Here is a 457699-nt window from a genome sequence, read left to right as displayed (position 1 = left end):
GACCTCACCGTGGCGAGGTCGTACATGTCCGACCACCTGGGCACCCTCGTCAGCTCCCTCGCACGGCCCGACGCCAACCTCTGGTCCGGTGTGAGCAGACTGTCCGACGCCGCCTCGAGCCAGGTCGTGGTGGCCTGGATCGAACGCGGTCTGACCGGGAGCGTGTTCCTGCTGGCCGCGTTCGCCTTCGCCGTACGTCCGTGGATCCGGCGCACCCCGCTGCCGCTGCTCGTGCTCGCCCCCCTCCTGCCGGGTCTGGCCAACGCCTACGGAGGGGAGATGGTCTTCCGTTCCTACCTGTTCGCGCTGCCCGCCGCCGCGTTCCTGGTCGCGGCCCTGCTCTTCCCGCCCGGTGGACGCATGCCGGTGGCGATGCCCGTCGTCGGCGTCCTGCTGCTGGCGATGATCGGCGGCCTGGTGTTCGGCTACTACGGCAAGGAGGACGAGAACCATTTCACCGCCCAGGAGGCGGCCGCCGCCCGATTCGTCACGACCGAGACCCCCGCCGGATCGCTGATCATTTCCGTCACCTTCGCCGCTCCCGGTATCGAGATGCGCTACGACCGGCACGAGAACCTGCAGATGGTCGACCGCAACCTGGAAACCAGACGCCTGCTGGTGAAAGACCCCCTGACGGGGCTCGACCCGCTCCTGGCGGTAGCGCAGGGCAGACCGGTCTACATCGTCCTCAACCGAGCGCAGGAGGCAGCGGTGTACCTGAACGGAGACATGCCTGCCGACTTCATGAGGCGGCTGAACTCGGCGCTGGCGAAGGCACCGGACTTCACCCCGGTCTACCGCAACGAGGACGCGGTGGTCTATCGGTTCGACGGTACGACGGAGGGGTGAGGCCAGAATGACGCGGCTGCGCTGGGCCATTGCCGCATCGGGGTGGGTGGCCCTTTCCACCACGGCTCTTCCGGCGGAATTCCCGCTGCGGGTGTCGGTGACGGTCGCCTTTTTGCTGACGTGTCCGGGACTTGCCGTGACGGTGTGGTCCAACGGAGGAACATTCACTTCCGGGACCGGTCGAGCGGCTGTACTGGAATCCGCCGTTCTCGCCGGCGCGCTCAGCCTTTCGGTTTCGGCCCTGGTCGCCGAGGCACTTTTCCTCGGCGGTGTCTTCACCCTCACGCGGGCCCTGCTCGTACTCGCGCTTCTCACTTCGGTCGCGGCGCTGGCACCTGCCCTGCCACGGGCGACTTCTTGACTGCGCGATCTCGTCGCTTATGATGTATCTATACACCGTAAACGCGCAGGGCCTCCCAGCCCTTGCGCGGGGATCGAAGGCAAGCCGTGCAATCAGGCCGAACTCTTCCGCCCGACGCCACAGCGAAACCTGCGGCCATGCGGGCGAGGCTGGCCGCGGTGCTGCCGAGTGACCCCTTGCTGCGCAACGGACATCTCCTGGCCGTCAGCTCGCTCGTCAGCACCGCCCTGGGAGCCGTCTTCTGGGTGTTCGCCACGCACTGGTACGACGCGCGGACCGTGGGCCTCAACTTCGCCGCGGTGTCCGCCGCGACACTGCTGTCCACGATCGGCCAGCTCAACCTCTCCGACTTCCTGGTGCGCTTCCTGCCGTCCGCCGAGCGTCGCACCCGCAAACTGATACTCACCTGCTATGCCGTCAGCATGGTGTGCAGCATGCTGGCCGCCACCGTGTTCCTCCTCCTGGTGCCCGTCGTCGCCCCCGGCCTCGACTTCCTCCTCAACCCGCTGACGGCCGTCTTCTTCGTGACATACACCGCCGGGTACGCCGTCTTCGTCCTGCAGGACGGCGCCCTGACCGGGGTGCGGAGTCCGGGCTGGGTCGTGAACGAGAACCTGATCTTCGCTGTCGTGAAGATTGCCCTCCTGGCGGCGGGGGCCGCGCTGGCGCTCTTCGCCGGCATCCTGATCTCGTGGGCCGGCGCCCTCGTGGTGGCCGTCGTCGTGGCCAACTACGTCCTGCTGCGCCGCGCGGTGCCCCGCCACGAGAGGGAGGCCCGGGACGCGGAACGCCCGCCCCGCCTGGTCGGGTACGCGGCCGCGGACTACGTCGGCTCGCTGTTCCGCATAGCCGCCTACAGCTTGGTCCCCCTACTGGTGCTGAACACCATGGGTGCCGACCACAGTGCCTACTTCCAGATCGCCTGGTCCGTCGGCTGCATCCCCTACCTGCTGGTGGCGAACATGGGGAGCTCCCTGATCGTGGAGTCGGCGCGCGACCCCCGGCAGCTGACGCGGCACGCGATTCGGGTGCTGCGCCACTCGGCGCTGGCGATGGCCTGCGCCGCGGTGGCGATCATCGTCCTCGCGCCGACACTGCTCTCGTTCTTCGGCCCTCAGTACGCGCAAGAGGGCACCACGCTGCTACGGCTGCTCGCCCTGTCGGCGCTCCCGAACACCCTGGTGAGCCTGGCCATCGACGTGGCCCGCGTGCGTCGTCAACTGCGCTTGGTGGTCGGGTTGCAGCTGACGCTGTGCGTGCTGGTACTGGGCCTGTCACATCTGTTGCTGCCGGTTCTCGGACTCGCCGGAGCAGGCACTGCCTGGCTCGCGGCCGAGTGCCTGCTGGCCGTCTACCTCCTGATCCGGCGGTCGCACTGGCTGTTCCCGGGTCCGGAGAACGCGTGGCCGGACGATTCTCGGCCCGGCGACCCCGTGCCGGCACAGGACCGAGCCCCGGGCAAGGAGAAGACCATGACACGAACCGACATCTCCGTAGTGATCTGCGTGTACACGGAGGACCGCTGGGCGGACATCCTTGCCGCCGTGGACTCGGTACGCCGACAGTCCAGGGCCGCGTCGGAAATACTGCTCGTCGTCGACCACAACCGGAAGCTGCTCGATCGGCTCGAGCGTCGGTACGACAACCACCGGACCGTCGAACATCGCGGTCCGCCGGTCCGGGTGCTCGCCAACACGGGCCCGCGGGGCCTGTCCGCAGGCCGCAACTCCGGGATCGCCGCGTCCCGGGGCACGGTCGTCGCCTTCCTCGACGACGACGCGGTGGCGGAACCGGACTGGCTGCGGCACATGGCGTCGGCGTACATCGATCCGCGAGTGATGGCGGTGGGCGGCCGCACCGTGCCGGCGTGGGCCTCGGGTCATCGCCCCGCCTGGTTCCCCGCGGAGTTCGACTGGGTCGTCGGCGGCGCGTACAAGGGGCTGCCCCGAGGGCGGGCGCCGGTCCGCAATGTGCTCGGCGGGAACGCCTCCTACCGCAGGACGGCCTTCGACGCGGTGGGCGGCTTCGCCACCGGCATCGGACGCGACGGCGACAAGCACCCACTGGGCTGCGAGGAGACCGAGTTCTGCATCCGGCTGACAAACGCCAGGCCCGAGGCGGTACTCCTCCTGGACGACCGGGCGGTCATCCACCACAAGGTCCCCGCCGCCCGGGAGCGCTTCAGCTACTTCCGCCATCGCACGTACGCCGAGGGACTGTCGAAGGCCCAGGTCACCCGGCACGTGGGGATGGGCAAGGGCCTTGAGTCGGAGCGCCGCTACACCACCCGGGTGCTCCCTGCCGGGGTGGCGCGCGGGCTGCGCGACACACTGCTGGGGCGCCGGGGAGGTGCGGGCCGCGCGGGAGCCATCGTGACCGGGGTGGTGTCGGCGGCGGCCGGATACGCGGTCGGCACGATCCGAGGCCGCGGCAACAGATCCCCTTTCCACATCCCGGAGGTGCCGTCCGTGCCCGACCACGGGCCGCGTGGACCGGGTGGCACAAGGGAGCTTCCCGAGATGACCTCGGTGCCCATCCTGATGTACCACTCGGTCGCGCAGACACCCGCGTCATCGATGCGAGCCCTGTCCGTTTCCCCGGACGCGTTCGCCGAACAGATGCGGCTGCTCGCCGAGCGTGAGTACACCACGATGACGACGGCCCAGCTCGCCGCTGCCTGGCGCGGCGAACTGCCCCTGCCGCGCCGGTGCGTGCTGATCACTTTCGACGACGGCTATCTGGGGGTCCACCGGAACGCCCTGGACACGCTCCGCGAATTCCGGTTCACCGCCACCCTGTTCGTCGCCACGGGATGGCTTCGCGGCCCGCACGAGATCCACGGCGCCGCCCTCGACACCATGCTCGGCTGGGACGAGGTGCGCGAGCTCGCCGCGGAGGGCGTCGAGATCGGCGGGCACAGCCACAGCCACCCGCAACTGGACCAGATCCCCACCGACGCCCTCCATGACGAGCTGGGGCGCTGCAAGGAGATCATCACCGAGCAGCTCGGCACCCCGCCCGCGTCTTTCGCCTACCCGTACGGCTACTCCGACCGCCGGGTGCGCCAGGCGGTGCGCGCGGCCGGCTTCACCCAGGCCCTGGTGGTGGGCAACGCTGCGGCGGCCCCGGACCAAAGTCCCTTTGCGCTGCGGCGGATGACGGTACGGCGCAGCACCGGAATCGAGGAGTTCGCACGGCTTGTGGAAGGGCGCGCCATCGCCCGCAACTTCGCCCGGGACCGCGCCCTGACCCAGGGATACGCCCTGGTCCGGGGCTCCCGCCGACTGATGCGGAAGGCATCCCGGGCACATGTCTGACACCGGCCGGCCGGATTCGGCCCCGGCCGCGGGGCCGGTCCGCCGACGAACCCGGCTCGTCGCCCTAGGAGTGGTCACCGTGGTACTCGCCCCCGTCCTGTCGTGCACGTCCGGCCCGGCGACCGCACCGCCCAAGGCGTCGCTCGGCTGGGGACTGACCCACACCCAGTACAGCGCCGACGTGGGCAGCCCCGAGGCCCTCAGGACCGCGCGGAAGGCCCTGTCCGCGCGGTCACTCCCGCAGAACCAGCACCTCATGGGCTGGGGCGCCACCAATCCTGAAGCCTGGCCCGGCCGCTACGACTTCGCGGCCCTGGACCGCCGTATCGACCTCATCAGGAAGACCGGCGGCACGCCGGTCATCACCCTGTGCTGTGCCCCGGACTGGATGAAGGGCGGCACGCCGGGCCACACGGACTGGTCGCGTCTGGAAGCGGCCCCGAACCCCGAACACTACGACGACTTCGCCGCTCTCGCCGCGACCGTCGCCGAACGCTACCCGGACGTACGGCACTTCATCGTCTGGAACGAGTTCAAGGGGTTCTTCGACGAGCGGAAGAACCGCTGGGACTACGAGGGGTACACGGCCCTGTACAACAAGGTCTACCGGGCCCTGAAGAAGGTGAACAAGGACAACCTCGTGGGCGGGCCGTACCTGACCATGGACAGCCATCCACCCGGGGTCGAGACATACGCCTCAGACCTCAAGGGCCCTTGGGGTAGCGTCGACCAGCGCGTCCTCGACGCCTTCCGGTACTGGAACCGGCACAAGGCCGGGGCGGACTTCATCGCCGTCGACGGTGCCAGCCGCACCCGCAACGACGAGGCGGTACCGGACGAGTTCCGGGCCACCGACAAGTTCACGGCCGTCGGCCGGTGGGTGCGGCAACAGACGTCCCTGCCCCTGTGGTGGGCCGAGTACTACGTCGAGCGGACAGGCAGCGAGAGCCAGGTGAGCGAACCGCTCGATCACGCCCTGCAGGCGGCCGGACTGATCGCCATGGTCAAGGGCGGCGCCACCACGGGCTTCTACTGGAACCCGCAGGACCGTAGCGGCCGCTGCGCCCGCTGTCTGTGGCGCAGCACCGAACTCACCGACGGCAGCGGCGGCCGGGCGCAGCCGACGCTCGACCTGATACGCCGCTTCGACAAGGAGTTCCCGCCCGGTACCACGTACCGGCGGGTGGACGTGGCAGCCGACGACGCCGCGAGCGTGCGGGTCCTCGCTGATGACACGGCGATGCTCGTCGTCAACACGCGCGACCGGCCCGTCCGAGCCGAGATCGAGGGCCGGACCGTCGACCTGGACGGTTATCAAGTGCGCTGGCTCAAGAGCCCCTGAGGACAGGCGGAGAGATCCATGGCCACAGAATCTGCCGGTAGGCCCTTCCTGGCCGACCGTGAAACACCGGGCCTGATCGTGAAGGTCGGCGACTATCCGCTGCACCACGGCGGGGTGGGCGCGATTCGCAGCCTGGGCAGGCTGGGCGTGCCGATGTACGCCATCACCGAGGACCGCTGCACGCCCGCGGCCTCGTCCCGTTTCCTGGAGCGCGCGTTCGTCTGGCCGACCACCGGCACGGAGGACGCCGAGCGGCTCGTCGAGGGGCTGGTGCGCATCGGCCGGCGCATCGGGCGCCCCACCGTGCCGATACCCACCGACGAGGAGGCCGCCGTCCTGATCGCGGAGCACCAGGACGAGTTGAGGGACCTCTTCCTCTTCCCGCGCGTCGATCCCGCGCTGCCTCGCCGCCTCGCCAGCAAACAGGGGCTGCACGAACTGTGTGTGGAGCACGGCATCGCCAGCCCGTCGGCCGCTTTCCCGCAGTCGTACGAGGAGATCGTCGCCCTGGCCGCGAAGGCCCGCTTCCCGATGGTGGCCAAGAACCGTGAGGCGTTCGTACGGCGCACCCGGCCGGCCGTGAACGGCACCACCCGTATCGCCACCCGCGAGGGCCTGCTCGCCCTGGCCCGCGAGTGGGGCGAGCGTCCCGGCGTGATCCTTCAGGAGTACCTGCCGAGGGAGGACGCCGAGGACTGGATCGTGCATGCCTACTTCGACACCGCCTCCACCGCGCTGGCGATGTTCACCGGGGTCAAGGTGCGCTCCTGGCCGCCGCACGCGGGGATGACGGCGAACGCGTACGTCGTCGACAACCCGGAACTCGCCGACCTCGTCGCGCGATTCATCAAACGGATCGGCTTCGCCGGCATCATCGACCTCGACCTGCGGTTCGACCGCCGCGATGGTCAGTACAAACTCCTCGACTTCAACCCGCGCATGGGCGCCCAGTTCCGCCTGTTCGAGAGCGAATCGGGGGTCGACGTCGTCCGCGCCATGCATCTGGATCTGACCGGACGGACCGTTCCCGCGGGGGAACAGCGAGCCGGTCACCGCTTCATCGTGGAGAACATCGACCTGCCCGCCCTGTTCGCCTACCGCCGCAGCGGCTATACGACGCCGCACGCCCCGGCGCGCGCGAACGGCACCGAGCTGGCGTGGCTCGCGCGTGACGATCCGCTGCCGTTCCTCACGATGCTCGCGCGCGTCGTGCGTCCGGGCGCCCAGCACCTGTTGCAGCTGTGGCGCACCAACCGCCGCAGCAACATGACCAGTTCGACCCGTCATGCCCGCCACCTGCGTCGGCCCACCAAGAGACGAAGGCCGTCCGACGTCCTGGGAGGGACTCCGTGAATACTCCGACAGCAATCATCGGTGCGGGACCGTTCGGCCTGTCCACCGCCGCCCATCTGCGGGCACTCGGCGTTCCGGTACGCGTGTTCGGCGAACCCATGGTGAGCTGGCGCGACCACATGCCGGCCGGCATGCTCCTCAAGTCGACGCCCGCCGCCAGCAACATCGACGCGCCCCAGCCCGGACACACCCTCGTCGACTACTGCGATGCGGCCGGGACACCCCGGCTAGTGAAGGACGACGACATCATCCCGATCGAGACGTTCATCGCCTACGGGGAATGGTTCCAGCAACAGCTCGTACCGGAGCTGGAGCGGGTGCGGGTGGTCTCCGTGGACCGGCGCGGCGGTGACCGGCCCGGATCCACCTCCGCGGGCTTCGAACTGAAGCTGTCCTCGGGCGAGTTGTTCACCGCACGGGCCGTCGTCGTGGCGACCGGCCTGTCGGGCCTCGCCCACCTCCCGCCGGAACTCGCGGGCGCCGCACCGGACGGCCCGTCGCCGGCCGGCCCCGTCTCGCACGCCTCCCAGCACTCCGACCTCAGCCGGTTCTCCGGCCAGGACCTCATGGTCGTAGGTGCCGGTCAGTCCGCCCTGGAGACGGCGACGCTGGCGGCCGAGGCGGGAGCGCGCGTACGTGTGGTGACTCGCGGGCACGGCAGAGTCGGGTTCGGTGCGCCGCCCTGGGACCAGCCGCGGTTCCGCCCCCGGTCACCCTTCGGCCGGGCCTGGTCCCTGTGGGCGCTCTGCTACTACCCGCATCCCTACCGCTTCCTCCCTGCCCGACTCCGTCACCACCTCGTGCGCCGGGTGCTCGGCCCCCTCGGAGCCTGGTGGCTGCGCGACCGCTTCGAGGGCAGGACCGAGATCACCGAGGTCGACCGGATCATCCGTGCGGACGCGCCCGGCCGGCGTCCGGTGCTGACCGTCCGGACCGAAGACGGCCGTACCCGCCACCTGTCGGCCGACCACTTGATCGCGGGCACCGGATACCGGGTCGACATCGCCGCCATGGACTTCCTCAGCCCTGAGCTGCGCACGGAACTGGCGGTCAGCAGGGGGACGCCGAAGCTGGGCGCCGGATACCGCTCGTCGGTACCAGGGCTGTACTTCACCGGGTTGCCCGCCGCCGCTTCGTACGGCCCCGTCATGCGTTTCGTGTGCGGCACGGAGTTCGCTTCCCCGCGGTTGGCACGGCACCTGGCGGCGTCGGGCCGCTAGTGCGCCGCGCCACGGACGAGGCCCCGGCCAGCGGGTCCTTGACTCCAGGGACAAGGTGCCCGAGAGTTGTACATATACGTCGTAAACATACGGTACTAGGCAGCAAAGGTGCCCTGCCATGGCAGGCAGACCAGCCGAGGGAAGTGAAGCTCCGTGGACGCCGTCGACCGTACTGGTCACCGGCGGGGCCGGCTTCGTCGGCAGTCATGCCTGCGTGGAACTCCTCGATCACGGCTACGAGGTGATCGTGGTCGACGACTACTCCAACAGCACTCCACAGGTCTTCGCCCGCATCGAACGGATCGCCGGCCGCTTCGTCGGTGCCGTCTACGAGCTGGACATCCGTGATCGACACGCCCTGTCGGCCGTCTTCGACCGCCACTCCGTGGACGCCGTTGTGCACTTCGCCGCGCACAAGGCCGGGGGCAGGTCGACGCGGATGCCCATCGAGTACTACGACGCCAACGTCGGCGGCACGACCGCCCTGCTGGGCGTCATGCACGAACACGGGGTGCACCGGCTCATGTACCCGTCGTCCTGCGCCGTCTACGGCGACGCCGGGCCCGGTCCGCTCGACGAGTCCACCCCCGCCCGGCCGGCCAACCCGTACGCGGCCTCGAAGTGGATCTGTGAGCAGATCCTCGCCGATGTCTGCCGCCGCCATCCCGAGTACAGCGTGCTGAGCCTGCGGTGCTCCACCCCGGCCGGCGCCCACCCGAGCGGACAGCTCGGCCAGGATCCCCACGCCACGCCGGGATATCTGATGCCGTACCTCGCCCAGGTGGCCGACCGCCGGCGCGAGCGGCTCGAGGTCTTCGGCAACGACTGGCCGACCCGCGACGGAACCGCGATCCGCGACTATCTCCATGTCATGGACGTCGTCGAGGCGCACCGCCTCGCGCTCGACCGCCTCGGCGACGAACCGGGTATGCGCGTGTACAACCTCGGCACCGGTGAGGGCGTTTCCGTCCTGGACCTCGTCGCCACGTTCTCCAGGGAGTGCGGCAGGCCCATCCCGTACGAGATCGGGCCGCGCCGCCCGGGAGACGTCGCGGAACGCGTCGCCGATTCCAGCGCGGTGCGGCGGGCCTGGGGCTGGCGGCCCACCAGGTCGCTCGCCGAGCTGTGCCGGGACGCCTGGCGCTTCCAGCGCCTCAACCCGCACGGCTATGCCGACTCCCCATGAGAACCGTGCACTCCCGGTTCGCCGTGGGACGGCCCCGATGACAGGGCGAACGCCGTCTCCACCAGAGCGACATGGCTGAACGCCTGCGGCGCGTTGCCCAGTTGACGGCCCGCGTCCGGGTCCCACTGCTCGGCGAGCAGACCGACGTCATTGCGGACGGCGAGGGCCCGTTCGAAGACCTCCCGGGCCTGTCCGCGCCGCCCCGTGGCGGCGAGGGCCTCGGCGTACCACAAGGTGCACGCCACGAAGGTGCCCTCGGGACCCCGCACGCCGTCCACCTCGTGCACGCCCTGGCCTCCGGGGCCGTACCGGTGGACGAACCCCCCGTGGTCGAGCCGCTGTACGGCGCGAACGGTGCCCCGCACCCGCTTGTCCCGGGGCGGCAGGAAGCCGAGCCTCGGGATCCGCAGCGCCGAGGCGTCCAGGGCCGAGGAGCCGTAGGACTGCACGAACGACCCCTGCCGCGCGTCCCAACCCTCCCGGCACACCTCCCGGTGCACCTCGTCCCGCAGCTCCCGCCACTTGTCCGAGGAGCCGTTCCGGCCCAGCAACTCACCCATGCGCAACGCCCGGTCGGCGGCCACCCAGGTCATGACCTTGGAATGAACGAACTGCCGCCTCGGACCGCGCACCTGCCACATGCCCTGATCGGGTTCGCGCCAGTGCAGGAGAAGGTGGCTCATCAGTGCCTCCACCAGGCTCCACACGCGGGCGGGCAGGGGTATCCCGGCCCGCAGCGAAAGACAGAGTGTGTCCAGCACCTCGCCGTACACGTCCAGCTGGAACTGGTTCTCCGCCGAGTTCCCGAACCTGACCGGCTGCGATCGCTCGTAGCCGGTCAGCCAGGGCGCCTCGGTCTCGTGCAGGAGCCGCTGTCCCCCGACGCCGTACACGGTCTGCAGGTGGGCGGGGTCGCCCGCGATGGCCCGCATCAGCCAGTTCAGCCATGCCGTGGCCTCGCCCCGGTAGCCGCTGCGCAGCAGGCAGGACAGGGTGAGTGTGGAGTCGCGCAGCCAGCAGTACCGGTGGTCCCAGTTGCGCTCGCCTCCGATGCATCCGGGCAGCGAGGTGGTCGGCGCCGCGACGATGCCGCCGGTCGGAGCGTAGGTAAGCGCCTTGAGGGTGATGAGGGACCGCACCACCGCGTCCCGCCAGGGCCCCTCGTAGCGGCACTGGGCGGCCCAGCGCCGCCAGTAGTCGGTGGTCTCCTTCAGCGCCGTCTCCGCCGGGACGGACAGCGGAGGCGGCGCCCCGGGCAGGTGGGACGGCGACCATACGAGGGTCAGCGCAAGCCGCTGACCGGCCGGGACCGTGAAGTCGAGCACGGTGGGGTCCTGCCGGTCGGGTACGTGTACCGGCCCGTCGGCATGCAGCCATACGGCGTCGGGCCCGGCGACCGAGACCGTGCCGACGTCGGCCTCCCGCACCCACGGCACGACACGCCCCTGGTGAAACCGCAGCCGCAGTTCACTGCGCATGCGCACGGAACCCGAGACCCCCTCGACGACCCGGACCACGCATGGCGATTGCGTACGCGGGGGCATGAAGTCGGTGACGCGCACTGCGTCGGCCCCGCTGCGCCACTCGGTTTCCAGGGCCAGCGTGTCCCGCCGGTAGGCCCGGCGCGTGCAGTGCCCGCCCGTACGCGGAGCCACCCGCCAGAAACCGTTGGCCTGGGTTCCCAGCAGCGCGGCCAGACAGGCGGGAGAGTCGAACCGAGGCAGACACAACCAGTCGATGGACCCGTCCCTGCCCACCATTGCGGCGGTTTCCAGGTCACTGATGAGAGCGTAATCCTCGATGGGTGAACTCATGATCGGCGTACGCCGACATGCACCTTGCCGCACTCCAAGGATATAGCATGTACGTTTACGCCGTACACTTCGGTGTCACCCATCAGTCGTGAGGTCGAGCCAAGAGGGAGAGGGCGCATGAAGAAAGACCCGGAACCGGGCCCGGCTCGACGCGCGAGCGACCGGGGGCGGCACGGCAGGCTCAGCAGGGAGCGGGTGCTGGCCGCCGCCCTGGAACTGGTCGACCGTGAAGGTCTCTCCGCGTTGAGCATGCGCCGCCTGGGCTCCGCACTCGGCGTCGAGGCCATGGCCCTGTACCGCTATGCGGCCAGCAAGGACGCGCTGCTCGACGGGCTGGTCGAGGCCCTGTACCTGGAGCTGGAGGACCGTCTCGCCGAGACGTCCACCGGACGGGCGGCACCCGCCGAGAGCCCCGGAACCGAGAGCCCCGAGTGGCGGGCCGACCTTCACCGAATCGCCCTGATGACGTACGAGGTCTGCGTCGCCCACCCTGAGGTGGTGCCGCTCATCGCCACGCGCATGATGGCGGTTCCGCTGGCCCGGAGGCCGCTGGCCGTCCTCAGAAACCATGAGCGGGTGCTCGCCCTGCTCCGGGGGGCGGGGTTCGACGAGGAGCGCACCGCCGTCGTCTTCCATGCCTTCACCGCATGGGTGCTCGGTTATGTGTCCGTGGAACTGCGAGCCATGGTCGACAACCCCGACGAACCGGATCCCGCCTTCCGGCTCGGTCTGCATCGCATGCCGCCCCAGGAGGTGCCCACGCTCCGTGCGATCACCCCGGTCCTCGCCGAGCGGGGCGGGCCCGACGGCCTGGCAGCCGGGGTGGACGCGGTGATCGACCGTTTCGCCGGCGCGCACTGACACAGCGCTGACACAGCACGGGCTCTCGACGGGAGGCGTCTCAACGGGAGCCGTTCAGCGCGCGAACGGCCCCTCCAGCGCCGCCCATTGGAGCAGCATGATCGTCTTGGCGTCGGCGATCTCCCCGGTCCGGATCATCTCCAGGGCCCTCGGGAAGGGCAGTTCGAGGATCTCGATGTCCTCGCCCTCCTCGTCCAGGCCACCGCCCTCATGGGTGCGGGTGGACGGCCCGTACTCGGCCGCGTAAAAACTCACCCGCTCGGTGACCGACCCGGGGCTCATATAGACGTCGAACACATGCCGTACCGCCCCGATGGTGTGGCCGGTCTCCTCCACCACCTCGCGCCGTACGGCGATCTCGGGGTGCTCGTCCTCGTCGTCGAGGAGTCCGCCCGGGGTCTCGACGAGCATCCCGTCGGGGTGGCCGTTGACATAGACCGGGAAGCGGAACTGGCGGGTGAGCAGCACCGTTCCGCGTTCGGCGTCGTACAGCAGCATCGTGGCGCCGTTGCCGCGGTCGTGGGTCTCGCGCTCCTGGGTGCTCCAGGTGCCGTCGGCGTGCCGGAAGTCGAACGTCGTGGTCCGCTCGACGTACCAGTGGCTGGCGAGCAGTCGCACGTCCCGCACCTTCACGCGCGGGTTGCCGGTCAGATCGAGACCGGTCCGGTCGAGTCCGGTACGGCCGCGGCGGTCGGGAGTGTCGACTCCAGGAACACCAGGAACACCGGGAAGAGAGGAATGGCTCATGGTCCGCTTCTACCATCACCGGCCGAACGGCCCTCGGCGCCCGTGTGCAGCGCGGCCAGCACATCGGCGTCCGTGAGCTGCTCGAAGTCGTCGTACCAGAGTCCGACGGCCATGAAGTCGACCGGCCGGTGCGGGCAGATCACCTCGTCGGCCTCCGGGCCCATCAGGGCCACGCCCTCGGGCGAGCCGACCGGCACCACCAGCAGCACCCGCGCGGGTGAACGGCCACGGATCCAGCGCAGCGCGGCGCGGGCGGTCACTCCGGTGGCGAGTCCGTCGTCGACCACGACGACAGTACGTCCGCGCAGGTCGAGGGCGGGTCGGCCGCTCCGGTAGAGCTGCTCGCGGCGGCGCAGTTCCGCGCGTTCGCGGGCCACGACGGGTTCCAGCGCGACCTCGGTGAGCCCGAGCCGCCCGAGGGTCCACTCGTCGAACACCGGGGGGTCGTCACCGCAGATCGCCCCGACGCCGAACTCCTCGTGGAAGGGCGCCCCGATCTTCCGCGCGACGAGGACGTCCAGCGGGGCGTCCAGCGCCCGGGCGACCTCCTGGGCCACGGCCACCCCGCCCCGGGGCAGCGCAAGGACCACGGGATCCGCCAGATCGCCCCGTTCCCGCAGCTCCCGGGCCAGCTCCCTCCCCGCATGCCCCCGATCACGGAACAGTGCCATGGTGGTCACCCCGCAGAAGCGCCTTACTCACAGCATACGAAAAGGGCCCTCACGGACTCTCGTCCGTGAAGACCCTTCGCACCGTCGGGACGACAGGATTTGAACCTGCGACCCCTTGACCCCCAGTCAAGTGCGCTACCAAGCTGCGCCACGTCCCGGTGCGCTCACACACGGTGAGGTGTGTGATCGCGCGAACAGCACTTTACCCCACACCGGGGGTGGCGCCGAAGGGGGCACCGGGCGCGGCACAATCGGCGTATGGGCAGCACATCGTCGAACGCACGGGACCGGGACGCCGAGGGGCGGGCGCGCAACGCGCGGCCCCGGGACGGGCTCGGGCGGCCCCTGCCGTACGGCGCGCAGGGCGTGGCCCGGCAGCCCGAGGGGATCGTCCGCGCACCTGAGGAGTCCGTCGCCGAGGCGCAGGAGCTGCTGGACGCGGGCAGGCCCTTCCACGCGCACGAGGTCTTCGAGGACGCCTGGAAGTCGGGGCCGGAGGAGGAGCGTGGGCTGTGGCGGGGGCTCGCCCAGCTCGCCGTGGGACTCACCCACGCCGCTCGCGGCAACGTCACCGGCGGCGCCCGGTTGCTCCGGCGTGGCGCGGGTGCGGTCGAGGAGTGGGCCACGGCGTCCGGGCAGCAGCGGCCGTACGGGATGGATCTGGCGGCGGTGACCGACTGGGCGCGGCAGCTGGCGCGGACCGTGGAGAGCGGCACAGTCGTGATCGACGCCGCGGAGTGCGCGCCGCGACTGGTTTAGCGCGGGCGGTGTCGGCGCTGTCAGTGGGGTGCGGCAGACTCGGGGCGTGCGAAAGATTCATGTCATCGGTATCGGCGCGGGCGACCCCGACCAGCTGACCCTCCAGGCGGTCCGGGCGCTGCGCAACACGGACGTGTTCTTCGTCCTGGGCAAGGGCGAGGTGAAGTCGGACCTCACCCAGCTGCGCCGGGACATGCTGGACGCACATGTGCCTGAGGGGACGTACCGCGTGGTCGAGGCGCGCGACCCGGAGCGGGACCGCTCGGCCGGCGGGTCCGCCTACTCCCCCGCGGTCGGCGACTGGCGCAGCGCCCGCGCGGACATCTACGAGCGGATGATCACCGAGGAGCTGGGCGAGGAGCAGACCGGCGCCTTCCTGGTCTGGGGCGATCCGGCCCTCTACGACAGCACGCTCGGGATTCTGGAGGAGGTGCTGGAGCGGGGCCGGGTGGTCTTCGAGTACGACGTCGTCCCCGGGATCAGCAGTGTCTCCGCGCTCGTCGCCCGGCACCGGACGGGGCTCAACCGGGTCGCGCGTCCCGTGCAGATCACCACCGGGCGGCGGCTGGCGGAGGGGTTCCCGGAGGGCGTGGACGACGTGGTGGTGATGCTCGACGCCCACCAGACCTTCCGGCAGTACACCGACCAGGACATCGACATCTACTGGGGCGCCTACATAGGCACCCCGGACGAGATCCTCGCCTCCGGGCCGATCGCGGAGGCGGCGCCCCGGATCGAGCGGCTGCGCGCCGAGGCCCGGGAGCGCAAGGGCTGGATCATGGACACGTATCTGCTGCGCCGCAACCCCCGGGACGAGCACGGCAACGGCTGAGCCACCCGCGCGGTCCGCCCCGGCATGCGGGGCGGGAGCGCCGGTGTGATCGTGACCTCGTGACAGTCGCCGAGGAAGCCGCACGGTCGCCCGCCGCCGATCCGCCCCTGCTCGACAGACGCCGCCGCAACATCGTCTTCGTGACGATCATGCTCGGTATGCTGCTGGCCGCCCTGGACCAGACGATCGTCGGTACCGCGCTGCCGACGATCGTGTCGGACCTCGGCGGCGCCGAGCACATGTCGTGGGTGGTGACGTCCTACCTGCTCGCCGAGACCGTATCCACCGTCCTGGTCGGCAAGTTCGGTGACATGTTCGGCCGCAAGGTCGTCTTCCAGGTCTCGGCGATCGTGTTCATCACGGGCTCGTTCCTGTGCGGCCTCGCCGGGAACATGACCCTGCTGATCCTGTGGCGGGCGATGCAGGGCATCGGCGCGGGCGGCCTGATGGTCACCTCGATGGCGCTGATCGCCGATGTGATCCCGCTGCGCGAACGCGGCAAGTACCAGGGCGCGATCGGCGCGGTGTTCGGGGTGGCCACGGTCATCGGGCCGCTGCTGGGCGGGCTGTTCACCGACCATCTGACCTGGCGCTGGGCGTTCTACGTCAACGTCCCGATCGCGATCGTCGTCGTCTTCGCCGCCGCCCGCACCATCCCCGTCGTCAAGGCGGCCTCACGGCCGATCATCGACTATCTCGGCATCGCCTTCGTCGCGATCGGCGCCAGCGCGCTGATCCTGGCGACGAGTTGGGGCGGCAACGAGTACGCGTGGGGCTCCGGCGTCATCGTCGGCCTGTTCGTCGGCGGGGTGATCGCCCTCGGGCTGTTCTGCTGGGTGGAGACCCGCGCGGCCGAGCCGATGCTGCCCATGCGGCTGTTCCGCAACCCGGTCTTCACCGTCTGCTCGGTCCTGAGCTTCATCGTCGGCTTCGCCATGCTCGGCGCGATGACGTATCTGCCGAGCTATCTCCAGTACGTCGACGGCGACTCGGCCACGGTCTCCGGGGTACGGACGCTGCCGATGGTGATCGGCCTGCTCATCGCGTCGGTGTTCAGCGGCAACGTGGTCAGCAAGACCGGCAAGTACCGGCTGTTCCCGATCGTCGGCTCGCTGGTGATGGGCGTCGGCCTGTATCTGATGTCCCTGATGGGGCCGGAGACCGGGGCCTGGCTGGAGTCGCTGTACATGTTCGTGCTCGGCACCGGTATCGGCCTGTGCATGCAAGTGCTGACGATCGCCGTGCAGAACACCGTCGACTATGCCGACCTCGGCACCGCGACCTCCGGCGTCACCTTCTTCCGCACGCTGGGCAGTTCCTTCGGTACGGCCGTCTTCGGCACGATCTACACCAACAGCCTCGCCCCCAACCTGCGCCAGGGCATCGCCGAGGCATCCGCGGTGCCCGGTGCCGATCCGGCGATCGTGGCACAGGCGGCGACCAGTCCCGAGGGCCTGCACGAACTGCCGTCGGCGGTGGCCGCGCCGATCGTCGACGCCTACGCGGACACACTCCAGACGGTGTTCCTGTGGACGGTGCCGGTCGCGGCCATCGGCTTCGTCGTCTCGCTCTTCCTCAAGCAGGTCCAGCTGCGCGACAGCGCCCGGATGGGCTCCACCGACATGGGCGAGGGGTTCGCGCAGCCGCGCGGCGCCGACTCGCAGGCGGTCCTGGAGGCCTCCGTGGCGAAGATCATCGGCAGTACGGACCTGGACACCGCGCGTCGGCTGGTGCAGGGGTCCGACACCCGGCTCGACGTGGCCGGTGCCTGGGCGGTGATGCAGGTGGAGCTGTTGAACCGGGTGGTCGGCCATGCGAGCCTCGGGCTGATCGCCGCCCGTCGCCATGTGCCGCCGGAGGTGCTGCTGCCGGTCTTCGACCGGATGGTGGACGAGGGCTATCTGACCCGCGACGGCTCACTGCTCTCGCACACCGTGGCGGGCGCCCGCGAGGCCGAGGTCATCACCGACGCCTGGGGCGCCTGGCTGATGAGTCAGGTCGAGCAGGACATCGGCCGCCCCTCGGGCACGGCCCTGCGCGCCGCCGTCGACACCATCGCCAAGCGCCTCCTGAAGGAGGACCTCAGCAGCGGACTGCCGAGCAGTCTCGGGCAGACGGAGGCCGTGGGCGCCCGCTGAAACCCGATTGCCGCGCGACGCCGGTCGCCGTCATGATCGGCCCATGTCCCCCGCCCCCGTCCGCTTCCACGACCCCGGCATCACCGACCACGCCTTCCGCGACTCGGTGCTGGTCCGCTGCCCTCGCTGCGACCGGGTCGCGCACTTCGCACGGGCCCGGGTGATCTGCCGTTCCTGCGGCGCGTGCGGGCCCGTCGCGCGGGGCACCTGGCCGACGCTGTGGCTGCGGGGCGCGACCCGGCACGGTGAGCTGTGGGCGTACAGCCTCGAACACCTCGATCTGATCCGCCGGTTCGTCGCGGCCGACCTGCGGGAGCGGGACCCCTGGTACGAGCACGGCCGGAAGATGACCTGTGTCGGCAGGCTGCCCGCGTGGGTGAAGAGCGCCAAGAACCGTGCCGAGGTGCTGCGCGCCATCGACCGGATGCGCGCCTCGGTCATCGAGGGCTGAGCCCGAGCCGCTCCAGGACCGCGGGCACGTCCGGCACCGCCGTCACTCCCTCGGGCAGCGGAGGGCGTCGTACGACCACCACCGGCAGCGCGAGGTGCCGGGCCGCCGTGAGTTTCGCGGAGGTCGCCGATCCGCCGCTGTCCTTCGTCACCAGGACGTCGACGCAGTGGGCGGAGAGGAGGGCGGTCTCGTCGTCGACGGTGAACGGGCCGCGGGCCAGCAGGACTTCGGTGCGGGGCGGCAGCGGTGGCTCAGGGGGGTCCACCGACCGTACGACGAAGTGCAGGTCCGTCAGGTGGGCGAAGGCCGCGAGGCCCAGTCGGCCGGTGGTCAGGAAGACCCGGCGGCCGAGGCTCGGCAGCAGGTCGGCGGCCGCCTCCAGGGAGGGCACCGGATGCCAGCGGTCCTCGGGTCCGGGCCGCCAGCCGGGGCGGCGCAGCACGACCGCCGGGACGCCGGTGGCCGCGGCGGCGCGGGCCGCGTTCGCGGTGATGGCGGCGGCGAAGGGATGGGTGGCGTCGACGAGGGCGTCCACGTGCTCCTCGCGCAGCCACCGCGCGAGGCCCTCCGCACCGCCGAAGCCCCCGATGCGCACCTCGCCGGTGACGGTGCCCGGCCGTGACACCCGGCCCGCGAGCGAGGTGGTGACGCGCAGCCCGGGGAGCGCGGTGAGCGCGGCGGCCAGTTCGCGGGCCTCGGTGGTGCCGCCGAGGATCAGGACGTGCGGGGACATGGGGCGAGCCTACGGCCGGGCGGACGGGGCCCATGCCCCCGGGCGCCCCCGGCGAACTCTATGAACACAAACGATCAGACGGTGTTCCTCCTCCCCCGGCGCTGCCTAGCATCACGCCGCGACGTCGAAGAAGACGAGGAGAAGCGCCTTGAACGGGACCACAACACGCGCCCTGAGACGGGGCCTTGCCGCCTGTCTGGCAACCCTGACCGTGGGTGCCCTGGCCGGTGCCGCACCGGCCGGCGCGGCCACCGAAGGACTCACGGCCACCGCCTGTCCGGCACCGATCGCCGAGAAGGCCACCTGCTACACCGGGCAGGACGCGAACGGCGCCCACTACGCCATCGCCGTCCCCGCCGACTGGAACGGCTCCCTGGTCGTCCACGCCCACGGCGGCCCCGATCTGGGCGCGGCCTCCGACCCCGCGCGCAGCCTCGACGACCTGGGCCGCTGGTCGGTCATGGTGGACGAGGGGTACGCCTGGGCCGGTTCGTCGTACCGGCGGGGCGGCTACGGCACCCGGATGGCGGCGGCGGACACCGAGAGCGTGCGGCGGCTGTTCGTCGGGGAGTTCGGCGATCCGCGGCGGACGTTCGTGCACGGGCAGTCGTGGGGCGGGAACGTCGCCGCGAAGGTCGTCGAGACCTACCGGGGCCACTACGACGGCGCGCTGCTCACCAACGGCGTCCTCGGCGGCGGCTCGCGGGGCTATGACTACCGGGTCGATCTGCGCGTGGTCTACCAGTACTACTGCCAGAACCACCCCCGGCCGAGCGAGGTCCAGTACCCGCTGTGGCAGGGGCTGCGCGCCGGTTCCACGATGACCTCCGCCGGGCTGCGCGCCCGCCTCCAGGAGTGCACGGGCTACGCCTCGGCCCCGCAGGACCGGACGGCCGTACAGCAGCGCAACCTCGACGACATCCTCGGGGTCACCGGCATCCCGGAGCGCACCCTGGAGTCGCATCTGCGGTTCGCGACCTTCACCTTCCGCGACATCGTGCACGACCGCCTGGGCGACCGGAACCCGTTCTCCAACGAGGGTGTGCGGTACTCCGGTTCGCACGACGACGAGGCGCTGAACGCCGGGGTCGAGCGGTTCGCCGCCGATCCCACCGCCGTGCGGGACCTGTCGTACGACAGTGATCTGACCGGTGAGGTCCGCGTCCCGGTGCTCACCCTGCACGCGATCGACGACCCGACGGCGTTCATCGAGCACGAGTCCGCCTACCGGGCCACGCTCGAAGGGGCGGGCCGGGAGCGGAACCTGGTGCAGACGTTCACCCGGGAGTCCGAGCACAGTGAGCTGAGCGGCGCCGAGTACGCCAACTCGATCGCCGCGCTGGACCGGTGGGTGCGTACGGACGTACGGCCGACGGCGCGGTCGGTGGCGGCCAAGTGCGCCGAGGGCTGCTTCTACGACCCGGACTTCCGGCCCGGCTCCTACGCCTCGCGGGTCGAGCCCCGGCCGGGCGGGCTGCGGTGGCCCGCGATGTCGGCCGCGCAGGAGCGGGAGTGGAGCCGTGTCGCGGGGGTCGGTATCGCGCCCTGAGACTCCCGGAGCATTCTGGTCGCTATCGTCCGGGCATGGAATCCGTGCGTGCCGTGCTCATCGACATCGACGGTGTCCTCACCGTCTCCTGGCAGCCGCTCCCCGGCGCGGTCGAGGCCCTGCGGGAGATCCGCGGGGCCGGGCTGGGGATCGCGCTCGTCACCAACACGACCTCGCGGACGCGAGCGTCCATCGCCGGGGCGCTGGCGGATGCGGGGTTCCCGGTGACGGCCGAGGACATCCTGACGGCGCCCTCGGTGACGGCGGCACATCTCGCCGAGCACTTCCCGGGGGCGCGGTGCGCGCTGCTGAACAGCGGGGACGTCGCGGAGGACCTGGAGGGGGTGACGCTCGTCGAGGAGGCGCCCGATGTCGTCATCGTCGGGGGCGCCGGAGAGGAGTTCGGGTACGCGGAGCTGAACCGGGCCTTCGGGCACCTCCAGCGCGGGGCGCGGCTGATCGCGATGCACCGGAACCTGTACTGGCGCACCGACCAGGGGCTGCAACTGGACTCCGGGGCCTTCCTGGTGGGCCTTGAGCGGGCGGCGCGGACCGAGGCGGAGGTGACGGGGAAGCCCTCGCCGGCCTTCTTCGAGGCGGCGCTGGCCCGGCTGGGGGTGACCGCGGACCGGGCGGTGATGGTCGGGGACGACGTGGAGTCGGACGTACTGGCGGCGCAGCGGGCCGGGATCACCGGGGTGCTGGTCAGGACCGGCAAGTTCCTGCCGGAGACGCTGCGCGAGGCGAGCGGCAGCCCCGACCATGTGATCGACTCGTTCGCCGGTCTCCCGGCGCTGCTGCTCGGCTCGGGGCAGCCGTAGCGGTTCAGGGCAGCAGTAGCTGGACCCCGCCCACGACGGTCGCCGCGATGACGAGCTGCTCGAACAGTCGCTGGTTGATCCGGTTCACAGCCCATTTGCCGATGAACGCGCCGGGCACCACGAACGCGACGAGCGCCGCGTCAAGCAGCAGTGAGCGGCCGTCGATCAGGCCGAGGCCCACGCTGAAGGGCACCTTCGAGACATTGACGATCAGGAAGAAGAAGGCCGAGGTGCCCAGGAAACCGAGCTTGCGAAAGCCCGCCGAGAGCAGATACATCGACATCACCGGGCCGCCCGCGTTGGCGACCATGGTGGTGAACCCGCCGAGCACACCGTAGGAACGGGCCTTGACCCGGCCGCCGCGGGTGACCACGGCGTCCGGGTCCGGCTCAGCCCCGGCGGCCCGGCGACGCCATACGGTCACCGCGGCCATCAGCAGCAGGATCGCCCCGATCGACGTCCGCACGATCCCGTCGTCGGCCCACATCAGGAACACCGTGCCCGCGACGACTCCGGCCGCGACCGCGGGGAACAGCCGCCACAGCGTGGGCCAGTGGGCGTGCCGCCGGTAGGTGAGGACGGCGAGCACGTCCCCGGCGATCAGCACCGGGAGCAGCACGCCGGTGGAGGCACGGGCGGGCAGCACCGCGGCGAAGATCGCCAGACTGACCGTGTTGGCCCCGCTCACGGCGGTCTTCGAGAAACCGACCAGCAGCGCCGCGCAGGCCAGCGCGGCGAACTCCCAGCCGGTGATGTGCCACAGATTCATCGTGTCCATGCGGAGACCGATGCTATGCACATTCAACCAACGGGGCATGCCCGTCTCACCAGTCGGCAATCCAACCTAGGGGCGCGGGGAACTGCGCGAACCGCCACGAAGCACCCGCAGCCGACAACGCACCATCGCCGCCGCGCTCAGTGCCGCTCCACCAGCACAGCGCTCCCCTGCCCCACACCCACACACATCGTCGCGAGCCCCCGCTCGGCCCCCGTGCGACGCATCCGATGCAGCAGCGTCGTGAGGATCCGTGCCCCCGAGCAACCCAGCGGATGCCCTAGGGCAATCGCCCCTCCACTCGGGTTGACCAGCTCCGGATCGATGCCCAGCCGGTCCACGCACGCGAGTGCCTGCGCCGCGAACGCCTCGTTGAACTCGGCCTCCTGGAGGTCCGCCACACTCCACCGCGCCCGAGCGAGCACCTTCTGCGTGGCGGGGACCGGCCCGATCCCCATGACATCCGGGTGCACTCCCGCCGAGGCCCCGGCGACATACCGTCCGAGCGACTCGAGACCGAGGTCGTTCAGCGCCTCCTCGCTGACGAGCAGCAGTCCGGCCGCGCCGTCGTTCATCGGCGAGGCGTTCCCCGCGGTGACCGTGCCGCCCTCCCGGAAGACGGGCTTCAGCCGCGCGAGCTTCTCGTACGAGGTGTCCTCGCGCACGCATTCGTCGAGGTCGACGACGACCCCGTCGGCGCGCTCCACCGGCAGCAACTCGTCATCGAAATGGCCGTTCTTGCGGGCCTCGGCGGCCAGCCGGTGGCTGCGCAGCGCGAACTCGTCCTGCCGCTCGCGGGAGACCCCGTACCGGGCGGCGACCTCCTCCGCGGTCTCCCCCATGGAGAGCAGTCCGTGGAGTTCCTTCATCGCCGGGTTGACCAGCCGCCAGCCGAGCCGGGTGTCGACGGTCTCGATGCGGTGCGGCAGGGCCTCGTCGGGCCGGGGCAGCACGAAGGGCGCACGGCTCATCGACTCGGAACCACCCGCGACCACGATGTCGGCCTCACCGGCGGCGATGGTGCGGGCGGCGGTGGTGACCGCTTCGAGGCCGGAGGCGCAGAGCCGGTTCACGGTGGCGCCGGGGACCGACTCGGGCAGCCCGGCCAGCAGCGCGGCCATCCGGGCGACATTGCGGTTGTCCTCGCCGGCCTGGTTCGCGGCGCCCCAGTACACGTCATCGATGCGCGCCGGGTCGAGCGCGGGCACCTCGGCGACCAGGCCGCGGATCACCGCGGCGGCGAGGTCGTCGGGCCGGACGGAGGACAGCGCTCCGCGCAGTTTGCCGATGGGCGTGCGGCGGGCGGCCGCGAAGTGGACGGGACGCACGAGAAGATCTCCTGACCGAGAGCACGGGCGGTCCGATGACCGGCCATGACCAGCGACTCTCTTAATTAGCACCGCTAGTTTTGGACTATAGACCGCCGACCCGCCCCCTGGGAAGATCCTCCAGGACCTTCACCGACGCAGCCGGAGGAGACATGGCCGAGCCCCGCGAACACATCCTCGCCGCGACCCGCGGCCCGATCGTCGTACGCGAGTGGCCAAGACGCGCGCCGCGCTACGTCGCCCTCCTCGTGCACGGCTACGGGGAGCACTCCGGCCGGTACGAGGAGGTGGCCGGGGTGCTGAACGGGCACGGCGCGGCCGTGTTCGCCCCGGACCACACCGGGCACGGGAAGTCGTCCGGCGAACGGGTGGTGATCGAGGACTTCGAGGAGGTCGTCACCGATGTGCACGCGGTCGCCGAGCTGGCCCGATCCGCCCACCCGGGCATCCCGCTGGTCATGGTCGGGCACTCCATGGGCGGTCTGATCTCGGCCCGCTTCGCCCAGCGGTACGGCGCCGAGCTGACCGCGCTGGTGCTGTCCGGGCCGGTCATCGGCGACTGGCCGCTGCCGCGCCGGCTGCTCGCCCTGGAGGAGATCCCGGACATCCCGATCAGCCCGGCCGCGCTCTCCCGCGACCCGGAGGTGGGCGCCGCGTACGCCGCCGACCCGCTGGTCTGGCACGGCCCGATGAAGCGGCCCACGGTGGAGGCCTTCGTCAGGACGTTGGACACCGTCGCCAAGGACGGGGACATCGGACCGCTGCCGTTGCTGTGGCTGCACGGCGACGACGACCGGCTGGTCCCGCTCGCCGGGAGCCGTACCGGCGTCCAGGACCTGCGCGGCGAGGAGCTGACCGAGCGGATCTACCCGGGCGCCCGGCACGAGGTGTTCCACGAGACGAACAAGGCGGAGGTCCTCGACGACCTGGTCCGCTTCCTGGACGACGCGCTCCAGGAGTGAGGCGTCTGGCCGGAAGTCGTCCGCGGACCCGCCGAGCATGCCCAACCACCCCTGCTCGCACCCGTGTTGACGCCAGCCGGACTCGGCGAGGAGGTGGCCGAAGACAGTCTCCGCGGTGCCGCATGATCGTGAAAGACTGCCCGCAGCGCACACCTTGCCGAGCGAGCAGAGGAGTATCGTGACCGAGCCGGCCGTCCGCATCGACACGACCCGGCCCCATCCGGCCCGGGTGTACGACTGGTACCTCGGCGGCAAGGACAACTACCCGGTCGACGAGGCGCTCGGCCGGCAGATCATGGCGATCGACACGGGCGCCCCGCGGGCCGCGCGCAGCAACCGCCGGTTCATGCAGCGGGCCACCCGCCATCTCGCCGGGCCGGCCGGAATCCGCCAGTTCCTCGACATCGGCACCGGCATTCCGACCGAGCCCAACCTCCACCAGATCGCCCAGTCCTACGCACCGGACGCGCGTGTCGTCTACGTCGACAACGACCCGATCGTCCTCGCGCACGCCGAGGCACTGCTGCGCGGCACCAAGGAGGGCGTGACGGAGTACGTCCAGGCCGACGCCCGTGAGCCGGGGGCGATCCTCGAACGGGCCGCCCAGGTCCTCGACTTCGACCGCCCGGTCGCCCTCTCGCTGATCGCCCTGCTGCACTTCGTCTCCGACGCGGACGGCGCCTACGACGTGGTCGGCACCCTCGTCGAGGCGCTGGCCCCGGGCAGTTGCCTGGTCCTGTCCTGCATGACCGCCGACTTCGAGCCGGAGAACGTCCGGGAGGGCATCGAGCGGTACGCGGCGGGCGGAGTCACCCTGGTGGCGCGCACGCACGGCGAAGTGGGCCGCTTCTTCACGGGACTTGAGGTGCTGGAGCCGGGCATCGTCTCGGTGAAGGACTGGCGCCCCGACCTCGCCCGGGACGAGTCGCCGCTCGGCGAGGGGCCGGTGTCGCTGTACGGAGCAGTCGGCGTCAAGTCCTGAACCCGGCCCGCGGCAAGGCGCTTAGGGCTGATCCCGCGGGCCGGTGAGCATCCGCTCCAGCCGGTCGAAGCGGGCGTGCAGGGCGCGGGCCGTCTCGTCGTACAGCTCCTCGGCGCCCTGGGCGAGGCGATGCCGGCGCTTCTGCTCCCGGCCGACGAACCAGGTGGCCAGCGCGGCGGTGACCATGCCGTACGTCGTGATCCCCACGACCATCACGACCGTCGCGATGACCCGGCCCCAGAAGGTGACCGGGAAGAAGTCGCCGTATCCCACGGTCGTGGCAGTCTCGATCGACCACCACAGGGCTCTCGGATAGGTCGTCAGGTTCGCGCCCCTGGTGCCCTCTTCGGCGGCGACCACCGCCCATGACCCGACGAGCATCACCGCGCCGAGGATCCCCGTCGCCGCCATCGCCGCCTTCAGATGCAGCGAGCGGCCCTCCCGGCCGAGCAGCGTGGCGAGCGCCCTGGCGAGGAATCCGGACAGCATGACGACTCCTTCGGGTACGGCGGGCACGCCATGGGGCCAGTGTCGGGGAGCTGCCACGACCGGGCACGCCGGGGAACGCGTTCGAGTTGCGGCGCAGCGGCCCGCCCCCTCACCCGATCGGTCCGGTGCGGCTGGTGGGCCCGCGGGGCCGGTGGTGCGCTGAGGGAACGTGTCGCGTTCTCAGGAGGCCCCCGCCATGACCCGCTCCCGACCCGTCCACGCCCTCGCCTCGGCCCTGGCGGCAGCCACCCTGCTGACCTGCGCCGCCTGCTCGGACGACGACAGCGGATCCGGCGCCGCGGAGGTCGCCGCCTCCCCGCTCGCGGCGCGGACCACCGCCCCGGCGGCCCTCACCCCCGCCGGAGCGAGGGCCGCGCTGATCACCGAGACCGACATCGAGGACGACTGGACGCAGGTCGACGACGCCTCCGGCTGGCACGACTCCCTCCTCATCGGCACCGTCGACGTCGACGACTTCCTCACCGCGAAGGCGGACGCCGCCGACTGCCAGCGCCTGCTGGACGACCTCTACACGGACCGGCTCCTCGGCAAGCCCTCCGGCGCGTCCGCGCTGCGCGGCTTCGAGCAGGGTGACTCCCGGCTGCTGTACCAGGTCGCCGCCTACGACGCCGACGACCTGTCCGACTCGCTGGCCTGGCTGAAGACCCTCCCGGAGAAGTGCGACCGGTTCCTCGCGACCGACAGCGCGGGCCAGGAGCGGACGGTCGAGGTGATCGAGACCTCGGTGCCGGACGAGGGCGACGCCCGCCAGGGCCTGCGGGTCACGGTCCAGGGCACGGCCGACGGCTCGCCCGCCACCCTCACCCTGGACGTGGCCGCGGTCCAGGTGGGCAGCGACGCCATCACGGTCACCGCGGGCGGCCTGGACGGCGACGAGGACGACTCCGTCGAGGACGCGGTCGAGAAGGGCACCCAACGCCTCAAGGACGTCCAGGCGGGCAAGACTCCGCAGCCCTGACCGAACTCCGCCGTCTTCGCGCGACGTTCACCCTCCCGCTGCCCAACCTCCGCTGGTCCTGTGCCGATTCCGGAGACAGAGTGATCAAGGGACGGCACAATGGCCCCTACGGCCGGTCTCGGCCGTGCGTGCGAGGAACCGTGCGTGCGAGGAGAGGACGAGTCGTGACCGAAGGCCACACCCCGGCGGGCGGGTCCGCGAAGCTCAACACCGGTGTGGCGCACAACGCGCGTGTGTGGAACTACTGGATCGGCGGCAAGGACAACTACGCCGTGGACCAGCGGGTCGGCGAGCAGGTCGCCGGAATGTTCCCGATCATCCGGGACATCGCCCGCGCGGACCGCGAGTTCCTCGGGCGCGCAGTGCGGTACCTCGCCCAGGAGCGCGGTGTACGGCAGTTCCTGGACATCGGCACCGGACTGCCCACCGCCGACAACACCCACGAGATCGCCCAGCGCATCGCCCCGGACGCGCGGATCGTCTATGTCGACAACGACCCGATCGTCCTCGCGCACGCCCGCGCCCTGCTCACCGGCACCGTCGCCGGAGCCACCGACTACATCGACGCCGATGTGCACGACCCGGAGGCGATCCTCGAACGCGCCTCGGCCACCCTGGACTTCAGCCGTCCGGTCGCGGTGATGATGCTCGGCATCCTCAACTTCGTCCTCGACTTCGACAAGGCCCGGGACATCGCCCGACGGGTGATGGCCGCGGTCCCCTCCGGCAGCTGTCTGGTGCTGACCCACCCCACGTACGACGACGAGGTGGGCGGCGCGGGCCAGATCCCGGCGATGGAGTTCTGGAACGAGAACGCCACTCCCCCGATCACCGCCCGCGGCGGCGCGGACATCGCCGCGTTCTTCGAGGGCCTGGAGTTCGTCGAACCGGGCCTGGTGTCCTGCTCGGTGTGGCGGGCGGGCGCCGACTCTCCCGTCGCGGTGCCGCAGTACGGCGGGGTGGCCGTGAAACCCTGACGCCCACAGCGAGTTTCGCGGCCCAGCTCGACGAGGAGAGCGCATGACCACCCTTGCCGATCCCGTGCCCGGAGGGCGTCCCGGGGACATCGAGCGGGCCACCGCCCTGAGCGGGGAGCTGTCCGGCAGAGGTGTGCACGGGATCGTGCTGGCCTATGTGGACACCGCGGGGATCACCAGGGTGAAGGCGGTCCCGACGGCGAAGCTGGCGTCGGCGGCGGCCTGGGGCGTCGGGATGTCCCCGGTGTTCGACACCTTCCTGGCGAACGACTCCATCGTCACCACCGATGTCCTTGGCTCCCCCGACGGCGATCTGCGGCTCTACCCCGATCTGGACCGGCTGGTGGTGCTGGCCGCGCAGCCCGGCTGGGCATGGGCTCCGGTGGACCGGATCACCCAGGAGGGCGAGCCTCATCCGGGCTGCACGCGCACCCTGCTGCGCCACCTGGTCGCCGACGCGGCCCGGCAGGGCCTGACCTTCCGGGCGTCGATCGAGATCGAGTGGTCCGTCGGCCACGGCCCCACCGCCGAGGGCGAGTTCAGGCCCGCGGTGCCCGGTCCGGCGTACGGCGCCGCCCGGCAGGTCGAGCTGAGCGACTGCGCCGCCGAGCTCCTGGCCGCGCTCGCCGAGCAGGGCGTGGACGTCGATCAGATCCATCCCGAGTACGCGGCGGGGCAGTTCGAGCTGTCGGTCGGCGCGCTGGACCCGGTGGCGGCGGCCGACCGCAGCGTGCTGACGCGCCAGACGATCCGGGCGGTCGCCCGGCGCCACGGCCTGGTGGTCTCCTTCGCCCCGGCGGTCTTCGCCGAGGGCGTCGGCAACGGCGGCCACCTCCATCTCTCCGCCTGGCGCGACGGCGCCAATCTGCACGCGGGCGGCGACCGCCGCCACGGTATGACGGCCGACGCCGAGTCCTTCACCGCGGGCGTCCTGCGCCACCTCCCGGCACTCACGGCGGTGACCGCGCCGAGCCCCGCCAGTTACCTTCGCCTCAAACCCTCCCAGTGGGCAGGGGTGTTCACCGCCTGGGGCCGGGAGACCCGGGAGGCGGGCGTACGGGTGATCACGGGCACGGCGGGCCTGCGCGACCAGTCGGCGAACTTCGAGATCAAGCCGGTCGACCTCGCCGCCAACCCCTACCTCGCGCTCGGCTCGGTCATCGCCGCCGGTCTGCACGGCATGACGAAGTCCGCGTCCCTGCCCGGCGAGATCACCGGAAACCCGGCCGACCTGAGCCCCGAGGCGGCCGAGGCGCGGGACGTACGCCGCCTGCCGGCCTCGCTCGCCGAGGCCGTCGAGGAGTTCCGCGCGGACGAGGTGCTGCGGTCGGCCCTCGGCCCGGTCCTCGCCGACGCGGTGATCGCCGTACGGCAGGGCGAGATCGCCGCCGTCGAGGGCCTCGACGACGCCGGGATCGCGGCGGCGTACCGCTGGCGGTACTGACGTGACGGCCCCCGCCCGCGGTCCGGTGCACGAGGCCCTCGCCGCCCAGCCCCTGGTCGACCACCACTGCCACGGCGTGGTCACCGGCAACCTGGACCGCGCGGGCCTGGAGTCCCTGCTGACCGAGGGCGCGGCCTGGCCCGGGATCTCCCCCTTCGACACCCCGGCCGGCGTGGCCGTACGCCGCCACTGCGCCCCGGTGCTCGACCTGCCCCGGCACGCCTCGCCGGACGCCTACACGGCCCGGCGTGCCGAACTCGGCGCGGCCGAGGTGAACCGGCGCTTCCTCGCCGCCTCCCGCACCGACGTCCTCTGCGTCGACACCGGCTATGCCCCGCTCCCCCTCACCTCGCCCGGCGAACTGGCCGAGCTGTCCGGCGGCACCGCCTACGAGGTCGTACGGCTGGAGAACGTCGCCGAGTCGGTCGCGCGGGCGGGCGTCGAGCCGGACGAGTACGGCGCCGCGTTCCGCCGGGCCGCCGAGGACGCCGTACGGCGGCCCGGTGTGGTGGCGGTGAAGTCGGTCGCCGCCTACCGGACCGGCTTCGACCTGGACCCGGCGCGCCCGACGGAGGCGGAGGTCACCGGGGCGGCCCGGCGCTGGTCGGCGGCGGGCGGACGGCTGTCCGACCCGGTACTGGTGCGCCATGTGCTGTGGACGGCCGTGGACCTGGGCCTGCCGCTCCAGCTGCACACCGGGTTCGGCGACAGCGACATCCGGCTGCACCGGGCGGACCCGGCCCGCCTCACCGACTGGCTGCATCTGATCGCGGGCACGATCCCCGTGCTGCTCCTGCACTGCTGGCCGTACCAGCGTCAAGCCGCCTATCTGGCCGCCGTGTTCGAGCGGGTGTATCTCGATGTGGGCCTCACCCTGCACCATGTCGGCCCCGCACGCGCGCGTGCGGTCCTGGAGGAGGCGCTGGAGATCACCCCGTTCCGCAAGCTGCTCTACAGCTCCGACGCCTACGGTCCGGCCGAGTTCTACCTGCTCGGCGCGGTGTCCTTCCGGCAGGGCCTGGCCGCGCTGCTCCAGGACCGGGTCGACACCGACGAGCTGAGCCTGCCCGACGCCTTACGGATCGTCCGGTGGACCGGCTCCGCCAACGCCCGCCGCCTGTACGGACTTCCCGCCGAAACCGTCCCCCGGCGCGACTGAGCGCGCGCCGATCCCGGAAAGTATGATCAAGCAATGTCTGATATGACCGAAACCACGCCCGGTTGGCTGACCTCCGACGAGCTGGACATGGCCCGCGCCCGCATGCCGATTCTGTATGTCGAGGCCGTGCCCGTGCGCGTCGACGACAGCGGCGAGGTCACCAGCATCGGCCTGCTGCTGCGCATCGGACCGGACGGAACGGTCAGCCGGACCCTGGTCTCCGGCCGCGTGCTGCACCACGAGCGAGTGCGTGACGCCCTGCTCCGCCATCTGGAGAAGGACCTCGGCCCGGTCGCGCTGCCCCGCGTCCCGGCCTCGCTCCAGCCCTTCACGGTCGCGGAGTACTTCCCGACCCAGGGCATCACGCCCTACCACGACCCGCGCCAGCACGCCGTCTCCCTCGCCTACGTGGTCCCGGTGACCGGCGACTGCCGGCCCCGCCAGGACGCCCTCGACCTGGTGTGGTTCAGCCCCCAGGAGGCCTTGTCGCCCGCGGTGCAGAGCGAGATGCCGGGCGGCCACGGCGTGCTGCTGAAGCAGGCGATGGCCCATGTCGGATGCGTGGTCTGACGGTCACGGACTGTTTCTCGTGCGCGCCGTGAGGCGGAATGGAGGGGAGTGCGGGAGGGTGCTGTCGTACGCGTGACGGGGCGTCGTGGACCGGCCCTCCCCCGGACGTCTGCGCACCATCAAATTTGAACGGATCGTTTTCTTGAATGGTTCGTGTTTTTGAGGGTAGGTTCGGCGCATGAGCTCATCCGGAACCCCGTCAACCGCCGAGGAGCTGCGCGGTGCCGGCCTGCGGGTGACGGCCGCCCGGGTCGCACTGCTGGAGACCGTCCGGGACGGCGACCACCTGGGGGTGGAGGCGATCGCCTCGGGGGTGCGGGACCGCGTGGGCCATATCTCCCTGCAAGCCGTGTACGAGGGGCTGCACGCCCTGACCACGGCGGGACTCATACGCCGTATCGAGCCGGCCGGCAGCCCGGCCCGGTTCGAGGGACGTGTCGGGGACAACCACCATCACGTCCTGTGCCGGTCGTGCGGGGTCGTCGCCGACGTCGACTGCGCGGTCGGTGATGCCCCGTGCCTGACCGCCTCCGACGACCACGGCTTCGCGATCGACGAGGCCGAGGTCATCTACTGGGGCGTGTGCCCCGACTGCTCGACCCCCCAAATTCTCTGAGCACGAGATCCACCAAGCCCGGAAGGATTCGCCATGGCTGAGAACCCCGACGCAATCGTCACCGATCCCAAGACGGAGGAGGGCACCGGGGGCTGCCCCGTCGCGCACGGGCGTGCCCCGCACCCGACCCAGGGCGGCGGGAACCGCCAGTGGTGGCCGGAGCGGCTCAACCTGAAGATCCTTGCCACGAACCCGCCGGTGACGAACCCGCTCGGCGAGGAGTTCGACTACGCCGAGGCGTTCAAGGACCTCGACCTCGCGGCCGTGAAACAGGACATCGCCGAGGTGCTCACCACCTCGCAGGACTGGTGGCCGGCCGACTTCGGCAACTACGGCCCGCTGATGATCCGTATGGCCTGGCACAGCGCGGGCACCTACCGCATCAGCGACGGCCGCGGTGGCGCCGGCGCCGGTCAGCAGCGCTTCGCGCCGCTGAACAGCTGGCCGGACAACGGCAACCTCGACAAGGCCCGCCGTCTGCTGTGGCCGGTCAAGAAGAAGTACGGCCAGTCCATCTCCTGGGCCGACCTCATGATCCTCACCGGCAATGTCGCGCTGGAGCAGATGGGCTTCGAGACCTTCGGCTTCGGCGGCGGCCGCGCGGACGTCTGGGAGGCCGACGAGGACGTCTACTGGGGTCCCGAGACCACCTGGCTCGATGACCAGCGCTACACCGGCGACCGCGAGCTGGAGAACCCGCTCGGCGCGGTCCAGATGGGCCTGATCTACGTCAACCCGGAGGGCCCCAACGGCAACCCGGACCCGATCGCCGCGGCCCGCGACATCCGGGAGACGTTCCGCCGGATGGCGATGAACGACGAGGAGACCGTCGCCCTCATCGCCGGTGGCCACACCTTCGGCAAGACCCACGGCGCCGGCCCGGCCGACCACGTGGGCAACGACCCCGAGGCCGCCTCCATGGAGGAGCAGGGCCTGGGCTGGAAGAGCACCTACGGCACGGGCGTGGGCAAGGACGCGATCACCAGCGGCCTTGAGGTCATCTGGACCACCTCCCCGACCCAGTGGAGCAACGGCTTCTTCAAGAACCTCTTCGAGTACGAGTACGAGCCGGACACCAGCCCGGCCGGTGCTCACCAGTGGATCGCCAAGGACGCCCCGGAGATCGTGCCGGACGCCTTCGACAGCGAGAAGAAGCACCGTCCGCGGATGCTCACCACCGACCTGTCGCTGCGCCTGGACCCGATCTACGAGCCGATCTCCCGCCGGTTCTACGAGAACCCGGCGGAATTCGCGGACGCCTTCGCGCGCGCCTGGTACAAGCTGACCCACCGTGACATGGGCCCGAAGTCGCTGTACCTCGGCCCGGAGGTCCCCGACGAGACGCTGCTGTGGCAGGACCCGCTGCCCGCGGCCGAGGGTGCGGCGATCGACGCCGCCGACGTCACGGCGCTCAAGGCGAAGATCCTCGACTCGGGTCTGAGCGTCGGGCAACTGGTCTCCGCCGCCTGGGCGTCCGCCTCCACCTTCCGCGGCAGCGACAAGCGCGGTGGCGCCAACGGTGCCCGGATCCGGCTGGAGCCGCAGCGCGGCTGGGAGGTGAACAACCCCGACGAGCTCGCCCAGGTGCTGCGCACCCTGGAGGGCATCCAGGGCGAGTTCAACTCCGGCGCCAAGAAGGTCTCCCTGGCCGACCTGATCGTCCTCGGTGGCTCGGCCGCCGTGGAGCAGGCCGCCAAGGACGCCGGTGTCCAGGTCCAGGTGCCGTTCTCGGCGGGCCGCGTGGACGCGACCCAGGAGCACACGGACGCCGAGTCGTTCGCGGCGCTGGAGCCGGCCTCCGACGGGTTCCGCAACTACCTCGGCAAGGGCAACCGCCTGCCGGCCGAGTACCTGCTGCTGGACCGGGCCAACCTGCTCACGCTGAGCGCCCCCGAGCTGACCGTCCTGGTCGGTGGCCTGCGCGTGCTGGGCGCCAACCACAACGGCTCCAAGCACGGCGTCCTCACCGAGACCCCGGGCAAGCTGACGAACGACTTCTTCGTCAACCTGCTCGACCTGGGCACGGAGTGGAAGGCGACCTCCCCGGACCAGACCGCCTTCGAGGGCCGCGACCTGGCCTCCGGCGAGGTCAAGTGGACCGGCACCCGTGCCGACCTGGTCTTCGGCTCGAACTCCGAGCTGCGGGCGCTCGCGGAGGTCTACGCGAGCGACGACGCGAAGGAGAAGTTCGTGAACGACTTCGTCGCGGCGTGGGCCAAGGTCATGCACCTGGACCGCTTCGACCTGGTCTGAGCGATCCGGGCTCACCAACCGCCCTGACACCCGGGCCGGCCGACACCCGTCGGCCGGCCCGGCCGTCTGTCCGTGTCCCCGATCAACGAAGTGAGGCTGCCCCTGTGGAACTCGCGTTCACCGGCCAGGTCATCGAGTGGCGCGGCCCGTCGCCGTACTACTTCGTCCCTGTACCGGACCAGGAGTCCGCGGACATCCGCGAGGTGGCGTCGATGGCCACTTACGGCTGGGGCGTCATCCCGGTGGACGCCCGCATCGGCGCGGTCCAGTTCACGACGTCGCTGTTCCCCAAGGACGGCCACTACCTGCTGCCGCTCAAGGCGGCGGTCCGCAAGCCGCAGGGTCTGTCGGCGGGCGACGAGGTGGCGATAGAGCTGACGGTCCGGCTGTAGCGCCCCCGGACACGGAACAGGCCGCCTTCTCATCTCTGAGAAGACGGCCTCCGACCTGCTGTGAAGCTGGTCGGGACGACAGGATTTGAACCTGCGACCCCTTGACCCCCAGTCAAGTGCGCTACCAAGCTGCGCCACGTCCCGATACCCGCTGACCTGGGCTTTCACCCGGCCGAACGAACAGGGAAACAATACCGCACTCGGGTTGGTGGTCGCGCACCGGTTTATTCGGCGCGGGCCCGCTCCGGCTTCCCCGAGGGCAGGGATCCGGCGGTCGGCGCGTCGGCGCGCTCCAGGTCCCGTATCGGTCGTACGGCGAGCAGGATCACCGCGACGACCAGGCTCATCACGCCCGCGACGAGGAGGACGTGGTCGGTGCCGAGGGCTGCGGCGGAGGGGCCCGCCAGGGCCTGGCCGACCGGCATCATGGCGAGGGAGCCCGCCACGTCGTAGGCGTGGATGCGGTTGAGGACGTCCGGCGGGACCTGGGTCTGGACGGTGGTCGCCCACATGACGCCCCAGAAGGACATGCCGGCGCCCGCCACGGCGGCGCCCGCCGCCATCGCCGGGACGTCCAGGCCGAGGCCCACCGTCACCGGGAAGCCGACGAAGGCGAAGAGGCTGATCGCGCCCGCGCGGAGCATGCGACGGGGGCGCAGGCGCAGGGCGAGCAGGCCGCCGACGACCGTGCCCGCGCCGAGGGCGGAGTTGATCAGACCGTAGGCGCCGGGACCGTGCTCGCGGACCACCGAGGTCGCCACCAGGGGCAGGCTCGGGCCCCACACCGTGAGCATGTAGAGGCACCAGACGGCGATCACGCCCCACAGCCAGGTGCGCGCGCGGAACTCCCGCCAGCCCTCGACGAGGTCCGCCCGGAAGGTGCTCGGTATCGGCTCGCTGCCGGCTTGCGGTGGGGGCAGGCGCAGCAGCAGGAGGCAGAGCGCGCTCACCGCGTACGTAGCCGCGTGGGCCACGAAGACGCCGCCCGGGGAGGCGAGGCCCACGAGCAGACCGGCGAGGGCGGGTCCGGCGAGCTGGGCCGCGGACTCCGCGATGCGTATGGCACCGTTGGCGCCCTGGACGTCGGAGGCGAGCCGGGGGGTGGTGCTGGCGACGCCGGGCTGGAAGACGGCTCCCGCGACACCATTGGCGAAGCCGATCGCGCAGATCTCCCACAGGACCACCCGCCCGGAGAAGAACAGTCCCGCGGCGAGCGCCTGGGTGCCGAGGCGCACCAGGTCCGCGCCGATCATCAGCCGGCGGGTGCTGAACCGGTCGGCGATCACCCCGCCGAAGACGACGAACCCGGCGAAGGCAGCGGCCGTGGCGGCCATGGCGAGGCCCACCGCGCCCGCGCCGTACCCGTGCTGGAGCAGTCCCGCGGCGAGGGCCACCGGCAGCATGGTGTCGCCGAGGCGGGCGACTGCCCGTGCGACGAAGAACAGGGCGAAGTCACGCGACCACACCGGATGGACGCCCCCGGCCGCCCCCTCGGGCGACGCCTTCGACAACCCCCTCGCCATACCCCCCGCTCCCCTTCCCGCGCACCGGCCTCGGTGCGAGCCGGAGCCCCCTCCGCCCCGGCTCTCACCCTCGTTGCCGGATCATGCCACGCGGCACTGACAACGCCCGAGGGGATTTCATCCGTCGGACGGCAGCCCCAACTCGGGGTGGGCGTCGAGCAGTCGGGTGGGCGCCGCCTGCCGCCAGGAGTCGGCGAGGATGTCCCGCAGCTCGTCCTCGTCCTCCAGCGCCGCGAGCCGTACCCGCACCCAGGCGAACATCGCCTCGTGGTCGGCGATCCAGAACTTCTCCGGCTCCGCCAGCACCAGTTCGTCGCGCTCCTCCTTGGGGCAGCGCACCGCGATGGAGGTCTCGTCCTCGGGCACCGTCGCGAACATCTTCCCGGCCACCCGGAAGGTGGGCATGTTCCAGGCGACCTTCTCCGTGGTGTCCGGCAGGGACAGGGCGATACGGCGTACGTCTTCGGCATCCTGCATGGCAGGCACCGTATCCGCTCCCACTGACAATCACCCGGTCAGAGGGCTCAGACGCTTGTAGTACAGGGTCGTCCCGCGCAGCACCCCGCGCGGGTCGGCGGCGTAGTCGGGGATCATGCCTGCCCGGGTCCAGCCCGCCGCGCGGTACAGGCGCTCGGCGGGGCTGTCGGTCTCGGTGTCCAGGTGGAGGAGGGTGACGCCCGCGGCGGCGGCCGCCTGCTCGGCGGTGGCCAGAAGCGTACGGCCGAGTCCGCGTCCGCGGGCCTGTCCGTGCACCATCAGCTTGACCAGTTCGGCGCGGTGGCGGCTGTTGGGCTTGTCGGGGAAGGCGAGGCTCACGGTGCCGAGGATCCGTCCGCCGTCTTCCGCCACCCACACCGCGTACGGCCCGGCCGCCCGCTCCTTCCACCAGGCCCGAGCCGTCGCCCGGTCCAGCGGTGCGAGGAAGCCGACCGAGGCGCCCCCGTCCACGGTGTCCACCAGCAGTTCCGCCAGCTCGTCCGCGCGGGCGAGGAGTTGATCCCCGTCGAGTCGCGACACGTTCACGGCAGCACCACCGCCAGCACGTACCGCGCCTCGTCCGGACCGGCGCACCGGAACCGTGTGGACCCCCACACGCGCAGCCGCAGGCAGTCGCCGGCCGCCAGGTGGTGCCCGGTCTCCTGCGCGGTGACGTCGAGCGCCCCCGCCAGCACCCAGATGTGCTGCTCCAGGCCCGGCACGGGCGGCCGGTCATAGGCGATGTCGGCGCCCGGGGCGAGTCGCCCCTCGACGAGTTCGCCGCGCAGCCCGGGGTGCGGCGGTGACACGGACCGCCGGACGAATCCCGAGGCCCGGTCCTGCCAGACCGGCTGCTCGGCGGCCCGCACCAGCAGGGCGGGCTCGGACTCGACCTCGCTGAGCAGTTGGGACATGGTCCGCCCGTACACCCCGCACAGCCGGTTGAGCAGCGCGGCGGTGGGACTGATCTCCGCGCGTTCGGCCCGGGACAGCGTGGACTTGCTGACCCCGCTGCGCTCGGCCACCTCGCCCAGCGACCAGCCGCGCTCGGCCCGCAGCGCGGCCAGCCGGGCACCGAGCCGCACATCGACGGGATCGGGCCCGCCCGCCACGACAGCGTGTTTCATATCCGGGACGCTATCCCGAATGCGAACCGGATGTCACTCCCGCCCTCCGAACGCCGCCAGCGTCCGCTCCAGCACCGGCAGCGCCCGCACCACCCGCTTGGACCGGATCAGCAGGTCCCACGCGGGCTCGAACTTCTTCCAGCCGCCCGCCTAGGCGAGATGCCGCAGCCGCTCATGCGCCCCGGGCTGGGCTCCCGCGCCCCGCCAGATGTTGGACCAGCGGTAGAAGTCGCGGTACGCCCGCCAGTACCCGTCCTCCAGCTGACGTGGCGTCATGTTCTTCGGCCGGTACACGACATGGCGGGTGTCGTACAGATCCCAGTCCCGGTGGACGATCCGGTCCTCCGCCTCCAGTTGCTTCCACAGTCCGGTCGACGGATACGGCGTCATGATGTGGAAGGTCGCCGTCTCGATGCCCTGCTCCACCGCCCAGGCCACGGTCCGGTCGAAGACGTCCGGCCCGTCCTGGTCGAGCCCGAAGACGAAGCTGGCGTTGACCATCACCCCTGCGTCGTGCAGGCGCCGTACCGCCGCCGCGTAGTCGGTGCCGATGTTCTGGTTCTTGCGGCGCTCTGCGAGGTTGGCGTCGTTGACCGTCTCGAAGCCGACGAACAGGCTGCGCAGCCCCGCCTCCACCGCCCGCTCCAACAGGTCGGGCTTCAGTACGGAGTTGACCGTGCCGGCCGCCTGCCACAGCCGTCCCATGCCCGTCATCCCGTCGAACAGGGCCTCGGCGAAACGCCGGTTGCCGAGCAGGTGGTCGTCGAGGAAGTAGAGGTGGCGGCCGGGCAGTCGGTCGATCTCGGCCAGGGCGTCGTCGACGGCCTGGGTGTAGAAGGACTTCCCGCCCTCGAAGAAGGCGTCCTTGTAGCAGAAATCGCAGTGGTGCGGACAACCCCGGGACACCACGATCGAGTTCGGGACCAGATAGAGGTGACGCTTGATCAGGTCCCGGCGTACCGGGGGCAGTCCGGCCAGCGTCCGCTGGGTCGAGTCGTAGCGCCGGGCGGGGACGCCGTCGCGGAAGTCCTTCAGGAACAGCGGCCAGGTGTCCTCCCCGGGCCCGGTGAAGATCGTGTCGGCGTGGGCCGCCGCCTCCTCGGGCAGCGAGGTGACATGCAGGCCGCCCATGGCGACATGGACGCCCCGGGCGCGGAAGTGGTCGGCTATCTCGTAGCTGCGCCGGGCCGAGGTGATGTACGGCTGGATCACCAGCAGGTCCGAGGTTTCGAGGGACTCCAGGTCGATCCGCTCGACGTGTTCGTCGTGGAGCGTGACCTCGTCGCCGGGGTCCAGATAGCCGGCCAGGGTGGCCAGGCCCAGCGGCGGGAACAGCGAGTACTTGATGGGCCGGAACAGCGGGCTGGTCGCCTCGGTCAGGGCCGGAAGGATCATCGTCACACGCATGACAACCCAGACTGCGCGCGACCGGTGGCCGGTTCCCGACCCCCGTGACGAGTCGGTCGTCCCCTGCTACGCCTCCGCCGCCGCCCGCAGCGCGTCCAGCACTGGCCGGATCAGCGGATGCTCCTCCGCGCCACGGCGTACGGCCGCGAAGACCCGGCGGGTGGGGGCGACCCCGTCGACCGGGCGGACGATCACCCCGGTCAGGTCCGTCCCGCGCAGCGCGGAGCGCGGGACCAGGGCGACACCGGCATCCGCCGAGGCCAGCGCCACGACCGCGCGGAAGTCGTCGGAGGAGTGCTCCAGGCGCGGCTGGAACCCGGCGCTCTCGCAGGCGAGGACGACCACGTCATGACAGGGGTTGCCGGGGTACGGCCCGATCCACGGGTCCTTGGCCAGCTCCCCCAGCGGCACCTCCGCCAGGTCGGCCAGCCGGTGCGTCATCGGCACCACCGCGTCGAAGGGCTCCGCGTACAGCGGGACATGGCTCAGCCGGGGGTCGTCGGCGGGCGGCGCGCCGCGGTACTCGACGGCGACCGCGATGTCGACCTGCCGGTCCAGCACCATCGGCAGGCTGGCGTCGCCCTCGGCGTCCTGGACCCTCAGCCGTATGCCGGGCGCCGTCTCGGCGAGGCGGGCCACGGCCGGGGCGACGACCTGTGCGATGCCGGTGGCGAAGGAGGCGACAGTGACCGTCCCGGCCGCGCCGGAGCCGTAGGCGGCCAGCTCCGCCTCGGCCCGCTCCAGCTGGGCGAGGACGGCGTTGGTGTGGCTGAGCAGGATCTCACCGGCGGGGGTGAGCCGTACGCCCTTGGCGCCGCGCTCCACCAGGCGGTGACCGGTCTCCTGTTCCAGGGCGGTGAGCTGCTGGGAGACGGCCGAGGGCGTCAGATACAGCGCGGCGGCAGCCGCCGTCACCGTGCGGTGGTCGGCCACCGCACGGAGGATGTGGAGCCGCCGCGCTTCGATCACCCGTCGATTGTCTCAGGTCAGCCGGCCAGCTCCGCCCGGGCGGCGACGAAGGCGTCCACGGCCCGGTCGACGTCCTCGGTGGAGTGCGCGGCGGACAGCTGCACCCGGATCCGGGCCTGGCCCTGCGGCACCACCGGGTAGGAGAAGCCGATCACGTACACCCCGCGCTCCAGCAGCAGCTCCGCCATCCGGCCCGCCTCGGAGGCGTCGCCGATCATGACGGGCGCGATGGCGTGGTCGCCGGGGAGGATGTCGAAGCCCTCCTCGGTCATCCGGCGACGGAACAGCGCGGTGTTCTCGCGGAGCCGGACCCGCAGGTCGTCGGCGGACTCCAGCAGGTCGAGGACCTTCAGGGAGGCCGCGGCGATCACCGGGGCGAGGGTGTTGGAGAAGAGGTACGGGCGGGAGCGCTGCCGGAGCAGGGCGACGATCTCCGCGCGGGCCGCGACATAGCCGCCGGAGGCGCCGCCGAGGGCCTTGCCGAGGGTGCCGGTGATGATGTCGACGCGGTCCATGACGCCGTGCAGCTCGGGGGTGCCGCGGCCGCCGGGGCCGACGAAGCCGACGGCGTGCGAGTCGTCGACCATCACCATGGCGTCGTAGCGGTCGGCGAGGTCGCAGATCTCGGCGAGCGGGGCCACATAGCCGTCCATGGAGAAGACGCCGTCGGTGACGATCAGCCGGCGCCGGGCCGACTGGGCCTCCTTCAACTGGGCTTCCAGGTCGGCCAGATCACGGTTGGCGTAGCGGAAGCGGCGGGCCTTGGACAGGCGGATGCCGTCGATGATGGAGGCGTGGTTGAGGGCGTCGGAGATGACCGCGTCCTCGGGGCCGAGCAGGGTCTCGAAGACACCGCCGTTGGCGTCGAAGCAGGAGGAGTACAGGATCGTGTCCTCCTGGCCGAGGAAGGCCGAAAGACGCGCCTCCAGCTCCTTGTGCACCTCCTGCGTACCGCAGATGAAGCGCACGGACGCCATTCCGTAGCCCCAGCGGTCCAGTGCCTGGTGGGCGGCGGCGATCACCTCGGGGTGGTCGGCGAGGCCCAGGTAGTTGTTGGCGCAGAAGTTGAGGACCTCGCCGGGGCGGCCGCCCGCACTGACGTTGACGGTCGCGGACTGCGGGGTGTCGATCACCCGCTCGGGCTTGTGCAGCCCGGCGGCCCGGATCTCGTCGAGGGTGGCACGCAGGTCGTCGCGCACGGAGTCGAACATCGCAAAGGCTCCTAGGGTTACGCAGTCCAGTCGAGGATGATCTTGCCGCCGCGGCCGCTCGCCGCGTCGTCGAAGGCCGTCTCGAAGTCGCGGTAGTCGTACCGGCCGGTGATCACGGGGGTGAGGTCGAGGCCGGCCTCCAGCAGGACGGACATGGCGTACCAGGTCTCGAACATCTCGCGGCCGTAGATGCCCTTGATGGTGATCATCGAGGTGACGATCCGGGCCCAGTCGACCGGGAACTCCGCGGCGGGCAGGCCGAGCATCGCGATGCGGCCGCCGTGCGTCATGTTGGCGATCATGTCGCGCATGGCCTCGGGGCGGCCGGACATCTCCAGGCCGATGTCGAAGCCCTCGCGCAGCCCCAACTCCCGCTGGCCGTCGGCGATCTGCGTCTCCGCCACGTTCAGCGCCAGGCTCACCCCGACCTTGCGGGCCAGCTCCAGGCGCTCCTCGCTGACGTCGGTGATGACGACGTTGCGGGCGCCCGCGTGCCGGGCCACGGCGGCGGCCATCAGACCGATCGGTCCCGCGCCGGTGATCAGCACGTCCTCGCCGACCAGCGGGAAGGACAGCGCGGTGTGCACGGCGTTGCCGAACGGGTCGAAGATCGCGGCGACATCGAGGTCGACGGGGACCCGGTGCACCCAGACGTTGGACGCGGGCAGCGCGACGTACTCGGCGAAGGCGCCGTCCCGGCCGACCCCGAGCCCGACGGTGGCTCGGCACAGATGGCGGCGCCCGGCCAGGCAGTTGCGGCACTTGCCGCACACCAGGTGGCCCTCGCCGCTGACCCGGTCGCCGGGCTTGATGTCGCTGACGTCGCGGCCGGTCTCGACGACCTCGCCGACGAACTCGTGACCGAGCACCAGCGGGGTGCGAATGGCCTGCTGCGCCCAGCCGTCCCAGGACCGGATGTGCAGGTCGGTGCCGCAGATGCCGGTGCGCTGCACCTTGATGAGGACATCGCCGGGCCCGATGACCGGCTCGGGGACGTCCATGAGCCGGAGCCCCGGCTCCGCCTTCTCCTTGACCAGCGCCTTCACGCGTACGGCTCCCGTGGGTCGGTTTCCCGGACACGGGCATGCCGAAGAAGGCCCGGACCGGGAGAAAAGGTGGTGTCGACTGCAATCTGCCGTACCGTCGTACCCCGGGTCCATCGAGGATTTCTTAACCGCGGCCCAAGCTCCGCTTCACGCCCTCATCGGCCCGCACCGGCCGTCAGGGCCCGAGCCCGTCGCTCTCCCGCCGTTCAAGGCGTACGACGAGGTCGGCGGCGGCGGATTTGATCGTCTCCAGGCCGGTCCTGCCCCAGGCCCTGGGCGCCAGGTCGGCCACGCACACCGTGCCCAGCACCATGCCCGTGCTGTCGATCAGCGGCGCGCCCAGATAGGAGCGGATGCCGAACTCGTCCACGACCGGATTGCCCGCGAACCGCGGGTAGTCGAGGACGTCCTCCAGGACCAGCGCCTTGCGCCGGACCACCACATGGGGGCAGAACCCGTGGTCGCGCGGCAGCCACCGGCCGACCTCCGGGCTGGTGCCGTCGGCCTTGCGGTACGAGCCGCCGGCGGGGCGGCGCAGGCCGGCGAAGAACTGCCGGTGCTCGTCGAGGAAGTTGACCATGGCGTACGGCGCCCCGGTGGCCTCGGCGAGACAGCCGGCGAAGGTGTCGAGCGCGGGATCGGTTCGTTCCCCGAGTCCGAGCCCGCGCAGTCGGCGCGCACGGGCGGGGGCCTCCTTGTCCTCCGGGGTGAGCAGCAGACGACCTGCCGGGCGGGGCGGGTCGTAGCTCATCGGCGCACTTCCTCGGTGTGGGCGTATGGCATGGGCGGGCTCCGTGGGGTGTGCGGGCATCACATATGGGCGCCGTGGCCGGTCGCGGCGGCCGGGGCATGGGCGATGAGGTGTTTGACCAGGGTCAGCAGGGTCTGGACGCCCGAGCTGGAGATCCGGGCGTCGCAGCGCACGACGGGGATCCCCGGGTCGAGGTCGATGGCGGCGCGGACCTCCTCGGGGTCGTAGCGATAGGCGCCGTCGAACTCGTTGATCGCGAGGATGAAGCCGAGCCCGCGCTGTTCGAAGAAGTCGACCGCGGCGAAGCAGTCCTCCAGCCGGCGGGTGTCCGCGAGGATCACGGCGCCGAGGGCGCCCTCGCAGAGCTCGTCCCACATGAACCAGAACCGCTCCTGTCCGGGTGTGCCGAACAGGTAGAGGACATGCTGGGGGTCGAGGGTGATCCGGCCGAAGTCCATCGCGACGGTCGTCTCGACCTTGTTCTCCACGCCATCGAGGTTGTCGGTCGCGGCGCTGACCGTGGTGAGCAGCTCCTCGGTACTGAGCGGCGCGATCTCGCTGACGGCGCCGACGAAGGTCGTCTTGCCGACCCCGAACCCTCCCGCCACCAGGATCTTCAGCGCGGTGGGGAACGGGTCTGCGCCGCCGTCGTAGTCAGAGCTGTCGTCGTAGTCCATCGAGCACTGCCTCCAGAAGAGCCCGGTCAGTGGGGTTGTGGTGGAACTCGGGGGGCTTGGTGGTGAGCGCCCCGCAGTCGACCAGGTCCGACAGCAGCACCTTGGTGACCGCCGCCGGCAGCTTCAGGTGGGCCGCGACCTCCGCGACCGAGACGGGGGCGCGGCACAGGTCGAGCGCCTCCGTGTGTTCGGGGCCCAGATAGCCGAGGGGGGTCGCCCCCGTGGCCATCACCTGGGAGATGAGGTCGAGGGCGACGGTGGGCCGGGTCCGGCCGTTGCTGACCGTGAAGGGGCGCACCAGCCGTCCGGCCGCGTCGTCGAGCCAGGGCCCGTCGCCGGCCGCCGCCACGCTCAAGGCCTCGACGCCGACGGTTCGACGGCGTGCTGGCGGGGCGCGGTCACCAGGTAGGGGCGGACGCTCTTGACCAGCATCGCCATCTCGTAGCCGAGCACGGCCGCGTCGGCCTCGCGGCCGGCCAGCACGGCGAGACAGGTGCCGGATCCGGCGGTGGTGACGAACAGCAGCGTGGAGTCGAGCTCGACGACGACCTGGCGGACGTCTCCGCCGTCGCCGAAGCGGACTCCGGCGCTGCGGCCGAGGGAGTACAGGCCGGAGGCCAGGGCCGCCATGTGGTCGGCGCTGTCGGCATCGAGGCCGTGGACCGACTTGACCAGCCCGTCGCAGGAGAGGAGCACCGCACTGGTCGTGTGCGGTACGCGCTGCACGAGGCCGCTCATCAGCCAGTCGAGATCGGATACATGGCCGGTCGGCGCTTCGCTCGCCATGGGGGATCGACTCCTTGAGGTACGAAGGTGGGCGGGAGCGCTGGGCGTGGGGGTGAACGTGTGTGTGGTCATCCGGCTGGTGTGCTCCCGTCGTGCCGGTTGGTGTGCTCGGAGTGGGACAGGTGCGTGCGCGCGTCCGGTATCCGCGCCGTGGTCACGTCCGTCTCCAGGAACTCCGCGGTCAGGGCGTCGGCGCCCAGGTGGTCGAGTTGGTGCTCCGACTCCAGGGACTGCTGGGCCTCGGCGAGGCCGATCCCCCGCTGGAAGGCGGCCATCAGTCCGGGGTCGTGCCCGGCGAGGTGCTCGGGTTCCTGACGGGGGGCGGGGCCGTCGCGCAGCTGGGGGGCGATGTGCTCCTGGGCGCGGCGGCGGGGCAGCTGGGGCTTGCCCATGGTGCCGCGCACGGCGCCGGTGCGCGGGGTGGGCGGCGCGACGGTGTGCTCGGCGACGATCGCCCGGTCCTGGGCGCGGATGCCGGGAACCGCCTCCGCGATGGTGGGCCGGTCCTCGTGGGAGCCGCGCACGGGCAGCGGCACGGCGCCGTTCATCATCGCCGCCTCGGCCCGCGGCCCGGGCCGCTGCGGCGCCGCCTGGGGGGCGGGCCGGGCATGCGCCCGCGGCTGCGCCTGCGCCGCCTGCCGGGTTACGTCCGTCCCTGCGCCGCTCGCCGTCGCGGGGCCGCCGGAGTCGGTGCCGAGCAGGCCCTGCGGTACGACGAGGACGGCCTGCACGCCGCCGTAGATGTTGGTCTGGAGCCGGACGTTGATGCCGTGCCGGCGGGCCAGTTGGGAAACCACGAACAGGCCGATGCGGCCGTCGGCCAGCAGCCGGGCCACGTTGACCTGGTCGGGGTCGGCGAGCAGGGCGTTCATCCGTTCCTGTTCGCCGACGGGCATGCCGAGGCCGCGGTCCTCGACCTCGACGGCGAGCCCCGAGGTGACGAGGTTGGCGCGCAGCAGCACCTGGGTGTGCGGGGCGGAGAACACGGTGGCGTTCTCGACGAGTTCGGCGAGCAGGTGGATGACGTCGGCGACGGCGTGTCCGCGCAGGGTGCCGTCGATGGGCGGCACGAGCTTGACCCGGGAGTACTGCTCGACCTCGGCGATGGCGGAGCGCAGCACCTCGGTCATGGGGACCGGGTTGCTCCACTGCCGGCGGGAGACGGCGCCGCCGAGGACGGCCAGGTTCTCGGCGTGGCGGCGGATCCGGGTGGCCAGGTGGTCCACATGGAAGAGGCCCTTGAGCAGGTCGGGGTCCTCGATCTCGTTCTCCAGCTCGTCGAGGATCGAGATCTCCCGGTGCACCAGCGACTGCAGGCGCCGGGCGAGGTTGACGAAGACCTCCAGCTTCTGTTCGCTGCCGGCCTGGCTGGACAGCTGTGCGGCCTGGACGACGGCGGTGACGGCGCCGTCGTGGGCGCGGGACAGGTCGGCGGCCAGCAGTTCGAAGTCGTCGGCGTCCTCGGGCGGTCCGCTGCGCGGCTTGCGCCGGGGCGGGCTGTCGCCGCGCCGCAGGGCGTCGACGAGGGCCCGCAGATCGGCCTCGCCGCGGGCGCTGCTGCGGCGCAGGGCGCCGATGCGCTCGCTGACGGAGCGGGCGGTGCGGTCGGCGGCCACGGCGGCGATCACGATGCCCGAGAGGGCCACCGCGACCGCTCCGGCGAGCATGCCCCACAGGGTGAGGCTCGGCCGGGCGCCGGTGGTGCGGACGGTGAACAGCACGGCCGCGCAGGCGGCCAGGGCCACCGCGACCGGGGGGAGCACGGCGAGCCTGAGGAGCTGCGGCCGTATGTGCGTCTCGGGCAGCGCGGGGGCGGGGCGGGCGACCGGCCGACCGTGCCGCCCGCCCTCACGGCGGTCTGCGCGTGCGGCCGGTGCGCGGAGGTGAGACATCGGTGTCCTCGTACTGTGTCCGTCGGGCGTGGTCCACACGACGCCCGGCTCGGTCTGAGCGTCGGGCGAGCGCCATCGCGGTGTCGGTCGAGAGAGCAGAAAAAACGGCCCTACGTCGCCCGACGGACACTGACAGTAGTCGGCAAGGCATCATGTGCGGCGGGCAGTTGACAAAGTCGTACGCACAGCGTCCGGCTCTGCTATGAGGGCCAGCCCGGGATCCCGACAGCCGCCATCGGACCTCGCACCGGAATGACAAACTTCCGATCACACCTGGTCAGAAGCGGTCATGGACAGACGGCGAGGGTCGGAGAGCCTCTCGCTCTCCGACCCTCGCCGTTCACTTTTTCTCCGACCGGGGTCAACCCGGCGACGCCGTTTTCACCCTCCCGAGGGTTCTGGCCCGACTGTCACCCGCCGTATCGAGGGCTCCGCGATGGCCCTCAGCGGTCGCCCGCCATGTCGAGGTCACCGCGCGCGCTCTCCTCGGCCTCGGCCCCGGGCGCCGCAACCGGCTCCGGGCGGCGCCACGGATTCGGCAGGGGCGCGGAGGCGGACCGCCACCAGGGCTGTACGGGGAGCAGTCCGGCGGGCTCGAACGGCTCTCCGGGCCGGGGGAGGGCGGCGGCCTGTCCGACCTCGTCGGCGGCGTCCCGGGTCCACTCCCCCGGCTCCGCCCACGCGTGCGTGGCGAGGTTGAAGGTCGCCCAGTGGATCGGCAGCAGCACGCCGTGCGGCTGTCCGCCCTGGAGGTCGAGGTGGGCGCGGATGCCCTCCTCGGGCGTCATGTGGATGTCCGGCCAGAAATCGCTGTAGGCGCCGATCTGGATCATCGTGGTGTCGAACGGGCCGTACTCGGCGCCGATGTCCTTGAAGCCCTCGAAATAGCCGGTGTCACCACTGTGGAAGATCCGGTGCTCGGAACCGGCGACGGACCAGGACGCCCACAGCGTGTGCTGGGTGTTGCGCAGACCGCGACCGCAGAAGTGCCGGGCCGGGGTGGCGGTGAGGGTGAGCCCGCCGATCTTGGTCGACTCGTGCCAGTCCAGCTCGCGCACCCGGTCGGCGGAGACGCCCCAGTGCTCCAGGTGGGCGCCGACGCCGAGCGGCACCGCGAACACCGTGTCCGTCCCGGCCAGCGCCTTGATCGAGGGCAGGTCCAGGTGGTCGTAGTGGTCGTGCGAGATCACCACGACGTCGACCGGGCCGAGCGCGGCCAGCGGCAGCGGCACCGGGTGGAGCCGCTTGGGCCCGGCGAAGGAGAACGGGGAGCAGCGCTCGCCCCAGACGGGGTCGAAGAGCACCCGGTGACCGTCGATCTCGGCGAGGACGCTGGAATGGCCCATCCAGGTGATCCGCAGGCCGGTGGCGGGCGGGTGCGCCAGGTCGGCGAGGGTGGTGGCGTGCACCGGCACGGTGCCCCGGGGGGATCTGCGCGGCCGCTCGTCCTTGGCGAAGAAGACCTTCGCGAACTCCAGCATCGACCCGGAGGGCCTGGTCCGGGCCACGCCCCCGGGGTTCTGGAAGACGCCGTCCTTGAAATGCGGCGATCTGCGGATGCGCTCCATCCGCTCGCCGGTCGGATCCGCGCCGAAGGCTGCCGGCTCCAGCGCGCGGAGCACGGAGCGCAGGGAACGGAAACCGGTCACGGTACCTCCAGGTGGAGTCGTCGAGGCATCCCATTATGGTCGGCCCCTCCGACAACGACCGCTGTCGGACCTCTGCTGAAGATCCGTTCAGCGCGTTGACAGTGCGGGCACTCGCTCAAGATACTGAACGACAATTCAGTAAGGAGACCTATGGCCGTCCCACTGCTCTCGCTCACCTGGACCGACGACATCACCGGCCACCAGGGCTTTCTCGTGATCGACCGGCTGGTGCGCGGGGTGTGCAGCGGCGGTCTGCGGATGCGTGCGGGATGCACACTCGACGAGGTCACCGGCCTCGCCCGCGGCATGTCCATGAAGGAAGCGCTGCACTACGACCCGGAGGGCCGCTACATCCCGCTCGGCGGCGCCAAGGGCGGCATCGACTGCGATCCGCGCGACCCGGCGGCGTACGGCCTGCTCGTGCGCTACCTCCGGGCGGTACGGCCGTACATCGAGAGCTTCTGGACCACAGGCGAGGACCTGGGCCTGAGCCAGGACCTGGTGGACCGGGCGGCGGCCGAGGCGGGTCTCGTGTCGTCGATCCAGGCGGTCTATCCGCTGCTCGACGACGAGCCCGCGGCCCGGCGGCGGCTGGCGGACGCCTTCGCCGTGGAGGTCGACGGCATCGGTCTGGACGAGCTGGTCGGCGGCTGCGGGGTGGCGGAGGCGGCGCTCACGGCCCTGGACCGGGCCGGGGTGCCGTACGCGGGCACGCGCGTGGCCGTCCAGGGGCTCGGCACCATGGGCGGGGCGACCGCCCGCTTCCTCGCCCGCGCGGGGCTGGCGGTCGTTGCCGTCGCCGATCTCAAGGGCACCATCGCCAACCCGGCGGGCCTGGACGTCGAGGCCCTGCTCGCCGCGCGGGACGCGTACGGCACCGTCGACCGCGGCGCGCTGCGCTCCGGCGACCGTGAACTGCCCGGGGACGCCTGGCTGTCGGCGGACGCGGAGGTGCTGGTGCCCGCGGCCGTGTCGTACGCCGTCGACCGCGAGAACCAGGAGCGGATCACCGCCCGCTGGGTCGTCGAGGCCGCCAACATGCCGGTTCTCCCGGAGGCCGAGGCGCTGCTGGCCGCACGGGGCGTCACCGTGCTGCCCGATGTCGTGGTCAACTCCGGTACGAACGCCTGGTGGTGGTGGACCCTCTTCGGCGACATCGGCCCCGACGCGGCGGAGGCCTTCGCCCACACCCGTCACGCGATGCGCACCCTGACCGAGCGGATGCTCACCCGCGCGGAGACCGACGGCACGACTCCCCGCGCGGCCGCCCACGCCATCGCGGCGGACCGGCATCCGGTGATCGTGGAGAGGTTCGGGCAGTACCGGTGAGCGCGCGCCCGTGAGCCGGGGGCGTCCGAGCCGAACGCCTGCGCACCGGCCCGTGCGGCGCCCCTGGTTGAGCCTTTCACCACCCCGGGGTGGACCCCGGCGCCCCCGGCACCAGGGTTTAGGGTGAGCGCCGTGGCGAGGGTGCGGTTGAGTGTGGCGGAGCGGCGTGAGGAGTTGCTGCGGGCCGCCATCGAGCAGATCGAGGCACGGGGCGTGTCGGCGGTCAGGATCGCCGACGTGGCCTCGGCGCTCGGCGTGAGCAACGCCCTGGTGCTTTACCACTTCTCCACCAAGGAGAAGCTGGTCGCCGCGGCCTTCGCGTACGCCGCCGAGGACGACCTCGCGCAGCTGCGCAAGCTGCTCGGCCGCCGGACGACCGCGCTGCGCCGACTGCGCACGGCCGTCCGCTGGTACGCGCCCACAGGTCAGGCCAAGGGCTGGCGGCTGTGGATCGAGGGCTGGGCGGCGGCGCTGCGCGAACCCGCGCTGCGTGAGGTCACCCAGGCCCTCGACAAACGGTGGAAGGCGGCCATCACCGAGGTCATCGCCGAAGGGGTGGCCGCGGGCGAGTTCCCCTGCCCCGACCCCGAGGCCGCCGCCCTCCGCCTCACCGCCCTCCTCGACGGCCTCGCCGTCCAGCTGACGTCCTACCAGGGCGCCCTCTCACGCGCGCGTGCCCAGGAGTGGGCCGACGAGGCACTGGCCCGGGAACTGGGCATCGAGCGAGAGGCGTTGACGGCAGCGGCGCGCTGAGCGGCCACCCCCGGGAGGCTTGGCGGGGAACTTCAGACGGCCGCGTCGATCCGCATCTTGATGTCGTCCGGCGACAGGCTGCCCTTGGCCGTCACATGGTCGCCCGAGGACTCCCCGCGCAGCCGTCGCCCGATCCACGGCACCAGGTACTCGCGCGCCCAGTGCACATCGTCCCGCCGGACCTCCAGCGTCCCGCGCGGCGGCAGCGGCGGCCAGGGCTGGTCCGGGTCGGCCGGCACCTGAAGGCCGAGCACCTGGCCCGCACGCAGCGCCACGCGCGTGTGCCCCTCGGGCGAGAGGTGCAGCCGGTCGTCGTCCCAGGCACGCCGGTCCTGCACGGTCCTCAGCGACCACAGGTCGAGCACCGGGCAGCCGTACCGGTCGGCGATGGACCGCACATGCAGGTTGTACGTGGCGATCTTGCCGCGCAGATGCTTCAGCACGGGCACGCCACGGGTGTCGAAGCCGGTCGTCACCATGACGGTCCCGGCGGTCTCGGTGAGCTGGGCGATGGCCCGCTCGAACCGCTCGGCGACCTCGTCGGGGTCGGTGCCGGGCCGGATGATGTCGTTGCCTCCGGCGCAGAAGGAGACCAGGTCCGGGGCGAGCTCCCGGGCCTTGGGGAGCTGGTCCGCGACGATCTGGTCCAGCAGCTTCCCGCGCACCGCCAGGTTCGTATAGCCGAAGTCGCCCTCGGGCCGGCGGTCCGCGAGCAGCACCGCGAACCGGTCGGCCCAGCCGACGAACGCCCCGTCCGGGCCAGGGTCGCCGACGCCCTCGGTGAAGCTGTCCCCCACCGCCACGTACGACCCGATCACTGCCTTGCTGTCACTCTTCGAATCGTCTGCCACATCGGCTCATGATTCACCCTCGAATGTGACCTACGCGACCGTAGGCAGGGGTTGACGGGCGGTGAGATAAGCCACGCCTAAAGCCTTGGCCAACTCCGGAATAAACACCGAAGGCCGGACCCGGGGATCAGGGGTCCGGCCTTCGGCCGCGTGTCAGGCAGGTTGCCGGTGTGGCGGGGGTTCGTCAGCCGATGGAGACGCCCTTCGAGCTGAGGTAGGCGACCGGGTCGACGTCCGAGCCGTAGTCCGGCGTGGTGCGGATCTCGAAGTGGAGGTGCGGCCCGGTCGAGTTGCCGGTCGAGCCGGAGAGGCCGACCTGCTGGCCCGCGGTCACCGACTGGCCGCTGGAGACGGACAGCGAGGACAGGTGGGCGTACTGCGCATAGTGGCCGTCGGCGAGCTGGATGACGACCTGGTTGCCGTAGGCACCCGCCCAGCCGGCCGAGACGACGGTGCCCGTGCCCACGGCCTTCAGGGAGGTGCCGGTCGGGACGACGAAGTCGACGCCGGTGTGGTAGCCGCTGGACCACATGCTGCCCGCGACCTTGTAGGAGGTGCCGACACCGGCGCCGGAGACCGGGGCGGAGAAGCCGTTGACGGTGCTCGGGGCGGCCTGGGCGGCCGGCTGCGCCTGGGAGGCGGAGGACTGGGAAGCCGTGGCGGACTGCGACGTCTTCTTCGTGGCGCCCGAGGAGGACGAGGACGACTTGGTGGAGGACTTCGCGGCCGGCTTCTCGGCGGTGTCCGTCGTGGCGGCCTTCTTGCCGATCGACAGCTTCAGGCCGGGGTGGATCAGCGACGGGTCGGTGCCGACGGCCGTGCGGTTGTCCTGGTACAGCTTCTGCCAGCCACCGCTGACGTTCTGGTCGTCCGCGATCTTCGAGAGGTAGTCGCCGGAGCGGACCGTGTAGGTCTTGGTGCTCTGCTTGGCGGACTTCTTGGCGGCGGCCTTCTTCTCGGCCGTCTTCTTGTCGACCGACTGGACCGACTGGACCGACTGAACGGCCTTTTCCGAAACCGACTGCGCCGGGGCCGCGTGGGCGCCGGTGGCACCCAGAAGCGGGAGGGCGAGCGCGGCGCCACCGGTTCCGGCGACGGCGATCGAGCGGGTGAGGCGCAGGCTCTTGGGACGGCGGTGCTTACCCTTCGCGGGCATGGCGAATTCCTCTCCGGCGCCTACGAGGTGAGCTGTCGGGTTCGGACTGGAGATGTCCGGCCGCGCGCTGGGCGCGACTTGACCCCGAGCCTGTTCCGGAGACCGGACCAGGCGGTTGTGCCTGTGGGTCCCCCGCTCCTGCCGTGCACGGGTGAGTGTGCGGATCCCGAGCGGCGGCAGGATTAGGCGTCCGCTCGGATTGGTGGCGAACGTAAGCGACCAAGACGCAAAGGGACAAGCAGAAGGTTCCACGCGAAGGCGTCCTTCTTGATCCCTAGTAAGAATTCCCAGTCACTTTCCGTGCATTAGGGGGAGATCGACTCCCGTAAATACCCTTGAAAAGCGCATGAATTACGTGAACATGACGGACGACGCACTGTCACTGATATGACGCTGCTCACGTGACGTTGCTCCAGACTCCTTTATTCCAGAGCGAGTTGGAATGAAGGCTGCAATTCGGACAGAACGGAATCGGGCGGATATTGGCACTGTTCGCCCGTTTTGGCATATTCCATGGGTGGCCGGTTTCGATGTCGTATCGTCGTGGCGTGCCCGTCGGCGTGCCGAGCCGGACGGACCGGTGGGAGGAGCCCAAGTGACGCAGCAGGTCCCGTCGACCGAGCCGGAGCTGGCCGGAGTTCGCAACTTCCGCGATGTGGGCGGACTGCCGACCGTGGACGGACGCCGGGTACGGCAGGGTGTGCTGTTCCGCAGCGGCCACCTCGCGCATGCGACCGACGAGGACGCGACGTTCCTCGACACCCTCGGCCTGCACACGATCTTCGACTTCCGCAACGCCGCGGACCAGAAGCTGGAGGGCCCCGACGTCGAGCTGACCGGGGTGCGCAATGTGAACCTGCCGCTGTCCGACCCCGCGGACGGCGCCGAGTTCTGGAAGATGGTCCGCGACGGCGACATCGAGCAGCTGCGGGAGATCCTGGACGACGGCAAGGCCGCCAACCGCATGATCGAGTCGTACCGCATGATCATCAAGGAGCGCACCACCGAGCACTCCCGGGTGCTGCACTCCCTCGCCGAGGACAGCGTCCCGGCCCTGATGCACTGCGCCGCCGGCAAGGACCGGGCCGGTCTGTCGATAGCGGTGACCCTGCTCGCCCTGGGCGTCGAGCGGGAGGCGATCCTCGCCGACTACCTGGAGTCCAACGCCAAGCACCGCCGCTACAAGGTGCAGCGCAACAACAGCTACACCCCCGAGGTCATGGAGCTGCTCAGCCCGCTCTTCGACGCGCGCGCCGAGTACCTGACCGCGGCCTTCGAGACGATCGAGGAGAACTGGGGCGGTGTCGACACCTATCTGGAGCAGGCGCTGGGCGTCACTCCCGAGGTCCGGGAGCGGCTGCGCGAGCGCCTGCTCGACTGACGCAGGACCGGGCGGCTACTGCTTCGCGCCCACCTCGAACAGGAAGTAGATGAACGCGGCGAAGACATGCCCCACCGCGATGTAGATGATCAGGCGGACCCACAGGGCGCGCGGGAACTTCTCCTCCATGTCGCTACCGCTCATGGCATCTCTCCGGTGTGTGAAGGGGTCGGACCGCCCAGGCACAGGGCGGCCGTGGGGCTCTGCAGCAGGGTGTGGACGAACAGGAGCTCGACCCCGGCCGGATCCAGGGCGGCGATCCGGTGCGGGGTGAGCGAGTCGAAGTGGGCGCTGTCGCCCGGTGCCAGCCGGTGCGTGGTGTCGCCGAGGCGCAGCCGGAGCCGCCCGGTGAGGACGTAGAGCCACTCCTCGCCCGGATGCACCCGCACGATGTCGCCCTGGGAGCCGAAGGGAACGTGCAGGCGCAGCGCCTGCATCCCGCGGCCGGGGGCGCCGGCCTGCCAGTACGTCCAGCCGCCGGCCGCCGTCGGTTCCATGTCGGCGGAGCGCACGACGGACTCCCGGTCGGCGACCGTCTCGCCGAGCAGCTCGGAGACCGTCGTACCGTAGATACGCGCGAGCGCTAGCAGCATCGGCAGCGAGGGCTGGCGCTGCCCGGTCTCCAGCCGGGACAGATGGGCCGGGGACAGACCGGCGGCGCGGGCCGCGGCCTCCAGGGTGAGCGCGGCCTGGCGCCGGAGGGCACGGAGCTGGGGCGCCACCACGGGCAGCTCGTCGGCCGGCCCGGTCTCGGGAGAGCTCATGCTCTCCATTCAGCCGGAGATTTGCCTCAGCGGCAATTTTCTTGCCTCTGAGGCAAACCCCTTCCAGCTGCCGCTAGCGGTTGGCCACCGCCTGCTTCACCAGCGTCCTGCCGAAGTCCCACATCAGCCCGCCACCGCTGTGCGCGTCGTCCATCACCTCGGTGAAGGCGTCCACGAACCGCTCCACCTCCCGCTCCCCGACGATCAGCGGCGGGATCAGCTTGATCACCTCCAGATGGTCACCGGAGACCTGGGTGAGGATCCGGTGCCGCTGGAGCAGCGGTACGACGACCATCTGCGCGAACAGTCCCTTGCGCGCCGCCTGGAGCATGGTCCACCGGCTGCGCAGCTTCAGCGAGGAGGGCCTGCCGAACTCGATGCCGATCATCAGGCCCCGGCCGCGTACGTCGGCGAGCAGCTCGTACTTGTCGGTCAGCGCCGCGAGCCGGGACCTCAGCAGGTCGCCGGTGACGCGGGCGTTCGCGACGATCTGCTCGTCCTCCAGTACGGCGAGCACCGCGAGCCCGGCCGCCATGGCCTGGGCGTTGGCCCCGAAGCTCGCCGAGTGGACCAGGACCCGGTCCATCGAGGAGTAGACCTTCTTGAAGATCCAGTCCTTGCCGAGGGTGGCGCCGACCGGCACATAGCCGCCGGACAGGGCCTTGGCCACGCACACCAGGTCCGGCTCGACGCCGTCCTCGTGCTGGTAGGCGTAGAAGTCCCCGGTCCGGCCGAGCCCGGTCTGCACCTCGTCGGCGATGAGCAGCGCCTTGTGCTTATGGAGCAGCTCCTGGGCAGCGCGCAGATAGCCGGGCGGGGCCTCGTGCACGCCCTTGCCCTGGATCGGCTCGACGATCAGGGCGGCGACGTCGCCCTTCTTCAACTCCCGGGCCAGGGCGTCGAGATCGCCGAGGGGTACGGCCGTGTCGGGCAGCAGCGGGGCGAAGCCGTCCCGGAAGCCGTCCTCGCCGTTGACGGACAGGGCGCCGGTGGTCAGTCCGTGGAAGGCGTGGTCGCAGTAGAGGACGCGGGGCCTGCCGGTGGCGCGGCGGGCGAATTTCAGGGCGGTCTCGACCGCCTCGGTGCCGCTGTTGCCGAAGAACACCCGGTCCAGGTGCGGGCTGTGCGCGAGCAGCTTCTCGGCGAGCAGTCCGGGCAGTGGCTGGCAGTCGAAGCGGGTGAGATCGGCGAGCTGGGCGTCGAGGACGTCGTGCAGCGCCTTGCGGACGACGGGGTGGTGGCGGCCGAGGCCCATCACCCCGAACCCGGCGAGCATGTCGAGGTAGTCGGCGCCGTCCGCGTCCCAGAAGTAGGCGCCCTCGGCGCGCTCATAGACCTTGTCGAAGCCGATGGTGTGCAGCATGCGCGGGAGCTGGTGGTTCAGGTACTTGCCGTGCAGCTCGTAGCGCTCGGCTCCGCGCTCGGCCAGCAGCGCGCCGAGGTCGAACTCCGTGGTCATTCCGCTGTCTCCTTGACTGGCTCCTGGACGGCCAGGCTCGCGCTGATCCGTCCGGCGACCTCGACGGGCGTGAGGCCGATGTCCGCCAGCACCTCGCCGCGTTTGGCGTGGGCGAGGAACTGCTCGGGGATGCCGAACCGCCGTACCGGCACATCGACGTCGGCGTCACCGAGGGCGAGCGCCACGGCGGCGCCCACTCCGGCGGCCCGGCTGTTGTCCTCGACGACGGCGACGAGGCGGTGTCCGGCGGCGAGGCCGGGCAGTGCCGGGTCGACGGGCTTGACCCAACGGGGGTCGACGACGGTGCAGTCGATGCCGCGGGCCTCCAGGAGCTCCGCGGCCTGGAGGCAGACGGGAGCCATCACACCGACGGCGACCAGCAGCACCTCGGGCCGGTCTCCGCGGTGCAGCACGTCCAGTCCGCCGATCCGGTCCACCGCCGGGATCGACGGGCCCACGGACTCCTTCGGGAACCGCACCAGCGTGGGCGCGTCGTCGACGGCGACGGCTTCCCGCAGCTGTGCGCGCAGCTCGTCGGCGTCCCGGGGCGCGGCGATCCGCAGGCCCGGGACGACCTGGAGGATCGACAGGTCCCACATGCCGTTGTGGGAGGCGCCGTCGACGCCAGTGACCCCGGCCCGGTCCAGGACGAAGGTGACTCCGCAGCGGTGCAGGGCGACGTCCATCAGGAGCTGGTCGAAGGCGCGGTTGAGGAAGGTGGCGTAGACGGCGACGACCGGATGGACACCGCCGGTCGCCAGTCCGGCCGCGGACACCGCCGCGTGCTGCTCGGCGATGCCGACGTCCCAGACCCGGTCCGGGAAGCGGGCGGCGAACTTGCCGAGCCCGACCGGGTGCAGCATGGCCGCCGTGATCGCCACGACGTCCTCTCGCTCCTCGCCGATCCTGACGATCTCGTCGCCGAACACCGAGGTCCAGGACGGGCCGTTGGAGGGGGCGAGCGACTCGCAGGTGAGCGGGTCCATCACACCGACGGTGTGGAAGTGGTCCTCCTCGTGGGCGAGGGCGGGTTCGTAGCCGCGGCCCTTCTCGGTGAGGCAGTGGACCAGGACGGGCCCGTGGAAGCGTTTCGCGCGGCGCAGCGCGGACTCGACGGCACCGATGTCATGGCCGTCGATGGGGCCGACGTACTTCAGGCCCAGGTCCTCGAAGAGGCCCTGGGGTGCGAAGGCGTCCTTGAAGCCCTTCTTGGCGCCGTGCAGGGCCTCGTAGACGGTGTGCCCGACCACCGGGGTGCGCAGCAGTACGTCCTTGCCCCAGGCCAGGACCTGTTCGTAGCTGTCGGTGGTGCGCAGCGTGGCGAGGTGGTTGGCGAGGCCGCCGATGGTCGGGGCGTAGGACCGCTCGTTGTCGTTGACGACGATGATCAGCGGCCGGTCCTTGGCGGCCGCGATGTTGTTCAGCGCCTCCCAGGCCATGCCGCCGGTCAGCGCGCCGTCGCCGATGACCGCGACGACATGCCCCTTCTCCCCCTGCACCTGGCGGGCCTTGGCGAGCCCGTCGGCCCAGCCGAGCGCGGTGGAGGCGTGGCTGTTCTCCACGATGTCGTGCTCGGACTCCTCGCGCGAGGGATAGCCGGACAGGCCGCCCTTGCCGCGCAGCTTGGAGAAGTCCTGACGTCCCGTCAACAACTTGTGCACATAGCTCTGATGGCCGGTGTCCCACACGATGCGGTCGACCGGCGACTCGAAGACCCGGTGGAGCGCGATGGACAGTTCCACCACACCCAGGTTGGGCCCGAGATGCCCACCGGTCCGCGCGACCGCGTGCACCAGGAACTCCCTGATCTCGTCGGACAGTTCCCCGAGTTCCGCCTCGGACAGCGCCTTCAGGTCGCGTGGTCCCCGGATGGTCTCCAGAATCGTCACGTCGGGCCCCCTTCGGTCCGTGCTGCTCAACTCACGGTGACGGCCGGCTCCCCCGACTCGACGCCGTCCTGCTCCATCTGCTCGGCGATCTTCATCGCCTCCTCGATCAGGGTCTCCACGATCTTCGACTCGGGCACCGTCTTGATGACTTCGCCCTTCACGAAGATCTGCCCCTTGCCGTTGCCGGAGGCGACCCCCAGATCCGCCTCCCGGGCCTCGCCGGGACCGTTGACCACACACCCCATGACGGCCACCCTGAGCGGCACCTCCATGCCCTCAAGGCCCGCCGTGACCTCGTCCGCCAGCTTGTAGACGTCAACCTGGGCACGCCCGCAGGACGGGCACGAGACGATCTCCAGCCGCCGTTGCCGCAGGCCCAGCGACTGGAGGATCTGGATGCCGACCTTGACCTCCTCGACCGGCGGCGCCGACAGGGACACCCGGATCGTGTCGCCGATCCCCCGCGACAGCAGGGCCCCGAAGGCGACCGCCGACTTGATCGTGCCCTGGAAGGCGGGACCGGCCTCGGTGACGCCCAGGTGCAGCGGGTAGTCGCACTGTTCGGCGAGGAGCGTGTACGCCTCGACCATCACCACGGGGTCGTTGTGCTTCACCGAGATCTTGATGTCCCGGAAGCCGTGCTCCTCGAACAGCGACGCCTCCCACAGCGCCGACTCGACGAGCGCCTCCGGGGTCGCCCTGCCGTACTTCGTCAGCAGCCGGCGGTCCAGCGAGCCCGCGTTGACCCCGATCCGGATCGGCGTGCCGTGGTCGGCCGCGGCCCGCGCGATCTCCTTCACCTTGTCGTCGAACTGCTTGATGTTGCCGGGATTGACGCGGACGGCCGCACAGCCGGCCTCGATCGCGGCGAACACGTACTTGGGCTGGAAGTGGATGTCCGCGATCACCGGGATCTGGGACTTGCGGGCGATGGTGGCGAGCGCGTCCGCGTCGTCCTGGGTGGGACAGGCGACGCGGACGATCTGGCAGCCGGACGCGGTGAGTTCGGCGATCTGCTGAAGGGTGGCGCCGATGTCCGACGTACGGGTCGTGGTCATCGACTGCACCGACACCGGGGCGCCGCCCCCGACCGCCACCGGCCCGACCTCGATCCGCCGCGACACGCGCCGCTCGGCGATCGGCCGGACCGGCACCTCGGGGACGCCCAAGGGGATGGCGGTCATGACGTCACTCCCGGTTTCCGCTGACCGTCTCGCGCATGGCGCGCAGCGACTCCTTCAGGGAGCCCATGGTGGCGAGGACGGCGGTGGGCTCGTAGCCGCAGTGCGCCATGCAGTTGGCGCAGCGCGGGTCCTTGCCGCGGCCGTACTTGTCCCAGTCGGTCTCCTCGATGAGCTCGCGGTACGTCGGCACATAGCCGTCGCTCATCAGGTAGCAGGGGCGCTGCCAGCCGAAGAGGGAGTAGTTGGGGATCGCCCACGCGGTGCACGGGAAGTCGACCTTGCCCTCCAGGAAGTCCAGGAAGAGCGGGGAGTGGTTGAGCCGCCAACGGCGCCGGTTGCCGCCCGCGAAGGCCTTCTTGAACAGCTCGCGGGTCTGCTCCACGCCCAGGAAGTGCTCCTGGTCGGGCGCCTTCTCGTAGGCGTAGGCGGGCGAGATCATCATCTCGTCGACCTTGAGGTCGTCGTTGAGGAAGTTGAGCACCTCGATGATGGTCTGCGGGGTGTCGGTGTTGAAGAAGGTGGAGTTGGTGGTGACCCGGAAGCCGCGCCGCTGGGCCTCCTTGATCGCCGCCACCGCCTCGTCGAACACGCCCTCCTTCGCCACCGACTCGTCGTGCCGCTCGCGCAGTCCGTCGATGTGCACGGCGAAGGCGAAGTACGGCGAGGGCTTGAACTTGTCCATCTTCTTGCGCAGCAGCATGGCGTTGGTGCACAGGAAGACGTATTTCCGCCTGGCCACCAACTGCCGCACGATCTCGTCGATCTGAGGGTGCATCAGGGGTTCACCCCCGGCGATCGACACCATCGGCGCGCCGGATTCGAGCACCGCGCCCACCGCCTGTGCGACCGGCATGCGCTGCTTGAGCACCCCCGCCGGATGCTGGATCTTCCCGCACCCCTCGCACTTGAGGTTGCACGCGAACAGCGGTTCCAGCTCTACGATCAGCGGGAACTTGTCGCGCTTGCGGAGCTTTTGTTCGGCCAAGTAAGTAGCGACCTTGATGGACTGGCGCAGCGGCATGGCCATCTGGCTCACCTCCTGGGGAGCAGCAAAGAACGGTGCCATTCGTAGAAAGCGGGGAGGACCGACCTGAGAACACGGAAAGCTGATATTCCCCCGCGTACCGTGCCGATCCGGACGAGTTCATGTTCTGGAGCGTCCACGACCACCCGGACGGCCGCAACGGGGCGCTCGCCCGCGCGCACGGCGCTCAGGAGCGTCGCCGCCGACTCCATGTCGACCGCGATTGCGCCGGTCGCGAGCAGGTCGGACCGCTCCGGACCACGGACCACGTGATCGGAACCGGTGAGCGGTCCGGTGTGGACGGTGCGCCCCGGGACGGCGCGCACGAGTTCCTTGACGAGCAGTTCGGTCGCGACGCACTCGGTGGTCCCGCGCGGGTCCCGGGTCTCCTCGGCGACGACCAGGTCGCCGGGGTGCATCCCCGGGGCGAGCCCCGCGCAGAAGCCGGTGGCCAGGACGGCGGCCCCGGCGAACGCCGGGTCGGACAGGACCCGGGTGACGGACCGCTCGGCCGCCTTGGGTCCCATACCGGTGCGCACCACGGTGACCGGCCCGCCGGCGTCACCGCGGTCGCCCGTGCGCAGCGCGAGGTGCTCGATGCCGAGCGCGCAGGCGATCAGCAGCGGAGCCGGGGCGGGCTGGGTGCTCATCAGCCCCCCTTGGCCTCGGCGAAGGGCTCGCCGTGCACATAGCGGCCGAGCGCGGTGAGCGGGAACACCTGCCGGTAGAGGTGGTAGTTGATGGAGAAGTCCCAGGGGAATCCGGTGCCGGTGAAGTACGGCTCGTCCCAGGAGCCGTCCTCGCGCTGAGTGGTGGCGAGCCACTCCACGCCGCGCTCCACGGCCTTGGACTCCCGCTCCCCCGCGGCCAGCAGCGCCATCAGCGCCCAGGCGGTCTGCGAGGCGGTGGAGGCGCCCTGGCCGCTCCAGCCCTTGGTGTCCTGGTAGGAGCGCAGGTCCTCGCCCCAGCCGCCGTCGTCGTTCTGCACGGACTCGAGCCAGAGCACGGCCCGCCGGATCGCCGGGTGCGAGCCGGGGAATCCGGCGGCGACGAGGGCGGGTACGACGGATCCGGTGCCGTAGACGTAGTTGACGCCCCAGCGTCCGAACCACGAGCCGTCCGGCTCCTGTTCGGCCAGCAGCCACTGGATGCCCCGCCGGGTGCGCGGGTCGTGGGCGAGGCCCTCGACGGCGAGCATCTCCACCACGTGTGCGGTGACATCGGCCGACGGCGGGTCGATGACCTCGCCGAAGTCGCAGAACGGCAGCCGGTTGGGGAACGGGCTGGTGTTGTCGACGTCGAAGGCGCCCCAGGCGCCGTTGCGGGACTGCATGCCGAGGTTCCAGCGCACCCCGCGCCCGATCGCCTTCTCCACCCGCTCCGGGTCGTGATGGCGGACCCGGCGCAGCGCGAGGATCACCTCGGCGGTGTCGTCGATGTCGGGGTAGTTGTCGTTGTGGAACTCGAACGCCCAGCCCCCGGGCGGCAGTCCAGGCCGTCGTACGGCCCAGTCGCCGGGCCGGACGATCTCCTCGCCGAGCATCCAGTCGGCGGCCTTGACCAGTTGCGGATGGTCGGCGGGGACCCCGGCGTCGGCGAGCGCGATGGTGGCGAGGCAGGTGTCCCAGACCGGCGACTGGCAGGCCTCGATCATCCGGGCCCCGTCCTCGCGCATGACGGCGAAACGGTCCAGCGAGGCCAGGCCCTCGCGCATCACGGGATGCTGGAGGTCGTAGCCCATCAGATGCAGGGCGATCACCGAGTACACCGCGGGCGGCTGGATCCCGCCCCAGCAGCCGTCGTTCTCCTGCCGCTCGATGATCCAGCGGGCGGCGGTGTTCATCGCGGACCGGCGCAGCCTGCGCGGCGCGATCCTGCGCAATTGGTGCAGCGCCTTGTCGAGGCGCTGGAAGGCGCCGTCCCAACTCGCCGCCGAGGCAAGGGGCTTGGGCGGATTGGGGTTCGCCGGATCGGTGTGCAGTTCGTCCAGCGGGAACGGCGCGGGCCGTACCGGCCGCTGGGCGGAGACGATCGTCAGCGGGACGATGGTCTGCCGGGCCCAGCAGCCGAAGTCGTAGATGTTGAGCGGCACCCAGGTGGGGAAGTAGATGAGTTCGGGCGGGAGTTCGGGCAGGTCCTCCCACTTCCACCAGCCGAACAGGGCCAGCCAGATCCGGGTGAAGACCCGGGCGGCGACGATGCCTCCCTGGGCCCGGATCCACTCCGCGGCCCTCGCCATGTGCGGGGCCTCGGGCTCGTCGCCGGCCAGCCGGAGGGCGACGTACGCCTCGATGGTCGCGGAGAGTTCGGCAGGTCCGCCGTAGAAGGTGGCCCAGGTGCCGTCCTCGCGCTGCTCACCCCGGATGAACAGGGCGGACGCGGCGGTGGTGGACTCGTCGCGGATGCCGAGGAACTGACGCAGCAGCAGATCCTCCGCGTCCATGGTGACGTTGGTCTCCAGGTCGCCCTTCCACCAGCCCTCGGCGTCCTGCCGGGAGAGCAGGTTGTCCGTGGCGCGCCGCACGGCGTGCACGGCGACGTCGTGAACCCCCGCCGCCACGGGGGTGGTGCTGGTTTCGCTGGCCGCGGCAGCGCGGGGTGGCAGGGCCCCGGTGCTTCCGTCGGTCGTCGCTGTCATGGCTTCCCCTTACGTGCAGTGTGCATGTGGTGCGTCTGCTGTGGGTCCGCCGTCGGCCGGTGCTCGATTTCCCGCGACACCGGCCGGCGACTACGCGAGGGCTATTCGACCGATAGTGATCATCTCTTCCGTACTACGACGAAGTCGGCGAGCGCCGTGAACCGCGCCCGTACCCGGTCGGGCATGTCGACGGCGTCCAGGGCCTCGATGGCGATGGTGTGCTGGCGGCGGGCCTCCTCGGCGGTCCACTCGCGGCCCCCGGCCTCCTCGATGAGGGCGGCGCGGGCGGCGAACTCCGCCTCGGAGAAGTTCTCGAAGTCGCTGCTCTTGGCGTCGGCGGCGAGCAGCTCGCCGAGCCGCTCGGAGGCGGATCCGCCCGCCGCGAGCGCGGCCACCACCGGCAGGGACTTCTTGCGCTGGCGCAGATCGCTCCAGGTCTGCTTGCCGGTGGACTCCGGGTCGCCCCAGATGCCGAGCAGATCGTCGACGGCCTGGAAGGCGAGGCCGAGGTGGTAGCCGTACTTCTCCAGGGTGTCGGCGGTGCGGTCGCCCGCGCCGCCGAGCACGGCGCCGATGGAGCTGGCGCAGGCCAGCAGGGCGCCGGTCTTGTTGCCCTCCATCTCCAGGCACTCCTCGACGCTGACGCGGTCGCGGTGCTCGTAGGAGATGTCCTGGGCCTGTCCGTCGATCAGGGCCCGGCTGGCGGTGGTCAGCCTGCGGGTGGCGCGGCCGGCCTCGACGGTGCCGAGCTCCAGCAGCAGTTCGTTGGCGAGGGCGAACAGGGCGTCGCCGACCAGGATGGCCTGGGCGGGGCCGTGCACCTTCCACACCGTGTCGCGGTGCCGGCGCTGCTCGTCGCCGTCCATCAGGTCGTCGTGCAGCAGGGAGAAGTTGTGGACCAGCTCCACGGCGACCGCGCCGGGGATGCCGACCTCGGGTGCGGCCCCGGTGACCTCGGCGGAGAGCACGGCGAGAGCGGGGCGCACGGCCTTGCCGCCGTCGCCCGCCGTGGGCCTGCCCTGGGCGTCGATCCAGCCGAAGTGGTAGGCGGAAACGGTGTCCATGGGAGGTGCCAGGCGGTCGATGGCCGCCCGCAGTACCGGGGTGGCCAGGGTCCGGCCGCGCTCCAGGAGCGCGGTCACGTCCACCGCGGTCTCCTCAGCGGCCTTCGAGGCCGGGGGCACAGTGGGCACAGTCTCTCCTCTTGTTGCGGTACCGGGGGTGCGGGGGCCTGCCGCGCGCTCGTCGAGCATCAGGCCGCCTCTTCCACGTCGAAGAGGTGGCGGGGGCGGGGCCTGCCCAGGGCGCCGAGTGCGGCGTCCGCCGCGCTCACACCGCTGCGGACCGCACTCTCCATGGTCGCGGGCCACCCGGTGGCGGTCCACGCGCCGGCCAGGTAGAGGCCGGGTGCCTGGGTACGGGTGCCGGGCCGCAGCCGCCCGACCCCCGGGGTGGGGGCGAACGTCGCTGTGCGCTCCCGGGTCACGAAGAAGTCCTTCACCTCGGCGTCGCGGGCGAGCGGGAGCAGCCGGGCCAGCTCCGGCAGATAGCGCTCGCGCAGCTCGGCCACCGGGGCGTCGATCTCGTGGTGCGCGGCCGACTGGGAGAGGGCCAGGTACTGCCCCTCCCGGAGCCCGGAGGAATCGGTCCGGTCGAACACCCACTGCACCGGGGTGCCGAGGGCGGCGAAGAACGGGGTGCTGAGCACCGGGCGGTCGTAGACGACATGGACGTTCAGGATCGGCGCGGTGCCGATCTGAAGCAGTCGTTCCGGAGCGTCCAGGGCACCGTCCGGCAGCAGGTCGTGGGCCTCGCTCTGCGGTACGGCGAGGACGACCGCGTCGGCCCGGAGGGTCTCCCCGGGAACCTGGACGGCCCAACGTCCGTTGTCGTCAGTGGAGATGGAGGTGACGCGTGTACGGACCTCGGTACGCACGCCCGCGGAGTCGAGCGCCTTGCGGGCCAGCCGGTCGTGCAGTTCGCCCAGCGGGACGTGCGCCCATCCGATGTCGGCCGCGCCCGGGTCGGAGAGCAGACCGGTCTTGAACACCATCGCGGCGAGCCCCAGTGAGGAGTCGCCCGCGACCGCGTTGAGAGTGGCGATGCCGACCAGGTTCCACAGCGCCTGCACGGCGCGCTCGGACTGGCCGTGCGCGGCCAGCCAGGTGCCGAAGTTCTGGTCGTCCAGGGCGGGGTCGTCGAGGTCGAGCGCCATCAGCGCGAGCGCGGCACGCCCGACGGCGGCCCGCTCGGTGAGGGAGAGGTGCGGATAGGTGGCGAGGCTGCGCCCCAGGTGCAGCGGTACCGGCAGCGGGTCCCGCCGGATCCGGCCCAGACGCCGCCCCGCGGGCTTGGCCAGGTCGAGAACGGGCACGTCGAGACGATCCTGCAACGGCGCCAGCGCACTCCCCTCGATGCGGTCGAGGAACCAGCGGTAGGCGGTGCAGCAGCGCAGATACACATGCTGGCCGTTGTCGACGGTGAGGTCGCCGCGCTGGAAGGAGAAGGCGAGCCCGCCGAGGCGCGGCCTGCCCTCCAGGAGCGTCACGCGCACGCCCGCGTCGGCGAGCGCGAGCGCCGCGGTGATCCCCGCGAGCCCGCCGCCGACCACGACGGCGTCGCCGCCGGTTGTCCTGCCGTCGGTCATCGTGCGTCCTCCCCCGAACGGCCGCCGCGGTGCTTGAACGATGCACGGTCGGCCGTCTCAGTCAGGGACGCCGCCGAAGTGCGGAGGGTTGCGTGCCATTTTTCGCCGGTGGCATCACCTTGGACCGGATTGTCCATCAGGCCCGCCTCCTGACGGTCCGCCGGGTCACATGCCGGGTGTCCAGACCCGACAGGCCCCGCACCGCGACGTACGCCTTCTCGCGTCCGGGCAGCGAGACCCGGCCGCGCAGCACGGCCTCCGGCTCGCGCTCGATACGGTCCAGGAGCCGGCGGTAGATGCCGGCCATGGCGGCGACACAGGCGCCGCTGCGCCGGTCGAGCATCGGCAGCAGCCGGTAGCCCTCGGCGAACAGGGCGCGGGCCCGGCGCACCTCGAAGTGCACCAGGCCCGCGAAGTCGGCACCCTCCGGCACGGTCGGCCCGGCGAACCCGGCCGAGCAGCCGAACTTGGCGAGGTCGTCGGCGGGCAGGTAGGTGCGGCCCCCCTCGGCGTCCTCGCGCACGTCCCGGAGGATGTTGGTGAGCTGAAGGGCGAGCCCCAGCGTGTCGGCGTACTCCGGGGCCCGCTCGACCCCGCGCGCCCCCGGTTCGGTGCCGAACACGCCGAGCGAGAGCCGCCCGATGGCGCCCGCCACACAGCGGCAGTACACCTTCAGGTCGTCCCAGGTCTCGTAGGTCTCGCCGCGTACGTCCATCAGCACGCCGTCGATGAGCTCGTCCAGGCCGTCCAGCGGGATCGGGAAGACCTCGGCGGCATGGGTGAGGGCGACCGCGACCGGGTCGGTGTCGTCCTCGTCGACCGCGCCGCCGCGCACCCGGGTCAGCAGCGCCCGGGTCTCCTCCAGCCTGGCGATCTTGACGTCGTCGGCCAGCGCGCCGTCACCGATGTCGTCGACGCGGCGCGAGAACGCGTACAACGCCGACATCGCGCGCCGCTTCGGCGTGGGCAGCAGCCGGATGCCGTAGGCGAAGTTACGGGCCTGCTGTCCGGTGACGGCCTCGCAGTAGCTGTAGGCGGCGAGTACCGGTGCGGACGCGTGTGGTGCGAACTCCACGGTCCGGATCACCCCTCTCCTCGCAGAGTCACGCCCACCTCGCGCAGCAGCTGAACCTTGCCGGGCTTGGGCGGGCCGGGAAGTACGTCGTATTCGGCGGCGGCGATCGCACGGATCGCCGCCCTTCCCCCCGCCACGAACCCCGCGAGCAGCAGTCTCAGCCTGCCGTGGACGCTACCCACCAAGGGGGCGCCTTCATTCAGGAGACAGCGGGCGCGTTCTGCTTCGTATGCAACCAATGCGCGCACCGATGCGCTCGCGGTTTTCGTGGCGAGATCCGCCTCCTGGACGTGAAAGCGCTTCATGTCCGCGGCGGGCAGATAGATGCGGTCGCGGCCGAGGTCCTCGGCGACGTCCTGGAGGTGCTCGACGATCTGCAGGGCGGTGCACACGGCGTCGGAGCGGCGGATCCGCTCGGGGGTGGCGGTGCCGGTGACGGCGAGGACGAGGTGTCCGACGGGGTTGGCGGACAGTTCGCAGTAGGCGAGCAGGTCGTCGTAGGTCTCGTAGCGGCTGATGAGCTGGTCCTGACGGTTGGCCTGGATCAGGCCGAGGAAGGGCTCGGGGGTCAGCGCGCGACGGCGGACCGTGGGCTGCAGGCGGCGCAGCAGGGGGTGGCGGGGGGTCGAGTCGAAGACGCGGCGGAGGTCGGTCTCGAAGGCGTCCAGCATCAGCAGGCGGTCGGCGGCGCCCGCGGCCGAAACGCCGAGGAAGCGGGCGTCGGCACCGCCGGGGGCGAGATCGCCGTCGCCGATGTCGTCGACGAGGCGGGCGAAGCCGTAGACGGCCATGAGGTCGGTGCGCCAGGCCCGGGGCAGGAAGAAGGGGGCCACGGGGAAGTTCTCGTGCGCGGCCTTGTCGAGCGTGCCGCGCTCCGTGTCCCCGGTGTGCGGCGTGCCGGTTCCCGTCACCACGGACTGCCCGGGGCGGGGACGGCACGTGCTGCGTTGAGCTGGGGAGTTTCCGTAGCCATTGCCGTCACATCTCCCGTTCTACACCGCCGACCCAATACACACTATTTCGGACACGCCGCCCAGCCGTCCGCGCGGGCTTCCCGCAGCGGGTGTGGGGCATTATCGCCCCACTTGCCGCGATTGGGGACCGGTACAGCTTACGTTGTACAACGCACTGTGGTTCGCCGGGGTGTCCTGCGCATCACAAGAACACACCGATTGGTCCCAAGATTCCTAAGGCCAGCCGAAGTTGACGTTTCCTTTGCAGACGCGGAGCCCCGCCGGAAGGGTTCCGGCGGGGCTGTGGGAAGCGGGCTGGGCCGGGTGCGCCGGTCCGGGGTGGACTACTTGCCCGTGAACTTCTCGTACTCCTTGAGGACCTCGTCCGTCGGACCGTCCATGCGCAGCTCGCCCCGTTCCAGCCACAGCACCCGGTTGCAGGTGTCACGGATCGACTTGTTGTTGTGGCTGACCAGGAACACCGTGCCGGCCTCCTTGCGCAGCTCCCGGATGCGCTGCTCGGAGCGCTTCTGGAACTTGCGGTCGCCGGTGGCCAGGGCCTCGTCGATCATCAGGACGTCATGGTCCTTGGCGGCGGCGATGGAGAAGCGCAGCCGGGCCGCCATGCCGGAGGAGTAGGTGCGCATCGGCAGGGTGATGAAGTCGCCCTTCTCGTTGATGCCGGAGAAGTCGACGATCTCCTGGTACCGCTCCCTGACCTGCTCACGGGCCATGCCCATGGCGAGCCCGCCGAGGATCACGTTCCGCTCGCCGGTCAGGTCGTTCATCAGGGCCGCGTTGACGCCGAGCAGGGAGGGCTGGCCGTCGGTGTAGACCTTGCCGCTCTCGGCGGGCAGCAGGCCCGCGATGGCGCGCAGCAGGGTCGACTTGCCGGAGCCGTTGGAGCCGATCAGGCCGATGGCCTCGCCGCGGTACGCGGTGAAGGAGACACCGCGCACGGCGTGCACCTTGCGCACCCCGCGCTCCTCGCCTCGCTTGATGATGCGGCTGAGCGCGGCGGTGGCGCTGCCCTTGCCGCTCTTGGCGCCGTTGACGCGGTAGACGATGTGCAGTTCGTCCGCGATGACGGTGGGACGGGGGTCCGTCCGCTGCTGCTCAGCCACGGCCGTACCTCTCTTCCGCCTTCCAGAAGTAGACGAAGCCACCGACCGCGAAGAGCAGGGCCCAGCCGCCCGCGGCCGCCCAGACGTGGTCGGGCAGGTTCTTCGAGCCGTAGCCGTCGATCAGCGCGAAGCGCATCAGGTCCATGTAGATGGCGGCCGGGTTCCACTGGAGGACGTCCGCGATCCACTGCGGCTTGTCCGCAAGCATGATCGGGATCGAGTACATGACGCCGGAGGCGTACATCCAGGTGCGCATCACGAACGGCATCAGCTGCGCCAGGTCCGGGGTCTTCGCGCCCGCCCGGGCCATGATCAGGGCCAGGCCGGTGTTGAAGAGGAACTGCAGGGCGAGCACCGGGAACATCAGCAGCCACGACAGGTCCGGGTAGCTGCCGAAGACGCATGTCACCGCGATCAGCACGATCATCGAGGCGAGCAGTTGCTGGAGCTGCTGGAGCGAGAACGACACCGGCAGCGAGGCACGCGGGAAGTGCAGCGCGCGCACCAGGCCGAGGTTGCCGGAGATCGCGCGGACGCCCGCCATCACCGAGCTCTGCGTGAAGGTGAACACGAACACGCCGGTGACCAGGAACGGGATGTACACCTCGCGGGACATGCCCCGGTCGGCTTCCAGGATGACGCCGAAGATGAAGAAGTAGACGGCCGCGTTGAGCAGCGGGGTCACCACCTGCCACAGCTGGCCGAGCTTGGCCTGGCTGTACTGGGCGGTCAGCTTCGCCCGCGAGAAGGCGAGGATGAAGTGACGCCGGTCCCAGAGCTGGCGGACGTACTCGACGAGCGAGGGGCGGGCGCCGCTCACGCTCAGCCCGTACTTGGCGGCCAGTTCGGCCGCCGTGAGTCCCTCGTCGGGTGACGGCGGCGCGGTCACCGCGACCTGGCCGTCATGCGTTGTCTCACTCACTGGTGGAAACTTTCGTCTTCGGGATGCGCAGCCTGTGCGGGCATGCCGTGTACCTGAGGTCTGGGTGTGGACCTCCTGTGCGTTCAGTGCAGCTTGTCAGATGACAGGAGGGCGGCCCAGCCGGGTCAGCCGCCACACCGTACGCCACTTCATCGGCCTGCGGGGTCCGCACGGGCTGGTCCAGCCCTCCCGGAAACCGCCGAACCAGGCCCTGAGCGCGGGCCGCGAGGGGCGGCGCACCAGGGTGAGCAGCAGCCAGTCGCCCAGGTAGACCGGGACCAGCAGCGCGGGGAGGTTGCGGCGGGCCAGCCAGACCCGGTTGCGGGCGACCATGCGGTGGTAGACCGCGTGCCGGGAAGGGGCAGTCGTGGGGTGGTACAGCACCATGTCGGACCGGTAGTCGATCATCCAGCCCGCGTCGAGGGCCCGCCATGCCAGGTCGGTTTCCTCGTGTGCGTAGAAGAATTCGTCCGGGAGTCCGCCGACTTCGGCGAGGACCCGGGTGCGGACGGCGTTGGCGCCGCCGAGGAAGGTGGTGACCCGGGAGGAGCGCATCGGGTCCTTGGCGCGCAGCCGGGGCACGTGGCGGCGCTGGGTCTCGCCGGTCTCGGGGTCGGCGATGCGGAAGCTGATGATGCCGAGCTCGGGGTCGGCGGCGAAGGCCTGGCGGCAGAGTTCGGCGGTGTCGTGCTGGGCGAGCAGTCCGTCGTCGTCGAGGAACAGCAATATGTCGACGTCACGGCCGCTGGGACCGAAGGCCTCGATGCCGACGTTGCGGCCACCGGGGATGCCGAGGTTCTCGGGCAGCTCGATCGTGCGGACGCCCTCGGGGACGTCCGGCACCGGTGAGCCGTTGCCGACGACGACCACCTCGACGCGGTCGCCGTCCTGCTTGGCGATCGAGTCGAGGAGGGCGCGGAGTTCGTCGGGGCGGTTGCCCATGGTGATGATCACCGCGCCGACCTTCATGGGCGCGCTCACTTCAGCCTGCTCGACGCGAGGATGGAGACCAGGTGCAGCAGGGTCTGGAGCAGCGCGATGCCGGCGAGCACGGCGACGCCGAGCCGGGAGAAGAAGAGGTCGCCGCGGGCCTGGTCGGCGAAGGCCAGTACGAGGATCAGCAGGGATGCCTCGATACCGAGGATGAGGCGGTGGAACTTGAGCATGGCGGCGGCCCTGCGGGCCAGGGCCATACCGGAGGAGCGCATCTCGGACGCCGCCTCCTGGACCGGGGGCTTGCCGGCCTGGTGCCGGGCGACGCCGACCAGGTCGGTCTCGGCCTTGATCAGGATGGCGCCGAGCGCGGCCAGCGTGCCGAGGAAGGCCCACAGCCAGTCGATCCGGCCGCTGCCCCACACATCGGCGGCGCGCAGCCCGAAGCCGACGAGGACGGCGGCGTCGGTGAGGTAGGCGCCGACCCGGTCGAGGTAGACGCCGTTGAGCGAGTACTGCTTCTTCCAGCGTGCGATCTCGCCGTCGACGCAGTCCAGCAGCAGGTACATCTGCACGCAGACCACGCCGAGCACGGCGCCCGGGATCCCCGGCACGAGCAGTGCCGGGGCCGCGAGCACACCGAAGACGGTCATCAGGTACGTGAGCTGGTTGGGCGTGACCCTGGTGTTGACCAGGTAGCGGTCGACCCGCAGGGACACCTCACGCATGTAGAGGCGTCCCATCCAGTGCTCACCGCTGCGCCGGTCCTTCACCCCCGCGGGGTGGACGACCGGACGGAGTTCAGCTACCGATGGCCTTGACATAGTCGGTGTAGATGTCCTTGATCTGGTCGGTTGTCAGGTCGAGGTGTTCGAGGATCGTGTAGCGGCCGGGCCGGGTCTGAGGGGCGAACTCCACGGCACGGACGAACTCCTCCGTGCTGAAGCCGATCTCCTCCGGCAGTACCGGCAACCCGTGCCGGCGCAGCACCTCGGCCATGTAGGCCGACTCCTCGTGGGCTCCGCGCAGGTACATCGCGAAGGCCGCGCCCAGTCCGCACTGTTCGCCGTGGGCGGCGGCGCGCCTGGGATAGAGCAGGTCGAACGCGTGGTTGATCTCGTGGCAGGCGCCGGAGGACGGGCGGGAGTCGCCCGACACCGACATGGCGATGCCGCTGAGCACCAGGGCCTCGGCGAGGACCTGGAGGAAGTCGGTGTCGCCGATGCCGCCGGGGTGGCGGAGCACCGCCTCGCCGGCCTGCCGGGCGATGGCGGCGGCCAGGCCGTCGATCTTCTCGCCCTTGACGCGGTTGGCCAGCTCCCAGTCCGCGATGGCGGAGATGTTGGAGACGGCGTCCCCGATCCCGGCGCGCACGAAGCGCACCGGAGCCTCCCGGATGACGTCGAGGTCGATGACGACCGCGATCGGGTTGGGCACACCGTAGGAGCCGCGGCCCGCGTCGTTGTCGAGGGTGGCGACGGGCGAGCACAGTCCGTCGTGCGCGAGGTTCGTCGGTACGGCGACCAGCGGGAGGCCGACCCGTGCCGCGGCGAACTTGGCGCAGTCGATGATCTTGCCACCGCCGAGTCCGACGACCGCGTCGTAGTGGCCGGCCTTTATGGCACCGGCCAGCCGGACCGCGTCGTCGAGGGTGCCGCCGCCGACTTCGTACCAACTGGCGCCGGGCAGCGAGGGGGCGAGCCGTTCGCGCAGCCGGGCGCCGGAGCCGCCGCTGACGGCGACGGCGAGCTTGCCGGAGTGCGAGACCCGCTCGTCGGCGAGCACGCAGCCCAGGTCGTCGAGGGCACCCGGGCGGATGTCCACGACGACCGGCGAGGGGATCAGCCGGGTCAGTACTGGCACGCGATCTCCCGTCCGCGGGCGAGATCGTCGTGATTGTCGATCTCCACCCACTGAACGTCGCCGATCGGCGCCGTGTCGATCTTGAAGCCGCGGTTCACGAGCTCCTGGTAGCCGTGCTCGTAGAACTGCTGCGGGTCGGTCTCCCAGACCGTCTTCAGGGCGTCGGCCAGCTCGGGGGCGGCGTCGGCCTCGATGAGGGTGACGCCGATGTACTCGCCGGTGGCCTCGGAGGGGTCCATCAGCTTGGTGATCTTCGTGACGCCCTTGTCGGGGTCGACGACGACCTTCATCTCCTCGTCCGCGAGGGACTTCACGGTGTCGAGGGCGAGGATGATCCGCTTGCCGTCGCCGCGGGCGGCGAGCAGCGTCTTCTCGACCGAGACCGGGTGGACGGTGTCGCCGTTGGCGAGGATCACGCCGTCCTTGAGGGCGTCACGTCCGCACCACAGGGAGTAGGCGTTGTTCCACTCCTCGGCCTTGTCGTTGTCGATGAGGGTGAGCTTGAGGCCGTACTTGGCCTCCAGCGCCTCCCTGCGCTCGTACACGGCTTCCTTGCGGTAGCCGACGATGATCCCGGCCTCGGTGAGACCGATCTCGGCGAAGTTGGCGAGGGTCAGGTCGAGAACCGTGGGTTCGCCCTCTATGCCCGCGGGGCCCACCGGCACCAGAGCCTTGGGAAGGCTGTCGGTGTAGGGGCGCAGACGCCGTCCGGCGCCGGCCGCCAGCACGAGGCCGATCATGCGGGTTCTCCTTCATCGTGTACGGCGGGCGCCCCTGCGGACACCCAGAAGCGGATGCTCTCGACGAGCACCACCAGGGCCACGGCCACGGCGACAGCCGTGAGCGCGACCGTGAACTGCGAGGCGGTGAGTACCGCGGCCAGGACGGTGACGAGCAGGGTCCGTCCTTCGTGCCCCCCGACGGCGCGCACCAGCCAGGCCGGCGGCGCTCCGGCGTTGCCGCGGATGCGATACACCGTGTCGTAGTGATGGTAGGCGACGGCGGCCACCAGGCCGAAAGCCGCAGGAAGGGCTCCGTTCACCTCCGCGTTGGCCGCGATGGCGAGGACGGTGCCGTACTCGGCCGCCCGGAAGAAGGGCGGCACCAGCCAGTCGAGGGCGCCCTTGAGCGGGCGGGCGACGGCGAGGGCCGAGGTAACGGCGTAGACGAGGGCGCCGAGCACCGGCCACGGTCCGCCGAAGTCGGTGAACGCGGCGGTGGCGACCAGCACGAGGCCGCCGAAGAGGGCGACGGCGGGGGCGGCGAAGCCGGGCAGCTTGCGCGCGTGGTCCTTGAGCGCCTTCGCCAGGGCCTGGGCGAGCGGTCCGGAGTCGGCGAGGTCGGCGAGCGCCTGGGCGGCCCGGTCGGTGCGCCGTGCCTTGCGGGTCAGGGAGCGCAGGACGCGGCCCGCGGTGGTGTACGTCGCCGCGAAGGCGCAGCCGACGAGCAGGGCGTAGAAGGTGATCCGCGGGGTGGTGAACGCGGTCAGGACGGCGATCATCGCCCAGCGCTCGCCGATCGGCAGGACGATCATGCGGCGCACCCAGACCGTCCAGCCGACGCTGTCCAGCTTGTCGGAGAGGGCGGCGGTGGGGCTGGTGTTGGCGGTGGCGTCGTGGTTGGCCTCGTTGAAGGAGAAGTCCACGACATGCCGGCAGGTCTGGAGGACCATCGCGCCGAGGGCCAGGGCCCAGACGTCGTCGCCGCCGCGGGCGGCGCCGAGGGCGAGGCCCGCGTAGTAGGCGTACTCCTTGGCCCGGTCGAAGGTGGCGTCCAGCCAGGCGCCGAGCGTGGAGTACTGAAGGGAGTAGCGGGCGAGCTGGCCGTCGGTGCAGTCCAGCACGAAGGAGAAGATCAGCAGCAGACCGGCCGCGACGAAGCCGCCGCGGGTGCCGGTGGCCGCGCAGCCCGCCGCGATGAGCGCGGTGAGCAGGGAGGCGGTGGTGACCTGGTTCGGGGTCAGGCCCCGGCGGGCGCACCAGCGCGCGATGTAGCGGGAGTACGGGCTGATGCAGTACGTGGTGAAGAAGCCGTCGCGGGCCTTGACCGCCGACTTCAGGCGTATGGCCTCGTCGTCGACGGCGGCGACGGCCTGCCGGGCCTCGTTGCGGGCCTGGGGGTCGGCGGGGACCTCCGCGACCAGGCTGCCGAGCTCGGGGCGGTGCACCTCGGTGTCGAGGGCCTCGACGAGCCGGTCGGCGAGGCTGTCCACGAGGGTGGTGCCGGCGGTGGAGTTCTCGCGGGCCAGCGCCCGGGTCAGCGCCTGCCGGGCGGCGGGCTGGGCGGTGACGGCGCCGGGGATCGCGGCGAGCGGGAAGCGGGGGTCGGTCAGTCCGAGGCGCAGCGCGTGCACATGGCCGACGAAGCGGGCGTCGACCACGGCGACCCGCTCCCGGCTGTCCACCTGGGCCAGCAGCGTCTCTGCCTCAGCGGCGTCGGCGGCGGCCCGGACGTCGAAGCCGAGGGAGCGCAGCTCGGCCTCGATCGACGAGCCGGGAACCGGCTGACCGGTGAGGATGGCGGTCGACAACCGAACTCACTCCCTGGGTGCCGACGCGCTGGCGCCGGTCATTGACATGGTGGGGCGCCCCAGTCCGCGGCACCCGGGCGGCATGTCGGCAGAGGTTATCGGATAACGGGAACGCGGCGTTCACCGCCCGTTTCACGGCCGGATCGACACGGTTCGCACTCACCTCTGCCGCGATCATCATCGGGGAAACGGGGCCCGGCCCACAAACTGCGCCCCCAGAGCGGACATTCAGCGCATTTCTTTCGGCGGTGGGGCCGGAGCATAGGGTGAGCCACCATGACATGGCTGATCACAGGCGGGGCCGGGTACATCGGGGCACACGTGGCGCGGGCCATGAGCGAAGCCGGGGAGCGCGTGCTGGCGCTGGACGACCTCTCGGCCGGGGTGCCCGAGCGGCTGCCGGTCGGGGTGCCGCTGGTCCGGGGTTCCTCGCTCGACGGCGAACTGCTCAAGCGGGTCCTCGCGGACCACGCGGTGACCGGTGTGGTCCATCTCGCCGCGCGCAAGCAGGTCGCCGAGTCGGTGGCCCAGCCGACCCGGTACTACCGGGAGAACGTGGGCGGTCTGGCCACGCTCCTGGACGCGGTGGCCGAGGCGGGGGTCCGGCGGCTGGTGTTCTCCTCCTCGGCCGCGGTCTACGGCAACCCGGATGTGGACCTCATCATCGAGGACACCCCGTGCGCGCCGGTGAACCCGTACGGCGAGACCAAGCTCACCGGCGAGTGGCTGGTCCGGGCGGCCGGCGCGGCCCACGGGATCTCCACGGTCTGCCTGCGCTACTTCAACGTGGCCGGGGCGGCGGCGCCCGAGCTGGCCGACACGGGTGTGTTCAACATCGTGCCGATGGTCTTCGACCGGCTGACCCGGGGCGAGGCCCCACGGATCTTCGGTGACGACTATCCGACGCCGGACGGCACCTGCGTGCGCGACTACATCCATGTCGCCGACCTCGCCGAGGCCCATCTCGCGGCCGCCCGGCGCCTGTCCGGCCTGAGCGGCGACCTCACCGTCAACGTCGGCCGCGGCGAGGGCGTCTCCGTGCGGGAACTGATCGACGTCATCGGGGAGGTCAGCGGGCACACCCGGCCGCCGGTGGTGGAGGGGCGCCGCCCCGGGGACGCGCCGCGTGCCGTCGCCTCGGCCGCGCGGGCCACCGAGGAGCTGGGCTGGACCGCGTCCCGCCCGGTTCGAGAGATGGTCGAGTCCGCCTGGCGAGGGTGGCAGCGGCACCACGGCGGATGATCGGCCGGGCGCTGTGACCTGCGGAACGTTTCCGCAGGTCAAAGCACATGACAACGGTGTTCAGTGCCGCGTTGCCTGATACCCCCCACCCGTAGTTCACTGTGATCCGGAAGCGATGACAGGAGGCGGCTTTCCATGGGGGCTGGGCACGATCACGGACACGCCCACGGCGGTCACGGCGGGGGTACGGCGACCTCGGCGTACCGCGGCAGACTGCGCGTCGCGCTGGCGATCACGCTCACCGTGATGGTGGTGGAGATCGTCGGCGGTGTGGTCGCCGACTCCCTCGCGCTGATCGCGGACGCCGCGCACATGGCGACCGACGCGGTGGGGCTCGCCATGGCGCTGCTGGCGATCCACTTCGCGAGCCGTCCGGCGACCGGCAACCGCACCTTCGGGTTCGCCCGCGCCGAGATCCTCGCCGCGCTCGCCAACTGTCTGCTGCTGCTCGGCGTCGGCGGCTACGTCCTGTACGAGGCGATCCAGCGGTTCATCGACCCGGTCCCCACCGAGGGCGGGCTGACCATCGTGTTCGGCGCGATCGGCCTGGTGGCGAACATGATCTCGCTCACCCTGCTGATGCGCGGCCAGAAGGAGAGCCTGAACGTCCGCGGGGCGTTCCTGGAGGTGGCCGCCGACGCGCTGGGCTCGGTCGCGGTGCTGATCTCCGCCGTGGTGATCCTCATGACGGGCTGGCAGGCGGCCGACCCGATCGCCTCGCTGCTCATCGGCCTGATGATCGTGCCGCGCACGGTCAAGCTGCTCCGCGAGACCCTCGACGTGCTGCTGGAGGCGGCGCCCAAGGGCGTCGACATGACCGAGGTACGGGCCCACATACTGGCGCTCGACGGTGTCGAGGACGTCCACGATCTGCACGCCTGGACCATCACCTCCGGGATGCCGGTGCTCTCCGCGCACGTGGTCGTCAGCTCCGAGGTGCTCAGCGCCATCGGCCACGAGAAGATGCTGCACGAGTTGCAGGGCTGCCTCGGCGACCACTTCGACGTGGAGCACTGCACCTTCCAGCTGGAGCCGAGCGGGCACGCCGAGCACGAGGCGCGGCTCTGCCACTGAGGCCGCGGCCGCCGAAAAAGCACCGGTCGGTACCGGAGCGCAGCGGTCCGGCGCACGGCCGCGTCTTCACTCCCACAGCCGGACGGCGCCAGGGTTCCGCCGTCGCCGCGCCGGGCACGATCAACTGCCGGGAGTGCCGGATTCGTGCGGCACACTTGGGGCGCACAACCGATGTGAAGGATGGGTATGCCGATCACACCTGCCGCCGCGACGCACACTCCGTCGAACGGCACCGCAGCGGAGATTTTGCTCGAACTGGTCGACGAGAACGGTGTGACGATCGGCACCGCGGAGAAGCTCGCCGCCCATCAGCCGCCGGGGCGGCTGCACCGCGCCTTCTCCGTGTTCCTCTTCGACGAGCGGGGCCGGCTGCTGCTCCAGCAGCGGGCGCTCGGCAAGTACCACTCCCCCGGCGTGTGGTCCAACACCTGCTGCGGCCACCCCTACCCGGGCGAGGCGCCGTTCGCGGCGGCGGCCCGGCGGACGTACGAGGAGCTCGGGGTCTCGCCGTCGCTGATGGCGGAGGCGGGCACGGTCCGCTACAACCACCCGGACCCGGATTCGGGGCTGGTGGAGCAGGAGTACAACCACCTCTTCGTGGGCCTGGTGCAGTCACCGCTGCGGCCGGACCCGGAGGAGGTCGGGGACACCGCCTTCGTGACGCCCGGGGAGCTCGCGGAGCGGCACGCCAAGGACACCTTCTCGTCCTGGTTCATGACGGTGCTGGACGCGGCCCGCCCCGCGGTGCGTGAACTGACGGGCCCGTCGGCCGGCTGGTGAGTCGGTGACCCTTGCTACGGCACGTGCGCGGGTCTGAGCGGCAGGGCGGCCCAGATCACCTTGCCGCCGCTCGCGGTGTGCTCGACGTCGCACACACCGCCCCACTCCTTGGCCACCTCGCGCACCAGCAGCAGCCCGCGCCCGCCGGTCTGGCCGTGGTCGGCCTCCAGGGCGGTCGGGCGGTAGGGGTGGTTGTCCTCCACGGACACCCGCACCCACTCGGCGCCCACGGCGACCTCCACGGCGAGCATCGGGGACAGCAGCGCCGCGTGCCGGACGGCGTTCGTGACCAGCTCCGAGACGATCAGCAGCAGACCATGCACCTGGTCGTCCGTCAGGGGCACCCGCTGGCGGTACAGCAGATCCCTCACGGCGTGCCGCGCCTGCGGGACGGACGCGTCGACGGCGGAGGCGGTGAATCGCCACACGCCCTCGTAGGGCAGTGGGTCGCCTGATGGGCGTGGGGCGGCCCCACGCCCGTGGTTCTCCATCGTCCGGTCGCCACCCTTGCGCTCGATTGTCACCACGAGTCGAGTGTTGGTAACGAGCCGCTCCGGTCCATGGAACTGAACAGAAGTCAGCTATTTTCGAGCACTTTGTGATCGATGAAGCATGACGTGGTCATGTGCGGGACCGCTCCTGCCCCACCTGTGCCGCCTTTACGAACTATTCGGGTTGTACGGGTTTGGCGGAACCGCGTCGACCTCGATGATCGGCCGCGCGGAGCGGCGGATAGCATCCGGCACATGGAGCCCCAGCTGCTGCACAGCGTCGCCGACTCGGTGGCCACCGTCGTCATCCACCACCCCGAGAAGCGCAACGCGATGACGTCGGCGATGTGGGCCGCCCTGCCCCCGCTCCTCGACGAGCTGGCGGCCGATCCGGACGTGCGGGCGCTGGTGCTGACCGGGGCGGGCGGGACGTTCTGCGCGGGGGCGGACATCGGCGCGCTCCAGGACGCGCCGGAGGAGGCGCAGGGCCTCGCCCTGCGGGCCGAGGACGCGCTGGGCGCCTTCCCCAAGCCGACACTGGCGGCCGTGCGCGGGCACTGCGTGGGCGGCGGTACGCAGCTTGCGGCGGCCTGCGATCTGCGGTTCGCGGAGGAGGGCGCGCTGTTCGGGGTGACCCCGGCGAAGCTGGGCATCGTCTACCCGGCCTCCTCCACCCGGCGGCTCGCGGCGCTGACGAGTCCGTCCGCCGCCAAGTACCTGCTGTTCTCCGGCGAGTTGATCGACTCCGCGCGGGCGCTGCGCACCGGTCTGGTCGACGAGGTGCTGCCCGCGGGCGAACTGGGCAAGCGGGTGGCGGAGTTCACCCGGATCCTGGTGAGCCGCTCACAGCTGACGCAGGCCGCGGCGAAGGAGTTCGCGAACGGCAGTCGGGACCGGGACGCCCACTGGCGTGCGCAGGCACACGGCAGCGGCGACCTCGCCGAGGGGGTCGCCGCCTTCCTTGAGCGCAGGCCGCCGCGGTTCACCTGGAGCGTCCCTACGTCAGGATGAACCTGCTCTTGGAGCGGAACTCCTCGACCAGGTGCGCGGGCGCCTTCTCCGGCGAGCCCGCGTCGTAGGGCGGCTGCGGGTCGTACTCCGTGAGCAGCTGTACGGCCTGGGCGTGGTCGTCGCCCGCGATGCGCCCTAGGAGCGTCAGGCCCATGTCGATGCCGGAGGAGACCCCGGCGGCGGTGACGTACTTGCCGTCCATGACCACCCGCTCCCCCGTGGGCTCCGCGCCGAACCGCTTGAGGTGGTCGAGGGCCAGCCAGTGGGAGGCCGCCCGGCGCCCCTTGAGCAGGCCCGCGGCGGCCAGCAGCAGGGAGCCGGTGCATACCGACGTCGTCCAGGTACTGGTGGCGTCGGCGGCGCGCAGCCAGTCCAGCAGCACGTGGTTCTCCATCTGCGGGGTCTGCCCGGGGCCGCCCGACACGACCACGATGTCCGGGTTCGGCACCTCGGCGAAGGTGCGGTCGGCGGTGAGCGCGAGGTGCCCGGTGTCGGTGCGGACGGGACCGGCGTGCTCGGCGACGAACACGGTCTCCGCGTCCGGGAGCCGGCCGAGGGTCTCGTAGGGGCCCACGGCATCGAGGGCGGTGAATCGGTCGAACAGGACGATGGCGATCTGCATCGGGTGCCTTTCTGCGGGTGTGGAGGCGGGTCAGGTCAGCGGTGCCGGGCGGAAGCGGCGTCGGTACTCGGCGGGGGCCGTGCCGAGGGTCTTGAGGAAGGCGCGGCGCATGGCCTCGGGGGTGCCGTAGCCGCTGGCGCGGGATATCTCCTCGACGCCTCCGGTGGTGTCCTCCAGCAGGCGCCGGGCGTGTTCCAGGCGGACCTGGTCCACATAGCGGCCGGGGGTCGTGCCGGTCTCGTCCCGGAAGGCCCGGGCGAAGTGGCGCGGGGAGAGTCCCGCGCGGGCGGCCAGCGCCTCGACGCCCAGGTCGCCGGCCGGGTGCTCGGTGATCCACTGCTGGACGTCCCGGAGCGGTTCGCGCCGGGCGGTCTGGGCCGCGAGCTGGGCGCTGAACTGCGCCTGGTTGCCCGGTCTGCGCAGGAACACCACCAGATGGCGGGCGATGGTCAGGGCGGTGTCCCGGCCGAGGTCCTCCTCGACGAGGGCGAGCGCGAGGTCGATGCCGGAGGTGACACCGGCGGAGGTGGAGACCTTGCCGTCCCGGACGTAGATGGGATCGGGGTCGACCTCCACGGCCGGATGGTCGCGGGCGAGTCGGTCGCAGTACGCCCAGTGGGTCGTCGCCCGGTGGCCGTCCAGCAGTCCGGCCTCGGCGAGCAGGATCGCCCCGGTGCAGACGGAGACGAGGCGCTCGGCACGCGGTCCGTGCTCACGCAGCCAGTCCGTCAGCCGCGGATCGGCAGCCCGGGTGCCCTGGCCGCCGGGGACCAGGAGGGTGTGCGGGGCGGCCGTGTCGGCGAGGGAGGCGTCCGGTACGAGGGTCAGGCCGCTGGAGGTGCGGACGGGGCCGCCGTCCAGCGAGGCCGTGCGCAGCCGGTAACTGCCCGGGAACTGTGTCTCCGCTCCCGTGAAGACCTCCAGCGGGCCCGTGACATCGAGGCTCTGCACCCCGTCGAAGAGAACCAGGAGAACCGTTCGCTGCGCCATGCACACAATTCTTGGCGGGCCCGGCGATGGCCGCAATGACGAGTTCCCCACCTTTCCTGCCATGTGTCGTCGGCCGCCTGGACTTCGGATACCAACCGGTCGGTAACCTGCCGGGCATGACTACAGCCGCCCTGGACCCGCGCGCGGGCCGCCGCTGCCACAACGCGCTCAACACGCTCCACGCGATGCAGTACTTCGCGCCCGAACTCGGCAAGGAAGCCAGTGACCTGGGGCTCACCCACCCCAAGGCCGTGAACTTCGCGGTGCGGGCCGCCGCCCTGGGCGCCGTCGGGCCCGGCACGGTCGCGGCGACCTTCTACAACTACAAGTACGAGGCCGTGGCCCGGCATGTCCCCGCCGTGTGGGAGGCCGCCTCCCCGGCGCGGGTACTGGCGGCACGCGCGCGTGCCGTCGACGCCATGCTGCGCCGGGTGCTCGGCGAGGAGGTCATCGCATCCGCCGAGATGGCCGAGGCCGCCCGGCTGGCACTGCGGGCCACCGAGGTCTGCTCCCGGCACGCGCGCCCGCTGTACGCGGCCCACGCCGACCTCCCGGTCCCCGAGGAGCCGCATCTGGCGTACTTCCACGCCGCCACCCTGCTGCGCGAGCACCGGGGCGACGGGCATCTCGTCGCGCTGGTCGCCGCCGAGCTGGACGGCCTGGAGGCCCTGGTGACGCACACCGCCACCGGCCGGGGCTTCACCCCGAAGTGGCAGCTCGTCACCCGCGGCTGGAGCCAGGAGGAGTGGGACGCGGCCTGCGCCCGGCTGCGCGGGCGCGGTCTGCTGAACGACTCCGGCGAACTGACCGAGCGGGGCGTGGCCCTGCGCGACGAGGTGGAGCGCGAGACGGACCGTCTGGACCGGGCCCCCTATGAGCACCTGGGCGCCGAGGACGTGGCCCGGCTGACCGAACTCGGCTCGGGCTTCGTCCGTACCGCGCTGGCCGCGGGCGCCTTCCCGGCCGATCTGATCGGCAAGGCCTGACCCCGGGCGGGCATGTCCCGGCGCGGGCGAGGTACCCGGTCCGCACCGGCCGGAGCGGCCGGAAAGGAAAGGGGACGATCGTGTTCCGTGCCATTGCGGACGTACTCCGCCAGATCGGCGGCGCCGTGGCCACCGTAGTGACGCTGCCGTTCCGGGCGCTCGCCCGGCTGTTCGGCGGCGCCTCGGGCGGCGCGCGGCGACGCCGGGCCTGACCCGCACCCGCCCTGATCCCCGGCTGTCGGTGTCACCTGCCACAATTGCCGCGCAACCTCTGTGAGAAGGCGGTACCGGATCGTGACGACACCCGGGTCCAGCGGATCCATGGCAACCGGATCCATCGAAGGCAGGATCGCCGAGGAGCTCGGCGTACGGGAGCGGCAGGTGAGGGCTGCCGTGGAACTGCTCGACGGCGGTTCGACGGTGCCCTTCATCGCCCGCTACCGCAAGGAAGCGACCGAGATGCTCGACGACGCGCAACTGCGCACGATCGAGGAGCGGCTGCGCTATCTGCGGGAGCTGGAGGAGCGCCGGACGGCGATCCTGGAGTCCGTGCGCGAGCAGGGCAAGCTCACCGACGAGCTGGAGGTGCGGATCCGCGGCGCGGAGACCAAGGCGCGCCTGGAGGACATCTACCTGCCGTACAAGCCGAAGCGGCGGACCAAGGCGCAGATCGCGCGGGAGGCGGGCCTGGAGCCGCTCGCCGAGGGGCTGCTGGGCGACCCGACGGTCGACCCGCTCGCCGCGGCGGCCGCGTTCGTCGACGCCGACAAGGGCGTGGCCGATCCGCAGGCCGCGCTCGACGGCGCGCGGGCGATCCTCACCGAGCGGTTCTCCGAGGACGCCGACCTGATCGGCGAGCTGCGCGAGCGCATGTGGGTGCGCGGGCGGCTGGCCGCGAAGGTGAAGGACGGCAAGGAGGAGGCGGGCGCCAAGTTCGCCGACTACTTCGACTTCGCCGAGCCGTTCACCGAGCTGCCCTCGCACCGCATCCTGGCGATGCTGCGCGGCGAGAAGGAGGACGTCCTCGACCTCGCCCTGGAGCCCGAGGAGCCGACCGACGGGCCTTCCTCGTACGAGGGCATCGTCGCCCACAAGTTCCAGATCGCCGAGCGCGGGCGCCCCGCCGACAAGTGGCTGACGGACACCGTCCGCTGGGCCTGGCGGACCCGCATCCTCGTCCACCTCGGCATCGACCTGCGGCTGCGGCTGCGCACGGCAGCCGAGGACGAGGCGGTGAACGTCTTCGCGGCGAACCTGCGGGACCTGCTGCTCGCCGCCCCGGCCGGCACCCGCGCGACGCTGGGCCTGGACCCGGGCTTCCGTACCGGCGTGAAGGTCGCCGTCATCGACGCGACCGGCAAGGTCGTCGCCACGGACGTCATCTACCCGCACGTCCCGGCCAACAAGTGGGACGAGGCCATCGCCAAGCTGGCGCGGCTCGCCGAGGAGCACGCGGTCGACCTGGTCGCCATCGGCAACGGCACCGCGTCCCGCGAGACCGACAAGCTCGCCGGTGAACTCATCACCAAGCACCCCGAGTTGAAGCTCACCAAGGTGATGGTGTCCGAGGCGGGCGCCTCGGTGTACTCGGCCTCCGCGTTCGCCTCGCAGGAGCTGCCCGACATGGACGTGTCGCTGCGCGGCGCCGTCTCCATCGCGCGCCGGCTCCAGGACCCCCTCGCCGAGCTGGTGAAAATCGACCCAAAGTCGATCGGCGTAGGCCAGTACCAGCACGACCTGTCCGAGGTGAAGCTGTCCCGGTCGCTGGACGCGGTGGTCGAGGACTGTGTGAACGGCGTCGGTGTGGACGTCAACACCGCGTCCGCGCCGCTGCTCTCCCGGGTCTCCGGCATCACCTCCGGGCTCGCCGAGAACATCGTGGCGCACCGCGACGCGAACGGCCCGTTCGGCTCCCGCTCCGAGCTGAAGAAGGTCGCCCGGCTCGGCCCGAAGGCGTACGAGCAGTGCGCGGGCTTCCTGCGGATCCGGGGCGGCAGCGACCCGCTGGACGCCTCCAGCGTGCACCCGGAGGCGTATCCGGTGGTCCGGCGGATGGTGAAGACCTCCGGCCAGGAGGTGGCCTCCCTGATCGGCAACACGGGTGTGCTGCGCTCGCTCAGGCCGCAGGAGTTCGTGGACGAGAGCTTCGGTCTGCCGACCGTCACGGACATCCTCAAGGAGCTGGAGAAGCCGGGGCGCGACCCCCGGCCCGCGTTCAAGACGGCCACCTTCAAGGAGGGCGTCGAGAAGATCTCCGACCTGTCGTCCGGGATGGTCCTGGAGGGCGTGGTCACCAATGTCGCCGCGTTCGGGGCTTTCGTCGACGTCGGTGTCCACCAGGACGGTCTGGTGCATGTCTCGGCGATGTCCAAGACCTTCGTCAAGGACCCGCGGGACGTCGTGAAGCCCGGTGACATCGTCAAGGTGAAGGTGCTCGACGTCGACATCCCGCGCAAGCGGATCTCGCTGACCCTGCGGCTGGACGACGAGGCGGCCCCGCAGGGCGACGGCCAGTCCGGTGGCGGTGAGCGCCGTCAGCAGCGCGGCGGCGGGCGTCCGCCGCAGCAGCGGCAGGGGCGCGGCGGTGGCGGCGGCGGGGCCGGCGGTGGCTCACGCCAGGGCGGAGGCTCGCGCCAGGCGCCGCCCCCGGCGAACAGCGCGATGGCCGACGCACTGCGCCGCGCGGGTCTGCTGGACCCGAAGAAGGGCAAGCGCTGACGCACGGCCCGGCCTCTCCCATCCGGAGAGGCCGGGCCGTTGGGCCGTGTGCAGCAACACGAGCGGCCCGTGGACCCGGGGGGCGCGAGGCTGGACCGCGACCAGCCAGCGCCTCCTGGGAGTGCCCATGCCGATCCGCCGCCGTTCCCCGCTTCGACCCCGACTCGGGGCGGTCTCCCTCGTCTCGGTCTGTCTGACCACGCTGTCCCCCGCCGTCGCGGGCGCCGCCACGCATCCCCGGCCGGAGGCCGACCCCGCCCTCCAGCGCCAGTTGGAGGATCTGATCCGCAGACCCGGCGGCCCGCCCGGGATCATCGCCGTGCTCAAGGACGGCCACCGGACCCAGGTCGTGAAGGCCGGGGTCGCCGATCTGGAGACCCGGCGCAAGCCGAGGCCGCACGACCACATGCGGATCGCCAGCGCGGCCAAGGCGTTCAGCGGCGCCGTGGCGCTGTCCCTCGTCGACCTCGGCGACCTCAGCCTGGACGACACCCTGGGCGAGCGCCTGCCGAGCCTGCCGGAGGCGTGGGCCGCCGTGACCCTGCGCCAGCTGCTCAACCACACCAGCGGTCTGCCCGACTACTCCAAGTCGGAGGGGTTCATCGAGACCCTGCTCGCGGACCCCCGGCACCGGTTCGACTCCCGCAAGCTGCTCGACTACGTCGCCGACCGTCCCCTGGAGTTCGCTCCGGGCTCCCGGTACCAGTACTCCAACTCCGACAACATCGCCGTGGCCCTGATGGCCGAGGCGGCGACCGGCGAACGGTACGAGCGGCTGCTGCGGGAGCTGGTGTACCGGCCGCTCGGCATGCACCACACCAGCCTGCCGCAGGGCTATCGCATGCCGCGGCCGTTCCTGCACGGATACGACGTGTCCCCGCCCGAGCCGACGGAGGACGTCAGCGAGCTGATCAGCATGTCCGGGGTGTGGGCCTCGGGCGGCATTGTCTCCACCCCCGCCGACATGACCCGCTTCATCCGCGGCTACGCCGGGGGCAAGCTGTACGGCCACGACGTCGTCCAGGAGCAGCGCGCCTGGATCGACGGCGCGTCCGAGCCCGCCGGGCCGGGCCGGAACAAGGCGGGGCTCGCCCTCTTCCGGTACACGACCCGCTGCGGTGTGGTCCTCGGCCACACCGGCAACACGCCCGGCTACACCCAGCTGATCGCGGCGACCCCGGACGGGCGCAAGTCCCTGACCTTCTCCACCACGACCCAGATCAACCAGACCCTCAAGCCCGACCTCCTGCGCAAGCTGCGCGCCGTCCAGGAGAACTTCGTCTGCGCGCTGCTGAAGGGCAAGAGCTAGGTCCTAGCGTTCGGTCACCTTGCCGTCGGCGACCTCCAGGCGTCGGGTGACGTGGACCGCGTCCAGCATGCGGCGGTCGTGGGTCACCAGCAGGAGGGTGCCCTCGTAGGCGTCGAGGGCCGACTCCAGTTGCTCGATGGCGGGGAGGTCGAGGTGGTTCGTCGGCTCGTCGAGGACGAGGAGGTTGACGCCCCGGCCCTGGAGAAGGGCCAGGGCGGCCCTCGTCCGTTCGCCGGGTGAGAGGGTGGCCGCCGGGCGCAGCACATGGTCCGACTTCAGGCCGAACTTGGCCAGGAGGGTGCGGACCTCGACCGGTTCGGTGTCGGGCACGGCCGCGCAGAAGGCGTCCAGCAGCGACTCCTCGCCGTGGAACAGCTTGCGGGCCTGGTCGACCTCGCCGACCAGCACGCCCGAGCCGAGCGTCGACTCCCCCGCGGTCAGCGGGACACGGCCGAGCAGGGCGCCGAGGAGCGTCGACTTGCCCGCGCCGTTGGCGCCGGTGACCGCGACCCGGTCCGCCCAGTCGATCTGGAGGGAGACGGGGCCGAGGGTGAAGTCTCCCCGGCGCACCTCCGCGTCGCGCAGAGTGGTCACCACCGCGCCGGAGCGGGGCGCGGAGGCGATCTCCATGCGCAGTTCCCACTCCTTGCGCGGCTCCTCGACCACGTCGAGGCGCTCGATCATGCGCTGGGTCTGGCGGGCCTTGGCGGCCTGCTTCTCACTGGCCTCGCTGCGGAACTTGCGGCCGATCTTGTCGTTGTCGTTGCCCGACTTGCGGCGCGCGTTCTTCACGCCCTTGTCCATCCAGGCGCGCTGCATCTGTGCCCGGTCCTGGAGGGCGGACTTCTTGTCGGCGTACTCCTCGTAGTCCTCGCGCGCGTGCCTTCGGGCGACGTCGCGCTCCTCCAGGTAGGCCGCGTAGCCGCCGCCGTAGAGGTTGATCTGCTGCTGGGCGAGGTCGAGTTCGAGGACCTTGGTGACGGTGCGGGTGAGGAACTCGCGGTCGTGGCTGACCACGACGGTGCCGGCCCGCAGGCCCGCGACGAAGCGCTCCAGGCGTTCCAGGCCGTCCAGGTCGAGGTCGTTGGTGGGCTCGTCGAGGAGGAAGACGTCGTAGCGGGAGAGCAGCAGGGAGGCGAGTCCGGCGCGGGCCGCCTGGCCCCCCGACAGGGCCGTCATCGGCTGGTCCAGGTCGACGGCGAGGCCCAGGGAGTCGGCGGTCTCCTCGGCGCGCTCGTCGAGGTCGGCGCCGCCCAGGTCCAGCCAGCGTTCCAGGCTGGTGGCGTAGGCGTCGTCCGCGCCCGGGGCGCCGTCGACCAGGGCCTGGGTGGCCTCGTCCATGGTGCGCTGGGCCTCGGCGACGCCGGTGCGCCGGGCCAGGAACTGGCGGACGGTCTCACCGGGCCGCCGCTCCGGCTCCTGCGGGAGGTGGCCTACGGTCGCGCCGGGCGGGGAGAGCCGCAGCTCGCCCTCCTCCGGCGCGGCGAGCCCGGCGAGCAGCCTGAGCAGCGTGGACTTCCCGGCACCGTTGGCCCCGACCAGGCCGATCACGTCTCCGGGCGCGACAACGAGATCGAGCCCGCTGAACAGGGCACGGTCGCCATGTCCGGCGGCAAGGTTCTTCACGACGAGGGTGGCAGTCATCAGATCCCCGATCCTAAACGCCGGGGGTAGGTGGCCTCACCCCGCTCAGGTCACCGCGCCATTGCCTCCACGAGCACGCTCCCGGAAGTCCGCGCCACCACGAACGCCTCCCCCTTCACCGCCTTCGCGTCCAGAGCAATACGGTGCCGCCCCGCCTCCAGGACCCCGTCGAAGATCTCGTGCGCGTGCGTGCGGTACAAGCGGTCCAGCCGGTACGCCGTCAGCCGCACCCGGCACGGGGACGTCACCTCCACACCCGCTTCCCCGTCCGCCGCGACAAGACGGGTCAGCCGGCGCTGCTGTACCGGGCTGCGGTCCAGGGCGTGCTCTATCTGGGCGACCAGCAGCGGGACGATCGGGGCGAAGCCGTGGACGTAGGCCACCTCGACCCCGGCCCGGTCGAAGGCGGCGCGCACGGCGGCACGTTCCTCCTCGGTGACCGCGCGGCCGAAGGCGACGGCGCCGTAAGCCTTCAGTTCATCGGCGGGGACGCCCTCCGCGTCGCGGGTGATGTCGGCGCCGATGCCGATCGTGCGCAGGGCGGCGGCGAGCTTGGCCAGCAGGGCCACCCGGGCGCCGATCAGCAGGACCCGGCGGCGGAGAGCGGCCGGTGCCTCGCCGAGGAGGGAGGCCAGCGCCGCCCGGTACTCGGCGCCCTGGAAGCGGAAGGGCCCTATGCCGTGGTAGCCGTTGAGCTCCAGATCGACGTGCTCATCGGTCTGCCAGGCGAAGTCCCGCCAGATGAAGTCGGACCCGTCCGCCGAGATCGCCGCGGTGACCGCGCCGCAGGCCAGGCTCTCGCACTCGGGACAGCCGTAGATGACATAACGCCCGTCCGGAAGCGGGGCGTCCGCCTCCAGCAGCAGGCTCTGGACCTGGGCGGTAAAGATCGCGGGTGGGACGTCGGAGGCCAGTGGGGAGACGGCGTCGAGGTCGGAGAGCTGGAACAGCAGCGGGCGGCCGTCGACGATGAAGTCGACGAAGTCCCGGTGCACTTGGTAGTCACCGTTGGCGAGGACGCCACCGGCGCGTATGGCCGGCGCCAGGCCGAAGGTCGCGTACTCGGCAGACATGCTGTGAGTATCCCCAGCGCGGGGGTGATGTGAGCACGGCATGGCACATTCCGCTACGGTCCACGCGTGGAGATCGGGCGGAACGACGAAGTCATCGTGGTCGGCGGCGGGGTCATCGGCCTGACCACGGCACTGGTCCTGGCCGAGCGGGGCCATCGGGTGAGGGTGTGGACCCGGGACCCGGTGGAGCGGACCACCTCGGCCGTCGCGGGCGCGCTCTGGTGGCCGTACAAGATCGAACCGCTCGCCCTGGCCCGGGAGTGGGCGCTGCGGTCGCTGGAGGTGTACGCGGAGCTGGCGGGCGACCCCGACGCCACCGGCGTACGCATGATCGAGGGGGTACTGGGCGAAGGGGAGCTGGACGGGGCGGACGCCTGGGCGGTCGGCCGGGTGCCGGGGCTGCGGGGGACGACGGACGCCGAGTACGGCGGGGCGGGGCTGTGGGCCCGGCTGCCGCTCATCGACATGCCGACCCATCTGCCGTGGCTGAGGGAACGGTTCCGCAGTGCGGGCGGCGCGATCGAGACCCGTACCGTCTCCTCGCTCACCGAGGCCGAGGCGCCGGTCGTGGTCAACTGCACCGGCCTCGGCGCCCGTGAGCTGGTGCCGGACCCCGCGCTGCGGCCCGTGCGGGGGCAGCTGGTGGTCGTGGAGAACCCGGGCATCGACACCTGGCTCACCTCCAGTGACGCCGCCGGGGAGATGGCGTACTTCTTTCCGCAGCCGGGGCGGCTGCTGCTGGGCGGCACCGCGGACGACGGCGCCTGGTCGCTGGAGCCGGATCCCAAGGTGGCCGAGGCGATCGTGCGGCGCTGTGCCGGGCTGCGGCCGGAGATCGCCGGGGCGCGGGTCCTGGCGCACCGGGTGGGGCTGCGGCCGGTGCGGGACGCGGTCCGGCTGGAGCGCGAACCCCTGCCGGACGGACGGGTCCTGGTGCACAACTACGGCCATGGCGGCGCCGGGGTGACGGTGGCCTGGGGATGCGCCGAGGAGGCGGCCGCCCTCGCCTCCGGCTGACCGCTCAGGCGTGGTCGTGGCCCAGTGGGTCGCCCTCGGTCTCGGTGCCGGGCCCCGGGCCGACCTTGAGCTCGAAGTCGCCGTCGTACTCGCGGTGGCCCGTGATCACGGCGAGCTCGACGACCTCGCTGCCCATCTCGGTGCGCACGATGACGGGGTCCCGGCGCAGATCCCGCATGAGGGCGACACACATGCCGATCATGACGAGGACGAACGGCGCGGCGGCCAGGATCGTGAGGTTCTGGAGTCCGGTGAGCGCGTCGCCCTGGCCGCTGCCGACGAGCAGCATGATGGCGGCCACGGCACCGGTCACGATGCCCCAGAACACCACGACGAAGCGGCCGGGTTCGAGCGCGCCCTTCTGGGAGAGCGTGCCCATCACGATGGAGGCGGCGTCGGCGCCGGACACGAAGAAGATGCCGACCAGCACCATCACCAGCAGGCTGGTGGCGGTGGGGATGGGGAACTCCTGGAGCAGGCCGAAGAGTTGGCCCTCGGGGGTGTCCTCGCCGCCCAGTCCGCCGCGCTCACTCACCTTCATCGCCGTACCGCCGAAGATCGCGAACCAGATCAGGCTGACGCTGCTCGGCACCAGGATGACCCCGCCGACGAACTGCCGGATGGTGCGGCCCCGGCTGATCCGGGCGATGAACATGCCGACGAAGGGCGTCCAGGAGATCCACCAGGCCCAGTAGAAGACGGTCCAGCTGCCGAGCCAGTCCGCGACGCCCTCACCGGCGCTGGCCTCGGTGCGGCCGGCCAGCTGGGGCAGATCGCCGAGGTAGGCGAAGATCGAGGTGGGCAGCAGATCGAGCACGATGATCGTGGGGCCCGCGATGAACACGAAGACCGCGAGGATCAGGGCGAGCACCATGTTGGTGTTGGACAGCCACTGGATGCCCCGTTCGACACCGGACACCGCCGAGGCGACGAAGGCCAGCGTCAGTACCGCGATGATGGCGACGAGCAGGCCCTCGCTGACGTCGTCCATCCAGTCCAGCTCCTGGAACCCGGAGCCGATCTGGAGCGCGCCGAGGCCCAGGGAGGCGGCGGAGCCGAAGACGGTGGCGATGATCGCGAGGATGTCGATCACCCGGCCCCCGGAACCGCTCGCGTGCCGCTCCCCGATGAGCGGGGTGAAGACGGCGCTGATGGTCTGGCGGCGGCGCCGGCGGAACGTGGAGTAGGCGATGGCGAGGCCGACCACCGCGTAGATCGCCCAGGGGTGCAGCGTCCAGTGGAACAGGGTGGTCGCCATCGCCGTCTCCATGCGCTCGGCGGAGTCGGCGGGGGTGGTGCCGGGCGGCGGGGTGATGTAGTGCGCCAGCGGCTCGCTGACCCCGTAGAACATCAGGCCGATGCCCATGCCCGCGCTGAACATCATGGCGACCCAGGACACGGTGCGGAACTCGGGCTTCTCGCCCTCGGCGCCGAGGTGGATACGGCCGTAGCGGCTGATCGCGAGCCAGAGGGCGAAGACGACGAAGCAGGATGCGGCGAGCATGAAGGCCCAGCCGCCGTTGTGGATCAGGCCGTTGAGCATCCGGCTGGAGACGCTCTCCAGCGAGTCCGTCGCCGTCCAGCCCCAGATCACGAACGCCACGGTGATGACGGCGGTGACGCCGAACACCACCCGGTCCGTGTCCTGGTGGCCGGGAACGCCCGAAGGGCCTTCCCGGCCACCCCTTTTCCTCAGGTCTTGCGTCAACTCCGGCACCTTCCATGGAAAGCCATGCTTATGTCCTGTTTTCAGGACTTCTACGGCCTACCACAGGTGTCGTCCCCCTCAGGCGTTTCAGCAGTCGGTGTCGGGCTCCCCGACCGTGAGGCGGTACGGGGCGCGTTCATCGAGCAGCAGCGGGACGAGGGCGCGCAGGGGCTGGCGGAGCGGGACGTAGGTGCCGTGCGTCCGCACGCCGTGCAGGGCCAGTTCGTCCTTGATCCCGGCGTACTGATCGTCCGTCAGCCGGTAGCCGCAGGGCGGGTCCTGGAGCACCTCGGCGGGTTCGGCGGGGTCGTTGTCGGCGCCGCCGAGGTAGACCGGCCCGGTGTCCCGCCAGCCCGCCACGCGGGCCGCCGAGGTGGCCGCGTCGACCTGCTTCCCCCGCTCCCCGGCGAAGGCGAACAGGCCGTCCAGCGCCGCGAGTTGGGAGTCGACCCGGCGCCGGTTGTTGACCGGCTCCGGCACCTCGGTCAGGGGTTCCACCCGGCTCTCGATGAGCAGGCCGACGGTGTGCTTGATACCGGACATGTTCCGCAGGATGCGCTCCTGGCCGTCCCCGGCGACCTGCCGGATGGGCTCGCCGGTGACGGGGTCGGTCCAGATGCCGTAGGTGCCGGTGGTGTAGCCCTCGGCGCCGGCGGCGGGACGTACGTAGTCCAGCGACAGGCTCCGGGCCTCGTCGTGCAGGGCCGGGGCGGTGTTGAGGTTGCGCGGCCAGAGGTCGAAGAGGTCCTTGTCGTAGTACGGGGGTGTGCCGCCGTACTCGTGCAGGTCGTAGACCACGTCCGGCTTGCGGTCGCGGATCACCGCGGCCAGTGCGCGGCCCTCGTTGGTCTGGAGAGCGATGTGGTCGCGGTTGATGTCGACGCCGTCGCTGTTGCCGCGGGTGTTCGCGGCCCGGCCGTCGGGGTTGGCGGTGGGCACGACGAGCACCGTGGTGGACTTCAGCAGCCGCCTTGTCCGCGCGTCGTCGCCGTGGGCCAGATCGCGGATCGTGGTCAGACAGGCCTCGCGGCCGGACGGCTCGTCGCCGTGCTGGCTGCATACGAGGAGGACGGTACGGCTGGTGGGGCGGGTGCCGATCCGGACGAGCTGGAGCGGGCGGTCCTGTTTGGTGGTGCCGATCCGGCCGATCGACATCCGGTCGCTCGCCTTGTCGACGGCGGCGAGGAACTGCTGCTCCTCCGGCTGACTCGTCCACCGGGCGCCGCCCGACTGCTCGAAGCCGGTGCGCGGCGGGGTGTCCGCCGCGTGTGCCGGGATGGACAGCAGGGGTGCGGCGAGGGCGGCCGCGATCACCGCGGCGATACGGGACTTCACGATGCCTCCGGGACTCGCTGGGCGGTGCGCGGTTCGCGTACGCCGTCCAGGACGGCCTCGCCGGGGGCCGCCGCCGCGCCGGAGGTGGCCTTGCGGAAGGCGTCGGCGCCGCCGACCAGCGGCACCTTGGCCGAGGTGCGGGACAGATCGAGCGTCAGGGTCGGCTTGGTCGAGGGCGGTTCGATGAGGTCCTTGTCGGTGCCCGCGACGATGAGTGCGAGGCGATGACCGGCCGGGACGACGTGGTCGGTGGCGGCCAGGTCGAGGGTGACGGTGTACGGCTTGCCCGGGGTGAGCGGGGCGCCCCCGAACGAGGCGAGGTCGGCCCAACCGCGGCTCAGGATCGTGTAGTCGACGTTCGCCGTCTTCGCGGCCGTCTCCTTGAAGCAGGCGCTGTCGCCGGTGGTGCTCGCGCCCCAGCAGGTGCGTTCGGTGAGAGTGGTGATGCCCTCGCCCGCGGCCGCGTAGTCGCGGATGGTGTCGGGGCCGAGGTCCACCAGGACGGCCGAGAGATGGGCCGTGGAAGTGGTCGGGGTGGCGGTGACGGTGACCTTCGAGGAGCCGGACAGACGCAGGTCACGGGTGAGCGGTCCGGTGGTGAAGCCCGCCTTGTCCGGCGTGGATTGATCGATGCGGGCGGCCCAGTCGGTCTCGTCGTGCGCGGGGTCGTCCGTGAAGGTCTCGGTGCCGGTGCCCCGGTTCAGACCGAGCACGCCGACGCCCTCCTGGGCTCCCTCGGCGGGGCGCAGTGTCGTCTTCTCGGTGCCGCGCGGCGGCCACACGTGGGAGGTGGCCCACTGGTCGGGGTGCCGTTCGATGTCGGCCATCGGTTCGTCGTCGATGCCGTTGTCGTAGCCGAGGAGTTCATGGTCGAACCAGCGGTGCAGGGTGTTCACCCATTCGGCGCGCCGGAAGTCGAAGGGGTCGACATGGCCGACCTGGGAGAGCCAGATCTTGCGCTCCACACCGTTCCTGGCGAGCGCGTCCCACCACTGGCCGAAGTGCTTGGTGCGGACGTTGAGGTCCTGCATGCCGTGGATGACGAAGACACTGGCCTCGACCTGGTCGGCGTCCGGCACATAGTTCCGCTCGCTCCACAGCGGCGTCCAGGCACCGGTGCGCGGGGCGCCGTCGACGATCTTCTGCTGTACGGCGGCGCAGCGGGCGCGGGCGTCGGGGCTCTCGACGTAGTTCGACAGCCAGTCGGGGCCGGAGTCGAAGAGCGGGGCGCCCTGGGCGAAGTAGTAGTCGTACCAGGAGGAGATGGCGCCGATGGGGACGATCGTCTCCAGGCCCTCGACCCCGGTCGCGGCGACGCCGTTGGCGATGGTGCCGTCGTAGCTCTTGCCGATCATGCCGGTCTTGCCGTTGGTCCAGCTCGTGGCCTTGGCGCGGGTGGTGCCGGTCCGGGTGGTGTACGCCTTGCCGCGGCCGTTGAGCCAGTCGACGACGGCCTTGGCGGACTGGACGTCGGAGCGGCCGCCGACGTCGACGCAGCCGTCGGAGCGGTTGGTACCGGCGAGGTCGACGCCGACGAAGGCGTAGCCGCGGGGCACGAAGTAGTTGTCGTAGAACAGCGGCATCTGGACGACGTCGCCGTCGGCGTCGTAGGTCTTCTTCTGGCTCTCGTTGCCGCGTCCGCAGCAGGAGTAGTAGGGGCTGGCGTCCATGATGACGGGGATCTTGCGGCCCCGCCCGGCTGGTTCGCTGGGGCGGACGATGTCGACGGCGACGCGGTCGGTGCGTCCGTCGGCGTCGCCGTCGAGTCCGGTGTCCACCCAGACGGCCTCGCGGATGGCGGCGTCGTAGGAGTAGACGGGTTCACTCGTGCGCGGGCCCGCTTGGGCCGTCGCCGGGGTGAGGAGGGTGGCCATCAGGGCGGCCGTGGCCGCCGTCGCGAGCGGTCTCCAGATCGTGAAGCGCGTGCGTATCGGCATGCGCGGGACGGTACATCGGTCAACTCCCGTGCAGAAGAGGGCAATCGGACGCGGAAGTGATACGAGGGGGCCTTCGGGCGGTCGGTTTCTGCCGGCGCGTGGTGGCTCGTGTCGGCCGAATGGCGATCGTGTGACAGCCGGGCCGGTGGACACCTGCGGGGACACAGGGACTGAATAGAGTCCGAACAGACTTCGGTCCCCGACGACTTGGAGCTTTCGTGCACCGCAGATTCTTCGCGCCCAGCGTGCTCGCGGCGGCCTCCGTACTGCTGGCGATCCCGGCATCGGCCGCGAGTTCCGCCCCCGGCGCATCGGGCATCGGCGATCCCTACTACCCGGCTTACGGCAACGGCGGCTACGACGTCAGCCACTACGACCTGCGGCTCAAGTACCAGCCCGCGACCGACCGCCTCGAGGGCACGGCGACCCTGCTGGCCCGCACCACCGAGGACCTGTCGCGGTTCAACCTGGACTTCCTGCTAGACGTCGGCGAGGTGCGGGTCAACGGCGCGAAGGCGTCGTTCGCCACCTCCGGCGAGCACGAACTGGAGATCACCCCGAAGCAGGCGCTGGCCAAGGGCTCGCGGGTGACGATCGTGATCCGCTACAGCGGAGTACCGTCCGGCGAGAAGGCGTACGGCTTCACCAGCTGGCACCGCACCGCGGACGGCGGGGTCGCCGCCAACGAGCCCGAGGCGGCCTGGTGGTGGTTCCCGAGCAACGACCACCCACTCGACAAGGCCACCTACGACGTGTCGGTCCAGGTGCCCGACGGCACCCAGGCCATCTCCAACGGCACGCTCCAGTCGACGACCTCACGGCTGGGCTGGACCCGCTACAACTGGCGCTCCAACAAGCCGCAGGCGACCTATCTCGCCACGCTCGCGGTGGGGAAGTTCGACATCACCACCGGCCGGTCCGAGAGCGGCATCCCGGTCGTCAACGCCTACAGCAAGGATCTCGGGGACAACGACGGCGCCGCGCGCGCCAGCATCGAGCGGACCGGGGAGATCGCCGACTGGCTGGCCGAGTACTTCGGGCCGTATCCCTTCAACGCGCTCGGCGGCTATGTGCCGAACACCAACACCGGGTACGCGCTGGAGACCCAGACCCGGCCGTTCTACAGCCCGCGCCAGTTCGCGGCCGGTACCAACACCACGCTGGTCGTGCACGAGCTGGCCCATCAGTGGTACGGCGACCTGGTGTCGGTGTCCGGCTGGAAGGACATCTGGATCAACGAGGGCTTCGCGCGGTACGCGCAGTGGCTGTGGTCCGAGCACGAGGGCGAGGGCACGGCGCAGGAGATCGCCGATTACGTGTACGCGACGCGGGCGGCCGACGATCCGTTCTGGACGGTCCGGCCCGGTGACCCTGGGCCGGACAACCAGTTCCACATCGCGGTCTACGACCGGGGCGCGCTGGCACTCCAGGCGCTGCGGAACGAGATCGGCGACGAGGACTTCTTCGCGATCCTGAAGGGGTGGACGCAGAAGTACGCCTACGGCAACGCGTCCGTGGGGGACTTCCGCACCTACGCCGAAGAGGTGTCCGGGCAGGCGCTGGGGGCACTCTTCGACACGTGGCTGTTCGAGCCGTCGAAGCCTGTCGCCGCGGCGGCTGCCCGTTCGGTGGCTCCGGCTCAGCCGAAGTCCTGGCGGAAGATCGCGGCGACGAACGACGTGCACCACCACGGTCGCTAGAGGGAGTTCTCCGCTGCGCTGGCCAGTAGGTCGGTCCTGGTTATCGCGTCGGCCCTCGTCGAAGGGACCGTGCAGGCATAGGCCCCGGCGATCGCGCCGTACCGGGCGCACCGGTGCGGCGGCTCGCCGGTCAGCCAGCCGAAGAGGAAACCGGCCGCGAAGGCGTCTCCGGCGCCGTTCGAGTCGACGATCGGTGCCGGGGGCGTGACCGTCGGGATGTGGGTCAGCTTGCCGTCGGTCAGCAGGTACGCGCCCTCGGCACCGGCGGTCGCGACGATCGCCGCGGCGCGGCCCCGGTCGGCGAGGCGGCGCATCGTCGACTCCGGGTCGGTGAGGGCGGTCGTGGAGAGGAAGACGACGTCGGCCGCCAGGGCGAAGGGCTCGTGGTAGGGGTTCTCGCCGTCCCAGTTGTGCAGGTCGGTGGAGATCGTCACGCCGGTCTCGGCGAGGACCGGCAGGGCGTGGGCGCAGGGCTGGGTGATGGACACGTGCGCGTGGCGGCTGGCCTCGGCCAGTGCGCGGACCGTGGTCTCCGGGAGGCGGTCGTCGGCGGCGGCCCGGCTGCTGTCGTACAGCGACAGGCGGCGGCCGTCGGGGCCGACGAGGTTCACCGCGCGCTTGGTGCCCAGGGGTTGGCGTACGGCGGTCAGCGCGATGCCTTGGTCCTTGTGCAGGGCGCGGACCAGGTCGCCCTCGGGGTCGTCGCCGAGCAGGTCGAGGTGGTGGGTCTTCAGGCCCAGCCTGGTCAGGCCCAGCGCGACGAAGTCGCCGGTCTGTCCGGCGCGGGTGCGCACCCCGTCCTCGATCATGTAGCTGTCGGCGTACGGGAGCGGCAGCTCCGGTACATGGATGATCGTGTCGACGCCTGCCCCGCCCAGTACGAGGACGTCGGTGTCCCGGCTCAACTCTGCCCCTCCCCATGGTCGTAGACCGTGACGGGGATCCCCCGGCGCACCAGCCGATCGGTGATCAGCGGCTCGACGCGGGACCACTTGCCACCGGCCAGACCGCACCCTATCCGGGGCATGTGGACGGAGGCGCCGAGTTCGGCGGCCTTGTCGGCGAGGCGGTCCAGGGCCGCGTCGATCGCCTCGTAGCGCACGGGGACGCCCTTGCTGCCGGTGCGTATGCCACGCTGGCCGACCAGGTTGGCGACCCACACATAGGGCTCGACCTGGACGAACTGCGCCGCGCCCAGGCCGAAGTCGTTCGCCGCGCGGTCGCGGTGCCAGGCGCGGTAGGCCTTCTCCGGCTCCGGCCAGCGGCGCGACACCGCGAGCACGAAGCCCTTGCCCCATCCCCCTATGTCGTTGCAGACATGGGCGATCACCTTGACGCCCTTCACCGACGGAACGGTGGCGTCACCCCGGACGTATCTGATCTCCGACATGACGCCACCGTAGGCGGTGCCACTGACAGTGGCCTCCGGGTTTACGTCGTGAGCTCGGCCAGCTCCTGGTCCTCCGTCTTCGCCACCCGGCGGCGGACGGCGAACCAGCCGCCGACCAGCATCGCGGCGATGACCGGGATGAGCAGCAGGGTCTTGCGGCCGACCTCGGGGTCCTTCCACATCAGGCCGAGCACGGCGAGCAGGAAGGCGATCGTGACGATCTCGGTGACCGGGCTGCCGGGGAGCCGGAACGACGGGCGGGTGACCAGGCCCTCCTTGGCGCGGCGGACGAACATCAGGTGGCAGATCATGATGATCACCCACGTGCTGATGATGCCGAGGGAGGCCACGTTCAGCACGATCTCGAAGGCCTGGCTCGGCATGAGGAAGTTCAGGCCGACGCCGAGCACGCACACCGCGCAGGTCAGCAGGATGCCGCCGTAGGGCACCTGGCTGCGGTTCATGCGGGCGGTGAACTCCGGGGCCGAGCCCGCCATCGCCATGGAGCGCAGGATGCGGCCCGTGGAGTACAGACCGGAGTTGAGGGAGGACATGGCGGCCGTCAGGACCACCAGGTTCATCACGTCGCCCGCGCCCTCGACGCCGATCTTCGACAGGACCGTGACGAAGGGGCTCTCGTCGGCCGAGTAGACCGAGCCCGGGAGGAGGAGGGCGAGGAGGACCACCGAGCCCACGTAGAACAGACCCACTCGCCACATGATCGAGTTCACCGCGCGCGGGACGACCTTCTCCGGCTCGGCGGTCTCGCCCGCCGCCACACCGACCAGCTCCAGGGCGGCGTACGCGAAGATCACGCCCTGCATGACGAGGACGACCGGCATCATGCCGTGCGGGAGGACACCGCCGTTGTCGGTGATGACGTCCAGGCCGGGCGTCTGGCCGCCGACCTCGTGCTGGGTCGCCAGCAGGAAGATGCCCACGAACATGAAGGCGACCAGGGTGGCGACCTTGATGATCGCGAACCAGAACTCCAGCTCGCCGAAGATCTTCACCGAGATCAGGTTCACCGCCAGGACCACCGCGAGGGCGGCGAGGGCCAGCACCCACTGGGGGATGTCGGTGAACATGCTCCAGTAGTGCGTGTAGAGCGCGATGGCGGTGATGTCGGCGATACCGGTCGTGGACCAGTTCAGGAAGTACATCCAGCCGGCGACATAGGCGCCCTTCTCGCCGAGGAACTCCCGCGCGTAGGACACGAAGGAGCCGGAGGAGGGCCGGTACAGGACCAGCTCACCGAGGGCCCGGACCACGAAGAAGGCGAAGATGCCGCAGACGAGGTAGGCGATGGCGAGCGCGGGGCCCGCGTTGTGCAGTCGGCCACCGGCGCCCAGGAAGAGTCCGGTGCCGATGGCGCCGCCGATGGCGATCATGTTGACGTGGCGGGCCTTGAGGTCCTTGCTGTAGCCGGCATCGCCCGCGTCCGCGGGCGTCTGGGCCGCCACGGTGGGGGATACGGCCTGTGCCGTGTCCACGGCGTCCTTGCTCACGTGGTGGTACCACTCTCTGGTGCGCCCGAGCGGATCGCGCTCGGGTGTCCGGACGTACGAATGGCCTGCGTCCCTCGTAGGGGCACAGACCAAGGGGCCACCTTCCCCCACGGAACGCGACTCATGCGGTGGCGTACGTCACAGAGCGTTACATCTCACACAGCGGTCCCACCCGGCCCCAGAAGGTGTCACAGCATTGGTGAGACAGCGATACTGCTGCACATGACGACCGGCACCGAGGAACCCACCCTCACGATCGACGAGCTGGCCGCGCGGGCGGGGATGACGGTCCGCACGGTGCGGTTCTACGGCACCAAGGGGCTGCTGCCGCCCCCGGTGATCGGCCCGCGCAGGGTGGGGCACTACGGGCGGGAGCATCTGGCCCGGCTGGAACTCATCGAGGAACTTCAGCAGCAGGGCCTGACGCTGGCGGCGATCGAGCGGTATCTGCACCGGCTGCCGCCCGGCCTCGACGCCCATGACCTCGCCGTGCACCGGGCCGTGGTGGCCTCCTGGGCGCCGGAGTCCGTGGAGACGGTGACGCGGGAGGAGCTGGAGCAGCGGGCGGGGCGGGCGCTCGGCGACGACGACCTGGAGCGGCTGGCCGCGATGGGCGTCGTCGAGTGCGCCGACGAGCACTTCCGGGTCGATCTCGGGGTGCTGCGGCTCGGGGTGCGGCTGCTGGACATGCCGCTGTCGCAGGACTCGATCCTCGCCGCGCGCAGGGTGTTGCTCCAGCACTCACGGGCCGCCGCCCACGAGTTGTCGCAGCTGTTCCGCGGCGAGGTGTCCGAACGCGCCGCCCAGGACGTGAAGTCGCTCTCCGCCGATATGCAACCCCTGGTCGTCCAGGCCCTGTTGACGACGTTCCAGCGCTCACTGAAGGAGGAGCTGCGGGAGTGGGTCAAGGCGTCAGAGGTAGACGGAACCGCCTGAGACGTTCAGCGTCTGGCCGGTGAGGAAGCCGCTGCCCTCGTCGACCACGTAGAGGAGCGTCGACACCAGGTCGGACGGCTCCTGGGTGCGCCCCACCGCCTGCCGGGCCCGGACCTGCGCGAAGCCGCCGTCCGCCCCTACCGTCCGCTCGGCCGTGGCGGTGCGCACCATGCTGGGCGCGATGGCGTTGACGGTGATGTCGTACGGCGCGAGCGCCCCGGCCAGCGCCCGGGTGAAGCCGATCAGGCCCGCCTTGGAGGCGACGTACGGCACCATCGTGGGCGGCGCGGTGAAGACGGCCGCCGAGGCGATGTTGACGACCCGGCCCCACCCGGCGGCCCGCAGATGCGGCAGCGCGGCCCGGACGACCAGGAACGGCGCCTCCAGGTTGACCCGCATGATCCGCCGCCAGTCCTCGGGTGTGGTCTCCTCGAACGGCTTCGCGGGATAGACGCCGGCGTTGTTGACGACGATGTGCAGGGTGCCGAACCGGTCGATGACCCGGTCGAGGGCGGCGGCGATCTGCGCCTCGTCGGTGACGTCGGCGACCAGCTCGACGTAGTCCAGGATCCGTCCCGCGGTCTCCGGCTGCGGGACGAGGTCGAGTCCCGCGACCCGGTAGCCGCGCCCGGCGAGTGCGACGGCGAACTCCTGTCCAAGGCCCTGTGCCGCTCCGGTCACCAGGACGGTACGCGTCTCCATGCGGCGAGTGTGACGAGCCGTCAGGCCCTGGGCAAGGGTGTCCATTTCACTCCCCGGAACGCGGCTGTTGCCGACCCGGCCGCGCGGGCCGACGTTGGGGACTCCCCAGCATCAGCCGTACGGGAGCCGTGTTCGATGACCGAGACCGAGCGTGCCGTGGACGACGCCGAGCGCGCCCGTGAACACCGCGGCGCCGCCGGGCGGTTGACGCCGCGCCGGCTGGTGCGGGACGAGCTGGGTGTGCTGCTGGTGCTGGGGCTGCTGATCGCCGCGATCGGTGTTCCGTACCCGGACTTCCTCGACAGCGACAATCTGCTGTCCACCGCGCACAACTCGGTCTACATCTCGCTGATGGCGTGCGGAATGGTGTTCGCGCTCGCCATGCGCGAGGTCGATCTGTCGGTGGGCGGCACCTACGCGATGTGCCTGGTGGTGGGCGCGCTGCTGGTGCGGGACGGCGTGCCGCCCTGGCTCGCGGTGCCGGTGGTGCTGCTCACCGGCATCGCGCTGGGCGTGTTCAACGCGCTGGTGACGACGCTGCTGGCGCTGCCGTCGTTCATCGTGACGCTGGGCACGCTGATGCTGTACCGGGGTGTCGGGCTCGCGCTCGCCGACGGCAAGCAGATCACCGATCTGCCGCTGGAGGACTCCTTCTTCACCTTCGCGGGTGGCGACCCGGGCGGCGTGCCGTTCGCGCTGTGGGTGCTGCTCGCGGTGGTGGTGCTGCTGGCCGTGGTGCTCGCCCGGACCCGGTTCGGGGCCAGGGTGCGGGCGATCGGGTCCAATCCCGACGCCGCCGCCTTCAGCGGCATCCCCGTCGTCCGCACCCGGATCCAGGCACTGGGGCTGTCCGGTCTGACCACGGCGTGCGCCGCCACGCTGGCGCTCGCCTTCTACGGCGCGGGCGACCCGACCCTCGGCCAGGGCTACGAACTCCAGGCCATCGCCGCCTGCATCATCGGCGGCACCCCGCTGGCCGGGGGTCGTGGCTCGGTGGTGGGAGCGGTGGCCGGGGCAATGATCCTCTCGGTCGTGGCCGCGGGCCTGGTGTTCTTCGAAGTCCCCATCAACTGGACGTCGTTCGCGACCGGCGGGGTGATCCTCCTGGCCGTGGCGGCGGACAGCGCGCTGCGCCGGGGCGGGCGGCGCCGTGAGTAAGCGCCTGGGACACAGGCACCGAGCCTTGGAGGCCGTGATGCACACCCGATTCCGTACGGTGGCCGCCGCGCTGGTGCTGGTCGGCGCCGTCGGCTGCGGCAACAGCGGCCCCGGCGACAGCGACGAGCTGGACATGGGCATCGCCGTGGCCAACATCTCGCTCAACTTCGCCCATGAGATGGTCCTCGGCGCCGAGAGCGCCGCCGAGCACGCCGGTGACGTCGACTTCAAGGCGGTGGGGCCGCCCAACACGGACGGGCCCGCCGAGGTGCAGTTGTTCCAGAACCTCACCACCCGCGCCAAGGACGGCATCGTGCTGGAGAACCTCGATCCGCCGATCTTCACCCGCCCCGCCGCGCGGGCCGTGGACCAGGGCATCCCGATCGTCGCCCTGGACACCTCCCCCACCGACGGCAGCAAGGTCACCTTCTACGTCGGCAACGACAACTACGCGCTGGGCGAGTTGATGGCGAAGGAGGCACTGAAGCGGCTCGGCGCGGAGCCCGAGGGCGAGATCGTCATCGGGGTGCCCAACCCCGGCACTCCGGTGCTGGACAACCGGGCCCAGGGCATCGCCGACACCTTCGCGAAGGAGGCGCCGGAGGTGAAGGTGCTCGGTCCCTTCCAGACGTACAGCGATCCCGGGCAGAACCACAGTTCGTGGTCGGCGCAGGTGAGCGCGCACCCGGACGCGCTGGCCTTCCTGGGGGTCGGGGACGCCGACAGCTACAACCTCGCCAAGATCAAGAAGTCGCGCAAGGGCACTTGGCTGACGGCCGGGTTCGACGTCGATCCCAAGACCCTGGACGCCGTGAAGGACGGATCGAACTTCGTGACGATCGACCCGCAGCACTTCCTGAAGGGCTACCTCTCCACCGCGATGCTGATCGAGGCGGTGCGCGAGAACGACCGGAAGCTGCCCGACGGCTGGTTCCTCTCCCCTGGCGGGGTCGTGGACTCCACCAACATCGACGAGATCATCACCCGGCAGAAGTCCGCCGAGGCGGCCTACGAGTATTACAAGCCGGTCATCGAGGAACTGCTCGGCGACCAGGAGGCCCAACTGCGCCCGTTGAAGGACGCGCGCTGACATGGACGACGTCCTGGTGGCCGAGGGGCTGGTCAAGTCCTACGGCGGAGTACGGGCGTTGGACGGCGTGGATCTGCGGCTGCGGGGCGGCGAGGTGCACGCGCTGGTCGGGGAGAACGGCGCCGGGAAGTCGACGCTGGTGCGGATCGTGTCGGGAGCGCTGGCGGCGGACGAGGGTGAGGTGGCGGTGACCCGGGGGACGCGGATCGCCGTCGTGTCCCAGGAGTTGAGCCTCTTCCCCGACCTGAGTGTGCGGGAGAACCTCTTCCCCGACCGGCCGCCGCGCACCCGGCTCGGCCTGCTCGACCGCCCCGCGATGGACCGCGCGGCCCGGCCGGTCCTCGCCGAACTGGGCCTGGACGTCGACCTCGGCGCCCGGCTCGGCGAACTCCCGCTGGCCGACCAGCAGTTGACCGAAATCGCCCGGGCCCTGCTGCTGGACCCGAGGCTGCTGATCCTCGACGAACCTACGTCCGCGCTGCCCGCCGCGGCCGTGGACCGTCTGGAGCGGGTGCTGCGCACACTCACCGGGCGGGGCATCGCGGTCCTGTACGTCACCCACTTCCTGACGGAGGTGATGCGCTTCGCACGGCGCGTGACGGTGCTGCGCGACGGGCGGGTGGCACTGCCCGGGGCGCGCCGAGCCGACGTGGACGTGCCCGAGCTGGTGACGGCGATGCTGGGCGGCCGTCCGGAGCCCGCGGTGCGGCGGACCCGGTCCGCGGTCGATCTGCCGCCGCAGGTGGTGCTGTCCGGGGTGTGCGTACCCGGGCGGCTGGCGGATGTCACGTTCACCGTGCTGGCGGGCGAGGTGGTCGGGGTCGCGGGGCTCCAAGGGGCAGGGCATCTGGCCGCGTTGGAGGTGGTGTGCGGGCGTACGGCGGTCTCGGCGGGGCGGGTCGACGTCGGCGGGCGCGGGCGGCCGCGCTCGCTGCGCGACGCCGTCCGCGCGGGTCTCGCCCTCGTGCCGAGCGACCGCAAGCGGTACGGGCTGATGCTGGACCGCACGGTGTGGGAGAACGCCACCGCGGTGAGCTGGCTGGCGCTCGGCCGGGGCGGTGTCGCCCCCTCCCGCGCCGAACTGGTCCGCCGCACCGCTGACCTGACGGAGCGTCTGCGTCTGCGCGGCGGCCCCTACGACCCCGTGGCCCGGCTCTCCGGCGGGAACCAGCAGAAGGTCGTCTTCGCCAAGTGGCTCGCGACCGAGCCGAGAATCGTCGTGCTGGACGATCCGACGCGCGGTGTGGACATCGGCGTACGGGCCGAGATGCACACGATCATCGGCGAGTTGGCGTCCGGGGGCGCGGCGGTGCTGCTCGCCTCGACCGATCTCGCGGAGCTGACGGAGGTGTGCGACCGGGTGCTGGTGTTCGTGCGCGGCCGGGTCGTCGGCGAGGTGCGCGGGGAGCGGCTGACGGAGCACGCGTTGGCGGTGGCGATGCAGCAAGGGGTGTCGATGGGGTGAGGAGGCGGGGGTACGGGCGGTCACGTCGACAGGGCGCGGGTCAGCGCCCGTGCCGCCGCGCAGACCCTCGCCCCGAGCCGCTCGACGTCCAGGCGCCGGGTGCCGCCGGTGACCGAGATCGCGCCGACCGGCCGGGAGTCCCGGCCGTGGGCGTAGACGGGGGCGGCGACGGCGGACACGCCGATCTCGGCCTCCTCCAGGTTGACGCCGTAGCCGCGGGCCCGGGTCAGGGCGAGGTCCCGGGCCAGCTGGCCGGGCAGCACGAGGGTGCGCGGGGTCAGCCGGGGCAGCGCGCCGCGCGGGGGCCTCGGGTCCCGCGGTCCCGGATCCAGGGCGAGGAAGACCTTGCCGGTGGCGGTGCAGTGGGCGGGCAGCCGGCCTCCGGTGCGGGAGACGATCGGGGTGGCGCGGCGGCCGGTGACCTTCTCCAGGAAGAGGGTGTCGGTGCCGTCCGGGACGGCGAGGTGCACGTTCTCATGGGTGGCCTCGTGCAGATCGCCGAGGTAGGGCAGGGCGGCGTCCCGCAGTTCGCACACGGACGGCGCGGACACGCCGAGCACGAACAGGCCGAGCCCGATGCGGTAGGTGCCCTCCCCGGTCCGCTCGACCAGACCGAGCCGGACCAGCTCGCCGAGCAGCCGGTGGACGGTGGGTTTGGGCAGCCCGGTGCGCAGGGCCAGCTCGGCGAGGGCGAGCGGAGCCCCGGCGTCCCCGCAGGCGCGCAGCAACGCCGCCCCGCGCGCCAGCACCGACTTGGGCGGCGGACGGTCCGTCATGGACCGATGGTCGGACCCGGCGGCCGGGGTGACAAGATGCGCGTCACTGTGAATCGCTAGCCTCGCAGCGGTACGTCGACCAGGAGCGGGCCTCTCAACTCGCCTGCCAGCGCAACCAGTTCATGCAAGTGGTCGGCACTGGTGGCGCGTACCGCGTCGACCCCGAAGAAGTCGGCCGCCCGGGTGAAGTCCAGGGGCCCCAGGTCCGTGCCGGGACACCTGCCGTGGCCGCCCATCGCGGTGTAGGTGTCCTGGAGGGTGCGGTAGGCGCCGTTGCCCAGGACCACGAACAGTACGGGGGCCGACAGTCGGGCGGCGCTCCACAGGCCCTGGAGGCCGAACAGGGCGCTGCCGTCGCCGAGTACGGCGACCACGGGCCGCTCCGGCTCCGCGAGCCGGCGTCCCACGGCGGCGCCGACGCCCCAGCCGAGGCCGCCGCCGACGGTGTGGGTGTAGCTGCCGGGGCGGTCCAGGCGGACCAGGCACCGCAGCAACAGGCCCACGGTGATGGCCTCTTCGACGACCACGGCGTCCGGGGGCAGTCCCCGGGCCACGGCGTGGGCGGCGGCCCAGGGAGCGAGCGGGGCCGTCGAACGGGCGGCGCGGGCCGTGGACTCGGTGTGCTCCCGGTCGGCGGTGTGGCGGTCGCTCGCACGCAGGACGCGGCGTTTGGCGGTGTGCTCGGGGACGCGGTCGCCCAGGAGGCCGGCGAGGAGGTCCAGGGAGGGTCCGAGGGCGCCCACGAGTCCGGTGTCGGCGGGGAAGTTGCGGCCGATCTCGTCCGGGTCGGAGTCGAGTTGGACGACCGTGAGGCCGGGTGGGAGCGGGGGGCCCGGGGTGTAGTGGTGAGGGGTGAAGGCGTGTGCGCCCGTGATCAGGACGGTGTCGTACGGGGTGAGGGTCTCGCGGATGGCGTCGTGGCGTGGGGGGAGCATTCCGGCGTACAGGGGGTGTGTGGTGGGGAAGTTCAGGCAGTCGGCCATCGGCTGGTGGTGCACGGGGGCGCCGCATGCCTCGGCGACGCGGACGAGGGCGGGCAGGGCGCCCTCGCGGCCGACTCCGTCGCCGGCGACGATGACCGGGCGGGTGGCGGCGGCCAGGAGGTGGGCGGCGCGGTCGAGGCCGGGGGCGGGGCCCTGTGAGGGTGTCGGGGTGCGGGGCGGGACGTCCACCTCGGTGTCCTCCGCGAGCAGGTCCATGGGGACGGAGAGGAGCACGGGGCCCGCGGGGGGTCGTACGGAGAGGGCGAAGGCTCGGCGGAGGGCCAGGGGCAGGTCGGGGGCGTGCTGGATGTCGTACGCCGCCTTCACCGCGGGGTGCGCGAGGGTGATGAGGTCGGCGGAGAGCATGGGGTCCTGCTGGAGGTGTCTGCGGTCCTGCTGGCCTGCCATGACCACGAGGGGGGTGCGGGAGCGGCGGGCGTTGAGGAGGCCGATGAGGCCGTTGGCCAGGCCCGCGGCGATGTGGAGGCTGACGAAGGCGGGGCGGGCGGTGGCTCGGGCGTAGCCGTCCGCCATCGAGACCACGGCGCCCTCGTGGATGCCGAGGATGTACTCGGGTGGGTCTTCTGCGGCCGACAGGGCTGCCAGGAAGGGTAGTTCGGTGGTGCCCGGGTTGCCGAAGACCCGGTCCACGCCCTCGCTTCGGAGGATGTCCAGCAGGGCGCGGGCGGGGCTGGTTCCCATGGGGACTCCTCTGCGGCGGGACCGGGTTGTGCGGGGTTCGCCGGTCAGCCTGCGAGGGGGGTGGGGTGGGGGCAAGCGGGGCGTGTCGCTCAGCGGTACGAGGGTTTCTCGCCCCACCCGGGGGCTCCGCCCCCTGGACCCCCAACGGCCCTGAAGGGGCCTCGACCTCAAACGCCGGACGGGCTGAAAGTGCCCGCCCGGCGTTAAGAGGCCCCTAACTACTCCCTTAGTCCCTGAAGGGCTCCCCCTTCTTCGCCTTCTCCACCAGCAGGGTCGGCGGCGTGAAGCGGGCGCCGTACTTTTCCGCCAGTTCGTTCGCCCGGGTCACGAAGCCGGGGAGGCCGCCCTCGTAGCCGTTGATGTACTGGAGGACTCCGCCGGTCCAGCCGGGGAAGCCGATGCCGAAGATGGAGCCGATGTTGGCGTCGGCCACCGAGGTGAGGACGCCTTCCTCCAGGAGGCGGACGGTGTCCAGAGCCTCCGAGAAGAGCATGCGTTCCTGCATGTCCTTGAAGGGGATCTCCGCGTCCGAGCGGGTGAAGTGCTCGCGCAGGCCCGGCCAGAGGCCCGCTCGCTTGCCGGCGTCGTCGTAGTCGTAGAAGCCCGCGCCACCGCTGCGGCCGGGGCGGTCGAACTCGTCGACCATGCGGTCGATGACGGACTCCGCCGGGTGCGTGGCCCAGGTGCCGCCCGACTCCTCCACGGCCCGCTTCGACTCGTTGCGGATCTTGCGGGGCAGCGTCAGCGTCAGCTCGTCCATCAGGGACAGGACCTTCGCCGGGTAACCCGCCTGCGCCGCCGCCTGTTCCACCGAGGCCGGTTCCACGCCCTCGCCGACCATCGCCACGCCCTCGTTGATGAAGTGGCCGATCACACGGGAGGTGAAGAAGCCTCGGGAGTCGTTGACGACGATCGGGGTCTTCTTGATCTGGCGGACCAGGTCGAAGGCCCGGGCCAGGGCCTCGTCACCCGTGCGCTCGCCCTTGATGATCTCCACCAGCGGCATCTTGTCGACCGGCGAGAAGAAGTGCAGGCCGATGAAGTCCGACTGGCGGTCCACCCCTTCGGCCAGGGCCGTGATGGGGAGGGTGGAGGTGTTGGAGCACAGCAGCGCGTCCGGCTCGACGATGTGCTGGATCTCCTGGAAGACCTTGTGCTTCAGCTCCGGGTTCTCGAACACCGCCTCGATCACCGCGTCGCAGCCCGCCACGCCCTGCGGATCGGCGGTCGGGGTGATGCGGGCCAGGAGGGCGTCGGCCTTCTCCTGGGTCGTACGGCCCCGGGCGACCGCCTTCGCGCAGAGCTTCTCGGAGTACGCCTTGCCCTTGGCCGCCGCCTCGTCGGTGACGTCCTTGAGGACGACCTCGATGCCCGCTCGGGCGCACGAGTAGGCGATGCCCGCGCCCATCATCCCGGCGCCGAGGACGGCGACCTTGCGGACCTGGCGGGACTCGATGCCCTTGGGCCGGTTGGCGCCGGAGTTGACGGCCTGGAGGTCGAAGAAGAACGCCTGGATCATGTTCTTCGAGGTCTGGCCCGCGGCCAGTTCGACGAAGTAGCGCGCCTCGATGATCTGCGCCGTCTCGAAGTCGACCTGGGATCCCTCGACCGCCGCCGCGAGGATGTTGCGCGGGGCGGGGTAGGGGGCGCCGTTCGTCTGCTTCTTCAGGTTGGCGGGGAACGCGGGGAGGTTCGCCGCGAACTTGGGGTTGGCGGGGGTGCCGCCGGGGATGCGGTAGCCGGGCTTGTCCCAGGGCTGGAGCGACTCGGGGTTGGCCTCGATGAAGGCGCGCGCCTTGGCCAGCATCTCCTCCTGGGTGGTGACCACTTCGTCGACCAGGCCGTTGTCGAGGGCGCGCTGCGGGTTGTACTGCGTGCCCTGCAGCAACACCTTCAGCAGCGCGTCCGCGATGCCCAGCATCCGGACCGTACGGACCACGCCGCCGCCCCCCGGGAGCAGGCCGAGGGTGACCTCGGGGCAGCCGATCTTGGAGCCGGGGGCGTCGAGGGCGACGCGGTGGTGGCAGGCGAGGGCGATCTCGTAACCGCCGCCGAGGGCCGCGCCGTTGAGGGCGGCGACGACCGGCTTGCCGAGCGTCTCGATGCGGCGCAGGTTGCGCTTGATGGCCATGCCGCCGTCGAAGAGCTCCTGGGCCGTCTCCGGGGTGACCCGGATCAGGTCGCGCAGGTCGCCGCCGGCGAAGAAGGTCTTCTTGGCGGAGGTGATGATGACACCGCGGATGGTGTCCTTCTCCGCCTCCAGGCGGTCGGTGACCTGCGCGAGGGAGTCGCGGAAGGCCTGGTTCATGGTGTTGGCGGACTGGCTGGGGTCGTCGATGACGAGGGTGACGACGCCGGTGCGGTCCTGTTCCCAGCGGATGGTCGTGGTCATGAGGGAATCTCCGTAGAAGTCTCTTGTGGCCGCTGGGGTGTTCAGATGCGCTCGACGATGGTGGCGATGCCCATGCCGCCGCCGACGCAGAGGGTGGCGAGGCCGTAGCGCTTGTCCTGGCGCTCCAGTTCGTCGACGAGGGTGCCCAGGATCATGGCGCCGGTGGCGCCGAGCGGGTGGCCCAGGGCGATGGCGCCGCCGTTGACGTTGACCTTGTCCAGGGACAGGCCCATGTCCTTCACGAAGCGCAGGACGACCGCCGCGAACGCCTCGTTGATCTCGACCAGGTCGATGTCGTCGATGGTCAGGCCGGCCTTGGCGAGGGCCTTGCGGGTCGCGGGCGCGGGGCCGGTGAGCATGATGGTCGGCTCGGAGCCGGAGACCGCCGCGGAGACGATCCGCGCGCGCGGGGTGAGGCCGTAGCGCTCGCCCACCTCGCGCGAACCGATCGCCACCAGCGACGCGCCGTCGACGATGCCGGAGGAGTTGCCCGCGTGATGGACGTGGTCGATCTTCTCGACCCAGTGGTACTTCTGGAGCGCCACCGCGTCGAAGCCGCCGAGCTCGCCGATGTCGGCGAAGGACGGCTTCAGCCTGCCGAGGGAGTCGGCGGTGGTGCCGGGCCGCAGGTGCTCGTCGTGGTCGAGGACGACCAGGCCGCTGCGGTCCTTGACCGGGACGACCGACTTCTCGAAGCGGCCCTCCTTCCAGGCCGTGGCCGCCCGCTCCTGGGAGAGCGCCGCGTACTCGTCGACGTCGCTCCGGGAGAACCCCTCGATGGTGGCGATCAGGTCGGCACCGATGCCCTGCGGCACGAAGTTGACGTCGAGGTTGGTCATCGGGTCGTTGAACCAGGCGCCGCCGTCGGAGGCCATCGGCACCCGGGACATGGACTCCACACCGCCCGCGAGGACGAGGTCCTCCCAGCCCGAACGGACCTTCATCGCGGCCAGGTTGACGGCCTCCAGGCCCGAGGCACAGAAGCGGTTCTCCTGTACGCCGGCCACGGTGTCCGGAAGTCCGGCGGCGATGGCGGCGATCCGGGCGATGACCGAGCCCTGGTCGCCGACCGGGCCGACGACGCCGAGGACGATGTCGTCGATCGCGGCGGGGTCGAGGCCGGGCTGGCGGGCCTGGATCTCGTGGATGAGCCCGACGACCAGGTCGATGGGCTTGGTGCCGTGCAGGGCGCCGTTCGCCTTGCCGCGGCCGCGCGGGGTGCGGATCGCGTCGTACACGTACGCTTCGGTGCTCACAGGGAAGCCTTTCGGTGAGGGTCAGCCCAGCAGGGAACGGCCGATGATCTCCTTCATGATCTCGGTCGTCCCGCCGTAGATGGTCTGGATACGTCCGTCGGTGAACGCCTTCGCGACGGGATATTCGCTCATGTAGCCGTATCCGCCGTGCAGTTGCAGACAGCGGTCGGCGACGCGCTTCTGGAGCTCGGTCGCCCACCACTTGGCCATGGAGGCGTGCACGGCGTCGAGTCCGCCGCCGGAGTGCTCCTCGACACAGCGGTCCAGGAACGTGCGGGTCACCGCGCACTCGGTGGCCATCTCCGCTATTTCGAACCGGATGTGCTGCTTGGTGGCGAGCGGCCGGCCGAACGCCTCGCGCTCCTTGACGTAGGTGGTCGTCAGCTCCAGCAGGTGCTCGGCGCCCGCGATGGCGGCGACCGCGATGCTCAGGCGCTCCTGGGCGAGGTTCGTCATCAGGTGGACGAAGGCGCCGTTCAGCTCGCCGAGGAGGTTCTCCTTCGGGACCCGGACGTCGTGGAAGAACAACTCGGCCGTGTCCTGCGCCTTCTGGCCGATCTTGTCGAGGTTGCGGCCGCGCTCGAAGCCCTCCGCGCCCCGCTCGACGACTAGCAGCGACAGGCCGTGCGCCCCGCCCTCGGGGGTGGTCCTGGCGACGACGATGACCAGGTCGGCGAGGATGCCGTTGGAGATGAACGTCTTGGAGCCGTTCAGCAGCCAGTGGTCGCCGCGGTCCTCGGCCCGGGTGGTGATGCCCTGGAGGTCGGAGCCCGCGCCCGGCTCGGTCATGGCGATGGCCGTGATCAGCGAGCCGTCGCAGAAGCCTGGCAGCCAGCGGCGCTTCTGCTCCTCGGTGGCGAGGGAGGTGAGGTACGGGCCGATGATGTCGTTGTGCAGGCCGAGGGCGAGCCCGGGCGTCCCCGCGCGGGTGAACTCCTCGGCCATGACGGCGCTGTAGCGGAAATCGTCGGTGCCGCCGCCTCCGTACTCCTCGGGCACGGCCATGCCGAGCAGGCCCTGCTTGCCCGCCGCGCGCCAGGCGTCGCGGGAGGCGATGCCGTCCTTCTCCCACTGCTCGTAGTGCGGCAGCACCTCCTTGGCGAGGAAGCTGCGCACCGTCTCGCGGAACGCTTCGTGCTCGTCGGAGTAGATCCGCCGCTTCATGACTCGTGGCCCTTCATCAGGTCGGGTGCGTCCCAGTCGCGTGCCACGTCCGCGGTGTCGGCGCCCGGCCGCGCGGGCCCGGAGCGGACGGCGGTGGGGGTGGCGGAGAAGCGGGGCGCCGGGGCGGGCTGGGTGATGCCGCCGTGGTCGGTGAAGGTGCCACGGGCGGCCAGGTGCGGGTGGTCCGGGGCCTCGCGGAGGGTGAGGACGGGGGCCACGCAGGCGTCGGAACCCTCGAAGACGGCCGTCCACTCCTGTCGGGTACGGGACTTGAAACGGGCGGTGACGGCCTCGCGCAGCTCGCCCCAGCGGGCCCAGTCCTTGCGCGCGTCGGCATAGCCGTCGAGGCCGAGCAGGTCGAGGAAGGTGTCGTAGAACTGCGGCTCCAGGGCGCCGACGGCCATGTACTTGCCGTCCGCCGTCTCGTAGGTGCCGTAGTAGGGGCAGCCGCCGTCCAGGAGGTTGGCGGCGCGGTGGTCCTGCCAGCCTCCGGCGGCGAGCATGCCGTGGATCATCGCGGCGAGATGGGTGGTGCCGTCCACGATGGCGGCGTCCACGACCTGGCCGGTGCCGGTGGCGCGGGCGTGGTGCAGGGCGGCGAGGACACCGACGACGAGGTAGAGGGAGCCGCCCGCGTAGTCGCCGAGGAGGTTGGCGGGGGCGGGCGGGGGCTCGCCGGGGGTGCCGATCATGCCGAGGGTGCCGGTGAGCGCGATGTAGCCGATGTCATGGCCGGCGCGCTGGGCGAGCGGTCCGTCCTGGCCCCAGCCGGTCATCCGGCCGTAGACGAGCCGGGGGTTACGGGCCTGGCAGTCCTCGGGGCCGACGCCGAGGCGTTCGGCGACGCCGGGGCGGTAGCCCTCGATCAGGATGTCGGCGCGGGCGGCGAGGTCGAGGACGTGCGCGGCGCCGTCGGGCGCCTTGAGGTCGACGATCACCGAGCGCTTGTTGCGGTTGGTGACGTCGTACGCGGGATCGATCGCGAGCCCGGGGCCGCCGGGCCGGTCCACCCGGACGACATCGGCGCCGAGGTCGGCGAGGAGCATCGCGGCGAACGGGCCCGGCCCGATCCCGGCCAGTTCCACCACGCGTACGCCGGTGAGCGGGCCGTGCAACGGCGTCTTTGCCATCCGGTCCCCAGGGTAGGTGTGACACTACTGATGTAACACCAGGGATGTTAGGAACTTGCTCCAGCGAGCACAAGAGCAAGCGCTTAGTGACCTTACCGAGGTGCCCTGCCTCAGCGTGCGTCGAGCTCCGCGACCAGCCGCTTCGGCGCGATCGTGCGGTAGCTCTCCTCGACCCAGTCGCACAGCAGCTCGGCGCGCGGGGCGCCCTTCTGCTCCAGCGGGATGCTCACCCAGCCGGACTTGCCGAGGCCGTATCCGGCGGGCTCGGCGCCCGGGCAGGTCAGCGCGTGGGCGTGGGCGGCCTCGTCCTTGAGCTTCACGGTGACGCCCAGCGGATAGCTGCCGTCGTCGACGCCGAGGAAGACGAACACCTTCTTGTTGACCTTCGCCACGGTCTCGCCCCACGGGAACTCTTCCGCCGCGCCCGGCAGGCCGAGGGCGAACTGGCGTACTTTCTCCCACTTCTTCAGGGCGTTCCGGTCCACGGCCATCCGCTGCCTCCCAGCCTGGTCGTCGGGCTCCGCACACCTCACGCTAGCCTCGGCCACCGACAACGGCGCGTGGTGCGGGACGAGAGGTGTCATGAGCAGGCTGAGCAGAACGGATCGTCCCTACGACATCGTGCTCTTCGGAGCCACCGGCTTCGCCGGGGCGCTCACCGCGGAGTACCTCGCGGCGCACGCCCCGGACGGGCTGCGCTGGGCGGTCGCGGGCCGCGACGAGGCGAAACTGGAGCGGCTGCGCGAGGGGCTGCCGGGCGGCGACCGGGTCGGCGTGCTCCGTGCCGACGTGGCGGACCCGGCCTCGCTGCGCGAACTGGCCCGGCAGGCGCGCGTGGTGGCCACGACGGTGGGCCCCTATGTGCGCTACGGCGAGGAACTGGTCGCCGCCTGCGCGGACAGCGGCACGGACTACCTGGACCTCAGCGGTGAGCCGGAGTTCGTGGACCTGATGTACGTCCGCCATGACGCACGCGCGCGGGAGACGGGCGCCCGGCTGGTGCACGCGGCCGGGTTCGACTCGATCCCGCACGACCTGGGCGCGTACTTCACGGTCCGGCAGCTGCCCGAGGGCGTGCCGCTGACCGTGGACGGCTTCGTGACCGCGGACGCCATGTTCTCCGGCGGGACCTTCGCCTCCGCGCTCGGCCAGTTCGCGCGCGGGCGCCAGATGCTGGCCGCCGCACGGGACCGGGCCCGGCACGAACCGCGCCTGGTGGGCCGCCGTGCGCTGGCCCCGACCGGAGCGCCCCGGTACTCCGGGGAGATCGGCGCCTGGGCGGTACCGCTGCCGACCATCGACCCGCAGATCGTCCGCCGCTCCGCGAAGGCCCTGGACCGCTACGGCCCCGACTTCCGCTATCGGCACTACGCGGCGGTACGGCATCTGCCCGTCGCCGTGGCCGGTGTCGTGGGCGTGGGCGGGCTCGCCGCAGCGGCCCAACTCCCGCCCGCCCGGCGGTGGCTGTCGGACCGGCTCAAGCCCGGGGACGGGCCGAGCCCGGAGAAGCGCGCGAAGAGCTGGTTCTCGGTCCGCTTCGTCGGCCAGGCCGGGGGCCGCCGGGTCTTCACCGAGGTCTCGGGCGGCGACCCCGGCTATGACGAGACGGCGAAGATGCTCGCCGAGTCGGCGCTCTGCCTCGCCTTCGACGAACTGCCGCCGACGGCCGGACAGGTCACCACGGCCGTCGCGATGGGCGACGCGCTGATCGAGCGACTGCGGCGGGCGGGGATCGTGTTCCGGGTGGCCGCGAGCCGCTAGGCCGACGGTCCTACAGCGGCCACTGGACGACGGTGTAGATCATTCCGCAGATCCAGGCGAGCCCCGCGAGCGCGGCGAGGACGAGCGCCGCGTTCACGACCCGCTCGACGGGGCGGTCGGGGTCGGCGAGCGGCTTCGGGGAACGGTGCGAGGCCATGCGGTGGGAGGACATGCGTTGGGAGGACATGCGCCCAGCCTGTCGAGCGGGCCGGGCGCGGACATCCGTACGGGTACTCAGTCGACGTACTCAGAAGGCGCCCATTCCCCCAGCGCGGCTTCCAACCGCTGCCGCGCCGCGGGATCCCCGGACGCGGCAGCGATACGGCAGGCAAGGGGGCCGATCTCCCAGCCCGCGTGATAGTCGAAGTACGGCGCCGGGCCCGCCGCGTTGTGGGCGAGCTTGGCGACCAGTTCCGCGAGCCGGAACAGCAGTTGGTCCTCGGCATGGATGCCGGCGCCCCGCACCTCTCCGAAGACCTCCCGGCCCTCGTGCCACCGGTCCCGGTCGCCCGCCACGGCCAGCACGGCGTCGATCTCCGGCGTCCGGTGCCCCTCCCCCGCGGCCGCCGCGAGCACCCGGCCCGCCCAGGTCACCGGGTCCCGCTGCCGTTCGTACAGCGTGCGGCCCCATGACCGGCTGCGGTCCGCACGCGCGCGTGCCGCTAGTTCCTCGTTCGGCTCGGTGGCGGCCCGCAGCGCCTTCCGGCACAGCGCGTCGGCCCGCCGCGTCGTCTCCGGGAGGCGATACGACGGGGTGAGGGCGAGGACGTGGGCGCAGGCGTTGTCGAGGGAAACACGGTGGCCGACGGAGACGAAGACCGGCTTGACGGCCTCCCGCGTGCGCACGGCGCGGCCGACCTCCTCGGTGCCCGAGACCAGCGGCGAGGCCGATCCGCGGGCCGCGCCGGGCTCGTCGTAGGTGAAGGTGAACGGGTTCTTGGCCACGCCGATGGTGGGCAGGCCGGTGAGGACGCCGAGGTGGCTGGCGAGGCCGAAGCGGCGGGGGTGGGCGAGGCCGTAGCCGTCGCACACCACCAGGCCCGGCGGGCCGGGCAGGGCGTCGAGGGCGGCCAGCACCGTGGGGATCTCCCGGAAGGCGAGCAGCCCCGGCACGTACGGGAAGGAGATCCGGCCGACGGCCGTCGCCTCCGCGACGACCTCCAGGGTGGCCGCGTCCAGGGTGACGGCCGCGGCGGCCACGACGTCCAGTTCGTCGTCGTAGGCCACGTCCACGCCGGTGACCCGCCCGGTGCCGGGCGGTGGCCCCGGCTCGTCCAGCACCACGCGGGCGCGCAGTTCGTCCTGGACGGCACGGGCGTCTTCCTCGGTCGCGGGCCAGCCCGCGGGGATGCGTACGGTCGTCATGATGCGGACGAGCGTACGGGTCCCGGAGTCAGCCCTCGCCACCCAGGGCGCGCCGGAGCCCGCTCTTGTCCATCCTCGAACGGCCCTCGACGTTACGGCGCTTGGCCTCCTCGTAGAGCTGATCGTAGGTCTTGGACTCGCCGGACCGGGCGCGTTGCTTGTTCACCGTGCGCGCGGCGATCTCCTTCGCCCGCTCGGTGCTCTCCCCACGCTCCTGCGCGCTCTTCTTGATGTGCTCGTACTGCCGCTCCCGCTTGGGGCTCGAACCGCGTGGCATGTGCGCTCACTCCTTTCGCCGTCGGCGACCGAGTACCCCGGTTCGGGATCACCTCTCCAGGCGTGCCGCGCGGCCCTTCTCGCCCGCTGCCCAGCAGCTCAGGTCGGGGGTGCAGGCGACGGTGTCGTACGAGCCGGTGTCGACGGTCCGCCAGGTGCGGCCGGCGTCGGTGGTCAAGTCGGTGCCGGTGGGGCCGACCGCGAGGGCGGCGGTGCGGCTGTGCGGGAGCCAGGCGACGCCGGAGCGGTAGGCGCTCACCGGTGTCCCGGCGGGACGCCAGGTGCGGCCGCCGTCGATGGTGCGGGCGGACGCCTGCGGGGACGCCTCCCCGGGGCGGTAGTCGCCGCCCACCGCGAGCCCGTGGGTGCGGTCGCGGAAGGCGAGGGCGAAGACGCCCCGCGCCGGGTCCCCGGCCGGGATCGGACTGTCGGTGGCGGTCCAGGTGCGTCCTCGGTCGGCGGAGTGCAGGACACGCGCGAGTGCCGCGCCGCCGGTGGCCAGCCAGACGTCCTTGGACCCGGCCGTCACCAGACACTGGCCACTGGCCGCGAACCCTGCCTCGCCGTCCAGCGCGGCGGGCATCCCGTCGTCGGGCAGGACCGTCCAGCTGCGGCCGCCGTCCGCGGTCGACAGGATGCGGAACCGGCCTTCCACCGGGTCGCTCATCGCCAGCCCGTGCCGACGGTCGAAGAAGGCCATGCAGTCGTAGAAGGCGCGCGGGTCGGTGTTACGGAACGCCTCGGTCCAGGTCGCGCCGCCGTCGTCGGTGCGGTACACCCGGGACGCCTCCCCCTCGCCGATGGCCAGCGCCACGGCCCGGCGCGCGTCGAACGCCTCGACGTCCCGGAACTGAAGCTCCTCGGCCCCCGGCGGCGAGACGTTCCGCCAGCTCGCGCCGCCGTCCGTGGTCCGCAGGACGGTGCCGGCGCTCCCGGCCAGCCAGGCGGTGTCCCGGCTGACGGCGGCGAGCCCCCGGAAGCGGACCGTTGGGCTGCCGGTGTCCTTCACCTCCCAGTGCGCGGACCCGGGTGCCGGTCCCGGCTCGTGCGCCCGCGCGGGTGCGGCCGTCAGCGTGGCCAGTGCCGCCGCGCACACCGCCCCCGCGGCCATCGTGCGAACCGTGCGTCCCCAGCGTCGCGTGTTCCCCAAGGCCCTCATGGCGGGCGAAGCTAGCCCACGCGCACCACGCCGTCCAGATGGCCTCGGCAGCCCCGGACGGCCGCTGCGGGAACGGGAGAAGAACCCCGTCACTCCCGTGCATGAAAGGCGGTGACAGAGGTCACTCGCCCCCCAGGTGCACGCATCGGCCGTTTCCGTCGTCTCTTACAGTGCCCGGCCCGATCCGCCCGGCCGCGTCCAGCCGTAGCAAGGGAGCAAGGCGTTGTCCTACGTCATCGAGCAGCCCGTGGAGGCCCGTCTCGTCGCCGCCGCGCCGCGGATGCCGAACATCCCCGCCACGCTGCACTACGACCGGCGCGACCCGTTCGCCGTCCGGATGACCTTCCCCGCCCCGGCCACCCTGGAGGGCGTGGAGGTCTGCTGGACCTTCAGCCGTGAGCTGCTGGCCTCCGGCCTCACGGAGAACGTCGGCCAGGGCGATGTCCGGGCCCGCCCGTACGGCTACGACCGCACCGTCCTGGAGTTCCACGCTCCCGAGGGCACCGCGGTCATCCACGTCCGCACCGGCGAGGTGCGCCGCTTCCTGGACGCCACGAACGAACTGGTGCCGGTGGGCCTGGAGCACCTCCAGCTCGACCTGGACCATGACCTGGCGGAGCTGATGCGGGACGCCGCTTAATTCCGTTGACACCCTTCCGGCCCCCTCCTACGGTGTACAACGGTCCTGTTGCCGCCGATTGGAGAAGGCCGTTGCTCGTCTGAGGTCATGAGACACCGCGTCGCACCCCCTGAGGTGCGTGCGCAGCGTGCGACCTCGGCGTACGAGCCGTCCTCCGGTGCAGGGCTTTTCTCATGCCCGACATGCTCCGCATGTCCCTGAGGCATCCCCCGCGGGTCGCAAGTGTCTCGATACGCGCTTGCCCTTGATCGCTTCGAGCAACCGCGGAGGCCCGCATGTCAAGTTCCATCACCTGTACGTCCCTCGCCTTCACCTGGCCCGACGGCACCCCCGTCTTCGAGGGCCTCGACACCGCCTTCGGCCCCGGCCGCACCGGACTGGTCGGGGTCAACGGGTCTGGGAAATCGACCCTGTTGAAGCTCATCGCCGGTGAACTGCCGCCCGCCGACGGCACCGTCCGGGTCGCCGGTGAGATCGGCTACCTCCCGCAGAACGTCACGCTGGACACCGCGCTGCGGGTCGACGAGGCGCTCGGCATCGCCGCGCGGCGCGCCGCCCTGCACGCCATCGAGGCCGGTGACGTGGCCGAGGAGCACTTCGAGACCGTCGGCGACGACTGGGACGTGGAGGAGCGCGCCCTGGTCACCCTGGGCGAACTCGGCCTCGGGCACATCCAGTTGGACCGCACCGTCGGTGAGGTATCGGGCGGCGAGTCGGTGCTGCTGCGGCTGGCCGCGCTGCTGCTGCGCCGGCCGGACGTGCTGCTCCTGGACGAGCCGACCAACAACCTGGACCTGTACGCGCGTCGGCGGCTGTACGCGGCCGTCGCGTCCTGGCCAGGGGTGCTGGTCGTGGTCAGTCATGACCGTGAACTCCTCGATCTCGTGGACCAGATCGCCGATCTGCGCGCCGGCGAGATCACCTGGTACGGCGGCAACTTCTCGGCGTACCAGGAGGCGCTGGAGGTCGAGCAGGAGGCGGCCGAGCGGATGGTGCGGGTCGCCGAGGCCGATCTGAAGAAGCAGAAGCGCGAACTGGTCGACGCCCAGGTCAAGTTGGCCCGCCGCAAGCGGTACGGCCAGAAGATGTGGGACCAGAAGCGCGAGCCGAAGATCGTCATGGGGGCGCGCAAGCGCGCGGCGCAGGAGTCCGCGGGCAAGCACCGCATCATGCACGAGGAGCGGCTCGCCGAGGCCAAGGACCGGCTCGACGAGGCGGTGGAGGCCGTACGGGACGACGACGTGATCCGCGTCGATCTGCCCTACACGGCCGTGCCGCCGGGCCGGGAGGTGCTCACGCTCCTGGATCTGGAGCTGGCGTACGGGGCGCGGGTGGCCGGTGGGTTCGATCTGCGCGGGCCGGAGCGGATCGCGCTGATCGGGCGCAACGGCGCGGGCAAGACCACGCTGCTGCGCACCATCGCCGGGGAGCTCCGGTCGGTGTCGGGCGAGGCGCGGGCGCATGTGCCGATGCGGTTCCTGCCGCAGCGGCTCGATGTGCTCGACGGCGAGCGGACCGTCGCGGAGAACGTGGCCCGGTTCGCGCCGGGCGCCACCAACAACCGGGTCCGGGCGCGGCTGGCCCGCTTCCTGTTCCGGGGCGCCCGCGCCGACCAGAAGGCGGCGACGCTCTCCGGCGGCGAACGCTTCCGGGCGGCGCTGGCCGCGCTGATGCTGGCCGAGCCCGCGCCGCAGCTGCTGATGCTGGACGAGCCGACGAACAACCTGGACATGGCGAGCGTGAAGCAGCTCACCACGGCCCTGGAGTCCTACGAGGGGGCGCTGATCGTGGCCAGCCACGATCTGCCGTTCCTGGAGTCGATCGGCATCACCCGGTGGCTGCTGCTCGACGGAGAACTGAAGGAGATCACGCCGGAGGCTGTCGGGTATCCCGCCTAGCTTCACCGGGGCTGGGGGGAACGACCTCAAGGACGTCTCGCGAGGGCCACAGCCTGGTGACGAGGGTTTTGTCCAGGTGGTTCCGGCCTGGATGATGGTGGATCGGTGCCTCATGAACGGGTACCGGAACCTGTCGCCGATTCGGAGTACCCCGTGCCCAGCAAGAAGGCCCTCGTCCGCCGTCCCAGCCCACGCCTCGCCGAGGGGCTGGTGACGCACATCGAGCGGGAGAAGGTCGATGTCGACAAGGCGACCGAGCAGTGGGAGGGCTACGTCGAGGCCCTGCACACCCACGGCTGGGAGACCGTCGAGGTGGATCCGGCGGAGGACTGCCCGGACTCGGTGTTCGTCGAGGACACCGTCGTCATGTACCGGAACGTCGCGCTGATCACCCGCCCCGGCGCCGAGGCCCGCCGCGAGGAGACCGCCGCCGTGGAGGAGGCCGTCGCCTCGCTGGGCTGCTCGGTGAACTGGATCTGGGAGCCGGGCACCCTCGACGGCGGTGACGTCCTGAAGATCGGTGACACGATCTACGTCGGCCGCGGCGGGCGCACCAACGCGGCCGGGGTCCAGCAGGTGCGGGCCGCCTTCGAACCGCTCGGGGCGCGGGTGGTCGCCGTACCCGTGAGCAAGGTGCTGCATCTGAAGTCCGCGGTCACCGCACTGCCGGACGGCACGGTGATCGGACACATCCCGAAGATCGACCGGCCGTCGCTGTTCCCGCGCTTCCTGTCGGTGCCCGAGGAGGCCGGCGGCCATGTCGTGCTGCTCGGCGGGCACAAGCTGCTGATCTCGGCGAGCGCGCCGAAGACCGCGGAACTGCTCACCGACCTCGGCCATGAGCCGGTGGTGGTCGACATCAGCGAGTTCGAGAAACTCGAAGGATGTGTGACATGTCTCTCGGTCCGGATGCGGGAGCTGTACGCCTGACCGGGTGACCGCGTCACTCGCCCAGCCCCGGGACCTGCGATTCCCGGGGCTGTTTGGCATGCCCTCAACTGTCCGGGGAACCCGCCCTGATCAGCGATCTTTACACTACTCTTAACCTACGGCTTCGTAACCTACGGATTCGTAGCCTACGATCCCGTAGGTTCACCCGACCGTTCGCCGGTCCGTTCCGCTCGTGTTACGTCCCCCTGGAGTCCCCGTGACGATCACTTCCCCGCACCTCGGCAGCCCGTCCGCGGCCTGGACCGACGCTCGGCTGCTCTATGCGCTGGAGGAAGTGGTCGAGACGGAGCTGAACCGCCATCTGAAGGTCGCCAAGGACTGGATGCCGCACGAGTACGTGCCGTGGACCGACGGCCGCAACTTCCCCGGCTTCTTCGAGGACGGCGAGGCCTGGGACAAGGAGCAGTCCAAGGTCACCGACATCGGCCGGATCGCCCTGGTGGTGAACCTGCTCACCGAGGACAACCTCCCCAGCTACCACCACGAGATCGCCAGCCTGTTCGGCCGGGACGGCGCCTGGGGCACCTGGGTGCACCGCTGGACCGCCGAGGAGGGCCGGCACGGCATCGTGATGCGCGACTACCTGCTGACCTCCCGCGCGGTGGACCCGGACCAGCTGGAGCAGTTCCGCATGGCCCACATGAGCGAGGGCTTCGAGTCGGACAACCGGCACTCGATGCTGCACTCGGTGGCCTACGTCGCCTTCCAGGAGCTGGCCACCCGGATCTCGCACCGCAACACCGGTCACCAGTCCGGGGATCCGGTCTGCGACCGCATGCTGGCCCGGATCGCGGCCGACGAGAACCTGCACATGATCTTCTACCGGAATCTGCTGAAGTCCGCGTTCGAGATCGCCCCCGACCTGACCATGCAGGCGGTGCGGGACGTGGTCGTGAACTTCCGGATGCCCGGCCACGGCATGCCCGGCTTCGAGCGGCTCGCGGCGCAGATGGCGATCGGCGAGGTCTACAACCTGCGCATCCACCACGACGACGTGCTCCAGCCGGTGCTGCGCTTCCTGAAGATCATGGAGATCGACGGCCTCGGCCCGGAGGGACAGCAGGCGCAGGACGAGCTCGGTCTGTTCATGGGCGGCCTGGACGCGGAGGCCGCCAAGTTCGACGAGAAGCTGGCCGCCCGCAAGGCCCGGATGGCGGCCCGCGCCGGGAACTGACGCCCGCCCGGAATTCTCTTGGGCAAGATCGCGGGCCTGCGGCATCATGCAGGCCATGCGTGACAACAGCAGGTCGGAACAGGCGGTCGGGTTCCTGCTCGGCCTGATCGAGGTGGAGACCGCCGCCCGGGTCCGGGCCCGCACTGGCCTGCCCGCGGCAGAGGCCCCCGAGGCGTCCGTACGGCGGCTCCAGCGCGCTTGGAGGGGCCGCTTCCTGCCCGCCTCGGTGGTGCTGTGGATCCTGGAGAACGACAACCCGGTGCTCAACACCGTGGTGTTCCCGCACCTGGAGCCGCAGCCCGGGCTGCGCCGGGCCGTGGTGCGCGGGGTGCCGTTCGGGTCGGGCCGCACCGACCCGGTCCGGGTGGACACCATCCTCCTGAGCCAGGAGCCGGAGGTGCCGCCCTCCTACGGCCGGCTCGGCCTCGTCGGCTGTCTGCGCGCGGCCACCACAATGAACGAGGGCCGCGCGGCCTCCTCGATGGTCCTCACCCGCGCGGACTGGGCGACGGTCGGCGAGGCGGACCGGGAGCGCCCGCTGCCCGGGTACGCGCGCTGGTCGCTGTCGATCCGCCCGGACTGCCCGCCCTCCGTGCGCGCCGGGTTCGGCTCGCACGCCAAGTTCACGCACCGGCTGCGGCAGGCGGGGATCCTGGGAGGGCCCGCGGAGTTCGCGTTCTCCCACGAGCCCGCCGTCGACGTGCTGGAGATGCTGGGGATGGGCCGGGCCCTGTTCCATGAGCGGGTCCGCGAGGCGGAGGACGCGCTGCGGCCGCTCGTCGAGGAGCACCTGGGCGAGCGGGAGGAGGCCTGGGCGGTGCTGGCCCAGCTGATGGAGACGTTCCACGGGAACACGCGCGAGCTGGTGATGACGGCGGGCGCCATCGCCTGAACCGTCGGTGAGGGGGCGGGGCGGCCGGATTCGAACCGGCGTGTTCTGGTTTTGGAGACCGGTGCGCCTGCCTCTGCGCTACGACCCCGCCCTTGGCATGGGATCGTAATGGCTTGGCCCGATGTCAGTCCTCCCTGGTACCAATGATCCACGGGGGAAGTCCGGCACGGGGGGCGGCAGATGGCGTACGGGGAGAAGGGACCGCGGGTCCCTGTGGTCGACCTGGCCGACCGCCGGGCCCTGGAGCGGTACCGCCCGGCGGATTCCGGAGTGGTCGAGGAGGCGCGGCGGCTGAAGGAGGCCGCGCTGCTGGACTTCGGGCTGACCGAGTCGGCCGTGGCGTCGTGGCTGTACGCGAAATGCCATCACCAGATCCCGACGACAGCGGTGGACACCGCGGCCGTGGTCGCCTCGGGGGACGGCTCCTGCCTGCTGCTCTACAACCCGGACTTCTTCGTCGGACTGGGCCTGCCGGGGGTGAAGTTCGTGCTGTTCCACGAGGCCCGGCACCTGGTGCACCGGCACTTCTTCGCCGACCCCGACCTGCGCGCCGACCCCGTGTTCGTCGTGGCCACCGAGGTCTCCATCAACCATGTCGCGCTGGTCCGGCTCGACAGGGAGCAACTGCCCCTGCTGGACGGCCGGCCGACCGGCGTCGACCCGCGTGAGGTGTTCGAGCTGTACCGCGCGGATCTCCTGGCGCACGGTCTGGAGCCGCTGCCGTACGACCGGTTCATCGAGACGGACATGCGGGTGTACGGCGAGCTGAAGCGGATGCACCGGCCTCCCGTGCCCGAACGGCGGCTCTGTGCGCACCTGGTGGCGGGCGCGGTCCCCGCCGACCAGGAGACCGTCGACCTGGTCGCCTCCTCCGCGCTGCTCAACTCCCTGCTGGCGGCCCGGCGCGGGCACCCGGGCGCGGAGCGGGAACTGCTGGACCTGATGGGCCGCACCGAGGACGGCAACGCCCGCGCGGCCAAGCTCTGGGGCACTCTCGGCGCGGGCATGCTGCGCGGCGAGACCACGCCCACCCGTACCGTCGACTGGTGGCAGCGCTGGCTGGTCGATGTGCTCGCCTCCAAACTGCGCGAGGGCGAGCGCCTGGTGTACCCGAAGAAGCGCGGTGCGCTTCTCACCGCGCTCGGCCAGGACCCGATGCTCTCCCGCCGCGGCCCGGTCCGCGACAAGCTCCTGGTCATCGCCTACGACACCTCCGGCTCGATGTCCCACCGAGTGATCACCTGGCTCACCGAACTCGTCGGCGGGATCGACGGCGTCCAGGCGCACTGGCTGTCCTTCGACGCCGTGGTGATGCCCTTCACGCCCGGCGAGCGGGTCTACGGCGGAGGCGGTACGAGCTTCCAGGCCGTCGCCGACTACGTGGAGGGCCGCACCGAGGTGCAAGGGCGCCGTTTCGAGGAGACCCCGGACGCGGTGGTCGTCCTCACCGACGGATACGCTCCGCCGATCACGCCCGCCGAGCCGGACAAATGGATCTGGCTGATCACCGAGGGCGGCGACGAGTGGCCCGAGCGGCACACACCCGCGATGGACTGCCATCGCGTGACCACAGGATCACGGTAATGACCACGGATGTGAAACAGCCGACCCTGTCCCGTCTGGAGTCCTTCATCGACGCGATGATCGACCTCGGCCAGACCGGGCAGGTCTTCGGCGAGCACGGCATCGGCAAGACGGCGACGTTCTTCTCGCACATCGGCCGGGCCCACCCGGACACCGCCCTGGTGTACGTCCCGGCGGCGAACCTGACCCCGGACGATCTGCTCGTCAACGCGCCGGTGCGCGATCCGCACTCCGGTGAACTGGTGCTGCGCCAGCTGGTGATGAGCCAGCTCAAGCCGGGGCGGCCGTTCGTGCTGCTCATCGACGACTCGCTCCAGGCGGGCGAGACGATCCAGTCGCAGCTGATGCAGATCGCCTGCGACTGGACGCTGGGCGAGCACGATCTGCGCGCCCTCGGCTGTGTCGGCGTCTTCCTCACCGACAACGAGTCGCTGTCCGAGACCTCGGCCCGGCGCGGTGATCTGGCGCTGCTGGACCGTATGGTGACGATGCGCATCACGGCCAACGACACGTCCTGGCGGCGGCATCTGGCGGCCAAGTACCGCCCGTGGGACCTGCGGCCGGTGTTCTCGCTGTGGGCCTCCCTGCCGCCCGCGCTGCGCGAGGTGCTGTCCCCGCGCACCCTCGACCATGTGCTCGCCAACGCGCGGGAGGGCTTCCCGCTGCGCTGGGGCCTGCCCCTGGTCGGCGGCGAGCGGCTGCGCCTGGCCGAGCCCGCCCCGGACGGCCGGCCGGGCCCGAACCGCACCGCCGAGGTCCTGGACCGGATCGCCCAGGCGCTGGGCGTCCCCAATCCGTCGACGATCCCGGACCCGGTACGGCAGGTGGTGCGGGCCGCGCTGCGCAACCGCTGGACGGTGCTGCTCCAGGGCCCGCCGGGGTGCGGCAAGACGGAGCTGGTGCGGCAGACGCTGCGCGAGGGGCTCGGCCGGGAGGCGCTGTACTTCTCGCTGCCGGTCACCAACGTCGAGGACCTGTGCGCGCCGGTGCCGTCGGCCGACGGCACCCTGGACAACCTGCTGGCCGCGAAGTTCACCGGGCGCGAGCCGAAGGCGATCGTGTGGGACGAGTACAACCGGCCCAAGGACAAGGCCGCGTTCGCCAAGCTGATGGAGATCACCCAGGAGTGGTCGCTGGCGGGCCGCCCGATCGAGAACCTCCGCGCGCAGATAGCGGTCCAGAACCCGCCGTACCACCTGGGCCGCAAGCTGCTGGTGGCGCGGAACAACATCGCACAGGCGACCCGTTTCACCGCCTCGCTCCAGGTGCAGCCGGAGGACATCCCGGCCAATGAGTGGCTGCTCGCGCGGTACGGCCCGGACGCCGAGACGGTGCTGGAGTGGTGGAAGCACGACATCGACGACGAGGCCCGGGCCTGGATCACCAAGCGGACCCTGGAGCGGCTGATCAAGCTGCACCGGCGGGGGCTGCCGCTGGAGATGGCGACGGTCTACCTCGGCAACGGCGAGTACGCGCCTGTGCCGCTCACGGCGCTCATCGACCGGCTGCGCGGCCGCCCGGTGACGGGCCTGCACGAGCTGGCCCGGGACGCCGACGCCTGGGAGGCACGGCTGCGCCATGCGGCGGACGTCAGCGACGAGGGCGCGAACGACACCGACGTCGTCCACCAGATCCTGGCCAACGCCGAGCTGTCGCAGCTGAAGAAGCACCGGGCGGTGGTGACCCGGCTGGTGGCGCTGCTCCCGCCGAAGCTGCGGGCGACCTATCTGGTGGGCGCGGCGCAGCAGCAACAGCGGTTCTGGACGGAGGTGTTCATGGCGATGCGCCGGTGACAGCCGTCGAGTCGGGCGCGCCGCTCACCACTCCGCTTCCCGGTAGTCCTTCAGGAACACCCCGGACACCGGGTCGCCCGCCTCGCCCCGCACGATCGGGTCGTACACGCGGGCGGCGCCGTCCACGATGTCCAGCGGGGTGCGGAAGCCCGCGCCCGCCAAGCGGGCCTTCTTCGGCGCCGGGTTCTCGTCGGTGATCCAGCCGGTGTCAACGGCGCACATATGGACGCCCTGGGCGGCGAGTTCGGCGGCGCTGGTGCGGGTGAGCATGTTGAGCGCGGCCTTGGCCATGTTCGTGTGCGGGTGGCCGGCCGTCTTGTTGCGGACCGCGAACCGGCCCTCCACCGCAGTCACGTTGACGACGTAGCGGCGCGGTCGCGGCGCGGCGAGCAGCAGGGGCAGCAGCCGGTCGCAGAGCAGCGCCGGGGCGAGGGCGTTGACGAGCTGGGTCTCCAGGACCTCAGCCGGGTCGAGCGCGCCGAGCTGCGCGGACCAGGAGTTCTCCGGGGAGGGGTCGGGCAGCAGCCCCGCCTCGTCGGCCTCGCGCAGGGCGGCGGGCAGAGCCGCGGCGCCGCCGGTCAGCATCCGCATCGGTGTGAACCCGGGCGCCTTGCGGGCCCCTTCGGGCAGCGCGTCGTACTCCCCGGCGGCGAGCAGCGCGTAGGACTCGGGCGGGCGGCGGACCGTCTGGGCGGCGTTGTTGACGAGGATGTCCAGGGGTTCGCCCTCGGCCCGCAGCTCCTCGCACAGGCCCAGCACCTGGCGGGGGTCGCGCAGGTCCACGGCGAGGACGGTCAGCCGGTCGAGCCACTTCTCACTGCCGGGCTCGGCCCGGAAGCGGCGCACGGTGTCGTGCGGGAAGCGGCTGGTCACCAGGAGTTCGGCGCCGTCCCGGAGCATCATCAGCGCCAGCTGGAAGCCGATCTTGACCCGGCCGCCGGTGAGCAGCGCCCGGCGTCCGCCGAGATCGGTGCTCAGGGCGCGGCGGCTGCGGTTGTCGGCGGCGCAGTCGGGACAGAGCCGGTGGTAGAAGGAATCGACCTGTCGATAGGGGGACTTGCAGACATAGCAGCCGCGCGGCTTGTGGAAGCGGCCCGCGGCTCCGGGGTCGGCCAGCGGGGCGTCCTCGCGGCGGTCCACCGCCCCCGTCGCGGTCGCGGCCATCGCCGACGCGTCGGCCGCGGAGACCTCGGCCCCGCGGGCCTTCCGGCGCCGCAGCCTTCCGTCCCGGGCGAAGGAGGCGGCGACCTGCTCGGCGCGCAGCCGTACCGGGTCGTCGACGGGCAGGGCCCGCAGTCGGCCGACCGTGCGGTGGAAGGCGGCCAGCTCCTCCTCGTCGATGCCGTCGCCCATCCGTCCCCGCCTGTTCGTGCCTGCCGTGGGCCGGGCCGGAATCGAACCGGCTTCTCCTCCATGCCGTAGAGGTGCACCTGCCATTGTGCTACCGACCCGCGCGGCCCGGACGGCCGGATTCGAACCGGCGTATCCGCCCTGACAAGGCGGCGAGTCTGCCTCTGCTCCACATCCGGGGCGCTCCGGGATCCTAACCGCTCCAGGACGGCCGGCCGCACGGATTTACGGGCGGCCCCGGCGGTGCGACGGTGCCCGCAGGGGGTGAACACCATGGCGCAGACCCATGAGTGGATGTTCTACGAGGTCATGTGGCGCGGCTGGGCGGGGCGGGACCGGGTCCCGTATCCCGTGCCCTGGTGGGCGCAGCAGGCCTTCCGCCGCTGGAGCGACGACTTCGACTCCGGCACCTATGAATCGAAGGAGGCGGCCTTCGCCTCCAACGCCCTGTACCGCTACTGGCACCTGGTCGGGGTGAAGGACCATCGTCAGGAGTCACTGATCGGACAGGCCGGCGAGATCGAGCCGGTCTACGACGCGTACTGCCTGTCCTTCTTCCTGCACGACCCGGCGACCGGCACCTTACGGCTGCCGCAGCTCGCCGCCGGCGGCAAGGTGGAGCAGCGGTGGGAGGCGCCGCATCTGCCGGTCGTGCTGACGACGTTCCGCACCCCGGAGGACGTCGAGTTCGTGCAGCGCACCTTCGCGGCCCCGGTCGGGCCCCGGCAACGGGACCTGGTGGTCAGCCGGGTGACGGTGGGCAGTCCGACGGGGCGGCTTCGCGAGGGGCTGCTGTGCGCGGCGGTGCTGCCGGCCGGGCCGAGCGGCTTCCAGCGGCACGACCGGGGCGGCGGCGGCCGGGGCAGCGACCGGCGGCTGACGTTCCTGCGGCATCTGCCGGACGAGCGGCGGGTGGAGACCAGCACGGGCTGGGGTCCGGTGTTCGACACCGCTCCCGAGCAGTTCGGGGTGTACGGCAATCCGGACTTCTCCTTCGACCCGGACACCTATCTGACCCGGGGCCCGTTCCACGACCTGGTCGTGGGCGGCAAGCTGAACGGCGCGCTCCAGGCGCAGGACCAGGTGGCGGGCCTGTGCAGCGCGGTGTTCGGCTGGCCGTTCCGGGTGGTCGAGGACGAGGTGTTCGAGATCGCGGTACGGCTCCCGGTGGACGTCTTCAACGGCCCCGGCGACCTGGCCGAGCTGCGGGCGACCCCCACGGCCGAACTGGAGGGTGTCAACCGGGAGTTCTGGTCGGCGAAGCTCCTCCGGGAGGGCATGCAGCCGGAGTTGCCCCGGCCAGTCGCCCATCTGGCCGACCTCTTCCGGCAGGCCCGCTCCCAGCTGCTGATCCTCTCCGACCACGGCGAGATCCACCCGGGCCCCACGGTGTACGACTCCTTCTGGATCCGGGACTCCTCCGTCGAGGCGACCGCCTGCTCGCTGGTCGGCGACACGACCCTGGCCGAACGGCAGTTGGGCACCCACTACCCGCTGCGCTTCAACCGGGGCACCGGACGCGTCGGGCCGTGCGCGGAGTACGGCTTCTACGGCGGTCCGCACGAGAAGGACGACCGCGAGTGGGACAGCAACGGGCAGGCCCTGTGGGCGATCGGCCGCTTCGACCGCACCAGGGGCCGGCGCGCGGCCTTCGGCGCCAGGCTGTACGTCCCGTACGTCCTCGACGCCGCCCGCTGGATCCGGGACAACCGCGACCCGTACGGGCTGCTGCACAGTGGCTGGAGCGCCGAGCACCTCGGTGAGCGGGACAAGCCGCACTACTGGGACGACCTGTGGGGTCTGGCCGGACTGTACGAGGCCGCGCGGCTCGCGGAGCGGATCGGGGCGCCCGAAGTGCCCGAGCTGTGGGGCGCGTTCGACGATCTGAAGCGGGCGACCGGGGACTCGGTCCGCTGGGTGCTGAGCGAGCAGCGGCGGCGCGGCGCCTGGGAGACGTACATCCCGACCGGGCCCGCGGACGTGGGCCGGCGGGACTCGACGATGATCGGCACGGCCGCGTACTTCCATCCGCTGCGGCTGCACATGGGGAGCAAGCTGGGCGACGACATCGACCTGGCGGCCCGGCACACGCTGGACACGATGTACGCGCACTTCGTCACCGGGGGCTTCCGGCACGACGCGGCCTGGTCCGCCTACGGGCCGTATCTGACCCTGCAGTTGGCGCACGCGTATCTGCTCGCCGGGAATCCGGAGCGGATGGACGCGCTGCTCGGCTGGACGGTCGGCGCGGGCTTCCCCACGGTGGCCGGTCGGACCGTGGCGCTCGGCGCGTGGAACGAGCAGCACGCCTACCCGGTGGCCTCCGACTTCGGTGAAGTGCCCTACCCCCGCTGGTACATGGGGGACATCCCGCACGGCTGGGCGGCGGCCGAGTATCTGCTGCTGATCCGCGACATCCTCTTCTTCGAGGCCGACGAGGACCGGGACCGGCACCTGTACATCGCGCCGGGGGTACGGCCGCACTGGGTGCCCGGCGGTGCGCGGGTCGGGGTGGACGCGGCACCCACCCTGTTCGGCTCGCCGTTCGGCTACCGGCTCGGGCACGATCCGGCGGAGCGGACGGTGACGGTGGAGATCACTCAGGCGCCCCAGGGGGTGCGGTTCGTCTATCCGTGCGCGTTCGGTGAGGTGCGGTCGGTGTCCGCGGACGGGCGGGAGCTGCCGGTGACGGGCCGGGACGTGCGGGTGCCGGCCGGGACGCGGTGGTTCAGTGTGACGTACGCCTGAGCGCGAGGCGTTCCTTCTCGGAGAGACCGCCCCACACGCCGAAGCGCTCGTCGTTGTCGAGGGCGTACTCCAGACAGGCGGAGCGGATCGGGCACAGGCCGCAGATCCGCTTCGCCTCCCGTACGGAGCTGCCCGGCTCGGGGAAGAAGAATTCCGCCCCGGTCTGCGCGCACAACGCCTCGTCCTGCCAGGCGAGGTCGGGCGTGGGGACTGTGTCGATGAACATGGCGTGAAGTGTGCCCGGCGGCGAAAAACGTTCGATCAACGCCGGATCAACGCCGAGCGGCGAAGCCCCCCGGCGTCCGCGCGGCAGGGCCCCGGGCGCCGCTCGATGATGCCCCGGCGGCGCCCGCGAAAGCACGGCGGCGCGCGGTACGGCCGCGTCGGCGTCGCGGTGCCGTGCTGCGTCAGCCCGGCTGTGGCGCGCTCTTCATCACCCCTGCTGGGGCGTGCTCTTGATCACCGCGAAGCGCGCGCCGTAGGGGTCCGCCAGCTTGGCCATCCGGCCGACGCCCTCGACGTCGAGGGCGGGCATCCGCACCTTGCCGTCCAGTTCCAGCGCCTTGCCGACGGCGGCATCGACGTCCGTGACCTCGAAGTACGGCAGCCAGTACGGCTCGGTCTCGGCGCCGCTGGGGTCGTCGGCCAGGGCCACCAGGCCGCCGAACGCGGCACTCTCGTCCTCGCCGGCGGGGTTGATACCGGTGTAGACGCCGCCGGGGAAGTGCATCGCACAGGTCTCCCAGCCGAAGACGCGGTCGTAGAAGGCGGCCTCGCGGGCGATGTCGGCGGTGTACAGCTCGACCCAGCACAGCGAGCCGGGGTCCCCGACGACATCGAGTCCCTTGAGGGCGGCTGGCTGCCACACGCCGAAGGGCACACCGGCGTGATCGGCGAGGATCGCCATCCGCCCCTCCCCCATGACGTCGTCGGGTGGCACCAGCACGCTGCCGCCGGCCTGCTCGACCGCCTTGGCGGTGGCGTCGGCGTCCCGGCTCTGGAAGTAGACGGTCCAGGCGGGCGGCCCCTGCTCGGGGGTGGTCTGCATACCGCCCGCCGCGGTGCGCCCGTCGAGCTGGAAGAAGCCGTACCCGCCGGCCTCCGGCCCCGCCGAGCGGAACTCCCAGCCGAACAGCGCGCGGTAGAAGGAGGTGGCGCCCCCGATGTCGGCGGTTCCGACATCGGCCCAGTTGGGAGCGCCCTGAACAAAGCGGGTGGTGAGCATCGTGCCCTCCTCTGAGGGTTCCCGTCGCCTGCCCCATCGAGTCTTCCACCGCCCACTGACAATCGCCGTCGGGGAGCGTCCTAGGCTGTCGGCGTGTTCTTCGGCAGACGCAGGGAGCAGGAGCGGCAGCGGGGGCTGGCCACCCGGCTGGGGTCGGCCGAGGCCGAGGTCCGGGCGGGTGCGGCGAAGGAGGTCGCTCAGGCCCGCGATCCGGTGTGGGCCGTGCGGGAGCTGGCGCGGGCGCTGGACGGGGAGCCGACGCCGGAGACGTTCGACGCGATCGCGGGACCGTTCGCCGACGCCCTGTGCCGGGAGCGGGCGACCCGGCAACGTGTCGAGCAGATGTTCGCATCCCATGTCGACGACCCCGTCGCCCTGGTGCGGGACTGGACGGCGTTCCTGGCCGAGCTCGGGGTCGAGACGGCCGCGCCGAGGGCCGACGACGATCTGGCCCAGGAGGTGCGCGGCAGGCTGGAGCGGCTGCGGGAGCAGGGCTGGCGGCCCCACGAGCTGGCGCGGATGCGGCCGGACTCCTTCGCGTACATGGTGGCCTTCGGCACCGCCGTCGAACTGCTGCACGAGGCCGTCCTCCGCACCGCTCCCCTTCCCCCACTGGAGGCGGAGCGCGCCCGCCAGGAGACCCGGGACGCCTTCGAGCGGGCCCTCGTCCATCCGGCGGACAGCGACGAGCGCGGCGACATCCTGATCGACCTGTGCGAACGCCCGGACACCGAGTCCTGGACGGACCGCTCCCTGGCTGTGCTGCGTGTCGAGGAGGCCCTGGCCCTGTGCCGGAGCGCCGCACCGGACCGGGCGACCCTGGGTGTGGAGGCCCTGGAGTGCATGCTCCTCTTCAGCGACGAGGTGCGGCGCGACGCGATCCGGGAGTCCCTCGACCGCCTGTGCGCACAGCGGCAGCCGAACGCCCTTGCCACCGCGCTGCGCTGCTACACCCTGCTCCAGAACGAACGCCCGCTGAGCGACCCGCCGGTCGGCCTGTTCCTGACGGCACTGAGCCACCCCGACGCCCCTGTGCGGGCCGCCGCCGCTTCCGGGCTGGACGCGTTCGGCGGCGGCCTGCCCGAGGAGGGCCGGGTGGTCGCCGCACTGGTCGACGCCCTGGACCAGGATCCGGAGATCACGGTCGTGCGCGCCGCCGCGACCTCCCTGGCGCTGATCGTCTGCTCCGAGGAGTCCAACACCCGTGCGGCATCGCTGGCGTTGACCCGCAAGGCCGACGCCGCCGACGCCCGCCTGCGTGCCGCGAGCGTCGAAGGGGCCCTGTTCCGGGAGGAGCCCGGAGCCTTCGCCCGCCTCCTGGCCGAGCTGGAACGGCCTGATGTGGAGCCGGTGTTCGTGCATGTCACCGACTTCATCTGCGGCCTGAAGTACGGCGGCGTCCCGGGCCCCGTACGCAGCGAGCTGACCCGGCTGCTGGAGCAACTCGACCACGCCGGATGGCCCGAGCTGCCGGTCGACGACGACCTCTATCCGGACCCGGAGGACCGCGCCGACCTGCTGGAGAAGACCCTGGAGACGCTCCGCGCCCCCGCCTAGTGTTCGTGCGGCTCGTACCCCGGAATGGTCCCGTCCGTCTTCCTGACCAGGAACAGCCCCACCATCCCCATGTCGGAGTGGCTCTGGACATGGCAGTGGTACATCCACGCCCCGGCGCCGACCCCCTCCCCCGCGATCACCTGGAAGCCGAAGGAGTCCGCCGGGCCCACGATCTTGTTGTCGATGACCTGACTGGGATCGTCGGGCCCGGTGAGCATGCCCGTGCGGTTGTCGGCCCAGCGATGACCGTGCATATGGAAGGTGTGGTAGTACTCGCCGTGCGTGATCATCACGAACTCGATCCGATCACCCACGGTGGCCTCGAAGTTGGGCCCCGAGTGCGCCGGCTTGTTGTTGATCAGCATGTCGTTGAAGACGATCGTGTACGTCCTGTCCGGCAGGACGTCGCCCGCCCGCCGCACGATCACCGGGCCGTAGAGTCCCTTGCGGATACCGACCGTTCCGTGTTCCGTGCCGACGACATGGTCGTGGTAGTGCCAGTAACCCGCGCTGCCCGCCCGCCAGGTGCCGTCCTTGCGGCGCCCCGGGAGATGGGTGCGCCAGGTGTAGGTGCGGGTGCCACCGGGCTCGACGTCGCTCTTGTTCAGCTTGGTGCCGTCGCTGGTGATCTCGTAGTCAAGACCGTGCACATGGAGGCTGGCCGCCACATCCATGGTGTTCTCGAACTCGATGTGCAGGGTGTCGCCCTCGTTGACCTCGATCAACGGTCCCGGGATCGACGCCTTGCCCTTCTCGAAGCCGTAGCCCAGCTGCCCGTCGGCGAGCTTCTCGGCGTACAGCTTGATGTGTCTGACCTCGCCTCCGGCGGCCGCCGTACGCGCCGCCCGGTCGACTCCGCTCGCCTCGGGCGCCAGCGACAACGATGTCGTGAGGGCCGCGCCACCCAGCAGCACCCGCCGGTTGAACCCGCGTCTGTCCATGCCGAACTCCCCTGTTCCGGTACGGAGTTCGAGACAGTAGCGGGACAGCGGCCGTTTATCCACACTCAGGACAAAGTTCGATTCATCGCGGCCATAGGTATTGGCGAGTGACGCAAAGAGGTCTAACTTCTCTGGCGCTGTTGCTGTGACCGAGGAGGTGCCCATGCACTTACGAGGGTTGAGCGGAAGAAGACGCGGCTGGGCGGCGGTCGTCGCGGCCGGAGTCGTCACCGCAGGACTGGTGTCGGGTCCGCCCGCGAGCGCGCGCCCGGCCCCCGACCCGTCCCTGACAACGATGTCCATCAAGTCGCCCCCGGGCGGCGCGAACGTACGGGTGCTGATCTTCTACGGCTCGGCCGCCGCCGGTGACGAGTCACCTCTGGTGAACGCCGGGATCGAGGCGATCGAGCGTATCGGGCTCTCGGGCCCTGCGGACGAGCGGTTCAAGGTCGAGGCGACCGACGACGCCTCGGTCTTCACCGACGAGACCAGGCTGGGCCGTTACAACGCCGTCGTGTTCCCGACCGGCGGCGGCGATGTGCTCGATCCCGAGCAGGAGGCCGGACTCGAGGCCTACATGGAGGCGGGCGGCGGTTTCGTCGGCCTGCACGACGCGGCGCGCGCCGAGCCGTACTCCGAGTGGTTCACCGGACTGATCGGCGCGCGGCCCGCCGCCGGCGGCCCGACCACCGTGCAGCGGGCTACCGTCGAGGTCGGCGACCGGGCGCATCCGGCCACCAAGGACCTCCCCGTGCAGTGGAAGCGGCCCGACCGCTGGCTCAACTGGACGAAGAACCCGACCGGTTCGGTGCACACCGTCGCCCGGGTGCGCGAGTCGACGTACCAGCCCGGGGCGAGCGCCAACGGCTGGGACCACCCGGTGAGCTGGTGCCGGGACTACGACGGCGGCCGGTCCTTCTACACCGCCATGGGCGGCACGGTGTCCGCGTACGACGAGACCGACTTCCGCGCCCATCTGCGCGGCGCCCTGCTGTGGACGACGCGGCTGGCGCGGGCGGACTGCAAGGCCACCATCACCGGCAACTACACGGCCGAGCGGCTCACCAAGCCCAACCAGCCGGGGCAGAACGACCAGATCGGCGAACCGCACGGCCTGGTCACCGCGCCCGACGGGCGGGTGCTCTACATCGGCCGGGGCGGCGCCGACTCCTCGCAGCCGGTGGTCACCGACTGGAACAACCCCGACATCGGCAAGGGCAAGGGCGAGATCCACGTCTACGACCCGAGGACCAAGCAGGTCACCCTGGCCGGGGCGCTCTCCGTCTTCGGCAACAAGGGCGGCGGCGACGAACTGGTCAAGGTCGAGGAGGGGTTGCTCGGTATCGAGCTCGACCCGCGCTTCCAGGAGAACGGGTGGGTGTATCTGCACTACACCCCGCACTCCGGGATCAACCGGACGACGCGGATGGCCGAGCGGCGGGTCTCCCGCTTCACCCTCGACCTCGCGACCGACAAACTCGACCTGGGCAGCGAGAAGGTGCTGCTCAAGTGGCCGGTGCAGATCCACAGTTGCTGCCACGCGGGCGGTGGGATGGCCTGGGACTCCAAGGGCAACCTGTACATCGCGACCGGTGACAACAACTCCAGCCGCTTCAGCGACGGTTACTCGGGCAACAACCCGCAGCCCAACTACCAGGGCGTCTCCTTCGCCGACGCGCGCCGCACCGCGGGCAACACCAACAACCTCAACGGCAAGATCCTGCGCATCCATCCGGAGCCGGACGGCACCTACACCCTGCCGGAGGGGAACCTGTTCACCGGCCGGGAGACCGCCGAGGGCGGCGGCAAGACACGCGGCGAGATCTATGTGATGGGCGTCAGGAACCCGGCCCGTATCTCGGTCGACAAGTCGACCGATGTCCTCTACGCGGGCTGGGTCGGCCCCGACGCGGGCGCCCCCTCGACGACCTGGGGTCCGGCGAAGTACGACACCTTCGCGGTGATCACCAAGGCGGGCAACCGGGGCTGGCCGTACTGCATGGGCAACAAGCAGCCCTACCGGGACCGCAATCTGCCGGATCCCACCAAGCCGCTCGGCTGGTACGACTGCGACCACCCGAAGAACGAGTCGCCGAACAACGACGGCCTGGTCAATCTGCCGCCGGTGACCGGCAACAACATCTGGTACTCACCCCAGGGCGGCGGCCCGGACTTCCCGCGCGACGCCAACGGCGTCCCCTCCTACAAGCAGGCGGAGTCGACGTACCGCCTGCCGTGGCTCAAGGGCGGCGGGCAGGCCGCGATGAACGGCCCGGTCTACCGCTACGACGGCGGCAGCGCGAGGGAGGTCAAGTGGCCCGCGTACTGGGACGGCAAGTGGTTCGTCGGCGACTTCTACGACGCCGACCAGCCGCGCAACGCGGTCATCACCGATCCGAAGAACCACGGTGAGGGCGGACTCCCGGTGCACGCGGAGTCGTTGAAGAAGATCGTGCCGCTCGGCAACGACGGCATCAAGAACCTCATGGACTGGAAGTTCGGTCCGGACGGCGCGCTCTACGTGCTCGACTACGGCCGGGGCTTCTTCACCTCGGACGCCAAGTCGGCGCTGTGGCGGGTCACTTACTCGGGCGGCGCACCGACGCCGGCCCCCGACCAGCTGGCGAGGGGAGCGCGATGACGCGGCAGCGAAGACTCTTCACGGCCCTGCTGGCCGCCGTACTGGTGTTGCTCGGGTTGCAGGCCGCGCCGTCCAGCGCGCGGCCCGAGCGGGCCGCCGCCGCGGAGCAGGTGCTCACCTGGACCGCGGGCGACGACATCACCAAGTACAACTCGGCGCCCACCACGGCGGTGGCGGGCACGGCGACGATCGTCTTCGAGAACAGCGCGGCGACCGGCAACACCACCGGCATGCCGCACACCCTGACGTTCGCCACCAGCGACCCCGAGTTCAACAGCGATGTCCAGCTCAACATCCTGGCGAGCCCGAACGACGACATGGGCGGCCGGCACACCGCCCAGGTCACCCTCACCCCGGGCCGCTACTTCTACTCCTGCACGATCCCGGGCCACGGCCAGATGCAGGGCATCCTCGTCGTCACCGAGGGCACCGGCGAGGACACCACCGCGCCGGAGACCTCGGCCCATGTCTCCGGGACGCAGAACTCCCAGGGGCAGTACGTCGGTTCGGCGAGCGTGATGATCCACGCGAGCGACGAGGGCGGCTCCGGGGTGGACCGGGTCGAGTACGCGATCGGCGACTCCGGTGCCTGGCAGCCGTACATGACGCCGGTCGTGATCGACCAGGTGGGCAGTCACAGGGTGCGCTACCGGGCCTCCGACAAGGCGGGCAACGTCGCCGCCGAGAAGAGCGCGGAGTTCACGGTGGTCGCCCCGCCCACGGAGGACCGGACCCCGCCGGAGACCTCGGCGACGGTGAGCGGTGAGCGCAATCCCGACGGCACCTATGTCGACATGGCGACGGTGACCGTCACCGCCTCCGACACCGGCTCGGGCGTCAACACCATCGAGTACGCGCTCGGGGCCTCCGGCGCCTGGCAGCCGTACACCACGCCGGTGATGGTCCATCAGGTCGGCACGCACACCGTGCGGTTCCGGGCCACCGACAAGGCGGGCAACGTCGCCGCCGAGAAGAGCGTGGAGTTCACGGTGGTCGCCGCGCCGCCCGAGGACACCACCCCGCCGGTGACGGGCGTGACCGTGGAGGGCACCCGCAACTCCGACGGCGCGTATGTGGCGAGCGCGAAGGTCACCGTCAGCGCGACCGACGCGGGCGGCGTCGCGGGCATCGAGTACTCGCTCGACGGCGGGCCCTATCTCGCCTACAGCGCACCGGTGATCGTCGACCGAGCGGGCGCCCACACCCTCGCCTACCGGGCGACGGACCAGGCGGGCAACACCTCCGCGGCCCGGACCGTGAGCTTCACGGTCGTGCCGGGCGGGGTTCCGGCACCGCCCTGTCCGGAGTACGACGAGCGGCTGACGGTGATCGTCGGCACGGTCGACTCCGGGGTGCCGAACCGGCTGACCAACAACCGGTGCCGCATCAACGAGTTGATCGAGGACGAGAAGGAGTGGACCTCGCACGCGCTGTTCCTCAAGCATGTGAAGACGGTCCTGGACCGGCTGCTGAAGGAAGGCGTCGTCGACCAGCGCGAGGTCAACGCCATCACCAAGGCCGCCCGCCAGTCCGGCATCGGCAGGCCGGGCCAGACCGAGGGCTATCGGGCGATCTTCGACGGCAGCGCCGGCTCGTTCGCCAAGTGGCAGCATGTGGGCGGCGGTTCGTTCGGGCTGAACCCCGACGGCTCGATGACCAGCGGCACCACGAAGGCCGGTCTCGGCATGCTGTGGTTCCCCGAGCGCAAGTACGGCGACTTCTCGCTGCGCCTGCAGTGGCGTGACGACGCGCCGGGCACCGGCAACGCCAACTCCGGTGTGTTCGTGCGCTTCCCGTGGGTCCACGACCACCCGGAGGAGACGCGGCCGGAGTGGGTCGCCATCAAGTACGGGCACGAGGTGCAGGTCCTCGACCGTCCCGACGGCGACATGTACAAGACGGGCTCGGTCTACGGCTTCGACCGCGTGGGCCTGGCCGGCGCGGGCGTGACCGAGAAGGGCACCTGGAACGACTACGAGATCCGGGTGGTGGACCAGCACTACTCGGTCTACCGCAACGGCGTCCTGATCAACGAGTTCGACAACACCGGCGGCCAGGACTTCACCCCGCCCCGCTCGGACGACCCGGGCACGGACGGGCGCCGGTTCGCCTCCGGCTACCTCGGACTCCAGGTCCACGGCACGACCGACGTGGTGTCCTACCGGGACATCCGGATCAAGGAGTTGTAGGGCACACGCCCTACGACCCCTCTTTGCGGGCTCGGCTCGGCTGTACCCGCTTGGGCTCTCCCGGCATCTTGGGGTACTCGGGCGGGTACGGCAGATCGCCGAGCCCGTGGTCGTGCTCGTCCCGGCGGGCCAGCTCCAGCAGCGGCTCCAGGGAGAAGCGGTGGTCGTCCATGTCCGCGTGCACATCGCCGAGTTCGGCGAAGCGCGCGGGCATGGTCGCCAGGTCGAAGTCACGGGGGTGCGCGACGCCGACCTCGTCCCAGCGCAGGGGTGCGGAGACGGGGGCGTGCGGACGGGGGCGTACGGAGTAGGCGGAGGCGATCGTGCGGTCCCGGGCGGTCTGGTTGTAGTCCACGAAGATGCGCTCGCCCCGCTCCTCCTTCCACCACTTGATCGTCACCTGATCCGGCATCCGCCGCTCCAGCTCCCGCCCGACGGCGATGGCGGCCCGGCGGACCTGGGTGAAGGTCCAGCGCGGTTCGATGGGCACGAAGACGTGCAGGCCGCGTCCGCCGGAGGTCTTGGGCCACCCCTTCAGTCCGCCGAACTCCTCCAGCACCGCCCGCAGTTCGTGCGCGGCGCGGACCGCGTCGTCGAAGTCGGTGCCGGGCTGCGGGTCGAGGTCGATGCGGAGTTCGTCGGGGCTGTCGACGTCGTCGCGGCGCACCGGCCAGGGGTGGAAGGTGAGCGTGCCGTACTGGGCGGCCCACAGCACGGCCGCCTCCTCGGTGGGGCACATCTCGTCGGCGCTGCGGCCGCTGGGGAAGGTGATGTGGGCCCGCGGGATCCAGTCGGGCATGTTCTTCGGGGCCCGCTTCTGGAAGAAGTTCTCGCCGTCCACCCCGTCCGGGTAGCGCTCCAGGGTGGTGGGCCGGTTCCGCAGGGCGCGCAGGATGCCGGGCCCGACGGCCTGGTAGTACCGGGCGAGGTCCAGCTTGGTGAACCCGCGCTCCGGGAAGAAGATCTTGTCCGGACTGGACAGCCGCACCGCGCGCCCGCCCGCCTCCAGCTCCACCGCTTCACCCATGCGAGCCACGGTAGGCCCACCCTCCATGCCTCGCATACCGGGCAGAGGCGTACATATACGAGCAGAATCGACCCATGGACCTGCCCGTGATGCCGCCCGTGAAGCCGATGCTCGCCAAGTCGGTGGCGAAGATCCCGCCGGGGATGCAGTACGAGGCGAAGTGGGACGGGTTCCGGGCGATCGTGTTCCGCGACGGCGACGAGGTCGAGCTGGGCAGCCGTACCACCAAGTCGCTGACCAGGTACTTCCCGGAGCTGGTGGAGGCGCTCAAGGAGCGGGTGCCCGAGCGGTGCGTGCTGGACGGGGAGATCGTGATCGCCCGCGAGGGGCGGCTGGACTTCGACGCGCTCACCGAGCGGATCCACCCGGCGGCCTCCCGGGTGCGGACGCTGGCCGAGCGCACCCCGGCCTCCTTCGTGGCCTTCGATCTGCTGGCACTGGCCGACGAGTCGCTGCTGGACGTGGAGCTGACCGACCGCAGGAAGCTGCTGACCAGGGCGCTCGCGGGAGCGACGCCGCCGGTGCACCTGGCGCCCGCGACGACCGAGGTCGAGGTGGCCGAGCGGTGGTTCGAGCAGTACGAGGGCGCCGGTCTGGACGGGGTGATCGCCAAGCCGCTCGCCTCGCGCTATCTCCAGGACGAGCGCGCCATGTTCAAGATCAAGCACGAGCGCACGGCCGATGTGGTGGTGGCCGGTTACCGGCTGCACAAGAGCGGGCCGGTCGTCGGCTCCCTGCTGCTCGGGCTCCACGACGACCGCGGCACGCTCCAGCACGTGGGGGTCTCCGCCGCCTTCGCCATGAAGGTGCGGGCCCAGCTGATCGAGGAGCTGGCACCCCTGCGCATGGACGACACCACGGGGCATCCCTGGGCGGCGTGGGCGGAGGAGGCGGCGCACGAGTCGGCCCGGCTGCCGGGGGCGCCGAGCCGCTGGTCCGGCAAGAAGGACCTGTCCTGGGTGCCGCTCAGGCCGGAACGGGTGTGCGAGGTGGCCTACGACCACATGGAGAACGGGGCGCGTTTCCGGCACACCGCCCGCTTCCGCCGCTGGCGCCCGGACCGGACGCCGGAGAGCTGTACGTACGCCCAGCTGGAGGAGCCGGTCCGGTACGACCTGAACGAGATCCTCGGCGGCTGATCGGAGTAGTTCACGCAGGCAATCAGATCCGAGCGGGTAAGGCCACCGTTGAACTAATTAGCGCACAATCGTTAATAGAGAACGGGGTGGCACCGGTGGGCATGGGACGCAGGGCGCGTACCAGACGCGTCGCGACGACCGCGGCACTGCTGGCCTCGGCGATGACGATCTCCCTGGCGGCGGGCTGCGGCACGCCGGGCGACGGGCGTGACGACGGCCGGGCACCCGATCAGGAACTGCGGCACAGCCCCGATGGCGACGAGCAGACCCCCGTCGCCGAGGGCTCGGTGCTCGCCGTGAAGATCGACAACGTCGCCCGGGCCAAGCCCCAGACCGGCCTGGACGCCGCGGACATCGTCTACGTCGAGCAGGTCGAGGGCGGACTGAGCCGTCTGATGGCGGTGTACGCCAGCAAGCTGCCCGAGACCGTCGGCCCGGTGCGCAGCGCCCGCGAGTCCGATCTGGAGCTGCTGCGCCAGTTCGACGACCCGACGCTCGCCTTCTCCGGCGCCCAGCGCAAGCTGCTGCCGCTGATCGACGGGGCACCCCTGAACGCCCAGCCGCCCGGCCGGACCTCCGGCGCCTACTACCGCGGCACCGACAGACCCGCCCCGCACAACCTCTTTCTGCGCCCCGGCCGACTGCTCCCCTCCGCCCCCGGCGCCGGCGCGCTGACCACCGGCTTCCGCTACGGCGCCGCACCCTCCGGCGGCACCGCGGACACCTCGGAAACCGTCCGCTACCCGGCCGCCCGCTTCACCTTCACCTGGTCCGAGGACCGGGCGGGCTGGCTGGTCTCGCAGGACGGCACACCCACCGTGACCTCGGACGGCAAGCGGCCGGCCCCGGCGACGGTCGTCGTCCAATACGTCACGATCCGCAAGTCCGACTACCACGACTCGGCCGGCAACTACACGCCGTACACCGAGACGACCGGCTCGGGGAAGGCGAAGGTGCTGCGCGACGGACGGGCCTACGACGTCGACTGGAAGCGCGCGAAGCCCACGGACGGCACGGATTTCACGACCCCGGACGGCAACCCGGTGAACTTCGCCGAGGGCCAGGTGTGGGTGGTGCTGGCCAAGGCGTCCTGAGGCGTCCCGGGCTTCGCGATCAGCCCTGTGCGACGAGGGGTTCCGTGGGATTGCGGAGCCCCTCGGCCGCGTCCGCGACCCGGCGGATGAGGTCGAAGAAGACGGTCTGCTCCTCGGCGGACAGGGGCGCGAGGAAGACCTGGTTCATCCGGGCGGTGCGCACGGTGAGCTTGCGGTGGATACGCGCCCCGTCGTCGGTCAGGCGCAGCAGGAAGCGCCGGCCGTCCTGCGGGTCGCGGACCTTGTCCAGCAGCCCGCGGCGGCCGAGCCGGCTGATCACCTCGGCGATGGTCGACCGGTCGAGCCCCACCCGCTCCCCCACCGTCCGCTGGTCGAGTCCCGGCTCGGCGACGAGGGTGTTCAGAACGGCGAACTGCGGGGAGGTGATCTCCTCCGAGACCATCGTGTTCCACAGCAGGTGGTGCGCCTGCTGCAACCGCCGGGCCAGATGCCCGGGATGGGTGGCCAGATCCACCGCGGCCATATGCGCTCCCAGTCGTCGAATTCGTTGGTGCACTGAACGATACCGCCAGCGGCGGGCTCCGTCTGCATCCGCCGACCTGCTGTTTTCCGGAGGTCTTGACGCTTCGCCCCTCCGGTGGCAGCGTGAAGGACACCTCGCTGAAATACTCAGTGCCCTGATTAATTGCTGGCCCGGGCGCGCGGACGAGACGGGACTTCACGGATGGACAAGGTGGTTGCCACCGCTGTCGAGGCGGTGGCTGATGTGCCCGACGGCGCGTCGCTGGCGGTGGGCGGTTTCGGGCTGAGCGGTGTGCCGAACGTACTGATCGAGGCCCTGTACGAGCGGGGCGTGTCCGGCCTGTCGGTGGTCTCCAACAACTGCGGCGCCATGGAGTCGGGCCTCGCGGTGCTGCTCGCGGCCGGGCGGATCGCCCGGGTGACCGGCTCCTACATCGGCGCGAACAAGGAGTTCGCCCGCCAGTACCTGGCCGGTGAGCTGGAGGTCGAGATGATCCCCCAGGGCACGCTGGCCGAGCGGCTGCGGGCCGGCGGGGCCGGTATCCCCGCCTTCTACACCCCGGCAGGGGTCGGCACCCAGGTCGCCGAGGGCGGACTGCCCTGGCGCTACGACGGCTCCGGCGGCGTCGCGCTGGCCTCGCCGCCGAAGGAGGTGCGGACCTTCGACGGCACGGAGTACGTCCTGGAGCACGGCATCCGCACCGACTTCGCCCTGGTCCGCGCGGCCAAGGGCGACCGGCACGGGAACCTGGTGTTCAACAAGTCCGCCCGCAACTTCAACCCCCTCGCCGCCATGGCCGGACGGGTGACCGTCGCCGAGGTGGAGGAGCTGGTGGAGCCCGGCACGATCGATCCGGACGCGGTGCATCTGCCCGGCATCTTCGTGCAGCGGGTCGTCGCCCTCACGCCCGGGCAGGCGGCGGACAAGAGGATCGAGCAGCGGACGGTGAGCAGCTGATGGCCTGGACGCGTGCGGAGATGGCCGCGCGGGCGGCCCGCGAGCTGGCGGACGGCCAGTACGTCAATCTCGGCATCGGTCTGCCGACGCTGATCCCGAACTACCTCCCGGAGGGTGTGGAGGTGGTCCTGGAGAGCGAGAACGGCATCCTGGGCACCGGCCCCTATCCCACCGCGGACGCCGTGGATCCGGATCTGATCAACGCAGGGAAGGAGACCGTGACCGTCCTCCCGGGGGCGTCCTTCTTCGACTCCGCGCTGTCCTTCTCGATGATCCGGGGCGGGCACATCGACGTGGCGGTGCTGGGCGCGATGCAGGTCTCCGCGGGCGGCGACCTGGCGAACTGGGCCATCCCGGGGAAGCTGATCACCGGGATCGGCGGGGCGATGGACCTGGTCCACGGCGCCCGTACGGTCATCGTGGTGATGACCCACACCGCGAAGGACTGCTCGCCGAAGATCCTCAAGGAGTGCGCGCTGCCGCTCACGGGCAAGGCGTGCGTGAACCGAGTCATCACCGATCTCGGCGTGCTCGATGTGACGCCCGAGGGCCTGCTGCTCGTCGAGACGGCGCCCGGGGTGAGCGTGGACGAGGTCATCGCGAAGACCGACGCGGAACTGACCGTTGCGGAGGATCTGCTGTGAACCCGGTTTACATCGTCGACGCCGTACGCACCCCGATCGGCCGCTACAACGGAGGGCTCAGCGCGGTCCGCCCCGACGACCTCGGCGCCCACGCCATCCGTGAACTCCTCGCCCGCACCCCGGAACTGGACCCGGCCCGGATCGAGGACGTCTGCTTCGGCAACGCCAACGGCGCCGGTGAGGAGAACCGCAACGTCGGCCGTATGGCCGCGCTCCTCGCCGGGCTGCCGACCTCGGTGCCGGGCGTCACCGTCAACCGCCTGTGCGCCTCCGGCCTGGAGGCGGTCATCCAGGCCGCCCGCGCCATCGCCGCCGGGGACGCCTCCATCGCCGTGGCGGGCGGAGTGGAGTCCATGACACGGGCGCCGTACGTACTGCCCAAGTCCGACCGGCCCTTCCCCGCCACCCACACCGAGCTGTACTCCACCACCCTCGGCTGGCGCATGGTCAACCCGCGGATGGAACCTCAGTGGACCGTCCCGCTCGGGGAGTCGGCCGAACTCATCGCCGACAAGCACAAGATCGGCCGGGAGCGGCAGGACGAGTTCGCGCTCGCCTCGCACCGGAAAGCGGCCCGCGCCCAGCAGGCCGGGCTCTTCGACGCCGAACTGGCGCCGGTGGCGATCCCGCAGCGGAAGGGCGACCCGGTCGTCCTCGGCGCCGACGAGTGCGTACGGCCCGACGCGTCGCTGGAGGCCATGGCCAGGCTCAAGCCGTCCTTCCGCGAGGACGGCGGCACGGTCACCGCGGGCAACGCGTCCCCGCTCAACGACGGTGCCGCGGCGCTGCTGCTGGTCGACGAGGAGGGCCTCAGGGCCACCGGCCGGGAGCCGCTCGCGCGGATCTCCGCCACCGGCGTCAACGCCCTGGACCCGCACTACTTCGGGCTCGCCCCCGTCGAGGCGGTCAACCGGGCACTGGCCAAGGCGGGCAAGGCATTCGACGACCTCTCCGTCCTGGAGCTGAACGAGGCGTTCGCCGCCCAGGTCCTCGGCTGTGTCGCCGAATGGCCCGAGTTCGACCCGGCGATCCTCAACCCGCAGGGCGGCGCCATCGCCCTCGGCCACCCCCTCGGCGCCTCCGGCGCCCGTCTCGCCGGGACCGTGGCCCACCAACTCGCGCGCCAGGGCTCCGGCACCGGCGTCGCCACCCTCTGCATCGGCGTCGGCCAGGGCCTCGCCCTCGTCCTCGAACGTTAAGACCCCGAGGAACCTCATGACTCTCACCCAGCAGGACATCGACCAGGAGATCGCGGCCGAGCACGCCGCGTACGAGAAGCGGGTCGCCGACGGGGCGCCCGTCGAGCATCACCCGCGGCGCGACTACGCGCCGTACCGTTCCTCCGTGCTGCGCCACCCCAAGCAGCCGCCGGTCGCGATCGACGTCAGCAAGGACCCGGAGCTGGTGGAGCTGTGCTCCCCCGCCTTCGGGGAGCGGGACATCACCGAGATCGACAACGACCTGACGCGGCAGCACCACGGCGAGCCGATCGGTGAGCGAATCACCGTCTCCGGGCGGCTGCTGGACCGTTCCGGGCGCCCGGTGCGCGGTCAGCTCGTGGAGATCTGGCAGGCCAACTCGGCGGGCCGCTACGCCCATCAGCGCGAGCAGCACGACGCCCCGCTGGACCCCAACTTCACCGGCGTCGGCCGCACGCTGAGCGACGACAACGGCTTCTACTCCTTCACCACCGTCCAGCCGGGCCCGTACCCCTGGCGCCAGCACCTCAATGCCTGGCGCCCCGCGCACATCCACTTCTCCGTGTTCGGCACAGCGTTCACGCAGCGGCTGGTGACGCAGATGTACTTCCCGAGCGACCCGCTCTTCCCGTACGACCCGATCATCCAGTCGGTGACGGACGACGCGGCCCGCCAGCGGCTGATCGCGACCTACGACCACAGCCTGTCGGTGCCGGAGTTCTCCATGGGCTACCACTGGGACATCGTGCTCGACGGCCCGGACGCCACCTGGATCGAGGAAGGGCGCTGACCGCCATGACGAAGATCGACACCACGCGCCCCGAGACCGTGCTGCCCACGCCCTCGCACACGGTCGGCCCCTTCTACGGCCACGCCCTGCCCTTCCCCGGCGGCGGCGACATCGCCCCGGTCGGCCACCCGGACACCATCGCCCTCCAGGGATACGTGTACGACGGCGAGGGAAACCCGCTGCCGGACGCGTTCCTGGAACTGTGGGGCGCCGATCCGGACGGCCGGGTGCCGCGGGCCGACGGATCCATGCGGCGCGACCCGGCCACCGGCGGCTTCCTCGGCCGCAACGGCGTGGAGTTCACCGGCTGGGGGCGGGTCCAGACCGACGCGAACGGCCACTGGACCGCGCGGACGCTGCGGCCGGGGGCGCGCGGGCACAGCGCGCCGTATCTCAGCGTGTGTCTGTTCGCGCGCGGGCTGCTCGTGCATCTGTACACGCGGATCTATCTGCCGGGCGACGAGACGGCACTGGCCGCCGACCCGCTGCTGTCCCGGGTGGATCCGGAGCGACGCGCCACGCTGATCGCCGCGGAGGAGCGCCCGGACACCTACCGTTTCGACATCCGCCTTCAGGGCGAGGGCGAGACGGTCTTCCTGGAGTTCCAGTGAGTTCTGCCGATGTCGACAGCCTGCTCGGTCCCGGGTGGGCGGAGTGCGCCGCCGCGTCCGCGACCAGCGACACCGCCTTCCTCCGGGCCCTGCTGGACGCCGAGGCCGCGCTGACCCGCGCCCAGGGCCCGGCCGAGGCGGGCCGGGCGGTGACCGAGGCCGCCGACGTCGGCCGCTACGACGTTGCGTCGATCGCGCGGCGCGCCCGGGCGGGCGGCAACCCGGTCATCCCACTGGTCGCCGATCTGACGCGGGCGGTGGGCGAGGAGTACGGCCCGTCCGTGCACCGGGGCGCGACCAGCCAGGACATCATGGACACCGCCACGATGCTGGTCGCCCACCGCGCCCTGGCCCCGCTCCTGGCCGACCTGGCGCGCACCGCCTCGGCGCTGGCCCGGCTGGCGGCCGAGCACCGGGAGACCGCGCTGCCCGGACGCACCCTCACCCAGCACGCCGTACCGACGACCTTCGGTCTGAAGGCGGCGGGCTGGCGTGCGCTGGTCCTGGACGCACGGGACCGGGTGACGGCCGTACGGGAGTCGCTGCCGGTCCAACTCGGGGGCGCGGCCGGGACGTTGGCGGCCTTCACGGCGTACGGCGCCGAGGACGCGCCCGCACTGGTCGCGGCCTACGCACGGGAGGCCGGGCTCGCGGCGCCCCAGCTGCCGTGGCACGCCCTGCGCACGCCCGTCGCCGATCTGGCCGGATGTCTGGCGTTCACGGCAGGGGCGCTGGGCAAGCTCGCGGCGGATGTGCTGACGCTGTCGCGGACCGAGATCGGCGAGCTGGCGGAGGGCAGCGGCGGCGGCTCGTCCGCCATGCCGCACAAGGCGAATCCGGTACGGTCCACGCTGATCGCGGCGGCGGCCCGGCGGGCGCCGCAGCTCGCGGCCACGCTGTACGGGTCGCTGGTGGCCGAGGACGAGCGCCCGGCCGGTGCCTGGCACGCCGAGTGGGAGCCGCTGCGGGAACTGCTGCGGCTGGTGGGCGGTGTCGCCCGGGAGGCGGCCGAACTCACCGAGGGGCTGCGGGTCGACGCGGACGCGATGCGCGACCACCTCGGTCTCACCCACGGGTTGATCGTCTCGGAGCGGCTCGCCGCCGAACTGGCCCCGGTACTGGGCCGCGCCCGCGCCAAGACGCTGCTCACGGACCTGGCCCGGCGCACCCGCACCGAGGGCCGCACACTTGCCGAACTCCTCACGGATGAGCCCGAGCTGGAGGACCTGGATCTCGTCGAGCTCACCGACCCCGCCCGCTACACCGGCAGCGCCGCTGCCCTCACCGACCGTGCTCTGGAGCGACGTTGACCGGCCTTCTCCTCAACCACCGTGTCGAGGGGCCCGCTTCGGCGCCCCCGCTGCTGCTCGGTCCGTCGCTGGGCACGTCGTACGCCCTGTGGGACGCGGTCGCGCCCGAGCTCTCCATCGGGCACCGGGTGGTCCGCTGGGATCTGCCCGGGCACGGCGGCTCGGCCGCGGACCTGATCGGGCCCGGGGCGAGCGTCGGGGACCTGGCCGGTCTGGTGCTGCGGCTCGCCGACTCGCTCGGCGTGGACCGGTTCGCGTACGCCGGGGTGTCGCTCGGCGGTGCCGTGGGACTGCATCTGGCCGTGCACCACCCGGACCGGGTCGCCTCGCTCGCCGTGATCTGTTCCTCGGCCCACTTCAACGGGGCGAAGCCGTGGGAGGAGCGGGCGGCGCTGGTGCGTGCCGAGGGGCTTGCCGGGCTGGCCGAGGGGGCGAACTCCCGTTGGTTCACGGCCGGGTTCACCGTGCCGCGGCTCGTCCAGGACCATCGGGAGGCCGACCCGGGGGCGTACGCGGCGTGCTGTGACGCGCTGGCCGCGTTCGATCTGCGCGACCGGCTGACCGAGATCTCCGCGCCGACGCTGCTGATCGCGGGGCGGGAGGATCCGGCGACCCCGCCGGTCCATCTGCGGGAGATCGCGGACGCGGTGCCGAACGCCGCGCTCCTGGAGCTCCCCGGCGCCTCCCATCTGGCGCCCGCGCAGTGCCCGGAGGCGGTGCTGACGGCCCTGCGCGCCCACTTCGGCGGTGCCGCCCCGCGCGGGATGGAGGTGCGCCGGGAGGTGCTCGGCGACGCGCATGTGGACCGCGCCCAGGCCCGCCAGACGCCCTTCACGGCACGCTTCCAGGACTTCATCTCCCGCTATGCCTGGGGCGAGATCTGGACCGACCCCACGCTCAGCCGCCGCGAGCGCAGCATGATCACCCTGACCGCGCTGGTGGCCCACGGCCACTACGACGAGCTGGCGATGCATGTGCGGGCGGCCCGGCGCAACGGGCTCACCCCCGAGGAGATCGGCGCGGTGCTGTTGCAGACGGCCGTGTACTGCGGGGTGCCCGCGGCGAACTCGGCCTTCGCGACGGCGCAGCGGGTGCTGGCGGAGGAAGAGGGCTGAACCCCCGCCCCCATCACTCCCGTCCCGCCCCCGCCGTGGCCAGCGCCTCCTCCGCCCGCGCCACCAGGCCGTCGGCACCGCACTGCCGGGCCAGGGTCAGACCCCGGCCGAGTTCGGCGGTGGAGCGGGCGGCGATGCCGTACTCGATCCGGGCCGCCGCGTGTTCGTACTGGCAGGGCGAGGCGTCCAGGAAGGTGACCGCCTGCGCGGCGAGCCGCACCGCGCGCTGGCCGGTCTCCAGGGCGGCGGCGCAGCGCAGGGCCTCGCCGATGGCCGTGTCGGTGCCGAAGCGTTCGGCGCGCCGGCGGACGTCGGTGGCCAGTTGGGCGGCCCGCGCCGGATCCTCGGTGGCGAGCGCACGGGCGAGGTCGACGGCCCAGGGGACCATGATGGGGTTGTGGTGACCGCGGGCGGTGGCCGCCTTCTCGGCCTCCTCCAGTTCGTTGATGCCGTCCTTGGTGCGGCCGACGGCGAGCAGCAGCCGGCCGCGCACCGAGCGCGGGTCGGGCAGCACGATGGTGGACGGGTACGGCGGGGCGAAGCCGTACTGCTCGGCCACCTCCCAGGCGTCCTCGACATGGCCGCGGGCCAGCAGGGTGTCGACGAGGTTGCAGGTGGCGGACCAGTACAGCGGCAGCCCGCGGCCCACGCGCTCGGCGAGCCGCAAGGACTCGCGCAGCGACTTCTCCGCCTCCCGCAACCGGCCCCGCCTGCGGTGTCCGACGCCCACATAGGCGTGGGCCAGGGCGAGATGGCCGCCGCTCCAGCCCGCTGACTCGTACCCCCGCAGGGCCTCGGTGTAGAGGGCCTCGGCGCGGTCGAGCCGGTCCGTGAAGGCGTACGCGTTGGCCAGCATCATCAGCAGCTCGATGCCCCACTCGGGGTCGGTCCAGCCGAGGCCGGGCGCGAGGCGGCCGTTGACGAGGGCGCGGTCGCACAGCTCGACGACCTCCTCGGCGTTCTCTCCGCGGGCCATGGCGTCGAAGCCGCATAGGATGAGCAGGGCGCGCTCGGAGTTGTCCCGGCCGGTGCAGGTCCGGGCGAGTTCGGCGAGCCGCTCGGAGCGCTCGGGCGAGGTGGCCTCGCCCGCGTAGATGCCCTCCCACATGAACTGCACAGCCTGCAACCGCAGTCGGGCGGGCCCGGACTCGTGCCGGGCCGCCTCCGCCTCGACCGTGCGGACGGCCTCCTCCAACTGGTCGTTGTGGAGCAGGGCCTGGGAGAGCCGGTACACGGCGTCCACCCGCTCGGAGCCGTCGAGTCCGGGCATCGCCAGCGCGCTGCGCAGATGGCCGATGGTGGTGGCCGGTGCGGTCAGCAGGGCGGCACAGCCCAGTTCGTACAGGACGTGCGGGTGGATCTCCGGCCGGGGCGGTTCACGCAGGGCGCGCTCCAGACAGCTGCGGGCCGCGTCCGGGGCGCCGACGGCGAGGTGTTCCCGGGCGGCGGAGCGCAGTTGGCTGACGAGTTCGGCGTCGTCGTCCGGGTGGACCTCCAGCAGATGCCGGGAGGCGGCCGCTGGGCCGCGCCCGGAGTCGGTGACCACGCGGGCGGCGATGCCGTGCATGGCGGTGCACAGGGCGGGCGGGATGGAGTTGTAGACGGCGCTGGCGATCAGCGGGTGGACGAACTCCAGGTCGCCCTCCTCCACCGGGGCGGCGGCCGGGTCGGGCGTGGTGAGGATACGGGCGTTGCGCAGGAGTTCGGCGCAGCGGACCGCGTCGTCCTGGCTCATGGTGGCAAGCCGGGCGACCTGGTCGACGGTGATCCCGGCGCCGAGGATGGCGGCCGCCCAGGCGAACCGGGTGGCCTCGATGCCGAGTCCCTCCAGGCGGGCGACGAGACCGCCGCCGCGGGCCGAGCGGTTCAGGACGCGCAGTTCGGCCGCGGAGGACTCGACCGGATCGATCTCGCTGTCCTGCACCTTGGCGAGCAGTTCGACGGTCTCGTAGGGGTTGCCCGCGGTGACCGCCCAGACCTCGCGGCAGAACGCGGCGTCGGCGTGCCCGCCGACGGTGGCGCGGGTGAGGCCCGCGGTGGCGTCCGGGGTCAGCGCGCTCAGCGAGGCGACGGGGCGGCTCGCCGTGGCGGCCACCGCGTCGAGGTGGCGGGCGCTCTCGCCGCGCACGTCGCCCGGCCTGCGGGCCACCAGGACCAGTACGGACAGGTCGGCGAGGCGCTCGGCGAAGGCGGCGAGCCAGCGCAGGGTCTCCTGGTCGGCCCAGTGGGCGTCGTCGATGAGCAGCACCAGCGGCCAGTCGCGCCGCGCGAGTCGTGTCACGGCGGCGACCAGGCCGTCGCACACGCCCTGCGGATCGGCGCGGCGTTCGCCGGGGTCCGCTATGCCGAGGGCGGGGCCCGCGATGTCGTACCAGTCGCCGAGGTACTCGCGGGCCTCCTCGGGCAGCAGGGACACCAGCGCGGGCTGGAGCAACTGCCGTACCACGTAGAAGGGGACGGACTTCAGGGCCTCGGCGCCGCGGGCGGACCACACGTGGCAGCCGCGCGCCTCGGCGATCCGGCGGGTCTCGCCCAGCAGGGCGGTCTTGCCGAGGCCCGCCTCGCCCCGGATGACCAACAGGCTTCCCGAGGAGGACCGGTCGGCGCAGAGGGTGTCCACCGCCCTTCGGACGGCGGCGAGTTCGGACTCGCGCTCCCACAGGGAAGCCGAGGCGGCCCCTGTGGGCCGTACCTCCGTCATCCCGCTACCTCCCCAAGTCGCCCGAACGACGTACAGGCATCGAGCGTAGTCCTCCGGCCGCACGCTTGGAGGGCGGTCCGGGGAGCTGTTGCCGTCACGGGTGACGGAGTGTTCGGGAAGATGACAGCGGGGGCCGGGCGGGCCGGTCCGGATCCCTCTCATACGGCTTTCACCGATGCCTCATACGGTGGGGTCATGACGCAGGTGACTCCTCCCGGGTGGTATCCCGACCCGGGGCAGACAAGTGACGGTCCCGCCACCGAGCGCTGGTGGGACGGCAAGGCATGGACGGACCGGACCCGCCCCGTGGGATCGGCCGCCGCATGGGGTCCGCCGGCGCCTTCGCCGGCCGCCGGGACTCCACCGGCACATCCGGCTCAACCGGCATATCCGGCCCAAGCGGAATTTCCCACCCAGCCGGGATATCCGGTCCAGCCGGGGTATCCGGTCCATCCCGGGTATCCGGGGTATCCGCCGCCGTCCGGCGGTCAGCGGCGCGGGCTGCGGACGGGCATAGCCGTGGCGGTGGCCGCCGCGGTCCTCGCGAGCATCGGTGTGGGCGTGTACGTCCTCGCCGACAGCGGGGGGTCGGACGGCGGCTCCGCCAACTCACAGCCGGGACAGGGCGGACAGGGCGGACAGGGTGGTCCGGGAGGCGGCCAGGGCGGCCCCTTCGGCGACGGTGGCTCCGGGGGTTCCGATGGCGGTGGCTCCGGCGGTTCCGAGGGTCAGTCCCCCAGTCCGGAGGGGTCCGAGGCGCCGCGGATCGAGAGCGGTTCGGTGACGGACGCGATCAGCGGGATCAGCCTGCCGGTGCCGGACGGCTGGTACGGCCAGGAGATCACCGCGGGCGCGTCGGTGACGTCGGACGAGTCGTACAAGTGCCCCGGCGACACCTCCTCGACCTGCACCAAGGGCGGCGCCTACTCGGCTCCGGCGAGCCTGCTCGGCACCACCGGCACGAGCGCCGAGGAGGTGGCGAAGGCGGACATCGAGAAGAATGCCGAGCAGTCCTACGGCGAGGGCTACGGCGGGATCACCTCGCACGACGTACTCGCCTCCAAGGCCGTGACCGTGGCCGGGCAGAAGGGCTATCTGGTGCGCTGGAAGGCGGTCACCGCCAAGGGCGCCGACGGCTATGTCGAGTCCCTCGCCTTCCCCTCGCCCGCGGATTCCGGGCAGATCGTGGTGGTCCGCTTCGGCATCGACGTCGGCGAGAAGCAGTCCGTCATCGACGAGATCACCAAGGGCATCAAGGTCGCGTCCGGCGGCGGCAACGGCCAGGACGTCTGAGACCCCCGGGAACCATACGGCCGGGTGGGGCACCTCTCCGCTCAAGAGGGACCCCACCCGGCCGGGGGGTGCGCGCCGCCCCCGTCCCCACGGTGCGGCGCGTGCAGACCACCGTCCGGTCATCCCGTGGACGGCGGCCTGAGCTTCATCTCAGGCCCGGCTTCATCTCAGCCCCGGCTTCATTTCAGCCCCAGCGCGGGCAGTACGGCGGCCTCCACGAACCGGAGCAGATAGTCCGGGTCGGCGAACTCGCCCTCCAGGACCGGCCGGGCCCGCAGCACGCCGAAGATCTGCGCGGCGACGTACGGCAGCGCGGGATGGTCGGCGGCGACCTCTCCGCGCTCGACCCCGCGCTCGATGATCTTCCGGAGCGCGGCCAGCTCGGGCTCGACGAGCGCCTCGCGCAGCGCCCGCTGGAGTTCCGGGTCCTGGGTGACCGCGTGCCCGAAGGCCTGGAGCAGAATCGTGGTGTCGCCGGACAGGTCGCCCGCCGCACGGCCCGCGGCGCGCAGGTCCCCCGCGAGCGTCCCGGTGTCGATCCCGCCGAAGCGCGGACACCTGCTGGCCCGCAGGGCCGCCGCGACGAACTGGGGCTTGGTCTTCCACTGCCGGTAGAGCGTGGACTTGCTGCACCGCGTGCTCGCGGCGATGCCCTCCATGGTCACGGCGTCGTACCCGCACTCACGGATCTGGTCGAGGACGGCGTCGAAGAACTCCTGCTCACGCTCGGGCGTGATCTTGGAGCGGCGCGAGGCGGCGACCGTCTCCGGTCCGTCCGCGGCCTGCGACGTCATCGGCACTTCTCCTCGGCTCGGGCTCGGGGCTTCCAGTGTGGCCTATATCAATCGATACGCCAGTGTACCGGTACCCGGCCGTATCGGTACACTGCCGTATCGGTACAGTGGCGTTTCGGTACTCGCCCGTATCGATGAGTTGGGCACGCTCGCGGAGTCACCAGCTCTACGGGCCGCCGCCCGCACCACCCACGCACCACCGTCAGCGAAAGGGCCGGGGGATGAATGCCCGCACCGAGCCTGCACCAGCCGAGTCGGACGCCGTAGCGCGTCCGCCGCTCGTCCGAGAGCTCCTGCTCGTCGCAGGGCTCTTCCTCGTCTACAAGTTCGGCCGGCAGCTGGCCACCGGCCACACCGGTGAGGCGTTCCGCAACGCGGACCGCGTGTGGGACCTGGAACGAGCCGTCCAGCTGCCCGGCGAGGGCTCGGTGCAGTCGGTGCTGCTGCACGGCGACACCCTGGTCCAGGTCGCGAACACCTACTACGCGACCGTCCACTTCCCGGCCACCGTGGCCTTCCTGGTCTGGCTCTACCTGCGGCGCCCCGCGCACTACGTGTGGGCCCGCCGGGTACTGGCCACCGTCACCGCGGTCGCCCTCGTCGGCCACCTGCTCTTCCCGCTGGCCCCGCCCCGGATGCTCGCCGCGACCGGCCTGGTGGACACCGCGCGGGTCTACGGACCCTCCGTGTACGGACCGCCCTCCAGCGACCACCTGTCCAACCAGTTCGCGGCGATGCCCTCGCTGCACTTCGGCTGGGCCCTGATGGTGGCGATCGGCCTGATCGTCGCCACCCGCTCCCGCCGGCGCTGGCTGTGGCTGCTCCACCCCCTGCTGACCCTGCTGGTGATCGTGGGGACGGCCAACCACTACTGGCTCGACGCGATCGTGGCGGGCGTACTGCTCGCCCTCGCGCTCGCCGTGATCCACCTGCCGCACCGCACCCGGACCACGGCAGGCCGCGGCACCGAACACCTCGTACCGGCCGAAGTACCCGTTGACGAACCGACTCTCGTGGGAGCGGGCCGATGAACGCCACGCTGCTTGCCGTAGTGCTGTCCCTGTTCTCCGCCGTCGCCTACGCGGCCGCCGCCGTCGCCCAGGAGCGGCTCGCCTCCCGGACCCCCGGGAACGGTGTGCTGCGACTGCTGGGCTCGCCGGCCTGGTGGTCGACCGTCGGGCTCAACGCCACTGGCGCGCTGCTGCACGTCGTGGCCCTGAAGTACGGGCCGCTCACCGTCGTCCAGCCGCTCGGGGCGCTCACGCTGGTCGCCGCCGTGCCGCTGGGCGCGCGGGTCGCGGGGCGCCGGGTCAGCACCGTCGAGTGGCGAGGCACCGCCCTCACCCTCCTCGGCCTCGCGGCGATCCTCGTCACGGCGTCCGGGCACGCCCCCGACGATGTGCTGAGCGTGTCCGAGGCGGTGGCGGTCGCCGGGGTCACCTCGGTACTGATCGCCGTGCTCGGGCGGCCGGGCAGGCGGCGGGGCCTGCGGCACGCGACCGCGTCCGGGGTCGCCTCCGGAGTGGCCTCGGCGCTCACCCAGACCGTGACGGTGGCCGCGACGGACCGATCGGGATCGCTGCTGAGCGTGCAGGTGATCGGGGTGGCCCTGGTCGTCGCGGCCTTCGCGGCGGGCGGACTGCTGCTGTCGCAGTCGGCCTACCAGGACGGCCTGGACGCCCCGCTCGCCCTGGTCACCCTGTCCAACCCGGTGGCCGCCGCGCTGATCGGCCTCGCCCTGCTGGGCGAACGCCTTCAGGGCGGCGCGGCCGGAGTGCTGCTGGCAGTGGCGGGCGCGGGAGTCGCGGCCCGGGGTGTGGTCCTGCTGACCCGGGCGACACCCGCCACGGACGACGACCACCCGGTGGCCGCCGTGCTGGCCCTGGAGCCGGGGACGGCCACGCCGGAACCGGCGCTGGCGGCGACGCCGATGCCCCGGCAGCCGGAGCCGGGGCATCTCACGCCGCTGTGAGCCGCGCGTCGTAATCGGTCCTAGCCGACGACGATCGCCGGGTCGCTGACCCCGGGACGACCGTTCTCGACGTGTCCGGCGAACCTGCGCAGGAAGGCCGGGTCGGCGTCGGAGGTGACGGTCAGGTCGTACCAGCGGCGGCTCGCCGCGAGGCCGACGGTGTGCCGGACGGTGGCGCCGGGCCGCACGGTGAAGGTCCGAGCCCGACCGCCGTACCCATTGCTGACCTTCAGCCGGACGCTCGCCTCCCCCTTGTTGGTGAAGGTGAGCCGCACGTCGTCGCCGGTGTGCCGGGCGGTGACCTCGGGCCCGGCGGCCTTGTTCGGGCCCTTGAAGACGCGCAGGAAGCCGTTGGGCCCGTGCACGGTGAGGTCGTACGAGCCGTTCGAGTACGCCGAGTTCCAGGTGTCGGCGATGTTCTTGCCGGCCTCGGTGGTGTACGTCCACGGTCCGTCGGCGCGGCTGCCGGAGGTCACCAGGAAGGCGGCGCCCGCGTGGGCGCCGGAGGCGAAGGCCAGCGTGAACTTACCGGCCGCCGCGTCCACCGAGCCATCCACGTACGGGGCGTACTTCAGCGGGCGGGCGGGGCGCAGACCGCGCTCCTGGCGGGGCATGTCCGGGTCGGCGGGCGGCGTCGGCCTGTAGTCGGGGTGCCGCTCGCGGTCCTGCGGCTCGTACTCGTCCGTCTCCGGCAGGGCGGCCGGGCGGCTGTCCTTGCGGGAGAAGTCGAAGGCCGAGGTGAGATCGCCGCAGACGGTACGGCGCCACGGGGAGATGTTGGTCTCCCGCACCCCGAACCGGCGCTCCATGAACTGGAGGATCGACGTGTGGTCGAGGGTCTCGGAGCAGACGTAACCGCCCTTGCTCCACGGCGAGACGACCAGCATCGGCACGCGCGGGCCGAGGCCGTAGGCGCCGGCCGGGCGCCGGCTGTCACCGGGGTAGAGGTCGAGCGCGACATCGACGGTGGACTTGCCCCGGGAGGCGTCCTTCGGCGGCAGCGGCGGCACCAGGTGGTCGAAGAAGCCGTCGTTCTCGTCGTACGTGATGAACAGGGCCGTCTTCGACCAGACCTCCGGGTTGGAGGTGAGCGCGTCCAGGACCTGGGCGATGTACCAGGCACCGTAGTTGGAGGGCCAGTTGGAGTGCTCGGAGAAGGCCTCGGGGGAGGCTATCCAGGAGATCTGCGGCAGCGTCCCGGCCTTGACGTCGGCCCGGAGCCGGTCGAAGTAGCCGTCGCCGTTCTTGACGTCGGTGCCGGTGCGGGCCTTGTCGTACCAGGGCTCGCCGGGCTGGGCGTTGCGGTACTTGTTGAAGTACAGCAGGGAGTTGTCGCCGTAGTTGCCGCGGTAGGCGTCGGCGATCCAGCCCCAGGAGCCGGCGGCGTCAAGGCCGTCGCCGATGTCCTGATAGATCTTCCAAGAGACCCCGGCCTCTTCGAGTCGCTCCGGATAGGTGGTCCACCCGTACCCCAGCTCGTCGTTGCCGAGCACGGGCCCGCCACCCTGGCCGTCGTTCCCGGTGTAACCCGACCACATGTAGTAGCGGTTGGGGTCGGTGGAGCCGATGAACGAGCAGTGGTAGGCGTCGCAGACGGTGAAGGCGTCGGCGAGGGCGTAGTGGAACGGGATGTCCTCGCGGGTCAGGTACGCCATCGTCGTGGTGCCCTTCGCCGGGACCCACTTGTCGTACTTGCCGCCGTTGTACGCCTGCTGGCCGTCGGTCCAGCCGTGCGGCAGCCCCTCCAGGAACTGCATGCCGAGGTCGTCGGCGGTGGGGTGGAAGGGCAGCAGGTCCTTGGTGCCGTCGGACTGGTGCCAGACCGACTTGCCGCTGTCCAGCCGCACCGGGTGCGGGTCACCAAAGCCGCGGACGCCTCTCAGCTTGCCGAAGTAGTGGTCGAACGAACGGTTCTCCTGCATCAGGACGACGATGTGCTCGACGTCCCGGATCGAACCGGTGCGGTGGTTCGCCGGGATGGCGGCGGCACGCTGGATGCTGCTGGAAAGCGCGGTGAACGCCGAGGTGGCGCCCGCGACTTGGAGGAATCTACGCCGGTTGACATCGGGCATGAGTGAGGGACCTCTCCCCTTGAGGGTGTTCGACCGGACGGAGCCGCTTGACGGATTGCGCGCGGAAGGAGTGTTCCAAGAGCACCAAACGTCAGGGAAGGGTCTGGTGGCGCTTGTGTGAAAGTCGACGGTACGGAAGGTTCTCCCGGCCCGCGCCGGACGGGACCAGCTCCATCAGCAGGCGGCTCCAATCGGCGCGGCTGGCCTCGAACGCGGCCAGCGCCGAGGCCCGAGCCGTGCGCCGGACCCGGTCCAGCACCGCCCGGTCGGCCGACAGCCGGTCCAGCAGCGCGCGCAGTTCCGCCGGCCGTGCCGGATCGACCAGGAACCCCGTCTTCCCGTCCACGACGATGTCGGTGAGGCCGCCCGCCCGTCCGGCGAGCACGACAACGCCCGCCAGCATGGCCTCCAGAGCGACCCGGCACTGCGACTCGGTCCGCGAGACAACGAGCAGGAAGTCGACGGACCGGTAGAACGACGGCATGTGTTCAGGGGCCACCGCGCCCAACAGGCACACGCGTTGGCGCCGCGCGGACGGCAGCGCGTCCACGGCCTTCAGCACGGCTCCCGACAGCGGACCTGCCCCGGCGATCCGCATCCGCCAGCGAGGCGTCAGTGCCGCCATCAGCCCGGGCAGCAGATCCGCCCCCTTCAGCACCGACAACTCACCCGCGAAGCCGACGACTCCGACCGGACCCCTCGCCCGGTGGACGCCCGGACCGTCGGCCGGTCGCACCGGAAGGGGCAGGACATGCGTCGGTCGTATGCCCGCGTCCCGCAGTTCGAGGGCGTGCGCGTGGCTCAGGGCCGCCACACAGCTGTGACGGCGCGTCAACCGAGCGGCCAGGCCCAGCAGAAGGCGACGTACCCAGTCCGGCAGCACGCGCAGACGGTTGTGGCGGGCATGCTCGGGGGCGGTGTGGATGATCAGGACCGTGGGGCATCCGGTGAGCGGGACGACGGCCGCGGCCAGGGTGGACAGCCAGCGGAACGAGAAGGTCCAGTGGACGACGACGAGATCGGCGTCCGGCGCCCAGCGCAGCAGCCGCCACGGCGACGCGCACAGCCAGGTCGAAGCGGCGCGCAGCCGTCCCCGGTCGTCCGCGAAGTGGTCGCGGGAGCGTGCGGAGACGATCCGGAACTCGTAGCGGTCCGCCAGGAGCGCCGCCAGATCGAGTGCGGCCAGCGCCAGACCACCGCCGGACAGTGGCGGATAGTCGTGCACCATGATCACGACCGGTCTGGTGGCCCCCTCACGATCCGACCCCGGCACGTTACCGGCGGCCCGGCTGGTCGTCGGCCCGGAGCGACCAGACCAGTTCGTACGCCAGCATGTCCGGCTCCATGGCCGCCCCGAAGTCGGCCTGGATCGAGGGGTACTCGGTGCGATAGCAACGCGTCGCCCGCAGTTTGCGCTCCAGCGCCGCCCCGGTCAGCCGAACCGTGTCGACCGTCAGCCGGTACCGGTCGCCCACGGTGGCGGCGAGCCCCTCGGCGACGATCTCGTCGGCCGGCGGATTGTGCACGCCGCCCAGCCAGGTGGGCAGCCCGTGGCGGACGACATACGGGCTGTCGCCCCACAGCCTCACCTCCGCCCCCGCCTTCGCCAACTCGACCGCGTACAACGCCACGGCACGGTGGTCCGGGTGGCCGCCGAAGCCGACCGGCGCATGGACGAGCCGGTCCCGCAGCGCGTCCGGCGGCAGTGCCTCCGCGATCTGCGACACTCGGTCCCTCAGGTCGATCCGGTCGCGCACGATGCGCACGAAGGAGTCCGGATCCTCGGCGACGGCCTGGGCCAGCTCCGGGTCGCGGTCGGCGACGTACTGGATGTCCAGTAGGTCGAGATGGCGCGGATCCCGCCCGGCGACGGCCAGGGCCTCGCGGTCCTCGCGGCGGCGTCGGCGCATCCAGGCGGCCGACTCCTCGGCGCCATGCGACGCGTCCAGCGGGGTGACCCGGCCCGGGTCGGGGATCCCGGCGAAGACAGTGACGACCTCCGCGCTCCCGGGACCGTCCAGCACATGCCACAGACCGAACACCGCGTCATCGAGATGGGGGGACAGCAGCACCACTGGGCGATCGTGGGAGGACTGCACGGCGTGCTCCTCGGGCGTCGGCGTCTCGTGCCACCATCATGGGCACGATACCCCCGGTCCTACCCGGTCGACACAAGCTGGCGGTGTGGTGCCAAAGATCGCGATCATCCAGGACGGTACCGAGGTTGCCCGGCAGTCGTACGCCGACATCACCGGATGTTTCGAACGGTGCACCGTCGCGCTGTCGCGAGACGGCGTCGACCTCGCGGTGCACACGTTCACCGACGAGGCCGTGGAACACCTGCTGGACCACGTCCATCCGGACGAGTACGCGTGCCTCGTCTTCGCCTCCAACTCCCTGCTGAGCAGCCAGGTCAACCGCGCCCTGGAACGCCGCGGCCCCGCGCTGGAGGACTATCTGGCCGCGGGCGGCGGGGTGGTGATCCTGCATCAGCTCTTCGACACCCTGGAGCCGGTGCTGCCCCACCGGCTGTGTCCCGTCCTGACGGACCGCGTCTCACCACGCGGCCCCGAGCCCGCCACGGCCTACGACCCCGAGGATCTCCTGCTGCACTACCCGCTCGCGGTGCCGATGCCCACCCTGCACGACGGCGGCCCGCCCGCCGGGCCGCCGTCGTTCTACTACAAGGCGATGTCCTCGACGGGGCTGCCCGAGAGCCTCAAACCGGTCCTCACGCACGGATCCGACGTGCTGGTCGCCCGAAGCTACGACCACCTGGCGGAGCGTGTGGTCGTGGCGACCCCGCCCTTGGACTGGCAGCGCTCGGACGAACTGCTCGCCAACGCGCTGCGGTTCGCCGCCCTCGGCCGGCCGAGCCGTCTGGTCTGGAGCAGCGGCAACAAGCGCACCGCGCTGGTACGGCGCTGGCTCGGCATGGATGGCAAGGCCTCCGTCCGTCCCCTGCCGCCGCACGACGCGCCGCTGGACCGGGTGGACCGCTGGCTGCTGGACAACGTGGAGATGCTCGCCACGCCGCCCGTCGACTACGACGCCGTGCAACGGCGCCCGGAGGTCATCTCCTTCCTGGGCCGCGGCGGCGCGCTGGTGACCACGGACAACGCGGCCTCACCGGTGGCCGCCCGAATCAGCGTGCAGGTCGGCAACCACATCGAGCGCTCGCTGGCCTCCCGCCTGTACGCCGAACTGCGCGCGACCCAGGGCTGGGAGACGATCCAGTACGCCTTCGAACTGCGCAATATCGTCTCGGCGCTGGCCCTTCTCGCCGAGGACCCCGGCAACCTTCGCGCCGGGGCGGTCACGCTGCCCGAACTCGCCGCGCTGCGCGCACCGTTGCGGGAGCGGCTGCGAATCCCGGAACACCGGGAGGACCTGTCCTCCAGCATCGCCCTCGCGGCATCTCTCTTCCTGCTCGCCGACGGATGGCTCGACCGCGCCGACGTCGACTGGATGGCCGAGGACCCTCGTGGGACCCGGTTCGAGGTGGCTCTCCAGATCAGGGCGGTCCTGGCGCTGGCCGATCGGCGCCCCGACTCCGGGTTCCTGACCGCCGCCCGCGAGGGGCTCACCTCCCACGCTCCCGCGCTGGCCTCCCTCGCGCCGGTCGTGCGGATCCTGGACTCGCTGGCGCTGCTGGACCAGTCCGGTCTGCTGGGTCCCGGGGAGCCCACGGACGCCGAGGAACTCAGCACCCTCGTCTGCGACCTGCTGGAGGCCCACCCGCCGAAGGACGCGGCGTACGGCTGGCTGTCCGTCGAGGCGACCGCGGATCTGGTCCGCGGTCTGGTCGTCCTTCTCGACCGGCTGCCGCCCGACGCGAGCACCCTGGCCGACCGTCTCTCCGAGGACCTGGCCGTGGCGGTGGCCGCGCTGCACCGCTCCCAGCACCGCTACGAGCGCAACCGCCGAGGCGTGGCCTGGCTGAGCCGGCTGACGCACGCCCTCGTCGTCGCCGAACGCCGGTTCCCGATCGGGCTGCAACGGCTGACCGATCTGGAGTGGCCCGCGCAGCACATGCGGGAGCCCGAGACCTCCGGCGCGGCCCGCGCGCTGCTGGATCACCTCTCCGCCGAGAACCGCACCTTGCGCGAGGAGACGCAGCGCGGGCGGGCCGAGCACAGGGCCGCCCGGGTGGGCCGGTTCACGGCGACCGCGCTGGGAGCCCTGCTGATCACCGTGCCGTTCGGCTATGTGCTGGCCCTGCTGGAAATCGGCAGACCCTGGGAGATGATCACGAACACCGCACTGATCTCCTCCGCGTATCTCGTGCTGCTCTACATGGTGCTCAGCCTGCTGTCGCGCTGGCGGTTGCTGGCCGGGCCCGCCGATGCGCTGCGGCGCTGGATCGCCGCCAACGTGACGCTCACCCGGCTGCTGCGCAGGCCCGGTCCGGAGCGCGGCCAAAGCTCACCAGTCTGACACCGTCCAGGGCGCGGGCCGCGCGGCGAACATCCGGTCGGCGAGCGCGACCGCACCCCCGGTGCGGGCCTCCACCAAACGGGCGCGTGCGAGGGTCGTGAAGGAGAAGTCGCCGAGATAGGCGGCGCCGAGCGTGCCCACACGCAGCGAGAGGTCCGGTGCAGCATTCACGGGGGTCACCGCCGCATGGTCCGGGCCACCGTCGAGCCGGAACCGTCCGGTGTTGGCCGTCAGCGTCGGATCGTCGACCTCCAGCACGAGCGATCCGTGCACCGCGTACCGCCGTTCGGACAGCGCCGCGGGCACGTCGAGAAGCCGCAGCACCATGAAGTCCCGCACGCCGGTCACCTTGACGGCACTGCGGTCGGACAGCAGCCAGGGGAGGAGTTCGTCCACCGGGAGATGGTCGGCCACGACGGTATCGGCCTGGTCGAAGTCCAAGCAGTACGTCCACAGGGCGCGGCGTGCGTCATCGGTGACCGTGATCAGGTCCTCGACGACCAGACGGCTCACCGGCTGTGCGCGCAGCTCGCCGTGGGTGAGCCGGTAGGTCAAGTACCCCTGGGTGACACCGCCTGGGTCGTCGTAGGCCACGGCGAACCGCTCGGTGGGGGCGGTACGGTACAGCGGCCGGTCCCGGAACCACATCCGCCAGAACTCGGGGCGCCGGGAGATCTGCCCGGTTCGCAGGCGCCGGTGGCGCTCGAAGGTGGCGGGGAGAACCTCGCGACGGGTGGCGGCGGGCAGCATCCGCAGGCCGCCCCCCTCGCAGGCGCCCGGCGACAAGAGGCCGGGCCTGCGCCGCACTTCGAGGGATAGGGCCCGGGAGGTGGCCAGGTAGTCGAAGCGGCCGACGATCGCGGGCACGGGTGTGGTGCCGACGAGGACGGACTCGTCGTGGTCGAGCGCGTCGCGCATGTGCCATTCCATGAGCGCCCGCATGTATCCGCGTCGACGGCTCGTCGGCAGCACGGCGGTGAGCATGGTGCGGGCGCCGGGGACGACGCGCCCTCCGGGGACGGTGAGTTCAAGGTGGTCGGCCGCGGTTCCGGCGACCATCTCTCCGTCCTCGACGATGGCTGTCGTCCGGTCCAGGACGTACAACTCCCGTGCGTCGTCAAGGGCTTCCGCGCTGATGTGCCGCCCCGCCGCGGTCTCCAGCATGGTCACGTACTCGGCGAAGGTGTCCGGTGTCACTGCGGTGAGTCGCATGCCGCATTTCTCGTCCACGCCTCATGGCGGGAAACGCGCCGACTCGGGAGCCTGTGGAGTATGACTGCTTCACGTCTGCATGTGGCGGTGGTGGCACCGCCGTTCTACGAGGTTCCGCCCCGGTCGTACGGCGGGGTGGAGCGGGTCTGCGGATGGCTGGTCGACGGGCTGCTCGCCAAGGGGCACCGAGTGACTCTGGTCGGCGCGGGAGAGCCGCGCACTCGGGCGCACTTCGTGCGGACGTTCACGCACCCGCAGCCGGAGGACGGTCCGGACGTCGCCGGAGTGGAGATCGTGCACACGGCCCGGGCCGCGGCCGCGCTGGCCGAACTGGCGCCGGACGTCGTCCACGACCACACCCGGGCCGGGCCACTCACCGCGCCGGGCCGCGCCTTCGCCCCGACGGTCGTCACGTCCCACACCCCGCTGCGCGGCCCGGAGGCCGCCTCCGACCACCTGCGGGCGCTGAACCCCTGGCTGTCGCTGGTCGCGATCTCCGACGCCCAGCGTCGGGACGCCCCGCACCTGCGGTGGGCGGCGACGGTACACAACGGGATACCGGTGGACTCCAGTCCGTTCCGGGCCGACAAGGACGACTTCGTGCTGTACCTGGGCCGGATCAGCGCCCAGAAGGGCGTCCACCTGGCGATGGACGCGGCACGGGCCGCCGGCCGTCCGATCGTCCTGGCCGGATGCTGGACGATTCCCGAGGAGCGGGCATACTTCGAGGCGGAGATCCGGCCCCGCCTGGCATCGGACGTGACATGGCTGGAGTCCGTCGCCGGCGCGGAGAAGGAGCAATTGCTGTCCCGGGCAGCGTGTCTGCTCTTCCCCATCCGCTGGCACGAACCCTTCGGGCTCGTGGTGGTGGAGGCGCTGGCATGCGGTACGCCGGTGGTCGCTCTGCGGGCCGGTGCGGCACCGGAACTGCTGGAGGACGGGGTGAGTGGTGTGCTCTGCGGCGACCCCGGCGAACTCCCCGCAGCCGTCGACCGCGCCACCCGCCTGGACCCGGCGACCTGCCGCCGATCCGCACAAAGGTTCGACGTCTCGGCCATGGTCGCCGGGTACGAATCCGTCTACCGGCGCGCCCTGGACGGGTTCCGGCACACGACCTCGCGAACCGCGCCCACGAACCCTTCCGCCTGACGGAAGCCGCCTTGCCCACCCCGGGCGGGCGTCACGAATCTGAGTCCCAGCACGGCTCACGGGGCAACGGTGCCCCGCTCTCAAGGACGGGAACGCCATGCCACACATCACCGCCTTCGCCAGGAACCAGTGGTACGTCGCCGCTCACAGCCATGAGGTGGGGCGGGAGTTGTTCGGGCGGCGGGTGCTCGGGGAGCCGCTGGTGTTCTACCGGACCGAGGCGGAGGGGACTGTCGTCGCGCTCAACGACCGGTGTGTGCACCGGCGTTATCCGTTGTCCGAGGCGCCGACAAGGCTGGACGGGGACCGGGTCGTCTGCGGGTATCACGGGTTCACCTACGACACGACCGGCACGTGTGTCCACGTGCCGGGGCAGAAACGCGTCCCCCGTACCGCCCGCATCGCCTCCTACCCCGTCGTCGAGCAGGACTCGCTGGTGTGGGTGTGGATCGGGGACCCCGCCCTCGCCGACCCGGCGGGCATCCCGCGCGCCCGGCACCTGGACTCGCCCGGCTGGGTCACCGTGCGCGGCATGGAGCCGATCGCCTGCGACTACGGGCTCCTCGTCGACAACCTCCTCGATCTCTCCCACGAGACCTATCTGCACGGCGGTTACATCGGCACCCCCGAGGTCGCCGAGACCCCGATCACCACGGAGGTCGACGAGGGCGCCGGGATCGTCCGGGTGAGTCGGCACATGGACGACGCCGAATGCCCGCCGTTCTATGCCAAGTCCACCGGGATCGAGGGGCGGATCATGCGGTGGCAGGACATCGAGTACCACGCGCCCTGTCTCTATCTCCTGCACAGCCGGGTCGCGCCGGTGGGGGTCGTGCCGGAGGCGGACGGGACTGATCCGGGCGGCTTCCACACTGAAATCACCTACGCCATCACGCCCTCCGGCGACGGCGAGGTGTACGACTTCTGGGCGGTCTCCCGGGACTGGGCGACCGACGACGCGGACGTCACCGAGTTCCTGCGCAGCAACAACCACACCGTCGTGATGCAGGACGTCACGGCCCTCAACCTGCTCCAGCGCACGCTCGGCAGCGAGCGGCACGGCTACCAGGAGCTGAGCATCAACATCGACACCGGTGGCCTCGCGGCCCGACGGATCCTCGCGCGGCTGGTCGAGGAGGGCGACAAGCCCGTGGAGAAGGTCCTGTGACGGCACCGACCGGCGAGATCTACCGCATCGACTGGGTGCCGGGCACCGATGTCCTGCACGGCACCTGTCACTGCGGCGCCGAGCACACCGCCGAGGACCCGGTAGCCATGTGGGAGTGGATGCTCGGCCACCCCGAGGGGCATGCGTCCCATGGCTGAACTCATCGTCCGTCAGCGGGAGTTCGTCGCCGATGGCATCCTCGGGCTCAGTCTCGCCCATCCCCTCGGCGAACCCCTCCCCGCCTGGGAACTCGGCGCCCACATCGACCTCGTCCTCGCCCCGGGCCTGGAGCGCCAGTACTCCCTGTGCGGTGCCCCTGCCGACCGGACCGCCTGGCAGATCGCGGTGCTGCGGGAGGAGGAGGGGCGGGGTGGATCCGCCTTCGTGCACGAGCGGTTGGGGGTGGGTGACAAGGTCGAGGTGCGCGGGCCGCGCAATCACTTCGCCCTCCGCCCGGCCTCCCGCTACCGCTTCATCGCCGGTGGCATCGGCATCACCCCGATCCTGCCCATGCTCGCCGCCGCCGAGGCCGCCGGCGCCGAGTGGAGCCTGCTATACGGCGGCCGCACCCGCGCTTCGATGGCCTTCACCGAACAACTCCGCCGCTACGGCGATCGCGTGACCCTCGCTCCCCAGGACGAGACGGGGCTGCTGGAAGTGCCCTCAGTGCTCGACGATCTCCCGGACGGCACCCTCGTCTACTGCTGCGGTCCAGGGCCGCTCCTGGACGCGGTCGAGGACCGATGCCCCTCCGGAGTCCTCCACGTCGAGCGGTTCCAGCCCAAGGAGCAACACACCGACCAGGACACCGAGTTCGACGTCGTCCTCGCGCGGAGCGGCCGTACTCTCACCGTCCCGCCCGGCGTCTCCGTGCTCGACGCCGTGCGCGCCGCCGGGGTCGAGGTGCTGTACTCCTGCGCCGAGGGCACCTGCGGAACCTGCGAGACCGATGTCGTCGAGGGCACCCCCGACCACCGGGACTCGGTGCTGACCGAGGCCGAGCGCGCGGCCGGGGAGACCATGCTCATCTGTGTGTCCCGGTGCCGGGGGAAGAGGCTCGTGCTGGACCTGTGATCCGGAGGTCGGCCTCGATCCGGGCGACCGTGTCCAGCAGCGGGGGCAGCAGGTCACGGCGGACGGATTCCAGGGAGTTGCGGCCCGCGTGCACCGCGATGTTCACGGCCGCCGTCACCGCGCCGCCCCGGTCCCGCACCGGGGCGGCGATCGAGCGCAGGCCCAACTCCAGTTCCTGGTCGACGATCGCGTAGCCCTGGCGGCGCACGCGTCGCAACTCGGCCCGCAGAGCGTCCGGCTCGGTCAGTGTGCGCGGGGTCAGTGGGCTCAGGTCGGCGCGTGCCAGGCGGGTGTCGATCTCCTCGTCCGGCAGATCCGCGAGGATCACCCGGCCCACCGAGGTGACATGCGCCGGGAAGCGGGTGCCCACGGTGATGGCCGCGGTCATGATGCGGCTGGTCGGCACCCGGGCGACGTACACGATGTCATCGCCGTCCAGGACGCACAGGGACGACGACTCCCGGATGCGGCCCACGAGTTGTTCCAGATGCGGTTCGGCGAGCTCGGGCAGGGTGAAGCTGGAGAGGTAGGAGTAGCCGAGCTCCAGGACGCGCGGGGTGAGCCTGAACTGGCGTCCGTCCTGGTGGACATAGCCGAGGTCGGCCAGGGTCAGCAGCAGCCGGCGGGCGGCCGCGCGGGTCAGTCCGCAGTCGCGGGCGACGTCGGAGAGCGTACGGGTGGGGTGCTCGGCGTCGAAGGAGCGGACGACGGCGAGGCCGTGTGCGAAGGAGTTCACGAAGTGGCGTCCGCGGCCCGGCTCGGGCATCATCGCCTCCTGGGGTGTCAACAATTTTGTCAGCGAAACTGGTTGACCTGATCGGTACAGGGCTCTACCTTCCCGCTGAGCGCATTTGAGCACTACTGTGCGGTCAGCGCACAGCCTGTCGGAACACCGTTGTCTGCACAGGAGGAGTCATGCGTCGTCTGCTCGCCGGTCTCGCGGCAAGCACATTCCTGTTCGCCCTGACGGCCTGCGGCTCGTCCGACGACGGTGACTCGTCGGACGGGGCGGGTTCGTCGGGCGGCGTCACGACGGTCACCGTGGGGCTCATCCCCATCGTCGACGTCGCGCCGCTCTACCTCGGCCAGGAAAAGGGCTTCTACGAAAAGCGCGGCCTGAAGCTGAAGTTGACGACCGCTCAGGGCGGAGCGGCGATCGTGCCCGCCGTGGTCAGCGGCCAGTACGAGTTCGGGTTCAGCAACATGACCTCGCTGATGATCGCCCAGTCCAACAACGTTCCGGTGAAGGCCATCGCCAACGGCATTGCCTCAACCGGACAGGACGGCAAGGACTTTGGCGCGCTGACGGTCAAGGGTGACAGCTCGCTCAAGTCACCGAAGGAGCTTGAGGGCAAGAAGGTCGCCGTCAACACCCTGAAGAACATCAACGAGACCGCCGTGCGCGAGTCGGTGCGCAAGGCGGGCGGCGATCCGGACCAAGTCCAGTTCGTGGAGCTGGCCTTCGACCAGATGCCCGCCGCCTTGGACGCCGGGCAGATCGACGCGGCGATGGTGGTCGAACCGGCGCTCGCCACGATCAAGAGCCAGGGCGGCCGGGAGATCGCCTCCTCGCTGGTCGACGTCGCCCCGAACCTGACCGTGGCGATGTACTTCACCTCCACGCAGTACGGGCAGGAGAACCCGGAGGTGGTGAAGAAGTTCCAGGACGCCACCGCCGAGTCCCTCGCCTACGCCGACGCCCACCCCGACGAGGTCCGCCAGATCGTCACCACGTACACCAAGATCCCGCCCGCGGTGCTGGAGCAGGTGACCCTGCCGAAGTGGCCGGCCGACGCCGACCGCGGTTCCATCGAGAAGCTGATGGAACTCGGCGAGCGGGACGGGCTGTTCAAGACGACGCCGGACCTGGACAAGCTGCTCTCGTGAGGGGCCTGAACGCCATGCTCGGCGCGGCCGGGCTCGCGGTCTTCCTCGCCCTGGGCGAGGCGGTGCCGCGGCTCGGCCTGGTCAAGGAGGAGTACTTCCCGCCGACCAGCCGGATCGCCGACGCCTTCTGGACCGAACTCGCCGACTCCGCCTTCTGGTCGGCGCTCGGCGACACGCTGGCCGGCTGGGCGCTGGGCCTCGCCGTCGCCTCCTGCGCGGGGATCGTGGCGGGGGTGCTGATCGCCGTGGTGCCGTATCTCCGCGAAGTCACCGCCTCCACCGTCGAGTTCCTCCGTCCGATCCCCTCCGTCGCCCTGATCCCGCTCGCCGTCCTGCTGTACGGCACGGAACTGCGCTCGGTCCTCCTGCTGGTCGTGTACGCCGCGTTCTGGCAGGTACTGATCCAGGTCCTGTACGGCGTCCAGGACGTGGACCCGGTCGCCGACGAGACGGCGCGGTCCTACGGTCTCGGCACCTGGGCCCGGATCCGGCATGTGCTGTGGCCGACCGCGCTGCCCTACGTCATGACCGGGGTGCGGCTCGCCGCCTCGGTGGCGCTGATCCTCGCCGTGACCGCCGAACTCGTCATCGGGGCACCGGGGTTGGGGGCGCGGATCGCCGTCGCGCAGACCTCGCAGGCGGTGCCGGAGATGTACGCGCTGATCGTGGTCACCGGGCTGCTGGGGCTGCTGATCAACGTGGGTGCGCGCACGGTGGAGCGGTGGGCGCTGGCCTGGCATCAGTCGGTGCGCGGGGAGGTGGCGGTGTGAGGCTGCTCCTTCTGCGGCTCGCGTTCGTGTTCGCGCTGCCCGCCGCACTGGTGGGCGTGTGGTGGGTGGCGTCGGACGACAGCACGGACGTGTACTGGCCGCCGCTGCGGACCATCCTGGAGACCTTCCCGGATGTCTGGACCGGCGACCGGCTCCGGGACGACGTACTGCCCAGCATCCTCCGGCTGACCGGTGGTTACGCCCTGGCGGCCGTGGTGGGTGTCGGGCTCGGCACGGTCATCGGCTCCTACCGGCGGGTGCGCGCGGTGTGCGAGCCGGTTCTGGAGTTCCTGCGGGCAGTGCCGCCGCCGGTGCTGGTGCCGGTCATCATGCTGTTCGCGGGCATCGGCGACACCATGAAGATCACGGTGATCGCCAGCGGCTGTGTCTGGCCGATCCTGCTCAACACCGTCGAGGGTGTACGCGCGGTGGACCCGGTGATGGCGGAGACGGCCCGCAGTTACGGCATCAAGGGCACGGCGCGGCTGCGGCATGTGGTGCTGCGCTCGGCGAGTCCGCAGATCTTCGCGGGGCTGCGCCAGGCGCTGTCCGTCGGCATCATCCTGATGGTCATCAGCGAGATGTTCGCCGCCAGCAACGGCCTGGGCTTCACCATCGTGCAGTTCCAGCGCAGCTTCGCGATCCCCGACATGTGGACCGGGATCCTGCTCCTCGGACTGCTGGGCTTCGCGCTGTCCGTCGTCTTCCAGCTCGTCGAACGGCGGGTGCTGGCCTGGTACCACGGCCTGCGCGCCGCCGCCCGGCGGTCCCCGTGAACCTCATGTACCCCGTGAACCTGGTGAAAGGGCAGCCCATGCTCGACGTCCGCGGCCTGAGGAAGGTCTACGAGGGATCGGGGCGGCGGGTGGAGGCGGTGCGCGATCTGACCTTCACCGTCGACGCGGGTGAACTCGCTTGTCTGGTCGGCCCGTCGGGCTGCGGCAAGACGACCCTGCTGAAGTGCATGGGCGGACTGCTCGCCCCGTCCGGCGGTGAGGTCCTGCTGGAGGGCGCCCGGGTGACCGGCCCGCCGCCCGGGATGGCCTTCGTGTTCCAGGAGTACGGACGCAGCCTGTTCCCCTGGATGCGGGTCGGGGAGAACGTCGAACTCCCTCTGAAGCAGAAGGACTTGGACAAGGCCCGGCGCCGGGAGCTGGTGCGGGACGCGCTGGAGTCGGTGGGACTCGCGGACGCCGTGGGCGCGTATCCCTGGCAGCTGTCCGGCGGTATGCAGCAGCGAGTCGCCATCGCCCGCGCGCTCGCCTACGAGCCCCGGGTGCTCCTGATGGACGAGCCGTTCGCCGCGGTCGACGCCCAGACCCGGGCCGATCTGGAGGACCTGGTACGGCGGCTGTGGCGGGAGCGGGGCGTCACGATCCTGTTCGTCACCCACGACATCGACGAGGCCGTCTACCTCGGTGAGCGGGTCATCGTGCTGTCCGCCTCCCCCACCGTCGTCCAGGAGCAGCTGAAGATCGATCTCCCCGACGAGCGGGACCAGTTGCACACCCGGGTGGCCCCGCGCTTCGCCGAGCTGAGGACCCATGTGTACGAGCAGATCCAGGCGGCGAAGCGGGAAGCGGCGGTCGTGAAGGAGGACAAGCCGCCGTCCCGGTGAACTGCCTCAAGTTGTCGTCTACTGCGCGGCCCACAGCCCGCGGACATGTCCGAGGTGCCGGGTCATGACCTCGCGCACCGCGTGCTCGTCGCGGGCCAGCAGGGCGTCGAGGAGTTCGAGGTGCTCCTCGGCGGAGGCCAGCAGCCGGCCCGCCTTCACCAGCGCGGTCAGGCCGTAGAGACGGGAACGGCCGCGCAGGTCGCCGACCACCTCGACCAGATGGGTGTTGCCCGCGAGGGCGAGCAGGCCGAGATGGAAGCGGGTGTCGGCCTCGACGTACGCGATGAGGTCGCCGGCCGCCGCGGCCTGCACGATCTCCCGGGCGGCCGGGCGCAGCGCCTCCAGCGAGACCGGGTCGGCGGTCCGGGCCAGCTCCACCACCGTGGGGATCTCGATGAGGGCGCGGATGTGCTTGTACTCGTCGAGCTGCTTCTCGGAGACCTCGGTGACCCGGAAGCCCTTGTTGGGCATGGTGTCGACCAGGCCCTCCTTGGCCAGGTCGAGCATGGCCTCGCGCACCGGGGTCGCAGAGACGCCGAAGCGGGCGGCCAGGGTCGGCGCGGAGTACACCTCGCCCGGCAGGAGTTCCCCGGCGATCAGCGCGGCTCGCAGGGCGTCGGCGACCCGCTCGCGGTAGCTGCGCTTCTTGCCGCCCAGCGAGGGCAGGGAGGGGGCGCCGGCGGGCTGGGCGGGCATAGGGAGGTCTCCTAGGGAATGCAATGTCACGCGTCACCGGCATTATCCCCGCCGGAGCCCGGGCCCGGGCCCGGGCGGGTCGGCCAGGGCCCGACGACAGGGGCTGGAGGCGGGTTAGAGGACGAACCCGGCCGGGAACGGATCGTCCGGATCGAGCAGGTACTGGGCCGTCCCGGTGACCCAGGCGCGGCCGGTGAAGCTGGGCAGGACGGCGGGCCGCCCGGCGACCTCGGTGGTGTCGAGGAGCCGCCCGGTGAACCGGGTGCCGATGAAGGACTCGTTGACGAACTCGGTGTGCAGCGGGAGTTCGCCGCGCGCGTGCAGCTGGGCCATCCGGGCGCTGGTGCCGGTGCCGCAGGGCGAGCGGTCGAACCAGCCGGGGTGGATGACCATGGCGTGCCGCGAGTGGCGGGCGGTGGCGCCGGGCGCGTAGAGGTGGACGTGATGGCAGCCGCGGATGGAGGGGTCCTCGGGGTGCACGGGCTCGGCCTCCGCGTTGATCGCGTCCATCAGGGACAGGCCCGCCTTGAGGATGTCGTCCTTGCGGGCGCGGTCGAAGGGCAGCCCGAACTCCTCCAGCGGCAGGATGGCGTAGAAGTTGCCGCCGTATGCCAGGTCATATGTCACCGTGCGCCCGCCGGGCAGTGCGATCTTGCGGTCGAGGGTGACGGCGAAGGACGGCACGTTCTTCAGGGTGACCGCCTTCGCGGCCCCGTCCTCCACCGCGACCTCGGCGACGACGAGTCCGGCCGGTGTGTCGAGCCGGATGGTGGTGACCGGTTCGACGACCTCGACCATGCCGGTCTCCACCAGCACGGTCGCGACGCCGATCGTGCCGTGCCCGCACATCGGCAGATAGCCGGAGACCTCGATGTAGATGACGCCCCAGTCGCAGTCGGGGCGGGTGGGCGGCTGGAGGACGGCCCCGCTCATCGCCGAGTGGCCGCGCGGCTCGTTCATCAGGAGCTGCTTGATGTCGTCGCGGTGCTCGCGGAAGTACAGGCGCCGTTCGTTCATGGTGGCGCCGGGGATCGTGCCGATGCCGCCGGTGACGACCCGGGTGGGCATGCCCTCGGTGTGCGAGTCGACGGCGTGCAGGACGACTCTGCTGCGCATGGTCCCTACGCCAATCCGGCCGCGACGGCCTTCTCCGTGGCGGCCCTGACGGCGGCCTCCTGTTCGGGCAGCAGCGGGACGCGCGGCGGGCGCACGGGACCGCCGTGCCGCCCCACGATGTCCATGGACAACTTGATGGCCTGGACGAACTCGACCCGGGAGTCCCAGCGCAGCAGCGGGTGCAGTCGCGTGTACAGCTCCCTGGCGGTGTCCAGGTCCCCGGCGACGGCCGCGCGGTACAACTCGACGCTCGCGCGGGGCAGTGCGTTCGGGTAGCCGGCCACCCAGCCCTTGGCGCCGGCCAGCGCCAGCTCCAGCAGGACGTCGTCGGCGCCGATCAACAGGTCCAGTTCCGGGGCGAGTTCGGCGATGCGGTAGGCGCGGCGGACGTCGCCGGAGAACTCCTTGACCGCGTGGATGTGCCCCTCGGCGTGCAGCTGGGCGAGCAGTTCCGGCACCAGGTCGACCTTGGTGTCGATGGGGTTGTTGTACGCCACGACCGGCACGCCCGCCTTCGCGACCTCCGCGTAGTGCGACAGCACCGAGCGTTCGTCGGCGCGGTAGGCGTTGGGCGGCAGCAGCATCACGGAGGCGCAGCCCGCGTCGCGTGCCTGCTCGGCCCAGCGGCGGGCCTCGGCGGAGCCGTAGGCGGCGACGCCGGGCATCACGCGCTCGCCGCCGATGGCGGACACCGCGGTCTCGACGACCTTGGACCGCTCCTCGGGGGTGAGGACCTGGTACTCGCCGAGCGAGCCGTTCGGCACGACGCCGTCGCAGCCGTTCTCCACGAGCCACGCGCAGTGCTCGGCGTACTTGGCGTGGTCCACGGCGAGGTCGTCGGTCAGCGGAAGCGCTGTGGCGACGAGGACGCCTCGCCAGGGGCGGTGGTCGGTGGTGGTCATACGTGGCTCCTCGGTGAAGTGTGACATGTCACTGTTGGCGAATGGCTCATGCGTCGGCGTCCGCCTCTTCGGACCGCGCCAGCACCCCGAGCGGCACCGGCCGGGCGAACGGCCGCCGGGACGGGGTCAGGGCGCATCCGGCGAGTCCCGCGACCGCCGGTCCGCACACCCGCCCCTGGCACCAGCCCATCCCGGCCCGGGTCAGCAGTTTGACGGTCCGCGCGTCCCCGGCCCCGAGTTCCTCGACGGCCTCGCGGACCGCACCGCCGGTGACCTCCTCGCAGCGGCACACCACGGTGTCGTCGGTGATCAGCGAAGTCCAGTGCGCGGGCGGCACGTACACGCCATCGAGCGCGGCGAAGAAGGCCCGCAGCCGGGTCCGGGTCCGCGCGGCCGCCGCCCACGCGCGCGGGTCGGGTGCGGTGCCGTGCAGCCGCGCGGCGGCGGACCGGCCCGCGATGTGCCCCTCGGCCAGCGAGAGCGCGGCACCGCCGATGCCGGTGGTCTCCCCCGCCGCCCAGACGCCGGGCACATCGGTGCGCTGCTCCGCGTCGACGTGCACGGCGACTCCGTCGAGCCGGCAGCCGAGCGTCTCTGCGAGGTCGGTGTGCGGCAGCATGCCGTGGCCGACGGCCAGTGTGTCGCACGGGATCCGGCGCCCGGTGCCGGGCCTGACCCGCCCGGCGCGGTCGAGCGCGGCCACCGTCACCGCCTCAAGACGCTCGGTGCCGTGCGCCTCGACGACGGCGTGCCGGGCGAGCGCGGGCACCCGGTGCCGGAGCAATTGGGCCGCGTACCCGGCGCCTTCGACGACCTTGGCGGGCTCGGCGAGCAGCGCCCGGGAGCGCCGTACGAAGGCGAGGGGGTCGGCGGATTCCACGAGGGCCGCGATCTCGACGCCCGCCGCCGCGAGGCCGGTGGCCACCGGCAGCAGCAGGGGGCCGGTCCCGGCGACGACCGCGGTACGGCCGGACACCGCCAGCGAGCCTTTGAGCATGGCCTGGGCGCCGCCCGCGGTGATGACGCCGGGGAGGGTCCAGCCGGGGAAGGGGAGCACCTTCTCGTAGCCGCCGGTGGCCAGGAGCACTGCGTCTGCGTACACCTCGGCGGGTTCCGTCTGCTCGGGGCCGAGGAGGGCCCGGACGGTGAAGCCCGCGCGGGGGCCGCGTTCGACGAGCCAGACATGATGGTCCGTCAAGTGCCGTACGGAGTCCGCGTGGTCGCGCAGTCCGTCGCGCAGCCGCTCCCAGGTGCGCCACTGGTGGTGGAGGGCCTCGGGGCGGCGGGCGCCCAGGGCCGCCGCGGGCCGGCGGTAGAACTGGCCGCCCGCCTCGGGGGCCGCGTCGATCAGGGTGACCCGTACACCGTGGGCGGCGGCCGCGAGGGTCGCGGCGAGGCCCGCGGGGCCCGCGCCGATCACCGCGAGGTGCGGTCGGTCAGTCATCGTGGCCCGTCCCCTCCTGGGTGCGGATGGCGTCGCCGGGATGCAGGGGCAGCAGGCAGGCGCGTTGGTTGGGGCGGTCGTTGACGGTCACCAGGCAGTCGAAGCAGATGCCGATGCCGCAGAAGACACCGCGCGGGCGGCCCGTGCCGCGGGTGCCGCGCCAGGAGGTGATCCCGGCCGCCCAGAGCGCGGCGGCCACGGTCTGTCCGGGCAGGGCCTCGATCTCCCGGCCGTCCAGGGTGACCGTGAAGGCGGGTCCAGGGTGGGCTCCGGCCAGGTCCAGGGGTGTTGTCACGCGGCCTCCTCGGGGGCGGGGAAGCGGTCGGGGCGGAAGGGCGTCAGACCGAGGTCGGGGGTCCGGCCGGTCAGGGTCTGGGCGATGAGGTGCGCGGTGCCGGTGGCGAGGCCGATGCCGGCGCCCTCGTGCCCGCAGGCGTGGTGCAGTCCGGGGACCCGGGGGTCGGGGCCGATGGCGGGCAGGTGGTCGGGGAGGTACGGGCGGAAGCCGACGTAGGAGCGCATCGCGCGGACGTCCGCCAGGACCGGGAAGAGCCGGGTCGCTCCGGCGGCCAGGGCGCGGACCACGGGGAGCGAGAAGGAGCGGTCGAAGCCGACCCGTTCCCGGCTGGCGCCGATCAGCACCGGTCCGGCGGCGGTGCCCTCCACGACCGGGGAGGTCTGGAGCGCGGCGGAGTCGCTGGCCACGTCGGCCACGTAGTCGGCGGCGTACACCTTGTGGTGGATCAGGCGCGGGAGCGGTTCGGTGACCAGGACGAAGCCGCGGCGCGGGAGCACCGGGAGGTGGGCTCCGGCGAGGGCGGCCAGGTCGCCGCCCCAGGTGCCGGCGGCGTTGACGACGGCCGGGGCGTGGAGGTCGCCGTGGTCGGTGCGGACGCCGCGGACCGTGCCGTCGGGGGTGCGCAGTACGGCTGTCACGGTGTGGCCGGTCAGCAGGCGGGCGCCCGAGGCGCGGGCCAGGACGGCGGCGGCCAGGGCGGGCATGACCTGGCAGTCCTGCGGATACAGCACACCGCCGGGCAGGCCCTTGGCCAGGTGGGGTTCGAGGCCGTACAGCCCGTCCCCCGCGACGGTCTCGGCGAGGACTCCGGCCGCGCGCTGTCCGTGGGCGAAACGGTCCAGGGCCGCGAGGCCGTCCGGCGTCGAGGCGACCACCACACCGCCCTTGGCCTCGTACTCGACGGCCTCCCCGAACTCCTCTGCGAGTTCGGCCCAGAGGCGGGCCGAGAGGAGCGCCAGGTCCAGTTCCGGACCGGGCTCCTTGTCGGAGACCAGGAGGTTGCCCTCGCCGGCGCCGGTGGTGCCGCTCGCCACCGGGCCACGGTCGACGAGGATCACGTCGAGGCCCGCCCGGGTCGCGTAGAACGTGCAGGCGGCGCCCACCATTCCGGCTCCGACGACCACGACGTCGCAGGTCAGTCGCTTGCTCACACCAGTACTATGTCACATACTTCTCGCACTGGGAACGTCAACGGAACGTCCACCACACGGAAGAGGTGCCCGACGTGGCGAAGGGCCGAAAGAACGGTCTGTACCGAGGAATCTCCGAGGAACTCTCCGCGCTGATGCGCACGGGCTGGGCCGACAACGAGCGCAGGGACCTGCTCCTCGCCGAGCAGTCGCCCTACGCGGCCCGCCGCCGCGCCGCCCTCTCCGCGCTGTTCCCGGGCGAGCGGCTGATCGTGCCGTCGGGCGGCCTGCGGACCCGCTCCAACGACACCCACTATCCGTTCCGCCCGTACTCCGGCTATGTGCATCTCACCGGCGACCAGGCCCGGGACGGCGCCCTGGTGCTGGAGCCGCGCCCCGACGGCGGCCATGACGCGCACTGCTACCAGCTCCCCCGCGACAGCCGGGACAGCGACGAGTTCTGGACCGGCTACACCGCCGAACTGTGGATGGGCCGCCGCCGCACGCTCGCCGAGTCCGAGCTGGTCCTGGGCCTCCCCTGCCGTGACATCCGCGCCGTCGCCGAGGACCTCACCCACTCCGTGCCCGCGCCCACCCGGATCGTCCGCGGCGTCGACCCCGCGCTGCAGGCCGTCGTCGACACCGACGAGGCGCGCGACGACGCCCTGGAGGAGGCGGTGTCCGGGCTGCGGCTGGTCAAGGACGCCTGGGAGATCGGCGAGCTGCGCCGCGCCGTCGACGCCACGGTCCGCGGCTTCACCGATGTCGTACGGGAGTTGTCGCAGGCCGTCGCCACCTCGGAGCGCTGGATCGAGGGCACCTTCTTCCGGCGCGCCCGGGTCGACGGCAATGACGTCGGCTACGGCTCGATCTGCGCCGCCGGGGAGCACGCCACGATCATGCACTGGCAGGACAACGACGGCCCGGTCCGGCCGGGCGAACTTCTTCTGCTGGACGCGGGCGTCGAGACCCGCACGCTCTACACCGCGGACGTCACCCGCACCCTCCCGGTCAGCGGCACCTTCACCCCCCTCCAACGGGAGATCTACGAGGCCGTGTTCGAGGCCCAGGAGGCGGGCATGGCGGCCGTCAAGCCGGGCGCGCACTACCGTGACTTCCACGAGGCGGCCCAACGCTCGCTCACCGAGCGGCTGGTGGCCTGGGGCTTCATCGAAGGTCCGGCCGAGCGGGCCTACGAGCTGGGTCTGCAACGACGGTTCACCATGGCGGGCACCGGGCACATGCTGGGCCTGGACGTCCACGACTGCGCCCAGGCACGCAACGAGGACTACGTGGACGGCGCGTTGGAGCCCGGCATGGTGCTCACCGTCGAGCCCGGACTGTACTTCCAGCCGGACGATCTGACGGTGCCCGAGCAGTGGCGGGGCATCGGTGTGCGCATCGAGGACGACCTCCTGGTCACCGCCGACGGTCACGAGAACCTGTCGGCGGCACTGCCGCGTTCCGCCGCCGAGGTGGAGGCGTGGATGCGGGAGTTCGCGGGCTGAGCGGGGCCGCCCGGGTCAGCGGGTTCTGACCAGGCGCCGTCGGCGACCTGAACGCCGACGGTGCCCGTCAGACCTCGGGGGCGGGCACCACGCTCAGGTGGGCCGCCGTGCGGCGCGGACGTCCGGTCCGGCGCGAGGGGGGCGTCGCGCGGCGCGGGTCGCGCAGCACCAGCGTCATCCGGGTGTGGCCCATGTCCTTCAGGATGCCGGGGGTCTCGTCGACGATCCGGCAGTCGGTGGCACCCCAGCGCGGGTCCGGGTGGAGCAGCGGCCGTACGGCGCCGTCGTGGGCGAGGGCCTGTTCGCCGACCGTGCGGATCCACAGCGGCAGGCCGTGCCGGTAGGCGGCCTCCATGATCGGGTCCTGGGCGATGTCCCTGCGGATGGCCTGGAGTCCGTGGTCGTGGCCGTGCCGCTCCACGGCGGCCGCGAAGTTCGCCAGCATCGGCAGGCACCAACTGGACTCGTGGTCGCCGAGGACGGTGCCGGCGTCGGGGTGGAACAGCACGAACCGGAGGAAGTTGTCGCCGGGCATGGCCGTGGGATGCGGCTCCACGCCGCGGAAAAGTGACGCGAAAGCGGTGTTGGCCAGGACGACGTCCCAGCGGTGGTCGAGCACCACGGAGGGGAAGGACACGGCTTCCAGGAGCGTGGCGTAGTCCTGGAGGTAGGCCTGGGCCTCGGGATTCTCGGGGACGGGCCGCGGTGCCGGCCGCTGCCCTCCTGCCTGATATGCCATCGGGAGGTCACCCCTCTTGCCTGTGCGGCCTTGACGCGGCGCCCCGATCCTGCTGCCCCGACGCAAGCGGTGTCAACTATCGTGGCATTTCATGCCGGTTGACGGCTGAAATTGGCCACAGTTGTGGCGAGACCTGGATGCGAGTTCGAACCACCCGCTACTCTCCGGGAAGTTCACACGCGACCGCTGGTGAAGAGATGGTGAGAGACGTAGGAGTTCTGTCGGTGACGGGTGGCTTCGAGGGTCCGGGCGCCACGGGGACGGCGGCACTGCCGGCCGTCGTGGTTCGGGTGAGCGCGCTCGCCGACCGGCTGGACGTGCCACACGCCGACGTCTTCCACAGCGGCAGGCTCTCCGTCGCCTCCGGTGTTCCCGAGCCCGTGGTCAAGGCGCTGCTCAGCGGCCGCCGCGCGGGCGAGCCCGACATCCAGGCCCGCTTTCTGCAACGCCTGGACCTGCTGCGCCGTACCCGGCTCAAGCCCAACGGCCGCAAGTACACCCAGCAGGAGATCGCCGACGGCGCGGCCATGTCACGGCAGCAGGCGGGCGCCCTGATAAACGGCGACCGGCGCCCCACGATGGAGCACTGCGACGCCATCCAGCGCTTCTTCCGGGTGCACGCGGGATTCCTCACCGCCGAGGACCCCGAGGCCCTCGCGGGCGCCCTCCAGCGCACCGAACAGGAGCTCCTCCAGCAGCTCGCCGAGCGGGAGACGGCCGCGACGGCCGAGGACCCGCTGGAGCGGCTGCTGCAGGACCACGGCGTGCGCGGGATCGCCTGGCGGGCCGCGCAACTGCCCACCGACCAGCATCGCGACAAGGTCGCCGAATGGCTGGACATGCTCCTGGAGAGCGTCAAGCGGCCCGAGTCGTGACCCGGGGGAGAACTGTGGGCATCCGTAGGGACATGCACCGCCTGTGCGGCGAACTGGTCGGCGAACTGGAGCTTCCCGCTCCGGCGCGCCCGGCCGACCTGTACGGCGCGCTCTGCGCGGCGATGGCCAGACGCCGTGGCCGCCCGGTCCGGTTCCGGATGGCCGCCTTCCCGGCCGACACCGCGAGCGGGCTCTGGCTCGACATGGCCGACCAGGACCTCGTCGTCATCGAGGAACGCACCGCGCCCGACCACCAGTTGGTGATCCTCGGCCACGAGCTGTGGCACATGCAGGCCGGGCACAGCGGTCATCACGTCGACGGCGTCGCGGTGGCGGCCCGGCTGCTCCAGGACCACGCCCAGCTGGAGGCGACGGTACGGCAGGTGGCCGCGCGCAGCCGCTTCGATCTGTCCGACGAGCAGGAGGCGGAGAGCTTCGGGCTGCTGCTGGCCAGCAAGTGCCGGACCTGGCTGGCGGGTTCGTCGCTGCGCGGCCCGGTCCAGAAGGACCATCTGGCGGGCCGGATCGAGGCATCGCTGGGGTACCGAGGCCCGCAGGGCTGAGCGGCCCGCGCACCCGCTCCGGGCTGCGCTGAGTGGGCGAACCGGCGAGTGGCCGGACCCGATTGTCAGTGGTGGGCGGCAAGCTGGTGGTGCGCCCTGATGTGCGGGGCGGTAAGACGACGCCGACTTCGGGGAGAGCCGACCGATGCCCACCGCCGTACTGACCGACCGCGAACGCATCGCCGTGCAGGCGTATCTGCGGCTGCTGCACACCGTGCGGGCCGCCTTCGACGTCGCCGGGGGCCCGCCCGGTGAGGGACGACCACCCGTGGTGCCGCCCGGGGTGCTCGCCGAGGTGGAGCGGGCACTGGCGGACGCGGGACTCACCGGCAACGAGGAGGAGTTCTTCCGGCTGCTGCAGAGCTGGTGCCCGGAGCCGTGACGCTCAGGTGTACGGCACGGTGACGGCCGTCGCGACCAGGCCGCGCTCGACGGTCCAGCGGCCCTCGAAGACGCCGACGCGGCGGCCGCGGACCAGGGGGCCGGGGACCAGGAGGGTGGCGGTGAACGTGCCGCCGGGGCGGCCGTCCGGGTGGGTGAGCAGGTCGATGTCGGCCTCGGAGAAGTCCAGCCACCGTCCGGTGAGGGGGAACCACGCCTTGTAGACGGACTCCTTGGCGCTGAACAGCAGGCGGTCCCAGTGGATCCCGGGGTGGTCCAGGGTCAGCCGGCGGATCCGCTGGGCCTCACCGGGCAGGGACACGGCCGCCAGCACTCCGTCGGGGAGCGGTTCGTCGGGTTCGGCGTCGATGCCGAGGGAGGCCAGGTCGACGGCGCGGACCAGGGCGGCGGCGCAGTAGCCGTCGCAGTGGGTCATGCTGCCGGCCAGGCCGTCCGGCCAGCGCGGAGCGCCCCGGTCGCCGGGCAGCAGCGGCTGCGCGGGCACGCCGAGCTTCTCCATGGCCCGGCGGGCGCAGACCCGTACGGCGGCGAACTCCCGGCGGCGCTTGTCCACCGCGCGCGCCACCGCGGCCGCCTCCTCGGGGAACAGGACCGCGGGCGAGGCGTCCTCCTCGCCGTACGCCTCCACGGTCACCACCGAGTCCGGCAGCAGCTCCTCGATCACGGGGCCCCGACCTCCCTGGGCAGTATGCGGCGCAGCCGACCCGGTGGATCCGGGCGCTTGCGCCACTCGCGCGGGTAGCCGACCGACACCTCCTCGAAGCGGACGCCGTCGTGGAAGGTGGTCCGCGGGATGTGCAGGTGGCCGTAGACCATGGTCTCCACCCGGAACCTGCGGTGCCAGTCCGCGGTCCGCTCGGTGCCGCACCACATGGCGAATTCGGGGTGCCAGAGGACCTCCATCGGGTGGCGGTCCAGCGGGTAGTGGTTGACGAGGACCGTGGGCAGGTCGTCGGGGAGCGCGGCGAGGCGGCGCTCGGTCTGCGCGACCCGGGCCCGGCACCAGGCCTCGCGGGTCGGATAGGGATCGGGGTGCAGCAGGTACTCGTCGTTGCAGACGATGCCGGTGCCCTGGGCGTACCGCAGCCCCTCCTCCTTGGTCACGCAGCCCTGCGGCAGGAAGGTGTAGTCGTAGAGCAGGAAGAGCGGGGCCACGGCGACGGGGCCGCCGGGGCCGTCCCAGACCGGGTAGGGGTCCTCGGGAGTGGTCACGCCGAGTTCCCGGCACAGGGTGACCAGGTACTCGTAGCGGGCGACGCCACGCAGGGTGACGGCGTCCTTCGGGTGGGTCCACAGCTCATGGTTGCCCGGGGCCCAGATGACCTTGCTGAAGCGTCCGGAAAGCGTTTGCAGGGCCCATCGGATGTCAGCCACGGTCTCCGCGACGTCGCCGGCGACCACCAGCCAGTCGTCGTCGGTCTCCGGCCGCATCTTGTCGACCAGCGCGCGGTTCTCCTCGTAGCCGATGTGCAGGTCACTGATGGCCAACAGCTGTCCGGCACCCCCGGCCGATAACGCCACGTCTCGTCCCCCTCGTCACGTGGAAAGCACCACGAGAACACATTCGCGGTTCTGGGACAAGGCGGGTTCGCGCCCACGGCCTGTCGTGTCGCGGCGCGACTACGGGGTCCCTTGATCCACCCGGGCAGGATCGGGGAATCCGTAACACGCATGTTGCACGCGGGGCCTCCGGCAAGCCGTATGATCGCCCCAACACCACCGCCATGAACTTCCCTTCGCACGGGGCGGTTTGGTGTACCTCCAACCTCCCTGGCCGGGCACGGCCTGCTTCGCCGTGCCCGCGAACCGTGAAAGGCGGCCTGAATGGTCTCTCGCGTACGCGTCTGGCTCAACCGCACGTACGCGGAGAACGTGTTCTTCATGGATCAGCTCCGCCGAAATCCCAGCGATCGCGCGGTGGAGATCCATGCGACGCACGGGGACGCCGACTCACCCGTGCTGGCCGCCGCCGACACCGCCGATCTGGAGCCGGAGGGCCTGTCCCCGGCCGGGTATGTGGAGTACGCCCTCGACCAGTGCGTCCGGCGGGGCATCGATGTGTTCGTGCCGCGGCTGCACCAGTCGGCGGTGGTCGCCCACCGCGCGGAGTTCGAGGCGGCCGGCACCGCGCTGCTGGCGCCGCCGCCGGAGGCCGTCGCCGTCTTCCACGACAAGGTGATCGCCTACGAGGCGGTCCAGGCGATCGGGGTGCCGGTGCCGCCGTGGTGGCGGGTGCGGGGCGCCGAGGAACTGGTCGCCGCGGTGGAGGAGCTGGAGGCGGGCGGCCACAAGGCGTGCTTCAAGCCCGCGTCCGGGGCCGGCGGAGTGGGCTTCCGCGTGATCACGCGCGCGCCCTTCTCGATGATGCACCTGACCGGCTTCCCGAGCCCGTATGTGCCGCTTGACCTGGTCCTGGACGCGCTGGCGCAGTCCGAGGAGGAGGTCGACTGGCTGGTCATGCCGCGGCTGGAGCAGCCGGAGGTGTCGGTGGACTGTCTGACCGGCCCGGACAACCGGATCCGGATGGCGGTGGGCCGCACCAAGAACGGCCGCCGACGTGGTTTCACCCTGCACGAGCAGTGGCTGGAGCCCGCGCGGGCCATCGCCGAGGGCTTCGGGCTGCACTACCTCTCCAACATCCAGTTCCGGATGTTCGGGGACCGGCCGGTGCTGATGGACGTCAACACGCGGCCGGCGGGCGGGCTGCACCAGCTGTCACTGTGCGGGGTCAACGCGCCTTGGGCGGCTGTGCAGTTGGCGCTCGGCGAGGACCCGGGCGAGATCGCTCCGCCGTTCCTCGGCCAGGACTACACGGTCGTCTCGGGGCCTCGGCCGCTACGTGGCGTGTCCCTGCCCCAACAGCGGCTGGAGGAGCCCCAGCAGGCGCTGCCCGCCGTGCCCGCGCCCGTCAACTCCCTGGAGGCGAGGGCGGGTCAGGCGTTGCCGCTCTAGTCACCCACCCGGTATGGACCAATTGCCGCACAGGTTCTTGACAGGCCGGTTGGTCCATACCAATTTGGTTGCGCACTCTTCTGCACCACCTCCCGAACCATCCCCACTCTTCAGGGAGTTCGCGTGCGCACCTCACTGTTCGGACGTTCCAGACGTCGCCTTCTCGCTCTGCTCGGCTCGGCGGCCCTCGCGCTCACCGGAGCGGTCGCCCTGCCCGGCACGGCCCACGCGGCCAACATCCTGTCCAACCCCGGCTTCGAGTCCGGCGCCCTCTCCCCCTGGTCCTGCACCGGGAACCTCGGCTCGGTCGTCTCCTCGCCCGTGCACGGCGGTTCCAGGGCCCTTCAGGGCGCGGTGAGTTCGAGCGACATCGCCAAGTGCGGCCAGACCGTACGGGTCCAGCCGAACACCGCCTACACGCTCAGCGGCTGGGTGCGCGGCAGCTATGTCTACCTCGGTGTGGACGGCGGCGCCTCCACCTGGACCAGCTCGCCGTCGGCGTACAGCAAGCTCAGCGTGTCCTTCACGACGGGCGCCGCGCAGACCTCGGCCACCGTCTACACGCACGGCTGGTACGCGCAGGGCACCTATCACGCCGACGACATCAGCCTCGACGGTCCGGGCGGCGGCTCGGACACCCAGGCGCCCACCGCGCCCGGCAACCTGCGCTCCACCGGCAAGACCTCCTCCAGCGTCTCGCTGGCGTGGAACGCCTCCACCGACAACGTGGGTGTCACCTCGTACGACATCTACAGCGGCTCGAACCAGGTGCTCAGCGTGTCCGGTACGAGCGCCACGGTGAGCGGGCTCTCCCCCAGCACCGCCCACACCTTCACCGTGCGGGCCCGGGACGCCGCCGGGAACACCTCGCCCGCCTCCAACGCGGTGTCCGTGACCACGGATCCGGGCGGTGGCGACCCCGGCGGATTCAAGCAGGCCGCGCCCTATCTGTACCTGGGCTGGGGCGACCCGCCGAGCGCGACCTCGGTGATGAGCGCGACCGGCATCAAGTGGTACACGATGGCGTTCATCCTCTCCTCCGGCGGCTGCAACCCGGCCTGGGACGGCAACCGTCCACTGACCGGCGGCAACGACCAGGCCGTCATCAACTCGATCCGTTCGGCGGGCGGTGACATCGTGCCCTCCATCGGCGGCTGGAGCGGCAACAAGCTCGGGCCGAACTGCTCCACCGCGGAGGCGCTGGCCGGTGCCTACCAGCGGGTGATCGACGCCTACGGTCTCAAGGCCATCGACGTCGACATCGAGAACACCGACGAATTCGAGAACGCGGTCGTGCAGGACCGCGTCCTCAACGCCCTGAGGATCGTCAAGGCCAACAACCCGGGCCTGCGCACGATCATCACCTTCGGCACCTCGACCACCGGCCCGACCTACTGGGGCAACCGGCTCATCGACCAGGCCAAGGCGCTGAACGCCAATATCGACGTGTTCACGATCATGCCGTTCGACTTCGGTGGCGGCGCGGACATGTACGGCAACACCGTGAACGCGACCGAGGGGCTGAAGAACAAGCTGAAGTCCGCCTTCGGGTGGAACGACGCGACCGCCTACGCCCACATCGGGATCTCCGGCATGAACGGGCTGAGCGACCAGCAGGAGCTCACCTCGCCGGGCACCTGGACGCAGATCCGGGACTGGGCGAACTCCCACCACATCGCGCGGCTCGCCTTCTGGTCGGTCAACCGTGACCGGCCGTGCCCCGGCGGGGGAGTGGTGAGCAACTGCTCCGGCATCAGCCAGAGCAACTGGCAGTTCACGTCGATCACGGCCGGCTTCACCGGCTGACGTGCACCCGCGTGGGGGTACGGGGTTATGCCTCGTACCCCCACGCCATCGCGATCTCCCTCAGCCGCGGCGGCAGTTCGACCGAGGGGTCGGCCGTGCGGGCGGCCTGGATGCGGCCCGACTTGATGGTGCTGCTCCAGTCGCCGAGCTGCGGGCGGAACCTGCCGTGGTCCTTGCTGCCGTAGTCGAGCATGCCGCTCTCCCACTCGACGCCGAGGTACTCGCACAGGGCACGGGTGGCCCGCTCCGGCTCCGCGGTCAGCTCCTCGTACGTCACCACATGGACGTTCAGGGTCTGCCGGGCCTCCTCCAGCTTCTCGGAGTAGTTGAGCACCTCCGCGAGGATCTCCGCGTGGTCGGGGTCCTTGCGGCGCTCGGTGAGGGAGGCGATGATCGCGCCCGGGTGACGCAGCAGCAGGATGTACCGGGCCTCGGGCCAACATCGGTGCAGCCGGGGCCAGATGAGGGTGTTCGGCGGGGTCTTGTCGACGATGACGTCCTTGCCGCTGCGGGTGAGCTCCAGGTGCATCACCCGGTCCCACAGCAGGTGTTCCAGCTCGGTCTTGTCCAGCTCCAGCGCCTTCATCGCGTCCGGGGTGAAGCCGCGGGTCAGCTGGACGTGGACGGTGCGCAGATGCATCTCGTGCGGGGCGCGGATCCGGCTGTGGCTGTTGAGCAGCACCCGCAGCAGCGTGGAGCCGGAGCGCACCGAGGAGAGCACGAACACCGGGGAGTCGACCAGGCGCGGGGCGCGCGGGGCGACGTAGGCGGGCTGCTTGGTTTCGGCCTCGGTCCGGGGGGCCGGGATGGCGTTCAGGGTGCGGCGCGGCGGGCTCACCGCCTGGATCATCAGCCTGCCCCGACGCCTGAGCCCCTTGCCGATCACCGACTTGCGCGTGTCTCGCACCGTCACACCTTTCTCTTCCCCTTGTGCCTCCGCATCCCAGAGGCAACAGGCGAACTCCAGGTGTCCGGAAGGCAAAGCGTCAGCGCCGCGGAGGGCCTGATTCCGGGTGTGACCTGGCGCTTTACGCTCCCTTAAAACTTCATGGGAGTTTCCGGGACAACCGCTGCGCGCTCAGGACCGTCCGGCCCCCCGGTACAGCTCCAGTTCCCCGTCCAGTTCGACGGCGAGGACCGTCGCGTGCGGGTCGAGGTCCGCCGCGGCGGGCGGGTCGATCCACAGCACGCCCGGTGTCTCGTGCAGCCCGCCGATGACTTGGTGGGGCAGTTCCCGGCCGGTGCCGAGGACGGTGACCCGGCGCGCCTTGCTGACCAGGCCGCGCACACCGGTCTCGGCGCGCGGCGCGTCGAACAGGGTCAGATACAGGGTGCGCCGGTCGGCGGAGAGGGTGCTGGGACCGTGGTGGTGCCCGGCGGGCAGCCCGCGCCCGGTGCCGTACACGGCGTCCGGGTGCCGGGCGATCCAGTCGCCGAGGCCCTCAAGACGCTCGGTCTGTTCGGCGGGGATGGTGCCGTCCTCGCGGGGGCCGACGTCGAGGAGGAGGTTGCCGCCCCCGCCGATCGTCTCGGTGAAGTAGCGCACCAGCTGGCCGAGGGACTTGTAGTGGTGGTCGTGGTGCTGAAAGCCCCAGGAGTCGTTGATGGTCAGGCACAGCTCCCAGGGGCCCTCCGGCGGGATCACCGGGGCGCCCTGCTCGGGGGTCGCGTAGTCACCCTCGCCCGGCATGCGGGCGTTGAGGACGACATCGGGCACCTCGGAGCGGATCAGGGCGGCCAGTTCGGGGATCCGCCACTGTTCCGCACTGCGCTCCCACTCCCCGTCGAACCACAGCAGGTCGGGCCGGTAGCGGGAGGTGAGCTCGCGGATCTGTCCGTCCCGGTAGGCGAGGTAACGCTCCCAGGCGTCGAGGTCCTCGGACTCCGCGGCGGCCTCCGAGTAGCGGTTGTCCTCCTGCTCCGGCGGGCGGCCGGGCTTACGGGTGGAGGCGTAGTCGGGGTGGCTCCAGTCGGAGTGCGAGTAGTACAGGCCGACCTTCAGGCCCTCCTCGCGCAGCGCGTCCGCGTACCCGCCGATCAGGTCGCGTCCCACGTTCAGGCCGCCGTGGGCGGAGTCCCACAGGGCGACTCCGTCGTGATGCCGGCTGGTGAGCACCGCATACCGGGCACCGGCGCGGGCGAAGAGCCGTGCCCACGCCCGCGGGTCGTACCGGGCGGCGGTGAAGCGGTCGAGCTGGGACAGGTACCGGTCGTAGGGCACCCGGCCGTCGTAGAACGACCAGGACTCCGCGACACCGTCCACGGCGTAGACGCCCCAGTGGACGAAGATCCCCAGTTTGGCGTCGGTGAACCAGGGCTGTATCGGCACGGGCTAGCTCCTCGCCAGGCGGAGGGTCAGGATCTGGAACGGGCGCAGTTCGATGGCCACGGTGCCGTCGGTCATCCTCGCCTCGGACAGGGGGCGTTCGAGCAGATCCGTGATGTGGGCGCCGGTCAGGGGGAAGTCGGTGCGCAGGGTGCCCTGGGCGCGGCCGCCGCGGGACTCGTAGAGGCGTACGACGACATCGCCGGAGCGGTCGTCGGCGAGCTTGACCGCCTCGACGGTGACGCCCTCGCCGGTCACGGAGATCACGGGCTCGGCCGCCGCCGTGTCCGCCAGCCGCAGCGGCAGGTTGAGGGCGTAGCCCTCGGCGACCGCGTCCTCGATGGTGGCGCCGGGGAGCAGGGAGTAGGTGAACCGGTGCTGTCCCTGGTCGGCCTCGGGGTCGGGGACGCGCGGGGCGCGGACCAGGCTGAGCCGGACCGTGGTGGTCGTACCGCCGTCCTCGCGGACCGTGCGGGAGACGTCGTGGCCGTAGGTGGAGTCATTGAGGACGGCGACGCCGTAGCCGGGTTCGCCGAGGTGCACCCAGCGGTGGCCGGAGACCTCGAAACGGGCCGCCTCCCACGTGGTGTTCGTGTGCGTGGGCCGCTGGACATGGCCGAACTGGATCTCGGCGGAGGAGTGCGGAGCGCGGATGTCGACCGGGAAGCCCGCCTTGAGGAACTTCTCCGTCTCGTGCCAGTCGATCTCGGTCTCGAAGTCGATCCGGGGGCTGTCGGCGCGCAGGGTGACGGTCTGGGTGATCCTCGAGCCGTTGCCGAAGGAGCGCACGACCCGGATCGAGCCCAGCAGGGGGTCCCGGTCGACGACGGTGATCTCCGCAGCGTCCAGCAGGTCCGTGTAGCGGTTGCGGTAGTGCTTGTCCACGTCCCAGGCGTCCCAGCAGTTGGGCAGGTCGGTGTGGAGGCGGAGCAAGTTGCCCTGGCCGGCGAGGACTTCGCGGTGGGCGCGGTGGTCGTGGACGGAGGACAGGGTGCCGTCCTCGGCCAGCTCGACGCGGACGAGGCCGTTGTCGAGGGCGCGGTCCTCGACGGTGACGGGGTGGCCGGGTGAGGCGTTCGCGAGCGGGGCGCTGCCGCTCGCGGGCACGCGGACGAACCGGGGGCCGCCGTCCCGGCCGCGCACCACCTCGCGGCGCTCGAAGGGGCTGGTGTTCAGGGCCCGGGTCTCCCCCGCGCCGAGCGCCCGGAGCGCCTCGCTGGTCAGGGCCTCCAACTCCCCCGCCACCCGGGCGTATTCGGCCTCCGCCTCGCGGTGCACCCAGGCGATGGAGGAGCCCGGCAGGATGTCGTGGAACTGGTGCAGCAGCACCGTCTTCCAGAGACGGTCCAGCTTCTCGTACGGGTACGCGTAGCCCGGCGCGTGCAGCGCGGCCGTCGTCGCCCACAACTCCGCCTCACGTAGCCTGTGTTCGCTGCGCCGGTTGCCCTGCTTGGTGCGGGCCTGGGTGGTGTAGGTGGCGCGGTGCAGCTCCAGGTAGAGCTCGCCGACCCAGACGGGGGCGTCCGGGTACTCCTCGCGGGCCTTGGCGAAGAAGTCGTCCGGGTGTTCCACGACGACCTTCGGGGAGCCCTCCAAGTCGGCCAGCCTGCGCGCCCGCTCCATGATCTCGCGGGTGGGTCCGCCACCGCCGTCCCCCCAGCCGAAGGGGGCCAGCGAGCGGGTGGCGCCGCCCTTCTCGGCGTAGTTGCGGACCGCTCGGGACATCTCCTCGCCGCTGAAGCGGGCGTTGTAGGTGTCGATGGGCGGGAAGTGGGTGAAGATGCGGGTGCCGTCGATGCCCTCCCACCAGAAGGTGTGGTGGGGGAACTTGTTGGTCTGGTTCCAGGAGATCTTCTGGGTCAGGAACCACTCGTTCCCGGCGAGCTTGGCGAGCTGCGGGTAGGCGGCGTTGTAGCCGAAGGAGTCCGGCAGCCAGACGCCCTTGGTCTCGATGCCGAAGTGCTCGATGAAGAACCGCTTGCCGTGGATGAACTGGCGGGCCACGGCCTCGCCACCGGGCAGGTTGCCGTCGGCCTCGACCCACATACCGCCGACCGGCGCCCACTGCCCCTTCTTCACCGACTCCTGGATGCGCGCCCACACCTTGGGGTAGTGGTCGCGCACCCACTCGTACTGCTGGGCCTGCGAGCAGGCGAAGACGAAGTCGTCGTACTCCTCGGCGAGCGCGGTGACGTTGGAGAAGGTCCTCGACGTCTTGCGCTTGGTCTCGCGGATGGGCCACAGCCAGGCGGAGTCGATATGGGCGTGGCCGACGCCGGAGATGACGTGGGCACTGGCGTGCGCGGGCTTGGCCAGCGCGGGGCGGAGGGCCTCGCGCACCGCGGCGGCCGAGCCGGCGATGTCGTCCAGGTCGAGGAGGTCCATCGCCCGGTCCAGGGCGTGCGCGATCTCGTGCCGGCGCGGGTCGTGGTCGCCGAGCTCCCGCATCAGTTCGCGCAGCACCTGCACATCGAGGTCGAGGTGGAAGACCTCCTCGTCGAGGACGGCGAGGTCGGCGCGCCTGAAGGTGTAGAGGGGTGTGTCGCCCGCGGTGCGGACGTCGCCCAGCGGGGTGGGGCCCGCGAAGCCGTTCGCCAGGATGTCGGGGTTGGAGGCCGCCTCGACCAGGTAGTCGACGCTCTCGCCGCCCGTCGCGGGGTTGGCGATCGGCACGTACTGGTTGAGCGGGTTGACCGCCTTCAGCGGGGTCCCGTCGGTCAGATGGACCAGGGCCTCCGCCTGGTTGCCGGGCCAGTCCCCGACGAAGCCGAGGTCGATGACCGCCTCGACGCGCCGGCCCGCCCACTCGGCGGGCACCTCTCCGCGCATCCGGAACCAGGTGGTGCCCCAGGGCGGGCCCCACGGGGTGTCCATCGCGAAGGGGGCGTAGGAGGCGGCAGCCGCGTCCTCGAAGGGGACCGGCTCGCCGGGCGCCTGCCAGGACTCGACCGCCATGGGCACGGTGGCCGCGTACAGCGCGGGCCTGATCCGCTGGTGGTGCAGGCGCTCCACACGCTCTTCGATCCGCCGGCGTTCGTCGTGCATGAGGGTCTCCAGGTGGCGAGCGGGTCGGGCGGGTGGAGCGGGTGGAGTGGATGGAGCGGAGAAAGCGCTTACGCAAGATAGCCGAGGCCAGGATGCACCTCGGTGTAGCCGTTGACCAGCTTGCGGGCGACGTTCACCGAATCGACCAGGGGGTGCAGGGCGAACGCCTTCACCGCCGTGGCCCGGGAGCCGGACTCGGCGGCGGCGAGGACTTCGCGCTCGACGGCCTTGACCGAGCAGACGAGTCCGGTGGCATGGCCGGGGAGCGGGTCGACGGCGACGGGGTGGGCGCCGTTGGCGTCGACGAGGCACGGCACCTCGATGACGGCGTCGTCGTCGAGGACGGACAGGGTGTGCCGGTTGCGGACGTTGAGGATCAGGGTGGTGCGCTCGTCGCGGGCGATGGCCCGCATCAGGGCGAGGGCGACCTTCTCGTAGCCGCCCGAGAGGTCGTCGGCGTCGCGTTCCCCGGCGCCCGCGGTCTCCCGGTTCTCCGCCATGTACGTGGCCTCGCGCTCGGCGCGGGTGCGGTCCCAGCTGCGCAGGGCGGACGCGGTCGGGTCGGCCATCTCGTCGTAGAACCGGGCCTGTTGGTCGCGCAGGAAGGCGCCGCGGGTCTGCTCGGCCTCCTGGTAGGCGCGGACCGTCTCGCGGTTGAAGTAGTAGTAGTGCAGGTACTCGTTGGGGATCGCGCCGAGGGAGCGCAGCCACTCGGTGCCGAAGAGCTTGCCCTCCTCGAAGGAGCCGAGCAGGGCGGGGTCGGCGAGCAGCCGCGGGAGTTCGTCGCGGCCGGCGACGCGCAGGCCGCGTACCCAGCCGAGGTGGTTGAGGCCGACGTAGTCGATCCACGCCTCGGCCGGGTTCTTCACCCCGAGCACGCGGGCGATACGGCGGCCGAGGCCGACCGGTGAGTCGCAGATGCCGATGACGCGGTCGCCCAGGTGGCGGGACATGGCCTCGGTGACCAGGCCCGCGGGGTTGGTGAAGTTGATGACCCAGGCGTCCGGCGCGAGCCGGGCCACGCGCCGGGCGATGTCCGCGGCGACCGGGACGGTCCGCAGTCCGTAGGCGATGCCACCGGCGCCGACCGTCTCCTGGCCGAGGACGCCCTCGGCGAGCGCCACCCGCTCGTCGTTCGCGCGCCCCTCCAGGCCGCCGACGCGGATCGCGGAGAAGACGAAGTCGGCGCCGCGCAGGGCCTCGTCGAGGTCGGTGGTGGCGGTGACCGCGGGCGCGTCGGGGACCTCGGCGGCCTGCTCGGCCAGCACCCGGGTCACGGCGGAGAGCCGTCTGGGGTCCAGGTCGTGCAGGACGACTCGGGTCACGCGTCCTTCGCCGCGGTCCGTCAGCAGCGCCCCGTACACGAGCGGCACCCGGAATCCGCCGCCGCCCAGAATCGTCAGTTTCACGTCTGCACCTTTCCTGTGCGTCTTTCCTGGCACGATCGCGTCGGCGCCTGGCCTCCTACAGGCTCTCACCCGGGTTGCCCGCCGCGCGGTCGACGGCACGCTCGCCGATCACTGGGCCGCCATCGAGTCAACGCCGGGTCTTCAGGACGGCTTCATCCGGTGGTTCTGAGGCCACGGAATCGTGCGGCGCGTGACAGACGGCAGACGCGTGTTCGAGCACCGGGAGATCACCGCTCCGGTGCTGTTGCGATCGTTCCGCCACGAGGGCCTGGTGGTGCAGAACCACCGGTGCTTCAGGGGCCTCCACTGGCTCGTCGCCCGCTGGGAGGTGACCCTCGCGGACGGCCGTACGCTCACCGCCCCGGCCGAGCTGCCCGATCTGCGGCCCGGTGAGACGGCCGCGGTGCCGCTGCCGTTCACGCTCCCCCGTGACGCGGGCGAGGTCTGGGTGACGCTCCGGGTGACGACGAGGGACGACGAGCCGTGGGGACCGCGGGGCACCGAGGTGTGCGCGCCCAGGCTGCGGCTGCGCGCGGCGCCCGTCGAGGTCGACGCGGAAGGGCTGCTGCCCCTTTCCCTGCTGATCCGGTCGCTGCTGAACCAGTCCCTGCCGACCGCCGCTCGTTGATCGCCGCCCCAGTCCCCGTCGACGCCGCCCGCTGATCCCCGAACCCGACTTCCCTCTCACCGGAGACACTGTGTGCACCTCGCACGAGCCTGGGCAGGAGTCCGCCCGCGCTGACGCCGGCCGCCGCACCTTCCTCAGGGCCACCGCGCTGATCGGCGCCGCGGCCACCGCCGTCACGATCCCTGCCGTCGCCGAGGCGGCCCCGGTCGGGCGTGGCCGGCGGCCCGACACCGAGAGCCGTCGCTTCACGCTCGCCGTGATGCCCGATACCCAGTACCTCTTCGACGGGCCGAGCATCAACGCGGCGCCGGTCGAGGCGTCGTTGCGCTATCTGCTGGAGCACGGACGCGATGACAACGTCGTCTTCCTGTCCCACCTGGGTGATCTGACCGAGAACGGTGCCAGGGCCGAATGCGAGGCGATCGGCGAGGCGTTCGAGCTGCTGGACCGGCGCGGGGTCGGCTACAGCGTGCTCGCGGGCAACCACGACGTCCGTTCCTCGACCACCGACCAGCGCGGTGCGACGCCGTACCTGGACGTCTTCGGCCCGGACCGCTTCCGGGGCGACCCGACCTTCGGCGGGGCCTCCGCCGACGGCTACAACACCTTCCACGTCTTCAGGGCGGCCGGGCGCGAATGGCTCGTCCTCGCCCTGGACTGGCGGCTGTCGGAGCAGGGTTACGCCTGGGCGAGGGACGTGCTCGCCCAGCACCCCACCAAGCCCGTCATCCTCACCACCCACGAACTGGTGTACGGGGACGACGCGTTGTCGTCCTACGGGCAGCAACTGTGGGACAGGCTGGTCAAGGACCACGACCAGATCTTCCTCACCCTCAACGGCCACTACTGGCCCGCCGCCCGAGCCGTCCGCAAGAACGCCGCCGGGAACGACGTCCACCTGCATCTGACGAACTACCAGAACCGCTACTTCGGCGGCGCGGCGATGATCCGTCTCTACCACTTCGACCTGGACCGGAACACGATCGACGTCGAGACGCTGTCGCCGTGGATCCTCGGCCGGGCGGCGAAGGGGCTCAACGAGCTCGAACGGCGGGAGATGGAGCTGTCCGGTGCCGCGGACCGCTTCTCCGTCGACGTCGACTTCGCCGAGCGGTTCGCCGGGTTCGCGCCGGTGCCCGAGCGCCCGTCCCGGCCCGCGTCCCGGATGCTGGTGCGCGGGACGCTCGCGTACTGGCGGTTCGACGGGCACGAGGAGGGCGCACCGGTCGAGGGCACGGTCCGCGACCTGTCCGGGAACGGCAACGACCTGACGGTGGTCAGGGTCGGCGACGCCCCGCTGACCTGGTCCACCGCCCACCACCCCGACCAACCGGGCCACGGCAGCCTGTACTTCCGAGGTGGCAAGCCCCCGCTGACGGGCGCCTGCCTCCGCACGGTCGACGGCGCTCCCCTCAACTCCACGACCTTCAGGTCCGGTTACACCATCGAGGCGTTCTACTGGCTGCCCGCCGGCTGGACCGCGGCGCGCAACGCGTGGGCCGGACTGGTCAGTCGTACCGGCACCGGCGGGGCGGCCGGGAAGACCGAGGGCGACCCCGACGAGCCGCTCGCCACCCTCTCGCTCTCCGACGGACCCGGCCCGCAGTGGGCTGCCCGCCCGCTCAACCAGCAGGGCATCGCCACCAACTGGGGTGACGAGACGGCCCGTGAGCGCTGGTGGCACGTCGCCGTCGTCAACGACGGCAGCCGCACCACGATGTACGTCCAGGGCTGCCCGGTCGCCCGCAACCCGCACGCCCCCGCCGTCGGGCTCACCACGGTCGGCCTCCCCTGGCTGCTCGGCGGCTACGAGTACGGCGGCCGGATCGACCAGATCCTCCACGGCCGTCTCGGTGACGTCCGGATCGTCGGACGGGCGCTGCCCGTCACGTCGTTCATGAACCACTGACCTCCCGGCATCTCTGCAACAAAAGGGACCTTCCGTGAACGATCAGCAGCTGCCCGTCCAGGCCGACCCGTTCGTCTCCGCCGAGGCGCTCGACCCGCAGGGCCTGTCCCGGCGCGGGGCTGTTCGGCGCCGCGTTCGCCTTCGGGGCCGCCGTGCCCACGACGGCCTCGGCGCACTCCCTCGGCGGCGACGACCCGCGGCTCGCCTACCTCGTCGGCGACCACCACATCCACACCGTGTACAGCCATGACGCCAAGTACACCTTCTCCCAACTGGCCGCCGCGGGCGCGGAGTACGGCCTGGACTGGATGGTGTTCACCGAGCACTCCAACTTCGGGCACGCGAAGTACGGCGCCCCGCTGGAGCACCAGGAGATCCTCAGGGCCCGCGCCGAGAACCCGCGCCAGCTGATCTTCCAGGGTCTGGAGTGGTACATCCCGGCCGCCGAGCACTGCACGGTCTTCGCCGCCCCCGGCCGCCACGAGGTCGATCTGCTCACCCGGTTCGAGAGCCTCTACGACGGCAAGCTGCTCGGGTACACCGAGGGCGCCGTCGGCGCCGCGGACACGGCCCGCAACGAGGCGCACGCCGTCAAGGCGATCCAGTGGCTGGCCGAGCAGCGCCGCACCGGATACGTCGACGACGTCCTCGTCCTCGCCAACCACCCCATGCGTCTGGGCATCGGCTCCCCGCACGAGTTGCGGGGCTGGCGGGACGCGGCCCCCGAGATCATGATCGGCATGAAGGGCGCGCCCGGCGCCCAGGGTGCCGCGCTCCCCGGCCGGCGCGGCAGCATCCGCGGTGAGTACGAGAACGCGCCGTCGGCGCAGTCCTGGCCGGGGTATCCGGCGGACGCGTACCGCACCTACGGCGGTTTCGACTGGGCGACGGCGACCGTCGGCGGGCTGTGGGACGCGATACTGGCGGAGGGCCGCCTGTTCTCGATCACCACCAACTCCGACGCCCACCGGATCGTCTTCGACACCTGGAAGAACGGCGAATGGCCGCCGGGGCAGAACTTCGACAACACCGGCCGGCTGCCCGACCCGGTGAACACCGACACCCCGCAGCCCGGCAGCGACTTCTGGCCGGGCCAGTCCTCCCGCACCCACGTCGGCGTGACCCTCCCCCACTACCTGAACGGTGTGGGCGGTGCCCCCATCGGCTACCGCTCGGTGATGGCGGGCCTGCGCGCGGGCCGGATCTGGCTGGACCACGGGCATCTGCTGGACGGTCTGGAGGTCCGGCTGAAGCGGGACCGCGACCACGGCCGGGGCGTCACCCTGGGCGGCAGGCTCCGCGTCCGCAAGGGCGAGCGGCTCACCCTCAGCATCACGGTGACCAGCGCCTCCCGCCCCAACCCGCGGGGAATCCTGCCCGAGTTGGCGCATGTGGACGTCGTCCGGGGCGCGGTGCGCGGCCCCGCCGCCGACCGGGACGGCTGGCGGGCGCCCGACACCAAGGTCGTCCACACCAGCGATGTCAGCGGTCGCAAGGGGACGTACACCCTGCGCGTCCCGCTGGTCGCCGGGGACGAGTCCTTCTACGTCCGGCTGCGCGGCAGCGACGGCAACCGGCACGGCGCCGGGTACCTCGGCGCGGCGGTGGACCCGCACGGACCGGTCGTCCACGAGCCCGGCAACGGTGACCCGTGGGCCGATACGTGGTTCTATTCCAACCCCGTGTTCGTCGATGTGAAGGGTGCCTGATGAAGCGTCAACTGACCTGTCTGGCAGCGCTGTTCGGTGCGTTCGCGCTCGGTGTCGGTACGGCCTCGGCGGCCGGTGACCCGCGCTGGGAGGAGATCGGCACGGCGTACACCGACTCCCTGGGCGGCGGCCAGGGGCTGGCCAGCCGGGCCGACGGTTCGCTGCTGTACCGGGGGCTCATCGACATACCCCTGTCGCTGCGGATCAAGGGCTGGAACCACGTCGGCGACCCGGACATCGCCGAGGGCCATGTCTTCGACGCCTACCAGGGCCCGGACACGGCCACCTCCAAGATGTTCGCGGTGACCACTCCGGCCGGGAAGCGCCACGAGTACGTGCACCGGCTCAACCCGGGCGAGAAGCTGAACAACTCCTTCGTGACCGTCTCGCCGGACAGGCAGTGGATGGTGTCGGGCGAGTGGGGCGACCAGAACCGCCTCCAGGTCTTCCCCACCCCGCTGCTCAACCCGTCCACCCCGCCGGCCGGCGGGGAGCTGAAGGAGGCCTGGCAGATCACCCTGGACAAGCCGGTCCGGGACATCCAGGGCTGTGACTTCGTCACGGACACCCGCCTGGTGTGCGCCGCCAACGACGCGACCGGCTCGCTCTTCCCGGAGATCCGCCCGCTCCTCCAGGTCGACCTGCCCCGCAAGCTGGACGGCCAGCCGATCACCGGTGCGGTGAAGTCCCTGTTCGCCCTGCCGCAGCGCAGCCTGTGCACGGGCACCTTCGAGACGGAGGGCGTGGACTACGACGCGAAGAGCGGCACCCTGCGCGCCCAGGTGATCCAGCCCGGGGTGTGCGCGGTGTCGACGAGCGTGTACTCGTACCGGCAGACCACCGATTGATCCGCCGAACACCGGCCGCTGGGAGGTGTCACCGACGGCCATGACGCCTCGTTCCGCGCCCGACCGGCTGTTGTCCGTGCTCGCCGCCTTCGACCACGAGCACCCGGCCCTGAGCCTGACGGACATCAGCCGGCGGGCCGGGCTGAGTCTGACCACCGCGCACCGGCTGGTGGGCGCCCTCACCGAGTGGGGCGCCCTGGAGCGGGACCCTGACGGCGTCTATCACGTGGGGCTCAGGCTGTGGGAGGTGGCGGCGCTGGCACCGCGCGGGCTGGCGCTGCGGCAGGTGGCGCTGCCGTATCTGGAGGACCTGTACGAAGCGACCCATGAGAACGTGCAGTTGGCGGTGCGGGACGGCGGGGAGGTCGTCTACATCGAGTGGCTGTCGGGCCGTTCGGCGGTGGGCGTGCACATCCGGGTCGGTGCGCGTTGGCCCCTGCACGCCACCGGGGTGGGCCTGGCGTTGCTGGCCCATGACGAGCCCGCCCGGCAGGAGGAGTACTGCGCGGGTCCCTTGGCCGCCTTCACGCCGTACACCATCACCCGTCCCGAGCGGCTGCGCCGGGAGCTGGCCGAGGTGCGGCGCACGGGGGTGGCGGTGAGCAGTCGTCAGGTCACCGACGACGCCCTGTCGGTGGCCGCCGCGGTGCGGGGTCCCGGTGGCGCGGTGGTCGCGGCCGTGTCGGTGGTGGTGCCCGAGGCCGACGCCCAGGTCCCGGTGCTGGCCCCGGCCGTGCGGATCGCGGCGCGGGGGATCTCGCGCGCCCTGGGCTGGCGGCCGGAGGAAGCCTGACCTACCGGTCCGTGCCGTCGTTCCGGACGGCGATGTCAGTGGCTCCCAGTAGGTTTCTGGATGTCCCGCCGGTCTGGCGAGGACGTCCCCTTTGGCATGCATGGGAGTGGTGTGTTGTCGGTCTGGGAGAAGTCGAGCACGGCGCGGGTGGTGCCGCCCGCCCGACCGCGGAAGCTCGCCAAGGTGCCGTTCGTGGAGCTGGCGGACGGACGGTTGCAGGGGGTGGTGTCCAGTGGGTCGGACATCGGGCGGGTCTATGTGTCGTCGGTCGCGGCGGGGTCGTACGCGTTCGCTTGCAGCACCAACAACAACCGGCCCTGCGGCGGGGCGCGCGGGTGGTTCTGCAATCACATCCGAGCGCTCGTCGGTGAGGCCGTGCTCCAGTACGGCGTGGAGCGCGTGGCACGGTATCTGAAGGTCGACGTCGCCGGTGACTCGGCCGACGCGAACACGGTCCTCAACGCCATGACCTCCACCCACCCCGGGCAGGCCGGCAGTTCGGCGGCGGCGCAGGTGTTCAGCCGGTTCCTGCGGCAGCTGGCCTATCTCGAACTGGCGCCCAGCACCGCCCCGTTGCCCGAGATGCAGTGGTTCCCGACCACCGGGGCCGCCTGATGCGTACGGAGCTGCTGACCGGTCCCGTCGACGGTCTGGACGAAGCCCTCGCCGCGGTTGACGGGTTCGACGAGGCGCTGGTCGCCGGGCTGCTGCGCCCGTCGCCCGCCCACGCCGCCGGCCTGGCCGCGCTCGCCGACGCCGTCGCCGGGTCGCCGCTGTCCGCACGGCTCGCGCAGGCGGCCGAGCGGACTGCGGCCGGTGCGGCGGGTGAGGACGACTTCGTCGCGCTCGCCGCCGCTCGCACCGCGCTGCTGGGGTCGGTGCACGACGCCCTCGTCGCGCGGGCCGAGGAGGCCGTCGGACGGACTCGCACGGAGGAGGCCGCGGGTACGGTCGCGGATGCGGATCCTTCGGTCAATCTGCTGGCGGCGGCCCGGAGTTGGCTGTGCGATCTGGCGCGTGCCGGGTGGCAGGGCATCGATCACGAGCTGGTCGGCGGGGCCGCGCCCGTCGTCTCCGCGATGCTGCCCGAGCTGTCCCTGCGCCGACTGGCCACGCTGCTCGACGGGTTCGCCGCCGAACTCGCCGCATCCTGTCCGGGGGCGAGCCTGGAGCGGGTTCCGGTGCGGCGGTGGGCCGATCTGTGGTCGCGGGCCATGCTGCTCACGGTGCCCGGAGCGACCGGCACCGCCACCGTCACCCAGGCGACCGGGCGGCTGCTGCCGCTCGGGGTCGATGTGCAGGAGCACGCCACCGCCGTACAGGCCCAGGTGCACGCGGTGTTCGAGCCCACCGACGGTGGACCGGCGCGGCTGGTGCGGGCCGGGGTGTCCGCGCCGAAGCCCGACACCGTCGTCGGCGCGGGACTGTGGCAGCTGCTGCGGCCGCACATGTCGCTGCTGGCCGCGGTCGGCGAGGGCCGTGTCATGGAGATCGACGCGATGCCCCTCACCGGCGAGGGCGACCTGATATGGGACGACAGCCGCGCCAGGTCGGGCGAGCCCGCCGACGTCTTCACCACCGCGCGGGTGGCGCTGCCCGCGGCCGTCGCCTGCGCGACCGCGCCGCTGGACCGGCATCCGGCCCGCATCGCCGTGCCCGTCCTGGTGGAGGGGTACGCCGTGGACACGGCGGAGGACGACGGGTCGGTGGCGTTCCAGGTCGCCGGGGAGCGGCTCGCCGTCGACACCGCGCGGGTTCCGGCCGCCGGTCCGCTGACCCCGGACGCCGTCGCCGGTTCCGGTGCCTGCTTCGGGCTGCTGCGCTGGGACGCCGGGGAGTTCCTCCTCCAGCCGCTCGCGGTGGAGCGCACGGTGCGCAAGAAGACCGTGGCCGTGCACGCGGGTGCCTGGGCCGGGGGTACGGCCGACAAGGCCGGGGTGCGGGCCGAGAAGGCCGCCACCGACGCGGTGACGGTGCTGCGGGAGCGGGCGGGGAGGCTGCTGCGGAAATGAGCGAGCCAACCGTGCAGGAGAACCCGGAACCCGTTCCGGACGAGAACCGGCGGCAGGTGCTGTACTGGCGGCTGCTGGCCCGGCTCTTCGACCCCGAGGAGCAGGCGAGCCTGGAGTCGGCCAGTGTGGCCGTCGTGGAGGACATCGGCCTGCCTCCCGCGCTCCTCGACCCTGGGGCGTCGGTGGAGTCCGTGGTGCAGCGGCACCCGGAGCTGGCCGCCGAGTTCGACGGTCTGATGACGCCGGGACCCGACGAGGACGGGGAGCGCGACCGGGCCGCCGAGGTGCGGCGCGCGGCACTGGTGTCGAAGGTGCTGCTGAACGTCTTCAGCACCGGCTCGGGCACCGTCACCGCCGAGCAGTTGGCGCGCTGGCAGTCCGACGCGGGCTGGCTGGAGCGGGCGCTCGGCTGCAAGCCGGGCGACCTGCGCGGCGGCCGGGGCGGCGGGGTCGGTGTCGGGGGCGGCATGAGCGGCGGCGGGGGTGTCAGCCCGACCGGTACCGGCCTGGGCGGCGGCACGCCCGACCTCAGCCGGCTCATCCCCGAGATCGGCCCGGAGCTGGGCTCCATCGAGGGCTCCCTGGTCAAGCGGATGCATCTGCGCGAGGTGCTGGCCGACCCGGCGCTGGCCTCCCGGCTGACGCCGAGCATGTCCCTGATCGAGCAGCTGCTGCGCGACAAGGACAACCTCTCGGGTGTCGCGCTGGCCAACGCCAAGCGGCTGATCCGGCGTTACGTCGACGAGGTCACCGAAGTGCTGCGCACCCAGGTGGAGAAGGCCTCGGTCGGTGAGCTCGACCGGTCCGTGCCGCCCAAGCGGGTGTACCGCAATCTCGACCTCGACCGCACCATCTGGAAGAACCTCACCAACTGGAGCCCGGAGGAGGAGCGGCTCTACGTCGACCGCCTCTATTACCGGCACACCAGCCGCAAGACCACGCCCCAGCGGCTGATCGTCGTCGTCGACCAGTCGGGTTCGATGGTCGACTCGATGGTCAACTGCACCATCCTGGCGTCCATCTTCGCCGGGCTGCCGAAGGTCGACGTCCACCTGATCGCCTACGACACCCAGGCGCTGGACCTCACACCCTGGGCGCACGACCCGTTCGAGACGCTGCTGCGGACCCAGCTCGGCGGCGGCACGGACGGCACCGTCGCGATGGCGCTCGCCCAGCCGAAGATCGCCGAGCCGCGCAACACCGTCGTGGTGTGGATCTCCGACTTCTACGAGTGGCACCACACCGAGCTGTTCGAGAGCATGGCCGCCGTCCACCGCTCGGGGGCGAAGTTCATCCCGGTGGGCTCGGTGACCAGCTCCGGGCGCGGCAGCGTCAACCCGTGGTTCCGGGAGAAGTTCAAGGACCTCGGCACGCCGGTGATCTCCGGCCACATCAAGAAGCTCGTGCACGAGCTCAAGTCGTTCCTCACCTGATCACGGGGCCATGTCCGCCCCCGTAGTGATCATCCCATCGAAAGGCATCGCCCTCATGTCCGACCTGCTGCGCGCCCCTGCCGAGATCAAGTACGCCGAGGAGCTCGACTGGCTGGAGTCGATCGACGACAGCCCCAAGCCCTTCTCGTGGCGGCTGTCGCCCAAGATGGTCCGGCTGTTCATCCTCGGCTCCGAGCGGGCCGACGGCCTGGACCGGGAGGTCTCGCAGAAGTGGTTCGGTGACCGCAGCTTCGTGGAGCGGTCCATCGTCACCCTCGCCTCCGACCGGGGTCTGCTGCTCATCGGTGACCCCGGCACCGGCAAGAGCTGGCTGGCCGAGCTGCTGTCCGCCGCGATCTCCCGCAACTCCACGCTGGTGGTGCAGGGCACGGCCGGCACCACCGAGGACCACATCAAGTACTCCTGGAACGTGTCCATGGTGATCGCCAAGGGTCAGTCCCGGGAGTCGATGATCCCCTCGCCGATCATGACGGCGATGGAGGGCGGCGCCATCGGCCGCTTCGAGGAGCTGACCCGGTCCACGAGTGACGTCCAGGACGCGCTGATCTCGATCCTCTCCGAGAAGTACATCTCGGTGCCCGAGCTGGAGAGCGGCTCCGGTGACGACAACATCGTCTTCGCCAAGCCCGGGTTCTCCATCATCGCCACGGCCAACAGCCGCGACCGGGGCGTCAACGACCTGTCGTCCGCGCTGAAGCGGCGCTTCAACTTCGTCCGCATCCCGGTGGTGACGAACAAGAAGGCCGAGGCGGAGATCGTCCGCTTCCGCACCGAGGAGCTGCTGCGCCGCCACTCGATCGAGCTGGACGTGCCGCCGACCCTGCTCGACGTGCTGCTCCAGAGCTTCGCCGATCTGCGCGCCTCGGCCGCGGCGGCGGGCAGCGACGACGAGAAGCTGGAGTCGGCGCTGTCGACGGCCGAGCAGATCGGTGTCCTGGAGGACGCCGTCCTGCACAGCAACTTCTTCGGCGAGCGCGCCCTGACCGCCCGTACCCTCGCCTCCTCGCTGGTCGGCTCGCTCACCCGGCGCGAGCCCGAGGACCTGGCCATCCTCAACAAGTATCTGCACGGCGTGGTCGAGCCGCGCAGCAAGGAACAGGGCGGCTCCTGGCCCGAGTTCCTGGAGGGCGGCCGCGACGCGATCGCCACCCTGTCATGAGCGGCCCTCAGGAGAGCACGTCCTTCACCGGGCTCCGCGGCCAACTCCAGGAGGCCGCGGCCACGTTCGCGGGCGGCCCCGACGCCCTGGAGGGCATCCTCCTCGGCATGGTCGACGACGTCGACCGGGCGGTGCGCGAGCCGCTGGAGATCTTCCCGGTCTGCCACCACTCCCCGGCCTCGGCGCTCGCCATGGCCCGCCGGCTGCGCGAGAAGCAGCCCAAGGTGGTGTATCTGGAGCTGTGCGAGGACATGGCGCCGCTGCTGACCGAGCTGCGCAACTGCCGACTCCCGGTGGCCGTGCAGGCGTTCGCGGGCGAGGCCGACGGTTTCCCCGCCGAGTGGGCGCCGCTGTCGGTCGTCGCGCCGATCACCGAGGCGTCCGCCGAGTACCAGGCCATCGCCTACGCCCTGGACACCCCGGGCGTCGAACTGGTCCTGGTCGACCGGTCCTCGGACCATGTGTTCCAGTGGGACACCCGCGACGAGCGAACCCTTGATGCCGAGGGCGCGGAGGCGGCGGACGAGGCTGCGGCACCTGAGGCGGAGGCCGCGCTGCACGGCGAGGCGGTCGGCGTCGAGATCGGCGATCTGCGGCCCCGCTTCGCGGAGTTGGAGGAGCATCTGCTCCGCCACGGCAAGGTGCGGCACTGGTCGGAGTGGTGGCACCAGTACGTCGAGGTCCCGCTCGGCGACAGCGATCACGGCACCTACCGCCAGGTCATGTTCCTCATCGGCAGCCTGTTCCGGCGGCTGGCCCCGGGCGACGGGTCCCGGGTCCGGGTGGACGAGGACCGCGAGCGGTACATGTGGACCCGGATGCGCGAGCATCTCGCGGCGAGCGGCACCGCCCCGGAGGACGGCCTGTACGTGTGCGGGGCCTTCCACGCGGCCAGCCGCGTCGAGGAGTTCGGCGTGCACGGCAGCGCGGACACCTTCACGATCTCCCCGCGTACCGCCACCAAGTGGCAGTACGGGCTGATCCCGTCCAGCCACACGGCCATCGAGGCGCAGTTCGGCCTGGCCGCGGGCTCGGTGTCGATCGCGGCGACGGAATGGACGAAGGGCCTGAAGCGGACCCGGGTCAGGCCGTACGTGCTGGAGGGCCAGGCCGGGAAGAAGAAGTCCACGGCGAGGAAGACAGCCGCCCTCCCGGTGCCGGAGTCCCCGGCCGACGTGGACCGGCTGTCCGGCTTCCTGCGCCGGCCACCGGTGCTCGACACGCTGGACGAGGCCGAACTGCTCGGCTGGTCGGTGGAGATCGTGCGGGCGGCCCGGCGCAACGGCTATCTCGCCTCCACCGCCGACGCCATCGCCGTGTTCGAGACGTCGATCCTGCTGGCCGGGGTGCGCGACCGGGCCAAGCCCACGCCGTACGACTTCCAGGACGCGGCCGTCACCTGCATCGAGAAGGACCGGGTGCCGGGGCGGCGGGACGTGCGGCGGCTGGTCGAGATCATGATGGGCGGCGACCGGATCGGCCAGGTCGGCTACGACTCGCTGCCGCCGCTGGCCCGCGATGTGTACGACCGGCTGGCGCCGCTGGAGCTCAAGCTCGAACAGCGGGGAGTACGCCGGGCGTTGCTGGACCTGTCGGCCCGGCCGGAGCTGCGGGCCTGCTCCGATGTGCTGTGGATGCTGCGGCGGCTGCTGCCGCACGGCGCCGCGCGGCCGATCATGGGTGAGCGGCGGCTCGGTGAGCGGTCGATCCAGGAGTCCTGGGACCTGGCGCTCGGCACCCACCAGCGGGCGCTGATCGAGCTCGGCTACGAGGGCGTCAGCCTCGAACAGGTCCTGGAGCAGCGGCTGCGGCGCGACGCCTACGACCCTCGGGCGACGACGGCGACGGTGCTGGCCGCGGTCGAGGACGCGCTGCTGTACCTGGGCGGCCGCCGGGTCGCCGACGAACTCGGCTCCCATGCGCTGAAGGTGCTCTCCGCCGAGCGCAGCGTGGACGGCGCGCCGGAGGTGCTGCGCCGGGTGCGTGCGCTGCTGGCGTACTACCGCACCAGCGAGCCGGTGCTGCCGGGCTGGATCGAGTCGTTCGTCAAGACCGGCTACGCCCACTACTGCACCTTGCTGCCGACGGCGTTCCGGGACGAGGACGCGACGGTGGGGCAGGTCGCGGCCATGCTCGGCTTCCTGTTCTCCATGGAGAGCCTGGCGCTGTCGCTGGGCTGCGACCGGACCCAGCTGGAGCTCGCGGTCGCCCAGTCGCATCCCGAGGATCCGGCGAAGACGGCCCTGCTCTGGGCGGCGCGGGTGCAGCTCGGCACGCTGTCCCGGGCCGAACTGCGCGAGCGGTGCGACGAGTTGCTGGACAACCCGCTGGTGGTGTCCGCGTACCCGCGCTATCTGAACGGGTTCGTGCACGCGCTGGGTCCGGTGCCGGGGCTCGCGGACGTGGTCGTGGAGGCGGTGTCGAACGCCTTCGGGCGGCTGCCGGACACGGTGCTGCTGCCGTGGCTGCCGCTGCTGATCACCACCCTGAGGAACGGCGCGGCGGACCTGGCACCGCTGCTGATCCGCGAGGCGGGGCGGGTCTTCCCGGCGCGGCTCGCGGCGCTGGACAGCTGGGTGCCGCCCTGGAAGGCCCCGCAGGCCGACCCGTTCACCGCGACCCGGGCACGGTCCGACGTCCGCCGTGGCGCCGCGCTGCTCTCCGCGCACCCGGCGACCTGCGACGCGGTGGCGGAACTGCTCGGCTGCGACGCCGGGTGGGAGGAGGCCGGGGCACCGGCGGCCCCGTCGGGCGTGGCGCTGCTGACCGCGTATCCGGCGACGTGCGACGCGGTGGCGGAGCTGCTGGGCTGCGCAACCGTGTAACGAAGGCGTGCGCAGGCCGGACTCGCCGGGTCCGGCCTGCGCACCCGGGATGTTCAGCCCTTCTGCTCCACCCGCACCCAGTCCACCTCGGCCCGCACTCCCCCGGCCGCGACGCGGTCCACGCTGGACTGCGGCAGGCCCCAGTACGGGGTCGTGACCTTGTTCCAGCCGGCCGGATAGGCGCCGCCCAGGGCGAGGTTGAGGATCACGTACTGGTTGTGGTCGAAGACCCACTGCCCCCGCGTCGACTCCAGCTTGTTGCGGGAGGTCTCCTGGACCAGCCGGTCGTCGACGTAGAACCGCATGCCGACCGGGGTCCACTCCACCGCGTAGGTGTGCCACTGGTCGGCACGGCCGCCGTTCGGGTAGGTCTGGCGGGCGCCGATGTTGCCGTCGGCGGAGTAGCCGGGGCCGTGCAGGGCGGTGCTGGTCCAGTCGGCGTAACCGACGTTCTCCATGATGTCGGTCTCGCCGGAGGCCGGCCAGGACACCGTCGGATCGTCGACGTTGCTGCCGAGCAGCCAGAACGCGGGCCAGAAGCCGTCACCCACCGGGAGCTTCATACGCGCGCTGACCCGGCCGTAGGTGAAATCGAACTTGGTGTTGGTGTCGATGCGGCCGGAGGTGAAGTCGTAGGTGCCGCCGCCCGCCTTGGTGCAGCCCTTGCAGTGCTTGGCCTCCAGGATCAGATTGCCGCCCTGCTGGCGGATGTTGTCGGTGGAGTCGACGTACGCCTGGGACTCGCCGTTGACCGAGCCCATCTCGGTGCCGGTGCGCACCACGCGCCACTTGGAGCGGTCGAGGGCGGCACTGGTGAAGTCGTCGAAGAAGGTGGTGCGGTAGGCGCCGGACTGGTCCGCCGGGAGCGCCGGGTAGGCCGCGTCCGCGCTGCCGCCCGTGCCCCAGACCTGGAACTCGTAGAGCGAGTAGCCGAATTGGGCGGTCGCCGGGGCCGGGTTGTAGAAGGAGCGGCGTTCCTTGCCGAGCATGCGGACGTAGCGGCCGGTGGCCGGCTGCGGCAGGCGGACCGAGTCGTGCAGGCCCACCGCCTCGCCCGGGGACTTCACGTTGGCGCGGCGAGAGGCGACCTCCGCCGCCGAGGGGCGGTACACCGTGCGCCAGGTGCGGTTGTCGTCGGAGACCTGGAGTTCGTAGTCGACGGCGAACGCGGCCTCCCAGTAAAGGTCGACGGTGTCGATCGTGGAGCGGGCGCCGAGGTCGACGGAGACCCAGCGGTCCGCGTTCCAGTCGCTGGACCAGCGGGTCTGGTCCGCCTTCAGATCGGCCGGCCAGCCGCCGTCGGTGACGAACGCCGGGGAGTTGCCCGCGTGTTGGTAGAGGTTCGAGTAGGCGGGGTGGTTCAGGGCCAGGTTGGCGCGGGTGGTCGAGGCGGGGGCCGGTTCGCCGCCGTAGACCTTGAAGGAGTACAGGGAGTAGCCCCAGGGGGTGGCGCGTTCCACGCCGCGCATGCGGACGTAGCGGCCGGTGACCTCTTGGGGGTAGGTGTGGGCGGTGACCGAGCCTCCGGTGCCGGCGGTCTCCGTGTAGAAGGGCGTCCAGTCCGTGCCGTTCTTGGAGACCTCCAGGACGTAGCGCTTGCCGTAGGCGGCTTCCCAGTCGAGGACGACGCGGTCGATGCGGATGTTCCGGCCGAGGTCGAGGCGGATCCAGGCGTCGTCGGCGAAGTTGCTCGACCAGCGCGACGTGCCGTTGCCGTCGAAGGCGAAGCCGGCGGCCACACCCGCGTTCTCGCTGCCGGAGGCGGTGACGGCGGCCGGGTTCGCGGCGTACGCGGCCGCGGCGCGGTCGGTGTCCCAGGCCGCCGCGGCCGCGAGTTGCCGAGGGGCGGGGGTGGCCTGGGCGGTGCCCATGGTCAGCACCGCGGCCGTGCCGAGAGCGGTCAGAAGGATGCGTGGGGTACGGGTGGGCATGCGGCTCTCCTTGAGCAGGGAGGGTGGGGCGCCGGTTCCCCGTAAAGTCTCAGGACTTAATTTAGGTTGTGATTTAAAACTCAAGGGAAGCCCGCGTCAAGGTGTTGCGCATGATGTGTCACCGCCCGGAGGCTACGGGGGACCGCGACACCCGAGGCTCAACGGCCTTGTCGCCCCCCACCTGTTGAACCCCTGCTGAAGAAGGAAGAGAGCCGCTTCATGCCTTCGACTCCCCCGAACTCCCCCGCGTCCGAGCCCTCCGGCCTGCGGCGACGCGCCGTCCTCGGCGCGGCAGCGGCGGCCCCCGTGCTGGCCTCGCTGTCCGGTACGGCAGCCGCCGCGCCGGACCGCGCCGAGCCGCGCAAGCTCAAGGGCGGCGGCGATCTCGGCGCCAACGTGATCGTCTTCGACCCGGCCGCACCCGGCATCCAGGCCAGGCTCGACGAGGTGTTCGCCCAGCAGGAGTCGGCGCAGTTCGGCACCGGCCGCTACCAACTGCTGTTCAAGCCGGGCACGTACAACGGCCTCAACGCCCAGATCGGCTTCTACACCTCCATCTCCGGGCTCGGGCTCTCCCCCGACGACACCACCATCAACGGCGACATCACGGTCGACGCCGGCTGGTTCGACGGCAACGCCACCCAGAACTTCTGGCGTTCGGCGGAGAACCTCGCCGTCGTCCCGGTCAGCGGCACCAACCGCTGGGCGGTCGCGCAGGCCGCGCCGTTCCGCCGGATGCATGTCCGCGGGGGCCTCAACCTGGCGCCGTCCGGCTACGGTTGGGCGAGCGGCGGCTACATCGCCGACAGCCGGATCGACGGGACCGTCGGCCCGTACTCGCAGCAGCAGTGGTACACCCGGGACAGCTCGGTCGGCGGCTGGACCAACGCGGTGTGGAACATGGTGTTCTCCGGCGTCGAGGGCGCCCCCGCACAGAGCTTCCCGAATCCGCCGTACACCACGCTCGACACCACTCCCCGCTCCCGCGAGAAGCCCTTCCTGTATCTCGACGGCGACAAGTACCGGGTCTTCCTGCCCGCGCTGCGCACCGACGCGCACGGTGTGACCTGGGGCAACGGCACTCCGCGCGGCACCTCGCTGCCGCTGGAGCGGTTCTACGTCGCCAAGCCCGGCGACTCCGCGGCCACGCTCAACCAGGCGCTCGACCAGGGTCTCCATCTGCTGCTCACCCCGGGCATCTACCACGTCGACCAGCCGGTGCGGATCAAGCGCGCGGGCACGGTCGTCCTGGGCCTCGGCTATGCCACCCTGATCCCCGACAACGGCGTCACCGCCCTGAAGGTCGCCGACGTCGACGGCGTACGGCTGGCCGGTTTCCTGATCGACGCCGGGCCGGTCAACTCGCCCGTCCTGCTGGAGATCGGCCCGAACGGCGCCGCCCGCAACCACTCGGCCGACCCCATCACCGTCCAGGACGTCTTCATCCGGATCGGCGGCGCGGGCCCCGGCAAAGCCACCACCAGCATGGTCGTCAACGCCCGGCACACCATCATCGACCACACCTGGGTCTGGCGCGCCGACCACGGCGACGGAGTGGGCTGGGAGACCAACCGCTGCGACTACGGCGTGGTCGTCAACGGCGCCGACGTCCTGGCGACCGGCCTGTTCGTTGAGCACTTCAACAAGTACGACGTCCAGTGGAACGGCGAACGCGGCCGCACGATCTTCTTCCAGAACGAGAAGGCCTACGACGCCCCCGACCAGGCCGCGATCCAGAACGGCTCGGTCAAGGGCTACGCGGCGTACAAGGTCGGCGACCGGGTCACCACCCACGAGGGCTGGGGCATGGGCAGTTACTGCTACTACAACGTCAACCCGAGCATCGTGCAGCACCACGGCTTCGCCGCCCCGAACCGGCCCGGAGTGAAGTTCCACGGGCTGCTGGTGGTGTCGCTGAGTGGCAACGGGCAGTACGAGTGCGTCATCAACGACACCGGATCGCCGACCTCGGGCACCTCCACCGTGCCGTCGACGGTGGTGTCCTACCCCTGATCCCGGTGCCGGGGACACACCTGTGACCGAACGCCGGCGGTCGAGGTGTGTGTTGTACGGCACCGGAGGCGGCCCTTCCCGACTCGGTTCCGGGAGGGGCCGCCGCACCGTGTTCAGCCCAGCGAGGTTCGCGCCAGGTAGGTCACTTCCTCGCCCGCGTGCCGTGCGGTGGCCCGGCAGGCGAGGGTGGTGTCGGCGGTGACCCGGGCCGGGGTGATCCGCCAGCGGACCGTCAGCCGGCCGCCGGGCCGCAGACTCGGGGCGCCGACCGGGTCGAGCGCCTGGATGTCCCAGCCCCCGGGGGCGCCGAGGGTGAGGCGGGGGGCGGTCCAGACGCGGGCGGAGCCGTTGGCGAGAGTGGCGGTCAGGGTGTGGCCCGTCGCCTGCAGGGTCAGGCCGAACGGCTTGCGCGGCTGGTCCGGCGGCGTCCAGGAGTCGCGCATCAGCCGCACCAGCGCGTCCGTCTGCGCGGGGCGCGCCCCGGCGAGGTCGTGCTGTTCCCCGGGGTCCCGGGCGAGGTCGTACAGCTCCACGTCCCACTCGTCGTCCGGGACGTTCCGGTTGTCGCCCGGCGCGAACCGCACCGCCTTCAGATCGCCGCGCCGCAGCGCTTCGGCCAGCCGTCGGCCCCGGCCCTGGTCGACGGCGTCGGCGCGCGGGGTCACTCCGCTGTGATTGCGGTAGAAGTAGAGGGAGTTGTGGCGGGCCGGGTGACCGGAGCCACGGAGCAGCGGGGCCAGGGAGAGGCCGTCCACATCGGTCGGGGCGGGGGCTCCGGCCAGGTCGGCGAGGGTCGGCAGAAGGTCCGTCAGCGGGGTGGGGCGGTCGGTGGTGCCGACCGGGACATGCCTCGGCGACCAGGCGATCAGCGGGACCCGGACACCACCCTCGTAGAGGTTCCGCTTGTAGCCGCGCAACGAGCCGTTGGCGTCGAAGAGTTCGGGGTTCGTCCGGCCCTCCTCGTGCGGGCCGTTGTCACTGGTGACCAGGACGAGGGTGCGCCCCGCGACGCCGAGGGCGGTGAGCCGGTCGACGACCTCGCCGACCAGGCTGTCGAAGGTGGTGATCTGGGCCGCGTGCCGTCGGTCCGGGCCCGGCCAGGGGCGGTCGGCGTACTCACCCTCGTCCGGTGCCTGGCTGGGCGCGTGCGGCAGCGTCGGGGTGAGGCACAGCAGGAACGGCTCGGCGCGATGCGCGTCGAGGAAGGCCAGCGCGCGCTCCTTGAGCAGATCGGGCGCGTAGACCTCCCGGGCCTCGCCGCGGTTGGCGGGGATCTCCTGCCGGGTGCCGTTGTGCCACAGATACCCGGGGAAGTAGTCGTGGGCGTGCCGGTGCCCGATGTAGCCGTAGAACTCCTCGAAACCACGGGAGTTGGGGTGGCTCGGCTGGTCCGGAAGCTCGGGGCCGAAGCCCCACTTTCCGATGATGCCGGTGCGGTAGCCGCGCGAGCGCAGGGCCTCGGCGAAGGTGAAGTCCCGTTCGGTCAGGGCGCCTTGGCCGCCGGGGCCCCAGGGGTTCTCGCGCACGGTGGAGTGGCCCGCGTGCAGTCCGGTGAGCAGCGAGCAGCGGGAGGGCGCGCAGACGGGGGCGGTCGCGTAGGCGTCGGTGAAGCGCAGGCCCTCGGCGGCCAGGGCGTCCAGGCGCGGGGTGCGGATGAGTCTCTGCCCATAGGAGCCGAGTTCGCCCCAGCCGAGGTCGTCGGCGAGGATCACCACGAAGTTCAGCCGATCCGAACCGGACCGCGCGGCCGGTACGGCGGCGGCCGGCCTGCCGTCGGACGACGGCGGCGCCTCTTCGCCGTCCTCGCACGCACCGACCGCCGCGGCCGTGACCGGCACGGCGGCGGCCGCGGTGAGGAATCGGCGGCGGCTCGGCATACATCTCTCCTGGGAGGCGGCGGGTGCGGGGTCCGGAGACGATGGTGATCGCAGCCGGCGGCCCAGGACCATGCACACGCTGTGAACGCTCTGTTTCGACCTTTGAGAGGGGGCGGTCCGGACATCTGGTTCCTTCTCCGTGGCATCGAAACGATCACAAACGGAGGCCCGATATCCCTCGCACCGGTGAGGACCGGGCCGCGTCCGGCCTCCGATACTGAAGGAGCCCCTGGCCCCGAGGAGCCGCCCATGTCCCCGCCGTCCTGGTTCACCCCCGCGGTCGCCCGGCTGCGCACGGCGAATCCGTACGTCGTCGACGCCGCGCTCGCCGCGCTGGTGCTGTTCGCCGCCTCCCTCCAGTGGATCTTCCCGGACGAGGGGGACGACAAGCTGAGCCCGCAGGGCTGGCTGCTCGCCGTGGCCACCGCGCTGCCGCTGGTGTGGCGGCGCCGCGCGCCCTTCACCACCGCGTGCGCCGTCTCCGTGGCCACCTCCTCGATGGCCTGGTACCACGCCCCGCCACCGGACGTGGTCTACGGCGGTCTGGTCGTCCTCTACACGATGGCCGCCCAGGGCAAGGTCTGGCAGCGCCGGTTCATGCTGCTGGGCTGGATCCTCGGCGTCGTGCTCACCATGCAGCACAAAGAGGAGCCGATGCCCTTCGAGTACGCCTTCCAGCTGCTGAGCGTGGCCGGGGCGTACGGCTTCGGCATGCTGGCCCGGGTCCAGCGCGCCTACACCGCCGCCGTGGTGGACCGGGCCCGGCGCCTGGAGCGGGAGCGGGCCGCCGACACCGCGCGGGCGACCGCGCAGGAACGCGCCCGGATCGCCCGGGACATGCACGACATCCTGGCCCACGCGGTGAGCCTGATGGTGGTGCAGGCCGAGGCCGGTCCGGTGGTCGTGCGCAGTGATCCGGCGCGCGCGGAGGCCGCGTTCGACGCCATCGCGGAGACCGGGCGGGACGCGATGACGCAGTTGCGGCGGATCCTCGGGGTGCTGAAGGAGGAGGAGCGCGAGGGCGGCGCGCGGCGGTTGCCGCAGCCGGGGGTGGCAGCACTGCCCGGTCTGATCCGGCAGGTCACCGAGTCCACCGGGCTGCGGGTGGAGCTGCGCGCCGACGGCGAGCCGCGCCCCCTGCCCCCGGACACCGAGGTCGCCGCCTTCCGCATCGTGCAGGAGGCCCTCACCAACACCGTCAAGCACGCCTACGCCTCCTCCGCTACCGTCGCTCTGGACTGGGCGGAGGACGAATTGACACTGTCGGTGACGGACGACGGACGCGGCCCCTCGGGCCCCGGCGGCGGACACGGGCTGATCGGCATCCGGGAGCGGGCCGCGGCCTGCGGAGGTAGCGCCCGCGCCGGGCGCGGACCCGAGGGCGGCTTCCGGGTCGTCGTACGCCTTCCCGCCGGTGACCGGCAGGCGGCGCTCGGGTGAGCATCCGGGTGGTCGTCGCGGACGACCAGGAGCTGGTCCGCAGCGGCTTCAGCATGATCCTGGAGGCGCAGCGGGACATCGAGGTGGTCGCCGAGGCCGGGGACGGCGCGGAAGCGGTCGCCGCGGTGCGGCGGCACACGCCCGACGTCCTCCTCCTCGACATCCGGATGCCCGTCATGGACGGCCTGGAGGCGGCCCGGCGGGTGTGCGGGCAGTCCGCCTGCAAGGTGGTCATGCTGACCACGTTCGACCTGGACGAGTATGTGTACGAGGCGCTGTACGCGGGAGCGAGCGGCTTCCTGCTGAAGGACGTGCGCCGCGACGACCTGGTGCACGCGGTCCGGGTGGTCGCCGCCGGGGACTCCCTGCTCGCCCCGACGGTGACCCGCCGCCTGGTCGCCGACCTGGTGCGCCGCCGTCGGCAGGAGGCCGCCGCCGAGGTCACCCCGCAGCGCCTGGAGGTCCTCACCGCGCGCGAGGTGGAGACCCTGCGGATGCTGGCGCGCGGGCTGTCCAACGCCGAGATCGCCGGGGCCCTGTTCGTGAGCGAGCACACGGTGAAGACCCACGTCAGCAACGTCCTGAGCAAGCTGGGCCTCAGGGACCGGGTACAGGCGGTGATCTGCGCCTACGAGACAGGACTGGTCACGCCCGGGGACGGTGAGTCCTGATCCTCCTCCCCCAGCTCGGTGAAGAGCGTGAGTTGCAAGGCCCCCGGCGCCTCCAGCCGGGAGTTCAGCGAGTTCCAGGGCGTACGCGTCGGCTCGGCGACGACCTCCGCCCCGGCCTCCGCCAGCGTCCGCGTCATCGCTCTTGAGTCGTCCACCTCGAACGCCACCCGTATGTGCCCGGCGACCCGCCGCCCGACCTCGACATCGTCGATGAACCCGGCGTGGTTCGGATCCGTCAGCTCCAGCGTCGCCCGCCCCGCCTCCAGGATGCTCACCCGTCCGCCCGGCGAGGAGAACGCGGCCCGCTCGGGCAGGCCGAGGACATCCCGGTAGAAGCGCAGCGCGGCGTCGTAGTCCTCCGCGGTGACCACCAGGCGCAGCTCACGGACTGCGGGTTCGTCGGACATCGGCGCTCCTTCGTGATCAACGGTTCCTGACGGATGAACTCCCGGGCCGCCCCCGAAGATTCCCGGTTCCCCCTCCCCCGTACGAGTGAGTCGGCCGCCTCTCTCCCTCGTACGACCGAGCCCGGCAAACCCCTCCCTCCGGCGATCCGGTGGCCCCCGGCCCGGGACGAACCTGGGAGCACTCACCCACCTCCAACCGCCGGAGGCCCCCGTGCTCTCCACGCTCGCCCGGACGGCCACCCGCCGTCCGCTCACCGTCATCCTGCTCTGGCTGCTCTTCCTGCTGCTCGGCTTCGGGCTCGGCACGGGCGTCTTCGGGCGGCTGTCCGACGACGTACCGGACGTGCCCGGCACCGAGTCGGAGCTGGCCGAGGAGTATCTCGCCCGCGTCGACCCGGCCGGGGAGACCGTCACCGCCGTCGTCGCGGGCGAGGCGGTCTCCGACGCCGCGCTGCGCGCCCAGGTCGAACGGGCCGTCGCCGAGGTCCGCGAGATCGCCGGGGTCGCCGCCGTGCCCGACCCGTACACCACGCCCGGTCTCACCGCCGAGGACGGACAGGCCCTGTTCATCCCGGTCACCTTCGAGGGCGGCCTGGACGAGGACGCCGAGACGGACGCGACGGACGCCGCCGCGGACCGCATCCGGCAGATCGAGGCGCCCGACGTCCATGTCAGCGGCGGTGAGCTGCTCGGCAGGCAGCTCGGCGAGCGGGCTCAGGAGGACGTCAAGAACGCCGAGTTGATCTCCTTGCCGGTCGTCCTCGCCCTGCTGCTCGTGGTGTTCGGCGGACTGCGCGCCGCCGCCCTGCCGCTGGTGATCGCGGTGAACGGCATCGCGGGGGCGTTCCTCGCGCTGTTCGCGTTCAGCGAGGTCACCGACATCTCGGTGTACGCGATCCAGGTCACCACCATGCTCGGCCTCGGACTCGCCGTGGACTACGCCCTGTTGATGCTGGTCCGCTTCCGTGAGGAGCGCCGGCACACCGACGACGTCGTCGAGGCGGTGCACCGCACGGTCGCCGCGGCCGGGCGGACCGTGCTGTTCTCCGGGGTCACGGTGGCGGTCAGCCTGACCGGGCTGCTGGTGTTCCCGAGCGTGTTCCTGCGCAGCATGGGCCTGGCCGTGGCCGCCGTGGTGGTCGTCGACATGCTGGCCGCGCTCACCCTGCTGCCCGCGCTGCTCACGAAGTTCGGCGGGAGGATCCCGCCCGCGCGGGTCCGCCCGGACGGTGCGGAGGGCCGCCTGTTCGCCCGCCTGGCCCGGTTCGCCACGCGCCGCCGGATCGCCGTGGTCGCCACCGTCGTACCCGCCCTGCTGGTGCTGGCGCTGCCCGTCACCGGACTGACCATCGGCATCGGCGACGCCAAGCAACTGCCCGCGAGCACCGAGGCCCGGCAGTTGTACGGCACCGTCGACGCGCACTTCCCACCCGGCACCGGGGTCGAACCGATCACCGTCGTCGTCAAACCGGGCACCGATCCGGCGACCGCCGAACGGATCGGCGCGCTCACCGGCGCCGAGTCCCGCGAACTGCCCGGCGGGGCAACGGTGGTGGAGATCCAGCCGCCCGGCAGCGTCGACGGGAAGGCGGCGACGGATCTGGTGGAGCGGGTCCGGGAGCTGCGCGGCGACGAGCCGGTCGAGGTGACCGGGGTCGCGGCCCGGCTGGTGGACTTCCGGGAGATGCTCGCCGAACGGGCGCCCTGGGCCGCGCTGACCGTCCTGGCCGGGATCTTCGCGCTGCTGTTCGCCTTCACCGGCTCGGTGTTGATCCCGCTGCGCACCATAGCGACGACCCTGCTCAGCCTGGGCGCCGCGCTGGGTGTGGTGGTGTGGGTGTTCCAGGACGGCCATCTGGCGGGGTTGCTGGGCGCCGAGGGCCTGGGCGCGCTGAGCCTGACCGCACCGCCCTTGATCGTCGCGATCGCGTTCGGACTGGCCATGGACTACGAGCTGTTCATCCTCGCCAGGATGCGCGAGGCCCGGGAGCGGGGCGAGGCCGACCAGGAGGCCGTGGTGACCGGGCTGCGCCGCTCCGGGCGCGTGGTCACCTGCGCCGCGCTGCTGCTCGCGGTGGTCTTCGGGGCGTTCATGACCGGCGGCTTCTCGCCCATCCTCCAGATCGGCCTCGGGCTCACCCTGGCGGTGCTGATCGACGCCACGATCGTACGGATGCTGCTCGTCCCGGCGACGATGGCACTGCTCGGCCACCGCGCCTGGTGGGCACCGGGCCCGCTGCGGCGGTTCCACGACCGGTTCGGGATCACCGAGGCGCCGACGGCGGCGCCTCGGGTGCCGACGAAGGTCTGAGGCTCACCGATCACTTGGGCAGTTCGTCCAGGAGGGGGTGCGCGTGCAGGATCCGCGACTGGAGGGTGGTGAGGAGCGGGCCCGGCTCCACCCCCAGATCGCGGATCAGGGAGCGGCGTATCCGCAGGTACACCGCGAGGGCCTCGGCCGTACGGCCCTCACGGTACAGCGCGAGCATCCACAGCCCGTGCAGCCGCTCGTGGTGGGGGCACTCGGCGCCGAGTGCCTCCAGGGCTTCGGCCGCCTCCCCCGCCGCGCCCAACCGGACGTCGAGTTCGGCCAGTTCCAGTCGCGCCGAGAGCCGCATGCCGGTCAGGCGGCGGCGCTCGAACCAGGGCCAGCGGGCCGGGTACCGCCGGCAGCGGGACATGGCCGTGCCACTCGGCCAGGGCACACCGGTAGGCGGTGCGGGCCGTGGCCGGGCGGGTGTCGCGGGTGCGGCGGGCCTCGGTCAACCGCCTGTGGAACCGCCACAGATCGGCGTCGTCCGGTGCGGCCCGAAGGCCGTAGGCCGCACCCCGGGTGAGCAGCACCCGGGGTGCGGCTCGGCGGGGGCGGTCCGGTTCGAGGATCTTCCGCAGCCGTGCGGCATACGTGGCCACGAGGCCGTGGGCACCGGACGGTGGCGCGTCTCCCCACAGGGATCTGATGAGGTCGGCGCGTTCGACCCAGGCGCCGGGGCGGAGCAGAAGTGCGGCGAGCAGCGCGGTCTGCATGGGCGGGCCCGGAACGAGCTGCTGTCCGGCGCGCGAGACGCGGGTCAGGCCGAGAAGTTCGTACTGGACGGGGCTGTCGGACATGCGCATGGACGACTCCTTTCCAGGTATCGGCATGGGTATTGGTATGGACCAATACTGCCGCCTGGGGCGGCGGTGCGACCTACTCCGGATGGAAATCGGATGGATTCACACCTCGCACCTCTGGCCCAACCGCCGCATCTGTGGGACCTGTTGGTCTAGGCCATTCCTATCGGTTGCCCCCATGAAAAGAGGCGCCATGAAACGTGCGAGACGAACACTCACCGCTTTACTGACCGCCCTGCTCCTCCCGGTCTCCGTCCTGGTCGCGCTCGCCGGCCCGGCCCACGCGGCCCCGCCGTCGGCCACGTTCACCAAGGTCTCGGCCTGGGAGACCGGCTACACCGGCCAGTTCACGATCAAGAACAATGGCGACACCGCCCTGACCGCGTGGACCGTGGAATGGGACCTGCCCGCAGGCACCACCGTCGGCGCCTACTGGGACGCGCTGATCTCCAGCTCGGGCAGCCACTACACCGCCAAGAACCGCGAGTACAACGGAACCGTGGCCCCCGGAGCCTCCGTCACCTTCGGCTTCGTGGCCTCCGGCACCGGCTCCCCCACGAACTGCAAGCTGGACGGCGGCCCTTGCGACGGCTCCGCCACCGACACCCCGCCCAGCGCCCCCGGCGCACCGCAGTCCTCGGGCGTGACCACCACGTCCATCGCCCTGACCTGGGCCCCGGCCACCGACGACAAGGGCGTCAAGAACTACGACGTACTGCGTGACGGCACCGTCGTCGCCACGGTGACCGACCCCGCGTACACCGACACCGGGCTCACCCCCGACACCGAGTACACCTACACCGTCCGCGCCCGGGACACCGCCGGCCAGAACGGCCCGGCCGGCCCCGCCACCCGGGTCCGCACCTCCGCCGGCGGCGGCACGGACCGGCCCCCGTCCGCCCCCGGCACCCCGCGGGCCGACGACATCGCCGAGACCAGTGTCAAGCTGAGCTGGCCCGCGGCGACGGACGACAAGGGCGTCAAGAACTACGACGTCTTCCGCGGCTCCGTGCTCGCGACGACGGTCACCGGCACCACGGCCACCGTCACCGGCCTGACCCCCGACACCGACTACACGTTCACCGTGCGCGCCCGCGACACCGCCGACCAGGTCGGGCCGCCCAGCGGCGCACTCACCGTACGCACCGGCGGCGGCAGTTCACCCTCGACGTACGCCAAGGTCGGCTACTTCACCCAATGGGGCATCTACGGCCGCCAGTTCCCGGTGAAGAAGCTGGACACCCTCGGCGCCGCGGCGAAGCTCACCCACATCAACTACTCCTTCAGCAACATCCATCCCACCGATCTCACCTGCATGAACGGCGTCACCAAGGCCACCACCCCGAACCCACAGGACCCCAACCAGGGTGACGGGGCCGGTGACTCCTGGGCCGACTACGAGCGTTCCGTGGGCGCCGGCGAGTCCGTCGACGGGGTCGGCGACACCTGGAACCAGCCGCTGGCCGGCAACTTCAACCAGCTGAAGAAGCTCAAGGCCAAGCACCCGCATCTGAAGACGCTGATCTCCATCGGCGGCTGGACGTACTCCAAGTACTTCCACGACGCGGCCCTCACCGACGCCTCCCGCAAGAAGTTCGTGTCGTCCTGCATCGACATGTACATCAAGGGCAATCTGCCGCTCGTCAACGGCCGCGGCGGCGCGGGCGCGGCGGCCGGCGTCTTCGACGGCGTCGACCTCGACTGGGAGTGGCCCGGCGCCGAGGGGCACGCGGGCAACCACTACTCGGCGGCCGACAAGAACAACAACACCCTGCTGTTCGCGGAGTTCCGCCGGCAGCTCGACGCACTGAGCGCCACCACCGGTAAGAAGTACCTGCTCACCTCCTTCACCCCCGCCGACCCGGCGAAGATCGCGGCGGGCTGGGACATCACCACCCGGGACGGCACGCCCAGCGTCTTCGACTACATGGACTTCGCCAACGTCCAGGGCTACGACTTCCACGGAGCGGGCAGCGACAACTCCTGGGAGCCGAACCGTACCGGGCACCACATCAACCTCTACCGCGACGAACAGGACCCGTACACCACGGAGTTCAGCGTGGAGCGCGCCATCCAGACCTATCTGGACGCGGGCGTCGACCCGCGCCAGCTGACGCTCGGCCTGGCCTTCTACGGCCGCGGCTGGCAGCAGGTCGCGGACGGAGGCGTGCACGGCGAGTGGCAGACGGCCAACGGCGCCGCGCCCGGCCAGTTCCCGGAGGAGGCCGGGACACGGGGCTACGACAACCTCATGTCCTCGGTACCGGGCCTGACCGTCTACCACGACGAACAGTCGGTCTCCGCCTACGGCTACACCGGCAACAACGGCCAGTGGTGGAGCTTCGACGACGCCTGGACCATCGGCAAGAAGGCGGCCTGGATCAAGAGCAAACGCCTGCTGGGCGGCATGATCTGGGAGATGTCCGGCGACAGCGGCACCCTGATGACGGCCCTGGACACCGGCCTGCGCTGACACCGCACAAGCCACAACTGAACACCCCCCGAAGGAGAAAGCGGGGCCCACGGACACCATCACCCGTGGGCCCCGCCCCGTACGCTCGTGCAGGCGCGTTCACCGGATGAACTCCCGTCCCGTGAAAGGGATTTCTCCGCTTCACCTCTTGACGGCCGGAGTGCCGGGGAGCACATTGGCGACACTTTGAGAGCGCTCTCAAGCGTTCTCGGAGCCTCCCCGCACCCCACACCCGTACCCGAGAGGCAGCACCCCCCATGAGTGAAACCTCCGGCACTCCCCACAGACAACGGCGCCCTGTGCGGCGCGCGCTCATCGCCCTGTGCAGCGCCCTGGGCCTGGCGGCGGCCGCCGTCGCGTCCGCGGACGCCGCCGCCCCGCCGCCCCCGTCCGGCTGGACCCAGGTCTTCGTGGACGACTTCAACGGCGCGGCCGGCACCGGCGTCAACACCGCCAACTGGCAGTACGCGACCGGCCACGGCTACCCCGGCGGCCCCGCCAACTGGGGCACCGGTGAGATCGAGAACATGACGTCCAGCACCAACAACGTGGCCCTGGACGGCAACGGCAACCTCCGTATCACCCCGCGCCGCGACGCCTCCGGCAACTGGACGTCCGGCCGCATCGAGACCAACCGCGGCGACTTCCAGCCCCCGGCGGGCGGCAAGCTGCGGGTGCAGTCCCGGATCCAGATGCCGAACGTCACCGGCGCCGCGGCCCGCGGCTACTGGCCCGCCTTCTGGATGCTCGGCACGCCCTACCGCGGCAACTGGTGGAACTGGCCGAGCGTCGGCGAGCTGGACATCATGGAGAACGTCCAGGGCCTCAACACCGTCTGGTCGACCATGCACTGCGGCACCAGCCCCGGCGGCCCCTGCAACGAGACGACCGGCATCGGCGGTTCCCGCGCCTGCCCCGGCGCCACGTGTCAGGCGGGCTTCCACACCTACGCGCTGGAATGGGACCGCTCGACCAGCCCGGAGCAGATCCGCTTCTACGTCGATGACATCAACTACCACACGGTGCGCGCCAATCAGGTCGACGCGACGACCTGGGCCAACGCCACCAACCACGGCTTCTTCATCATCCTGAACGTGGCGATGGGCGGCGGCTTCGTGGACGCGTTCGGCGGCGGCCCGGACGCCGCGACCGTGCCAGGCCACTCGATGGTCGTGGACTATGTCCAGGTGCTGTCCAGTGGGGGCGGTACCACACCCCCGCCGACCGGTAACCGGGACGCCTACAGCGCCATCCAGGCCGAGTCCCGCGACAGCCAGTCCGGCACGATCACCGAGGCGACCTCCGACACGGGCGGCGGCCAGAACATCGGCGCGATCGCCAACGGTGACTGGGCGTTGTTCCGGGGCGTCAACTTCGGCTCCTCGGCGGCCACTCAGTTCGTCGCCCGGGTCGCGAGCGGTGCCGGGTTCGGGGTCAGCGGACTGGTGGAGGTGCGTCTGGACAGCCGTGGCAACGCGCCCATCGGCAGCTTCGCGGTGGGCAACACGGGCGGCTGGCAGAGCTGGCGGACGATCCCGGCCAACATCGGCGCGGTGACGGGCACGCACGACGTCTATCTGACCTTCACCAGCGGGCAACCCGCCGACTTCGTGAACGTCAACTGGTTCAACTTCGGCCGCTGACCTGGGCGGTACGGCGCAGGCGGCCCGGATGTCAGCCAGAAAAATTCGGACCGCCGGCGCCTGCTCCGATGCAAGACTGCGCGCCATGCCCACCGAACTGGAGTACCTCCGCGAGATCGAGCGCCTGGCCCACCGGGTCACCCTCGCGGCGTCCGACGAGCTCCAGCACCATGTCACCGCGCTGGCGAGAGCACTGCACCACTACCACTTCGAGGGCGACGGCTGCCTGGAGGAGGACCGCCCCCTCGTCCGGCTCTTCGGCGCCGCGGTGCTCAGGCCCGGCGGGCTGGCGGACTACGACGAGACCTGTGCGCGGTTCGGTGTCGAACCCCGGCCCGAGGGCTGGGCGTTGTGGCACACCTGGGGCGACGGCGAACTCAAGGTGACCATGGTCGTGTCCGCCGTGGAGACCACGGAGGGCCTGTTCCAGAACTGGTCGCACGGCAGGTCGGTCGACCCCGTGACCCCGCTGCCGTCCCAGGTCGCCCTGGTCCACATGGGCTGGATGGGCCCGATGACGCTGTCGCCACGCGGCGTCCGCCGCATGGGAGTCGGCGGACAGCCGGCCGACTTCGCGCCCCCTCTCGCCTAGTCGGCCAACGCCCTTGCCGACGGTCGCGCTGCGGCAACCGAAATGGGGCAAGTGGGCATCTCTCACCGGCCGGATGCCATACCGTCAAAGCCTCGGACATCCACCCGCCGAAGCGAGGCCGACGCCGTGCCCGACATCCCGCGCCCCATCGTCGCGATCCTGACCGCGCTCCCGCTGGAGTACGAGGCCGTACGCACGCGCCTCGGCGAACTCGAAACCCTCGTGCACCCGCAGGGCACGCGCGCCAAGGTCGGCCGGCTGGACGGTACTCCGTGGCATGTGGCGCTCGTCCGGACCGGTGAGAAGTCGCTCAACGCGGCAGTCCTCACCGAGCGCGTCATCAACTGGCTCCAGCCACAAGCAGTGATCTTCGTCGGCGTCGCAGGTTCGCTGAAGAAGGACGTCGCCATCGGGGACGTGGTGGTCGCCACCAAGGTCGTCGCCTATCAGGGCGGCAAGCAGACCAAGGAGGGTTTCCACGTCCGTCCCGACGCGTGGCACGCCAGCCACGCGCTGGAAGGGGCAGCCTTCGACGCCCTGGGCACCAAGGCTCACTACAAGCCGATCGCCGCCGGTGACGTCGTGCTGGACGACGACGCCTCCGCGCTCGCCAAGCACATCAAGCACCACTACAACGACGCCGTGGCGATCGAGATGGAGGCCAACGGCATCTCCCACGCCGCCGAGCTCAGCCGCCGGGTCGACGCCCTGGTCATTCGCGGGATCAGTGACCTCGCCAACGGACTCAAGAGCGAGGCCGACGCATCCGGCTCCCAGGTCCGCGCCGCGGCGAACGCCGCCGAAGCGGCACTCGCGACCGTGCGCGAGATGGTACCGGCGCCCCAGGCCACCGCGTCCGCTCCCCCCGCACCGACTCCCGCCGAGGCACCGGCCCAGTACGCCGGAGACCACCACGATCACCGGTACGGCGTCTATCACGCACCGGTCATCGGGAAGGTGGTGTACAACAACCCTCCGCGCCCCAACCGGGGTTGACGCCGCCCACCCCGACCGACGCCTCCGCCCCGGCGGACAGCGCCGCCGTCCGCCTAGGACATCCGGCGCAGTTCCGCCCGGAACCCCGCCGGAGTCACCTCCGTGTGCTGGTGGAAGAACTTGGAGAAGTTCGCCGCGTCCGGAAACCCCACCGCCACCCCGACCCGCCCGACCGGCAGATCCGTGTGCGCCAGCAACCGCTTGGCCTCCAGGATCACCCGTTTGTCGATGAAGCTCTTCGGCGTCTCGCCGGTCGCCGCACGGACCGCCCGGACGAGGGTGCGCCGCGAGCAGCCGAGCTGGTCGGCGTAGGCGCTCACGCTGTGGTTGGTGGCGAAGCCGCGCTCCACCGCGTCCCGGAACTGGGTGAAGGCCGAACCCGCCTCCCGACGGGCCGTGTCATGGGAGCTCGCCGCGAGATGCGCGAGCCGCAGCAGGAACGCCGAGAGGGAGTGCCGCAGCACCGCGGTGTGCAGGCTCAGGGGAAGCGTGGTCGTGTCCTCGTACTCGCGGCGGAGTTGGTCGAGCGCCGTGCGCAGGCCGGTGAGCTGGGGTTCGCCGGGGTGGAGCAGGGGCGGCAGGTCGTAGCGGTAGAGGCCGGTCGCCTCGACCGTCGCGCGGGGCAGGAAGCCGGGCTGCATGGTGAGGACGGTGCCCCGGTACTCGCTGGTCGCCGAGAAGCGGTGGATCTGGCCGGGGCGGATCCACAGGAGGTCGCCGGCGTTCGCCTCGTACTCCGTGAAGTCGATCATGTGGCGGACGGGACCCTCGTCGAACAGCATCACGACGTGGAAGTCGATGCGGTGCACCCGGTCCAGGGGCGCGTCGGCGTGCCAGGTGCGCTCGGGGCCCATCGGGCCGACCTGCATGCCGACACCGAGCACACTCAGGTCGACCGGGAAGGGGAAGGTCCTGATCCCTCCGGCGATCCCTTCGGCGCCTTGTACCGCTCTGCCTGCCATATCCCTCTTGTACCGCCTCAGCCGTCGGCCCGCTGTCCCACTTTCACCACAGGCTGACACACCTGGACCTTCCCTCGAAAAAGTCAGACTTTTACAGTCGAACGCGTCTCACCAGGAACGACGCATCATTCGATGAACTCTTGAAGAGGACTGGCTACAGATGAGCACGCGGACACCGGACAGCTTCGAATGGACCGAACTCGACCGGCGTGCCGTCGACACCGCCCGCCTGCTGGCGGCGGATGCCGTACAGAAGGTGGGCAACGGCCACCCCGGCACCGCGATGAGCCTGGCGCCCGCCGCGTACACGATCTTTCAGAAGGCGATGCGGCACGACCCCGCCGATCCGGAGTGGACCGGCCGTGACCGCTTCGTCCTCTCCCCCGGCCACACCTCGCTGACGCTCTACACCCAGCTCTTCCTCGCCGGGTACGAGCTGGAGCTGGACGACCTCAAGACCTTCCGCACCCAGGGGTCGAAGACGCCCGGTCACCCCGAGTACGGCCACACCGCGGGCGTCGAGACCACCACGGGACCTCTCGGACAGGGCGTCGCCAACGCCGTCGGCATGGCGATGGCCGCCCGCTACGAGCGCGGCCTGTTCGACCCCGAGGCCCCCGAGGGCGAGTCCCCGTTCGACCACACCATCTGGGCGATCGTCTCCGACGGCGACCTGGAGGAGGGTGTCTCCGCCGAGGCCTCCTCCCTCGCGGGCCACCAGAAGCTCGGCAACCTGGTCTTCCTCTACGACGACAACCACATCTCCATCGAGGGCGACACCGCGACCGCGTTCTCCGAGGACGTGCTGAAGCGCTACGAGGCCTACGGCTGGCACACCCAGCGCATCGAGCCCACCGAGGACGGCGATGTCGACGTCCCCGCCCTGTACGCGGCGCTGACGGCAGCGCGGGCGGAGACCGGGCGCCCCTCGATCATCGCGATGCGCACCATCATCGCCTGGCCCGCCCCGAACGCCCGCGACACCGAGGCCTCGCACGGCTCCGCCCTCGGCGAGGACGAGATCGGCGCCACCAAGCGGCTGCTGGGCTTCGACCCGGCGCGCACCTTCGAGGTCGCCGACGAGGTGCTCGCCCACAGCCGCCGCGCCCTCGACCGGGGCGCCGAATCGCACACGGCCTGGGACAAGCGTCTCGCCGAGTGGCGCACCGAGAACCCCGAGCGCGCCGCGCTGTTCGACCGGATCGTGGCCGGTCAGCTCCCCGAGGGCTGGGAGTCCGCCCTCCCCGTCTTCGAGCCCGGCAAGTCCGTCGCCACCCGCGCCGCCTCCGGCAAGGTCCTTCAGTCGCTCGGCGCGGTCCTCCCCGAACTCTGGGGCGGCTCCGCCGACCTGGCCGGGTCGAACAACACCACCATCGACAGCACCAGCTCCTTCCTGCCGACGGGCAACCCGCTGCCGGAGGCCGACCCCTACGGCCGCACCATCCACTTCGGCATCCGTGAGTTCTCCATGGCCGCGGAGATGAACGGCATCGCCCTGCACGGCAACACCCGGGTCTACGGCGGCACCTTCCTGGTCTTCTCCGACTACATGCGCAACGCCGTCCGGATGTCCGCGCTGATGCAGCTGCCCGTCACCTATGTGTGGACGCACGACTCCATCGGCCTCGGCGAGGACGGCCCCACCCACCAGCCGGTCGAGCACCTGGCCTCGCTGCGCGCCATCCCGGGCCTGAACCTCGTCCGGCCCGCCGACGCCAACGAGACCGCCGTCGCCTGGGCGGAGATCCTGCGCCGGCACGCCACCGACCCGGCCCCGCACGGCCTCGCGCTGACCCGCCAGGGCGTGCCGACGTACGAGCGCAACGAGGAGGCGGCCAAGGGCGGTTACGTCCTGCGGGACGCCTCCACCGAGGTGCCGGACGTCGTGATCGTCGCCACCGGCTCCGAGGTCCAGCTCGCCGTCGCCGCGCGCGAACTGCTCGAAGCCGAGGGGATCGGCGCCCGCGTGGTGTCGATGCCGTCGGTGGAGTGGTTCGAGCAGCAGCCGCGCGAGTACCGCGACGCCGTCATTCCGCCGTCCGTGCGAGCGCGTGTCGCGGTCGAAGCCGGGATCGGTCTGACGTGGTACCGGTTCGTGGGTGACGCAGGACGCATCGTCTCCCTCGAACACTTCGGCGCCTCCGCCGACGCCCGGACCCTGTTCGCCGAGTACGGCTTCACCGCCGAGAACGTCGCCGCGGCCGCGCGGGAATCGCTCGCTGCCGCCCGTGGTTGATCCGACCGCCAGAAAGAAGATGATCACAGTGACCGAAGCACTCCAGCGCCTCTCCGACGAGGGTGTCTCCATCTGGCTGGACGACCTGTCCCGTAAGCGGATCGCCTCCGGCAACCTCGCCGAACTCCTCGCCACCCAGCACGTGGTGGGCGTCACCACCAACCCGTCCATCTTCCAGGCCGCGATCGGCTCCGGCGAGGGCTACGAGGAGCAGCTCGCCGACCTCGCGGTGCGGGGCGTCACGGTCGACGAGGCCGTACGCATGATGACCACCGCCGACGTCCGTGCCGCCGCCGACATCCTGCGGCCCGTGTACGACGCGACCGGCGGCCGGGACGGCCGGGTCTCCATCGAGGTCGACCCGCGGCTCGCCCACGACACGGCGGCCACCGTCGCCGAGGCCAGGCAGCTCGCCTGGCTGGTCGACCGCCCCAACGTCATGATCAAGATCCCGGCGACCGAGGCGGGTCTGCCCGCCATCACCGCGGTCCTCGCCGAGGGCATCAGCGTCAACGTCACGCTGATCTTCTCCCTGGAGCGCTACCGCGAGGTCATGGACGCCTACCTCGCGGGCCTGGAGCAGGCCAAGGACAAGGGGCTCGGCCTCGCCCCGATCCACTCGGTCGCGTCCTTCTTCGTCTCCCGCGTGGACAGCGAGATCGACCAGCGGCTGACTGCCCTCGGCACCGAGGAGGCACTCGCCCTCAAGGGCCGCGCCGCCCTCGCCAACGCCCGCCTCGCCTACCAGGCGTACGAGGAGGTCTTCGCCTCCGACCGCTGGCTGAAGCTGGCCGCCGACGACGCCAACCGGCAGCGCCCGCTGTGGGCCTCCACCGGGGTGAAGGACCCGGCGTACAAGGACACCCTCTACGTCGACGAACTGGTCGCGCCCGGCACGGTCAACACCATGCCGGAGGGCACCCTGAACGCCACCGCCGACCACGGCCGGATCACCGGCGACACCGTCACCGGCGGCTACCCGCAGGCCCGCGCCGACCTGGCCGCCGTGGAGCGCCTCGGCATCTCCTACGACGAGGTCGTCACCCGGCTGGAGGACGAGGGCGTCGCCAAGTTCGAGACCGCCTGGCAGGAGCTGCTGGACGCGGTCGCCAAGTCCCTGGACAGCAAGGGAGCGCAGGCCGAATGACCGCCGACCCGACCAACCCGCTGCGCGACGCGCGCGACCGGCGGCTGCCGCGGATCGCGGGCCCCTCGGGCCTCGTCATCTTCGGTGTCACCGGCGACCTGTCCCGCAAGAAGCTGATGCCGGCGGTCTACGACCTCGCCAACCGCGGTCTGCTGCCCCCGGGCTTCTCCCTCGTCGGGTTCGCCCGCCGGGACTGGGCGGACCAGGACTTCGCGCAGGTCGTGCACGACGCCGTCCGCGAGCACGCCCGCACCCCCTTCCGCGAGGAGGTCTGGCAGCAGCTCGCCGAGGGCATGCGGTTCATCCCGGGCGACTTCGACGACGACACGGCGTTCAAGCAACTGCGGTCGGCCGTCGACGAGTTGGACGCCTCCCGGGGCACGAGCGGCAACTACGCCTTCTATCTCTCCGTACCGCCGAAGTTCTTCCCCAAGGTCGTCCAGCAGCTGAAGAAGCACGGCCTCGCCGACGCCCCCGAGGGCTCCTGGCGGCGCGCGGTCATCGAGAAGCCGTTCGGCCACGATCTGAGGTCGGCCGAGGAGCTCAACACGATCGTGCACGATGTGTTCGACCCGGAGCAGGTCTTCCGGATCGACCACTACCTGGGCAAGGAGACCGTCCAGAACATCCTGGCGCTGCGCTTCGCCAACCAGATGTTCGAGCCGATCTGGAACCGGTCGTACGTCGACCACATCCAGATCACCATGGCCGAGGACATCGGCATCGGCGGCCGGGCGGGCTACTACGACGGCATCGGCTCGGCCCGTGACGTCATCCAGAACCACCTCCTGCAGCTCATGGCGCTCACCGCGATGGAGGAACCGGCCGCGTTCGACGCCGGTTCGCTGCTGACGGAGAAGCTGAAGGTCCTCAAGGCCGTGAAGCTGCCCGAGGACCTGGGGCGGCACACCGTGCGCGGGCAGTACGCGGAGGGCTGGCAGGGCGGCGAGAAGGTGCGCGGCTACCTCCAGGAGGACGGTATCGACCCGTCCTCGACGACCGACACCTACGCCGCCGTCAAGCTCCAGGTGGACAACCGCCGCTGGGCCGGAGTGCCGTTCTACCTGCGTACCGGAAAGCGCCTCGGGCGCCGGGTCACCGAGATCGCGGTGGTCTTCCAGCAGGCCCCGCACTCCCCCTTCGACCGCACCGCCACGGAGGAGCTGGGCAAGAACGCGATCGTCATCCGCGTCCAGCCCGACGAGGGCATCACCGTCCGCTTCGGCTCCAAGGTGCCCGGCACCTCGATGGAGATCCGGGACGTGACGATGGACTTCGCCTACGGCGAGTCGTTCACCGAGTCCAGCCCGGAGGCGTACGAACGCCTCATCCTGGACGTCCTGCTCGGCGACGCCAATTTGTTCCCCCGTCACCAGGAAGTGGAAGAGTCCTGGAAGATCCTCGACCCCATCGAGGAGTACTGGGCGCGGCACGGCAAGCCGGCGCAGTACGCCTCGGGAAGCTGGGGACCCGGGGAAGCCGACGAGATGCTCGCACGAGACGGACGGAGCTGGCGCAGGCCATGAAGATCGACCTGACCGACACCACGGCAAGCAAGATCAACAAGGCCCTTGTGCGGGGCCGCCGCGCCATCGGCACCCCCGCCGTGGGCATGGTCCTGACGATGGTGATCGTCACGGACGAGGAGAACGCCTACGACGCCATCAAGGCGGCCGAGGAGGCCTCGCACGAGCACCCCTCGCGCACCCTGGTCGTCATCAAGCGGCACGCCCGCACCCCGCGCGACCGCCAGTCCTCCAAGCTGGACGCGGAGGTCCGGGTGGGCGCCGACGCCGGCACCGGCGAGACGGTCATCCTGCGGACCTACGGCGAGGTGTCCGACCACGCCGACTCGGTCGTCCTGCCGCTGCTGCTGCCGGACGCCCCGGTGGTCGTGTGGTGGCCGGTGGAGGCGCCCAAGAACCCGGCCAAGGACCCGCTGGGCGCGCTCGCCCAGCGCCGGATCACCGATCTGTACGCGGTGGAGAACCCCTTCGAGGTGCTGGAGACCCGGGTCCGCTCCTACGCGCCCGGTGACACCGACCTCGCCTGGACCCGGCTGACCCCGTGGCGCTCGATGCTGGCCGCGGCGCTGGACCAGGCACGGACCCAGATCATCTCGGGGGCGGTGGAGGCCGAGGCCGAGAACCCGGCCGCCGAACTCCTCGCCCGCTGGCTGGAGGCCCGGCTGAACGTGAAGATCGACCGGGTCGTCACCGCCGGTCCGGTCGTCACCGCCGTGCGCCTCGGCACCGCCGGCGGCGAGATCGTCATCGACCGCCCCGAGGGCCCGCTGGCCACGCTGTCCCTGCCGGGCCAGCCCTCGCGGACCCTCGCGCTGAAGGTCCGCACCACCTCCGAACTCATCGCCGAGGAGCTCAGGCGCCTCGACGCGGACGAGATGTACGCCGTCGCCCTGCGGGGCGAGGCCGCCAAGGAGAACTCCTCTCATGTCTGACTCCCCGAAGCTCACCCGGCGGCCCCAGTGGACCGCCCTGGAGGACCACCGCGCCGAGTGGCACGACCACTTGCGTGACCTCTTCGCCGCGGACCCCGAGCGGGCCGAGCGGTATGTGGTACGGGTCGGTGATCTGCGGATCGACTACTCCAAGCACCTCGTCAACGACGAGACGCTCGCCCTGCTTCAGGAACTGGCCGCCGCCACCGATGTGTTCGGGCTGCGCGACGCCATGTTCCGCGGTGACTGCATCAACATCACCGAGGACCGGGCGGTTCTGCACACCGCGTTGCGTGCGGCGCCGGACGCGGTGGTCGAGGTGGACGGCGAGAACGTCGTACCGGGCGTGCACGCGGTCCTCGACAAGATGAGCGACTTCGCCGACCGCGTCCGCTCCGGCGCCTGGACCGGCCACACCGGCAAGCGGATCAGGAACGTCGTCAACATCGGCATCGGCGGCTCCGACCTCGGGCCCGCGATGGCCTACGAGGCGCTGCGGCCGTTCACCGCACGGGAGTTGACGTTCCGCTTCGTGTCGAACGTCGACGGCGCCGACCTGCACGAGGCGGTACGCGACCTGGACCCGGCGGAGACCCTGTTCATCGTCGCCTCCAAGACCTTCACCACCATCGAGACCATCACCAACGCCACCTCGGCCCGCTCCTGGCTGCTGGCCGGGCTCGGCGGCGAGGAGAAGGCGGTCGCCCGGCACTTCGTCGCCCTGTCGACGAACGCCGAGAAGGTCACCGGGTTCGGCATCGACCCGGACAACATGTTCGAGTTCTGGGACTGGGTCGGCGGCCGCTACTCCTTCGACTCGGCGATCGGCCTCTCCCTGATGATCGCCATCGGTCCCGAGCGGTTCCGCGAACTGCTCGACGGCTTCCGGCTGGTCGACGAGCACTTCAGGACCGCCCCCGCCGAGGCCAACGCCCCGCTGCTGCTGGGCCTGCTGGGCATCTGGTACGGCAACTTCCACGACGCCCAGTCGCACGCGGTGCTGCCGTACAGCCACTACCTGTCCAAGTTCACCGCCTACCTCCAGCAGCTCGACATGGAGTCCAACGGCAAGTCCGTTGACCGCGACGGGCACCCGGTGGACTGGCAGACCGGCCCGGTGGTGTGGGGCACGCCCGGCACCAACGGGCAGCACGCCTACTACCAGTTGATCCACCAGGGCACCAAGCTGATCCCGGCCGACCTGATCGGCTTCGCCCGTCCGGTCGACGAGCTGGACGACGAACTCAAGGCGCAGCACGACCTGTTGATGGCCAACCTGTTCGCGCAAGGACAGGCGCTCGCCTTCGGCAAGACCGCCGAGGAGGTCCGCGCGGAGGGCGTGGCCGAGGAGCAGGTGCCGCACCGCACCTTCCGCGGCAACCACCCGACGACCACGATCCTCGCCCGCGAACTGACCCCGTCGGTGCTCGGCCAGCTGATCGCCCTCTACGAGCACAAGGTGTTCGTCCAGGGCGCCGTCTGGAACATCGACTCCTTCGACCAGTGGGGCGTGGAGCTCGGCAAGGTCCTCGCCAAGCGGGTCGAGCCCGCCCTCACCGACGGCGCTGAGGTCCCCGGCCTCGACTCCTCCACCGCTGCCCTCGTGGCCGCCTACCGTGAACTGAAGGAAGTGCACTGAAATGCAGCTCGGACTCATCGGCCTCGGCAAGATGGGCGGCAACATGCGCGAGCGGATCCGCCGCGCGGGCCACACCGTCGTCGGCTACGACCGCAACCCGGACCTCGCCGACGTCACCTCCCTCTCCGAACTGGTCGAGCGGCTCGAAGGACCCCGTGTGGTCTGGGTGATGGTCCCGGCGGGCGCCGCCACCCAGTCCGTCGTGGACGAACTGGGGCAGCTCCTCTCCCCCGGCGACATCGTGGTCGACGGCGGCAACTCCCGCTGGACCGACGACGAGAAGCACGCCCGCGAGCTCGGCGAGAAGGGCATCGGCTTCGTCGACGCCGGTGTCTCCGGGGGCGTGTGGGGCCTGGAGAACGGCTACGCGCTGATGGTCGGCGGCGACGCCGAGCACATCGCCAAGGTGCAGCCCGTCTTCGACGCGCTCAAGCCCGAGGGCCCGTACGGCTATGTCCACGCGGGCAAGGTCGGCGCCGGGCACTTCTCCAAGATGGTCCACAACGGCATCGAGTACGCCATGATGCAGGCCTACGCCGAGGGCTGGGAGCTGCTGGAGAAGGTCGACTCGGTGACGGACGTCCGCGAGGTCTTCCGCTCCTGGCAGGAGGGCACGGTCATCCGCTCCTGGCTGCTGGACCTGGCGGTCAACGCCCTCGACGAGGACGAGCACCTGGACAAGCTGCGCGGCTACGCGGAGGACTCCGGAGAGGGCCGCTGGACCGTCGAGGCGGCCATCGACAACGCCGTACCGCTGCCCGCGATCACGGCGTCCCTGTTCGCGCGGTTCGCGTCCCGCCAGGACGACTCCCCGCAGATGAAGATGATCGCGGCCCTGCGCAACCAGTTCGGCGGCCACGCCGTCGAGTCGAAGTAGGTCCGGCCGTGGGCGCATAGAGGTTTGACACCGCCCACACGGCCCGCCAGAGTCGCGGCTGATGGAGATCAACGATCTGACACCGGCCGAACAGCGCGTCTGGCGGGCCTTCGCCACCGGTACCGCGGTGGACCTCCGGGACACCGGCGCCGACGACCGCGCCCCCGAACGCACCGTCCGCGCACGGGTGTTGCGGGCGCTGCTGCTGAACGGGCCGCACGAGCCGGGCGAGATCGCCGCCGTCAAACTCGCGGGCGCTTACGTCACCGGCGTCCTGGACCTGCGGTACGCGACCGTCGACAGCGTCGTCCGGCTGAGCCAGTGTCACTTCGACACGGCACCCGACCTGTCCGGCGCCCAGCTGAAGTACCTCAACCTCAGCGACTCCGTGCTGCCCGGACTGTCGGCGGCCCGCGTCCGCGTGGACGGCAGCCTCAGGCTCACCGGCTGCCGTATCGACGGCTCGGTCCACCTCGGCGGCTCGCAGATCGCCGGAGCGCTCTTCCTGGAGCGGGCCCGACTCGTCGCCGCCGAACCGGAGTTGCCGGTGCTGCGGCTCAGCCAGATCACCGTCGAGGACGATCTGTGCGCGCCGGGACTGCACACCGAGGGCGGTATCCGGCTCGGCGGCGCGCGGGTGGCCGGATCGGTCAATCTGGAGGACGCCCGGCTGAGCCACCCCGGCGGCACCGCGCTCGACGCCGAGTCCCTGGACGTCGGCACCAATGTGCTCGGGCGGCGACTGCGGGCCGAGGGCCGCATCGACCTGCGCGGTGCCCGTATACCCGGGCGCCTCGACCTGCTGCGGACGACCCTGTCGAACCCCGGCAACACCGCGCTGCGCGCCAGCAGCGTCGTCATCGGCGAACTCTGGCTGCGCGAGGGACCGCGGATCACGGGCCGGCTCAATCTGCGCCGCGCCCAGATCGAACAGCTCGACCTGGAGCCGGAGATGCTCCCCGACGAGGTGCGGATACTGGACCTCACCTACACCTTCCTCACCCCGCACGAGCCCGTCGAGCGCCGGCTGCCGATGCTGGTCCGCGACGGCACCACCTACGACCCGCACGGCTACGAGCAGTTGACCGCCGCCTACCGGCGCAGCGGCGACGACCACGCCGCCCGGCGCGTCCAGCTCGCCAAGCAGCGCCGCCACCGGTCCACGCTCTCCTGGTACGGCCGCCTCTGGGGCCATGTCCAGGACGCCGCCGTCGGCTACGGCTTCCGTCCGCTGCGCGCGTTCGCCTGGCTGCTGTCCCTGCTCGCGGTCGGCTCGGTGGCCTTCGCGCTGGACCGGCCGCCCGCCCTCAAGCCCGCCGAGGCGCCGGAGTTCAACCCGGTGTTCTTCGCCCTTGACCTGCTGGTGCCGGTGATCTCCTTCGGCCAGGAGGCGGCCTACGCGCCCGAGGGCTGGTCCCAGTGGCTGTCCTACGTCCTGGTCCTGGCGGGCTGGATCCTCGCCACGACGATCCTGGCCGGTGTGACCCGGACCGTCAGCCGCCAGTGACGGCCCGTACCGCGTGCTGCGCGGCCAGCCGCACCGGCGCGTTCGGGGCGCCGTAGCCCTGATAGGCCGCGTCGCGCTGGACGAGTTCGAAGAAGACGCGGCCCACGGTCCGGGTGTAGCAGTGCCGGAAGACGCCACCCGTGTCCCGGTCGTAGAGGATGCCGAGTTCGCGGTAGGTCTCCAAATCGCCGTCGGTGAGGTCGAATCGGGCCGCGAGGTCGTCGTAGTAGTTGGCCGGGACCGGGAGCAGGAGCCCGCCGGCCGCGCGGAAGCGGCGCGCCGCGGCGACGACATCGTCCGTGGCCAGCGCGATGTGCCGGTCGTGGACCGTGTCGTCGCCCGGTGCCGCGCCGACGGTCAGGGCGATCCGGACGCTGCCGTCGGCGTTGGTGACGGCGCGGCTGCGCAGCAGTCCGTACGGGTCTGCGACGTCCACGCTCGGCTGCGCGTCCAGGCCCAGCACACTGCGGTGGAAGAGGGTGGCCTCGTCGAAGTGGTGCCAGGGCTGGGTGAGCGCGAGATGATCGACGCCGGTCACGGAGCCGGCCGCGGGGGTGTGCGGCACGTCCTCGAAGTCGCCGCGCCAGTCGGACGGGGCGCCGCAGAAGAAGAGTTCGGTGCCGTCGGGGGCGGCGACCGCGTCCAGGGCCGCGTCCTCGGGGGCGCGGCGGCGCGGCAGCACCGGGGCGAGCAGGGCCTCGGCACGCCGGGCGGCGCCCGCTGGGTCGGGTGACTCCAGGCCGATCGCGGCGAGTTGGGCGCCTTCCCGGCGGGCGGCGCCGCCGGTGTTGACCAGGACCCGGGCCTGCCCCTGCTGCCAGAGGTCGACGGGCTTGCCGCGGTGGCGGGCGGTGCGGGCGAAGCCCAGCGCGGACAGGACCGCGGCGACCGGTTCGGCGTCCGGGGTGAGCAATTCGGCGAAGGCGACCCCGGTGGGGACGACGGATGCGGGCGGTTCGGCCAGGCCCACCGACTCCTGCAGAACCAGCAGGGAGCGCCGGGCGTCCACGGCGGTAGAGCCCGCCTCGGACTGCCGGAAGACGTCGTTGAAGACCTCCAGCGACAGGGGTCCGTCGTACCCGGCGCGCAGCACATGCCGCACGAGCCCGGTGATGTCGAAGCCGCCCTGGCCGGGGAAGCAGCGGTGGTGGCGGCTCCACTGGAGGACGTCCATACCGAGCAGGGGGGCGTCGGCCAGTTGCAGGAAGAAGATCTTCTCGCCGGGGATGTCCTCGATGCCCTTCGGGTCCGAGCCCCGGGAGAGGATGTGGAAGCTGTCCAGGCAGGTCCCGAGCGCCGGATGCCCGGCCTGCTCGACGATGCGCCAGGCGTGGTCGTACGTACTGACGTGCCGCCCCCAGGCCAGCGCCTCGTAGGCGACGCGAATGCCGAAGTCCTGTGCAAGATCGGCGAGTTCACCGAGCTGACGGGCGGCGAGGGCATCGTCGGCCACCGCCTGCGGGGAAACACTGGAACAGACGAGCACGGTGTCGGCACCGAGGCGCCCCATCAGCTCGAACTTGTGCCGGGCCCGCCGCAGACTGCCGACGAAGACGTCCTCCGGCACGGCCTCGATGTCCCGCATCGGCTGATAGAGGTCGATGGTCAGCCCCAGGTCCGCACAGCGGGCGCGGATCTCCTCCGGGGTGAGCGGGCTGGCCAGCAGGTCGTTCTCGAAGATCTCCACACCGTCGAATCCGGCCCGGGCGGCGGCGGTGAGCTTCTCGGTGAGGGATCCGCTGAGAGAGACGGTGGCGATGGACGTACGCACGTCGGTACCTCTCTTGCTGCGGGGGCTTGGTGCGGGGGCTTATTGCGGGGCGGCCATGGCGTCGGTCAGCGCGGCGAACTCCGCGAGCATCCGTGCGCTGTCCGGCTCCCGCCCGGTGAACAGCCGGAACGCGTCCACGGCCTGGAAGACGGCCATGCCACCGCCGTCGAGCGTGGCGCAGCCCAGCTCCCGGGCGGTGCGCAACAGCTCGGTCTCCAGCGGCCGGTACACCACCTCGGCGACCCACAGCCCCGGATGCAGCAGCTCCGCCGGGAAGGGCAGCCCAGGGTGCGCGGCCATACCCGTAGGCGTGGCATGCACGATGCCGTCGGCCTCGGTGAGCAGCTCGGCGAGACGGTCGGGGGAACCAAAAGCAGCGCGGCCCTCCCCGAAGTGCCGGTTCAGGGAGTCGGCGAGGTCGGCCGCCCGCTCGGGCATCGCGTCGACGACAGTGACGCACTCCGCGCCGAGCGTGAGGGTGGCATGCGCTACCGCCGCCCCCGCACCGCCCGCACCGAGCTGGACGACCCGCTCCAGGGAAACATCGGGCAGCCCTCGCGCGAACGACGCCGCGAACCCGGTGACATCCGTGTTGTGGCCGACGGCCCGGCCACCGCCCTCGAACACGACCGTATTGACCGCACCCAGCGCCTCGGCCTGCGGCGACAGCGCGTCGAGGTGCTCGATGACGAGCTGCTTGCAGGGATGCGTGATGTTGAGCCCGTCGAAGCCCAGCTCCCGCGCCGCCCGCACCAGGTCGCCGACCCGCTCCGGCGGTACGCCGAGCACCTCGATGTCGATCAGCCGGTACAGATACCGCAGGCCCTGCCGGTCGGCCTCCCGCTCGTGGAGGGCCGGGCTGAGCGAGGGTCCGATTCCGGAGCCGATCAGTCCGACGAGATACGAGTCCTTGGGCACCGCGGACCTCCAGTGGCAGCTAATGTACGAACTAGTACGTTAGTCATAGCACCCTTCCCCGGGCAGAGGAAGTCGCCGGCGCCCAGCTCTTACAATCGCGACACCCGTCCCTCGCCCGAAGGAACCCGATGACCAGCGTCGACGAACAGGCATCGCACGGCGGACGCATCCGTGACGCCGCCCGCACCCAGGCCGAGATCCTCGACGTGGCGACCCAGGAGTTCGCGCGCGCCGGCTACGACGGCGCCCGGGTCGACGAGATCGCCGCCCGCACCCGCACCACGAAGCGGATGATCTACTACTACTTCGGCGGCAAGGAGCAGCTGTTCACGGCGGTCCTGGAGAGGGCGTACGGGGTGATCCGCGAGGCCGAGCAGCAGCTCGACGTCGACCATCTGGACCCGGTCGCGGCGATCCGGCGGCTGGCGGAGCTGACCTTCGACCACCACGAGGCGCACCCCGACTTCATCCGCCTGGTCAGCATCGAGAACATCCACGGCGCCGAGCACATCGCCGCCTCCGAGAAGCTCGGCAGGATCGGCTCCCCGGCGTTGGACGTGATCCGCCGGATCCTGGCGACGGGGCAGGAGTCCGGGCTGTTCACGGCCGACGTCGACGCCGTCGACCTGCACGCGATGATTAGTTCGTTCTGCTTCTTCCGGGTCGCCAACCGGCACACCTTCGGCGCGCTGTTCGGCCGCGACCTGATCGACCCCGCCCAGCGCGAGCACTACCGCACCATGCTCGGCGACATGGTGATCGCCTACCTGACCGCGGAGCGCGCGGCGGACTGACCCGGACACCGGGCGCGCGGAGCGCCCGGTCCCGGCTCGTACGGCAGGACCCCTTGACACCTGGGAAACGCGGGCGCAACATCCCTTCCCACCGGGACTAACTATCCAGTGGGTTAATTAGCCGAAGAACCGGCCCTTCTCCCCTCCGCTCACTCCGCCTACGTTGGAGTTCCCTCAAAGGAGCCGCCGTGTCCGTCCCCACCCCAGCCGCCCCGCCCGGGCAGCCGAAGAAAGCCGCGACCGCTGCCTGGATCGGCAGCGCCCTGGAGTACTACGACTTCTTCATCTACGGCAGCGCGGCCGCCCTGATCTTCCCCGAGGTCTTCTTCGACGAGTCCGACCCGGCCACCGCGACCCTGCTGTCGCTGGCCACCTTCGGTGTGGCGTACGCGGCCCGGCCGGTCGGCGCGCTCTTCCTCGGCCACTACGGCGACCGCCTCGGCCGTAAGAAGATCATGGTCTTCACGCTGATCCTGATGGGCCTGTCGACGTTCCTGATCGGCTGTCTGCCCACCCGGGACCAGGTCGGCACGCTCGCTCCCGTGCTGCTGGTGCTCTGCCGGGTCCTGCAGGGCATCTCGGCGGCCGGCGAGCAGGCCAGCGCGAACTCGATGACGCTGGAACACGCGCCACCGAACCGGCGCGGCTTCTTCACCAGCTTCACCCTCAGCGGCACCCAGGGCGGCCAGCTGCTCGCCACCCTCGTCTTCATCCCGATCGCGGCGCTCCCCGAGGAGCAGTTGCTGTCGTGGGGCTGGCGGGTGCCGTTCTGGATGAGCATCGCGGTCGCCGTGGTCGGCTATGTCATCCGCCGCAAGCTGGACGAGACCCCGGCCTTCGAGCAGCAGGCGGCGACGGAGGGCGTGGTCAAGCTGCCGCTGGCGGTGCTGATGCGCGAGCACTGGGCGGATGTGCTGCGGGTGGTGGCGGCCGCGCTGGTGGCCTCGGTGAGCACGATCTTCACGGTGTGGGCGCTGGCGTACGCGACGAGCGACTCCGTCGGCATGAGCCGTTCGTCGATGCTGTGGGTGGGCGCGCTGGCCAACCTGGTCGCGCTCGCCGCGATCCCGCTGTGGGCCACGCTGTCGGACCGGATCGGGCGCCGTCCGGTCTTCCTGGCCGGCGCGGCGGGCAGCGCGGCGATGATGTTCCTCTACCTGTGGTCGATCTCGACGGGCAACTACCCGCTGACCCTGCTCCTCGGCATAGTGACCTTCGGTGTCGTCTACAGCGCCGCGAACGGCGTGTGGCCGTCGTTCTACGGCGAGATGTTCTCCACCCGGGTCCGGCTGTCCGGCATGGCGATCGGTACCCAGATCGGCTTCGCGGTCGCCGGTTTCGCGGTGACCTTCGCGGCGCAGATCGCGGGCCCGGACGGCGACAACTGGTCGGCGGTGGCCCTGTTCACGGCCGCCCTCTGTGTCCCACCGGTGATCGCCGCGATCTCGGCCCGCGAGACCCACAAGGTGCCGACGGAACACCTCGGGGAGCGCACGCCCGTGGCGGCGGCCCAGCCGGAGACGGTGACGGCCTGACCCGACGACGACCCGACCGTCCCGGACCCCGGATGCCACGCAGGCTCCGGGGTCCGGGCCGTCACGCGTTGGACCAGCCCCGCTCGCACAGGACGAGCCGGTAGCCGTCGGGGTCCTCGACCGTGACGCCCCACTGGTTCCAGTACGGGTTGGGCGAGGCAACCCGCTTGCCGCCGTGCGTTTCGAGCCGCGCCACCAGCTCCTCCGGCACGGGCCCGTCGACGTAGATCACGAGGAGGTCCTCCTCGGTGGGCCGGGGCTCCACGGGCCGGGCGGGCTCATGGACGAGTTCGAGATGCCAGTCGGCGTCGGGCCAGCCGAGCATCAGCAGATCGTGCTCCCCGGGTTCGGACCCGCCCTCCGCCCGCCATACGACGCTCAGCCCCAGCCCCTCGCCCCAGAACCGCTCGGCGGCGGCCAGGTCGCGGGACGGGCGGGCGATACGGAGGTGACTGCGGCCGTTGACGGGCATCGGGTCCTCTTGTCCTGGCTGGTGACGGGCTTCCTGCTCTCCCGGGCAGCCTAGGCAGGGCGGAGTCGCCGCACCATCGGCCATCGGCCCTGCGCCGAGCGACCTAGGACGCGGTCATCGGCCGGGGATTCCGTACGCCCGCTCCACCTTCAGGCGCAGCACCAGCCGCCGGTCGCGGACCATCGCGGCGCGGAAGTCGTCCCAGTCGGGGTGCTCGCCCTGGACGTCCCGGTACAGCCGGATCAGCTCCTCGACGGTGTCGTCGTGCGGGTCCTTGGCGACCGGCGTGAGATCGGCGGTGCCCTCGGCCACCGTGTACGCCCAGCGGTCGGCGCTGGTCACGTGGTAGGAGGCCCGCGGATCCCGGCGCAGATTACGGGTCTTGGCACGGTCGTCCGTGAGGGAGACCCGGATGATCCGTTCGTCGGGGTAGTAGGCGTGGGCGACGTTCGACAGCTGGGGGCGGCCGTCGCGCTTGAGGGTGACCAGTACGCCGCCGTGGCCCGCGGAGAGCAGGTGCAGCAAGTCCTCTTCAGTCCGGTCCTGAGTCATGTCCGGGTAACGCCCGGGCGGTCCCCCACGTTCCCCCGGCAGCCATCCGTAGACAGTGTCTACCAATCCTGATAGACACTGCACATGTCGGAATCCGAGGCAGGACTACGAGAACGACTGGTCGACGTGGGGGTGGAACTGGTCGCCGCCGAGGGCGTCCAGGCGCTCACCCTGCGGGAGATCGCCCGCCGGGCAGGTGTCTCGCACGGGGCGCCGCGCCGCTACTTCCCCACGCATCTGGAGCTGTTGTCGGCCATCGCGCGCCGCGGCTTCGTCGAGCTGGCGGACAGGGCGACGCGGGCCGCCGACGACAACGGCGGTCCGCGGGCCCGGCTGGCCGCGCTGGCCCACGCCTATCTGCGGTTCGCGGTGGAGCGCCGCGGGATGTACGAGCTGATGTTCCGTCACGATCTGCTGAAGAGCGGCCACTTGGGTCTGCGCGATCACAGCCTGCCGCTGTTCGGGCGGCTGGTGGAGCTGGTGGGCCGGGTCCGCCCCGACGTCGACGCCCGGCTGGTCGGGGGCGCGCTGTGGGCGAACCTGCACGGCGTGGGCCAGCTGTGGGGCTGGGGCAGTCTGCAACTCGCCGTCGGCACCCAGGACTTCGACCGCATGGTGGATGCGGTGCTGGTGGTCTACCTCGGGCCGGACGAGACGTGAACCCTCGTCTCACGCTGGCCGCGAGCGTGGCGGGAGCGGTGATCGTTGCCCTGGACGGCACCGTGCTCACCATGGCGCAGCCCGCGCTCCAGCGCGATCTGGGGGCGAGTCACGCTCAGGTCCAGTGGACGAGCACCGGCTATCTGGTGGCGGTGGCCAGCCTGTTGGTGTTCGGCGGGCGACTGGGCGACCGGTTCGGCCACCACCGGCTGTTCGCCGTCGGCATGCTCGGCTTCGGCGCCGCGTCCGCGAGCATCGCACTGGCGTCCGGGATCGGCGCGGTGATCGGACTCCGGGTCGTGCAGGGCGTGTTCGGCGCGCTGCTGCAGCCGACCACGCTCGGGATGCTGCGGGCCGCCTACCCGCCGGACCGGCTGCGGACGCCGATCGCCGTACGGACCGCCGCCATCGGGTTGGCGGCCGCCGCCGGTCCGCTCGTGGGCGGGGCGCTGGTGGCCGGTTCCGGCTGGCGGGCCGTGTTCTTCCTGAACGTGCTGCCCGCGCTCGTCTTCGGCGCGCTCGCCCTCGCCGTCCGCACCCCGCGCCCCACGTCCCCGGTCCGGCTCGACCTGCCCGGCGCGCTCCTGCTCGCGGCGACCCTGGCCACGCTGGTGCACGCCCTGGTCGCCCTGCCGGAGCAGGCGCCCGTCCTGCTGGTGACGGCGGTCGCCGGAGCCCTGTTCCTGCGTCACGAACGCCGTACGGCAAGCCCGTTGCTGCCGCCGGACGTCATCGGCAAACGGGCCGTCGGCGCGGCGCTGGGCACGCTGGCCGCCGCCTCGGCCGCGCTGTCCGGCACCTTGTTCGCCGGCACGTACCTCCTCCAGGACACCCTCGGCCTCGACCCGTGGCGGACCGCGCTGCACTGTCTGCCGCTGGCCGTGCTGATGGTGGCCGCCGCGCCCTGTTGCGCGGTGCTGCTGCGCTGGGTCGGGGCCCGCCGGACCACCCTGGCGGCGCTCGCCCTCCTCGGCGCGGGGATCCTGCTGCTCTCGCGTGCGTCGGACACCCTGGGCCTCGGCACCGGCTTCGGGTTGCTGGGGGCCGGGTTCGGCACGGTGATGGTGGCGGCCACGCATGTCGTCGTACGGGAGGCCGCCGTCGAGTCGGCGGGTGTGGCGGGCGGGCTCCAGCAGACCGCGATGAACGTCGGGCCGGTCCTGGGCGTCGCCGCGGCGACCACTCTCATGGCGGCCGACGGGGGTACCCGGCTGCCGCTGGCGGTCCTCGCCGCGCTCGCCGTGGCCGGCATGGCGGCGGCCCACGCCCTGCCGGGACGTTTCTCCTCGATCGACAAGAAGCCCGGCGATCCGCGGGACCGCACACGTGTTCCTGCGCGACGATGAGATCGCGGGCCGCCCCGGCTGGGTAGGCCGGAGCATTCGGCACCCGCGTTCGTGAGGAGAGCGATGGCACTGCTGCGACAACAGGTCGAACCGGGCGAGGTCGGCCTGGACCCCAAGGCGCTGGACCGCCTCGACCAGTACTTCGCCCACTACGTCGACGAGGGGCGCCTGCCCGGCTTCCTGGTCGCCGTCTCCCGTGGCGGACGTGTCGCCCATCTGACCACGCACGGTCTGCGGGACGTGGCCGCCGCACGGCCGGTGGCGGCCGACACGCTCTGGCGGATCTACTCCATGACCAAGCCGGTCACCTCCGTCGCCGCGCTGCTGCTGGTGGAGGAGGGCAGGCTCGGGCTCGATGACCCGGTGGGCCGCCACCTCCCGGCCTTCGCCGCACCGCGGGTGCACGTCTCGGGCTCCGGCGCCGACGTCCGCACCCGGCCGGCCGCGGGACCGCTGCTGATCCGGCATCTGATGACCCACACGGCGGGCCTGACCTTCGCGTTCTACCACTGCCACCCGGTCGACGCCCTGTATCGCGACGCCCACCTGGACTCCGCGGTGCTGCCCGGCTCGAACCTGGCCGAGACCGTCGACGTGTACGCGAGCCTGCCGCTCCAGTTCGACCCGGGGACGCAGTGGAACTACTCGGTCGCCAGCAATGTCCTCGGCCGGGTCATCGAGGTCGTCTCGGGGCAGCCGCTCGACGAGTTCATGGCCGAGCGCGTCTTCGGCCCGCTCGGCATGACCGACGCCGGATTCTGCGTCACGGACGAACAGGCGGACCGGCTCGCCGAGTTGTACGGCGCGACCGAGAGCGGCGGGATAACCCCGATCCCCGGGCTGCCCCTGCACGGCCGTCCCCGGTTCCTGTCCGGCAGCGGCGGCATGGCGGCCTCGGCGCACGACATCCACCGGTTCATGGAGCTGCTGCGCCGCCGCGGCGAACTCGACGGCACCCGGCTGCTCGCCCCGGAGACGGTCGACCTGATGACCTCCAACCACCTCCCGGGCGGCGCCGACCTGCGTTCCTTCGGCAGCCACCCGGCCCATGACGAACCCGGCAACGACGGCATGGGCTTCGGCCTCGGTGTCTCCATGGTCGTCGACCCGGCCCGCACCAGGGCTCCCGCGAGCCTCGGCACCTACGGCTGGAGCGGCGCGGCGACCACGACCTTCTGGATCGACCCGGTCCGCGATCTGACGGTCCAGTTCATGACGCAGGTCCGGCCGAAGGCCTCACACACCATGTTCCCGGACCTCAAGCGGCTGGTGCACGAAGCCGTCACCGACTGACCCGCAGCGTGAACTCCAGGCCGTCCAGGGCCAGTTCACGCAGCCACCGGGCCGACCGTGCCGCCGTCTCCGCGGCACGGCTCAGGCCCGGCGGCAGTGAGCCGTCCAGGATGTGGGTGACACCGAGGGCGAGCGGCCGGGAGACACAACGGGCCATCGCGCTCTCCTCCTCGTCGCCGACCAGATCGAGCAGACAGCCGCCCGTCCAGGTCTGCCCGTCGGTGCCCTGCACATCGAGGGAGACGGCCAGCACCACCCGGTCCCGGTCGGCGTCCGTCGTGGGATACCGCGCCGCCAACTCCCGGGCCAGCGCGGCGATCCGGTCGTCGTCGCCGCCCTTCAGCTCCTCGAAGACCGAGTCCCAGGCGCGCAGCCAGCCCTCCAGCCGCAGCGTGCCGCGGACGAAGGTGCGGGGCTTCCACTCCGGCGGCAGCTCGTACTGCGCGACGAAGGGGAGGCTGTCCCGGTTGGGGTAGACCTCGAACGCCTCGCCCTCCACCGTGTGCCGCCGGGTCGCCTCCCAGGGACGGACCGCCGTGGTCTCGACCCCGTCCTCGATGTAGCGCGCGGGTGAGCGCAGGGCGCCCAGCACCCCGCCGGGTGCCCAGCTGAAGCGATACCGGAAGTCGTTCGGCTCGGCCGGGACTCCGCCGCAGTACGAGGTCAGCCGGTACGAGGCCGCCGTGGCGTCGCCGATGGCCTCGCGGGCGCGGGCGACGAGGGAGTGGGCGAAGAGGTGGTCGATGCCCGGGTCGAGGCCCGCCTCCGTGAGGACGACCAGACCGGCCCCGGCCGCCGCGGGCACCTGTTCCAGTACGGCGTCCGACACATAGCTGGAGCAGGCGAAGTGGGCCCGCCGGGCCACACAGGCGGCCAGCAGTCCGGCGTGCTCGGGCGCGGGCAGCATCGACACGACGACATCGCCGGGGGCGAGTTCGGCGGTCAGCGCGGGGACTGTGTACGCGCGGGGCTCGGCGCGTCCGGTCAGGCCCCGCTCGGCCAGGGCCGCCGCGGCGCGCTCCTCGGTGCGGTGCCACAGCCGGACCCGTCCGGCCGTCTCGCACAGCCGGGCCAGACCGCTGCCGGTGGACAGCCCGGCGCCGACCCAGTGGACGGTGCCGCTCGCGGGAACGAGGTCAGTCACGGCGGAACTCCCCTTCCTCGATACCGACTTCACCACGGGCCCGCTCGAACCGGGCCAGACAGCGCGTCCAGGCCCCGCCGCTCCCGAAGCCGAGCAACTGTGGCATCAGGGCCGCCGAGAAGTCGGTGCTCGACTCCCTCGGCAGCAGGGACGGCAGGTTGTCGATGGCGATGAGATCCAGGGGCGGCTGCTCGCGCAGCCGACGGGCCGGGGCGGTCCAGTCGGTGGTGCGGTCGTAGACCGGCAGGACGTTCAGCGGCGAGCCGACATCGCAGGTGACATCGCACAGGGTGCGCAGTCTGCGGGCGGGATCGTCGAGGTCCTCGTCCCGGAGGAAGGGCGGGATGGGGGTGGTGGCGAGCACGGCGTTGACCATCACGTCGTGCGCGAGCAGGGCGGAACGGTCCAACTCGCGGGTCTCCGCCAGATCCCAGCGGGTCGGCTCGACCCCGGCCACCCGGAACGCCTCACCGGCACCCCGACCGCTCCTGCCCAGGGCGCCGATCACCAGCGCGGTGAACTCCCCGTCCCCCCGCAGCAGCGCGTCCAGCTCCTCCTTGACGGTCGGCACGAGCGGCGCGTCGAGCCGCCCCCGGTGCTGGAGCACCGCGAGAGCGGCCCCGAGATACCCGGCCCAGAACCCGAAGGCGGCGAGCCGCCGCCCGTCCTCGTCCACCAGATACTCGACGTCGTACAGCGCCCCGCCCCCGGCCGCGAACCGCCCGAGCAGCGCGCCGGCACCAGGCTGCCCCTTGTACGCGTGCCCGAAGAAGACATGCCGGTGAATCAACTCGGCGGGTCCGTCGGGCAGTTCCTTCAGTCCTACGACGACGGCGTCACCCGGCGCCGACACCCACGAGCCCGCCTCGGCGACCCGGCAGCCGGCCTTCTCGTACTCCTCGACGGGGAAGATCCGCTGCGGCGACTGCTCGACGGTCATCGTCACCCCGTTCTCGACGAGGCGCCGGGCGTCGGCGGGGACGACGGGAGTGCGGCGTTCCGTGGCGCGGACCTCGTGTCGCAGCCACAGATGGAGTTCGGTCATACGCGGTTGGCCTCCGGGCGCAGGGCGTCGGCCGCGAACCGGTCGGCGCTCAAGGGGCTGACGTCCACGAAGGGTACGTGGCCGAGGTACAGGTCACGGACGACCTCGCCGACGGCCGGGCCCTGGAGGAAGCCGTGGCCGGAGAAGCCGGTCGCGTACAGGAAGCGGGAGACGGAAGTCGCCTCGCCGATCAGGGCGTTGTGGTCCGGGGTGAGCTCGTACAGGCCCGCCCAGCCGCCGGTGCGGCGCAGGTCGAGCAGGGCGGGGGCGCGGCGCTCCATGGCCTGGTACAGCCGGGGGATCCACCGGTCGTGGGTGCTGGTGTCGAAGCCGGGGCGCTCGTCGGGGTCGGACATGCCGAGGAGGAGGCCAGGACCTTCGGTGTGGAAGTAGAGGCTGGTGGTGAAGTCGATGGTCATGGGCAGGCCGGGCGGCAGTCCCTCGACCGGTTCGGTGACCGCGATCTGGCGGCGCAGCGGCTCCACCGGCAGCTCCGCACCGGCCATCGCCCCGACGGCCCGGGACCAGGCACCTGCCGCGCAGATCACGGTGCCGGTGGCGATCGGGCCCTTGGTCGTCCGCACTCCGGTGATGGTGTCGCCGCGCAGGTCGATGCCGGTGACCTCGGTGTGCCTGAGGACGGTCGCGCCGTGGCGGCGGGCGGTGGCCGCGTAGCCCTGGACGACGGACTCGGGGGTGCAGTGCCCGTCGTCGGGAGAGTAGGCGGCGGCCAGCAGTCCGTCGGTGACGATCAGCGGGGAGAGCTCGCGCGCCTCGGCCGGGCCGAGCATCCGGCTCGGCACACCGAGGGAGTTCTGGAGCCGTACTCCTGCCTCGAAGGAGGCGACCTCCTCGGGGGTGGAGAGCAGGAACAGATAGCCGACCTTGTGCAGGCCGATGTCCTGCCCGGTGTCCGCCTCGAACCGGTCGAACGCCGCCAGGCTGCGGGCGCCGAGCCGGATGTTCAGCTCGTCGGAGAACTGCGCCCGCACCCCTCCGGCCGCCTTGGAGGTGGAACCGGCCGCGAGCTCGTCCCGCTCGACGAGAACGACGTCCCGCACCCCCGCGCGGGCCAGATGACAGGCGATGCTCGCCCCCATCACCCCGCCGCCCACGACCACGACCTCCGCCCTCACCGGCCCGGCTCCCGCGCCGCGTCGATCACGGCCCAGGCCGCGGCGGCGTCCTGGATGCCGAGGCCGACGCTGTTGTAGTAGACGATGTCCTCGGGCCCGGTGCGGGCGGTGCGGGCGCCGGTGAGCACGCCGCCGAGGGGGATCAGATCGTCCGGTGCCAGCCGGGCGGCCACGAGGGGCCCGGCATGGTGGGCGGCGTTCTCCGGGTCGTCCACCACCACGGCCGCCGACCGCCGCACGACCTCGGCGTCCACCTCGTGGCGGGTCGGTTCGAAGGAGCCGACGCTGACCACCGTGCAGCCCGGCGCCAGCCACGCGCCGTGGACCACCGGGGTGGTGCTGAGGGTGCAGGCGGCGACGAGCGAGGCGTCTCGCACGGCCTCCTCGGGGGTGCTCACCGGGTCGACGGCGATGCCCAGTTCGGCCGTCAGGGTCTCGGCGGCGCGGGTCCGGTTGCGCTCGGTCGGGCTCCACAGCCGTGCCGACTTCAGGTCCCTCACCCGGGCGAGGGCGCGGACGTGGGCGAGGGCCTGGGTGCCGGAGCCGAGGACGGCGAGGTCGGCGCTGTCGGGGCCGGCCAGCGCGTCGACCGCGACGGCGCTGCCCGCCGCCGTGCGCAGGGTGGTCAGCGCGGTGCCGTCCAGCACCGCGACGAGGCGGCCGGTCACCGGGTCGAGCGCGGTGACCACGGCGTGCACGGTGGGCAGCCCGGCGGCCGCGTTGCCCGGGTTGACGCTGCCGATCTTCGCGACCGGTCCGGTGTCCGCGGACAGCCGGGAGAGGTACGCGAACATCACGCTGTCGTCGAAGCGGCTCGGGTGCATGATCTTCCCGGGCAGATCGGCGGCCGAGGAACCGAGCGCGACGAAAGCGGCGCGCTGCGAGGCGATGGCCGCGTCCCAGGAGAGCAGCCGGGTCACCTGGTCGCCGGAGAGGAAGAGGACGTCGTCGGTCATTCCCTCTTCCTATCCGGGCGGCCCCCGCCGGAATCAGGACCAGTGGGCCACGGCGTCCAGATGGGGCAGATGGTGGTCGAGGCGCTCGCGCTTGGTGCGCAGATAGGTGATGTTGCTCTCGCACGGCGGGATGAGCAGCGGGACCTGCTCGGCGACCGTGATGCCGTGCTCCAGCAACGCCTCACGCTTGCGCGGGTTGTTCGACATCAGCCGGACCGACCGCACGCCGAGGTCGGCCAGGATGCCGGCGGCGGCGCCGTAGTCGCGGGCGTCGACGGGCAGGCCGAGGGCGAGGTTCGCCTCCACCGTGTCCAGGCCCTCCGCCTGGAGGGCCATCGCCCGCAGCTTGGCGAGCAGTCCGATGCCGCGGCCCTCGTGGCCGCGCAAGTAGACGACGACACCGCGGCCTTCGGCGGCGACCGCGCGCAGCGCGGAGGCCAGCTGGTCGCCGCACTCGCAGTGCTGGGAGCCGAAGGCGTCTCCGGTCAGGCACTCCGAATGCAGCCGGGTCAGGACGTTCTCGGTGCCGATGTCGCCGTGGACCAGGGCCACTTGCTCGTCGCCGCGATCGTGGTCCATGTAGCCGACCGCGCGGAATTCTCCGTACACCGTGGGCAATGGGGCATTCACAATGCGTTCCACGCCGGTGCGCTTGGGAGACTTCTTTCCGAGTACGCCAACTTTTTCTGTCATGATCTGGTTCCTAAGCAGAGACGAAAGGCCGTGAAAAGATGAGTGGTTCGGGAACGCGGTCGGCATCCGGGCTGGTGCCGGCGGACACCACGGAGGACGTACGGACGCGCGGGGCGGGCGTCTCACGGCAGGTCGCCGTCCTTCCCGTCGGCAGCTTCGAACAGCACGGGCCCTTCCTGCCGCTGGCCACGGACACGCTGGTCGCCTGTGCGGTCGCCGGGGCGATCGCCGAGGCGTACCCGGTGCACCTCCTTCCGCCAGTGACGATCTCCTGCTCGCACGAGCACGCGGCCTGGCCCGGGACCGTCAGCATCTCCTCGGTGACCCTTCACGCGGTGATACGGGACATAGCGGATTCGCTCCGCCGCTCGGGTGTGGAGGCCCTGGTGGTGGTCAACGGCCACGGCGGAAACTACGTACTGGGCAATGTCGTTCAGGAGTCCTCCGCGCGGGGTGAGCGGATGGCGCTGTTCCCGGCCGCGGAGGACTGGGAAGAGGCGCGGGAGCGGGCCGGGGTGACCACGTCGCTGCTGACCGACATGCATGCGGGGGAAATAGAGACCTCCATCCTTCTGCATACGCATCCGGAAATGCTGCGGCCCGGATACGAGACCTCCGATTTCGTCGCGGACGACCGGCGTCATCTGCTCTCCCTCGGTATGTCCGCCTATACCGATTCGGGTGTCATCGGCCGTCCTTCCCTGGGTTCGGCGGAAAAGGGGAAGGAACTGCTGTCGAGCCTGTCGGATTCCTTCGCCGCGTATTTCTCGGTGCTGGGCGCAGAGTAGGGCGCCCAGCGCCGTCCGACCAGCACCAGCGCACCGGGCAGGCTCGCCGCGAGGCACAGCACGCCGTAGACGACGGCGACGGCGAGTCCGCTGCCCGCGCCGAGCCCGGCGGCGCCGAACGCCCAGGCGGTGACGCCCTCCCGGGGCCCCCAGCCGCCCACGTTCAGCGGCAGGCTCATCGCCAGCAGCGCCAGCACGGCCAGCGGCAGGAGTACGGCGACGGAGGCGTCGCTGCCCGCGACCCGGGCCGCGAGGACGAACGTGGCGAGGTGTCCGGCGAGCACGACGACCGAGGACACCGCGACGCCGGGCCAGTTGCGGCGGGACAGCAGTCCCTCGCGGGCCTCGTCGAGGGAGGCGCGCAGGACGCGTCCGCGGCGGGACGGCGGGCGGCTCATCCGCAGGGCCACGACCACCGCGAGCGCGCCGAGGGCGGCCAGTGCCGCGAGCGGCGCGAAGTGGCGGGCCTCGGCGCGCACGGGGGACGGCATGGTCAGCAGGACGACGGCGCCGACGAGGGCCAGCGCGAGCTGTCCCGCGGCCCGTTCGAGCACCACGGAGCGCACGCCCCGGCCCAGGTCACCGGCGCTGCGCCCGTGCCGTACCGCCCGGTGCACATCGCCGAGGACGCCGCCGGGAAGGGCGGCGTTCAGGAACAGTGCCCGGTAGTAGTCGCCCACGGCCGCCCCGAGCGGCAGCCGGATCCGCAGCCCCCGGGCCACCAACTGCCAGCGCCACGCGCTGAACACGGTCGTGACGACACCGATCCCGACGGCGGCGAGCACGGCCGGGGCATCGATTCTGCTGAGCCCGTCGAGGAAGACTCCGGTACCGAGCCGCCAGAACAGGACGGCGAGAATCGCGACACCGGCGAGGGTGCCGAGATGGGTACGGAGGTTGCCACGGCGGGGGGTTGGGGGGACGGTGGGGGGCTGGGGAGCGGCGGAGACGGTGAGGGCTGCCGGAACCTGGGCAGCCGTAGGCACCGAGAGCGCGGTCGGCCGCTGGGCGGACCGCGCGACCGAGGTGCGCAGATGTACGCGAGGGTGCGAGGGCTTGGGCGACACCGGGGCACGCCCCCGGCCACCCCGCCGTCGCCCGGTCACCCACGCCGCCGAGGCGCGCAAGTGGCCGCGGGCCCTTGCGGGGGACGCCCCCGCCGTCTCCGCGCTCATGACTCCGCCCCGTCCATCGGGCGGGTGAGGGCGAGGAGGTCGCTGTGGTGGACCACCACGCGGAGTTCGCCCGCCTCGCACGCCGCCAGGCGTTCGCGGAGGTAGCGCTCGGCCGGTTCGCGCAGTTCGGGGCACTGCTCGACCGCCGCGCCGACCCAGCCGCGCAGCCATTGCGCGGTGAGGGCGGAGTCGGCGGGGCCGAGCTGCCAGGGGCTGGGGTGGACGCGGACCGTGGCGCCGCGTGCGGAGAACGCCTCGCAGGCGACCGTGATCGCGTCCGGGCCGAGCAGTTCGGTGCGCCGCTGGTGGGCGTTGAACGCCTCGGCGAGCTCCGCGTCCAGGGGATCGGACGGGGTGAGTTCCACCTTGCCGACGACGGACAGCGTCAGCAACGCGGGGCAGCCGGCTCCGGTGCAGGCGTCGGCGAGGGCCTCGATCTCCTCCTGGGTCAGCACGTCCAGCAGCGCGGAGGCCGTCACCAGTGAGGCACCGGCCAGCGCGTCCGGGGTGAGCCGGGCGACGTCACCGCGCCGCGTCTCGACGGTGACCCTGCTGCCGTCGGCGGCGGCGCGCGGGGAGGCCACCGCGGCGAAGTGCAGGAGGTAGGGGTCCCGGTCGTGCAGGATCCAGTGCTGGGGACCGTCCAGCCGGGGCGCGAGCCAGCGGCCCATCGAGCCGGTGCCGCAGCCCAGGTCGTGGATGACCAGACCGTCGGAGGACCGTCCCGGCAGATTGGCGAGCCGGATCCGCAGCGGGTCGATCAACTCGTGCGCCCGCGCGGCCCCGTCGGGCGCCTCGCGCAGCTCCAGCCACTCGGGCGCGTACCGCGGCGGCTCCTCGGGACCGGCCTCGCGCAGCTTCACCGTGGGACGCTCACCGGGGCGGGGTGTGGGGCCCGCACCCCGGTGAGCCGTGGGGACGGGGTCCTCGTCGGGGCCGGCCACGGCGGGCGTCGGGCCCGCGCCCGGCATGGCCGTGGGGACGAGGTCCTGGTCCGGGCCGGCCGCCGCGGCCGTAGGACCCGCGCCCGGGATCACCGAGTCACCCATGGCCCTCGGCTCCCTCGGGCCCGGCTGGCCCGGAATCCACCCCGTGTCGTCCGTCGCCGCCGTCTTCCTCATGCCGCCCTCCTGGGTTCGTTCGGCAGTCGGCCCAGAACTCCGGCCAGGCTGCGAGCCGTGGTCGCCCAGCCGTCGAGGGCGGCCCGCCGCCCCCGCGCGGCCGCCTTCAAGCGGCGTCGTACATCCGCCTCGCCGAACCAGCCGCGCAGCTCCGCGGCGAGCGCGGCCGGGTCCTCCGGCGGGACGAGGATGCCGGGCACCCCGCCGTCGGGGGCGCGGCCGACCGCCTCGGGGACGCCGCCGACGTCCGTCGCCAGCACCGGAATGCCGCGTGCCAGCGCCTCGGTCACCGCCATGCCGTACGTCTCGGCGTAGGAGGTGAGGACCATCAGGTCGGCGGCGGCATAGCTGGCGTCGAGTTCGGCGCCGGCCCGCGGTCCCGCCAGCACCAGCCGGTCCTGGAGGCCGTACCCGCTGATCAGGGTCCGCAGTCCGGCCACGTACTCGGGGTCCTGGCCGAGGCCGCCCACGCAGACGCAGCTCCACGGCAGGTCGGTGACCGCCGCCAGCGCCTCGATCAGCCGGTGCTGCCCCTTGCGCGGGGTCACCGCGGCGACGCACAGCAGCCGGGAGACGCCATCGGTGCCGGAGGCGAGGGGCGCGATGTCGGCGCCGGGGGTGGCGACATGGACCCGTTCGGGGGCGAGGCCGTGGTGGGAGACGAGTCTGCGCACCGCCCAGTCGGAGGTCGCGATCACGGCGGGCACCGCCCGCAGCACCGCGCGCTCCCGCGCGTCCAGCTCCGCGGCGACCTCGGCCGAGAGCCCCGTCTCGTCGCCGAGCGGCAGATGCACCAGCACCGCGATCCGCAGCCGCTCCGCCTCGGGTACGACGATCTCGGGCACCCCGCACGCGACGAGACCGTCCATCAGCACCACCGTGCCGTCGGGCAACTCCGCGAGTGTGCGGCCCAGTTCGTCCCGGGCCGCGGCGCCGGGCCGGGGCCACTCCCCCGTCACCGCGTGCTTGTGGACCTGCCAGCCGAAGCCGGGCAGGTCCAGACTGACCCGCCGGTCATAGGCGTTGCCGCCGCTGGGCATCGCCGGGTCGTCGACGCCGCCCGGCAGGACGAAGTGCACGGAGCGCAGGGACATCGGCACGATCTCCGCGTTCTTCAGGGCGGAGTGCTGCACCGGCACATAGGTCAGCCGGGCCCGGTCGAGACCGGCCCGCTCGGTCGTCAGGTCGGTCACAGGGCACGCTCGTAACTCGCCCAGGCGACATGCGATTCGTGCAGCGTGACGGTCATTCCGGCGAGTCCCCGGGCGCCCTCGCCCAGCGCCCCCTTGTGCACCCGCTCGGCGAGCCGGTCGGCGATGACCTTGGCCAGGAACTCGGTGGAGGTGTTGATCCCGGCGAAATCCGGTTCGTTGTCGAGATTGCGGTAGTTCAACTCGGCGACGACGGCGCCCAGTTCCTGCGTGGCCAGGCCGATGTCGACGACGATGTTGTCCTCGTCCAGCTGCTCGCGCCGGAAGGTGGCGTCCACGAGGAACGTCGCTCCGTGCAGTCGCTGCGCGGGCCCGAAGACCTCGCCGCGGAAGCTGTGGGCGATCATGATGTGATCGCGGACGGTGATGCTGAACAACGGACGACCCTCCAGGTGCGGCGCGTCTGATCCCCGGCTGATCGTTGCCGAGGATGTGGAGTAGTACGGCTCTTCGCTTCCCGTTGTTCAGCCGACTCTCACTCTTTTCTCAGGTCAGGCGCTCGTCCCGTACCGCACGCGATGACACATGGCCGGAATCTCGCCCGAGGTGAGCCTCGGCAGCACCTCCGGCAACTCCTCGAACTCACATTCCCCGGTGACCAGGGCGTCGAGCGCCGGGTCCGCGAGCAGTTCCAGGGCGAGGGCCAGCCGGTCGGCGTAACTGCGGGAGGCGCGGCGCGGGGAGACGGTGCCGACCTGGCTGCTACGGAGGGTGAGCCGCCGCGAATGGAACGCCTCGCCGAGCGGCACGCTCACCTGCCGGTCGCCGTACCAGCTCAGTTCGACGACCGTGCCTTCGGCGCGCAGCAGTTCGAGGGAGCGGGCGAGGCCCTGCTCGGTCGCGCTGGCGTGCACGACGAGGTCGCAGTCGCCCAGCGCGTCCCGCGGCAGCGCGAAGTCGGCACCGAGCGCCTCCGCGGTCTTCGCGCGCGCCGGATCGGCGTCGACCAGTTGCAGCCGTACGCCCGGGAAGCGGGCCAGCAGCGCGGCCACCGAGCAGCCGACCATGCCGCCGCCGACCACCGCGATCCGGTCGCCGACCAGGGGCGCCGCGTCCCAGAGGGCGTTGACGGCGGTCTCCACGGTGCCGGCGAGGACGGCCCGTTCGGCGGGCACGTTCGCGGGTACCCGGGTGACCGCGCTGACCGGGACGACGTAGCGCGTCTGGTGCGGGTAGAGGCAGAAGACGGTGTCGCCGACGAGGTCGGCGGGGCCCTCCTCGACGACTCCGACGCTCAGGTAGCCGTACTTCACGGGTGCCGGGAAGTCGCCCTCCTGGAAGGGCGCCCGCATCGCCGCGTGCTGGCTCTCGGGGACTCCGCCGCGGAAGACGAGGGTCTCGGTGCCGCGGCTGACACCGGAGTACAGGGCGCGGACCAGCACCTCGCCCTCCGAGGGGGCCGGCAGCGAAACCTCCCTGATCTCTCCTTCACCCGGACTGCTGAGCCAGAACGCGCGAGCGGGTGGCTTCATCCGCATCCTCCTGAACGAACGGGAAGTGGTTCACGTACCGAGGTGTGCACAGGCCGCGCACAGTACGCGGCGTTGATCGACTCTGTCACACGGCCGGAGGATGTTCGGTGGCCCTGAACAACACTTACGACGCGAGGCTGGTCCAGCAGGAGACCGCCCTCGGAGCGGGCGTCCAGATCCTGGTGCTGGCGCTGCTCGGCACGGCGATCGGCATGGGGCCCGCGGGCTGGCTCACCGGACTGGCCTTCGCCGTCGCCACCTGGGCGGTGCTCTCCCGCGCCCTGCACCGCTCACGGCTGCGTTCCTTCGGCCCCGCCAACCGGGTGACCCTGGGCCGTTCCATCCTGGTCGGCGGAGTCACCGCGCTGGTCGCTGACTCCTTCCAGAGCCCGCCGCCGCTGACGCTGCTGGTCGGTCTGACGGCCGTGGCCCTGATCCTCGACGGCGTCGACGGCAAGGTCGCCCGCCGCACCGGCACCTCGACCGCGCTCGGCGCCCGCTTCGACATGGAGGTCGACGCGTTCCTGATCCTGGTGCTCAGCGTCTACGTCTCCATGGCGCACGGCCCCTGGGTCCTGCTGATCGGCGGCATGCGCTACGGCTTCGTCGCCGCGGCCCGCGTCTGGCCGTGGCTGAACGCGCCCCTGCCGCCGAGCACGGCCCGCAAGACCGTGGCCGCGCTCCAGGGCGTGTTCCTGCTGCTCGCGGCCTCGGGTCTGCTGCCGCACCTCGCGGAGTTCGGGGTCGTCGCGACCGCACTGACCACGCTGGTGTGGTCCTTCGGACGGGATGTGCTGTGGCTGCGGCGGACGTCGCGGGTTCAGCAGGAGGTCGTGGAGACGGAGGAATTGGTCGCGGTCTGACGCGGGGGCAGGGCAGCTTCAGGCCCGCTTCTCCGTCCGACGCGGCAGCAGCATCAGCGCCGCCAGGGGTACGGCGGCCAGGGCCAGCCACGGTACGGCCCCCGGGAGCCCGCTGTTCAGCAGGGCGCCGCTCGCCGCACTGCCGACCAGCACGATCAGCCCGGACCCGGAGGACAGCGCGCCGGTGTACAGACCGAGCCGCCCCTCGTCGGCGAGGTCCGGCACCCAGGCCCGCGCGGCCGGCGCCACGAGCATCTGGCCGAGCGTGAGCAGGACGACGAATCCGGCCGCCGGCAGCAGACCCGCGGTGCGCCACGCGGCCACCAGGGCGAACCCGCCCGCAATGAGCAGCAGCCCGGCGCCCATGGACCGGCGCGGGGCGAGCCGCTCGCCCACCCAGCGGGTGACGGGCAATTGGGCGGTCACCACCAACAGCGACGACAGCGCGAAGAGCCAGGCCAGCGGCGCCTGCGAACCGGCCACCCGCTCCACTTCGGCGGGCAGCGCCAGGTAGAGCTGGTTGTAGGCGAGCAGATATGCGCCGTACGCGCAGCACAGGGCGAGGAAGCGCCGGTTGCGCAGCAACGGGCCGATGCCGCCCCGGACCCGGACACGTGGGCGCCCGGGGATGTGCTGCGGCAGCAGCCAGGCGTGTCCGGCGAGGACGAGCACGAAGATCCCGGCGCCGCCCAGGCACACCGCGCGGTAGTCGACCGAGAGCAGCAGCGCGCCGAGCAGCGGCCCGACGAACGCCCCGGCCTGCCCGGCCACCGTGAGCAGCGCGAGCACCCGGGTCCGTGAACCGCCCGCCCGCTCATGGACGACGGCCTGCCGGGCGACCTCGGACTCCACGGCGGGCGAGAACAGCGCGGCGGCGAACCCGATGAGGAGGACGGCGCCGATGACGGTCCAGGTCCGCTCGGCGAACGCCAGCCAGGCGAACCCGGCGATCCGCAGCGCGCAGCCCGCGAGGACGACGGGACGGATGCCGTACCGGTCGGCGAGCGCGCCGCCCACCACGAACAGCCCCTGCTGGCTGAAGGTCCGCAGTCCGAGCACGAACCCGACCAGCCAGCCCGCCATGCCGATGTCCTGTCCGAGGTGCTGGGAGAGGAAGGGCAGGACGGCGAAGAAGCCGAGGTTGAAGGCGAGCTGGGTGAGGAGGAGCAGGCGGACGAGCGGGGGGAGGCGGACCCTTGCGGGTGCGGTGGTCATGAGCCGGCCCGGACGCGCCGCTTGGGCAGCCGTACTCCTCCCGCCGCCGTGACCGCCAGCGCGCCGAGCAGGGCCAGGAGGGCGGCGGGGGCGAGGACGGCCCAGGGGGCGCGTTCGGCGTAGGGCTGGTTCTCGGCGAGCAGCAGGCCCCATTCGGGGGACGGCGGCTGGGCGCCGAGGCCGAGGAAGGCGAGCGAGGCCAGGGACAGGGCGATGCCGGGCAGGCGCAGCAGGGCGTGACGGGTGACGGGCGGCAGGATCGCGGGCAGGAGTTCGTGCCGCAGCAGGTAGCCGGGTCCCGCACCCAGCGCGCGGGTGGCGGTCACATGGAGGGCGGCGCGTTCCTGGCGCAGCAGCGCGGAGGTGTGCGCGGCGAGCGGCGCCCAGGCCACGGCCGCGACGGCCAGTGCCGGGGTGGCGGCACCGCTGCCGGCCACCGCCGTGACGAGCAGGGCGACCAGGACCGGCGGAAGCGCGGTGACGGTGTCCACGAGCGGCCCCGAGAACCGGGGCGCGAGTCCGAGCAGCACGCCGGCGACCAGGGCGACCGCCCCGACCGTGACGGCGAGGAGCAGGGTGTCGAGAGCGCCGTGGGCGACCCGGGCGAGCAGGTCGCGGCCGAGGGCGTCGGTGCCGAACGGGTGGGAGCGGGAGGGTGGTCGGAGCCGGGCGCCGGTGTCGACGGCGAAGGGGTCACGGGGCAGGCCGAGGGCGATGACGCCGAGCAGGAGCCCGGCGTGGAGGAGAGGTTGGGGGCTTCGGGCGGGGGTGGTGGGGCCGTGCGGGGTGGGCAGGACGCCGTCGCGGAGGGCGGGTCCGGTGAGCAGGTGGGTGCCGAGGTGGGCGAGTCCGGCGGCCGCCGCGGCGAGCAGGACGAGCAGGAGGGTGCCCGCCTGGAGAACGGGCAGGTCCTGGGCGAGGGCCGCCTGGAGGGTCGTGCGGCCGAGGCCGGGGATGTCGAAGATCTGCTCGACCGCGACCGCACCGCCGGTCAGTCCGACCACGAACAGGCCGGTGTTGGGCAGCAGTCCGGGCAGGCTGCGGCGCAGCGCCTGGCGGGCGATCGTACGGCGGGGCAGTCCGCGGGCGGCCGCGGCCCGCGCCCAGGGTTCGGCGAAGGCGCCGGGCAGCAGGTCGTCGAGGAGCCGCCCGAGGACCGCGCCCGCGGGCAGGCCGAGGGCGAGCGCGGGCAGGACGGTCCAGCGGGGTCCGTACCAGCCGAGGGCGGGAAGCCAGCCGAGCTGGACGCCGACGACGGTGGCGAGCACGGTGGCGGTGAGGAACTCGGGCAGTGCGGCGAGCACGGCGGAACCGGTGCCCCCGGCGCGTCGGCCGCGGGCACCAGGGCGGAGGGTGCGGGCGCAGATCAGCGCGGCGGTGACGGCGGCGACGACCAGGGCGACGCCCATCAGCAGCAGGGAGACGCCGAGGGCCCGGAGCACCTCGGGCCCGACCTCTCCGCCGCTGAGCCAGGAGGTGCCGAGGTCGCCGCGGAACAGCCCGCCCAGCCAGTCGCCGAGCAGGTGGAACGGGCCCGCGTCGAGACCGAGTCGGCCTCTGATGTCCGCGAGCGCCTCCGGCGTGGGGTCGCGGTCCGCTGAGCGGGCCTTGAGCACGGTGCGGGCGGGGTCGGTGTGCGAGACCCAGGGAAGCAGGCCGATGGCGGTGATGAGGGCCACCGCGATACCGGCCCGCCACAGGATCGAGGACGTGCGCCGGCCCACCGGTCAGCGCCGGGTGCCGGTGCCGACGAGGGCGCGCTCGTACGGGTCGAGGAGGGCGCCGCGCACCGGGGCGGCGACGCCGGTGACGATCCGCTGGTGGACCAGGGGGATCACGGCGTCGGTGCCGAGGATCCGGGCCTCGGCGGCCATCGCCGCGTCCTGCCGCGCGGCGGTGTCGCCGGCGTCCTCGGCCTTCGCCACGGCCCGGTCGACGTCCCGGTCGCAGAGCTGGGCGAGGTTGTAGCCGCCGTCACACGTGTAGTCACTGGCGAGCACGGAGACGGGATCGCCCGTGTCGACAAGGGTGTTGCGCGCCAGCACGAAGGCGTCGAACTCGCCGTCGAGCGCGTCGCTCTCCAGGCGTGAGTACTCGCGTACCTGGAGGGTGACGTCGAACCCGGCTTTCTCCAGCTGCTGTTCGAGCGCCTGGGCGACCTCGGGGAGTTCGGGCCGGTTGTCGTAGGTGGCGAGGGTGATCCGGGTGCCGTCCGGGTCATCGGCCGCGGTCCGCCCGACGGGCCGGGTCCGCTTGCCCTCGGCCCAGGTGACGGCGGGCCCGTAGATCCCGGTTCCGGCGTCGGCGTACCCCTCGTACACGTCCTCGGCGAGCACGGAGGTGTCGGCGGCCTCCCGTACGGCGGCCCGCAGCCCGGCGTCCTTGAACGGCCCGGACTCGGAGTTGAGCAGCAGGCTGGTGGTCCGGGTGGTCTCGGTGGCCTCCAGGACGTCCTTGTCGAGGGAGGCGGCGTGGGCGACGGGGACCGCCTCGGCGAGGTCGACCTGCCCGGTGCGCAGGGCGTTGGTGCGGGCGGTGCCGTCGGGGATGAACTTCACGTCGATGCCGGGCGCCTGGGCCCGGCCGCCCCAGTAGTCGTCGTACCGGTCGAGCGTGACCGCGGTGCTGCCCATGACCTTGGTCAGCTCGAACGGCCCGGTGGCGGTGCCGACCAGATCGACGCGGGCCTCGGCGTCGTAGGCCCTTGCGGAGAGCACGGCCAGCGAGGGGCTGGACAGCCGTAGCGGCAGCACAGGGTCGGGATCCTCGGTGGTGATCCGTACGTCGCCCTCCCCCGCGGCCTTCGCGGTGAGCCCGACTCCGGCCAGGGCGGCGGGGGCGGGCCTGGCCTCGGTGGCCCGGGTCAGCGAGGCGGCCACGGCGGCGGGCGTGACGGCGGAGGCGTCCTGGAAGGTGGCCTCCCGCAGACGGAACACCCAACTGCGCTCCCCCTCCCGCCGCCAGGACACGGCGAGCGCCGGGGCCGCGGCCCCGTTGGCGTCGAGCGAGGTCAGCCCTTCGGTGACGCCGAGGCGGCTGAGGATGGTGGCATCGGCGCCGTAGGGCGACAGGTTCTCGGCGGGCGGGAACGCGAGCGCGACCCGTAGCCGGGAGCCCCCGGAGGCGTCGCCCGTGGCGTCACCGGAGGCGGCGAAGCACCCGGTGAGCAAGGAAGCGGACAGCAGCGCGGCAGCAGAAAGACGAACTCGGCGCACGGTGTGGCTACCGCCCCATCGGTATCTCGAAGTGAACAATCCCCTGCCCGCCGCCGGGGTCCTCCCGCTCGTCGTGCACGACCTTCCCCAGGGACCGCCAGAACGCCTCGGCCCCCTCGACAGCGGGGTCGGTGTGCAAATAGACGGCCCGATACCCCCCGTCCGCCACGGCGAACTCCGTCAACTCCCGCACCAGCCGCCGCGCGAGCCCGCGCCGCCGGTGGTCGGGCCGCACATAGATCCGCCGCAACTGGGCGGTCGCGCCGGAGGGATACCGCTCGGCGACGTGCGCCGGATTGGGCGGCGCCTGCGGCCCGCGCGCGTCCAGCGCCCCGGTGGCGACGATCTCTCCGCTCCCTGCCGCCACGGCAACGAGCAGGGCATGCCGCGCAGGTACCACGTAGGCCCCCACCGGATCCACGATGTCCTCGTGCCATCGCGGCACATACCCGCTGCCGAAGTCCCGGTAGACGGTGTCCAGCATCACGGCCCGAACACCTCCGACGTTCTCCGGCCCGGCCGCCCTGATGTCGTAGTCATGCACTTGCACATCATATGCAATAGAGCCGGTGGCATGATCACCCGCCCTGCCCGCGCGGGAGGTGTGGCCCACATCACTCGCATCGAGTGCAGCGTCACAGGGGCGTCAGGGCCTTCTCACAGGTGTAGGTGACCGGCGACAGGCGGGGGACGTGGATGCAACGGGCTCGGGACGGTGAGTTCGACGCCTTTGTGGCGGCCCGGTGGTCCGGGCTGCTCCATCTCGCCCGGCTGCTCACCGGAGGGGACCGGCACCGGGCCGAGGATCTGGTGCAGGAGTCCCTGGTCAAGCTGTGGTCCGTGTGGGCGAAGGTCGGCGAGGAGGCGCCCGAGGCCTACGTCCGTCGGGTCATGGCACGCGCCGCCGCGAAGTCGGCACGGCGCCGGTGGTGGGGTGAGCGCCCGGTCGAGCAGGTGCCCGAACTGGCCGTCCCCGGCGACATGTCCACCGCCGTCGCCGAGCGCTCACGGCTGGAGAACGCGCTCGCGCAGCTGACGCCCAGGCAGCGCGCGGCCGTCGTACTCCGCTACTACCAGGACCTGCCCGACCGGCAGGTCGCCGAAGTACTGGGCTGCCCGGTGGGCACCGCCCGCTCGCACGCCTCACGCGGGGTCGCCCGCCTGCGGCAACTGCTGTCCGACGTCATCGAGCCGGTGGGGTGAGGAGGAAACCATGGACCACTTCGAGACGAAGGACCACTTCGAAGAGCAGCTCGCCCATCTGATGCGCTCCTCCCAGGAGTACGCCCCCTTCGAGCCCCGGCACCGGGCCCGGCTCCACGAAGCGGTACGGATCCGGCGCCGGTTGCGCGCCGCCCGTACCGCCGCCGGATCGGTGCTCGCGGTGGGCGTGCTGGCCCTCGCGCTGGCGCTGCGGCCCGACGGCACCCAACAGGTGGAGCCCAGCTCTCCCGCGCCCGCGCCGACCACGAGCCCGACGACCTCCGTGTCCGGCCCCTTGCCGACCTCGGAGCCGCCGACGTCCGTCGACACGTCCACGGCGACGCCCACCGACACCTACACCGACGCCCCCGTGTCGACGTCACCCCCGGTCACCCAGTCGGAGTCGGAGTCGCTGCCCCCGCCGGAGACCTCGATCACCCCCTGAACCCCCGCGCCTCCTCACCACCCGCCGAGGGCTGCCCCAGCACGCTTCACGGCAGAGCACAGACAAGGACGAACAGTGACACAACCATGGACGCGACGGGAGGACGTCGAGACACGGCGACCGATAGCCCTCGACTCCCGCGAACCCGTTCTGGACCTCGTCGTCCCCGTCTTCAACGAGGAGGCGGACCTGGAACGCAGTGTGCGAACGCTCCACGCCCACCTGCGCACCGGCTTCCCGTACCCCTTCCGCATCACCGTCGCCGACAACGCCAGCACGGACGCCACACCCCGGATCGCCGCCCGCCTCGCCCATGAGCTGCCGGAGACACGGTGGCTGCGGCTGGAGGAGAAGGGACGGGGCCGGGCCCTGCGGGCGGCCTGGTCGCAGTCGTCGGCGCCGGTTCTGGCGTACGTCGATGTCGATCTGTCGACCGAACTGGCCGCGCTGCTGCCGCTGGTGGCGCCCCTGATTTCCGGGCATTCCGACCTCGCCATCGGGACCCGGCTGGCGCCCGGGTCGCGGGTGGTCCGCGGGCCCCGGCGGGAGTTCCTCTCCCGCGGCTACAACACCCTGCTCCGCTCCACGCTGGCCGTCGGGTTCTCCGACGCGCAGTGCGGGTTCAAGGCGGTGCGGCGCGAGGTCGCGGAGCGGCTGGTGCCGCTGGTGCGGGACGAGGAGTGGTTCTTCGACACCGAACTGCTCGTGATCGCCGAGCGGGCCGGGCTGCGCATCCACGAGGTGCCGGTCGACTGGGTGGACGACCCGGACAGCCGGGTCGACATCCGGGCCACCGTCCTCGCCGACCTGCGCGGCATCGCCCGCATCGGTACGGCCCTGGCCCGCGGCACCCTGCCGTCCGACGCCGCCCGCCAACGGCTGCTCCCCCAGCTTCTGCGGTTCGGCCTGGTCGGCGCCGTCAGCACCGTCGCCCACCTCCTGCTGTACGCCGCCCTGCGCCCGGCGATCGGAGCGCAGGCGGCCAACGCGCTGGCGCTGCTGGTGTGCGCCGTCGCGAACACGGCCGCGAACCGCCGGTTCGCCTTCGGGGTGCGCGGCCGGGACGGGGCGCTGCGCCATCAGGCCCGTGGTCTGCTGGTCTTCGCCCTGGGACTGACGCTCACCGCCGGAGCGCTGGCCGCGCTGCACCTCATGGCGCCCGACGCCGCACCGCGCACCGAACTCGCCGTGCTCGTCGCCGCCAACCTCACCGCGACCCTGCTGCGGTTCCTGCTGCTGCGCGCCTGGGTGTTCCGCACGGGAGCCGCCCGATGAGCGCCACCGTCAGCACCTGGAACGCCCGCCTCTCCGAGGAACCGCCCCCCGAACGCCCCCGGCTGCACCAGGCCGCCGAGCGCTACGGACCCGTCCTCGCCCTCTACGGTGCCCTGAAGCTGATCGGCTTCACCGTCTTCCTCTGGCTGCTGCACTCGGCCGGCGACTTCCGCGAGAAGCACCCCCGCTTCGGCGGCGGCGCCCACCCCTGGGACGTCCTCGCCACCTGGGACGGCTGGTGGTACCGCCAGATCGCGGAACACGGCTACGACCCCGCGCTCGTCCCGGTCCCCGGCGCCACCGGAATGATCACCATCGAGGGCAACTCGGCCGCCTTCTTCCCGCTGTACCCGGCCCTGATGCGCCTGGTCTCGGAGACCACCGGCCTGGGCTCGTACGGCGCCGGCCTGCTCGTCTCCGTCCTCGCGTCGTTCGCCGCGGCCCTCGGGATCTACACGGTCGCCGAACACCTCGGCGGCCGCCGGGCCGGTCTGGCCGCGGCCGGACTGTGGGCGGTGTGGCCGGGCTCGGGCGTGGAGTGGTCGGTCTACTCGGACTCCCTCTACGTCGCCCTCGCCGCCTGGGCCTGCCACGCCATGCTGAGCCGCTCCTGGCTCACCGCCGGTCTCCTCACCTTCCTCGCCGGCCTCAACCGCCCCACCGCGGGCGCCCTGATCGTGGCCCTGGCCGTCGCCGTACTGCTCGCCCTGCGCCACCACCGACAGCAGGAGGGTGTCCTACGGCCCATGCTCGCCCTGGCCGTCGCCCCGCTCGGCCTGATCGGCTATCTGGCCTGGGTCGGACACGAAATGGGCGACTACGGCGGCTACTTCAAGCTCCAGGACGGCGCCTGGGCGCACACCTTCGACTACGGCGCGCAGACCCTGGACATCCTCACCTCGGTCCCGGTCGGCCACTTCGACTATCTCTTCGCCTACCCGTTCGCGGACGTCGTCGGCGTGGGCACGGTCCTGCTCGGCTTCACCATGCTCGGCCTGCTCGTCCGCCAACGCCCACCGGCCGTACTGGTCGTCTACACGGTCCTGACCATGGCCCTGATCCTCGGCAGCCAGCAGATCTTCGCCAACGTCTCGCGCTATCTGCTGCCCGCGTTCCCCCTCTATCTCCCGCTCGCCTTCGCCCTGCGCCGCCTGAGCCCGCTCGCGATGTGCTGGCCCCTCGGCATCGCGGCCGTGGCCTCGGGTTCCTACGCGGGGTATGTGATCTTCGAGCTGGGGGTCCCGTAGGGGGCGGGGTGGCGCCGGAAACGCGAAAGACCCCTCAATGATCAGGGGTCTCAGCTAGTGTCCGAGGGGGGACTTGAACCCCCACGCCCGATAAAGGGCACTAGCACCTCAAGCTAGCGCGTCTGCCATTCCGCCACCCGGACCAGGTGTCTGCCGCCTGGCCGGGGGTGTTCCCCGCGGCGACATGGACAACAATACCAAGCTTTCGGAGCGCCCTTCACCTGCATATCTGTCGGGTGGGAGGGGTGACTGGAGCCATCGGGGACGGACTTCACCAAGGGTGACCGGCGGGTCACCCTTGGCTGTGACCTGCGGCTTCTTACGGCATGAGGTGGTACTCCGGGAAGTTCCCCGGCAGCCTCTCCCCCGCCGGTCCACGCGTCACCGCCCGCACCAGCAGCTCGCCGCCGACGAACGCCCCGCGCCAGGACGCGCCGAATCCGCCGAACAGCTCGTCCCGGTCGCCGCGGGAGCGTGGCTTGCCGTGGCCGACCTTGAAGGCGCGGATCTGCGGGGCGAGCCGGTCGAAGGCGGACCGGTCGTCCGTGGAGAGGGTGGCCACCAGCGCGCCGTTCGAGGCGTTCATGGCGGCCAGCAGCTCGGCCTCGGTGTCGACCAGGACGATGGTGTCGACCGGCCCGAACGGCTCCGCGTGGTGCAGCGGTGAGGACGGCGGCGGGCCCAGGAGCGTGACGGGGTGGACGTAGGCCGAGGTGTCCTGGCCGGGCAGGAAGCGCGCGTCGGACAGGCTGCCGCGGTGCAGCGGCACCGCGCCCCGGTCGACGGCCTCGGCGACCTGGTCGTGCAGCTCCTTGGCCTTGGCCGCGTTGATCACCGGTCCGAAGTCCAGTGCCGGGCAGGGGTCCTCGGGGTGCTCGACGGCCAGCGGGTGACCGACCCTGAGCGTGCGCACCGCCGGGAGGTACGCCGCGAGGAACTCGTCGAACAGCGAGCGTTGGACGACGAAGCGCGGGTACGCCGTGCAGCGCTGTTTGCCGTAGTCGAAGAGCTTGGGCACGACCGCGGTGAGCGCGTCCCAGTCCGTGTAGTTCCAGATACCCCAGGTGTTGAGTCCCTCCTGTTCGAGTACATGTCGTTTGCCGAGGTCGGCGACGGCCGTCGCCACTGCGGCGCCGGTGTCGCGGCCCCCGACGAAGGAGACGCAGCCGATCTCGGGCGCCCGCACCAGCGCCTGGGACAGCTCGCCCCCGCTGCCGCTGACGAGGGTGACGGGTATCCCCTCACGGGCGGCGAGCGCCGAGGCCAGGGTGAGGCAGGCGACGCCGCCGTCGGTCGGGGTCTTGGCGATGACCGCGTTTCCTGCCAATGCCTGTACCAGTACTGCGTGAACGAGCACGCTCATCGGGTAGTTCCAGCTCGCGATGTTGGAAACCGGTCCGTCGAGCGGGGCCCGTCCGGCGAGCATCGGCTCGATGCCGTCGACGTACCAGCGCACTCCGTCGATGGCCCGGTCGACGTCGGCCTGGGCGAGCCGCCAGGGCTTGCCGATCTCCCAGACCAGCAGCAGCGCGAGGAGTTCGCGGTGCTGGGTGAGGGCGTCGAGGGTGGCCGCGACGCGGGCGCGGCGCTCCTCCAGCGGGAGGTGGCGCCAGGCGCGGTGCTGGTCGAGCGAGGCGCGTACGGCCCGGTGGGCGGTGGCCCGGTCCAGGCGGGGCGGGCCCGCTATGGGGCTGCCGTCGACGGGGCTGGTGGCGGGCAGGGCCCGGCCGTCCGCCTGCCAGCTGCCGTTCCACAGGTTGAGGACGCGGTCGTCCCGGAAGGCCTCCGGGGCGACGGTGAGACAGCGCTGCCAGGCGTCGGACCAGGAGGTGCCGCATTTCAGGGTGAGGGTGGTTGTGGTTGCCATGGGTTGCTCCGCTCTCGGTGCACAGTCGGGGGCGGCGGGCGCTGGTGCTTTACGGCTGCTCTTCGAGCCGGGCGAGGACGAGCTTCGCGGTCTCGGTCGGGGTGCTCCCCACCCGTACCCCGGCCGCTTCCAGGGCTTCCTGCTTCGCCGCCGCCGTACCGGAGGAGCCGGAGACGATGGCGCCCGCGTGGCCCATGGTCTTGCCCTCGGGAGCGGTGAATCCGGCGATGTAGCCGACGACGGGCTTGGTGACGTGGTCGCGGATGTACGCGGCCGCGCGTTCCTCGGCGTCGCCGCCGATCTCCCCGATGAGGACGATGAGTTCGGTGTCGGGGTCGTCCTGGAAGGCGGCGAGGCAGTCGATGTGGGTGGTCCCGATGACCGGGTCGCCGCCGATGCCGACACAGGTGGAGAAGCCGATGTCGCGCAGTTCGTACATGAGTTGATAGGTGAGCGTGCCCGACTTGGAGACCAGGCCGATGCGGCCGGGCTTGGTGATGTCGGCCGGGATGATGCCCGCGTTGGACTGGCCCGGGGTGATCAGGCCGGGGCAGTTGGGGCCGATGACACGGGTGCCCTTGTCCTGCGCGTAGGTGGTGAAGGCGACGGAGTCGTGCACGGGGATGCCCTCGGTGATGACGACCGCGAGGCCGATCCCGGCGTCGGCGGCCTCGGTGACGGCCGCCTTGGCGAAGGCGGGCGGTACGAAGAGGACGCTGACGTCCGCGCCGGTCTCCGCGATGCCCTCGGCGACCGAGCCGAAGACCGGGACGGCGCGGTCGTCGAAGTCGACGGTGCGGCCCGCCTTGCGGGGGTTGACGCCGCCGACGACGTTGGTGCCCGCGGCGAGCATGCGCCGGGTGTGCTTCATGCCCTCGCCGCCGGTCATGCCCTGGACGAGGACCTTGCTCTCCTTGGTCAGGTAGATCGCCATGGTGTCCCGTCTCCTTAGGCTGAGGTGGCGAGTTGGGCGGCCTGCCGGGCGGCGCCGTCCATGGTGGTGGCCTGCTGGACCAGCGGGTGGGCGTGCGCGTCGAGGATGGCGCGGCCGCGCGCCGCGTTGTTGCCGTCGAGGCGGACGACGAGCGGTTTGGTCAGCCGGACGGTGTCCAGGGCCTGCACGATGCCGTCGGCGACCGCGTCACAGGCGGTGATCCCGCCGAAGACATTGACGAAGACGGACTTCACGGCCGGGTCGGAGAGGATGACGGACAGCCCGTCGGCCATGATCCGGGCGGAGGCGCCGCCGCCGATGTCGAGGAAGTTGGCGGGGCGGGCACCGCAGCCGGCGACCACGTCGAGCGTCGACATGACCAGGCCGGCGCCGTTGCCGATGATGCCGACCTCGCCGTCGAGCTTGACGTAGTTGAGGCCCTTGGCCGCGGCGGCCGCCTCCAGCGGGTCGTCGTGCGCGTCCGCCTCCGCGCCCCAACGCGCCTGCCGGAACCCGGCGTTGCCGTCGAGGGTGACCTTGCCGTCGAGGGCGAGGATCTGCCCCTGCGCAGTCCGCACAAGGGGATTGACCTCGACGAGGACGGCGTCCTCCCGGACCAGCACCTCCCACAGCCGTACCAGCACGTCGACGGTCTGCGGGGGAAGTCCGGCCGCGTCCGCGATCTCGCTCGCCTTCGCCGAGGTGACGCCTTCCGCCGGGTCGATGTGGACCCGGGCCACCGCCTCGGGCCTGCTCGCGGCGACCTCCTCGATCTCCATGCCGCCTTCCGCGGAGGCGATGGCGAGGAACCGCCCGGCCGCGCGGTCGAGGACGTAGGAGACGTAGAACTCCGTCTCGATGTCCACGGGTTGGGCCAGCATCACCTTGCCGACGCGGTGGCCCTTGATGTCCATGCCGATGATCTGTCGGGCCGTCAGTTCGGCGGCGGCCGGGTCGGCGGCGAGCTTCACTCCGCCCGCCTTGCCACGTCCGCCCGTCTTCACCTGCGCCTTGACGACGACCCGGCCGCCGAGCCGACGAGCGATCTCGCGCGCCTCCTTGGCGGAGTCCGTGACCTCGGCCCTCGGGACCAAGATGCCGTGTTCCTCGAAGAGTTCCCTTGCCTGGTGCTCGTACAGGTCCATTCCGGCTCCTGACTCAAAAGTGCCGCACGCCCCCTGGACACCACCCACCGGATGCGGGATAACAAGCTTCATACAGTATTCGTCGACTGTATGCAATGTACCGCGAGAGCCGTTCCAACCCCCTACGAAGGGACAGGACTTCGCCATGCCCGACGACACCCAGGACCTCATTTCCGGTGGTCATCTCGTAGCCAAGGCCCTCAAGGCCGAGGGAGTCGATCGCATCTACACCCTGTGCGGCGGCCACATCATCGACATCTACGACGGCTGCGTCGACGAGGGCATCGAGGTCGTCGACGTCCGCCACGAGCAGGTCGCCGCGCACGCCGCCGACGGCTACGCCCGCATCACCGGCAAGCCCGGCTGCGCCGTCGTCACCGCGGGGCCCGGCACGACCGACGCCGTCACCGGCGTCGCCAACGCCTTCCGCGCCGAGTCGCCCATGCTGCTGATCGGCGGCCAGGGCGCCCTCACCCAGCACAAGATGGGGTCCCTCCAGGACCTCCCGCACGTCGACATGATGACGCCGATCACCAAGTTCGCGGCGGCCGTGCCGGACACGGCGCGCGCGGCGGACATGGTGTCCATGGCGTTCCGCGAGTGCTACCACGGCGCGCCCGGACCCTCCTTCCTGGAGATCCCGCGCGACGTCCTGGACGCCAAGGTGCCCGCCGACAAGGCCCGCGTGCCCCGGCCCGGCGCCTACCGCGCCTCGACCCGCTCGGCCGGCGACCCCGAGGCCATCGAGAAGCTCGCCGATCTGCTGGTGCACGCCGAGAAGCCCGCCATCCTGCTGGGCAGCCAGGTGTGGACCACCCGCGGCACCGAGGCGGCCATCGAGCTCGTCCGCACCCTCAACATCCCGGCGTACATGAACGGCGCCGGACGCGGCACCCTGCCGCCCGGCGACCCGCACCACTTCCAGCTGTCGCGCCGCTACGCCTTCTCCGGCGCCGACGTCATCGTCATCGTCGGCACGCCCTTCGACTTCCGCATGGGCTACGGAAAGCGGCTGTCGCCGGACGCGACGGTCGTCCAGATCGATCTGGACTACCGGACCGTCGGCAAGAACCGCGACATCGACCTCGGCATCGTCGGGGACGCCGGTCTGGTGCTGAAGGCGGTGACCGAGGCCGCCTCCGGGCGCCTCAACGGCGGTGCCTCCAAGCGCAAGGAGTGGCTGGACGAGCTGCGCTCGGCCGAACAGACCGCGATCGAGAAGCGGCTGCCGCACCTGCGCTCCGACGCCTCCCCGATCCACCCCTACCGGCTGGTCAGCGAGATCAACGACTTCCTCACCGAGGACTCCCTCTACATCGGCGACGGCGGCGACATCGTCACCTTCTCCGGCCAGGTGGTGCAGCCCAAGTCGCCCGGCCACTGGATGGACCCGGGTCCGCTCGGCACCCTCGGCGTCGGCGTCCCCTTCGTGCTCGCGGCCAAGCAGGCCCGGCCGGACAAGGAGGTGGTCGCCCTCTTCGGCGACGGCGCCTTCTCCCTCACCGGCTGGGACTTCGAGACCCTCGTCCGCTACGACCTGCCCTTCGTCGGCATCGTCGGCAACAACTCCTCGATGAACCAGATCCGTTACGGCCAGAAGGCCAAGTACGGCGAGGCCCGCGAGCGCGTCGGCAACACCCTCGGCGATGTCCACTACGACAAGTTCGCGCAGATGCTGGGCGGTTACGGCGAGGAGGTCCGCGACCCCGCCGACATCGGCCCCGCCCTCCGCCGCGCCCGCGAGTCGGGGAAGCCCTCGCTGATCAACGTCTGGGTCGACCCGGACGCGTACGCCCCCGGAACCATGAACCAGACCATGTACAAGTGAGGTGACCGCCATGACTGGAACGCCGACCAAGGCCCTCGAAGGCATCCGCGTCCTGGACATGACGCACGTACAGTCCGGGCCCTCCGCGACCCAGCTGCTCGCCTGGCTCGGCGCGGACGTCGTCAAGCTGGAGGCGCCGACCGGCGACATCACACGCAAGCAGCTGCGCGACCTCCCGGACGTCGACTCGCTCTATTTCACGATGCTCAACTGCAACAAGCGGAGCATCACCCTCAACACCAAGACCGAGCGCGGCAAGGAGATCCTCACCGAGCTGATCCGCCGCTCCGACGTCATGGTCGAGAACTTCGGCCCCGGCGCGATCGACCGGATGGGCTTCACCTGGGACCGTATCCAGGAGATCAATCCTCGGATCGTCTACGCCTCCATCAAGGGATTCGGCGAGGGCCCGTACACCAACTTCAAGGCGTACGAGGTCGTCGCGCAGGCCATGGGCGGGTCGATGTCGACCACCGGGTTCGAGGACGGGCCGCCGCTGGCGACGGGGGCCCAGATCGGCGACTCGGGCACGGGCGTCCACGCGGTGGCGGGGATTCTCGCCGCGCTGTTCCAGCGGGAGACCACCGGGCGTGGTCAGCGGGTGAACGTGGCCATGCAGCACGCGGTGCTCAACCTCTGCCGGGTGAAGCTGCGCGACCAGCAGCGCCTGTCCCACGGCCCCCTCGCTGAATATCCCAACGAGGACTTCGGCACGGAGGTTCCCCGCTCGGGCAACGCCTCCGGCGGCGGCCAGCCGGGCTGGGCGGTCAAGTGCGCGCCGGGCGGCCCGAACGACTACGTGTATGTGATCGTCCAGCCCGTCGGCTGGAAGCCGATCAGTGAGCTGATCGGCCGCCCCGAGCTCGCCGAGGACCCGGAGTGGGCGACGCCGGAGTCCCGGCTGCCCCAGCTGAACAAGATGTTCCAGCTGATCGAGGAATGGTCCTCCACCCTGCCCAAGTGGGAGGTGCTGGAGAAGCTCAACGCGCACAACATCCCGTGCGGTCCGATCCTGTCCACCAAGGAGATCATCGAGGACTCCTCGCTGGTCGACAACGAGATGGTGGTCACCGTGCCGCACCCCGAGCGGGGCGACTTCGTGACCGTCGGCAGCCCGCTGAAGCTGTCCGACTCCCCTGTCGAGGTGACCAGTTCACCACTGCTCGGCCAGCACAACGAAGAGGTCTTCATCGGCGAGCTCGGCCTCGGCGACGAGGAGCTGCGCCTGCTCAAGTCGAACGGAGTGATCTGACGTGATGGCCGAAGACCGGGTCCTGCGGGTGCGCGCGCTCCTCGACTCCGTGCGGGCCGAGGGACGCACCGCGCTGACCGCGCCCGAGGGCAAGGTGATCGCCGACGCGTACGGGATCGCCGTACCCGGGGAGGAACTCGCCACCGACGTCGAGGAGGCCGTGGCGTACGCGGCGCGCTTCGCCGGGCCCGTGGTGATGAAGATCGTCTCGCCGGACATCCTGCACAAGACCGACGCCGGCGGAGTGATCGTCGGCGTGGCGGGCGCCGCCGACGTACGCAAGGCGTTCCACACAATCATCGACAACGCGCGGGCGTACAACGCCTCCGCGCGGATCGAGGGCGTCCAGGTGCAGGAACTGCTCCCCAAGGGGCAGGAGGTCATCGTCGGCGCGGTGACCGACCCGACGTTCGGGAAGGTGGTCGCCTTCGGGCTCGGCGGGGTGCTGGTGGAGGTCCTCAAGGACGTCACCTTCCGGCTCGCTCCCCTGGACGCGGACGAGGCCCTGTCGATGCTGGACTCGATCCGGTCGGCGGAGATCCTGCGCGGGGTGCGCGGCCAGGCGGCCGTGGACCGGTGGGCGCTGGCCGAGCAGATCCGCCGGGTCTCCCAACTCGTCACGGACTTCCCGGAGATCGCCGAGGTGGACCTCAACCCGGTGATCGCCACACCGGAGGGGGCGGTCGCGGCCGACATCCGCGTGATCCTCTCCGACACGCCGGTGAAGCAGCGCCGCCGTTACTCGCGCGAGGAGATCCTCACCTCGATGCGCCGGCTGATGCAGCCCTCCTCGGTCGCCGTGATCGGCGCCTCCAACGAGCCGGGCAAGATCGGCAATTCGGTGATGCGCAACCTCGTCGACGGCGGCTTCGCCGGGGAGATCCATCCGGTGAACCCCAAGGCCGATGACATTCTGGGCCGCAAGGCGTACAAGAGTGTCACGGACGTTCCCGGTGAGGTGGATGTGGCGGTCTTCGCGATCCCCGCCAAGTTCGTGGCCTCGGCCCTGGAGGAGGTGGGACGCAAGAAGATCCCGAACGCCGTGCTGATCCCCTCCGGGTTCGCGGAGACCGGCGAGCACGAACTCCAGGACGAGATCGTGGCCATCGCCGAACAGCACGGCATCCGGCTCCTCGGCCCGAACATCTACGGCTACTACTCGACGTGGCAGGACCTGTGCGCCACGTTCTGCACTCCGTACGACGTCAAGGGCGGGGTGGCGCTCACCTCGCAGTCCGGTGGCATCGGCATGGCCATCCTGGGCTTCGCGCGCACCACGAAGACAGGCGTGTCGGCCATCGTCGGCCTCGGCAACAAGTCGGACCTGGACGAGGACGACCTGCTGACCTGGTTCGGCGAGGACCCGCACACCGAGTGCATCGCGATGCACCTGGAGGACCTCAAGGACGGGCGGGCCTTCGTGGAGGCCGCCAGGGCGACCGTACCGAGGAAGCCTGTGGTGGTGCTCAAGGCCGGGCGGACGGCCGCTGGAGCCAAGGCGGCCGGGTCGCACACCGGGGCGCTCGCGGGCGACGATGCCGTCTACGACGACATCCTGCGGCAGGCCGGTGTGATCAGGGCTCCCGGGCTCAACGACATGCTGGAGTACGCCCGCGCATTGCCGGTGCTTCCCGCTCCCCAGGGCGACAACGTCGTGATCATCACCGGCGCCGGTGGCAGCGGCGTGCTGCTGTCCGACGCGGTGACCGACAACGGCCTGACCCTGATGGAGATCCCGCCCGACCTGGACGAGTCGTTCCGGAAGTTCATCCCGCCCTTCGGGGCCGCGGGCAACCCGGTCGACATCACAGGGGGCGAGCCGCCGTCGACGTACGAGGCGACCATCCGGCTCGGCCTTGAGGATCCGCGGATCCACGCGCTGGTCCTCGGCTACTGGCACACCATCGTCACTCCCCCCATGGTCTTCGCCGAGCTCACCGCGCGCGTGGTGGCCGAGTTCCGCGCGCGCGGGATCGAGAAGCCGGTGGTGGCGTCACTCGCGGGCGATGTCGAGGTCGAGGAGGCCTGCCAGTACCTCTACGAGCGAGGGGTCGTGGCCTACCCGTACACGACGGAGAAGCCGGTGGCCGTGCTCGGCGCGAAGTACCGCTGGGCCAGGGCGGCGGGACTGTTGGGGGGCGGTTCATGAGGTGAGGGAGGGAGGGGTCGGCCGACGGTGCGCGTCGGCCGACCCCAGGACCCGAGCGCGCACGAAAGGCATTGGACAGGGGGCGCTGGCCAGAACTTTCGACGCAAGGGGTGCAATCAACGTGACAACCACGGACGTTACACAGGTCGCCACCTACCGGGAGGTGACCGACAGGAACGGACGCGTCTACCGCGTCGGCGAGTCCGACATCGACGTCATGGGGCGCAAGCGCAAGTGGATGGTGATCCTGCCCTGGATCGGCATGATGGGCATCTCCTCGGCCGAGTACGCGTTCGCGTCCGCCGAGGATACCCTCCACGAGGCGCACCATTGGTCCAGCGGCAGCATCTACTGGATGATGACCGTCTGGGTGTTCTGCCAGGCCGCGGTCGCCTTTCCGGCGGGGCGGCTGCGTGAGAACGGCAAGCTGCCGGCGCGCTGGGCGATGATGCTGGGCGCGGTCGGGACGCTGCTCGGTTATCTGTCACTGGCGTACGCGCCGCATGTAGCGGTTGCCTTCTTCGGATTCGGCATGTTCAGCGGCATGGGCGCGGGCATGGTGTACGCCACCTGCGTCAACATGGTCGGCAAGTGGTACCCGGAGCGGAAGGGCGGCAAGACCGGCTTCGTCAACGGCGGTTTCGCCTATGGCTCGGTGCCCTTCGTGTTCATCTTCACCGGCTTCATGGACGGCTCCAACTTCCGCTGGGTGCTGGTCACGGCCGGTGTCTTCCTCGCCGGCGTGGTGGCCGTCGCCGGTTTCTACTTCCGGGACCCGCCGAAGAACTGGTGGCCGGCCGACATCGACCCGCTGAACCCCCCGGAGGACCCGCGGGCCCGGCGTTCGCTGGAGAGGAACCCTCCGGCCGATAAGCAGTACTCCCCGATGGAGGCGTGGAAGACCGGCCGGGTGGCCCTGATGTGGTTCTGTCTGGCCTGCACCTCCGGCGTGAACATCTTCGGTATCGCCTTCCAGGTCGACATCGGCGAGGACGCGGGCTTCGCGGCCGGAATCGTGGCCACCGCGATGTCACTGAAGGCGATCGTCAACGGAACCGGCCGCGGCGTCATCGGCTGGCTCTCCGACCTCTACGGCCGCAAGCGGTGCCTGCTCTATGTGTGCGCCATCCTGGGCCTCGCCCAGTTCGGCATCATCTGGTCGGCCGAGATCAAGAACCTGCCGCTGTTCCTGATCTTCTCCGCCATCTCCGGCTTCGGCGGCGGTGCCATCTTCCCGATGTTCGCGGCGCTGACGGCGGACTACTTCGGCGAGAACAACAACGCCACCAACTACGGGATGGTCTACAGCTCCAAGCTCGTCTCCGGTCTGGGCGCCGGTATGGGTTCCGTGGTCGTCGGCGCCTGGGGCTACAACGGCGCCTTCACCCTTGCGGGCTGCATCTCGATCTTCGCCGGCTTCGTGGCCCTCTTCCTCACCCCACCGGGACGCGACCGGAGCAAGCGCCACATCACTCCCAACCCGCAACCGCTCGGCGAGGAGACGGCGTGACCTGACGGAACCGTCCGACGCCGCGAACCGTCCCTGCCGCGACCTGGCGCAAACGTGAGGAGGCCCTCCCCGTCCGGGGGAGGGCCTCCTCAGGCGTGTACGGCCGTCAGCACTTCTCGCGCAGGGAGTGCAGATGCTCGCTGGAGCGCCGGGCGAAGGTGAAGGACTCGGCCGGGTTGTCGTGCTCGGCCTGCCAGTGGTGGGCGAGCCGTTCGCCGCGCAGCCTGGTCACACCGGAGATGAACCGCTGGTAGTCGATGTCCCCGTCGCCGACGTCGACCATGCGGTAGCCGTAGGTGTTGGCCGGGTCGCTGACGCCGTCCTTGACGTGGAAGAGCGGGTAGCGGTGGGGCCGCTTGAGGACATAGTCGAGCGGGTCGAACGGCGCGGGCGTGCCGTCGGGCCGCTTGGAGAAGCGGAACTGGCCGGAGTACGCCCAGAAGATGTCCATCTCCAGGAAGACGAGGTCGGGGTCGGTCTCGGCGAGCAGCACGTCGTAGAGCCGGACCTTGGGGTTGTCGGTGGCGAAGGAGAACTCCTCGGAGTGGTTGTGCTGGTAGAACTTCATGCCGCGGGCCCTGGCCGCGGCGCCGTAGGTGTTGAACTCCTCGGCGGCCCGCTTCCAGGCGTCGACGGTCGAGCCGTAGCGGAACGGCCCCGAGGCGGTGCCGATGTGCTTCAGGCCGAGCGCCTGGGCGTCGTCGAGGACCTTGGTGAGGTTCTGGGCGAAGGTGTAGGCGTTCGGGTCGCTGGAGTAGTAGCCGACGTGGCTGCCGATCGGGTTCAGACCGTGGCTGCGGGCCAGCCGCTTGAGCTGGGCGAGGGTGATGGGGCCCGCCGAGCCCTGGGTGTAGCCCGCGAACTCGACCTCGTCGTAACCGTACTTCTCCAGTTCGGCGAAGACGGCGGCGAAGCCGAGGGTGGAGACCTTGTCGCGCAGGCTGTAGAGCTGGATGCCGAGCCGGCCGGGCGGCAGGACGGGTCGGCCGCGGCCTGCGGCGTCGGTCGCGGCCGCGGCATCGGTGGCGGCCGTGGCGGGGGTGGCCGCGGCGCCCAGCAGAGCGGCGGCGGTGGCACCGGCGGCCACGCCGAGCATGCCGCGTCTGCTGAGGCGGTGGGTGAGTTCGGGATCGGTGGAGAAGGTGCGGCTCATGCTGGAACTCCTCGTGATCACGGGGCGTTGTCAGTGGTGAGTGCTTCACTGGGGACCAGTCGGACGTGAGGGGTTCAGCCCTCAGACCAGACCGGCGAGTTGGAGCAGGAGTGACTTCACATCGGTGGCCGCGAGGCGGTCACCGACAGCGCGGGGGGTGGAGCAGATGAGGAGCGGACCGTCGTCGTCGCTCGCGGGAAGGCGGCCGTGGCTGCCGCGAATAGGTGAGGGATCCAGGGGCACCACCGCCATGCGGTAGCGCATGCCGAGTTTCTTGCGCGCCAGGGCGGTCGCGGCCTTGACCTTGACGTAGGGGTCGAGCGGGTCCATGAAGAGTTCGACCGGGTCGTAGCCGGGTTTGCGGTGGATCTCGACCAGGCGCGCGAAGTCGGGTGCGCGGGCGTCGTCGAGCCAGTAGTAGTACGTGAACCAGGCGTCCGGCTCCGCCACGGCGACGAGTTCGCCGGAGCGCGGATGGTCCAGGCCGTACCTCTTCTTGCCCTCGTCGTCGAGGAGTTCATCGATTCCGTCGAGGCCGGCGAGCGCGGCCCGGGTCGCGTCGAGGTCTTCCGGTCGGCGCACATACACATGGGCGATCTGGTGATCGGCGACGGCGAAGGCGCGGGACGCCATCACGTCGAGGTACTCCATGCCGTCCTGGGTGTGCACCTCCAGCAGGCCCGCTCGGCGCAGGGCCCGGTTGATGTCGACGGGCCGGTTGACGCGGGTGATGCCGTACTCGGACAGCGCGACGACGGTGCGGCCTTCCGCGTGGGCGTCGTCGAGGAGCGGGGCCAGGGCGCGGTCCAGGTCGGCGGCGGCTTTCAGGGAGCGCGGGTCGTCGGGGCCGAAGCGCTGGAGGTCGTAGTCGAGATGAGGGAGGTAGCAGAGCGTCAGGTCGGGGTGCCGGGTGCGGTTGATGTGGCGGGTCGCGTCGATGATCCAGCGGCTGGAGACCAGGTCGGCGCCGGGGCCCCAGAAGTGGAAGAGCGGGAAGGTGCCGAGTTCCGCGGTGAGTTCGTCGTGCAGCTCGGGGGGCCGGGTGTAGCAGTCGGGTTCCTTGCGGCCGTCGGCGTAGTAGATCGGACGAGGGGTGACGGTGATGTCGGTGTCGGCGCCCATGGCGTACCACCAGCAGATGTTGGCGACGGTGTAGCCGGGGTGGGCACGGCGGGCGGCGTCCCAGAGCTTGTCGCCGGCGACCAGGCCGTTGTGCTGGCGCCACAGGAGCACGTCGCCGAGCTCGCGGAAGTACCAGCCGTTGCCGACGATGCCGTGCTCCGACGGGTGGGTGCCGGTGAGGAAGGTGGACTGGGCGGCGCAGGTGACGGCGGGGAGCACGGTGCCGAGGGCAGCACGGGAGCCGGAGCGGCCGAGGGCCTTGAGGTGGGGCATGTGGTCCAGGAGACGGGGGGTGAGACCGACGACGTCCAGGACGAGGAGCGGGGTGGGACCGGGGCCGGGAGTGGGGCCGCTGCCGGGGGCGGTCCGTGGGGTGCTCGTGCTCATGGGAGCTCCTTCAGGCCGAGGTCCGTCAGCAGGTCGCGGGCGAGGGTGAGTTCGGCGGCGATGCCGTCGGCGAGCTGGGCCCGGGTGGTGGGGCGCAGCTCGGGCGGGAGGGCCTGCCAGGTGTAGGTCTCGACCTCCAGATGGCGGGCGAGCGGGTGCGGGCCGCCGACGAGCCGGGTCAGGGCGGTCTTCAGGACGGGGAGTGTGGAGGTGAGGGGCGCGGCGGGGGCCGCGTGCAGGGGGACGTGGAAGTGGGCGCGCCAGGGCGCGGCGTCGGGGAGCGCCTGGCCGCCGAGGGCCTCGCCGAGGTCGTCGGTGCCGCGCAGGCCGGCCGCGGTGCGGATGCGGGTCTGGTGCAGGAAGCGGGGCTCGTCGAAGGCGGCGAGGGCCGTGCGGACCTCGGGGAGGTGCGGGTGCTCGGCGTGCAGGGCCGCCGAGAGCTGGGACTTGACGAGGGGGACACCGGAGGCGACCAGGGCGTCGAGGGCGGTGTGCGGATCTTCGAAGGAGGTGGCGAGATGGCAGGTGTCGACGCAGACGCCGATGCGCGGATGGTCGATCGCGGTGAGCGGGGCGATGGCGTCGCCGGTGGTCTCGATGACACAGCCGGGTTCCGGTTCCAGGCCGACGCGGATGGAGCGGCCGGTGAGTTCCTCCAGCGCGTCGAGCCGTTCGCCGAGGGTGCGCAGAGCGGCGTGGGCCGACGCGGTGGGCCGGGTGCGCCAGGCGAGCGGGAGGGTGGAGATGCTGCCCTCGTCGACGTCGTCGGGGAGCAGTCCGGTGAGCAGCCGGGCGAGGGCGGTGGTGTGGTCGAGGCGCTCGGGGTCGGTCCAGTCCGGCCGGTAGACGCGGTACTTGACCTCCTCGGCACCGAAGCCCTCGTAGGGGAAGCCGTTGAGGGTGACGACCTCCAGTCCTCGGCGGTCGAGTTCGCAGCGCAGGCCGCGCAGCGCGGACGGGTCGGTGCCGAGGGCGTGCGCGGCGTCCTTGGCGAGCCACAGGCCGATACCGAGGCGGTCCCGGCCGAGGCGGCGGCGGACGGGCTCGCAGTGGTCGCGGAGCTGGGCGAGGACGCCGTCGAGGGTCTCGGCGGGGTGCACGTTGGTGCAGTAGGCGAGGTGGACGGTGGAGCCGTCGGGGTGCCGGAAGCGCATGGCTCACGCCCCGCCGCGGAGGATCGAGTTGCCCTCGTGGGTGGCGTCGGGGGCGGTGAGGTCGAGGTTCAGCCGGCCGCTGAGCCCGTAGAAGGCGACGGGGTTGCGCCACAGCACCCGGTCGACCTCGTCCTCGGTGAACCCCTCGGCCAGCATCAGTTCGCCGACCTTGCGGGTCTTGAGGGGGTCGCTGCGGCCCCAGTCGGCGGCGGAGTTCACCAGCACCCGCTCGGGGCCGTGGGCGCGGAGGATGGCGACCATCCGCTCCTCGTCCATCTTGGTGTCGGGATAGACGGAGAAGCCCAGCCAGCAGCCGCTGTCCTTGGCCTCCTTGACGGTGGTCTCGTTGAGGTGGTCCACCAGGACGCGGTCCGGGGACAGCGCGGACTCGGCGACCACGTCGAGGGTGCGGCGCAGTCCGGCCGCCTTGTCGCGGTGCGGGGTGTGCACCAGCGCGGGCAGCTCGTGGTCGGCGGCGAGCTGGAGCTGGGCGGCGAGCGCGGTGTCCTCGGCCGGGGTCATCGAGTCGTAGCCGATCTCCCCGACGGCCACGACCTGGTCCTTGACGAGATAGCGGGGCAGTTCGTCCAGGACGGGCAGGCAGCGCGGGTCGTTCGCCTCCTTGGGGTTGAGAGCGAGCGTGCAGTGGTGGGCGATGCCGTACTGGGCGGCCCGGAAGGGCTCCCAGCCGAGGAGGGAGTCGAAGTAGTCGAAGAAGGAGGCGGGAGAGGTGCGGGGCTGGCCCAGCCAGAAGGAGGGCTCGACGACGGCGCGGACGCCCGCGGCGTGCATGGCCTCGTAGTCGTCGGTGGTCCTGGACGTCATATGGATGTGGGGGTCGAAGATGCGCATCAGGACTCCTTGCCGTGGGGGTGGGCCGAACCGTGCGGCGGGCGTGCGGAGCCGGGTTCGGTCAGGGCCAGGACGCGGTGCAGGTCCTCGGGTACGGGACGGCCCGCGGCGGTGCGTTCGGCGGCGTAGTCGCCGAGCATGCGGGCGAGTTCGGCGTCGGCGCGGGCCCGGCGCTCCAGGTCGGCCACCGCGCCGACGGACACGCCGGTGAACAGGCACTTCAGTACGGCGTGGCGCCACTGGTGGGCGTCGAGGTGCCGGGCGGCGTAGGGGCCCACGGCGGCGGCGAGCAGGCCGGTGTCGTTGGCGCGCAGGGCGTCCTCGACGAGCGGGAGGGCGTCGGGGCCGGGCACGAGATGGGGCAGGGCGTGCAGGACGGCGCGGCGTTCGGGGCCGGTGCCCTGGAAGTACACACGGGTGATCGCCTCGGTGTCGGCCCGGGCCGCGTGCAGGATGAGGACGCGGGCGGCGTCGGCGTACCCGGGTCCGCAGCGGCGGCCGGCCTCGGCCAGGCGCAACTCCCATACGGAGATGGGTCCATGGGTGCCGGGATGGGCGGCGGCCTCGGTGAGGGCCCGGTCCAGCCAGGTACGGGCGGCGCCGGGGAGGTGGGCGGTCAGGTGGGTGTGAAGGGTGTCGGGGTCTGTGGCCTGGGGGTTCGCCGCCGGGGTGCCCGTGCTGGGGTGGAGTGGGGTCATGGGGTGCTCCCTTCGGGGGCGGCGGCGCGGAGGAACGGGAGGGAGAGTGCGGCCTGTTGAGGGCCGGCGTGGGAGTGACGGGGCAGTTCCACGACGGTCAGACCCTGGTAGCCGGTGGCGGCGAGGGCCGCGAGGACGGGCGGGAAGTCGATCTCGCCCTCGCCGAAGGGGAGGTGCTCATGGACGCCGCGGCGCATGTCCTCGATCTGGACGTGGCGCAGCCAGGGTGCGGCGGCTCGGACGCAGTCGGCGGGAGGAAGGGGTTCCAGGCACTGGCAGTGACCGATGTCGAGGGTGAGGCCCAGGTGTTCGGGGTCGCCGAGGGTGCGGCGCAGGTGGTGGAAGTCGGCGAGGGTGGCGAGGAGGTGGCCGGGTTCGGGTTCGACGGCGAGGGGTACCTCGGCGGCCGCGGCCGTGTCCAGGACGGGGATGAGCGCCTCGGCCAGGCGCTTCCACGCGGTGTCCGGGTCGGTGCCGGCGGGGGTGCTGCCGCTGAAGCAGTGCACGGCGTGGGCGCCCAGGTCGGCGGCGATCCGGACGGCCCGGATCAGCAGGTCGACGCGGCGGGCGCGGGCGTCCGGGTCGGGGTCGAGGAGGGAGGGGCCGTGTTTGCGGCGCGGGTCGAGCACATAGCGGGCACCGGTCTCGACGGTGACGCCCAGGCCGAGGGTGTCCAGGCGCTGGGCGACTCGACGGACGCGGGCGGACAGATCCGGGGCCAGCGGGTCCAGGTGCATGTGGTCGAGGGTCAGGCCGACGCCGTCGTAGCCGAGGTCCGCGAGAAGGGAGAGGGCGTCGTCGAGGCGTAGGTCGGCCAGGCCGTTGGTGCCGTACCCGAAACGCAGGGGGGTGGCGGCGAGGGGGCCGTCCGCTGCGGGCGTCATGTGATGCTCACCTTCCTCGCGAACCGGCGGCCCAGCGGGGCGAGGGCCGCGACGAGCAGAGCGGTGGCTGTACCGCCGGAGCGGGCGGCGAGGGCGGCCTGGAGGGGGATGGTGGCGCGGATCCCGGCACCGACGGCGCGCTGGGTGAGCGGGGGTGAGGGATTGAGGGCGGCGTGGAAGTAGGCACGGGCGGTGGTGGCCGCGTAGGCGGTGGCGAGGGCTTGGCGGAGGGGGGAAGGGGTGGGGCGGAGGGCTGAGGCAAGGAGCGCGGGAGGGGCGGGAGGCCGGGCGGGGGGCCGGGCGGGGGGCCGGGCCCGGGTGGGTGGGAGCGGGGCCGGCTGAGCGCCCTGCGCGTCGGAGGCACCCCGCGCGCGGGAAGTGCCCGGCCCGTCAGACGCGCCAGGCACCTCGGAGGCGCCAGGCACGTCAGAGGCACCCCTTGCCCCCGAGGCGCCCTCCGAGCCCCGGTCGCGGCCTCCGACTCGGGTGATCAGGGTGCTCAGTGCGGCGGTTGTGGCCAGGGCCGCCAGGGGTGCGCGGGAGGAGCCGCCCTGGGTTTCGTGGCGGGAGATGGTTGTGACCGTCAGGGTGTGAGTGCCGAGGAGGGCCGCGGAGGGGAGGGCCTCGCGGATACGGCCGCCGGTGGCGGCGGCGCCCAGCAGGAGGTCGAGGGCGCGGGCCGTGGCCATGGCGGCGGGGCCCGCCGGGGTGTGCTTCAGGCGTAGGTCGTAGGCCCAGACCGTGGCGGCGAGGGGTACGGCGACGGAGAGGGCGGGGCGTCCGGCGCGGGCGGCCAGGGCCAGGCCGGTGGCCGTGAGGGCGCAGGCCGCCGTGAGGGCCGCGGTCGGGCGGATGCGGCCGGAGGGCAGGGGACGGTGGGGGCGTTCGGCGGCGTCCTCCTCGCGGTCGGCCCAGTCGTTCAGGGTCATACCGGCCTCGTAGAGGCAGAGGGAGGCGCCGATGGCGAGGAGGGTGCGGGAGTTGTGGGGTGCGGAGGTGGCGGCCGCGCCCGCCAGGGCGTCGCCGGGGACGGTGAACAGGGCGGGGAGACGGAGGAGTTCGGCCCAGGCGAGCGGGACGTTCGAGTTCGGGAGAGCCGCTGACGCCCGGTCCCTCGGCACAGCCCTCCGGCTCACCGCTCCTCCCCCTCTGCGCCCCGCAGCACATCCGCGAACCGCACCAGTTGCGCGTACTGCTCCCCCAGCGCCGCCGGTCCGGAGCCCACCGGGTCCTTGAAGTAGAAGCCGAGTGCGCTCAGCGGTCCGGACAGTCCCCTCTCGTGTGCTCGGGCGGTGAGTCGGACGAGGTCGAGGATCAAGGGGGCGGCCAGGGCCGAGTCGCAGCCCTGCCAGATGGTCTGGAGGATCATGCGCGTGCCGAGGAAGCCGTCGAAGGCGATGTAGTCCCAGGCCGTCTTCCAGTCGCCGAGTGCGGGGACGTCGTCGATATGGACCTCGCCCTCGGGAGGCGTGGCGAGGGTCTCGGCGAGGACGCGTTCTTTGCCCGCGTTCTTCGCGGCGGCGGCCGCCGGGTCGGCGAGGGCGGCGCCGTCACCGCCGCCCAGGAGGTTGGTGCCGGACCAGGCCCGGACCGCCAGGGCGCGCTGGGTGAACATCGGGGCGAGGGCCGCCCGGAGCAGGGTCTGGCCGGTCTTGCCGTCGCGGCCCGCGTACGGGAGCGCGGACTCGGCGGCGAGGGGGGCGAGTTCGGGGTGGTGCAGGCCGGTGGAGGGGGTGAAGTTGACGTACGGGCAGCCGGCGCGCAGCGCGGCGGCCGCGTAGAGCGAACTGGGCGGCAGGGCCGCGCCGGTGGACGCGGGTTCCGTCGAGGCCACGTTGACCACGACCGCGCGGGTCAGACCGAGGCGCCGTACGAAGTCCTGGATGTCGTGGGCGAAGGAGGCAATCAGTGCGGGCTCGTCGCGGGTGTCACCGGGAAGCGGGCCACCGGGCCTGATCTCCCGGTCCGCTGCGGCCAGTTCGGACTGAACGGCGGTCGGCAGGCCGGGGGGCAGGACGCCGCCCGCCGCGAGTTCCTCCGCGCGCTTGGGCAGCGGGCAGTCCACGGTGTCGTGGCCGCCGAAGACCAGCGACGGCAGGGCCGGCAGGCCGGAGTCGGTGAAGGCGGGGGTTTCCGTGACCATGCCCGTCGGCGGGTGCAGGCCCGCGGAGACCGCGGCACAGCCCGCGACCACCGTGGTGGCGACGGAGCCACGTGCGCCGATCAACCACACTCCGACTAGGGATCCAGAACGGGACGCGGACATGGGCAGCCTCCTTGTCGTGCGGAAACCGTGGTGGAAGACGGCGGGCGGAGGTCCGGCGTCCCCCGCCCGCCGCCGTTCAGTCGCCCTCCGTGGCCCTCGTGGGCTGCGTGGGCAGTTCCTTGATCCGGATGTCCCGGAAGGACACCTGGTCGTCGGATCCGTGGTTCTGGATGCCGACATGCCCGTCACGCAGGCTCCGGGCCGGATCGGTGTTGGTGAAATCGTTGATCTGCACGCCGTTGAGCCAGACCCGGAGGCGTTCGCCCTCCACCCGGATCTCGTACGTGTTCCACTCCCCCGGCGGGTTCAGCGCACGGTCGCGCTCGGCCAGGTCGGCGGAGTGGAATCCGTAGACCGACCCCGTGGTCTTCTCGGGGACGTCGGTGGCGTCGATCTGGATCTCATAGCCGTTGTTGACAGCCGACCACGGGTCGTCCGAGGGCGGAAATCCCACGAATACACCGGAATTGTCGTCTCCGTCGACCTTCCAGTCGAGCTTCAGCGAGTAGGCGCCGAAGCCCCGCTCGGCGTACCAGAGCATGCCGAGGCCGCCGGTGGTGGTGAGGGTTCCGTCGGGACCCGGCTCGAAGGAGCCCGGTCCTGCCTGCCGCCAGCCGGCGAGCGAGTCGGCCGTGCCGTCGAAGAGCGGCTGGTAGCCGTTCTCCGGGCGGCAGTCGGCCTGTGCGGCGCCGGTGGCCCAGCGGAGCCCGCCCAGCAGGTGCTGCCGGAAGGCGGGGTCGGCGTAGGACTCCTGGGTGTGGCCGCCGCCGGTATAGAAGGCCCGGCCGCCCTCGTTGGTGTGGCACCAGGCGATGGGATGGTCGCCGTTCATGGTGCCGCCCATGTACGAGGACTCGTCGAGGGAGGCGAGGACACGCACCCGGTCCCGGGGGTTGGAGCGGTAGTTGTACCACTCGTCCGTCCGGTTCCAGGCCGTCGGCAGCTGCGAGGTCGCCGCGTGGGCGTGGTCCTCGATGTCCACCGTGGCCTGCTGGATCGCCGGATGCGATTGAAAATACGCCCCGACGACACTGCCGTAGAACGCCCAGTCGTACTCGGTATCGGCGGCCGCGTGGACGCCGATGAAGCCGCCGCCGTGGCGCACATAGCGTTCGAACGCGCGCTGTTGCGCGCCGTTGAGCACATCGCCGGTCGTCGACAGGAACACCACGGCGTCGTACCGGCGCAGGTTGCCCGGAGCGAACGCGCCGGCGTCCTCGGTCGCGTCCACGGTGATGCCGGCGTCGGCGCCCAGTTCCTTGAGGGCCGTCACGCCCGCGGGGATGGAGTCGTGGCGGAAGCCCGCCGTCTTGGAGAAGACCAGCACCCGTTCCCCGGCGGAGGGTTCGGAGGCGGCCGGTCCCGACATACAGCCGAGGAGCAGGGCCGTGCCGGTGATCGCGATGGCCAGTCGGCCGGTCGATCGCATCGTCCGCATCCCTCCTCAGCCGGTGGTGAACGTGAAGTCGTCGACGTCGAACAGCGCGCCCGAGCCCGTGGCCCCCTTGAAGACCAGGTACAGAGTGGTCGTGCCGCGCGGTGCCCGGGTCAGCGGTGCGGTGACGTCCTGGAAGTTCTCCCAGCCGCCGGTCACGGGCACGGTCGCCCTGCCGAGCAGGGTGCCGGTCGAGGACCCCGCACGGACCTCGAGCGTGCCGCCCGCGCCGCCGGACGAGACACGTGCCGTGACGGACTTCGCGTTGCCGAGGGCGTACGGCGTGAAGGAGATCCAGTCGCCGTTGTCGATGTCGCCGACGGTCCGGCCGCCGTGGGCGCCGGTCTTGGTGATGAGGGAGACTCCGGAGCCGTTGCCGAAGTGCTCGGCCTGGCGGTGCTTGGGCTGGAGGACGCTCTGGTCGTGGGTGGTCAGCGGGGCCTGGCCGCCGCCTCCGCCGTCGGTGTACTCGGCGTCCATCACGCCGAAGATGTTGGCGTCCTCGTCGTGGCCGCCGTCGGCGCTGGTCTGGATGGTGCCGGTGCAGCCGTTGGCCGAGGTGACCGGGTGGCCGTGGCTGTCGTGGCCGAGCACGAAGGTGACCTTGACCTTGGCGCAGTCGATGGTGCGGTCCTCGGGGTCGCTGACCTTCACCTTGAACGGGATGGCGTCACCGAAGGCGAACAGCTGCCCGTCCTGCGGGAGTTCCAGCGTCACCTTGGGCGCGGTGTTGCCCACCACGACCTGCACGCTCGCGCTGCCGGTGCGCCCGGAGGGGTCCTTGGCGGTCAGGGTCGCGGTGTAGGTGCCGTTCTTGCGGTAGCGGTGGGTGGGGTCGGCCGTGGTGGAGGTGGTGCCGTCGCCGAAGTCCCAGCTGTACGTCAGGGCGTCGCCGTCCTGGTCGGTGGTGCCCTCGGAGGAGAACTGGACCCGCAGCGGGGCCTGTCCGGAGGTGCGGTTCGCCGCGGCCTGGGCGACCGGGGAGTGGCCGTCGGTGGCGTTCTCGATGCGGTAGAGCGCGGAGTGCTCGTCGCCGCCGAACCAGGAGACGCCGTAGTCGAGGACGTAGAGCGCGCCGTCGGGGCCGAAGGCCATGTCCATCACCTGGGTGCCGGTCCACGGCACATCGTCGATGGACTGCACGGTGCCGTCGGTGTCGCTGCTGATCCGCTTGATCCAGCGGCGGCCGAACTCGCCCGCGAAGAAGTCGCCGTCGTAGGCCTCGGGGAACTTCACCGGGGAGTCGAGAGCGGGGTCGTAGTGGTAGACCGGGCCGCCCATCGGGGACTCGGAGCCGGTGCCGAACTCGGGCAGCGACCCGCCGTCGTAGGGGATCCAGGCCGCCTGGGCCGGGGGCAGGTCGGTGAGACCGGTGTTGTTCGGCGAGGTGTTCTTCGGGGCAGCGCAGTCGAAGGCGGCGCCGGACTGGCCGGTGCCGAAGTCGTGGTCGACGTAGGCGTCGTTGTCGCCGGTGCAGTACGGCCAGCCGAAGTTGCCGGGGCCGGTGACGCGGGCGAACTCGACCTGGCCCGCCGGTCCTCGGGAGGGGTTGGCGGCGCCGGCGTCGGGGCCGTAGTCGCCGACGTAGAGGATGCCGGTCTCCCGGTCGACGCTGAAGCGGAACGGGTTGCGGAAGCCCATCGCGTAGATCTCGGGCCGCGTCTTGTCGGTGCCCGGCGCGAACAGGTTGCCGTCGGGGACGGAGTACGAGCCGTCAGCGCCGACCTTGATGCGCAGGATCTTGCCGCGCAGGTCGTTGGTGTTGCCGGAGGTGCGCTGGGCGTCGAACGCCGGGTTGCGCGTGGCCCGTTCGTCGATCGGCGTGAAGCCGTCGGACTGGAAGGGGTTGGTGTCGTCGCCGGTCGACAGGTACAGATTGCCGGCCGCGTCGAAGTCGATGTCGCCGCCGACATGGCAGCAGATGCCGCGCGAGGCGGGGACGTCGAGGATCTTCTTCTCGCTGGCGGTGTCGAGGGTGCCGTCCGCCTTCAGCACGAACCGGGAGAGCCGGTTGACGCCGTCGAAGGGCGCGAAGTCGGCCGCGCTGCCGGTCTCGGGGGCGTCGCCGGCCGGGGTGTTCATCGGGGGCGCGTAGTAGAGGTAGATGAAGCGGTTGTCGGCGAAGTCCGGGTCCACGCCGATGCCTTGGAGGCCCTCCTCGTCGTGCGCGTACACGTCGAGCTTGCCCGCGAGCCTGGTGTTCCCGGCCGCGTCGGTCAGGCGCAGTTCGCCGTCGCGTGAGGTGTGCAGGACGGAGCGGTCGGGGAGGACGGCGAGCGACATGGGCTCGCCGACCTCCGCCTCGCCCTTGGCGAGGGTGACCTGCTGGAAGTCCTCGGCGGCCACGGCGTTGTCGGCGACGGCCGGTGGCGCGACGAGGGTGAGGGAGGCGCCCGCCAGCAGCGCGCCGCTGAGCAGCGCGACCGTCTTGCGGAAGATACGGCGTCGTCTGTGGATCTCGGTTCTGTCGTGGCCGGTGGTGCGGTCGTTCGCGTGCACGAAATGCCTCCAGAAAGGGGCCGGTTGTACATGCGGTTGCCTTGCGCCGGGGTGCGCCGTCACCCCGGAGACCTGTGGAGGGGCTCAGTTGCCGAACGCCGCGTCGAACGAGGCCGACGGGGGTTCGAAGTCGTATGCCTTCAGGCGGGTCAGTGCCTCGGGAGCGCCCTGGAGCCGGTCCATTCCGGCGTCCTCCCACTCCACCGAGACGGGGCCCTGGTAGTCGATGGAGCGCAGCATCCGGAAGACGTCCTCCCAGGGGACGTCGCCGTGGCCCGCGGAGACGAAGTCCCAGCCGCGGCGGGGGTCGCCCCAGGGCAGGTGGGAGCCGAGGCGGCCGTTGCGGCCGTCGAGGCGCTTGCGGGCCTCCTTGCAGTCGACGTGGTAGATCCGGTCCCGGAAGTCCCACAGGAAGCCGATCGGGTCGAGGTCCTGCCACACGAAGTGCGAGGGGTCGAAGTTCAGGCCGAAGGCGGGGCGCCGGCCGACCGCCTCCAGGGCGCGCTGGGTGGTCCAGTAGTCGTAGGCGATCTCGCTGGGGTGGACCTCGTGGGCGAAGCGGACGCCCTCCGCGTCGAACACGTCGAGGATGGGGTTCCAGCGCTCCGCGAAATCGTCGTAGCCGCGTTCGATCATCGACTCGGGGGCGGGCGGGAACATGGCGACCAGGTGCCAGATGGCGGAGCCGGTGAAGCCGATGACGGTGTCGACGCCGAAGGCGGCCGCGGCGCGCGCGGTGTCCGCGATCCGGGTCGCGGCGCGTCGCCGTACGCCCTCCGGGTCGCCGTCGCCCCAGATCTCGCCGGGCAGGATCGCCTGGTGGCGTTCGTCGATGATGGCGTCGCAGACCGCCTGGCCGACCAGGTGGTTGGAGATCGCCCAGCACTTCAGGCCGTACTTGTCGAGCAGTGCGTGCCGCGAGGGCAGGTAGGTGGGATCGGCGAGCGCCTTGTCGACCTCGAAGTGGTCGCCCCAGCAGGCGAGTTCGAGTCCGTCGTAGCCGAAGTCACGGGCGAGGCGGCAGACCTCTTCGAGGGGGAGGTCGGCCCACTGTCCGGTGAAGAGCGTGAAGGTGCGCGGCATGTCCGGTGGCCTCCTCAGACCGCTATGGGTGTGTAGACGGAGTTCTTCTCGGCGCTCTCCTCGACCGCGGCGAGGACGCGCTGCACCTGGAGCCCGTCGGCGAAGGAGGGGTCGGGCTGCCGTCCCTCGGCGATGGCGTGCACCAGGTCGCGGGCCTGGTGGACGAAGGTGTGCTCGTAGCCGAGGCCGTGGCCCGGCGGCCACCAGGCGTCGAGGTACGGGTGCTCGGGCTCGGTGACGAGGATGCGGCGGAATCCGGCGTGCGCCGGGGACTCCGTACCGTCGTGGTAGGAGAGTTCGTTGAGCCGCTCCAGGTCGAAGGCCAACGAGCCGTGCTCGCCGTTGAGTTCGAGGCGCAGGGCGTTCTTGCGGCCGGTGGCGTAGCGGGTCGCCTCGAAGGAGGCGAGGGCGCCGGAGGGGAAGCGGGCGGTGAACAGGGCCGCGTCGTCCACGGTGACCTGGCCGGTGCCGCCGGTCGCCGCGGCGGCCAGGCCCTTGACCGCTCCGGCCAGCGGACGCTCCCGTACGAAGGTCTCGGTGAGGGCGGAGACCCCGGACAGCCGCTCGCCTGCCACGTACTGGGCGAGGTCCACGATGTGCGCGCCGAGGTCGCCGAGCGAGCCGGAGCCGGCGTGCTCCCTGCGCAGCCGCCAGGTCAGCGGGAACTGGGGGTCGACCAGCCAGTCCTGAAGGTACGTCACCCGCACGTGCCGCAGTCGGCCGAGCCGCCCCTCGGCCACCATCCGGCGGGCCAGCGCGGTCGCGGGCACCCGGCGGTAGTTGAAGCCGACCATCGCCAACTGGCCGCGCTCCCTGGCCTGTTCGGCGGCCCGGACCATGGCCTCGGCCTCCTCGACGGTGTTCGCGAGGGGCTTCTCGCACAGGACGTGCTTGCCCGCGGCCAGCGCGGCGACGGCTATCTCGGCGTGGCTGTCGCCCGGGGTGCAGATGTCGACGAGGTCGACGTCGTCCCGGGCGATCAGCGCACGCCAGTCGGTCTCGGCCGCCGCCCAGCCGTGCCGGTCGGCCGCCGCGCGCACCGCGGCCGCGTCCCGGCCGCACACCGCGGCCAGCACCGGGCGCCGGGGCAGGTCGAAGACGCGTCCCACGGTGCGCCAGCCCTGGGAGTGGGCGGCGCCCATGAAGGCGTAGCCGACCATGCCGACGCGCAGCGGCGGCTGCTCGGCCTCGGCACCTGCTGACTGCTGCGGCTGTGCCATGCGGATGTCCTCCTCGTGCTTTCGTCGGGGGGTGGCGCACCTGGGGCCTGTCGTTTGGATCAGTCCGGCGTCGCGGGCCCTGGCACGCGCATCTGCCGCGTTGTCGTCAGTCGCCGACGCTCCGCGTCGACGCCCTCCTCCGCCTTGCAGCTGCACGCGCCAGACCCCGCTCGGCTCAGTTGACTTGCGCCGTTCCTCACAGCCGGCCTGATCCAAACGACAGGCCCCAGGGCCTGCCAGGCTGATCCGGCGGAGCAGGCCCCGGCATGGCTCACTTGAAGCCGGTGGACATGTACTGGTCGACGTTCTCCTTGTCGACGACGGCGGAGTACAGCGTCAGCGAGGCCGGGATCTCGAACTCGGCGAGTCCGGAGACGCCCTTGGCCTGGCCGAGCGCGCGGGCGAGGTCGATCGCGGAGGCGGCCATGGTCGGCGGGTAGAGGACCGTCGCCTTGAGGACGCCATCGTCCTGCTTGATGGCCTGGAAGGCGGAGAGCGCGCCCGCACCGCCGACCATCAGGAAGTCGTCGCGTCCGGCCTGCTCGATGGCGCGCAGCGCGCCGACGCCCTGGTCGTCGTCGTGGTTCCACAGCGCGTCGAACTTCGACTGGGCCTGGAGGAGTTGGGCCATCTTGGCCTGCCCGGACTCGACCGTGAACTCGGCGGCCTGGCGGGCCACCTTCTTGATGTTGGGGTAGTTCTTCAGCGCGTCGTCGAAGCCCTGGGTGCGCTGCTGGGTGAGTTCGAGGTTGTCCAGGCCCGCCAGTTCGATGACCCGGGCGTCCGGCTTGTCCTTGAGCTTCTCGCCGATGTAAGTGCCGGCGTTCAGTCCCATGCCATAGTTGTCGCCGCCGATCCAGCAGCGGTACGCCTGCGGGGAGTTGAAGATGCGGTCGAGGTTGATGACCGGGATGCCCGCGCGCATCGCCTTCAGGCCGACCTGGGTGAGCGCCTTGCCGTCGGCGGGCAGCACCACCAGGACGTCGACCTTCTTGTTGATCAGCGTCTCGATCTGGCCGATCTGGGCGGCGGTGTCGTTGGAGCCCTCGGTGATCTCCAGGGTGACGTCGGAGTACTTCTTCGCCCGGCTCTTTGCGTTGTCGTTGATCGCGTTGAGCCAGCCGTGGTCGGCCTGGGGTCCGGCGAAACCGATGGTGACGGCCTTGCCGGGCTGGTCGTCGGCGGCCGGCTGGTCGTTGGCGGCCGGTTCGTCGTCGGACTCGTTGCTGGTGCAGCCGGTGAGGACGGCACCCGCGGATACGGCGGCCGCCCCGAAGAGCAGTCCTCTGCGGCTCGTGAACTCTGGCATGGCGGTGAACCCTTTCCTCAGGTCGTGCTTGCGGTACGGCGCTGGACCAGCACAGCGGCGACGATGATCGCGCCCTTGGCGATCTGCTGGACGTCGCTCTGGAGGTTGTTCAGGGCGAAGATGTTGGTGATCGTGGTGAAGATCAGGACGCCGAGCACAGAGCCGGTGATGGTGCCGCGGCCGCCGCTGAGCAGCGTGCCGCCGATGATCGCGGCGGCGATGGCGTCGAGTTCGTAGAGGTTGCCGTTGGTGTTCTGGCCGGAGCCGGACAGGATGATCAGCAGGAAGGCGGCGATACCGCAGCACAGCCCGGACAGCAGGTAGAGGTAGAGGCGCTGGCGGCGGACGTCGATACCGGCGAGCCGGGCGGCCTCCGCGTTGCCGCCGACGGCGACCGTGCGGCGGCCGAAGGTGGTGCGGTTGAGGATCAGCCAGCCGATGACGGTGACGACGGCGAAGACCATCACCAGCGGCGGGACGCCGAGGACGTAGGCGTCGCGTTCGCCGAGGTCGAGGATGCTGGGGATGGTGACGATCTGGGTCTTGCCGTCGGTGATCTGGAGGGCCAGTCCGCGCGCCGAGGCGAGCATGGCGAGCGTCGCGATGAACGGCACCATCCCGCCGTACGCGATCAGCAGTCCGTTGACCAGTCCGCAGCCGACGCCGACCAGCACCGCGGTGAACAGGACGCCGCCGAAGCCGTAGTCCTGGGTGGCGACGGTGGTCGCCCAGACCGAGGCGAGGGCGACGATCGCGCCGACCGAGAGGTCGATGCCGCCGGAGGTGATGACGAAGGTCATGCCGACGGTGACGACGCCGATCACGGAGGCCTGGGTGAGGACGAGTTGGAGGTTGCGGGTGTCGAGGAACTCGTCGGGCTTGGTGATGCCGCCGATGACGACCAGCGCGGCGAGCACGCCGAGCAAGGACAGGGTGCGGACGTCGGCGCGGGCCAACATCCCGCGCCACGCCCAGGGTTGACTCGTCGACGGTATTTTGTCGGCGCTGTCCCTGGGCGGAGACATGTGCTGCGTCATGACGCCGGGCTTCCTTCCATGACGAGGTCGAGGACACGGTGTTCGTCGAGGTCGCGGGCGGGCGCGGTGTGCACGACGCGCCCCTCCCGCAGCACCAGGACACGGTCGGCGAGGCCGAGCACCTCGGGCACCTCGCTGGAGACGAGCAGGACGGCGAGACCCTCGTCGGCGAGACGCCGCACGACCGCGTACAGCTCGGCACGGGCGCCCACGTCGACGCCCCGGGTGGGTTCGTCGAGGAGCAGGACCCGGCAGCCGCGCAGCAGCCAGCGGGCGAGCACCGCCTTCTGCTGGTTGCCGCCGGACAGGGTGCGCACGGGCACGGCCGGGTTGTCGGGCCGCAGCGACAGCTCACGGGTGGCGGCGCGGGCGGCGCCCAGTTCGGCGCCCCGGTCGATCCAGCCGCCGCGGGAGAAGCGGGACATGGAGGAGACCGAGACATTGCGGGTGACGGACTCCAGCATCAGCAGGGCCTGTGCCTTGCGTTCCTCGGGGGCGAGCCCGAGTCCGGCGCGGACGGCGGCGCGCACGCTGCCGGGCCGCAACTCCCGTCCTTCCACGAGGACTTGACCGGAGGAGGGCTTGCGGGCCCCGTAGATCGTCTCCAGGATCTCGGAGCGCCCCGAGCCGACCAGTCCGGCGAGCCCGACGATCTCACCGGGCCGGACCTCCAGGTCCAGCGGCTCGAACTCGCCGTCGCGGGACAGCCCCTGGACCTGGAGCACGGGCGTGCCGGTCGCGTCTCCCACGGGCCGTTCGGGGAAGACGTACTCGACGTTGCGGCCCGTCATCAGGGCCACGACCTCCCGGGTGGGCGTCGACTTCGCGGGCAGTCCGACCGCCACGGCCCGGCCGTCCTTGAGCACGGTCACCCTGTCTCCGATGCGCCGGATCTCCTCAAGGCGGTGCGAGATGTAGACGACGGCGACCCCGTCGGCGGTCAGGTCGCCGACGATGCGGAAGAGGTTGTCGACCTCGTCCGGGTCCAGAGCGGCGGACGGCTCGTCCATCACGATCAGCCGTACGTCGTGCGACAGCGCCCGTGCCATGGAGACGATCTGCTGCTGCGCCGCCGACAATTCCCCCACCAGCCGCGCGGGATCGATCTCCGGGTGCCCAAGTCGCTTGAGGATCAGGGCAGTTGACGCCCATGCGGTCTTTCGCCGTACGACGAACCCGGCGGCCGTCGGTTCATGGCCGAGGTGGACGTTCTCGGCCACCGACAGGTGCTCGACGAGGTCGAGTTCCTGGTAGATGGTGGCGATGCCCAGGCGCATGGCGGCGATCGGTGAGCGCAGGGTGACGTCCTCGCCGCGCCAGCGGATGGTGCCGGTGTCGGGCTGGTGGGCGCCGGCCAGGACCTTGATGAGGGTGGACTTCCCGGCGCCGTTCTGACCGAGCAGACAGTGCACCTCGCCGGCCTGGACGTCGAGGTCGACTCCGTCGAGGGCCCGGACACCGGGGAAGGACTTGGTGATGCCGGACATGCTGAGCAGCGATGGTTCTGGTGCCATGAGCTCCCCTTGGCGGACGTGCGGGCCGGTGTCAGGGCAGGGCGTAGCAGGGCAGGGCGAAGCAGACGGACGTGCTGGAGTGACTCGTGTAACGAGTTGCTGTCGAAGGCTCGCTGAGCAGGTGCGGTTACGCGGGTGAGAACAGGTGGTCGCTGATGAGCCGGGCCGCGCCGATGACTCCGGCGGTGGGGCCCAACTCCCCGAGCACGATGGGCAGATTGCCGGTCGCCAGTGGCAGCGACTGGCGGTAGACCTGGGTGCGGATCGCGGCGAGCAGGGTGTGGCCGAGGCCGGTCACCCCGCCGCCGATCACCACCAGGCCCGGGTTGAAGAAGGAGACGAGACCGGCGATGACCTGGCCGGTGCGGTTGCCGCCCTCCCGGATCAGATCCAGCGCGGCGGCATCGCCCGCGGCGGCCGCGGCGGCGACGTCGACGGCACTGAGCGAGCCGTTCGCCTCAAGGCGCGCGGCGAGTTCGGCCGACCGCCCCTGCTGGGCCGCCTCCACGGCGTCCCGGGCGAGGGCCGCCCCGCTGAAGTGGGCCTCCAGACAACCCTGGTTGCCGCAGGCACAGGGCCTGCCGTCGGGGACCGCCTGGATGTGCCCGATGTCGCCGGCACTGCCCGTCGTACCGCGGTGGACATGGCCGTCGACCACGATGCCGCAGCCGATGCCGGTGCCGATCTTCACGCAGAGGAAGTCGCCCACGGAGCGTGCCACGCCCGCGTGCTGCTCCCCCATCGCCATCAGGTTCACGTCGTTGTCGACCATGACCGGGCAGCCGAGTTCCTGGCTGAGCGCCTCCCGCACGGGGAAGCCGTCCCAGCCGGGCATGATCGGCGGGGCCACCGGGACGCCCTCGGGGAAGCGGACGGGTCCGGGGACGCCGATGCCGGCGCCGTCGTACCCCTCCGCGAGTCCCGTGGCCCGGAGTTTGGCGGCCATGGCGAGGACCTGCTCGAAGACCGCGACCGGGCCTTCGCGCACGTCCATGGGGTGGTTGAGGTGTCCGAGGATCTCCAGTTCCGCGTTGGTGACGGCGACGTCGACCGAGGTCGCGCCGATGTCGACACCGAGGAAGCGGAGCCCCGGGTTGAGCCGGATGTTGTGTGAGCGGCGGCCACCGCGCGAGGCGGCGAGTCCGTCGGCCACGACCAGGCCCGTCTCCAGCAGCCGGTCCACCTCCACGGCCAGCTTGGACCGTGACAGATCGACCTGATCACCCAGTTGCGCCCGGGAGTTGGGACCCCCGTCGCGCAACAGCTTGAGCAGCCGGGCCTGATGGGCGTTCGCGGGTCGCGCCGTCATCCGTCTCACGTGCCCCTCCCCGCCTCAATCGGCCACCAGTTGCCGGGCTTTCGAGGGGAACGTAGCAGCGGTAGCGGTGGCTGGGAAGAATCTGTGCACGAATTCCCTACGACTTTTTCCACTCTCAGGACAAAGCCCGGTGTTGTTCGGTGAACCTCAGGTCCGCTGGCGGGCGTGGTACGAGGTGCGGGTGTGCTCGGTGTGCTCGCGCATCAGTTCGGTGGCGCGCTGCTGGTCCCGGTCGGAGATGGCCGCGATGAGGCGCCGGTGCTCGATCCAGGACTGCTGCCCGCGCTGCCGGGCCACCGGCGTGTAGTACCAGCGCACCCGCCGGTCGACCTGGGCGGCGAGTTCGGCGAGGACGGCGTTGCCCGCGAGCTCCATGACCTTGGCGTGGAAGCGGGCGTTCATCGCGACGGCGGCGTCCACGTCGTCCGCCTCCACCGCCCGCTCGCCCTCCGCGCACAGCTCCTCCAGGGCCGTGATCCCGGCGGCCCCGGCGTTGGCGGCGGCGAGCCGGGCTGCCTCGGCCTCCAGCAGGGTCCGCACGGTGAGGAGCTGATCGGCCTCCTCCTCGGTCGGCTCGTGCACGAACGCGCCCTGGGCGGGCCGTAGATCGACCCAGCCCTCGGTGTTCAGGCGTTGCAGCGCCTCGCGCACGGGCTGCCGCGACACACCGAGATGACCTGCGAGTTCGCTCTCGACCAGATGCTGGCCGGGGCGCAGCGCACGGGTGGTGATGAGTTCGAGCAGAGCCTCGTAGACACGGTCCCGCAGCGGCCCGGGCCGTTCCAGCTTGGGCACCGCCCCCTGCGGAAGTCCTGTCGACAACATCGCGGTCCCCCTCCAGAGCCGTCGGACAACACCTGAACCTCGGAATTGTCTTTCGTCTACAGTCTACGGCGCACAACGGCCAGGGAAAGGGGGAGTTGGCCTTGTCACACCCCGGTCGCGGGCGCCGTCACGGGCAGCGTACGACCTGGCCCGCGTACGACAGGTTGCCGCCGAACCCGAACAGCAGCACCGGGTCCCCGGCGGCGATCTCCCCGCGCTCCACCAGCTTGGCGAAGGCCAGCGGGATGCTCGCGGCCGAGGTGTTACCGGAGTCGGTGACGTCCTTCGCCACCACGGCGTTGACCGCGCCGATCTTCACCGCGAGCGGCTCGATGATCCGCAGGTTGGCCTGGTGCAGCACGACCGCGGCGAGGTCGGCGGGCGTGAGCCCGGACCGCTCGCAGGCCTGCCGGGCGATGGCGGGCAGCTGGGTGGTGGCCCAGCGGTAGACGCTCTGCCCCTCCTGCGCGAACCGCGACGGCGTCCCCTCGATCCGCACGGCGTGCCCCATCTCGGGCACCGAGCCCCACAGCACCGGCCCGATGCCGGGCGCCTCACCCGGAGCCGACGCCTCGACCACGGCGGCCCCCGCCCCGTCGCCGACGAGCACACAGGTCGTACGGTCGGACCAGTCCGTCACATCGGACATCTTGTCGGCGCCGATCACCAGGGCCCGGGTGGCGGCACCGGCGCGTACGGCGTGGTCGGCGGTGGCCAGCGCGTGGGTGAATCCGGCGCACACCACGTTGACGTCCATCGCGGCGGGCGAGGGGATGCCGAGCCGGGCGGCGACCCGGGCGGCCATGTTCGGGGAGCGGTCGACGGCGGTGGAGGTGGCCACCAGGACCAGGTCGATATCGGCCGGTACCAGCCCCGCCGTGGCGAGCGCCTTGGCCGCGGCGTGCCCGGCGAGCTCGTCGACCGGTTCGTCGGGCCCGGCGATATGGCGTGTGCGGATGCCCACCCGGGATCTGATCCACTCGTCACTGGTGTCGACGATGCCGGCCAGGTCCTCGTTGGTGAGTACCTTGGCCGGCTGGTAGTGGCCGAGCGCGGCGATGCGCGAGCCGTTCATCGGGTGGTCCCCCTCGTTGCCTTGGGTAGCGGGATCCACCAGTCTGATCAGTGACTCACGGGTACGGCGGCAGGTGATGCCACAGGAATCGGGCGCCCGGGTTGTCGGCTTCTGTCAGCCACTCGGACGCCCGAACACTTCTCGAACGGTCAGCCGTCCCCGGTCACCCGGTGAACAGCTGTGTCGCCTTCTGCACGAGCTCGTAGAGACCGTAGGCGAGCGGTGCCCCGACCCACAGCCAGGCGAAGGCGATCAGCCCGCGCCGGTCAGGCGGACTCTGGCTGCTGTCGTTCGACATCGACGGCCTCCTGACGGGGTGCGGGGATGTGGTGGCGGGGATGGACGGGCCGGACGAGTTCATTGGCGACGAAGCCGACGACCAGCAGGCCGATCATGATGCCGAAGGAGAGCCCGTAGAGGGAGGCGCCGGTCCTGCCCGCCTCCTCCTGCCGGTCGGCGATCCAGTTGACGATCAAGGGGCCGAGCACACCGGCCGTGGACCAGGCGGTGAGCAGCCGGCCGTGGATCGCGCCGACCTGGTGGCTGCCGAAGAGGTCTTTCAGGTAGGCGGGGATGGTGGCGAAGCCGCCGCCGTAGAAGGAGAGGATCACCAGCGCGCACAGGATGAACAGCGGCTTGGAGGAGTCGCCGAACAGGGCGATGGAGGCGTACATCAGCGCGCCGACGCCCAGGTAGACGCGGTAGATGTTCTTCCGTCCGATCAGGTCCGAGGTGGAGGACCAGCCGATGCGGCCCGCCATGTTCGCGGCGGAGAGCAGGGCTACGAAGCCTGCGGCGGCTGTGGCTGACACCGTTGTCTCGGTCTCGGCGAAGAAGTCCATGATCATGGGGGCAGCCTTCTCCAGGATGCCGATTCCCGCGGTCACGTTCATGCAGAGGACGATCCACAGGCACCAGAACTGTGGTGTGCGGATTGCTTGTTTCGCTGACACCTGCGGGCCGGTGGGGGCTGGTCGCGCCCCCGCGGCGGTAGCCGCAGATTCAACACCGCCCCGCGCCCCCAGGTCGGTTCGCGGCACCCTGACCAAGAGCACACCCAGCGCCATGAATACGGCATACGACAGGCCGTGCACCAGGAAGGCCACGGCGATGCCGTCGGAGTCCGCGCCGAAGGACTCCAGCATCCGGGCCGACCACGGCGAGGCGATCAGGGCGCCGCCGCCGAAGCCCATGATGGCGATGCCGGTGGCCATGCCGGGGCGGTCCGGGAACCACTTGATCAGGGTGGAGACGGGCGAGATGTAGCCGATGCCGAGGCCGATGCCGCCGACGAAGCCGTAGCCGAGGACGATCAGCCAGTACTGCTCGGTGGCCGCGCCGAGGGCGGAGAGCAGGAAGCCGGAGGAGAAGCAGCACAGGGCGACGGTCATCGCCCAGCGCGGGCCGTTGCGTTCGACGAGCGTGCCGCCGAACGCGGCCGACAGGCCCAGCATCACGATGCCCAGCTGGAAGGGGAGCGCGCTCTGGGTGCCGCTGAGGCCGAGCGCGGATTCCAGGGGCGGCTTGAACACGGACCAGGCGTAGGCCTGTCCGATGGAGAGGTGGACCGAGAGAGCGGCCGGGGGAACAAGCCAGCGGCTCCATCCCGGGGGTGCGACGGGGGGACTCATGATCCCGAACGGTAGGAAGCGAGCCGGTAGTTGAGAAGCCAACGGGTCGACCGTATGCGGTGAACGGTATGCAGCGCGCGACGAACGGTCGAACCGACCGGTTTCCGGTGCTGCGCGAACCCTTGCCGCCCCAACGGGCATACTGTAGACAATATTTCGTCGACAGAGTTTCGGCAGTGCGCCCTCTCCGCGGTATCCCTCGGCCGAACGGAGCTCCCCCGTATGAAAGTCGCAGTCCTCGGCGCCGGAGCGATCGGCGCCTATGTCGGTGCCGCGCTCGATCGCGCCGGTGCCGATGTGCATCTCATCGCCCGTGGACCGCATCTCGCGGCCATGAGGCGGCACGGCGTGCGGGTGCTCAGCCCGCGCGGTGACTTCACGGCCGCCGCCCACGCCACCGACGACCCCGCCGAGGTCGGCCCGGTCGACTATGTGTTCCTGGGTCTGAAGGCCAACTCGTACGCGGCGTGCGGGCCGCTGATCGAGCCCCTGCTGCACGACACCACGGCGGTGATCGCCGCCCAGAACGGCATCCCCTGGTGGTACTTCCACCGGCACGGCGGCCCCCACGACGGACATCGCGTGGAGAGCGTCGACCCGGGTGGCGCGGTCAGTGCGGTGCTCGCGCCCGAACGGGCCATCGGCTGTGTCGTCTACGCGGCGACCGAGCTCGAAGGCCCCGGTGTCGTACGGCACTTGGAAGGCACCCGGTTCTCCATCGGCGAGCCCGACCGCACGGTGTCCAAGCGCTGTCTGGACTTCGGCGAGGCGATGATCGCCGGCGGTCTGAAGTGCCCGGTCGAGCCCGATCTGCGGGCCGACATCTGGGTCAAGCTGCTCGGCAACATCTCCTTCAACCCGATCAGCGCGCTGGCCCGCGCCACCATGCGGCAGATGTGTCTGCACGGCGGCACCCGCAAGGTGATCGAGACGATGATGGCCGAGACGCTCGCCGTCGCCGAGGCCCTCGGCTGCGAGGTCGGCGTCTCCATCGAACGCCGGATGGCCGGCGCCGAGAAGGTCGGCGACCACCGCACCTCCACGCTCCAGGACCTGGAGCGCGGCAAGCCGCTCGAACTCGACGTCCTCCTCGCGGCCGTCGTCGAGTTGGCGGAGATCACCGGCGTGGAGGTGCCCACCCTGCGCACCGTGCACGCCATCTCGGACCTGCTCGCGCTGAGGAGCGCCGCATGAGGAAACGCCAGACCAAGACCTATACGAGGCTCACCCATCCCCTCATCAGGGACTCCCGCGACGAGCCCTTCCGGCAGGCGAGTTGGGAGGAGGCCCTGGCCCGTGCGGCCGAGGGGCTCGCCCGCAACCGCGGCGCGTTCGGCATGTTCTCCTGCGCCCGGGCCACGAACGAGATGAACTACGTGGCGCAGAAGTTCGCACGGGTCGTGATGGGCACCAACAACGTCGACTCCTGCAACCGCACCTGCCACGCGCCGAGCGTGGCGGGCCTGTCGGCCGCGTTCGGCTCCGGCGGCGGGACCTCCTCCTACGAGGAGATCGAGCACACGGACGTCATCGTGATGTGGGGCTCCAACGCCCGCTTCGCGCACCCGATCTTCTTCCAGCACGTGCTGAAGGGGATCAGGAACGGCGCCCGGATGTACGCCGTCGACCCGCGCCGGACCTCCACCGCCGAATGGGCGGAGAGCTGGCTGGGCCTGAACGTCGGCACCGACATCCCGATGGCGCACGCCGTCGGCCGGGAGATCATCCACGCGGGCCTGGCGAACGAGGCGTTCATCGCGCGGGCGACCACCGGCTTCGAGGAGTACAAGGCGCTCGTCGAGCCCTGGACGCTGTCGCTGGCGGAGAAGGTGACGGGCGTACCGGCCGCCGCCATCAAGGAGTTGGCGCACGCCTTCGCCCGCGCCGAACGCGCCCAGCTCTGCTGGACCCTGGGCATCACCGAGCACCACAACGGCACCGACAACGTCCGCGCGCTGATCAACCTCTCCCTGCTCACCGGCCATGTCGGCCGCTACGGCAGCGGGTTGCAGCCGCTCCGCGGGCAGAACAACGTGCAGGGCGGCGGCGACATGGGGGCCATCCCCAACCGCCTGCCCGGCTTCCAGGACATCCTCGACGCGGACACGCGGCTGAAGTTCGAGTCCGCTTGGGAGACGGTGATCCAGCCCCATTACGGCCTCAACCTCACGGAGATGTTCGAGGCGATGGAGGAGGGCTCGCTCAGGGCCGTCTACTGCATCGGCGAGAACCCGGCGCAGTCGGAGGCCGACAGCGAGCAGGCCGTACGTCGGATGCGGGAGCTGGACTTCCTCGTCGTGCAGGACATCTTCCTGACGAAGACGGCGGAGTTGGCGGACGTCGTCCTGCCCGCGACCGCCGGGTGGGCCGAGACGGACGGCACCACCACCAACAGCGAGCGCCGGGTCCAGCGGGTGCGGCGGGCGGTCACCCCACCCGGTGAGGCGCGCGAGGACATCGACATCATCTGCGAGCTGGCGGCCCGGCTCGGCCACGAGTGGAAGTACGCCGACGCCGAGGCCGTGTGGAACGAGCTGAGGTCCATATCGCCCGACCACTACGGGATGACGTACGAACGCCTGGAGCAGCACCAGGGCATCCAGTGGCCGTGTCCGAGCACCGACGGCATCGAACCGAGCTATCTGCACGGCCGGTTGTGGGAGACGGACCCGGAGCGGCGCGGGACGGCGGCGCCGTTCGGGCTGGTGCAGCACGATCCGCCGGTCGACCTCACCGATGACCGGTACCCGATCCGGCTCACCACCGGGCGGCGTCTCGACTCCTACAACACCGGTGTGCAGAGCGGGAGTTTCGCCTCCCCGCTCCGGCGCGGCGAGTACGTCGAGCTGTGCCCGGAGGACGCCGAGCGGTACGGGGTCGTCGTCGGCGAGGAGGTCCAGGTGACCTCACGGCGCGGCTCGGTGGTGGCGCCGGTGTGGGTCGACACCGCGCTGCGCCCCGGGCTCGCCTTCATGACCATGCACTTTCCCGACGAGGTGGACACCAACTCGCTGACGATCGAGGCGAACTGCCCGATCGCGGGGACGGCGGAGTTCAAGGCGTCGGCGATCCGGATCGAGAAGCTCCCCGTCGCGACCATCGTGAGGTGACGCAAGTGGACCTGCACTTCGGCGACAGCAAGCCGACGGACGACGAACGGGCGGCCGTCGACGCCCTGTTGGGCCCCCCGGAGTCCTCATGGGAAGGCGCCGACCGCTCGGATGCCGACCTGAGGTGGGCGCGCGGCGGACGCGCCGCACGCGAGCGGCGGGACCTGCTGTTGCCGGGGCTGCACGCGATCAACGACCGGATCGGCTGGATCAGCGACGGCGCCCTCGACTACCTGTGCCGCCGGCTGACCGTGCCACCCGCGGAGGCGTACGGCGTCGCCACCTTCTACGCGATGTTCTCCGTCAAACCCCGCCCGGCCACCGTGCTGCACGTCTGCACCGACCTCGCCTGCGCCGCCGCGGGCGCCGCCGGCCTGTGCGCGGGCATCGAGGCGAGCCTCGGCCCCGGCGTCCACGTCGAGCGCAGCCCCTGCCTCGGCCTGTGCGAACGCGCCCCGGCGGCCCTGGCGATCAGGGCGGGCGACCCGGTGCGTACGGCGGTCTCGGCGCCCACCACCGTGCACGACGCCGTCCTCGCCGCGACCGCGCCGGACTCGGCGCCCGAGGAGCCGCCCGCGGCGATGGCGGTGCCCCAGGCCGGGGACCCGGGGCTCACCCTGCTCGGCCGGGTCGGCGTCGTGGACCCGGCGAGCCTCGACGACTACCGCGCCCACGGCGGCTGGACCGCCCTGCGCCGGGCCTTCGAGCTGGGCCCGGCCGGCGTGATCCGCGAGGTGACCGACTCGGGCCTGGTCGGGCGTGGCGGCGCCGCCTTCCCCACCGGCCGCAAATGGCAGGCGACGGCGTCCCAGCCCGACCATCCGCACTACCTCGTCTGTAACGCCGACGAATCCGAGCCGGGCACCTTCAAGGACCGCGTGATCATGGAGGGTGACCCGTACGCCCTGGTCGAGGCGATGACGATCGCCGGGTACGCGACCGGCGCGCACCACGGCTACCTGTATCTGCGCGGCGAGTACCCGCGCGCCATTCAGCGCATGGAGCACGCCCTCGCGCAGGCTCGCGCGCGGGGACTGCTGGGCGCAGACATCCTCGGTCAGGGGTACGCCTTCGACATCGAGATCCGCAGGGGCGCGGGCGCCTACATCTGCGGTGAGGAGACCGCCCTGTTCAACTCCATCGAGGGCTACCGGGGCGAACCGCGCTCCAAGCCGCCGTTCCCGGTGGAGAAGGGCCTGTTCGGCAAGCCCACGGTGGAGAACAACGTCGAGACGCTGGTCAACGTCCTGCCCATCCTGACCATGGGCGCCCCGGCGTACGCGGCGATCGGCACCCCCAAGTCGACCGGGCCGAAGCTGTATTGCGTCTCGGGCAGCGTGGACCGGCCCGGCATCTACGAGCTGCCGTTCGGCGCCACGCTGGGTGAGCTGCTGACCCTCGCCGGGGTGCGGGACGGGCTGCGGGCGGTGCTGCTGGGCGGCGCGGCGGGCGGGTTCGTCCGGCCCGACGAGACGGACATCCCGCTCACCTTCGAAGGCACCCGGGAGGCCATCACCACACTCGGCTCGGGCGTGGTGATGGCCTTCGACTCGTCCGTACCACTGCCCCGGCTCCTGTTGCGCATCGCCGAGTTCTTCCGCGACGAGTCGTGCGGGCAGTGCGTGCCCTGCCGGGTCGGGACCGTGCGGCAGGAGGAGGCGCTGCACCGGATCGCGGAGCGGACGGGTGCCGCGGCCGCCGAGGACATCGCCCTGCTCAGGGAGGTCGGCCGCGCGATGCGGGACGCCTCGATCTGCGGTCTGGGACAGACCGCCTGGAACGCCGTGGAATCCGCCATCGACCGCCTGGGGGCGTACGAATGACCGTGACACCGCTGGGGATTCCCCGCCGACTGCTGGAGTTCACCATCGACGGGGAGCCGGTCCGGGCGCCCGAGGGTTCGACCGTCCTCGACGCCTGCCGGGCCGCCGGGAAGGACATCCCGACCCTGTGCGAGGGCGACACCCTGCGGCCGAAGAACGCCTGCCGGGTCTGTGTCGTCGAGGTCGAGGGGTCCCGGACCCTGGTCCCGGCCTGCTCCCGCAAGGCCGAGCCGGGCATGGAGGTGCGCACCGACACCGAGCGCGCCCGGCACAGCCGCAAGGTCGTACTGGAGCTCCTCGCTTCTTCGGTCGACTTGTCGACCACACCGAAGGTCGCCGAGTGGATCAAGGAGTACGAGGCCAAGCCCGAGCGTTTCGGCCCGGACGCCGCCCGGCTGAATGAGGAACCCAAGGTCGACAACGATCTGTACGTGCGCGACTACGACAAGTGCATCCTCTGCTACAAGTGCGTCGACGCCTGTGGCGACCAGTGGCAGAACACGTTCGCGATCTCGGTCGCCGGGCGGGGCTTCGACGCCCGGATCGCCGTCGAGCACGACGCCCCGCTGACCGACTCGGCCTGTGTGTACTGCGGGAACTGCATCGAGGTGTGCCCGACCGGGGCGCTGTCCTTCAAGTCGGAGTTCGACATGCGGGCGGCGGGCACCTGGGACGAGTCGGCGCAGACGGAGACGACCACGGTGTGCGCGTACTGCGGAGTGGGCTGCAACCTCACTCTGCACGTGCAGGAGAATGAGATCGTGAAGGTCACCTCGCCGCACGACAATCCGGTGACCCACGGCAATCTGTGCATCAAGGGCCGCTTCGGCTACCAGCACGTCCAGAACCGGAACTGATCGGGGCTGATGGGGACATGGGACGAGTCACGGAACGACGCAAGGTGCTCCGCATCCGGGACGGGGCCGTCTCCACCCGGCCGGACACCCTCGTCGCCGAGGAGCCCCTGGAGATCCGGCTGAACGGCAAACCCCTCGCGATCACCATGCGGACGCCGGGGGACGACTTCGCGCTCGCCGCCGGGTTCCTGGTCAGCGAGGGGGTACTGGGCTCGGCGGCGGAGCTGCAGAACATCGTGTACTGCGCGGGCGCGACCGCGGACGGCTCGAACACCTACAACGTGGTGGACGTGAAGACGTCCCAGGGCGTGCTGATCCCGGAGATCACCCTGGAGCGGAACGTCTACACGACCTCGTCCTGCGGCCTGTGCGGCAAGGCCAGCCTGGACGCCGTCCGCACCACCGCCCGCTGGCCCATCGCCGACACTCCCCCGGTCCGCGTCGAACCCGAGCTGCTGGCGAGCCTCCCCGACCGGCTGCGCGCCTCTCAGCGGGTCTTCGACCGGACCGGGGGGCTGCACGCGGCGGCCCTGTTCACCGAGGACGGCGAGCTGCTCGACATACGGGAGGACGTCGGCCGGCACAACGCGGTCGACAAGCTGGTCGGCCGCGCCCTCCAGAACGGCGACCTGCCGCTGTCCCGCACCCTCCTGCTGGTGTCGGGGCGGGCCTCCTTCGAGCTGGCGCAGAAGGCGGTCATGGCCGGGATCCCGGTCCTGGCGGCGGTCTCGGCGCCGTCGTCCCTCGCGGTGGACCTGGCCGCGGAGACGGGGCTGACCCTGGTGGGCTTCCTGCGGGGCAACTCCATGAACGTGTACGCGGGCGAGGACCGGATCGCCCTGCGGGCCGCGGCCACCCAGGGCTGAACGGTCCCCCGCGACACGGCAGCGGGACCCTGCCGGCGGGGAGCGCCCCCTGCGCCGCAGGGTCCCGCTGGTACGTGGACCGCCGGCGTCAGCCGGTGAACCTCACCTCCGCCGCCCGCACGACCGTGCCCAGGCGGGGGAAGTCCAGCCGGATCGACGCCTCGTGCTCGGCCGCGGTGAAGGCCGTCATCGCGTCCTCCACGAAGACGAGCTCGTAGCCGAGGTCACCGGCCGCGCGGGCCGTGGACTCCACGCCCAGGTTGGTGGCGATGCCGCCGAACACCAGGGTGGTGATGTTCCGCTCGCCGAGCCGGTCGTGCAGGCCCGTGCCCTGGAAGCCGCCGATGGTGCGCTTCACGACCTCCAGATCACCCTCCCGCGCCAGGCCCGCCGCCAGGGCGCTGCCAGGGGGCTGCTCGGCCGCCTGGGGGCGCTCCACCCGGATCAGCACCACCGCCGCGCCCGCCGCCCGACAGGCGGCCGCCAGCTCGCCGCAGGTGGCGAGCACGTCCGTGCCCTTGCGGGGTTCAAGGGGCAGCGCGACGATGCGGTCCATCAGGTCGACCAGGACCAGAGCCGTGCGCATGGGATCGAGTGCGAGAGGTGCGGTCATGACGGAACGTTATCCCTCGTCAGCCCTCCGTACCGGAGAACCCGATCAACGGGCCCGTGGACGCGGCGCGTTCGGACGCCCCATGGACCAGCCGCGCGCAGGCCACTAACGTCCCGGAGCGTGCCCGACGACGCACGAGCACGACAGCGCACGGGAACCGGGATCGGTCTGCTGCTGGCCCTGGTTCTCGGCGCCGTGCTGCTCACCGCCCTCCCGGGGGACGACGGGACGGACGGCGCCTGCGCGGCCCGTACGGTCCGTTCCTGGTCGACCGACGAGCGGCTGACCTCGGAGTTCGCCCGCTACGGCGACGACGCCTCGCGCACCGACGACTGGACCGGCGGCGACGGCACCCACTCGGTACGGCTGCCGGACGGACGGGTGCTGTGGCTGTTCTCGGACACCTATCTGGGGCAGGTGTACGGGCCGCCCAACCCGGTCGGCGAGTCCTACGCCTGGCGGGACACCTCGGCGCCGATGGTGCGCAACTCGGCCGTGGTGATGCGGGACGGGCGGCTGGAGAGCACCCTGCCCGCTCCCCTGTTCGCCGATCCGGCGCCGGGGCAGTGGCGCTGGCCGGTCGCGGCCCGGGTGGAGCCCCGTCGGCCCGGCTCCCCGGAAAAGGTGCTGCGGGTGGTGCTGTGGGTGCGGACGGCGGGGCAGACGCCCTGGATCTACGGGGTGCCCACGGCCACCGAGGTCGCCACGCTCTCGCTGCCCGATCTGCGGGTCGAGTCCACGGTCAAGGTGTTCGACCAGCAGCTCGTCACGGATCCGTCCCGGCGGGTGCTGTTCGGCACGACGCTGGTGGAGCAGGACGGGTGGACGTACGTCTACGGCGGTGACGACCGCCGGGCCGTGTCCCGTCCCGCCTCGCGGGCCTATGTGGCCCGGGTGCCGGAGGGCGGGCTCGCCGATCCGGCCGCCTGGGAGTACTGGGACGGACGGGAGTGGGCGGCCGGAGTCCGGCCGCGCGCGGTGCTCGGGGACGGGCGGCGCACGGGCGTGGGCAGCGCCTTCTCGGTGGTGCGCGACGGGCCGACGTACGTGCTGTTCACGATGGCGGCGGGTGGGGACGGGCTGACGACCGTGACCTCCTACTGGGCCTGCTCGCCGACCGGGCCCTGGCACGGGCCGACGAAGGACTTCAGCCCGTCCCTGCCGCAGGGACAGGTGGCCGCGTACAACCCCCAGACCCATCCGGAGCTGAGCGAGGACGGGCGGGTGGTCCTCAGCTACGACGTCAACTGGCTGGAGACCACCGGCGCCGCGGCCAACCTCAGCCGGAACGTGTCCCTGTACCGACCGCGATTCGTGACTCTGCGACTGGGGCCTGGGGGGTGAGCTCCTTGTCCTGGGAGCGCCGCTTGGCGATCACCGCGCAGACCATGAGCTGCATCTGGTGGAAGAGCATCAGGGGCAGCACGGCGAGGGAGGCGTGCGTGCCGAAGAGGACGCTCGCCATGGGGAGCCCGGCGGCCAGGGACTTCTTGGAGCCCGCGAACTGGATGGCGATCCGGTCCTCACGGTTGAAGCGCAGCGCCTTCGCGCCGTACCAGGTCAGCAGCAGCATGACGGCGAGGATCACGGCCTCTACGGCCAGCAGTCCGCCGAGCCTGGCGGGGCTGACCTGGCTCCAGACACCCGCGACCATGCCCTCGCTGAAGGCTGCGTAGACGACCAGCAGGATCGACCCGCGGTCGACGAGGCCGAGGAACTTCTTGTGCCGGAGGATGAACCCGCCGATCCAGCGCCTCAATAGCTGACCGGCCAGGAACGGCACGAGGAGCTGGAGCACGATCTTCAGCAGCGAGTCGGCCGAGAAGCCGCCGCCATTACCGCCGAGCAGGCTCGCCGCGAGGAGCGGGGTGGCGACGATGCCGAACAGGGAGGAGAAGGAGCCCGCGCAGATCGCGGCGGGCACGTTGCCGCGGGCGATCGAGGTGAACGCGATCGACGACTGGACGGTCGAGGGCACCAGGGTGAGGAAGAGCAGGCCCTGGTAGAGCGGGTCCGTCAGCAGGACCGGGACCGTGCCCCGGGCGGCCAGGCCGAGCAGCGGGAAGAGGACGAAGGTGCAGGCCAGGACGGTGAGGTGGAGGCGCCAGTGGCGCAGTCCGTCCAGCGCCTCACGGGTGGAGAGCCGGGCGCCGTAGAGGAAGAAGAGCAGGGCGATGGCGGCGGTGGCGGCGCCGTCGGCCACCTCGGCGCCCGTTCCGCGGGCCGGCAGCAGCGCGGCCAGGCCCACCGTCCCGAGCAGCAGCAGGATGTACGGGTCGATCGGCATCCGACGCGGCCAACGCAGGCGTTTCACTGTGCTCCACTACTTCGCTGTACGTCCGGTTCTCGGGCACGGTCGTGCCCTCTCCATCGTCCTCCGCACCCTCGCGATCGGGAATCCCGCACACCACTCTGACTGTCATCACGTTCCGCGATAACCTTCAGAGGTGTACGACCCCTCCCATCTGCGGACCTTCCTGGCGGTTTCCCAGACCCTGAGCTTCACTCAGGCCGCCCGGCGGCTGGGGCTGCGGCAGTCGACGGTCAGCCAGCATGTGCGGCGCCTGGAGGACGCGGCGGGCAGACAGCTGTTCGTGCGCGACACCCATTCCGTGGAGCTGACCGAGGACGGCGAGGCCATGCTCGGCTTCGCGCGCCGGATCCTGGAGGTCCATGAGCAGGCGACGGCCTTCTTCACCGGCACCCGGCTGCGCGGCCGGCTGCGCTTCGGCGCCTCGGAGGACTTCGTCCTGACCCGGCTGCCGGAGATCCTGGAGGGCTTCCGCTACGAGCACCCCGAGGTGGACCTGGAGCTGACCGTCGAGCTCTCGGGCACCCTGCACGAACAGCTGGCCGCCGGGAAGCTGGACCTCGTGCTCGCCAAGCGGCGCCCCGAGGACCCGCGGGGCGAGCCGGTCTGGCGCGACCGGCTGGTGTGGATCGGCGCGGAGCGGCTCCGTCTCGACGCGGACCGGCCGGTGCCGCTGATCGTCTATCCGCCGCCGGGCATCACCCGCGCCCTGGCCCTGGAGGCCCTGGAGCGGCAGGGCCGGGAGTGGCGGATCGTATGCACCAGCGGCAGCCTCAACGGGCTCATCGCGGCGGCCCGGGCGGGCCTCGGCGTGATGGCCCACTCCCGGGGCCTGATCCCACCGGGCCTGGTCCGGATGCCGGAGCGGTCGGGCCTGCCGGAGCTCGGCAGGGTGGACTTCGTCCTGGTCCACGGCCGACGCCGCCCGGCGGCCCAGGGCGCGGCGGACGCTCTCGCCGCGGCGATCCTCGCAGGCGGCGACCGGTTGCATCGCCGTCAGTCGGACGTACGGAGCCGCTGATCGGTCGTACAGATTCGGTGGAGATTACGGTGACGAACCTTACTCAACCGTCGGCTTTCTGTCCGACCCTTCCCCATGTGCGTGCATTTTCGGTGACGGTCCAGCGGCCGTCCGGACCTCGTTCGGTATTTCACCCCCTCCCGTCCTGCCGGAGCGTCGGGTAGCTTTCACGGCCAGCGCGGGGAGTCACCAGAGACGGGGCAAAGGAGCGGGGAGCCGGGTTTGCGCGAGTTCACCAACCCTCCGTTGGCGTTGGCACCGCCGGTGGGCGGACTGGCCGACGTGGTGTTCCAGCATGCCCAGGAGAACCCGGCGCACGTGGCACTCGGCCGCAAGGACGAGACGGGGCAGTGGCGGGACGTCACCTGCGCCGAGTTCCGCGACGAGGTGCTGGCCCTCGCCAAGGGGCTGCTCGCCCGGGGCATCCGGTTCGGCGACCGGGTCGCGATCATGTCCCCCACCCGCTACGAGTGGACCCTCTTCGACTTCGCCCTGTGGACCATCGGCGCCCAGGTGGTGCCGGTCTACCCGACCTCCTCGGCCGAGCAGTGCTTCTGGATGCTCTACGACGCCGAGGTGACCGCGGCGATCGTCGAGCACGAGGACCACGCGATGACCATCGCCACCGTCATCGACCGGCTGCCGTACCTGCGAGAGCTGTGGCAGCTCGACGCCGGATGCGTCCAGGAGCTGTACGACGCGGGCGCCCACCTCGACGACGAGGTGGTGCACCGGCACCGCCAGGCGGTCACCCCGGACTCGGTCGCGACCGTCATCTACACCTCCGGCACCACCGGCCGCCCCAAGGGCTGTGTCATCACGCACGGCAACTTCATGTTCGAGGCGGACACCGTCATCGAGCGCTGGGAGCCGGTGTTCCACTCCAAGAAGGGCGACGAGGCGGCGACCCTGCTCTTCCTGCCGCTCGCGCATGTCTTCGGCCGGATGGTGCAGGTCGCCGCGATCCGGGGCGGGGTCCGCTTCGGCCATCAGCCGCAGATGAACGCGGCCGCGCTGCTGCCGGACCTCGCCGCGTTCAGGCCGACCTTCTTCCTCGCCGTGCCGTACATCTTCGAGAAGGTCTTCAACGCCGCCCGGCGCAAGGCCGAGAAGGAGGGCCGGGCCGGCGCCTTCGAGAAGGCCGTCGACGTGGCCGTGAAGTACGCGGACGCCATGGAGGCCAAGGCCTGGGGCATCGGACCCGGCCCGTCGGCGGGCCTGCGGATGCAGCACCAGCTCTTCGACAAGCTCGTCTACGGCAAGATGCGCGCCGCGATGGGCGGCCGGATCCGGCACGCCATGTCCGGCGGCTCGGCGATGGACCGCAAGCTCGGCCTGTTCTTCGCGGGCGCGGGCGTGCACATCTACGAGGGCTACGGGCTGACCGAGTCGACGGCGGCGGCCACCGCCAACCCGCCCGAGCTCACCCGCTACGGCACCGTCGGCCAGCCCATCCCCGGAATGACCGTGCACATCGCGGACGACGGCGAGATCTGGCTGAACGGCGGCAATGTCTTCCAGGGCTATCTGAACAACCCGAAGGCCACCGACGAGACCCTGCACGACGGCTGGCTGGCCACCGGCGACCTCGGAATGCTGGACGAGGACGGCTATCTCACCATCACCGGGCGCAAGAAGGAGATCCTGGTGACCTCGGGCGGCAAGAGCGTCTCGCCGGGGGTGCTGGAGGAGCGGGTAAGGGACCATCCGCTGGTCGCCCAGTGCATCGTCGTCGGCAATGACCGCCCGTACATCGCGGCCCTGGTCACGCTGGAGCAGGAGGCCGTGGAGCACTGGCTGAGCATGCGGGACAAGCCGCTGATGAGCCCGGCCCAGCTGGTGACGGACGCCGATCTGGAGGCGGAGGTTCGGCGGGCGGTGGTCGCCGCCAACACCCTCGTCTCCCAGGCCGAGTCGATCCGTACGTTCCGGATCCTCGCCCAGCCGTTCACCGAGGAGCACGGCCTGCTCACCCCGTCGCTGAAGCTGAAGCGCAAGGCGATCGAGAAGGCCTACGCGGGCGAGGTCGAGGCGCTGTACACGGCCTGAGCCGGGCGGCGGGTCACACGAGTTGGTAGCCGCGCAGATTGCCGAGCAGCAGGTGGCAGTCCTGGAGCGAGCCCGAAGTGTCGCCCAGGGAGCGGTAGATACCCCACTTCGGGCGCACCCGGTCGGCGAGGAAGGTGTCCACGCCGGTCCGTGACCGGTCGATCAGCGTCGTGCCGCCCTGGCGCAGGATCCAGCGCACCGAGCCCGACGTGCCGTCGCCGACCTTGATCTGGAAGTCGACGTCCGTCCAGGAGTTGTGCAGCGGCGCGAGCGGGGTGCGGCCGATGAGGAGGTTCGCGAGGTGCAGCTTGAGCTCGATGGTCTGCACACCGTCGACCCGGCGCAGCGACTGCACGACGATCGGCTCGGTGCCGGTGCCGGGCTGCTTCATCTGCATGATGTGCGTGAAGCTGGTCGTGGCCTTCAGCGAGCTCGGGATGTACATCGAGTACGTGAGCCGCCAGGTCTGTCCGGGCAGCCAGCGCAGAAAACTGCCGGACGAGGTGCGCAGACCGGTGACCTCCTGGCGCTGTCGGTCCGTGGAGGTGTCCCGGTCCACCATGTGCATGTTGAACCGCCAGTTGGCGCCCTCGGCGCGGATGTGCGGCTGTCCTCCGGGGTGCGAGTCGGCGCGGTCGTCCTCGATGGTCTCGAAGGCGCCGAGCCCGTCGGTGCTCGCCGACGGTGACCATTTCAGCTGCCAGGAGGCGGCCTGGGCCGGGGTGGCGGGCAGACCGACGGCGGCGGCGGTCGCACCGCCGAGGGCGGCGCCGAGCAGGGTCCTGCGTGTGGGGTTCATGACTGCTCCCTCATGGCATCGTGGGGTTCACACACGTGGACGCAGTTCACTATTACGTCCGCTGGTGCCATTAGAGAGTCCCGACATGACGGCCCACGGTCAATGGTCTGGACTGATTCACCGAACAGGAATGCATCACGGCCCGTGATCGTTGACGATATGAGTACCACCTGACGACAACCGTAAGGATCAAGAGCTCGTGAGCAGCAAGGTCCCCCCGATCATCCTCAACAACGGCGTCGAGATGCCCCAGCTGGGCTTCGGCGTCTGGCAGGTGCCGGACGACGAGGCGGAGCAGGCGGTCAGCACGGCGCTGGAGGCCGGGTACCGCAGCATCGACACAGCGGCGATCTACGGCAACGAGGAAGGCACCGGCAAGGCCATCGCCGCCTCCGGCATCCCCCGTGACGAGGTCTTCGTCACCACCAAGCTCTGGAACGCGGACCAGGGGTACGACTCCACCCTGCGCGCCTTCGACGCCTCGCTGGCCAAGCTGGGCCTCGACTACGTCGACCTGTACCTCATCCACTGGCCCCTGCCGTCCAAGGACAAGTACGTGGACAGCTACAAGGCCTTCGAGAAGCTGTACTCCGACGGCCGCGCCAAGGCGATCGGCGTGTCCAACTTCCTGCCCGAGCACCTGGAGCGGCTACTGGGCGAGACGTCGGTCGTCCCCGCGATCAACCAGATCGAGCTGCACCCGCATCTCCAGCAGCACGCCGCCCGTGACTTCCACGGGGCGCAGGGCATCGCCACCGAGGCCTGGTCGCCGCTGGGCCAGGGCAAGGGCCTGCTGGAGGTCCCGGCGATCGTGGCCATCGCCCAGAAGCACAACCGCACCCCGGCCCAGATCGTGCTGCGCTGGCACCTCCAGCTCGGCACCGTGGTCATCCCGAAGTCCGTCACCCCCTCCCGCATCCGGGAGAACATCGACGTCTTCGACTTCACCCTCGACACCGAGGACCTGGCCGCGATCAGCGCCCTCAACGAGGACCGCCGGATCGGCCCGAACCCGGCGACGTTCGACATCGTCTGAGACACCGTCACCGGTGGGCGGCCCGGCCGACGGGCCGCCCACGCACGTCAGTTGGGCTGCCCGATCGGGCGTATGACGACGGTGTTCACGTCGACTCCGTGCGGTTGCCGGATCGCCCAGACGATCGAGTCGGCGAGCTGGTCGGCGGTGAGCAGATGGCCGGGCGGCAGGCTGCCGTAGCTGTCCCAGAACGGCGTCTCCACCCGGCCGGGCGCGATCAGCGTCACGCCGACGCCCCAGTCGGTCACCTGGCGGCGGGTGTTCTCCGCGAGCCCGGTCAGGGCCCACTTGGTCGCGCCGTAGAGATTGCCCGGCCCGTGCACGAACCCGGCGACGCTGCCGACCAGCACGATCCGGCCCCGGGTCTCCTTCAGGGCGTCGATCGAGGCCCTGATGAGCAAGGCCGGTCCGAGGACGTTGGTGAGGATCATCTCCGGCCAGCCCGCCGGGTCCCCCTCGGCGACCGAGTCATGGGTGGCGATGCCCGCGTTGGCGACGACAGTGTCCAGACGGCCGAACTCCTTCAGCGTGGTCTCGACGGCGCCCTTGATCTGCTCGTAGTCCGAGGCGTCCCCGACGATCGTCAACAGGCCCTCGGGGTCCCCGAGTTCCTCGGCGAAGCCCCGCAGCCTCGCCTCGCCACGGCCGGTGACGGCCACCCGGTGCCCGGCGTCCAGCAGTTGCCGCGCGGCCGCGGCTCCGATGCCACTGCCGCCGCCGGTGATGAGCGCGACCGGAGAGTCGGTCATGGGTACCCCCTGTTTGTCGTTGAACACCGGGTCGGTGAACGACAGGGAGTCCATCAGTTGGAGCGCTCTCGAAGTCAAGCCTCGCCGCAGGTGGGGCGGTACCCGGCCGAGGGGAACCAGCGCCGCCACTGCGCCTCGGTCAGGCCACCGTCGGCCCGCTCGCACACGGTGGCCGCGGCCCGGTCCGGGCTCAACGGCACGAGCCGCTCGGCGAGATGCGCCGTGCCGACGCGCAGCGCGCCGTCACCGGAGGTGAAGCGCAGGGCGAGCGGCGGACCGTCCCCGACCGGAAGCACGGCGGGCGGCAGACTCGGCGTGGCCGTCTCCCAGACGTGCACGGATCCGTCGGGCGCGCCGACCGCGAGGAGCGAGCCGTCGGCGGAGAACGCCAGGGTCTCCTCGTGCACCGTGGAGCCCACCGCTCTCAGGACCGCGGTCCGGCGCCAGGTCCGCTTGTCCCACAGGGTGACCCGGCCCTGGCCATCGGCGACGGCGAGGGACCGGCCGTCTCGGCTGAAGGCGGCGGCGCGCAGGTAGTCCTCCCCTTGAACTCCCTTGATTCCGGGGCGTGGTTCGCCCGTCTCCGTGTCCACCAGCACGCCCTCCGCGGTGAGTGCGGTGCGACCGTCGGGGTCGCGGGCGAGGATCTCGGTGCCGGCGATTCTGTTACGCGGCACGCGCTCCGCCGCCCGGGAGTGCCAGGCGTCGTCCATGAGTCCGTGCAGCGAGAGGGTGCGTACGACGCTGGTCCGGCCGCCCTCCCGGTAGCGCAGGACGTCCTGGGCCGGGTCGAGCCTGATGTCACCGATCGTCCGACCTGCGACGGGGTAGGTCAGGAGAGGTTCGCGCGGGGCGTCGTCCGCCGGGTCCGGCAGGTCCGTACGCCACAGGGTGAAGGTGTCCAAGCCCCAGGCCAGGGCGTAGGGGCCGGCGAACTCGACCTGGATGGCGCCGGCCGCGATCGGCAGCCGGGGGCGTTCCCGACCGGCCCGGAAGTCCCAGGTGACGATCCCTTCGGAAGTGCCGGAGGCCACAGCCCGGCCGTCGGGGGTGAAGGTGAGATCCTCCCCTTGGCACAGCGCCCGTTCGGTCGCCTCCGGGATGTCCCCGGTGACCAGGCGGCCCTTGCCGGTGTCGAGCACCCGCAGCCCTGTTGCGTCCCGCGCGCACCAGGCGATATGCCGGTCGCCGCTGCTCAGCACGGGCAGGGCTCCATCGTCGTTGCCGCGGTCGTACCGCATGAGCATCCGCTCCCGGCGTACGTCCCACACCTCCAGGGTGGCCCGTCCGTCGTCCGCGTCGCGATTGAGCCGCCGTAGAAGGAGCGTTTCGCCGCCGGCGCCGAACGCGACGTCGGTGTCGGTCCAGGGGCCGGTCGGCAGCCGGTGCGTGCTGCCGTCCGCGAGCCCGGCGACCACCAGGCCGTTCCGGCTGCCGGGGGTGCGGTAGGCGATGCGGCGGCCGTCGTCGCTGACGTCGGTCACGCCTTCGGAGAGCCCGTCGAGCCGCACCGACCTCAGCTGCCGGTGGCTCGGCACATCCCACTGAACAGCCTTGTCCCGCACGACCGTTGTCAGGATCCGGCCGTCCCGGCTCAGCCAGGCGGGGGCGTTGAGGACGCGGCCGCCCTCCTCGGGCTGGACGAAGGCGTCCTGTTCGCTCTGGGCCGCGGCCGTGCGCAGGGCGGTGCGGGTCTCGGGCAGGTCGGCGGTGCGCCAGGCGGCGAGGGCGAGCCGCATCGCGGTGCGCGGCTCGGTGTTCCGCAGAGTGTCGACGAGTCCGGCGGCCCGGCGGGCCTCGGCCTCGTCGCGCTGCCGGGAGCTGACCCCGCTCTGCCGCCAGGCGGCCACCCCGGCGACCACGGCCAGGCAGAGCAGCACCGCGAGGGCGCCGGTCAGCGCGCGCAGCCTGCGGGCCGCCCGGGTCGCGGCGCGCCGGGCGCCCTCGTGGGCGACGACACTGGCGGCAAGGAAGTCCCGTTCCCCTCGGCTGAGTTCGGCCCCGTCCCCCTCGCCGAAGGTCTCGCGTGCCTCCGTCAGCCGTATCCCCCGGTACAGCGCGCCCGCGTCACGGTCCAACTCGGTCCAGGCGTGGGCGGCTTCCGTGAGTCCGCGGTGCAGGCGGAGGCGTTCGCGGTCCTCCTCGACCCAGCCGCGCAGCCGGGGCCAGGCGCCGATCAGGGCCTCGTGGGCCAGCTCCACGGTGTCGCCGTCGACGGTCAACAGGCGCTCACCGACCAGGCGTTCGAGCACGTCGGTGGTGGTGGCGTCGGCGTCCAGCTCGGTGCGGGTGATCGGGCGCCGGGTGTCCTCGGTGCCGTCGCCGGGCTGGACCAGGCGCAGCAGCAGGGCCCGGGCCGCGGCGGCCTCGGCGGGGGTGCAGCGGGCGTAGGCGGCCTCGGCGGTGTGGGCGACGGCGCCGTGGACTCCGCCGATGGCCTCGTAGGCGGCGAGGGTGAGGGCCTTGCCGGAGCGGCGGCGCCAGACCTCGCGCAGGGCGTGCGCCATCAGGGGCAGCCCGCCCGGCTCTCCGGTGACGTCGGCGACGATCCGCGCCGTCAGGGCGCGTTCGACGACCAGTCGGCGGGCGGCGGCGGGCCGGACCACGGCCTCGCGCAGCCCGCGCGGTGACATCGGCCCGACCAGCAGCGCCGCGTCCCGCAGGGCCTCGGCGAGCGGACCGTGCTCGGCGCAGCGGCCGTAGAAGTCGGCGCGGACGGCGATCACCACGCGCAGTCGCGAGGCGGGGTCGGTGGCGGTCAGCAACCGGCCGAGGAAGCGGTCGCGTTCACCGGGCTCGGCGCAGAGGGTGAACAGTTCCTCGAACTGGTCGACGACGAGGAGGGTGTCGCCGGGCCCGTCGTGCGGGGTGAACAACTCCTCGTGCGCCTTCGCGGGATGGGGCCCCGGGGTGAGCAACCGGATGACGGCGGGCCGGTGTTCGACGGGGTCGACCGTCCGCAGCGCCGGAATCAGACCCGCCCTCAGCAACGACGACTTGCCGCTGCCCGACGCTCCGACGACCGCCGCGAACCGGGTGCGGGCGGTGAGGCGCAGGAGTTCGGCGATCAGGTCGTCCCGGCCGTGGAAGTGGTCGCCGTCGCCGGTGCCGAAGCGGGCCAGGCCCGGATAGGGGCCGCCGCCGTCCTCGGGGTCGTCCGGGACCCGGGTCTCGGCGAGCGCCTCCCGCAGCCGCCTGGCCCACTCCTCGGGGTCGCCGCCGCACGCGGTGACGTACGCCGTGAGCACCGCCGCCGACGGCAGCCGTTCACCGCCCGCCGCCGCGGCCAGGGTGGGCGCCGAGTAGCCCGCGCGCTCCGCCATCGCGCGGTAGGTCAGACCGCCCGTCTCGTCGCGCAGCTTGCGCAGTTCGTACGCGAACCGCTGGACCGGCCCCTCCCCGGGGTCCAGTGGTTTCTCCCGACGTCCCATCCGCGTCTCCCCGTTCGCCCACCGTCAAGCTAACCACCGGCCCCCGGCGAATTGTTGGGCACCGCGGATCGGGGCTGCCCAACAACGCCCTGACGTCTGGACTCGACGGTGCACGCCTCTCCCCTCACGCACCGGAGCCGGCCATCGCCACCGCACATGTACCCGAGCCCGTCCTCCTGCCCGGCCGGCGCCCACGCGTCCGCGTCGGCCGTCCCGCGCCGCACGTCTCCGCCGCCGCGGTCCTGCTGCCGGTCGCCCTCAGCCTCGCCCTCGGCCTGTGGGGCGTCGGACGCGGCGGCAGCCTGTGGCGGGACGAGGCGGTGACGTACGACATGGCACAGCGCTCGCTGCCCGACCTCGCGGGGACGCTGGCGCAGGCCGACGCCGTGCACGGCCTGTACTACCTGCTGCTGCACGGCCTGTTCGAGGTCTCCGGCGGCCTGGACCCACTGCTCGTCATCCGGCTGCCCTCGGTGCTGGCGGCGGCCGCGGCGAGCGGTCTCGTGGCGCTGCTCGGGCACCGGCTGGCCGGAGCCCGCGCCGGGCTGCTCGCCGGGATCGCGTTCGCGCTGTTGCCGCCGGTGCAGCGGTACGCGCAGGAGGGCCGCAGCTACGCGCTGGTGTGCGCGCTGGTCGCCTGGGCCTCGTATCTGCTGCTCGGCGCGGTGCGCTCGGGGCGCCGCCGGGCCTGGGCCGGGTACGCCGCGGTGCTGCTGTCGGCCTGTCTGCTGCACGAGTTCGCTGTGCTGGCGGCGCTCGCGCATCTGGTGGCGCTGCCCAGGCCCGCCCGGCGGGCCGGGCTGGCGGCGATCTGCGCGGTCGGCGCCGGGCTGACCCCGCTGGCCGTCCTGAGCATGGGCCAGTCGGAGCAGGTCGGCTGGATCGGCGGGCCGGGGGCGGGGGCGCTGCTCGGCTTCGCCGGGGTGGCGCTGCTCGGGACCGGCTGCGCCGTACTCGCCAAGGGCCCGCTGCCCCGGCTCGCGCTGCCCCTGCTGGTGCTGCCCGCCCTCACGCTGCTGCTGCTCTCCCCGCTGAAGCCGCTGTACGTGGACCGTTACGTCCTCTACGGCCACCTGGGGACGGCCCTGCTGATCGGTGCCGCCCTCGACCGGCTGCTCCGGGCGCGGGCCGTACCGGTGCTGATCGCGACGGGGGTCGCCACAGTGGCTGCTGTGGCCGCGCTGGTGCCGACGACCCTGGATCTACGCACGCCCGAGAGCCGCACCGACGATGTCACCGCCATCGCTCAGGCCGTACGGGAGACGAACGCCGACGCGATCGTGTTCATGCCGTCCCGGCGCCGGGTGTGGACCCTGACCGACCCATCCTCCCTGCACGGCATGCGGGACCTCGCCCTGGAGCGGTCTCCGGCCGACTCGCGCACGCTGTACGGCACCGAGGTGCCCGCGGCCGAGATCCGCGCCCGGCTGCTCGCGACGGACCGGGTCGTGGCGCTGCGCGATCCCGCCGGGCAGCCGGTCGACCGGACCGCCCAGGAGATCACCAAGCGCCGGGTGCTCGACCGGCACTTCGTGGAGTGCGGCACCCGCACCCTCCAGGGGGCGCGGATCACTGTGCACGCCCGGCCGGGAAGCTGCTAGGCCCTGTCGTTTGGATCAGTCCGGCGTCGCGGGCCCTGGCACACACTCCCCCAGAAGGGGACCCCCAGCCGCGTTGTCGTCGGTTGCCGACGCTCCGCGTCGCCGCCCTCCTCCGCCTTGCAGCTGCACGCACCAGACCCCGCTCGGCTCAGTTGACTTGCGCCGTTCCTCACAGCCGGCCTGATCCAAACGACAGGCCCTAGCCGGTGCGGACGGCGGTGTGCACGGTGCGGGCGGTCAGGACGTAGAGGTCGGGGCGGTGGTGCACGCTCGCCTTGTCGTCCGGGTCCAGGAGCCGGTCCAGGGTGGCGCGGTCGGTGGCGTCGAGGGCGTCGGCGAGGGACTCGCGCAGGCGGCCGAAGGTGGCGGCGGCGACGGCACGCGCCCGGTCGGTCGCCGGGGCGGGCAGGTCCAGCAGGAAGGTGCGGGTGCCGGACGGCTTCAGACCGGCGGCGCTCATCATGGCCCGCCAGTCCTCGGGCACCGGCACACTGTCCGGCAGGTTGGCCCGCATGTCGGCGAACCAGTCCGCCTGGAGCGCGTCGATCCGTGCCTCGAGGCCCGGCCGGCCGATGCCGAAGTCGCGCGGCAGGAAGCGGGTGGGCAGTCCGCCCTCGACGAGGGCGAGCGTGCCGCCGACCGCCAGCCGCTCGGCGTATGCCCGGATGGCCGCCTGCTGGTCGCCGAGGTGGTGCAGGCTGTTGCCGGCCCAGATCAGGTCGGCGGGGTAGTCCAGATCGGCCATGACGTCCGGGAGTTCCCCGGTCAGCGTGGCGAAGCGGTCCGCGACCCCGAGCCGCTCCGCACGCTCGCGGGCGAGGTGCAGCAGCGGCTCGGAGCCGTCCACGGCGACGACCCGGGCCCCGGGGAAGGAGTCGGCGAGCAGACAGGAGACGACGCCGGGCCCGCTGCCCGCGTCGACGATCAGGCCCGGCTCGGTCTGCTTGCCCCCGAGCCAGGCGAGCGCGTGCTCGTGCAGCGGGGTGAACAGCTCGGCCTGCGTCTCCAGGTGCTCGGCCATGTCGGCCCAGTCGATGTCCGTGTGGTCGTGGTGATGCGCGTGCTCGTGTGCGTGATCGTGCGCCATGGTGGCCAGCCTCTCCTCCGGGTGCCGACCAGCGTGCGCCGACGCACCGACGAGAGGCAAACGGCCTTGCCGTATCCGCAAAAGCCGTGGCCACGGAGAGCGGGGGGGTGCCGGGGCCCGGCGGTACTGGGCCCCGGCGGGGGAGCCGCCTACGACAGCGGCGGGTAGGCGTTCTGCATCAGCTGCTGGAACTGGGCGGAGAACCAGTGCCCGGAGACCGGCGCGTTCGGCAGGGCGCCGGACATGTTGTTGCCGTTGCGCGCGTTGCCCGTGTACGTGGGATCGCACATGCGGTCGAAGCCCTTGCCCTCGTCGTTCGGGATGGCGGAGCTGGACCCGTCGGACTCACCCGGGGGCTTCATCCAGACGTAGGCGTCGATCCCGGTGGCGGGGGCGGCCTTCGGACGCTCACCGAGGCCCGCTCCGGACTGGTTGCACCAGTTGCCGAGGTGGATGCGGCGGTCGTAGCGGCCGCCGTCGACGAAGGTGTCCACGCTCGTCGTAGCGCCGGGTCCGGTGGGCCGGGCGGTGCCGCCCCAGCCGTTCCTGGAGGTGTCGATCAGCATGCCGATGCCGGAGTTGAAGCCGACCGAGACCAACTGGTTGCGGAAGGCCTGGGCGAAGGACTGCTCGTCCACGTAGCGGTTCCAGTCCACCCACTTCGACTGGCGGACGGAGGTGCCGTTGACCGCGGAGTCGATGGTGAAGTGATCCTCCTTCAGGGCACCGTAGTTGGCCGTGTTGGTGATGAAGCCGTGCACGTCGTTGACCGTGGCGCCCTCGGCGGTGGCCGCCTCCTTGAAGGTGTTGGCGGAAGCGCCGAAGTTGTCGTCCCAGCCGATCCAGCCGTGGTGGCCGGCGTCGACGTAGTTGTAGACGTTGGGCACGTCGCCCAGCTCGCTGAGCGCGTAGCCGACGCCCTTGACGTAATTGCCGTTGGCCTTCATCACATCGCACTCGGGGGTGGCCGTCGGGCGGCTTCCGGTGTTGGTGACGAGGTTGGGCAGCGAGTCGATCTCGACGGTGGTGACGATCCGCAGCCCGGCGTACTTCGGGTCCGCGAGGATCGCGGCGATCGGGTCGATGTACTCGGTCTTGTACCGTCCGATCTCCGTCGGGCCCAGCTCGCCGTTGGAGGCGAGGGCCGCGCAGTCACGGCCGGGCAGGTTGTAGATGACCAGCTGGACGACGAGTTCGCCGCTGCCCTTCTGGGTCAGCGCCTCGTCGAGGTGGTCGCGCAGGCCCATGCCGCCGTTGACGCCGTTGATGGCGGCGATCCGGTCCAGCCACACACCGGTCGGCTGGCCGGCGATCCGGCTGCCGCCCGGCTCGGCGGTGGCCTTCGCGGCCCACTCGGGGTTCACATAGACCTTGGCCCCGGAGTACGGGTTGTCCACGCGGTTGCCCGGCTGCGGATCCGGATCGGGATCCGGGTCGGTGCCGCCGCCGTCGTCGACGTTGCAGGTGACGCCGTCCAGCGTGAAGGTGCCCGGGATCGCGTTGCTGCCGCTGTAGGAGGCGTTGAAGCCGAAGCTGACCGAACCTCCGGTGCCCAGGCTGCCGTTGTAGCTCTCGTTGGCGGCGGTGACGGCCGTACCGCTCTGGGTGATCCTGGCGTTCCAGCCGTTGGTGACCTGCTGGTTGCCGGCGTACGACCACTTCACCGCCCAACTGCTCTTGGCGGCGGCGTTGTTGGTGACGGTGACGGCGGCGGTGAAGCCGTTGCCCCACTGGCTCTGCACCTTGTAGTCGACGGTGCAGGGGACCGCGGCGGTGCCGACGTCGTCGGCGGGCACGGCGGCGAGCGCTGTCCCGGAGGCCCCGGCGACCAGCGCCAGGGCAGCGAGCATCGCGGTTCTGGTACGACTCATGACTGCGGGTGTCCTTCGTGTCGATGCAGGGTTTCGATACGGGAAGGAGTTGCCCGAGGGCCGCCCGGCGACGGCTAAAAGTACTGAACGCGGGGGGTGGCGCATGGAGCGACTCCTTTGCAGATCAGCGCGCCGTGACGGACGCGTCGACTGATGGAACCGCTCCCACTGGTGTCAACGAAGTTAGCGCCAAGTGTCAGTAAAGGACAGGGGAGTTGCCGACTTTTATTAAACGCGTGCATCGAATCTTTTCGACTCTTCAAGCCCCTTGACCCCTCGCACCCCCCTCCCCACTATGGGAGCGCTCCCACTGGTTCAAGCCTTGACTTCTCCGAGCCGCGAGGAGGAACCAGCACATGCATCCCCCACCCCGGAGGCGAAGAGCGGTACGGCGCGCGTGGACCGCCGTCATGGCCGCTCTGGCGCTTCCCTTCACGATGCTCGCGACGGGCACGACGCCCGCGCAGGCGGCGCCGCTCCAGTGCAGCGTCGATTACAAGACGAACGACTGGGGCTCCGGCTTCACCACCGACGTGACCATCACCAACCGTGGCACGGACGTGATCGACGGCTGGACCCTGACCTACGCCTACTCGGGCAACCAGAGGCTCAGCAACGGCTGGAACGGCACCTGGTCGCAGTCCGGGCAGAACATCACCGTGCGGAACGCCTCCTACAACGGGCGGATCGCGGCCGGCGCCGCGGTCTCCACCGGCGCGCAGTTCAGCTACAGCGGCACCAACGCCGCACCGACCTCGTTCGCGATCAACGGCACCACCTGCACCGGCGCCCACCAGCCCCCGATCACGGTGCTGACCAGCCCGGCCGCGGGCGCGGTCTACTCGCAAGGGGACGCGGTGCCGCTCGCGGCCACCGCGGCGGCCGCCGACAACGCCACCATCAGCAAGGTCGAGTTCTACGACGACACCACGCTGCTGGGCACGGACACGAGCGCCCCCTACTCGCTCTCCGTCTCAAGCTTGACCGTGGGCAGTCATTCCCTGCTGGCGAAGGCGTACGACAGCCTCGGCGCGTCCGCGGAGTCCACGCCGGTCGGCATCACGGTCGCCTCGGGTCCCGCCGTGGTGGCCTCGACCACCCAACTGGCCGTGCAGCAGGGCGAGACGGGCACGTACGACATCAAGCTGTCGACGCAGCCCGCGGCCAACGTCACTGTCACCACCGCCCGCGCCAGCGGGAATTCGGGTCTTTCGGTGACCGGCGGGGCCTCGCTCACCTTCACCCCGTCGAACTGGAACACCACGCAGCGCGTGACCATCACGGCCGCCTCCTCGGGGACCGGCGCGGCGACCTTCGAGTCGACCGCGAACGGCCACGCGAAGGCCGCGGTGACCGTCACCCAGATCGAGGCGTCGGGTGAGTACGACGCCCGCTTCCTGGAGCTGTACGGGAAGATCACCAACCCGGCGAACGGCTACTTCTCCCCCGAGGGCATCCCGTACCACTCGGTGGAGACGCTGATCGTGGAGGCCCCGGACCACGGCCATGAGACCACGTCGGAGGCGTACAGCTATCTGCTGTGGCTCCAGGCCATGTACGGCAAGGTCACGGGCGACTGGACCAAGTTCAACGGCGCCTGGGAGATCATGGAGAAGTACATGATCCCCACCCACGCCGACCAGGCGACCAACTCCTTCTACAACGCCTCCAAGCCGGCCACCTACGCGCCCGAGCTGGACACCCCGAACGAGTACCCGGCCCGGCTCGACACCGGTGTCTCGGTCGGCCCGGACCCGATCGCGGCCGAGCTGAAGAGCGCGTACGGCACGGACGACGTGTACGGCATGCACTGGCTCCAGGACGTGGACAACGTCTACGGCTACGGCAACTCGCCCGGCAAGTGCGAGGCGGGCCCGTCGGACACCGGTCCGTCGTACATCAACACCTTCCAGCGCGGCGCGCAGGAGTCGGTGTGGGAGACGGTGCCGCAGCCGACCTGTGACGCCTTCAAGTACGGCGGCACGAACGGGTACCTGGACCTGTTCACCGGTGACTCGTCCTACGCCAGGCAGTGGAAGTTCACCAACGCACCGGACGCCGACGCGCGTGCGGTGCAGGCCGCCTACTGGGCGGACAAGTGGGCCGACGCGCAGGGCAAGGGCGGGGAGATCTCCGCGACCGTCGCCAAGGCCGCGAAGATGGGCGACTATCTGCGCTACGCCATGTACGACAAGTACTTCAAGAAGATCGGCAACTGTGTCGGTGCGTCGGCCTGCCCGGCCGGCACCGGCAAGGACTCCTCGCACTACCTGCTCTCCTGGTACTACGCCTGGGGCGGCGCCACCGACGCCTCGGCGGGCTGGGCCTGGCGCATCGGTTCCAGCCATATGCACGGCGGCTACCAGAACCCGATGGCCGCCTACGCGCTCGCCAGCTACGCCGACCTGAAGCCGAAGTCGGCGACGGGGCAGGCGGACTGGGCGAAGTCCCTGGAGCGGCAGATCGAGTTCTACCGCTGGCTGCAGTCCAGCGAGGGCGCGATCGCGGGCGGGGCGACCAACAGCTGGGCGGGCCGCTACGCGACTCCGCCGTCCGGCAAGTCGACCTTCTACGGCATGTACTACGACCAGCAGCCCGTCTACCACGACCCGCCGTCCAACCAGTGGTTCGGCTTCCAGGCGTGGTCGATGGAGCGGGTGGCCGAGTACTACCAGCAGACGGGGAACGCCGCCGCCAAGACGGTCCTCGACAAGTGGGTCGACTGGGCGCTGGAGCACACCACGATCAACCCGGACGGCACCTATCAGATCCCGTCGACGCTCCAGTGGTCGGGCCAGCCCGACACCTGGAACGCCACGAGCCCCGGCTCGAACGCGGGCCTGCACGTCACCGTCGCCGACTACACCAATGACGTCGGTGTGGCGGCCGCGTACGCCAAGACCCTGACGTACTACGCCGACCGCTCCGGTGACACCGCTGCGGCGACGACGGCGAAGGCGCTGCTGGACGGCATGTGGGACAACCACCAGGACGCCCTCGGCATCGCCGTCGCCGAGAACCGCGCGGACTACAACCGCTTCGACGATGCGGTCTACGTCCCCAGTGGCTGGACCGGGACGATGCCGAACGGGGACACGATCAACGCGTCGTCCACGTTCGAGTCGATCCGCTCCTTCTACGAGGACGACCCGGCCTGGTCGAAGATCGAGTCGTATCTGGCGGGCGGCGCGGTGCCCTCGTTCACGTACCACCGGTTCTGGGCCCAGGCGGACATCGCCCTGGCCATGGGTTCGTACGCGGAGCTGCTCGAATAACAGCCCCCGCCTGGCGCTCAACGGCGCCTGAAGCGTTCCGCGTACGTGGTCTCGTCACCTGACGGCGAGACCGGACGGCCGGGCGGTCCCCTCCCGCACGGGGGACCGCCCGGCACATCTCGCTCCATGGGGAAAGCGCTTGCCGTTCTCAGTGCCTTCCCTCTGCACCTCCCTTGTCCTCCCACCCCCCGGAAAGGACTCCCCGTGCGAAGAACCCGTATCCTCACGGCCGTCCTGGCGCTGGCTGCCGGGCTGCTCGCGGGCACACCGCCCGCGCTGGCGGCCGAGCCCGACGAGTCGCCGGTGTCCATCGCCGCCGACACCTACACCTGGAAGAACGCCCGGATCGACGGCGGTGGATTCGTCCCCGGCATCGTGTTCAACCGCACCGAGAAGAACCTCGCCTACGCCCGCACCGACATCGGCGGCGCCTACCGCTGGGTGGAGTCGTCGAAGACCTGGACGCCGCTGCTGGACTCGGTGGGCTGGGACGACTGGGGTCACACCGGCGTCGTCAGCCTCGCCTCCGACTCCGTCGACCCGGACAAGGTGTACGCGGCGGTCGGTACGTACACCAACAGCTGGGACCCGGGCAACGGCGCGGTGCTGCGCTCCGCCGACCGGGGCGCCAGCTGGCAGAAGGCGAGTCTGCCGTTCAAGCTGGGCGGCAACATGCCCGGCCGGGGCATGGGCGAGCGCCTGGCCGTCGACCCGAACCGCAACAGTGTGCTGTACCTGGGCGCGCCGAGCGGCAAGGGCCTGTGGCGGTCGACGGACTCCGGGGCGAACTGGTCGCAGGTGGCGAACTTCCCCAACGTCGGCAACTACGTCCAGGACCCGAGCGACACCAGCGGCTACGCCTCAGACAACCAGGGCATCGTCTGGGTCACCTTCGACGAGTCCACCGGCACCTCGGGCAACGCCACCCGGACGATCTACGTCGGGGTCGCCGACAAGGACAACGCGGTGTACCGCTCGACGGACGCGGGCGCGACCTGGAGCCGGGTCGCCGGGCAGCCCACCGGCTACCTCGCCCACAAGGGCGTCCTGGACGCGGAGAACGGCTACCTCTATCTGTCGTACAGCGACAAGGGCGGCCCCTACGACGGCGGCAAGGGCCAGTTGTGGCGGTACGCGACGGCTACGGGCACCTGGACGAACATCAGCCCGGTGGCGGAGGCGGACACCTACTACGGCTTCAGCGGCCTGACCGTCGACCGGCAGGACCCGGGCACGGTCATGGCGACGGCGTACAGCTCCTGGTGGCCGGACACCCAGCTCTTCCGCTCCACCGACAGCGGCGCCACCTGGACCAAGGCGTGGGACTACACCTCGTACCCGAACCGCGCCAACCGCTACACCATGGACGTCTCCTCCACGCCCTGGCTGACCTGGAGCGCCAATCCGGCGCCGCCGGAGCAGACGCCCAAACTCGGCTGGATGACCGAGGCGTTGGAGATCGACCCGTTCAACTCGGGCCGCATGATGTACGGCACGGGCGCGACGATCTACGGCACCGAGAACCTCACCAACTGGGACAGCAACACCCAGTTCACCATCAAGCCGATGGTTCAGGGCCTGGAGGAGACGGCTGTCAACGATCTCGCCTCGCCGCCCTCGGGGGCACCCCTGCTCAGCGCGCTCGGTGACATCGGCGGCTTCCGGCACACGGACCTCACCAAGGTCCCGGCGATGATGTACACCCAGCCCAACTTCACCTCGACGACCAGTCTGGACTTCGCGGAGTCCAACCCGAACACGGTGGTCCGGGCCGGCAACCTCGACTCGGGTCCGCACATCGCCTTCTCGACGGACAACGGCGCCAACTGGTTCGCGGGGACGGATCCTTCGGGGGTCTCCGGCGGCGGCACGGTCGCCGCGGCGGCGGACGGCAGCCGGTTCGTGTGGAGCCCACAGGGCGCCGGGGTGCACTACGCGACCGGCTTCGGCACCTCCTGGTCGGCCTCCTCCGGCATCCCGGCGGGCGCGATCGTGGAGTCCGACCGCGTCGACCCCAAGGTCTTCTACGGCTTCAAGTCCGGGAAGTTCTACGTCAGTACGGACGGCGGCGCCAGCTTCACCGCCTCCGCCGCGACCGGACTGCCGAGCGGGGACAGCGTCCGCTTCAAGGCACTGCCGGGCGTGAAGGGCGATGTGTGGCTGGCGGGCGGCGCGAGTGACGCCGCGTACGGGCTGTGGCACTCCACCAACGGCGGTACGAGCTTCACCAAGCTGTCCGACGTCGAGCAAGCCGACACCATCGGCTTCGGCAAGGCGGCGCCGGGTGCGTCGTACCAGGCGCTCTACACCAGCGCGAAGATCGGCGGGGTGCGCGGGATCTTCCGCTCCACCGACCAGGGGGCGACCTGGACGCGGATCAACGACGATGCCCACCAGTGGGGTTGGACGGGCGCGGCGATCACCGGTGACCCGCGGGTCTACGGGCGCGTGTACGTCGCGACCAACGGCCGGGGCGTCATCTACGGCGACTCCTCCGACAGCGGCGGCACGGATCCCGATCCGGATCCCGACCCCACCCCGACCGGCGCCTGCGCGGTGACGTACAAGGTCACCAACCAGTGGCAGGGCGGGTTCCAGGCAGATGTGCAGCTCACCAACACCGGGACGAGCGCCTGGTCCGGCTGGAACCTCGTCTGGTCCTTCCCCGACGGGCAGAACGTCTCCCAGATGTGGAACGCCGAGCACACCCAGTCGGGTTCCTCGGTCACGGCGAAGAACGTGGGCTGGAACGCCAATGTGGCGGCCGGCAGTTCGGTGAGCTTCGGCTTCACCGGCAACTGGACCGGCACCAACTCCGAGCCCACGGCCTTCAAGGTGGGCGACCAGTCCTGCACGGTGAGCTGAACCCCGAGGGGCGCGTGCCGCTGTCGGCGCGCGCCCCTCTTCGTCACTTCACGTCACCGGCGAAGATCGACTCCTCCGACTCCCAGTCGGGCGCGACCTCGACCTGGAGGAAGGTCTCCTTCTTCGGCAGCTCGCAGGCCCACGTCACGGAGAGCGAACGGCCCGCCAGGATGCGGGTGTCGGGCAGGCCGTCGAGACCGTCGTCGTAGATGGCCTCGCCCTCCTTGCCCTCGTCGCCGTAGGCGCAGTTGACGGTCATCTGGTTGGCGTCGACCGTCGCGTCGGAGTTGTTGACGACCTTGATGGTGAACTTCACGTACGGCGTGTTCTCCGGAGCCGCGTAGTCGCTGGACACCCCGCGGCCGAAGCCGGAGAGGCTGACCTCGACGTCGTTGTCGTAGGCCACGGTGTCGGTGAGGCCGTAGGCGTCGCCGCTGCCGGCCTCCTCGGCGGCGGGCTCGGACCCGGCGTCCGACTCCGCCCCGGCCTCGCCCTCGGCGGCCGGGGCCGTCTTGGTGACCGTGACCGTGGGCGCGGGCTTGGCCTCGCTGTCGCCGCTGACCCCGGCCGTGACGGCGGAGGCGATCACCGCGGCGACCACGGCGGCGGCCGTGGCGATCAGGGCCGTACGAGGCCCCTTCGGCGGCGGGGGCGCGACCGGCGGCCCGTATCCGGGCATCGGCGGCGGCGTGAACTGCTGACTCATGATCCCCCCAGGGAAGTGGTGCTGAGAAGTGAATCTTCCCTGGGGAGAGCCGAAACGTGTAGATCCCGTAATGAAAATGTGCTCAGGGCGCGTATACCACGGGCCGCGGGGCCGTGGTCATGCCGTTGCCGAGGAAGAAGCTCGGGTGCGGGGGCTGGTTGTACGCGGTGTTCTGCCAGGCGAGAGCCGTGCGATACATCGTGTCGTGCAGCAGGGTCGTGATCCTCGTGCTCGTCTCGTGCGGGGTCGAGTAGATCCGCAGGGCCGTGTTGTCGCTGGTCGGCCAGATGACCTCCTCGCGCCAGTCGCCGAGGATGTCACCCGAGAGCGACGGGGTCGCCTTGGTGCCGTTGTTGGAGTGGACGGAGGCCCCGGTCAGCAGCCGGGTGTCCGACGAGGTGCCGTACTTGTCGATCCGGGTGCCGTCGAGGAGTTCACGGACCGTGTCCCCGTCCCACCAGGACAGGAAGTTCACGGACGAGGGCTCACGGCCCTTGGACGCGCCCGCCTCGTCCCGGATGCCGGTGTCCGAGGCCGACCAGACCTCCGCGCCGTCGTTCCCGGCGTAGATGTCCCCCGCCACGCCCCGCCCGTTGTCGCAGCAGGCGGCGAGCTTCCAACGGACCGCGCCGTTCGCGGGGTTGAGGTACAGCTCGGCCGGCTGGGACGTCGACTCGGAGACCTTGAAGTACTCCAGGCCCGAGGTGGACGGATCGAGGTCGCCGAGGTGCTGGGCGTCCCCGTGCCCGGTCTTCGCGGTCCACAGCCCGTTGCCGTTGTCGTCGACGGCCATCGCGCCGTACACGATCTCGTCCTTGCCGTCGTTGTCGACGTCCCCCACGGACAGACTGTGCGAGCCCTGACCGTCGTACCCCTTGCCGGAGTTGGTGGAGGAGTTGGTGTCGAAGGTCCAGCGGCGGGTGAAGGAGCCGCCCCGCCAGTCCCAGGCGGCGATGACGGTACGGGTGTAGTAGCCGCGCGCCATGATCAGTGAGGGCCGGGAGCCGTCGAGGTAGGCGGTGCCCGCCAGGAAGCGGTCCACCCGGTTGCCGTAGGAGTCGCCCCAGGAGGAGACCGTGCCGCGCGCCGGGACGTAGTCGACACTCTGCATCGCCCGCCCGGTCTGCCCGTTGAACATGGTCAGGTACTCGGGGCCGGACAGGACGTACCCGCTGGAGTTGCGGTGGTCCGCCGACGAGCTGCCGATCACCGTGCCGCCGCCGTCCACGGTGCCGTCGGCGGTCTTCATGGCGACCTCGGCCTTGCGGTCGCCGTCGTAGTCGTAGACCTGGAACTGCGTGTAGTGGGCGCCGGAGCGGATGTTGCGGCCCAGGTCGATCCGCCACAGCCGGGTGCCGTCGAGCTTGATGCCGTCGACGATCGTGTTGCCGGTGTAGCCGGACTGGGAGTTGTCCTTGGCGTTGGTGGGCTGCCACTTGAGGACCAGGTCGAGGGCGCCGTCGCCGTCGAGGTCGCCGACCGAGGCGTCGTTGGCCTCGTAGGTGTAGGCGACGCCGTCGGGTGTGGTGCCGCCGGACGGCGGGGAGATCGGGACGTCCTTGTACCCGGTGCGGAACTGGATCGCGTGGACGGAGTCGCCCTGTTCCACGCCGTTCACGATCGCGCGGACCGTGTAGTCGGCGTGCGCGGGGGCGCCGGAGTGGAAGTAGTTGGTGGAGCCGGTGATCGGGGACGAGTTGACCTTCGTACCCGCCCGGTAGAGGTTGAAGGAGACGCTGTCGGGGTCGGTGCCGAGCCAGCGCCAGCTGACCAGGTTGCCGCTGCCGGTGTACACGCTGACCACGCCCCGGTCGAGCGCCTCGACCTGGCGTGCGGTGGCGGCCTCGGCCGGGCCGGCGCCGGTGAGCGCGGTGAGTCCGGCGGCGACGAGCGCGGCCGTGGCGCCGAGCGCGGACAGGACGGCGCTGTGTCGTCTGCGGTGCCTGTGCGGGTGCGGGTGCGTCATGAGACGTACCTCCTGGGAGGACGGACGGGTTCCGTTCCTCCTCAGTCGCCGCCGGCGTCCGTCAAGTTGCCGCGTTTCCCGGCCAGTTCGGGGTCCTGGAGGCTCACCCGGACTTACGGAACGCCCGCAGGCCGAACACCGGGTCGGGGCGGCGGCGGTCCGGGTCCGGAAGGGTCTCCAGGCCCGCAGCGAAGCGCTCGGTGAGCGGATCGCCGGGCGGCAGCCGGGTGAACCAGCCGCGCCGCAGGTCGGCCGCGGTTCCTCGGGGGCTGCGGCCCTGCCCGAGGCCGGTGAAGCCGGCGGCGCCGATCAGGTCCAGACCGTGCTCCGCGGCGAGGGACCCGACCCGGTCCGCGGCGTCCGGCGCGGCGCGGCGCGGGCGCGGTTCCAGCACGGCGTCGATGTCGCTGCCGACGTCATGGGAGGCGGCCTTGTCGACGGTCGTCACATAGACCCCGCCCGGCCGCAGCACCCGGGCGCACTCGGCGACCACCGCGGCCACGTCGTCGCCCCGGTCCAGCAGATGCAGCAGCCACACACTGGTCACCGCGTCGAACGTCCCGTCGGGAAAGGGCAGCCGGCGGCTGTCGGCGAGCACGACCGCGCCGGGCAGCCGCGCGACGGCCATCCGGGCCATCCCGTACGTCAGATCCGCGCCCGTCACCCGCAGCGCGGGCCGCGCCGCCGCGAGCCGCCGGGTGACGATCCCGGTGCCGCAGGCCACGTCGAGGAGGTTCCGGGCGCCGTCCGGGATCAGGCCGAGCACCGCCTCCGCCGCCGCGGCGGCCCGGGGTTCACCGCCCCGGGAGGAGTCGTAGACGTCGGCTTCCTTGTCGTAGTCGAGCACGCGCCCCTCACTCGGCCCCGTGTCCCGGAGCCAGCGCCTCCACCCGCGCGGCCAGCTCGAAGTCCTTCTCGGTGACCGCGCCGCCCACACTGTGCGTGTTCACGGTCAAGTGGATCCTGTTGTAGCCGAGCGTGAGGTCGGAGTGGTGGTCGAGCTGGTCCTGGACCTGGGCGATGTGCACGACCATCGCGGTGGCCGCGAAGTGCGAGGAGAGCCGGTAGGAACGGGCCAGCCGGTCCCCGTCCAGGGACCAGCCCGGCAGTTCCGCGAGGCGGTCCTCGATCTCCTTCTGCGACAGCGGTTCGACGGCCATGACGCCGCTCCTTCCTGGGCTGCGGACTCCCTTCAAGACTGCCACAGGACGAGCGCCGAAGCCCTGGTCACAAGGGCGGCATCCCGGGTGTGGCGGTCAGTCGACTACCGTCGTGGCATGACCACCACTCCCACCGACCGGGGCGTCGGGCCGCTGCTGCGGGCCTGGCGGGAGCAGCGCCGGGTCAGCCAGCTGGAACTGGCGCTGCGCGCCGACTCCTCCGCCCGGCACATCTCCTTCATCGAGACGGGCCGCTCCCGGCCGAGCGAGGAGATGGTGCTGCGGCTCGCCGAGCATCTGGAGGTGCCGGTCAGGGAGCGCAACGCCCTTCTGCTCGCGGCCGGTTACGCGCCGCGCTATTCGGAGACCCCGCTCGACGACCCGGCGATGGACGCGGTGCGCGCGGGCATGGAGCGGCTGATCCAGGGCTATGAGCCGTACCCGGCGATCGTGGTGGACGCGATGTACCACGTGCAGGCGGCCAACCGGGGCATCCTGATGCTGCTGGACGGCATCCCCGAGCATCTGCTTGCTCCCCCGCTGAACGCGATGCGGCTCACCCTCCACCCGGAGGGCCTGGCGCCGCGCATCCGCAACCTCCGGGAGTGGCGCGGTCATCTGCTCGCCCAGATGGAACGGCAGATCGCCCTGCACCGCTCGGAGCCACTGCGGGAGTTGTACGAGGAGGTGGCGGCCTACCCGGTGCCGGAGGAGGACCGGAGCGCGGAACCGGCCGAGCCCGTCCCCTACTTCGCCCTGCCGCTGCTGATCGAGCACGAGGGCCGGACGCTGTCGTTCATCTCCTCGATCTCCACCTTCAACACCCCGATGGACGTGACGGTCGCCGAGCTGGCCATCGAGACACTGCTCCCGGCCGACCCGGCGACGGTCAAGTACCTTCAGTCACTGCTGCCCTGACGTGCCTTCAGCGCCAGCTGCTGAAGCGCGGCGAACCCGGCGACGGTGAGTGCCTGGAGCACCGTCCACACCGCGCCGGCCGTGGTCGGCGACAGCCACACCGCGAGCGCGACCAGACTGAGCGCGGCCCAGGCGAAGTTGGCCTCGATCACCACCCGCACGGGGAGCGCGGCGGGATGTGCGCGGGAGGCGAGCCAGCCGACGGCGCCCGCGTACACCGCCAGGAACACGCCGAGTTCGAGCAGTAGCGTCCGGTCGACGCCGAACAGACGGCCCAGTGGCCCCGAAGCGGCCAGATAGGCAAGGGCGTTGGTACCCGTCACCACCGCGTCGAGGGCGAGGAACCGGCGCAGCACGATGCGCGGGTCGGAGGTCCGGGCGAGCACGGCTAGCTGGGTTGCGGACATGACGAATCACCCTCCGTCGGGTCGGTCGAGGAACGGAATCCGGGGCAGTGGAAGGCGGGTTCCGGATCGGAGTGCGCCGACCCGGAGCCCGGTGACCCAACGATCGCGCGCCCGTCGTGCCTGGTCGATTACCTCCCGGGTAATGCCGGGCGCGGCAGTGGCGAGCGCCTCATCACCGAACCGGTGAGAGCGCAAGCGGAACATGGCACACTGCACGGGTACTTCGGCGCGTAGGGGAGGGCGTGGCGTGAGTGAGCGGCGGCCTGCGCCGACCGTGGGTCAGGTGGTGCTCGGCAAACGGTTGCAGGAGCTCCGGGAGGCGGCCGGACTCAAGCGCGAGGAAGCCGCGAAGGTCCTGCGAGTGGCCCCGGCGACGGTACGGCGGATGGAGATGGCCGAGGTCGCCCTGAAGATCCCGTACGTACAGGTGCTGCTGGACACCTACGGCGTGCCCACGGAGGAGGCGACGGCCTTCGTCTCACTGGCCGAGGAGGCGAACCAGCCGGGCTGGTGGCAGCGGTACCACGATGTGCTGCCGGACTGGTTCAGCATGTACGTGAGCCTGGAGGGCGCGGCACGGATGATCCGCTCCTACGAGCCGCACTTCGTGCCGGGCCTGCTCCAGACCGAGGACTACGCGCGCGCCGTACTGGAGGCGGGGACGATAGGCCAGACCGGGCCCGAGTCCATAGAGCGGCATGTGGCCCTGCGGATGGAGCGGCAGCGGCTGCTGGAGAGCCCGGAGCGGCCGCACATCTGGGTCATCATGGACGAGACGGTGCTGCGGCGGCCGGTGAGCGACCACACCTCGGTGATGCGCGAACAGCTCGACCGGCTCCTGGAGTTCGCCGAGCGCGACCGGGTCACCCTGCAGATCGCCGAGTTCGCCCGCGGCCCGCACCCCGGCACCTACGCGCCCTTCACCCTCTTCCGGTTCGCCGAGCCCGAGCTGCCGGACATGGTCTTCACCGAGTATCTGACCGGTGCGCTGTATCTGGACTCCCGCACGGAGGTCGCGGCGCATCTGGAGGTCCTGGACCACATGTCCACGGGTGCCGCCTCCGCCGACCGCACCAGAAAGCTCCTCAGGGAGCGCCGCGCGGACTTCTGACGAACGTCCCACCTGTGACCCGGACTTCCGACCCCTGAGGAGCGGACACCGTATGACCGACATCGACACCAGCCGGCCGCACCCGGCCCGGGTGTACGACTGGTGGCTGGGCGGCAAGGACAACTACCCGGTGGACGAGGAGCTGGCCCGGCGGATCCTCGCCGTGGACGGCACGGTGCTGCGCGGGGCGCGCGCCAACCGCCGGTTCATGCACCGGGCGACCCGGGCCGCCGCCGAGGCGGGGATCCGGCAGTTCCTGGACATCGGCACCGGCATCCCGACCGAGCCCAATCTGCACCAGGTGGCCCAGTCGGTCGCCGCCGGGTCGACGGTGGTGTACGCCGACAACGACCCGATCGTGCTGCGGCACGCTGAGGCGCTGCTGCGCAGCTCCGCCGAGGGCGCCACGCACTATCTGCACGCGGACGTCCGCGACCCCGACACGATCCTCGGGCAGGCGGCCGTACACCTGGACCTCGACCGGCCGGTCGCCCTGTCGCTGGTGGCGCTGACCCACTACCTGGGCGAGGAGGTCCACGGCCTGCTGAAGAAGTACGTCGACACGCTCGCGCCCGGCAGTTTCCTGGTGCTGTCGCAGGTCACCCCGGATCTCAGCCCCGAGGCGATCGAGAAGGCAGCCGAGCAGTTCCGCCGCAGCGGCACGCCCTTCCATCCCCGCTCGCTCGCCGAGTTCTCCCGGTTCTTCGAGGGGCTTGAGCTGCTCGGACCGGGCGTGATCCCGGTGACCGGGTGGCGCCCCGAGCCGGAGGACGTGGCCGCCCAGGCCGAGGGCATCGTGCCGGTGTACGCAGGAGTCGCCCGTAAGCCGTGACCCGTACGCCCTGACCCGTACGGGTGCCGTCAGAAGGTGCGCTCCCCCGCTCCGCCCTAGGTTCGAAACAACGGGCAAGCAAGGGAGCGCACGTGACCGACACCCAGGTACCGCCCACCGAGCCCGGCGCGGCGCTGCTGAAGGCGGGCAGGTTCTTCCGGCCCGGCACGCCCGCGCCCGACCTGCACAGCGTCGAGCTGACCGGCGGCCGCGAGGCGGACTCCTTCTACCGGGACCGCTGGAGCCACGACAAGGTCGTGAACTCCACGCACGGCGTGAACTGCACCGGCTCCTGCCGCTGGAAGGTGTACGTCAAGGACGGCATCATCACCTGGGAGACGCAGCAGACGGACTACCCGAGCGTCGGCCCCGACAGGCCCGAGTACGAGCCCCGCGGCTGCCCGCGCGGCGCCGCCTTCTCCTGGTACACCTACTCCCCCACCCGGGTGCGCTACCCGTACATCCGCGGTGTCCTGCTGGAGATGTACCGGGAGGCGAAGGCCCGGCTGAAGGACCCCGTCCTCGCCTGGGCCGACCTCCAGGGCGACCCCGAGCGCCGCCGCCGCTACCAGCGGGCCCGCGGCAAGGGCGGACTGGTGCGCGCCAACTGGGACGAGGCGGTGGAGCTGGTCGCCGCCGCGCATGTGCACACCATCAAGACGTACGGCCCCGACCGGATCGCCGGGTTCTCCCCCATCCCCGCGATGTCGATGGTGTCGCACGCGGCGGGCGCCCGCTTCCACTCCCTGATCGGCGCCCCGATGCTGTCGTTCTACGACTGGTACGCCGATCTGCCGGTCGCCTCCCCGCAGGTCTTCGGCGACCAGACCGACGTACCGGAGTCGGGCGACTGGTGGGACGCGGCGTATCTGATGATGTGGGGCTCGAACGTCCCGGTGACCCGCACCCCGGACGCGCACTGGATGGCGGAGGCCCGCTATCGCGGCCAGAAGGTCGTGGTGGTGTCGCCGGACTACGCCGACAACACCAAGTTCGCCGACGAGTGGCTGCATCCGCACCCCGGCACCGACGGCGCGCTCGCCCTGGCGATGGGCCATGTGGTGCTGAAGGAGTTCTTCGTCGACCGCGAGACTCCCTTCTTCGCAGACTACGTACGGAAGTTCACCGACCTGCCCTTCCTGGTGACGCTCACCGAGCGGGACGGCGCCCATGTGCCCGGGAAGTTCCTGCGCGCCTCCGACCTCGGCCAGCAGGGCGAGGGCGCCGACTGGAAGACGGTCGTCCTGGACGAGGTGACCGGCCGCGCCGTCGTCCCGAAGGGATCCCTCGGCTTCCGCTGGACCGAGTCCGGCAAGGGCGACTGGAACCTCGAACTCGGCGACATCAAACCCCAGTTGAGCCTGCACGGCAGCTCGATCGCGACCGGCGTGGAGGTGCTGCTGCCCCGCTTCGACACCGAGGGCGGACCGCACGGCCAGGGCCGGGGCGACGTGCTGCGCCGGGGCGTCCCGGCCACCCGCCTCGGCGGCGCCGACGGCCCTCTGGTGACGACGGTGTACGACCTGCTGCTCGCTCAGTACGCGGTGTCCAGGCCCGGCCTCCCGGGTGACTGGCCCTCCTCCTACGAGGACGCGGACTCGCCCGGCACCCCCGGCTGGCAGGAGGCGCACACCTCCGTCCCGGCCGCCAAGTGCGTCAAGATCGCCCGGGAGTTCGCGCGGACCGCCGAGCGCTCCAAGGGCCGCTGCATGATCCTGATGGGCGCCGGCACCAACCACTGGTTCCACTCCGAGACCATCTACCGCGCCTTCCTCGCCCTGCTCCAGCTCACCGGCTGCCAGGGCCGCAACGGCGGCGGCTGGGCGCACTACGTCGGCCAGGAGAAATGCCGCCCGGTGACCGGCTGGGCCACCCTGGCGGCCGGGTCCGACTGGTCCCGCCCGCCGCGCCAGATGATCGGCACCGCGTACTGGTTCCTCAACACCGACCAGTGGCGCTACGACCGGTTCACCGCCGATGTCCTCGCCTCACCGCTCGGCGAGGGCCGCTTCGAGGGGATGACGGGCGCGGACTGTCTCGCTCTGTCGGCGCGTTCGGGGTGGATGCCGTCGTATCCGACCTTCGACCGCAATCCGCTGGAGCTGGGCGAGGCGTTCGGGGACCCGGTGGCCAAGGCGGTGGCCGAACTGCGCTCGGGAACCCTGAAGTTCGCCTGCGAGGACCCGGACGCGCCGGAGAACTGGCCGCGCGTGCTGACCCTGTGGCGGGCGAACCTGCTGGGCTCGTCGGCGAAGGGCGCCGAGTACTTCACCAAGCATCTGCTGGGCACCCAGTCCTCGCTCAGCGCCGAGGAGGCGCGGCCCGAGGAGCGGCCCCGCGATGTGACCTGGCGGGAGGAGGCACCCGAGGGCAAGCTCGACCTGCTGCTGTCGCTGGACTTCCGGCAGACGTCCTCGACGCTGCTCTCCGATGTCGTACTCCCGGCCGCGACCTGGTACGAGAAGCACGATCTGTCCAGCACGGACATGCACCCCTACGTGCACTCCTTCACCCCGGCCGTCGACCCGCCGTGGCAGGCGCGCACCGACTTCGACACCTTCAAGGCGCTGGCCGAGAAGCTCAGCAAGCTGGCCGAGGGCCATCTCGGGGTGCGCAAGGACCTGGTGGCCGCGCCGCTCCAGCACGACACCCCGGGCGAGACCGCCCAGCCGGGCGGAGTGGTACGGGACTGGAAGCGCGGCGAGTGCGATCCCGTGCCCGGCGAGACCATGCCGAACCTGGTGGTCGTGGAGCGGGACTACACGAAGATCGGCGCGAAGTTCAGCTCGCTCGGCCCGCTGGTCGAGCAACTGGGACTGCCCGCCAAGGGGATCGCGCTGAAGCCGGACAAGGAGGTCGAGCACCTCCGGCACCTCAACGGCGTCGGCTTCGACGGCCGCCCCGCCCTCGACACGGCGGTGAAGGCGGCGAACACCATCCTCGCGCTGTCCGGCACCACCAACGGCCGTCTGGCCACCCAGGGTTTCCACACCCTGGAGGCGCGCACCGGGCAGGAGATGGCCCACCTAGCCGCCGAGCACGAGGGCAAGCGGATCACGTACGCCGACACCCAGGCCGCGCCGGTGCCGGTGATCACCTCGCCGGAGTGGTCGGGCAGCGAGTCGGGCGGGCGCCGCTACACGGCGTTCACGCTCAACACCGAGCACCTCAAGCCCTGGCACACGCTCACCGGGCGCCAGCACTTCTTCCTGGACCACGACTGGATCCATGAACTGGGCGAGGCGCTGCCGGTGTACCGGCCGCCGCTGGACATGAACAAGCTGTTCGGCGAACCCCGCCTCGGCCCCGACGGCAGCCGAGAGGTGACGGTCCGTTACCTCACCCCGCACAACAAGTGGTCCATCCACTCCGAGTACCAGGACAACCTGTTCATGCTGGCGCTCTCCCGCGGCGGCCAGAACATCTGGATGTCCCCGCAGGACGCGGAGGCGATCGGCGTCTCCGACAACGACTGGATCGAGGCGGTCAACCGCAACGGCGTGGTCGTGGCCCGCGCGGTCGTCTCGCACCGGATGCCGGCCGGCACGGTCTACATGCACCACGCGCAGGAGCGCACGGTCAACGTGCCGAAGACCGAGACGACCGGTCTGCGCGGCGGCATCCACAACTCGCTCACCCGCCTCATCCTCAAACCGTCCCATCTCATCGGCGGCTATGCCCAGTTGTCCTGGGCGTTCAACTACCTCGGTCCGACGGGCAACCAGCGTGACGAGGTGACGGTGATCCGCCGCCGCAGCCAGGAGGTCGAGTACTGATGCGTCCAATGGCCCAGATCGCCATGGTGATGAACCTCGACAAGTGCATCGGCTGCCACACCTGCTCGGTCACCTGCAAGCAGGCGTGGACCAACCGCCAGGGCATGGAGTACGTCTGGTTCAACAACGTCGAGACCCGCCCGGGACAGGGCTATCCGCGCCGCTACGAGGACCAGGAGCGCTGGCGCGGCGGCTGGGAGCTGAACAAGCGGGGCGCGCTGAAGCTGAAGGCGGGCGGGCGGCTGCGCAAGCTCGCCGGGATCTTCTCCAACCCCAAACTCCCGGAGATCAAGGACTACTACGAGCCCTGGACGTACGACTACAAGAACCTCACCGACGCCCCGCTCGGCGACGACTACCCGGTCGCCCGGCCCCTCTCGCAGCTCGACGGCAAGCCGACGAAGATCGAGTGGTCCTCGAACTGGGACGACAGCCTCGCCGGCGCCCCGGCCTACGGCGATCTCGACCCGATGGTGGAGCGGACCCGGCAACAGGCGTCGGACAAGGTGCGGTTCGAGTTCGAGCAGACGTTCATGTTCTATCTGCCGCGCATCTGCGAGCACTGCCTCAACCCGTCCTGTGTGGCGTCCTGTCCGTCCGGCGCGATGTACAAGCGGGCCGAGGACGGCATCGTCCTGGTCGACCAGGACGGCTGCCGGGGCTGGCGGATGTGCGTGACGGGCTGCCCGTACAAGAAGGTCTACTTCAACCACCGCACCGGCAAGGCCGAGAAGTGCACCATGTGCTACCCGCGCATCGAGGTCGGACTGCCGACGGTCTGCTCGGAGACCTGCGTGGGGCGGCTGCGTTATCTCGGGGTCGTCCTCTACGACGCCGACAAGGTGACGGCCGCCGCGTCCGTGAAGGACGAGAAGGCGCTGTACGAGGCCCAGTTGGGGGTGTTCCTCGACCCCGAGGACGAGGAGGTGCGGCGGGCGGCGGAGACCGCCGGGATCCCGTACGACTGGCTGGAGGCGGCCCGCCGATCCCCTGTGCACACGCTGATCAGCAAGTACCGGGTGGCGCTGCCGCTGCATCCGGAGTACCGCACGATGCCGATGGTCTGGTACATCCCGCCGCTGTCGCCGGTGGTGGACGCGCTGTCGGAGTCCGGGCACGACGGCGAGGACGCGGGGAACCTGTTCGGCGCGATCGACACCCTGCGCATCCCGCTGGAGTACCTGGCGGAGGTGTTCACCGCGGGTGACGTCGGGCCGGTGCGGGCCTCGCTGGAGAAGCTCGCCGCGATGCGCTCCCACATGCGCGCCCTCAACCTCGGCGAGGAGCCGGACCCCGAGGTCGCGGCCACCGTGGGCATGGAGCCCGGCGAGATCGAGGAGATGTACCGGCTGCTGGCCATCGCCAAGTACGACGACCGGTATGTGATCCCCACGGCCGCCGTGGGCGACGCACGTCGGCTGGAGGAGTCCGCGCTGCCGGAGGGATGCAGCCTGGACTACGAGGGCGGCCCCGGCATGGGCGGCGACGGGCCGTTCGGCCAGGACTCGGCAGGACGCAAGCTGCTGCCGGTGGTGTCCGTGGAGAACTTCCACGTGCTGCGCAAGCGCCAGACCTCGGACGACGCGGAGGAGACCTGATGCCCTCGGACGCCGTGTTCTACCAGGCGGCCGCACTCTGCCTGACCTACCCCGACGACGACTTCCGCGCCCGGCTCCCGCTGCTGCGCGAAGCCGCCCCTCAACTAAGGGAGTTCACCGACCACGCGGCGGTCATGGACGCCCAGGAGCTGGCCGCGCACTATGTGCGGGTCTTCGACTTCAGGAACCGGCACAGCCTGTACCTGAGCTGGTGGCGGGACGGCGACACCCGGCGGCGCGGTATGTCGCTGGTCCGCTTCAAGGACGTCTACCGCGAGGCCGGCCTGGAGTTCAGCGGCGAGGAGCTGCCCGACTTCCTGCCCGCGGTGCTGGAGTTCGCCGCCCGCACCGGCAACACCGACCTGCTCACCGAGCACCGTGACGGCCTGGAGCAACTCCGCACCAGGCTCACCGACTTCGGCACGCCGTACGCCTCCGTCCTGGACGCCGTGTGCGCCACGCTGCCGACCGCACGCACCGGGGTACGCCGATGACCACACTCCTCTGGGGCGTCCTGCCGTACGTCGCCTTCGCCCTGCTCGTCGCCGGTCTGATCTGGCGCTACCGCTACGACAAGTACGGCTGGACCACCCGCTCCTCACAGGTGTACGAGTCGAAGCTGCTCAACATCGCCTCGCCTGCCTTCCATTACGGGATCCTCTTCGTGCTGGTCGGCCATGTCGTGGGCCTGTTCATCCCGGAGTCCTGGACGGACTCCCTCGGCGTCAGCGAGCACACCTACCACCTGTTCTCCCTGTACGGCGGAACCGCCGCCGGCATCCTCACGGTCGCCGGGATCGCGCTGCTGGTGTACCGCCGCCGCACCCGGGCACCGGTGTTCCGGGCGACGACCGCCAACGACAAGCTGATGTACCTGGTGCTGGTCGGGGCGATCGTGATGGGCATGGCCGCCAAGCTGAGCCATGCCTCCGGCGACGGCTACAACTACCGCCACTCCATCGCCCCGTGGGCGCGGAGCCTGTTCACCCTCAGCCCCGACATCGACCGGATGGAAGGCGTCCCGGTGCTGTACCAGGTGCACGCGGTGATCGGCATGGCGCTGATCGCGCTGGTGCCGTACACCCGGCTGGTGCACATGTTCAGCGCGCCGGTGCAGTATCTGTTCCGGCCGTACGTGGTGTACCGCACCCGGGACCCGGAGCAGCTCGGCCCGCGCCCGGAGCGGCGGGGCTGGGAGCGGGCCGGGTCCTGACGGCTCAGGGGCTTACGCGGCGCCGCCCTTCGTGTCCTTCTCGTCGTCGACGATCTCCGCGTCGACCACGCCTTCCTCCTCCGGGGGCGCGGTGTGCCGGTCCGTGGGCTCCGAGCCGGCCTGGGCGTACATCGCCTGTCCCATCTTCTGGCTGACGGAGGCGAGTTTCTCCACGCCCGTACGCAACTCGCCGGTCTCGGCGCCGCGTTCCAGGAGCTGCTTGACCTCCGTGATCGCGGACTCCACCTCGGACTTCGCCTCCGGGGGGACCTTGTCCTCGTTGTCGCGGAGGAACTTCTCGGTCTGGTAGACGAGTTGCTCGGCCTGGTTGCGGGTCTCGGCGGCCTCGCGGTGCTTGCGATCCTCCTCCGCGTACTGCTCGGCGTCCCGCATCATGCGGTCGATGTCGTCCTTGGGCAGTGCCGAGCCGCCGGTGACGGTCATCTTCTGTTCCCGGCCGGTGGCCAGGTCCTTGGCGGAGACGTGCATGATCCCGTTGGCGTCGATGTCGAAGCCGACCTCGATCTGCGGCACCCCGCGGGGCGCGGGGGGCAGACCCGTGAGATCGAAGACGCCCAGCTTCTTGTTGTACGCGGCGATCTCGCGTTCGCCCTGGTAGACCTGGATGCCGACCGAGGGCTGGTTGTCGGTGGCGGTGGTGAAGATCTCCGAACGCCGGGTCGGGATCGTGGTGTTCCGCTCGATCAGCTTGGTCATGATGCCGCCCTTGGTCTCGATACCCAGGGACAGCGGGGTGACGTCGAGGAGCAGGACGTCCTTGACGTCGCCGCGGATGACACCTGCCTGGAGCGCGGCGCCGACGGCCACCACCTCGTCGGGGTTGACGCCCTTGTGCGGGTCCTTGCCGGTCAGCTCCTTGACCAGGTCCGTCACGGCCGGCATCCGGGTGGAGCCGCCGACGAGGATCACGTGGTCGACCGCGGCGAGCTTGATCCCGGCGTCCTTGACCGCCTGGTGGAAGGGGGTCTTGCAGCGGTCGAGGAGATCGGCGGTGAGCTCCTGGAACTGGGCGCGGGTCATCTTCTCGTCGAGGTGCAGCGGGCCCTCGGCCGAGGCGGTGATGTAGGGCAGGTTGATCGTCGTCTCGGAGGAGCTGGACAGTTCGATCTTGGCCTTCTCGGCTCCCTCGCGCAGCCGCTGCACGGCCATCTTGTCGTTGCCGAGGTCGATGCCGTGCTGCCCCTTGAACCTCTTCACCAGGTACTCGACGACCCGCTGGTCCCAGTCGTCGCCGCCGAGGTGGGTGTCGCCGTTGGTGGCCTTGACCTCGATGACGCCGTCGCCGATCTCCAGCAGGGACACGTCGAAGGTGCCGCCGCCCAGGTCGAAGACGAGGACGGTCTGCTCCTCGCCCCGGTCCAGGCCGTAGGCGAGGGCGGCGGCGGTCGGCTCGTTGATGATCCGCAGCACCTTCAGGCCCGCGATCTCCCCGGCCTCCTTGGTCGCCTGCCGCTGGGCGTCGTCGAAGTAGGCGGGCACGGTGATCACGGCATCCGTGACGTCCTCGCCGAGGTAGGACTCGGCGTCCCGCTTCAGCTTCTGCAGCACCCGGGCCGACAGCTCCTGGGCCCGGTAGCGGGTGCCGTCGACGGAGCCCTCCTGCGGGAAGCGCCAGCCGCCGTCGCCCATGTGGCGCTTGACCGAGCGGGCGGTGCGGTCGACGTTGGTCACCGCCTGCCGCTTGGCCACCTCACCGACGAGCACCTCCCCGTTCTTGGCGAAGGCCACGACCGAGGGGGTGGTCCTCGCCCCCTCCGCGTTGGCGACGACCGTGGCCTCACCGCCCTCCAGCACGGCCACCACGGAGTTCGTGGTCCCGAGATCGATTCCGACCGCACGTCCCATCGCTGTCCCCTTCCGCCAGGGCGCTTCCCGGACTCCAGCACAAAACTTGAGTGGGCTCTTGTCAATGGTGCGCTCTGGTCAAGGGTTCGGGGTACCCCGGCGGGGCTCAGCTGAGCGTGCGCTCGGGCTCCCGCGGCTCGCCGCGCAGGGCCACCGCCCGCCGGGGCCGGTCCGTGATCAGCACGTCCACCCGCGGATGGCTGAGGAACGTCTGCATCAGGGTGTCGTCGTTGACCGTCCACACCATGCTGAACAGGCCGTGCCGGGTCGCCTCCCGCAGCACACTGGCGCGCGCGAGCCGCTGGTGCACCGCGACGCCGGTGGCGCCGCAGGCGCGCACCCGCCGCATGGGCAGCAGCTCGCTGATCCGGGTGCCGGGCAGCCGGGCCCAGCCCACCTCCTTGCGATCCCGCCCGAGCGACAGAGCGGTGCGCACCCCGGGGTACGCGGCGGAGATCGCGGCGACGGAACGGTCCTCCAGGGTGGTGGCGACAAAGCCGTCCGTGCCGAGCAGGGCGACGGCCCGGTCGATCACCTCGCCCTCGTAGCCGACCTCCTTCAGGTCGAGGTGACCGACCAGCTTCCCGGCGATCAGCGACATGACCTCGTCGACCACCGGCACCGCATATCCGGCCCGCTCGTTCAGCTCGGCGTGGCCGATCGACGACAGCAGCGGCCCGGTGTGGTCGACACGGGCGTCGTGGTAGACGACGAGGACGCCGTCGGCGGTGCGCCGGATGTCGAACTCCACGTACTCGGCACCGCTGAGCAGCGCGTCCTCGTACGCCTCCCAGGTGGCGGCACCGGCACGTTCGGAGCCGCCGCGGTGGGCGGAGACGGCGGGGCGTCGCGGCATGGTGGTCAACTCCCGGATGAGGTACGAGGTGCGGGCACCGGAGCGGTCGGGTCGCCGGAGCCGGTCAGCAGGCTGCCGGGCCCTCGGCTGACCCTGCGGAGCAGGAGGTAGCCGATCACGACCAGGACGACGAAGGGCAGCCAGGCCAGAGCGTACGCGGTGCCGTAGCGGCCGACGTCGAGGATGGAGCGGCCGTCGTCGACGTCGGTGGCGTTCACCCCGAAGAACGCGAGCAGCAGCGTCGGCGGCAGGGCGATCAGGGTGGCCGCCGTGACCAGCGCGGAGACGATGCGGTTCTGTCGCTCGTCGCGTTCGGCGAGGGCTGCGTCCAGGGCCGCGGAGCGGGCGTTGATGACGGAGGTGAGCCGCTCGACCATGCGGGCGGAGTTGTCGAGGCTGTCGCGGATGCCGAGGGTGTCGCGCAGCGAGGACTGGAAGCCCTCCATGAGCATCTCCGGGATCAGCAGGCTGTCGACGTACGCCTCGACGCCGAAGGCGAGGTCCAGCTGGAGCTCGTTCACGCCGTCGGAGAGGCGGGAGATCAGGGTGCGGACCTCGGAGGGCGAGTCGGTCAGCGCCTGCTCGTTCTCCTTCATCATCGCGAAGGCCGCGAGCCGGGTGCGCTGGAGCACGGCCAGGGCGGAGATCATGCCGAGGGCGACCACGGCCAGCCCGTTCTCCACGTGTAAGGCCCAGCCCGCCTGGACGGAGACGCCGCGGCCGTGCGCGGAGAGGGTGACGCCGTGGTTCTTGAGGTTGGGCGGCACGCTGACCGTGAGCCGGTCGGCGCCCCGGGCCGGCATCATGCCCCGGTAGACGATGCCGTTCAGCAGGGTCGCCTGGCGGGTCTCGTCGGCCTGGGCGAGCAGCTCGGTGCGCAACCGGCCGCCGGGGAAGACGAGTTGATGTACGTTCAGGCCGAAGGTGAGCGGTTCCGTCAGTCCCAGACGGGTCCTGAGGACCTCCAGGAGCGGACGGTCGCCCCAGTTCAGGTCCGCCCGGTCGAAGCAGGTGGTGGCGAGCCAGGAGGCGACGGCGAGCCCGTCGGTGTCCCCCGCGAACTCGCAGTCCAGCAGCAGAGTGGCGTCCCCGCGCGGGGTGGCGACGACGAGGAGGTCGACTCCGGTGAGGGTCAGACCGTGGTCGCCGCCCGGCAGTCGCAGGTCGCCCGGGGCTATCCGCTCGGCCAGCACCGGCACCGGCAGCACCGACTCGCCGGACTCCAGATGCGGCCTGAACCGGCCGAACCGGAACCGGTCGACAAGGGCCTCGGCGCCTAGCTCCGGCGGGCGCACCCGGCAGCCCAGACTGAACAACAGCAGGATACGGGTGAGTTCCCGGGCTCCGGAGTCAAGTACCGCACGACCGCCCGCCGTTCCCGTCGCCATCGCGTTCCCTTCGAGTCATCGGCGTCCATCTCATACCCCGAACAAACAGCGCGCAGGCAGCCCGTGACGGGCGGCCTGCGCGACCATGATCCTCGTTGTTCAGGCGAGCTTGGCGGTCAGGGTGATCGGAACGGCCTTGAGGGCCTGGCTGACCGGGCAGTTGGCCTTGGCGTCCTCGGCGGCGGCGAGGAAGTCCGCCTCGCTGATGCCGGGCACCGTGCCCTCGACGGTGAGGTGGATACCGGTGATGCCCTCGCCCGGCTGGAAGGTCACGTCGGCGGAGGTGACCAGCTTGGTGGGCGGGGTGCCCGCCTTGTCCAGGCCGTTGGAGAAGGCCATGCAGTAGCAGCTGGAGTGCGCCGCCGCGATCAGCTCCTCGGGGCTGGTCTTGCCGTTGGCGGCCTCGGCGCGCGAGGGCCACGACACCGGCTGTGCGGCGATGGCGCCGGAGGAGTCGAAGGTGACGACGCCGTTGCCCTTGAGCAGGTTGCCTTCCCACACGGTGTGTGCGGAGCGCGTGGTTGCCACGATGAATCCCTTCAGTGAGGTCCCGTGTTCGGGGTCCGTGTGCACCATCCGATCACATTCCGGCTCAGCTCACCCGGAAGACCGGCCCGCGTGGGGTGAACGGCAGCCGGGCGCCCTGCGGAACGAGGTAGGCGTGCTCGCGCCGCACCCGCAGCACGTCGCACCAGCCGTCCGTGATGACCAGGACCGGCGCCCCGGGCGGGAAGTCGTCGGCGCGGTGCAGCAGATCGATGCCCGGCTGGAGCACCGTGCCGCCCCGGCCGTGCACCCGCACCCGCCCGGCGATCTCGGTGACCGGCACATACCCGGCGTCGTGCGGGGCGGCGTCGCAGAACACCACGCGCGCCGCCGGCACGTCCCGGGCCTCGGCGTAGGAGGCGATGGCGCCGAGCGCCTTGCCGAGCAGCTCCCGGCTCATGGAGCCGGAGGTGTCCAGGACCACGCCGAAGGTGCAGCGGGCGATCTCCTCGGGCGGGAAGTACCGTCCCGCGCGCGGGATGTCGGGCGTGGAGGCCTGTCGGCGAGCGGGCCGCGCGTACGTCCGTACCGGCTCCGGGCGGGGCACGAACTCGTCGAACCAGCGGGCCAGTTGCGCGTCCCAGGGCAGCGGCGGATGACTCAGCGCGCGGATCTCCTCGACCAGGCCGCCGGGCAGGAAGCCGCGTTCCTGCCGCTGGTGCAGGTCCAGGCCCTGGTAGAGGCCGCGGCGGTAGAACTCATCGAGGTCGACGTAGTCGCGGGGCGGGCACAGCGGGGCGCCGAGGATGTCGCCGACGCCCTTGCCGCGCAGGGTGGACAGGCGCCGCATCCGGCGCAGGTCACCGGCGAGCCGGTCGTAGACCTCCTCGGCGGACAGACCCGCGAGCCGGGCGTCGTAGAGCAGGCCCTCGGGCATGGTGCCTACGTCCATCTCCTTGAGCCAGCCGTTGATGACGTAGTCGCAGGCGACGTTGAAGAGGTAGGGGTCGCGGGTGCCGCAGCGGTCGCCGTGGCGCAGGGCGGCGTGCAGCATCTCGTGGGCGAGGATGAACCGCCACTCCTCGTCCTCGAAGGTGCGCAGCGGGTTGACGTAGATCTCGCCCGCCTCGGCGTTCACCGCGGCGACGGAGATGCCGTGGGCGCGCGTGAGTTCGGCGTCGGCGATCAGCTTGACGCCGGCCGCGATCCCGGCGAGCAGCGGGTAGGAGGAGATGAACCAGCTCAGGGCGCGCTGCCAGGGGCGCGGCGCGACCACCTCACCGGTCAGGCTGTCGCGGCGGCCGCCCGCCATGTCCATCGCTGCGGACATGGTGCGGGTCAGCGCGGTCGCGAAGGCCAGCTGATGGTCGGGCGGCTGTCCGTACCAGCCGTTCCACTCCACCAGGTGCAGGTCCGCCTCGTCGCCCGCGGTGCCGCAGCGCTCGTACGCGGCCGGGATGCCGTCCCGGCGCCAGCGGGCGGCGAGCTGCTCCTCGTCGCCGTCCGGGTATGCGCCGGGGAGGCTCTCCGGGGTCCGCCCGATGGGGAAGCCCAGCAGGAAGCGGTTGACGACGACGCAGCGGGCGGCGAGGTCCGCGCGGTCGGGCTGCACCCGGACGCCCTTGGCGGCCGGGACATGGCCGAAGCCGAGGTGGAGGATCGCGTGGGCGAGCGCCCAGGCCCAGGCGGCCGGTTCGGCGAGCCGATCGGGGTGGACGTGCAGGGCGGCGGAGGAGCTGACGCGGACGAGGCCCTCGCGCGGGGAGTGCTCGCAGTCCTCCTGACGGCAGACGTCGAACTCCACGGCGGCCAGCGCCGGGTTGAGCCGCACCAGCCGCATGCCCTCGGCGAAGGCCTCCGCCGCGCGGTCCCGCTTCTTCGGCCGGTCGCGGCTCACCGGCGCGCCTCCACCAGCCGGGGCATGTCCCGCGCCGCCTCGACGAGGAACCAGGAGGGCAGCACGGGGTTGCCGTCGGCGTCGGAGGCGATGACGGTCTGGGCGACCTCGACGGAGATCTCCGCGAGCTGCACGAGCAGCGACTTGGCGCGGTAGGCGGTCTGCCGGCCGCTCGCCGACATGTGCTCCTTGCTGGCGGGCAGTTCCTTGACCAGCCGGCCGCGGAAGGAGTCGGCGAGGTAGTAGAGCAGGTCCCGGTCCGCCGGCCGGTTCGGCCAGCGGGCGTCGCCCTTGATGATCGCCTCGATCCCGAACTGGCTGCGCACGATCTTGACGTAGCCGCAGAACGCGGTCGCGTGGACGGGCGTCAGCGTGCCGTGCGCGAGGACCTTCAGGGTCTCCTCGTCCAGGTTCCGGCCGAAGGAGTGCAGGGCGTCGGAGAGCATGTGCCAGGAGCGGGGCGTGGAGAACGGCTCCTCGGTCTTGGGCGGCTTGGACCACAGATGGTCGGGCCGGTCGGTGAGGTGGTCCACCACCCAGGGGTGGACGTCGTGGTTAGCGGCCCAGACCAGCCAGTCCTTCGGGGACGCCTCCAGGTGCACATGGGTGAGGCGGTTGACGAGCGCGGAGGCGATGGGGCGGGCCAGCGCGTTGTCGGTGGCGCGGTTGCCGGCGCCGATGACGATCGACCCCTTGGGCAGCTCGTAGTTGCCGATCCGGCGGTCCAGGATCAGCGAGTAGAACGCCTTCTGCACATCCGGCGTGGCCGCGTTCAGCTCGTCCAGGAAGAGGCAGTACGGCTCGTCCCGGGCGATGGTCTCCGGCGGGCAGAACACCGACCGCCCGTCGCGGATCTGCGGCACGCCGATCAGGTCCTCGGGCGCGAGCTGGGTGCCGAGCAGGCTGACGCACTCCAGGCCGAGCGACTCGGCGAAGTCCCGCACCAGGGAGGACTTCCCGATACCGGGGGCACCCCAGACGAACACCGGCCGCACGGTGGCGAGGCCGAGCAGGAGGTCGGGAAGACGGGCGGGGGTGACGGTGACGGCAGCCTGCAAAGCAGGGACTCCTCAAGACTGTTCGAGCGATTTCGACTGCGAACAGTGTGGGTGTACGACCGTTTTGACGCACCCGGTTTTCAGGCCGCCCGTTCCTCCGCCTCGGTCTCCAACGGCACTTGGGGCCCGTCGGACTCGCTCAGCCAGCGGCGCAGGACGTGGTGCACCTGCTCGGCGCCGACCAGGTCCGTGCCGTCCGCGACCGGCGCGGACAGGGCGAGGGGTGACAGCAGGAAGGGCCGGCCCTGGGCGCCGCCGAGTCCGCCGTGGGAGCCGATCTGCTCCTCGAAGGCGAGGACTTCGCCGTCGGTGGGGTCGTGCATGGAGTTGACCATGATGTCGGCGGTGTGCGGGAAGGAGTGGGTGCGCCGCACGGCGTCCGCGGCGCCGGGCCCGAAGGCGGCGAGCGGTCCCGGGTCCTGGTCCAGGCGGTCCAGCGGGATCTCGGTGCCGAACGGGCCGAGCACGACCCCGCCGTGCAGTTCGCTGCGCACCAGCAGGAAGCCGATGCCGGGGTGGTTGGCGAGGGTGGTCAGCAGCGCGGGGTGGCGGGCGTCGATCTCCTCCTTGGTCATCCGGTGCGGGACGTCCGGGAAGGAGACCAGGCCGAGGTTGCCGGAGGCCAGCACGATCGGCTCGGAGTGCCGGTCGGGGCGCTGCCTCTCACCGCGCTCCTCGACCGGGATGCGCAGGGCGGCCCGCACGGCCGTACGGGCCTCCGCGCCGCTGTGGGTGCGCCGGGCCCGGCGCGGCACGGGCAGTCCGCAGCCGGCTCGCACCAGGTCGCCGAGGGTGAGTCCGTAGCGGGTGCGGAAGGTCTCCCCGGGGCTCTGGCCGTGGTCGGACAGCACCACGATCCGGTACGGCCGCGGGGCGTGCTCGGCGACGTTCTCGATCAGTTCCAGTGCCCGGTCCAGACGCTGGAGGACCTTCTCGGCGTCCCGGCCGGCCGGCCCGGAGTGGTGGGCGACCTCGTCGTAGGCGACCAGGTCGGCGTAGACGGCGGAGCGGCCCGCGAGCATGTCGCCCATCACCGCGGCGACGACGACGTCCCGCTCGACGACGGTCGCGAAGGCCCGGACGAAGGGGTAGAGGCCGCCGCGCGAGACCCTCGGGCGGGTCCTGCCCAGCCGGGCCCGGGTGGACTGGCCGATCTCCCGGCCCACCTCGGCGACGAACGACAGCGCGGTGCGCACCGCGTTCGCCGGGTCGGAGAAGTAGGCGAAGTAGCCCGCCCGGGAGCGGTTCTCGCGGCTGCGGCGCCGGGTCGCGATGGACAGCACCAGCGCCTGCTCCTCGGCGCCGCCGCTGAAGAGGTTGCCGCGGCTGGCGCCGTCGAGGGTGAGCAGTCCGCCGTCGCCGGTGGCCGTCACGGCGCGGCGCTGGAGTTCGGCGGCGCTGGTCGGGCGGTTGCAGACCATCACCTCCCGGCTCTCCTTCTCGTACCAGCGGAAGGCGGGGACGTCGTGGTTGCTGCCGTGCAGGATGCCGAGCTGGCTGGCGCCGGTCTGGCTGGACCAGTCGGTGCGCCAGGGGGTCAGCCGGTGGGTGGGCCGGTCGCCGTCCGTCCAGCGGGCCAGGGTCGGCATCAGCCCCTTGTCGAGGGCGTCCCGCAACACCTCGTGCCCCACGCCGTCGAGCTGCAGGAACACGGTCCCGGGCGTGGACGGACAGGGCGGCCCGCTGCCCCGTCGCCGGTCGGCGAGCCGGTACAGCCGGCGCCGATAGGCGTCGTCGTCGCGTACGGCGAGGGCGGCGCCGGTGGCGGAGGCGACGGCCGACATCACGGCCGCGACCACCACGGCGGTCTCCCAGGCGGCGCCGCCGCGCTCGGCGGGGTTCAGCCGCAGGGCGACCAGTAGGAGGGCGCCGTTGAGGAAGAAGACCAGCAGCCCGAGGACGAGCGCGGGCACGAGCAGCAACAGCCGCACCAGCAGCGGCCAGGCCAGGGCCGACAGCACACCGAAGGCACCGGCGCCGAAGGCCGCGGTGACCGCGATGCGGGTGGCGCTGTCGCCGTCCGCGGACTGGAGCTGGAAGTCCGGCAGGATCCCGGCGAGCACCAGCATGGTGAGGGTGGACACCGCCCACACGGTGACGCTCCGCCCGACCTGACTGGCGACCCGCCGCCAACGCCGCCCAAGCACGCCCCGTACACCTCACGTCCCGACCCATCGACCAGGCGGGCCTGCCTCCACCTTGTCATACGGACGTGCGGAACCCCGGGGTCGATCAACGCCCGTCGTAGCCCGCCGTCGGCAGCGACAGCCGCCGGTGCACCCGGGCCTTCATCTGGCGGTCGTAGCGGGGCTCCTCGCAGCCCACCGTCTCCACCCGGACCCCGCGCCGCGCGCACTCGGCGGTGAACTCCTCCACGGAGGACAGCGCGCTCTCCAGCACCCGCCGGCTGGGCACGACGAACAGGTCGACGCCGGCCCGCACCCCGTCCCAGAGCACGCAGTGGTCCGGCCTGAGACCGCGGACCAGCAGCTCCCGGCTCACCGTGTATCCCCGCTCCGCCGCCCAGCGCGCGCAGATCGCGTGCTGGCTGCGGGAGTCCACCAGAAAGGGATCGGCGTCCAGTTCCTCAAGCGGCGTCAGACTCGCGATCGCCGTGACCCGCACCGGTCCCATGGCGCCCCCTCACCTCCGGGTTTCAGGCGCCGACACTACTCCTGCCCGTAGGCTTCGGGGGAGTCGCGCGAAGGAGGCAAAGAGGTGCCCGTGGAGATCACCTGGTGGGGTCACGCCACCTGCACGGTCGCCGACTCGGACGTACGCGTGCTCACCGACCCTCTGTTCGCACGCCGGCTCGCGCATCTGCGCAGGCGCCGGGGCGCGCTCCCTCCGCCCGGCGCCTGGCGTGCGGACGTCGCGCTCGTCTCCCATCTGCACGCCGACCATCTGCACGTTCCCTCCCTGGCGCGGCTCCCGGAGGGCACGCGCCTGCTTGTGCCCCGGGGCGCACCCCGGGCGGTACCGGGGCTGCGCCGGCTCACCGGTCTGCGGGTGACGGAGATGGCGCCCGGCGAGGTGACGGACGTGGGCGCGCTGCGGGTACGGGCCGTGCCCGCCCGGCACGACGGACGGCGGCTGCCCGTCGGACGCCACCACTCCCCCGCGCTCGGCTATGTCATCGAGGGCGAGGCCCGCACCTACTTCGCCGGGGACACCGGCCTGTTCGACGAGATGGCGCACGAGGTCGGCCCGGTCGACGTGGCGCTGCTGCCGGTGGGCGGCTGGGGTCCGTACCTCGGCGAGGGCCATCTCGACGCGGGGCGCGCGGCGGAGGCCCTGTCCCGGCTCGCGCCGGGCAGCGCGGTACCGGTGCACTACGGCACGTACTGGCCCATCGGCATGGACGCCGTGCGCCCCCATGAGTTCCATGCGCCGGGCGATGAGTTCGTACGCCTCGCCGCGGAGCGCGCGCCGGGCGTGGCGGTGCACCGGCTGGGGCACGGCGAGAGCGTACGGCTGGAGGTGGCCGCGTGAGCTGGCTCGCCGCGGCGTCGACGACGGTGCCGACGGAGTCCACGCAGCAGGCCATCGGCTATCCGACGCTGTTCGTGCTGGTGCTGCTCGGGGCGCTGGTGCCGGTCGTGCCGACGGGGGCGCTGGTCAGTACGGCGGCGGTGGTGGCGTTCCATCAGACGGCGCCGTTCGCGCTGGCGATGGTGTTCGTGACGGCGTCGGTGGCCGCGTTCCTCGGGGACGTCACGCTGTACTGGCTCGGGCGGCGCGGGATGGGCTCGAGGAACGGGTCGCGGTGGCTGGAGGCGATCCGGTCCCGGGCGCCGGAGGAGCGGCTGGAGCAGGCGCAGACGAAGCTGGCCGAGCACGGGGTGGCGGTGCTGGTGGTGTCCCGGCTGGTGCCTGCGGGGCGGTTGCCGGTGATGCTGGCGTGTCTGCTGGCGAAGTGGCCGCTGCGGAGGTTCGCGCGGGGGAACTTGCCTGCGTGTTTGGCCTGGGCTGTTACGTATCAGTTGATCGGGATTTTGGGTGGGTCGCTGTTTCCGGAGCCCTGGGAGGGGGTGGTGGCGGCGGTGGCTTTGACGCTGCTCATCAGTGTGGTGCCGGGGCTGTGGAGGCGGGTTCGGGCCGCTCGGTGAGGTTGCGTCGCGGCGGGGTGCGCCGCTAGTTCTCCCATCGCTGCGCGTCGCCGCGGAGGTCGTCGAAGACCGACTTCACATGGAGCAACGCACGCCGTACATGGGGCAGTTCCCAGGGCGAGGGTGAGCCCAGGCATTCCGCACGCTCCTCGTCCGTACCGCCCAGCAGGTCCCCGGTGGACAGCCGTACGCGCGGTGCGGCGAGGTCGTCGCCGAAACGGTGGCCGCCGGGCGCGGGCATGCCGAGCCGGGCGGTGAGGAACTCCTCCAGGTCCTGGGCGTCACTGACGCCGTGCGCGCCGAGGGCGGTGCGCAGCGGGCCGAGGTCGACGTACAGATGCCGGCCGGCCTGCGGGGGCCGGGCGAGGGCTCCCGCGGCGACGACCTCCGTGTGCAGGGCGGCGGCCACGCGCGCGTGGAGCCGGACGGAGGACGCCTGGCGGGCCCGGACGGGTCCGGGCTCGGTGAGGGCGTATCCGGCCGCGGCGGCGACCGGGCCCGCCACCCGGGCGCCGAGCGCGGTGAGCACATCGAGCACGCGCGCGTGCAGGCGCGCCCCGACGTCGCCCGGCGGGAAGCGGGCGACGGCGGCAGGCCAGCCGGGCGGCAGCAGCGCGCCGGCCAGGTCGGTGACGACGGTGACCCGTTCCGGGAGCATCTCGGCGGGGCTGAGCAGCACCGATTCGTGCGGGTCGTGCCGGGTGTCCCGCCAGGTCTCGTCGCTGACCAGGTGCAGGCCCTCGGCCGCGGCGGCCTCGACGGTCTCGTGCATGACCTCGGGCGGCGCCACGGTGGCGGTGGGGTCGTCGGCGACGGACAGCACCAGCAGCCGCGGGTCACCGCCCTCGGCGCGGACCCGGCGCACGGTCTCCAGCAGGGCGTACGGATCGGGTACCCCGCCGCACTCGGCCGGGGTGGCGACATGGAAGACGGGTCTGCCCAACAGGCGTGCGTACGGCGCCCACCAGGCCGCGCAGGGCCGGGGCACCAGGACGTCACCGCCGAGCGCGGCGGTCAGCGCGAGCAGCAGGGCGGGGGCGCCCGGCGCGGCGACCACGCGGTCGGGCTCGGCGGACAGACCGCGCCGGTCGAAGTGGCCGCAGGCGGCGTCCAGCAGGGCGGCGCCCCCGCCGACGGGTTCGCTCTCGGCGCGGCCGGCTGCAGCGGCGAGCACGGCGGACAGTTCGGGCAGCACGGGCAGCCCGTCCCCGGGCAGCGGTGGCCCGTAGCGGACGGGGCCATGGCTCTCGGGAACCCTCCGCGCCACCCTGACTCCCTCCTGGCTTCCCCTTACCCGGCGGACCCCGCTCAGATGTCCGCCGTCGGCGCCTTGCTGCGCCGCAGCCGGTACACGGCACCGCCCGCCGCGCCCGCGATCAGCACCCCACCGGCGACCAGCGCGGGCACGGAGTCGGTGAAGGCGCCCCCCGCACCGGCGTGCACGCCCTTCTGCACGACGGCGGGCGGGCAGCTCTCCCGGTGCGGCTCGGGCGGACACGGCCGTCGGCTCGCGCCGCCCTCCTTGGCGACGGTGAAGGTCGCGCTCCACTGCTTGCCCTGGCCTCCGGGGGCCGCGGGACACGTCCCGTCGACGGTCCACGCGGTGTCGGGGCCCACGGAGTCGACCCCGCCTTCGAGTTCCGCGGCGGAGGCGATCCGGGCGGTGCCCCGGTAGGCGGGCCCATGGGCGCCGTCCTCCTTGCCGCCGATCCTGTGCAGGGCGACCGTGCCCTCCTCGAAGGCCTGCGAGGTGGCGTCCAGGGTGGCGGGCGCGGGCCCGCCGGTGGGATCACAGGTGACCGAGACGGTGACGCTGCCACCCGGGTGCGTACTGCTGGGGCTGACCTCCGCGGACGGTTCCGCGAGGGCGGCCGAGGCGCAGAATCCCAGCACGACACCGCCCAGCGCGAGAGCGGACAGCAGACGGACGGTGCGGCGCATGGCGCGGGCTCCTTAGCCGACGACTCCAGGACACCCACCCATCACAGCCCGCCGGGCGGGACCCCGCGCGCGGCCGGACCCCATGCGGGTGACGGCGGAGCGCGCAACCTACGCGACGTCCCGCAGGACCTGCTCCCGGACCCGCCCGCAGCACCGGCTGATCAGCCGGGACACATGCATCTGCGAGATCCCCAGTTCCTCGGCGATCCGGCTCTGCGTCATGTCCCCGAAGAAACGCATGTACAGGATCGCCCGCTCCCGCTCCGGCAGCGCGGCGATCCGCGGCTTCACGGACTCCCGGTCCACGACCGTGTCCAGCGCCGGATCCACGGAACCCAGCGCGTCGCTCAGGGAGTACCCGTCCTCACTGCCGGGCAGCTCCGCGTCCAGGGACAGCGCGGTGAAACTCTCCAGCGCCTCCAGACCGATCTTGACGTCGGCCTCGGTCATGTCGGCGTGCGCGGCGATCTCCGCGACCGTGGGCCGGTGCCCGGAGACGGTCTGGAGTTCCTGCACGGCGAACCGCACGCGATTACGCAGATCCTGCACCCGGCGCGGCACATGCAGGGTCCACATGTGGTCCCGGAAATGCCGCTTGATCTCGCCGGTGATGGTCGGCACGGCGTAGCTCTCGAAGGCGTTGCCCCGCTCGGGGTCGTACCGGTCCACGGCCTTGACCAGGCCGAGGGCGGCCACCTGGCGGAGGTCCTCGAAGGACTCGCCGCGGCTGCGGAACCGGCCCGCGAGCCGGTCCGCCATGGGCAGCCAGGCCTCGACTATCTCCTCGCGGAGCGTGTCGCGCCGTGGCCCGGCGGGCAGTTCGGCGAGTTCGCGGAACGCCTGCGCGGTGTCGGGGGCGTCGTCGTGCGGGTGGTGCTTCGCGCTCACTCGTGTGGGCATGTGCGTCGCAACTCCCTCGGGTTGTGCCCTGGGTCGACGGTCACCGTGGGAGCGCGCGGCAAGCCGGACTGGCACAGCCGTGTCGACGGATGGCCGCTCCCACGGACGTGCCTCCTGTCCGAAGCACTGAGGATTCGCCTGCCCGGACCTTCGCGACGCAAACACATGCTCAGGTTCTCGGCGGGCGCCCCGCCCTTCTCCGTGTCGGCGCGCTCTTCCCGGGTACGCGGTGCACAACCGAAGATCTGGAGGGAGTCATGCAGCGAGGCAGCGACCGCCTGAGCGCGCACCGCGACGACGAGATGAAGCACGAACTCCAAGGACTGCTCCGGTCCGGTCATCCCACCCGGACCGAGGAGTGGCACGATCCCGAGCCGAGCGCCGACGACGATCCGCTGGTCGCGGGCGGTCCGGCGGCGCCGGGCATGGGTACGGCCGCACTGCCGGCGGTCCGCCAGGAACTGGCCCGCGTCCTCAGCCGCGGTCTGTTCCCGGCGGGTCCGCGCGAGCTGGCGGGCGCGCTGCGGCGGGCGTACGCGCCGGACGCCCTGGTGGAGTCGCTGGAGCGGATGCCCCGCTCGGCGCGCTACGCCACCGTCCAGGAACTCGCCGAGGCCCTGTCCGAGCCCGCCCGGCACCGGTGAGGTGCGGCTCAGCCGCCCGGTGCCGCGGTGTCCTGGCAGCCGCGGTCCCGGGCGCCCTCGCGGGTGCGCCCCGCGGCGACCGGGCGGCGCGGGTTGCGGCGGAGGTACTCGCCCTCCAGCTCGGCCATGCGGACGTTATGGGTGCGCAGCGCGTCGGTCGAGCCGTACAGCAGGGCGTCGTGGCGCGTGCGGTGGATGGTCTCCAGCTCCCTCATGAGCTGCTGGTCGTCCAGCCGGCTGGGGTCGACTCCGGTCATGGTGGCACCCCGCTCGCTCGTCGAGTCCGTGTCCTGCCTCCACTGTACGAACATGCCACGCCTCGGGCCCGCCCGCCCGGCGGGCCTCAACGGGCCCGTTCCACCCGGCGCTCGTCCCACACCGGCTCGGCGGTCTCGCGTACCCGGCCGTCGGTGCCGAAGACCAGGTAGCGGTCGAAGGCGCGGGCGAACCAGCGGTCGTGGGTGACCGCGAGGACCGTGCCCTCGAAGGCTTCCAGGCCCTCCTGGAGGGCTTCGGCGGACTCCAGGTCGAGGTTGTCGGTGGGCTCGTCCAGGAGCAGGGCCGTGGCGCCCTCCAGTTCCAGCAGGAGGATCTGGAAACGGGCCTGCTGGCCGCCGGAGAGCCGGTCGAACGTCTGTTCCGCCTGCTGGGTCAGCTCGTAGCGGCGCAGCCGGGACATCGCCGCGCCCCGGTCCTGGGCGTGCTCCTTCCAGAGGATGTCGAGCAGGGTTCGGCCGGCCAGCTCGGGGTGGGCGTGGGTCTGCGCGAAGTGGCCGGGGACCACGCGCGCGCCCAGCTTCCAGGCGCCGGTGTGCGCCACCTCGTCCCCGGCGAGCAGGCGCAGGAAGTGCGACTTCCCGGAGCCGTTGGAGCCGAGGACGGCCACCCGCTCGCCGTAGAAGACCTCAAGCGAGAACGGCTTCATCAGGCCCGTCAGCTCCAGACCCTCGCAGGTGACCGCGCGGACTCCGGTGCGGCCGCCCTTCAGGCGCATCCTGATGTCCTGCTCGCGCGGCGGCTCCGGCGGCGGGCCCGCCTCCTCGAACTTGCGCAGCCGGGTCTGGGCCGCGGCATAGCGGGAGGCCATCTCATGGCTGACCGCGGCCGCCTGGCGCAGGGTCAGCACCAGCTTCTTCAGCTGGGCGTGCTTCTCGTCCCAGCGGCGCCGCAGCTCCTCGAAGCGGGCGAACCGCTCCCGCCGCGCGTCGTGGTAGGTGGCGAAGCCGCTGCCGTGCACCCAGGCGTCGGCGCCGGTCGGGGACGGTTCGACCGACACGATCCGCTCGGCGGCGCGGGCGAGGAGCTCACGGTCGTGGGAGACGAAGAGGACCGTCTTGCGGGTCTCCTTCAGCCGCTCCTCCAGCCAGCGCTTGCCGGGCACGTCCAGATAGTTGTCCGGCTCGTCGAGCAGCAGCACCTCGTCCGTGCCGCGCAGCAGCGCCTCCAGCACCAGCCGCTTCTGCTCACCGCCCGACAGCGTCCGCACCTGACGCCACTGCGCCTTCTCGTACGGCACGCCCAGCGCGGCCATGGTGCACATGTCCCACAGGGTCTCCGCCTCGTACCCGCGCACCTCGGCCCAGTCGGCGAGCGCCTGCGCGTACTTCAGCTGCGCCGCCTCGTCGTCGACCGTCATGATCCCGTGCTCGGCGGCGTCCACCGCCCGCGCGGCCTCCTGGATGCCGGGCGTGGCCACCGACACCAGCAGGTCGCGTACGGTCGTCTCGTCCCTTACGGAGCCCACGAACTGGCGCATCACACCCAGGCCGCCACTGACCGTGACCGATCCGCCGTGCGGTTTCAGCTCCCCGGAGATCAGCCGCAGCAGGGTCGTCTTGCCCGCGCCGTTCGGGCCGACCAGGGCCGTCACGGACCCTTCGCCCACGCGGAAGGACACATCGCCCAGCAGCGCCCTCCCGTCGGGGAGGTAGTACTCCAGGTGCGCGGCTTCGAGATGTCCCATGGGGTGGAATTCTGCGGGTCGCACCGGCGGCCCGGCAAACCGATATCCGGCGGCGTCGGGCTGCCGGCGTGGTCGGGCCGTCCGGCCTACTCCAGGGGCTCGCCCGCCGGGCCGCCGTCACCGGCCGGTGCCACGCTCGCCCCGGCCCACGACAGGGCCTTGAACCCGTCGGAGGGCGAGCCCTCCAGGACCACCACACCGGTGTTGGCCAGCCGGTGCGTGGCGGCGAAGGCGATGTCCACGTTGTCCGCGCGGGCCGCGGCCCAGGTGCGTATGACCGCGCCGTGGCTGACCATGGCGACCGTGCCGACGCCGCTCGCCGCCGCCTCGGCGACCACCGCGTCGAACCGGCCGAGCACCTCCTCGCCGTTCTCCCCGCCGGGCATCCGCAGCGCCGTGTCCCCGGCCGCCCAGGAGAACGCCGTACGCATGTACAGCTCGCCGTCCGCCGTGTCGCCGGGCAGCATCTCCAGGTCGCCCGCGGAGATCTCCCGTATGCCGTCCCGCACGAGTGGGTCGAGTCCGCGCGCGGCGGCCAGCGGGGCCGCGGTGAGCTGGGTGCGGCGCAGGGTGGAGACGTACAGGGCCTCGATGTCCTCGCCCGCGAGGGCCTCGGGGAGCGCGGCCGCCTGGGCCTCGCCGAGCTCGGTCAGACCCGGTCCCGGGACGGCGGTGTCCAGCAGGTAGTCGACGTTGGTGGGGGTCTGGCCGTGGCGGACGAGGAGCAGACGCATTCAGGGCCCTCCGGGAACGGACCGGCAAGGAAACAGCCACTTCAGGGTACCCGTGACGACATGAGCCCTGATGTCGACCTCACCATCCCCAAGCCGGGCCACCATGTGCTGCGCGATCGGCTGCTCGCCCTCGACTCCCGGCTGTTCGAGTTCGCCGCGGAACAGCACTGGCCCGGAGCCGAGCGGGTGCTGCCCCGGCTGAGCCGCAGCGCCAACCACGGAGTGCTGTGGTTCGCCGCGGGCGCCCTGATGGCGGCGACCCGCACTCCGCGGGCGCGCCGGGCCGCGGTGCGCGGTCTGGCCTCGCTGAGCCTGGCCTCACTGACGATCAACACCCTCGGCAAACGCTCGGTGCGCCGCCCGCGGCCGGTCCTGGACCCGGTGCCGCAGGTGCGGCATCTGAAGCGGCAGCCGATCACCACCTCCTTCCCCTCCGGTCACTCCGCGTCGGCGGCCGCCTTCGCGACCGGGGTCGCGCTGGAGTCCCCGGCGTGGGGCGCCGCGGTGGCCCCGGTCGCCTGGTCGGTGGCCCTGTCCCGGGTCTACACCGGGGTGCACTTCCCGAGCGACGTCCTGGCGGGCGCGGCCCTCGGCGCCTGCGCCGCGTACGCGGTACGGGGCCTGGTGCCGACGCGTGCCCAGCTCCGCCCGCCGGCCCGGCCGCGCGCCGAGGTGCCGGCGCTGCCCGAGGGCGAGGGTCTGGTGCTGGTCGCCAACATCGCCTCGGGCACCTCCGACCGGGTGCGGACCCTGCTGGACGCGCTGCCGGGCGCCGAGGTGGTGGAGTGCGAACCGGACCAGGTGCGGCCGGAGTTGGAGAAGGCGGCGGCACACGCCCGGGTGCTCGGGGTGTGCGGCGGCGACGGCACCGTGAACACCGCCGCCGAGGTGGCCCTGCGGCACGGGCTGCCGCTCGCGGTGCTGCCCGGCGGCACCCTCAACCACTTCGCCTACGACCTGGGCGTGGAGGACGTGCGCGATCTGACCCGGGCCCTGGAGCACGGCCACGCGGTACGGGTGGACGTGGGCCGGTTCCGCAACGGCACCCGGCGGGGCGTGTTCCTCAACACGTTCAGTCTGGGCGTGTATCCGGAGCTGGTGCGCGAGCGGGACACCTGGTCGCACCTGATCGGCAGCTGGCCCGCCGGGGTCGTCGCCGCCCTGCGCGTCCTGCGCGCCGACCGCCATCCGCTCCAGGTCCGGCTCGGGACGTCCGCCAGGCCGCTGTGGCTGCTGTTCGCCGGGAACGGCACCTATCACCGGATGGGCCTGGCCCCCGGCCGCCGGCTCGACCTCGCGGACGGCGTGCTGGACGTACGGGTGGTGCACGGCGGCCGCCGCCCCGCGCTCCGGCTGCTCGCCGCGGCCGTGGCGGGCCCACTGACCCGCTCCCCCGCTCATGCGGCGGTCCAGGTCGGCCGACTGCACCTGGCCGATGTCGCACCGGGTTCGCTGCTCGCCTACGACGGTGAAGTCATCGAGGTGGAGGGCGAGGTGACGCTGGAGAAGCTGCCGGAGGCGCTCACCGTGTACCGGCCGCTGCCCGGCCACTCGCACCTCTGACACATCGTCAGTCCACATCGCAATACGGGTATCTCATTATTCGGCACGCGGGCGTACGGTTGCGGCACGTCGAACAGGACGACGACAAGACGAGGGGAACGCCATGTCGAAGCCGCGCGAGACCGCCGTGTACACCCATGGGCACCACGAGTCGGTGCTGCGCTCGCACACCTGGCGCACCGCCGCCAACTCCGCGGCGTACCTGCTGGATTCGATCGAGCCGCACATGCGGATCCTGGACATCGGCTGCGGTCCGGGCACCATCACCGCCGACCTGGCGGCGCTGGTCCCGGACGGCCGGGTCACCGGGGTCGACCGGGCCCCCGGCATCCTGGAGCAGGCCCGCGCCACGGCCGCCGAACGGGGCCTGGACAACGTCGACTTCGCGGTCGCCGACGTGCACGCGCTGGACTACCCGGACGACAGCTTCTGCGTGGTCCACGCCCACCAGGTGCTCCAGCACGTCGGCGACCCGGTCGCCGCGCTGCGGGAGATGAAGCGGGTGACGCGGCCCGGCGGGTTCATCGCGGTCCGCGAATCCGACTACGCGGCCATGACCTGGTACCCGGCATCCCAAGGGCTGGACGACTGGCTGGACCTGTACCACGCGGTGGCCCGCGCCAACGGCGGTGAGCCGGACGCCGGGCGGCGGCTGAAGTCCTGGGCCCTGAGCGCGGGCCTGACCGACATCACCGCCACCTCGACCGCCTGGACCTTCGCCACCGCCGAGGAGCGGGCCTGGTGGAGCGGACTGTGGGCGGACCGCACCCTGGCCTCGTCCTACGCCGGCCTGGCCGTCGAGGGCGGCCACGCCGGCCAGGAGCGACTGCGCGCGGTCGCGGACGCCTGGCGGGAGTGGGGCGAGCGGGAGGACGGCTGGTTCTCGGTCCTGCACGGCGAGATCCTGTGCCGGAAGGAAGGCTGAACGTCACCCCTCCTCGCCGGTGAAGGAGTACGCGGCCCAGGGGCCGGTGAGTTCCACTCGCGCCCCCGGGGCCTCGGCCTTCGCCCGGTCCACCGCCTCCACGAACTCCTCGCAGTCCCCGCGGGGCACCAGATAGGCGGCGTCGAGCACCCGCCGCCCCGCGGGATCGTGGAGCAGTGAGTCCTCGGCGAAGGAGGAGAGCGCCGCATGCAGTTTCGCGGCGAATTCGACGGCCTCGTGCCAGGCGTCCTCGCCGGGTTCGACGCGGACGACCCGCACGCCCCACTCCACCCGCCCCTCCAGGCGGTCGAGGGTGTCGCGGAAGTACGTCTCGCGGGACTCCATCATCGTGCGCAGGGCGCTGTCGTCCCGGAAGACGGTGGCGAGCCGCAGCGGCAACGGGGTGGTGACGGCGGTGAGCGCGTCGACGACGCCGTGATGGGCCCTGGTCAGGTCCTCCAGACGGTCGCGCAGCGCCTTCTCGGTGAAGGTCGCCTCGGGCACCGTGCTGTAGACGGCGATCAGACCGTGGTGGGCCAGCTGCCTCGGCGGCTGACCGGCGACGCCGGTCAGCTGGGCCTGGAGGGCCGATCGGAACGGCCGGCAGACGGCGTACACATAGCGCAGTGCGGCCATCAGGCCTCCGCGAGCAGCAGCCGCCCGGCCGCCGCGATCGACAGGGCGTCGATGCCCGCGGCGTGCAGCTGCTCCTCGGGGGAGGCCGAGCCGGGCATCGTACGGACCGCGAGCCGCACCAGCCGGGGCACCGGGCGCCCGTCGAGGAAGGCGTCCAGGACGGCGTCGCCGAGGCCGCCCTCCTCGTGGTGGTCCTCCACGGTGATCAGACAGCCGGTCTCCTCGGCGGCCCGGCGCAGCGTGGTCCGGTCGACGGGCTTGACCGAGTACAGATCGATCACCCGGGCCCGGACGCCCTCGCGCTCCAGGGCGTCGGCGGCGGCCAGCGCCTCGTGCACGGTGACCCCGGCGGCGACCAGGGTCATCCGGTCGTGGCCGGAGGAGCGCAGCACCTTGCTGCCGCCGACCGGGAACTCCTCGTCGGGGCCGTAGATCACCGGGCTCGCGCCGCGGGAGGTGCGCAGGTAGCGGATGCCGTCCAGGCCCGCCATGGTGGCGACGAGCCGGGCGGTCTGGTTCGCGTCGCACGGGTGGAGCACGGTCGAGCCGTACACCGCGCGCATCATCGCCAGGTCCTCGAGGCCCATCTGGGAGGGCCCGTCCTGCCCGATGGCGACCCCCGCGTGCGAGCCGACGAGGTTGATCCCGGCGCCGCTGATCGAGGCCATGCGCACGAAGTCGTGGGCGCGGGTCAGGAAGGCCGCGAAGGTGGCGGCGTACGGCACCCAACCGCGGGTGGCGAGCCCCACCGCGGCGGCGACCAGCTGCTGCTCGGCGATATAGCACTCGAAATAGCGGTCGGGGTGTTCCTTGGCGAAGAGTTCCGCGCGGGTGGAGTCGCCGACCTCGCCGTCCAGGGCGACGATGTCACCGCGTGCCGAGCCGAGCGCGGCGAGTGCCCGGCCGTAGGCGTCCCGGGTGGCGATCGCCTCCCCCAGGCCGAACTCGGGCCGCTCGGAATCCCCGGCGGGCACGGCGTGCAGCATGCGCACGGCGGGCGGTTCCTGCGGCCGGATCCGGGCCTCGCGCCGCCCGCCGAGTTCGGCGACGGCCGCCGCGGCGTCCTTCAGCGGCTTGCCGTGCAGTCCCTCGCGGTCCTGGACGGACGCCACGCCCTTGCCCTTGAGGGTGCGGGCGAGGATCGCGGTGGGCTGTCCGGCGGTGGACCGGGCCTCGCCGAGGGCGCGGTCGATCGCGCCGACGTCGTGCCCGTCGATCTCGACGGTGTGCCAGCCGAAGGCCTGGAAGCGGCGGGCGTAGGCGTCCAGGTCGTGGCCGTGCCGGGTCGGTCCGCGCTGGCCGAGCCGGTTGACGTCGACGATCGCGGTGAGGTTGTCGAGATGCTCGTACGCCGCGTGCTCGGCCGCCTCCCACACCGAGCCCTCGGCCAGCTCGCCGTCCCCGCACAGCACCCACACCCGGTAGCCGACGCGGTCCAGGCGCTTGCCCGCGAGCGCGATGCCGACGCCGACCGGCAGTCCCTGGCCGAGCGATCCGGTGGCCGTCTCCACCCAGGGCAGCCGCCGGGGCGTGGGATGCCCTTCGAGCGCGCTGCCCAGCGCGCGGAAGGTGAGCAGTTCGGCGTCCTCGACCAGCCCGACCGCCTTGAACGCGGAGTACAGCAGCGGCGAGGCGTGTCCCTTGGACAGCACGAAACGGTCGTTGCCGGGGTGGGCGGGGCGATCGACGTCGTAGCGGAAGTGGTGGGCGAGGAGGACGGCCATCAGGTCGGCGGCGGACATGGACGAGGTCGGATGCCCGGACCCGGCGGCATCGGAGGCCCGCACACTGTCCACGCGCAACTGCTGTCCCAGTTCGACGAGTTCGGCGGTGTCCATGAGTCTCCTTCCGCGGGACGGCCGGTAGCCGCGGATTCACGCACGGTGAACCCGGCGCTCCTCAGCCGCCGGGTACCCCCGGCGCGGGGTGCCTAACGCGGGCCCTGTGGAGATCGGGCGAACCGATCACCGCGGCGGTCCGGTGCCAACTAGGCTCGTGCCCATGGAGATTCTGGGAGCCACGCTGCGTGTCTGCGTCGACGACCTGGAGGCCGCGGTCCCGTTCTACGAGCGCCTCGCCGGCGGCCGGGCCCAGCGCTTCGGGCGCGGCGGTGTGGAGGTGGCCGCGGTCGGCTGCTTCCTGCTGATGAGCGGCCCGGAGGAGGAGCTGGAGGTGCTGCGCAAGGTCGCCGCGACGATCGCCGTGAAGGACGTCGAGGAGGCCCGGGACGTGCTCGTCGAGCTGGGCGCCCGGGTGATCGCGGGCCCGGTGCCGACCCCGGGGGGCCGGAACCTGATCGCGATGCATCCGGACGGCACGGTGTACGAGTACGTGGACCGTCAGGCCTGATCCACGGAACGGCGCACCATCTCGGCCGTGAGCGCCCAGCGTTCGTGGTCGCGCCAGGCGCCGTCGATGTAGAGCATGGCCGGGGAGAAGCCCTCCAGCCGGAACCCGCAGGCGCGGGCCAGGGCGATGGAGGCGGTGTTGCCGGGCTGTACGTTGATCTCCAGCCGGTGCAGCCGCAGCGCCCCGAACGCGTGCCCGACGACCAGCCCGAGCGCCTCGCGCATCAGTCCGCGCCCGGCCGCGTGCGCGAAGGCACCGTAGCCGAGGGCGCCGGAGCGGAAGGCGCCCTGGACGATGTTGTTGATGTTGATGAACCCGGCGAGCGAGCCGTCGTCGTCCTTCTCGCACACCAGGAAGCCCGCCTTGGTCGGGTCCTCGATCAGGCGCCCCGCGTAGGCGGCGTAGTGCGTGACGTCGTCCGGCGGGAACAGCCAGGGCTGGTGCAGCGCCTTGCTCTCGCGGGCCCGGGCGGTGAACTCGGCGGCGTCGTCGAGGCCGAAGGGACGTATGCCCACGCGCGGGCCCTCGGTCAGATAGCGGGATGCGATGTGCGGCATCCCGCCAGCCTACGACCGCTCACCTGCGCCGGTTCATGAAATACGCCCCGAACAGGGCACCGATGATGCCCATGCCCAGCAGCGCCGTCCACAGCGGCATCGTGACCACGGGAATCAGCAGCCGGATCTCGGTCTCCTGGGTGTTCTGGAAGATGAAGATCAGGGCAAGGACGGCCAGCACCAGCACGGCGATGCGCCCTGGGGTGAGTGCCGGGTTCCGGCCGCTGCCCTTCCTGCCGGTCTTGGCTCCGCTCTCGGAGGTCTTCGGACTCATACCCCCAGGGTGCGCCCGAAGACCTGGTCACGCACGGTGAGGCCGGTCTCCGGGTGGCTCAGCCGCCCACCACCGGCAGCTGGAGCACCCCGGTGTCCCCGGGCGCGCTGACCACCGTCACCGGCTTGATGCCCCGGTTGCCGAAGTAGGAGTCGTCACTCGCCGCGATCACGAAGCTCAGCCGGTGCCCCCGCTCGTAGCGGTGCACGATCCCGGGCAGCGTCACGGTGAAGGGCCGCGTCACGTCCGGCACCCGCACCGGGGCGACCAGGCGGTGCACCAGGGTCCTGGTGCCGTCGGGTGCGACGTCGTAGAGCTTGGCGAAGAGGACGAGCTTGTCGGCGGCGTTCCCGGACCCCTGGGTCCGCTCGGCCTTCGGGGAGAGCACCTTCAGCGTGGCGCGGGGCGCGCCGACGACATCGGTGGTCCGGGCGAGAGGCTCGCCGGTCCAGGCGAGATGGGTGCCCTTGGTGTCGTAGGGCGCCGGGTCCGGCAGCCCGAGGACCCCGGCCAGCGGGCTCTCCGAATGGCTCGTCGGGAGCGGCCAGTTGGTGTACGTACGGCTGCCGCGCGCCACCTTCGCCCGGTCGTCGACGAGTTTGCCGTCGCCGGAGAGGTACAGCTTGCGGCTGGGCGCGGGGAGGCGGTCGGCGGTGGCGTAGGTGCCGTTGGGGTCGGTGATCCAGTCGCGATAGTAGGCGAAGGCGGGGCCCGTGCCGACGCGCTGCCCGCCCAGGTAGCGGTCGAACCAGGCGAGGATCCGCCGGCCGACGTAGCTGGTCTCCAAGTTTCCCTGGACCAGGTTGAGTTCACCGGCGGCCGGATCGCTGATGCCGCCGCTGTGGCCCCAGGACTGCCAGATCATCTTGGTGGGGGTGCCCTGCGCCTTGAGCGCCTGGTACGTCGCCGTCGCCTCGTTGAGGTTGAAGAGGCTGTCGGCCTGGCCCTGGATCAGCAGGGTCGGCGCCTTCACCCGGCCGAGACAGGAGACCGGCGAGACGCCGCGGGCGTAGGAGAGCAGGTCGGCGGTGCGGTCCGCCGGGTAGCTGCCGGAGTTGAGGGTGCGGATGGTGTCGCAGGCCCGGGTGACGAAGTGCAGACAGGTCAGGGAGTTGATCCGGGACGGGTCGAGGTTCGCCTCCAGCAGGGGCTGGCCCTCCCCGATGAGGTAGAAGCCGTTCGTCCACTGCCATTTGAAGGCGCCCGGCACGCTGGAGGCGCCGACGGCGTTGTTGGGGTCGAGGGAATAGACGAGGTCGTTCCAGGTGATCATCGGGACGATCGCGTCGACGCGGTGATCCATGGCCGCCGTGGCCAGCTGGATCGCGCCGCCGTAGGAGCCGCCGATCATGCCGACACGCGGGTCGCCGGGGGCGTCGAGGGTGACGAAGTCGGCGGTGGTGCCGTCGTCGGCGGACCTCTTGCCGCCGAGGAAGTCGACGAGCCGCGAGGCCGCGGTGCCGTCGATCGCCGGGTCGTCGAGGGAGATCAGGCAGCCGGAGCGGCCGAAGCCGAGCCCGGAGTAGATGAGCGAGACATAGCCGCGCTGGGCGAAGGCCCGGCCGATGGCGTCGGTGGAGCCGTCGTTCTTGCTGCCGCCGAAGCCGTTGGTGGCGAGCACCGCGGGCGCGTGGTCCACTCCGGAGGGCCGGTACAGGTCGGCGTCGATCGTGCAGGTGCGGCCGCCCGCCTGGACGGTGAACTCCAGCGCGGTGACGGAGTACTGGGGGGTCGCGGTGGCGGGCCGGGTGAGTGTGGCGCCGAGCAGGAGAGCGAGGGGGACGCAGGATGCGAGCACACGACGGGACACGAGACCTCCACACTGAGGACAACCCGGCACACTGAGGACAACCCGACTTACCGACCGGTAAGTTCCGGCCGGTAGTCATGGTGTGACACGTGTCAGAGGAGGTCAATCGCCGTAACGGGTGTTTCTTGACCGAAGTTCAGCGCAGCGCCGGCTGATCCAGCGTCAGGGTGCCCGCGTCGGCGTCCAGTTCGGCCGCCGCCCCGAAGGGGATCGTCAGCGCGTCGGAGCAGTGCCCGAACCCGAACTCCTCCACGACGGGCACCCCGAGCCCGCCCAGCCGGTCCAGGAGCAGGGGGCGCAGCCGCTCGTAGGGGTCGCACTCCTCCCACGAGCCGAGCAGCAGTCCGCCGACGCCGTCGAGCCAGCCCGCGCGCAGGAGCTGGGTGAGGTACCGGTCGATGCGGTAGGTCTCCTCCCCCACGTCCTCCAGGCACAGCAGTCCGCCCCGCGCGGACGCACGCGCGTCCGGGGTGCCCAGCTCGGTGGCGAGCAGGCACAGACAGCCGCCGAGAGTGACCCCGCGTGCCCGGCCCGGTACGACGGTCCGGCCGCGGGAGGCGATCTCGCGGACCGTCTCCGGGGCGAACAGCGTGGCCCTGAGGTGCTCCTGGGCCGTCGCGCTCTTGATGAAGTCGATGCCCGCCGCCATCGGCCCGTACAGCGTGGCGAGGCCGAGCCGCTGGGCGAACGCCTCGTGCAGCACGGTGAGATCGCTGAAACCGACGAAAACCTTCGGCCCGGCCGCGCGCATCGCCGCCCAGTCGAGCAGGCCGATCAGCCGCTGCACGCCGTATCCGCCGCGCGCGCAGAGCACGGCGTCGACGGACGGATCGCACCAGGCGTTCTGGAGATCGGCGGCCCGGTCGGCGTCCGTCCCGGCGAGATAGCCGAACTCGGGGTGCCGGTCCAGCACATGGGGTGCCACCACCGGGTCCAGGCCCCAGCCGCGCAGCACGTCGAGCCCGGCCATGAGCCGTTCCTCGGGCACGGGCCCGCTGGTCGCGACGACGGCGACGCGGGCGCCGGGGGCGAGCCGCCGCGGACGGACGAGTTGCTTCACTTGACGAGCTCCAGGGTCGGGATGCCGGGCGGGTCGAGACCGAACACCTGAGCGTAGAGGGACAGCTCCGACTCCAGCACCCGCACCATGGTCTCCGCGCGCCGGAAGCCGTGCCCCTCCCCCTCGAAGGCGAGGTAGGCGTGCGGTACCCGCCGCCCCGCCATCCGGGCCAGGAACCGTTCGCACTGCGCGGGCGGGCAGATCACGTCGTCCAGGCCCTGGAGCAGCAGGAACGGCGCGGTGATCCGCTCGGCGTGCTCGCTCGGCGAGCGTTCGGCGTACCGTCCGGGCACCTCGGCGCGCGGCCCGACCAGGCTCTCCAGATACCGCGACTCGAAGTCGTGGGTCTCCCCGTCGGCCCAGGCGGCGAGGTCGAGGATGGGGTAGATGATCGTGCCGCAGGCGTAGACGTCGGTGGTGGTGAGGGAGGCCGCGGCGGTCCAGCCGCCCGCGCTGCCGCCCCGCACGGCGAGCCGCCGCCGGTCGGCGGTGCCCTCCTCGGCGAGGGCCAGCACGACGGCCGCGCAGTCCTCGACGTCGACCACACCCCACTGCTCGCGCAGCCGGTCGCGGTACTCCCGCCCGTACCCGGTGGAGCCGCCGTAATTGACCTCGGCGACACCGATGCCGCGCGAGGTGAAGTAGGCGATCTCCAGGTCCAGGACGAGGGGCGCCCGCCCGGTCGGCCCGCCGTGCGCCCAGACGACGTACGGCGCGGGCCGGTCACCGGGGGCGACGCAGCCTGGGTTGTGGGGCGGGTAGACGTGCGCGTGGATCTCGCGTCCGGCCGGTCCGGTGAAGGTGCGGATCTGCGGCTCGGGGTAGTAGGCGGGGTCCACGGGGTCGTCGTGCTCGGCTCCGACGACCCGGGCGCGGCCGGTGCGGGTGTTCAGCTCGACGACCTCGTAGGCGCTGCGCGGGCTGGCCCCGACGGCGACCACGCGCTCTCCGTGCACGGCGAGGGTGGGTGAGAACTCGGTCCACGGTCCGGCCGCGTCGACGACCTCGCCGGTCTCGGGGTCGAGTATCCCGAGCGCGGTGGCGCCCCGGCCGTGCACGACCGCGATCAGTCCGTCGTCCAGCGGGGCGAACCAGCGGTGGCCGAGCTTCCACAGCGGCCCGCCGAACTCCTCCTCGCGCGGGCACAGGGGAACGCCGTCGCGGTACAGGTTCCACCAGCCGGTGCGATCGCTCGTGTACAGCAGCGAGCCGTCGGCCGCCCAGTCGGCCTCGGCGATGGACTCCTCGGGTCCGCCCGCCACGGTCCGCGCCCCGGACAGCCCCTCACCCACCTCGGCGACGACCAGCTCGGTCCCGTCCCACGGCATCCGCGGATGGTCCCAGGCCAGCCAGGCCGCCCGCCGCCCGTCCGGCGAGAGCCGCGGCCCGGTGACGAACCGATGGGCCCCGTCGCTCAGTTCCCGTACGGCACCCCGGTCCTCGGCGGCCGATCCGTCCAGCGGTACGGCGGCCAGGACGCGCCGTACGTCGCCCGGCCCGTCCCCGGTGAACTCCTCCAGCACGCACCACACTTCACCGCGGTCGGGCAGGATCAGCGGTTCGGCCCAGCGCAGTCCGCCGCCCACCTCGGACACCGGGGTGAGCGGGCTGGGCTCGCCACCGAACTCGTAGCGGTGGAGCCGCTGGTCGGCGAAGTCGACGAACACCACGAGCGGTTCGCCGTCGACCAGGGCTCCGGCCCAGGGGTGGCCGCCGTACTCGATGACCCGGCTGCGCACGTTCCACGGGGCCGGCAGTACCGGCTCCTGGGTGCCGTCGGCGCGCCGGCGGACCAGGGCGCGGCGCCCGCCCTCGGTGGGTCGGGGCTCGGTCCACCACACCTCGTCCCCGACGAAGCCCAGGTACTCGGGGTGCCCGTCGTGCGCGGCGGCGAGGGCCGCGTCGATGGGCGAGGGCCAGGAACCGTACGGCAAGGTCTGCACGTTCTCCCCCAACTCCGCTACGCCGTCCGCAGGAAGCGGTCCAGGACCCGGACCCCGAAGTGCAGGGCCTCGACGGGGACGCGTTCGTCGACCCCGTGGAAGAGGGCCTGGTAGTCGAAGCCCTCCGGGAGCTTCAGCGGCGCGAACCCGTAGCCGGTGATGCCGAGCCGCGAGAACTGCTTGGCGTCGGTGCCGCCGGACATGCAGTACGGCACGACGTGCCCCCGCGGCGCGAACTCCTCGACGGCGGCCCTCATTTTCGCGAACGTCGGCGAGTCGACCGGCGCCTGGAGGGCGACCTCGCGGTGGTGGAACTCCCACTCCACGTCCGGCCCGGTGAGCCGGTCGAGGGTCGTACGGAACTCGTCCTCGCCGCCCGGCAGATAGCGTCCGTCGACATGGGCGACGGCCTCACCCGGGATGACGTTGACCTTGTAACCGGCGTCCAGCATGGTCGGGTTGGCGCTGTTGCGGACGGTGGCCTCGACCAGGGACGCGGCCGGGCCGAGCTTCTTCAGCAGCGCGTCCACATCGTCCAGGTCGGGTGCGATGCCGTACACCGCGGCGAGTTCGGTGAGGGCGGCGCGGACCGTCGGGGTCAGCCGCAGCGGCCACTCGTGCGCGCCGATCCGGGCGATGGCGGCGGAGAGCCGGGTGACCGCGTTCTCGCGGTTGACCTTGGAGCCGTGCCCGGCCCGCCCGCGCGCGGTGAGCTTCAGCCAGCCGGTGCCCCGCTCCCCGGCCGCGATGGGGTACAGCTCCCGCCCGCTGCCGTCGTGGAAGGTGAACGCCCCGGATTCGCTGACGCCCTCGGTGCAGCCCTCGAACAGCGCGGCATGCCGATCGGCGAGGAACCCGGAGCCGTCCTCGGCGCTGGCCTCCTCGTCGGCGGTGAACGCGATCACGACGTCCCGCCGGGGCCGTACGCCCTCGCGGGCCCAGGCGCGGACGACGGCAAGGATCATCGCGTCCATGTTCTTCATGTCGACGGCGCCGCGCCCCCACACGACCCCGTCGCGGATCTCCCCGGAGAAGGGGTGCACAGTCCAGTCCCGCGCCTCGGCGGGCACCACGTCCAGATGACCGTGCAGCAGCAGCGCGTCCGCCGAGGGATCGCTGCCCTCGATCCGCGCGACGACGTTCGTGCGGCCCTCGGTCCGCTCCAGCAGGGTCGGCTCGATCCCCGCCTCGGCCAGCCGGGCGGCGGCGTACTCGGCGGCGGGCCGCTCCCGGCAGTCGCCCCCGCCCCGGTTGGTGGTGTCGATACGGATCAGCTCGGACGTGAACGTCACGACCTCGTCCAGTGCCTGCCGGTCAGCCATACTGCTCCTCCACCGCCGCCGAGACGATCGTGGTGACCGCCTTGAAGGTCCGGATCCCCTCGTACATCGTCCCGCTGGTGTACGCCACCTTGCGCTCCCCGATCCGCTCCACCCCGGGCACGACGGTCGCGGCCATCGACAGGTGCTCGGCGTCGAACTCCACGGCGACGGTGAACGGGCCGCCCTGCACCGGCTCATGACGGACCGCCAGCGCGGCGGCCTCCTTGGCGGCGCCGCGGATGTCGGCGAAGGTCCGGTTCGGGGTGCGGCAGACGGCGGCGTAGCGTGAGACATGGTCCTTGACGGCGACCTTCGGCGCCTCGGGCGCGTAGCCGAGCGCGTCCTCGCAGGCCACGTCGTCGCCGGTGACCAGCACGACGGGCACCCCGTACTCCGCCACGACATGGGCGTTGAGCAGCCCTTCGCTGGCCCGTACGTCGTTCACCCACACCCCGGTGACGGAGTTGGCGAGGTAGGTGTGGGCGAGGACGCCCTCCATGCCGGCGCCCGCGTGGTAGCCGACGAAGGCGATGCCGTCGACGTCGCCGTGCTGCACGCCCTCCACCATGGACAGGGCCTTGTGCCGCCCGGTGAGCATCTCGGCCCGCTCGTCGAGGCGTTCGAGGAGGAGGTTGCGCATGGTCCAGTGCGCCTCGTTGATCAGGACCTCGTCGGCGCCACCGTCGTAGAACCCCAGAACGGCGGCGTTGACGTCCGAGGTGAACATCGAGCGGCAGCGCTCCCACTGCGGCGTGCCCGGCAGCACGTCGGCCGGCCAGGTCACCCCGGTGGCGCCCTCCATGTCGGCGCTGATGAGGATCTTCATGACCTGTCACGGTACGCGCCGGGGGCGGGCCCGGCCAGGAAGCGGCGTCAGGTCTTGTGCAGCCGGTCGACCAGGATGTCGATGACGAGGGGGGTGCGCGGGCCGTAGCCGAGCAGGACGCCGTCCTCCAGGTCGACGACGCGGCGGTTCATGCCCGCCGGGGTCTGGGCGATTCCAGGGATCTGGACCAGGCCGTCGATCCCGCCGACGGATTCGAGTCCCTTGGTCATCATGAGGATGACCTCGGGCTGGGCCCGGACCAGCGCCTCGCTGGTGATGGGCGTGAACGGCTTGTCGAACCCGGCCTCCTCGCCCGCGTCGACGGCGCCCGCGGCCTCGACGAGGGAGTCGGCGCCCGAGCCCTTGCCGCCGATGAGATAGACGGCCGCGCTGCCGCGCATGTAGAGGAAGGCGACCTTGGGCCTGCTGCCCTCGGGCACGGCGGCGCGGGCGGCGGCGAGTTCGTCGCTCATCCGCGCGTTCAGCGCCTTGCCCGCGGCAGGGACGCCGAGGGCCTCGGCTACGCGGGTCGTCCGGGTGGTGACATCGGCCAGTTCCGTCGCCGGGTCGAGGACGACGACCGGCACTCCGGCGTCCCGGATCTGCTCGATGGCCTCGCTGGGGCCGGTGTCGGTGTCGGCGAGCACCACGGTCGGCCGCAGCGACAGCACGCTCTCCGCGCTGACGTCGTGCGCCTTGGTGACCTGGGGAAGGTCCTCGGCCTCGGCGAAGGTGGCGGTGATGTCCCGGCCCACGACGCGGTCGCCGAGTCCCAGGGTGAACACGATCTCCGCGACCCCGCCGTTGAGCGGCAGGATGCGGGAGGCGTCCTCGACGGTCACCTTCCGTCCGTCGGAGGAGTCGACGGTGACGGGCAGTTCGGGGGTGGGCGGCTCGCCCTCCAGGGGGACGAGGGTGTTCTTCGCGAGCCGCTTCTCGGCGGCCGCGGCACGCTCGCTCGCGGAGGCGGGCGAGGCATCCGACCCGCTGGACGGCGAAGTGCCGCTTCCGCAGGCGCCGGTGAGCAGTGCCACGGCGAGCACCACGGGCAGGCCGAGCCGACGTGGTCTTCCGGTCAATTTCATTGCTGTCCCCTCCGGACCCTCGGTTCACCACAGTTGATCAATAGCTTAGGTTAGCCTTACCTTATTATCTCGTGGTGGGGGTGTGCTGTGACATCACCAAGTGGGCTGCGTGGCAAGAGAGTTGGCCGTGCGGCCGTACTGGCGGCCTCGGTCGCCGTCCTTCCGCTGGCCGTTCCGGCGTCCGCCGCGGGCGGCTCGGCGAGCGGGCCCGAGGGCCAGAGACTCACCGTGTCGAAGTCCTCCGGCCTCGACCCGGCGGGCGAGACGGTGACCGTCACCGGCTCCGGCTACAACACGGAGAAGGGCATCTACGTCGCCTTCTGCGTGGACAACGGCGCCGGAAAGACGCCGACGCCCTGTGTGGGCGGCGTCGACATGTCCGGGGAGTCCGGCGCGTCGGTGTGGGTCTCCTCCAGCCCGCCGTCCTACGGCGAGGGTCTGGCGAAGCCGTACGAAGGCAGCGGTCACAAGGGCTCGTTCAGCGTGCAGTTGAAGGTGCGGGCGAAGGATGCCAACACAGACTGCACCAAGTCGGAGGTGACCTGCGCCGTGATCACCCGCAACGACCACACGCGGGGCGGCGACCAGAGCCAGACGGTGCGGATTCCGGTGACCTTCGGTGGCACGGGTGGCGGCGAGAGCAGCAACACCGGCGCGGGCAGCGGCAGTACGCCGTCGAGCACCCCGGCGCCCACCACCGCCGATTCCGGCGACCCGGGCACCGATGAGCCGAAGGGCCCGCTGGCCAGCACCGGTTCCCTCGCGCTGCCCGTCGGACTGACCGCGGTGGCGCTGGTCGGGGCCGGTGCCTGGACCTGGCTCTGGGCGCGTCGGCGCCGGGCCGGCGTGCACTGACGTCCCCTGATTCCCGTAATCCCTAGGAGACTTGACGATGACGAAGAGACCCGGTGCCGCCGTGGTCGCGGGCGGCGCGCTGCTGGCCCTGCTGGGGCAGGGCACCGCGGCGGCACAGGACACGGAGGTGTCCGGCGGCTACGTCAGCTGGACGCTCGACACGGGTGAGCTGACCCTCGGAGGTTCGGCCCGCCCGGCCTGGCTGCCGGCCACCAGCGGCTCGGCCGACCCCGAAACCGGCGCCATGGACCTGAAGTTGGGCGGTACGGCCCAACTGGCGCCGGCCGCCGAGACTGCGCCCCCGCTGATCCTGGCGGACCTGCGCCTGCACTTGGACGGCGACTCGGGGGCGCTCCGCACCCGTACGGCCGTCGACGGCGAGGCGCGTGAACTCGCCCTGGCCGAGGTGGAACCCGGCGACACCGCGGTCCGCACCGGCGGGGTGACCTGGACCGGCCTGACCGCCTCGCTCACCGACGAGGGCGCGGCGCTGCTCTCGCGGTGGAGCGGGCAGGAGTTCACCCCGGGGTCCGCCCTTGGCCGATTCGACGTGACAGTGGGAACCGGCACAGTGGCCGCCGAGCCCCCGCAGGCAACGCCTCCGACCACACCTCCCGCGGTCGTCACACCCCCACAAGCCATCGTGAGCGCCCCCGAGTTGTCCGCGGGCTCCCAACAAACGGTCACCGGCGAGGGATTCGAGCCCGGTGAGGTGTTGCTCGTCGCGATCGACCAGGACACCCGGTACCAGGTGACGGCCGATGAACAGGGCCGCGTCTCCCGCGAGTTCCCGGTGTACGCCACCACCGCCGAGGGCGAGCACACGGTGGAGCTGTACGGCGTCTCCGGCGAGCGCCGCGCCGCCGCGGGCTTCGGTGTACGGACGGCCAAGTCCTGAAGCCGTTGACAACCAACATCAACTGATACTTAGGTTAGCCTTACCTAAGTAACTCCTCGCTCTCCAAGAAGGGTTCTCCGATGAGAGTCGTTCCTGCCGCCGCCCGCGCGGGCCTCGCCGTCGCCGCCTCCGCCGCCCTGACCCTGGGCCTGGCGACGTCGGCCTCCGCCGCCACCTCGACCCGCACGATCGTGGACGGCTCCACCACCTACAACCTCTCGGTGACCGCCCCGAACTCGGCGTCCGCGGCCGGCCAGGTCATCAACGTCACCGGCTCCGGCTTCAACCCGGGCCAGGGCATCTACGTCGGCCTGTGCGTCGTCGAGGGCGCCCCGGGCGCCGCCAAGCCCACCCCGTGTCTGGGCGGCCAGGACGAGAGCGGCTCCACCGGCGCCTCGCACTGGGTCAACAACGTCTTCGGCGGCATGTTCGCCAACAGCTCCAAGTTCGGCACCGGCGGCACCTTCAACGTGAACATCTTCGTCAAGGCGACCCTCGACGACGGCAGTGTCTGCGGCCAGGACGTCGACTGCGCGATCGTCACGCGCGCCGACCACTTCGACACCAATGACCGCAAGTACGACGTGCACGTCCCGATCACCTTCCAGTAGGCAACCCGGCAGGCCGGGCCCTCCCCACCCGAGGGCCCGGCCCCGGCCCGATCCCGGGGTGCCGGCGCACCCGACAAGTGAGGAACTCCGATGCATCTCAGACGCCCGGCGGCGTTCGTCGGCGCCGCCGCGCTGGTGGCCGCCTCAGCCGCCGCCGGATCCACCGCCCAGGCCGCCGACACCCCGAGGACGGCACTCGGCAAGGACGGCCAGAAACTCTCCGTCTCCGCCTCCGCCGGCCTGGACCCGGACGGGGAGACGCTGCGGGTCACCGGCTCCGGCTACGACGAGACCAAGGGCATCTACGTCGCCGTCTGCAAGGACAACGGCGACAACCGCATCCCCACCCCCTGTCTGGGCGGCGCCGACCAGAGCGGCGGCAGCGGGGCCTCCCGGTGGATCATCCCCCGGGACGCCTCGGACGAGGGAGCGGGCACCGTCGCCGAACGCTGGGGCGAGGGCGGCACCTTCGACGTCGAGCTGAACGTCAAGGCGAAGGACGGTGGCCTCGACTGCTTCGAGGTGGCCTGCTCGGTCGTCACCCGCGTCGACCACAACGCCGCCGGCGACCGCTCGCAGGACGTCCGGATCCCGATCGCCTTCGAGGGCCAGGACCCGGGTGACGGGGACGGCGGCGGGGACGGCGTGGACGTCCCGCCGGGCACCGTCAGCTATGCGAAGGCGGCCGAGTTCACCACCGCGGGCCGCCCCCTCGACCTGCTGCTGCACCCCGACTCCGGGAAGCTGTACGTCGGTTCGGACAACATCCCCGACACCGCGGACGTGGCCGAGCAGGGTCTGTACGCGCTGGACGCGGGGGACGGCGAGGTCCTCGGCCACATCGCCCAGGCGCCCGGACTCAACGGCACCCTGGCGCCTCGGGTGGTCCGTCGGATCATCGCCCCGCTGCCCGGCGACGGTGTGGTCTTCCACTACCCGCTGCGAGGCATCGGCACCGCCAAGGACGGCGACGCCACGGCCCAGGGCCTGTGGTTCAACGGGGCCTCCTTCACCGGCGTCGGCCAGGACTCCGACACCTCGACAGTGCTGATCGCGGCGGGCGGTGAGCTGCGCCGGACCGAGCCGGCGACCGGTGCCGTGAAAGCGACGATCGCCCTGGAGGGCGGCTCCGAACTCGGCGTGGACGCCGCTCGCGACGCGGCCTGGTCCGTCGGTACCGCCGAGGGCAAGCCGGTGCTGCGCCGCGTGGACACCGCCACCTTCCGGGTCACGGCCACGGCGGAACTCCCCGCCGATGTCCTGACGTTCGTCGAGCCGGACCCCGCGACCGGCAACGTCTGGGTGGGCAGCGGCAGTTCGGTGCTCGTCCTCGACAAGGACGGCAAGCCGCTGGCCACCCTCACGGGCCAGGACCGGGCCATGGCGGCGGCCTTCGACAAGGCCACCGGGCGCGCCTTCGTCCTGCGCGAGGACCTTTCCGACGGCGCCACGGACAACACCGGGTCCCTGGAGATCCTCGACAGCGCGAGCTTCCGGCCCGCGGCCGACGCGGTCGCGCTGCCTGGCAGCGTCCGCACCGGCACCTACGCGGGCATCGCGGTCGCGCCGGGCGCCACGTCCGTGTACGTCACCCAGTCGGCGGAGAGCAAGGTCGTCAAGTACGACCTGCGCATGTCGCCGAAGGTGACCCAGTCCCCCACCGACCAGTCCGTCACCACCGGCGACAAGGTCACCTTCGTCGCGGCGGCCGAGGGCACCCCGGAACCGGCCGTGCGCTGGCAGGTCAGCCCGGACGGCGGCCAGACCTGGTCGGCGGTCGAGGGCGCGGACGAGAACGCCTACACCTTCACCGCGCTGGAGACGCAGGACGGCTACCGGTACCGGGCCGAGTTCACCAACTCCGTCGGCACCACCCGCACTTCGCCGATCACCCTGACGGTCAAGGCGGCCGACGACGGGGGCGACAACGGCGGCGGTGACGGAGACGGAGACGGCGGCGAGTCGCCCGAGACACCCTCCGGCTCCAAGACCGTCACCGGGCCCGAGGGCCAGAAGCTCACCGTCACCCCGGTCAACCACCTGGCCACCGAGGACCAGACCCTCAAGGTCACCGGCTCCGGCTACGACGTCGACAAGGGCGTCTATGTCGCCCTGTGCGTCGACAACGGCGCCGGTGAGCTGCCGACGCCCTGCATCGGCGGGGTGGACATGAGCGGCGCGTCCCACTCCTCCGCATGGATCTCCTCCAACCCGCCGGACTACGGCCAGGACCTGGCGACGCCGTACAGCGATGGCGGCACCTTCGAGGTGGAGCTGACGGTGGACGCCAAGGACGACTTCACCGACTGCTTCAAGGCGAAGTGCGTCCTGGCGACCCGCGCCGACCACACCCTCTCCGGCGACCGCACCCAGGACGTCAAGGTGCCGGTGAGCTTCGTCGGACAGGACCCGGTGGACACCGACGACGGCGCCGGCAACAACGGCGGCACGGGCGGCACCGGAGGAGGCACCGGCGGCACCTCGTCCAGCGCGGGAGGCACCGGAGCCACCGGCACCAACACCTCCACCACAGGAGGCAGCCTGGCCTCCACCGGCGTCGCCGTCGGCACCGTGGCCGCGCTGGCGGCGGCGCTGACGGCGACCGGCTGGGTGGCGTACCGCCGCGGCCGTACCGTCGGTTAGGCGCGGCCGACGACGGCCCACTTCGACGGCAGTTCGATGCGGTCGCCGTCCGGGGTGTACTCCGTGGTGGCGAGGGGCATGTCGCCCGACGCCAGCACGGAGAGCCCGGCCGTGCGCAGATAGTCCAGGACCGCGTCGTCGGCGACCTCGCCGGGGGCGATGCCGTGCCGGAAGACGGGGGCGAGCTTGGGCGGCGGGCCCGAGGGGCTCTGGGCGAGTCCCATCAGGACCGGCTTGGCGGCTTCGGCGAGTTCGACCAGGAAGGCCCGGCCCTGGGTGCCGACGAGGGTGGCGATGCCGTCCACGAGCGCCTGCCGGTCGTCGGGCTCCGCCTGGTGCAGCACGCCCCGCATGTAGACATTGGTGTCGCCGAGCTCCGCGTGCAGCGTCTGCACCTCGTCCTTCTCGCCCGCGTCCAGGATCCGGTAGGTGGCGAGCCCGGCGGGGTCCGACTGCCGGGCGTGGTCGATCGCCGCGACGGACAGATCGGCCCCGACGACATGCGTGAAGCGGCCGGCGAGGAACCGGGTCTGGGTGCCGTTGCCGCAGCCCAGGTCCACCAGGGGCAGGGTCGGCGCGGTCAAGTACGGTTCGAACAGGGCCAGATGAAGACCGACGGTCAGCACCGGCTCCGCGTCCCAGAACACCGCCCCCTGCTCCTCCGGGGCCTCCCGCCAGAAGCTCTCCCAGGCCTCCCGGTACCGACTCGTCACGCTCATGCCCAACTCCCCAGGGTGCGACGCCAGACCGCCACGAAGTGACGGGCGAGTACGGTCTATCGCGCCCGGGGCACCGCTACAAGGACGTGGCGCATTCCTTCACGCCGCATTCGATCCGCGTACGCCCTGCTCCACCGCGGCCGGTCAGCGTCTTGGGAGCGTCAGTTCGAACCAGACGGTCTTGCCGGTACTCGTACGGCTGGCGCCCCACTCCCGTGCGAGGGTGCTCACCAGGCGCAGCCCACGGCCGAACTCATCGGCCGGACCGGCGTTCAGCAGCGTCGGCAGCTCGTGGTCGTCGTCGTCCACCTCGCACAGCAGGGTGTCGCCGCGGACCAGGCGCAGCTCGACCGGACGGCCCTGGGAGTGCCGCAGGGCGTTGGTGACCAGCTCGCCGGCCAGCAGTTCGGCGATGTCGGCGAGTCGGTCCAGACCCCAGTCGTGCAGTTGCTCGCGGACCACGGCGCGGGCCCGGCCGACCTGGACGGGATCGCGGGCGACCCGCCACTCGGTGACGTCCTCGGGCCCGATGCCGTTGAGCCGGGCCATCAGCAGCGCGACGTCGTCCTTGCGGCCGCCGCGGGTGTTGAGGGCGCGGATGATGGTGTCGCAGGCGTCGTCCATGGACGCGGCCGGGTGGGCGGCGGACTCGCACAGGGTCGCCAGGCCCACGCCGATGTCCTCGCCGCGCATCTCGACCAGGCCGTCGGTGCACATCACCAGCCGGTCGCCGGGCTCCACCCGTACCCGCATCGACTCGAACGGCACCCCGCCGACTCCTATGGGCGCGCCCGTCGGCAGGTCGAGCAGTTCGCTGCGCCCGTCCTCGGCACGCACCAGCACCGGCGGGATATGGCCCGCGTTGGCGAGGTGCAACTCGCTCGCGATCGGGTCGTAGACGGCGTAGAGACAGGTGGCGAGGTAGGTGTCGCCGAGGCGCTGGGCGAGGTCGTCGAGGTTGCGCAGGAGTTGCGCGGGCGGCAGGTCCAGGGCGGCCATGGTCTGTACGGCTGTTCGCAACTGGCCCATCATCGCGGCCGAGTTGAGGCCGTGGCCCATGACGTCGCCGACCACGAGGGCGGTGCGGGCGCCGGGGAGTTTCACCGAGTCGAACCAGTCGCCGCCGACCCGGCCGAGGAGGGTGCCGGGCAGATAGCGGGTGGCGATGTCGCAGCCCGCCATGCGCGGCGGGATGTGCGGCAGCATGCTGTCCTGGAGGGTCTCGGCGACGCTCTCCTGGAAGGTGTACATCCGGGCGTTGTCGAGCACGAGGCCCGCGCGGGCGGCGAGTTCGGCGCCGGTGACCCTGTCCATGTCGTTGAAGACGGGCCGCTCGGGGTGGCGCAGCAGGATCATGAAGCCGAGCACCACATGGCGGGCCTTGAGCGGTACGACCAGCATGGAGCGGTGGGTGATGAGCGGCCGGATGTCGCGCTTCTCGAACTGCGAGGCGATGGCGTGGCCCATCTCCTCGCTGATCCGCGGCACCAGCACCGGCTCGCCGGTGGTCATGCACTGGAAGAACGGGGTGTGCGCGGGGAACGGCATGGCCTCGCCGACCGGCACGACGTCGTCCCAGCGGCCGGGTTCGTCGGTGTGCTCAAGGGCGACCCGGTGCCACATGGTGGTGGTGTCCGGCACGCCGTCGGGGAACCCCTCGCCCGCGACGACCTGTTCGCGCAGATAGGTGCCCGCGACATCGGTGAAGCGGGGCACGACGGCCTTGCTGACCTCGACGATGGTCCGGGAGAGGTCGAGGGAGGTGCCGATGCGGCCGCTCACCTCGTTGAGGAACTCCAGGTGTTCGCGGACCGCCGCGTACTCCAGGTCCGCGCTCTCCTCGGGGCGCTCCTCGGGCGCGGGCAGTCCGAGCACGGCGGCGCGGGCGGCGCGCTCCCGGCGGGCCCTGCGCTCGGCGCGCCGCGGCACACCCCAGTCGGGGGTGACGGGCACCCGGTCGTTCTGGCTGAACTCCAGGACGGGATAGCCCAGTTCGAGGATCTGCGCCACGATGCGGGAGCTCTCGCCCACGCTCATGCTGGGCAGGATCTCGGGCAGCCGGCCCGCCAGCTCCTCGGCGCCGGGGAAGTCGGTGTGCAGGGCGAACCCGGGGGCGATCCGCTCACAGCCCATGCCGTCGGGTCCGGTGCCGTCCGGGTCCTGGCGCCGCAGTCCGTCGGCGTCGGCGGCGAGCACCAGCAGCCGCTCCCGCCCGGGGCCGACCAGGGGGTAGGCCCACCACAGGACGTCGGAGCGGTCGTCGCCGGGGACGGTGAGGCGGGCGCGGCCCGCGGCGGGGAAGTTGAGCCGTCCGTCGAGGGAGGACTCCAGGTCGGGTCCGAGGTCGTCGTAGGCCGTGTAGGCGCCGTAGGGGGTGACTTCGGCAGCCTCCGGCAGCGCTCCGGAGACCGGCAGCAGATCGGCGGCGGGCCGGCCGATCGCCTCCTCCCTGGCGGCGCCGAACAGTCGCCGGGCGCCGGTGCTCCAGTGCGAGACCAGGCCCTCGCGGTCCACCACCACGACGGCCAGCTGGACACGGCCGCTCGTGGCGCGTTCCGTCGCGCCGTTCCCAGCTCCGCGGCTGGGAGGTGCGTCCCTCTCGATGCCACGGTCCATGGCCAAGGCCTCTCTCCCCACGGCTTGGCAAGAGCTGCGCCGCCGACACCACCGTACGGCGACTGTCCCTGCTGATGTGCGGCAACGGGGGAATTGGTCGGTGCCCGCGCCCCGGCGCGCACACCCGCGCGCCGATCGTTCGGTTCAGTCCTCGTGGCCCAGCTGAAGATCCCGTTCCGTACGTCCACCACCGGCCACCTGGAGCACGGTGGCGACCGGCGGATAGCCCGCGGCGATCACCGTGTACTCGCCGGAGGAGAGGTCGACGAAGCGGAACCTCCCGTCCGGTCCGGTGGTGAGCGTGTCGACGACGTTCCCGGCCACGTCCAGCAGCGTCACCCGTGCGTCCTCGACGGACCGGCCGCCACTCGCCCGGACGGTGCCGCGCAGGAGGGCTCCCCCGGCGAGTTCGATGTCCTGCCGGGTCTCCCGGGCGGCCTGCACGGTGACCGGGAGGGCGGCCGGGCGGAAGGCGGGGGCGCTCGCGGCGAGGGTGTACTCCCCGGCCACCAGCTCGGTGATGACATAGCCGCCCTCGCGTCCGCTGCGGGTGGTGGCGACGACCTCGCCGTGCACGTCGGCGAGGGTGACGGTCGCCTCCCGTACGGGAGTTCCGTCGGCGGTGACCACCGCGCCCGCGAGCCGTCCGGCGCCGCCGAGGACCACGTCCAGCTCGACCGGCCGCTCGCCGACGGTCACCGAGACGGCCTGCGGCTGGTGTCCGCCCGCGGCCGCGATCAGGACGTACGCCCCGGAGCCGGGCGTGGCCAGCGCGTACCGTCCGTCCTCGCCGCTGGCGCCGCGACCGAGCTGCGCTCCGACGGCGTCGATGAGGGTGAGCGCGGCGCGCGGGACGACGGTTCCGTCGGGGTGCTGCACGGTGCCGCAGACGGGGATTCCGGCGGTGTGCGGCGAACGCGTCTGCGGGACGGGGGCGTTGACGGGCGCGGCGGTCCCGGTTTCGACGGCGGGGTGGGACACCAGCGGTTTCTCCTTGAGGAAGAAGGCGATGAGCAGGCCGAGGACGAGGACCGGCACGAGGTAGAGGAAGATCCTCGGCATGGCGTCGGCATAGGCCTGGATGTAGGCGTCGCGCAGGCCCGGGGGCAGCGCGTGGACGGCCTGCGGGGTGATGGACTCGGGGCCGGGCAGTCCGCCGCCCGCGGAGGCGGGCAGCCGGTCGGCGAGGGCGTCGGTGAGCCGGTCGGCGAAGAGGGTGCCGAAGATCGCGGCGCCGACGGATCCGCCGATCTGCCGGAAGTAGTTGTTGGCGCTGGTGGCGGTGCCGAGGTCGGCGGGGCGTACGGAGTTCTGCACGGCGAGGATCAGGACCGGCATCACCATGCCGATCCCGGCGCCGAGCACGGCCATCCAGAGGCTGTAGTGCAGCCGGGGCGTGTCGGTGTCCAGGCGGGACAGCAGCCACATGCCGACGACGGAGAGGCCGCTGCCGAGCACGGGGTAGACCTTGTACCGCCCGGTGTGGCTGATGAGCTGCCCGGCGACGACGGAGGCGCCGACGATACCGCCCATCATGGGCAGCATCAGCAGCCCGGACTCGGTGGCTGACGCCCCGTCGACCATCTGGAGGAAGGTCGGCAGATAGCTGGCGGCGCCGAACAGGGCGACGCCGATCACCAGGCCCACCAGGGACGTGACGTTGAAGACGGAGTCCTTGAACAGCCTCGGCGGGATGAGGGGTTCGGCGGCGGAGCGCTCGGCGACGAGGAAGAGCACGGTGGCCACCGCCGCGCCCGCGCCGAGCCCGAGGACGACCCGCGAGCCCCAGGCGTGCTCGGTCCCGCCCCAACTGGTCAGCAGGACCAGGCAGGTGGAGGCGGCGGCGAGCAGCAGCGCGCCGAGGATGTCGAGCCGGGGCCTGGCGGTCGGCTTCGGCAGCTTCAGCACCGCGGCGACGACGGCGAGCGTCACGAGCCCGAACGGGACGTTGAAGTAGAAGCACCAGCGCCAGGAGAGGTGGTCGGTGAAGTAGCCGCCGAGCAGCGGGCCCGCGACGGAGGCGAGGCCGAAGGCGGCACCGATCAGTCCCATGTACCGGCCGCGCTGCCGGGCCGGCACGATGTCGGCGATGATCGCCTGCACCCCGATCATGAGCCCGCCCGCGCCGACGCCCTGGACGGCACGGTAGGCGATGAGCTGGTCCATGGTCTCGGCGCGCCCGGCGAGCGCGGAGCCGGCGACGAACACCACGATCGCGAACTGGAAGACGCCCTTACGGCCGAGCAGGTCGCCCAGCTTGCCGTAGACCGGCAGGCCGATGGTGGAGGTGAGGAGGTAGGCGGTGATCGCCCAGGACATCCGGTCCAGGCCGTGCAGCTCACCGACGATCTTCGGCAGCGCGGTGGCGACGATCATCTGCTCCAGCGCGGCCAGCAGCAGCGCGAGCATCAGCCCGAAGAAGACCAACCGGACCCGGCGCGGGCTGAGTTCGGTATCGGCCGCCGGTGGCGTCGTGGGCGGTTCGGGGGGTGCCTCGACCGGTCGGTCCTGTACCGGAGTCGTCCCGCCCACGTACCGCTCCCCTCGTCGCACCTGCCACGCAATTCCCGCGTAATGCGACAACTACGAGCAAGCGCGACGAGTTACGCCGATCCGGCGCGGCACGGGGAGATCCACTCGATCCGGTGAGCGAGTTCAACACCCCCCGGACACCGGGGACTTACTTCTCGACCTCGGCGGCGAGCCGGTCCAGCAGGGCGCCGTAGATCCGGCCGAGCCCCTTGGGGGCGAAGGTCTTCTCGAAGAAGCCGCCGATACCGCCGGCCCCCTGCCAGGTGGTGGTGACCACGACGCGGGACCTGCCCTCGCCGGCCGGGGTGACCCGCCAGGTGGTGACCATGGAGGAGTTGCGGTCCTTCTCGACGAGCTCGCCGTCGGTGGGCTCGCTGACCTCCAGGAGGCAGTCGCGCACGCGCTTGCTGGTGGCCTGGAGCTTCCAGTGGACGAGGGTGCCCTCGCCGTCACCGCCCTCGCGCACCTCGTACTCGCTGAAGTGCTCGGTCAGCACCTTCTCGCGGGTGCCGCTGTAGTCGGCGAGCGCGTCGAACACCTTCTCCGCGTCCGCCGCGACGACCCGCTCCGTGACGGCTTCGACCTGCGCCATTGACTTCCTCCGTGAGGTGAATTGCGGGGACAGGCCCGCTCGGGGCCGGGGCAAGCCAACCACCCCGTGACCCGGCCGCCCAAATCGGGGTCGCACGATCAAGGGAACATGTGTTCTATTCTGTGGCCAGTGCTACCGAGGAGGGCTCATGCGCTGGGAGAACCTCGCCCTGGAGTCGGACCGCAGCGGCTCCGAACACAGCCGGGCCGACGCCGCGCTGTTCGGCGCCGACGCGGTCACGACCCGTACCTTCGACACCCCCGAGTTCCGTGGCATCACCTTCCACGAGATCCGGGCCCGCTCGATCATCAACCGGGTGCCGGGGGCCTCCCGCATGCCCTTCGAGTGGACGGTGAACCCCTACCGCGGCTGCTCGCACGCGTGTGTGTACTGCTTCGCGCGCAAGACCCACAGCTATCTGGACCTCGACACCGGGCTCGGCTTCGACTCCCAGATCGTGGTCAAGGTGAACGCCCCGGAGCTGCTGCGCCGCCAGCTCGGCTCGCGGCGCTGGCTCGGCGAGCACATCGCGATGGGCACGAACGTCGACTGCTACCAGCGGGCCGAGGGCCGCTACCGGCTGATGCCGGGCATCATCGGCGCCCTGCGCGACCACGCCAACCCCTTCTCGATCCTGACCAAGGGCACGCTCATCCTGCGCGACCTGGAGCTGCTGAAGCAGGCGGCCGCGGTGACGGACGTCGGCATCTCCGTCTCGGTCGGCTTCACCGACGCCGAGCTGTGGCGCACCGTGGAGCCGGGCACGCCCGCTCCGGAACGGCGCCTGGAGGTCGTGCGCACCCTCGGTGAGCACGGCATCGGGTGCGGGGTGCTGATGGCTCCGGTGATCCCGTTCCTGAGCGACAGCCCGGCCCAACTGCGAGCCACCGTAAGGGCGATAGCGGCGGCAGGCGCGACCTCGGTGACACCGCTGGTGCTGCATCTGCGGCCCGGCGCCCGGGAGTGGTTCATGGCCTGGCTGGAACGGCACCACCCGTATCTGGTGCGCCGCTACCAGCGCTTGTACGCGGACGGCGCCTACGCCCCGAAGTGGTACCAGCGCCGGATCACCCGTCAGGTGCACGAACTGGCCGAGGAGTACGGCATCGGCCCCACGCGCGCGGGCATGCCCCGCCGGATCCGTGAACCGGAGGCGGCCGAGCCGCGGCTGACCGAGTCTCAGATGTCCGAGCCGGTTCAACTCTCGCTGATCTGAGAGCATCCGAGATCTGAGAGCATCCGAGCGCATCGCGCGATCCGATTGGGTCAAGTATTGGCAGAACACGTTCTTCCGGGCGGGCTTTCCGGGACTATGCGGCGGGGACCGTGACCCTCGCGGTCCGCACACCCTCCGTCCTGGGAGGACTCGATGAGAAAACGCGCAGCCGTGCTGTGCGGTGCCGCCGTCGTCTTGGCCGGGTCGTTCACGGCCGTGCCCGCCGAGGCCTCCGCGCCCCACTCGGCGCCGAAGCTCAGCTGGAAGAACTGCGGCACGACCACGTATCCGACGCTCCAGTGCGCTTCCCTCAAGGTGCCGCTCGACCACGCGAATCCGCACGGGCGGAAGATCACGCTCGCGCTCTCCCGTGTGCCGCACACCGCGACGAAGTTCCAGGGCCCGCTGCTGGTCAACCCCGGCGGCCCCGGCGGCAGCGGTCTGACCCTGGCCGGATTCGTCGCCAACACGCTGCCCAAGGAGGTGGCGGCGCAGTACGACGTCATCGGCTTCGACCCGCGCGGGGTCGGCAAGAGCAAGCCCGCCCTGGACTGCAAGCCCGGGTACTTCAACCCGGTGCGCCCGGACTCGGTGCCGAGCACCCCGGCGATCGAGCGGGCCAACCTCCAGCGTGCGCGGTCCTTCGCGAGGGCGTGCCGCGACAAGCACGCCGATCTGCTGCCGTACATCAACACGATCAGCGCCGTGCAGGACATGGACGCGATCCGGCAGGCCGTGGGCAACAAGCGCATCAACTACTTCGGTTACTCGTACGGCACTTACCTCGGCGCGGTCTACGCCAAGCTCTTCCCGCAGCGGGTGCGCCGGCTGGTGCTGGACTCCGTGGTCGATCCCACGGGCGTCTGGTACGAGGACAACCTCGCTCAGGACTACGCCTTCAACGACCGTCACCTCGCCTTCATGGCGTGGGTCGCCAAGCACCACGCGACCTACAAGCTGGGCACCGACCCGGCCAGGATCGAGGAGAAGTGGTACGCGATGCGGGCCGCGCTGGCGAAGAAGCCGGCCGGCGGCAAGGTGGGCGCCGCCGAGCTGGAGGACACCTTCCTGCCGGGCGGCTACTACAACGGCTACTGGCCTTATCTGGCCGAGGCGTTCGCGGCGTACGTGGGCGACAAGAACACCGATCCGCTGGTGGAGGCGTACGAGGACTTCGCCGCCGTGGACGCGGCCGGGGACAACGGCTACAGCGTCTACACCTCCGTGCAGTGCCGGGACGCGGACTGGCCGCGTGACTGGGGGCAGTGGCGCCAGGACAACTGGGCGGTGTACCGGAAGGCGCCGTTCATGACCTGGTCCAACGCCTGGTACAACGCACCCTGCGCGTTCTGGCCCACCGACACCCTGGACCCGGTGAACGTCGCCAACCACGAACTGCCGCCGACGCTGCTCCTCCAGGCGACCGGGGACGCGGCCACGCCGTACCACGGCGCCGTGACGGTCCACCGGATGCTCAAGGGCTCCAGCCTGGTGGTGGAACAGGGCGGGCAGAACCACGGCATCTCGCTGAGCGGGAACGCCTGCCTGGACAAGCACCTCGCGCAGTACCTGACCGACGGCACGGTGCCGCGCAGCGGCGGTGAGGTCGACGCGGTGTGCGACGCCCTGCCCGACCCGAAGCCGCCGACCGCGACATCGTCCCCGTCGTCGCGCGGCGCGACCCTGCACGGCCTGCTGGGCTTCCGCGGCTGAGGCACCCTCGGGGGGCGGGCGATGTCAGTCCCATGGTCCACCATGGACGCATGACGGAACTGACCGGAACCCCCGCCCCCCGGGGCGACCTTGGAGGACATCGACACGTGAGCGGGATCCGCGTGCGGGACATGGTCTACGGCGACTGCGAGCGGGTCTCCGAGATACGGATCGGCGGGTGGCGTAGCGCCTACCGGGGACTGATGCCGCAGAGCCATCTCGACGCGCTCAGCGTCGCGGAGGACGCCGAGCGCCGCCGCGCCCGGTTCACCGACCTCGCCGACACCGTGGTGAACCTGATCGCCGAGCGGGACGGCAGCACGGCGGGGTGGGCCTGCCACGGCCCCTACCGCGAGGGCGAGGCCCGGACCGGGGACGCCGAGCTGTACGCGATCTATGTCGACCCCGGCCACTACGGCGACGGCATCGGCCACGCCCTCCTGGAGGAGTCCCTACGGCGCTGCTCGGCCGCCGGGCACGCGCGGATGTTCCTGTGGGTACTGAAGGAGAACACCGGTGCCCGCCGCTTCTACGAGCGGGCCGGTTTCCGTCCGGACGGCGCCGAGGAGCCCTTCGAGGTGGACGGCGTCCTCGTCCCCGAGGTGCGCTACACACGGCGGCTGGGCACCGCCTGACGCCATCTCACCGCTGCTTCGGAATCCGCGCCAGCGCGTGCACCGCCGCCTCCGCCAGCGTCGGATGAGCCAGGGCCTCGCTGAGTACGGTCCGGGCGCGGGCGTCGCCGAGGGTGCCGAGGCCCTCCACGCAGGCGAGCGCCACCCGGCGGTAGGGGTCGTGGGGGCGCAGCCGTCGCTCCAGGGTGGTGATCAGCGCGGGGACGGCCTCGGGCGCCCGCAGCTCCACCAGCAGGCGGACCGGGTGCAGGGCGTAGGCGACGCGGAGTTCGTTGGTGGCGAGGGCGGCCGCCGCCCGGGCGGTGCGCGGGTCGCCGAGCCGGGCCAGGGCGTGGGCCGCGGACGCGCAGCGCTGCGGGTCGCGGTGGTTCAGCAGCAGGACGAGGGACTCGAACGCACGCCGATCGCCGGCGAGTCCGAGCCGGAACGCGGCCAGCTCCCGGGCCCACAGCGACTGCCCCGGCGCGATCAGCGCTTCGGCCAGCTCGTCGAGATCCCCGGCCACCAGCAGCCGCTCGAAGCCCGCGCCCCCGCCCGACTCCCGCCGTAAACGCTCCGTGAGTGATCGCAACTCTTCGTCCATGACATCGACCCTATGGGGGGCCGGGCCGGCACGGGACCTACATCACAAAGCCGGTGAAGGACGAGGACTGGCGCGCTCGTTACCCGCCGGTTAAGCTCAGACGAGCGAGATACCCCCTCGCGATGGACCCGCGGTGGCCTGGTGACGCAGCCGCCGAGGGGAGAAGTCGGTTCGGTGCCTCAGGTACCGCAGTACGACTCGGCCACGGGACAGGGCCGGTCGGCCATCACCGTTCACCGGACGTGTGCACGTCCGCGTCGACGGCACCGGGCGTGTGCGCTTGCAGCCCGGACCACACCCGCATCCCGCATTCCTATCCGCACCCGGTGCGCCCCTTCGGCGCACCCGGGCGCGTTCCCAGTCGTCACCCTCATTCCTGGAGTCCCGCGATGGCCACTCCCCTGTCCGACACCCCTCAGTCCTCGATCCGGACCGTCGCCGTCGTCGGCCTCGGCACCATGGGCACCGGCATCGCCGAGGTGCTCGCCAAGGCCGGCCGCGAGGTCATCGGCATCGACATCTGCGAGGCCGCGGCCGCCCAGTCGCTCGCCGCCCTGAAGGCCTCGACCGCCCGCGCCGTGGAGCGCGGCAAGCTCACCGAGCAGGACCGCACCGCCGCCCTCGCCCGGATCCGCACCGCCACCGACCTGGCCGCCGCGGCCGAGGCCGACCTGGTCATCGAGGTGGCGCCGGAGTCGTACGAGATCAAGCAGCAGATCTTCCGGGCGCTGGACGGCATCGTGCGGCCCGAGACGATCCTGGCGACGGGCACCAACGCGCTCTCCGTCACTCGGCTCGCCGCCGACTCGGCGCGCCCCGAGCGGGTGCTGGGCCTGCACTTCTTCAACCCGGCCCCGGCGATGCGCCTGGTCGAGGTGGTCTCCTCGGTGCTGACCGCGCCCGCGGCCGTCACGGCGGTCACCGACCTCGCCCTCGACCTCGGCAAGGAGCCCGTCGCGGTGGGCGACCGGCCCGGCTTCGTCGCCGACGGACTGCTCTTCGGCTACCTCAACCAGGCCGCCGCGATGTACGAGGCCAAGTACGCCTCCCGCGAGGACATCGACGCCGCGATGAGGCTCGGCTGCGGACTGCCCATGGGCCCGCTCGCCCTGCTCGACCTCATCGGCATCGACACCGCGCGCACCGTCCTGGACGCCATGTACGCCGAGTCCCACGACCGGCTGCACGCCCCGGCGCCGATCCTCAAGCAGCTCAGCGAGGCGGGCCTGACGGGCCGTAAGTCGGGCCGCGGCTTCTACAGCTATGAGGCCCCGGGCAGCTCGGTCGTCGTGCGGGACGCGCTGACGCCGCTGGAGGGCGAGAGCCTGTCCGAGGGCCGCGAGGTCCGCTCGGTCGGTGTCGCGGGCTCCGGCACCATGGCCTCCGGAATCGCCGAGGTCTTCGCCAAGGCCGGTTACGAGGTCGTCCTCGCCGCCCGCAGCGCGGAGAAGGCCGAGGCCGCGCGGGCCCGGATCGGCAAGTCGCTGGCCCGCTCCGTCGACAAGGGCCGGATGACCGCCGAGGCCGCCGCCCGCACCTTGGACCTGATCACCCCGGCGGGCTCCTACGACGCCTTCGCCGAGGTCGACCTGGCCGTCGAGGCCGTCGCCGAGGACCTGGAGATCAAGCAGCAGCTGTTCGCGACGCTGGACAAGGTCTGCAAGCCCGGCGCGGTGCTCGCCACCACGACCTCCTCGCTGCCGGTCGTCGCCTGCGCCCGGGCCACCTCGCGTCCGCAGGACGTGATCGGTATGCACTTCTTCAACCCGGCGCCGGCCATGAAGCTGGTCGAGGTCGTCCGCACGGTCCTGACGGCCGACGACGTCCACGCCACGGTCCGTGAGGTCTGCGGCCGGATCAAGAAGCACGCCGTGGACTGCGGCGACCGAGCCGGATTCATCGTGAACGCCCTGCTGTTCCCGTACCTGAACAACGCGATCAAGATGGTGCAGGAGCACTACGCCACCCTCGACGACATCGACGCGGCGATGAAGCTCGGCGGCGGCTACCCGATGGGCCCGTTCGAGCTGCTGGACGTGGTCGGGCTCGATGTCTCGCTGGCCATCGAGAAGGTCCTGCACCGCGAGTTCCGCGACCCGGGGCTGGCCCCGGCGCCGCTGCTGGAGCACCTGGTGGCCGCGGGCTGCCTCGGCCGCAAGACCGGCCGGGGTTTCCGCGAATATGCCCGCCGGTGACCGTCCCGGCGACTGGTTCCGCGTAGGCGAGGACTGGGGCGGACTGCTCGACCCCGCGGCCGTTCCCCCGCCCGTCCAGGGCGGGGGAACCCCGGGACCTGCGCACCATCCTGCGCAGATGCAGTACGTTCGGGTCATGTCCCAGCCCGCCAAGTCCTCACGTACACCAGCCACGCCCGACGCGCCGGAGAGTGCCGCAGGCAGTCGTGCGGCCGCCCAGCGGCTCAAGATGCGCCGAGAGCTGGCGGCCGCGGCGATGGACCTGTTCGCCACGAAGGGGTACGAGGCGACCACCGTCGACGAGATCGCGGCGCAGGCCGGGGTCGCCCGCCGCACCTTCTTCCGCCACTTCCGCTCCAAGGAAGAGGCGATCTTCCCCGATCACGACGACACCCTGATCCGGGCCGAGGCGGTGCTCAACGCCGCCCCCGCGCACGAGCATCCGCTCGACACGGTGTGCCGCGGCATCAAGGAAGTCATGCGGATGTACGCGGCCCGCCCGGAGATCTCGGTCGCCCGCTACAAGCTCACGCGCGAGGTGCCCACCCTGCGCGAGGCCGAGATCGCCTCGGTCGCCCGCTACGAACGCCTCTTCACCCGTTATCTCCTCGGCCACTTCGACGAGCACGCGCACGACGACGACGCCAACGACGACCCGCTGCTGGCGGAGGTCGCCGCCTCCGCCGTGGTCACCGCCCACAACCATGTACTGCGCCGCTGGCTGCGGGCGGGCGGCCAGGGCGATGTGGAGACCCAGCTGGACCACGCCTTCGCGATCGTCCGCAAGACCTTCGGCACCGGTATCGGCGCCGGCCGTACGCCCCAGCCCCAGCCGGCCGCGGCGACGGTCTCCACCCAGGGCGAGGTGCTGGTGACGGTCGCCCGGACGGACGCACCCCTGGATCAGGTGATGCGGACCATCGAGGAGGCGCTCAAGGAGCGCTGAAGCCCCCCGCGAGGGCACTTCGCCAATGTGATGACGGCCACCCCACGGGGTGGCCGTTTTGGCATGTCAGAGCAGGTTTTCCGGGGCTTTTCGGCGAGCGTTCGATCGATCATCGCTCATTTGTTACGTAAAGATTTCACCTGAGAGCAACTTCTGGCACTCAGTGCCTTGCGGGCTGACACGCGGTGTCATACGTTCAAGGTGTCCGGCCTGTCCCGACGAGCCCAACGGCTCGCGCGCCGGACGCCTGCGTCACAGGCAACCTCCCGCGCCACAAAGCGCTGCCGATCAGCTTCAACTCGCCGAACCGACGGCAACCACACATCCTCAGCAGCACCGACGTAACCCTCAGCGTCCCTCCCTCAGGACGCGTATCGCCGGAGGCATCACCGTGACCGTGAAGGACATCCTCGACGCGATCCAGTCGCCCGACTCCACGTCGGCCGACTTCGCCGCTCTCCCGCTCCCCGAGTCGTACCGCGCGATCACCGTGCACAAGGACGAGACGGAGATGTTCGCCGGGCTCGAGACCCGGGACAAGGACCCCCGCAAGTCGATCCACCTGGACGACGTGGCGCTGCCGGAACTCGGCCCGGGCGAGGCCCTGGTCGCCGTCATGGCCTCCTCCGTGAACTACAACTCGGTGTGGACCTCGATCTTCGAGCCGCTGTCCACCTTCGGGTTCCTGGAGCGCTACGGCCGGCTCAGCGAGCTCACCAAGCGCCATGACCTGCCGTACCACATCATCGGCTCCGACCTCGCGGGCGTCGTGCTGCGCACCGGCCCGGGCGTCAACTCCTGGAAGCCCGGTGACGAGGTCGTCGCGCACTGTCTGTCGGTGGAGCTGGAGTCCTCCGACGGCCACAACGACACGATGCTCGACCCCGAGCAGCGGATCTGGGGCTTCGAGACCAACTTCGGCGGCCTCGCCGAGATCGCGCTGGTCAAGTCCAACCAGCTGATGCCCAAGCCGGGCCACCTCAGCTGGGAGGAGGCCGCCGCTCCGGGCCTGGTCAACTCCACCGCCTACCGCCAGCTGGTCTCCCGCAACGGCGCCGGCATGAAGCAGGGCGACAACGTGCTGATCTGGGGCGCGAGCGGCGGACTCGGCTCCTACGCCACCCAGTTCGCGCTGGCCGGTGGCGCCAACCCGATCTGTGTGGTGAGCAGCCCGCAGAAGGCGGAGATCTGCCGGTCCATGGGCGCCGAGGCGATCATCGACCGCAACGCCGAGGGCTACAAGTTCTGGAAGGACGAGAGCACCCAGGACCCCAAGGAGTGGAAGCGCTTCGGCAAGCGCATCCGTGAGTTCACCGGCGGCGAGGACATCGACATCGTCTTCGAGCACCCCGGCCGCGAGACCTTCGGTGCGAGCGTCTTCGTCACCCGCAAGGGCGGCACCATCACCACCTGCGCCTCGACCTCCGGCTACATGCACGAGTACGACAACCGCTATCTGTGGATGTCCCTGAAGCGGATCATCGGCTCGCACTTCGCCAACTACCGCGAGGCCTGGGAGGCCAACCGGCTGATCGCGAAGGGCAAGATCCACCCGACGCTGTCGAAGGTCTACTCCCTGGAGGAGACCGGCCAGGCGGCGTTCGACGTGCACCGCAACCTCCACCAGGGCAAGGTCGGCGTGCTGTGTCTGGCCCCCGAGGAGGGCCTGGGTGTGCGCGACGAGGAGATGCGCGCCAAGCACATCGACGCCATCAACCGCTTCCGCAACATCTGAGGGCACCATCATGAGCGAGCGTCAGAAGGACCGGCCGTGGTTGATGCGGACCTACGCCGGTCACTCCACGGCAGAGGCGTCCAACGAGCTGTACCGTCGCAACCTCGCCAAGGGTCAGACGGGTCTGTCCGTCGCCTTCGACCTGCCGACGCAGACCGGCTACGACCCGGACCACATCCTCGCCCGCGGCGAGGTCGGCCGGGTCGGGGTGCCCGTCTCGCACCTCGGTGACATGCGCCGGCTGTTCCAGGACATCCCCCTGGAGCAGATGAACACCTCGATGACCATCAACGCCACCGCCATGTGGCTGCTGGCGCTCTATCAGGTGGTCGCGGAGGAGCAGGGCGCGGACATCACCAAGCTCCAGGGCACGACCCAGAACGACATCGTCAAGGAGTACCTGTCCCGCGGCACGCACGTGTTCCCGCCGGGGCCGAGCCTCCGACTGACGACGGACATGATCGCGTACACGGTCTCCCACATCCCGAAGTGGAACCCGATCAACATCTGCAGCTACCACCTGCAGGAGGCGGGCGCCACTCCGGTCCAGGAGATCGCCTACGCGATGTCCACGGCGATCGCGGTCCTCGACGCCGTCCGGGACAGCGGCCAGGTCCCGCAGGAGCGCATGGGCGATGTCGTCGCCCGGATCTCCTTCTTCGTGAACGCGGGCGTCCGCTTCGTCGAGGAGATGTGCAAGATGCGCGCCTTCGGCCGCATCTGGGACCAGGTCACCCGCGAGCGCTACGGCATCCAGGACCCCAAGCAGCGCCGCTTCCGCTACGGCGTCCAGGTCAACTCGCTGGGTCTGACCGAGGCGCAGCCGGAGAACAACGTCCAGCGGATCGTGCTGGAGATGCTGGCCGTCACCCTCTCCAAGGACGCCCGTGCGCGGGCCGTCCAGCTCCCCGCCTGGAACGAGGCGCTGGGCCTGCCCCGGCCCTGGGACCAGCAGTGGTCGCTGCGGATCCAGCAGGTGCTCGCCCATGAGAGCGATCTGCTGGAGTACGAGGACATCTTCGAGGGCTCGAAGGTGATCGAGGCCAAGGTCGAGGCGCTGGTCGCGGAGTCGCTCGCGGAGATCGAGCGGATCCAGGAGATGGGCGGCGCGATGGCCGCCGTCGAGTCCGGCTACCTCAAGTCGCAGCTGGTGGCCTCGCACGCCGAGCGCCGGGCCCGGATCGAGTCCGGCCAGGAGAAGATCATCGGCGTCAACATCTTCGAGACGACCGAGCCCAGCCCGCTCACCTCCGACCTCGACACGGCCATCCAGACGGTCGACCCCGCGGTCGAGAACCGGGTGATCTCCGCGCTGGAGCACTGGCGGGACACCCGCTACCAGCCGCCCTTCAACCACCCGCGCCCCTGCAAGGCGCTGGAGAAGCTGAAGGAGGCCGCCAAGGGCAGCGCCAACCTCATGGAGGCCACCCTGGAGTGCGCCCGCGCCGGTGTCACCACCGGTGAGTGGTCCGGGGCCCTGCGCGAGGTGTTCGGCGAGTTCCGGGCGCCGACCGGGGTCTCCTCCGCGCCCGTCGCGGTGACCGCCGAGGAGGGCACCGCGATGGCCCTGGTGCGCCGCAAGGTGGAACTGACGGCGAAGGACATGAGCGTCGGCAAGCTCCGCTTCCTGGTCGGCAAGCCCGGCCTGGACGGACACTCCAACGGCGCCGAGCAGATCGCGGTGCGCGCGCGTGACGCCGGGTTCGAGGTGGTCTACCAGGGCATCCGGCTCACCCCGGAGCAGATCGTGGACGCGGCCCTCGCCGAGGACGTGCACGCGGTCGGCCTGTCCATCCTCTCCGGATCGCACGCCCAGCTGGTGCCGGACGTGCTGGAACGCCTCCGTGTGGCCGGTGCCACAGATATCCCGGTGATCGCCGGTGGCATCATCCCGAATGGTGACGCCGAGCAGCTCCGGGCCGCCGGAGTGGCCGCGGTCTTCACCCCGAAGGACTTCGACATCACCGGAATCATCGGCCGCATCGTCGATGAGATCCGCAAAGCGAACAAGCTCGACCCCCTGGAGGTCCCCGCATGACCGTCAACCGTCTCCGCCCGCGGCGCTCCTGCCTGGCCGTGCCGGGCTCGAACCCCCGCTTCCTGGAGAAGGCCCAGGGTCTCCCCGCCGACCAGGTCTTCCTGGACCTGGAGGACGCGTGCGCGCCGCTAGCCAAGCCCGGGGCGCGGCACACCATCGTGAAGTTCCTCAACGAGGGTGACTGGACGGGCAAGACGCGGGTCGTGCGCGTCAACGACTGGACCACCGAGTGGACGTACCGCGATGTCGTGACCGTGGTCGAGGGCGCGGGCCAGAACCTCGACTGCATCATGCTGCCGAAGGTGCAGACGGCCGAGCAGATCGTGGCGCTGGACCTGCTGCTGACGCAGATCGAGAAGACGATGGGCTTCGAGGTCGGCAAGATCGGCATCGAGGCGCAGATCGAGAACGCGCAGGGCCTGAACAACGTCAACGCGATCGCGACGGCGTCCCAGCGCGTGGAGACCATCATCTTCGGCCCGGCCGACTTCATGGCGTCCATCAACATGAAGTCGCTGGTCGTGGGCGAGCAGCCGCCCGGCTACCCGGCGGACGCCTACCACTACATCCTGATGAAGATCCTGATGGCCGCCCGCGCCAACAACCTCCAGGCGATTGACGGCCCCTACCTCCAGATCCGCAACATCGACGGCTACCGCGAGGTCGCGCAGCGCGCCGCCGCGCTCGGCTTCGACGGCAAGTGGGTGCTGCACCCGGGCCAGGTCGAGGCGTCCAACGAGATCTTCTCGCCGTCGCAGGAGGACTTCGACCACGCCGAGCTGATCCTGGACGCGTACGACTACTACACGTCCGAGGCGGGCGGCAAGAAGGGCTCCGCGATGCTCGGCGACGAGATGATCGACGAGGCCAGCCGCAAGATGGCGCTCGTCGTCTCCGGCAAGGGCCGGGCCGCCGGCCTGCAGCGCACCAGCAAGTTCGAGATTCCGGAGGCGTAAGGCCATGCAGTTCGGGCGCACCTACGAGGAGTTCGAGGTCGGGGCGGTCTACAAGCACTGGCCCGGGAAGACGGTCACGGAGTACGACGACCACCTCTTCTGTCTCCTCACCATGAACCACCACCCGCTCCACATGGACGTCAACTATGCGGAGAACACGACGGACTTCGGCAAGAACGTCGTCGTAGGGAACTACATCTACTCGCTGCTGCTGGGCATGTCCGTGCCGGACGTGTCGGGCAAGGCGATCGCGAACCTGGAGATCGAGTCGCTGCGGCACGTGGCACCGACCTTCCACGGTGACACCATCTACGGCGAGACCACGGTGCTCGACAAGACGCCCTCGAAGTCGAAGAACGACCGCGGCATCGTCTACGTCGAGACCAAGGGCTACAAGCAGGACGGCACCCTGGTCTGTGTGTTCCGCCGCAAGGTGATGGTGCCGACCGAGACGTACATCAAGGAGCGCGGCGGCGAGCAGCCGGGCCGCCCCGAGCTCAAGGAACAGGGGAAGTAGTCATGGCGCGACTCGCCCAGACCGCCGGTCTGACCGACATCCAGCAGGAGATCCTGTCCACCGTCCGCGACTTCGTGGACAAGGAGATCATCCCGGTCGCCACCGAGCTGGAGCACCGCGACGAGTATCCGCAGCAGATCGTCGACGGCCTCAAGGAGTTGGGCCTGTTCGGCCTGATGATCCCCGAGGAGTACGGCGGTCTGGGCGAGTCGCTCCTGACGTACGCCCTGTGCGTCGAGGAGATCGCGCGCGGCTGGATGTCGGTGTCCGGCATCATCAACACCCACTTCATCGTGGCGTACATGCTCAAGCAGCACGGCACGCAGGAGCAGAAGGACCACTTCCTGCCGCGGATGGCGGCCGGTGACATCCGTGGCGCCTTCTCGATGTCGGAGCCGGGTCTCGGCTCGGATGTGTCGGCCATCACGTCCAAGGCGGTAAAGGACGGCGAGGAGTACGTCCTCAACGGCCAGAAGATGTGGCTGACGAACGGCGGTACGTCGTCTCTGGTGGCCGTTCTGGTCCGAAGTGACGAAGGACACCCCGAGGGCACCGCCCCCCACAAGTCGATGACGACCTTCCTCGTCGAGAAGGAGCCCGGCTTCGGTGAGGTCCGCCCCGGCCTGACCATTCCGGGCAAGATCGACAAGATGGGGTACAAGGGGGTCGACACCACCGAACTCATCATGGATGGCCTGCGAGTTCCCGCGGACCGGGTGCTCGGCGGGGTCACCGGCCGAGGTTTTTACCAAATGATGGACGGCGTCGAGGTCGGCCGCGTCAACGTCGCGGCGCGTGGCTGCGGTGTCGCTCAGCGTGCGTTCGAGCTCGGCGTCCAGTACGCCCAGCAGCGTCACACTTTCGGCAAGCCGATCGCCCAGCACCAGGCGATTCAGTTCAAGCTGGCCGAGATGGCTACCAAGGTCGAGGCCGCCCATGCGATGATGGTGAACGCGGCACGCAAAAAGGACTCCGGGGAGCGAAACGACCTTGAGGCTGGGATGGCGAAGTACCTCGCCTCCGAGTACTGCAAGGAGGTCGTGGAAGACGCCTTCCGGATCCACGGCGGCTACGGCTTCTCCAAGGAGTACGAGATCGAGCGCCTCTACCGAGAGGCTCCGATGCTGCTGATCGGCGAAGGTACCGCCGAGATCCAGAAAATGATCATCGGTCGCAGGCTGCTCGAAGAGTATCGATTCCAGGGCTGATTGTCCGGATACGGGGTGTTTTCTTGGAGAAGAAGATCACACCCCGTCAACACTCTTCGGCCGCCGACTCGGCTTCCTGGCTTGCCCAGTTGTGGTCCGCGACCGGTACGATCCCCGGAAAGCCGCCGTCCCCCCTCAATGCGCGGCATCATCCGCTACGAAGGTCATCCATGCCCCACAGCCAAACCTCTGCACCTCGCGACAGCCTGGCCGGCGTACGCCTGGCACGCGGAGCCTCGCCGTGGCTTCTCCCGACCGTCGCCACCGCAGCCCTCAGCCTGGCCAAGGCCCGCCGCTCCGGCGCCGCCAGGGCCGTCGCCGTGCCCGCCACCGCCCTCGCGGCGGGCATGCTGTGGTTCTTCCGCGACCCCGAGCGCGAGATCGCCCAGGGCCGCGTCATCTCGCCCGCCGACGGAGTGGTGCAGAGCATCATGCCGTGGAAGGACGGCCGCACCCGCGTCGCGATCTTCATGAGCCCGCTCAACGTCCACGTCAACCGCGCGCCGCTCTCCGGCACGGTGACCTCGGTCGAGCACATCCCTGGCGGGTTCGTTCCGGCGTTCAACAAGGAGAGCGAGAACAACGAGCGCGTGGTCTGGCACTTCGACACCGAACTCGGTGACATCGAGATGATCCAGATCGCCGGCGCGGTGGCCCGCCGTATCGTCCCCTACATCCCCCAGGGCACGAAGGTCGAGCAGGGTGACCGCATCGGTCTGATCCGCTTCGGCTCCCGTGTCGACATCTACCTGCCCGAGGGCGTGGAGGTCGCGGTCGAGGTCGGTCAGAAGACGGTGGCTGGGGTGACTCGCATTGACCGTGATTGATCCTGAGACTCAGCCGGGCTGGGTGCCCGAGGCGGACGAGGTCGACGAGGTCGACGAAGAGGAGATGCCCCTCTCCCTGCGTCTGTCGATAGCGGACACCCTCACTCTCGGCAACGCCACGTGCGGGTTCATGGCGGTGTACTTCACCACCACCGGCATCCTGATCCCGCACCTCACCGGCAGCCAGGAGACGGGCATGGCCCGGCACAGCGCGGCGACCGCCGTGATCCTGATGCTGTGCGCGGCGGTCTTCGACCTGTTCGACGGCCTGGTCGCGAGGAAGCTCCGCTCGTCCCCGATGGGTGCCGAGCTGGACAACCTCTCCGACCTGATCAGCTTCGGTCTGGCGCCCGCCTACTTCGTCCTGGTCTACGGCATGGTCGCGAACGACGCGCACCAGAAGGTGGCCGCGGTCGGTGCGATCGTGGTCCTGCTGGCCGTGGTGCTGCGGCTCGCGCGCTTCTCGTGCGTGACGCCGACCAACGGCATGTTCCAGGGCATGCCGTCGCCGTTCGGCGCGCTGACGGTGGTCTCGATCGTGCTGCTGGAGCTGCCCTTCGAGGCGACGCTGCTGGCGATCATCGGTACCGCCTGGCTGATGGTGAGCCGGGTGGAGTACCCGAAGCCGCGGGGCCGCCTCGCGGTGGCGATGCTCGCCTGGATCGTCCTGTCGATGGGCCTGCTGGCCGCCTGGGCCTTCGAGGCCCCCAGCGGACAGCTCCTCCTCCAGACCGGCTGCGCCCTGCAACTGGTCATGGGCGCGGTGATCCCGCTGTTCGCCACGGCCCGCCGGGTGAACAACTTCCGCGACAACCGCCGCGAGGCGCGCGGAGCGCAGCTCCCGTAGACGTATGGCGAAAGGCCCTGGATCCGTGTTCGTACGGATCCGGGGCCTTTCGTCTTGTCTCAGCTCAGGAGGTCAGCGCAGGAAGTCCTCCGCGATGCGGGAGGCCGAGCGCTCCAGGATGGAGCCCGCGTCCGCGATGCACTTGGCCACGTCCGGCTCGATCTCCGTCAGCGGGTAGGCGCGGCGGATGCCCGCCCGGCCCAGGGCCTGCGGGGGAAGCGCCAGACGGCCGCAGACCGCGACCACCTCCTTGTCCGCCGCCCGCGCCGCGGCCGCCACGCCCGCCGGGGCCTTGCCGTGCAGGGTCTGCTCGTCCAGGGATCCCTCACCGGTGATGACCAGGTCCGCGCGCTCCAGGGCGGGCGCGAAGCCGAGGACGTCCAGCATGACCTCGATACCGGGGCGGAAGCGGGCACCGATCAGCAGGGCCCCGTACCCGATGCCGCCCGCCGCGCCCGCACCCGGCGAGGCGGCGTGCTCGGCGGCCGGGGAGCCGACGGACTTCTCCAGCACCCGCGCGAAGTGCGCGAGGGCCGCGTCCAGCGTGGCCACGTCGTCCGGCGAGGCGCCCTTCTGCGGCCCGTAGACCGCCGGTGCGCCCGTGGGCCCGGTCAGGGGGTTGTCAACGTCGCTGGCGAGCACCAGCTCGACGGCGTCCAGACGGGCGTCCAGGCCGGAGAGGTCCGCGGCGGCCAGCGCCGCGAGCCCGCCACCGCCGGGCGGCACCGGCTCCCCGTCGGCGTCCAGGAACCGCGCGCCGAGCGCGGACAGCATCCCGGCGCCACCGTCGGTCGTGGCGCTGCCGCCGACGCCGAACACGATCGTCCGGGCGCCCGCGTCCAGGGCGGCCCGCAGCAGTTCCCCGGAGCCGTACGTGGACGCCGTGAGGGGCGCGAAGACGCCCGCCGGGAGCCGCTGGAGGCCGCTGGCCTCCGCCATCTCCACGACCGCCGTGTCGCCGCGCAGCGCGAACGCCGCCGTCACCTCGTCCCCGAGGGGCCCGGCGACCCGTACCTCACGCCGCTCGAAACCGGCCGCGACCGCCGCGGCCACCGTGCCGTCGCCGCCGTCGGCCACCGGCAGCGCCTCGACCTCGACGTCCGGCACGACCCGACGCAGTCCGGCCATGACCCGCTCGGCGACCTCCACGGCCGTCAGCGAGCCCTTGAACTTGTCCGCGGCGATGAGCACGCGCTGTGTCACCTGTGATCCCCTTGCTCTCCGGGCCTCGCGCATGTCAAGGCCAGTCGCGCCGCTGCGACCATAACCGGAGGACACCCTCGCCGTCATGCCCCGCCCGGTCCCTGGACGGGGCCGCACTGCTCCCGGACCGCGCCCCCGCTGTCCGGCCCCCGCGGAATCGGGTAGACCGGTGCTATGACCCCTGTGGGCACCGAGCAAGAGCTCGCCGACCGCGTCCTCGGGGGCTGGCTGGGCCGGATCGCCGGGAACATGCTGGGCAAACCGGTCGAGCAGGGCGATCTGTGGACGCGGGACCGTATCGACCGCTATCTGCGGCGGGCCGCCGCGCTGCCGCTCACCGACTATCTGCCGGAGCCGCCCCCGGGTGACGACGAGGGCTTCGAGCTGCGGCCCGAGTGGCGGAGCTGCGTCCGCGGCCGGATCCACGGCAGCTGCCGGGACGACGATGTCGACTACGCCATCCTCGGCCTGGACCTGCTGGAGACCCACGGCTTCGGCTTCAGCACCGAGCAGGTCGGCGACCTGTGGCTGCTGCGGCTGCCGTACCTCCAGACCTTCACCGCCGAGCGGGCCGCGTACCGCAACCTCGCCAACGGGCTGAAGCCGCCGCTGACTGCGACCTTCGACAACCCGCACCAGGAGTGGATCGGCGCCCTGATCCGGGCCGACATCTTCGGCTGGACCTGCCCCGGCCTCCCCCACCGGGCCGCCTCCCTGGCACGCCGGGACGCCGTGCTGTCGCACACCGGGAACGGCGTGTACGGGGCGATGTGGGCGGCGGCGCTGGTGTCGGCGGCCTTCACCGCGCCCACCGTGCGACAGGCGCTGACCGAGGCGCTCACCGTGATCCCGGCCTCCAGCCGCCTCGCCCGTACCGTGCGCCGGGTGATCTCACTGCACGACACCCGGCTCTCCTGGGAGGACACCCTCACCACGGTGTCCGAGGAGACCGCGGGCCTCGGCTGGATCCACACCGTCCCGAACGCCGCCGTCCTCACCGCCGGGCTCCTGTACGGCGACGGCGACTTCACCCGCACCATCACCCTCACCGTCCGCGGCGGCCTGGACACCGACTCCAACGGGGCGACGGCCGGTTCGGTGGCCGGGATCCTCACCGGGGCGGAGGCGATCCCCGCGCAGTGGCAGGACCCGCTGGAGGACACGGTGCGCAGCGCGGTGTTCGGCTTCGACGGGGTGCGGATCAGCGAGCTGGCGGAGCGGACGCTCCAGCTGGTCGGGAGCGAATGACGCGGTGGTTACCCTTCCAGGGTGACCACTCAGGACTTCGCCACGTACATCGCGGGTCTCCCCCGTGTCCTCGCCGGTGCCGCCGCCCTGTTCCGGGACGCCACGGGGCGGGTGCTGCTCGTCGAGCCCAACTACCGTGAGGGCTGGGCGCTTCCGGGCGGCACGGTGGAGTCCGACGACGGCGAGACCCCGCGCCAGGGCGCGCGGCGCGAGACGGCGGAGGAGATCGGACTCGACGTCGCTCTCGGCCCGTTGCTCGCGGTGGACTGGGTGCACGGTCCGGGCCGACCGCCGCTGGTCGCCTACCTGTACGACGGCGGGGTCCTCGGCGAGGACGAGTTCAAGGCGATCCGGCTCCAGGAGGAGGAGCTGCTGTCCTGGCGCCTGGTGGAGCCCGCGGAACTGACCGACCACCTGCCGGGCGCCCTGGGCCGCCGGGTCCTGGTCGCGCTGGAGGTGCTGGCGGACGGCGGCGGCACGGCGGAGCTGGAGAACGGCCACCGGGCCGGCTGAACCGGCCCCGCGACAGCGCGATCAGTGCGGTGCCCTTGGCCATGCGCGGGCGCTACCACCGGCCGCCGTACCCGGGCACGAATATCCGTTCGCCCCGCTCCGGGCCCCCGCTTACCCTCGGTGACATGACCAAGCCCCTCGTCGCCCTGCTCAGCGGCGCCGGTATCAGCACGGACTCCGGAATCCCCGACTACCGCGGCCCGAACGGCCTGTGGCGGCGCGACCCGGAGGCCGAGAAGCTCGTGACGTACGAGTACTACATGGGCGATCCGGAGATCCGTCGGCGCTCCTGGCAGCTGCGGCGCAAGAACCGCACGCTCAAGGCCGAGCCGAACGCCGCGCATCTCGCGGTCGCCGAGCTGGAGCGGTCGGGGGTACCGGTCAGGGTGATCACACAGAACGTGGACGGGCTGCACCAGCTCGCCGGGCTGCCCGCCCGCAAGGTGCTCGAACTGCACGGCAGCGCCCGCAGCGTGGTGTGCACGAAGTGCCATGCGCGCGGCCCGATGGAGGACGCGCTGGCCCGGGTCGCGGCCGGTGAGGAGGATCCGCTGTGCCTGGAGTGCGGCGGGATCCTGAAGTCGGCGACGGTGATGTTCGGCGAACGCCTCGACCCGGTGGTGCTGGGTGAGGCGGTCGCGATCACCAAGGCCTGCCAGGTGTTCATCGCGGTCGGCAGCAGCCTTCAGGTGCAGCCCGCGGCCGGGCTCGCGGGCGTCGCCGCCGACCACGGCGCCCGGCTCGTCATCGTCAACGCCGAGCCGACGCCGTACGACGACCGCGCCGACGAGGTGATCCGGGAGCCGATCGGGACCGCCCTGCCGGAGCTGCTGCGCGGGATCGGCGCGTCCTAGCAGTCGGGCTAGGCGCGGATCCCGTCGCACGTGATGTGCAGCTGCCGCGGGCCGCGCAGCACGGCGTTCTGCCGGTACGGGGGCGGGTCCTGGACGAGACGCGGATTCTCCAGCCTCCGGGCCAGCTCCGCCAGGGCGAACTGGGTCTCCAGTCGGGCGAGCGGTGCGCCGAAGCAGCTGTGGACGCCGCTGCCCAGGCCGAGGTGCTGGATGTCGGGGCGGTCCGGGTCGAAGCGGTCGGGGTCCTCGAAGCGCTGCGGATCACGGTTGCCCGACGCCAGGACCAGCCAGACGGGGGCGCCCTTGGGGATGGTGACACCGCGGATCTCGATGTCGGCGAGGGTGGTGCGCTGCGGCACCAGTTGCACCGGCGGCTCGAAGCGCAGCAGTTCCTCGACGATGGGCACGGCGAGCCGTGGATCCTCGCGCAGCCGCCCCAGGACGTCGGGATGGCGCAGCAGGGTCAGCATGCCGTTGGTGATGAGGTTGACGGTGGTCTCGTGCCCCGCGATCAGCAGCAGGGCCGCGGTGCTGAGCAGTTCCATCGTCGACATCGCCCCGTCCCCGCCCTTGGCCGTCGCCAGTTGGGACAGCATGTCCTCGCCGGGGTGCTTGCGCCGCTCCTCGATCAGTCCGGCCAGGTACATGCCCAGTTCCATCCGGGCGTCGTGGGCGTCCTTGCCCCGCTCGGCGGGATCCGCGTCCGGGTCGGGGTCCAGGCTGGCGGCGAGAGTGTCCGCCCAGACGTGGAAGCGCGCCTCGTCCTCGCGCGGCACGCCGAGCAGCCGGCAGATCACCGTCACCGGGAAGGGATAGGAGAACTGCTCCACCAGGTCGAAGCCGCCCGGGTCGCCGATGCCGTCGATGAGACCGGTCACGATGTCGTGGAGCTCAGGGCGCATCCCGTCGACGCGGCGCGGGGAGTGGGGCGGGCCGAACGGCCGGTTCGCCATGCGGCGCAGCCGATCGTGTTCCGGCGGGTCGAGCTTCAGGAAGCCCGGTGGCAGGGCGCCGCCCTCCGCCGAGCCCGGCTCGGCCAGCGGGTCCGAGGTGTGCGAGGCCAGGTTGCGGGCGTCGGAGCTCATCCGCGGATCGTGCAGCAGGCTGCGGATCTCGTAGTAGGTGCTGATCACGTACGGCCCGTCGGCCTCGTGATGGACCGGGGTCCTGCGCAGCTCTTCGTAGATCGGGTACGGATCGGGCCGATTGGCGTAGTCCAGGATCCGGTGCAGCAGGGATTGCGTCATGGCAGGTCCTCGTGGCCGTGCGGGTCAGTGCGCGGGGGTGAACGTCATCCGGCGGTCGGCCGGCGAGTAGCCGCTGAGGGTCACGGTGGGGCCGTGGGTGGGGACCGACGGGTCGGGGAAGTCCGCGTCGATCGGGCGCTGCCCGTCCGGGTGCCGGTCGACCGTGGCGAACGGCGGCGGGAAGGGCGCCGTGGTCTCGATCAGCTCCTGGTAGAACGGCAGCCACCGGGCGTGGTCGAACGTCACGGCGCCGACGACCCGTCCCTGATAGCCGTAGACGCCGGTGAAGCGGTGGGCCTTGAGCGAGCCCTGCGTGATGAGGATCTCCGTGCCCAGCGACGGCACCCCGACCGACTTGATGTTGACGCCGAACTGCGAGGACCAGAAGGACGGCACCTCCATGTGGGGCACGCGGTCGGTGCTCTCGCTGAGCATGTTGTGCGCCGCGACCGCGGCCTGGGTGACGGCGTTGCCCCAGTGCTCCAGGGACAGGAACTGGTAGCCGAACAGCGGGTGCGGGCAGCGGGCGACGTCGCCGGCCGCGTAGATGTCGTCGGTGACGATGCCGCGGATGTCGAAGGCGCGGCAACCGGCGTCGCAGGCGATGCCGCGCGGGCCGGCGCCGAGTCCGGACCCGGCGAGCCATTCGGTGTTGCGGGTGGCACCGAGCGAGACGACCACCACGTCGCACTCCACGGTGGAGCCGTCGGACAGGTGCGCGACCCGCACCCTGCCCGAGGCGTCGCCCTCCAGAGCGGTCACCATGACCCCGCACCGCAGGTCGACTCCGTGCTCGCGCTGCAGCTCGGCGGCGACCGCCCCGACCACGCCACCGAGTGCCCCGACCAGCGGGGCCGCGCCCCGCTCGGCGACGGTGACCGGGAGGCCGCGTTCGCGGCAGGCGGAGGCGATCTCGGATCCCGTGAACCCGGCCCCGATGACGAGGACCCGTCCGGGTCCCGCGTCCAGCCGCCGGGCGAGCCCCGCGCTGTCTTCGCGGGTCCGCAGGCAGAAGACACCGCCGAGTTCCGCCTCCGCCTCGCGCGGCCACGGCCGTGCCCGCACTCCGGTGGCGATCAGCAGCCGGTCGTACGGCACCTCGTCGCCGTCGGCCAGCCGCACCCGGCGGGCGGCCATGTCCAGTCCGGTGGCCGCGACGCCGAGCCGCCAGGTCGCGTCGACGGGCCGGAGCCTCGGCAGTGCGGTGCGCTCGGCGCTCGCCCGGCCCAGCAGCACCTGCTTGGACAGCGGGGGCCGGTCGTACGGTTCGTGGGGCTCGTCACCGATCAGGGTCAGGGTGCCGGTGAAGCCCTGGGCCCGCAGGGTCTCGGCGGCCCGCAGGCCGGCCAGCGAGGCGCCGACGACGACAACGCGGCCCTCGCGCCTCAGTCGCTCCAGGGATCCGTCACCGGGCACCGGGCACCGCCTCGGCCGGTGCGTCCACGGCGTCGACCAGGATGGCCTGGACCGGACACGCCGCGACGGCCTGGGCCAGCTTCTCGCGCTGTGCCTCCTCGGCCTCGGGGTTGTACAGCAGAGCCTCCTCGCCGTGCATGGCGAAGATCTCGGGGGCGAGGAACGCGCACTGCGCGTACCCCTGACAGCGGTTCAGATCGACGGCAAGCCGTACCACGGTTCGGTCCTCTCCACTGGGTCCCTGTCACTCCCCCTGCGACCACTCTCGGTGGCCGGGCGCGATGTGACGACGAGAAGCGGACCGATCGGGTGAGGGGGCCGGTCAGGCCCGGGGGGCGGGACGCCGGCCGCGGAGGATGTGCAGGCTGAGGAGCAGCGCCCAGACCGGGAGGACCAGTTCGGACCAGGGCACGTTCGCTCCCACCACGAGCAGCGTCAGGCCCGCCAGGTAGCCGAGGACGACGAGCGGGCGCGGGAGGACGCCGAGCCGGCGGCCGATGGTCGAGGCCGTGAGGATGAACACCGCCGCCATCCGCATGGCGTACGTGGTCAGCAGGGCGTAGGCGAAGTCGCGGCCGAACGGCGAGCCCTGCTGCCGGCTCTCGTCGAGCACGGTCCCGGCCGCCGCGGCCGCGCCGAACAGGGTGGCGACGAAGATCAGGCCGCTGCCCAGGAACACGGTGGCCACGAACCGGTCCTCGCGCTCGCCGGCCTGCTCGCGCAAGGCGCCCATGAACCACAGGAAGGCGATCCCGGCGAACGGGAGCAGCGTCAGCGCCATCCGTACGGCACCGCGCTGCCCGGCGTCGACGGCCACGGTGTCCCCGTCGCCCTCGGGCAGCGCGAGGCGGACCAGGACGATCGCCGCGGCCATCAGGATCGCGAAGACCACCCCGGCCACCCCGGCGGCCCAGGGCGTCGCGAGCCGCTCGTGTCTGCGCTCCATGGTCTCCCGCTTTCTGCCTGCCCCTCCTCCGTACAGACATCAGCGATCGCGGGGCCGCGCCACCGGGGTCACTCGGGAGGGAGCACGGCGTACACCTTACGGGTCACGGCAGCGCTGTCGAAGAACACCTGCGCGGGCTCGGCCATCGGACCAGAATGCGATCATGACTGCTCGGATCCGCCATGTGACGATCGACTCCGCCGACGCCTACGGCCTCGCCGCGTTCTGGTCCCAGGTCCTGGACCTGCCCCTGCACGAGGACGACCGGCCCGGCGACGAGTACCCCCTGATCGAGGGGGCGGGGCTGCTGTTCGCCACCGTCCCAGAGCCCAAGACCGTCAAGAACCGGGTGCATCTGGACCTTGAGCCGCAGGACCGCACCCGGGACGAGGAGGTCGAGCGGGTCCTCGCCCTGGGCGCCACCCTGGTCGACGACCGCCGCAAACCGGACGGCACGGGCTGGGCGGTGCTCGCCGACCCGGACGGCAACGAGTTCTGCGTGGAGCGCAGCGCGGCGGAGCGGGCGTCCGGCTGAGCCGCCCGGTTCAGAACAGCGCTGTCCCGCCCTCGAAGTCCAGCAGTCGCTTCTTGCGGTCCAGGCCGCCGCCGTAGCCGGTGAGGCTGCCGCTCGCTCCGACGACGCGGTGGCAGGGGACGATGATGCCGATCGGGTTCTTGCCGTTGGCGAGGCCCACCGCGCGGGAGGCGCCGGGATTGCCTAGGGCGTCGGCCAGTTCGCCGTAGGAGCGGGTCTCGCCGTAGGGGATCTGCCGGAGCTGGTCCCAGACGCTGCGCTGGAACGGGGTTCCCTTCAGGCGGAGTTCGAGGGTGAAGTCCTTCAACTCGCCCGCGAAGTAGGCCTCCAGTTGTTCCTCGGCCGCCGCGAACCCGGTGGGCCCGGTGTCGTCCCGGGGGCCGAAGGACTCCTCCGGTGGGCGGTGGCGCTGCTCGGTCATGTACAGGCCGCACAGGACGCCGTCGTCGGCGACGAGGGTCAGCGGGCCATAGGGGCTGTCGATCACGGTGTGCTGCCGCATGGAACGTCCTTATACCGGAAGGAAGTTGATCGGGTGGCTGTCGGTCGCCCACAGGTACTGGACGGCGTACGCCCGCCAGGGCCGCCAGGCCGCGGCGCGGGCGGTGAGGGCGGCGGGGGTGGAGGGCAGGCCCAACTCCCCTGCCGCGCGGCGGATTCCGAGGTCCGTGGGGAGGAAGGCGTCGGGGTCGCCGAGCGCGCGCATCGCGATGACGTCGACCGTCCACGGGCCGAAGCCGGGCAGCGCGAGGAGCCGGGCGCGGGCCTGAGCCCAGTCGCTCTCCACGCCCAGATGCAGGCTTCCGTCGGCGAGTTGGCCGACCAGCGTGGTGAACGTCGTGCGGCGGGTGCGCGGCATCGCCAGCGACTCCGGGTCGAGCGCCGCGAGTGCCTCGGGTGCCGGGAAGAGGTGGGTGAGGCCGCCCTCGGGGTCGTCGACCGGTTCGCCGTGGGCGGTGACCAGACGGGCCGCGTGGGTGCGCGCGGCGGCGGTGGAGACCTGCTGGCCGAGCACGGCCCGTACGGCGAACTCCGCCTCGTCGACCGTGCGCGGGACCCGCCTGCCGGGGGCCTTGGCGACCAGGGGTGCGAGGAGTGGGTCCGTGCTGAGCTGCTCGTCGACGGCGACCGGGTCGGCGTCCAGGTCGAGCATGCGGCGGCAGCGGCTGATCGCCACGGTGAGATCGCGCAGGTCGCTGAGGGTGAGGCGGCAGGCGATGTGGTCGGGCTTGGGGGTCAGGGACACGATGCCGTGGCCGTAGGGCAGGCGCAGGGTGCGGCGGTAGGCGCCGTCCCGCCACTCCTCGACGCCGGGGACGGCGGTCGCGGCCAGGTGGCCGAAGAGGTTGTCGGGGTTGAGCGGGGCGCGGAACGGCAGGCGCAGGGCGAGCGCCCCGGGCGTCTGTCCCGGGCGGGGCGCGCGAGCCCGCAGCTCGCTCGGGGCGAGGGCGAACACCTCGCGCACGGTGTCGTTGAAGGTGCGGATGGAGGAGAACCCGGCGGCGAAGGCGATCTCCGCCATCGGCAGTGGGGTGGTCTCGATCAACAGGCGGGCGGTCTGGGCGCGTTGGGCGCGGGCCAGGGCGAGCGGGCCCGCGCCCAGCTCGGCGAGGAGCTGGCGCTCGATCTGCCGGGTGCTGTAGCCGAGCCGGGCCGCGAGGCCGGGCACGCCCTCGCGGTCCACGACCCCATCGGCGATCAGCCGCATCGCGCGGGCGACGAGGTCGGCGCGCTGGTTCCACTCCGGGGAGCCGGGGCTGGCGTCCGGACGGCACCGCTTGCAGGCCCGGAACCCGGCCTGCTGGCAGGCGGCGGCGCTCGGGTGGAACACCATGTTCTGCGGCTTGGGCGCTACCACCGGGCAGCTGGGCCGGCAGTAGATCCCGGTGGTCAGGACGGCCGTGTAGAACCAGCCGTCGAAGCGCGCGTCCTTCGCCTGGACGGCCCGTACACAGGCTTCGGTCTCGGTGTGCATCCCCTTCTGCATGCGTCCAGCATCGACCACGCGGCGAGGGAAGGCTGGCGAGAATCCGACATCAACCTCGGCTGTCCTGGGCCCATGCCGATTCACGCAGCAGCCGCAGCCCATTGAGGCCGACCAGCACGGTCGAGCCCTCGTGCCCGGCGACGCCGAGCGGCAGCGGGAGGTGCCCGATCAGGTCCCACAGGACGAGAACGGTGATGAAGGCGCCCGCGATGACCAGATTCTGCACCACCAGGCGGCGGGCGGCCCGGGAGAGCCGTACCACCGCGGGTACGGTCGTCAGCTCGTCGCGCACGATCACCGCGTCCGCCGTCTCCAGCGCCAGGTCGGAGCCCGAGCGGCCCATGGCGATCCCGGAGTGGGCGGCGGCGAGGGCGGGCGCGTCGTTGACGCCGTCGCCGACGAACAGCACTTTGCGGCCCCGGTCCTGGAGGGCTCGTACGGCGTCGACCTTGTCCTCGGGGAGCAGGCCCGCTCGCACGTCGGTGAGGCCGGTGGCCTCGGCGACCCGGGCCGCGGCGCCGGAGTGGTCGCCGGTGAGCAGGACGGGGGCGGTGCCGGTCAGGGCGGTGAGGGCGGCCGTGGTGGCGGGGGCCTCGGGACGCAGACGGTCGGTGAGGGTGAGGGTGCCGACGGGCTTGCCGTCCCAGGTCACCGCGACGACGGTGGCGCCACCGTCGGCGTCCGCGCGGCCCACGCTCACCTCACGTCCCTCGACGGTGGCGGTGACGCCCCGCCCCGGAGTGGCGGTGAAGTCCTCGGCGGGCGCCGGACGAAGGCCGCGGGTGCGGGCGGCGGTGACGATCGCGCGGGCCAGCGGGTGTTCGCTGGGGTGCTCGGCGGACGCGGCCAGCGCCAGGAGACCGTCCTCGTCGAGGCCGGAGTCCGGCAGCGGCCGTACGCCGGTGACCTCGGGGGCGCCCTCGGTGAGGGTGCCGGTCTTGTCGAGGGCCGCGAGGTCGATCTCGCCGAGGCGTTCCATGGCGACGGCCGACTTCACCAGGACGCCGTGACGGCCGGCGTTGGCGATGGCCGAGAGCAGGGGCGGCATGGTCGCGAGGACCACCGCGCACGGCGAGGCGACGATCATGAAGGTCATCGCCCGCAGCAGGGCGTCCGTCAACTCGGCACCGAAGGCGAGCGGCACGGCGAAGACCGCGAGGGTCGCGACCACGATGCCGACGGCGTAGCGCTGCTCGATCCGCTCGATGAACAGCTGGGTCGGCGCCTTGGTACGGGACGCCTCCTCGACCAGGGTGACGATGCGAGTGATCACCGAGTCGGCGGGGTCGCGCTCGACGCGGACGCGCAGGGCTCCGGCGCCGTTCAGGGTGCCCGCGAACACCTCGTCGCCGGGGCGTTTGAGGACCGGCAGCGGCTCGCCGGTGATGCTCGCCTCGTCGGCCTCGCTGGTGCCGTCCAGGACCCGGCCGTCGGCGCCGATGCGCTCGCCGGGGCGGATCAACAGCACATCACCGAGGGCGAGTCCGGCGGTCGGTACGGTCTCCTCGCTCCCGGCGCCGGTGACCCGGGTGGCCGTGGCGGGCGCGAGGTCGAGCAGTCCGCGCACGGAGTCGGCGGTGCGGGCGGTGGCCAGGGCCTCCAGGGCGCCGGAGGTGGCGAAGATGACGATCAGCAGGGCGCCGTCGAGGACCTGGCCGATCGCGGCCGCGCCGAGCGCCGCGACGATCATCAGCAGATCGACGTCGAGGGACCTCTCGCGCAGCGCCCGCAGCCCTTCGAGAGCGGGCTCCCAGCCGCCGGTGACGTAGGCGACGGCGTACAGCGGGCCGTAGAGCCAGACGGGAGCGCCGGTCAGGTCGAGGGCGAGACCGAGCAGGAAGGCGACGGTCGCGGCGAGCGCCCAGCGGGCCTCGGGCAGGGCGAGGATCCGGGTGCGGCGACGGGGGGCCGCCGGGGCGGGCGCGGTGGCAGGGGCGGGGGCGAGTGCGGTGGACACGGGGGCCACCATACAGGAACACATGAAGACTCATTCATCTATTCATACGTGATGGGTAGGATACGCCCATGGGTCATGGAGCCGTCACCACCACCGACGAAGAGCGCGTGCGCCTGGACGCGGACAACGTCGCGAAGGTGGCGACCACCCTCCAGGCCCTGTCCACCCCCTCCCGGCTGCTGATCCTGGCCCGGCTGCGCGAAGGCCCGCTCCCGGCCACCGAGTTGGCCGCCGAGGTGGGCATGGAGCAGTCCGCCTGCTCGCACCAGCTGCGGCTGCTGCGCAATCTGGGCCTGGTGGTCGGCGAGCGGCGCGGCCGGTCGGTGGTCTACACGCTGCACGACCACCATGTCGCCGAACTCCTCGACCAGGCCGTCTATCACGTGGAGCATCTGCGGCTGGGGATCAGCGACACGGCGGACTGACCGCTACGTCGCCTTCGTCGAATCCTCCGTCGCGGCCTCGTCCTCCGCCACGAAGTCGACGACCGCCAGGGCGAAGAGCAGTGCGAGGGCCAGGCCGATCACGACCGCGCCGGTCGGGTACGGCCACAGGGCGATCGCCAGCAGCGCCGCGACCACCAGCAGCCAGCAGATCCAGGTGCGGTACCGGTGGACGAAGCGGCCAACCCGGCCCGTGCGCATCCCCGCCCGTTCGGCCGTCGAGCGGACGGCCGCGATGCCCGAGTACCACAGCTGCCGGACGAACGTGGCCCGACGGCCGGGTCCGGTGAGCCAGGCGGCGAGGGCGACCACGACACCCACGGCGATCGACACCCGCACGCCGGTGCGCAGATACCGGATCAGCGTGTCGTAGATCGACTCGGCGGCGGGCTGGGAGACGCCGGAGGGCAGGGCGTCCAGGTACACCGTCCGGAAGACGGTCAGGGCGAGACCGAGCAGCCCTACGGCGAAGGCGAAGCCGAGCGCGCCGGCGACCAGGGCCCGGCGACGGTGCGTGGCGAGCAGTACCCCGCCCACGATCAGCGCCAACGAGATGACCGGCAGCCAGAATCCGACGAGCTGGAGCAGCCGGAATCCGGTACGGGCCCGGCCGATGTCCTCGGACTGGACGACCGTGATGTCGGTGTGGATCTCGGGGATGTTCCCGGCCACGGTCATGCCCTCGTCGACGAGGCGCTCCTTGACCCGTTCGACGACCGGCCCGAGGTCCAGGGTCACCGTGTCGTTCTCGACCTTCACAGCGCCGCCGCCCTCGCCGGTCAGCGCCTTGACGACGGCGTCGTGGGCCCGGCGGTTGGCCTCGGTCCAGATCCGGTCGAAGGCGTCCGAGGCGACGACCGCCTGCGCCTTGTCGTGGACGAAGCTGGCGACCGCGTCCTCCAGCGAGGGGCCGAGCTTGCCGAGCGCCTTCTCCACCAGCGGCCGGTCGGCGACCGGGGTCTGGGAGAGCAGCGCGGTCAGGTCCAGGCGATCCATCACGGCGTCGGTGACCCGGGTCGCGACGGCGTTCTGGACGTCCCGGTCACGGGCGAGCGGCTCGACCGTGTCGACGTAGCGGTCGGTGTCCCCCGCGATGGAGGCGGTCCAGGCGGCGACGGCGCCCAGCGGGGCGAGGATGCAGCCGAGGACGATCAGCACGGCGGCGAGTGTCGACCGGACCCAGTGCCGCTTCGGCCGCGCCGTCTGTTCCGCCTCCAGCGCGGCAACCCGCGCCCGCAGCCGTTCCAGCTCGGCCTGAGAGCCGTCCGGGGTTTCCGCGTCGCCCGCCATGCCGTTCTCCCTCCTGCGCCCCTGGGGTCAGCAGACCCCGGGGGCGGGAGGGCGGCGACCGCGGCGGGCCGTCCGGGTGACAGAGGGTGTCCGGCGCCGCTTCGAACGGCGGCGGGTCAGACCTTCAGGAGAGCTGTGCGGCGAACGCCTCGTGGGCCCGCTCGTCGAAGAGGACGAACGTCACCTCCTCGACCTCGGTCCGCGCGGACCGTACGGTCTCCATCGCGATCCGGGCCGCGTCCCGCATCGGCCAGCGGTAGACGCCGGTGGAGACGGCCGGGAAGGCCACGGTGCGGGCGCCCAGCTCGTCGGCCACGCGCAGGGATTCGCGGTAGCAGGAGGCGAGCAGGCCGGAGCGGTCCTCGGTGTCGCTGAAGACGGGGCCGACGGTGTGGATCACCCAGCGGGCGTCCAGCTTGCCCGCCGTCGTGGCGACGGCCTGGCCCGTGGGCAGGCCCTTGCCGTAGTGCGAGGCGCGCAGCTTGCGGCATTCCGCCAGGATCTCGGGGCCGCCACGGCGGTGGATGGCGCCGTCCACTCCGCCCCCGCCGAGCAGGGAGGAGTTGGCGGCGTTCACGATGGCGTCGACGCTCTGGCGGGTGATGTCGCCCTGGACGAGCGTGATGGTGGTCATGTCTGCCTCAGCCTTCTCCAGACGGCCTTCGCCGCGTTGTGCCCCGACATCCCGTGCACACCGGGTCCGGGCGGGGTGGCCGAGGAACAGATGAAGACGGCCGGATGCGGGGTGCTGTACGGGAACAGCGACAGTCTGGGCCGCAGCATCAGCTGGAGTCCGGAGGCCGCGCCGGAGCCGATGTCGCCGCCGACATAGTTGGCGTTGCGGGCGGCGAGTTCGGGCGGGCCCGCGACGGCACGGGCGAGGACGCGGTCGCGGAACCCCGGGGCGAAGCGCTCCAGTTGGCGCTCCATCGTGTCCGTGAGGTCGCCGGTCCAGCCGTTGGGCACATGGGCGTAGGCCCAGAACACCTGCTGTCCGGCGGGGGCCCGGCTCGGGTCGACGACACTCGGCTGGACGGTGATCATGAACGGCCGGTCGGGCGCCCGGCCCTCCCGGGACGCGGCGCGCAGCGCGGTGCCGATCTCCGCGCTGCCGGCGCCGATCTGCACCGTCCCCGCGCGGCGGGCCTCCGCCGCGGTCCAGGGCACCGGTCCGTCCAGCGCGTAGTCGATCTTGAAGACGCCCGCGCCGTAGCGGTAGCGCTCGTAGTAGCGGCCGAAGCCGGCGATCCGGGCCAGCGCGGTGGGCGAGGTGTCGAAGATGTACGACCGTGCGGGCGGCAGATCGTCGAGGCGCTTGACCTCGTAGTCGGTGTGGATCGAGCCGCCGAGGTCCTTGAGGTACGCGGCCAGCGCGTCGGAGATCGCCTGGGAGCCGCCCTTGGCCACCGGCCAGCCCCGGGCGTGCGCGGCCAGGGCGAAGACCAGGCCGACGGCACCGGTCGCGAAGCCGTTCAGCGGGGCCATGACGTGCGCCACGAGTCCGGCGAACAGGGTCTTCGCGCGCTCTCCCTGGAAGCGGCGGGTGAGCCAGCTCGACGGGGGCAGACCGACGAGGCCGAAGCGGGCGAGGGTGACCGGGTCGCGGGGCAGGGCGGTCAGCGGCAGGGACATGAAGTCCCGGGCCAGGGCGTCCCATCGGGGCAGGAACGGCTCGACCAGCCTGCGGTACGTCCCCGCGTCCCGGGCGCCGAAGGAGGCGGCGGTCTCCCCGACCGAGCGGGACAGCACGGCGGCGGTGCCGTCGGGGAACGGGTGCGCCATCGGCAGCTCCGCGTGCAGCCACTCCAGGCCGTACTCCTGGAGCGGCAGGGCGCGGAACGCGGGGGAGTTGATGCCGAGGGGGTGCGCGGCGGAACACGGGTCGTGGCGGAAGCCGGGGAGGGTGAGCTCCTCGGTGCGGGCGCCTCCGCCCACGGTGTCCTTCGCCTCGAACAGCGCCACGGAGTGGCCGCGGCGGGCCAGCTCCACGGCGGCGGTCAGGCCGTTCGGTCCCGCACCCACCACGACTGCGTCGAGCATGGACGGCACGATTCGGTCCCCTTCGTCAGCCGGATGGCCACTCAGGGTCAGGATATGCCGGGTGCGCCTCATGGCTCGGGGCGGACCGTTGCATTGCGGCTGCGGGTGCATGGGGGCCGGTCGCGCAGTTCCCCGCGCCCTTGGGTGGGATCAGGCGGCGCCAGTCAGCAGTGCCTGCACCCTTCGTGCCGTCGCCTCGTCCCTTGCCGCCGTGAACGGCAGGGCGTTTCCGCCTGTTACCCGGAAGGGGTCGCCGCTCACGGTCAGGTGGGTGCCGCCCGCCTCCTCCACCAGGAGCAGGCCCGCCGCGTGGTCCCAGGCCGCCTCCCAGCTGAAGGCGACGGCGTCCGACTCGCCCCGGGCCACGGCGAGATACTCCAGGCCCGCCGAGCCGCAGGGGCGCGGTGCCACGCCGTCGGTCCACAGGCCGCGCAGGGCGTGCTTCTGGTCGTCGGTGGTGTAGTCGGGGTGGGAGGTGGCCACGCGGAGGTCGCGGCCGGGGTCCGGGGCACCGGAGTTCAGGCGCTCGCCGTCGAGGAAGGCGCCCTTGCCGCGTATCGCGGTGGCCAGTTGGTCGCGGGCCGGGGCGTAGGTCCAGGAGGCGAGCAGTTCGCCGTGCTGGACCAGGGCGACCAGGGTGCAGAAGCCGGGGTCGCCGTGCACGAACTGGCGGGTGCCGTCGACGGGGTCGACTATCCAGACCGGCGCGGCGCCCTGGAGCGCGCCGTAGGTCGCGGGGTCGGCGTGCACCGCCTCCTCGCCGACCACGACGGAGCCGGGCAGCAGCGCGCCGAGCGCCCCGGTGAGGTACTGCTCGGCCCTTCGGTCGGCGTCGGTCACCAGGTCGTGGGGGCCGCTCTTCTGGTCGACCTCGTGCGCGGCGAGCCTGCGCCAGCGCGGCATGATTTCCAGAGCAGCGGCCTGGCGGACGGCTTCCTCCACGTCGGAGGAGCGCCGAGCGAGAAACTCGTCGATGGTTTCCGTGTCTACGATCATGTCCCCCATAAGAACATGCGGCACTGACAATCCTCGCCGGGGTGGTGTACGCCGGGTGGAATCGGCATGAATACGCGGGTTTGCCGCGAGTGTTCCACGTCACCGTCCCACGGCGTACCCTTGCGTGCCCCGCGGGTTCGCCCCCGCCGACAGCACCCCGGTCCGCGGATCCCGCGCCACCGCGCACAGCCGCCCCTCCGACCAGGGATCCCCCACGGTCACCCGGTGCCCGCGCGCGATCAGCTCCTCGATCACCTCGGGGTCCGTGCGGGCCTCCACGGTGACGCTGCCCGGTCGCGTCCCGCGCGGGTGGAAGGAGCTGGGGAAGCTGTCGTTGTGCCAGTTCGGGGCGTCGATCGCGCCCTGGAGGTCCGGTCCGCCGCGCACCCGCTCGCGCAGTGCGACGCCCAGGAAGAAGTGCAGCTGCCACTGGTCCTGCTGATCGCCGCCGGGCGTACCGAAGGCCAGTACGGGTTCTCCGTCGCGCAGGGCGAGGGAGGGCGAGAGGGTGGTGCGCGGGCGGCGCCCGGGGGTCAGCGTGGCCGGAAGGCCCTCCTCCAGCCAGGTCATCTGGAGCCGGGTGCCGAGCGGGAAGCCCAGTTCGGGCACGACGGGGTTGGACTGGAGCCAGCCCCCGCTGGGCGTGGCCGCGATCATGTTGCCCCAGCGGTCGACGATGTCGAGGTGGCAGGTGTCGCCACGGGTGACGCCGTCGGGGGTGACGTCCGGCTCCCCCCGCACCGGGTACCGGGCGACCGTCGGCTCACCGGCGCCCGGCGCGGTGGCCTCCTCGTCGAGCACCACGCGCGCGTACGCGCTCACCCGGGGCGTACGGCCCCCGGGGCTGCCGGGCCGGAGCTCACAGGACGCCTTGTCGCCGACGAGCGCCCGCCGCTCCGCGTTGTACCCCTCGGAGAGCAGCTCGCCCAGCGGCACCTCGGCCGCGTCCCCGTACCAGGCCTCCCGGTCGGCCATGGCGAGCTTGCAGTTCTCGATCAGCAGGTGGACGTAGTCGGCGGAGCCGTGGGCGGGCAGTTCGGCGCGGAGCAGGGCGAACTGCTGGAGCAGCACCGGTCCCTGGCTCCAGGGTCCGGCCTTGCACAGGGTCCAGCCGTTCCAGTCGTAGGTCACCGGCGCCTCGTAGGTGGCGGACCACCCGGCGAGGTCGTCGCCGGTGAGGGTGCCGGTGTGCCGTTCGCCGCTGGTGTCGAGGGTGGGCCTGGCGGCCTGCCGGACGAGCGCCTCGGCGATGAATCCGGTGCGCCACACCCGGCGGGCCGCCTCGATCCGCGCCTCCCGGTCCCCCGCCCCGGCCACCTCGGCGAGCAGGCGCTTCCAGGTGGCGGCGAGGGCGGGGTTGCGGAACAGGCGGCCGGGGCGCGGCGGTTGTCCGTCCGGCAGGTACACCTCGGCCGATGTCGTCCACTCCGTCGTGAACAGCTCCCGTACCGCCTCGACGGTGGCGCCGACGTTCTCCACGGGCGGGTGCCCGTGTTCGGCGTAGCCGATGGCGTACTTGAGGACGTCGGCGAGGGACTTGGTGCCGTGGTCGCGGAGCAGCAGCAGCCAGGCGTCGAAGGCGCCGGGCACGGCGGCGGCGAGGGGGCCGGTGCCGGGGACGAGGTCCAGGCCGAGCCCTCGGTAGTGCGCGACGGTCGCACCGGCCGGGGTGACGCCCTGTCCGCACAGCACCCGTGCCTCACCGCCGGCCGGGGCGAGCAGCATCGGGACCTCGCCGGCCGGGCCGTTGAGGTGCGGCTCGACGACGTGCAGCACGAACGCTGCGGCCACGGCGGCGTCGTAGGCGTTCCCGCCGTCCTCCAGGACGGCCATCGCCGACTGGGAGGCCAGCCAGTGGGTGGAGGACACCATGCCGAAGGTGCCCTGGAGCGTGGGGCGGGTGGTGAACATAGGGCCTCTCACGGGAGTTGACTGGGACGTCGCGATCGACATCCGAACAGGTTCCCGGGTTCACACGGGCCGAACCGGTCATCAGCGCAGCCGCCGGTCGCCACGATCCGTGGCATTAACCGATCTAATGACCATTGTTGTTCGTTCATTGATTGATCTCTTTCGCAACCGGAGCGTGCGCTTTTAGGTGCGTTATGCAGCGGCTTCCCGGTCGCCGTCGGGGATTTGTCGACTCGCTGTGGCTGTCTCTGGCCATAACTTTCCGTGGCGATGGCGCGACAGTCCGGGGTCGAAGTAGTGTCCGGGAACCGGCGTTTGAATCCGGGAAGCCGCAGGCCCTGGCGGGGGTCCAATCCGAGCCAGGGCCTGCCGGTCACATCAGATTCACGATCCGCAGCACCATTTCGCGAAAGGAAGTTCGATGCCATGGAATCGCTATCGTCTCCCCGGCCCCGAGGGGCCGGCGGCGACGAAGCTTGAAATTATCATGTCTCCGTTTTCGCTCCCAGGTTGCGCGCAGGCCGATGACTTGGCTGTCACCGTGCGAGGCGGCTTCCGCGTCGCGCCGGCGGTGGGGCCGCTCGTCACGTCGGCGGGGACGACCGGGGGGTGGCAGGTGACCGCGCCGGTCATCACCGCGGCTGCTGTCGCCAGGGGAACTCAAGCCGTCCACCGGCGAGTTCAGGTCGGCTGAGCAGTCGCGAGCAGCCATACGGCGGTGGCACGCCCAGGGCCGGCTGCCACCGCCACCGCACCCCCCATTCATCGCACGGGCACCGCGATTTACTGCGAAAAGGGCCGCCAACGGCCCGCGGGTTCCCCGAAATACGTGCCCGTTCATCCCCCGAAAGGGTCTGCAAGGACGATGGCAGCATCCGCCACTCGCACCAGGAGCTGCGCCAACTGCGGCAGGACGTTCGAGAAGAAGGTGAGCCCCGGCCGCCCCTCCAAGTACTGCAGCCCCTCGTGCGGCGCCGCACTGCGCCGCAAACCGGCACCTCCTCCCGATCCGTCCCTCGACGACTCCGTCGTCGAGATCGGGCGCCAAGTCCGGAACCAGGCCGGAGACCTGATCTCCGACGTCGACGAGGAGACCACCTCCGCACACCTGCTGCACAAGTACTCCGGTCTCATGCGCCAGTTCGAGGACCTTGAGGCGGCACTGGTGCGTCGTGGCCGGGCCCGCGGCGAATCCTGGGAGGCCATGGGGGACGCCCTGAGTGTCAGCTCGCACCGGCTGCGCAAGAAGTGGACCGCCGAAGCGCTGGAGCGCTGGGAGAAGAACCGGGACGCACGCGCGGCGGTGGCCACGCACACCCGCGGTACGTCACCGCGCGCCGCCCTGTGGCCGGCCGGTACCGCACCGGGCTCCGCCGAGGCGCCGCCGGGTCCCCTGCCCCAACCGGACGCCGCCGCCAATCAGTTGGCCATCAGGATCTCGCGGCTCCAGCGCCGCAGCGGACAGACGATGCGGGAGATCGCCGACTACGCGCTGATCTCCCCGTCCTACCTCTCGAAGATCGCGGCGGGGACGCGGCGCCCGTCCTGGCCCGTCATCGAGCGCCTCGCCGAGGCGTACCGGGTCGACCCCGGGCAGCTGCGTCCCCTGTGGGAGGCGTCCGTACGGCCCGAGCCGGATCCTCCCCCGCCCACCACCGATCCGGAATCAGCGGCCGCGCGCCTGAACACCGTTCTGCGCTCGCTGTACCTGTCCACGGGCCGGCCCGATCCGTGGAAGCGCCGGGACGCCACCGCCGGTGCGCTGAGCGTGGGCACCACCGCCCGTGGCCTCGGCGACCCGCGGGTGCCCGACCGGGACACCACCGGCCGCCTCGTCCTCGCCCTGAACGGCGATCTCTCCGACACCGAGCGCCTGTGGCCGACCGCCACCACGCGCTCCCGGTGACGGTCCTCCGTCCATCTCACCGCCGCCCCAGGGGAGGAACCCGTGCGCCTCACCCATCCCGAACCCCCGGCAGTCGACCTGCCGCCCGCCTTCCTCGCCTTCCACGCCCTGCACCACCCCCACTACCTCGCCTACGCCGGTGCCCACCTGCCGCCCGAGGACGCGACGGCCGCTGTCCGCGAGGCCTTCGGCGATGTGGTGGCCCACTGGTCGGCCATAGTCAGCCATCCCAACCCCACGGCCCGCGCCTGGGAGCACTTCACCCGCTGTATCGACGCCCGCACTCCGCCGCTGCCCCTGAACACCAACCGCACGCTGGAGTATCAGGCGGTCGTGCTGCACCTCATCGCCGGTTGCTCCATTCCCGTCACGGCCGACACCACCGGCCAGCACCCCAGCAAGATCCGCTACCTGCTGCACGCCTGGCACGACCGGACGGCCCGCCCGCAGCGGTCATGACCTCGGGTCGGCGACCCGGCGCAGCGCCCGCGTCTGCTCGGCGAGCGGCCCCAGGCCGACATCGTGTCTGCGCTCGTCCAGGGTCTGCGGCTGCCGCACCGGGTAGGGGCGAAGCGTCTCGGGGCTGACGCGCGTGCCGTAGAACTGGGGTTGGCCCTGTTCCACGGCGCAGTGGTCGGCGATGTACGCGAGGTGGACGGCGGAGCAGCGCCCCTCCAGGACGGCCTCGGCGATCAGGTCGCGGCAGCGGAGCTGGAAGTCCAGATCCGGGGCGTGCAGCAGGATCATCAGCGCCGCCGTCGAGGCGGGGTCGCCCACCTGGTCGGTGGTCGGCCAGCCGTGGGTGCGGACGATGGCCTTGAGCGCCTCGGTGTTGGCGTGGCGGCACTCGACGATGTCGCGTCGGCGCCGCTCGGTGGGTGCGGCCTGGGCCCGCCGCATCAGGTCCTGTTCCTGGTCCGCGCGGCACCGCAGCTCGGTACCGAGGGCGGCCGCCAGAGCGGGGAGCATCCAGGGGACCGCGGGCTCCGGATGCGCGGAGTCGGGACCGGTGCGTACGGGCGTGAGTACGGGGCGGCCCGACATGGGCTTCACGGCGCCGCTCCGAGCCGTAGCGCGAACCACACCCGCTTGCCCGGGGTGCCGGGATCCGCGGGCGCGATGCCCCAGTCGTCGGCCAGCGCGGCCACGATGGCCAGTCCGCGTCCGGACTCCGCGGCCTCGTCCGACGCGTGCATCCGCGGCAGGGCGGGTGAGCGGTCGGCGATCGTCACCCGAAGCTCGGACTCCCGGCAGTCGATGGTGAGGGTGATCAGATCGTCCGGGCCGGTGCCGGCGTGCCGTACCGCGTTGGTGAACAGCTCGTCCGTGGCCAGTACGACGTCGTCCAGGTGACCGGTCGCCGAGGGCAGCCGGCGGAGGTGCTCGGTGACCAGGCGCCGCACGCGAGCGGCCTGAGCGGGGCTGGCGGGGATCGCGGCGTGCAGGCGTGGCGGTCTGCTCATGGAGATCACGGCATGCCCCGTCCGGTGCGAGGGTGACGGCGTGCGGGGCTGTGCTCCGGATGCCGTCATTGATCCTCCTGATGGCCGCAGCGCGGTCGGAAAGGCAAGGGCTGCCTGTGCAGCCAACAGTCCCGTAACCGACCCGGGCCAGGGGGTGTACGGGTTGTCCGGTTGCGGGCGCGTAGTGGCTTCATCGCGACGGCCCGCTCATGCCACGGCCCCCAGGACCGTCTGGGACCGGCGCACGAACTCGTGCACGAGCGGCTCGTGGCGGCGGGAGTCCAGCCGCTTGCGGAAGTCGCGCAGGGCCTGGACGGACCGCTCGCTGTGCACGGTGGTGAGCGTGTCGAGTGCCTCGGAGGCGGTGCCGATGGCCTCGTCCAGCCGGTTCTGCTGAAGGTGGGCCGTGGCCAGCACGGAGCGGCTGATGGCCTGGCGCCTGCGCCGGTCGGCGTTGGCGTTCACCGAGTCGCTCGCCGTGCGCTCGGCCTGGGCGGCGAGCCCCAGGTCGCGGAAGCAGAGCGCGGACTCGGCCGCCAGATAGTGGTCGTCGAGGAAACGCACCCAGGGTGACTCCTGGTCGGCGCCCCGGCTGGCGCCCAGTTGACGCTCGGCCCGACGCAGGGCCTCGCCCGCCCGGCCGGCATCGCCCTGGGCCGCGTGTCCGCGGGCCGACATGGCGTGCAGGCGCATCAGGCCCAGCGGGCTGCCCGCTCCCTTGGCGGTGGCGATGCCCGCGCGGGCCAGGGACACTCCCTCGTCCGGGCGGCCGAGGTTGGTGGCCAGATGGGACAGACCGGCGAGAATCTGCCCGCCCAGCACCCGGTCACGGCTCTCGGCGCACAGCCTCAGCGCCTGGGTCATGTAGCGCTGGGCCAGCCCGTACTCCGCGGCGTCGTAAGAGCTCCAGCCGGCCATCGCGGCGAGCCTGGCCGCGGCGGCGTACAGCAGGCGCTGCTCGGGCGGGGGTGTGCCGCGCCGCTGGAGCATGGGGACGACCTCCGTGGCCAGGTAGTGCACGATGCTGGTGCGGACACCGGCGCCGCCGTAGTGGTTGTCCATCTGGTCGAACAGGGCGATCATCGCGTGCACCTGCTCGACCGGTCCCCCGTCGGACACCCGCGTCGGACGGCCGCCGTCCTGGTCCTCCAGTAACCACAGCAGCCACTCGCGCTGAGGGTTGGCCAGGGCGCCGACGACGAAGGGTGCGGGGCCGAGCAGGCTGCGGCGGGAGATGTCGGTCGAGCCCAGTTCGGCGAGCGTGTGGAGGGCTTCCGCCACGTCCTCGTCGTAGACCAACGACCGTCCCGCGACCGGGCGTTGCTGATCGCGCTGGAAGCCGAGGTCCGCGGGTGACACGGCGCGGCCGAGCCGCTCGGACAGCACCGCGGCGATCAACCCCGGCGTCTCGCCGCGTGGTTGCTGTCCCTGGAGCCAGCGGGTGACCGACGTCTTGTCGTAGTTGGAGTCAAGGCCCTGCCGGTGTCCGAGATCGTTGACCCGGAGGGCGAGTGAGGCATAGGAACAGCCGGACTCCTTCAGCGCGGACGCCAGTGCCTTGTTGGCGCAGGCGTTCCCCTTGCCCTGGCTCCTTGCGTGTCCCTCGGTGACGGTGGCCATCCAGGTCTCGCCTCGCTCGTGTGCGGATACGCCCTTGCCGGTTCCTCAAGTCCGTGCGGACCGCGCGCAGTTGGCCTCGGCGCGCCGACCCGTGCGGCAGGTCCCACGATCACTATGGTTGCCTACACGCTCGATTCGCAACTGGCGTTCTGATAATTTCGATTCGATCCTCATCGCTCTGTCTCTGTCGTCGACCGCGTGGCACACTGCACGCTGTGACGGCCGCTCAGGGAGGTAGAACGTGAGCGAGAACCGCTCGGGCGGCAGCGCACCGACTGTCCTGCGGATGGTCCTCGGCAAGCGGCTGAAGCAGCTGCGGGTGGAGGCCGGTGTGTCGTTCGAGGACGCGGCACGGGCGATCGAGGTCACCCCGCTCACGGTCCGCCGGATCGAGAAGGCCGAGGTCAAACTCCGCATCCCGTACGTGAAGGAGCTGCTGCGCACCTACGGGGTCCCGGCGGAGGAGACCGAGGGGTTTCTCGAACTGGCCCGGAAGGCCAACGAACCCGGCTGGTGGTACCAGTACCGCGACGTACTCCCGGACTGGTTCCAGGCGTACGTGAGCCTGGAGAGCGAAGCCACCGTCATCCGTCTCTACGAACCGCACTACGTCCCCGGTCTGCTGCAGACCCACGACTACGTCACCGCGCTGATGCGGGTCGGCTTCCCCAACGAGTCGAAGGAGGACATATCCCGCCGCGTCGATCTGCGGCTCAGGCGCCAGGACCTGCTCACCAAGCCGGAGGCGCCGGCCGTCTGGGCCGTCCTCGACGAGACGGTGCTGCGCAGGCCGGTCGGCGGTCCCGAGGTGATGCGGGCTCAGATCGACCGGATCGACGAGGCGTTGGACCTGCCCAAGGTCCGGATCCAGATCATGCGGTTCTCGGCCGGTGCCCACCCGGGCGCCTTCGGCCCCTTCCACCACTTCCGCTTCGGATTCTCCGAACTCCCGGACGTCGTCTACACGGAGAACCTGGCCGGCGCGGTCTACGTCGACCGGCCCGCGGACGTCGTCAACTACCTAGAGGTACTGGACCGGATGTCCGTCCAGGCGGAGCCGGTCGCACGAACCAGGGCAATCCTGGCCGAACTGCGTAAGGAGTTGTGACCATGGAATCCATGGACCCGATCTACAGCGGCATGCCGGCCACCGATCTGGGCACCCAGGGCTGGCACAAGCCCTGGAGCGGCACCAACGGCGGCAGCTGCGTCGAGGCGAAGCGGCTGCCCGACGGAAGCGTCGCCTTCCGCCAGTCCACGGACCCCGACGGTCCCGCGCTGGTCTACTCCCGCGACGAGATGATCGTGTTCCTCGAAGGGGCCAAGGCGGGCCAGGCGGACTTCCTGGTCGCCTGAGCGACGCACCACTACGCCCGCACTACCGGACAACCCGCGCGCGCCCTCCTGCCGTGCGGGTTATCCGCTCACACTGAGCGGGTCCGGTGCCCGAAGGAAGTGGTATGCACACGTCGCCCCGCTCCGGCCTCACCGCATGAACCTCCAGGAGGCCCTCACCCGGTGCAGCACTCTCGTCGTCGAGAGCGCCGACGGCATCGGCAGGAGCGAGCTGATCACCGAGCTGGCCGGACACGGCTTCCTGATCAGAGGCGGCGCGGATCGCCTGCACCATGTGGACCCGACCCGGCCGTACCGCGAACTCTTCGCCGGACCGGGCCGGCTGGCGCTCGACGGCAGCATCATCCATGAACTCGTCTACGGGCCGCTGCTGCGCGGCGAGTCCCGTGTGTCCTGGATCCAGGCGCTCGACTTCGCCGAGTCCGTGGCCGAACGCGACGGGGCCCTCATCCATCTGACGGCGCCCCGGCATCCTCCCCGGACCGCCGCCACGGACTTCACCGAGGCGGCCGATGCCTACACCCGGGTGTTCCGCACGCTCTCCCAGCACGTACCCGTCGTCACTCTCGACGCGGGAAGCCCTCGACCGCGCATCCCCCGCGCGTGGTCCCGCACCTCTCGAAGTCGCGGGGAACAAACCGAAGTTGACGGTAGGTTAGTGACCGACCGCGTGACGCACGGCAGGAGAATTCCCATGGCAGACGGCCAGCCCTCCCCCGACCAGGAAGCCCTGTCCAAGATCGACACCACGGTGCCCCACTCGGCCCGTATCTGGAACTACTGGATGGGTGGCAAGGACAACTACGACGTCGACCGGGAGGCGGGCGACGCCTACCGCGAGATCGCGCCGAACATCGAGACCATGGCCCGCGCCTCCCGGCAGTACCTGATCCGCACGGTGTCCTTCGTGGCCGGCGAGCTCGGCATCCGCCAGTTCCTCGACATCGGCACCGGCCTGCCCACCTACGACAACACCCACCAGGTCGCCCAGCGGGTGGCACCCGAGTCGCGCATCGTCTACGTCGACAACGACCCCCTGGTGCTGCGGCACGCCGAAGCCCTGCTCACCAGCACCAACGAGGGCATCACCGAGTACATCGACGCCGACCTGCACGACCCCGAGAAGATCATCGAGGCGGCACGCCGGTTCCTGGACTTCGACCAGCCGGTCGCCCTGATGCTGATGGGCATCCTCGGTCACGTCCAGGACTACGAGGAGGCCATCTCCATCGTCCGTCGCCTGCAGGCCGTGCTGCCGTCCGGCAGTTACTTCGTCCACTACGACAGCACGGACACCGACGCGGAACTCAAGCGCGCCCAGCAGGGCTACGACGACACCGGCGCCATCCCGTACGTCCTGCGCAGCCCGCGGCAGATCGCCGCCTACTACGAGGGCCTGGAGCTGCTGGAGCCGGGCATCGTCTCCTGCCCCCTGTGGCGCCCCGAGCCCGGCATCACCCCCGAGCCCACGGACGTCTACGGCGGCGTGGCCCGCAAGTCCTGAGAGGGACCACCCGGGTCAGCTCCCGCCGCGTGCCGTCACCAGGCCCGACTCATAGGCGAACACGACCAGTTGGGCGCGGTCCCGGGCGCCCAGCTTGGTCATCGCGCGGCTGACGTGGGTCTTGGCCGTGAAGGGGCTGATCACCATGTGCTCGGCGATCTCCTCGTTGCTGAGCCCGCGCGCGGCCAGCGCGGTCACCTCGCGTTCGCGGCGGGTGAGGCCTTCCAGACCGGGGGCGGTGGCCCGGTCCGGGGGCCGGGCCACGAACTCGCCGATGAGGGTGCGGGTGACGGACGGGGAGAGCAGCGCCTCGCCACGGGCCACGACCTCGATCGCCTGGAGCAGATCGGCGGGTTCGGTGTCCTTCAGCAGAAAGCCGCTGGCGCCCGCGCGCAGCGCCTCGAAGACGTACTCGTCGTGGCCGTAGTTGGTGAGGATCACCACGCGGACGTCCGCGAGCGCGGGGTCGGCGGCGATCCGGCGGGTGGCCTCGATGCCCGTCATCACCGGCATCTGGACGTCGATCAGCGCGATGTCGGGCACCTCGGCGCGGATCAGGGCCACGCCGCGCTCCCCGTCTGCCGCCTCGCCGACCACCTCGATGCCGTCCTCGGCCTCCAGCAGGGCCCGGAACCCGGCCCGCATCAGCGCTTGGTCGTCGACCAGCGCGACCCTGATCATCTCGTCTCCCCCAGCCGTACCGGCTCCCCCAGCGGCAGTTGGGCCCGTACCGAGAATCCGCCCTCCTCGCGCGGCCCGGCGTGCAGGGTGCCGCCGAGTGCCGTGACCCGCTCCCGCATACCGGTGAGGCCGATGCCGGGCACGGGCGGCCGGTCCGGGACGGCGTTTCCGTCGTCCTCCACCCGTATCTCCAGTTCCTCGGGGCCATAGGTGAGTTCGACGCGGACCTTCGCCTGCCCCGCGTGGCGTGCGGCGTTGGTGAGCGCCTCCTGGACGATGCGGTACACGGCCCGGTCCACGGTCGCGGGCAGGGGGCGCTCGGTGCCGGTCACCGCCAGCTCTGCCGCCAGTCCCGCCGCCCGTGCCCGCTCCACGAGCAGCGCCGGGGTTCCGGTGGGCTCGTCGGTGCGCAGCACCTCCAGGGTGGCCCGCAGTTCGCGCATCGCCTCCCCGCTCGCCTCCTGGATGGCGAGCAGCGCGGGCGGCACCTCCTCGCCCCGCTTGCGGGCGAGGTGCACGGCGACTCCGGCCTGGAGCTTCACGATGGAGATGCTGTGGGTGAGCGAGTCGTGCAACTCCCGGGCGATGCGCAGGCGTTCCTCCCCGGCGCGGCGCAGGGCGGCCTCCTCCCGGGTGCGCTCGGCCTCCAGGGCGCGCTGTTCGGTCTGGCGCAGATACGCCTGCCAGTTGCGGTCGGCGAGCCCGGTCACCACGGCGCACAGGAACCAGCCCGCGAGCAGCGCGGACTTCTCCAGCACCTCCTGGGTGCCGGGCCCGGTCGCCAGGTACGCCGCCAGGAACACCCCGCCGCCCGCCGCGGCGAGCGCCCGGTGCCCGACCCGGGCCGCGGTGTGCACGGCGCCGATGACGGGCAGGGCGGCCAGCGTCCCCGGCTGGGCGTGCAGGACGTACGCGGCGCCGCTGACCGACGCCACCGCCAGGACGGCGCGCGGTGCCGCCCGGTAGAACCCCAGCGCCACGCAGCCCACGACCATGAGCACGTAGTCGACCGGCGCCGTGTCCTGGTCGAAGGCGGCCGTGGTCAGCACGAGGGCGCCGACCACGACCGCCAGGGCCGCGTCGGCGAGATGCCTGCGTGTGACCGTGATCCCGCTCATGACCGCACAGTAGACGCATCCGCCGACACCGGCGTCAGACCTGTGGACAACTCCCGGACTACTCCCGGCGCAGTACTCCCCGGCCCGGCACGGCCCGGCCGGCGCAGCCGCAACTCCCTTCGGCCGTACGACGACCGGGCGCCCGCCCGCGGCGCACTCTGCTGCCCATGACCACAGCCTTCCGCTACACCAAGCCCCAGCCGCCCAAGGCGGCCACCGGACGCGTCGCCGAGGTCTACGAGCAGCTCTCCCGCGACTTCGGCATCGACGAACCGGTCACCTTCGTGGTGCTGTCCTCGGCGCCGGAACTGCTCACCGCCACCTGGGCGTTGATGCGCGAGTCGCTGATCGCGGGACCGGGCGGCCGGACCGGCAAGGAGATCGCGGCGTTCGGGGTGTCGCAGGCCAACCAGTGCCCGTTCTGCGTGACCGCCCACACCGTGCTGCTGCATGCCACCGGAGACCACGCCCTCGCCGAGCGCCTCGCGCGGGGCGAACGCCCGGAGAACAAGGAGCACGCGCGCGTGCTGGAGTGGGGCAAGGGGACCCGCGTCCCGAGCCCGGCGTCCAAGCCGTACCCCTTCCCGCGGGAGCACGCCCCCGGGTATCTCGGCACCGCGCTGTCGTTCCACTTCATCAACCGCATCGTGTCGGCCCTGCTGACCGAGCAGATGCTGCCCGGCAACGCCGAGCGCTTCCGCGCGGTCCGCAGCCTCGCGGGCCGTACGCTCTCGCGGACCGTGCGCCGCCCGGCCCGGCCCGGTGACGCGCTGGCGCTGCTGGACCGCGCCGACCCCGGCGAGGCCCCCGCCTGGGCGGGTGACACCGCCGTCGGCCCGGCGTACGCGGCGCTGCTCAAGGCGGCCATGACCGGCGCCGACCTGCTCGACGCGGACGACCAGGCCCTCGTACTGGAGACGATGTGGCACTGGGACGGGCGGCACCCGGGGCTCGCCCTGGAGGGCATCCCGGACCGCCGGGAGCGGCCGGGGGCGCGGCTCGCGCTGCTGGCCGCCCTCGCGCCGTACCGCATCACCGACGAGGACGTGGCGGCCTGGCGGCGGCCGGAGCACACCGACCACTGTCTGGTGCACCTGGTGGCCTACGGCGCCTTCACCGCGGTCGACCGGATCGAGTCCGCGCTGAGCCGGTCGACCGCGCGGACATAATCGGGCATTCACCGCGCGACCGGTTGGCCTCCGTCACCGCGCGCGCACGGAGCGAGTTGACACTTCCGCCCCACAGGCAGTCGTGCAACACTGCCGTTCCGTCCGCAGTGTGGACTCCTCCGCACCGTCCCCCACGAAAAGTGCGCCGTGCGCCCCCTTTCACTGCCACTCGCCCTGACCGCCCGCCTGTCCCCCGTCGTGGTGCTCGCCGCGGCGGGCTGGGCGCTGACGTCCGGCCCGTTCGCCCCGGCACCGGCCGCCGACCCCCAGACGCAGGCACAGGAGAAGACGGAGAGTCAGTCCGAATCCGCACCCTCCACGTCCGCCGCGTCGAAGACGTACACCGGCGCTCCCGCGCCCTGCGACAGCGTGTCCTCCAAGACGGTCACCTCACTGGTCCCGGGCGCCAAGACCGCGGGCAAGGAGATCCCGTCGACCGACACCAAGCTGCGCCGCACCTGCTCCTGGAACGCGCTCAAGGGATACGACTACCGCTGGCTCGATGTCTCCTTCGAGATCAAGGAGTCGGATGAATCGGCACAGAACGCGTACGAACAGCGCATCAAGGACAAGAGCGGCGGAGGGGATGTTCCGGGCCTCGGTGACGTCGGCTATTCGGTGGTGAATCTGACCACCGAGGACAAGCAGGAGACCCGCGAGGGCGTCGTGCTGGTCCGGGCGTCCAACGCGCTGGTCGTCGTCACGTACAACGGCAGCGACTTCGAGTCCAAGGGCGCGCCCAGCTCGGACGAGATCAACAAGGGCGCCATCAAGGCCGCCAAGGACGCGGTGGGGGCGCTGGAGGACGGCCAGAAGGCCTGACCGTCCTCCGGCCGGTGCGTCAGACGGTGCTCTCGTCCCGGCCGCGCGCCAGCATCAGCAGGAGATACAGCACCATCGAGGTGCCGAGGCCCACCGCCCAGCCGTAGTCCGCGAGCGAGGACAGCGCCGGGACGGGGGTGCCGTCGATCAGCGGATCGAAGTTCGCGCCGCCGATGGCCAGCACGCCACCGGTCAGGAACGCCACGACCGCCCGCCAGTTCCAGCCGCCCTCGTACCAGTAGCGCCCGCCGGCGCGGTACAGGTCGGTCAGGTCCAGGCGGCCCCGGCGCAGGATCCAGTAGTCGGCGATGAGGATGCCGGCGACCGTGCCGAGCAGACCGCCCACCAGACCGAGCCAGGTGAAGATGTAGCCCTGCGGGTCGGAGTACAGCTTCCAGGGGAAGATCAGCACGCCGAGCACACAGGTGGCGAGGGCGCCGGTGCGGAAACTGATCCTGCGGGGCGCGATGTTGGAGAAGTCGAAGGCCGGCGAGACCAGGTTGGCGGCGATGTTCACCGACAGGGTCGCCACCAGCACGGTCACCAGGGCGAAGAGCAGTCCGACCACGTTGTCGGTCTTGGCGGCGAGTTGCACCGGGTCCCAGATCGGCTCGCCGTAGACGGCCGCCGAGCCGGAGGTGACCATCACCGACAGGAACGCGAACAGCGTCATGGTCGTGGGCAGTCCGAGCGCCTGCCCCCACGTCTGGGCCTTCTGGCTCTTCCCGTACCGGGTGAAGTCCGGGATGTTCAGCGACAGCGTGGACCAGAAGCCGATCATGCCCATGAGGGACGGCCAGAACAGCTTCCAGAAGTCGCCGCCCCAGCCCAGCTTGGAGGGCTGGTCCAGCAGCGGACCGAAGCCGCCGGCCTTGTCGCTCATCCACCACAGCATCACGAAGGCGCCGACCAGCACGAACGGAGCGGCCCAGTTCTCGAACCGGCGGATGGTCTCCATACCCCGGTAGATGATCGCGACCTGGATCGCCCAGAAGATCGCGAACGACAGCCACATGGTCCAGGCGTATCCGCCGATCTTCCCGGCGTCCGCCCAGCCGTCGCCGATCAGCTTCCCGGCCAGGAAGAAGATCGCCTCCCCGCCGATCCAGGTCTGGATGCCGAACCAGCCACAGGCCACCAACGCCCGTACGACAGCCGGGAGGTTGGCGCCGCGGATGCCGAAGGAGGCGCGTGCGAACACCGGGAAGGGGATGCCGTACTTGGGCCCCGCGTGTCCGGTGAGCAGCATCGGCACCAGCACGATGACATTGGCCAGCGCGATGGTGAGCACGGCCTGCTTCCAGTCCATGCCGACCGCGATCAGACCCGAAGCGAGGGTCCAGGAGGCCGTGTTGTGGGCCATGCCGACCCAGAGCGCGGAGAAGTTGTACGTGGTCCAGGTCCGCTTCTCCACCGGGACCGGGAGCAGGTCGTCGTTGGCGTACGGACCGCTGGGCAGCGGGGACCCCGGGGTGAGCTCCACCCGGCCGTCGGCGAGGGTGACTTGGGAGGACGGCGGTATCGCCGTGGGAGCGGTGTCGGTCATGGGCAGGCCAATCAGGGACGGTGGGACGGGAGAGGCCGTGCGGATGGCGCCGGGGGGTGCGCTGAGGGAAGCGTCCTGGCCCCCTTCCCGGGAACGGCGGGAAGGGGGAGCTGTGGGAAGGGAGTTCAGCCGTTGAGCGCGGGGATGACCTGCGCGCCGTACGCGTCGATGACGGCTTCCTGGGCGTCGTGCATGTCGTAGACGGCGAACTGGTCGACGCCCAGCTCACGCAGGGCGGTCAGCTTCTCGATGTGCTTCTCGACCGGCCCGATGACACAGAAGCGGTCGACGATCTCGTCGGGCACGAAGGCGGTGTCGGGGTTGTCGGCGCGGCCGTGGTGCGAGTAGTCGTAGCCCTCACGGGCCTTGATGTAGTCGGTGAGTTCGTCGGGTACGGCGGCGGAGTGCTCGCCGTACTTGGACACCAGGTCGGCGACATGGTTGCCGACCATCCCGCCGAACCAGCGGCACTGCTCCCGCGCGTGGGCGAGCGCCTCGGGCGAGTCGTCCGCGGTGACGTAGGCGGGGGCGGCGACGCAGATCTTCACGTCCCCGGGGTCACGGCCGGCCGCGGCCGCCGCGTCCTTGACCGCCTTGACCATGTACTCGGTGAGATAGAGGTCGGAGAGCTGGAGGATGAATCCGTCCGCCTCCTCGCCGGTCATCCTCAGCGCCTTCGGCCCGTACGCGGCCATCCAGACCGGGAGTTCGGCGCCCTCCTTGATCCACGGGAAGTGGACGACCGTGCCGCCGAGGTCGGCCTCGTCGCCGCGGGCGAGGGCGCGGATGACCTTCATGGCCTCGCTGATCCGGGCGAGGGTGTTGGGCTTGCGTCCGGCCACCCGCATCGCGGAGTCGCCGCGGCCGATCCCGCAGATCGTGCGGTTGCCGAACATGTCGTTGAGGGTGGCGAAGGTGGAGGCGGTGACTTCCCAGGTGCGGGTGCCCGGGTTGGTGACCATGGGTCCGACCGTCAGCTTGGTGGTGTTGGATAGGATCTGACTGTAGATCACGAACGGTTCCTGCCACAGCACGGCCGAGTCGAAGGTCCAGCCGTGCGTGAAGCCGTTGCGCTCGGCCCGCTTCATCAGGCTGATGACCTTCGAGGCCGGCGGGTCGGTCTGCAGGACGAGTCCGAAGTCCATGTGCGCCACTCCTAGTTGAGGTACTGACAGGTGGAGCGGGGGGTGTAGACGCCGTGCCCGGCGCGGCCGGTGTACTCCCGCTCGCTGATGACGACTTCACCGCGGGAGAGGACCGTCTCCACCCGGCCGGTGGTGCGCTTGCCCTCGTAGGCCGAGTAGTCGACGTTCATGTGATGGGTCTCGGCCGACATGACCTGCTCGGCCTGAGGGTCGTAGATCACGATGTCGGCGTCGGAGCCCGGCGCGATGGTGCCCTTCTTCGGGTACATCCCGAACATCCGGGCCGGGGTGGCGCAGGCGATCTCGATCCAGCGGCGGCGCGAGATGTGCCCGTCGACAACGGCCTGGTGGAGCAGGTCCATCCGGTTCTCCACGCCCGGCAGCCCGTTGGGGATCTTGGAGAAGTCGCCGCGGCCCAGCTCCTTCTGGCCGACGAAGCAGAAGGGGCAGTGGTCGGTGGAGACGACCTGGAGGTCGTTGGTCCTGAGGCCCTTCCAGAGTTGGGCCTGGTGCTCGCGCGGCCGCAACGGCGTGCTGCACACGTACTTCGCGCCCTCGAAGTCAGGCTCGGCGAGGTTGTCGGTGGACAGGAACAGATACTGCGGGCACGTCTCGCCGAAGACGTTCAGCCCCTCGTCGCGCGCCCGCGCCAGCTCGGCCACCGCCTCCATGGCCGAGACGTGCACGACGTACAGCGGCGCTCCCGCGACCTGCGCGAGCCGGATGGCCCGATGGGTCGCCTCGGCCTCCAGCAGGGCCTTGCGGACCTCCCCGTGATAGCGCGGATCCCGCTCCCCGCGCGCCAGCGCCTGCTCCACCAGCACATCGATCGCGATGCCGTTCTCGGCGTGCATCATGATCAGTCCGCCGTTCTCGGCGGAGCGCTGCATGGCGCGCAGGATCTGGCCGTCGTCCGAGTAGAAGACGCCCGGGTAGGCCATGAACTGCTTGAAGGAGGTGACGCCCTCCTCGACCAGCAGGTCCATCTCCTTGAGGGTGTCCTGGTTGACGTCGGAGACGATCATGTGGAAGCCGTAGTCGATGGCGCAGTTGCCCTCGGCCTTGGCGTGCCAGGCGTCGAGCCCTTCGCGCAGGCTGTGCCCGACGCTCTGCACGGCGAAGTCCACGATGGTGGTCGTACCGCCCCAGGCGGCGGCCCGGGTGCCGGTCTCGAAGGTGTCGGAGGCGAAGGTGCCGCCGAACGGCAGCTCCATGTGGGTGTGGGCGTCGACGCCGCCCGGGATGACGTACTTGCCCGTGGCGTCGATCGTGCGGTCCTCGCTCCAGTCCTGCGTACCGGGCACGGCGAGGGCGGCGACCCGGCCGTCCTCGATCAGGACGTCGGCGTGGACCTCGTCGGACGCGGTGATGACAAGGCCGCCACGGATTACTGTTTGGCCGGTCATGGGTCCTCTCCCTCGGTGATCGCGTGCGGCTTGGTGGTGGCTGGTCGCGCAGATCCCCGCGCCCCTGGGTGGGATGCGCTGACGGGAGCTCTTACGGCGCCGTGAGCGGTCCGTACGCCCCCGGCGCCCGGTCCCGGTAGAACTGCCAGCGGTCGCGGACTTCTCGCAGCTTGGCGAGATCCAGGTCGCGGACGACGAGTTCGGTCTCCTTGTCGCTCGCCACCTCGCCGACGAACTGGGCCTCCGGGTCCACGAAGTACGTGGTGCCGTAGAAGTCGTTGTCGCCGAGGTCCTCCACGCCGACCCGGTTGATCGCGCCCACGAAGTACTCGTTGGCGACGGCCGCCGCGGGCTGCTCCAACTGCCACAGATAGCGGGAGAGTCCGCGCGAGGTGGCCGAGGGGTTGAAGACGATCTCGGCACCGGCTAGGCCGAGCGCCCGCCAGCCCTCGGGGAAGTGGCGGTCGTAGCAGATGTAGACGCCGATCTTGCCGACGGCGGTCTCGAAGACCGGCCAGCCGCTGTTCCCGGGCCGGAAGTAGAACTTCTCCCAGAATCCCTGCACTTGGGGGATGTGGGTCTTGCGGTACTTGCCCAGATAGGAGCCGTCGGCGTCGATCACTGCGGCGGTGTTGTAGAGGACGCCGGGCTGTTCCTCCTCGTACATCGGCAGTACGAGGACCAGTCCCAGCTCCTTCGCCAGCGCCTGGAAGCGCCGTACGGTCGGGCCCTCGGGGATCTGCTCGGCGTACTCGTAGAACGCCTTGTCCTGCACCTGGCAGAAGTACGGCCCGTAGAACAGCTCCTGGAAGCACAGGACTTGAGCACCCTGCGCGGCCGCGTCGCGGGCCGCCTGCTCGTGTACCTGGATCATCGATTCCTTGTCGCCCGTCCACGCGGTCTGGAAGAGGGCGGCGCGGATCACTCTGCTCATCGGGACCTCCGGTCGCTCGGTGTGCAGCGAGACTAGGAAGTCCGAACGCGGGCTTTGAGTGGCACGGTGTCACGTCTGCGGGCCTCGGGCGTGCCACGGTGTCACCTCTTCGTGGGCCCATGTTTCACCGCCGTTTTCCCAGGTCGTGGCATGTTTCAGCCCTGTTGCGCGTCGTGTGCGAGCAGGGCGATGTGCACGGATGCGGCCTGCTCGAAGTCGTCGAGGTCCACCCCGAGCCGGGCCTGTATCGCTTCCAGCCGGCGATAGAGGGCGGGCCGGGAGACGTGGTGGAGCTGGGCAGTGCGGGACTTGTTGCGGCCGGTGGCGAGGTAGGTGCGCAGGACCGCCAGGAGATCCTCCTGCGGGTCGCCCAGCAGCCCGTCCAGTTCCCGTTCCGCGAAGGACTGCACATGCGGGTCGTCCCGCAACAGCCGTACCAGACCGCGCAGATGGACGTCCCGGAGGCGGACTACAGCGGGCAGGTCGAGGGCGTCGGCCACCGCCTCCGCCACATGCCGGGCCTCGCGCAGCCCTGCCGGTACGTCGTCCCAGCCGGCCCGGGGGTCGGCGGCGGCCACGATCGTGCCGGGCGCCTCCGAGCGCAGCCGGGTGGCGAAGTTGGCGGCGAGCACGGTCGCGTCCTGGTCCCGGGCCAGGCTGAGCAATACAGCTGTTGCCGAGTCGGCGAGCTCGGCGACGATACCGGGCAGCCCCAGCATGCGGAGCACCCGGTCGAGTTGGGCGGGGTCGCCGTCCCGGACGACCAGCGGCACGAAGGTGCGCCGGTTGACGGGCAGTCCGGCGGCCCGTGCCCGGGGCAGCAGTTGGCGGGCCGGTACGACCCCGCTGACCAGGTCGGTGAGCAGGCTCTGCGCGGACTGCTCCTCCCAGGTGCAGGCGGAGTTGCCGCCGAGCATGCGGTGCAGGACCAGCGCTTCGGCGGCCCGGTCGGCGAGCAGCCGTCCGGTGGCGGTGTCGCCGCGGTGGCCGCACAGCACGATCTGGCCCCAGCGTTCGCCGCGGCCGCCGAGTTCGGCGCGGATCCAGCCGTCGCCCTCGCTGCCGCCTGCCTGCCGGGAGATGCGCTCCCAGTCGCGCAGGACGTCGTCCACGGCCGGCCGCTCCCCCGCGGTGGCCAGCACCCGGTGGGCGAGGTTGGTGACGACGACCGGACAGGCGCTGTGCTGGGCGACCTCGTCCAGCAGCCGCTGGAGCGGGGCGCCCGCGGTGATCAGCCCGGTGAGGGCGGTGCGCACCGACTCCGACAGACTGACCGCGGCGAACTTCCGCCGCACCAGCCGGGACTGGACCTCCTCGGTCAGCTCGGCGAAGGGGAACGGCCGGTGCAGCACGACCATGGGCAGCCCGCACCGCTCGGCCGCCCGGCGCATCACCTCGGGGGCGGCCGGGAAGGCGCGGCCGAGCCCGAGGACCACGGCCGCCGCCTCCGCGCGGTGCAGGGAACGGATGTACTCGGCCTGCGCGCTCTCGTCACCGGCCAGCAGCACCCCGGTGGTGAGTACCATCTCGCCGCCGCTGAGCATCACCCCGACATCGGCGGCCTCGGCGACATGCACCCAGCGCACCAGCCGGTCGAGCTGTCCCGCTCCGGCCACCACCTCGGGCTCCCCGGCCAGCACCCGCTCCAGGGTGAGGACCTGACGGACCGACAGGGCGGGTTCCCAGGTGGTGGTCATGGCGGTGCCGTCCCTTACTGAAGACTCCTGAGAGCGCGTTCCAGGATCGCGGCGCCCTCCTCGGCCTCCGCGACGGACAGCGTCAGCGGCGGGGCGACCCGCAGCGCGCTGGTGTCATGGCCGCCGCCCTTGCCGATCAGCAGCCCGCCCTCGCGGGCCGCCTCCAGCACGGCCGACGCCGCCTCGGGCGCCGCCCGGCCGGTGCCGGGTTCGGCCAGCTCGATACCGATCATCAGCCCGCGCCCCCGCACCTCCCGGACGTACGGCACCTGCGCGCCGACCGCCCGCAGCCGCTCGATGAGCAGCCCGCCGACCCGCCGGGCGTTGCCCTGGAGATCGTGTTCCAGGAGGTACGTCAGGTTCGCGAGGCCGGCCGCCATGGTGATCTGGGTGCCGCCGAAGGTCGAGATGCTGTTGGCGTCCAGGCAGTTCATGATCTCGGCGCGGGCGATCACCCCGCCGATGGACGCGCCGTTGCCGATGCCCTTGGCGAAGGTGACGATGTCCGGCGGTCCGTTCTGCCCGTGCGCCTGCCAGCCCCAGAAGTGCTCGCCGGTGCGGCCCCAGCCGGTCTGCACCTCGTCGGCGATCCACAGGATGCCGCGCTCGGCGAGCACCTCGCGGAAGGCCGCGTACAGTCCGTCCGGGCCCGAGGTGAAGCCGCCGACGCCCTGGATGGGCTCGGCGATGAGGGCGGCGGGCGGGCGGGTGTGGCCGAGGAGGTCCTTCAGGTCCGCCACACAGGCCGCGGTGAAGTCACGGTCGTCGAGTTCGGCGTACGGGCCGCGGGTGCGGACACCGCCGTGGACGTACAGCGTCTGCAGCGGTGACAGGGAGGTCGGGGACCAGCCGCGGTTGCCGGTGATGCCGACGGCGCTGAAGGAGCGGCCGTGGTAGCTGTTGCGCATCGCCAGGATCGTGTTGCTCTGCCGGTATGTCGTCGCCAGCAGCAGGGCGGTGTCGTTGGCCTCGGTGCCGGAGGTGGTGAAGAAGACGCGGGCGTCCGAGATTCCGGACAACTGGGCGATGCGTTCGGCGAGTTCGACCATGGGCCGGTTCAGGTACAGGGTCGAGGAGTGCAGGATCCGTCCGGCCTGCTCGCTCACCGCCTTGGTGATCTCGGGCAGCGCGTGCGCGGTCATCGTGGTGAGGATGCCGCCGAAGAAGTCGAGGTACTTGTTGCCCTCGGAGTCCCAGACATGGCGGCCCTCGCCGTGGGTGATCTCCAGCGGGTCCTCGTAGAAGAGCGCGAGCCAGTCGGGGAGCACCCGGCGGTGGCGTCCCAGCAGATCGTCGGCCGTCACGGCTGCACCAGCCCTTCGTAGGCGTCGGGGCGGCGGTCGCGGTAGAAGGCCCACTGCTGCCGCACCTCTTCGATGACGTCGAAGTCGAGGTCGCGGACGACGAGTTCCTCCCTGCTGTCGCTGGCTACCTCTCCCACGAACTGTCCCCGCGGGTCGACGAAGTAACTCGTCCCGTAGAAGTCGTTGTCGCCGTACTCCTCGACGCCGACGCGGTTGATGGCGGCGACGAAGTACTCGTTGGCGACGGCCGCGGCGGGCTGCTCCAGGCGCCACAGGTAGGACGAGAGACCACGATGAGTGGCCGACGGGTTGTAGACCAACTGGGCGCCGTTCAGACCGAGTTGCCGCCACCCCTCCGGGAAGTGCCGGTCGTAGCAGATGTAGACGCCGACCTTGCCGACGGCGGTGTCGAAGACCGGCCAGCCGACGTTCCCGGGTTTGAAGTAGTACTTCTCCCAGAAGCCCTTGACCTGCGGGATGTGGTGCTTGCGGTACTTGCCGAGATACGAGCCGTCGGCGTCGATGACGGCGGCGGTGTTGTAGTAGAAGCCGGACTGCTCGACCTCGAAGACCGGGACGACGATCACCATGCCGGTCTCGCGCGCGAGCTCCCGCATCCGGCGCACCGTCGGCCCGTCGGGCACCGGCTCGGCCCAGCGGTAGTGCTCCGGCTCCTGCACCTGGCAGAAGTAGGGGGCGTTGAAGACTTCCTGGAACCCGATCACCTTGGCGCCACGGCGGGCCGCCTCATGGGCGTGCTCCTCGTGTTTCGCCACCATGGACTCGGTGTCGCCGGTCCAGGTGGCCTGGACCAGAGCGGCGCGGACGACGTTGGCCATGAGCTGCTCCTTCGACGGGACGTCAGAGCCTCTACGCCCGTAGACGCAGGCCGTAGAGGCACGAACGTAAGCCTCCCGGACGGGCTTGCCAAGACCATCGCCATTAACCCGCTGAGTCGATCCGGTTTCACACTCCTGTGGGTGAGTACCCCACCCGGTCAGGCGGCGAATCCGGCGACCCTCAGCGCGTGGACGAGGTCCCAGTGGCGCTCCTCCGACACACCCCGGGCGGCCTCCAGCAGCAACGGTACGAGGGTCGGCGGGTCCGCGGCCACGCTGCGCACGGCCTCCTCGGGGGTGCGGACCCGGACGTAGGCGTCCAGCAGGGCGCCGACCTCGCGGCGGCGCCCCTGACCGGCGAGCCCCAGCACGGCCCGTCCGACCTCGTCGGCGGGCCGGACGACCCCCTGGCGCATGATCTGCTCCGCGTCGGCGCCCCGGCCCGCGGCGACCAGCGCGTCCGCGGCGGCGACCAGCCGGTCGGCGGGCAGCGAGGCCGCCTCCCACAGCAGGGTGGCCCAGTCCGCGCCGAGCCCGGCCCGCTGAAGCTCGACGGCGAGCAGCGGGTAGCGCGCGGCGGACGAGTACGCGATCTCGGCGAGCAGCGCGTGCGCCTCGCCGCTGCGCCCCTCGTGCCGCAGCCGTACGAGCCGCTCGACAGCCCCCACGACCTCCCGCCGGTCGCCCCCGTCGACCGCTTCCACCCGCGGCTGCTCCACTTCCGCCGCCTCGGCGGCCCCGGCGAACCGGGCCCCTCGCGGGGTACGGCGGCCCGCGGCGGCCGGCTCGGGCAGTACCGGCACGGCAGCGGGCGGGACGACGACGGGGGCGGTCTCCTCCTCGGCCATCCCGGCGAAGCGCGCACCGCCGCGACGGCGTTTGCGCTGCTTGGGGGTGCTGCCGTCGTCGGGCGCGGGTGCCTGCGCCGGCACCCGCGCGTCCACGGCGGGCGCGGCCACGCCCCAGTCCCGCGTCGGCGGCTCCGCCGGCCGGCGGTCCAGCTCGGCCATCCGCGAGCGGAGTTCGGCGCAGCGCGCGGTGGCCCGCGCATGGTCGTCGCGGGCCCAGGCGAGGTCGTACCGGACGGCGTCGGCCTCGTCCTGGCTGGTGGCGACGGACAGCGACCGGCCCAGTTCCGCCTGCCGCTCCGCCGCGTACCGCTGCTCGCGGAGCATGACGTCGAGCCGGTCGCCGAGGGCGTCCCGGCCGCCGGGACGGGAGTCGTGGGCGAGGAGCGCGGCGGAGTGCAGCGCCCGTACGCCCTCCGCGTGGGCGCGGGCCGCTTCGGGGCCGCGGTCCGCCGCGAGGTCCTGGAGGAGTGCCTCCACCACGTCCCACGGCGGCACCTCACGCCCGTCGAGACAGGCCCGTATGCCGTCCGGATCGCGTTGCCAGAACACCCCGCACCAGCCGCCGCCCTGATCGAGGCGCGCCATCAGGCCGTTCAGGTAGTTCGCGAACTCCCGCACCCGAGCCGGGAGTTGTTCCACAGCCATGCCCAACACTCCCGCCTGACCGGAGTACTCCGGTCCGTAGGCAACACCAGCCGTGTTACGGGGAGGCTACGGGGAGTTTTCAGGTGGGACGCAGAGTACGCCTGCCCTGCCGGAACGTGACGTGCGGGCGCCCCTCACACCCCGGCCGGCGAGCACATCCCGGCCAGGTCGTCCATGGACAGGCCGAGCACCCGCGCCAGCGCGGCCACGGTGAAGAAGGCCGGGGTCGGCGCCCGGCCGGTCTCGATCTTCCGCAGCGTCTCGGCGGAGACGCCGGCCGCCGACGCGACCTCCGCCATACTGCGCCCGCCGCGGGCCTCGCGGAGCAGGCGCCCGAGTCGTTCGCCGCGCTCGCGCTCTTCCGGGGTGAGGGGGGTACGCACCATGACCCCATTCTAATACCGGTATAGTAATTGGCATGGTGGAGCTCAAGACAGACACATCGATCGATGCCATGCACGCCGCCGGACAGGTCGTCGCGCGCGCCCTCACGGCCGTACGAGAAGCCGCTGACGTGGGCGTTTCCCTGCTGGAGCTGGACGAGGTGGCGCGCGGGGCACTGCGCGAGGCCGGTGCGGGCTCGCCCTTCCTCGGCTACCGCCCCTCCTTCGCGCCGACGCCCTTCCCGGCCGTCATCTGCGCCTCGGTGAACGACGCGATCGTGCACGGCATCCCGACCGCCTACCGGCTGCGCGACGGGGACCTGGTCTCCATCGACTGCGGCGCCCAGCTGAACGGCTGGGCGGGCGACTCGGCGATCAGCTTCACCGTCGGCCGCCCGCGCCCGGCGGACCTGCGCCTGATCGAAACCGCCGAGCGCGCCCTGGCGGCGGGCATCGAGGCGGCCGTGGTCGGCAACCGCATCGGCGACATCGCCCACGCCATCGGCACGATCTGCCGCCAGGCCGGCTACGGCATCCCCGAGGGCTTCGGCGGCCACGGCATCGGCCGCCGGATGCACGAGGACCCCGGAGTCCCGAACGAGGGCCGCCCTCATCGGGGTATGCCACTCCGCCACGGCATGGCCCTGGCGATCGAGCCGATGCTGATCGCGGGCGGCACGGACGGCTACCACGCGGCGCCGGACGGCTGGACCCTGAAGACGAACGACGGTTCAAGGGCGGCACACACGGAACACACGGTGGCGATCACGGAGGACGGACCGAGGATTCTCACGGCCCGGTGACAGGCCTGCACATGCCCACCGCCCCCATCCGTGCCATCGTGACTTAAGCGCACCTTGTCCCATCGGGAAGGTACGAATCCGATGACCAGCGGCTACTTCCCGGAAGGTCCGGAGGGGGACCCCTTCGGAGAATTCCTCGCCCGATTCTTCGGCGGCCCCCGCCCCGGCCCCCGCCAGATCAACATCGGCCAGCTGCTCAGCCAACCCGCCAGAGAACTCGTCCGCGGCGCCGCCCAGTACGCCGCCGAGCACGGCAGCCGGGACCTGGACACCCAGCACCTGCTGCGCGCCGCGCTCTCCGCCGAGCCGACCAGAAGCCTGCTGAGCCGCGCCGGGGCCGACCCCGACTCCCTGGCCACGGAGATCGACGAGCGCTCGGGCCCGGTCCAGCACCCGCCGGGCGAGGCCCCGCCGCCGACCTCGCTGTCGCTCACCCCGGCCGCCAAACGCGCCCTGCTGGACGCGCACGACCTGGCGAGGGCCCGCGGCGCCGGTTACATCGGCCCGGAGCACGTGCTCAGCGCCCTCGCCGCGAACCCGGACTCCGCCGCCGGGCACATCCTCAACTCGGCGCACTTCGCGCCCACCGGGCTGCCGCCCGAGGCGCCGGACACCGCACCGCGACCGCGGCCCGAGGGACAGCACGCGGGCGAGACGCCCACGCTGGACAAGTACGGCCGCGATCTGACCGACCTCGCCCGGCAGGGCCGGATCGACCCGGTGATCGGACGGGACGAGGAGATCGAGCAGACCATCGAGGTGCTCTCCCGGCGCGGCAAGAACAACCCGGTACTGATCGGCGACGCGGGCGTCGGCAAGACCGCCGTCGTGGAGGGCCTGGCCCAGCGGATCGCCGACGGGGACGTCCCGGACGTGCTGAGCGGGCGGCGGGTGGTCGCGCTGGATCTGACGGGAGTTGTCGCGGGCACCCGCTACCGGGGCGACTTCGAGGAGCGCATGACCAACATCGTGGGCGAGATCCGCGCCCACTCCGACCGGCTGATCGTCTTCATCGACGAACTGCACACCGTGGTCGGCGCCGGGGGTGGCGGCGAGGGCGGTTCGATGGATGCCGGGAACATCCTCAAGCCCGCCCTCGCCCGCGGCGAACTGCACATCGTGGGGGCCACCACGCTGGAGGAGTACCGGCGGATCGAGAAGGACGCGGCGCTCTCCCGCCGCTTCCAGCCGATCCTGGTGCCCGAGCCCACCACCGCGGACGCGATCGAGATCCTGCGCGGCCTGAGGGACCGCTACGAGGCCCACCACCAGGTCCGCTACAGCGACGAGGCGCTGGTGGCCGCCGTGGAGCTGTCGGACCGCTATCTCACCGACCGCCGGCTGCCGGACAAGGCGATCGACCTGATCGACCAGGCCGGCGCCCGGGTACGGCTGCGCTCGCGCACCAAGGGCACGGACGTACGGGCCATGGAGCGCGAGGTCGAGCAGCTCGCCCGGGACAAGGACCAGGCGGTCGCGGACGAGAGCTATGAGCAGGCCACGCAACTGCGCGACCGGATCGTGGAGTTGAAGCAGCGGATCGCGGACGCGGCCGGGGACGGCGCAGCCGACGAGGGGCAGCATCTGGAGGTGACCGTCCAGGCGGTCGCGGAGGTGGTGTCCCGGCTGACGGGGATCCCGGTGGCCAGTCTCACCGAGGAGGAGAAGGACCGGCTGCTGGGCCTGGAACAGCATCTGCACGAGCGGGTGATCGGCCAGGACGAGGCCGTCCAGGTCGTGTCGGAGGCGGTGCTGCGGTCGCGGGCAGGGCTCGCCAGCCCGGACCGGCCGATCGGCAGCTTCCTCTTCCTCGGCCCGACCGGCGTCGGCAAGACCGAGCTGGCCCGGGCCCTGGCGGAGGCGCTGTTCGGCAGCGAGGAGCGCATGGTCCGGCTCGACATGAGCGAGTACCAGGAGCGGCACACGGTGAGCCGTCTGGTGGGCGCCCCGCCCGGTTACGTCGGCCACGAGGAGGCGGGGCAGCTCACCGAGGTGGTGCGCAGGCACCCGTACTCGCTGCTGCTGCTCGACGAGGTGGAGAAGGCGCACCCGGACGTCTTCAACATCCTGCTCCAGGTGCTGGACGACGGGCGGCTGACCGACGCCCAGGGCCGGACGGTGGACTTCACCAACACGGTGATCGTGATGACCAGCAACCTGGGCTCCGAGGCGATCACCCGGCGCGGCGGAGGCATCGGCTTCGGCTCGGGCGGGGCGGAGGCGGACGAGGAGGCGCGGCGCGAGCGGATCCTCAGGCCGCTGCGCGAGCACTTCCGGCCCGAGTTCCTCAACCGGATCGACGAGATCGTGGTGTTCCGGCAGCTCGACCCCGAGCAGTTGCGGCGGATCACCAATCTGCTGCTGGACCGGACGCGCCGGCTGATGCACGCGCAGGACGTCGCGGTGGAGTTCACCGGCGGGGCGGTCGACTGGCTCGCCGAGCGCGGCTATCAGCCCGAGTACGGCGCCCGCCCACTGCGCCGCACCATCCAGCGCGAGGTCGACAACCAGCTCTCCCGGCTGCTGCTGGACAACAAGGTCACCGGGGGCGGCCGGGTGACGGTGGACGTCGAGGACGGGCGGCTGGCCTTCCGCGCCGAAGGCAAGGATGCGGAAGAACCGGCGCCCGCCCCCGAGTTGTGACTACGACGCCGGCCGCACCACCATCGCGGAGCCACCGCCCCGGCGTACCTTCTCCGCGGCGGCGAGCCACTTGCCGTGCGGCAGGCGCTGTACGGCGGTCGCCGCGCCGATCTCGGGGTTGAGCCGGAAGCCGTGCCCGATGGACTCCAGCTGCCCCTTCAACGCGCTGTCCCACAGGCCCGGTTCGAGCTCGGTGGTGGTCTGGTTGCGCTGGCTCGCGCGCGGCGCGGCGATCGCGTCGACGAGCGGCAGGCCGCGGTCCAGATGGCCGGTGAGGGTCTGGAGCACGGTGGTGATGATGGTCGCGCCGCCCGGTGAACCGAGCGCCACCACCGGCTTGTCGTGCCGGTCGAGGACGATGGTCGGGGACATCGACGAGCGCGGGCGCTTGCCCGGCCCCGGCAGGTTCGGGTCGTGCACGGCGGGGTTGGCCGGGGTGAAGGAGAAGTCCGTCAGCTCGTTGTTGAGGAGGAAGCCACGGCCCGGGACCGTGATGCCGCTGCCGCCGGTCTGCTCGATGGTGAGCGTGTAGGAAACGACGTTGCCCCACTTGTCGGCCACCGTGAGATGGGTGGTGCTGTCGCCCTCGTACGTCGTCGGGGCCGCCGTGCCACCGGCGGCGCAGTCCGCCGGGTTCCGCGGGTCCCCCGGAGCGAGCGGGCTGGTCAGCACCGCGTCGTCCTTGATCAGGCACTCACGTGAGTCGGCGTACCGCTGCGAGAGCAGTTCCTTCGTCGGTACGTCCTCGAAGGCGGGGTCGCCGACCCAGCGCCCGCGGTCCGCGAAGGCGATCCGGCTCGCCTCGATGTAGCGGTGGAGGTACTGGACCTCGCTCGCCTTCGGCAGGTCGGTGTTCTCCAGGATGTTGAGGGCCTCGCCGACGGTCGTGCCGCCGGAGGAGGAGGGCGCCATGGAGTAGACGCCGAGACCGCGGTAGGAGCTCTTGCTGGGCGCCTGGACTTTGGTGCGGTAGGCGGCCAGGTCCTCGGCGGTGAGGTCGCCGGGGCGGGCCTTCCAGCCGGAGGCCGGGTCCACGGGCGGGCGGTTGACGGTGTCGACGATCTCCTCGGCGAGGTCGCCGCGGTAGAGGGCGCCGACGCCCTTCCTGGCCAGCTCGGCGTAGGTGCGGGCGAGGTCGGGGTTCTTGAACGTGGCGCCCACGGCCGGAAGTTCGCCGCCCGGCAGGAACAGCCCGGCGGTGTCGGGGAAGTACCGGAACCGCGTCTCGTTGGCGGCGGTCTGGGCGCGGAAGGTCTGGTCGACGGTGAAGCCGTCCCGGGCGAGCCGCTCGGCGGGCTTCAGCAGCGCCCCGAGGCTCCGGCTCCCCCACTTGTCCAGCGCCCGCTGCCAGGTGGCGGGCGTGCCGGGCGTACCGACGCTCAGTCCGCTGCTGACGGCCTCGGCGAACGGGATCGCCGTGCCGTTCTCCAGGAATAGTCCCGAGTCCGCGCTCAGCGGGGCGGTCTCCCGGCCGTCGATGGTGCGTACCGTACGGGACTTGGCGTCGTAGAAGACGAAGTAGCCGCCGCCTCCGATGCCCGCGGAGTACGGCTCGGTGACGCCCAGCGCGGCGGCGGTGGCGACGGCCGCGTCGACGGCGTTGCCGCCCTTGCGCAGCACCTCGATACCGGCGGCGGAGGCGTCCGCGTCGACGCTGGCGACGGCACCGCCGTGGCCGACGGCGACGGGGACCTTCTCGACGGCCGTGCCGGAGCCGCCGGGCGGCGCCGCGGCCCCCACCGACACCACGGCGGCCGACACCGCGAGGACCGACAGCTTGCGTGCGACGGTAGAACGCATCCGCACCTCCAGTCAGGGACCAGTTTGCGCAGCTTAATCCCTCGACATGCCCCCGTCAGGAGCACCCGCTACCATGCCCGCCCATGAATGACGACGTACGCAACATCGTCCTCGGCGTGGTGGCCGCGGGCATCAGTGCCGCGCTCGGCTGGCTGGCCCGGACCTATGTGTGGCGGCGCAGGCTCCGCCGCAAGCAGGCGTTCTTCGGGCTGCCGGAGAACTCGGAGTCACTCCTCGTCGTCAACCGCGACCCGGCCACCTCCGAACCCGCGGTGCACCGCTTCGACGTGTTCGCGCTGCTGGAGCTGTCCGCGCTGATCAAGGACTGCGGCGCGCACACCCAGGTGGTCACGCAGGACGCGGTCCATCAGGGCTTCGGCGAGCGCACCGAGTTCTGTGTGGGCGGCCCCGGCTCCAACCGGCGCATGGTGGCCCATATGTCCGCGATGCTGCCCGGGATACGGATCAACGTCGACCCCGAACCCGGCCCGGACCGGGGCGCCTTCCAGATCGGCACCGAGCGCTACCGCCTGGACGCAGGCGTGGCCGAGTACGTGCTGCTGGCCCGGCTCACCGCGGGCGACCCGAAGCAGAGCCGTCCGGTCTTCCTCTTCTGCGGCCAGCGCGCCATCACCAACCAGGCCGCGACCCGCTATCTGGCCCGCAACCACGAGCGGCTGGCCCGCAAGTACGGCAGCAACTCTTTCGTCCTGCTGCTGAAGGTCGCCAACTCCCAGGCCTATGGACCGGATGTGGTCGAACTCGTCGGCGATGTCACCCGGACCGCGCAGACACCCCTGCCGGCCGCGGCGACTCCCCGGAACTCCCACCGCGCCTCCTGAGACCACATACACTTCAACAATCGTTACTGGCACGTAACTTACCCACGGGTTACTTACGGTAAGAGGTCTTGGTTACCGTCGGGTCACTTTGCACTGACACGAGCGAGGAGTGACCCGTGGGACATCGCAAGGCTCTGCGCACAACCGCCGTGGGCATCGTCTCGGCGACCCTGATCGCCGGCGTCGGCCCCGTCGCGTCGGCGTCGACGGGCGGCATCCGCTTCGTCGACATCACCGGCGACGGCGGTACGACACTCAAGGCGAACGTCATCACCCCCGCCGACGCCGACGGCAGCCGCCGTTACCCGCTGCTGGTGTTCCCGACGAGCTGGGCCACGCCCCAGGTCCAGTACCTCGCCCAGGCCCAGAAGCTGGCGAACTCCGGTTACATAGTGGTCAGTTACAACGTCCGCGGCTTCTGGCAGTCCGGCGGCGAGATAGAAGTGGCGGGCCCGCCCGACGTGGCCGACGCCTCCCGGGTGATCGACTGGGCGCTCGCCAACACCCCGGCCGACGCGGGGCGGATCGGCATGGGCGGGATGTCGTACGCGGCGGGCATCAGCCTGCTCACGGCCGCGCAGGACGAGCGGGTCAGGGCGGTCGCGGCGCTCAGCGGCTGGGCCGACCTCATCGATTCGATCTACTCGGGCCGCACCCAGCACACCCAGGCCGCCGCGCTGCTGAACGGCACGAGCCTGGTCACCGGCAGACAGAGCGCCGAAGTCAAGGAGATCTTCAGCGCCTTCCGGACCTCCGACCTGAGCAAGGAGGACGCGATGGTCGCCTGGGGGAAGAAACGTTCAGTCACGACCTATCTGGACCAGCTCAACGACAGCGCCCCCGCGGTGTTCCTCGCCAACGCCTGGGGCGACTCGATCTTCCCGCCCAACCAGTACGCGGACTTCTACGAGAAGCTCACCGGCCCCAAGCGCCTGCAGTTCCGGCCCGGCGACCACGCCACCGCCGAGATCACCGGGCTGCTCGGTCTGCCCAACGACGTCTGGACCGACACCGAGCGCTGGTTCGACCACTATCTGAAGGGCGAGGCCAACGGCATCGACCGCGAGCAGCCGGTTCGGCTCAAGTCCCGCACCGGCGGCGGCTACGAGGGCTACCCGGACTGGAAGTCGGTCGGCGCGACCAGCCGGAAGATCACCCTCGCCGGTTCCACCACGATCCGCGCGAACGTCAACTCCGGCGCGGACGGCGGAACAGTCGTGCTCTCCGGCATCCTGGACCAGTTCGCCAAGGTGCCCCCGATGGCGTCCATCCCCCTGCTCCCGCGCCGCTGGGCGGCCGTGTGGCAGTCCGAGAAGTACGGATCCGCCCAACAGGTGCGCGGCACCGCCCGGTTGCACACCACGCTCACCCCGACCAAGGAGAGCGGCACCCTCGTCGCCTACCTCTACGACGTGGGGCCGCTCGGCCTCGGCAAGCTGGTCAGCAATGCGCCGTACACCTTCCACGGGCGTACGCCCGGAGAGCCGTTCGGTGTGGACCTGGAGCTGTTCTCCACGGCCTACGACGTCCCGGCAGGGCATCGCCTCGCCCTGGTAGTCGACACGGTCGACCCGCTCTATGCGGAGCACAACCCGACCGGCGCGCAGCTGACCTTCTCCTCGCCGGCGAACGACCCGTCCTTCGTGTCGGTCCCGTTGCGCGAGCAGTGATCTCCGGCTGCCGCCGGGCGGGTATGGCTCCATGACTGCCACCCCCGCGGTCCAGGGGCCGTGGGGAACCCCCACCTGCCGGCAGCGTCCCCCTCGCGACCTGCGTCAGGGCCGGTCCTAGGGGGACGAACCGCTCATCGTAGTCGAGGGTCGGCGGGAGGTACTTCCCGGGCGGGGGGCGGGGCTTGAGCATCCGGCGTCCGGTGCCGACGAAGGCACACGTGTGGTACACGGCATGGGTCGAGCTCCCGCTCAGTGCTTGAGGATCTTGGACAGGAAGTCCCGGGCGCGCTCGCTCTCCGGGGCGGTGAAGAAGTCCTCGGGCGCGCGGTCCTCGACGATCCGGCCGTCGGCCATGAAGACGACGCGATTGGCGGCCGACCGGGCGAAACCCATCTCATGGGTGACGACGACCATGGTCATGCCCTCATGGGCCAGTTGCCGCATGACTTCGAGGACTTCGTTGATCATCTCGGGGTCGAGCGCCGAGGTCGGCTCGTCGAAGAGCAGCGCCTTGGGCTCCATCGCGAGGGCGCGGGCGATCGCCACCCGCTGCTGCTGGCCGCCGGAGAGCTGGGCGGGGAACTTGTCGGCCTGGTCGGCGAGTCCGACGCGGTCGAGGAGTTCCCGCGAACGCCGGTCCGCCTGCTCCTTCTTGCGCCCCCGGACCCTGACCTGACCCAGCGAGATGTTCTGGAGCACCGTCTTGTGGGCGAAGAGATTGAAGGACTGGAAGACCATGCCGACGTCCGCGCGCAGCCGCGCGAGCGCCTTGCCCTCCTCGGGCAGCGGCTTCCCGTCGAGCAGGATGGTGCCGGAGCGAATGGTCTCCAGCCGGTTGATCGCCCGGCACAGGGTCGACTTGCCCGACCCCGAGGGGCCGATGACGACGACCACCTCCCCCTTGCCGACGGTGAGGTTGATGTCCTGGAGGACGTGCAGCTCCCCGTAGTACTTGTTGACGTCGTGCAGCTCGATCAACGGATCGACGACCATGCCCAGCCCTACCCACTCTCAGCTGTGTCTGGTTGCCGCAAGCTATCCAGATAGGACTGGAGTTAAGGTGCGACACGCACTTTTCGGGCATTAGCCGTATTTAACCCGCAGCTCAGGCCAGGGATTCATGCCTCCGCGACTTCGGCGTACAGCTGCGAAAGCTCGGGCGCACCACTGGAGGCCCACTCGTGCCCCGAGGTGACGACATCGAACTCACGGCCCGAGGAGAGCCGTACGACGGGCTGGCCGTTGGGCCAGATCTCCCACTGGGCGCCGGGGACCGTGCGCACGAGGACCGTGCCGAGATAGAGGCCGGCGTCGTTGCCGAGCCAGGGCAGCACCTCCTCGTCGTCCCGCCAGCGCGGAAGCAGCTGGTCGAGCGCCTCCAGCGAGGCGGCGGAGTCGTCGAGCCGGATCCCCTCCCGGGCCGCCTGGGAGCGGAGCAGATCGCACTCGGAGAGCAGCTCGGCGATGCCCTCGTGAGTGTCGTCGCCGTCCGCGAACACGGCTACGCCGCGGGCCGGAGAGTGCCGCTTCCGCCAGCCGCCCAGGAAAGGGATGTTCATACGCTCAGCCTCGCACCGACCATGCCACCGGCACCACCGGCACGCGGGAACCGACCGCCCGGATACCTCTTGCCAAAGCTTATTCATTCTCCGTAGAGTTCATCAGGTCATGAGTTCAACGAATGTTGACTTTGGCCTTCCGGGAGGCGGGGACCCGTGCGGAAGATCCCATTCCAGGTGAACGAGGGCGGACTGGTCGCCCTGCTGCCCAACGGTCATGTGGAGTTCCTCGCCGACTCGGCGCGGCAGCTGATCCTGCGGCACAACGCCGGACGGCCGGTGTCCGCCGAGGAGTTGATGACCCACGCGCTCAGCGATCCGCTGGTGACCCTGGACCGGTTCCATCTGTCCGCCCCGGCCATCGCGTTCGTGGAGACCACGAACCTGTGCAACCTGCGCTGCAGGCACTGCTACGCGGACTCCGCGCTCAAGCGGCCCGACGAGATGTCGACCCCGCGGATCAAGGCCCTGCTGGACGAGTTCGCCGAGATGGGCGTGCTCCAGGTCTTCCTCACCGGGGGCGAGATCTTCTCGCACCGGGACGCGGTGGAGATCATCCGGCACGCCCGCAGCAAGCCGTTCTCCACCCAGATCTTCACCAACGGCCTGCTCATCACCGAGGAGAAGCTCGCGGCGATCCCGCCCGGCCAGTCGTTCTTCATCAGCTTCGACACGGCCGACCCCGAGCGCACCGTGCGCGGGCGGATGGACTTCCCCAAGCTCCAGCACGCCTTCGAGATGATGCGCAAGCACGGCCATGTGTTCCGCACCGCGATCTCCGTCCACCGCAACAACATCCAGGACGCCGAGGAGATCTTCGAGTGGTGCGCGGAGCGCGGCTATCCGCGCCCGCAGTGGCTGGAGACCCACCCCGTGGGCCGCGCCCTGCTCCACCCCGACATGCTGCTGCGACCCGAGGACGTCGACGAGGTCTTCGAGGTCTACCGCAGGTGCATGGAGCGGTACTCGACCTCCCCCGAGACCGACTCCGGCACCGAACCCGCGAGCGCCCCCGGCACCCAGCCGGGCCGGCGCGCCGCGGACGAGATCCGCGGGGTGGACACCATCCAGTTCTGCCAGCGCCTCGAACGCGCCGTCGGCCAGGAGAAGTGCGGCCGCTCGGTCGTCTACGTCAACAGCCGCGGCGACATCTACCCGTGCAGCAACTGCATGTCGGGACAGCTGCACCGGGCCGGGAGCATCGCCGAGCGGTCCTTCGCCGAGATCTGGGAGAGCGGCTTCGACGCCTTCCGTGACATCCGGTTCAGCGACCACAGCGTGTGCGGGAGCTGCCCGGTGGCCAAGGAGGACATCTGGTGCCAGTTCCGGTGCCCGCCGCTGGCCCGCAATCTCACCGGTGACCCGAAGGGGTGCGGTGCCACCGAATACCTCCAGGAGTTCATGCTCCGCTCCGGCCGCTACTGGCGCGAGCGCAAGCAGCGCAACGTACGCCTGACTCTCACCCCGCGCTAGACGCGGCCCGAGGCCGCACGGCCCGGCCCTGCGCCGGGCCCCACCGACCCCGCTCCCGATGACGTGAGCGGGCCCCGTCCGGGGGCGGCGCGACCGCTGCCGCCCCTCATCGAAGGGAACACGGACATGCCCGAAGAGAAGAAGGTCATCCGCATCCACCTCGAGCCGGGCGAGGAGGGCGTGACGCTCAGTGCCGTCGGCGCCGCCTCGGCCACCGCGCCCAGCGAGACCCTCCTGGTGGAGGCCACCAACATCACCGAGGCCACGGTCATCGAGGTCGAGATCTGACCGACTCCTGTCATGAGAAGGACCGGAGCACTGCAGGACCCCCCGGGCTCGTAGAGGGACGGGCTCGCGGAAGAGCGCTCGAGGGACCCCCGGGACCGCTGAGGGATCGGGAGCGGGGGCGAGCGCTGCACGGCCTTCCCGGCCCGTGAGGGACGGGCCGGGAAGGGCCGCGCGAACGTCAGGCGCGGCGTGACCGACGAACGGGGGCCGACCCCGGACAGGAGACGAGGTCGCGATGAGCAAGGCGGTTGCTTCAGCCGGCACGACAGCCGTGCGCCCCGGCACGGGGCTCGCGCGGCTGCTCCAGGAAAACCCGGCCCTCAGGATCGGCCAGGACGACTACAACATCAACGTGACGGCCAACTACGGCGACCGGCTGGACCCTTCGGAGGTCGCCGAGGCCCTGCGCGCCCACCCGGGCGCCGGCCGGCCCGCGCACCTGTACTTCCATGTGCCGCTGTGCGCGTACATCTGTCACTTCTGCAATTACGTCAAGCGCAGGGTCCCCGGCGGCGCGGAGGGCGAGCGTGCCTCGCGGGTGTGGACGGATCTGCTGCTGGAGGAGTCCCGCCGCCGGCTCGCGCACGCGCCCTGGCTCGCCGAGGCCCGGATCGAGTCGGTCTACCTGGGCGGCGGCACCGCGTCCCTGCTGGGCACCGAGCAGTTGGGGCGACTGGTCGGGCACATGCGGGCCCACTACACGCTGACCGACGACTGCGAGATCTCGCTGGAGGGCAACCCCGACAACTTCCAGCACGACGAGCTGGCCGAGGCCTGCGCGATCGGCTTCAACCGCTTCAGCGTGGGCGTGCAGTCGCTCCAGAGCGAGGTCAACGCCTTCGCCGGACGCGGCCACGACGCGGAGATGTCGCTGAAGGCGATCGAGAAACTCCGGGCCACCGGGCGGCCGTTCAACGTCGACATGATGTTCGGGCTGCCGCACCAGACCCCCGGGAAGGTCGCCGACGACATCCGGCGGCTGACCGATCTGGAAGTGCCCACGATCACCATCTACCGCCTGCGCAACGCCGACCGGGCGAAGATGGGGATCGGCAACCGCGCGCTGTGGAACGTGGAGAGCGTCCGCGACCGGCTGCGCGAGGAGCACGTCTTCCCCGGCCTGGACGAGACGTACGAGATGCGTGAGGCCATCGTGGAGCTGCTGCTGGACGCGGGCTACCACCCGAGCCCGTGCGGCTGGTGGAACCGGCCCGGCATCTACCCCGAGGGCAACATCCCGCGCGTCTCGCGCAACAAGTGGCAGCGCCACGACTCGATGATCGCCTACGGCCCCGGCGCCTACGGCTGGCTCACCGGCGACGACGACACGGTCGTCCAGACCCACAACATCGCCGACATCAGCGGCTACGCCCGGCTGATCCAGAACGGCCCCGAGCTGCCGCTGGCGTTCGGGCGGCGGCTGGTCGGCCTGGAGGCGGTCGGCCTGGTGCTCGGCTTCAACTTCAAGGCCAACCAGCCCATCGACGCGGGGCGGTTCAGGCGCCGGTTCGGCGTCGAGCTGTTCCACGACGAGCCGTTCGCCGGGGTGTTCGACGAACTCCTGGAGCGCGGACTGGTCGAGCCGGTACCGGGGGCCGCGGAGAGCGTCATACCCACGCTGGACGGCGAGGCCCTGCACGAGGAGATCATCAGTGTCTACTTCCACCAGCGCGTCGGCTCCTTCGCCGAAGCCGTGTGCCGGAGGTGACGGCGTGAGCGTGCACCGCCATGTCCAGTGGCGCAAGGACTCCGGCGGGGAGTCCTACCGCGTCCTGCGGTCCTTCCCCGCCGCCCCGGCGAGCGCGACCGTCCTGCTCGCCGCGCCCGGAAGCGTCTCGGCCCTCGACGGCGAGGGCCGGGACGACCTGCTGCTCGCCGGACTGACGGAGCGTCTGGTGACCGCCGGACGGCAGGTGTTGCAGTGCGACATGCCCGTCCGTGACCCGAAGTCCCCTTTCACCGAGGCGGAGTTGCAGGCCAGGGTGGAGCGGCTCGGTCAGCTGGTGCGTGGGAGCCGGCACCTGACGGCCGGGCCACTGACCCTCGTGGGTTTCTCGCTCGGCGGCCAGGCCCTGCTGCGGCTGCTGGAGTCGGGCTCTCCCCCGCGCGCCGACCGCGTGGTGCTGGTGGGCACGGTGGTGGACGAGGACGTCTTCCTGAGCTCGCGCGTCCCCGCCGTCGAACTCGTCTACGGCAGCCGCGACCTGATCGGCTATCTGGTCGAGGACTCGGAGGGCTCGGACAAGAACCCGCAGCCCGCCGTCTTCGAGCCGGGCATGTACGGCGACTGGTCCGCGCGCCACGTCATCGGCTCGCCGACCCCCGAGGTCCGGGTCCATGTACTCGAAGGGCTCGGCCACACCCTGCACCCCGTCGGTCCGGGACCCGCCCGTGACCCGTTGCGGGCGCTCACCTCCCTGGTGGGCATCGCCTCTTGACGCCGCGTCAGCACACAGCACGAACAGGAAAGGGAAAGAAATGCCCGCGAGTGAGACGCTCTCCAGCCGGCGGTTCGACAAGATCGCCAACAACTTCGCCACCAGCGAGGTGCACAAGTCGAGCCCGACGATGGCCGCCCTGCACGAGACGCTGGGGCCGCAGACGGGCAGCGCGATCTGCGACGTCGCCTGTGGCGCGGGCCATCTGGCGCTGTCCTTCGCCGAGGACTACCCGGCCCGGCTGGTGGGCGTCGACCCGGCGCCGTCCATGCTGGAGTCGTTCCGGGGTCTGGCCGCCGAGCGGCAGGTGACGGTGGAGACCGCGCAGGCCGTCGCCGAGGAACTGCCCTTCCCGGACGCCTCGTTCGACCTGGTGGTGTCGCGGCTCGCCCCGCACCACTTCCAGGACATGCCGAAGGCGGTCGGTGAGATGACCCGGCTGCTGCGGCCCGGCGGGCGGCTGGCGGTGATCGATCTGGAGGGCCACACCGACCCCGTGTTCGACGCGCTCAACCATGAGCTGGAGATCCTGCACGACCCCACCCATGTGCGCAGCTACACCCTGGACGAGTGGGTCGAGTTCTTCCAGGGCGCCGGGCTCAACGTCCCCGTCGCCCGCGGCGGCCAGGCGGAGAGCCGGACCGGCGTGCCGGTCAAGCGCTGGTGCGAGATCGCCTCCTCCGGCGCCGAGGCGGAGGCCGCGATCCGGCGGCGGCTCGCCGAGGCCCCCGAGGCGCACCGGGCGGCGCTGGGCATCCGGCAGGAGGGCGAGGAGTTCTTCATCCCCGTGCGCACCTGCATGCTGATCGGCGTCAAGCCGCTGAGCGGGGTGCGCTGACATGCCCGTCATCAGGCTGTTCTCGCCGGACGCGAGTCCCGGCCCCGCCGCGCTGGAACAACTCGCCGCCGACATCACCCAGTTGCTCGGACTGCCCGCGGGCCACTGCTGGGTGTGGTGGCAGCGCCTCGAACCCGGCACCTACCACCGGCCCGAGTGGCGCGCCCCGGACTCTCCCCCGGCCCCGGTCGGGTTCGTGGTCTGCAAGGAGAGCTACAGCAAGGACCAGGTGGGCGCGCTGCTCCGGCTGCTCCAGAGCAGGCTCTCGGAGCTGCTGAACGTCCCGGCCGACGAGATCTTCCTGACCGTCCAGCGGGCCGTCACGGGCGAGTTGCTGGTCCGCGACGAGGTGTGGTTCGCGCACCTGGAGGAGCCCCGGCCGAACGCCGTCACCGACCTGGTGCCGATCGGGCGGGTCCACAGCGACCGCAGCGACCTCTCCGACGACTACTGGGGCGACGTGACCTCGGTGATCCGGCTGGACGGCGGGCGGTTCGGACCGGAGGCGCTTCTCGGCCTGGACACCTTCTCCCATCTGGAGGTCGTCTTCCACTTCCACCGGGTGGCCCCGGAGAAGATCCACACCGGCGCCCGGCACCCGCGGGGCAACCCCGACTGGCCGCGGACCGGGATCTTCGCGCAGCGTGCGAAGAACCGACCCAACCGGATCGCGGTCTCGCGCTGCAAGCTGCTGAAGGTGGACGGGCTCGATGTGCATGTGCGTGGCCTGGACGCCGTGGACGGCACTCCGGTGCTCGACATCAAGCCGTATCTCACGCAGTTCGGGCCGCGCGAGGAGGTCGTACAGCCCGCGTGGGTCGACGACCTGATGCGGGACTACTACTGAGCCTGCCGCACCCCGAACGCTCCACCTGAACCTCCGCCGATCGGAGCCGACATGAAGAAGTCCGCCGAGCGGGAGCGGCTGCCGCGCAGCGCGCTCGTGCTGCTGGCCGCGGTGTTCGTGGACGCCCTCGGCAGCGGGCTCTACATGGCGGTCTCGGTCGTCTTCCTCACCCGCTATCTGGACCTGGGCAGCACTGAGGTGGGGCTCGGGCTGGGTGTCGCGGGCGCGGTGTCCTTCGCGCTGCTGGTGCCCACCGGGATCCTGGCGGACCGGGCCGGTCCGCGCCGGATGCTGATCGCCGCCCATGTGGCCCGGGCGGCGCTGCTGGCGTGTTACCCCTTCGCGTCGGGGTTCGTGCCGTTCCTGTGCGTGGTCTCGCTGCTGGCGGTGGCCGACCGGGCCGCCTCGCCGCTGGTGCAGGGGCTGTTCGGGGCGGCCGTGGAGGCCGGGCAACGGGTGCGGGCGATGGGGATGGCCCGGTCGCTGCAGAACCTGGGGCTGTCGCTCGGCGGACTCGCGGCCGCCGGGGCGCTGTTGTGGGACAGCGACGGGGTGTATCTGGCCGTCGTGTACGGCAACTCGCTGTCGTTCGTGCTCGCCGCGGTGCTGGTGACCCGGCTCGGGGCGGGTGGCGCGGGCGGCGGCCGGCCGCTGCCGTGGCGGCGCCGCCTCGCGGTCTTCCGGGACCGCCGGTTCACCGTGCTGACCTGCCTCAACTCCGTGGTGAGCCTGCATGTGACGGTGCTGACGGTGGGCATCCCGCTGTGGGTGCTGGCCCATGACGAGCTGCCCCGCTCGGTGATCGCCTGGACGCTGGTGCTCAACACGGTCGTGGTGGTGCTGTTCCAGGTCCGGGCGACGCGGGGGATCGAGACGGCCGAGGACGGCGGCCGTGCGCTCCGGCTGAGCGGGCTGCTGCTCGCCGTCGGCTGCTGCGCCCTCGCCGCCACCGGCGCGCTGCCCACGGCCGCGGCGGTCGCGGTGCTGCTCGGCGCGGTGGCCTTCCAGGCGTTCGCGGAGATGCACCAGCAGGCGGGCGCCTGGGCGATCTCCTACGACCTCGCGCCCGAGGACCGCCGCCAGGTCTATCTGGCTTTCTTCAGCCTGGGCAACGCCGCCCGCAACACCTACGGTCCGCTCGTCGTCACGTTCCTCGTGGTGCAGCGCGGAGCCGTCGGCTGGCTGCTGCTCGGTGCCCTGGCGCTCGGCTCCGGTGCCTGGGCGGCGCGGGCCGGCCGGCCGCCCGCCGCTCCCGGTGCGCCGCCCGCGCCGGCCGTATCGCTGACCGATGTCCAAGGAGAGACCCATGGCACCCACCCCTGAGCAGTCCGTCATCATCGTCGGAGCGGGACCCACCGGACTGGCCCTGGCCTGTGAACTGGCCGCCGCCGGAGTCTCCTGCACCGTGCTGGAGCGCCGCACCAAGCCGTCCGCGCAGTCCCGGGCCATGGCGCTGTACAGCAGGACGCTGGAGGTGCTCGATCTGCGCGGGCACGCCGACGCGCTGACCGCCGTGGGCCGGCCGGTCGGCCGGATGCAGCCCGCGCAGGGCGCGTCCATCGACTTTACCGGCATCGACAGCCCCTTTCCGGCCCTCTACGTGGTCCCGCAGAGCCGCACCGAGGAGGCGCTCCAGCAGCGCGCGATCGACCTCGGGGTCATCGTGCAGCGCGGCGCCGAGGTCTTCGGCGTGGAGCAGGACGCCACCGGGGTACGGCTGCATGTGCGCACCGAGTCCGGTGAGTGGGAGGAGACCGCGGACTACGTGGTGGGCTGCGACGGCGCACACAGCGCGGTGCGCGAGATGTCCGGCATCGCCTTCCGCGGCCGTACGTACGACATCGCGCCGATCCTCGCCGACGTGCGGCTGCGGAAGGCGCCGCCGGACGACGTGGTGATGCTGACCGGGGGCGGCGCGATGATGGTGTCGGTGCCGTTCGGGGACGGTCTGTACCGGGTCGCGGTCGGGCACCGGGACCATCCGTGGACGCGGGACGAGGTGACGCTGGAGGAGCTGGCCGAGCGGCTGACGGAGGTGCTGGGCTTCGACCCGGAGCCGTACGACGCGCAGTGGCTGGCCCGGTTCAAGATCCACCAGCGGCTCGCCGACCAGTACCGCACCGGCCGGGTGCTGCTGGCGGGCGACGCGGCGCATCTGCACTCGCCGCTCGGCGGGCAGGGCCTCAACCTCGGTATCCAGGACGCCGTCAACCTCGGCTGGAAGCTGGCCGCCACGATCCAGGGCTGGGCGCCGGCCGGGCTGCTCGACACCTACCAGTCCGAGCGGCGCCCGCAGGCGCAG

390 protein-coding genes, 6 tRNA genes, 6 pseudogenes and 1 riboswitch (2 of these 403 running past the window's edge) are annotated in these 457699 nt (G+C 71.5%); of the genes and pseudogenes, 186 read left to right on the top strand and 216 right to left on the bottom strand.

Annotated elements, in window-relative coordinates:
* From STRCI_RS34705 to galE (STRCI_RS34670), 8 genes and pseudogenes are all read left to right on the top strand, one after another.
* On the top strand, positions 1-849 hold the final stretch of the coding sequence (locus STRCI_RS34705; protein WP_269662925.1) for a glycosyltransferase. It extends 957 nt beyond the left edge of the window; 849 of the gene's 1806 nt are visible here — the last part of the coding sequence; its start codon lies off the left edge, out of view; it ends in the stop codon at positions 847-849.
* 7 nt (positions 850-856) lie between these two features.
* A complete protein-coding gene (locus STRCI_RS34700) occupies positions 857-1210 on the top strand; it encodes a hypothetical protein (protein ID WP_269662924.1) in 354 nt (117 codons plus the stop codon).
* 1472 nt (positions 1211-2682) lie between these two features.
* Positions 2683-3672, top strand: a pseudogene (locus STRCI_RS34695) (glycosyltransferase family 2 protein); the annotation flags it as partial.
* A 57-nt stretch (positions 3673-3729) separates the two neighbouring features.
* The gene (locus STRCI_RS34690; RefSeq protein WP_269664728.1) at positions 3730-4527 is read left to right on the top strand and encodes a polysaccharide deacetylase family protein; all 798 of its coding nucleotides are present in this window, start codon (positions 3730-3732) and stop codon (positions 4525-4527) included.
* A complete protein-coding gene (locus STRCI_RS34685; RefSeq protein WP_269662923.1) occupies positions 4520-5869 on the top strand; it encodes a GH39 family glycosyl hydrolase in 1350 nt (449 codons plus the stop codon). The genes STRCI_RS34690 and STRCI_RS34685 overlap by 8 nt, the downstream gene beginning before the upstream one ends.
* A gap of 18 nt (positions 5870-5887) precedes the next feature.
* On the top strand, positions 5888-7222 hold the full coding sequence (locus STRCI_RS34680) for a carboxylate--amine ligase (RefSeq protein WP_269662922.1): 1335 nt from the start codon (positions 5888-5890) through the stop codon (positions 7220-7222).
* A complete protein-coding gene (locus tag STRCI_RS34675) occupies positions 7219-8442 on the top strand; it encodes an NAD(P)-binding domain-containing protein (protein ID WP_269662921.1) in 1224 nt (407 codons plus the stop codon). Before STRCI_RS34680 ends, STRCI_RS34675 begins: the two co-directional genes overlap by 4 nt.
* A 118-nt stretch (positions 8443-8560) precedes the next feature.
* Positions 8561-9628 carry a UDP-glucose 4-epimerase GalE gene (gene galE / locus STRCI_RS34670; protein ID WP_269662920.1) on the top strand — a complete coding sequence of 356 codons (1068 nt, stop codon included), beginning with the start codon at positions 8561-8563 and terminating at the stop codon, positions 9626-9628.
* Here galE (STRCI_RS34670) and STRCI_RS34665 read toward each other — a convergent pair.
* A complete protein-coding gene (locus STRCI_RS34665) occupies positions 9610-11442 on the bottom strand; it encodes a glycoside hydrolase family 15 protein (protein ID WP_269662919.1) in 1833 nt (610 codons plus the stop codon). The genes galE (STRCI_RS34670) and STRCI_RS34665 overlap by 19 nt on opposite strands.
* Positions 11443-11559: 117 nt before the next feature.
* Between STRCI_RS34665 and STRCI_RS34660 the strand changes: the two genes are divergently transcribed.
* Positions 11560-12303, top strand: a complete 744-nt coding sequence (locus STRCI_RS34660) for a TetR/AcrR family transcriptional regulator (RefSeq protein ID WP_269662918.1) — start codon at positions 11560-11562, stop codon at positions 12301-12303.
* 54 nt (positions 12304-12357) lie between these two features.
* Here the strand turns inward: STRCI_RS34660 and STRCI_RS34655 are convergent, their stop codons facing one another.
* The 3 genes from STRCI_RS34655 to STRCI_RS34645 all read right to left on the bottom strand — a co-directional run bounded on the left by STRCI_RS34655 (position 12358) and on the right by STRCI_RS34645 (position 13879).
* Complete coding sequence (locus STRCI_RS34655) at positions 12358-13050, bottom strand: NUDIX domain-containing protein (protein ID WP_269662917.1); 693 nt, start codon at positions 13048-13050, stop codon at positions 12358-12360.
* Complete coding sequence (locus STRCI_RS34650; protein ID WP_269662916.1) at positions 13047-13721, bottom strand: phosphoribosyltransferase; 675 nt, start codon at positions 13719-13721, stop codon at positions 13047-13049. The genes STRCI_RS34655 and STRCI_RS34650 overlap by 4 nt, the downstream gene beginning before the upstream one ends.
* Before the next feature lie 84 nt (positions 13722-13805).
* Positions 13806-13879: transfer RNA gene (locus STRCI_RS34645), tRNA-Pro, on the bottom strand.
* 100 nt (positions 13880-13979) lie between these two features.
* On the opposite strand from STRCI_RS34645, the gene STRCI_RS34640 reads away from it, so the two are divergent.
* Genes STRCI_RS34640 through STRCI_RS34625 form a run of 4 tightly spaced genes read left to right on the top strand, consistent with a single transcriptional unit; the run spans position 13980 to position 17901 of the window.
* Positions 13980-14480 (top strand): DUF309 domain-containing protein, encoded by a 501-nt coding sequence (locus tag STRCI_RS34640; RefSeq protein ID WP_269662915.1) that lies wholly within the window; start codon positions 13980-13982, stop codon positions 14478-14480.
* Positions 14481-14526: 46 nt separating this feature from the next.
* Positions 14527-15312, top strand: a complete 786-nt coding sequence (gene cobF, locus STRCI_RS34635) for a precorrin-6A synthase (deacetylating) (protein ID WP_269662914.1) — start codon at positions 14527-14529, stop codon at positions 15310-15312.
* Between the two features lie 59 nt (positions 15313-15371).
* The gene (locus tag STRCI_RS34630) at positions 15372-17450 is read left to right on the top strand and encodes an MDR family MFS transporter (RefSeq protein WP_269662913.1); all 2079 of its coding nucleotides are present in this window, start codon (positions 15372-15374) and stop codon (positions 17448-17450) included.
* A 43-nt stretch (positions 17451-17493) separates the two neighbouring features.
* On the top strand, positions 17494-17901 hold the full coding sequence (locus tag STRCI_RS34625; protein WP_269662912.1) for a hypothetical protein: 408 nt from the start codon (positions 17494-17496) through the stop codon (positions 17899-17901).
* Here the strand turns inward: STRCI_RS34625 and STRCI_RS34620 are convergent.
* Positions 17888-18634, bottom strand: a complete 747-nt coding sequence (locus tag STRCI_RS34620) for a cobalt-precorrin-6A reductase (RefSeq protein ID WP_269662911.1) — start codon at positions 18632-18634, stop codon at positions 17888-17890. The genes STRCI_RS34625 and STRCI_RS34620 overlap by 14 nt on opposite strands.
* 148 nt (positions 18635-18782) lie before the next feature.
* On the opposite strand from STRCI_RS34620, the gene STRCI_RS34615 reads away from it, so the two are divergent.
* Positions 18783-20183: an alpha/beta fold hydrolase gene (locus STRCI_RS34615; protein ID WP_269662910.1), complete on the top strand. Its 1401-nt coding sequence runs from the start codon at positions 18783-18785 to the stop codon at positions 20181-20183.
* A 35-nt stretch (positions 20184-20218) separates the two neighbouring features.
* A complete protein-coding gene (locus tag STRCI_RS34610; RefSeq protein WP_269662909.1) occupies positions 20219-21004 on the top strand; it encodes a TIGR01458 family HAD-type hydrolase in 786 nt (261 codons plus the stop codon).
* A 4-nt stretch (positions 21005-21008) separates the two neighbouring features.
* Here STRCI_RS34610 and STRCI_RS34605 read toward each other — a convergent pair whose 3' ends face one another.
* The gene (locus STRCI_RS34605; RefSeq protein WP_269662908.1) at positions 21009-21782 is read right to left on the bottom strand and encodes a sulfite exporter TauE/SafE family protein; all 774 of its coding nucleotides are present in this window, start codon (positions 21780-21782) and stop codon (positions 21009-21011) included.
* A gap of 137 nt (positions 21783-21919) precedes the next feature.
* Positions 21920-23107: a thiolase family protein gene (locus STRCI_RS34600; protein ID WP_269662907.1), complete on the bottom strand. Its 1188-nt coding sequence runs from the start codon at positions 23105-23107 to the stop codon at positions 21920-21922.
* A gap of 152 nt (positions 23108-23259) precedes the next feature.
* Between STRCI_RS34600 and STRCI_RS34595 the strand changes: the two genes are divergently transcribed.
* Positions 23260-24069 (top strand): alpha/beta hydrolase, encoded by an 810-nt coding sequence (locus tag STRCI_RS34595; protein WP_269662906.1) that lies wholly within the window; start codon positions 23260-23262, stop codon positions 24067-24069.
* 178 nt (positions 24070-24247) lie between these two features.
* Positions 24248-25051, top strand: coding sequence for an SAM-dependent methyltransferase (locus STRCI_RS34590; protein ID WP_269662905.1), 804 nt, complete (start codon positions 24248-24250; stop codon positions 25049-25051).
* A 21-nt stretch (positions 25052-25072) separates the two neighbouring features.
* Here the strand turns inward: STRCI_RS34590 and STRCI_RS34585 are convergent, their stop codons facing one another.
* Complete coding sequence (locus STRCI_RS34585) at positions 25073-25540, bottom strand: potassium channel family protein (protein ID WP_269662904.1); 468 nt, start codon at positions 25538-25540, stop codon at positions 25073-25075.
* A 196-nt stretch (positions 25541-25736) separates the two neighbouring features.
* Here STRCI_RS34585 and STRCI_RS34580 point away from each other — a divergent pair, with 196 nt between their 5' ends.
* The 8 genes from STRCI_RS34580 (at position 25737) to STRCI_RS34545 (ending at position 33930) form a co-directional block, all read left to right on the top strand.
* Positions 25737-26519, top strand: a complete 783-nt coding sequence (locus STRCI_RS34580) for a hypothetical protein (RefSeq protein WP_269662903.1) — start codon at positions 25737-25739, stop codon at positions 26517-26519.
* A 164-nt stretch (positions 26520-26683) separates the two neighbouring features.
* A complete protein-coding gene (locus STRCI_RS34575) occupies positions 26684-27496 on the top strand; it encodes an SAM-dependent methyltransferase (RefSeq protein ID WP_269662902.1) in 813 nt (270 codons plus the stop codon).
* Positions 27497-27539: 43 nt separating this feature from the next.
* A complete protein-coding gene (locus STRCI_RS34570; protein ID WP_269662901.1) occupies positions 27540-28940 on the top strand; it encodes a glutamine synthetase family protein in 1401 nt (466 codons plus the stop codon).
* Between the two features lies 1 nt (position 28941).
* Positions 28942-30099: an amidohydrolase family protein gene (locus STRCI_RS34565; RefSeq protein ID WP_269662900.1), complete on the top strand. Its 1158-nt coding sequence runs from the start codon at positions 28942-28944 to the stop codon at positions 30097-30099.
* Positions 30100-30141: 42 nt separating this feature from the next.
* Entirely contained in the window at positions 30142-30669 is a 528-nt protein-coding gene (locus STRCI_RS34560) for an NUDIX hydrolase family protein (RefSeq protein WP_269662899.1), read from the top strand.
* A 178-nt stretch (positions 30670-30847) separates the two neighbouring features.
* Entirely contained in the window at positions 30848-31285 is a 438-nt protein-coding gene (locus STRCI_RS34555; RefSeq protein WP_269662898.1) for a Fur family transcriptional regulator, read from the top strand.
* Between the two features lie 33 nt (positions 31286-31318).
* Positions 31319-33538 carry a catalase/peroxidase HPI gene (katG, locus tag STRCI_RS34550; RefSeq protein WP_269662897.1) on the top strand — a complete coding sequence of 740 codons (2220 nt, stop codon included), beginning with the start codon at positions 31319-31321 and terminating at the stop codon, positions 33536-33538.
* Positions 33539-33642: 104 nt separating this feature from the next.
* Positions 33643-33930: a DUF1905 domain-containing protein gene (locus tag STRCI_RS34545; RefSeq protein WP_269662896.1), complete on the top strand. Its 288-nt coding sequence runs from the start codon at positions 33643-33645 to the stop codon at positions 33928-33930.
* Positions 33931-33997: 67 nt separating this feature from the next.
* Here the strand turns inward: STRCI_RS34545 and STRCI_RS34540 are convergent.
* The 15 genes from STRCI_RS34540 to STRCI_RS34470 all read right to left on the bottom strand — a co-directional run bounded on the left by STRCI_RS34540 (position 33998) and on the right by STRCI_RS34470 (position 47445).
* Positions 33998-34074: transfer RNA gene (locus tag STRCI_RS34540), tRNA-Pro, on the bottom strand.
* Between the two features lie 80 nt (positions 34075-34154).
* Positions 34155-35453 carry an MFS transporter gene (locus STRCI_RS34535; protein WP_269662895.1) on the bottom strand — a complete coding sequence of 433 codons (1299 nt, stop codon included), beginning with the start codon at positions 35451-35453 and terminating at the stop codon, positions 34155-34157.
* A gap of 117 nt (positions 35454-35570) precedes the next feature.
* Positions 35571-35930 (bottom strand): MmcQ/YjbR family DNA-binding protein, encoded by a 360-nt coding sequence (locus tag STRCI_RS34530; RefSeq protein ID WP_269662894.1) that lies wholly within the window; start codon positions 35928-35930, stop codon positions 35571-35573.
* 30 nt (positions 35931-35960) lie between these two features.
* Complete coding sequence (locus STRCI_RS34525) at positions 35961-36476, bottom strand: GNAT family N-acetyltransferase (protein ID WP_269662893.1); 516 nt, start codon at positions 36474-36476, stop codon at positions 35961-35963.
* Positions 36473-37057 carry a helix-turn-helix domain-containing protein gene (locus STRCI_RS34520; RefSeq protein WP_269662892.1) on the bottom strand — a complete coding sequence of 195 codons (585 nt, stop codon included), beginning with the start codon at positions 37055-37057 and terminating at the stop codon, positions 36473-36475. Before STRCI_RS34520 ends, STRCI_RS34525 begins: the two co-directional genes overlap by 4 nt.
* A 150-nt stretch (positions 37058-37207) precedes the next feature.
* Positions 37208-38464, bottom strand: a complete 1257-nt coding sequence (locus tag STRCI_RS34515) for a B12-binding domain-containing radical SAM protein (protein WP_269662891.1) — start codon at positions 38462-38464, stop codon at positions 37208-37210.
* 66 nt (positions 38465-38530) lie between these two features.
* The gene (locus STRCI_RS34510) at positions 38531-39433 is read right to left on the bottom strand and encodes a LysR family transcriptional regulator (RefSeq protein WP_269662890.1); all 903 of its coding nucleotides are present in this window, start codon (positions 39431-39433) and stop codon (positions 38531-38533) included.
* A gap of 17 nt (positions 39434-39450) precedes the next feature.
* On the bottom strand, positions 39451-40644 hold the full coding sequence (locus STRCI_RS34505; protein ID WP_269662889.1) for a glycine C-acetyltransferase: 1194 nt from the start codon (positions 40642-40644) through the stop codon (positions 39451-39453).
* A 17-nt stretch (positions 40645-40661) separates the two neighbouring features.
* Positions 40662-41690 carry an L-threonine 3-dehydrogenase gene (tdh, locus tag STRCI_RS34500; protein WP_269662888.1) on the bottom strand — a complete coding sequence of 343 codons (1029 nt, stop codon included), beginning with the start codon at positions 41688-41690 and terminating at the stop codon, positions 40662-40664.
* Between the two features lie 175 nt (positions 41691-41865).
* Positions 41866-42441: a GAF domain-containing protein gene (locus tag STRCI_RS34495; RefSeq protein WP_269662887.1), complete on the bottom strand. Its 576-nt coding sequence runs from the start codon at positions 42439-42441 to the stop codon at positions 41866-41868.
* 59 nt (positions 42442-42500) lie between these two features.
* Complete coding sequence (locus STRCI_RS34490) at positions 42501-43118, bottom strand: GTP-binding protein (protein ID WP_269662886.1); 618 nt, start codon at positions 43116-43118, stop codon at positions 42501-42503.
* Positions 43096-43467: a DUF742 domain-containing protein gene (locus STRCI_RS34485; protein ID WP_269664727.1), complete on the bottom strand. Its 372-nt coding sequence runs from the start codon at positions 43465-43467 to the stop codon at positions 43096-43098. Before STRCI_RS34485 ends, STRCI_RS34490 begins: the two co-directional genes overlap by 23 nt.
* Positions 43468-43469: 2 nt before the next feature.
* Positions 43470-43904 (bottom strand): roadblock/LC7 domain-containing protein, encoded by a 435-nt coding sequence (locus STRCI_RS34480; RefSeq protein WP_269662885.1) that lies wholly within the window; start codon positions 43902-43904, stop codon positions 43470-43472.
* A gap of 68 nt (positions 43905-43972) precedes the next feature.
* A complete protein-coding gene (locus tag STRCI_RS34475; protein WP_269662884.1) occupies positions 43973-45796 on the bottom strand; it encodes an ATP-binding protein in 1824 nt (607 codons plus the stop codon).
* A gap of 443 nt (positions 45797-46239) precedes the next feature.
* Entirely contained in the window at positions 46240-47445 is a 1206-nt protein-coding gene (locus STRCI_RS34470; RefSeq protein WP_269662883.1) for an MBL fold metallo-hydrolase, read from the bottom strand.
* 150 nt (positions 47446-47595) lie between these two features.
* Between STRCI_RS34470 and STRCI_RS34465 the strand changes: the two genes are divergently transcribed.
* Entirely contained in the window at positions 47596-48774 is a 1179-nt protein-coding gene (locus tag STRCI_RS34465) for a Glu/Leu/Phe/Val dehydrogenase dimerization domain-containing protein (RefSeq protein WP_269662882.1), read from the top strand.
* 153 nt (positions 48775-48927) lie between these two features.
* The gene (locus tag STRCI_RS34460) at positions 48928-49527 is read left to right on the top strand and encodes a TetR/AcrR family transcriptional regulator (RefSeq protein ID WP_269662881.1); all 600 of its coding nucleotides are present in this window, start codon (positions 48928-48930) and stop codon (positions 49525-49527) included.
* Between the two features lie 32 nt (positions 49528-49559).
* Here the strand turns inward: STRCI_RS34460 and STRCI_RS34455 are convergent, their stop codons facing one another.
* Together STRCI_RS34455 and STRCI_RS34450 are read right to left on the bottom strand one after the other, a co-directional pair.
* Entirely contained in the window at positions 49560-50345 is a 786-nt protein-coding gene (locus STRCI_RS34455; RefSeq protein WP_269664726.1) for an SGNH/GDSL hydrolase family protein, read from the bottom strand.
* 217 nt (positions 50346-50562) lie between these two features.
* Entirely contained in the window at positions 50563-51534 is a 972-nt protein-coding gene (locus STRCI_RS34450; RefSeq protein ID WP_269662880.1) for a LysM peptidoglycan-binding domain-containing M23 family metallopeptidase, read from the bottom strand.
* 4 nt (positions 51535-51538) lie between these two features.
* A riboswitch (cyclic di-AMP (ydaO/yuaA leader) is annotated at positions 51539-51698 on the bottom strand.
* A gap of 431 nt (positions 51699-52129) precedes the next feature.
* Between STRCI_RS34450 and STRCI_RS34445 the strand changes: the two genes are divergently transcribed.
* A complete protein-coding gene (locus tag STRCI_RS34445) occupies positions 52130-52915 on the top strand; it encodes a tyrosine-protein phosphatase (RefSeq protein WP_269662879.1) in 786 nt (261 codons plus the stop codon).
* Positions 52916-52930: 15 nt separating this feature from the next.
* Here STRCI_RS34445 and STRCI_RS34440 read toward each other — a convergent pair whose 3' ends face one another.
* From STRCI_RS34440 to STRCI_RS34345, 20 genes are all read right to left on the bottom strand, one after another.
* Positions 52931-53059 carry a DUF6126 family protein gene (locus STRCI_RS34440; RefSeq protein ID WP_269662878.1) on the bottom strand — a complete coding sequence of 43 codons (129 nt, stop codon included), beginning with the start codon at positions 53057-53059 and terminating at the stop codon, positions 52931-52933.
* The gene (locus STRCI_RS34435) at positions 53056-53679 is read right to left on the bottom strand and encodes a helix-turn-helix domain-containing protein (RefSeq protein ID WP_269662877.1); all 624 of its coding nucleotides are present in this window, start codon (positions 53677-53679) and stop codon (positions 53056-53058) included. The genes STRCI_RS34440 and STRCI_RS34435 overlap by 4 nt, the downstream gene beginning before the upstream one ends.
* Positions 53680-53752: 73 nt before the next feature.
* Positions 53753-55138, bottom strand: a complete 1386-nt coding sequence (locus STRCI_RS34430) for an aspartate aminotransferase family protein (RefSeq protein WP_269662876.1) — start codon at positions 55136-55138, stop codon at positions 53753-53755.
* A complete protein-coding gene (gene dxs / locus STRCI_RS34425) occupies positions 55135-57027 on the bottom strand; it encodes a 1-deoxy-D-xylulose-5-phosphate synthase (protein WP_269662875.1) in 1893 nt (630 codons plus the stop codon). Before dxs ends, STRCI_RS34430 begins: the two co-directional genes overlap by 4 nt.
* A gap of 26 nt (positions 57028-57053) precedes the next feature.
* Positions 57054-58211: a flavodoxin-dependent (E)-4-hydroxy-3-methylbut-2-enyl-diphosphate synthase gene (ispG, locus tag STRCI_RS34420; protein WP_269662874.1), complete on the bottom strand. Its 1158-nt coding sequence runs from the start codon at positions 58209-58211 to the stop codon at positions 57054-57056.
* A gap of 4 nt (positions 58212-58215) precedes the next feature.
* Positions 58216-59238, bottom strand: coding sequence for an adenosyl-hopene transferase HpnH (hpnH, locus tag STRCI_RS34415; protein ID WP_269662873.1), 1023 nt, complete (start codon positions 59236-59238; stop codon positions 58216-58218).
* A gap of 5 nt (positions 59239-59243) precedes the next feature.
* A complete protein-coding gene (locus STRCI_RS34410) occupies positions 59244-59885 on the bottom strand; it encodes a phosphorylase family protein (RefSeq protein ID WP_269662872.1) in 642 nt (213 codons plus the stop codon).
* Entirely contained in the window at positions 59885-61873 is a 1989-nt protein-coding gene (gene shc / locus STRCI_RS34405; protein WP_269662871.1) for a squalene--hopene cyclase, read from the bottom strand. Before shc ends, STRCI_RS34410 begins: the two co-directional genes overlap by 1 nt.
* Before the next feature lie 119 nt (positions 61874-61992).
* A complete protein-coding gene (locus STRCI_RS34400; protein WP_418953401.1) occupies positions 61993-63126 on the bottom strand; it encodes a polyprenyl synthetase family protein in 1134 nt (377 codons plus the stop codon).
* Positions 63126-64520: a hydroxysqualene dehydroxylase HpnE gene (hpnE, locus tag STRCI_RS34395; RefSeq protein WP_269662870.1), complete on the bottom strand. Its 1395-nt coding sequence runs from the start codon at positions 64518-64520 to the stop codon at positions 63126-63128. The genes STRCI_RS34400 and hpnE overlap by 1 nt, the downstream gene beginning before the upstream one ends.
* On the bottom strand, positions 64517-64657 hold the full coding sequence (locus STRCI_RS34390; protein ID WP_015656374.1) for a DUF6380 family protein: 141 nt from the start codon (positions 64655-64657) through the stop codon (positions 64517-64519). The genes hpnE and STRCI_RS34390 overlap by 4 nt, the downstream gene beginning before the upstream one ends.
* Complete coding sequence (gene hpnD, locus STRCI_RS34385; RefSeq protein ID WP_269662869.1) at positions 64657-65607, bottom strand: presqualene diphosphate synthase HpnD; 951 nt, start codon at positions 65605-65607, stop codon at positions 64657-64659. Before hpnD ends, STRCI_RS34390 begins: the two co-directional genes overlap by 1 nt.
* Positions 65604-66506 (bottom strand): squalene synthase HpnC, encoded by a 903-nt coding sequence (hpnC, locus tag STRCI_RS34380; protein WP_269662868.1) that lies wholly within the window; start codon positions 66504-66506, stop codon positions 65604-65606. The genes hpnD and hpnC overlap by 4 nt, the downstream gene beginning before the upstream one ends.
* Positions 66507-66892: 386 nt before the next feature.
* Positions 66893-67672 carry an ABC transporter ATP-binding protein gene (locus tag STRCI_RS34375; RefSeq protein ID WP_269662867.1) on the bottom strand — a complete coding sequence of 260 codons (780 nt, stop codon included), beginning with the start codon at positions 67670-67672 and terminating at the stop codon, positions 66893-66895.
* Positions 67665-68594, bottom strand: a complete 930-nt coding sequence (locus STRCI_RS34370; protein WP_269662866.1) for an ABC transporter permease — start codon at positions 68592-68594, stop codon at positions 67665-67667. Before STRCI_RS34370 ends, STRCI_RS34375 begins: the two co-directional genes overlap by 8 nt.
* A 96-nt stretch (positions 68595-68690) precedes the next feature.
* Positions 68691-69575 carry a glycosyltransferase family 2 protein gene (locus STRCI_RS34365; protein ID WP_269662865.1) on the bottom strand — a complete coding sequence of 295 codons (885 nt, stop codon included), beginning with the start codon at positions 69573-69575 and terminating at the stop codon, positions 68691-68693.
* The gene (locus tag STRCI_RS34360; protein WP_269662864.1) at positions 69572-70351 is read right to left on the bottom strand and encodes a CDP-alcohol phosphatidyltransferase family protein; all 780 of its coding nucleotides are present in this window, start codon (positions 70349-70351) and stop codon (positions 69572-69574) included. The genes STRCI_RS34365 and STRCI_RS34360 overlap by 4 nt, the downstream gene beginning before the upstream one ends.
* Positions 70329-71390 carry an iron-containing alcohol dehydrogenase family protein gene (locus STRCI_RS34355; protein ID WP_269662863.1) on the bottom strand — a complete coding sequence of 354 codons (1062 nt, stop codon included), beginning with the start codon at positions 71388-71390 and terminating at the stop codon, positions 70329-70331. The genes STRCI_RS34360 and STRCI_RS34355 overlap by 23 nt, the downstream gene beginning before the upstream one ends.
* The gene (locus STRCI_RS34350; protein ID WP_269662862.1) at positions 71378-72130 is read right to left on the bottom strand and encodes a phosphocholine cytidylyltransferase family protein; all 753 of its coding nucleotides are present in this window, start codon (positions 72128-72130) and stop codon (positions 71378-71380) included. The genes STRCI_RS34355 and STRCI_RS34350 overlap by 13 nt, the downstream gene beginning before the upstream one ends.
* Positions 72127-73920 carry a DUF5941 domain-containing protein gene (locus STRCI_RS34345; RefSeq protein WP_269662861.1) on the bottom strand — a complete coding sequence of 598 codons (1794 nt, stop codon included), beginning with the start codon at positions 73918-73920 and terminating at the stop codon, positions 72127-72129. The genes STRCI_RS34350 and STRCI_RS34345 overlap by 4 nt, the downstream gene beginning before the upstream one ends.
* 276 nt (positions 73921-74196) lie before the next feature.
* Here STRCI_RS34345 and galE (STRCI_RS34340) point away from each other — a divergent pair, with 276 nt between their 5' ends.
* The 3 genes from galE (STRCI_RS34340) (at position 74197) to idi (ending at position 77016) form a co-directional block, all read left to right on the top strand.
* The gene (galE, locus tag STRCI_RS34340) at positions 74197-75162 is read left to right on the top strand and encodes a UDP-glucose 4-epimerase GalE (RefSeq protein WP_269662860.1); all 966 of its coding nucleotides are present in this window, start codon (positions 74197-74199) and stop codon (positions 75160-75162) included.
* A 135-nt stretch (positions 75163-75297) separates the two neighbouring features.
* Complete coding sequence (locus tag STRCI_RS34335; RefSeq protein ID WP_269662859.1) at positions 75298-76236, top strand: cation diffusion facilitator family transporter; 939 nt, start codon at positions 75298-75300, stop codon at positions 76234-76236.
* A 186-nt stretch (positions 76237-76422) separates the two neighbouring features.
* Positions 76423-77016 carry an isopentenyl-diphosphate Delta-isomerase gene (gene idi, locus STRCI_RS34330; RefSeq protein WP_269662858.1) on the top strand — a complete coding sequence of 198 codons (594 nt, stop codon included), beginning with the start codon at positions 76423-76425 and terminating at the stop codon, positions 77014-77016.
* Between the two features lie 14 nt (positions 77017-77030).
* On the opposite strand, the gene STRCI_RS34325 is transcribed toward idi, so the two are convergent.
* Positions 77031-77507, bottom strand: coding sequence for an ATP-binding protein (locus STRCI_RS34325; RefSeq protein WP_269664724.1), 477 nt, complete (start codon positions 77505-77507; stop codon positions 77031-77033).
* Positions 77508-77762: 255 nt separating this feature from the next.
* On the opposite strand from STRCI_RS34325, the gene STRCI_RS34320 reads away from it, so the two are divergent.
* Positions 77763-78518 carry an enoyl-CoA hydratase/isomerase family protein gene (locus STRCI_RS34320; protein WP_269662857.1) on the top strand — a complete coding sequence of 252 codons (756 nt, stop codon included), beginning with the start codon at positions 77763-77765 and terminating at the stop codon, positions 78516-78518.
* On the opposite strand, the gene STRCI_RS34315 is transcribed toward STRCI_RS34320, so the two are convergent.
* Both STRCI_RS34315 and STRCI_RS34310 read right to left on the bottom strand, forming a co-directional pair.
* The gene (locus STRCI_RS34315; RefSeq protein WP_269662856.1) at positions 78505-79140 is read right to left on the bottom strand and encodes a DJ-1/PfpI family protein; all 636 of its coding nucleotides are present in this window, start codon (positions 79138-79140) and stop codon (positions 78505-78507) included. The two genes, STRCI_RS34320 and STRCI_RS34315, sit on opposite strands and share 14 nt — an antisense overlap.
* A 30-nt stretch (positions 79141-79170) precedes the next feature.
* Positions 79171-80130: a GlxA family transcriptional regulator gene (locus STRCI_RS34310; RefSeq protein ID WP_269662855.1), complete on the bottom strand. Its 960-nt coding sequence runs from the start codon at positions 80128-80130 to the stop codon at positions 79171-79173.
* A gap of 116 nt (positions 80131-80246) precedes the next feature.
* Between STRCI_RS34310 and STRCI_RS34305 the strand changes: the two genes are divergently transcribed.
* The 4 genes from STRCI_RS34305 to STRCI_RS34290 all read left to right on the top strand — a co-directional run bounded on the left by STRCI_RS34305 (position 80247) and on the right by STRCI_RS34290 (position 85143).
* Entirely contained in the window at positions 80247-81116 is an 870-nt protein-coding gene (locus STRCI_RS34305; protein ID WP_269662854.1) for an SCO6745 family protein, read from the top strand.
* Positions 81117-81196: 80 nt separating this feature from the next.
* A complete protein-coding gene (locus STRCI_RS34300; RefSeq protein WP_015656449.1) occupies positions 81197-81328 on the top strand; it encodes an LPFR motif small protein in 132 nt (43 codons plus the stop codon).
* An 82-nt stretch (positions 81329-81410) separates the two neighbouring features.
* Entirely contained in the window at positions 81411-83834 is a 2424-nt protein-coding gene (locus STRCI_RS34295) for a Tex family protein (protein WP_269662853.1), read from the top strand.
* Between the two features lie 127 nt (positions 83835-83961).
* A complete protein-coding gene (locus STRCI_RS34290; RefSeq protein ID WP_269662852.1) occupies positions 83962-85143 on the top strand; it encodes a serine hydrolase domain-containing protein in 1182 nt (393 codons plus the stop codon).
* 3 nt (positions 85144-85146) lie between these two features.
* On the opposite strand, the gene STRCI_RS34285 is transcribed toward STRCI_RS34290, so the two are convergent.
* Together STRCI_RS34285 and STRCI_RS34280 are read right to left on the bottom strand one after the other, a co-directional pair.
* Positions 85147-86787 carry an ABC-F family ATP-binding cassette domain-containing protein gene (locus STRCI_RS34285; RefSeq protein ID WP_269662851.1) on the bottom strand — a complete coding sequence of 547 codons (1641 nt, stop codon included), beginning with the start codon at positions 86785-86787 and terminating at the stop codon, positions 85147-85149.
* A gap of 50 nt (positions 86788-86837) precedes the next feature.
* Positions 86838-87860 (bottom strand): oxidoreductase, encoded by a 1023-nt coding sequence (locus tag STRCI_RS34280; protein WP_269662850.1) that lies wholly within the window; start codon positions 87858-87860, stop codon positions 86838-86840.
* A 66-nt stretch (positions 87861-87926) separates the two neighbouring features.
* Between STRCI_RS34280 and STRCI_RS34275 the strand changes: the two genes are divergently transcribed.
* Positions 87927-88877: an FAD-dependent oxidoreductase gene (locus STRCI_RS34275; protein ID WP_269662849.1), complete on the top strand. Its 951-nt coding sequence runs from the start codon at positions 87927-87929 to the stop codon at positions 88875-88877.
* Between the two features lie 4 nt (positions 88878-88881).
* On the opposite strand, the gene STRCI_RS34270 is transcribed toward STRCI_RS34275, so the two are convergent.
* The 3 genes from STRCI_RS34270 to STRCI_RS34260 form a co-directional block, all read right to left on the bottom strand.
* Positions 88882-90585: a BCCT family transporter gene (locus tag STRCI_RS34270; RefSeq protein WP_269662848.1), complete on the bottom strand. Its 1704-nt coding sequence runs from the start codon at positions 90583-90585 to the stop codon at positions 88882-88884.
* An 87-nt stretch (positions 90586-90672) separates the two neighbouring features.
* Positions 90673-91920, bottom strand: a complete 1248-nt coding sequence (locus STRCI_RS34265; RefSeq protein ID WP_269662847.1) for a DUF2817 domain-containing protein — start codon at positions 91918-91920, stop codon at positions 90673-90675.
* Positions 91917-93857 (bottom strand): Xaa-Pro dipeptidyl-peptidase, encoded by a 1941-nt coding sequence (locus STRCI_RS34260; protein WP_269662846.1) that lies wholly within the window; start codon positions 93855-93857, stop codon positions 91917-91919. Before STRCI_RS34260 ends, STRCI_RS34265 begins: the two co-directional genes overlap by 4 nt.
* A 218-nt stretch (positions 93858-94075) precedes the next feature.
* Between STRCI_RS34260 and STRCI_RS34255 the strand changes: the two genes are divergently transcribed.
* On the top strand, positions 94076-95557 hold the full coding sequence (locus tag STRCI_RS34255) for a M1 family metallopeptidase (RefSeq protein WP_269662845.1): 1482 nt from the start codon (positions 94076-94078) through the stop codon (positions 95555-95557).
* Here STRCI_RS34255 and STRCI_RS34250 read toward each other — a convergent pair.
* Genes STRCI_RS34250 through STRCI_RS34240 form a run of 3 tightly spaced genes read right to left on the bottom strand, consistent with a single transcriptional unit; the run spans position 95554 to position 98455 of the window.
* The gene (locus tag STRCI_RS34250) at positions 95554-96462 is read right to left on the bottom strand and encodes an adenosine kinase (RefSeq protein WP_269662844.1); all 909 of its coding nucleotides are present in this window, start codon (positions 96460-96462) and stop codon (positions 95554-95556) included. The genes STRCI_RS34255 and STRCI_RS34250 overlap by 4 nt on opposite strands.
* Positions 96459-96947: a macro domain-containing protein gene (locus STRCI_RS34245; RefSeq protein WP_269662843.1), complete on the bottom strand. Its 489-nt coding sequence runs from the start codon at positions 96945-96947 to the stop codon at positions 96459-96461. The genes STRCI_RS34250 and STRCI_RS34245 overlap by 4 nt, the downstream gene beginning before the upstream one ends.
* Positions 96948-96988: 41 nt before the next feature.
* A complete protein-coding gene (locus STRCI_RS34240) occupies positions 96989-98455 on the bottom strand; it encodes an amino acid permease (protein ID WP_269662842.1) in 1467 nt (488 codons plus the stop codon).
* Positions 98456-98677: 222 nt separating this feature from the next.
* Here STRCI_RS34240 and STRCI_RS34235 point away from each other — a divergent pair, with 222 nt between their 5' ends.
* Positions 98678-99391 carry a MerR family transcriptional regulator gene (locus STRCI_RS34235; RefSeq protein ID WP_269662841.1) on the top strand — a complete coding sequence of 238 codons (714 nt, stop codon included), beginning with the start codon at positions 98678-98680 and terminating at the stop codon, positions 99389-99391.
* Here the strand turns inward: STRCI_RS34235 and STRCI_RS34230 are convergent.
* The gene (locus STRCI_RS34230; RefSeq protein WP_269662840.1) at positions 99368-100093 is read right to left on the bottom strand and encodes an SDR family NAD(P)-dependent oxidoreductase; all 726 of its coding nucleotides are present in this window, start codon (positions 100091-100093) and stop codon (positions 99368-99370) included. The two genes, STRCI_RS34235 and STRCI_RS34230, sit on opposite strands and share 24 nt — an antisense overlap.
* Positions 100094-100228: 135 nt before the next feature.
* On the opposite strand from STRCI_RS34230, the gene STRCI_RS34225 reads away from it, so the two are divergent.
* From STRCI_RS34225 to STRCI_RS34215, 3 genes are read left to right on the top strand one after another with little or no spacing between them, the layout of a single operon-like run.
* Positions 100229-101251 (top strand): ABC transporter permease, encoded by a 1023-nt coding sequence (locus STRCI_RS34225; RefSeq protein WP_269662839.1) that lies wholly within the window; start codon positions 100229-100231, stop codon positions 101249-101251.
* Between the two features lie 37 nt (positions 101252-101288).
* Entirely contained in the window at positions 101289-102341 is a 1053-nt protein-coding gene (locus STRCI_RS34220; RefSeq protein ID WP_269662838.1) for a sugar ABC transporter substrate-binding protein, read from the top strand.
* A 1-nt stretch (position 102342) separates the two neighbouring features.
* Positions 102343-103806, top strand: a complete 1464-nt coding sequence (locus STRCI_RS34215) for a sugar ABC transporter ATP-binding protein (RefSeq protein WP_269662837.1) — start codon at positions 102343-102345, stop codon at positions 103804-103806.
* Positions 103807-103826: 20 nt separating this feature from the next.
* Here the strand turns inward: STRCI_RS34215 and STRCI_RS34210 are convergent, their stop codons facing one another.
* The 7 genes from STRCI_RS34210 to STRCI_RS34180 form a co-directional block, all read right to left on the bottom strand.
* Positions 103827-104582: an IclR family transcriptional regulator gene (locus STRCI_RS34210; protein WP_269662836.1), complete on the bottom strand. Its 756-nt coding sequence runs from the start codon at positions 104580-104582 to the stop codon at positions 103827-103829.
* Positions 104583-104638: 56 nt separating this feature from the next.
* Positions 104639-106267, bottom strand: coding sequence for a thiamine pyrophosphate-binding protein (locus STRCI_RS34205; RefSeq protein ID WP_269662835.1), 1629 nt, complete (start codon positions 106265-106267; stop codon positions 104639-104641).
* A 226-nt stretch (positions 106268-106493) separates the two neighbouring features.
* On the bottom strand, positions 106494-108659 hold the full coding sequence (locus STRCI_RS34200) for a 3-hydroxyacyl-CoA dehydrogenase NAD-binding domain-containing protein (RefSeq protein WP_269662834.1): 2166 nt from the start codon (positions 108657-108659) through the stop codon (positions 106494-106496).
* A 41-nt stretch (positions 108660-108700) separates the two neighbouring features.
* Entirely contained in the window at positions 108701-109915 is a 1215-nt protein-coding gene (locus STRCI_RS34195) for an acetyl-CoA C-acetyltransferase (RefSeq protein ID WP_269662833.1), read from the bottom strand.
* A 21-nt stretch (positions 109916-109936) separates the two neighbouring features.
* A complete protein-coding gene (locus STRCI_RS34190; RefSeq protein WP_269662832.1) occupies positions 109937-111079 on the bottom strand; it encodes an acyl-CoA dehydrogenase family protein in 1143 nt (380 codons plus the stop codon).
* Positions 111076-112209 carry a CaiB/BaiF CoA transferase family protein gene (locus STRCI_RS34185; protein ID WP_269662831.1) on the bottom strand — a complete coding sequence of 378 codons (1134 nt, stop codon included), beginning with the start codon at positions 112207-112209 and terminating at the stop codon, positions 111076-111078. Before STRCI_RS34185 ends, STRCI_RS34190 begins: the two co-directional genes overlap by 4 nt.
* Positions 112210-112319: 110 nt before the next feature.
* Positions 112320-112700, bottom strand: coding sequence for an MmcQ/YjbR family DNA-binding protein (locus STRCI_RS34180; protein WP_269662830.1), 381 nt, complete (start codon positions 112698-112700; stop codon positions 112320-112322).
* Between the two features lie 91 nt (positions 112701-112791).
* Here STRCI_RS34180 and STRCI_RS34175 point away from each other — a divergent pair, with 91 nt between their 5' ends.
* Positions 112792-113970: a saccharopine dehydrogenase family protein gene (locus STRCI_RS34175; protein ID WP_269662829.1), complete on the top strand. Its 1179-nt coding sequence runs from the start codon at positions 112792-112794 to the stop codon at positions 113968-113970.
* Positions 113971-113980: 10 nt separating this feature from the next.
* Here STRCI_RS34175 and mmpA read toward each other — a convergent pair whose 3' ends face one another.
* From mmpA to STRCI_RS34155, 4 genes and pseudogenes are all read right to left on the bottom strand, one after another.
* Entirely contained in the window at positions 113981-114127 is a 147-nt protein-coding gene (gene mmpA, locus STRCI_RS34170; RefSeq protein WP_418953479.1) for a morphogenic membrane protein MmpA, read from the bottom strand.
* Between the two features lie 524 nt (positions 114128-114651).
* A pseudogene (locus STRCI_RS34165) lies at positions 114652-115335 on the bottom strand (endonuclease V); the annotation flags it as partial.
* Positions 115336-115363: 28 nt separating this feature from the next.
* A complete protein-coding gene (locus STRCI_RS34160; protein WP_269662828.1) occupies positions 115364-115612 on the bottom strand; it encodes a plasmid stabilization protein in 249 nt (82 codons plus the stop codon).
* A 48-nt stretch (positions 115613-115660) separates the two neighbouring features.
* Positions 115661-116722, bottom strand: a complete 1062-nt coding sequence (locus STRCI_RS34155; RefSeq protein ID WP_269662827.1) for a WD40/YVTN/BNR-like repeat-containing protein — start codon at positions 116720-116722, stop codon at positions 115661-115663.
* A gap of 271 nt (positions 116723-116993) precedes the next feature.
* On the opposite strand from STRCI_RS34155, the gene ssgD reads away from it, so the two are divergent.
* The 5 genes from ssgD (at position 116994) to STRCI_RS34130 (ending at position 122325) form a co-directional block, all read left to right on the top strand.
* Positions 116994-117410 (top strand): spore wall synthesis regulator SsgD, encoded by a 417-nt coding sequence (gene ssgD, locus STRCI_RS34150; RefSeq protein WP_269662826.1) that lies wholly within the window; start codon positions 116994-116996, stop codon positions 117408-117410.
* Positions 117411-117685: 275 nt separating this feature from the next.
* Positions 117686-119308, top strand: a complete 1623-nt coding sequence (locus STRCI_RS34145; RefSeq protein ID WP_269662825.1) for an ABC-F family ATP-binding cassette domain-containing protein — start codon at positions 117686-117688, stop codon at positions 119306-119308.
* 153 nt (positions 119309-119461) lie between these two features.
* On the top strand, positions 119462-120238 hold the full coding sequence (gene ddaH, locus STRCI_RS34140) for a dimethylargininase (protein ID WP_269662824.1): 777 nt from the start codon (positions 119462-119464) through the stop codon (positions 120236-120238).
* A 217-nt stretch (positions 120239-120455) separates the two neighbouring features.
* Positions 120456-121433: an acyl-ACP desaturase gene (locus tag STRCI_RS34135; RefSeq protein ID WP_269662823.1), complete on the top strand. Its 978-nt coding sequence runs from the start codon at positions 120456-120458 to the stop codon at positions 121431-121433.
* A 55-nt stretch (positions 121434-121488) separates the two neighbouring features.
* Entirely contained in the window at positions 121489-122325 is an 837-nt protein-coding gene (locus tag STRCI_RS34130) for a hypothetical protein (RefSeq protein ID WP_269662822.1), read from the top strand.
* Positions 122326-122339: 14 nt separating this feature from the next.
* On the opposite strand, the gene STRCI_RS34125 is transcribed toward STRCI_RS34130, so the two are convergent.
* Positions 122340-122415, bottom strand: a tRNA-Trp gene (locus STRCI_RS34125).
* Positions 122416-122505: 90 nt separating this feature from the next.
* On the opposite strand from STRCI_RS34125, the gene STRCI_RS34120 reads away from it, so the two are divergent.
* Complete coding sequence (locus STRCI_RS34120) at positions 122506-123909, top strand: vWA domain-containing protein (RefSeq protein WP_269662821.1); 1404 nt, start codon at positions 122506-122508, stop codon at positions 123907-123909.
* The gene (locus STRCI_RS34115; RefSeq protein ID WP_269662820.1) at positions 123909-125702 is read left to right on the top strand and encodes an AAA family ATPase; all 1794 of its coding nucleotides are present in this window, start codon (positions 123909-123911) and stop codon (positions 125700-125702) included. Before STRCI_RS34120 ends, STRCI_RS34115 begins: the two co-directional genes overlap by 1 nt.
* Before the next feature lie 24 nt (positions 125703-125726).
* Here the strand turns inward: STRCI_RS34115 and STRCI_RS34110 are convergent, their stop codons facing one another.
* The 3 genes from STRCI_RS34110 to STRCI_RS34100 form a co-directional block, all read right to left on the bottom strand.
* Positions 125727-127055 carry an SDR family NAD(P)-dependent oxidoreductase gene (locus tag STRCI_RS34110; protein WP_269662819.1) on the bottom strand — a complete coding sequence of 443 codons (1329 nt, stop codon included), beginning with the start codon at positions 127053-127055 and terminating at the stop codon, positions 125727-125729.
* Positions 127056-127081: 26 nt separating this feature from the next.
* Positions 127082-127153: transfer RNA gene (locus STRCI_RS34105), tRNA-Ala, on the bottom strand.
* A 6-nt stretch (positions 127154-127159) separates the two neighbouring features.
* Positions 127160-127231 (bottom strand) — tRNA-Asp (locus tag STRCI_RS34100).
* A 94-nt stretch (positions 127232-127325) separates the two neighbouring features.
* Between STRCI_RS34100 and STRCI_RS34095 the strand changes: the two genes are divergently transcribed.
* Positions 127326-129800, top strand: a complete 2475-nt coding sequence (locus tag STRCI_RS34095) for a prenyltransferase/squalene oxidase repeat-containing protein (RefSeq protein WP_269662818.1) — start codon at positions 127326-127328, stop codon at positions 129798-129800.
* Here the strand turns inward: STRCI_RS34095 and STRCI_RS34090 are convergent.
* Both STRCI_RS34090 and STRCI_RS34085 read right to left on the bottom strand, forming a co-directional pair.
* The gene (locus STRCI_RS34090) at positions 129781-130026 is read right to left on the bottom strand and encodes a WhiB family transcriptional regulator (protein ID WP_269662817.1); all 246 of its coding nucleotides are present in this window, start codon (positions 130024-130026) and stop codon (positions 129781-129783) included. The genes STRCI_RS34095 and STRCI_RS34090 overlap by 20 nt on opposite strands.
* A 207-nt stretch (positions 130027-130233) precedes the next feature.
* The gene (locus STRCI_RS34085) at positions 130234-131025 is read right to left on the bottom strand and encodes a VOC family protein (RefSeq protein WP_269662816.1); all 792 of its coding nucleotides are present in this window, start codon (positions 131023-131025) and stop codon (positions 130234-130236) included.
* Positions 131026-131118: 93 nt separating this feature from the next.
* Here STRCI_RS34085 and STRCI_RS34080 point away from each other — a divergent pair, with 93 nt between their 5' ends.
* Positions 131119-132582, top strand: a complete 1464-nt coding sequence (locus STRCI_RS34080; RefSeq protein WP_269662815.1) for a hypothetical protein — start codon at positions 131119-131121, stop codon at positions 132580-132582.
* Here the strand turns inward: STRCI_RS34080 and STRCI_RS34075 are convergent.
* Positions 132579-133523 (bottom strand): multicopper oxidase domain-containing protein, encoded by a 945-nt coding sequence (locus STRCI_RS34075; protein ID WP_269662814.1) that lies wholly within the window; start codon positions 133521-133523, stop codon positions 132579-132581. The two genes, STRCI_RS34080 and STRCI_RS34075, sit on opposite strands and share 4 nt — an antisense overlap.
* 163 nt (positions 133524-133686) lie before the next feature.
* Here STRCI_RS34075 and STRCI_RS34070 point away from each other — a divergent pair, with 163 nt between their 5' ends.
* The gene (locus STRCI_RS34070; protein WP_269662813.1) at positions 133687-136164 is read left to right on the top strand and encodes a ThuA domain-containing protein; all 2478 of its coding nucleotides are present in this window, start codon (positions 133687-133689) and stop codon (positions 136162-136164) included.
* Positions 136161-138353: an OmpL47-type beta-barrel domain-containing protein gene (locus STRCI_RS34065; RefSeq protein ID WP_269662812.1), complete on the top strand. Its 2193-nt coding sequence runs from the start codon at positions 136161-136163 to the stop codon at positions 138351-138353. Before STRCI_RS34070 ends, STRCI_RS34065 begins: the two co-directional genes overlap by 4 nt.
* Positions 138354-138363: 10 nt before the next feature.
* Here STRCI_RS34065 and ligD read toward each other — a convergent pair whose 3' ends face one another.
* Complete coding sequence (ligD, locus tag STRCI_RS34060) at positions 138364-139380, bottom strand: non-homologous end-joining DNA ligase (protein ID WP_269662811.1); 1017 nt, start codon at positions 139378-139380, stop codon at positions 138364-138366.
* Positions 139381-139454: 74 nt separating this feature from the next.
* Between ligD and STRCI_RS34055 the strand changes: the two genes are divergently transcribed.
* Complete coding sequence (locus tag STRCI_RS34055) at positions 139455-140519, top strand: ATP-dependent DNA ligase (RefSeq protein WP_269662810.1); 1065 nt, start codon at positions 139455-139457, stop codon at positions 140517-140519.
* Between the two features lie 101 nt (positions 140520-140620).
* Positions 140621-141613, top strand: coding sequence for a DUF3048 domain-containing protein (locus STRCI_RS34050; protein WP_269662809.1), 993 nt, complete (start codon positions 140621-140623; stop codon positions 141611-141613).
* Positions 141614-141632: 19 nt separating this feature from the next.
* Here STRCI_RS34050 and STRCI_RS34045 read toward each other — a convergent pair whose 3' ends face one another.
* Positions 141633-142097 (bottom strand): MarR family winged helix-turn-helix transcriptional regulator, encoded by a 465-nt coding sequence (locus STRCI_RS34045; protein WP_269662808.1) that lies wholly within the window; start codon positions 142095-142097, stop codon positions 141633-141635.
* A 201-nt stretch (positions 142098-142298) separates the two neighbouring features.
* Here STRCI_RS34045 and STRCI_RS34040 point away from each other — a divergent pair, with 201 nt between their 5' ends.
* The 7 genes from STRCI_RS34040 to pcaDC are packed head-to-tail and all read left to right on the top strand — an operon-like array spanning position 142299 to position 148723.
* Positions 142299-143054 (top strand): CoA transferase subunit A, encoded by a 756-nt coding sequence (locus STRCI_RS34040; RefSeq protein WP_269662807.1) that lies wholly within the window; start codon positions 142299-142301, stop codon positions 143052-143054.
* Complete coding sequence (locus STRCI_RS34035) at positions 143054-143698, top strand: 3-oxoacid CoA-transferase subunit B (RefSeq protein ID WP_269662806.1); 645 nt, start codon at positions 143054-143056, stop codon at positions 143696-143698. Before STRCI_RS34040 ends, STRCI_RS34035 begins: the two co-directional genes overlap by 1 nt.
* Positions 143695-144897 carry a thiolase family protein gene (locus STRCI_RS34030; protein ID WP_269662805.1) on the top strand — a complete coding sequence of 401 codons (1203 nt, stop codon included), beginning with the start codon at positions 143695-143697 and terminating at the stop codon, positions 144895-144897. The genes STRCI_RS34035 and STRCI_RS34030 overlap by 4 nt, the downstream gene beginning before the upstream one ends.
* A 16-nt stretch (positions 144898-144913) precedes the next feature.
* Positions 144914-145687 (top strand): protocatechuate 3,4-dioxygenase subunit beta, encoded by a 774-nt coding sequence (pcaH, locus tag STRCI_RS34025; protein ID WP_269662804.1) that lies wholly within the window; start codon positions 144914-144916, stop codon positions 145685-145687.
* A gap of 5 nt (positions 145688-145692) precedes the next feature.
* A complete protein-coding gene (gene pcaG, locus STRCI_RS34020; protein ID WP_269662803.1) occupies positions 145693-146298 on the top strand; it encodes a protocatechuate 3,4-dioxygenase subunit alpha in 606 nt (201 codons plus the stop codon).
* A complete protein-coding gene (pcaB, locus tag STRCI_RS34015; protein WP_269662802.1) occupies positions 146295-147608 on the top strand; it encodes a 3-carboxy-cis,cis-muconate cycloisomerase in 1314 nt (437 codons plus the stop codon). The genes pcaG and pcaB overlap by 4 nt, the downstream gene beginning before the upstream one ends.
* Positions 147605-148723, top strand: coding sequence for a bifunctional 3-oxoadipate enol-lactonase/4-carboxymuconolactone decarboxylase PcaDC (gene pcaDC / locus STRCI_RS34010; RefSeq protein ID WP_269662801.1), 1119 nt, complete (start codon positions 147605-147607; stop codon positions 148721-148723). The genes pcaB and pcaDC overlap by 4 nt, the downstream gene beginning before the upstream one ends.
* A gap of 13 nt (positions 148724-148736) precedes the next feature.
* On the opposite strand, the gene STRCI_RS34005 is transcribed toward pcaDC, so the two are convergent.
* The gene (locus tag STRCI_RS34005; protein WP_269662800.1) at positions 148737-151424 is read right to left on the bottom strand and encodes an ATP-binding protein; all 2688 of its coding nucleotides are present in this window, start codon (positions 151422-151424) and stop codon (positions 148737-148739) included.
* 195 nt (positions 151425-151619) lie between these two features.
* Between STRCI_RS34005 and STRCI_RS34000 the strand changes: the two genes are divergently transcribed.
* A complete protein-coding gene (locus STRCI_RS34000; RefSeq protein ID WP_269662799.1) occupies positions 151620-152717 on the top strand; it encodes a DUF2510 domain-containing protein in 1098 nt (365 codons plus the stop codon).
* Between the two features lie 179 nt (positions 152718-152896).
* Here STRCI_RS34000 and STRCI_RS33995 read toward each other — a convergent pair whose 3' ends face one another.
* Positions 152897-153511, bottom strand: coding sequence for a TetR/AcrR family transcriptional regulator (locus tag STRCI_RS33995; protein ID WP_269662798.1), 615 nt, complete (start codon positions 153509-153511; stop codon positions 152897-152899).
* A 221-nt stretch (positions 153512-153732) separates the two neighbouring features.
* Between STRCI_RS33995 and STRCI_RS33990 the strand changes: the two genes are divergently transcribed.
* Positions 153733-154542: a phosphatase PAP2 family protein gene (locus tag STRCI_RS33990; RefSeq protein WP_269662797.1), complete on the top strand. Its 810-nt coding sequence runs from the start codon at positions 153733-153735 to the stop codon at positions 154540-154542.
* Positions 154539-155483: a DMT family protein gene (locus STRCI_RS33985; RefSeq protein ID WP_269662796.1), complete on the top strand. Its 945-nt coding sequence runs from the start codon at positions 154539-154541 to the stop codon at positions 155481-155483. The genes STRCI_RS33990 and STRCI_RS33985 overlap by 4 nt, the downstream gene beginning before the upstream one ends.
* 20 nt (positions 155484-155503) lie before the next feature.
* Here STRCI_RS33985 and STRCI_RS33980 read toward each other — a convergent pair whose 3' ends face one another.
* The 3 genes from STRCI_RS33980 to STRCI_RS33970 all read right to left on the bottom strand — a co-directional run bounded on the left by STRCI_RS33980 (position 155504) and on the right by STRCI_RS33970 (position 159654).
* Positions 155504-157555 carry a phosphocholine-specific phospholipase C gene (locus STRCI_RS33980; RefSeq protein ID WP_269662795.1) on the bottom strand — a complete coding sequence of 684 codons (2052 nt, stop codon included), beginning with the start codon at positions 157553-157555 and terminating at the stop codon, positions 155504-155506.
* A 91-nt stretch (positions 157556-157646) separates the two neighbouring features.
* Positions 157647-158783, bottom strand: a complete 1137-nt coding sequence (locus STRCI_RS33975; protein WP_269664723.1) for a glycosyltransferase family 4 protein — start codon at positions 158781-158783, stop codon at positions 157647-157649.
* Positions 158784-158829: 46 nt separating this feature from the next.
* Positions 158830-159654 carry a PIG-L family deacetylase gene (locus STRCI_RS33970; RefSeq protein WP_269662794.1) on the bottom strand — a complete coding sequence of 275 codons (825 nt, stop codon included), beginning with the start codon at positions 159652-159654 and terminating at the stop codon, positions 158830-158832.
* 85 nt (positions 159655-159739) lie between these two features.
* On the opposite strand from STRCI_RS33970, the gene STRCI_RS33965 reads away from it, so the two are divergent.
* A complete protein-coding gene (locus STRCI_RS33965; protein ID WP_269662793.1) occupies positions 159740-161992 on the top strand; it encodes a hypothetical protein in 2253 nt (750 codons plus the stop codon).
* On the opposite strand, the gene STRCI_RS33960 is transcribed toward STRCI_RS33965, so the two are convergent.
* Positions 161981-163204: a GNAT family N-acetyltransferase gene (locus STRCI_RS33960; RefSeq protein WP_269662792.1), complete on the bottom strand. Its 1224-nt coding sequence runs from the start codon at positions 163202-163204 to the stop codon at positions 161981-161983. The two genes, STRCI_RS33965 and STRCI_RS33960, sit on opposite strands and share 12 nt — an antisense overlap.
* Before the next feature lie 60 nt (positions 163205-163264).
* Here STRCI_RS33960 and STRCI_RS33955 point away from each other — a divergent pair, with 60 nt between their 5' ends.
* The 4 genes from STRCI_RS33955 to STRCI_RS33940 all read left to right on the top strand — a co-directional run bounded on the left by STRCI_RS33955 (position 163265) and on the right by STRCI_RS33940 (position 166595).
* Positions 163265-164353 (top strand): glycosyltransferase family 4 protein, encoded by a 1089-nt coding sequence (locus tag STRCI_RS33955; RefSeq protein ID WP_269662791.1) that lies wholly within the window; start codon positions 163265-163267, stop codon positions 164351-164353.
* Between the two features lie 97 nt (positions 164354-164450).
* Entirely contained in the window at positions 164451-165521 is a 1071-nt protein-coding gene (locus STRCI_RS33950; protein ID WP_269662790.1) for an aromatic ring-hydroxylating oxygenase subunit alpha, read from the top strand.
* The gene (locus STRCI_RS33945) at positions 165518-165679 is read left to right on the top strand and encodes a hypothetical protein (protein ID WP_269662789.1); all 162 of its coding nucleotides are present in this window, start codon (positions 165518-165520) and stop codon (positions 165677-165679) included. The genes STRCI_RS33950 and STRCI_RS33945 overlap by 4 nt, the downstream gene beginning before the upstream one ends.
* Positions 165672-166595 (top strand): PDR/VanB family oxidoreductase, encoded by a 924-nt coding sequence (locus STRCI_RS33940; RefSeq protein ID WP_269662788.1) that lies wholly within the window; start codon positions 165672-165674, stop codon positions 166593-166595. The genes STRCI_RS33945 and STRCI_RS33940 overlap by 8 nt, the downstream gene beginning before the upstream one ends.
* Here the strand turns inward: STRCI_RS33940 and STRCI_RS33935 are convergent.
* Positions 166546-167361 (bottom strand): IclR family transcriptional regulator domain-containing protein, encoded by an 816-nt coding sequence (locus tag STRCI_RS33935; RefSeq protein ID WP_269662787.1) that lies wholly within the window; start codon positions 167359-167361, stop codon positions 166546-166548. The two genes, STRCI_RS33940 and STRCI_RS33935, sit on opposite strands and share 50 nt — an antisense overlap.
* A 149-nt stretch (positions 167362-167510) precedes the next feature.
* Between STRCI_RS33935 and STRCI_RS33930 the strand changes: the two genes are divergently transcribed.
* From STRCI_RS33930 to STRCI_RS33915, 4 genes are read left to right on the top strand one after another with little or no spacing between them, the layout of a single operon-like run.
* Positions 167511-168482 (top strand): ABC transporter substrate-binding protein, encoded by a 972-nt coding sequence (locus STRCI_RS33930; RefSeq protein ID WP_269662786.1) that lies wholly within the window; start codon positions 167511-167513, stop codon positions 168480-168482.
* Positions 168479-169252: an ABC transporter permease gene (locus tag STRCI_RS33925; protein WP_269662785.1), complete on the top strand. Its 774-nt coding sequence runs from the start codon at positions 168479-168481 to the stop codon at positions 169250-169252. The genes STRCI_RS33930 and STRCI_RS33925 overlap by 4 nt, the downstream gene beginning before the upstream one ends.
* Entirely contained in the window at positions 169249-170028 is a 780-nt protein-coding gene (locus tag STRCI_RS33920) for an ABC transporter permease (RefSeq protein ID WP_269662784.1), read from the top strand. The genes STRCI_RS33925 and STRCI_RS33920 overlap by 4 nt, the downstream gene beginning before the upstream one ends.
* Before the next feature lie 38 nt (positions 170029-170066).
* Positions 170067-170870, top strand: a complete 804-nt coding sequence (locus STRCI_RS33915) for an ABC transporter ATP-binding protein (RefSeq protein ID WP_269664722.1) — start codon at positions 170067-170069, stop codon at positions 170868-170870.
* Between the two features lie 18 nt (positions 170871-170888).
* Here STRCI_RS33915 and STRCI_RS33910 read toward each other — a convergent pair whose 3' ends face one another.
* The 6 genes from STRCI_RS33910 to STRCI_RS33885 form a co-directional block, all read right to left on the bottom strand.
* Complete coding sequence (locus STRCI_RS33910; RefSeq protein ID WP_269662783.1) at positions 170889-171566, bottom strand: GntR family transcriptional regulator; 678 nt, start codon at positions 171564-171566, stop codon at positions 170889-170891.
* Positions 171567-171680: 114 nt separating this feature from the next.
* Entirely contained in the window at positions 171681-172682 is a 1002-nt protein-coding gene (locus tag STRCI_RS33905) for a proline racemase family protein (RefSeq protein ID WP_269662782.1), read from the bottom strand.
* Between the two features lie 5 nt (positions 172683-172687).
* Positions 172688-173584, bottom strand: coding sequence for a dihydrodipicolinate synthase family protein (locus STRCI_RS33900; RefSeq protein WP_269662781.1), 897 nt, complete (start codon positions 173582-173584; stop codon positions 172688-172690).
* Positions 173585-173630: 46 nt separating this feature from the next.
* The gene (locus STRCI_RS33895; RefSeq protein ID WP_269662780.1) at positions 173631-175028 is read right to left on the bottom strand and encodes an FAD-dependent oxidoreductase; all 1398 of its coding nucleotides are present in this window, start codon (positions 175026-175028) and stop codon (positions 173631-173633) included.
* Entirely contained in the window at positions 175021-175323 is a 303-nt protein-coding gene (locus STRCI_RS33890; RefSeq protein ID WP_269662779.1) for a (2Fe-2S)-binding protein, read from the bottom strand. The genes STRCI_RS33895 and STRCI_RS33890 overlap by 8 nt, the downstream gene beginning before the upstream one ends.
* Positions 175320-176477, bottom strand: coding sequence for an NAD(P)/FAD-dependent oxidoreductase (locus STRCI_RS33885; protein ID WP_269662778.1), 1158 nt, complete (start codon positions 176475-176477; stop codon positions 175320-175322). Before STRCI_RS33885 ends, STRCI_RS33890 begins: the two co-directional genes overlap by 4 nt.
* Positions 176478-176551: 74 nt before the next feature.
* On the opposite strand from STRCI_RS33885, the gene STRCI_RS33880 reads away from it, so the two are divergent.
* The gene (locus tag STRCI_RS33880) at positions 176552-177964 is read left to right on the top strand and encodes an aminopeptidase P family protein (protein ID WP_269662777.1); all 1413 of its coding nucleotides are present in this window, start codon (positions 176552-176554) and stop codon (positions 177962-177964) included.
* Positions 177965-178031: 67 nt separating this feature from the next.
* On the opposite strand, the gene STRCI_RS33875 is transcribed toward STRCI_RS33880, so the two are convergent.
* Positions 178032-178703 carry an MmyB family transcriptional regulator gene (locus tag STRCI_RS33875; RefSeq protein ID WP_269662776.1) on the bottom strand — a complete coding sequence of 224 codons (672 nt, stop codon included), beginning with the start codon at positions 178701-178703 and terminating at the stop codon, positions 178032-178034.
* A 224-nt stretch (positions 178704-178927) separates the two neighbouring features.
* Between STRCI_RS33875 and STRCI_RS33870 the strand changes: the two genes are divergently transcribed.
* The 3 genes from STRCI_RS33870 to STRCI_RS33860 all read left to right on the top strand — a co-directional run bounded on the left by STRCI_RS33870 (position 178928) and on the right by STRCI_RS33860 (position 180523).
* Entirely contained in the window at positions 178928-179578 is a 651-nt protein-coding gene (locus STRCI_RS33870) for a helix-turn-helix domain-containing protein (RefSeq protein WP_269662775.1), read from the top strand.
* 32 nt (positions 179579-179610) lie between these two features.
* Positions 179611-180141: a toxin-antitoxin system, toxin component gene (locus STRCI_RS33865; RefSeq protein ID WP_269664721.1), complete on the top strand. Its 531-nt coding sequence runs from the start codon at positions 179611-179613 to the stop codon at positions 180139-180141.
* 145 nt (positions 180142-180286) lie between these two features.
* Positions 180287-180523, top strand: a complete 237-nt coding sequence (locus tag STRCI_RS33860) for a hypothetical protein (RefSeq protein ID WP_269662774.1) — start codon at positions 180287-180289, stop codon at positions 180521-180523.
* 3 nt (positions 180524-180526) lie between these two features.
* Here STRCI_RS33860 and STRCI_RS33855 read toward each other — a convergent pair whose 3' ends face one another.
* Both STRCI_RS33855 and STRCI_RS33850 read right to left on the bottom strand, forming a co-directional pair.
* A complete protein-coding gene (locus STRCI_RS33855) occupies positions 180527-181207 on the bottom strand; it encodes a 4'-phosphopantetheinyl transferase family protein (RefSeq protein WP_269662773.1) in 681 nt (226 codons plus the stop codon).
* Positions 181204-182064 (bottom strand): metallophosphoesterase family protein, encoded by an 861-nt coding sequence (locus STRCI_RS33850; RefSeq protein WP_269662772.1) that lies wholly within the window; start codon positions 182062-182064, stop codon positions 181204-181206. Before STRCI_RS33850 ends, STRCI_RS33855 begins: the two co-directional genes overlap by 4 nt.
* Positions 182065-182367: 303 nt before the next feature.
* Between STRCI_RS33850 and STRCI_RS33845 the strand changes: the two genes are divergently transcribed.
* Both STRCI_RS33845 and STRCI_RS33840 read left to right on the top strand, forming a co-directional pair.
* Positions 182368-183495 (top strand): ATP-grasp domain-containing protein, encoded by a 1128-nt coding sequence (locus tag STRCI_RS33845; protein ID WP_269662771.1) that lies wholly within the window; start codon positions 182368-182370, stop codon positions 183493-183495.
* Between the two features lie 123 nt (positions 183496-183618).
* A complete protein-coding gene (locus STRCI_RS33840) occupies positions 183619-185301 on the top strand; it encodes a carbohydrate binding domain-containing protein (RefSeq protein WP_269662770.1) in 1683 nt (560 codons plus the stop codon).
* Between the two features lie 25 nt (positions 185302-185326).
* On the opposite strand, the gene STRCI_RS33835 is transcribed toward STRCI_RS33840, so the two are convergent.
* The 4 genes from STRCI_RS33835 to STRCI_RS33820 form a co-directional block, all read right to left on the bottom strand.
* Positions 185327-186208 carry a sulfotransferase family protein gene (locus tag STRCI_RS33835; protein ID WP_269662769.1) on the bottom strand — a complete coding sequence of 294 codons (882 nt, stop codon included), beginning with the start codon at positions 186206-186208 and terminating at the stop codon, positions 185327-185329.
* Between the two features lie 171 nt (positions 186209-186379).
* On the bottom strand, positions 186380-187630 hold the full coding sequence (locus tag STRCI_RS33830) for an alpha-L-fucosidase (protein WP_269662768.1): 1251 nt from the start codon (positions 187628-187630) through the stop codon (positions 186380-186382).
* 3 nt (positions 187631-187633) lie between these two features.
* Positions 187634-190672 carry an alpha-mannosidase gene (locus tag STRCI_RS33825; RefSeq protein WP_269662767.1) on the bottom strand — a complete coding sequence of 1013 codons (3039 nt, stop codon included), beginning with the start codon at positions 190670-190672 and terminating at the stop codon, positions 187634-187636.
* 68 nt (positions 190673-190740) lie between these two features.
* A complete protein-coding gene (locus tag STRCI_RS33820; RefSeq protein WP_269662766.1) occupies positions 190741-192081 on the bottom strand; it encodes a 6-phospho-beta-glucosidase in 1341 nt (446 codons plus the stop codon).
* Between the two features lie 91 nt (positions 192082-192172).
* On the opposite strand from STRCI_RS33820, the pseudogene STRCI_RS33815 reads away from it, so the two are divergent.
* The 10 genes and pseudogenes from STRCI_RS33815 to STRCI_RS33770 form a co-directional block, all read left to right on the top strand.
* Positions 192173-192664, top strand: a pseudogene (locus tag STRCI_RS33815) (DUF4981 domain-containing protein); the annotation flags it as partial.
* 115 nt (positions 192665-192779) lie between these two features.
* Positions 192780-194618 carry a LamG-like jellyroll fold domain-containing protein gene (locus STRCI_RS33810; RefSeq protein WP_269662765.1) on the top strand — a complete coding sequence of 613 codons (1839 nt, stop codon included), beginning with the start codon at positions 192780-192782 and terminating at the stop codon, positions 194616-194618.
* A 34-nt stretch (positions 194619-194652) separates the two neighbouring features.
* A pseudogene (locus STRCI_RS33805) lies at positions 194653-196327 on the top strand (PHP domain-containing protein).
* A complete protein-coding gene (locus tag STRCI_RS33800; protein WP_269662764.1) occupies positions 196327-197175 on the top strand; it encodes a hypothetical protein in 849 nt (282 codons plus the stop codon). The pseudogene STRCI_RS33805 and the gene STRCI_RS33800 overlap by 1 nt, the downstream one beginning before the upstream one ends.
* A gap of 40 nt (positions 197176-197215) precedes the next feature.
* Entirely contained in the window at positions 197216-197968 is a 753-nt protein-coding gene (locus STRCI_RS33795) for an IclR family transcriptional regulator (RefSeq protein WP_269662763.1), read from the top strand.
* Positions 197969-198064: 96 nt separating this feature from the next.
* Complete coding sequence (locus STRCI_RS33790; protein WP_269662762.1) at positions 198065-198583, top strand: hypothetical protein; 519 nt, start codon at positions 198065-198067, stop codon at positions 198581-198583.
* Positions 198583-199980 (top strand): hypothetical protein, encoded by a 1398-nt coding sequence (locus STRCI_RS33785; protein WP_269662761.1) that lies wholly within the window; start codon positions 198583-198585, stop codon positions 199978-199980. The genes STRCI_RS33790 and STRCI_RS33785 overlap by 1 nt, the downstream gene beginning before the upstream one ends.
* The gene (locus STRCI_RS33780; protein WP_269662760.1) at positions 199977-201413 is read left to right on the top strand and encodes a VWA domain-containing protein; all 1437 of its coding nucleotides are present in this window, start codon (positions 199977-199979) and stop codon (positions 201411-201413) included. Before STRCI_RS33785 ends, STRCI_RS33780 begins: the two co-directional genes overlap by 4 nt.
* A 55-nt stretch (positions 201414-201468) precedes the next feature.
* Positions 201469-202593, top strand: a complete 1125-nt coding sequence (locus STRCI_RS33775) for an ATP-binding protein (RefSeq protein WP_269662759.1) — start codon at positions 201469-201471, stop codon at positions 202591-202593.
* A complete protein-coding gene (locus tag STRCI_RS33770; RefSeq protein ID WP_269662758.1) occupies positions 202590-205418 on the top strand; it encodes a DUF5682 family protein in 2829 nt (942 codons plus the stop codon). Before STRCI_RS33775 ends, STRCI_RS33770 begins: the two co-directional genes overlap by 4 nt.
* Positions 205419-205471: 53 nt before the next feature.
* On the opposite strand, the gene STRCI_RS33765 is transcribed toward STRCI_RS33770, so the two are convergent.
* Positions 205472-207349 carry a discoidin domain-containing protein gene (locus tag STRCI_RS33765; protein ID WP_269662757.1) on the bottom strand — a complete coding sequence of 626 codons (1878 nt, stop codon included), beginning with the start codon at positions 207347-207349 and terminating at the stop codon, positions 205472-205474.
* A gap of 219 nt (positions 207350-207568) precedes the next feature.
* On the opposite strand from STRCI_RS33765, the gene STRCI_RS33760 reads away from it, so the two are divergent.
* The gene (locus STRCI_RS33760) at positions 207569-209362 is read left to right on the top strand and encodes a coagulation factor 5/8 type domain-containing protein (RefSeq protein WP_269662756.1); all 1794 of its coding nucleotides are present in this window, start codon (positions 207569-207571) and stop codon (positions 209360-209362) included.
* 113 nt (positions 209363-209475) lie between these two features.
* Here the strand turns inward: STRCI_RS33760 and STRCI_RS33755 are convergent, their stop codons facing one another.
* On the bottom strand, positions 209476-211239 hold the full coding sequence (locus STRCI_RS33755; protein ID WP_269662755.1) for a sulfatase-like hydrolase/transferase: 1764 nt from the start codon (positions 211237-211239) through the stop codon (positions 209476-209478).
* 249 nt (positions 211240-211488) lie between these two features.
* Between STRCI_RS33755 and STRCI_RS33750 the strand changes: the two genes are divergently transcribed.
* Both STRCI_RS33750 and STRCI_RS33745 read left to right on the top strand, forming a co-directional pair.
* Positions 211489-212679, top strand: a complete 1191-nt coding sequence (locus tag STRCI_RS33750) for a sensor histidine kinase (protein WP_269662754.1) — start codon at positions 211489-211491, stop codon at positions 212677-212679.
* Entirely contained in the window at positions 212676-213350 is a 675-nt protein-coding gene (locus tag STRCI_RS33745; protein WP_269662753.1) for a response regulator, read from the top strand. The genes STRCI_RS33750 and STRCI_RS33745 overlap by 4 nt, the downstream gene beginning before the upstream one ends.
* On the opposite strand, the gene STRCI_RS33740 is transcribed toward STRCI_RS33745, so the two are convergent.
* On the bottom strand, positions 213308-213757 hold the full coding sequence (locus STRCI_RS33740; RefSeq protein WP_269662752.1) for a VOC family protein: 450 nt from the start codon (positions 213755-213757) through the stop codon (positions 213308-213310). The genes STRCI_RS33745 and STRCI_RS33740 overlap by 43 nt on opposite strands.
* A 211-nt stretch (positions 213758-213968) precedes the next feature.
* Between STRCI_RS33740 and STRCI_RS33735 the strand changes: the two genes are divergently transcribed.
* A complete protein-coding gene (locus STRCI_RS33735; protein ID WP_269662751.1) occupies positions 213969-216068 on the top strand; it encodes an MMPL family transporter in 2100 nt (699 codons plus the stop codon).
* 10 nt (positions 216069-216078) lie between these two features.
* Here the strand turns inward: STRCI_RS33735 and STRCI_RS33730 are convergent, their stop codons facing one another.
* Both STRCI_RS33730 and STRCI_RS43590 read right to left on the bottom strand, forming a co-directional pair.
* Positions 216079-216462 carry a BTAD domain-containing putative transcriptional regulator gene (locus STRCI_RS33730; RefSeq protein ID WP_269662750.1) on the bottom strand — a complete coding sequence of 128 codons (384 nt, stop codon included), beginning with the start codon at positions 216460-216462 and terminating at the stop codon, positions 216079-216081.
* A gap of 124 nt (positions 216463-216586) precedes the next feature.
* Positions 216587-216868, bottom strand: a pseudogene (locus STRCI_RS43590) (winged helix-turn-helix domain-containing protein); the annotation flags it as partial.
* Between the two features lie 196 nt (positions 216869-217064).
* Here STRCI_RS43590 and STRCI_RS33725 point away from each other — a divergent pair.
* The 4 genes from STRCI_RS33725 (at position 217065) to STRCI_RS33710 (ending at position 222575) form a co-directional block, all read left to right on the top strand.
* On the top strand, positions 217065-219344 hold the full coding sequence (locus tag STRCI_RS33725) for a glycoside hydrolase family 18 chitinase (protein ID WP_269662749.1): 2280 nt from the start codon (positions 217065-217067) through the stop codon (positions 219342-219344).
* 257 nt (positions 219345-219601) lie between these two features.
* On the top strand, positions 219602-220987 hold the full coding sequence (locus tag STRCI_RS33720) for a glycoside hydrolase family 16 protein (protein ID WP_269662748.1): 1386 nt from the start codon (positions 219602-219604) through the stop codon (positions 220985-220987).
* Positions 220988-221072: 85 nt separating this feature from the next.
* The gene (locus STRCI_RS33715) at positions 221073-221579 is read left to right on the top strand and encodes a hypothetical protein (RefSeq protein ID WP_269662747.1); all 507 of its coding nucleotides are present in this window, start codon (positions 221073-221075) and stop codon (positions 221577-221579) included.
* Positions 221580-221705: 126 nt separating this feature from the next.
* Entirely contained in the window at positions 221706-222575 is an 870-nt protein-coding gene (locus tag STRCI_RS33710; RefSeq protein ID WP_269662746.1) for a 5'-methylthioadenosine/S-adenosylhomocysteine nucleosidase family protein, read from the top strand.
* A gap of 53 nt (positions 222576-222628) precedes the next feature.
* Here STRCI_RS33710 and STRCI_RS33705 read toward each other — a convergent pair whose 3' ends face one another.
* Entirely contained in the window at positions 222629-223537 is a 909-nt protein-coding gene (locus STRCI_RS33705; RefSeq protein WP_269662745.1) for a helix-turn-helix domain-containing protein, read from the bottom strand.
* Between the two features lie 160 nt (positions 223538-223697).
* On the opposite strand from STRCI_RS33705, the gene tkt reads away from it, so the two are divergent.
* From tkt to STRCI_RS33670, 7 genes are all read left to right on the top strand, one after another.
* A complete protein-coding gene (tkt, locus tag STRCI_RS33700; protein ID WP_269662744.1) occupies positions 223698-225773 on the top strand; it encodes a transketolase in 2076 nt (691 codons plus the stop codon).
* Between the two features lie 19 nt (positions 225774-225792).
* The gene (gene tal / locus STRCI_RS33695; protein ID WP_269662743.1) at positions 225793-226920 is read left to right on the top strand and encodes a transaldolase; all 1128 of its coding nucleotides are present in this window, start codon (positions 225793-225795) and stop codon (positions 226918-226920) included.
* Entirely contained in the window at positions 226917-228446 is a 1530-nt protein-coding gene (zwf, locus tag STRCI_RS33690) for a glucose-6-phosphate dehydrogenase (protein ID WP_269662742.1), read from the top strand. Before tal ends, zwf begins: the two co-directional genes overlap by 4 nt.
* On the top strand, positions 228443-229378 hold the full coding sequence (gene opcA, locus STRCI_RS33685) for a glucose-6-phosphate dehydrogenase assembly protein OpcA (protein ID WP_269662741.1): 936 nt from the start codon (positions 228443-228445) through the stop codon (positions 229376-229378). The genes zwf and opcA overlap by 4 nt, the downstream gene beginning before the upstream one ends.
* Complete coding sequence (gene pgi, locus STRCI_RS33680) at positions 229371-231017, top strand: glucose-6-phosphate isomerase (RefSeq protein ID WP_269662740.1); 1647 nt, start codon at positions 229371-229373, stop codon at positions 231015-231017. The genes opcA and pgi overlap by 8 nt, the downstream gene beginning before the upstream one ends.
* Before the next feature lies 1 nt (position 231018).
* On the top strand, positions 231019-231894 hold the full coding sequence (gene gnd / locus STRCI_RS33675; RefSeq protein ID WP_269662739.1) for a phosphogluconate dehydrogenase (NAD(+)-dependent, decarboxylating): 876 nt from the start codon (positions 231019-231021) through the stop codon (positions 231892-231894).
* A gap of 61 nt (positions 231895-231955) precedes the next feature.
* Positions 231956-233401, top strand: a complete 1446-nt coding sequence (locus STRCI_RS33670; RefSeq protein WP_269662738.1) for a translocation/assembly module TamB domain-containing protein — start codon at positions 231956-231958, stop codon at positions 233399-233401.
* Here the strand turns inward: STRCI_RS33670 and STRCI_RS33665 are convergent.
* Both STRCI_RS33665 and STRCI_RS33660 read right to left on the bottom strand, forming a co-directional pair.
* Complete coding sequence (locus STRCI_RS33665; protein WP_269662737.1) at positions 233388-235172, bottom strand: bifunctional sugar phosphate isomerase/epimerase/4-hydroxyphenylpyruvate dioxygenase family protein; 1785 nt, start codon at positions 235170-235172, stop codon at positions 233388-233390. The genes STRCI_RS33670 and STRCI_RS33665 overlap by 14 nt on opposite strands.
* 39 nt (positions 235173-235211) lie before the next feature.
* A complete protein-coding gene (locus STRCI_RS33660; protein WP_269662736.1) occupies positions 235212-236090 on the bottom strand; it encodes a shikimate dehydrogenase in 879 nt (292 codons plus the stop codon).
* A 128-nt stretch (positions 236091-236218) separates the two neighbouring features.
* Between STRCI_RS33660 and STRCI_RS33655 the strand changes: the two genes are divergently transcribed.
* Together STRCI_RS33655 and STRCI_RS33650 are read left to right on the top strand one after the other, a co-directional pair.
* Entirely contained in the window at positions 236219-236884 is a 666-nt protein-coding gene (locus STRCI_RS33655) for a TetR/AcrR family transcriptional regulator (RefSeq protein WP_269662735.1), read from the top strand.
* Positions 236885-237072: 188 nt separating this feature from the next.
* Entirely contained in the window at positions 237073-238419 is a 1347-nt protein-coding gene (locus STRCI_RS33650) for an MFS transporter (RefSeq protein ID WP_269662734.1), read from the top strand.
* A gap of 61 nt (positions 238420-238480) precedes the next feature.
* Here the strand turns inward: STRCI_RS33650 and STRCI_RS33645 are convergent, their stop codons facing one another.
* Together STRCI_RS33645 and STRCI_RS33640 are read right to left on the bottom strand one after the other, a co-directional pair.
* Positions 238481-238891, bottom strand: a complete 411-nt coding sequence (locus STRCI_RS33645) for a VOC family protein (protein WP_269662733.1) — start codon at positions 238889-238891, stop codon at positions 238481-238483.
* A 114-nt stretch (positions 238892-239005) separates the two neighbouring features.
* A complete protein-coding gene (locus STRCI_RS33640; RefSeq protein ID WP_269662732.1) occupies positions 239006-239443 on the bottom strand; it encodes a PPOX class F420-dependent oxidoreductase in 438 nt (145 codons plus the stop codon).
* A gap of 84 nt (positions 239444-239527) precedes the next feature.
* On the opposite strand from STRCI_RS33640, the gene STRCI_RS33635 reads away from it, so the two are divergent.
* From STRCI_RS33635 to STRCI_RS33625, 3 genes are all read left to right on the top strand, one after another.
* Positions 239528-240103 carry a TetR/AcrR family transcriptional regulator gene (locus tag STRCI_RS33635; protein ID WP_269662731.1) on the top strand — a complete coding sequence of 192 codons (576 nt, stop codon included), beginning with the start codon at positions 239528-239530 and terminating at the stop codon, positions 240101-240103.
* Positions 240100-241449, top strand: a complete 1350-nt coding sequence (locus STRCI_RS33630) for an MFS transporter (protein WP_269662730.1) — start codon at positions 240100-240102, stop codon at positions 241447-241449. Before STRCI_RS33635 ends, STRCI_RS33630 begins: the two co-directional genes overlap by 4 nt.
* A gap of 63 nt (positions 241450-241512) precedes the next feature.
* Complete coding sequence (locus STRCI_RS33625; protein WP_269662729.1) at positions 241513-242742, top strand: serine hydrolase domain-containing protein; 1230 nt, start codon at positions 241513-241515, stop codon at positions 242740-242742.
* On the opposite strand, the gene STRCI_RS33620 is transcribed toward STRCI_RS33625, so the two are convergent.
* Genes STRCI_RS33620 through ribA form a run of 5 tightly spaced genes read right to left on the bottom strand, consistent with a single transcriptional unit; the run spans position 242732 to position 247716 of the window.
* On the bottom strand, positions 242732-243886 hold the full coding sequence (locus STRCI_RS33620) for a saccharopine dehydrogenase family protein (RefSeq protein ID WP_269662728.1): 1155 nt from the start codon (positions 243884-243886) through the stop codon (positions 242732-242734). The genes STRCI_RS33625 and STRCI_RS33620 overlap by 11 nt on opposite strands.
* Positions 243879-244931 carry a saccharopine dehydrogenase gene (locus STRCI_RS33615; RefSeq protein ID WP_269662727.1) on the bottom strand — a complete coding sequence of 351 codons (1053 nt, stop codon included), beginning with the start codon at positions 244929-244931 and terminating at the stop codon, positions 243879-243881. Before STRCI_RS33615 ends, STRCI_RS33620 begins: the two co-directional genes overlap by 8 nt.
* On the bottom strand, positions 244928-246067 hold the full coding sequence (locus STRCI_RS33610; RefSeq protein ID WP_269662726.1) for an NAD(P)/FAD-dependent oxidoreductase: 1140 nt from the start codon (positions 246065-246067) through the stop codon (positions 244928-244930). The genes STRCI_RS33615 and STRCI_RS33610 overlap by 4 nt, the downstream gene beginning before the upstream one ends.
* Positions 246064-247023, bottom strand: coding sequence for an ornithine cyclodeaminase family protein (locus STRCI_RS33605; protein ID WP_269662725.1), 960 nt, complete (start codon positions 247021-247023; stop codon positions 246064-246066). The genes STRCI_RS33610 and STRCI_RS33605 overlap by 4 nt, the downstream gene beginning before the upstream one ends.
* Positions 247024-247056: 33 nt before the next feature.
* Positions 247057-247716: a GTP cyclohydrolase II gene (gene ribA / locus STRCI_RS33600; protein WP_269662724.1), complete on the bottom strand. Its 660-nt coding sequence runs from the start codon at positions 247714-247716 to the stop codon at positions 247057-247059.
* Positions 247717-247754: 38 nt separating this feature from the next.
* On the opposite strand from ribA, the gene STRCI_RS33595 reads away from it, so the two are divergent.
* Entirely contained in the window at positions 247755-248504 is a 750-nt protein-coding gene (locus tag STRCI_RS33595; protein WP_418953400.1) for a creatininase family protein, read from the top strand.
* A gap of 65 nt (positions 248505-248569) precedes the next feature.
* On the opposite strand, the pseudogene STRCI_RS33590 reads toward STRCI_RS33595, so the two are convergent.
* From STRCI_RS33590 to STRCI_RS33570, 5 genes and pseudogenes are all read right to left on the bottom strand, one after another.
* Positions 248570-249679: pseudogene (locus tag STRCI_RS33590) on the bottom strand (lysylphosphatidylglycerol synthase transmembrane domain-containing protein); the annotation flags it as partial.
* Positions 249676-250800, bottom strand: coding sequence for a class I SAM-dependent methyltransferase (locus STRCI_RS33585; protein WP_269662723.1), 1125 nt, complete (start codon positions 250798-250800; stop codon positions 249676-249678). The pseudogene STRCI_RS33590 and the gene STRCI_RS33585, both read right to left, overlap by 4 nt.
* Positions 250797-251993: a glycosyltransferase family 4 protein gene (locus tag STRCI_RS33580; RefSeq protein WP_269662722.1), complete on the bottom strand. Its 1197-nt coding sequence runs from the start codon at positions 251991-251993 to the stop codon at positions 250797-250799. Before STRCI_RS33580 ends, STRCI_RS33585 begins: the two co-directional genes overlap by 4 nt.
* Positions 251990-252388 carry a 6-pyruvoyl trahydropterin synthase family protein gene (locus tag STRCI_RS33575; protein WP_269662721.1) on the bottom strand — a complete coding sequence of 133 codons (399 nt, stop codon included), beginning with the start codon at positions 252386-252388 and terminating at the stop codon, positions 251990-251992. Before STRCI_RS33575 ends, STRCI_RS33580 begins: the two co-directional genes overlap by 4 nt.
* A gap of 114 nt (positions 252389-252502) precedes the next feature.
* Positions 252503-253483, bottom strand: a complete 981-nt coding sequence (locus STRCI_RS33570; RefSeq protein ID WP_269662720.1) for a zinc-dependent alcohol dehydrogenase — start codon at positions 253481-253483, stop codon at positions 252503-252505.
* Between the two features lie 107 nt (positions 253484-253590).
* Here STRCI_RS33570 and STRCI_RS33565 point away from each other — a divergent pair, with 107 nt between their 5' ends.
* Positions 253591-254346 carry a CDP-alcohol phosphatidyltransferase family protein gene (locus STRCI_RS33565; protein ID WP_269662719.1) on the top strand — a complete coding sequence of 252 codons (756 nt, stop codon included), beginning with the start codon at positions 253591-253593 and terminating at the stop codon, positions 254344-254346.
* Between the two features lie 18 nt (positions 254347-254364).
* Here the strand turns inward: STRCI_RS33565 and STRCI_RS33560 are convergent, their stop codons facing one another.
* The 4 genes from STRCI_RS33560 to STRCI_RS33545 are packed head-to-tail and all read right to left on the bottom strand — an operon-like array spanning position 254365 to position 259320.
* The gene (locus tag STRCI_RS33560; RefSeq protein ID WP_269662718.1) at positions 254365-255561 is read right to left on the bottom strand and encodes an MDR family MFS transporter; all 1197 of its coding nucleotides are present in this window, start codon (positions 255559-255561) and stop codon (positions 254365-254367) included.
* A complete protein-coding gene (locus tag STRCI_RS33555) occupies positions 255558-257285 on the bottom strand; it encodes an ABC transporter permease subunit (protein WP_269662717.1) in 1728 nt (575 codons plus the stop codon). The genes STRCI_RS33560 and STRCI_RS33555 overlap by 4 nt, the downstream gene beginning before the upstream one ends.
* A gap of 3 nt (positions 257286-257288) precedes the next feature.
* Positions 257289-258776 (bottom strand): ABC transporter substrate-binding protein, encoded by a 1488-nt coding sequence (locus tag STRCI_RS33550; protein WP_269662716.1) that lies wholly within the window; start codon positions 258774-258776, stop codon positions 257289-257291.
* Positions 258777-258783: 7 nt separating this feature from the next.
* Positions 258784-259320 carry a GNAT family N-acetyltransferase gene (locus STRCI_RS33545; protein WP_269662715.1) on the bottom strand — a complete coding sequence of 179 codons (537 nt, stop codon included), beginning with the start codon at positions 259318-259320 and terminating at the stop codon, positions 258784-258786.
* A gap of 152 nt (positions 259321-259472) precedes the next feature.
* Between STRCI_RS33545 and STRCI_RS33540 the strand changes: the two genes are divergently transcribed.
* The 4 genes from STRCI_RS33540 to STRCI_RS33525 all read left to right on the top strand — a co-directional run bounded on the left by STRCI_RS33540 (position 259473) and on the right by STRCI_RS33525 (position 262946).
* Positions 259473-259979, top strand: coding sequence for a SigE family RNA polymerase sigma factor (locus tag STRCI_RS33540; RefSeq protein WP_269662714.1), 507 nt, complete (start codon positions 259473-259475; stop codon positions 259977-259979).
* A gap of 10 nt (positions 259980-259989) precedes the next feature.
* Positions 259990-260424, top strand: a complete 435-nt coding sequence (locus STRCI_RS33535; protein ID WP_269662713.1) for a hypothetical protein — start codon at positions 259990-259992, stop codon at positions 260422-260424.
* A gap of 75 nt (positions 260425-260499) precedes the next feature.
* Entirely contained in the window at positions 260500-261699 is a 1200-nt protein-coding gene (locus STRCI_RS33530) for a bifunctional glycosyltransferase family 2/GtrA family protein (RefSeq protein WP_418953399.1), read from the top strand.
* Positions 261696-262946, top strand: coding sequence for a glycosyltransferase family 39 protein (locus STRCI_RS33525; RefSeq protein ID WP_269662712.1), 1251 nt, complete (start codon positions 261696-261698; stop codon positions 262944-262946). The genes STRCI_RS33530 and STRCI_RS33525 overlap by 4 nt, the downstream gene beginning before the upstream one ends.
* 58 nt (positions 262947-263004) lie before the next feature.
* Here STRCI_RS33525 and STRCI_RS33520 read toward each other — a convergent pair.
* From STRCI_RS33520 to sucC, 4 genes are all read right to left on the bottom strand, one after another.
* Positions 263005-263089, bottom strand: a tRNA-Leu gene (locus STRCI_RS33520).
* A gap of 176 nt (positions 263090-263265) precedes the next feature.
* A complete protein-coding gene (locus tag STRCI_RS33515; protein WP_269662711.1) occupies positions 263266-264813 on the bottom strand; it encodes an aldehyde dehydrogenase family protein in 1548 nt (515 codons plus the stop codon).
* A gap of 49 nt (positions 264814-264862) precedes the next feature.
* Positions 264863-265747, bottom strand: coding sequence for a succinate--CoA ligase subunit alpha (gene sucD / locus STRCI_RS33510; protein WP_269662710.1), 885 nt, complete (start codon positions 265745-265747; stop codon positions 264863-264865).
* 14 nt (positions 265748-265761) lie between these two features.
* Entirely contained in the window at positions 265762-266892 is a 1131-nt protein-coding gene (gene sucC / locus STRCI_RS33505) for an ADP-forming succinate--CoA ligase subunit beta (RefSeq protein ID WP_269662709.1), read from the bottom strand.
* Between the two features lie 145 nt (positions 266893-267037).
* On the opposite strand from sucC, the gene STRCI_RS33500 reads away from it, so the two are divergent.
* The 4 genes from STRCI_RS33500 to STRCI_RS33485 all read left to right on the top strand — a co-directional run bounded on the left by STRCI_RS33500 (position 267038) and on the right by STRCI_RS33485 (position 273631).
* Positions 267038-268720 carry a thiamine pyrophosphate-binding protein gene (locus STRCI_RS33500; protein ID WP_269662708.1) on the top strand — a complete coding sequence of 561 codons (1683 nt, stop codon included), beginning with the start codon at positions 267038-267040 and terminating at the stop codon, positions 268718-268720.
* A gap of 10 nt (positions 268721-268730) precedes the next feature.
* Entirely contained in the window at positions 268731-269972 is a 1242-nt protein-coding gene (frc, locus tag STRCI_RS33495; RefSeq protein WP_269662707.1) for a formyl-CoA transferase, read from the top strand.
* Positions 269973-269976: 4 nt separating this feature from the next.
* Positions 269977-272121, top strand: coding sequence for an acetate--CoA ligase family protein (locus STRCI_RS33490; protein WP_269662706.1), 2145 nt, complete (start codon positions 269977-269979; stop codon positions 272119-272121).
* 121 nt (positions 272122-272242) lie between these two features.
* Positions 272243-273631: an OFA family MFS transporter gene (locus STRCI_RS33485; RefSeq protein WP_269662705.1), complete on the top strand. Its 1389-nt coding sequence runs from the start codon at positions 272243-272245 to the stop codon at positions 273629-273631.
* Positions 273632-273737: 106 nt separating this feature from the next.
* Here the strand turns inward: STRCI_RS33485 and STRCI_RS33480 are convergent, their stop codons facing one another.
* The 20 genes from STRCI_RS33480 to STRCI_RS33385 all read right to left on the bottom strand — a co-directional run bounded on the left by STRCI_RS33480 (position 273738) and on the right by STRCI_RS33385 (position 297093).
* Positions 273738-274784 (bottom strand): sugar phosphate isomerase/epimerase family protein, encoded by a 1047-nt coding sequence (locus STRCI_RS33480; protein ID WP_269662704.1) that lies wholly within the window; start codon positions 274782-274784, stop codon positions 273738-273740.
* Between the two features lie 81 nt (positions 274785-274865).
* Positions 274866-276293 carry an alkaline phosphatase family protein gene (locus STRCI_RS33475; protein ID WP_269662703.1) on the bottom strand — a complete coding sequence of 476 codons (1428 nt, stop codon included), beginning with the start codon at positions 276291-276293 and terminating at the stop codon, positions 274866-274868.
* Complete coding sequence (gene eboE / locus STRCI_RS33470) at positions 276290-277447, bottom strand: metabolite traffic protein EboE (RefSeq protein WP_269662702.1); 1158 nt, start codon at positions 277445-277447, stop codon at positions 276290-276292. The genes STRCI_RS33475 and eboE overlap by 4 nt, the downstream gene beginning before the upstream one ends.
* 3 nt (positions 277448-277450) lie before the next feature.
* Positions 277451-278299, bottom strand: coding sequence for a TatD family hydrolase (locus STRCI_RS33465; protein WP_269662701.1), 849 nt, complete (start codon positions 278297-278299; stop codon positions 277451-277453).
* Positions 278299-278997, bottom strand: coding sequence for an EboA domain-containing protein (locus STRCI_RS33460; protein WP_269662700.1), 699 nt, complete (start codon positions 278995-278997; stop codon positions 278299-278301). The genes STRCI_RS33465 and STRCI_RS33460 overlap by 1 nt, the downstream gene beginning before the upstream one ends.
* The gene (locus STRCI_RS33455; RefSeq protein WP_269662699.1) at positions 278994-279881 is read right to left on the bottom strand and encodes a sugar phosphate isomerase/epimerase family protein; all 888 of its coding nucleotides are present in this window, start codon (positions 279879-279881) and stop codon (positions 278994-278996) included. The genes STRCI_RS33460 and STRCI_RS33455 overlap by 4 nt, the downstream gene beginning before the upstream one ends.
* Entirely contained in the window at positions 279878-281017 is a 1140-nt protein-coding gene (locus STRCI_RS33450) for an SCO3242 family prenyltransferase (protein WP_418953398.1), read from the bottom strand. Before STRCI_RS33450 ends, STRCI_RS33455 begins: the two co-directional genes overlap by 4 nt.
* Positions 281014-282147: an inositol-3-phosphate synthase gene (locus STRCI_RS33445; RefSeq protein WP_269662698.1), complete on the bottom strand. Its 1134-nt coding sequence runs from the start codon at positions 282145-282147 to the stop codon at positions 281014-281016. Before STRCI_RS33445 ends, STRCI_RS33450 begins: the two co-directional genes overlap by 4 nt.
* Positions 282148-282223: 76 nt before the next feature.
* Positions 282224-283576, bottom strand: a complete 1353-nt coding sequence (locus STRCI_RS33440; RefSeq protein ID WP_269662697.1) for a ThuA domain-containing protein — start codon at positions 283574-283576, stop codon at positions 282224-282226.
* Between the two features lie 15 nt (positions 283577-283591).
* Entirely contained in the window at positions 283592-286081 is a 2490-nt protein-coding gene (locus tag STRCI_RS33435) for a PQQ-dependent sugar dehydrogenase (RefSeq protein WP_269662696.1), read from the bottom strand.
* Positions 286082-286165: 84 nt separating this feature from the next.
* The gene (locus tag STRCI_RS33430) at positions 286166-287164 is read right to left on the bottom strand and encodes a sugar phosphate isomerase/epimerase family protein (protein ID WP_269662695.1); all 999 of its coding nucleotides are present in this window, start codon (positions 287162-287164) and stop codon (positions 286166-286168) included.
* Between the two features lie 14 nt (positions 287165-287178).
* Positions 287179-288384: a Gfo/Idh/MocA family protein gene (locus tag STRCI_RS33425; RefSeq protein ID WP_269662694.1), complete on the bottom strand. Its 1206-nt coding sequence runs from the start codon at positions 288382-288384 to the stop codon at positions 287179-287181.
* Positions 288385-288655: 271 nt separating this feature from the next.
* The gene (locus STRCI_RS33420; protein ID WP_269662693.1) at positions 288656-289693 is read right to left on the bottom strand and encodes a substrate-binding domain-containing protein; all 1038 of its coding nucleotides are present in this window, start codon (positions 289691-289693) and stop codon (positions 288656-288658) included.
* A 17-nt stretch (positions 289694-289710) separates the two neighbouring features.
* Positions 289711-290730 carry an ABC transporter permease gene (locus tag STRCI_RS33415; protein ID WP_269662692.1) on the bottom strand — a complete coding sequence of 340 codons (1020 nt, stop codon included), beginning with the start codon at positions 290728-290730 and terminating at the stop codon, positions 289711-289713.
* Positions 290727-292244: a sugar ABC transporter ATP-binding protein gene (locus tag STRCI_RS33410; RefSeq protein WP_269662691.1), complete on the bottom strand. Its 1518-nt coding sequence runs from the start codon at positions 292242-292244 to the stop codon at positions 290727-290729. The genes STRCI_RS33415 and STRCI_RS33410 overlap by 4 nt, the downstream gene beginning before the upstream one ends.
* A 127-nt stretch (positions 292245-292371) precedes the next feature.
* Complete coding sequence (locus STRCI_RS33405) at positions 292372-293553, bottom strand: ROK family transcriptional regulator (RefSeq protein WP_269662690.1); 1182 nt, start codon at positions 293551-293553, stop codon at positions 292372-292374.
* Positions 293554-293709: 156 nt separating this feature from the next.
* Positions 293710-294387 carry a GntR family transcriptional regulator gene (locus STRCI_RS33400; protein WP_269662689.1) on the bottom strand — a complete coding sequence of 226 codons (678 nt, stop codon included), beginning with the start codon at positions 294385-294387 and terminating at the stop codon, positions 293710-293712.
* A 127-nt stretch (positions 294388-294514) separates the two neighbouring features.
* Positions 294515-295462 (bottom strand): beta-ketoacyl-ACP synthase III, encoded by a 948-nt coding sequence (locus STRCI_RS33395; RefSeq protein WP_269662688.1) that lies wholly within the window; start codon positions 295460-295462, stop codon positions 294515-294517.
* Positions 295463-295625: 163 nt separating this feature from the next.
* Positions 295626-295760 (bottom strand): MFS transporter small subunit, encoded by a 135-nt coding sequence (locus STRCI_RS33390; RefSeq protein ID WP_015656642.1) that lies wholly within the window; start codon positions 295758-295760, stop codon positions 295626-295628.
* Positions 295729-297093 (bottom strand): OFA family MFS transporter, encoded by a 1365-nt coding sequence (locus STRCI_RS33385; protein ID WP_269662687.1) that lies wholly within the window; start codon positions 297091-297093, stop codon positions 295729-295731. Before STRCI_RS33385 ends, STRCI_RS33390 begins: the two co-directional genes overlap by 32 nt.
* Before the next feature lie 222 nt (positions 297094-297315).
* Here STRCI_RS33385 and STRCI_RS33380 point away from each other — a divergent pair, with 222 nt between their 5' ends.
* The 5 genes from STRCI_RS33380 to fdhD are packed head-to-tail and all read left to right on the top strand — an operon-like array spanning position 297316 to position 303749.
* Positions 297316-298287, top strand: coding sequence for a 2-dehydropantoate 2-reductase (locus STRCI_RS33380; RefSeq protein WP_269662686.1), 972 nt, complete (start codon positions 297316-297318; stop codon positions 298285-298287).
* Complete coding sequence (locus tag STRCI_RS33375; RefSeq protein ID WP_269662685.1) at positions 298284-300203, top strand: molybdopterin oxidoreductase family protein; 1920 nt, start codon at positions 298284-298286, stop codon at positions 300201-300203. The genes STRCI_RS33380 and STRCI_RS33375 overlap by 4 nt, the downstream gene beginning before the upstream one ends.
* A gap of 5 nt (positions 300204-300208) precedes the next feature.
* A complete protein-coding gene (locus STRCI_RS33370; protein WP_269664717.1) occupies positions 300209-302026 on the top strand; it encodes an NADH-ubiquinone oxidoreductase-F iron-sulfur binding region domain-containing protein in 1818 nt (605 codons plus the stop codon).
* Positions 302023-302883: a 2Fe-2S iron-sulfur cluster-binding protein gene (locus STRCI_RS33365; protein WP_269662684.1), complete on the top strand. Its 861-nt coding sequence runs from the start codon at positions 302023-302025 to the stop codon at positions 302881-302883. The genes STRCI_RS33370 and STRCI_RS33365 overlap by 4 nt, the downstream gene beginning before the upstream one ends.
* Before the next feature lie 17 nt (positions 302884-302900).
* Positions 302901-303749, top strand: a complete 849-nt coding sequence (gene fdhD / locus STRCI_RS33360) for a formate dehydrogenase accessory sulfurtransferase FdhD (RefSeq protein ID WP_269662683.1) — start codon at positions 302901-302903, stop codon at positions 303747-303749.
* An 88-nt stretch (positions 303750-303837) separates the two neighbouring features.
* Here the strand turns inward: fdhD and STRCI_RS33355 are convergent, their stop codons facing one another.
* Complete coding sequence (locus STRCI_RS33355) at positions 303838-304362, bottom strand: isochorismatase family protein (protein ID WP_269662682.1); 525 nt, start codon at positions 304360-304362, stop codon at positions 303838-303840.
* A gap of 120 nt (positions 304363-304482) precedes the next feature.
* On the opposite strand from STRCI_RS33355, the gene STRCI_RS33350 reads away from it, so the two are divergent.
* On the top strand, positions 304483-305706 hold the full coding sequence (locus STRCI_RS33350) for a DUF4185 domain-containing protein (protein WP_269662681.1): 1224 nt from the start codon (positions 304483-304485) through the stop codon (positions 305704-305706).
* Here the strand turns inward: STRCI_RS33350 and STRCI_RS33345 are convergent.
* Positions 305642-306649 (bottom strand): bile acid:sodium symporter family protein, encoded by a 1008-nt coding sequence (locus STRCI_RS33345; protein ID WP_269662680.1) that lies wholly within the window; start codon positions 306647-306649, stop codon positions 305642-305644. The two genes, STRCI_RS33350 and STRCI_RS33345, sit on opposite strands and share 65 nt — an antisense overlap.
* A gap of 160 nt (positions 306650-306809) precedes the next feature.
* Here STRCI_RS33345 and STRCI_RS33340 point away from each other — a divergent pair, with 160 nt between their 5' ends.
* Positions 306810-307694 (top strand): LysR substrate-binding domain-containing protein, encoded by an 885-nt coding sequence (locus STRCI_RS33340; RefSeq protein WP_269662679.1) that lies wholly within the window; start codon positions 306810-306812, stop codon positions 307692-307694.
* Between the two features lie 222 nt (positions 307695-307916).
* Positions 307917-309743 carry an AMP-dependent synthetase/ligase gene (locus STRCI_RS33335; RefSeq protein WP_269662678.1) on the top strand — a complete coding sequence of 609 codons (1827 nt, stop codon included), beginning with the start codon at positions 307917-307919 and terminating at the stop codon, positions 309741-309743.
* 13 nt (positions 309744-309756) lie between these two features.
* Here STRCI_RS33335 and STRCI_RS33330 read toward each other — a convergent pair whose 3' ends face one another.
* Positions 309757-310542: a Tat pathway signal sequence domain protein gene (locus STRCI_RS33330; protein WP_269662677.1), complete on the bottom strand. Its 786-nt coding sequence runs from the start codon at positions 310540-310542 to the stop codon at positions 309757-309759.
* Between the two features lie 199 nt (positions 310543-310741).
* Between STRCI_RS33330 and STRCI_RS33325 the strand changes: the two genes are divergently transcribed.
* Entirely contained in the window at positions 310742-311578 is an 837-nt protein-coding gene (locus tag STRCI_RS33325; RefSeq protein ID WP_269662676.1) for an aldo/keto reductase, read from the top strand.
* Between the two features lie 47 nt (positions 311579-311625).
* Here the strand turns inward: STRCI_RS33325 and STRCI_RS33320 are convergent, their stop codons facing one another.
* Positions 311626-312327 (bottom strand): SDR family oxidoreductase, encoded by a 702-nt coding sequence (locus tag STRCI_RS33320; RefSeq protein ID WP_269662675.1) that lies wholly within the window; start codon positions 312325-312327, stop codon positions 311626-311628.
* Between the two features lie 74 nt (positions 312328-312401).
* On the bottom strand, positions 312402-315758 hold the full coding sequence (locus STRCI_RS33315) for an nSTAND1 domain-containing NTPase (protein WP_269662674.1): 3357 nt from the start codon (positions 315756-315758) through the stop codon (positions 312402-312404).
* Between STRCI_RS33315 and STRCI_RS33310 the strand changes: the two genes are divergently transcribed.
* Complete coding sequence (locus STRCI_RS33310; protein WP_269662673.1) at positions 315737-317359, top strand: glycosyltransferase family 39 protein; 1623 nt, start codon at positions 315737-315739, stop codon at positions 317357-317359. The genes STRCI_RS33315 and STRCI_RS33310 overlap by 22 nt on opposite strands.
* A 199-nt stretch (positions 317360-317558) precedes the next feature.
* Here the strand turns inward: STRCI_RS33310 and STRCI_RS33305 are convergent, their stop codons facing one another.
* Together STRCI_RS33305 and STRCI_RS33300 are read right to left on the bottom strand one after the other, a co-directional pair.
* On the bottom strand, positions 317559-318446 hold the full coding sequence (locus tag STRCI_RS33305; RefSeq protein ID WP_269662672.1) for a class I SAM-dependent methyltransferase: 888 nt from the start codon (positions 318444-318446) through the stop codon (positions 317559-317561).
* 149 nt (positions 318447-318595) lie between these two features.
* On the bottom strand, positions 318596-320317 hold the full coding sequence (locus tag STRCI_RS33300; protein ID WP_269662671.1) for a glycoside hydrolase family 6 protein: 1722 nt from the start codon (positions 320315-320317) through the stop codon (positions 318596-318598).
* A 356-nt stretch (positions 320318-320673) separates the two neighbouring features.
* Between STRCI_RS33300 and STRCI_RS33295 the strand changes: the two genes are divergently transcribed.
* Both STRCI_RS33295 and STRCI_RS33290 read left to right on the top strand, forming a co-directional pair.
* Positions 320674-323592: a glycoside hydrolase family 48 protein gene (locus STRCI_RS33295; RefSeq protein ID WP_269662670.1), complete on the top strand. Its 2919-nt coding sequence runs from the start codon at positions 320674-320676 to the stop codon at positions 323590-323592.
* 204 nt (positions 323593-323796) lie between these two features.
* The gene (locus tag STRCI_RS33290) at positions 323797-326457 is read left to right on the top strand and encodes a cellulose binding domain-containing protein (RefSeq protein ID WP_269662669.1); all 2661 of its coding nucleotides are present in this window, start codon (positions 323797-323799) and stop codon (positions 326455-326457) included.
* A 43-nt stretch (positions 326458-326500) separates the two neighbouring features.
* Here STRCI_RS33290 and STRCI_RS33285 read toward each other — a convergent pair whose 3' ends face one another.
* From STRCI_RS33285 to STRCI_RS33270, 4 genes are all read right to left on the bottom strand, one after another.
* Positions 326501-327163, bottom strand: coding sequence for a hypothetical protein (locus STRCI_RS33285; protein ID WP_269662668.1), 663 nt, complete (start codon positions 327161-327163; stop codon positions 326501-326503).
* Between the two features lie 82 nt (positions 327164-327245).
* The gene (locus STRCI_RS33280) at positions 327246-329129 is read right to left on the bottom strand and encodes a rhamnogalacturonan lyase (RefSeq protein WP_269662667.1); all 1884 of its coding nucleotides are present in this window, start codon (positions 329127-329129) and stop codon (positions 327246-327248) included.
* Positions 329130-329232: 103 nt separating this feature from the next.
* A complete protein-coding gene (locus STRCI_RS33275; RefSeq protein ID WP_269662666.1) occupies positions 329233-329976 on the bottom strand; it encodes a class I SAM-dependent methyltransferase in 744 nt (247 codons plus the stop codon).
* 7 nt (positions 329977-329983) lie between these two features.
* The gene (locus STRCI_RS33270) at positions 329984-330289 is read right to left on the bottom strand and encodes a 4a-hydroxytetrahydrobiopterin dehydratase (RefSeq protein ID WP_269662665.1); all 306 of its coding nucleotides are present in this window, start codon (positions 330287-330289) and stop codon (positions 329984-329986) included.
* 117 nt (positions 330290-330406) lie between these two features.
* Here STRCI_RS33270 and STRCI_RS33265 point away from each other — a divergent pair, with 117 nt between their 5' ends.
* Entirely contained in the window at positions 330407-331207 is an 801-nt protein-coding gene (locus STRCI_RS33265; protein ID WP_269662664.1) for a helix-turn-helix domain-containing protein, read from the top strand.
* Here the strand turns inward: STRCI_RS33265 and STRCI_RS33260 are convergent.
* Positions 331189-331614 (bottom strand): hypothetical protein, encoded by a 426-nt coding sequence (locus STRCI_RS33260; RefSeq protein ID WP_269662663.1) that lies wholly within the window; start codon positions 331612-331614, stop codon positions 331189-331191. The two genes, STRCI_RS33265 and STRCI_RS33260, sit on opposite strands and share 19 nt — an antisense overlap.
* Positions 331615-331861: 247 nt before the next feature.
* On the opposite strand from STRCI_RS33260, the gene STRCI_RS33255 reads away from it, so the two are divergent.
* From STRCI_RS33255 to narI, 6 genes are all read left to right on the top strand, one after another.
* Complete coding sequence (locus STRCI_RS33255; RefSeq protein WP_269662662.1) at positions 331862-332725, top strand: helix-turn-helix domain-containing protein; 864 nt, start codon at positions 331862-331864, stop codon at positions 332723-332725.
* A gap of 52 nt (positions 332726-332777) precedes the next feature.
* Positions 332778-333557 (top strand): SAM-dependent methyltransferase, encoded by a 780-nt coding sequence (locus STRCI_RS33250; RefSeq protein WP_269662661.1) that lies wholly within the window; start codon positions 332778-332780, stop codon positions 333555-333557.
* Positions 333558-333649: 92 nt separating this feature from the next.
* Positions 333650-337333: a nitrate reductase subunit alpha gene (locus STRCI_RS33245; protein WP_269662660.1), complete on the top strand. Its 3684-nt coding sequence runs from the start codon at positions 333650-333652 to the stop codon at positions 337331-337333.
* Positions 337333-338931, top strand: coding sequence for a nitrate reductase subunit beta (narH, locus tag STRCI_RS33240; protein WP_269662659.1), 1599 nt, complete (start codon positions 337333-337335; stop codon positions 338929-338931). The genes STRCI_RS33245 and narH overlap by 1 nt, the downstream gene beginning before the upstream one ends.
* The gene (gene narJ, locus STRCI_RS33235; RefSeq protein WP_269662658.1) at positions 338931-339425 is read left to right on the top strand and encodes a nitrate reductase molybdenum cofactor assembly chaperone; all 495 of its coding nucleotides are present in this window, start codon (positions 338931-338933) and stop codon (positions 339423-339425) included. Before narH ends, narJ begins: the two co-directional genes overlap by 1 nt.
* Positions 339422-340144 carry a respiratory nitrate reductase subunit gamma gene (gene narI / locus STRCI_RS33230; RefSeq protein ID WP_269662657.1) on the top strand — a complete coding sequence of 241 codons (723 nt, stop codon included), beginning with the start codon at positions 339422-339424 and terminating at the stop codon, positions 340142-340144. Before narJ ends, narI begins: the two co-directional genes overlap by 4 nt.
* A gap of 12 nt (positions 340145-340156) precedes the next feature.
* Here the strand turns inward: narI and dnaK are convergent, their stop codons facing one another.
* The 8 genes from dnaK to STRCI_RS33190 all read right to left on the bottom strand — a co-directional run bounded on the left by dnaK (position 340157) and on the right by STRCI_RS33190 (position 350329).
* Positions 340157-342010 carry a molecular chaperone DnaK gene (gene dnaK, locus STRCI_RS33225; RefSeq protein WP_269662656.1) on the bottom strand — a complete coding sequence of 618 codons (1854 nt, stop codon included), beginning with the start codon at positions 342008-342010 and terminating at the stop codon, positions 340157-340159.
* Between the two features lie 106 nt (positions 342011-342116).
* The gene (locus STRCI_RS33220; protein ID WP_269662655.1) at positions 342117-342866 is read right to left on the bottom strand and encodes a glycerophosphodiester phosphodiesterase family protein; all 750 of its coding nucleotides are present in this window, start codon (positions 342864-342866) and stop codon (positions 342117-342119) included.
* Positions 342867-342871: 5 nt separating this feature from the next.
* Complete coding sequence (locus tag STRCI_RS33215; protein WP_269662654.1) at positions 342872-344254, bottom strand: CorA family divalent cation transporter; 1383 nt, start codon at positions 344252-344254, stop codon at positions 342872-342874.
* Positions 344255-344353: 99 nt separating this feature from the next.
* Positions 344354-344782 (bottom strand): OsmC family protein, encoded by a 429-nt coding sequence (locus tag STRCI_RS33210; protein ID WP_041821054.1) that lies wholly within the window; start codon positions 344780-344782, stop codon positions 344354-344356.
* A 64-nt stretch (positions 344783-344846) separates the two neighbouring features.
* The gene (locus STRCI_RS33205) at positions 344847-346580 is read right to left on the bottom strand and encodes a vWA domain-containing protein (RefSeq protein WP_269664716.1); all 1734 of its coding nucleotides are present in this window, start codon (positions 346578-346580) and stop codon (positions 344847-344849) included.
* A gap of 53 nt (positions 346581-346633) precedes the next feature.
* Positions 346634-347695, bottom strand: coding sequence for an ATP-binding protein (locus STRCI_RS33200; protein WP_269662653.1), 1062 nt, complete (start codon positions 347693-347695; stop codon positions 346634-346636).
* An 80-nt stretch (positions 347696-347775) separates the two neighbouring features.
* Positions 347776-349842: a phage holin family protein gene (locus STRCI_RS33195; protein ID WP_269662652.1), complete on the bottom strand. Its 2067-nt coding sequence runs from the start codon at positions 349840-349842 to the stop codon at positions 347776-347778.
* 85 nt (positions 349843-349927) lie between these two features.
* Complete coding sequence (locus STRCI_RS33190; protein ID WP_015656684.1) at positions 349928-350329, bottom strand: hypothetical protein; 402 nt, start codon at positions 350327-350329, stop codon at positions 349928-349930.
* Between the two features lie 84 nt (positions 350330-350413).
* Here STRCI_RS33190 and STRCI_RS33185 point away from each other — a divergent pair, with 84 nt between their 5' ends.
* Positions 350414-351187 (top strand): MBL fold metallo-hydrolase, encoded by a 774-nt coding sequence (locus STRCI_RS33185; RefSeq protein ID WP_269662651.1) that lies wholly within the window; start codon positions 350414-350416, stop codon positions 351185-351187.
* The gene (locus STRCI_RS33180) at positions 351184-351804 is read left to right on the top strand and encodes a DedA family protein (RefSeq protein ID WP_269662650.1); all 621 of its coding nucleotides are present in this window, start codon (positions 351184-351186) and stop codon (positions 351802-351804) included. The genes STRCI_RS33185 and STRCI_RS33180 overlap by 4 nt, the downstream gene beginning before the upstream one ends.
* Before the next feature lie 25 nt (positions 351805-351829).
* Here STRCI_RS33180 and STRCI_RS33175 read toward each other — a convergent pair whose 3' ends face one another.
* The 3 genes from STRCI_RS33175 to STRCI_RS33165 form a co-directional block, all read right to left on the bottom strand.
* On the bottom strand, positions 351830-353071 hold the full coding sequence (locus STRCI_RS33175) for an aminotransferase class I/II-fold pyridoxal phosphate-dependent enzyme (protein WP_269662649.1): 1242 nt from the start codon (positions 353069-353071) through the stop codon (positions 351830-351832).
* 41 nt (positions 353072-353112) lie between these two features.
* Positions 353113-353745, bottom strand: coding sequence for a hypothetical protein (locus tag STRCI_RS33170; protein WP_269662648.1), 633 nt, complete (start codon positions 353743-353745; stop codon positions 353113-353115).
* A 108-nt stretch (positions 353746-353853) separates the two neighbouring features.
* Positions 353854-354645, bottom strand: a complete 792-nt coding sequence (locus tag STRCI_RS33165) for an RNA polymerase sigma factor SigF (protein ID WP_269662647.1) — start codon at positions 354643-354645, stop codon at positions 353854-353856.
* Positions 354646-354902: 257 nt separating this feature from the next.
* Between STRCI_RS33165 and STRCI_RS33160 the strand changes: the two genes are divergently transcribed.
* Positions 354903-355289: a DUF2795 domain-containing protein gene (locus STRCI_RS33160; protein ID WP_269662646.1), complete on the top strand. Its 387-nt coding sequence runs from the start codon at positions 354903-354905 to the stop codon at positions 355287-355289.
* A gap of 8 nt (positions 355290-355297) precedes the next feature.
* Here the strand turns inward: STRCI_RS33160 and STRCI_RS33155 are convergent, their stop codons facing one another.
* The 3 genes from STRCI_RS33155 to STRCI_RS33145 all read right to left on the bottom strand — a co-directional run bounded on the left by STRCI_RS33155 (position 355298) and on the right by STRCI_RS33145 (position 357986).
* Positions 355298-355600, bottom strand: coding sequence for a DUF6158 family protein (locus STRCI_RS33155; RefSeq protein ID WP_269662645.1), 303 nt, complete (start codon positions 355598-355600; stop codon positions 355298-355300).
* 32 nt (positions 355601-355632) lie between these two features.
* Positions 355633-357252, bottom strand: coding sequence for an ABC-F family ATP-binding cassette domain-containing protein (locus STRCI_RS33150; RefSeq protein WP_269662644.1), 1620 nt, complete (start codon positions 357250-357252; stop codon positions 355633-355635).
* A gap of 86 nt (positions 357253-357338) precedes the next feature.
* The gene (locus STRCI_RS33145) at positions 357339-357986 is read right to left on the bottom strand and encodes a histidine phosphatase family protein (protein WP_269662643.1); all 648 of its coding nucleotides are present in this window, start codon (positions 357984-357986) and stop codon (positions 357339-357341) included.
* Positions 357987-358046: 60 nt separating this feature from the next.
* On the opposite strand from STRCI_RS33145, the gene STRCI_RS33140 reads away from it, so the two are divergent.
* Complete coding sequence (locus tag STRCI_RS33140) at positions 358047-359549, top strand: bifunctional phosphatase PAP2/diacylglycerol kinase family protein (protein ID WP_269662642.1); 1503 nt, start codon at positions 358047-358049, stop codon at positions 359547-359549.
* A gap of 103 nt (positions 359550-359652) precedes the next feature.
* Positions 359653-360474: a class I SAM-dependent methyltransferase gene (locus STRCI_RS33135; RefSeq protein ID WP_269662641.1), complete on the top strand. Its 822-nt coding sequence runs from the start codon at positions 359653-359655 to the stop codon at positions 360472-360474.
* A 3-nt stretch (positions 360475-360477) separates the two neighbouring features.
* On the opposite strand, the gene STRCI_RS33130 is transcribed toward STRCI_RS33135, so the two are convergent.
* Complete coding sequence (locus STRCI_RS33130; RefSeq protein WP_269662640.1) at positions 360478-361110, bottom strand: GvpL/GvpF family gas vesicle protein; 633 nt, start codon at positions 361108-361110, stop codon at positions 360478-360480.
* Positions 361110-362948, bottom strand: coding sequence for a transketolase (locus tag STRCI_RS33125; protein ID WP_269662639.1), 1839 nt, complete (start codon positions 362946-362948; stop codon positions 361110-361112). Before STRCI_RS33125 ends, STRCI_RS33130 begins: the two co-directional genes overlap by 1 nt.
* A gap of 163 nt (positions 362949-363111) precedes the next feature.
* On the opposite strand from STRCI_RS33125, the gene STRCI_RS33120 reads away from it, so the two are divergent.
* The gene (locus STRCI_RS33120; RefSeq protein WP_269662638.1) at positions 363112-363459 is read left to right on the top strand and encodes a VOC family protein; all 348 of its coding nucleotides are present in this window, start codon (positions 363112-363114) and stop codon (positions 363457-363459) included.
* Here STRCI_RS33120 and STRCI_RS33115 read toward each other — a convergent pair.
* The 8 genes from STRCI_RS33115 to STRCI_RS33080 all read right to left on the bottom strand — a co-directional run bounded on the left by STRCI_RS33115 (position 363450) and on the right by STRCI_RS33080 (position 372336).
* A complete protein-coding gene (locus STRCI_RS33115) occupies positions 363450-364016 on the bottom strand; it encodes a GNAT family N-acetyltransferase (protein WP_269662637.1) in 567 nt (188 codons plus the stop codon). The two genes, STRCI_RS33120 and STRCI_RS33115, sit on opposite strands and share 10 nt — an antisense overlap.
* A 19-nt stretch (positions 364017-364035) precedes the next feature.
* The gene (locus tag STRCI_RS33110) at positions 364036-364290 is read right to left on the bottom strand and encodes a LapA family protein (RefSeq protein ID WP_269662636.1); all 255 of its coding nucleotides are present in this window, start codon (positions 364288-364290) and stop codon (positions 364036-364038) included.
* Between the two features lie 58 nt (positions 364291-364348).
* Positions 364349-366100 carry a CocE/NonD family hydrolase gene (locus STRCI_RS33105; protein WP_269662635.1) on the bottom strand — a complete coding sequence of 584 codons (1752 nt, stop codon included), beginning with the start codon at positions 366098-366100 and terminating at the stop codon, positions 364349-364351.
* A 136-nt stretch (positions 366101-366236) separates the two neighbouring features.
* Positions 366237-367160, bottom strand: a complete 924-nt coding sequence (locus STRCI_RS33100) for a S66 peptidase family protein (RefSeq protein ID WP_269662634.1) — start codon at positions 367158-367160, stop codon at positions 366237-366239.
* A complete protein-coding gene (locus STRCI_RS33095; RefSeq protein WP_269662633.1) occupies positions 367157-369103 on the bottom strand; it encodes a S9 family peptidase in 1947 nt (648 codons plus the stop codon). The genes STRCI_RS33100 and STRCI_RS33095 overlap by 4 nt, the downstream gene beginning before the upstream one ends.
* Before the next feature lie 17 nt (positions 369104-369120).
* The gene (locus STRCI_RS33090) at positions 369121-370425 is read right to left on the bottom strand and encodes a M20/M25/M40 family metallo-hydrolase (protein WP_269662632.1); all 1305 of its coding nucleotides are present in this window, start codon (positions 370423-370425) and stop codon (positions 369121-369123) included.
* Positions 370418-371251 carry a M55 family metallopeptidase gene (locus STRCI_RS33085; RefSeq protein WP_269662631.1) on the bottom strand — a complete coding sequence of 278 codons (834 nt, stop codon included), beginning with the start codon at positions 371249-371251 and terminating at the stop codon, positions 370418-370420. The genes STRCI_RS33090 and STRCI_RS33085 overlap by 8 nt, the downstream gene beginning before the upstream one ends.
* Positions 371252-371298: 47 nt before the next feature.
* Positions 371299-372336, bottom strand: coding sequence for a heme/hemin ABC transporter substrate-binding protein (locus tag STRCI_RS33080; protein WP_269662630.1), 1038 nt, complete (start codon positions 372334-372336; stop codon positions 371299-371301).
* Positions 372337-372423: 87 nt separating this feature from the next.
* On the opposite strand from STRCI_RS33080, the gene STRCI_RS33075 reads away from it, so the two are divergent.
* The 4 genes from STRCI_RS33075 to STRCI_RS33060 all read left to right on the top strand — a co-directional run bounded on the left by STRCI_RS33075 (position 372424) and on the right by STRCI_RS33060 (position 377343).
* Entirely contained in the window at positions 372424-373191 is a 768-nt protein-coding gene (locus tag STRCI_RS33075; RefSeq protein WP_269662629.1) for a hypothetical protein, read from the top strand.
* A 37-nt stretch (positions 373192-373228) separates the two neighbouring features.
* A complete protein-coding gene (locus tag STRCI_RS33070) occupies positions 373229-374089 on the top strand; it encodes an HtaA domain-containing protein (RefSeq protein WP_269662628.1) in 861 nt (286 codons plus the stop codon).
* An 80-nt stretch (positions 374090-374169) separates the two neighbouring features.
* Positions 374170-374700, top strand: a complete 531-nt coding sequence (locus STRCI_RS33065; protein WP_269662627.1) for a hypothetical protein — start codon at positions 374170-374172, stop codon at positions 374698-374700.
* A gap of 90 nt (positions 374701-374790) precedes the next feature.
* Positions 374791-377343, top strand: a complete 2553-nt coding sequence (locus STRCI_RS33060; protein WP_269662626.1) for an immunoglobulin domain-containing protein — start codon at positions 374791-374793, stop codon at positions 377341-377343.
* On the opposite strand, the gene STRCI_RS33055 is transcribed toward STRCI_RS33060, so the two are convergent.
* The 4 genes from STRCI_RS33055 to STRCI_RS33040 form a co-directional block, all read right to left on the bottom strand.
* Entirely contained in the window at positions 377340-378062 is a 723-nt protein-coding gene (locus tag STRCI_RS33055; RefSeq protein WP_269662625.1) for a class I SAM-dependent methyltransferase, read from the bottom strand. The two genes, STRCI_RS33060 and STRCI_RS33055, sit on opposite strands and share 4 nt — an antisense overlap.
* A gap of 144 nt (positions 378063-378206) precedes the next feature.
* Positions 378207-380678: an ATP-binding SpoIIE family protein phosphatase gene (locus STRCI_RS33050; protein ID WP_269664715.1), complete on the bottom strand. Its 2472-nt coding sequence runs from the start codon at positions 380676-380678 to the stop codon at positions 378207-378209.
* Between the two features lie 144 nt (positions 380679-380822).
* On the bottom strand, positions 380823-383210 hold the full coding sequence (locus STRCI_RS33045; RefSeq protein ID WP_269662624.1) for an MFS transporter: 2388 nt from the start codon (positions 383208-383210) through the stop codon (positions 380823-380825).
* 148 nt (positions 383211-383358) lie between these two features.
* Positions 383359-383802, bottom strand: a complete 444-nt coding sequence (locus STRCI_RS33040) for an SRPBCC family protein (protein ID WP_269662623.1) — start codon at positions 383800-383802, stop codon at positions 383359-383361.
* Positions 383803-383950: 148 nt separating this feature from the next.
* Between STRCI_RS33040 and STRCI_RS33035 the strand changes: the two genes are divergently transcribed.
* The 3 genes from STRCI_RS33035 (at position 383951) to STRCI_RS33025 (ending at position 387366) form a co-directional block, all read left to right on the top strand.
* The gene (locus STRCI_RS33035; protein ID WP_269662622.1) at positions 383951-385018 is read left to right on the top strand and encodes an Rv2578c family radical SAM protein; all 1068 of its coding nucleotides are present in this window, start codon (positions 383951-383953) and stop codon (positions 385016-385018) included.
* Between the two features lie 153 nt (positions 385019-385171).
* A complete protein-coding gene (locus STRCI_RS33030; RefSeq protein WP_269662621.1) occupies positions 385172-386731 on the top strand; it encodes an alpha/beta hydrolase in 1560 nt (519 codons plus the stop codon).
* Positions 386732-386862: 131 nt separating this feature from the next.
* Positions 386863-387366, top strand: a complete 504-nt coding sequence (locus tag STRCI_RS33025; protein ID WP_269664714.1) for a GNAT family N-acetyltransferase — start codon at positions 386863-386865, stop codon at positions 387364-387366.
* Between the two features lie 7 nt (positions 387367-387373).
* Here STRCI_RS33025 and STRCI_RS33020 read toward each other — a convergent pair whose 3' ends face one another.
* Complete coding sequence (locus STRCI_RS33020; RefSeq protein ID WP_269662620.1) at positions 387374-387949, bottom strand: adenylosuccinate lyase; 576 nt, start codon at positions 387947-387949, stop codon at positions 387374-387376.
* Positions 387950-388338: 389 nt separating this feature from the next.
* Here STRCI_RS33020 and STRCI_RS33015 point away from each other — a divergent pair, with 389 nt between their 5' ends.
* The 9 genes from STRCI_RS33015 to pssA all read left to right on the top strand — a co-directional run bounded on the left by STRCI_RS33015 (position 388339) and on the right by pssA (position 399218).
* On the top strand, positions 388339-390144 hold the full coding sequence (locus tag STRCI_RS33015) for a 3-hydroxyacyl-CoA dehydrogenase family protein (protein WP_269662619.1): 1806 nt from the start codon (positions 388339-388341) through the stop codon (positions 390142-390144).
* A gap of 136 nt (positions 390145-390280) precedes the next feature.
* The gene (locus tag STRCI_RS33010; protein WP_269662618.1) at positions 390281-391090 is read left to right on the top strand and encodes a TetR family transcriptional regulator; all 810 of its coding nucleotides are present in this window, start codon (positions 390281-390283) and stop codon (positions 391088-391090) included.
* Positions 391091-391487: 397 nt separating this feature from the next.
* Positions 391488-392825: a crotonyl-CoA carboxylase/reductase gene (gene ccrA, locus STRCI_RS33005; RefSeq protein WP_269664713.1), complete on the top strand. Its 1338-nt coding sequence runs from the start codon at positions 391488-391490 to the stop codon at positions 392823-392825.
* Between the two features lie 10 nt (positions 392826-392835).
* The gene (locus STRCI_RS33000; RefSeq protein WP_269662617.1) at positions 392836-394863 is read left to right on the top strand and encodes a protein meaA; all 2028 of its coding nucleotides are present in this window, start codon (positions 392836-392838) and stop codon (positions 394861-394863) included.
* A complete protein-coding gene (locus STRCI_RS32995; protein ID WP_269662616.1) occupies positions 394860-395819 on the top strand; it encodes an HpcH/HpaI aldolase/citrate lyase family protein in 960 nt (319 codons plus the stop codon). Before STRCI_RS33000 ends, STRCI_RS32995 begins: the two co-directional genes overlap by 4 nt.
* Positions 395820-395823: 4 nt before the next feature.
* Positions 395824-396336, top strand: a complete 513-nt coding sequence (locus STRCI_RS32990) for a MaoC family dehydratase (RefSeq protein ID WP_015656728.1) — start codon at positions 395824-395826, stop codon at positions 396334-396336.
* Between the two features lie 2 nt (positions 396337-396338).
* Complete coding sequence (locus STRCI_RS32985; RefSeq protein WP_269662615.1) at positions 396339-397544, top strand: acyl-CoA dehydrogenase family protein; 1206 nt, start codon at positions 396339-396341, stop codon at positions 397542-397544.
* Between the two features lie 170 nt (positions 397545-397714).
* Positions 397715-398371 (top strand): phosphatidylserine decarboxylase, encoded by a 657-nt coding sequence (locus STRCI_RS32980; RefSeq protein WP_269662614.1) that lies wholly within the window; start codon positions 397715-397717, stop codon positions 398369-398371.
* A 22-nt stretch (positions 398372-398393) separates the two neighbouring features.
* Positions 398394-399218: a CDP-diacylglycerol--serine O-phosphatidyltransferase gene (gene pssA, locus STRCI_RS32975; RefSeq protein WP_015656731.1), complete on the top strand. Its 825-nt coding sequence runs from the start codon at positions 398394-398396 to the stop codon at positions 399216-399218.
* 72 nt (positions 399219-399290) lie between these two features.
* On the opposite strand, the gene STRCI_RS32970 is transcribed toward pssA, so the two are convergent.
* The gene (locus STRCI_RS32970) at positions 399291-400454 is read right to left on the bottom strand and encodes a glycerate kinase (protein WP_269662613.1); all 1164 of its coding nucleotides are present in this window, start codon (positions 400452-400454) and stop codon (positions 399291-399293) included.
* A gap of 141 nt (positions 400455-400595) precedes the next feature.
* Between STRCI_RS32970 and STRCI_RS32965 the strand changes: the two genes are divergently transcribed.
* From STRCI_RS32965 to STRCI_RS32955, 3 genes are all read left to right on the top strand, one after another.
* On the top strand, positions 400596-401669 hold the full coding sequence (locus STRCI_RS32965; protein WP_269662612.1) for an ADP-ribosylglycohydrolase family protein: 1074 nt from the start codon (positions 400596-400598) through the stop codon (positions 401667-401669).
* A 21-nt stretch (positions 401670-401690) separates the two neighbouring features.
* Positions 401691-402182 carry an NUDIX domain-containing protein gene (locus STRCI_RS32960; RefSeq protein ID WP_269662611.1) on the top strand — a complete coding sequence of 164 codons (492 nt, stop codon included), beginning with the start codon at positions 401691-401693 and terminating at the stop codon, positions 402180-402182.
* A gap of 125 nt (positions 402183-402307) precedes the next feature.
* Complete coding sequence (locus STRCI_RS32955; protein WP_269662610.1) at positions 402308-403036, top strand: SIR2 family NAD-dependent protein deacylase; 729 nt, start codon at positions 402308-402310, stop codon at positions 403034-403036.
* A gap of 8 nt (positions 403037-403044) precedes the next feature.
* Here STRCI_RS32955 and STRCI_RS32950 read toward each other — a convergent pair whose 3' ends face one another.
* From STRCI_RS32950 to STRCI_RS32935, 4 genes are all read right to left on the bottom strand, one after another.
* A complete protein-coding gene (locus STRCI_RS32950) occupies positions 403045-404283 on the bottom strand; it encodes a cytochrome P450 (protein WP_269662609.1) in 1239 nt (412 codons plus the stop codon).
* 24 nt (positions 404284-404307) lie between these two features.
* A complete protein-coding gene (locus STRCI_RS32945; protein WP_269662608.1) occupies positions 404308-405699 on the bottom strand; it encodes an NAD(P)/FAD-dependent oxidoreductase in 1392 nt (463 codons plus the stop codon).
* Positions 405689-405916, bottom strand: a complete 228-nt coding sequence (locus STRCI_RS32940) for a ferredoxin (RefSeq protein ID WP_015656740.1) — start codon at positions 405914-405916, stop codon at positions 405689-405691. The genes STRCI_RS32945 and STRCI_RS32940 overlap by 11 nt, the downstream gene beginning before the upstream one ends.
* Before the next feature lie 105 nt (positions 405917-406021).
* Positions 406022-406645, bottom strand: coding sequence for a hypothetical protein (locus STRCI_RS32935; protein WP_269662607.1), 624 nt, complete (start codon positions 406643-406645; stop codon positions 406022-406024).
* A 163-nt stretch (positions 406646-406808) separates the two neighbouring features.
* Here STRCI_RS32935 and STRCI_RS32930 point away from each other — a divergent pair, with 163 nt between their 5' ends.
* On the top strand, positions 406809-407180 hold the full coding sequence (locus STRCI_RS32930; protein ID WP_269662606.1) for a VOC family protein: 372 nt from the start codon (positions 406809-406811) through the stop codon (positions 407178-407180).
* Positions 407181-407190: 10 nt separating this feature from the next.
* Here the strand turns inward: STRCI_RS32930 and STRCI_RS32925 are convergent, their stop codons facing one another.
* From STRCI_RS32925 to STRCI_RS32915, 3 genes are read right to left on the bottom strand one after another with little or no spacing between them, the layout of a single operon-like run.
* A complete protein-coding gene (locus tag STRCI_RS32925) occupies positions 407191-407682 on the bottom strand; it encodes a methylated-DNA--[protein]-cysteine S-methyltransferase (protein WP_269662605.1) in 492 nt (163 codons plus the stop codon).
* Positions 407683-407691: 9 nt separating this feature from the next.
* Positions 407692-409167 carry an AlkA N-terminal domain-containing protein gene (locus tag STRCI_RS32920; protein ID WP_269662604.1) on the bottom strand — a complete coding sequence of 492 codons (1476 nt, stop codon included), beginning with the start codon at positions 409165-409167 and terminating at the stop codon, positions 407692-407694.
* Positions 409168-409216: 49 nt separating this feature from the next.
* The gene (locus STRCI_RS32915) at positions 409217-411136 is read right to left on the bottom strand and encodes a heavy metal translocating P-type ATPase (protein ID WP_269662603.1); all 1920 of its coding nucleotides are present in this window, start codon (positions 411134-411136) and stop codon (positions 409217-409219) included.
* A gap of 56 nt (positions 411137-411192) precedes the next feature.
* On the opposite strand from STRCI_RS32915, the gene STRCI_RS32910 reads away from it, so the two are divergent.
* Positions 411193-411549, top strand: coding sequence for an ArsR/SmtB family transcription factor (locus STRCI_RS32910; RefSeq protein ID WP_269662602.1), 357 nt, complete (start codon positions 411193-411195; stop codon positions 411547-411549).
* Positions 411550-411552: 3 nt separating this feature from the next.
* Here STRCI_RS32910 and STRCI_RS32905 read toward each other — a convergent pair whose 3' ends face one another.
* The 5 genes from STRCI_RS32905 to STRCI_RS32885 all read right to left on the bottom strand — a co-directional run bounded on the left by STRCI_RS32905 (position 411553) and on the right by STRCI_RS32885 (position 417804).
* On the bottom strand, positions 411553-412857 hold the full coding sequence (locus STRCI_RS32905; protein ID WP_269662601.1) for a hypothetical protein: 1305 nt from the start codon (positions 412855-412857) through the stop codon (positions 411553-411555).
* 124 nt (positions 412858-412981) lie between these two features.
* Positions 412982-413491, bottom strand: a complete 510-nt coding sequence (locus STRCI_RS32900) for an O-acetyl-ADP-ribose deacetylase (RefSeq protein ID WP_269662600.1) — start codon at positions 413489-413491, stop codon at positions 412982-412984.
* The gene (locus STRCI_RS32895) at positions 413488-414897 is read right to left on the bottom strand and encodes a phytoene desaturase family protein (RefSeq protein ID WP_269662599.1); all 1410 of its coding nucleotides are present in this window, start codon (positions 414895-414897) and stop codon (positions 413488-413490) included. Before STRCI_RS32895 ends, STRCI_RS32900 begins: the two co-directional genes overlap by 4 nt.
* A gap of 150 nt (positions 414898-415047) precedes the next feature.
* A complete protein-coding gene (locus tag STRCI_RS32890; RefSeq protein ID WP_269662598.1) occupies positions 415048-415893 on the bottom strand; it encodes an inositol monophosphatase family protein in 846 nt (281 codons plus the stop codon).
* A gap of 99 nt (positions 415894-415992) precedes the next feature.
* Positions 415993-417804, bottom strand: coding sequence for a gamma-glutamyltransferase family protein (locus STRCI_RS32885; protein WP_269662597.1), 1812 nt, complete (start codon positions 417802-417804; stop codon positions 415993-415995).
* Positions 417805-418669: 865 nt separating this feature from the next.
* Between STRCI_RS32885 and STRCI_RS32880 the strand changes: the two genes are divergently transcribed.
* Together STRCI_RS32880 and STRCI_RS32875 are read left to right on the top strand one after the other, a co-directional pair.
* The gene (locus tag STRCI_RS32880; protein ID WP_269662596.1) at positions 418670-419710 is read left to right on the top strand and encodes a helix-turn-helix domain-containing protein; all 1041 of its coding nucleotides are present in this window, start codon (positions 418670-418672) and stop codon (positions 419708-419710) included.
* Positions 419711-419752: 42 nt separating this feature from the next.
* Positions 419753-420169 carry a hypothetical protein gene (locus tag STRCI_RS32875; protein ID WP_269662595.1) on the top strand — a complete coding sequence of 139 codons (417 nt, stop codon included), beginning with the start codon at positions 419753-419755 and terminating at the stop codon, positions 420167-420169.
* Here STRCI_RS32875 and STRCI_RS32870 read toward each other — a convergent pair.
* The 3 genes from STRCI_RS32870 to STRCI_RS32860 form a co-directional block, all read right to left on the bottom strand.
* Positions 420164-420763, bottom strand: coding sequence for a DUF6624 domain-containing protein (locus STRCI_RS32870; protein ID WP_269662594.1), 600 nt, complete (start codon positions 420761-420763; stop codon positions 420164-420166). The genes STRCI_RS32875 and STRCI_RS32870 overlap by 6 nt on opposite strands.
* The gene (locus STRCI_RS32865; protein WP_269662593.1) at positions 420760-421173 is read right to left on the bottom strand and encodes an ATP-binding protein; all 414 of its coding nucleotides are present in this window, start codon (positions 421171-421173) and stop codon (positions 420760-420762) included. The genes STRCI_RS32870 and STRCI_RS32865 overlap by 4 nt, the downstream gene beginning before the upstream one ends.
* Positions 421174-421380: 207 nt before the next feature.
* Positions 421381-422793 carry an NsdA family TPR-like regulatory protein gene (locus STRCI_RS32860; protein WP_269662592.1) on the bottom strand — a complete coding sequence of 471 codons (1413 nt, stop codon included), beginning with the start codon at positions 422791-422793 and terminating at the stop codon, positions 421381-421383.
* A 241-nt stretch (positions 422794-423034) separates the two neighbouring features.
* On the opposite strand from STRCI_RS32860, the gene STRCI_RS32855 reads away from it, so the two are divergent.
* The 3 genes from STRCI_RS32855 (at position 423035) to STRCI_RS32845 (ending at position 425653) form a co-directional block, all read left to right on the top strand.
* Entirely contained in the window at positions 423035-423901 is an 867-nt protein-coding gene (locus tag STRCI_RS32855; protein WP_269662591.1) for a helix-turn-helix domain-containing protein, read from the top strand.
* Between the two features lie 2 nt (positions 423902-423903).
* Positions 423904-424149 carry a DUF397 domain-containing protein gene (locus STRCI_RS32850; RefSeq protein ID WP_269662590.1) on the top strand — a complete coding sequence of 82 codons (246 nt, stop codon included), beginning with the start codon at positions 423904-423906 and terminating at the stop codon, positions 424147-424149.
* Between the two features lie 694 nt (positions 424150-424843).
* The gene (locus tag STRCI_RS32845) at positions 424844-425653 is read left to right on the top strand and encodes an SAM-dependent methyltransferase (RefSeq protein WP_269664712.1); all 810 of its coding nucleotides are present in this window, start codon (positions 424844-424846) and stop codon (positions 425651-425653) included.
* A gap of 15 nt (positions 425654-425668) precedes the next feature.
* Here the strand turns inward: STRCI_RS32845 and STRCI_RS32840 are convergent, their stop codons facing one another.
* The gene (locus tag STRCI_RS32840; protein WP_269662589.1) at positions 425669-426334 is read right to left on the bottom strand and encodes a response regulator; all 666 of its coding nucleotides are present in this window, start codon (positions 426332-426334) and stop codon (positions 425669-425671) included.
* On the bottom strand, positions 426331-427452 hold the full coding sequence (locus tag STRCI_RS32835) for a sensor histidine kinase (RefSeq protein WP_269662588.1): 1122 nt from the start codon (positions 427450-427452) through the stop codon (positions 426331-426333). The genes STRCI_RS32840 and STRCI_RS32835 overlap by 4 nt, the downstream gene beginning before the upstream one ends.
* 167 nt (positions 427453-427619) lie before the next feature.
* Between STRCI_RS32835 and STRCI_RS32830 the strand changes: the two genes are divergently transcribed.
* Both STRCI_RS32830 and STRCI_RS32825 read left to right on the top strand, forming a co-directional pair.
* Complete coding sequence (locus STRCI_RS32830; protein WP_269662587.1) at positions 427620-428621, top strand: carboxymuconolactone decarboxylase family protein; 1002 nt, start codon at positions 427620-427622, stop codon at positions 428619-428621.
* A gap of 147 nt (positions 428622-428768) precedes the next feature.
* On the top strand, positions 428769-429443 hold the full coding sequence (locus tag STRCI_RS32825) for a hypothetical protein (RefSeq protein ID WP_269662586.1): 675 nt from the start codon (positions 428769-428771) through the stop codon (positions 429441-429443).
* Positions 429444-429462: 19 nt separating this feature from the next.
* On the opposite strand, the gene STRCI_RS32820 is transcribed toward STRCI_RS32825, so the two are convergent.
* The 9 genes from STRCI_RS32820 to STRCI_RS32780 form a co-directional block, all read right to left on the bottom strand.
* Positions 429463-430989 (bottom strand): NCS1 family nucleobase:cation symporter-1, encoded by a 1527-nt coding sequence (locus STRCI_RS32820; protein ID WP_269662585.1) that lies wholly within the window; start codon positions 430987-430989, stop codon positions 429463-429465.
* Positions 430990-431114: 125 nt separating this feature from the next.
* A complete protein-coding gene (locus STRCI_RS32815) occupies positions 431115-432134 on the bottom strand; it encodes a TIGR03842 family LLM class F420-dependent oxidoreductase (RefSeq protein ID WP_269662584.1) in 1020 nt (339 codons plus the stop codon).
* 11 nt (positions 432135-432145) lie between these two features.
* Positions 432146-433540 carry a dihydropyrimidinase gene (gene hydA / locus STRCI_RS32810; protein WP_269662583.1) on the bottom strand — a complete coding sequence of 465 codons (1395 nt, stop codon included), beginning with the start codon at positions 433538-433540 and terminating at the stop codon, positions 432146-432148.
* A gap of 91 nt (positions 433541-433631) precedes the next feature.
* Positions 433632-434474 carry a nitrilase-related carbon-nitrogen hydrolase gene (locus STRCI_RS32805; protein WP_269662582.1) on the bottom strand — a complete coding sequence of 281 codons (843 nt, stop codon included), beginning with the start codon at positions 434472-434474 and terminating at the stop codon, positions 433632-433634.
* Between the two features lie 155 nt (positions 434475-434629).
* Positions 434630-436171 (bottom strand): PucR family transcriptional regulator, encoded by a 1542-nt coding sequence (locus STRCI_RS32800; RefSeq protein ID WP_269662581.1) that lies wholly within the window; start codon positions 436169-436171, stop codon positions 434630-434632.
* A gap of 14 nt (positions 436172-436185) precedes the next feature.
* Complete coding sequence (locus STRCI_RS32795; RefSeq protein WP_269662580.1) at positions 436186-437475, bottom strand: aspartate aminotransferase family protein; 1290 nt, start codon at positions 437473-437475, stop codon at positions 436186-436188.
* Complete coding sequence (locus tag STRCI_RS32790) at positions 437472-438314, bottom strand: nitrilase-related carbon-nitrogen hydrolase (RefSeq protein WP_269662579.1); 843 nt, start codon at positions 438312-438314, stop codon at positions 437472-437474. Before STRCI_RS32790 ends, STRCI_RS32795 begins: the two co-directional genes overlap by 4 nt.
* A 158-nt stretch (positions 438315-438472) precedes the next feature.
* Positions 438473-439810 carry a hypothetical protein gene (locus STRCI_RS32785; RefSeq protein ID WP_269662578.1) on the bottom strand — a complete coding sequence of 446 codons (1338 nt, stop codon included), beginning with the start codon at positions 439808-439810 and terminating at the stop codon, positions 438473-438475.
* 134 nt (positions 439811-439944) lie between these two features.
* Positions 439945-440196: a helix-turn-helix domain-containing protein gene (locus STRCI_RS32780; RefSeq protein ID WP_269662577.1), complete on the bottom strand. Its 252-nt coding sequence runs from the start codon at positions 440194-440196 to the stop codon at positions 439945-439947.
* 32 nt (positions 440197-440228) lie between these two features.
* On the opposite strand from STRCI_RS32780, the gene map reads away from it, so the two are divergent.
* Together map and STRCI_RS32770 are read left to right on the top strand one after the other, a co-directional pair.
* Positions 440229-440996: a type I methionyl aminopeptidase gene (map, locus tag STRCI_RS32775; RefSeq protein WP_269662576.1), complete on the top strand. Its 768-nt coding sequence runs from the start codon at positions 440229-440231 to the stop codon at positions 440994-440996.
* Between the two features lie 81 nt (positions 440997-441077).
* Positions 441078-443639, top strand: a complete 2562-nt coding sequence (locus STRCI_RS32770) for an ATP-dependent Clp protease ATP-binding subunit (protein ID WP_269662575.1) — start codon at positions 441078-441080, stop codon at positions 443637-443639.
* On the opposite strand, the gene ggt is transcribed toward STRCI_RS32770, so the two are convergent.
* The gene (gene ggt, locus STRCI_RS32765) at positions 443640-445439 is read right to left on the bottom strand and encodes a gamma-glutamyltransferase (RefSeq protein ID WP_269662574.1); all 1800 of its coding nucleotides are present in this window, start codon (positions 445437-445439) and stop codon (positions 443640-443642) included.
* Between the two features lie 83 nt (positions 445440-445522).
* Here ggt and STRCI_RS32760 point away from each other — a divergent pair, with 83 nt between their 5' ends.
* On the top strand, positions 445523-446281 hold the full coding sequence (locus STRCI_RS32760; RefSeq protein ID WP_269662573.1) for a hypothetical protein: 759 nt from the start codon (positions 445523-445525) through the stop codon (positions 446279-446281).
* 116 nt (positions 446282-446397) lie between these two features.
* On the top strand, positions 446398-447951 hold the full coding sequence (locus tag STRCI_RS32755) for a CocE/NonD family hydrolase (RefSeq protein WP_269662572.1): 1554 nt from the start codon (positions 446398-446400) through the stop codon (positions 447949-447951).
* Between the two features lie 252 nt (positions 447952-448203).
* On the opposite strand, the gene STRCI_RS32750 is transcribed toward STRCI_RS32755, so the two are convergent.
* Both STRCI_RS32750 and STRCI_RS32745 read right to left on the bottom strand, forming a co-directional pair.
* Positions 448204-448947, bottom strand: a complete 744-nt coding sequence (locus STRCI_RS32750) for an amino acid ABC transporter ATP-binding protein (protein WP_269662571.1) — start codon at positions 448945-448947, stop codon at positions 448204-448206.
* A 125-nt stretch (positions 448948-449072) separates the two neighbouring features.
* Entirely contained in the window at positions 449073-449513 is a 441-nt protein-coding gene (locus tag STRCI_RS32745) for a DUF6278 family protein (RefSeq protein WP_269662570.1), read from the bottom strand.
* 156 nt (positions 449514-449669) lie between these two features.
* Here STRCI_RS32745 and STRCI_RS32740 point away from each other — a divergent pair, with 156 nt between their 5' ends.
* From STRCI_RS32740 to STRCI_RS32705, 8 genes are all read left to right on the top strand, one after another.
* On the top strand, positions 449670-450986 hold the full coding sequence (locus STRCI_RS32740; protein WP_269662569.1) for a radical SAM/SPASM domain-containing protein: 1317 nt from the start codon (positions 449670-449672) through the stop codon (positions 450984-450986).
* 126 nt (positions 450987-451112) lie between these two features.
* Entirely contained in the window at positions 451113-451274 is a 162-nt protein-coding gene (locus tag STRCI_RS32735; RefSeq protein WP_269662568.1) for a hypothetical protein, read from the top strand.
* 235 nt (positions 451275-451509) lie between these two features.
* Entirely contained in the window at positions 451510-452982 is a 1473-nt protein-coding gene (locus tag STRCI_RS32730) for a coproporphyrinogen-III oxidase family protein (RefSeq protein WP_269662567.1), read from the top strand.
* A gap of 4 nt (positions 452983-452986) precedes the next feature.
* The gene (locus STRCI_RS32725) at positions 452987-453712 is read left to right on the top strand and encodes an alpha/beta fold hydrolase (RefSeq protein WP_269662566.1); all 726 of its coding nucleotides are present in this window, start codon (positions 452987-452989) and stop codon (positions 453710-453712) included.
* A gap of 40 nt (positions 453713-453752) precedes the next feature.
* A complete protein-coding gene (locus STRCI_RS32720) occupies positions 453753-454550 on the top strand; it encodes a class I SAM-dependent methyltransferase (protein WP_269662565.1) in 798 nt (265 codons plus the stop codon).
* A gap of 400 nt (positions 454551-454950) precedes the next feature.
* Positions 454951-455397 carry an SAM-dependent methyltransferase gene (locus STRCI_RS32715; protein ID WP_269664711.1) on the top strand — a complete coding sequence of 149 codons (447 nt, stop codon included), beginning with the start codon at positions 454951-454953 and terminating at the stop codon, positions 455395-455397.
* Between the two features lie 51 nt (positions 455398-455448).
* Positions 455449-456720 (top strand): MFS transporter, encoded by a 1272-nt coding sequence (locus STRCI_RS32710; protein ID WP_269662564.1) that lies wholly within the window; start codon positions 455449-455451, stop codon positions 456718-456720.
* Positions 456704-457699: the 5' portion of an FAD-dependent oxidoreductase gene (locus STRCI_RS32705; RefSeq protein ID WP_269662563.1), read on the top strand. Its footprint extends 633 nt past the window's final position; only the first 996 of its 1629 coding nucleotides appear in the window; it begins with the start codon at positions 456704-456706; the stop codon falls past the right edge of the window. The genes STRCI_RS32710 and STRCI_RS32705 overlap by 17 nt, the downstream gene beginning before the upstream one ends.

It is taken from the genome of Streptomyces cinnabarinus (genome assembly GCF_027270315.1).
GTDB classification, from domain to species: Bacteria; Actinomycetota; Actinomycetes; order Streptomycetales; family Streptomycetaceae; genus Streptomyces; species Streptomyces cinnabarinus.
This window is presented reverse-complemented; position numbering and strand designations above follow the sequence as displayed.

Excerpts from the sequence above, each read along its gene's own strand:
- STRCI_RS34530 (WP_269662894.1), bottom strand. The coding sequence starts at position 35,930 with ATGCAGGATGCCGAAGACGTACGCCGTATCGCCCTGTCCCTGCCGGAC.
- STRCI_RS34465 (WP_269662882.1), top strand. The coding sequence starts at position 47,596 with ATGGCCGTCCCACTGCTCTCGCTCACCTGGACCGACGACATCACCGGC.
- narJ (WP_269662658.1), top strand. The coding sequence starts at position 338,931 with ATGCCCTCGGACGCCGTGTTCTACCAGGCGGCCGCACTCTGCCTGACC.
- STRCI_RS33280 (WP_269662667.1), bottom strand. The coding sequence starts at position 329,129 with ATGACGCACCCGCACCCGCACAGGCACCGCAGACGACACAGCGCCGTC.
- STRCI_RS34035 (WP_269662806.1), top strand. The coding sequence starts at position 143,054 with ATGGCCTGGACGCGTGCGGAGATGGCCGCGCGGGCGGCCCGCGAGCTG.
- STRCI_RS33150 (WP_269662644.1), bottom strand. The coding sequence starts at position 357,252 with ATGGGACATCTCGAAGCCGCGCACCTGGAGTACTACCTCCCCGACGGG.
- STRCI_RS33625 (WP_269662729.1), top strand. The coding sequence starts at position 241,513 with ATGGCACTGCTGCGACAACAGGTCGAACCGGGCGAGGTCGGCCTGGAC.
- STRCI_RS33040 (WP_269662623.1), bottom strand. The coding sequence starts at position 383,802 with ATGGCGCAGGTCGAAGCCGTCACGGAGCGGGTCGTCGCGGCGGACGCG.
- STRCI_RS33115 (WP_269662637.1), bottom strand. The coding sequence starts at position 364,016 with ATGCCGCACATCGCATCCCGCTATCTGACCGAGGGCCCGCGCGTGGGC.
- tkt (WP_269662744.1), top strand. The coding sequence starts at position 223,698 with ATGAGCACGCGGACACCGGACAGCTTCGAATGGACCGAACTCGACCGG.
- STRCI_RS34700 (WP_269662924.1), top strand. The coding sequence starts at position 857 with ATGACGCGGCTGCGCTGGGCCATTGCCGCATCGGGGTGGGTGGCCCTT.
- STRCI_RS32980 (WP_269662614.1), top strand. The coding sequence starts at position 397,715 with ATGCCCCACAGCCAAACCTCTGCACCTCGCGACAGCCTGGCCGGCGTA.
- STRCI_RS33635 (WP_269662731.1), top strand. The coding sequence starts at position 239,528 with ATGTCGGAATCCGAGGCAGGACTACGAGAACGACTGGTCGACGTGGGG.
- STRCI_RS32850 (WP_269662590.1), top strand. The coding sequence starts at position 423,904 with ATGGAATCCATGGACCCGATCTACAGCGGCATGCCGGCCACCGATCTG.
- STRCI_RS33895 (WP_269662780.1), bottom strand. The coding sequence starts at position 175,028 with ATGACTGACCGACCGCACCTCGCGGTGATCGGCGCGGGCCCCGCGGGC.
- STRCI_RS32965 (WP_269662612.1), top strand. The coding sequence starts at position 400,596 with ATGACCCCTGTGGGCACCGAGCAAGAGCTCGCCGACCGCGTCCTCGGG.
- STRCI_RS32915 (WP_269662603.1), bottom strand. The coding sequence starts at position 411,136 with ATGGTGGCCCCCGTGTCCACCGCACTCGCCCCCGCCCCTGCCACCGCG.
- pcaH (WP_269662804.1), top strand. The coding sequence starts at position 144,914 with ATGACTCTCACCCAGCAGGACATCGACCAGGAGATCGCGGCCGAGCAC.
- STRCI_RS33305 (WP_269662672.1), bottom strand. The coding sequence starts at position 318,446 with ATGGCGCACGATCACGCACACGAGCACGCGCATCACCACGACCACACG.
- STRCI_RS33320 (WP_269662675.1), bottom strand. The coding sequence starts at position 312,327 with ATGACCGACTCTCCGGTCGCGCTCATCACCGGCGGCGGCAGTGGCATC.
- STRCI_RS32800 (WP_269662581.1), bottom strand. The coding sequence starts at position 436,171 with ATGACCACCACCTGGGAACCCGCCCTGTCGGTCCGTCAGGTCCTCACC.
- STRCI_RS33410 (WP_269662691.1), bottom strand. The coding sequence starts at position 292,244 with ATGGCACCAGAACCATCGCTGCTCAGCATGTCCGGCATCACCAAGTCC.
- STRCI_RS33755 (WP_269662755.1), bottom strand. The coding sequence starts at position 211,239 with ATGCCGAGCCGCCGCCGATTCCTCACCGCGGCCGCCGCCGTGCCGGTC.
- STRCI_RS34685 (WP_269662923.1), top strand. The coding sequence starts at position 4,520 with ATGTCTGACACCGGCCGGCCGGATTCGGCCCCGGCCGCGGGGCCGGTC.
- STRCI_RS33950 (WP_269662790.1), top strand. The coding sequence starts at position 164,451 with ATGCCACACATCACCGCCTTCGCCAGGAACCAGTGGTACGTCGCCGCT.
- STRCI_RS34655 (WP_269662917.1), bottom strand. The coding sequence starts at position 13,050 with ATGAGCCATTCCTCTCTTCCCGGTGTTCCTGGTGTTCCTGGAGTCGAC.
- STRCI_RS33465 (WP_269662701.1), bottom strand. The coding sequence starts at position 278,299 with ATGCGCATCTTCGACCCCCACATCCATATGACGTCCAGGACCACCGAC.
- narH (WP_269662659.1), top strand. The coding sequence starts at position 337,333 with ATGCGTCCAATGGCCCAGATCGCCATGGTGATGAACCTCGACAAGTGC.
- STRCI_RS32865 (WP_269662593.1), bottom strand. The coding sequence starts at position 421,173 with ATGAGCAGACCGCCACGCCTGCACGCCGCGATCCCCGCCAGCCCCGCT.
- STRCI_RS33760 (WP_269662756.1), top strand. The coding sequence starts at position 207,569 with ATGCCTTCGACTCCCCCGAACTCCCCCGCGTCCGAGCCCTCCGGCCTG.
- STRCI_RS34475 (WP_269662884.1), bottom strand. The coding sequence starts at position 45,796 with ATGTCTCACCTCCGCGCACCGGCCGCACGCGCAGACCGCCGTGAGGGC.
- STRCI_RS32860 (WP_269662592.1), bottom strand. The coding sequence starts at position 422,793 with ATGGCCACCGTCACCGAGGGACACGCAAGGAGCCAGGGCAAGGGGAAC.
- STRCI_RS33560 (WP_269662718.1), bottom strand. The coding sequence starts at position 255,561 with ATGACCACCGCACCCGCAAGGGTCCGCCTCCCCCCGCTCGTCCGCCTG.
- STRCI_RS33085 (WP_269662631.1), bottom strand. The coding sequence starts at position 371,251 with ATGAAGATCCTCATCAGCGCCGACATGGAGGGCGCCACCGGGGTGACC.
- STRCI_RS33035 (WP_269662622.1), top strand. The coding sequence starts at position 383,951 with ATGCGCTGGGAGAACCTCGCCCTGGAGTCGGACCGCAGCGGCTCCGAA.
- mmpA (WP_418953479.1), bottom strand. The coding sequence starts at position 114,127 with ATGGCCTCGCACCGTTCCCCGAAGCCGCTCGCCGACCCCGACCGCCCC.
- STRCI_RS33270 (WP_269662665.1), bottom strand. The coding sequence starts at position 330,289 with ATGGCCGTCGAACCGCTGTCGCAGAAGGAGATCGAGGACCGCCTCGCG.
- STRCI_RS34155 (WP_269662827.1), bottom strand. The coding sequence starts at position 116,722 with ATGGCCGCGGGGGCGGTGTGCGCGGCGGCACTGGCCACGCTGACGGCC.
- STRCI_RS33740 (WP_269662752.1), bottom strand. The coding sequence starts at position 213,757 with ATGTCCGACGAACCCGCAGTCCGTGAGCTGCGCCTGGTGGTCACCGCG.
- STRCI_RS32970 (WP_269662613.1), bottom strand. The coding sequence starts at position 400,454 with ATGCGCGAGGCCCGGAGAGCAAGGGGATCACAGGTGACACAGCGCGTG.
- STRCI_RS33515 (WP_269662711.1), bottom strand. The coding sequence starts at position 264,813 with ATGGCAACCACAACCACCCTCACCCTGAAATGCGGCACCTCCTGGTCC.
- STRCI_RS34185 (WP_269662831.1), bottom strand. The coding sequence starts at position 112,209 with ATGGCAAAGACGCCGTTGCACGGCCCGCTCACCGGCGTACGCGTGGTG.
- STRCI_RS33425 (WP_269662694.1), bottom strand. The coding sequence starts at position 288,384 with ATGGCACAGCCGCAGCAGTCAGCAGGTGCCGAGGCCGAGCAGCCGCCG.
- shc (WP_269662871.1), bottom strand. The coding sequence starts at position 61,873 with ATGACAGCGACGACCGACGGAAGCACCGGGGCCCTGCCACCCCGCGCT.
- STRCI_RS33865 (WP_269664721.1), top strand. The coding sequence starts at position 179,611 with ATGCACCGCCTGTGCGGCGAACTGGTCGGCGAACTGGAGCTTCCCGCT.
- STRCI_RS34235 (WP_269662841.1), top strand. The coding sequence starts at position 98,678 with ATGACGACCGGCACCGAGGAACCCACCCTCACGATCGACGAGCTGGCC.
- STRCI_RS34175 (WP_269662829.1), top strand. The coding sequence starts at position 112,792 with ATGAGCAGGCTGAGCAGAACGGATCGTCCCTACGACATCGTGCTCTTC.
- STRCI_RS34180 (WP_269662830.1), bottom strand. The coding sequence starts at position 112,700 with ATGGCCGTGGACCGGAACGCCCTGAAGAAGTGGGAGAAAGTACGCCAG.
- STRCI_RS32770 (WP_269662575.1), top strand. The coding sequence starts at position 441,078 with ATGACCAGCGGCTACTTCCCGGAAGGTCCGGAGGGGGACCCCTTCGGA.
- STRCI_RS32785 (WP_269662578.1), bottom strand. The coding sequence starts at position 439,810 with ATGGCTGTGGAACAACTCCCGGCTCGGGTGCGGGAGTTCGCGAACTAC.
- STRCI_RS34230 (WP_269662840.1), bottom strand. The coding sequence starts at position 100,093 with ATGGAGACGCGTACCGTCCTGGTGACCGGAGCGGCACAGGGCCTTGGA.
- STRCI_RS33455 (WP_269662699.1), bottom strand. The coding sequence starts at position 279,881 with ATGACGCCCGCAGCGGACGGCCCCCTCGCCGCCACCCCCCTGCGTTTC.
- STRCI_RS34090 (WP_269662817.1), bottom strand. The coding sequence starts at position 130,026 with ATGTTCATCGACACAGTCCCCACGCCCGACCTCGCCTGGCAGGACGAG.
- STRCI_RS34305 (WP_269662854.1), top strand. The coding sequence starts at position 80,247 with ATGACTACAGCCGCCCTGGACCCGCGCGCGGGCCGCCGCTGCCACAAC.
- STRCI_RS34160 (WP_269662828.1), bottom strand. The coding sequence starts at position 115,612 with ATGCCACGCGGTTCGAGCCCCAAGCGGGAGCGGCAGTACGAGCACATC.
- STRCI_RS33595 (WP_418953400.1), top strand. The coding sequence starts at position 247,755 with ATGAGTGGTTCGGGAACGCGGTCGGCATCCGGGCTGGTGCCGGCGGAC.
- sucD (WP_269662710.1), bottom strand. The coding sequence starts at position 265,747 with ATGGCGATCTACCTGACCAAGGAGAGCAAGGTCCTCGTCCAGGGCATG.
- STRCI_RS34495 (WP_269662887.1), bottom strand. The coding sequence starts at position 42,441 with ATGAGCTACGACCCGCCCCGCCCGGCAGGTCGTCTGCTGCTCACCCCG.
- STRCI_RS33860 (WP_269662774.1), top strand. The coding sequence starts at position 180,287 with ATGCCCACCGCCGTACTGACCGACCGCGAACGCATCGCCGTGCAGGCG.
- STRCI_RS33775 (WP_269662759.1), top strand. The coding sequence starts at position 201,469 with ATGTCCGACCTGCTGCGCGCCCCTGCCGAGATCAAGTACGCCGAGGAG.
- STRCI_RS32835 (WP_269662588.1), bottom strand. The coding sequence starts at position 427,452 with ATGAGCGGGATCACGGTCACACGCAGGCATCTCGCCGACGCGGCCCTG.
- STRCI_RS34535 (WP_269662895.1), bottom strand. The coding sequence starts at position 35,453 with ATGGCGAGGGGGTTGTCGAAGGCGTCGCCCGAGGGGGCGGCCGGGGGC.
- STRCI_RS34640 (WP_269662915.1), top strand. The coding sequence starts at position 13,980 with ATGGGCAGCACATCGTCGAACGCACGGGACCGGGACGCCGAGGGGCGG.
- STRCI_RS34690 (WP_269664728.1), top strand. The coding sequence starts at position 3,730 with ATGACCTCGGTGCCCATCCTGATGTACCACTCGGTCGCGCAGACACCC.
- STRCI_RS33170 (WP_269662648.1), bottom strand. The coding sequence starts at position 353,745 with ATGCGCCGCACCGTCCGTCTGCTGTCCGCTCTCGCGCTGGGCGGTGTC.
- STRCI_RS34050 (WP_269662809.1), top strand. The coding sequence starts at position 140,621 with ATGGGACGCAGGGCGCGTACCAGACGCGTCGCGACGACCGCGGCACTG.
- STRCI_RS34315 (WP_269662856.1), bottom strand. The coding sequence starts at position 79,140 with ATGCAGATCGCCATCGTCCTGTTCGACCGATTCACCGCCCTCGATGCC.
- STRCI_RS34190 (WP_269662832.1), bottom strand. The coding sequence starts at position 111,079 with ATGAAGCGGCGGATCTACTCCGACGAGCACGAAGCGTTCCGCGAGACG.
- STRCI_RS33935 (WP_269662787.1), bottom strand. The coding sequence starts at position 167,361 with ATGCCCGAGCCGGGCCGCGGACGCCACTTCGTGAACTCCTTCGCACAC.
- STRCI_RS32830 (WP_269662587.1), top strand. The coding sequence starts at position 427,620 with ATGACCACAGCCTTCCGCTACACCAAGCCCCAGCCGCCCAAGGCGGCC.
- STRCI_RS32820 (WP_269662585.1), bottom strand. The coding sequence starts at position 430,989 with ATGACCGACACCGCTCCCACGGCGATACCGCCGTCCTCCCAAGTCACC.
- STRCI_RS33585 (WP_269662723.1), bottom strand. The coding sequence starts at position 250,800 with ATGAGGAAGACGGCGGCGACGGACGACACGGGGTGGATTCCGGGCCAG.
- STRCI_RS33725 (WP_269662749.1), top strand. The coding sequence starts at position 217,065 with ATGAAACGTGCGAGACGAACACTCACCGCTTTACTGACCGCCCTGCTC.
- STRCI_RS33985 (WP_269662796.1), top strand. The coding sequence starts at position 154,539 with ATGAACGCCACGCTGCTTGCCGTAGTGCTGTCCCTGTTCTCCGCCGTC.
- STRCI_RS33135 (WP_269662641.1), top strand. The coding sequence starts at position 359,653 with ATGTCGAAGCCGCGCGAGACCGCCGTGTACACCCATGGGCACCACGAG.
- STRCI_RS34430 (WP_269662876.1), bottom strand. The coding sequence starts at position 55,138 with ATGACCACGGAGTTCGACCTCGGCGCGCTGCTGGCCGAGCGCGGAGCC.
- STRCI_RS33300 (WP_269662671.1), bottom strand. The coding sequence starts at position 320,317 with ATGAGTCGTACCAGAACCGCGATGCTCGCTGCCCTGGCGCTGGTCGCC.
- STRCI_RS34595 (WP_269662906.1), top strand. The coding sequence starts at position 23,260 with ATGGCCGAGCCCCGCGAACACATCCTCGCCGCGACCCGCGGCCCGATC.
- STRCI_RS33415 (WP_269662692.1), bottom strand. The coding sequence starts at position 290,730 with ATGACGCAGCACATGTCTCCGCCCAGGGACAGCGCCGACAAAATACCG.
- STRCI_RS32735 (WP_269662568.1), top strand. The coding sequence starts at position 451,113 with ATGCCCGAAGAGAAGAAGGTCATCCGCATCCACCTCGAGCCGGGCGAG.
- STRCI_RS34490 (WP_269662886.1), bottom strand. The coding sequence starts at position 43,118 with ATGGACTACGACGACAGCTCTGACTACGACGGCGGCGCAGACCCGTTC.
- STRCI_RS34325 (WP_269664724.1), bottom strand. The coding sequence starts at position 77,507 with ATGGAGAACCACGGGCGTGGGGCCGCCCCACGCCCATCAGGCGACCCA.
- STRCI_RS33070 (WP_269662628.1), top strand. The coding sequence starts at position 373,229 with ATGACGAAGAGACCCGGTGCCGCCGTGGTCGCGGGCGGCGCGCTGCTG.
- STRCI_RS33995 (WP_269662798.1), bottom strand. The coding sequence starts at position 153,511 with ATGACGTCGCAGGCCGCGGACGGACCGGAGACGGTCGCCGCCTCGCGC.
- opcA (WP_269662741.1), top strand. The coding sequence starts at position 228,443 with ATGAAGATCGACCTGACCGACACCACGGCAAGCAAGATCAACAAGGCC.
- STRCI_RS33800 (WP_269662764.1), top strand. The coding sequence starts at position 196,327 with ATGAAGCGTCAACTGACCTGTCTGGCAGCGCTGTTCGGTGCGTTCGCG.
- STRCI_RS33990 (WP_269662797.1), top strand. The coding sequence starts at position 153,733 with ATGAATGCCCGCACCGAGCCTGCACCAGCCGAGTCGGACGCCGTAGCG.
- STRCI_RS33260 (WP_269662663.1), bottom strand. The coding sequence starts at position 331,614 with ATGTCCGCAACCCAGCTAGCCGTGCTCGCCCGGACCTCCGACCCGCGC.
- gnd (WP_269662739.1), top strand. The coding sequence starts at position 231,019 with ATGCAGCTCGGACTCATCGGCCTCGGCAAGATGGGCGGCAACATGCGC.
- STRCI_RS33445 (WP_269662698.1), bottom strand. The coding sequence starts at position 282,147 with ATGTCCGCGTCCCGTTCTGGATCCCTAGTCGGAGTGTGGTTGATCGGC.
- STRCI_RS34000 (WP_269662799.1), top strand. The coding sequence starts at position 151,620 with ATGACGCAGGTGACTCCTCCCGGGTGGTATCCCGACCCGGGGCAGACA.
- STRCI_RS34580 (WP_269662903.1), top strand. The coding sequence starts at position 25,737 with ATGACCCGCTCCCGACCCGTCCACGCCCTCGCCTCGGCCCTGGCGGCA.
- STRCI_RS34560 (WP_269662899.1), top strand. The coding sequence starts at position 30,142 with ATGACCGAAACCACGCCCGGTTGGCTGACCTCCGACGAGCTGGACATG.
- STRCI_RS34280 (WP_269662850.1), bottom strand. The coding sequence starts at position 87,860 with ATGTCTGCCGAGTACGCGACCTTCGGCCTGGCGCCGGCCATACGCGCC.
- STRCI_RS34480 (WP_269662885.1), bottom strand. The coding sequence starts at position 43,904 with ATGGCGAGCGAAGCGCCGACCGGCCATGTATCCGATCTCGACTGGCTG.
- STRCI_RS34585 (WP_269662904.1), bottom strand. The coding sequence starts at position 25,540 with ATGCTGTCCGGATTCCTCGCCAGGGCGCTCGCCACGCTGCTCGGCCGG.
- STRCI_RS34410 (WP_269662872.1), bottom strand. The coding sequence starts at position 59,885 with ATGAGCACCCAGCCCGCCCCGGCTCCGCTGCTGATCGCCTGCGCGCTC.
- STRCI_RS33930 (WP_269662786.1), top strand. The coding sequence starts at position 167,511 with ATGCGTCGTCTGCTCGCCGGTCTCGCGGCAAGCACATTCCTGTTCGCC.
- STRCI_RS33030 (WP_269662621.1), top strand. The coding sequence starts at position 385,172 with ATGAGAAAACGCGCAGCCGTGCTGTGCGGTGCCGCCGTCGTCTTGGCC.
- STRCI_RS33380 (WP_269662686.1), top strand. The coding sequence starts at position 297,316 with ATGAAAGTCGCAGTCCTCGGCGCCGGAGCGATCGGCGCCTATGTCGGT.
- map (WP_269662576.1), top strand. The coding sequence starts at position 440,229 with ATGGTGGAGCTCAAGACAGACACATCGATCGATGCCATGCACGCCGCC.
- STRCI_RS34065 (WP_269662812.1), top strand. The coding sequence starts at position 136,161 with ATGACGCGGCAGCGAAGACTCTTCACGGCCCTGCTGGCCGCCGTACTG.
- STRCI_RS32885 (WP_269662597.1), bottom strand. The coding sequence starts at position 417,804 with ATGTTCACCACCCGCCCCACGCTCCAGGGCACCTTCGGCATGGTGTCC.
- STRCI_RS33400 (WP_269662689.1), bottom strand. The coding sequence starts at position 294,387 with ATGTTGTCGACAGGACTTCCGCAGGGGGCGGTGCCCAAGCTGGAACGG.
- STRCI_RS33385 (WP_269662687.1), bottom strand. The coding sequence starts at position 297,093 with ATGAGTCCCCCCGTCGCACCCCCGGGATGGAGCCGCTGGCTTGTTCCC.
- STRCI_RS33605 (WP_269662725.1), bottom strand. The coding sequence starts at position 247,023 with ATGACCGACGACGTCCTCTTCCTCTCCGGCGACCAGGTGACCCGGCTG.
- STRCI_RS34400 (WP_418953401.1), bottom strand. The coding sequence starts at position 63,126 with ATGCTCGACGAGCGCGCGGCAGGCCCCCGCACCCCCGGTACCGCAACA.
- STRCI_RS34120 (WP_269662821.1), top strand. The coding sequence starts at position 122,506 with ATGGCGTACGGGGAGAAGGGACCGCGGGTCCCTGTGGTCGACCTGGCC.
- STRCI_RS34215 (WP_269662837.1), top strand. The coding sequence starts at position 102,343 with ATGGACGACGTCCTGGTGGCCGAGGGGCTGGTCAAGTCCTACGGCGGA.
- STRCI_RS33790 (WP_269662762.1), top strand. The coding sequence starts at position 198,065 with ATGCATGGGAGTGGTGTGTTGTCGGTCTGGGAGAAGTCGAGCACGGCG.
- STRCI_RS34605 (WP_269662908.1), bottom strand. The coding sequence starts at position 21,782 with ATGGACACGATGAATCTGTGGCACATCACCGGCTGGGAGTTCGCCGCG.
- STRCI_RS33050 (WP_269664715.1), bottom strand. The coding sequence starts at position 380,678 with ATGGACCGTGGCATCGAGAGGGACGCACCTCCCAGCCGCGGAGCTGGG.
- STRCI_RS33315 (WP_269662674.1), bottom strand. The coding sequence starts at position 315,758 with ATGGGACGTCGGGAGAAACCACTGGACCCCGGGGAGGGGCCGGTCCAG.
- STRCI_RS34145 (WP_269662825.1), top strand. The coding sequence starts at position 117,686 with ATGTCAAGTTCCATCACCTGTACGTCCCTCGCCTTCACCTGGCCCGAC.
- STRCI_RS33795 (WP_269662763.1), top strand. The coding sequence starts at position 197,216 with ATGACGCCTCGTTCCGCGCCCGACCGGCTGTTGTCCGTGCTCGCCGCC.
- STRCI_RS33110 (WP_269662636.1), bottom strand. The coding sequence starts at position 364,290 with ATGAGTCCGAAGACCTCCGAGAGCGGAGCCAAGACCGGCAGGAAGGGC.
- STRCI_RS32985 (WP_269662615.1), top strand. The coding sequence starts at position 396,339 with ATGGCGCGACTCGCCCAGACCGCCGGTCTGACCGACATCCAGCAGGAG.
- STRCI_RS33025 (WP_269664714.1), top strand. The coding sequence starts at position 386,863 with ATGGTCTACGGCGACTGCGAGCGGGTCTCCGAGATACGGATCGGCGGG.
- STRCI_RS33910 (WP_269662783.1), bottom strand. The coding sequence starts at position 171,566 with ATGCCCGCCCAGCCCGCCGGCGCCCCCTCCCTGCCCTCGCTGGGCGGC.
- STRCI_RS33640 (WP_269662732.1), bottom strand. The coding sequence starts at position 239,443 with ATGACTCAGGACCGGACTGAAGAGGACTTGCTGCACCTGCTCTCCGCG.
- STRCI_RS33960 (WP_269662792.1), bottom strand. The coding sequence starts at position 163,204 with ATGCGACTCACCGCAGTGACACCGGACACCTTCGCCGAGTACGTGACC.
- STRCI_RS34110 (WP_269662819.1), bottom strand. The coding sequence starts at position 127,055 with ATGGGCGACGGCATCGACGAGGAGGAGCTGGCCGCCTTCCACCGCACG.
- STRCI_RS32950 (WP_269662609.1), bottom strand. The coding sequence starts at position 404,283 with ATGACGCAATCCCTGCTGCACCGGATCCTGGACTACGCCAATCGGCCC.
- STRCI_RS34450 (WP_269662880.1), bottom strand. The coding sequence starts at position 51,534 with ATGCCCGCGAAGGGTAAGCACCGCCGTCCCAAGAGCCTGCGCCTCACC.
- STRCI_RS34570 (WP_269662901.1), top strand. The coding sequence starts at position 27,540 with ATGACCACCCTTGCCGATCCCGTGCCCGGAGGGCGTCCCGGGGACATC.
- STRCI_RS32815 (WP_269662584.1), bottom strand. The coding sequence starts at position 432,134 with ATGGACTTCGGACTCGTCCTGCAGACCGACCCGCCGGCCTCGAAGGTC.
- STRCI_RS33010 (WP_269662618.1), top strand. The coding sequence starts at position 390,281 with ATGTCCCAGCCCGCCAAGTCCTCACGTACACCAGCCACGCCCGACGCG.
- STRCI_RS34660 (WP_269662918.1), top strand. The coding sequence starts at position 11,560 with ATGAAGAAAGACCCGGAACCGGGCCCGGCTCGACGCGCGAGCGACCGG.
- STRCI_RS34290 (WP_269662852.1), top strand. The coding sequence starts at position 83,962 with ATGCCGATCCGCCGCCGTTCCCCGCTTCGACCCCGACTCGGGGCGGTC.
- STRCI_RS33980 (WP_269662795.1), bottom strand. The coding sequence starts at position 157,555 with ATGCCCGATGTCAACCGGCGTAGATTCCTCCAAGTCGCGGGCGCCACC.
- STRCI_RS33080 (WP_269662630.1), bottom strand. The coding sequence starts at position 372,336 with ATGAAATTGACCGGAAGACCACGTCGGCTCGGCCTGCCCGTGGTGCTC.
- STRCI_RS33015 (WP_269662619.1), top strand. The coding sequence starts at position 388,339 with ATGGCCACTCCCCTGTCCGACACCCCTCAGTCCTCGATCCGGACCGTC.
- STRCI_RS34225 (WP_269662839.1), top strand. The coding sequence starts at position 100,229 with ATGACCGAGACCGAGCGTGCCGTGGACGACGCCGAGCGCGCCCGTGAA.
- STRCI_RS33915 (WP_269664722.1), top strand. The coding sequence starts at position 170,067 with ATGCTCGACGTCCGCGGCCTGAGGAAGGTCTACGAGGGATCGGGGCGG.
- pcaG (WP_269662803.1), top strand. The coding sequence starts at position 145,693 with ATGACGAAGATCGACACCACGCGCCCCGAGACCGTGCTGCCCACGCCC.
- STRCI_RS32780 (WP_269662577.1), bottom strand. The coding sequence starts at position 440,196 with ATGGTGCGTACCCCCCTCACCCCGGAAGAGCGCGAGCGCGGCGAACGA.
- STRCI_RS32905 (WP_269662601.1), bottom strand. The coding sequence starts at position 412,857 with ATGGCGGGCGACGCGGAAACCCCGGACGGCTCTCAGGCCGAGCTGGAA.
- STRCI_RS32895 (WP_269662599.1), bottom strand. The coding sequence starts at position 414,897 with ATGCTCGACGCAGTCGTGGTGGGTGCGGGACCGAACGGCCTGACCGCC.
- STRCI_RS33905 (WP_269662782.1), bottom strand. The coding sequence starts at position 172,682 with ATGCGCAGCAGAGTCGTCCTGCACGCCGTCGACTCGCACACCGAGGGC.
- STRCI_RS33900 (WP_269662781.1), bottom strand. The coding sequence starts at position 173,584 with ATGACCACCACCGACCACCGCCCCTGGCGAGGCGTCCTCGTCGCCACA.
- STRCI_RS33440 (WP_269662697.1), bottom strand. The coding sequence starts at position 283,576 with ATGCGATCGACCGGCCGACTGGCCATCGCGATCACCGGCACGGCCCTG.
- STRCI_RS34210 (WP_269662836.1), bottom strand. The coding sequence starts at position 104,582 with ATGACGGACCGTCCGCCGCCCAAGTCGGTGCTGGCGCGCGGGGCGGCG.
- STRCI_RS33065 (WP_269662627.1), top strand. The coding sequence starts at position 374,170 with ATGAGAGTCGTTCCTGCCGCCGCCCGCGCGGGCCTCGCCGTCGCCGCC.
- STRCI_RS33375 (WP_269662685.1), top strand. The coding sequence starts at position 298,284 with ATGAGGAAACGCCAGACCAAGACCTATACGAGGCTCACCCATCCCCTC.
- STRCI_RS33715 (WP_269662747.1), top strand. The coding sequence starts at position 221,073 with ATGCCCACCGAACTGGAGTACCTCCGCGAGATCGAGCGCCTGGCCCAC.
- STRCI_RS34310 (WP_269662855.1), bottom strand. The coding sequence starts at position 80,130 with ATGGCGCAGCGAACGGTTCTCCTGGTTCTCTTCGACGGGGTGCAGAGC.
- STRCI_RS33060 (WP_269662626.1), top strand. The coding sequence starts at position 374,791 with ATGCATCTCAGACGCCCGGCGGCGTTCGTCGGCGCCGCCGCGCTGGTG.
- STRCI_RS33405 (WP_269662690.1), bottom strand. The coding sequence starts at position 293,553 with ATGACGGCGCGACCCGCGAACGCCCATCAGGCCCGGCTGCTCAAGCTG.
- STRCI_RS33460 (WP_269662700.1), bottom strand. The coding sequence starts at position 278,997 with ATGACCCCACTCCACCCCAGCACGGGCACCCCGGCGGCGAACCCCCAG.
- STRCI_RS34515 (WP_269662891.1), bottom strand. The coding sequence starts at position 38,464 with ATGCGTGTGACGATGATCCTTCCGGCCCTGACCGAGGCGACCAGCCCG.
- STRCI_RS33220 (WP_269662655.1), bottom strand. The coding sequence starts at position 342,866 with ATGCCGCGACGCCCCGCCGTCTCCGCCCACCGCGGCGGCTCCGAACGT.
- STRCI_RS33330 (WP_269662677.1), bottom strand. The coding sequence starts at position 310,542 with ATGAACCCCACACGCAGGACCCTGCTCGGCGCCGCCCTCGGCGGTGCG.
- STRCI_RS34320 (WP_269662857.1), top strand. The coding sequence starts at position 77,763 with ATGGAGCCCCAGCTGCTGCACAGCGTCGCCGACTCGGTGGCCACCGTC.
- STRCI_RS33140 (WP_269662642.1), top strand. The coding sequence starts at position 358,047 with ATGAGCCCTGATGTCGACCTCACCATCCCCAAGCCGGGCCACCATGTG.
- STRCI_RS34055 (WP_269662810.1), top strand. The coding sequence starts at position 139,455 with ATGGACCTGCCCGTGATGCCGCCCGTGAAGCCGATGCTCGCCAAGTCG.
- STRCI_RS33845 (WP_269662771.1), top strand. The coding sequence starts at position 182,368 with ATGGTCTCTCGCGTACGCGTCTGGCTCAACCGCACGTACGCGGAGAAC.
- STRCI_RS33670 (WP_269662738.1), top strand. The coding sequence starts at position 231,956 with ATGGAGATCAACGATCTGACACCGGCCGAACAGCGCGTCTGGCGGGCC.
- STRCI_RS33480 (WP_269662704.1), bottom strand. The coding sequence starts at position 274,784 with ATGAGCCGCACCTTCTCCACCGATCCCGAACTCACCCACCGCCTCAGC.
- hydA (WP_269662583.1), bottom strand. The coding sequence starts at position 433,540 with ATGACCGGCCAAACAGTAATCCGTGGCGGCCTTGTCATCACCGCGTCC.
- pgi (WP_269662740.1), top strand. The coding sequence starts at position 229,371 with ATGTCTGACTCCCCGAAGCTCACCCGGCGGCCCCAGTGGACCGCCCTG.
- STRCI_RS33645 (WP_269662733.1), bottom strand. The coding sequence starts at position 238,891 with ATGCCCGTCAACGGCCGCAGTCACCTCCGTATCGCCCGCCCGTCCCGC.
- STRCI_RS32760 (WP_269662573.1), top strand. The coding sequence starts at position 445,523 with ATGAATGACGACGTACGCAACATCGTCCTCGGCGTGGTGGCCGCGGGC.
- STRCI_RS34610 (WP_269662909.1), top strand. The coding sequence starts at position 20,219 with ATGGAATCCGTGCGTGCCGTGCTCATCGACATCGACGGTGTCCTCACC.
- STRCI_RS32710 (WP_269662564.1), top strand. The coding sequence starts at position 455,449 with ATGAAGAAGTCCGCCGAGCGGGAGCGGCTGCCGCGCAGCGCGCTCGTG.
- STRCI_RS34650 (WP_269662916.1), bottom strand. The coding sequence starts at position 13,721 with ATGGCACTGTTCCGTGATCGGGGGCATGCGGGGAGGGAGCTGGCCCGG.
- katG (WP_269662897.1), top strand. The coding sequence starts at position 31,319 with ATGGCTGAGAACCCCGACGCAATCGTCACCGATCCCAAGACGGAGGAG.
- ggt (WP_269662574.1), bottom strand. The coding sequence starts at position 445,439 with ATGCGTTCTACCGTCGCACGCAAGCTGTCGGTCCTCGCGGTGTCGGCC.
- STRCI_RS34680 (WP_269662922.1), top strand. The coding sequence starts at position 5,888 with ATGGCCACAGAATCTGCCGGTAGGCCCTTCCTGGCCGACCGTGAAACA.
- STRCI_RS33705 (WP_269662745.1), bottom strand. The coding sequence starts at position 223,537 with ATGGCAGGCAGAGCGGTACAAGGCGCCGAAGGGATCGCCGGAGGGATC.
- STRCI_RS33955 (WP_269662791.1), top strand. The coding sequence starts at position 163,265 with ATGACTGCTTCACGTCTGCATGTGGCGGTGGTGGCACCGCCGTTCTAC.
- STRCI_RS34200 (WP_269662834.1), bottom strand. The coding sequence starts at position 108,659 with ATGACCACGACCATCCGCTGGGAACAGGACCGCACCGGCGTCGTCACC.
- STRCI_RS33825 (WP_269662767.1), bottom strand. The coding sequence starts at position 190,672 with ATGCACGACGAACGCCGGCGGATCGAAGAGCGTGTGGAGCGCCTGCAC.
- STRCI_RS33250 (WP_269662661.1), top strand. The coding sequence starts at position 332,778 with ATGACCGACATCGACACCAGCCGGCCGCACCCGGCCCGGGTGTACGAC.
- STRCI_RS33205 (WP_269664716.1), bottom strand. The coding sequence starts at position 346,580 with ATGCGGCTGGTGCGGCTCAACCCGGCGCTGGCCGCCGTGGAGTTCGAC.
- idi (WP_269662858.1), top strand. The coding sequence starts at position 76,423 with ATGCCGATCACACCTGCCGCCGCGACGCACACTCCGTCGAACGGCACC.
- STRCI_RS33155 (WP_269662645.1), bottom strand. The coding sequence starts at position 355,600 with ATGTTCGTACAGTGGAGGCAGGACACGGACTCGACGAGCGAGCGGGGT.
- hpnE (WP_269662870.1), bottom strand. The coding sequence starts at position 64,520 with ATGACCGACGGCAGGACAACCGGCGGCGACGCCGTCGTGGTCGGCGGC.
- STRCI_RS34130 (WP_269662822.1), top strand. The coding sequence starts at position 121,489 with ATGCGTGACAACAGCAGGTCGGAACAGGCGGTCGGGTTCCTGCTCGGC.
- ligD (WP_269662811.1), bottom strand. The coding sequence starts at position 139,380 with ATGGGTGAAGCGGTGGAGCTGGAGGCGGGCGGGCGCGCGGTGCGGCTG.
- STRCI_RS33750 (WP_269662754.1), top strand. The coding sequence starts at position 211,489 with ATGTCCCCGCCGTCCTGGTTCACCCCCGCGGTCGCCCGGCTGCGCACG.
- STRCI_RS33770 (WP_269662758.1), top strand. The coding sequence starts at position 202,590 with ATGAGCGGCCCTCAGGAGAGCACGTCCTTCACCGGGCTCCGCGGCCAA.
- zwf (WP_269662742.1), top strand. The coding sequence starts at position 226,917 with ATGACCGCCGACCCGACCAACCCGCTGCGCGACGCGCGCGACCGGCGG.
- STRCI_RS33475 (WP_269662703.1), bottom strand. The coding sequence starts at position 276,293 with ATGAGCACGAGCACCCCACGGACCGCCCCCGGCAGCGGCCCCACTCCC.
- STRCI_RS33720 (WP_269662748.1), top strand. The coding sequence starts at position 219,602 with ATGAGTGAAACCTCCGGCACTCCCCACAGACAACGGCGCCCTGTGCGG.
- STRCI_RS34360 (WP_269662864.1), bottom strand. The coding sequence starts at position 70,351 with ATGTCAAGGCCATCGGTAGCTGAACTCCGTCCGGTCGTCCACCCCGCG.
- STRCI_RS33285 (WP_269662668.1), bottom strand. The coding sequence starts at position 327,163 with ATGAGTCAGCAGTTCACGCCGCCGCCGATGCCCGGATACGGGCCGCCG.
- sucC (WP_269662709.1), bottom strand. The coding sequence starts at position 266,892 with ATGGACCTGTACGAGCACCAGGCAAGGGAACTCTTCGAGGAACACGGC.
- STRCI_RS33875 (WP_269662776.1), bottom strand. The coding sequence starts at position 178,703 with ATGGCATATCAGGCAGGAGGGCAGCGGCCGGCACCGCGGCCCGTCCCC.
- STRCI_RS34040 (WP_269662807.1), top strand. The coding sequence starts at position 142,299 with ATGGACAAGGTGGTTGCCACCGCTGTCGAGGCGGTGGCTGATGTGCCC.
- STRCI_RS34620 (WP_269662911.1), bottom strand. The coding sequence starts at position 18,634 with ATGTCCCCGCACGTCCTGATCCTCGGCGGCACCACCGAGGCCCGCGAA.
- STRCI_RS32930 (WP_269662606.1), top strand. The coding sequence starts at position 406,809 with ATGACTGCTCGGATCCGCCATGTGACGATCGACTCCGCCGACGCCTAC.
- STRCI_RS34095 (WP_269662818.1), top strand. The coding sequence starts at position 127,326 with ATGGCGCAGACCCATGAGTGGATGTTCTACGAGGTCATGTGGCGCGGC.
- STRCI_RS34245 (WP_269662843.1), bottom strand. The coding sequence starts at position 96,947 with ATGTCGGAGATCAGATACGTCCGGGGTGACGCCACCGTTCCGTCGGTG.
- STRCI_RS34220 (WP_269662838.1), top strand. The coding sequence starts at position 101,289 with ATGCACACCCGATTCCGTACGGTGGCCGCCGCGCTGGTGCTGGTCGGC.
- STRCI_RS34075 (WP_269662814.1), bottom strand. The coding sequence starts at position 133,523 with ATGGACAGACGCGGGTTCAACCGGCGGGTGCTGCTGGGTGGCGCGGCC.
- fdhD (WP_269662683.1), top strand. The coding sequence starts at position 302,901 with ATGGGACGAGTCACGGAACGACGCAAGGTGCTCCGCATCCGGGACGGG.
- STRCI_RS32880 (WP_269662596.1), top strand. The coding sequence starts at position 418,670 with ATGGCAGCATCCGCCACTCGCACCAGGAGCTGCGCCAACTGCGGCAGG.
- STRCI_RS34070 (WP_269662813.1), top strand. The coding sequence starts at position 133,687 with ATGCACTTACGAGGGTTGAGCGGAAGAAGACGCGGCTGGGCGGCGGTC.
- STRCI_RS33785 (WP_269662761.1), top strand. The coding sequence starts at position 198,583 with ATGCGTACGGAGCTGCTGACCGGTCCCGTCGACGGTCTGGACGAAGCC.
- STRCI_RS33975 (WP_269664723.1), bottom strand. The coding sequence starts at position 158,783 with ATGGTGCACGACTATCCGCCACTGTCCGGCGGTGGTCTGGCGCTGGCC.
- STRCI_RS33765 (WP_269662757.1), bottom strand. The coding sequence starts at position 207,349 with ATGCCCACCCGTACCCCACGCATCCTTCTGACCGCTCTCGGCACGGCC.
- STRCI_RS33390 (WP_015656642.1), bottom strand. The coding sequence starts at position 295,760 with ATGTCGAACGACAGCAGCCAGAGTCCGCCTGACCGGCGCGGGCTGATC.
- STRCI_RS33090 (WP_269662632.1), bottom strand. The coding sequence starts at position 370,425 with ATGGCTGACCGGCAGGCACTGGACGAGGTCGTGACGTTCACGTCCGAG.
- STRCI_RS34115 (WP_269662820.1), top strand. The coding sequence starts at position 123,909 with ATGACCACGGATGTGAAACAGCCGACCCTGTCCCGTCTGGAGTCCTTC.
- STRCI_RS33125 (WP_269662639.1), bottom strand. The coding sequence starts at position 362,948 with ATGGACACCGCCGAACTCGTCGAACTGGGACAGCAGTTGCGCGTGGAC.
- STRCI_RS33020 (WP_269662620.1), bottom strand. The coding sequence starts at position 387,949 with ATGGACGAAGAGTTGCGATCACTCACGGAGCGTTTACGGCGGGAGTCG.
- STRCI_RS34260 (WP_269662846.1), bottom strand. The coding sequence starts at position 93,857 with ATGCCGATACGCACGCGCTTCACGATCTGGAGACCGCTCGCGACGGCG.
- STRCI_RS32745 (WP_269662570.1), bottom strand. The coding sequence starts at position 449,513 with ATGAACATCCCTTTCCTGGGCGGCTGGCGGAAGCGGCACTCTCCGGCC.
- galE (WP_269662860.1), top strand. The coding sequence starts at position 74,197 with ATGACATGGCTGATCACAGGCGGGGCCGGGTACATCGGGGCACACGTG.
- frc (WP_269662707.1), top strand. The coding sequence starts at position 268,731 with ATGACTGGAACGCCGACCAAGGCCCTCGAAGGCATCCGCGTCCTGGAC.
- STRCI_RS34505 (WP_269662889.1), bottom strand. The coding sequence starts at position 40,644 with ATGTTCGACTCCGTGCGCGACGACCTGCGTGCCACCCTCGACGAGATC.
- STRCI_RS32990 (WP_015656728.1), top strand. The coding sequence starts at position 395,824 with ATGCAGTTCGGGCGCACCTACGAGGAGTTCGAGGTCGGGGCGGTCTAC.
- STRCI_RS32720 (WP_269662565.1), top strand. The coding sequence starts at position 453,753 with ATGCCCGCGAGTGAGACGCTCTCCAGCCGGCGGTTCGACAAGATCGCC.
- STRCI_RS33490 (WP_269662706.1), top strand. The coding sequence starts at position 269,977 with ATGGCCGAAGACCGGGTCCTGCGGGTGCGCGCGCTCCTCGACTCCGTG.
- STRCI_RS34555 (WP_269662898.1), top strand. The coding sequence starts at position 30,848 with ATGAGCTCATCCGGAACCCCGTCAACCGCCGAGGAGCTGCGCGGTGCC.
- STRCI_RS32840 (WP_269662589.1), bottom strand. The coding sequence starts at position 426,334 with ATGATCAGGGTCGCGCTGGTCGACGACCAAGCGCTGATGCGGGCCGGG.
- STRCI_RS34520 (WP_269662892.1), bottom strand. The coding sequence starts at position 37,057 with ATGAAACACGCTGTCGTGGCGGGCGGGCCCGATCCCGTCGATGTGCGG.
- ispG (WP_269662874.1), bottom strand. The coding sequence starts at position 58,211 with ATGACCGCCATCCCCTTGGGCGTCCCCGAGGTGCCGGTCCGGCCGATC.
- STRCI_RS33615 (WP_269662727.1), bottom strand. The coding sequence starts at position 244,931 with ATGACCGAACTCCATCTGTGGCTGCGACACGAGGTCCGCGCCACGGAA.
- STRCI_RS32935 (WP_269662607.1), bottom strand. The coding sequence starts at position 406,645 with ATGGAGCGCAGACACGAGCGGCTCGCGACGCCCTGGGCCGCCGGGGTG.
- STRCI_RS34390 (WP_015656374.1), bottom strand. The coding sequence starts at position 64,657 with ATGGACAATCCGGTCCAAGGTGATGCCACCGGCGAAAAATGGCACGCA.
- STRCI_RS33940 (WP_269662788.1), top strand. The coding sequence starts at position 165,672 with ATGGCTGAACTCATCGTCCGTCAGCGGGAGTTCGTCGCCGATGGCATC.
- STRCI_RS33500 (WP_269662708.1), top strand. The coding sequence starts at position 267,038 with ATGCCCGACGACACCCAGGACCTCATTTCCGGTGGTCATCTCGTAGCC.
- STRCI_RS33395 (WP_269662688.1), bottom strand. The coding sequence starts at position 295,462 with ATGAACGGCTCGCGCATCGCCGCGCTCGGCCACTACCAGCCGGCCAAG.
- STRCI_RS33295 (WP_269662670.1), top strand. The coding sequence starts at position 320,674 with ATGCATCCCCCACCCCGGAGGCGAAGAGCGGTACGGCGCGCGTGGACC.
- STRCI_RS33345 (WP_269662680.1), bottom strand. The coding sequence starts at position 306,649 with ATGCCGATCGACCCGTACATCCTGCTGCTGCTCGGGACGGTGGGCCTG.
- STRCI_RS33215 (WP_269662654.1), bottom strand. The coding sequence starts at position 344,254 with ATGGCGACGGGAACGGCGGGCGGTCGTGCGGTACTTGACTCCGGAGCC.
- STRCI_RS33145 (WP_269662643.1), bottom strand. The coding sequence starts at position 357,986 with ATGCGTCTGCTCCTCGTCCGCCACGGCCAGACCCCCACCAACGTCGAC.
- STRCI_RS34205 (WP_269662835.1), bottom strand. The coding sequence starts at position 106,267 with ATGGGAACCAGCCCCGCCCGCGCCCTGCTGGACATCCTCCGAAGCGAG.
- STRCI_RS33430 (WP_269662695.1), bottom strand. The coding sequence starts at position 287,164 with ATGCCGCGCACCTTCACGCTCTTCACCGGACAGTGGGCCGACCTCCCC.
- eboE (WP_269662702.1), bottom strand. The coding sequence starts at position 277,447 with ATGCGCTTCCGGCACCCCGACGGCTCCACCGTCCACCTCGCCTACTGC.
- tal (WP_269662743.1), top strand. The coding sequence starts at position 225,793 with ATGATCACAGTGACCGAAGCACTCCAGCGCCTCTCCGACGAGGGTGTC.
- STRCI_RS32845 (WP_269664712.1), top strand. The coding sequence starts at position 424,844 with ATGGCAGACGGCCAGCCCTCCCCCGACCAGGAAGCCCTGTCCAAGATC.
- STRCI_RS34440 (WP_269662878.1), bottom strand. The coding sequence starts at position 53,059 with ATGAGCGGTAGCGACATGGAGGAGAAGTTCCCGCGCGCCCTGTGGGTC.
- STRCI_RS34335 (WP_269662859.1), top strand. The coding sequence starts at position 75,298 with ATGGGGGCTGGGCACGATCACGGACACGCCCACGGCGGTCACGGCGGG.
- STRCI_RS33190 (WP_015656684.1), bottom strand. The coding sequence starts at position 350,329 with ATGGGACCGGTGCGGGTCACGGCGATCGCGAGTCTGACGCCGCTTGAG.
- STRCI_RS33165 (WP_269662647.1), bottom strand. The coding sequence starts at position 354,645 with ATGCCCACACGAGTGAGCGCGAAGCACCACCCGCACGACGACGCCCCC.
- dnaK (WP_269662656.1), bottom strand. The coding sequence starts at position 342,010 with ATGGGACGTGCGGTCGGAATCGATCTCGGGACCACGAACTCCGTGGTG.
- STRCI_RS33160 (WP_269662646.1), top strand. The coding sequence starts at position 354,903 with ATGCAGCGAGGCAGCGACCGCCTGAGCGCGCACCGCGACGACGAGATG.
- hpnH (WP_269662873.1), bottom strand. The coding sequence starts at position 59,238 with ATGGCCATGCCGCTGCGCCAGTCCATCAAGGTCGCTACTTACTTGGCC.
- STRCI_RS33055 (WP_269662625.1), bottom strand. The coding sequence starts at position 378,062 with ATGAGCGTGACGAGTCGGTACCGGGAGGCCTGGGAGAGCTTCTGGCGG.
- STRCI_RS33540 (WP_269662714.1), top strand. The coding sequence starts at position 259,473 with ATGCAACGGGCTCGGGACGGTGAGTTCGACGCCTTTGTGGCGGCCCGG.
- STRCI_RS34045 (WP_269662808.1), bottom strand. The coding sequence starts at position 142,097 with ATGGCCGCGGTGGATCTGGCCACCCATCCCGGGCATCTGGCCCGGCGG.
- STRCI_RS32730 (WP_269662567.1), top strand. The coding sequence starts at position 451,510 with ATGAGCAAGGCGGTTGCTTCAGCCGGCACGACAGCCGTGCGCCCCGGC.
- STRCI_RS32900 (WP_269662600.1), bottom strand. The coding sequence starts at position 413,491 with ATGACCACCATCACGCTCGTCCAGGGCGACATCACCCGCCAGAGCGTC.
- STRCI_RS34285 (WP_269662851.1), bottom strand. The coding sequence starts at position 86,787 with ATGACTGCCACCCTCGTCGTGAAGAACCTTGCCGCCGGACATGGCGAC.
- STRCI_RS34085 (WP_269662816.1), bottom strand. The coding sequence starts at position 131,025 with ATGCTCACCACCCGCTTTGTTCAGGGCGCTCCCAACTGGGCCGATGTC.
- STRCI_RS33420 (WP_269662693.1), bottom strand. The coding sequence starts at position 289,693 with ATGCCAGAGTTCACGAGCCGCAGAGGACTGCTCTTCGGGGCGGCCGCC.
- STRCI_RS34350 (WP_269662862.1), bottom strand. The coding sequence starts at position 72,130 with ATGATCGGCCTCGTGCTGGCGGCCGGCGCCGGACGGCGTCTGCGCCCC.
- STRCI_RS33120 (WP_269662638.1), top strand. The coding sequence starts at position 363,112 with ATGGAGATTCTGGGAGCCACGCTGCGTGTCTGCGTCGACGACCTGGAG.
- STRCI_RS32750 (WP_269662571.1), bottom strand. The coding sequence starts at position 448,947 with ATGGTCGTCGATCCGTTGATCGAGCTGCACGACGTCAACAAGTACTAC.
- STRCI_RS33570 (WP_269662720.1), bottom strand. The coding sequence starts at position 253,483 with ATGAAGCCACCCGCTCGCGCGTTCTGGCTCAGCAGTCCGGGTGAAGGA.
- STRCI_RS34005 (WP_269662800.1), bottom strand. The coding sequence starts at position 151,424 with ATGACGGAGGTACGGCCCACAGGGGCCGCCTCGGCTTCCCTGTGGGAG.
- STRCI_RS32790 (WP_269662579.1), bottom strand. The coding sequence starts at position 438,314 with ATGGCCAACGTCGTCCGCGCCGCTCTGGTCCAGGCCACCTGGACCGGC.
- STRCI_RS34665 (WP_269662919.1), bottom strand. The coding sequence starts at position 11,442 with ATGAGTTCACCCATCGAGGATTACGCTCTCATCAGTGACCTGGAAACC.
- STRCI_RS32955 (WP_269662610.1), top strand. The coding sequence starts at position 402,308 with ATGACCAAGCCCCTCGTCGCCCTGCTCAGCGGCGCCGGTATCAGCACG.
- galE (WP_269662920.1), top strand. The coding sequence starts at position 8,561 with ATGGCAGGCAGACCAGCCGAGGGAAGTGAAGCTCCGTGGACGCCGTCG.
- STRCI_RS33130 (WP_269662640.1), bottom strand. The coding sequence starts at position 361,110 with ATGGCCGCACTGCGCTATGTGTACGCCGTCTGCCGGCCGTTCCGATCG.
- narI (WP_269662657.1), top strand. The coding sequence starts at position 339,422 with ATGACCACACTCCTCTGGGGCGTCCTGCCGTACGTCGCCTTCGCCCTG.
- STRCI_RS33265 (WP_269662664.1), top strand. The coding sequence starts at position 330,407 with ATGACCACCACTCCCACCGACCGGGGCGTCGGGCCGCTGCTGCGGGCC.
- STRCI_RS33525 (WP_269662712.1), top strand. The coding sequence starts at position 261,696 with ATGAGCGCCACCGTCAGCACCTGGAACGCCCGCCTCTCCGAGGAACCG.
- STRCI_RS33535 (WP_269662713.1), top strand. The coding sequence starts at position 259,990 with ATGGACCACTTCGAGACGAAGGACCACTTCGAAGAGCAGCTCGCCCAT.
- STRCI_RS34435 (WP_269662877.1), bottom strand. The coding sequence starts at position 53,679 with ATGAGCTCTCCCGAGACCGGGCCGGCCGACGAGCTGCCCGTGGTGGCG.
- STRCI_RS34625 (WP_269662912.1), top strand. The coding sequence starts at position 17,494 with ATGTCCCCCGCCCCCGTCCGCTTCCACGACCCCGGCATCACCGACCAC.
- STRCI_RS33000 (WP_269662617.1), top strand. The coding sequence starts at position 392,836 with ATGAGCGAGCGTCAGAAGGACCGGCCGTGGTTGATGCGGACCTACGCC.
- STRCI_RS33655 (WP_269662735.1), top strand. The coding sequence starts at position 236,219 with ATGACCAGCGTCGACGAACAGGCATCGCACGGCGGACGCATCCGTGAC.
- STRCI_RS33780 (WP_269662760.1), top strand. The coding sequence starts at position 199,977 with ATGAGCGAGCCAACCGTGCAGGAGAACCCGGAACCCGTTCCGGACGAG.
- STRCI_RS33365 (WP_269662684.1), top strand. The coding sequence starts at position 302,023 with ATGACCGTGACACCGCTGGGGATTCCCCGCCGACTGCTGGAGTTCACC.
- ribA (WP_269662724.1), bottom strand. The coding sequence starts at position 247,716 with ATGACAGAAAAAGTTGGCGTACTCGGAAAGAAGTCTCCCAAGCGCACC.
- STRCI_RS32890 (WP_269662598.1), bottom strand. The coding sequence starts at position 415,893 with ATGATCGTAGACACGGAAACCATCGACGAGTTTCTCGCTCGGCGCTCC.
- STRCI_RS32995 (WP_269662616.1), top strand. The coding sequence starts at position 394,860 with ATGACCGTCAACCGTCTCCGCCCGCGGCGCTCCTGCCTGGCCGTGCCG.
- STRCI_RS32925 (WP_269662605.1), bottom strand. The coding sequence starts at position 407,682 with ATGCGGCAGCACACCGTGATCGACAGCCCCTATGGCCCGCTGACCCTC.
- STRCI_RS32805 (WP_269662582.1), bottom strand. The coding sequence starts at position 434,474 with ATGAGCAGAGTGATCCGCGCCGCCCTCTTCCAGACCGCGTGGACGGGC.
- STRCI_RS32910 (WP_269662602.1), top strand. The coding sequence starts at position 411,193 with ATGGGTCATGGAGCCGTCACCACCACCGACGAAGAGCGCGTGCGCCTG.
- STRCI_RS33355 (WP_269662682.1), bottom strand. The coding sequence starts at position 304,362 with ATGACCGCACCTCTCGCACTCGATCCCATGCGCACGGCTCTGGTCCTG.
- STRCI_RS32920 (WP_269662604.1), bottom strand. The coding sequence starts at position 409,167 with ATGCAGAAGGGGATGCACACCGAGACCGAAGCCTGTGTACGGGCCGTC.